Below are 461,373 nucleotides of genomic sequence, written 5' to 3' on the forward strand. Positions count from 1 at the left end.
ATTTGCCGCCACGAAGGGAATGCTTGCCCTGCACATATTTTTCGGCATATAACGGCGTGTACAAATCACCGATGAACGGTAATCTCACTTGGCCGCCATGACTGTGACCGGAAAGTTGTACATCCACTGGATATTGTGCCGTTTTATCAGCAAAATCCGGTTCATGAGCAAGTAGGATGGTGAATAATGTCGGGTCGGCACCTGCAAGTGTTTTACGCAGATCTGGCTTTCCCAGCATTACATCATCTATTCCCGCCAGAATAATTTCTTCGTCGGCATTGCGAATTAATTGGTGACTATTTTGCAGTAATTGAAAATCAGCTTTATCCATCGTGTTTTTAACAATATTGGTTCCGTAACCACCATGGTCGTGATTACCGTAAATCCAGTACTTTCCCGCATTGGCATGCAGTTTTTTCAATGATTTGATCAAATGGTTGTTCCAGTTATATGTGTTAGCCTGGTCGACCAAATCCCCTGTAAAAACGATCAAATCAGGATTTTCTTGATTTATAGTGTTTACAAGGTTATCAAATTGTTCAAGTGAATAATGAAAGCCGATATGTGTATCGGAAAATTGTACAATTTTAAACCCGTTGAATGCACTTGGAATTTTATTGAATGAAATGGTTTCCCGTGTGAGTTCAAGCATTGACGGTTCTAATTCACGAGCATAGAAATATGTTCCTCCGCTAAGTCCAACCAGAGCAAGCAGACTTCCGAGCGATTGCTTTAAAAATGTACGTCTGTTCATAATGGTCATACCTTTCCAAGACAGGTAGAAAATATAAGTTTTCCACCGCATTAAGTGCAAAAAAGCTTTTTGCGCTTTTCTATCATAACGTATTTTATTGATAGGGGAAATCGAAACCTAGTGGGTTTATTCCTATCGAAAGAATCAGTCTTTTTTGACTTCGGATAATGTATCGAATATGATTAATTATACATAAAGAAAGGGGATTCTATGAACAATAAAACGGTCATTGTAACGGGAAGTACAAGTGGAATGGGAAAATATATGGCACAAAAATTTGCCGCAGAAGGTGCCAATGTCGTTTTGACAGGGAGAAATTCAGAGCGGCTTAAGGAAACGAAAGACGAACTGGAGTCTTCTTCAACGGGCAGTTTATTTACGGTTTCCATGGATGTCCGAAATCCGGAAGATGTGGAAAGAATGGTCGAGGAAACTGTTCAACAATATGGAAGAATAGATTTCCTGGTAAATAATGCTGCAGGTAATTTCATAGCTCCGGCAGAAAAATTATCGATAAATGGCTGGAATTCGGTTATTGATATCGTACTTAATGGGACATTTTATTGCAGCAGAGAAGTTGGGAATTATTGGATTGAACATGAAATTGAAGGATCGATTATTAATATGGTAGCGACATATGCATGGAACGCTGGAGCAGGTGTTATCCACTCATCAGCAGCTAAAGCTGGCGTTCTCAATCTGACTCGTACGCTTGCTGTAGAATGGGGAACCAAATATGGTATACGGGTAAATGCCATTGCACCGGGTCCGATTGAGCGTACTGGCGGGGCAGATAAATTATTTGAATCTGAACAAGCCGCACAACGTACGATACAGTCTGTTCCCTTGAAACGACTCGGAACACCGGAGGAAATTGCCGGACTTGCTCATTTTTTATTTTCGGATGAGGCTGGATACATAAACGGGGAAGTTATCACAATGGACGGAGGTCAGTGGTTGAATAAATTTCCTTTTTAAATATAGAGCGTGTTATCTAAGGATAGCGCGCTTTTGTTTTCCTTTCACATTGGCAAATTCATGGATAGATTCATAAATTAATTGTGACAGCGTGCACCTGTTTGAATGGGGGTGTTTTTAATATTTTTCGTGTAAACGATATAACTTACCTATTATCTGTGGTAAAATATGTATGGGGATACAAGATATAACTCCTTTTTCTGAAAAATTTTATTGAATGCTACTAATCGTTTTTTGAAAAGGAGCGAATATTCATGAGTACATTAAAAGATAAACCAGTAACTGATATATTGGTGGAAGATCTGATGATTTCTTCTGAAAAGGTTGCCCATGTCCAGTTGAATAACCCATTGGAACATGCACTGCTTGTTTTGGTGAAGTCAGGTTATTCGGCAGTTCCGGTATTGGATGGATCCTATAAATTGGTCGGTACAATTGGAAAAACTTTAATATTAAACGAAATATTGGGGCTGGAACGGTTTGAAGCTGAGAAACTCGCTGATATGCGGGTGCATGAGGTAATGAATTCAGATATACCATCACTTACAAAAGAAGATTCCATTTTGACCGGATTAAAAGAGGTTATCAATTATCCATTTGTTTGTGTTTCAGACCAGGATGGATATTTCGATGGGATTTTGACAAGGCGTGCGATTTTAAAACAGATGAAACGATATATCTATACATCTGGAAACAATCCTGTGTATTGAATGAAGGCTGCCTCCGGCGAAAAATTCGTTAGCTGGGGGTATTTGTTTGCTCAAAAATGGTGCAGCGGGGTATAGAAGGGAACAGGAGTGTAATTTTTATGAAAATACATACGCAGGCAGCCAAAACAAATCGTCCGCTGGTGCTGGTGTCGGTTATGCTGGGGATGTTTTTGGCAGCGATTGAAGCGACAATTGTGGCCACTGCGATGCCAAGTATAGCGGCCGATCTTGGCGGATTTTCATTATACAGCTGGGTATTTTCAGCTTATTTATTGACGAATGCAGCAACCGTTCTTATTTTTGGAAAATTGTCCGATATATTCGGAAGAAAGCCTGTATTTATTGCCGGCATTTTTATTTTTCTGACCGGTTCAACATTGTCCGGGTTTAGTTCATCCATGGAAATGCTGATTATCTGCAGGTTTGTCCAAGGTGTCGGTGCAGGGACATTAATGCCAATTGCAACAACAATCATCGGTGATATCTACAGTAAAGAAGAACGTGCAAAAATTCAGGGATATTTGTCAAGCGTATGGGGGATTTCAGCAGTTACCGGTCCGCTTTTGGGCGGGATATTTGTAGAGGCGTTAAGCTGGAGGTATGTTTTTTGGATGAACATCCCCCTTGGCTTACTCGCTATGCTTGGAATATTGTTTTTTTTACATGAAGATCCTGACAGGAAAAACCAATCGATTGATTTCCTGGGCTCTATATGGATTATGATTGCCGTTACATCCCTCATGTTTATATTGGTAGAGGGAGGTATAGGCATGCCTTGGAACTCGATGATGATGTATGGTCTGATTGGAGCGGCGTTTGCCGGTTTTTCGCTTTTTGTCGTCCAGGAACGAAGAGCAAAGGATCCGATGATGCCATTTGAAATTTGGAAAAATCGGATTATCAGTTTTGCCAATTTAACCTCGTTGACCGCTGGGATGATTTTGATTGGTGTATCCAGCTATCTACCTGCATTTGTACAAGGTGTGATGGGTTATTCTCCAACGGTTGCGGGATTTACATTGACGACAATGTCCATCGGTTGGCCGCTGGCAGCAGTTGCCGGGGGGAGGTTGCTGCTGATTATAGGCTACCGGTCAACATCATTGCTAGGCTGCTCGTCATTAATTATTGGAGGTATCCTGTTCTTTATGTTGTCACCGGACAAAGGTCCTGTTTGGGCAGCGGCGGGATCCTTTTTCATCGGAGTCGGTATGGGACTAACCAATACATCATTCATCGTGGGAATCCAAAATGCAGTAGGCTGGAAGACTAGAGGGATTGCAACTGCTGCCAATATGTTTATGCGCACTGTGGGAAGCGCACTTGGTGCTGCACTGCTTGGCGGGTTGTTGAACGGTCAGATTCAAAGATATATCAAGCAAAATGGACTGGAAGATACTGTTTCAGTCGACACAGCAAATAACTTGCTCGATCCCAGGCAGAATGTGTCATTGTCAGATGATGTTCAAATGGTATTGCAGAATGGACTTACTTCCGGGCTGCATGCGGTGTACACTGGTCTTTTGGTACTTGCAGTCATCAGCTTTTTCCTTGTTTTGTTTTTACCTAAAAAAGAGCAGGAATAGGTGTTTGTTGCGTCCAGTTGTATCGTCTGCTAAAGTAAAATAAATACATAAAATTGGAGGAACATAATTGTGAGAATGATGGATGCTAATGAAATTATCAGCTTTATTTCAAACAGTGAAAAAAGCACACCTGTTAAGGTTTATATTAAAGGAAATGATTTAAATAATTTACAGTACGGGGACAAAATCCAGTCTTTTGTTGATCATAACAGCGGCGTGCTGTTTGGCGAGTGGAAAGATATTCAAAATGTATTGAATGAAAATAAAGATTCTATTACAGACTATGTACTGGAAAATGACCGCAGAAATTCAGCTATACCACTGCTTGATCTGAAGGGGATTAATGCGAGAATTGAGCCTGGTGCTGTCATTCGTGATCAGGTGGAAATTGGCGATGGTGCCGTTATTATGATGGGAGCAATGATTAATATCGGCTCAGTTGTTGGTGAAGGAACAATGATTGATATGAATGTAGTTCTTGGCGGTCGTGCGACTGTAGGAAAAAATTGTCATATTGGTGCGGGAACGGTGCTTGCCGGCGTCATTGAGCCGCCTTCTGCCAGTCCGGTGGTAATTGAGGACGAGGTTGTCATTGGTGCAAACGCCGTTATCCTTGAAGGTGTAACAGTCGGTAAAGGGTCTATCGTTGCAGCCGGATCAATTGTAACAAAAGATGTAGCACCTAATACACTTGTAGCTGGTACACCGGCAAAAGTGCTGAAAGAAATTGATGACAGTACCAAATCCAAAACGGAAATTAAACAAGAACTGCGAAAATTGGATAACTAAAGCAGGGATATAATGAACTTACAAACAATCAGAAGAGAGCTGCATCAGATTCCTGAACTGGGCTTTCAGGAAAAAAAAACCCATGCCTATTTATTGAAAAAATTGAAGGCAATGGATTCGGAAAGATTGGAAATCCGGACATGGGAAACAGGGATACTGGCTAAAGTCAAAGGAAATTACCCTAAGAAAACAATTGGATACCGCTGTGACATTGATGGTTTGCCAATCAAGGAGGAAACCGGATATGCCTTTCAATCTGAACATGATGGAAAAATGCATGCATGCGGGCATGATTTTCATATGACAATTGCCCTTGGTTCGGTGAAATCAATTCTTGATCAACCGGCTGACGATGATGTGGTTTTTATTTTTCAACCGGCCGAGGAAGGACCAGGCGGTGCCTTTCCAATGATGCAATCGGAAGTATTTGATGACTGGAAACCCGACGTTATTTTTGCATTGCATATTGCCCCTGAGCTGCCGGTCGGTACAGTTTCAACCCGGGCAGGCTTGTTATTTGCTAATACGAGTGAATTATTTCTGGACTTTAAGGGGAAGGGCGGTCATGCAGCATATCCGCATCTGACCAGAGACATGACAGTTGCTGCAAGCAGTTTTGTGGTAGAATTGCAGCAAATTGTCTCCCGGGCATTAGACCCGCTTGAAAGCGCGGTTGTAACGATTGGCAAAATGGAAAGTGGTTTTGTTCAGAATGCAATTGCGGAGACAGCAAGATTGGAAGGAACTATCCGGACGTTACAACCGAAAGCAATCGATGTTGTGAAAGAAAAACTGGAGCGGCTTGTCCGGGGTTTTGAAATTTCACATGAATGTACAATCGATATTGATTACGGTTCGAATTATTATCAGGTTTATAATGATCAGCATTATACAGATCTTTTCAAAAAGACAATCGGCAAGACCGATTTAAACTATCGTGAAGCTGGTCCCGCCATGACGGGGGAAGACTTTGGATACATGCTGAAGGATATTCCGGGATTCATGTTCTGGCTTGGTGTTGATTCGCCGTACGGTTTACACAGTTCAAAGCTTCAGCCGGATGAACGTGCACTTTTGGCAGGCGTAAAGGCTGTAGCAGCAACAATCAATTCTATTGCACACCAATAAATGTTAGCCATCTGCATACCTTTTCATTTTCGGGAAAAGCTATTCAGGAATCTTTTCGAATTAGAAGGAGGTATACAGGTGGCACGAATTGGTGTTGAGGATAGCTTAACAGACGTAAAAGAAGCATTAATGGAAAAGGGTCATGATGTGGTTGATTTGCACTCGGAAGATGACACCGAATATTGTGACTGCTGTGTGATAACAGGTTTGGATAAAAACGTGATGGGGATGTCCGACGCAAGCATCGCCGGGGCCGTAATTAATGCAGATGGATTGAGTACCGAATCTATTTGCCAAATGGTGACTGAAAAATTGGATTATGAACAGTGAAAAAAAGAATCCCCAATCTCGGGGATTCTTTTACTCTGTAGCTTTTTGCAGGACTACATGCTGGGTGAGCGGCATATCGACATTTTTTTCGTTAAATGCTTCTTTAATCCGCTTCCGTATGTCCCGCTCACATTCCCATTGCAGTCCATTTTCAGTCTGTCCGACAACCCGAAGGACAATTTGTGATGTATCAATTGCTTGAACGCCAATTGCATCGGGACCTTCTTTGAAGCGTTCATCATTTTCAAATTCCCCGCAAATCTTTTTCAGGATTGCCAGTGCTTCATCAAGATTATCGTAATGACTAATTCCAATATCGACAAGTGCGCGCATGTTTCCGCGTGAATGGTTGGCAACCCCTTCAATATAACGGTTTGGCACAAAATTTAATGTTCCGTCAAAGCTGCGGATTTTCGTTGTTCGCAGTCCAATTTCTTCCACAACACCGTCATATCCTGCAGTCGTTACATAATCATCAATCTCAATCTGCCGCTCCAGTATAACGAAGAAGCCGGTTACAATATCACTGACAAGTCCCTGTGCACCAAAAGCAATTGCCAGTCCAACAACACCTGCACCGGCAAGAAGTGGACCGATATCGACTCCCAGTGCTGAGAACAGCATAACGATTAAGACAAACATCATGACATAAGAAAAAACGTTGGTAAGAAGCTTCTCCAATGTTTTCATTCTTCCGGGAGAGGATTTCTGTCCTTTTGCAGCATTCTGCAATGTTTTTTCAATTACCTTTTTCCCGATTGGTACGATAATCAAATAGGCAACAACAAGTAATATCATCTTTCCAATGACCGGTAAAACGGCACTGAGAATTTCCGTCAAATCAAACCCGAATATTTCCATATGTAATTCTCCTTCCTTTAACTAAGCTTATCCTATCATATCTAAGGTACGGAACGATTTCAATTTTCCACAAAAAAGAACATAGTAAACCTCAAATGAAGTACTGTTGTTCTTCCACTTGGGACTCGTAAACTTTAACTGTCGGAATGCAGGAATGGTCAGGAAACATTGCAGCATTATCAACATATAAAATAATGTGAAATGATAAATTGACTCGTGTGTTGCGTAATACTTCAAGACATTCAGGAGGTAGAAAACGATGAGATTACGAGAAAAAATGCCTGAGCTCGATGGTGCGACAAAGTGGTTAAACAGTAAACCAATTCACAGGAGGGATCTGATAGGAAGCAAGCCTTCCCTTATTCACTTCTGGTCGGTTAGTTGCAGCACATGCAAAGAAGCAATGCCCGGACTTAATAAAATTCGTGATGAATTTGCCAATGAGCTGCATATCATTGCTGTCCATATGCCCAGGGCAGAAAAGGATATGGACATGGGGCTTGTCAGAAAATCTGCAGAGGAACATGGTATAACTCAACCGATATTTGTTGACAATGAACGAACCTTGACAGATGAGTTTAAAACCAGATATGTGCCTGCTTATTATTTATTTGATACAGAAGGAAAATTGAAACACTCTCAATCCGGCAGCAGCAGTATTCGAATGCTGCGCCGAAGGATTGATAGGGTTTTGGGTCATACTTCGTGATAAACCTGAATATAATCCATTCACCTGCTTTTAAAGGCAGGTTTTTTTATTGAATTAAATTTCCGTTATAGTCATTTTTGTTGTCCTTTTGGAAACTTTAAAAAAATTGAGCAAAAGTAATGAAATTTATTTCGGAACCCGTTATATTAGAAAGTACGTAAAAGTTTGGGGGGGATTTTCATTGAGTACGTTTCAAAAACTAAAGCAGTATTTTTGGCCAAATCGGAAACTTTTTTTCGGATCGTTATTCTTTTTAGTCTTTGTAACGGCTGCAACTGTTGTCTATCCAATTGTGCTTCAGCAGACAATCGATAATGTAGTCATGAAAAACAGATACAATTTGATTCCATACATTTCCATTGTATTTTTTCTGATTATGGTAATCAAAGGATTTTCAACATTTTTTCATCAATATTTCGGTGAATTATTCGGTATAAAATTTGTTTATATGATCCGCGGGGCCTTGTATGAAAAACTGCAGGTACTTTCCTTCAAGTACTATGATAACGCTAAAACCGGAGATTTAATGTCACGACTGGTCGAAGATGTAAGGGGTTTCAGGTTTTTCCTGTCGTTTGGTTTTTCCGAACTAGTCAGGATTACCTTACTGATTTTATTCAGTTTAGCAGTAATGTTTTATTACTCTATTCCGCTCGCACTTGTAACAATGGCGGCTATGCCATTTTTGGCGATCGTTGTTTTCCGTTTTGATCATCTTGTTCATCCGGCGTTTCGGGGTATTCGGAGATCACTCGGGCGTTTGAACACCCGTGTACAGGAAAATATAAGTGGAATGAATACAGTGAAATCATTATCGCGGGAAGACTTTGAAATTGGCAGGTTCTCCGGAAGCAATGATAACTATCGACAAAAATATTTATTCACTGCAAATATTTGGTCCAAATACATGCCGCTTATGGAGTTTATAGGAAACGTCTGTGCGGTTGCTCTACTTGCTTACGGGGGCTTCCTCGTTATTGATGGTCAACTCGGTATAGGTGAACTGGTCGCATTTTTCAGCCTGGTTTGGTATATTCTTGGGCCGTTAATGAATCTGGGATTTGTCATCAACCAGTTTTCCCAGGCAAAAGCATCTGGTGAGCGGTTGCTGGAGGTGCTGGATGAAAAGGAGGACATCGAGGAAAAAGAAGATGCCGTAGATGTTCCATTAGAGGGGCATGTAACATTTAAGGACGTCACATTGACGTATATTAAAGATGATGATGCAGCACTGAAACACATCAGCTTTGATGCACCACCAGGCAAGGTAATTGGTTTAATAGGTTCAACCGGTTCCGGGAAAACAAGCATTACACAGTTAATCACACGATTTTATGAACCGGAAAAAGGCAGGGTTATGGTTGATGGTCGTGATGTGGATTTGTATAAATTGAAAACATTGCGCCGCCATATTGGATTTGTATTACAGGAACCGTTCCTTTTTTCTACATCCATTCGTGAAAATATTGCATATGGCGATCCGACCATTTCGGATGAGCAAATTATTGATGCAGCCAAACGTGCTCAAGCACATGATTTTATAATGGATATGCCTGACGGGTACGATACAATGCTTGGTGAGCGGGGAATGGGGTTATCCGGGGGACAGAAACAGCGGATTTCCATTGCCAGAGCCATTTGCATCAATCCAAGTATTCTTGTACTTGATGATGCCACCTCGGCTGTAGATATGGAAACAGAATTCAAAATACAGAAAGCACTTAAAGAGGTAATGAAAGGGCGCACAACATTTATTATTGCCCACCGTATTTCTTCACTTAAACATGCGGATGAGATATTGGTGCTGGAAGATGGCGAAATTGTTGAGCGGGGCAAACATGATCAGTTGATGGTCAATAATGGTGCTTATCAACGTATTTATGACATTCAATATCAGGACCGTGAAGCAATTATGGAGTCCGCTAAATAGAAAGGGGAGTGATGTTCGTGGCCAAAGCAAAAGATAAAGAAAATCGCCATTTAAAACGGTTTTATTATACAGTTGATCACGCTGTTGAAAAGCCGTTTAACTGGCAGCAGATGTGGCGCCTGCTTGTATACTTAAAGCCATACTCGAAAACATATTTACCTGGTGCCATTATTGCGATGCTTGTATCAACTGCCGTCCGATTGCTGGTACCGATTCTGATCGGGAAGGTTGCTATTGACCAGGCGATAGCTAATAAGGATTCCGGGTTATTAATTACACTAATTATTATTGTTGGTGTTTTATATCTGCTCAATTATGTTGGGAATATGTTCCGCATTAAATGGGTTAATATTCTTGGTCAGAATGTTATATATGACTTGCGGCAGTCATTATTCTCGCATGTTCAGCGATTATCGCACCGCTTTTTTGATACGAGATCGGCAGGATCTATATTAGTCAGGATCATGAATGACATCAACTCACTGCAGGAGTTATTCACCAACGGGATTATCAACCTTCTGATGGATGTGGTAACACTGACGGCAATGATTGTAATATTGTTTGTATTAAGTCCGAAGCTGGCAATAGCAATCTTAGTTATTCTGCCGCTTATGTTCTATATTTCCACCAAATTACGACGCAATATCCGTCGGTCCTGGCAGAATGTGCGGATTCAGCAGTCCCGCTTGAATTCACATTTGAATGAAAGTATTCAGGGCATCCGCATTACACAGTCGTTTTCACAGGAAAAAGAAAATACAGAGTTCTTTGAAGGACTTAATTTTGATACGTATGAAAGTCTGCGTGTAGCCACAAAGAAAAGTGCGATGTTCCGTCCATTTGTGGAAATGAGCAATGCGATCGGCACAATTATACTGATTTCTTTTGGTGCATTCCTGATTTTGAATGGTGGAATTGCAATCGGTACATTTGTTACATTCGCATTTTTTCTTGGTATGTTCTGGGAGCCGATTTCCCGACTTGGACAGATGTATAATCAATTGCTGATGGCAATGGCAGCTTCCGAACGGATTTTTGAATTTTTGGATGAGCGGCCGAATATAAAGGAAAAGTCAGACAGCATCGCCCTGCCAGATATGAAAGGGCAGATTGAATTTGATCATGTTCAATTTTCATACGATGATAACAGGATTGCATTGCATGAAATTTCACTTGATATTAAAGCGGGTCAGACCATTGCACTTGTTGGCCATACTGGAAGCGGAAAATCAACCATCGCTAATTTAATCAGCCGTTTTTATGATCCTACAAAAGGCGCTGTGCGGATTGATGGGAATGATCTGCGGGATGTAAAGCTGAATCATCTCAGACAGCAAATCAGTGTTGTACTGCAGGACACATTTGTTTTTTCGGGGTCGATCATGGAAAATATCCGATTTGGCAGACCTAATGCTAAAGATGAAGAAGTTAAACGGGCAGCGAAAGTTGTTGGAGCAGATGAATTTATTCAGCGTCTTGCTAATGGTTATGATACAGAAGTCGAGGAACGAGGCAATATCCTTTCAGCTGGAGAAAGGCAATTGTTATCATTTGCCAGAGCATTGCTTGCAGATCCAAAGATTTTGATACTGGACGAAGCAACTGCCAGTATAGATACCGAAACTGAAATGAAAATTCAAGCGGCTTTGCGCAGGTTACTGGATGGCAGGACAGCAATTATTATCGCACACCGCTTATCAACCATTCGGGAGTCAGATAATATATTTGTTCTGGAGAATGGAAAAGTTCTGGAAAGCGGCAGCCATGATGCATTAATGGATCAAAAAGGTGAATATTTTGAGCTGGTTAAATCACAATTTCAAATGCTTGATGCCATGTAAATACAGGTCAAACCACTTATGGTGGTTTGGCCGTTTTTAGTGTTATTGCATACACTCGTAATTCCACACGTGGTGTATGTATGGTAGACTAAGTTATGAATAAGTAAAGCAGGCTGGAGGTAAGGGAAATGAAGCGAGATTTTGCAGTTATCGGACTGGGTCGTTTTGGCGGGAGTATTTGCCGTGAATTAAGTACAGAAGGCATGCAGGTCCTGGCGATAGATAATGATGAGGATAAAGTGAATGAATATAAAAACATTGCTTCACATGCTGTCATTGCTGATTCAACAGATGAGGCTACCCTTAAAGAGCTTGGAATCAAGAATATTGACCATGTTATCGTTGCGATTGGTGACAACATTCAGGCTAGCATTCTAACCACGGTAGTTCTAACAGACCTTGGCATTAAAAAAATAACGGTTAAAGCGCAAAATGACTATCATGAAAAAATCTTAAATAAAATCGGTGCTGACCAGGTTGTTCACCCTGAGCGTGATATGGGGAAACGAATTGCCCACAACATAATATCCAGCAACATTCTCGATTACCTTGAATTGTCGGATGATCACAGTATTGTGGAGGTGAAAGCGGGCACCAAGATGCAGGGAAAATCATTGGTTGACCTGGATATACGGGCAAACTATGGTTGTAACGTTGTGGCGATAAAACGTGATAACAGCATCAATGTATCACCGAGTGCTGATGATTTGCTGGATTCAGATGATATTTTAATTGTCATTGGTGCAGATCGGGATATATCCCGATTCGAAAAACATCTTGTTATCGATGAATAACCCGTTTCATTAAGTGAAGCGGGTTTTTTCTTTGTGGATGTGGGTTATAGTATTATATCGCACATTTCAGAGAGGTGAATTTGATGAAGGAATTACGTACTGGTGAAATTATGACAGAACAATTCATCGAATGGGGAATTGACCACATATATGGCCTCCCCGGGGATTCTATAAATGAATTTATTGATGATTTGCGCACAAAAGATGATGAGATCCGTTTTATACAGGTGCGGCACGAGGAGGTTGGAGCATTATCAGCAAGCGCATATGCTAAATTGACAGGTAAAATCGGTGCTTGTTTATCGATTACCGGACCCGGGGCCATTCATTTACTTAATGGATTGTATGATGCAAAACAGGACGGTGCACCGGTATTGGCCATTGTTGGCCAAGTGACTAGCAGTATGGTTGGTACGGACGCATTTCAGGAAGTCAATCTGGAACGAGTATTTGATGATGTAGCGGTATTCAACCGACGGGCGGAGTCTGCCAAGCAGCTTCCGGATCTTCTCAATAAAGCAATCAGGTCTGCCTATACGGAAAACGGTGTTTCTGTCCTAATCGTGCCTGATGATTTATTTGCTGTTAAACATAAAAAAGATGAATTTATAACTGCACCCACCTATATTAAACCACAATATGAGCCTGATCAGGAGTCTGTATTGGAAACAGTTGATCTAATTAATCAGGCAGAAAAACCTATCATATTGGCTGGCCGAGGTGCAAGAGAATCAAGAAAAGAATTGATTGATTTTGCCGAAAAAATTAAGGCACCAATTGTGTTAAGTCTGCTCGGAAAGGGAACCATACCGGATTATCATGAACTGAATCTGGGTCAACACGGCCAGATAGGAACAAAACCCGCTTACGAAGCAATAATGGATACAGATTTATTATTGCTGATCGGTACCTCATTTCCGTACAGGGAATATTTACCCGATAAAACGAAGGCAATACAAATAGATTTAAAGTCACAAAAAATCGGAAGTCTATACCCGATTACCGCCGGTTTATGTGGCGATGTGAAAAAAATATTGCCTTCTCTAACATTAAAAGTTAAGGAGAATGAGAACGGCTCTTATCTTGAAAAATATCAGGAAAAGATGAAAAAATGGCACATTAACATGATAAAGGAAAAGAAAGAGGCAGGAAATCCGATTCAGGCACCGCAACTAATGTACGCATTGGAACAGGAAGTGGAAAATGATGCGGTTATTTCCTGTGATGTAGGCAATGTCACAGTATGGACAACCCGCTTTTTCCCATTTACCAACCAGCAATTTATTATTTCAGGAAGGCTGGCATCCATGGGCATCGGTCTTCCGGGGGCAATAGCAGGACAAATTGCCAACCCGAATAAGCAAGTGGTAGCGATTTGCGGTGATGGCGGTTTCTCAATGGTAATGCATGATTTCGTAACTGCTGTTAAATATGATCTTCCAATTAAAGTGATTATCCTTAATAACAGTCATCTTGCCATGATAAAATATGAACAGCAGGAGATGGGTAAGTTGAACTATAAGACAGGTCTCGGTGAAATGGATTTTGCTAAATTCGCTGAATCATGCGGTGGGGAAGGCTATCACATTGAAAAATCGGAGGATCTTTCCAGCAACATACAAAAGGCACTTCAATCCGATCGACCAGCCGTAATTGATATTGCCATTGAAGATATGGCACCATTACCTGGTAAAATTCATTTCGATCAGGCGGTCAAATACAGTGAGTATCTGCTTAAAGAATTTTTCACAAATAAAAAAGTGGAGTTTCCGGATATAAAAAAATCATTGAAACGACTATAATAAACACAAAAAGGGATGACCTGACAATATACCCGGTCATCCCTTTTTTAAATTCTATATTTCCATAATAATCGGCAGAATCATCGGTCTGCGTTTTGTTTTCTCATAAAGGAATGGTGCTATGGTATCGGTAATTTCGTTTTTAATTTCCGACCATTGCGTTGTCCTGCGTTCCATCACCTTGTCTAAATGTTTGGAAACAAGCTTTTGTGCTTCATTGATCAGATCTTCGGATTCTCTCATGTAAACGAAACCTCGTGATATAATATCCGGTCCTGATGCAATTTTAAATTCCTTCATGTTAATGCTCACGACAACCATAACCAGACCTTCTTCAGACAGAATTCTGCGGTCCCGGAGTACAATATTTCCGATATCACCGATGCCGCTGCCATCTACATAGATGGATCCGGAAGGGATTTTCCCCGCTACCGTTGCATTGTCTTTACCTAAAGCAAGTACATCACCATTGTCCATGACAAACATATTATCCGGGTTTACATTGCATGCTTCAGCTAATTTCATATGTTCTTTCAGCATACGGTATTCCCCATGGATTGGCATAAAATATTCAGGCTGAATCAGGCGAAGCATCAGTTTCTGTTCTTCCTGGCTTCCATGACCAGATGTATGAATATTGCTTAATTTGCCATGGATAACATCCGCGCCGGCCCGGTATAATTTATTGATAGTCCGGCTGACACTTACCGTATTTCCAGGGATTGGAGAAGAAGAAAATACTACTGTGTCACCAGGGATAATTTGGATTTGACGATGTGTTCCATTGGCGATACGTGAAAGTGCAGCCATGGGTTCACCCTGTGATCCCGTGCAAAGTATTGTAACTTCGTTCGCCGGGAGACGGTTGATTTGGTTGGCATCGATAAACGTATCTTTTGGTGCCTGAATATAACCAAGTTCTTGGCCGATTCGAATAGAAGACTCCATACTTCGGCCAAACACAGCAATTTTTCGGTCATGTTTTACGGCGGCTTCGACTACTTGCTGCAGTCGATAGATATTGGATGCAAATGTTGCAAATATCAGTCGTCCATCAACCCTGCCGAAAATATCGTTAATGTTTCCTCCAACAACTCGTTCTGACATGGTAAAGCCGGGAACTTCACTGTTTGTACTGTCCGAGAGCAGGCAAAGTACGCCTTCTTTACCGATCTCAGCCATTTTTGAAATATTGGCAGGTTCACCCACTGGTGTGAAATCAAATTTAAAATCACCAGTATGAACAATGTTGCCTGGCGGTGTTTTTACAACAATACCATATGAATCCGGAATACTGTGTGTGGTGCGGAAAAAGGATACAGATGTCTTGCGGAATTTAATGACATCTTCCTCTTGAATCGTATGCAGCTTAGCATTTCTTAATAAACCGTGTTCATCCAATTTGTTTCTGATTAACCCAATCGCAAGTTTACCCGCATAAAGAGGCACATTTATTTCACGAAGAAGGTATGGAATGCCTCCAATATGATCTTCGTGCCCATGAGTAATAAACAATCCTTTAATTTTGTCCTGATTTTGTATGAGGTAGGTATAATCAGGGATTACATAATCAATTCCAAGCAATTCATCTTCAGGAAATTTAATGCCCGCATCGATTAAAATAATCTCATCTTGGAATTGAACACCATACGTGTTCTTTCCGATCTCACCCAATCCTCCCAATGCAAATACAGCTGTCTGGTCATTTTTAACAAACTTCATCTGTTTATGCGTTCTCCAGGGTAAAATGTTCGGATTGTTTTTCATAATTTAAATGTGCTTCATCAAGTGGTTGGATAAACTCAATATTATAGTTGCGATTGACCAGTTTGTTTCGTACATCTTTTTCTTCATCTGCCTCCATATAAAGGCTTTTTGTATTTTCGCGTACAGGTATCTCTGTCGGCGATTCCTGATAATAAACTTTAAAAATCATTTCATCTCTCCTAACTTCTTTATACGTTTTTTAATGTTTCCGCTGTATAGGTATTATAATTTGTCCACTGCTTAATAAGCTGAACACAGTGAACAGCTGCAGAACAATTCTCTTCAATTTATATTCGTCCGTAATCATAATACGCTATCTTATAAATTCCGCATCCGTTTTTATTCCGCAATGGTATTGATAACGTGATTGGTTGTATCAATGGTAGTCCTTTTCATAAGTAGTAGGTACACGTCCTCTGCCTAAAAAATCTTTCCAGCGTTTCTTCAGCTTTTCTTTTAGGCGTTTTAACATGAGATTTGCATCTCCTTTCAAAATGTAAGAAAAGCAATAAACGTTCTACCGATCCAATCCCTCTTACATACAGTATAATACTGTTTGGTAAATATTGAAATGAAAATACGTTATTTGTTAAAAAAAATATTGTGAAGGGCACTTTTTTGTTCATTAAATCCGTGTATGACTGCTATCTATTGTCCCGCCAAAAGAGGAAAATTATACAAAAAAAACAGGAACTCCTAAAAAAGTCCCTGTTTTCTTAATCAATCATTTTTGCGTTTTCTGCAGATAGAAATGGGTTATTCTTATTAATATAATCATAGAACATAACACCATTTAAATGGTCAATTTCATGCTGGAATACAATAGCTGCATAATCACGAAGACGCAATTTCAGAGGATTGCCTTCCATATCTGTCGCCGTGACAGTTATTCTGGCATTCCGATGTACGTAACCTTCCACATCCCGATCAACTGAAAGACAGCCTTCGCCAGCAGCCAAATATGCCTGTTCCACTGAATGACTGATAATTTTAGGATTAATCAGACCATAGCTGTACTGTTTTCCTTTGGGATCTTCAAAATGCACAGCAATCATTCGTTTGTTTATTCCCAGTTGTGGTGCGGCAAGCCCAACACCCGGTCTCAGGTCATATTTTTCAGCTGTTTCTTCATCTTGACTATTCTTTAAAAAATCAAGCATTTCCTGTAATAATTGTTTATCTTCATCACCTGGCGGGACTGCTATTTCGCTCGCCTTTTCACGTAAAGAAGGATGACCTTCTCTTACGATATCTTTCATCGTAATCATCAGTTTTGACACTCCTTACAGTTTCTATTGACAACATTTTAACATAATATGAAAAATTACATCATAATTTAATATCGATAATCCAGGTCAAAAATAATACGGTTCCTATTTACAGGTATGTTATACTAAAAAGCAACATTCGCGACAATGATTAAGGAGGAAAATGTTGATTTGAATTTAAAAAAGCTATTATCATTTATATTAATTTTATTTCTTTTGACTGCTCTTACCGCATGCAACAGTGCCTCTGCTTCGGATAAGATATATAATCATCTGGAAAAATCTGTGGAATTGGAAAAGACATTTGAGAAGCAGCAGAATCCAATTGTAAAATTGGAAAAGAAAGAGCAAAAAATTTACTCTGAAATTATTGATTTGAAAATGGACGAGTTCGACAAAATTAAAAAACTTTCTCAGCGGGCATTGAAAAGCATTGAGAAACGATCCAAAAAAATTGAAATGGAAAAGGACAGTATTCATGCTTCCAAAGAAGAATTTAAAAAAATAGACGATCTAATCGGAAATCTTGAGGACGGAAAGGCCAAAAAGACTGCCGAAAAAATGTTCAATGTCATGATGGATCGCTATAAAGCGTACGATGTCCTGTATGATGCGTATGAAAAATCATTAAAGCTTGAAACAAAGCTGTATAAGTTGCTGCAAAAAGAAGACTTGGAACAAAAAGCACTAACCAAAAATATCAAAAGGTTGAATAAGAGCTATGAAAAGGTACTGGATGCCAACAAAAAGTTTAACAGCCGAACCGCAGAATATAATGAATTAAAAGAGAAGTTTTATGAGCTTGCAGAAATAAACGTTGACTACGAGGAAAAAGCATCATCGGTTGAAGATAAATAGGTATTAATTACTTTATTACGGAAAATCCGAGCCGGACAGTTGACACTGTCCGGTTTTAATATGTTCCATAAAATGAAATTTGTGTACCAGCTTGTTCTTTCCAAATTTAACTTTTCAGTAATACAGTTTTTGGGAAACATTATAACAGAGCAAAGGGCAACAGGGGGAAAATTCTGAAAGCGATTACCATCGTGATATAAAAATGGATAAATATAAACAAAGTGATTGACCGAATTGGATGTTTTGAGCTAAACTTTATATGAATTATGAATTGTACCAGTAAATAGCACTTTGAAAGTGTAACAGTTTTGAAGTGATTAATAAATTTCAAAATCGGGAACAAGAGTAAAGGCGTTTGGTACAGATTATTTCATATTTTGGGAAGGCTAGTAATGAAAAATCAAAACAGGTATTTAGAAAGGAAGAGGTGACTATTTTGAAACACGTATTAGAAAGTGTTGAGAGTCAGTTCGAAATGTTCCAGGTTCTTGATGAAAATGGAAAGATAGTCAATAAAGATGCAGTACCGGATCTTTCAGATGATGATTTGAAAGAACTTATGCGCAGGATGGTTTATACAAGGGTCCTTGATCAGCGTTCTATTGCATTGAATCGTCAGGGTCGTTTAGGATTTTATGCACCAACTGCTGGTCAGGAGGCTTCACAGCTTGGAAGTCATTATGCACTGGAGCAGGAAGACTTTTTGCTTCCTGGATATCGCGATGTTCCGCAGCTTATTTGGCATGGCCTTCCATTGTATCAGGCGTTTCTGTTTTCGAGAGGACACTTTCACGGAAATCAATTTCCGGAAGGTGTGGATGGATTCAGCCCGCAAATTATCATTGGTGCACAGTATACACAAACAGCTGGTGTAGCACTTGGAATGAAAAAGCGGGGTAAAAAAGCGGTCGCTGTTACGTACACAGGTGACGGTGGTACATCCCAAGGTGACTTCTATGAAGGGATTAACTTTGCGGGTGCTTATGGAGCTCCGGCTATTTTCTTTGTACAAAATAACCAATTTGCGATTTCGGTTCCAGTTGAACAGCAGACAGCAGCAAAAACGCTTGTTCAGAAATCAGTTGCTGCCGGAATTGAAGGTGTTCAAGTGGATGGTATGGACGTCCTGGCTGTTTATGCTGCAACAAAAGATGCAAGAGAACGTGCGATTAATGGGGATGGTCCGACATTGATTGAAACCATTACGTACAGATATGGACCGCATACAATGGCTGGTGACGATCCGACTCGTTACCGCACCGATGATTTGGATAATGAATGGGAGAAAAAAGATCCACTTGTTCGCTTCCGCAAGTATTTGGAAGACAAGGATTTGTGGTCGGAAGATGAAGAAAATAAAGTAATCGATCAGGCTAAAGATGACATCAAAAAAGCTATCAAAAAAGCTGATGAGTATCCAAAACAGAAAGTAACGGATTTGATTGAAAATATGCATGAAGAACTTCCACAGAATTTAAAAGAGCAAATGGAAGAATATAAAGAGAAGGAGTCGAAGTAAATCATGGCACAAAAAACAATGATTCAAGCAATCACTGATGCAATGCACAATGAATTGAAAAATGATGAAAATGTGCTTGTATTCGGTGAAGATGTTGGCCAAAACGGTGGTGTTTTCCGTGCAACGGAAGGCTTGCAGAAGGAATTTGGCGAAGAGCGCGTGTTTGATACACCACTTGCTGAATCTGGAATTGGCGGACTGTCCATCGGTCTTGCAGCACAAGGATTCCGTCCGGTGCCTGAAATTCAGTTCTTCGGCTTTATTTACGAAACGATGGATGCAGTTAACGGCCAAATGGCACGGATGCGTTACCGCAGCGGCGGCACTCACCCAATGCCGATTACAATTCGTTCGCCATTCGGCGGCGGCGTGCATACACCTGAACTCCATGCGGATTCACTTGAGGGCTTAATCGCGCAACAGCCAGGTATTCGCGTTGTAATTCCGAGTACACCATATGATGCAAAAGGTTTGCTTATATCTTCAATCCGCAACAATGACCCTGTATTGTTCCTGGAACATATGAAATTGTATCGTTCATTCCGTGGCGAAGTTCCTGATGAGGAATACACAGTTGATTTGGACAAGGCAGATGTTAAACGCGATGGTGATGATATAACAATTGTTGCTTATGGTGCGATGGTTCATGCCGCGCTGAAAGCTGCTGATGAACTGGAAAAGGATGATATCAGTGTGGAAGTAATTGATTTGCGTACGGTATCACCAATTGATGTTGACACAATTGTTGAATCGGTGAAAAAGACGAACCGAATGGTAATGGTTCAAGAGGCACAGCGTCAGGCAGGAGTAGGCTCACACGTTATCTCGGAAATTCAGGAGCGCGCCATACTCCATCTCGAAGCACCAATTCTAAGAGTTACAGCACCTGATACTGTTTACGCATTTTCACAGGCTGAAGAAATCTGGCTGCCAGATCACAAAGACATTATCGAAAGAGTCAAAGAATCAATCAACTTTTAATTAAAAGATGGGAGGCAGAATAATGGCTTATAATTTTAAGCTACCTGATATTGGTGAAGGTATCCATGAAGGTGAAATCGTTAAATGGTTCGTTAAAAAAGGCGACGAAGTCAAGGAAGATGACGTCCTCTGCGAAGTGCAAAATGATAAAGCCGTTGTGGAAATACCATCTCCGGTAGATGGAACAGTGGAAGAAGTTCATGTTGATGAGGGAACGGTCGCAGTCGTTGGCGATACAATCATCACATTTGACGCAGAAGGCTATGAGTCTGATGACGAAGAAGATACTTCTGATGAAGAAGACAAGCAGGAAGAAAAAGAAGAGGCAGACAATAAGCAGGAATCAAAAGATAAGGGTGAAACGGACGATAAATCATCCGGAAAGCAATCATCCGAAACAGACGCTTCAGATGACAAACGGGTTATTGCTATGCCATCTGTCCGCAAGTATGCGCGGGACAATGATGTGAACATCAAAGACGTGCAGGGTTCCGGAAAAAATGGACGTATCCTGAAAGAGGATGTGGACAGTTATGTAAGTGGTGACCAGTCTGCTGAAGAGGCGAAAGCTGAAGAAACCGAATCTAAATCCCCATCAGCTGAAACAACTGTGCCTAAAGGCGACTATCCGGAAACCCGTGAGAAAATGACTGGAATCCGCAAAGCTATTGCCAATGCAATGGTTAATTCAAAAACGAAAGCACCGCATGTTACGTTAATGGACGAAGTGGACGTTACTGAACTGGTCGCACACCGTAAGAAATTCAAAGAAATTGCAGCTGAGCAAGAGATTAAATTGACGTATCTTCCTTATGTTGCAAAAGCACTTGTATCCGCATCGAAGAAATACCCGATTTTGAATGCAGCGGTAGATGATGAATCTGATGAAATTATCTACAAGCATTATTACAATATCGGAATTGCAGCTGATACAGATAAAGGCTTACTGGTGCCTGTGGTAAAAGATGCCGATCGAAAGTCGATTTTTGCGATTTCCGGGGAAATTAATGAGTTGGCAGATAAAGCGCGCAGTGGTAAACTAACTTCTGAAGAGATGAAAGGTGCATCCAATACAATAACCAATATTGGATCCGCCGGCGGGCAGTGGTTTACACCGGTATTAAATTACCCGGAAGCAGTTATTTTGGGAATTGGCCGTATTGCAGAAAAACCAATCGTCCGTGATGGTGAAATTGTGATAGCGCCAGTACTTGCGGTTTCATTAAGTTTTGACCACCGTATTGTTGACGGTGCAACTGCACAATTGGCACTTAATCAGATCAAGCGGTTACTGAACGATCCACAACTTATTATGATGGAGGCGTAAATTATGGTAGTAGGAGATTTTCCAATTGAAGTTGATACACTGGTTGTGGGAGCAGGACCTGGCGGCTATGTAGCTGCCATCCGTGCCGCTCAAACCGGTCAAAAAGTAACAATCGTTGAGAAAGGAAATCTTGGCGGTGTTTGCCTGAACGTTGGTTGTATTCCATCAAAAGCCATGATTCAAGCGGGTCACTTGACCGAACATGCTCATGGTAATGAAGAGCTGGGAATTAAAACTGAAAATGTATCAGTTGATTTTTCCAAAGTTCAGGAATGGAAAGGAAAAGTGGTTGACAAACTTACTTCCGGAGTTCAAGGTCTTTTAAAAGGAAATAAGGTAGACATTGTAAAAGGCGAAGTATATTTTGTTGATAAAAACACTGTGAAAGTTATGGACGAAAAACAATCACAGACTTATACATTCAATAACTGTATTATTGCAACAGGTTCATCACCGATTGAAATTCCGAGCTTTAAATTTTCCGATCGTGTGCTTGACTCAACTGGCGCACTTAATTTGGATGAAATTCCGGAAAAAATGGTCGTTATTGGCGGCGGTTATATCGGAACGGAGCTTGGAACCGCTTATGCAAACTTCGGTACTGAGGTAACTGTTTTGGAAGGTACAAAGGAAATTCTTGGCGGATTCGAAAAACAGATGAAGCAAGTTGTTAAAAAACGTCTTAAGAAAAAAGGTGTCAATGTCATTACAGAAGCAATGGCTAAAGGTGTTGAAGAGTCCAAAGACGGTGTAAAAGTTACGTATGAAGCAAACGGCAATGAAGAAACAGTTGAAGCTGATTATGTGCTTGTAACAGTTGGACGCCGGCCTAATACACAGGAACTTGGTCTTGAACAGGTTGGTATTGAAGTGGACGACAAAGGACTTATTAAAATTGATAAGCAATGCCGCACAAATATTGACAACATATACGCTATCGGGGATATTGTTGAAGGTCCGCCACTTGCTCATAAGGCTTCTTATGAAGGAAAAATTGCTGCGGAAGCAATCAGCGGTGAGAAATCACAAATTGATTATCTCGGCATTCCTGCTGTAGTATTCTCCGATCCGGAACTTGCAACTGTCGGATATACTGAAAAAGGAGCAAAAGATGCCGGCTATGACGTAAAGGCATCCAAGTTCCCATTTGCAGCTAATGGACGTGCACTATCATTAAATGACACTGATGGCTTCATGAAGTTAATTACAAGGAAAGAAGACGGTCTTGTAATTGGTGCTCAGGTTGCCGGTCCTAACGCGAGTGATGTTATTGCTGAAGTCGGACTTGCAATTGAAGCTGGTATGACAGCAGAAGATATCGCACTTACCATTCATGCACATCCAAGCCTTGGTGAAACAGTTATGGAAGCTGCCGATGTGGCATTGGGTATGCCAATCCATACAATGTAACTTTAATAAAAGAACTGCCTCTTAAAAAAGGGGCAGTTCTTTTGCGCTGGATACAAGTAGAGCCTAATTTACATATCTAAAAAAGGCGGACCGGAGCATCCGGTCTGCCTTTTTACTTAGCTGTTTTTTCGTTTCATTTCCATTTCTTTAGCCTCTTGTTTAAATGCTTTCATCAATGATATGACGATAAGAATCATTATTACCGCAAATGGCAATGCAGCGATAATGGATGCGGTTTGTAAAGCCTGCAGACCACCCTGCCATAACAGGACTGTGGCAGCGGCTGATTGTAGTATACCCCATACGAATTTTACTTGGTTTGGCGGGTAAAGGCTTCCGCCGGTTGTTTGCATCCCGAGAACAAATGTTGCGGAGTCTGCAGATGTAATAAAAAACGTGCTGATAAGCAAAATTGCAAGTATGGACATAACCATTCCGAGCGGAAATTGGTCCAGTACAGCGAATAATGCTGTTTCAGTTCCAATCTCATTAATATCTTTCATAATATTTATATCTTGGAAATACTCCAGGTTAATTGCGGATCCCCCAAATACCGAGAACCATATGGCACCGAATATGGTTGGGACAAGCAAAACACCTGATACGAATTCACGGATTGTTCGTCCTCTGGAAACACGGGCAATAAATGTACCAACAAATGGAGCCCATGCAATCCACCAAGCCCAGTAGAAAATAGTCCAATCTTTTACCCAAGTGTTGTCCGAATTAAAAGGAGTCATTCGGAAACTCATGGATGGAAGATTTTGTATATAGCTGCCAAACGTTGATGTGAACATTTTAATGATGAAATTTGTTGGTCCCGCAAACAGCAGGAAGAGCATCAATAAAATCGCAAGCACTATATTGGTGTTACTCAAATATTTAATCCCTTTGTTTAACCCGGTCATGGCAGAAGTCATATAGAGCACTGTAACTACTATAATAATAATCAACTGTACCATAAATGTGTTGGGCATTCCCAAAGCATATGAGAAACCACCACTGATTTGAATCGCTCCAAAACCGAGTGATGTAGCTACACCAAATACAGTTGCGAATACAACAATAACATCAACAAGTGTTCCCCATGGACCTTTTACCCGATCACCGAATAGTGGCTCCAGAATGGAACTGACAAGTCCGGGTGCCTGTCTTCTGAATTTAAAGTAGGCAAGTGCCAATGCAAGTGTTGCATATACTGCCCATGGATGTAATCCCCAGTGAAAGAAGCTGTACTGCATTGCTGTTTTGGCGGTTTCCACTGATCCTGGATCACCATATGGCGGGTTATGAAAGTGACTGACCGGTTCCGCGGCCCCCCAAAATACTAGGCCGATACCCATGCCGGCGCTGAATAGCATCGCAAACCACGTAATATAAGAATATTCCGGTTTTTCTCCCGGTTTGCCAAGCCTGATCTTTCCATATTTAGAGAAGATAAGGTAAATAGAAAATATGACAAAGACCGTTGCAGTAAGCAAGTAGAACCAACCGAAATCATTCACTATAACAGTTTGAATATTTGTTGTAACGGTGTCCAGATTTGCTGTTGGCAATACGTCCTTTGGAATGATTCCCCAAATAACGAATAATATTGTTATAACAGCTGATATCCAAAATACTCTTGTTACTTTTTGCATTATTTCATTCCTTTCTATGTAGATTATTTTCAATAAGTTGAAGGCACACATTGTTGTATTAAAACATACAAGACTAAATTATTCAACAAAAAAATATGCTGCCCTTATCTTCTCCGAATCCGAAAAATACATTCCTGCAGATTCTTTTATATATACCCATACTTCAGGATAATAAACAACATATTTCTTAGTGTATAAAGGAATTCTGCAGGGAAGGAGTTTAAAATAATAGTAGGTGCTAAATGAGGAACAAAAACATAATTCATTTAATATGTTATACTAATTGGGGTTGACTCTTTAATTGTGTCATATTATAATCCTAATACAGTGTTATATTGAATCTTACAAAAAAGGAGTTGTGCCATATGGGTACGATTGTTTGTCAGGATTGTCAGCAGGTAATCGATCATTTTGATGATGAGAAGGTTACTACTCTTTATGGAACATGTCCAACTTGTGAAGAAAACTAAATCGTAATAAATAAAACAGACCGTATGAACGCCATACGGTTTTTTGTTTTGCTTCGTTTTGTCTCAAGGGCTTCTGTTGGTTTTTCAATCAGGCTGCATGGTAGGATAAAGAGAAAAAGGGGATGCTGACATGAATTGGAATACGAAAATTACGGAACTTTTTAATATTGAATATCCAATTATTCAAGGGGGGTTGGCATATCTGGCATATGCGGATCTTGCAGCCGCAGTTTCCAATGCAGGCGGCCTTGGGCAAATAACAGCGATGAGTCTTTCCTCGCCAGATGAATTGAGGGATGAGATTAGAAAGGTAAGAACGATGACAAATAAGCCATTTGGTGTAAATTTTGCCATCGGACAGCACGGCAGAGCATATGAACACATGGTTGAAGTTGCAGTTGAAGAAAAGGTTCCCGCTATTTCGGTAACTGGCGGAAACCCAAAAGGTGTTCTTGATATGGTAAAAGGACATCCAATTAAAAAATTGGTCCTTACAGCGGCACGCAGACAGGCGGAAAAGGCGGAGAAATTAGGTGCGGATGCGGTTATGGTTGTCGGCCAGGAAGGCGGCGGACATCTTGGAAGAGGAGATATCGGTACGTTTGTGCTAACGCCACAAGTTGTTGATTCTGTATCTATTCCGGTCATTGCATCAGGCGGGATTGCAGATGGCAGGGGCATGCTCGCGGCGCTGGCACTTGGCGCTGAAGGTATTGAAATGGGTACCAGGTTTATAGCAACTAAGGAATGTGTGGATGCACATGAATCCTATCAGCAGGCAATTTTGGATGCAGACGAAAATTCAACGGTTGTCATAAAGCGGTCGCTGGGGGCACCTGCACGTGCATTAAGAAACACCTGGACAGATGAAATTTTGGATATAGAGGGAAAATATGGAGATTATGAATCATTAAAAACCTACATAAGCGGACAGGCTAATAAACGGTATATTTATGATGGTGAAGCGGAGAAAGGTTTTGGCTGGGCAGGTCAAAGCGCTGCAAGGATTCATGATATTCCGACAGTGGAAGAATTAATAAAATCGATGGTTTCGGAAGCCGAAGCTATAGCTGGACGATGGAAATAAAGTGGGGTTATCATAATGAATTATCATTATCCGTTTGATGAAACATGGAGCAAGCAGGAGATTATAGATGTTGTACATTTTTTCAATTTGATTGAAAATGCGTATGAGAAGCAGGTGAAACGGAATGTTTTGCTGGCTGCATATCGCAGGTTTAAAGTAATCGTTCCTTCTAAGAGTGAAGAAAAGACATATTTCGCCACCTTTGAAAGAGCATCGGGATATAAATGTTATCCGGTTGTGAAACAAGCCCGTAATACGGAAGGAAAATTTATAAAAATGAAATAAAAAATTTAGGCTGGGACTAAAGTGTTTTATCCAAAGAAAAATACCGAACAATTAAGTAGGAAGTGGAGCGGATAACCGCTCCGGAAATTTCCTGCTTGTTCGTCCTTTGAACACTTTTTGATATATCCCAGCTTTTTTTAAATCCTCAACCCATTGATAGTTTGTACAGCGGTGCAAGCTTTTTAAAAGTTTCTTCTGCCTCATGAATAAATGCTTTACCGGATTTTAATGCTGGATCAGCAGGCTCGAAATGTTTACCAATTAGGAATTCTGCTTTTTTCACATTTTTGAAACGGGTCAGTGCATGTTCCAAATCAATCTCGGATAAAGCGGTAGCGTCTTTTTTCATATGATCCTGGGAAATAACGAAATTGCTTGGGATTGTCCCTCTTATATCCTCCAAATATTCGAGGAATGTCGAAGCATACTTTTCCTTATCTGGAAGCTCATAAATGTAGGCCAGCCACATAAATAGATGATCATCAAATAATCCGATTTGAAAATGCGGATGTTTTTTATAACCGCGTTTGTTATGGCAAAATGCCATCCATGTATCGTTTGGCGGGTTTACGGTCCTTCTTGCATGCTGAGCGATATGGACATACATTTCAGTTCCTGTCATTTCTTCAAGACTTTCTGTCAATTTTTCGCCAATCGCTTTAAATTTTGGCTGAATCCGTTCCTGAATTGCCTTCATTCGGTTATCCAGACCATTAATATGAAATGTATCAAAGTCTTTTTTGGAAAATCCTCTAAAACCCATTTTGCTACATCCTTTCAACGTTATCCTATTACAGATTATAATAATTATTATTAGGTAAATAGCGCTGACAGTCAAGTATTACCGTTTTTAATGTTTGTAATGCTGTCAAAAAGGGTAATGTAAAATAATTAACTGATAATGATGAACCTTTTTCATTCAAACATCATATATATAATAAAAGCCATCTGGAAGGGTGTGAGTGTGTTGAAATATGTAATGGAAGCATTACGAAAGAAAGAAGCACAGGAAAAACTGCCCGTCATACGTATGGAAATTGATTATGAGCTGGTTACATTACATGATGCGATGCAGGCACATGATCATGTGGAAATTATAAAGACCAAGGAGCGGTTGAAACAATTGCACCGTCAGCTGGTGGAAGCGGAAACGAATTAAATAGGTATGTGGCCCCTTTCTACATATGTTCAATATGAACAAATATCGGGGCCATTTTATTATGGAATGATTTCGTGATTCGTATCCTTCAATCTGGTATGATAAAATAACTGATAAATATAATGGAGGATACGTTATGAACTTGGAAATGCGGAATAGAATATATAATCAGGCCAAAGACTGGGTTTTACAAGCGGGTATGGTTATCCGGAAAAAGATGGCGGAACCGCTTGAGATTGAAACAAAATCGAATCGAAATGACCTTGTGACAACAATGGATAAAGATATTGAATATTTTTTTGTAAGCCGTATAAAACAGAAGTATCCTGATGATAAGATTATCAGCGAAGAAGGGTATGGGGATACTTTAGGCAGTTTGAAAGGAACTGTCTGGATTATAGATCCGATTGATGGTACCATGAATTTTGTTCATCAGAAACGAAACTTTGCCATTTCCGTCGGTGTTTACCATGAAGGTATCGGTGAATTTGGATTTATTTATGATGTCATGGCCGATACAATTTATAGTGCCAAACGGGGGGAAGGAGCCTACAAAAATGATTACAGGCTGCCTAAGCTTAATAGTGAAAAACAAATTACCGAGTCGATTATAGGAATGAACCATTTCTGGTTGTGTGAAAATAGATTAGTGGATGAAAAAGTGATGCAGCAATTTATCCGGACAATTAGGGGAACACGGCTTTACGGATCAGCTGCACTGGAATTTGCTTATGTATCGGAAGGTATTATGGACGGATACATCTCCATGTCACTGGCGCCATGGGATTTCGCGGCAGGGGTTATCATTCTTAAAGAAGTTGGCGGAGAAATCTATACAGCGACTGGGGAAGAAATAAATATGTTGAAGAAGAATTCAATTGTGGCATGCAATCCTTCGATAAAACACGAGATAATTGATAAACATCTGAAAGCAGGAAGAAAGTGACACCGGAATTCGGGTCACTTTCTTTTTCGTTTGAGTGATAATCCATATCCCATGAAGGCAAAGCCTAATATGATGAATAGGAGTACAAACCAGATGTTGCGGTAGGCGATGGAGATTCCGACCAATACAAACATAAGAATAACCAGTGTAGCCAAAAGCAGCATCGGTATATTGATATTTTTCATTTCTGACACCTCTTTGCTAAGTACAATGAACTTCAAGCCTTTCAAGAATATCATAAAAATGACATTTTTTTAACTAGCATGCAACTGTAAGATTTAGTATGATAGTATAGGAGTTTTAATGTTAACTGGTAATGGAGGATATAAATGAATACAAATTTCAGCCCGTTGTTTAACTTTGTTGTGGAGAATTTTCATGGCCATGAATTAGCAATTTTTTACTTTGCGAATCTAATCTTTGCAGCAATTGCATATAAACTGGGGTTTGCGCGCAAACTGCCACTATTAAAGTCTTTATTGGTATACATATTGTTAGCCATTGGGTCGATTATCATAACTTTTTTCAGTGTGGTAGGGTATCCCATTACAGAAAGTCTTATAATTATGTCGCTCATTCTTGCTATTTACCGATTTCGATTGCATCGGGAAAGGAAGCAAAAATCTGGTGTATAAGAACAAAAGCGCAAGCGCCCGTGTAGCGTGGATCGGCGTTGCCGCGCAAAGCGGCGATTTTAGCCGATCTTCCTTTCATTTCGAACCGATGTTGACTTTCATCACAAGGGTATAAGTGCGACTAAGCCTCTGGTTTCACCAATCGGCAAGTCTTCTTTATCGCAGTGGAGGAGTGTGAAGTTTGCTAGTTGCTGGGCGCTGGAGCTGGACGCGGCTCTTTCGGTAATCTAATTATACACAAGCATAAAATTTTATAATTTTCTAGATAAGAACAAAAGCTCCCGGTATTTGGGAGCTTTGCTTATATACAGAACACAATCACTGAAGCTAAATGGGCGTTTTCGCTGTTTATATAAGACTGTCTTTCTTTTTTCTTTCCTCATATAACTTGAAATTTCCTGTAGCATGCCGCTGTTTTGTTTTTTTGCCTATACGCTGGTCACATTCATCACACAAATACATATGGATTCGACGATTGCGTAATCGTTTCGCTTCCAATGATTGACTGTCAATATCTTCAACTGTGTCACATAAAACACATTTTACATTCATTGTATTCACCTCAAAATATTAGGCTTCTTACTTAATACTATAACATGATGTAACCGTGTATAAAAGAACAGGTTTTATACGAGAATAGGATGGGAATACGTATAATTAACATCAAAAAATTTGAGGAAAGGTTGATTTGATGAGAAAAAGATATCTTGCTTCGGTGGCAGGAGCAATAGGTGCAGGTGTCACAGGATATCTTCTGAAAGATGAGGAAAACCGCAATAAATTGAAAGAGAAAATGAATGCCGTTAAGGACAAATTAATGGATAATACAGAGGATTCTACATTGGAGGAGGCTGGGAAACCTGATCAGTTGGAAGAAAATGTTCCGGCCCAAGAGGAAAATTCCAAAATGGTTTCTGAAGGATCTCAGTTCGGTGTACAGTATTATAATAAAGCAAAAGAAGAAGAGGATTCCAAATAATAAAAGGTGCTTTCTGTCATAGTCAGAAAGCACCTTTTATTTAGTAAATCGGTATAAACGGCATGCAGGCTATTCTTTATTATGGTTATTCGATTGGTCCTCTTCAATATCATCCAATTGTTTTTCCTTGTTGTTTGGCGTAGTTTTTTTGTTTTGATCCGGTTCATCCGGTCTGTTTTCATTAATTGGGAAATCAGGCATATATCGGCCGACAATTGCAGAAAGCTCATCAACGACACCTTGTACTGGGTAACCTTGATTAATTTTGTCGCCCATGTTTCGCAGCCGCTGAACAACATCCGCATCGGCAACGACTACTGCGGTTTTACCGTAGGGGTCATGTTTTAATGCTTCCAATACAGAATATTTAACTGACCCAACCCGTGATCGGTCAAGATCCTTATCCACATCAATACCCACTACGGCGTAGGATCCGGCAACCACTGAGGCTGCATCATTTACGTTCGGTACCTCGCTGGCGACATTGGAAAGATGTTGAGCTATCTCACCATTGCTTAAATTCTGTTTGTCCATCGGATCGGAATCATCTATTTGTACAATACGATCATTATTATTCTGATCTTCATTTGGTAATGATTGTTCTCCCTGATTTTGCTGACAGCCGGTCAATAAGATAAATCCTGCAACTGACAGTATTCCTAAACGTAACAGCATGTATGCTCCTCCTTTAATGGTTGTGACGGAATTACTTTCTAACTAGTTTGCATGGAGGACCATAAAATATACATTTGGAATTAAAAAATTGAGACCGGAACATGTCCCAGTCTCAACATTGTTAGTTGATGATGATTTTTTCAATACCGGTTATTGGATTGTCCTTATTAGACCCGTCTTTAAAAAACAGATGCACCGGACCATCGGTTTTCACCGGTTTACCATCGATAGCAAACAGAAGATAACAATTTAATAACTGATCCAGCGTGATTTCGACATCTCCGTGCTTGGTTTTCAGTGTTACATCTGTTGCATCATTGCCGCTTTCTGCGTATTCCACAAAATCTTTTATAGGCATTACATAGGAATTAACTAATATTTTTTCCCTTTCGAAACGTGAAATGCTTTGATTAATCGGCGGATTTATTTTTTGCTGATAAACTGCCCGGTCCCACCGCTCAGAAGCTTGTTTCAATTCTTCTTCCTTCGTATTATCTTTCTCTTTTTCATCGAGAAACGCTTCCTCGAATAATACTTTTCGGTCATCAAAGATCCATACAGTAGGATCAAGTGTGATTTTATATGTAACATTTCCCAGTATTGGTACGATCATGTTATGCCACCTCTCTATATTGTCATTATCTAGGATAGCAGACATACGAAAATATTTCACGAAAAAATAGTGTTGAAATTACCTGATTTTATTTGCATTTTTATCATGCAAACGATAATATAGTAAAGAACAAAGTCTTTTTGATGGAGGGGATATAAATGATTCCTGAGGTGACTGAAACCCATCGTGAAAAAGCTTATGCCCTTCTAAAGGCTGATGCTGATAAAATACTGAGGCTAATAGAAGTACAAATAGAAAACTTGACGATGCCGCAATGCCCTCTCTATGAGGAAGTTCTTGATACACAGATGTTTGGTCTTTCAAGGGAAATTGATTTTGCTGTACGTTTAAATTTAATCAGCGAAAATGAAGGTAAAGCACTTCTGGAGAATTTGGAAAGGCAGCTCAATATTTTACATGAAACAGCACAGAAATCTGTGTAATGTCATGTTATAACTTTACCAAAAAACTTTGCCGATCGGATTGTGGCAAGGTTTTTTTGTTTAAAAAGATGAAACAGAAATGTGCCATAACATTGAAAATTATGTTATACTGATTGAAATTTCTATTTCATCTGTTATTATGAAATACATATATCGGGGAGAACAGAGATGATAAAGAAATTTAAGGATTATGATTTTACGCTTATGATTACACCTGTATTTCTGACAGGGTTCGGTATTGTGATGATTTACAGCGCAAGTATGGTATATGCAGTAGTGGAAGGATATGAGAGCACACATTACCTCTTTAAGCAGATTCAATGGTTTATTATTGCTGTAGGAGGTTTTGCTTTTACCAGTATTTTTCCATATAAGTATTACCAGAAGTTGATGAAGCTGATTATGTTAGTGACTGTTATTCTGCTTGTTGGTGTTCTTCTCTTTGGAAATGTTGTAAACGGTGCAAAATCGTGGTTTGACTTTGGGCTGGTCAGTATGCAGCCATCTGAATTTGCCAAGCTTGCACTGATCATGTATCTTGCCTCCGTTTATTCAAAAAAACAGGAATACATAAGCGAATTTAACAAGGGAGTATTGCCGCCATTAGTTATGACAGCAATTATCCTGGGTCTCATTTTAATGCAACCCGATGTAGGAACAGCTGCAATTATATTTTTGATTGCCTGTTCAGTAATTTTCAGCTCGGGAATACGTTTCAAACATTTGACAATTCTTGTATTAATCGGGTTATCACTGGTTGCCTTGGCTATTCCAAGCATGGTTACTGAAGAGCGGCTATCCAGATTTACCGGAGCTTATCAGCCATTTGAAACACCTGATACAGATGGCTATCATCTGATTCAATCGTACCTGGCCATTGGAGTTGGCGGATTGACGGGAGAAGGTCTCGGTCACAGTGTTCAAAAATTAGGTTATTTACCTGAGCCGCATACTGATTTTATTATGGCGGTAATCGCCGAGGAACTGGGCTTCACCGGTGTTGCTGTTGTATTGGGGTTACTGAGTATTATTGTTTTACGCGGTTTTTTTATAGCCAGAAAGAGCAGAGAAAGTTTTGGTGCTTTGCTTGCAATTGGAATTTCATCGATGGTTGGTGTCCAGGCGTTTATTAATTTAGGCGCCATTACCGGATTACTGCCTATTACCGGCGTGCCGCTGCCGTTTGTGAGCTATGGGGGATCCTCATTGCTGGTGATGATGATTTCTATGGGCATTCTGAACAATATTGCCAAAACTGTTCATAAACAAGAACAGGAAAGTGAACCAGTAAAGAAACAACCAACAAATGCTAGCAATGTATTCAAAAATAGAGGAGGAAAAACATGGGTGAAGTAAAAGAGATAAAGAAAGTACTTGTTGCAAATCGGGGAGAGATAGCGATACGCGTGTTTCGGGCATGTACCGAACTGAATATACGTACTGTTGCCGTATACTCCAAGGAAGATAGTGGTTCTTACCATCGTTATAAGGCGGACGAGGCCTATCTTATTGGAGAAGGGAAGAAGCCGATTGATGCCTATCTTGACATTGAAGATGTGATTGAAACAGCAAAAAATGTAGGAGTGGATGCAATTCATCCAGGGTATGGCTTCATGTCCGAAAATATCGATTTCGCCAGGCGCTGTGAAGAGGAAGGTATTATTTTTATTGGACCAACAAGTAAACATTTAAATATGTTTGGTGATAAAGTAAAGGCGAGAGAACAGGCAATCGAAGCTGCTATTCCGGTAATACCAGGAAGTGACGGACCTGTATCGTCATTGAATGAAATGGAAGCATTCGGCGAGAAACACGGCTATCCAATCATTATTAAGGCTTCACTCGGCGGAGGCGGACGCGGTATGCGGATTGTCCGCAATAAAAATGGACTGTCCGAAGCATATGACCGTGCCAGGTCCGAAGCGCGCGCTGCGTTTGGAAGTGACGAGGTTTATGTTGAAAAACTGATTGAAAATCCAAAACATATTGAAGTTCAAATCATTGGAGACAGTCATGGGAATATTGTACATCTGTTTGAACGCGACTGCTCCGTTCAGCGGCGTCATCAAAAGGTTGTTGAGATTGCACCGAGTGTTTCGCTTCCTGATTCACTGCGCAAGGAAATTTGCGATGCAGCTGTTAGTCTAATGAAAAATGTTGACTATCTGAATGCGGGAACAGTCGAATTTCTGGTAACTGATGATCAATTCTATTTTATTGAAGTTAATCCCCGCGTACAGGTTGAGCATACGATTACCGAAATGATTACCGGGGTTGATATTGTTCAGACACAATTAAAAATTGCTGAAGGCATGAATATACATGAGCCATCAATCGGGATTCCTGAACAGAGCGATATAAGGACGAACGGGTATGCAATTCAGTCACGTGTTACAACAGAGGATCCATTAAATAATTTTATGCCTGATTCAGGTAAAATCATGGCTTATCGTACCGGGGGAGGTTTCGGGGTTCGACTTGATGCCGGGAATGGTTTTCAGGGATCGGTCATCTCGCCGCACTACGATTCACTACTTGTGAAAGTTTCCACCTGGGCACTAAGTTTTGAGCAAGCTGCACAAAAAATGGTCAGAAACTTAAAAGAATTCCGGATACGTGGTATCAAAACAAATATTCCGTTTCTGGAAAATGTTATTCAGCATACTAATTTCTTATCCGGTCATTTCAGCACAACATTTATTGATCAAACACCGGAACTGTTTGTATTTCCAAAACGAAAAGACCGCGGAACAAAAATGCTGACATACATTGGTAATACAACCGTAAATGGCTTTGAGGGGATTGAAAACAAGAAAAAGCCATCTATACAGAAAGCGCCAATTCCGAAAATTGACCGACTCGACGATTTTCCTTCAGGCACCAAACAAATTTTGGATGAACATGGTCCTGAATATTTGGCACAATGGTTAAAAGAACAAAAAAACGTGATGCTGACAGATACAACTTTCCGTGATGCGCATCAGTCACTGCTGGCAACAAGGGTTCGTACAAAAGATCTGCTGCAGATAGCCGAACCAACAGCCCGTTTGCTGCCACAGTTGTTTTCAGTAGAAATGTGGGGTGGCGCTACTTTTGATACGTCATTCCGTTTCCTGAAAGAAAACCCATGGCAGCGTCTTCTGAAGCTTAGGGAGAAAATGCCGAATGTGCTTTTTCAAATGCTTCTTCGCTCCAGCAATGCTGTAGGATATAAAAACTATCCGGATAATCTTATTAAGGAATTTGTTGAGAAAAGTGCTACAGCAGGAATTGACGTATTTCGCATATTTGACAGTCTGAACTGGCTGGAAGGCATGCGTCCGGCAATCAATTTTGTACGGGAAAATAATAAAATTGCAGAAGCTGCCATGTGTTATACAGGAGATATCCTGGATACCGGCAGAACGAAATACGATTTAGATTACTATAAAAATCTCGCAAAAGAACTTGAAGCTGCGGGCGCACATATCCTTGGCATTAAAGATATGGCCGGTCTCTTGAAACCTGAAGCAGCATTTCAATTGATCAATACATTGAAAGAGACTGTTGATCTGCCGGTACATCTTCATTCACATGATACGAGTGGTAATGGGGTTCATATGTATGCCCGTGCAGTTGATGCAGGGGTGGATGCGGTTGATATAGCTTGTGGACCGATGGCAGGTATGACCTCCCAGCCAAGTGCGCAATCCCTTTATCATGCATTGGAAGGTACAAACCGTCAGCCAAAAGTAAATGTAGAGTCCTACGAAAAATTAGCTCATTATTGGGAAGGTATCCGCAATTATTATCAGGATTTTGAAAGTGGCATGAAGGCACCTCATACCGAGATTTACTTTCATGAGATGCCAGGCGGACAATACAGTAATCTAAAACAGCAAGCCAAAGCTGTAGGGCTGGGAAACCGCTGGAATGAGGTTAAAGCAATGTTCAGCCAGGTCAATGAAATGTTCGGTGATATTATTAAGGTGACACCCTCATCGAAAGTGGTAGGGGATATGACCTTATTTATGGTACAAAACGATCTGACTGAAGATGACATTTATGAACGTGGAGAATCGATTGATTTTCCTGCCTCTGTTATTGAATTTGCACAAGGGTATCTTGGGCAGCCATACCAAGGATTCCCACAAGAATTACAGCGCATTATTTTGAAAGGGAAGGAACCAATCAAAGTTCGCCCGGGTGAATTACTGGATGCTGTTGATTTTACACAATTGAAAGAATCTCTGTTCAAGACGCTGGATCGTCAGGTAACAAGCTTTGATTTGATTTCCTATGCACTTTATCCAAAGGTGTTCATGGATTATCATCGATTCACGGAACAATATGGAGATCTTTCCGTACTGGATACACTCACATTCTTCTATGGCATGCGGCTTGGTGAAGAAATCGAGGTTGAAATTGAACAAGGGAAAACACTGATTGTAAAACTTGTTTCTATTTCGGAACCACATGCAGATGGAACACGGGTTGTATATTTTGAACTAAATGGACAATCCCGTGAAGTAGTTGTAAAAGATGAAAGTGTTAAACCGCAAATTAAAACACGGCCGAAAGTTGACAGCAGCAATGATAAACATATTGGGGCAACAATGCCGGGAACTGTAGTTGAAGTTATTTGCGAAAAAGGGGAAAAGGTTAAAAAAGGTGACCATTTGCTGATCACAGAAGCAATGAAAATGGAAACTACTGTTCAGGCACCGTTCACGGGTGTTATCAAGGATATTCATGTCAAAAACGGTGAAACAATTGCTGTAAATGACCTTCTGATTGAATTTGAGTAAAAAGAATATACAGGCATAAAGGAAGAGGGAAATGTACCGAATACATTTCCCTCTTCTAATGGTCTATTTTTTTGTCCGTTGTTTTCCACTTCGTTTTGAAAGCAATACAAAATAGCTAAGCATTGCAAAATAGCACGAAATGACAAATGCATGCAATAGAGCAATCCACAGATTAAGCATGGTGAATATAATCATAGCACCAAGAAACACCTGCAATACTATTAATGAAAGTGTTGCAATCCATCCTCCGTACATAATCCGGTTATTCCGGTAATTCCTGATCATTTTAATGAATAAAACGATGGTCCAAATAAACAGAATACCAGCAGCCAATCGATGTCCCATCTGTATCCATTCCTGCATATTGAATCCTGCCAATGCGAGTGGGTCACTGTTTGAACAGAATGGCCAGTCAGGGCAAATCAAACTGGAATGGGCATGGCGTACCAATGCTCCTGTATAAACAACTACTAATGTATAAATGGTTATGCAGTAAATTTCGATTCGGTGTTTCTTCTGAATAACAAGTGATTCCGCGTCGAATTTTCGATCAATCTCAAAAATTAACAGCATGAGCAGAAATATTGCTGCAAATGATATTAGCGATATTCCGAAATGTGTTGCCAGTACAAAGTCCGACTGGTTCCAGACAACCGCTGCGGCGCCTATTAATGCTTGCAGAATTAGAAAGAACGAGGATAGAAACGACAAGAATTTAACCTCGCGGACATGTCCAAGATAAATCCAGGATAATATGGACAACGCCAATACAACAACTCCCATAATTCCGGATATAAGTCTGTGACTTAGCTCGATAATAAGTTCCGGAGATATGGCTGTTGGGACAAATTCTCCATGACAGAGAGGCCAACTGGCACCGCATCCCATTCCCGAACCTGTTTTGGTAACAAGGGCACCTCCCAGCAGCACAAAAACCATACCCAATGTGGAAACAACGGAAAGCCACTTTAATATTTTAATCATAAGTCTTCCTCGCTTTTTGTAAAAATAGTAAACAGTATAATACTGATAATATAATGCACTTATGTTCGCAATCAAATGTTACTATAACATATGATGGATTGCATGCGTGAAATATAAATACGATTTCACATTATTTTCATTAATAAAAAGGAAAAAAACCCTTGCATTGTTTACCGTTGTTTGCTAGAAATAAAGTAGGGGATATTTGCTAAGCTTCATGCCACTATGCCTGTTTTCATGGGAAATATACATAATTGTTTCGAACAGTAAAGGCTGATTCAGCCTTTCATTTTATTTTATGTTGCCTTTTCACAAATTTGTCACATTTGTCAGGGTCACAAAATTGTAAAATGAAAGTATGGTCTATGTCATTAAATAGATTGTATTGTTATTCCATGATACAATTAGGTTAATTTATGGTGGATAGTTTGGGAGTACTTAGGCAGGATAAGAATATATGCCTTGGATTTTTATGTGCAATTTGGCAATTGAAGGGGGGATTCATGTAATGGATAAAGTGGAGACTAATTCTTCACAATTAATTGGCAATGCATCTGCAGCAGGAGACAGTAATGCGTCGCTTTTTTCGGAAATAAAGTCACTAATTAAAGTGGGTATTGTGAATTCTAATTTGATAACGACTTTTGCCGGATTTTGGCTGGCTTTGTACTTTACCGGTGCGACATTTGCTGCCAATTGGGACATATTTATATTTACGATGGCTGGCAGTGCACTTGTGATAGCTGGCGGCTGTATTATGAATAACTGGTTCGATGTTGATATTGATCCAATTATGTCGCGCACAAAAAGCAGACCTACCGTAACAGGGCGCATATCATTAAATAACGCTCTTATATTGGGACTGTCTGCCACCGCAGCAGGCGTCATATTTTTATCATTTGCGACTGTGACGGCGGCTGTTATTGGTTTTATCGGCTGGTTTACGTATGTAGTGCTATATACGATGTGGTCCAAACGCAAGTATACGCTAAACACGGCAATTGGAAGCATTTCAGGTGCAGTTCCGCCATTAATTGGTTGGGCAGCAGTTGATCCAGATCTTCATTTAACAGCAATTGTGCTGTTTCTCGTTATGTTTATCTGGCAAACGCCCCATTTTCTTGCCCTTGCCATGAAGAAGACCGAGGATTATAAAAATGCCGGTATCCCAATGCTCCCTGTTGTACATGGTTTTGGCTTTACAAAACGTCAAATTGTGATTTATATTGCGTGTTTGCTGCCGTTACCATTCTATCTTTCAACTTTAGGGACAACATTTCTCGTAATAGCAACGCTCCTGAACATTGGCTGGCTTGCACTGGGTATTAGTGGTTTTTTCATGAAGAACGACTTGAAATGGGCAAATATGATATTTATTTATTCATTGAATTATCTGACCATCTTTTTTCTGACGATGGTAGTTGTAACATTCGAGTTCCCCTTAAGCTGAAAATAGTTCCTTACTTATAACAATTTATGATATAAGGAAAATCACAAAGAGAAAGAGAGGTATGAATACATGAAAGGCTGGATGGGTAAATCCCGAATATTTTTTCTGTTGAGCATGTTGGCACTTTTATTGGCCGGATGCGGCAAGGAAAACCTGACCGCTTTAAAGCCAAAAGGGTATGGTGCTGAAACTTCAATGGATTTAATTCTTTTAACCACTGTAATCATGTTATTCGTTTTTGCAGTTGTTGTATTGGTTTACGTCACCGTATTAGTGCGTTTCCGCAAGAAGAAGGGTCAAAAAGATTTCATTCCTAAACAGGTGGAAGGAAATAAAACACTGGAAACAATCTGGACTGTTATTCCAATCATTCTGCTGCTTATTATTGCAGTACCGACTGTTATTGCCACGTTTGATCTTGCAGATAATACGAAAGCAAAAGATCATCTGAATGTGGAAGTAACCGGCAACCAATATTGGTGGCACTTTAATTACAAGGGACAAAAGATTCAAACCAGTCAGGATTTATATATTCCGGTTGGTGAAAAAGTTTATTTGAACATGAAATCTTCAGATGTTATTCACTCTTTCTGGGTTCCGTCAATTTCAGGTAAAATGGACGTTAACCCTGCCAATGAAAATACAATGTATATTAAAGCATTTGAAGAAGGCGTCTATTACGGTAAATGTGCCGAGCTTTGCGGACCTTCACACTCACTGATGGACTTTAAGGTTATTGCAGTCAGTAAAGATGAATTCAATCAATGGGTTAAGGATATGAAGAATGTAGATCCGAAAGCAAAACCTGAGAGTAAAGTAGCTCAGGAAGGGCAGCAGCTGTTCCAGCAAAATAACTGTATGGGATGTCATGCGATTGGATCGTCACCAGCTCAAGTTGCACCTAACCTGACAAACTTTGGAGACCGTTCACAAATCGCAGGTATTTTAGACCCAACGAAAGAAAATCTGGTGAAATGGATCATGGATCCGGAGTCTGTTAAACCAGGCAATAAAATGACCGGTAAATATCCAGATGTATCAAAAGAAGAAGCAAGCAAGATTGCCGAGTATTTAATGCAGCTTCAACCATCTGAAATTACACCGGAAGATGCTAAAGAAAAGTAATATTTGTATTAATTTAAATTTATGTGAAACATATAAAAGGAGGTAAACGTTGTGAGTACAGCAGTTACTCAGAAAAGAAGCTTCGGTGCTGTGTTATGGGACTATTTGACAACTGTCGATCATAAGAAAATAGCACACCTTTACCTTTTCGGCGGTGGATTATTCTTTATCCTAGGCGGATTGGAAGCAATGGTTATTCGTATACAGCTGATGCAGCCTGAAAACGATTTCGTCAGCGCGGGACTGTATAACGAGATGATAACTATGCATGGTACAACAATGATCTTTCTGGCAGCGATGCCGTTGATCCTTGGATTGATGAATGCCGCCGTTCCATTGCAAATAGGGGCGCGTGACGTTGCGTTTCCATTTTTGAATGCATTGGGATTTTGGCTGTTTTTCTTTGGGGGACTTATTCTAAACTGCAGTTGGTTTTTAGGTGGAGCACCAGATGCAGGTTGGACTTCGTATGCACCACTATCGACGACATCACCCGGACATGGGGTGGACTTTTATGTCATCGGTCTGCAAATAGCCGGTGCCGGGACATTGATTGGTGGTATTAACTTCCTGGTAACCGTTATTAATATGCGTGCACCCGGTATGACATATATGAGAATGCCATTATTCACTTGGTCAACATTTATTACAAGCGTACTGATTTTATTCGCATTTCCTGCATTAACAATCGGTTTGTTCCTGCTAATGTTTGACCGGATGTTCGGATCGGCATTTTTCGATGTTTCACTTGGTGGTAATGCCATAATTTGGGAGCATTTATTCTGGATTTTCGGCCACCCGGAAGTTTATATCCTAATCCTTCCATTATTTGGTGTATTTAGTGATTTATTTTCAACTTTTGCGAAGAAACGTTTGTTTGGTTATACAGCAATGGTTTTTGCTACAATGCTGATTGCATTTCTAGGCTTCATGGTTTGGGCTCACCATATGTTTACAGTTGGTCTCGGACCGGTAGCAAACTCTATTTTTGCAATCGCAACAATGGCAATTGCAGTGCCGACAGGTATCAAAATTTTCAACTGGCTTGCAACCATGTGGGGCGGCCAAATTAAAATTAATTCAGCAATGCTCTGGGCACTCGGATTTATTCCGACATTTACCATTGGTGGTATGACCGGGGTAATGGTCGCATCTGTTGTTGCCGACTATCAGTATCATGATACGTATTTCGTAGTAGCGCATTTCCACTATGTAATTGTCGGTGGTACCATCTTTGGTATTTTTGCGGGTCTGCATTACTGGTGGCCAAAAATGTTCGGTCGCATCCTTAATGAGAAATTGGGTTATTTAACCTTCTGGACATTCTTTATTGGTTTCCATTTGACATTCTTCATTCAGCACTTTCTTGGGCTGATGGGAATGCCACGCCGTTATTGGGTATATCAAATTGGATCCGGACTTGACACCGGTAACCTGATAAGTACGATTGGTGCCTTCTTTATGGCTTTTGCTGTAATTGTATTCTTTTACAACATCGTTTACACTGCTGTAAAAGGAGAAAAGGCTGTTGATGATCCGTGGGATGGACGTACACTTGAATGGGCCACCGCATCACCACCGGTCCATTATAACTTTAAGCAAGTTCCGTTAGTTCGCGGATTGGACCCGCTTTGGGTTGAAAAAACGGAAGGTAAAGGGACTATGACCCCTGCAGAACCAGTAGGCGATATTCATATGCCAAACGGTTCATTCCTGCCATTCCTGATGAGTCTTGGCTTGTTCGTTGCAGGCTTTGGATTTATTTACCATATGGATCACAGCTGGGCATACATATTGTTGTTCGGCGGTATGGCAACATTGCTTGGCTGTATGCTGACCAGATCATTGAAAGATGATCACGGCTACCATATCCCTAAAGAAGAACTTGAAAGGGAGGCTGACTAATATGAGTGATCATTCCTTAAATCCGGAAGTAATGCCGCATGAACCGGAAAAAGCCACCCTTGAAGGCAAAAATAAATTTCTCGGCTTTTGGTTCTTCCTAGGCGGTGAAACTGTTCTTTTTGCTTGTCTGTTTGGAACGTACATTGCATTACGTAATTCAGCAGCGGGCGGACCAACGGAAAGTGAACTGTTCGGTCTGGAACTTGTCTTCTTGATGACGATTCTTCTGCTGACAAGTTCATTAACAAGTGTATATGCGGTTTACCATATGAAAAACAACTCGTTTAATAAGATGCAGCTTTGGCTGGGAATTACGGCCTTACTTGGCTTTGGATTTCTTGCATGTGAACTGTATGAATTTACACATTACATCCATGAATATGGATTTACATTCCGGTCATCAGCATTTGGCTCTGCATTTTATGCACTCGTTGGATTTCATGGCGGGCACGTGACATTTGGTCTTTGCTGGTTAATTTCGCTGATGATTCGAAATGCCAAACGCGGTTTGAATCTGTATAATGCGCCTAAATTCTACACATTTAGTCTTTACTGGCACTTTATTGACGTAGTATGGGTGTTTATTTTCACAGTAGTTTACCTGATGGGAAAGGTGGGTTAATGAATGTCGGAGAACTCAAACTCTAATCAGATTAATCCATTTCAAAAAGAAAAAAATAAAGAAGAAATGAAAAAACAACTGATTACTTTTGCTTTAATGATTATCTTCACGTTGATTGCATTTGGGATTGTAATCAGTGAAGCGATGGATAAAATGTTTGTCATACCTGTATTGATTATTCTTGCGGTAATCCAGGTAGGCTTCCAATTTTATTATTTCATGCATATGAAAGATAAAGATCATGAAATTCCGTCAATCCTAATCTACGGTGGTATTTGGGCAGCAATTCTGACCCTTACAGGATTGGGTGTCATTACTTGGTGGTAAGTTGTAAAAGAAGGTCCGGGGCACTGTTCCCGGCCTTTTTTTGTTTAATGTTAAATGAACCGATTTAAGGACTTCACCCGGTTCATGAAAGTTGATTTTCGGTCGGTGGTGGTTGATATCTTAACCGGGAAGGTCGATAAATGTTGATTAAGAGTTGATATTGTACTGAAGATGGTTGATAATATGAACTGCGAAACTGATTGTGTTATTTTACATGTCTTACATCCTTTTGTTCCTAAATTGTCACATAAGAAATGCGTGTTTGACCCAAAATGCGTTATAATTATAGAATAATCCATCTATGGAGTGGTTGTTTATGTGGTTGGAAATACAAATTTTCGGATTCCGTGCTTTATGGAGCCCTTTTTATTTTTTGTTTGTTTTGGGATTAGCATTGCTATATTTTCTTGTTACTGGACCGTATCGGCATAAATTCGGAGGTGGGGAGAAGCCTACCGGTAAACAAAAGTTTTTCTTTTATGCTGCAATGGTCTTATTGTATGCTGTCAAGGGTGCTCCAGTTGATCTTTTGTCACATATCATGCTGACAGCACACATGATTCAAATGGCTATCTACTACTTAATATTTCCGATTTTTATTATTAAAGGTATTCCGAAATGGATATGGGAAAAGATTGTTTATAAACCAGTAGTGAAGCCAATCATTTCATTTTTATCCAAGCCATTGATTTCACTTTTATTGTTTAATACATTATTTTCGTTGTATCACATGCCTGGGATCTTTGATTTTGCGAAATCATCACAGGTAGCACATACAAGTATTTCATTGATAATTTTAGTTGCAGCCTTTATTGTCTGGTGGCCGATTATGTCACCGTTGAAGGAGTTCGATAAGCTGTCACCACTTGCCAAAATATTTTACATCTTTGCTAATGGTGTCCTGATCACACCTGCCTGTGTATTGATCATCTTTGCGGATGTACCGGTCTATGCAGCATATTCACAGGATGGAGCTTGGATACAGGCGATGTCATTGTGTGTACCAAACGGTGTTCTGCAAAATATAACATACAGTATTTCAGGACCGGAGATGTTCTCTCCAATGACGACATTGGAGGATCAGCAACTGGGTGGAATTATTATGAAACTGATGCAGGAAATTACGTATGGAACTATGCTTGGAAAAATATTCTTTGGATGGTTTAATCGGGAGAGTTTACGGGTTGATCCAATCCCAACAACGAATTCAAGTGATTATTAATCGTAGTTTTTATCAAGAAAAGGAGACAGTTCGGATATGCCATTTCTACCGACAATCAGTACGTTTTTTATTATTTTAAGTGCCATCCTGGTAGCTTTCGGATGGAGGTTTATATTGAAAGATAAACCGAAAGCACATAAAAAAACAATGATTGCCGCTGCAATCAGTGCATTGCTTTTCTTTATTATTTATGTTTCAAGAACAGCTTTCATAGGGAATACCAGTTTTGGCGGGCCTGAAAGTATCGAAATTTATTATACCATTTTCCTGATATTCCACATTTTTTTAGCTACAACCGGTGCTATTTTTGGTGTGGTTACGATAACTTTGGCATTCAAACGCAAAATTAAGATTCATCGAAAAATCGGCCCTGTTACCAGTATTATCTGGTTCTTCAGTGCATTAACCGGTGTCATGGTTTATTTACTGCTGTATATTATTTATGATGGTGGAACAACGACAAGTATGCTAAAAGCCATTTTAGGCGGCTGAAAATAAAAGCGCGTGCAGGAGCCAGTAAAGTGTACCCTTTGTAAAGGACATTTTACACTCTCCTGCACGCTTTTTAAATTTTAAATTTCCATCTGATGATGCCTGCTTCTTTAGCCGATTTAAACGCAATAAGGAATAATGGACCTAATATAAAACCGGCTATTCCAATCAGTTTTACTCCCAAGAACATCGCAATAAGTGTTGCGAGCGGAGAAAGTCCTATATGCTGGCCCATCACTTTTGGTTCTACCGTTCTTCTGATAGCCAAAAGTATTACAGCTAGTATTGCCAGTTGGATACCTGTCGCGGTTTCTCCGGCAAGTAACATAAATAATGACCATGGACCAAGTATAATAATGGATCCAATCAATGGGATAAAATCAATGATCCAGATTATTAATGACATAATGATTGCAGCTTCCGGAGTTATGAAGAATAAACCGATTAGCGACACTACAAAAATAATAATGCTGACCAGAAATTGTGCTTTGAAAAAACCGAGAATAACATTGGAAAGGCGGGTATTCATGAAGGTTACTTTCTCAGCAGTTTCTTTTGTAAACATGTTGTACATTTTTTCTTTTACAGCAGGCAGTTCCAGCATAAATAAAAATAAGGCTATCAGGTAAACAAGAAAGCTGATCAGGTACTGCGGAATCATTGAAAAAATCTGAGCAATGTTATCAATGGTAATCTTTTCTTTGGCTGTATTACTTAAAGAGGTAAGGTTTGATTCGATACTGCTGGAGACCTGACGGATAAATTCGGGTGGAAGATTTTTGGTATATTGCTGTACTTCCTCCTCCCAGTCAGCATAAGCGGCATTGACCTTTTGAAAATAGACAGGTACTTCCTCCACAAAATTGACGACCTGTGTGACTGCTTTTGTAACGACAAATGTGCCTGTAAGTCCGACTAAAATAATAAACAGGACAAATACAATTATAACCGACGTCTTCCTGCTTATTTTCGTTTTTCGCTGGAACAGCCGGACAAGTGGATTCAGCATCAAAGCTGTGACTAAAGCAACTAGCAATGGTATTGAAATCGGTAATATAAAGTAACAGAATAGAATAAACAGAAGTGTGAAAAAAATCAGAGTCCATTGGCGTTTTGAAATAGATCGGAACAAGGTGGATAAAAATCTCCCTTCTGCATCAATATCAATATGTACTTATTAAAAATATAGCACTAAACTGCTGTTTTGAACAGAATTTGCTGAATACTTATTTTTTATGGAGGGCTATAGGTCGATGATTCCATAAAAAATCAACTGCTGTATAAATTCCGGCAGTTGATTTCGGATCGTGTAAGGTTACATTCCATTTATTTTGTATAAATTTCAATTTCCTTTTTAACTTTTGATACTAAATCAGCAGCACGGTTCACCAAATTCTCGGGGAAGTTTTCCTCTTCGCCATATTCAACACCATGCGGGTAGTAATGTTTCCCAAGAAGCGGTGTCATCAGTTTAATCACTGCATTGCCGCGATCAACATCACCTTCAACAGCATAACCTTGGATTCGGATGTAATATGTAATATTTTTTTCCTTTGAACTTATTTTGTAATCATATGTGACACGTTCGTAATCCCATTGTCCCGCGCGAATGAACGCGTGTTTACCCATCAGCCGATCCAGAGGCTTGATATCAACAATAGAGTCTTCAATACCTGTATTTTCCAGTCTCATTTTTACACCTCACATTTTTGTACTCACATAACAATAATAGTAAAAAAAAGTGCAAGTTGCAATACATATGGCATATCGAAGGAAATGAAGCATGTTTTTCGAATGTTGTATCATAAACTTAATAGAGAAAAAAGTATGTATTCTATTATTTATCATATAGTTAAGTATGGACAATTTGCGAAGAGGGGAAACTTATATGCGATTTATACTTGGACTGGTTGGGCTGCTGGTTATTGTGGCGGGAGGATTTTATCTTCTGGATAAAACACCCGAGGAGGCAATCAACCATACAGCCAATAAGCTGGAGCATAAGAATAATTTAGTGGAAACAAAGAAAATAACGGAACATAATCCAGTTCCGCTTGATGGGGATCTCTATCAGTGGATTGGAAAAGATACGGATGATTTAATGGGGAAGTTTGGCAAACCCGTCCGTAAAGATATGAGTGCGTATGGCTATGTATGGTGGGTTTATAAAAAGGGGAATAAGCAATACGTTCAGTTTGGTGTAGAAGACAATAAAGTGATGACAATTTATGCAATCGGGGATAATCTTTCGCTTGAACCGATTCACCTTGGCCAGAAGTACAAAGGTGTTAAAAAAACATTGGATTTTTCAGACGAGGTGACGTATAGTTCCGGTTTATCTTCATATACATTTAAACTGAAAAATCGGGAATTGGAATCACGACCACTGGCAAAGTTAACGGATCAAATCTTTATGCAGTGTTATATGGATACATTTACAAATAAACTTTCCTCTGTTCGTATCGCAACAGGTGAAGTATTATTGGAGCATCGCCCGTACGCAATGGAATATCGCGGGAAATTGCCGGCGAAACCGGACTTGTCCAAGTCTGTTTGGGATAAGGTGGAAAACGGCATGGAAAAACAAATATTTGATATAACGAATGTCATGCGATCAACCCATGGGAAATCATCATTAAAATGGAATAAGGAAATCAGCAAGGTTGCATTTAAGCATAGTAAAGATATGGCGGTGAACAATTACTTTTCCCATTACAGCAAAAATGGTGCGGGGTTAAAAGAACGTCTTGCTTCCCAGGAAGTATATTACCGGGCAGCAGGAGAAAACATTGCAGCAAAGTATCCTGACGCTCCATCAGCTATGAATGGATGGCTGAACAGTAAAGGACATCGGGAGGCACTGCTGAATGATGGCTATACGCATCTTGGTGCAGGCGTATACCACTTCTATTACACCCAAAACTTTTTGCAATTACCTCGATAAGATTTGGAAAGGTATGGTTGTTGTGCATTTTCTTTCTCACGCGAATTTGCCTAGTATCATACCATATTAGAAGAGACATCCAAACCGAGGTGAGTGAGTATGCATGATGTAGATCTGGATCCGTCAGTTAAGGAATTCAAAACGTTTATGAATAACCATCCCAAACTAATTGAAGAAGTAAGAAGAAATGGGCGGGAATGGCAGGAATATTATGAAAAATGGGCATTGCTGGATGAAGATGATCCATTTTGGGATGAATATAAGGAAAGAAACAGAACAGGTGGAAAACACCCTGAGTTCTTCAGTAAGATGATGGATATGACCGAGAAAATGGACGCTGAAAAAGTTCAAAAGCAAGTAAAGCAATTAAATCAAACCATTTCAATCATCCAGGAGATGCTGGGAAAGGTACAAAATAACCGAAAACCGACACAGCCTTTCGGAAACATAAATAATCCGTTTAACTGGAACAGGGATTAGGCGGGATACAAATGCAGCGAAATACGTACAAAGCACTTTATGAAAATCCATCCTATATTAATTTTGTAAGGCAGAATCCAATTTGGTACCGATATCTGACAAGGGAGCCGGACTGTATCCGGGAAATTGAAAGGGAAGCTAAGGTTTATTATGGCAAGACTCTTCCGCAGCGGGTTGAAAAGTTTGGTAATCATTTGCAGATGATTCATCTGTTTGCGCAACTCGCGGGCAGCATAAAGGATTAGAAAGTTTCCATTTAAATCTTCCTCCTTACATGATATGATGAAATTGGAGGTGGATTAAATGATTGGTACGATGGAGTATGTGGATATTCTTGATTATTCTGAGTCGTTGGGAAAGATGATACTGAATTCAGAAACAGCGGAAGCCTACAATGACTCCCGGAACGCTTTAATAGAAGATGAGGAAGCACAGCGGCTTATTGCATCTTTTAATGATATAAAGGGTCACTATGAGGATGTGCAGCGATTTGGCAGATACCACCCTGATTATAATGAAATTATGAAGAAAGTACGCACAGCCAAACGTGAAATGGATATGAATGATAAAGTAGCAGCATTCAAAATTGCTGAACGCAACCTGCAAAAGCTTCTTGATGAAGTCAGCAGCTATGTCGCGTTAAGTGTCAGTGAAGATATAAAAGCGCCTAAAGATGGTGCAGCACTTGTACATGGAGGATGCGGCAGCGGGGGTAAATGCGGATGCAAAGCTTCATAAAAGGATATATTGATAAGTTTCGTTTGTTTTGATAAACTGACATAAATGAAATGTAAGCGAGGACATACTATGAGATCGAATCGTCAAGGTTTAATCGTCTGGTTTCAACATATGAAAAACTTGAAACATATAAAACGATACGGGCATATGATTTATGCATCCAAAAAATTAAAATATGCTGTTCTGTATGTGGACCAGGATCAACTGGAAGATGTTGAGAACAAATTATTAAAGCATTCGTTCGTGTCCAAAGTAGATCAGTCACAGAAACCTTTTGTCCGGACAGATTATGAAAATGCCAAACCGGATAAGGCAAAACAATACGATTATAAAATGGGAATATAACCTTTGCGAAAAAGTTTTCGCAAAGGTTTTTTTAGCACCTAAAGGTTGAGGACAAAGTTGCTGTCTTCAAATCATTTAGAACATAAAAAAACCTGCAGACAAAAGTTCTGCAGGTCCCTTTGTTTCCTTGTCCAGAAAACAAAAAGGCAAAGGGAGAGGAGAAACCGGAGGAAGAACTTATGGGGAAGTGTAAGTCTTCTCCGTGTATGAAACAACCAATCAATTAGCTGCTTCATATGTTATTATGGACATGGAATTGAAATATATACACATTAAATTGAATTTTTGATAGGATTAATATCGGGACATGTCATTTGAGGTGGATTTATGCGGATAATAGCAGGAACATGTAAAGGCAGACAACTTCAGCCAGTAACGGGAAAGTCAACCCGGCCTACCACAGATAAGGTAAAAGAAGCAGTGTTTCAGATGATTGGACCATTTTTTAATGGTGGAAACTGTTTGGATCTTTTCGCTGGAAGTGGTTCCTTGGGATTGGAAGCGCTGAGTCGCGGGATGGCTCACGGGGTGTTTGTGGATAAACATCCAAAAGCAATACATACAATTCATGGTAATGTAAAAACATTAAACATGGAAGAAAAAACGGAAATATTTCGTGCGGATGCTTTTCGTGCATTACAAGCTGCATCAAAAAGAAACCTGCAATTTGATTTGGTTTTTCTTGATCCGCCTTATGGGAAAGTAAATTATGAAAAATTACTTGAAAAAATTGACGGTTTGCAGCTTTTGACGAAAAATGGCATGATTTATTGTGAACATGATACATCGGAACAGCTCGCACCGGAAATCGGGAACTTTTCAATTATGAAACATGCTGATTATGGCGGTACGATAGGCGTTACCATCTATAAGAGAAAAGAAGGGAGAGATCGCTATTGACAAGGCTGGCAATTTGTCCGGGAAGTTTTGATCCTGTTACATATGGACATTTGGATATTATTGAGCGGGGGGCAAGCATTTTTGATCATGTGATTGTTGTTGTTTTTAATAATCAGTCCAAGGCACCATTATTCACTGTTGAGGAAAGGCTGGAATTACTGAAACAATCGACTGGGCATTTATTGAACGTTTCAGTTGATTCATCCAGTGAGCTGTTAATTGACTATGCAACACAAAAAAACGCGCAAGCAGTTCTGCGTGGATTACGGGCAGTGAGTGACTTTGAATACGAAATGCAAATTACTTCGATGAACAGGAAACTGAATGAAAATATTGAGACATTGTTTATGATGACAAATAATCAATATTCATTCTTAAGTTCAAGCATTGTGAAAGAAGTAGCTAAATATAAAGCAAACGTGTCAGATTTAGTGCCGAAGCCAGTGGAAGAAGCGCTGAACAGAAAATATTAAGATATCAAAGATAGGAGGCTGTCCGTGGATGGATTAGCCTCCCCTTTTTTTGTATAATCGGTTAATCAGAATTAATGCAGCTAACAGCAAGCCGGAGAATGTAATCACTGGTCCGGCAATATCGAGATATTGCATGATATTTCCCCATGTACTGTCGGCCGGACCGTTTGAAACAGGTACCCCCTTAAAGTCAAAGGAAGTTCTGTTTAAATATAACGGTTTGAACAAAACCAAGGTTAAAATACCAGCAAAAACACCATGCAGTATCCGTGCGAAGAAATAGGGGCTGAACCTTATATCGGTCTTGGCAATTATACTTGCAACCTGGGCTTGTACAGAAAATCCGTTAAAGCCAAGAATAAAGCTGACGACCATAAACTTTGCAAGCAGGTTTGCTGTTTCGGTTTGTGAGATAGCTTTGGCACCTTGTGTTATTTCAAACAATCCGGAAAACAGCGGCAATGCAAGTTCTATGGGCAATGAAAGGACTTTCAGGACATAGGCGAGCATTGAGGCGATCAGTGGTGACACACCGATAATGAATAACAGTTTGGTAATGACGGAAAATAGAATAATAAAACCGCCGACCATAACAAGTGTTTTAATTGAATTTAATACAGCATCACCGACAATTTGCCCAAATGGCCGTTGATCGTTCATTCTTGACCGGTGCATTTCCCTGAATGCCTGAATGATGGAAGGTTTTCGTTTTTCCACTTTTGTCCTGGAATGTTCACTGTCACGTCCATAAAATCGCATGCAGATTCCAACGAGTGCATTGCCAATGTAATGTGAAGCGGCAAGTAAAACCCCAAGCTTCATATCGTAAAAAAAGCCAACAGATACTGCCCCGAAAATAAACAGTGGACTCGAAGCATTTGTAAAAGAAACAAGTCGTTCCGCTTCTACTTGAGACAGCTGTTCTTCCTCACGTAACCTTGCTGATATTTTTGCTCCGGTTGGATAACCGCTGGCCATACCCATTGCCCATGCAAAACTTCCAGCACCAGGAACTTTGAAAAGCGGCCGCATAATAGGTTCAAACAAAACACCGATAAATTTGACGACGCCAAAGCCGATTAACAGTTCCGCGGTTATAAAAAATGGCAATAACGATGGAAATACAACTTCCCACCACATACTTAATCCCCGGAGGCTTGCTTCAAATGCCTGATCGGGATATTTAATTAACGAAAAGGCGATGAATACAGTGGTCCCTGACAAAAGGATAGTTTTAATTTTTTGAATCAATGGAAAGCCCCCTAAACTAACCTGTCCCTGTACTTCTTTCTCTCATAGTAGTAAACTGGTTCTAGCGTATTTTGATTATTATTAATGTGCTTGTTTCAAGTTGAACAAGTCTATACAAATATACGCGCATACATATAACTTTTATGCCATAGACTTTGTAATATTCCAGAGTAGTTGTGGTACTTGAAACTGGAAGGAGTCCTAACATGAATGTCAATAAAAAACATATTGCGGCGTTTATTATCGTTATCCTGGCTGCGTTTTTCATTTCGGCTTATCAGCTTCCGTATTATGTGTACAAGCCGGGGGGAGCGGACGCACTAAATCCGATTGTTGAGGTTGAAGGTGGGTATTCAAGCAAAGGTGATATGCATCTTGTAACGGTCCGTGGCGGGCAAGTAACGCCAATTCAATATGTTTGGGCAAAGATTATGCCACATCAGGAATTACATCCGATCAGTGAAATCATGCCTGAAGGTGTTTCGGAAGAGGAATACTTTCATGCACAGCTTCGGATGATGGATTCATCCCAGGAGAAAGCAGTTGCCGTCGCCTATAAGGCAGCTAATAAAGATATTTCCATTCAATATAAGGGTGTATATGTAGTATCAGTTGTAAAAAATATGCCTGCGGACGGCAAGCTGAAACCGGCTGATCGGATTACCGGTATTGATGGAAAAAAGATTAAGAAAGCCGAGGATTTAATAAACTATGTAAAAGCTAAAGAAGCCGGCGATACCATTACCTTGAAAATAGTTCGGAATGGCAAAAAACTTACGAAAGAAATAAAACTTCAAACATTTGAGAAACTGGACGGAAAAGTGGGAATAGGTATTCGTTTAGTCACTGATCGCGGAGTGGAAGTTAACCCGGAGGTAAACTTTTCAAGTGGGAAAATTGGCGGACCAAGTGCAGGATTAATGTTTTCCCTTGAAATATATGATCAGCTTACCAAGAAAGACTTGACAAAGGGCTATCAAATTGCCGGTACGGGTGAAGTGGATTATGAAGGAAATGTTATGCGAATCGGCGGTATCGATAAGAAAGTAATTGCAGCTGATGAAGAAGGCTGTGATGTATTCTTTGCTCCAAATGAAAATGGAGCAAAAAATTCGAATTATAAAGTTGCAAAAAAAACCGCTGAGGAAATTGGTACAGATATGAAAATCGTGCCGGTCGATACATTTGAAGACGCTTTGCATTATCTGCAAGAAATGGAACCAGGAAAATAAGCAAAGGGACCCTGCGTGACAGGGTCTCTTTACATTTGAGTGATAATTGGCGGATTTAGTTCCTGGTCATGAAATGCTTTTTGTTTACCGGTTGCTAAAACACTATAATATGCGTTGTCAGCCTTTTCTTCCAAGTACAGTAGTGAACTTGATGTACGGTTTAAGTTGGAAATAAGCGGTACTTCCATTCTCTTTTTTTGCACATTTAGAAAGGATTGACCTTTCGCAGTCATACCAAGCAGGCGAACAAATGGAACGGTCGGGTTCTTTCTGGCAAATATCAGGTCATTTTTTTTTGTGTTGGTTAGCAGATGGACAAATATACGCTGCAGTCGTGTCCATGTATAGCGTTTTGTTTTTATCTGCCCCATCCAATCAACAAAGGAGATTGCTTCATTTGCTGTTCGTTTGATGCGGTGTTCCAATCCTTCATCAACTCCGCTTATCATAGCAATTTCACCTGTCGTCATCGTTTTAACACGGTATTGCAGGATTGGGAAGTACAGCTCCCAGTCGTGCCATATTCCGGATGACTGCTTATATTCATCCAGTTGTTGTGTTGTCCCGGCAGGCATGGTTTTAGCCAAGTCGGGTGTAATGGACTTATCCGCAAGCAATTCTTTTCGAATGCTTGTGGCGCTGGCAACGGTCCCTGTGTAGTTTTGATCGTGATAGTTACTATTTGTACGCTTGATGGTTAACGGTTCAATAGGCAGGTTATTTTCCAAAATTGTTTTAACGTACCCGAAACCAAGGATATTATTCGGTCGTGACAAATCCATTTCTGATGCAGCCAGTCCAATTTCCTGGTAAGCCATTCTGCTGGCTTCCGGAAACGATAATCCCTGACCAAGTGCTTCTTTCAGAGTTTTTCGGAATGTGTTTTCGTTATCCACGAACCGCTCGAATCCCTTTTTGAAATGGGAGACATCGCCAGATTCACTGCCGAAGCAAATACTGGATACACCGATTTCATTTAACGTCTGTACAGAACCCTTCGTGAACAAATCACTGCTCTGCACAGCATATGCGTACGGAAGTTCCAAAACGATGTCAATTCCTGCAGACAGTGCGGCTTTGGTCCGGTGGAATTTATCGATGATTGCCGGTTCGCCGCGCTGCAAAAAATTCCCGCTCATAACCGCTATCATGCAATCCGCATCAGCGGCTTTTTGGGATTCCTGTATATGGTACACATGCCCATTGTGAAAAGGATTATATTCGACGATTACACCACAGGCTTTCATAAAGTCACATCCTTGCAATATATTGGTATTAATTGTATCAAAAAAAGAAAAAGTGCGCATTGTTGCAAATGGTTATGTATGAACAGAACGGGAATACTGATTTGTAAGCTGTTCGTTAGTTTGTTTTGATTTATCCAAAATACCAATGAACACTGCTTTAAAAGTATCCAACTGTAAAGAAAAAATGTTGACAAAAGATGATTTTCCTTTTAAAATAACTCTTGTTGCCATGAGGTGATAAAAATGAAATTTACTGTAGGTCAAATTAAGAAAAATGCCTACAATGAGCCTTTTGAATTTGATGAGTGGGTAGATGTTTCTGAACTGGAAAAGATGAATAATGATATACGAAAGATTGATCCTGTAAATGTTTATGGGACAGTTTTCGATGAGGGTGATGAAATTATTTTTTCTTGTTCAATTGATGGTAAAATGATTTTGCCATGCGCCCGTACATTAGTAGATGTGCCATACCCTTTCGAAATTAAGGCTACTGAGGTGTTTTCCGAATCGATCTATAATAATGATGAGGAACTGGAAGATGAAATTCATCCAATTGATGGAGAAGTACTTGACTTAACTCCACTTATCAAGGAAAATATTTTATTAGAGGTTCCATATCGGGTATTTTCCAAAGATGAAAATGCCACCAGTCAAGCTCCAACAGAAGGAGAAGGCTGGGAATTAATTTCAGAGGATGCCAATGAAAAAAAGATTGACCCCCGTTTTAAGAAACTGGAGTCATTACTTAATAATGAGGAGAAAGAAAAATAGGAATTATTTATTCTGGTTTTTGCTTTCATGTTTGAAGGAGGTGTAAGTCATGGCAGTACCAAAGCGTAGAACTTCCAAAAAGGTGAAAAATCAACGTCGTACCCATAAAAAGCTGCATGTACCTGGCATGGTAGAATGCTCAAACTGTGGTGAATTGACAAAACCGCATCATGTATGTAAATCATGCGGACACTATGACGGGAAAGAAGTCGTATCAGAAGCATAAATGAAACGAAACAGATCACTGTTATAGAGTGATCTGTTTTTTTATGTTTTTAATATCATTCGATCCATGTCAGCCATCGCTAATATATTCCTGAATAATATGCTACAATTAATGCAGTACACGAATAGAGAGGAATTCAATGAATGGAGAACATACAATACATACATCATGATGATGGATTTGGAATAATTCGATTACAGCGGCCGGAAAAACATAATGCAATTTCTGTTGAAATGGCTGATCAGTTGAAAATTGCAGTCAAAACCGCCAAAGAGGAAAACGTTAAATTTTTAGTTATTGCCGCATCCGGTGAGAAAATGTTCTGTGCAGGCGGTGATCTTGCCAATCTGCATGGTGATCTGACGTCTGATGAAGCTTTTTCTGCCTTGTATCCGATGAAAGAGGTTTTATATGATATTGCTTCATTTCCAGTGCCAACGATTGGTTTATTGAATGGGGACGCGCTTGGAGGAGGATGTGAAATTGCAACGGCCTGTGATTTTCGCATTGCCAGGGAACATACCCGTTTTGGATTTGTACAAACAACATTGGGCATTGCGCCGGGCTGGGGCGGTGGTGCATTGCTGTATGAAAAGGTTCTTCCCAGTTTTGCGTACCATTGGATATTGGAAGGCGGGATTTACGATGCCGCGTATTTATTTAATAAGGAGTGGATTCATAAGGTAGTTGCCAAACAAGAGTGGGATGAAGAAAAACTATTAGCCCCATATGCCTCAAGATCCTTTAAGCAAATGAAGATATTGAAAAGGCAATATTTGAAACGAACTTCTGTACTTGGATTGGCGGCGGCAATGAGCGATGAAGTCCGAAACAGCGCAAATTTATGGGATTCAGAAGAACATAAAGAAGCTGTCAGCAAGTTTCATAATCGAAAGTAAGCAGAAATATTCTTCTTGGATAAGATAGAAATTTTCAAACTATTTAATCGGAATTATTCTATCACTCCTACTTTTTGCATACATTGATAGCAAACAGTAAGGAGGGATGTCATGAATGCCACACGTCAGGATGCATGGACGAAAGATGAAGATATAATATTGGCTGAAACAGTTCTCCGCCATATCCGTGAAGGAAAAACTCAGCTTGAAGCATTTAAGGAAGTGGGCAAAGAATTATCGCGTACTTCTGCAGCCTGTGGATTCAGGTGGAATGCTTCAATCCGAAAACAATATCAGGATGCAATAGACCAGGCAAAAGAAGAACGCAAAAAGGGAAACCGGAAAAAGGCATGGCAATATATTGAACCTGGTAATGCGTCTGAAAGAGACCCAATTGATACAGCAATTCTTTTACTAGAAAGAATGCGAACCGATAATGGTGATGGGGATGAAAATTGTCAATCTGAACAGTCAAGTACACTGAAACAGTTGGAATCTGAGAATGAAATGTTAAAACAAAAATTAAAAAATTATCAGGAAGCATGGACTGAGATGGCAAACCTATGGAAATGGGTTGAAGAAAAAAACCGAAACTGAAGCAAAAAGACATGAATGCCAATGGAGGCAATTCATGTCTTAATTTTTTATACTTCTTTTTCTTCTACTCCTTCAGGCATCCAAATAAGCGGATTTTCCCCAAGGTCTCTTTCCATTTCATATTTGGCTTTTTGGAAGTTCATTTTTTCCCAGAAGCCATGTGAGTTAATGCGTGGGTTTGTTTTAATCGGCAATTTGAAGCTTTTGGCAAAGTCAACTAACGCCGTTCCAAATCCGCGTCCGCGGTAATCCGGTAAAATCTCAAGTTTCCAAAGTTCCAGGTAATCCTGAGGAGGCTCAAAATATTGGTCATATTTGGCGCTTATCTGATAAAGACTCATGCGGGCAACAAGATTATTGCCAACATAGATACCATAAAAAGGTGATCTGCTGTCGTTTTCAATAATATTGCTTTGTAAATCCTCCAGCATGGATAATTCCTGATTGCCATATTCTTTAAAACGTTTAAACTTTTCAAGTGTCTTATAGTTGATTAGAAGTTTTTCAACCTTAACCTGATTATTCACTTTTTATCCCCCTAATCGAAAGAATGTATGATTACCAATATATTTTCATTATAATATAAACTTGTTTAATTTGAAATCAGTTCATGCTAAAACATATGAATAATTACGTACAAAGCAATGGACATCTGCTACAATATAAGAAAAAACATATGCAGGGAGCGGAATATCAAATGAAAGTTGGTATTATCGGAGGAGGTTCAGTCGGATTGCTGATTGGCAGCAAATTGGCGGTGCATCATAAGATAACCATTTATGTGAGACGCACTGAACAAAAGGCAAGCATAAAGAAAAATGGTATCTTTGTGGATAAGTCAGATAAGCCGGTAAAAGTGAATGCACAACTGATGGATTATCCGGGAAAGGAAGACATTTTCATTGTTTGTGTTAAACAAGAGCATATCACCAGTGTATTGACATTTATCCAGCACGTACGTTCAGGAGTGCCGGTTATTTTTCTGCAGAACGGAATGGGGCATATTGATAAACTGCTGCCATTGGAGCTTCCGATTATGGTGGGAGTGGTTGAACATGGAGCAAACCGGGTCAACGACTATACTGTTTTACATACAGGGGAAGGGACAATAAAACTGGCTGGTCTGGTTGGTGATGGTGTGATGTTATCGTCCGTGGCGGACAAGTTGCATCGTTCCGGTTTTCCTTTTCAATTTTCGTTGGATTGGAAATCGCTTCTTTATGAGAAACTTATCATTAACGCTGTTATTAACCCATTAACAGCGCTGTTTGATGTGCGAAATGGCATGATCTTGGAAAATCGTTACCTAAAGCAACTTGCCTGTGATTTATGTTATGAGGCGTCATCTATTCTAAATGTGGATTTTACATCTGCATGGCAACAAGTGCAGTATGTTATCCGGAATACCAGTGAGAATGTATCGTCAATGCTGAAAGATATCCGGGAAAACAGACGGACAGAGATTGATATGATAACCGGCTATTTGGTTGAAAACAGTACTGAAAACATACCGAATACAACTTTTATATATAGAAGTATTAAAGCATTGGAAATGAAAAAGGGGAATATCGAATAATGCTGGATATCATAATTTATTTACTTGCGCTGATTATTACCGCTCCTATTGCTGTAACCTGGATTGTTTATTTGATTGGTTTCAAACTATACAGGCATAAATGGAAAGCACTTCATAAATCGGTTAACTGGACAACCCCGCTTTATATAATTGCCGTTCTTGTTCTGTTTAATCTTATATTCGAACAATCATTTTTTGGCGTCCTCCTGGTCGTATTACCCAGCCTATTTACAATTATTGCAGTTGTCCAATGGAGGCTTTATACAGAAGTGGCATTTCGAAATATTTTTAAAATATTTTGGCGCATTTGCTTTCTTTTGTTCGGGATATTGTACTGTCTTTTGATATTGATTGGAATAGTAAAACAAATTCTAAGTTGATATGATACGTATAAAAACAGATTAAATGAAATTGCAGGGACTTTTATGTACAATACTTACTGGATAGTTCAATAGTAAAGGAGTATGCAGCTATGCAGATCAATCCGGTTAATTTGGGAAAGCAAAACCCATTAATAGATGATTACCGGCAACAAAAAACAGAAATTATGCGGCATTTTGATTACAATCCTTTTTTGGATTCAACATACAGTAAGCGGCTTGCTTCATTAAGTGAAAGAAGTTTTGACAGAAAATCGTTAACGGAAGCTTTGATCACACTGAATAAAAAATGGGGAGCCCCGGAATCTGCATATGTGAATATTCAACGATTGGAACAGGATAACAGTGCAGTTGTTATTGGCGGGCAGCAGGCAGGATTGTTGACCGGGCCGTTGTATACGGTTAATAAGATTATATCAATTGTACAATTTGCGAAACAGCAGGAAAAAAGACTAGGCAGACCGATTGTTCCGGTTTTTTGGATAGCGGGAGAAGATCATGACTTTGATGAAATTAACCATATCTACATTCCGGAACAAACGGAAATGAGAAAACATACGATTCAACAGCGGGTTGAGGAGAAGCGCTCTTTATCCGATATTCAAATAGATAAAGCAGATGCGGAAAAGTGGCTTTATCAATTATTTGGAGAGTTGGGGGAAACCAATTTCACAGCGAATTTATATGAAACAGTTCAGGATTGTTTACAAAAATCACATACATATGTTGATTTTTTTGCGCGTTTGATCCATCGATTGTTCGCCAATGAAGGGCTTGTGCTTGTTGACTCTGGTGCTCCCGAATTCCGCAAGTTGGAAAGCATGCATTTTGAAACATTGATTAATCGTCAACCTGAAATCAGTAAAGGTGTTTATCAGTCTTTGCAGAAATTGAAAACACGAAATTACCCTGTCTCATTGGAGCTCGAGAAGGATGATGGTCATTTATTTATCCACCATAATCAGGAGCGTATCCTGCTGACCCGCAATGAAAATGGTGAATGGTCAGGAAAGCAAAATGAACTGGTTTTGTCAGAGCAGGAGCTTTTGGATATAGCCAGGAAAACCCCTGCATTATTAAGCAATAATGTAGTTACAAGGCCAGTCATGCAGGAACTGCTTTTTCCTACGCTTGCATTTGTGGGAGGGCCGGGTGAAATCAGTTACTGGGCTGCATTAAAACCTGCTTTTAATGCGGTGGGGATTGAAATGCCACCTGTTCTGCCAAGGCTTTCCTTTACGCTAATGGAAAAAAGGGTGGAAAAAGCATTGAATAAATACTCATTGTCCGCGGAAGATGTCATTAGAAATGGTGCAGGGGAACTGAAGACAAATTGGCTGCGCACTCAACAGGATCCTCCTGTTCAGCAATTGGCGTCTGAAATAAAAAATACAATTGCACAAGTTCATGCACCACTAAGGAGTGTGGCCGGGGAAGTACGGCATGACCTTGGGGAACTTGCGGATCGTAATTTGTTTTATTTACAGCGTGATATCGATTTTATGGAAAAGCGAATTGTAAAAGCGATTGAGGAAAAGTATACAAAAGAATTGGGCGAGTTTAACCTTGCTGAAATGGCTCTTCACCCAAACGGTGGGTTACAGGAAAGAACCTGGAATCCAATCTCATTTATAAATAAATATGGACCGGAATTTATAGGGCAACTGGCACATGAGACATGTTCATTTGAGCATAAGCATTTTATTGTTTATATGTAATCAACCACTTTCCACCACCACTTACACAAAGATGTTTAAAACCATGTTCATATATAGGTTCAATATGCAGAAAAGCGTTGGGAAACACGAAATCCCGGCGTTTTTTTTGTATTTCAAAAACGGCTGGAATGCTTCTCTTTCGGGGGGTTTGGTACTGTCATTAAATTGAAATCATTTTTTTTGGAAATGAGGTGGTGAATTGTGGGGGAATGTGGTAACATAGGAAATATGAAAGTGGGGCGAGCTACATGTTCATGGGTGAGTTTCAGCACAACATTGATACGAAGGGAAGAATTATTGTCCCCGCCAAGTTCCGCGAAGGACTGGGCGATAACTTTGTTGTAACCCGTGGACTGGATAAATGTCTGTTTGCTTATCCAATGGATGAATGGAAAGCATTGGAGGAAAAATTGAAGAAACTCCCACTTACTAAAAAAGATGCACGGGCATTTACACGATTTTTCTTTTCAGGTGCAGTTGAATGTGAAGTGGATAAACAGGGAAGGATAAACATTCCGCAACCACTTAGAAGCTATGCTGCATTAAACAAGGAATGCGTTGTAATTGGTGTATCTAACCGAATTGAATTCTGGGCAAATGAAAACTGGGAAGATTATTTCAGTGACTCGGAAGAATCATTTAGTGAAATTGCCGAGAATCTTATGGACTTTGATATTTAAACATCGCGCCCGGAATTTGCTGGTTCAGGCATTACAAACGGAGCGTAACTGAAAAGAAAAAATGGAAGGTTTTCCGAAGCAGGTGTGCAAATGTTTGATCATTACAGTGTGCTTAAAGAAGAAACGCTAAAAGGTTTGGCAGTCAAGCCGAACGGTACATATGTAGATTGTACTGTCGGCGGTGGAGGTCACAGCGAACAAATTGCAAGACAACTGAACGAAAACGGGTTGCTGATAGCCTTTGATCAGGATGTTTATGCACTTGAAGCAGCGAAAGACAGACTGCAGCCGTACTCGGGACAAATCACATTTATCCATTCCAATTTCAGGAATTTGGATCCGGAGCTGGCTATGTGCAACATCGATCATATTGACGGTATTCTCTTCGACTTGGGTGTCTCGTCCCCACAGCTTGACCGGGGAGAAAGAGGGTTTAGTTATCAGCATGATGCAAAGCTGGACATGCGAATGAATAAAGAACAGCGTCTGGATGCACACGAAATTGTCAATACATGGTCATATCATGAACTGGTGAAGATTTTCTTTTCTTATGGTGAAGAAAAATTTTCCAAACAGATAGCAAGGAAAATCGAAGCACACCGGAAAACCGAACAAATTAATACAACACATGAGTTAGCGGAATTAATTAAAGAAGCAATTCCTGCACCTGCCCGAAGAAAAGGCGGGCATCCGGCAAAACGCATTTTCCAGGCGTTGCGGATAGCAGTAAACGACGAGCTTGCAGCGTTTAATGATGCATTACATCAGGCTGCAAGGAATGTTGGCATCAATGGACGAATAGCCGTTATAACGTTTCACTCGCTTGAGGACAGGATTTGTAAGCAAGCATTTAAAAAATGGAGTACGATGAAACCTGTTCCCAGGAACTTACCGGTTGTTCCCGAAGACCATCAGGCACCATTCAAGATGATAACAAAAAAACCAATTTTACCTGGCGAGCATGAACTGGAATCCAACCGCAGATCGCGATCGGCTAAATTACGGATTGTGGAAAAGGTCGGTTCATGGAATGAAGAATTTTCGTATAAGGAAGGGTGGAAAAAATAATGAGTGCAAATCAGGCGCGCAGTTGGGAACAAACATATGCACCACAGCCGCAGCAACAGGAAAAACAAAAAGCAGTAAAAGTTAAAAAACAAAGTTGGATTACAAAAGGTGAAAAAGTCTTGTATTCGTTGTTTGGTTTTTGTATAATTATCGCATCCGTCTATATGGTTTCATTTGCATCGTCAACCGAGCAGCTTAACAAAGAAGTGCAATCTCTTGAGAATACTGTTGATCATCAACAGGTTATCAACGAAGGACTTACATACGAGAAAGCTAAACTTAGTGAACCAGAGCGTATTATTAGAATTGCACACAAGCATGGATTGACGATTCAGGCATCTGAAGTGAAACAAGCTACTGCGTATAACAACTAAACCAGGTGATGAATATATGAGAAAAAATAAAACCACCCATTTCATGTCGGGTATTCTGATTCTGTTGTTTGCCGGAATATTTTTAGTGCTGGTCGGAAGATTTTTATACATTCAGGCAACAGCCGAAATCAACAATATCTCATTGGAGGAATGGGCGGACAAGAAACGGACAACATCTTACACCCTTGATTCAGAGCGAGGTAAAATATTTGGTAAGAATGGGATGACGTTGGCATACGATCGTCCAACATTTAGAATCCATGCAATTGTGGATGAAACGTATACGGAAAACCCTAAGGAGCCAATGCATGTAAAAAATCCGGAAAAAACTGCGGAAATGCTGGCTCCTTTATTGCATGTTAAAGAAAGTTATATTTTGGAGCGACTAGAAAAAGGGATTAATAACGACCGGTTTCAGGTTGAATTCGGCCGTGCCGGAAGCGAATTGTCACTGGATACGAAGAAAAAAATAGAAAAACTTGATATTCCGGGCATTGGGTTTGAAAAGGAATCGCTTCGTTACTATCCAAATGGAATGTTTGCTTCACGTATTATCGGTCTTGCTCATCGTGAGAATGGGAAGATAATAGGTGATTACGGAATTGAAAATCAGATGAATGATGTATTGAGCGGCAAGGATGGCTATATTTCATATAAACGGGATAAACAAGGCTGGAAACTGCTTGATGCGGATGAGGTTATCAAAAAGCCGGAAGATGGAAATAACGTTTATTTAACGATTGACCAGAAAATACAGACGCTTCTTGAAGACGTTATGTCACAAATGCAAAAGAAATATGAGCCGAAACGTATGTCTGCTATTGTAATGGATCCGCATACCGGTGAAGTTCTGGCAATGAGCAACCGACCAAGCTACAACCCGAATAAGATAAACCACGAAGTCAAAAACTGGTATAACGATGCAGTCTCAACACCGATTGAGCCCGGTTCAACGATGAAAATGTTCACATGGGCTTCAGCTATTGAGGAAGGGGTTTATAATGGGAACGAATTATATAAATCCGGAACCTATCAGGTCAGTGACCGTGTAACGCCTGTACATGATCATAATGGGGGCAAAGGATGGGGGCCTATCACATATGATGAAGGTTTTGCACGCTCATCTAACGTTGCTGCTGCCAAATTGGTCTGGGAGAAAATAGGGACCGAAAAATTCCTTGATTATTTAAAAGCATTTGACTTTGATGAAAAAACGGGTATTGATTTGCCGCGTGAGCAAAAAGGGGAGATTTTATATAACTGGCCAAGTGAAAAATTGACAACTTCATTTGGACAAGGCACTACAGTTACCCCAATTCAATTGATGAAGGCTGCGACAGCCATTGCCAATGACGGTAAAATGATGAAACCATACGTAATTTCTAAAGTGGTTGATCCTGATACACATAAGGTGGTTAGCAAGAAATCACCGGAAATTGTTGGTCAGCCGATATCTGAAGAAACCGCCGACCACGTTATGAACTTAATGGAATCGGTTGTTTCGAAAAAATATGGTACCGGTCAGGAATTTAAACTGAAAGATTTCACAGTTGCGGGAAAAACTGGTACATCACAGATTTCCAAAAACGGCAAATATTTGATTGGCCATGGAAATTATATTTATTCCTTTTTGGGCGCTGCTCCTAAAGATAATCCGCAATTAATGATGTATGTATCTGTGAAAAAGCCGGAACTTGAACCGTATGAACTTGGTTCCGAGCCGGTGGCATTTATCTTTAAAAATGTGATGGAACACAGCTTACATTACTTAAATATCAATCCGGATAAAGAAAACACAGAACCGGTGCATGCAGTGGAAATTCCACAGCTTGAGGGCGAGTCCGTGGTTGATAAGAAAGAAAGTCTTACAAAACAAGGACTGGATGTAACAGTTCTTGGAAGCGGAGAAACCATTAGGGCGGCCTCCTCGGAAAAAGGTGCGAAACTGCTTCCAGGCGACAGACTAATTCTGGTAACGGATAATCCAACCATGCCGGATATTACTGGATGGTCAGCCAGGGATGTTCTGCAGCTTGCAGATCTGTTGCATTTGAAAGTGGAAACCATGGGTCATGGATATGCAGTGAAACAAAGTATAAAAGAGGGTACCACCTTGAAAGAGGATGCATATTTGGGTGTGGAATTTAAACCGCCAAATGCTGAGGACAATCAGAAAAAAGAAAATAAAAAGAAACAGGAACGTAATTAACTGAATACCATTAACAAGAGAAACAGTGTTCTATTCGGATTTTCATACTCATATAGTGGATACAAGCCTGCCTATGAAAAGGGGATGGAGTATGAAACGCGTATCTGCTGTAACGGTACGAAAACGAATAGTTACTGTTTTTCTTGCTGGTATACTGCTTTTTACAATTATTGATGTCCGGCTGGGCTATGTTCAATTTATCATTGGTGATGAACTGATGAAAAAAGCGGATGAATCCTGGAGCAGGGATATTACATTTGAGCCTGAACGCGGGAAGATTTTGGACAGGAATGGTGAAGTGCTTGCTGAAAATGTATCCGCACCATCTGTTATTGTTGTTCCGAAACAAATTAAAAATCCGCAAAAAGCAGCCGGAAAAATCGCCAACATATTAGGTATTACAGAAAAAAAGGCATATGAGTACGTTACGAAAAATGCTGTCTATGCAAGGATCCATCCGGCGGGAAGGAAAATTTCCGAGGAACAGGAAAAGGCATTCAGAACACTTAATTTGGATGGTGTTTATTTGGCGGAAGATTCGAAGCGTCATTATCCGTATGGGGATTACTTATCCCATGTACTTGGTTTTGCCGGAATTGATAACCAGGGATTAATGGGGCTTGAACTCTACTATAATGATAAACTTAACGGGGACGAAGGCAGTCTATCATTCTATTCAGATGCCAAGGGGATGAAACTGGAACAGATTGCAGATGAATATAAACCGCCCGAAGATGGATTAAATTTGAAAACTACGATCAATTTAAAGGTTCAAACCATCATGGAGCGGGAACTGGATCAGGCGGTAGCCAAATTCAATCCGGATGGCGCACTTGCGATAGCAGTAGACCCTGATACGGGCGGAGTACTTGCTATGTCATCACGGCCTAATTTCAAACCGGAAAACTATCAACATGTTGATCCGAAAATATATAATCGGAATCTGCCAATTTGGAGCACATATGAGCCGGGCTCCACCTTTAAGATTATTACATTGGCAGCGGCGCTTGAAGAAGGCACGGTAGACTTGAAGCATGACAGCTACAATGACGATGGCGATATCAGTGTCAGCGGAACAAAGCTTCACTGTTGGAAAAGCGGTGGTCATGGTCATCAATCCTACCTGGAGGTTGTTCAAAACTCTTGTAACCCGGGATTCGTTAATTTAGGGATGAAACTCGGAGAAGAAAAACTGTTTTCTTATATCAGAGATTTTGGTTTCGGTCGTAAAACTGGTATAGATCTGAAAGGAGAGGGTAACGGAATCCTCTTTGATCCGGATAAAATAGGTCCGGTTGAATTAGCAACGACTTCGTTCGGACAAGGTGTTTCTGTAACGCCGATTCAACAGGTTATGGCTGTCGCTGCTGCGGTAAATGGCGGGAAATTATATGAGCCGTTTATCGCGAAAAAATGGATTGAACCGGAAACAGGAAATACGGTTAAGACGATTAAACCGGAACTAAAGGAAACTGTTATTTCTGCTTCCACCTCCAAGAAAATCAGGTATGCACTTGAAAGTGTTGTAGCTAAAGGAACGGGGCGTCCAGCATTTGTGGAAGGATACCGGGTTGGAGGGAAAACCGGTACTGCGCAAAAAGTCGGACCCGATGGACGGTATATGAAGAATAATTACATTGTTTCTTTTATCGGATTTGCGCCTGCTGATGACCCGGAAATTGTCGTATATGTTGCCATTGATAATCCAAAAAACACAGTAGCGTTCGGTGGGGTGGTATCAGCGCCTATCGTTGGTTCCATTATTGGTGACAGCTTGCGGGCAATGGGCGTGGCGCCGAGTAAAGATGGCATGAAGAAAAAACTCAAATGGACGGATCAGCCAAAAGTTGAAGTCCCTGATCTTGTTGGTCTTCAAAAAAGCGACCTCCGAAAATATTTGACGAATCTCTCCATTAAAGCGAGTGGAGATGGCAAGTATATAATTGATCAGGAACCATCGGCTGGAACGAAGGTGGAAAAAGGCGATAAAATCCGAATATATTTATCTGACAAAAAAAATCGTGATTCGGATTGATATTTGCTATAATAAACAGGTGTTGAAGTAAATTTTTAAAAAAGAGGGTGTTCCTGCCCTCTTAAAAATTGTTTAAAACCGAAATGAATATAAAGTGGAAAATATAAAATGATAGGATGTTTTACATGAAATTATCAGAATTACTTTCTGAGCTTGCTTTTTATGAAACAAATGCGCCTATTGAAGACGTGGAAATCAGAGATATAGAAATGGACTCACGCGAGGTGCAGGCAGGTGATCTGTTTATTTGTATCGATGGTTTCACAGTTGATGGCCATGATTTCGCAGAACAGGCTGTTCAAAACGGTGCAAGTGCAATTCTTGCGGAAAAAGAGCTTGCAGTATCTATTCCCGTTGTGAAGGTTGCCAGCACTTCAAGGGCAATGGCGATGATTGCTGGTAAGTTTTACGATTACCCGACTAAACATTTTCCGCTGATTGGCGTTACAGGAACAAACGGAAAAACAACCGTTACCTATTTACTGGAATCCATATTTAATCAGTTTAACCGGAAGACCGGATTGATTGGCACGATTCAGATGAAAATCGGTGAAGCTGTATATCCGGTAAAAAATACAACACCTGATGCATTATTTTTGCAGCGGACATTTAAACAAATGCGAGATGAACAGATTGATCAGGGAATTATGGAAGTATCTTCGCACGCATTGGATCTTGGCAGGGTGCATGGGTGTGATTTTGATGTAGCGGTGTTTACGAATATTTCACAGGATCACCTTGATTATCACCATAGTATGGAGGAATATTTGCATGCAAAAAGCCTGTTGTTCGCACAACTTGGCAACGGCTATGGTAATGGGAAGAAGAAATATGCAGTAATCAATCTCGATGATCCGCATTCAGATATACTCATCCGCAGTACCGCACAACAAGTGATTACATATGGCTGTGAGAAGGACGCACAGGTGATGGCTGAAGATATTAACTTGGAAGTGACCAAAACATCGTTCAAATTAGTGACTCCTGTTGGCTCTGTTCAGGTCAACAGTAAACTGGTTGGCAAGTTTAATATCTATAATATGCTTGCAGCAAGTGCTGCAGCTATAGCAGCGAATGTACCACTTTCGGCCATTAAAGATGCACTTGAACAAGTGAAAGGGGTTAGCGGCCGGTTCCAACCGGTCGAAGGAGATCATGACTTCGCGGTAATTGTTGATTATGCACATACGCCTGATTCTCTTGAAAATGTACTGGAAACGATTAAAGGATTTGCAAAGAAAAAGGTATATGTCGTTGTCGGCTGCGGGGGAGACAGGGATAAGACGAAACGTCCATTAATGGCGGATATAGCAATGAACTATGCAGATCATGTTGTGTTTACTTCTGATAATCCGCGTACCGAAAATCCTTCAGCAATACTGGATGATATGACGGAAGGACTTAAAGGGACACATTATGAAGTGATCGAAAGCCGGAAAGATGCAATCACCACAGCAGTGAAACAGGCTGATACGGATGATATTGTTCTGATTGCCGGAAAGGGACATGAAACATACCAGGAAATCGACGGTGTACGTCACGATTTTGATGACAGGGAAGAAGCGAAACAGGCAATCGATGCAAAGGAGAATTTGTGATGTTGTTTACCACCGAGTGGCTGTCGACGATTTTTAAGGACTGTCAGGGAGCTTTCAAGGAACCATTGCCGATAAAAGAGGTAGTTACCGACAGCCGAAAAAATACAAATAAAGCGTTATTTATTCCAATTAGCGGTGAAACATTCGATGGCCATGATTTTATTAATCAAGCCTTTAATAATGGAGCTGTGGGTACACTGTGGGAAAAGGGAAAAGAGCTGCCAGGGTTTTTGCCTACTGATTTCCCCATTTATTTTGTGGATAACACACTAGTTGCACTTCAACAGCTTGCTTCAGCATATCGTGATGTGGTGGATCCGACAGTAATTGGAATTACAGGATCGAATGGAAAAACAACAACAAAAGATCTGATGGCAGCTGTGTTGAAAAAATCATTCCGGACCCATAATACGGAAGGTAATTTGAATAATCATATTGGGGTCCCGTTAACGATTTTATCCATGCCGCGTGATACGCAGGTGCTTGTTGCAGAAATGGGAATGAACCATTTTGGTGAAATCGAAGTGCTTTCCAACATTATTAAACCGGATTATGCCATTATTACAAACATCGGTGAATCACATATTGAATACCTTGGTTCACGAGAGGGTATCGCAACAGCTAAGCTTGAGATTATCAAAGGAATGAATGAAGATGGCTGCCTCATTTTGGATGGTGATGAGCTGCTTCTTAAGCAGATGCACTCCCGGAACAATGTTATAACATGCGGATTTGATGCACACAATGATGTAATAATAAAACATGTGAACCTGGGGCAAAAACGAACACACTTCACACTTTCCAACGGGGAACAATATGCAATTCCGCTTATGGGGGGGCATCATGCGTTGAATGCAACATTTGCCATCACAATAGCTGGAAAAATGGGAGTTTCAGCAACCGATATGAATGATGCATTATCAACACTTGAGCATACTTCTATGCGTTTCGAATTATTACAGGGAACAAATGGTGTTTCGGTTATAAACGATGCATATAATGCTTCACCAACATCCACAAAGGCAGCTATTACTGTAGTTAAGCAAATGGATGGATTTGATCAAAAGGTCTTGGTTCTTGGGGATATACTGGAGTTGGGAGAGCAGTCTGAATTATTTCATCAATCCATAGCAAATGTGATTGACAATTCCATTACGGCAGTTTTTACTTTAGGAGAACAGGCAGAGCGTATTACACAGGAAACCAAGCAAAATAACCCATCAATTATCTGCAGGCATTATAAATCGAAAGAGGTACTGCTGGAGGCATTAGGGGAATATCTGAGGCAAGATACACTGATATTGTTTAAAGCCTCCCGTATGATGCAATTCGAGTGGTTTGTTGAAGAGATAGTTCACTCTAAGTAAAAATATGGACGGTTGCTGCAAGAGGAGGAGAAACAATGAACATATATATATTACTTATGACAATAGCGATAGCATTTTTAATAACCGTCCTTTTATCACCGATATTCATTCCTTTCCTGCGTCGCCTAAAGTTTGGACAGAGTATCAGGGAAGAAGGACCACAGTCACATTTGAAAAAAACAGGAACACCTACTATGGGTGGTACGATGATTGTAATCAGTGTTATTGCAACAGCTTTGATTATGGTTGGCAAATTCAGTGACAGCTCCATTGGCTATGAGCTTTGGCTGCTGATATTTGTTCTTGTCGGCTATGGGTTGCTCGGATTTTTGGATGATTTTATCAAGGTAGCCATGAAACGAAATCTGGGGTTGACTTCACGGCAAAAAATGGTTGGTCAGCTTATCATAGCACTTGTATTTTACTTTATTTTGCAATATAACGATTTTGGGACGTATGTGCAAATCCCTGGTACTTCCATTCAACTGGAACTTGGTTGGGGCTATGCACTGCTGATTATTTTTATGCTTGTTGGTGCATCTAATGCTGTCAATCTTACTGATGGACTTGATGGATTACTTGCAGGAACAGCTGCGATAGCATTTGGTGCATTTGCAATACTGGCATGGTATGGAACACCTCAGGCAGAAATCACAATTTTTGCTTTGGCTGTTGTAGGTGCCTTGCTCGGCTTTTTAGTGTTCAATGCCCACCCGGCCAAAGTGTTTATGGGAGACACCGGTTCACTCGCACTTGGGGGAGCAATCGCTGCAATAGCAATCTTGACGAAACTGGAAATTATTCTTATTATCATCGGTGGCGTATTTGTAATTGAAACACTTTCTGTCATCATTCAGGTAGTCTCGTTTAAGTTAACTGGTAAAAGGGTATTCAAAATGAGCCCGCTGCACCACCATTATGAATTGATGGGATGGTCTGAGTGGCGGGTAGTAACAACTTTTTGGCTCGTAGGATTAATCTTTGCAGCCTTAGGTATTTATATAGAGGTGTGGTTAACTTGAAGAAATTAACGAACTTCCCTTACGCACATGCCCTTGTATTGGGGCTGGCAAAAAGTGGAACTGCAGCAGCAAGACTGCTGTTACAAAATGGCATAAAGGTTCGGGTGAACGACAAACAAAGCAGTGGAAATGAAGAAGCAGTCAGCGAGCTTGAGTCAATGGGAGCAGAAGTAATAACCGGTTTCCATCCGCTTTCTGTATTGGATGATATTGATATTATTGTCAAAAACCCCGGAATTCCTTATGAGAACCCATTGCTTACAGAGGCAGCCAATCGTGGTATCCCTATTATTACTGAAATTGAAATCGCTGGTAATTTGGTGGAAAGTTCAATTATCGGTATAACCGGTTCGAATGGAAAAACAACAACAACCACGCTAATTACAGAAATGCTCAGGGAAAGCAATCAGCCGGTACAGGTTGCAGGAAATATTGGCTACGTTGCTTCCGAAGTCGCCCAGACACTTAAAGAGAGTGAAAAGATGGTTCTGGAGTTATCTTCGTTTCAGTTAATGGGTGTACAGACATTTAAACCGAAAATTGCTGTTCTTTTGAACATCTTTGAAGCACATTTGGATTATCATAAGACCTTTGAGAACTACAAAAAAGCGAAATGTAATATTTTCGCCAATCAATCAAAAGATGATAACCTTGTTTTCAATGCGGATGATCCCGTCGTCAGTGAAGCAGTATTACAAGCATCGTCCTATAAAATACCATTTTCGATGGAAAAGCAACTTAATGATGGTGCATGGATTGATGACAACAATATTTATTACGGGTCGGAAAAAATCATTAGCCGCAGTGAAATCGTGCTGGTTGGCAGTCATAACCTGCAGAATATTCTTGCTGCAGTTTGTGCTGCAAAATTAAGCGGAGCGACCACTAAAGGAATACGGGAAGTACTGACGACTTTTTCTGGTGTTAAACATCGCACACAGTATGTCGAAAATGTTGCCGGCCGATTATTTTACAATGATTCAAAGGCGACCAATATTCTGGCAACACAAAAGGCGCTGGCTTCTTTTCAACAACCGGTTATTTTACTGGCAGGCGGTCTTGACCGGGGAAATGAATTTGATGATTTATTACCATATTTGAACCATGTAAAAGGTATGATTCTGTTTGGTGAAACCACTGAAAAATTGGAGAAACTGGCAAATCAGGCCAATATCGATTTTATACAGCGCGCAGAAACAATGAATGAAGCAGTCACCTATGCATTTGACCATTCCGAAGAGGGGGATGTCATTTTAATGTCCCCTGCCTGTGCAAGTTGGGATCAATACCGCTCCTTTGAAGAAAGAGGAGACATGTTTATACAAGCTGTGCATACATTATAGTAGGGGCTTGTTTAATAGAATATTGAAAAGAATGCCCCTGTTCCGATGAAATTGGAAAAAGGGGTGTTTTTTTGATAAAAAGACTGTTCACATTCGAAAGGAAACCGGACTTTGCATTAATGCTCATTATCATTGCTCTGCTTACCATAGGAAGTGTCATGATTTACAGTGCTTCTTATGTCCAGGCGGAATATAATTTTGGGGATTCCTTCTTTTATTTAAAACGTCAATTGCTTTTTAGTGTGGTGGGAATTGCTGCGATGTTTTTCATTATGTCGATTCCTTATGGTACATGGAAAAAATACAGTAAAATATTATTGCTTGTTTGTTTTATCCTGCTTCTTGCCGTATTGATTCCGGGGGTTGGGATGGAACGGAATGGTGCGCAGAGTTGGATAGGGATCGGAGCATTCAGTATTCAGCCTTCCGAATTCATGAAACTTGGTCTGATCATCTATTTATCCGTTTTTCTGTCTGTTAACCAGAAGTACATTACCTCATTTAAAAACGGATTTCTGCCGTCTATAATTCTTGTATTCACGGCATTTGGCTTGATTATGCTGCAGCCCGACCTTGGAACAGGGGTTGTTTTAATATTGACCTGTATGATGATGATCTTTGTAGCCGGAGCAAAGCTATCCCATTTTTTTGGTATTGCGTCAATCGGGGTGGCGGGGTTTTTATACCTGATTATATCTGCCCCATATCGTATTAGCAGGATAACTGCATTTTTAAATCCATGGGAAGACCCCCTTGGTGATGGATTCCAAATTATCCAGTCCTTATATGCTCTGGGACCTGGGGGATTAATGGGGGTTGGACTTGGAAACAGTTTGCAAAAATACTTTTATCTGCCTGAGCCGCAGACAGATTTTATATTTGCCATTCTCGGTGAGGAATTGGGCTTTATTGGCGGTACCGCCTTAATTGTATTATTTGTACTTTTGTTTTGGCGCGGGGTCCGGATTGGAATAGAGGCACCAGATCCATTTGGCCGGTTTTTGGCACTTGGAATCGTTTCAATGATTACCATTCAGGTTATGATAAATGTCAGTGTTGTCATTGGTCTGATCCCTGTTACCGGCATAACACTGCCATTCTTAAGTTATGGGGGATCATCCCTGACATTAACAATGTGTTCAGTGGGCATATTATTGAATATCAGCAAGTATTCCAGAATATAACGAAGTGTCTTCCAAATTTGGTTAAAACTGCTGTCAATCTGGGTAAAGTTTACTACGTATTTGATTTGAATATATGATATAATTCATGTAACACTAGTGAAGTGGCATTGTATGGTGTCACTTTAATTTTTTGACAAAGGAAGACATGGATGGCAAAGAAAAAAATAGTATCGATTGAGGATCGAATCCCAAGATTAAAGCAGGAGCGGAAAAAGAAAGCGAACCGCAGATTAATATTCTATCTATCGGTCTTTTTTATCCTCATATCCATCATTGTCTATCTTCAGTCGCCGCTAAGCCATGTGAAGACAATCGAGGTAGATGGCAACAGTTATACCTCTGACAAACAAATCAAGGAACTGAGCGGTATATCCGATGATACAAATATATGGATGATCAATGAGGAAGATGTTGTCCGGACAGTAGGGAAGAATCCAATCGTTAAATCGGTCGATGTCAGTAAGGATTTCCCCTGGACAATTAAGATTCAAGTCTCTGAGTATGATTATGTCGGGTACATAAAAAAGAACGGAAATTATTTTCCGGTTCTTGGAAACGGCAGTATTTTAGCAGACTTAAAGAAAGAAACAGCTAATGGTGATGCACCAATCATGCTTGATTTTTCAAATGAAAAGTATTTGAAAAATATGGCAAATCAATTGAATAAATTGCCGGACAGTATATTGAAACTGATTTCGGAAATTCATTGGAAACCAACTGATGACAACCAAAATAAGATACTTTTGTACATGAATGATGGATATATTGTGGATGGAACAATCCGGGAATTTGCTGAAAAAATGAAATCTTATCCGTCCATCGTTTCCCAAATTCAACCAGGGAAAAAGGGTATCGTCCATTTAGGAGTGGGTGCCTATTTTGAAGCATTCAAAAAAACTGATGGACAATTTGATGAGAAACAGCAATCCGAAGAATCAACCGAATAAAGTTACAATTATTTCCAAATAGAATGAACTCTATGAAAATACCGCTGAAAACGGTAGATTTCTCGTGTTTGGAAAGTCATATATGAATACATGTTAACGAAACGTGTAGTGTGTAAAAATAATTTCACTATCAATGACATTCAAGCGTTTTTAAGATGCAATGTTTATTGGAAAACTATTTCGGGTATTTTTTTAAATTAGGTCATAAAATCATAAAATAATTAAAGGATTTTTATGATTTTTAGAGAATTACTTTATATAAGTTCCCTTTTTACGTATATTCCTTTAAAATAGTGGATTATAGCAATACATTAGTAGAAGAATAGAATATGAGAGTACATTCGGCGGATAGGTTTGCCGAATGCTTCTGAAACTGGAGGTGCCTTTCTTTTGAACAACAGTGAAGTACTAGTGAGTCTTGACGTAGGTACATCAAAAATCAAAGTAATAATAGGAGAAGTATTAGAAGATTCCCTGAATATTATTGGAGTGGGAACCGCAAAATCCAATGGCATGAAAAAAGGCGCGGTTGTCGATATTGATCAAACAGTTCATTCAATCAGGAATGCAGTTGAACAAGCTGAACGAATGGTTGGTATGCAAATTGACAGTGTTGTTGTTGGAATTAACGGCAATCATGTTCAACTTCAGCCATGCCATGGAGTAGTTGCTGTTCAAAGCGAGAACCGTGAAATCGGTGATGAAGATATTACGCGGGTCATTGATGGGGCGCAAGTTGTCTCCATACCACCTGAACGTGAAATTATTGATGTCATCCCGAAACAATTTATTGTTGATGGTCTGGATGAAATTACGGACCCGCGGGGAATGATAGGTGTCAGGCTAGAAATGGAAGGGACAATCATAACCTGTTCCAAAACCGTACTTCACAATATTTTAAAATGTGTGGAGCGGGCAAACCTGCAAATTTCCGATATTTGTCTTCAGCCACTGGCAGCGGGAAGCATTGCATTGTCCAAGGATGAGAAAAACCTTGGTGTAACACTCATCGATATCGGTGGTGGATGTACAACTGTTTCGGTATTTGAAAATGATCACCTTGCAGCAACCAGTGTAGTACCACTGGGCGGGGACAACATTACAAAGGATTTATCCATTGGACTCAGAACATCTACTGAAGAAGCGGAAGATCTAAAACTGAATTATGGACATGCCTTCTTCGACGATGCTCAGGAGGATGAAACTTTTGAGGTCTCTATTATAGGCAGCAACACAACACAGACGTATAACCAACTTCAGATTGCTGATATGATAGAAGCCAGGTTGGAAGAAATTTACGCGCATGCTGAACGGGAAATACGCCGGATGGGATACCAGCAGTTGCCGGGAGGATATGTTTTGACTGGCGGTACTGCTAAAATGCCCGGAGTGCTCGAACTTGCGCAGGATTGTTTTCAGATGAATATTCGCATCGCAATACCAGATTACATAGGTGTCAGAGAACCACAATTTACTGCAGGAGTGGGAATCTTGCAATTTGCTTATCGTAATGCGAAAATACAAGGAAAAGAGTTATTTCCATCTGTACTGGTAAATCAGCAGGAAACAAAGCCAAAGCGGACGAAAAAGAATTCAAATCCCGAGGAACCTAAGAATAAGGAGAAAAAGGAATCTGGATTAGCTAATATATTTAAGTATTTCTTTGATTAATATGAATGAATTTCCCGGATATCATTAGCTTCTGGAACTCTAGTAATTTTGCATATTAGGAGGAACGAACTATGTTAGAGTTTGATACAAATATGGATCAACTGGCAACAATAAAAGTAATTGGTGTTGGGGGCGGCGGAAGCAACGCCGTTAACCGCATGATTGAACATGGTGTGGAAGGTGTTGAATTTATTGCGGTTAATACAGATGCCCAAGCACTAAATCTGTCCAAGGCCGAGACCAAAATACAAGTCGGCGGTAAATTGACCCGTGGACTTGGAGCCGGTGCAAACCCGGAGGTCGGCAAAAAGGCAGCAGAAGAAAATAAAGAGCAATTGGAAGAGGCATTGCAAGGTGCCGATATGATTTTCGTAACAGCCGGAATGGGTGGCGGAACCGGTACAGGTGCTGCACCGGTTATTGCTTCTATTGCAAAAGAACTTGGCGCATTGACAGTCGGTGTTGTTACACGTCCGTTTACCTTTGAAGGCAAAAGAAGATCCACACAGGCTGGATCAGGTATTGAAGCATTAAAAAACAGTGTGGATACGCTTATTGTTATACCGAATGATCGTCTGCTGGAGATTGTTGATAAAAATACTCCTATGCTGGAGGCTTTCCGTGAAGCAGATAACGTACTTCGTCAAGGTGTTCAGGGTATTTCCGACTTGATTGCAAAACCGGGTCTGATTAATGTGGATTTTGCGGACGTGAAAACTATTATGTTCGATAAAGGGTCAGCATTAATGGGAATCGGTGTTGCAACTGGTGAAAACCGTGCCACAGAAGCTGCCAAAAAGGCGATTTCCTCACCATTGCTTGAAACAGATGTTGATGGTGCACACGGTATTCTAATGAATATTACCGGCGGCACGAACTTAAGCCTTTATGAAGTACAGGAGGCAGCAGATTTAGTAACATCCGCCGCTGATAACGAGGTCAACGTCATCTTTGGTTCAGTTATTAACGAAAATCTGAAGGATGAAATTATTGTTACCGTAATTGCAACTGGTTTCGATGAAAATAAACGGAACGAAAAGGTATCCAATCAGCGTCCGGGACTTAGTCAAAAGCAACAGGCTGCAGCAACTCGTCCAAATGATGAATTTACAAGGGAACGGGAACCAAGCCAGAACCAGCAGCCCCGTCAAAACCAGGAAGACGATACATTGGATATTCCAACCTTTCTGCGCAACCGTAACCGTAATCGTTAATGAACAACTTAATAATAAAGCGGTCAGATTGATTCTGGCTGCTTTTTTTAATGCCATTGCTCTATATCCCAGAAGTTTCTTAAAGTAATGTTTCACTTATACACTTGGATTAGAAGATCCAGGCGTTTTTTGGAAAAACCTTCCTTATTACTACCCGACAAAGTACTCAATAAATAGTTAAAATTAGTCCTATTATGCATACAAGAAGTGACAGACTTTGCTGATAGAGTCGTCTATACTCCTGTTAAGGTAGTTTTTAGCAGATGGGAAAGGATGGAATCTTTCTTTCTGCACTTTGCAACGAAGACTTTCATCCGAAGCATAGGGCTTTCAAAAACTTGGAAAGCTCAAAAATCCGGAAGCGCTATCATAAGAGGCGTTCCAGTGATAAACCAAGTTTTCTAAAGGAAGGAAGTGTGAGGTGACCATTTATTTGGATGCCGTCTGGCTGTTGAATTTTTGCCTGGACATGATGCTTCTTATGCTCACACTGGCCCTTGCAAAAGACGGCACACGTAAAATCCGAATCGTCCTTGGTGCTTTTATCGCTTCATTGTTGGTTCCACTATCAATCTACTATCCGGATACGTTTATTAACACGGTTGCAGGAAAGCTGTTGTACTCCATTTTGATTATTTTATGTACGTTTAAAATCCGTTCGGTGTACCGATTGTTGAAATTGCTTCTCCTGTTTTACTTCACTACTTTTGCTATAGGGGGTGGATTGCTGGCAGTACATTTTTTACTTCAAAATCCGATTGGCGTGTCGCCAAATGGTATACTCACGTTCAACAGCGGGTATGGGGATCCGGTCAGCTGGTTATTTATTGTCATTGGATTTCCGCTTGTGTGGATCTTCACGAAAGCGAGGATGGACAGGCATGGTGAAGAAAAGATCCGTTATGATCAGCTTTGTCCGGTACGTGTTCAAATTGGCAGCAAATGTTTTTCAACAACCGGCTATATCGATAGCGGAAACCAATTGATGGATCCGGTGAGTAAAAAGCCGGTTATTATTTGTGATCAGTATTTTTTGAAACAATGGTTTACAGAAGGCGAATGGGAATCAATTTATGAAGCACATTCTGAACTTAATTTTGAAAAACTTCCGGCAAGTTGGGAAAGTCGAATTAATATCATTCCATACCAGGGAGTTGAAGGTAATCGAACATTCATGATGGGATTAAAGCCTGATAATCTGACGTTTTATTATGAAAATCAAAAAATCACAACCCAAAAAGTATTAATTGGAATTCAATTTTCGGAACTGACCAAGGATCAATCCTATCATTGTCTGCTGCATCCAAAGATTGTCAAATCAGAAATTGTAGAAACAGCTTAAATTTAAAAGGGGGCGGGTTAGATTTGAAATTGAGATTATGGAAACTTCGAATTCGACTATGGTGGTATAAATTACTTTTCAAACTTGGATTTAAATCGGATGAAATTTATTATATTGGTGGCAGTGAAGCTTTGCCGCCGCCTTTGTCAAAGGAAGAGGAAAGAGAACTTTTGGAGTTGCTTCCGAAAGGTGATAAATCCGCCAGGGCTATGCTAATCGAACGAAATTTGCGCCTTGTTGTATATATTGCGCGTAAATTTGAAAACACCGGAATTAATATTGAAGACTTGATCAGCATAGGAACAATTGGTCTAATCAAAGCGGTGAATACATTCAATCCCGAGAAAAAGATTAAACTGGCAACTTATGCGTCAAGGTGCATTGAAAATGAAATTCTGATGTACTTACGGCGTAACAACAAATTGAAATCGGAAATATCATTTGATGAACCTCTGAATATTGACTGGGATGGGAACGAACTGCTGTTATCAGATGTGCTTGGAACGGATGAAGATATTATTACGAGAGATATTGAATCCAACGTAGATAAATCACTGTTGAAAAGTGCACTGTCACAGTTAAATCCACGGGAAAAACAGATCATGGAACTCCGTTTTGGATTAGTTGGTCAAGAGGAGAAAACACAGAAAGATGTAGCGGATATGCTCGGAATTTCACAGTCATATATTTCCCGTCTGGAGAAAAAAATTATCCGTCGACTGCAAAAAGAATTTAATAAAATGGTATGACTTGCTGCAGTAAGATTTGATGAATTTTTGACGGTTTTTGTACCTCACATAACTGCATAAAAAACCTCCTATGGGGAGATACTGTCCATGAACAGCATCTCCAACCGGGAGGGTAGAACATAATGACCAGACATAAAGTAGAAATTTGCGGTGTAGACACATCAAAATTACCAGTACTTAAAAATGATGAAATGCGTACGTTGTTCAAAAAAATGCAAGAGGGTGATATTTCAGCTAGAGAAGAATTGGTTAACGGAAATTTGCGGTTGGTCTTGAGTGTAATTCAGCGATTTAATAACCGTGGTGAATATGTTGACGATTTATTCCAAGTAGGATGTATCGGATTAATGAAATCAATCGATAATTTTGATTTGGGGCATAATGTTCGTTTTTCCACTTATGCTGTTCCGATGATCATTGGCGAAATCAGGCGGTATTTGCGTGACAATAACCCGATTCGTGTGTCCAGATCATTACGGGATATAGCTTATAAAGCATTGCAAGTGAGGGAAAAATTAATAAATAAAACATCAAAAGAACCAACACCTCTTGAAATAGCGGAGGAGATGGGTGTACCACATTCTGATATCGTGTTTGCAATGGATGCTATCCAGGATCCAGTATCATTGTTTGAACCAATTTATAATGATGGCGGCGATCCGATTTATGTGATGGACCAGCTTAGTGATGATACAGACGATGATGCAATGTGGGTTGACAAATTATCACTGAAGGAGGGGATGGTTAAACTGAATGACCGGGAAAATATGATCCTGAGTAAACGTTTTTTTCAAGGTAAAACACAAATGGAAGTTGCTGATGAAATTGGTATTTCCCAGGCACAGGTTTCCCGCCTGGAAAAAGCAGCCATCCAGCAAATGAACAAGCAAATGTTCGAGTAATATGAAAAGCGGAAGTGCCCGTTTAGCGACGTATAAACTGGACTGAACCGCAGGAGATAAAGAAAACACGGTGAGCGATAGCGAGCCGATGTTGCCTTATCGTACGGAGGTGAAGGAAGTTTACTAGTCGCTGGGCACTGGAGCTAGATCACATAAAAGCGGAAGTGCCCGTTTAGCGACGTATAAACTGGACTGAACCGCAGGAGATAAAATGCAAAAGCGCCACCAATCCTTATCGGATATTGGTGGCGTTTTTGTGTGATAAAATTTTTCAGTTTTGTTTGTCATATTTTTGCATATATATTAGTACAAAGGCAGGTGAATCATATGATAAAATTATCTGAACTGCAAATTAAGGAAGTAATCGTAATCAGCGACGGGAGCAGACTGGGGCATATTTCCGATTTGGAAATAGACGCCAATACAGGGAGGGTCACCGCGTTGATTATTTATATGAAAGAAAAGAAGTCAGGTGGTTTATTCGGTAAACCTGAAGAAATGGAGATTCCATGGAATAAAATTGAGACAATCGGTTCTGACGTTATTCTTATTCGTAATCCTGGTATAACTGCTCTAATTGAGGAACAGCAATTTTTCGAATAGCACATTAAATATGGTAATATAGAACAAGTATACCATCAGGGGGAAACCAATATGAATGAACCATTCCGTGAAACTAGTGAGTTAACGCTGACCCTTCAAAAATGGCAGCAGATTAATCCAGATTTAAAAGTCGGATTTACGACAAGAAATGGCGGATGCAGTAAGACCCCTTTTCATTCCTTAAATTTAGGATTGCATGTGCCGGATAAATATGAAGATGTGATAGAGAATCGAACAAAGCTTGCAGATGTGTTGGAAATGCCTTTGGAACGATGGGTTTCCGGTGAACAGACACATGAGACGAGGGTACATGTGGTTGAAAATATCGATACTGGTAAAGGGTCAATTTCCTACGATGCTTCTTTAAAAGGGATTGATGGTTTAATTACAAAAGAGCCTGGGGTTCTTTGTACTGCATTTTACGCGGATTGCGTTCCATTGTTTTTCTTTGATCCTGTCACAGGATATATCGGAATTGCCCATGCCGGATGGAAAGGGACAGTCAATCGTATTGGCAAAGAAATGATTCGGAAGTTTACATCAGCAGGTGCAAATCCTAAGGACATTCAGGCTGTTATCGGCCCGTGCATATCCAAACATCATTATGAGGTTGACGAAAAAGTGATCCGGCATATTCCTTTAGACCAGCAGAAAAATACGGTTGAAGAAAGGGAAAATAATCGATTTTTACTTGATTTAAAGCAATTAAATGTTGAAATCCTTTTACAACAGGGGATTTTACGGCATAATATAGATGTAACAAATTATTGCACATTTACCGATGAAAACTTATTTTTTTCGCATCGGCGTGATCAGGGAAAAACCGGTCGAATGTTGGGGTACATAGGCTATAAACACAATTAAGCGGGGAAGGAGCACTGTAACCAATGGATGTAGCAGCAAATTTGGAACAAATACGCAATACTATCAGACAAGCATGTCAAAAAAGTGGTCGTAATCCCGACGAAATAACCATAATAGGTGTCACGAAATATGTTACAATAGAACGAACAAGAGAAACGATCGACGCAGGTATTAAAAATCTTGGCGAAAATCGGCTGGAGGGATTTCTGGAAAAGTATAATACTATTTCTGATGAAGCATCGTGGCACTTTATTGGAACACTGCAGTCCAGAAAAGTAAAGGAAGTTATTGATAAAGTGGATGCTGTTCATTCATTGGACCGTCATTCACTCGCTAAAGAAATTAATAAACGTGCAGTACAGCCTGTCGATTGTTTTGTGCAGGTTAATGTTAGCGGTGAAGAGACAAAACACGGCATAAAGCCTGATGATGTCCTGGAGTTTATACAAAATCTTGAACGATTTGAAAAGGTGCGTATAATTGGTTTGATGACAATGGCACCACATTTGGATGATGAAGATCGTTTGCGCACCATTTTCAGAAGTCTTGCATCATTGCGGGACAATGTTAACCATGAAAATCTTCCACACGCCCCTTGTAAATACTTGTCCATGGGAATGAGCAATGACTATCAGATTGCTGTCGAGGAAGGGGCAACACATATCCGGATAGGTTCGGAGTTGGTCGGACCTTAAAATAAGCGGGGTGAAAAAATGAGTATTAAAAATAAGATAAAAACATTTTTCACGATGGATGACGAATATGAATATGTAGAAGAACAGGATGAATACCCGGTTCAGGACCAGAATCAAAATCAATCAAGACAAAATGTAGTGAATCTGACCAGCATGCAGCATCCAACATCAAAGGTGGTGCTGTGTGAACCAAGAAACTATGATGAAGCACAGGAAATTGCTGATAATGTTGTTAACAGACGGGCGGTTGTTCTCAATCTGCAGCGTGTTGATCATTATCAGGCAAAACGTATTGTGGACTTTTTAAGCGGTACGGTATACGCGGTAAATGGCGATATTCAAAAACTTGGTGCACAAACGTTTTTATGTTCACCAGATAATGTTGATGTATCCGGAACCATTACGGATATGTATGATGAGGACGATGAATTTGAAAAAGGATGGTAGGATTTAATGAATCAACTCTATATGATTTTATATTTTGCACTGGAAATATACAGCTATGCCATAATAATCTACATTTTAATGTCCTGGTTCCCCGGTGCACGCGAATCGTCATTCGGCGAGTTTTTTGCTAAGATTTGTGAACCATATCTGGAACCGTTTCGCAGGATCATTCCGCCAATCGGGATGATTGACATTTCGCCAATTGTTGCGATTCTTGTCTTGTATTTCGCTCGTGCCTTCGGATTACCGGTACTATTTAACATGCTGAGCAGCTGGTTCTAGTGGATATTTATCAGCATTTCCGTGAAGAAGAACAACCCTTTATTGATAACGTACTTTCCTGGATTGAACAGGCTGAGCGAACATATCAAGTGAAACTGACGGATTTTCTGGATCCAAGGGAACAGCAAATTGTGGACATGCTGATTGGCACTGGCGGCAGGGATATTAATGTTTACATGAATGGCGGGAATGAATTAACCGAGCGGAAGCGGGTCATTCTTGCCCCTTTGTACGATACAATTGATAATGAAGATTTTCAGCTTACATTATTACAGGGGTCCTATCATGAAAAATTTGTAACCATGACACACCGGGATGTTATGGGGGCGTTTTTATCACAGGGAATAAAACGTCAAAAGCTTGGTGATATTATTGTCGGGAACGGGTTGATTCAGATTGTTGCAGCTGATGAAATTGCTCCCTATATCATTGCAAATCTGACATCGATTAAACAAGCAAAGATCAGATTGGAAGAAAAGCCGTTAACATCCCTGGTTGTTGAACAAAAAAACTGGAAGACTGCTGATAAAACAGTGTCATCTTTACGGCTTGATGCTGTGTTGAAGGTGATTTACAACCTTTCCAGAAAAGATGCTGCGGAAATGATTAACAAGCAGCTTGTTAAAGTCAATTTTAAAATTGTAGATGATACTAAATTTTCATTACAAGAAGGAGACCTGATTTCGTTACGTGGCAAGGGTCGGAGCAAATTGGAACAAATTAATGGCCGGACGAAAAAAGATAACTGGAACATTACAATAGGTATTTTGCAATAAATCACCTGATAAGCAGGATTTTCCTGTTATTTGTCGAATAAATTTAAGAGTAATTATGCAGTGATCTATTATTTTCATAAGGAGGTGGCCGGAGTGCCATTAACACCACTTGATATCCATAATAAAGAATTTACTAGAGGCTTTCGGGGTTATGATGAAGATGAGGTCAATGAATTTCTTGATCAGGTTATAAAAGATTATGAGATGACGATTCGGGAGAAAAAAGATTTGCAGAACAAAGTGGAACAGCTTAATGAAAAACTGGGACACTTTACAAACATTGAAACAACATTGAACAATTCCATTCTGATTGCCCAGGAAACTGCTGAGGAACTGAAGGGAAATGCAACCAAAGAGTCCAAACTCATTATAAAGGAAGCAGAGAAAAATGCGGATCGGATTATTAACGAGGCGTTGAACAAATCCCGTCGTATTTCAATGGATGTTGAAGAACTCAAGAAACAGGCAAAAGTTTTCCGTACCCGGTTGAAAATGCTTGTAGAAGCTCAACTTGAATTGGTCGGGACAGATGACTGGGATGAACTGTTTGAAGAAGATTTTGACCAAGAGCTGGAGGTAGCAGCGGAAAAAGAATCATAAGGCTTGACGATATACGAATTTTTACATATAATTCATTACAATAATATTAAAAATATGATGATCGGGGCAGTAGGAATTTATGTTGCTGTTTAAGCGAGTCGGGAAATGGTGGAAGCCTGATACAGAAATTTATTCCGAAGATCACCCGGGAGTAATCCATTCTGAATAAAGTAGGAACGGACGTATTGTTCACGTTACGGACATCGAGTGAATTTAAAATGGAACTGTTTTAAATTTATAAGGGTGGTACCGCGAGTCTTCTCGTCCCTTTCTGGGATGATGAAGGCTTTTTTTAATTGTTAAGATTATACAAGGAGGAAATGCACCATGGAATATAAAGATACATTATTGATGCCTAAAACCGAATTTCCGATGCGTGGCAATTTACCGAACAAAGAACCAAAGCGACAGGAAAAATGGGAAGCGGAACATATTTATGAAAAAGGGCAGGAGCGGACAGAAGGGCGTCCATTGTTTGTTCTGCATGACGGACCGCCGTATGCAAATGGGGATTTGCACATCGGTCACGCCATGAATAAAATTTTAAAAGATTTCATCACGCGTTATAAGTCGATGTCGGGCTATCATGCTCCGTATGTCCCCGGTTGGGATACGCATGGGCTTCCAATTGAAACAGCCCTGACAAAAAAGAAAAAAATTAAACGCAAGGAAATGAGCATCGCTGATTTCCGCCAGAAATGTGCAGAGTATGCAATGGGACAAATTGACAATCAGCGTACACAGTTTAAAAAATTAGGAGTTCGCGGTGATTGGGATGATCCATATATTACGTTGACGAAAGATTATGAAGCTGCACAAATTAAAGTGTTTGGGGAGATGGCCAAAAGAGGTTATATTTACAAAGGTTTGAAGCCGGTATATTGGTCCCCTTCTTCTGAATCAGCTTTGGCTGAAGCCGAAATCGAGTATCACGATAAACGTTCGCCGTCCATTTATGTCGCTTTTGAAGTAACGGATGGCAAAGGTGTTCTGGATGAAGGTGACAAACTTATAATCTGGACGACAACCCCTTGGACAATTCCTGCAAACCTTGGGATCAGTCTGCATCCGGATTTTGACTATGTGGTCGTTGCAGTTAACGGTGATAAGTATGTGCTTGCACAGGACCTTTTGGAAACAGTGGCAGAAGAACTGGACTGGGAAAACCCGGAAGTTATTAAAACATTTAAAGGGAAAGAAGCTGACCGCGTAGCAGCAAAACATCCTTTCTATGACCGGGATTCGCTTGTTATGCTTGGTGAGCACGTTACAACGGATGCAGGTACAGGTTGTGTTCATACAGCACCGGGACATGGGGAAGATGACTTTTACGTCGCAAAGTCGTATGGAATTGATGCGTTATCTCCGGTCGATGACAAAGGTGTTTTCACGAATGAAGCACCGGGATTTGAAGGATTGTTTTATGATAAGGCAAACAAGCCGATCACAGAGAAGCTGGAGGAAGTCGGGGCATTGCTGAAACTGAGTTTTATCACGCATTCCTATCCACATGACTGGCGCACGAAAAAGCCGACGATCTTCCGTGCTACGTCACAATGGTTTGCATCCATTAAGGATTTTCGTCAAACGATTTTGGATGAAATTAAACGAATTGACTGGTATCCTGCATGGGGAGAAACACGATTGTACAACATGGTCCGTGACCGTGAGGACTGGTGTATTTCCAGACAAAGGACATGGGGAGTGCCAATTCCTGTTTTCTATGGAGAAGACAATACTCCAATCATTACTGATGAGACAATCGGGCATGTTTCGAAGCTGTTTGCTGAACATGGTTCAAATATCTGGTTTGAACGGAATGCAAAAGACTTGCTCCCGGAAGGATTTACATCTGAACATAGCCCGAATGGTGAATTTACAAAAGAACAAGACATTATGGATGTTTGGTTTGATTCCGGATCCTCTCATGAAGCAGTATTGAAAGGGAGAGACGAACTGCAGCGTCCAGCAGATGTTTATCTGGAAGGCTCTGACCAATATCGCGGCTGGTTCAACTCATCATTGTCCACAGCTGTTGCTGTCACAGGAAAAGCACCTTATAATGCTGTCATCAGCCATGGTTTTACATTGGATGGTGAAGGCAGGAAAATGAGTAAATCGGTAGGGAACGTGATGGATCCCGCAAAAATCCAGAAACAACTTGGTGCCGATATTTTACGGTTGTGGGTATCATCAGTTGATTATCAGGCGGATGTCCGTATATCACAAGATATTTTGAAGCAAATTTCCGAAGCGTACCGCAAAATCAGGAACACAATCCGCTTTATGCTGGCTAACTTGTCTGATTTTGATCCAAAAACAGAGGCGGTTCCGGAGAAAAATATGGAAGAGGTCGATCGGTATATGCTTCATCGCTTGCAGAACTTGCTTGCTTCCGTTCGGAAAAGTTATGAGAACTATGAGTACTCACCAATCTACTCACAAATCCATAATTTCTGTACCGTGGATTTAAGCTCTTTTTATTTGGATTTTGCAAAAGATGTCTTATATATTGAAGCAGCAGACAATCACCGTCGCAGAAGTATCCAGACCGGCTACTATGAAATCTTAACGACGCTGGTAAAACTGCTGACACCGATCATTCCGCATACAACAGATGAAGTGTGGGAATATATTCCTGGAGTTGAAGAAGAAAGTGTGCAGCTCACAGATATTCCCGAGCCAAGGAAAATTACGAACTTTGAACACGCACAGGAAAAATGGGATTACTTCATGAAAATTCGTGATGATGTTCTTAAGGCACTTGAAGAAGCCCGAAACGATAAGGTGATCGGTAAGTCACTTGAAGCTGCTGTCACCATTGTACCAAAAGACAAAGAAACAAAAGAAGTACTGAACAGCATTCCAAACATCCATCAACTGCTCATCGTTTCCGGTGTGGAGATTGCAGATGAGGCACCTGAAGCTAAAGAATACCGTTATGTAAATGTTGAGGTTGTTAAACATTCCGGTGAAAAATGTGAACGTTGCTGGGTGGTTTCCGAAACCGTGGGAGAAGACAGTAACCATCCAGGTCTTTGCAGCCGTTGCGCTGAAATTGTCAACGAACATTACGCTGAATAAATGAACATGTATACCCCCTCCACGCTGGACATATAGCAGGAGGGGAATTTTTTGTTTTTTTATGGTAAAATGCAAAGGGAACTAAATGAAATCGGAGGATACTACATGGTTTGGTATTACATTGTTGCACTCATTATTATTGGAATAGATCAGCTTACCAAATGGATTGTCGTGAAAGAAATGGATCTTTACGAACAGATAACAATTATTGAAGACTTTTTCTATCTGACTTCTCACCGAAACAGCGGTGCGGCCTGGGGAATACTGCAAGGAAAGATGATTTTTTTCTATATTATAACGATTATTGTCATCATCGGTGTCGTGTACTATATGCAAAAGTACGCACGTGACAGTAAATTGCTCGCGCTGTCTTTGAGTTTGGTTTTGGCTGGGGCAATTGGAAACTTTATTGACCGGCTGTTCCGGAAAGAAGTTGTTGATTTTCTCGACTTTGTAATTGTTGGCTATGATTATCCAATCTTCAATGTTGCAGACTCGTCATTGGTAGTTGGTGTTATTTTACTGCTGATTGCCACGTTTATGGATGAAAAGAAGAAGGGAAACAAATCAAAATGACTGAATATCAGCATACTGTTATGGAATCAGAAAACAAAGCCAGAATTGACAAGCTGTTAAAAGAACTTATTCCGGATGTATCACGGTCGCAAGTACAGTCCTGGATTAAGGATGAACACGTCATGGTTAATGACCGGCGTATAAAAGGAAACTATAAATGCCAGACGGGTGACCAAATCCGCTGGACAGTACCAGATCCGGAACCACTGGAATTAGTACCGGAAAATATACCACTTTCAATTGTTTATGAAGACAGCCATCTTCTTGTTGTAAACAAACCAAGAGGAATGGTTGTTCATCCGGCAGCAGGTCATCAGACCGGGACGCTCGTTAATGCATTGCTCTATCATTGTGACGATTTGTCAGGCATAAACGGGGTTGAACGGCCGGGAATTGTCCATCGGATTGATAAGGATACAAGCGGGCTGCTAGTAGTAGCTAAAAACGATCTGGCTCATGCCGGATTGACTAAGCAGCTTGCCAAAAAAGACGTGGACCGTAAATATGAGGCGATTGTCCATGGTGTAATTGAACACGAAAATGGCATAATTGATGCTCCAATCGGCAGAGATCCGAATAATCGTCAGAAAATGGGGGTTGTGGAGAACGGCAAGCCTGCCGTAACGCATTTTCAAATATTGAAGCGTTTTAATACATTCACACATATTGAATGCCAGTTGGAAACAGGACGTACCCACCAAATACGTGTTCACATGAGATATATCGGTTTTCCATTGGCCGGGGACCCAAAATATGGGCCAAGAAAGACACTGGAAATGGATGGTCAGGCATTGCATGCAAAATCTTTAGGATTTACCCATCCATATACTGCGGAATGGATGCAATTTGAAGCGGAAGCACCGGAATATTTTCAGGACCTGCTGCTGAAGCTGGAAAAAATGTATTGACAGAAAGCCATCCGTTTGCCATAATAAAACAAATGAATAAATGACCTTTAAGAAATAGTCCCGTGAGGCTAAAAAGGATCGGAATAATGACCGTATGTGCTGTACGTGTATACAAATCCCTTTTTTCCTCATGGAGAAAAGGGATTTTTTATTGGAGGTGTGTTGTTTGGAAAAGAAAACGGTGGTGCTTGATGAAGCAGCGATGAACAGAGCGCTAACCAGAATCGCACATGAAATTGTTGAAAAAAACAAAGGCGGTGAAAACCTTGTGCTTGTCGGGATCAAGACACGTGGTGTTCCACTGGCTAAGCGACTTCAGGAAAAAATAAGCAGGATTGAAGGAATAACGGTCCCAATTGGTGAGCTGGACATCACGCTTTACCGGGATGATCTGGAAACGAAAAGTCATGATCCTGAATTAAAAGATACGAACATTGATGTTGCGCTTGACGGAAATAAGGTAATCCTCGTTGATGATGTACTCTATACAGGAAGAACAGTCCGTGCAGCTATGGATGCCGTGATGGATGTTGGACGGCCGGCACGAATACAACTGGGGGTTCTTATCGACAGGGGTCATCGTGAATTGCCGATACGGGCGGATTATGTAGGGAAGAACATACCGACTTCCGAGAAAGAAATTATCGTGGTGAATCTGCAAGAATCAGATAATCAGGATGAAGTAAGTATATATGATAATAAATATCCGAGCCTTTAACCAAATCCAGAGAGATTTGAAAGGCTGCCGGGAAACACGTGTGGGGAAATGGTACACGTTTATCTCTTTGCAGCCTTTTGCAAAGAGATTTTTTTATGAAATTATGATGTATTAACTTTTGCACTTGCTGTCAGATACCAGAAGGCGATGCCAAATATGTGGAATGCCACTAAAAAGATTGTGAGGGAGAATGAAGGACTATGCGACATTTTGTATCGACAAGAAATCTTTCAGCTAAAACGCTCTTTTCAATTTTAGACAAGGCGGAACAGATGCGCCGCGGGATTGAAAAAATACCAAATCAGCTTTTTGCAGCCAATTTGTTTTTTGAACCAAGCACACGGACAAAAATGAGCTTTGTTGTAGCGGAGCGGAAATTGGGTATCGAAACACTCGATTTTCAAATGGAATCATCAAGCGTTGTCAAAGGCGAGTCATTGTATGATACAGCAAAAACATGTGAGGCAATCGGTGCAAACATGCTGGTTGTCAGACATTGCGATGACTATTGGTATAAAGAACTCGAAAACTTGTCAATGCCTGTTATTAATGCTGGCGCGGGCAAAGGAGAGCATCCCACACAATGCTTGCTTGACTTATTGACAATTTATCAGGAATTCGGATCCTTTACCGGATTGAAAATTGTTATCGCCGGGGATATCAGCCATAGCAGAGTCGCACGCTCCAATGCGTACGCCCTAAAGACACTTGGGGCAGATGTTTACGTTGCAACCGCTCCTGGTTTTGAAGATATGACAATGGATTTGCCGCATATTTCAATGGATAAGGCGGCAGAATCATGTGATGTTCTAATGCTGTTGCGAATCCAGCATGAGCGTCACAGCAGAAAGTCTTATGATACGGTTTCATATTTGGAAAATTACGGATTGACTATCGGAAGAGAACAAAAAATGCAAGATCATGCGATTATCTTACATCCAGCCCCTGTAAACAGGGGTGTCGAAATTGATTCATGTCTTGTTGAATGCAGCCGGTCAAGGATTTTTAAACAGATGGAAAATGGTGTCTACATTCGGATGGCAATTATCCAAACTCTCTTACAGGAATGGGGAATATATAATGAAAATACTCTTGAAAAATGCTAAACAGCTGAACAATGATCATGAAGATGGCACCTGTGACGTTTTAATCCATGACGGGAATATTCAGACCATTGCTCCTGCTATTACAGAAAAAGTAGAACAAACAATAGATTGTACAGGTAATTATGTTTTTCCTGGATTCATTGATGTGCATATCCACCTGCGTGAGCCAGGCGGAGAGCAAAAGGAAACGATTAAAACAGGAACAGAGGCGGCAGCAAAAGGCGGGTTTACGACAGTATGTGCCATGCCTAATACGAATCCGGTGCCTGACAACGTTGATACCGTAGAAGAATTGCTGGCGAAAATAAAACAGGATGCTGCTGTCCGGGTCTTGCCATATGCCGCTATTACCAAGGGATTGAAAGGGAAAGAACTGACGCCGATTGCGGAACTTGCAAAGACAGGAATGTTTGCTTTTACCGATGATGGTGTTGGAATTCAGACAGCTGACTTTATGCTTCGCGCTATGAAAGAGGCTGCAAAAAACGGAAAGCCGATTGTTGCACATTGTGAAGATAATTCCATTGTATACGGAGGGGTTGTCCATCACGGAAATGTCAGCGAACGAATGGAACTGCCGGGAATTCCTTCATTAAGCGAGTCAGTGCAAATTGCCAGAGATGTGTTGCTGGCAGAGGCTGCAGGATGCCATTATCATGTCTGCCACGTCAGCACGAAGGAATCTGTTCGGGTCATTCGTGATGCGAAAAAAGCTGGCATTTACGTAACGGCTGAGGTTACACCACATCATTTACTGCTTAATGAGAATGCAATCACGAAGGATGATGCGAATTTTAAAATGAATCCTCCACTAAGGAGCGAAGCAGATCAGCTGGCACTGATGGAAGGGCTGTTGGATGGAACAATTGATTTTATCGCAACTGACCACGCGCCACATGCAGAAGATGAAAAAGCACCGGGATTTATGGAGGCGCCATTCGGCATTGTCGGTTTGGAAACTGCCTTTGCACTGCTTTATACGAATCTCGTAAAAACGGAAAAGGTAACCTTAAAACAATTGATTGATTGGTTAACCGGCAAACCTGCTGATGTATTTAATCTGCCCTACGGAAAGCTTGAGGAAGGAGCATTCGCAGACATCACCATCATTGACTTGGACAAAGAAGCGACAGTGGATAAACATAATTTTGCATCAAAAGGCAAAAACACACCATTTCATAACTGGAATGTACAGGGAATTCCTGTAATGACGATAGTAAATGGGAAAATAGCATACAAGGAGGATTCACATGCGTAAACGACAACTGGTATTGGAAGATGGAAGTCAATTTATCGGAGAAGGTTTCGGCAGTGACAGATCAATGACCGGGGAAGTGGTCTTTAACACGGGGATGACAGGATATCAGGAAGTTATTTCAGACCCATCCTATTGCGGTCAGATTGTAACGATGACCTATCCTCTTGCCGGAAATTACGGGATTAACCGCGATGATTTTGAAACGGTAACGCCATTTATTAACGGGTTTGTCGTCAAGGAAGCTTGTGATTATCCTTCCAATTTCCGCAGTGATGAAACGTTAGATGATTACTTGAAGGCAAATGACATTCCGGGTATTTCCGGAATTGATACACGAAAACTAACGAAAATCATTCGGAAACATGGTACGATGAAAGGCATTATTACAGATGCGGAGGAATCGGCAGAAGAATTGATTGCGAAATTGCGCATGCTGCCTGAACGAACGGATCAGGTATGTTATACATCAGCTGTAAAGCCATATGTTGTTCCGGGACGGGGTTTGCGAATTGTCCTTGTTGATTTCGGGATGAAGCATGGGATATTGCGGGAATTAACAAAACGGGATTGCCATGTAACTGTTGTTCCATACAATTATGGTGCGGAAAATATATTGCGGCTGAAACCGGATGGGATCATGCTTACCAATGGACCGGGGGATCCAAAAGATGTTCCGGAATCAATTGATATGATCAAACAAGTAGTTGGCAAAATTCCATTGTTCGGTATTTGTCTTGGCCATCAGCTGCTGGCGCTGGCCAGTGGTGCCAATACGGAAAAAATGAAATTTGGCCATCGCGGCGGCAATCACCCTGTAAAAGATCTCTTCACAAATAAGACACTTATTACAAGCCAGAACCACAGTTACGCCGTTACACAGGAGTCACTTATGGACACAGATCTTGAATTAACTCAAATTGCACTGAATGATAATTCTGTAGAAGGATTGAAACATCGGAAGTGCCCGGCATTTTCAGTGCAATATCATCCGGAAAGTTCACCGGGACCGGAAGATACGAACCATTTATTTGATGAATTTATGCAAATGATCCGTGAGACTAAAACATTGGAAGAGGTGGAAGTAAATGCCTAAAAATACAAATATCCATAAAATCCTTGTCATTGGTTCTGGACCAATTGTAATTGGACAGGCAGCAGAATTTGACTATTCAGGAACACAGGCATGTCAAGCATTAAGTGAAGAAGGATATACCGTTATATTGGCAAACTCAAATCCGGCCACCATCATGACGGATCAGACGGTTGCTGATAAAGTCTACATGGAGCCGCTTACGGTTGAGTTTCTTATTAAAATTATTCGGAAGGAACAACCTGATGCCATCCTGCCGACACTGGGCGGTCAAACCGGCTTGAATATGGCGGTAGCACTGGATAAGACTGGAATCCTCGAAGAATATAATGTGGAATTGCTGGGGACTTCTCTTGAAGCAATTGAAAAAGCAGAAGATAGGGAAGTATTCCGATCCCTGATGAAGGAACTTGATGAACCAGTCCCTGATAGTCAGATTGTGAATACAGTAGATGAAGCGTGCCAATTTGCAGGTGAGATCGGTTATCCGGTAATTGTCCGCCCGGCATATACGCTTGGGGGAACCGGCGGCGGAATGTGTTATGAAGAAGCAGAATTACGGGAAATAGCCAGAAACGGGCTGTCCCTTTCTCCTGTTAACCAATGTTTGATTGAAAAGAATATTGCCGGTTACAAAGAAATTGAGTACGAAGTGATGCGGGATAAAAATGATCAGGCGATTGTTGTTTGTAATATGGAAAATGTTGATCCGGTAGGGATTCATACTGGTGACTCGATTGTTGTAGCACCGTCCCAAACATTAAGTGATCGTGAGTATCAGTTGTTGCGAAACGCTTCACTCAAAATTATCCGTGAACTGGAAATTGAGGGTGGATGCAATGTGCAACTGGCAATTGATCCGAATAGTTTCAATTACTACATTATCGAAGTGAATCCGCGTGTAAGCAGATCATCGGCATTGGCATCAAAAGCCACCGGTTACCCAATCGCCAAAATGGCAGCCAAAATTGCGGTAGGATTAACACTTGATGAAATTATCAATCCGATTACCGGGACAACTTACGCATGTTTTGAACCGGCTTTGGACTATGTTGTTTCCAAAATTCCGCGCTTCCCATTTGATAAATTTGTCACGGGTGATCGTTATCTTGGCACACAAATGAAAGCCACCGGTGAAATTATGTCAATCGGTCGTAACTTTGAGGAATCCATTTTAAAGGGTATTCGGTCAATGGATATTGGTACAGAGGAATTATGGATTCCAAGTCTTGTTGATTTATCATTGGATGCGTTAAAAGTACGCTTGCAAAAAGCAGATGATGAACGGCTGTTTGTTCTGGCTGAAGTATTTAGACGGGGAATGACCATAGATGAAATTTTTCAGCTGACGAAAATCGATCGTTTTTTCCTTCAAAAGATTGAGCAGCTGGTTGAATTGGAAACGGAACTAACAGCAAATAAAGAGTCCGAAGAAGTTTTGCGTAAAGCAAAAAAACTAGGCTTCTCCGATACGCACATTGCACGTCTTTGGGAAATGTCGGTTGATGGTGTCTATGAATTCCGGATGAAAAAATTCATACAGCCCGTATATAAAATGGTCGATACGTGTGCGGCAGAATTTGAATCGGAAACGCCATATTTTTACAGTTCCTATGAAGATGAGAATGAGTCCATTCGGTCAGACCGCAAAAAAATTCTTGTTCTTGGCTCCGGTCCAATCCGGATTGGTCAGGGCATTGAGTTTGATTATGCGACCGTTCATTCCGTGTTGGCCATTAAAGAAATGGGCTATGAAGCAATCATCATGAACAATAACCCGGAAACCGTATCAACAGATTTCAGTATATCGGATAAATTATACTTTGAGCCTTTGACGTTGGAAGATGTTATGCATGTCATTAATCTGGAGCAGCCTGAAGGTGTCATCGTTCAATTTGGCGGACAGACAGCTATTAATCTTGCGGAAGGATTGGAACGTCGCGGTGTAAAAATCCTTGGTACGAACTTGGAAGCTATTGACAAGGCAGAAGATCGGGATAAATTTGAACATCTGCTGAATAAGCTTTCCATCAATCGGCCAAACGGTAAATCCGTCACGAATTTGGATCATGCTGTGGAAATTGCGGAAAAAATCGGTTATCCGGTCCTTGTCCGTCCATCCTATGTTATTGGCGGGAGCCGTATGGAAATTGTTTATGACAGAGAAGAACTGCAAGCATATCTGGCAAAAACAAATGGAGCCGACAGCGCACATCCAATCCTGATTGATAAATACATTACCGGTATTGAAATTGAAGTCGATGCCATTAGTGATGGAGAAACGGTAATTGTTCCAGGGATTATGGAACATATCGAACGTTCCGGGGTCCATTCCGGCGATTCCATTGCAGTATATCCGCCGCAGCGTCTGAGTGAAGCTGTGAAAGACAAATGTATGGAAGATACGGTAAAGATTGCCCGCGAACTTAATGTAAAGGGACTGATCAATATACAGTTCATCGTATGTGATGATGATGTGTATGTATTGGAGGTCAATCCGCGTGCCAGCCGGACTATTCCGTTCTTGAGTAAAATTACCGGAGTGACAATGGCTAATCTGGCTACCAAGTGTATTTTGGGAGAAACACTGACAAGTATGGGATATGCATCCGGTATTTTGCCCGAACTAGATTCGGTATCAGTTAAGGTTCCGGTGTTTTCATTCGAAAAACTGCGCAGTGTAGACACCATTCTCGGACCGGAAATGAAATCAACCGGTGAAGCAATCGGTCATGATAAAACATTGGAGAAAGCACTTTATAAAGGCCTGGTTGCTGCTGGCTTGTCTGTCCCGCAGGAAGGAGCGGTTTTACTTACCGTTGCAGACAAAGATAAAAGCGAAACTGTTGGAATAGCAGAGCGTTTCCACCAGCTTGGCTTTCAACTTTATGCTACCGAAGGAACAGCAGCATATATGGAAAACAATGGGATCCCGGTTACTGCTGTAGGTAAAATCGGCGCACCGGAAAAGAATGTGTTATCCGTTATTGAAAACGGTGATGTGCAGTTTGTTGTCAATACACTTACATCCGGTAAAAAGCCGCGTTCCGATGGATTCATGATTCGCCGGGAATCCGTGGAACATGGAATTGCCTGTCTGACAAATCTGGACACAGCAAATGCGATTATCAATGTTATTGATTCAACCACATTTAGTGCGCAGCCGATGACAAGTAAAAAGGTTGTTCTATCATGAAGAAGAAAGTAACCATGACTGTTGTGCACACAAGGGAAATTGCCTGGGAAACAGTGGAAATGACGCTTGAAAACAGGTATATAGCAGAAACTGCCATCCCGGGGCAGTTTCTGTATCTAAGTGTGAAAGGTCATACATTGCGCAGACCGATTTCAATTGCCAGCATTGATCGGGAGCATCATACGGCAACAATTCTATTTAAAAAAGTTGGCGACGGTACAAAGCAATTGGCAGCCTATCAAACTGGCATGGCTGTCAGTGCACTGGGTCCATCAGGGAACGGGTTTGATTATGATTCCCCAAAGATGAAAACCGCACTGCTTATAGGCGGGGGGATCGGTGTTCCGCCATTGTATAATTTGGCAGTAGAATTGAAGCAACAAGGAATTGAAGTGATTTCGGTGCTCGGTTTTCAAACGAAGAACTATGTTTTCTATGAAGAAAAATTTCAGGCACTCGGGAAGACAGTTGTTGTAACGGATGATGGCAGTTATGGGCATAAAGGGTTTGTAACAAATCACCTGCCAGATGAAAACAACTTTGATTATTACTTTACCTGTGGCCCAATGCCAATGTTGCAGGCAGTGACTAATGCACTGCAGGATAAACCCGGATCCATATCACTCGAGGAACGGATGGGGTGCGGTGTCGGAGCATGCTTAGCATGTGTTATTCCGACAGACAATAAGGGTGGATACCGGAAAATCTGCAAGGACGGTCCGGTGTTTAAAGCAAGTGAGGTGGTTTTATGACAGATTTAACGGTAAATCTGCCGGGGTTGCTCCTGAAAAATCCTGTCATGCCGGCATCAGGATGCTTTGGATTTGGCAGGGAATACAGTGAATTTTATGATTTAAGTATACTTGGTGCGGTAATCATGAAAGCCGCGACTGGTGAAATGCGATATGGAAATAAGACACCCCGGGTAGCAGAAACCCCATCAGGTATGTTAAATGCAATCGGTCTGCAAAATCCCGGTGTCGAAAAAATTATCGAAACCGAAGCGCCATTTCTGGCAGAATATAATGTGCCAGTGATTGCGAATGTTGCCGGAAGTACGCTGGAAGAGTATGTCAAAGTTGCAAACGCATTTAATGAAACAAATATAGTAAACGCACTCGAATTAAATATTTCCTGTCCCAACGTAAAAGAGGGCGGCATTCAATTCGGGACTGATCCGGGAATGGCGGCAAACGTAACCAGGAAAGTAAAAGAAGCAAGCAATCTCCCGGTATATGTCAAGCTTTCACCGAATGTATCAGACGTCGTAAGCATGGCAAGGGCAGTGGAACAAGCTGGAGCGGATGGTCTTTCTATGATTAATACGCTGACAGGGATGCAAATCCATTTAGGAAGCAAAAGACCGCTTCTGGCCAATAAAACCGGCGGACTGTCTGGCAGTGCCATTAAACCGATTGCCATCCGCATGATTTATGATGTCAGTCAGCATGTTTCAATTCCTATAATCGGCATGGGCGGTATCGAAACTGCCGAAGATGTGCTGGAATTTTTACTTGCAGGCGCAAGTGCAGTTGCAATCGGTACGGCTAATTTCCGGAATCCGCTCGTTTGTCCGGAAATTATTGATGCACTTCCTGACGTACTGACTAAATATGGGTTTCAGTCTGTAACAGATGCAATCGGAAGGGGGCATTGGAATGAAGGGTAAGACATACTTGTCATTAGATTTTCCAACATGGGAAGATTCCAAAGCATTTCTTGATCACTATGATTTCCATGGAGTACCGGTTAAAGTCGGGATGGAACTTTTTTACCGGGAAGGGCCAAAACTGATTGAAAGATTAAAAGAGAACAACCATGCTATTTTCCTTGATTTGAAGTTGTTCGACATCCCAACTACAGTTATGAAAGCAATGAAAAATATCGCCAAGCTTGAAGTCGATATGGTTAACGTTCATGCCCTTGGTGGTAGTGACATGATTAAATGGGCGAAAGAAGGCTTAACAACCGGTGCAGCACATCGTCATGAAACGAAATTGATTGCAGTAACGATCCTTACCTCTACAGATGAACAAACCATGCAGCATGAAATGAACATTAAAGGTAATCTGCAGGAAAATGTAGTAAGCTACGCCAAATTTGCGGCTGCGAATGAAGCGGATGGAGTTGTTTGTTCTGTCCATGAAGCCCAACAGATTAAAAGGGCGTGCGGATCCTCATTTTTGACTGTAACGCCAGGCATTAGGCTGGCAGAGTCGCTGACGAATGACCAGAAACGTCCGGCAACACCGGCATTTGCAAAGGAAAATGGTGCAGATATTCTTGTTTTGGGACGGACTGTAACACAAGCGGATAACCCAAAAGCGGCATTTAAGAAAGTTCAAAAGGAGTGGGGAAATGGAATTAAGTCATGAGATTGCAAAAGCACTTCTCGAAATCAAAGCGGTCCAAATCAAAACGGATAACTATTTCACCTGGACATCAGGCATTAAATCTCCTATATACTGTGATAACCGTTTAACGATGTCCTATCCAAAGGTACGGCGCAAAATTACCAAAGCATTTGCACAGATGATTGAGCAATTGGAACAAAAACCGGATGTAATCGCCGGTTGTGCAACCGCAGGAATACCACATGCAGCATGGCTGGCTGAAGAGATGAACTTGCCGATGGTGTACGTGCGATCCAAGCCAAAAGGCCACGGAAAAGGTAATCAGATTGAAGGGGCTTTTGCAAAGAATCAGAATGTTATTGTCATTGAAGACCTGATTTCTACCGGTGGATCATCCATCGATTCTGCAAAAGCACTTCTGCAAGAAGGTGTGAATGTTCTTGGTGTAATGGCAATTTTTACGTACGGATTGGAAAAGTCCAAACAAAAATTTGGTGAATCCAAACTTGATTTTCAAACGATTACAACATATGATGACATGCTTGTTGTACTGAAAGAAAACGGAGAAATTAATGAAGCTGAAACAAATGAATTGCGTGCATGGCGAAATTCACTTTCGTAGAAGATTTTGAAGAAAAAGTGATAAGCAAACACATAAAGATCCACAATAAATAGCAGAAACAAATTCGTCCGTATTTGCTTCTGCTATTTTTGGGTTTTAAATATATTCAGGTTCAGGGTATCTTCTCATTGCTTATGATAAGAATAAGCGCAGTCTCCCTTGTAAACTTTCGATGAGTTCTTCCGGCATTTCCCTGAACTTGACATCCTCACCAAGAAAAAGCAGCCAATTTGTTATTTCAGTTAATTCTTCGTTATTATTCAGGTTGACAAAAGTTTTTAGAATGGCAGCAGTTTGATAAGGATTTATATAGGAAATCGAAACATTTAAAGGATGGTATTTTTTGTACTGTGCAATCGCCATTGGGCCGAGTTCAAGGACAAGGTTATTTGCTTCTTCTTGGCTGCTTAGTTTTTCTAAAATCTTTTTCTCGCTTAACCTTTTCCTAGCGGGGTATGGTTTAATATCAGTTAAATTGTCGATAGGAAAAAATCGTCTCTTTTCATTTTTTAAGTCAAAGCACTCAACCATCCAAATTCCTTTATCATGATAAAGGTGCAATAGATAAATTGGATAAGATTTTATCACGTCCCCTTCTTTTATGGCAGGTAATAAATAGCTATCCGAAAGCAGGGCTTGGATAAGTTTTTCCAACATAGGATGGGGCAGGTCCGACAGATCAAGCAGGTCAGGGTTATTGGGGTTTGTTCCTTCAAAAAGCAAGATTTGATTTAACAGAACAAGGTCATCCTGTTGATTTTTTGAGATCATGCCCAGTAACTTTTCGGCTAAAGAATGACGACTTCTGAGATAAGGAAGTTGTTTATTTTTGGTGGCCATAAAGGCAATAAAAAGGGCTTTAATCTCACTGTCAGTAAATCGAATAGCGGGCAGGACAGAGTTGTTCATAACGAAATACCCTCCATCTCTTCCGCTTTCAGCAACAAGCGGCATCCCCATCGTTTCGATTTCTCTAATATCCCTGATGGCTGTTGAACGGGAGATATTAAATTCCTGCATAATTTCAGAAATGGTAAAATGAGCCCGGTTATTTATATATCGCATAACGGTATTTATCCGTTCAACTTTTTTCATCGGAACCTCCTAAATGGTATCACTTTTTGACATGATTTAAGGTTATTATAAACGTATCAAGTGAAAATACAATTCATTTGATAAATGAACATAAGGAGGATTATAAAATGGCAAATTACACATTGGAAGAGAAAGAAGGCTTTACGGTTTTAGGTATTGGGATTGAGCTTAAGAGCGATTACAAAGATTACGCAGGCATTATCAAGGAAAAGACAGACTTTTGGCAGGCTGTCGAACAAGATGGAAGGCTTAGTACTTTACGAGCCATAGCTAAGAATGATTACATTTTTGCTGTGAATGAAGCGGTAAATAACAAGATGATGCATTATGCTGGTGTCATGACTGAGGAATCGATACCTGAAGCGTCCAGGGTTATTCAATTTCCAAAAGCGGAATACCTGGTTATCAAAGGGGAGGAGAAGGAAGCAGATGAATTGAATAACAAACTTACCGGAATTGCCTTTGGTCAGGTTCTGCCGGAAGCAAAGGATTTTGCCTATGTTGGCGGACCGAACACAACGGTGGAGATGGGGCAGCGCAATGGAAAGGTTTTCGGTGAAATGTGGATCCCGGTTGTCAGGAAATAAAGAACTGAAACAAAGGTAAAGTCCCATTGATTAATTAATTATCAATAGCAATTTTTTCCCCTTAAACATCTACTATTGTAAACGCAGTTTTAAAGGGGATGTACAGCTTGAATAAGAAACTGAAAAAGTTTGTTGATGCCTTGCCAATACCGGAAACACTAAAACCGTTGCGCAAAAATAAGCATGAAACCTACTATGAAGTTCAGATGACAGAATTCCATCAAAAGCTGCATCGTGATTTAGGTCCAACACGACTATGGGGATACAACGGACAATTTCCCGGTCCTGTCATTGATGTTAATCAAGGAGAACCAATTTATGTGAAATGGGAAAATAAGCTGCCAGCTAAACATTTTCTGCCAATTGATAAAACCCTTCACAATCTTGACAAACTTCCGGATGTCCGTACTGTTACACATTTGCATGGAGGAGAAACACGACCTGATAGTGACGGATATCCGGAAGCTTGGTTTACAAGAAATTACCGGGATAAAGGTCCGCATTTTAAAACGGAAACCTATCATTATTTGAATCAACAACAAGGTGCCACACTCTGGTATCACGACCATGCGATGGGGATAACAAGGCTTAACATCTATGCCGGCCTGGCAGGTATGTATATTATTAGGGATGAACAGGAAGAAAGGCTTAATCTTCCTTCAGGGGATTACGAGATTCCGCTAATTATAATGGACCGATCATTTCACGACAACGGTGAATTGCTCTACCCGCAACAGCCGGATGATCCACAGGAAAACTGGCCCAATCCGTCGATCAGACCTTTTTTTATTGGAGAGGCAAACGTTGTTAATGGAAAAATATGGCCTTATGTAGAAGTTGAACCACGAAAGTACCGGTTTCGAATCCTGAATGCTGCCAACACCCGCGCCTATCAGCTTTTTTTGGATTCTGGTCAATCATTTTATCAAATTGGTTCTGACGGTGGTTTAATGCGAAGAACGGTTAAGCTGGAAAGTTTAGCGATTGAACCAGCAGAACGTTTCGATGTTATCATTGATTTTTCCGGGCATGATGGAGAAACAGTTATACTTAAAAATGACCTTGGTTCAAATGCCGATCCTGAGGACGAAACGGATGATGTTATGCAATTCAACGTAACACTTCCTTTAACGTCAAAGGACAGAAGCAGTATTCCCCGGTATTTAAGACGGATTCCTTCACTCAGCGAAAATAAAGTTAGACGTATCCGGAACCTGAAACTGGTCGGTTCAACTGATAAACTCGGACGTCCAATGTTATTGCTTGATAATAAAAAATGGCTGGACCCTGTCACAGAAACCCCCGAATTAGGCTCAACGGAAATCTGGTCATTTATTAACTGCACCAACTTTACACATCCCATCCATATTCATCTGATTCAATTCCAAGTAATTGATCGACAACCATTTGACCTTGACCAATACAATCAAGATGGGTCAATCGTCTTCACTGGATCAGCAAAACCACCAAATTCGAATGAGAAAAGCTGGAAGGACACAGTAGCAGCACCATCGGGCCAAATAACGCGCGTCATTGTCAGGTTTGGTCCTTTCACCGGTGATTATGTATGGCACTGTCATATACTTGAGCATGAAGATTATGACATGATGCGCCCGATGAAGGTAATCGAAAAGGATAAGCAGGAATAGGAAGTATGTAAACCGAACTGTGTGATAGCACAAGTTAGGTTCGGTTATCGCTAATTCAATTTAAGGAAGAGCACTAGGCGCCCATCTGGTATATGAGGTGCCTTTTCTTGTATGCTGGCCATAGTTAAATGACAAGGCTTTTAAATAAAATGTAAGAATGGTGGCACAATATAGGTATCACAAACTGTGTAACACAAAAGGAGTAGTGTATGAAAGCGTTTTTCGAATTGCTGAAAAAGGGGAGTACTTCCTCGTTATGGGCTAGCATCATTAATGTAGTGGTCGCAATATTGAAAGGGATTGTCTTTTTTATTACCGGAAATGTGGCTATGTTTGCTGAACTGATGCACAGCATTGGTGATGCCGTCAATCAACTTTTTGTATTTTTGGGGTCCGCGTTAAGTAATAAGGCACCTACCGATCGATTTCCCGGAGGCTTTGCACGGCTAGTTAATTTGGTATTGCTTTTTGCGGTCATTATCGTTGGAGTTCTCGCCTATGAAACGATTAAGAAGGGGATTCACCATATCATTGCCCCCCCTGAATCCGGTGAATGGGTTTGGCTGAATGTGGCGGTGCTGGCGGCTGCAATGATTCTTGAGGGATTTGTCTGGTTTAAAGCAATGAAAGAAATAACAGCGGAATTAACAGGCGATGATATAAAAGGGTTTAAAGTTATATCTGAAAGCTTTAAGAATATAAGTGAAGCAAAACCAGCAACCAAGCTTGTTTTTTTGGAAGATGCGGTGGCTACCACTGGCGCGTTGATTGCCATCATAGCTATTTTAATTGGTACCTACACTCCATTTCATTCGGCTGAAGGTTATGCTTCCGTAATTATTGGATTAATGCTGTTCGTTGTTGTCGGACGAATCTTCCTTGATAATGCTGCAGGTGTTTTGGGGGCATCTGATGAAGATATGGAAGCAAAGATTGGTGAATATGTGTTCGCAGAGCCTGAAATTGAGGACATCCGTGAGCTGATGGTTATGCGGGAAGGGAGCGAACTTCACGTTGAATTGAAGATAGAACTCGAATCAGATATGACAATAGCAGAAGCTGATAAGATTCGTGATAAGATTGAAAATAAGATTTTGGATGAAAAAGGGGTAACGGATGTAATTATTGAGTTTGATGAGAATGATAACAAGCAACATTGGGATGAGTCGAAAAAAGAAACAAAAAAGGTCGAGAAAGGATCAGCCGATAGCCAAGATCAAAAGTAAGTATGGTTGTTGGACCGTTCGTGATGGATATTTTAAAAATCACATTACATAAATGGACGCATTTTCAGAAAGTGAGAATTGCGTTCTTTTTTTATGTTTAGGAGAGGAATCAAACATAGTTTATAGGGGGTTTTAGCTTGTCTTTTGATTGATAGAATGTTTTTTAGAGATAAAGTGAAACGAAATGGTTGTAAGCTGTTCTCGCACCAAGTATAATTTGACAGTTAAATGATTTAGTTCATAGAAAGAAAAGGGGAATATAAATGACGTTGCAACCTTATAATAAAACTTTAATGGCCGCACTGCTGCTTGCGGGTTCTTTTATTGCGATTTTGAATCAGACACTGATGATAACAGCTATTCCTCCAATCATGGATGAAATGAATATATCAGCTAATACAGCTCAATGGCTGACCACGGTCTTTATGCTTGTCAATGGGGTTATGATCCCAATCACTGCATTTTTAATTGAACGATTTTCAACACGTCAGCTTTTTATGACAGCGATGAGTGTATTTGCCATGGGTACAATTGTAGGCGGAATTGCCCCGAACTTTACTGTGCTTTTAGCAGGAAGAATTATCCAATCAGCTGGTGCCGGGATAATGTTACCGCTCATGCAGACAGTTTTCCTGTTAATTTTCCCTGTAAACAAACGGGGAGCGGCGATGGGTTACATCGGGCTCGTAATCTCTTTTGCGCCAGCTATTGGACCAACTTTGTCCGGTTGGGTGACGTCTAATTATTCCTGGAGATTTTTATTTTTACTAATCTTACCTTTAGCGATTTTAATTATAATTATAGCTTATTTCATTTTGAGGAATGTTACTGAGCTTACGTACCCGAAACTCGATATTACATCGATTATCTTATCTTCGGTTGGTTTCGGAGGACTTCTGTTTGGCTTTTCAAGTGCCGGAAACTATGGATGGGACAGCGGAAGAACCATTGTCATTCTTGCAGTTGGTTCGCTTACCCTGGCAGTTTTTATCATGCGTCAATTACACATGAAGCATCCGATGTTGGAATTCAGGGTATTCAAATACAACACGTTTACAATTGCAACAATAATTGGCATGATATCGTTCCTTGGGTTGATTGGATCAGAAACTTTAATCCCGCTTTATATGCAGAATATGAGAGGTTTCACAGCAATGGAATCCGGACTCGTCCTTCTTCCCGGTGCGCTTATCTCCGGATTCATGTCCCCGATTACAGGACGGATTTTTGACCGATTTGGAGCTCGTTTGTTGTCGCTTATTGGTTTGATTATTATGACTGCCGCAACGTTGGCTTTTGGTTTTCTTGGCACAACGACAACGTTAACGTTCCTGATTGTCATGTATGCTGTTCGCATGTTTGGATTTTCAATGGTTATGATGCCTGTAACGACGGCAGGGTTGAATCAACTGCCACAAAAATTGATACCGCATGGAGCGGCAATGAATAATACAATGCGGCAAATTGCAGCGTCGGTAGGGACTGCAATCCTTGTAACGATTATGACGATGACGGCGCAAAACGCCCAGCAAAGCTCATCGATTTCAAACCCTGGCATTCATGGAGTCAATATTGCTTTTCTGGTGATTGTTGTATTCTCGTTCTTTGCGATTATCTTATCTATTTTTGTTAAAAGAACGTATCCACCTGCTGATGAAGCCGAGGATACAAAAAATGATAAGAAAAAAGCGCAAAATGGGTAATCTCGAAACAAGATGTAGTAAAGAACAGCAACATAAGATTTTTTGGCATCAAAATATATGTGAAAAAGCAGGAGTTTACTTCTGCTTTTTTTGTTTTCATTGTGCTTTCGTTGGTTGTGGAAGATTGATAGACCTATTTAACCATTTTATTAAAATGTGGCTTTTCCGGTTAGGGCATAAGCCTCATTTGTGTTTGTACCTAAAGGAAATTGAGAAAATTTGTAGAAATATTGCTTGAATCGTCAGCACTTAAAGAAGTTTGCAGAAAGAGAGAGGTGAAAAGAAAATGGATGGTTGATTTTCAGCGAAATATTGGGTGTGACGTTTGATCGGCATGCAACAAATCATACAAGGAGGGATTATGCATGGTCACAAATCGAAGCACGATTATATCAATTTTATTCTTTTTCTTGATAATGATAAACTTGCTGGCAGTGCCTTCAGGTGTATTCGCTAAAAAGGCGGATGCGTTCTCCATGAACAAGTCTAGCCCTGATGTGCTTCAAAAAGCCTTTAAGAAAGCATCCAAGAAGTTTGATGTGCCACAAGGTATACTCATGTCAGTTTCATATAACATGACACAATGGAATCATCACCGGGGAAAGCCGAGTACTTCCGGTGGTTACGGGGTTATGCATCTGACGCATGTCAATCAAATACCAGAGGTCAGTGCAAAGGGCGACGGTATGGAAAGGAAAAGCCGTTCTGTTGCACACGATCCCAAAATGCATACACTTGATCAAGCTGCGAAGCTGTTGGGAGTAAGCAAGAAAGCTCTAAAACGAAATCCCGTTCAAAATATTCGCGGAGGTGCAGCCCTGCTTGCAAAATATGCCCGACAAACTGTGGGCGAGACCCCAAATGATTTATCTGATTGGTATGGAGCAGTGGCTAAATACAGCGGTTCGGATTATAAAAATGTAGCAAAATCCTTTGCTGACCGTGTGTACGAGACCATTCAGGAAGGTGTGGAGCGCACCACCTTAACCGGGCAGCATGTTGTGTTAAAATCCGAAAAAGTGAAATCGAACAATCGTACGATTCAACCACTTAATCTTCGCAACCCAAGGAAAACAAACACTGATTGTCCAAACGGATTGGCGTGCAGGTTCATCCCAGCCCTTTACGAGCAATTTTCAAGCAGTCCTTATAATTACGGGAACTATGACCTTGCCAATCGTCCCGAAGACGGACTTGATATTAAATACATCATCATTCACGATATCGAAGGAACTTATATGGAGGGAATTAATACGTTTCTGTCCCAATCATATGTAAGTGCCCACTATGTACTCAGGTCAACAGACGGGCAGATTACGGAGATGGTAAGGCCTAAGGATATAGCCTGGCAAGCAGGAAACTGGTATGTCAATTATCATTCAATTGGTTTGGAACATGCGGGTGTCGCGGTTGAAGGTGCAGAATGGTATAGTGAGCCGATGTATCATGCTTCCGCGAGGCTTGTAAAATACCTTGCTGAGAGGTACGATGTCCCCCTTGACAGACAGCATATTATCGGCCATGACGAAGTTCCGGGGACAAGTGCAGAAGATCAGACCAACATGCATTGGGATCCGGGACCATATTGGAATTGGAAGCATTATTTCGAACTGCTTGGGAAGCCTGATCATCCACGTAAAAAACAGGGTAGCAGTAATGAAAATGCCATCGTTACGATTGCACCGAAATTCCATAAGAATAAACCTGTTTTGACGTATAGAGGAGAGCAATTGGAACCACAGTCGTCAAATTTTGTATATTTGCGAACTGCCCCAAGTTTTGATGCACCTTTGCTAGGCGATGCTGCTCTCCATCCGGACGGTATACCTGGTACAACATTAATTAATGATTGGGGCGACAAAGCAGTATTCGGCCGAAGCTATTACCGTGCAGACAGGGCGGGTGACTGGACTGCAATCTACTATGCAGGACAGAAAGCCTGGTTCCATAATCCACATGGGAAGAAAACCGTTCCTGATAGTGGAATGCTTATTACGCCGAAAGAAAGTCTGGAATCTATTCCGGTCTATGGAATGGCTCTTCCAGAAGACTCCGCATACGAAGGTACTGGTATTCCTCAATGGGCAAGGGGAACCATCAACAAGCTGCAATACAGGATTCCGGAAGGGCAAACTTACGTAGCCTCGGGTCCATTCAATGCCGATTATTATTATGCAAAATTATACAATCAGCCAGAGACCAATCAAGTTGTTGAAGGAGAAACTGAATACTATCAGATTTCCTTTAACCATCGTATCGCTTTTGTAAAGAAAAGCGATGTCAATGTCATCCGTCAATCCGGTGAAGATAATGATGGGAAAAAGGTCGATGACGACGAATAACGTTGTCCTATAAACAGACAAAAATACAGAACCCGACTTGGCCGTTTTTGGTGGCAAATCATCAAAAACGGCTTTTTCCAGTACGGTCCGCACAAGTTTTTTGTCATTGATAGTTTCTGAAAACTTCCTGAACTGATCTTTTCTGCCATTTAAATTCCCGGGCATAATTTTTAGCCATCCATTGGAGGAACTCTTTTTCGTTTATGGTTAATTTTCGATGGAGTTGATTTTCAAATTCATCGGCAAAATGTAAATATGCTGCTTTTGCAATATCGTTCATTTCCCTTAAACCGCCTTTTGTTATTATATTAGATGGTTACCCGTGAACGGTTGCAAACAAACGCAGTTAACGGAATATTCAATTTAAATTAAAGATATAAGGTTTATTTGAATTGGCTGGTTATACGAGGCGATGAATTTACTTAATCATTTCATTATTGTAAACTGAATTTAATACGTTCATATAATTTTTTAAAATTAAATCATGTTTACTTAACCTGGTAACAGTAAGGGGGAAATTTTGATGGCAGGCACGAAAATAGAATTGACAAAGGAACAACATCAGGAATTACTTGAAACATTGAAAGCCCGTTTTGAAAAAAACATGAATCGGCATAAAGGTCTTGAATGGGATCCAATCCAAACAAGGCTTGAAAGGAATACTGAAAAACTTTGGTCACTCCATGCAATGGAAAAAACCGGTGGTGAACCGGATATTGTGGCCTACGATGAAAAGAAGGACGAATACATTTTTACTGATTGTTCGAAGGAAAGTCCAAAAGGTCGCAGAAGTGTTTGCTATGACCGTGAAGCACTGGAATCAAGGAAAAAACATAAGCCTGAAAATAATGCCATTGATATGGCAGCTGAGATGGGCATTGAACTGCTAACGGAAGAAGCGTATCGGGCATTACAGGAACTCGGAAATTTCGATATGAAAACGTCAAGCTGGGTGCAAACTCCTGCTGATATTAGAGAACTTGGCGGAGCTCTTTTTTGCGATTATCGCTATGAGCATGTTTTTGTTTACCACAATGGTGCATCAAGCTATTATGCCGCCAGAGGGTTTCGTGGCTCGCTGAGGATTTGAACAATAACTCCGCAACAAACTGCCGTAAACATGGGGTAGAGGCAGGAAATTTCTGCAGTCTATTTTATTAAAGATTGAAAAGGGGGGTGTCCCTTGATGACAACGATGAATCCTAAGGTTGAAGCGTACTTAAATAAAGCTGAAAAGTGGAAAGAAGAATACGTGACATTGAGAAATATCGTTCTTGATAGTGACAGTGAACTGGATGAGGAATTTAAGTGGAAGCATCCATGTTACACGGTTGAAAACAAAAATGTAGTTTTAATACATGGTTTTAAGGAATATTGTGCGTTTCTGTTTCCAAAAGGAGCCCTGTTAAAGGATAAACATGGAATACTAATCCAACAAACTGAAAATGTACAGGCTGCCCGTCAAATTCGATTTACCAATGTCAACGAGATAGTCGAAATGGAAACGATTTTGAAAGCATATATTCATGAAGCTGTTGAAGTGGAAAAGGCCGGATTAAAAGTGAAATCAAAAGCGCCTGCAGAATTCCATATTCCTGAAGAATTTCAACGTAAATTAGATGAAAACCCAGACTTGAAAACTGCTTTTGAGGAATTAACGCCAGGGAGACAAAGGGCATATATTCTTTACTTTTCCAAGGCTAAACAATCCAAAACCCGCGAGCGGAGGGTTGAAAATTATATGCAGCAGATCCTCGCCGGGAAAGGACTAAATGATTAATGCCAGTGTTCCAACAGTTCTTTCTATTATTATTAAACGGGACATTTCCTCATTCTAAAAACGACAGTGGAAAGGATAGTATATTCTTCTTTTCCACTGTCATTTTATGTTCTATGTTTCACCTCATCAGGCAGATAATTTAGGAGTGTTTAACTTGCTTTATCTATATTTAACTTTAAAATTTGCTGTAATTGAATTTTTTCATCATCATTCAACGGGATCATTGGTAAGCGGACACTGCCAACATTGATTCCTTTCATATTTAGTGCTTCCTTAACCGGTGAAGGGCTTGGTTGAGCAAATAGAGCCTTCATAATCGGAAGTAAAGTCCGATGGATACCGGCAGCTTCCTGAACATTTCCGTTATTAAAGTGTTGTACCATTCGTTGCATTTCATTACCGGTGATATGTGAAGCGACAGAAATAACTCCAGCTCCGCCAATTGAAAGAACCGGTAAAGCTAATCCGTCATCACCGCTGTATAATGTAAAATCATTCGGTGTTTTGCTGATAATTTCTGCCATGGCATCCAGATCCCCGCTGGCTTCTTTTACAGAAACAATATTATTAACCTTTGAAAGACGAATAATAGTCTCTGCCGACATATTGACGGCACTTCGCCCTGGTATATTATATAGCATAACGGGTAAAGAAGTTGAATCTGCGATAGCCTTAAAGTGCTGAAACAACCCTTCTTGCGATGGTTTGTTATAGTAAGGTGCTGCAAGCATGATTCCATCCACACCAGTTTGTTCCACTTGTCTTGTTAATTTTATGGAAGCCTGTGTGTTATTAGACCCGGTTCCAGCTATGATTGGAACTCTTCCATCTGCAGCTTCTGTAACACATCTGAATAAATTAATTTTCTCATCTGTTGTTAATGTTGGACTTTCTCCGGTGGTTCCGGCAACAACTAATCCATCTGAACCATTAGTAATCAAATAATTTACTAATGATTGGGCAGCATTAAAATCAACTTCTCCATTTTGATCAAATGGGGTAACCATTGCTGTTAATACTTGGCCAAAATTCATCACTTCACATCCCTTTAATTATTTTAGCGAATAAGAAAGTGTAAAAAACTTTCTCACTGCTACGTGCAACTATGGTTTTCGCCTATTAAGTCCGGGCGCTATACCAAGCTGGCTAAGAATGGAGGTGGTCAGGGCCTTCTGGTAAACGCAAAAAAGCAACAACGAGGGCATCGCTGTTGCAGTAGAAACAATTGTATAAAAAAGTGTTTCTGTGCGTGATAGCCCACCATATAGTCTCCTACATGACAGTCCCGTATTTATTCAATACAGTCCCAGCCTCAAGAACATGAGATTCTTTTAAGCTTCGGCAAATTCCCCTTTCCACAATCATCTCCGGACCTCATCATCCTCTTATTGTGTACTGATGGTTTTTGCGCCCTCTACCTCACTTCAATGATATTGAAATAAGAATTATTTAATTAGATACAATATATCAGATATTCGTTTTCGTTACAAGATAATGGAATTAAAATTTTGGATTATAGTTCTTTATCTAGTCCAAATTCTTCTGAAGTTAATATTACTTATTTATCGGTATAAAACACTTTTTCCTGCCATCGCTGATATCCGTATATGAAAAGTGAAATGGATATAGCTATAATAAACCACTGCCAATATTCAAGATTTTTAAAGGTTGCAATTCCTAATGCCTCTACAATCCAACGAAGACCAATGAATGAAAATAATGCATTTACTACTAAATTTGTGACCAGGTATATCCAAAAGTTATGTGATGTTAGATAAAATATCCATAATGTGCCGACTGCAAAAACTCCGTAAGCGAAGGCAGTATCCGTAATATATCCTCATGGCAGGATATAATGATGAATGGTCCACCATTCGTATGTATAAGCAATTTCAAAAATAATGGTCAATATGAAACAGCACAAAACTGTCACAGGCATATATCGCTTTATATCGTTTTTATTAATAAACACTAATGAAACCCGGGGAACTATTAGCCCTGCCCACAATAATATCTGCATACCGTTAACCTCAATTCACTTAACATTTCTAGGCTATAGATTTCTCAAATATTCGTTATATATACAAAATGCATAGGGGATGAATGATTGAATGCTGAAACAAAAAAGGAATTGTCCATTTTTTGCCGAATTTATAATATATTAACTTATAGAGGATGGATAATGTGTATACAAAAGAGGATCTGATTCACGATTTTGAAGAACTTATTCCCTGGATGGAAAAACCCAAAAAACATAATGGACAACTGTTTTTTAAACCAATAGCTGTAGGGAAATGGACAGCAGCAGAAATTTTTGCCCATATTATTTACTGGGACAATTACATGATGGAAGTAACTATTCCAAAGATGACTCAGGGGGCAGAAGTGGAAAGCATAGGATTTCAAGAGCTGAATGACAAAGCCTCTGTTTATGCTTTGTCGGGAATTTCCGCCGATCAGTTAATTGATGAGCTAATTTTGGGCAGAAAAGAATTGATAGCTGTTTTAAGAAAAAAAACGGTGGAACAATTTTTTGCCGAATATAAATTGAATGGTGAGAAAATCGATATTTATTCCGGTTACCCTCACACATTGTTCAACTATATCAGTGCTTTTGTCTGGCACGATCATCATCATAAACAGCAGGTCATTGATTTTTTGGACAAAAACGTAAAACAGCATCAATGATTAAAGAGACAAATAACGCCGGGACATCTTGAACCATGTAAATCAATAAATAAGCAATGCATACTTCAGCGGGGTAAAATGAACATCCCCGCTGAAGAATCCCCGAAACACGCCGAAAAAAACCGCACGTTGTTGGATAAACATTCTTGTCGCCTGATTTATTTTTTCGCCAAAATCATCCACTCGTCAATTGCAAAAGATTTAATTTTGTTCTTCTCCGTTTCTATTTGAAAATATTCTTGAATATCATCAGATGCGTTTAAAAGAAATTCTTCCACGCCTTTTATTTCGTTCACATCATCCAATGTACGATGAACCCACTCCTGAAATGGCAAAGTTTTCTTTCTGAACTTTTCATGATTGATTTTTAAATGATATTTGTTCAGGAGACTCTTCCATTCGGTAATTGTCCGTGATCGAACGTGGCTGTAATCCCGCATTTTTTCCAGCGAATTGACAAATGTATCAAAGGTGGATGATTCGGGTGCAATATTATCAATAAACAAAAATTGACCACCCTGTTTCAATACACGGAACACTTCAGAAATGAACAAATCCGGGTTAGGAAAATGATGTGCAGCAATTCTGCATGTGACAATATCAAATGAATTGTCTTCCATTGGCAGATTCTCGGCGTCAGCAATTTCAAAATCGATGTTTGTACAGGTATGAAGATGTTTTGCGGTGTTTGCCAGCATCGCTTCTGTAATGTCAGTAGCAACCACTTGTTTCACATGAGGAGCAAGTTGCTTGGCGACATGGCCTCCGCCGGTTGCAATGTCGAGCATGGACATCGAAGCTTCAGGTTTTAACCAATCAATCATTAATGATAAATCGTCTCCCGTGGAATGAGTTGAACTTGTAACATATGCATCACTGTTTTTGGAAAATACGTGTTTTACATTATCCTTCTCACGCATCGTATCATCTCCCGATTAAAAGATACTTCTATCATATCGAAGTACATGCAATAAATATAATATTCGTTTATAATCAAAAGTAATAATAAAAAATTATCAAAAGAGGCGTTTTACCATGAAAATAGAGGATTACGAGCTGTTGCTGAAGTTGAATGAAGTAGGTACCATCAGGGGGACAGCCAAAATAATTTTAATTTCACAGCCAGCTGTTACCCAGCGGTTAAAATATATTGAGGAATATTTCGGGGAAATGATTTTTATTCGGACATCCAAACGCTTGATGCCAACTCCTGCAGGCGAGATGATATTAAATCATGCGAAAGAAGTGATTGTCCGGGAGGAAAATATTAAAAATTCGCTTTCACAATCCAGTGATGATGTGCAGGGTACGCTCTCTATTGCTTGTTCAACGCTTGTCAGTCAACGTTTTTTGCCATCTATTTTGTCCGAGTATACCAAGAAATTTCCTAAAGTGGCGATCGATCTTGTGACAGGGATCAGTGAGGATATTAAAAAGGGGCATAAAAAGTATCATGTGTCAATCATCCGTGGTGAAAAGTTAAAAGAGACCGTCAGTGAACGGCTCTTTGATGATCCGCTATATATTTTTGATACGGAACCATTTCCGAATGATAAACTTAAGGAACGCCCGCTGATTTCGTTTAAAAGTGATGACAGCATGCACGAATTGGTCGACAATTGGCTTTATTACCATCAAAATCAGCTGAAACCGGTCAAAAATATCCGGGTGGACCAGATTGAAACGTGTAAACAGTTTATGAAAGAGGGGCTGGGTATGGCGGTTTTGCCGAAAAGTGTCTCTGATTCAATGATGGACGAATATCCGCATATTTCGCTTGAGCTTGATGGTAACCCGGTAACAAGGGACACGTGGGTATGCTATCAGGATGGTGTTCGGAATTTGCCACAGGTGGACCAGTTTATTAAAGCGCTGCTTGATGAAAAATTCCTGTAATGTTTATTTTTAGTTATGAAAGGAACACTCTTTATAGAAACAGACTTAAAAGGAGTGTTTATAAATGAGCGAAGTAATTTTTACATCAAGTGCAACGGCAAAAAATGGAAGGGATGGACATGTTAAGTCCGATGATGGGTTAATTGATTTAAAATTGGTAAACCCGGCCAATAATAAAGAGGATAAAGGTTCCAATCCCGAGCAACTATTTGCGGCAGCATATGCTTCCTGCTTTGACGGTGCATTGAACTTGGTTGCATCGAAGCAAAAGAAAGAGATTGACTCTGAAACAACAGCAGAAGTAAGTTTTTGCAAGGATACGAAGGACAATGGTTTTAAGATTGCAGCCACATTGAATATTACGATTGAAGGGGTTAGTCAGGATGATGCTGAAAAACTGGCTGAAGATGCACACCAGGCGTGTCCCTATTCCAAAGCGACACGTGGAAATATTGATGTGAAATTGAACGCTAAGGCTGTATAATGAAAAGACTGCGAGATTGGGGGTACTGATTGGAAACAATTGGTGCCCTGATTTTTTCGGCATTTCCAATACAATTTGTTATTTGATAAAGCCAGCGGGGGATATGGAATGGTATATAATTGGGAAACCTGTAATACTACAACAACGGATTTTGTTAACTTTTTGTTGTTTGAAACAAAGGAAATATTACGGAAGAATTTTATCGGCTTCTACATACATGGGTCATTGGCAATGGGCGGCTTTAACCCGTCAAATAGTGATATTGATCTTCTGGTTGTAACGAAGCATCCAATTGACACTGAAATGAAGAAACAGCTTAAACGGTTGTTTTTGAAGTGTTCCGGAAACCCTTATCCGATTGAAATAAGTTTTTTGGTCAAGAACCATCTAATTAATTGGCAGCATCCATGTCCGTTTGATTTCCACTTCAGTGAGTATTGGCGAAATACTTTTGAATCTGAGGGGTTCAATCATTTAGGAAATGGATTGACTCGAAACGACCCGGATTTGGCAGCACATATTACGATTACCAATCAGCGCGGAATCTGCGTGGATGGTGAGCCTATATGCGAGGTTTTTCCTGTTGTTCCGGATCGGGACTATATTTCCTCCATAATGAATGATTATGAGGATTGTCTGGAGAATTTGCGGAAGGATCCAATATATTGTCTGTTCAATCTTATCCGGGTTTATTGGTATTTAAAAGACGGGGTAATTTCGTCAAAATTGGAAGCAGGCAGATGGGCACAGGAGTTTTTTCCGGAAGAGCTCCAGTATACACTGGGGAAATTGATGGGCAGTTATACGCAGCAAGGTACCTTTCTTTTTAATCAAAACGAACTAATATTATTGAAAGATTATATTGATGGAAACGTGAAAAAATTATTGGAATCATGAAGAAGCTGGGGGTTTGTCAAATAAAGTGTGTAAGTTAATTATTACTCAAGATATTTGGAGACCCTGTCTTTGAAATGATCATGCACAAGAAGCTGATTCATCACCATAGCCCAGTTTTGGATGTGTCCACCATCCCATTTTTTCTCTAATTCCTGGATTCGCAAAAACAATAGCTTTAACAGGGCATTCTCGTTGGGGAATGCTCCTTTTTTGGTTACTTTGCGAAAACTGGAGTGGATGCTTTCTACGGCGTTTGTCGTATACATGACTTTACGTATGGCACTGCCGTAATCATAAAGCTGTTCGACATGATTAAAGTTTCGTTTCCAAACATCAATCGCTCCCGGATAGGCAGCCCATTGTTGCTTAAAGGATTCAAAGGCACTGTGACAAGCTTTTAAACTTGGTGCACCATATACCTTTCTTAATGCTTGAGTAAATGGCTTATAATCCTTGCTTGGAACGTATTTCACGGAATTGCGAATCAGATGGACCATGCAGCGTTGAACGACAACGTTCGGAAAAATGGCTTGCGCCCCTTCCTCCAATCCACTAACACCATCCATGGAAATAAAGAAAATGTCTTCCACTCCTCTGGCTTTGATTTCATCAAAAATCTGCATCCACTTATGCTTGCTTTCTGTTTCATTCAACCATAATCCAAGTATTTCTTTTGTCCCTTCCATGGTGTAACCAAGAATCGTATAAACGGCATATTTCTTCGTTTCATACTGGTTTCGAATGGTCGTATACATGCAGTCCACAAATACGAAGGCATAACAGTTACTTAAAGGTCTGGCCTGCCATTCTTCTAAATCAGGCAATACATTGTCTGTAATATCCGAAACCATGTCATGAGAAACCGAAAATCCATAGATATCTTCAATCGTGGAGGAGATATCACGTTGGGACATTCCACGGGCATACATGGCTATCACCTTGTCCTCAATGGCAGAAACATCCTTTTTCCGTTTAGGGATAAGTTTTGGATCAAAAGATCCATCACGATCCCGTGGAACTTGAATATCCAGTTCGCCTGAACTGGTATGGATGTTTTTCTTTCCGTATCCATTCCGCCTGTTTTCCGTGTCCTTTTCAGCTTTATCATTCGATTCATACCCCAGGTGATGATTCATCTCTCCTTTTAACATGGACTCAAACATAGGTCCAAATATATCTTTCAGGGCGTCTTGCATATCTTCAACGGACTTTGGCTGGTATTCTTCAATAATCTTGTTCGCTAATTCTTCGGAGTAAGGATTTCTTTTCGGCTTTGCCATAAAAATCACTCCTCTTATCTAGTAATTCTATTCTACCAAATAAAAAAACTGTGTGAGTAAGAACCGTACGCATTCTTACTTACACAGTTAATATTACACTCCCGAAGCTGGGATATATTATACCGTGTGATTCAAAAGACGAACGATTAGGAAACAGTCGTAGTATATTTCCGGAGCGGTTGTTATCCGCCCCATTTCCCAATAGGTTGTTCGAATTTTACAATGGATAAACACTTTGTCCCAGCCTCTAGTATGTGTATAGTTTTTATTTTGTTTCGGATTCCTTCAATTTTGCTGTAACATGTTTATCCGGTGTTACAAATAACGTTTTCTGATTGTCATATGTCACAAATCCAGGTTTTGCCCCATTTGGCTTTTTGACATGACGTATCTTTGTGTAATCCACCGGAACAGATGAGGACTGTTGTGATTTACTGAAATATGCAGCAAGCTGTGCCGCTTCCACTAACGTTTCTTCGCTTGGTTCTTTGGCGCGGATGATAACGTGTGATCCGGGAATATCCTTCGTATGAAGCCAGATATCATCACGGTGCGCGAGTTTCATCGTCACATATTCATTTTGTTTGTTGTTTTTACCAACGAGTATCGGTGTACCGTCTGAAGCGGTATACTTTTCCGGCACCGGCTTAGACGGTTTCTTTTTATTTTTCCCTTGCTTCTGTTTCTTCAGGTAGCCTTCATCACGTAATTCTTCCCTGATTTCATCAATGTCAGCTTCTCGTGCACTGTCAATTTGCTGAAGGAGCTGGTCCAGATAGTCTATTTCATGATTTGCCTTTTTAATCTCCGCTTTTACCATACGCTTGGATGTCTTTAGTTTTTGATAGGTTTTAAAAAAACCTTGCGCATTTTCACTTGGTGTTTTGTTTGGATTAAGCTCAATTGTGATTTCATTTTGTTCAGGATCGTAGTAATCAATTACCTGAACATTCTCATCCCCTTGTTTCACCAGGTGCATGTTTGCAGTAAGTAATTCCCCAAGATGCTGATATTTTTCTGCTCCTGCTGCTTTTTTTAAAGTTTTTTCATGTTTCTTCAGCTTTCGTTCGTTCTTATCTTTTTCATTTTTTATAAATTGAGACAGGTCCTTCGCTTGTTGTTTCACACGATCCCGTTCGGCTTTTCCGGAATAAAATGCATCAAGCATGTCATTGACAGTATCATAATCTGTTTTGGAAACCTCTAAAAATGTAATTGGCAAAACGTGAAAGTCTTCTTTCCTGAACTGATAGATGGCTGGTGTATACTTATTTTCACGGATTGATTGCTGAATGGTCTCAAAGACATTTTTGTAGACATCCTGGGATCCAAGGTTAGCACGATGCACGAATTCTTTCGCAATCATCGGTGAAAAGCCTGTCAGTGTTCCGACAATTTGACTGTCTATTTTTCCCGCATTGAAATCAAGTTTTTTGATAAAAGAAGTCCCGTCAATATCCAATAGATTTAATTTGTTCTGACTGGGTGGAAGTTTATATTCCTGTCCCGGCAAAATTGTACGATACCGGTTCTGAGAAACAGGGACATGTTTCAGGCTGTCCAGGATGTGCCCTTTGTCAGCGTCAATTAGCATAAAATTACTATGTTTTCCCATTAGTTCCAGCACCAGTGTTTTATTAGATATATCGCCAAGTTCGTTTCTTGCTTTGATATGAAACGTGACTAACCTTTCCATGTCGTACTGTTCAATAGACTCAATGATTGCCCCCGATAAATTTTTGCGGAGGAGCATACAGAACATAGGTGGTTCTTTTGGATTTCTGTACGTATCATCTGTTAAATGCAAACGTGCATATACAGGATGAATGGAAAGCAGCAATGTGTGATTTTTCCCTTGGCTACGTATTGTGAAAACCAGTTCAGATGATGTCGGCTGGTATATTTTTGTGATTTTCCCCGGTATAATTTTTGAATTTAATTCATGGGTTACTGCCCGTGTAACAATTCCATCGAATGGCATATGATCACCTCAAAATTTCACCTTATATTTAATAGTTATATTGCGATGTTTCGTAATGTATTTGTTATTGGACTCAAAAATTTGTCCCTTACGTGGCTGGAATCAACATTGGAAGGCATATATCAACTTCCAGATGAAAATATCACCCTTGAAAGAAATATATTTGCCTTCAAATAGATATATGGTTTGTCCAAACAATATACTGCTTTATGAACCAACAGGTGGTCGGCTGTGTAAAACCTTTGCCACTACATTTCTATCAATTATAGCATTATTTGGGACGGGTCTGCATAGATATCGTTAAAGAGAAATTTGATTTCGATCGTATCAGGAGATATGGAGGAATGTGCGATGAATTGGTATCAATTGGATGCAGAAACGGTTGAACAAAAACTACATGTTACTGCCGGGTCAGGGCTAAAGGAGAGGCAGGTGGACAAGCGCCGGAAAGAATTCGGAGAAAATAAATTGCAATCTGAGAAAAAAATTTCCCGCTGGCTTATTTTTCTGAAGCAGTTCCAGGATTTTATGGTGCTTGTCTTGCTTGCGGCAACATTAATTGCAGGGGTTTTGGAAGAATTTGTGGATGCAATAGCAATTATGGTAATTGTACTGGTTAATGGCTTCCTTGGCTATTTTCAAGAACAAAAAGCTGAAAAATCGCTTGCCAAACTGAAGGAAATGTCAGCACCGGTAGCGAATGTCATGCGTGATGGCAATTGGGCAAAAGTCCCTTCCAACGAGGTTGTTGTGGGTGATGTGGTCCGCATCAATAGTGGAGATCGGATTCCTGCTGATATACGAATTATGAAGTCCAATAGTATGGAAACAGATGAAGCGGCATTAACCGGCGAATCACTTCCGGTTATGAAACATGCATCGGCAATCCGAAAAGATGGACTTGATGCGCAAGACCAGATTAATATGGGATTTATGGGAACCTTGGTGACACGTGGATCCGGAATTGGGATTGTAGTAGGGACAGGAATGAATACGGTAATGGGGCAGATTGCATCCTTAATGACAAACACGACCAAAACAATAACCCCATTGGAACGAAAATTAACTGAACTCGGGAAAATTCTTATTTTCATGGCATTGATTTTGACAGCATTAGTCGTTGTAGTGGGTGTGTACCAGGGACATCCTGTTTATAATATGTTTCTTGCAGGTGTTTCATTGGCGGTGGCTGCCATACCGGAAGGACTCCCAGCCATTGTAACAGTGGCGCTCTCACTTGGTGTCCAGCGGATGATTAGGAAAAAAGCGATTGTCCGTAAGCTGTCTGCGGTGGAGACATTAGGCTGTGCATCGGTTATATGTTCCGATAAGACGGGGACACTGACGGAGAATCAAATGACGGTCAAAGAGTTATTTTTGAATGGAAAACATCTTTATGTAACTGGTGATGGATACTCGGTTCAGGGTGACTATTTTCTAAATGATCGAAAAGTAGATAGGGAATTTCCGAATCTGAATGCCATGTTATTATATGGAATGCTCTGTAACAACGCAGCACTGCAAATGAAAAAAGGAAAATATCAGGTGGATGGGGATCCGACAGATGGTGCTTTGTTAGTGGCAGCCAGAAAATTCGGGTTAACCCATGTACTTAAAGATCAATATAAAATTGTTAAGGAGTTTCCATTTGATTCGACCCGAAAACGAATGAGCATGATTATCGAAGACGAAAACAAAATGCGTTTTCTAATCACAAAAGGGGCACCGGAAGTGCTTCTGCCAAGGTCAGATTTTTACTTGAATAATGACGGACGGCAACTGATCCGGTCAACTGATAAACAAACAATTGAAAAGGCAGTCGACGGAATGGCACAAAAAGCGTTGCGGACAATTGCCATTGGGATGAAGCCGTTATCTGGTGTGGATGAGGAAAATACTTCAGTACTGGAGAATGGGTTAACGTTTGTAGGGTTGTATGGCATGATGGATCCGCCGCGGAAGGAAGTGAAAGCAGCAATTAATGAGTGCCGGGAAGCCGGTATAAAGACAGTAATGATTACTGGTGATCATGAAAAAACAGCACGCGCGATTGCTGAGAATCTGAATATTCTTCCTGAAGGTGCTATGGTGCTGAATGGCTACCAGTTAAATCAAATGTCTGTTTCGGATCTTCGGGAAGTAATAGAAGATGTTGCGGTATTTGCAAGGGTAACACCTGAGCATAAATTGAAGATAGTTGAAGCTTTTCAGGAAAATGGACATGTTGCGGCAATGACAGGTGATGGTGTGAATGATGCGCCTGCAATTAAAGCAAGCGACATCGGCATCAGTATGGGAAGAACCGGGACTGATGTGACGAAAGAAGCTTCCTCTTTAATATTAATGGATGATAATTTTACAACGATTAAGGATGCAATTACTGAGGGAAGAAATATTTATGAAAATATCCGGAAATTTATCCGCTATCTTCTGGCATCGAATGTCGGGGAAATTCTGGTGATGCTTTTTGCGATGTTGCTTGCGCTGCCGCTTCCGCTGGTGCCGGTTCAGATTCTTTGGGTTAATCTTGTAACCGATGGACTTCCGGCAATGGCATTAGGACTGGATCAGTCAGAAGATGATGTCATGAAGCAGGGACCGAGAAACCCGAGGGAAGGAATTTTTTCGAGGGGACTTGGATTTAAAATTGTCAGCAGGGGTATTTTGATTGGAATTATCACGCTCGCAGCATTCATGTTGTCCTATGACGGAACAGAACAAACACTGGAATATGGTCAGACAATTGCTTTTTCCACGCTGGTAATGGCACAGCTTATTCATGTATTTGACTGCCGCAGTGAAAAATCAGTTTTTGCCAGAAACCCATTCCAGAATATCTATCTTGTACTGGCAGTTTTGTCATCATTGATCCTCTTGCTAGGAGTGATTTATTGGGAACCGCTGCAGCCAATTTTCCATACAACGTTCCTTGGGATTAAAGACTGGCTGTTGATACTGGTGCTCAGTTCACTGCCAACTATTTTGTTTGGGTTTACGAAAAAGTAATAAGGCATTGGAAAAACCCTTCTTCCGGAAAAAGAAGGGTTTTTCTAATGCCTAAATCTTGCTATAATAGTATAGTCAATTACTTGCTTACGGATGTGATCGGAATGGTTAGAAGTATGACCGGGTATGGAAGTGATGTTATACATAGCAGTGATACGGCAGTCACGATTGAAGTTCGGGGTGTGAACCATCGATTTCTGGATATTGCCGTTAAAATGCCCCGTTCACTTTTATTTCTGGAGGACAAAATTAAAAAAGTTGTTCAATCCTATTTTCAACGTGGTCATTTGGACGTATTCATCAATATTGATGGCGACGGTATGGTTGAAAAACAATTAAACACAGATTGGGATTTATTGGCACAGTACATGGATCATTTTAATAAGGCAAAGGAATTGTATGATTTGGAAGGGGGAATTCCTGCATCCGTTATGACAGCTATTCCTGACTTAATGACAGTTCGGGAAAAAGGGATACAGTCAGATGAGTTATCAGATGCTATCCTGACCGGGTTACACCGTGCATGTGATAACATGCGGAACATGAGTTTAAGTGAGGGAGAGTTCCTTTATCATGATCTGTATGAACGGATTCAGGAAATTGGGAAGACGGTGCACCAGCTGCAATCAATCAGGGATTCCGTAACTGTTGAATACCGGGAACGAATTGCGAAGCGGATTAAGGAATATACCGGAGGCAATTCAGCAGTAGATCAGTCTCGCATGCACCAGGAAATCGCATTGCTGGCTGAAAAAGGGGATATTGCAGAGGAGATTACAAGGCTGCTTAGCCACGTCCGCCATTTTCTTGAGATAATCAGGCAGGATGATGCTATTGGACGGAAGCTTGATTTTATTATTCAGGAAATGCTCCGGGAAGCCAACACGATAGGTTCCAAATCATCTGATTCCCAAATAGGTGAACGAATAGTAACATTGAAAAGCAATATTGAAAAAATTAAAGAACAAGTGCAAAATATAGAGTAATCATTTGTATTTTACAATCCATTATACTTATAATAGTCGTATTAAATTATAATGATCTCTATTAAGCAAAACGCAAACAAGATAGACAAAAGAGGGGGAGCCAATTTGAGTTTACGATTAATAAATATAGGTTTTGGAAATGTAGTTTCGGCCAATCGGGTTATTTCAATCGTCTCGCCGGAATCAGCACCGATTAAACGGATTATTACAGTTGCGCGGGATAATAACAAGCTCGTGGATGCAACGTATGGGCGGCGTACGAGGGCCGTCATTATTACAGATAGTGACCATGTTGTTTTGTCGGCAGTACAGCCTGAAACAGTTGGACAACGTGTGTTAAGTCATGAGGAAATTTCAGACGAATAAGTAGGAGGAACTGTTTTGATTGATGAAAAGGGAATTTTATTTATTCTCTCTGGACCATCCGGTGTCGGTAAAGGAACGGTCAGAAGAGAACTTTTTGAACAGGAAACTGACCTTCGATATTCCATATCGATGACAACGCGGGAGAAACGCCGCGGTGAACAGGATGGTGTTGATTATTTCTATAAGACCAGGGAAGAATTTGAAAGCCTGATTGAGCAGAACGAGCTTTTGGAATATGCTCAATTTGTCAATAATTATTATGGAACCCCACGCAGATATGTGGAGGATACTTTGGCTGCCGGACACGATGTTTTCCTTGAAATTGAAGTACAGGGAGCATTGCAGGTGAAAGAAAACTTTCCTGAAGGTGTTTTTATTTTTCTTTTTCCCCCAAGTCTTGAAGAATTGAAAAATCGAATTGTCAACAGGGGTACGGAGTCGCAGGAATTGGTCCTGAAGCGCCTGAGAGAAGCCCGGAATGAAATTGAAATGATGGATGCATATGATTATGTGGTTGTTAATGATCATGTGAAACATGCTGTGACGAAAGTAAAATCAATCATACAGAGCGAGCATTGTAAGCGTGACCGGATTGCCAAACAATATAAAAGGTTATTGGAGGATGAATTATCATGATGTTGGAGCCGTCAATTGATGAATTATTGGAAAAAATTAATTCCAAGTATACGCTGGTAACATTATCAGCAAGGCGTGCCCGTCAAATACGTGAGACGAATGAAACACTGGTTGAAAACACAAAATCTCATAAGTATGTTGGCAAGGCACTGGAAGAAGTGATCGCTGAGAAATTAGATGTAAAAAAAGATATGGAATAACGTTTGGACCCTCGCTGCTGTATTAATTGCGAGGGTTTTATTTAGCGGAACAAGATCATAACGACGGATAATATGATAAGGTCTATGAACAGGCTGCATTTTGCTGAACATGGCCGTAAACTGATATTTGAACGAATTTGAGGGGCTTTGCCAGGAGGTATGAAACATGCTGCAGAACAAAAATGTATTATTGGGAGTCTCCGGGGGAATCGCCGCGTATAAGGCATGCGCATTAACGAGCAAACTGACCCAGCAGGGAGCAAATGTGAAAGTTATCATGACGGAAAGTGCAACAAAATTTGTATCCCCGTTAACGTTTCAGGCATTATCCCGTAATCCTGTATACACCGACACGTTTGATGAAAAGAATCCGAAAAAAATTGCCCATATTGATATTGCTGACTGGGCGGATATTGCAATAATTGCCCCTGCCACCGCAAATATTATTGGAAAAATGGCCAATGGAATTGCTGATGAAATGTTATCAACAACGCTGCTTGCAACACAGGCGAGTGTATATATTGCACCGGCTATGAATGTTCATATGTATGCACATCAGGCCGTAATTGCTAACATGAAGAAACTGGAATCGTGGGGGTATCATTTTATCGAACCCGGTGCTGGCTATCTGGCGTGCGGATATGTCGGAAAGGGACGTCTGGAGGAACCGGAAACCATTATTGAAACGATTAAGAATCACCAGGCAGGAAGTGCTCTGTTTTCCGGTAAGAAAGTACTTGTTTCGGCAGGCCCTACACGGGAAAACATTGACCCTGTCCGCTTTTTCAGTAATCGCTCGTCCGGGAAGATGGGATTTGCAATAGCGGAAGCTGCCGCCAATATGGGCGCCGAAGTAACGTTGGTGGCCGGTCCGAGTCAAGAGGAAATTTCGAATAACAATATTAAACGAATCGATATAACGACTGCTGCCGAGATGTATGAAGCGATGCTGAAGTATTATAATGGAAGTGATATCGTTGTGAAGGCAGCTGCAGTCGCGGATTACCGCCCTAAGGAAACATATGCCGGGAAAATGAAAAAACAGGCAGGGGATTGGAATATTCAGATGGAGCGGACGAATGATATTTTACAAACACTAGGAGACAGGAAAGAAAATCAATTCCTGGTCGGGTTTGCAGCGGAAACATCCAACCCATTGGATTATGGCAAGAAAAAGTTGAAGAAAAAAAATCTTGATGCCATCGTAATCAATAATGTTGCTGCTGAGGGAGCCGGTTTCAGCGGTGACACAAACGTTGTGACATATGTAAATAAGCAGGACGAGACAAAAAATCTGGAATTAGCATCAAAACAGGATATCGCCAATAAAATCATGCAATTCATTTCAAATGATATGAAGGGTGAAACAATGTGAATATCGCAAAGGTAATTGTTGATGTTCCTGCGAGTTCCATTAATCAGACATTCGATTATCTGATTCCGGACAAATATACGGATATTCTTGTAGCCGGCATGCGGGTGATTGTTCCTTTTGGGCCAAGGAAAATTATGGGGTTCGTCGTAGATAAAGCAACCGAATCTTCCTTTGATTCGTTGAAAGAAATCATTGAGGTCCTTGATTTGACACCAGTCCTGACTGATGAACTTATTGATTTGGGAAGATGGCTTGCGGAGGAGACCCTCAGTCTATATATAACTGCTTTTCAGGTTATGCTGCCGCAGGTTTTAAAAGCCCGGTATAAAAAGGAATTGGAGCGAATGACTGATGATAAGCTTACCCCTGAATTGGAAGCATTTTTTGCGGGTCGGGATTTTATTCCATACGAAGAACTTGATAATTCGGTCATTAGCTACTATCAGATACAAAAGGCTATTCAAGATGGCGATGTTGCAGTTAATTACCTTGTGAAGTCAAGAATAACAAAAAAGCAAGTGACCATGATCAAGCCGAACCGTGAACCGTATTTGCTTGAGGAAGTTTATCGGGAACTGCCGGGCAATGCTAAAAAACAGCAGAAGCTGCTTCGTTTTTTTATTGAAAACCCGCAAGAAATAGAACAAAAAAAGCTGATGAAAAAAATGAACACAACACGTTCGGTCATTAAGTCGTTGCTTGATAAGCAATTGCTTATTGCATCCCAGAAAGAAATCTACCGCAATCCATATGATGATAGTGCCTTTGAAAAAACAGAGCCTCTTGAACTGACACAGGAACAAAAGGAAGCAATTACCCCAATCCGGCGATCTGTACAGGAAGATCAACATGATGTGTTTCTTGTTCATGGTGTCACGGGCAGCGGGAAAACGGAAATCTATTTGCAGGCGATTCAGGACGTGATCGAAAAAGGAAAGGAAGCAATTGTACTTGTACCGGAAATTTCGTTAACTCCTCAAATGGTGAATCGTTTTAAAGGAAGATTTGGTTCTAATGTCGCGGTTATGCACAGTGCGTTGTCAAGTGGGGAAAAATATGATGAATGGCGGCGTATACAACGGAAAGAAGTTCAGGTTGTCGTTGGAGCACGATCGGCAATTTTTGCTCCATTCAAAAATCTTGGTATTATCATAATCGATGAGGAGCATGAGAACAGCTACAAACAAGAGGACAACCCCCGCTACCATGCAAGGGATGTTGCAATTCACCGCGGTGAAATACATAAGTGTCCCGTTGTGCTTGGCAGCGCGACACCGACATTAGAATCGTATGCACGTGCACATAAAGGGGTTTACAAACTTGCTACATTAAAGAAACGAACCAATGAAAAGGATATGCCGAGTGTTGAAATTGTTGATATGCGGAATGAATTGCACGAAGGCAACCGTTCTATGTTTTCCGTGACATTGAAAGAAAAAATGGAGAGCCGCATTGCCAAAGGGGAACAAATTGTTCTGCTTTTAAACAGAAGAGGGTATTCAACGTTCGTAATGTGTCGAGACTGTGGGCATGTAACGGAATGTCCGCATTGTGATATTGCATTGACATATCATAAAAACAGCAATCGGTTAAAATGCCATTATTGTTCTTATGAAGAACCAATGCCAGTACGATGTCCATCCTGCAACAGTGATCTTATCCGGTTTTTCGGGACGGGTACACAGCGGATTGAAGAGTCGCTGGTACAATTAATTCCCGAGGCACGGGTGATCCGCATGGATGTGGACACTACACGAAGAAAGGGAGCACACGAAAAACTGTTAAACCAGTTTGCGAATAAGGAAGCGGATATTCTGCTTGGCACACAGATGATTGCCAAGGGACTCGATTTTGCCAATGTCACACTGGCAGGTGTACTGACAGCAGATTCCATGCTTCATTTACCGGATTTCCGTTCATCTGAAAAAACATTCCAACTGTTGACACAAGTAAGCGGAAGGGCTGGGCGCCATGATCTTCCGGGAGAAGTGATTATCCAGTCGTATACACCGGAGCATTACAGTATCCAACTGGCAAGTCATTATGATTTTGTGCAATTTTACCGGAATGAAATGAATACACGAAAGAAATTTCAATACCCGCCATATGTGTTTTTGACATTAATTACAGTTTCACATCAAAATCATGTCACCGTAGTCCAGACAGCACAGCGGATTGCACAGCTGCTACAGCAATACATGGAGGACAATACGGTGGTACTCGGGCCAACACCATCTCCAATTACCAGGATGAAAGATAGATATCGCTATCAATGCATGATAAAATACAAGAATGAACCAAACTTACGGAAAATAATAAAAAAAATCATCCGTCAATACGATGAGGATGTCCGAAAAAACGATTTGCAAATACATGTGGATATGCAGCCGTACCAATTGATGTAGAAGGAGAGTATTCCAGTGAAAAAAATAGTATTTATGGGAACACCGGACTTTTCAGTGCCAATTCTTCAGTCTCTTGCAAATGCATCTTATGAGATTGTCCTGGTTGTCACACAGCCGGACCGTCCAAAAGGCCGCAAGAAAAAAATAACACCGCCTCCCGTGAAAGTGGCGGCAGAGGAACTGGAGATTCCTGTGTATCAGCCTGAAAAACTTCGAAATGAATATATGAAAATCCTTTCGTTTGAGCCGGATTTGATCGTTACAGCTGCATATGGTCAACTTCTGCCCAAGGAATTGCTGGAAGCACCCAAGTATGGGTGTATCAATGTTCATGCATCCTTATTGCCTGAGTTGCGCGGAGGAGCGCCAATTCATTACGCAGTATTACAAGGCGAGAAAGAGACAGGAATTTCAATCATGTATATGGCCGAAAAGCTTGATGCAGGCGATATCCTTGCACAAAAACGTGTTCCTATTACATCAATAGACCATGCTGGCTCCATGCATGACAAACTGTCTGAAGCAGGTGCTGAATTGTTACTGGATACACTTCCAAAATTGGCAGCAGATGACATTGAGCCAATTAAACAAGATGAATCATTGGCTACATTTGCCTCCAATATTAAACGGGAACAGGAGAAGATTGATTGGACCAAAAGTAACCTGGAGATCTATAACCAAGTTCGTGGATTGCATCCTTGGCCAGTTGCATTTACGACGTATCAGGATGCAAACATGAAAATATGGTGGGGAGAACCCGACAATGAAGTGTATGATGGCAAATCAGGCGAAATTGTCAAGGTAATTGACCAGGAAGCTTTTGTCGTTCAGTGCGGTAACGGGAAAGGCCTGCGAATTACCGAAATCCAACCGGCGGGAAAAAAGCGTATGGCAGTAAAACAATACTTACAGGGGTCCCCGGATCGTATTAAAACGGGAACAAAAATGGGTGAGTAAGGTATGAAGAAATACAATTTACGAGAAGCAATCATTGATCTATTGCTTCGGATCGATCGGGACAGCGGGTACAGTCACCTGCTCATTGATCATGAAATAAATTCAAGGAAGATCTCTCCAAAAGATGGTGCGCTTCTGACGGAAATAGTGTATGGTACGATTCAAAGGAAAATGACCTTGGATTATTATCTGGATGCATATTTAAATAATAAGAAAAAAATTCAGCCATGGGTGTACATGCTGCTTCGTATGTCAATCTATCAAATGGTATTTTTGGATAAAGTACCAGATCATGCTGTGATTCATGAAGCGGTTGAGATTGGAAAAGAACGTGGTCATAAGGGAATTGCTTCGTTTGTGAATGGGGTGCTTCGCAATTTTCAACGAAAAGGAATTCCGGATATGTCGGATGTGAAATGCGCATCGAAACGATTGTCCATTGAAACCAGTCACCCGGAATGGCTGATTAATCGCTGGGTGGATATGTATGGTTTCGAAACGACAAAGGCGATGTGCCATGCAAACCTGACACGGAAACCACTTTCCATAAGAGTTCAACCATTAAAGATCACAAGGGAAAAGGTGATGGATGAGTTGACGAGGCTTGGTTTTGAAATACGACAATCCCCGCTGTCAGATCAAGGCATTATCATTGATAAAGGCAATATCCTGCATACTGACCTATTTAAGGAAGGTTATGTCACGATTCAGGATCAAAGTTCTATGCTTGCCGGGGACATGCTTCAAGCTGAACCGGGAATGGAAGTGTTGGACGCCTGCAGTGCACCGGGAGGTAAAGCAACTCATATTGCCGAAACGATGGAGAATCAAGGATTCATCAATGCCTATGATTTACATCAAAAAAAAGTAAGGTTGATTAAAGAAAAAGCAATGTTACTTGATTTAACCATTATCGAGGCCAATCAGGGGGATGCAAGAAAACTGCAGCAAGTACATAAGGAAGAAACCTTTGACCGGATTTTGATTGATGCACCTTGTTCCGGATTGGGAGTTATTCGGGGGAAACCTGACATTAAATACAATAAAACAGAAAAGGATATTCATCAGCTCACGCAGATACAGTCGGACATATTGGATGAGGCAGCACCGCTTTTGAAAAAGGGCGGACTACTGATATATAGTACGTGTACAGTTGATACAAGCGAAAATAATGAAGTAGTTCATGCGTTTTTAGAGCAGCATCCGGAATTTCAGATTGATCAGAGTCTTTTTGAAGATATTCCAGGTGTTCTTAGCGGAACAGAGGGGTGTACAGATGCAGGGGTGCAGCTTTTTCCACAAACCTTAAGTACAGATGGTTTTTTTCTGACGCGGTTCATTAAAACGTGAATCTGCACTTAAACATGGCCGTTTAATAAAAGGGGTGATATCAAATGAAAGGTCAATTTCTAACAGATACCGGCAGGGTAAGAAGTCATAATGAAGATTCCGGCGGCATTTTTTACAATAGTGCCGGTCAAATGCTCGCTGTGATTGCCGATGGGATGGGTGGACATCAGGCAGGAGATGTTGCAAGTCAAATGACAACAGAGCTAATGAAGGAAGCATGGGAGAAGGCCGGGGAAATGGAATCGCCGGAAAAAATGGAAAAGTGGCTTTCAGAATCAGTGACTCGCATTAATAACGCTGTTTATGAACATGCAATGAATCATGAAGAATGTTTTGGGATGGGGACTACAATTGTTGGTGTAGCCTGTATAAAAGATTTTACCACAGTTGTACACATAGGTGACAGCCGGTGTTATATTTTAAATGACGATGGTTTCAAACAAGTAACAGAAGATCATTCTTTTGTTAATGCGTTAGTTCAATCCGGTGAAATTTCCAAGGATGACGCACAGTATCACCCACGAAAAAACGTGGTACTAAAAGCATTGGGAACAGAAAGTCATATTGAACCTGATGTCCGTACCGTATGTCTGGATCCCGGCAATAAAATTCTTCTGTGTTCAGACGGACTGACAGATAAAGTTGAAGACAACGAACTCGAGAAAATCCTTCAGGAAGAGGCTGACCTGCAGGTTACCGGAGACCAGATGATTGATTTAGCAAATGAACGGGGTGGAGAGGATAATATTTCGCTTGTTTTGCTTTATCATGAAACACCCGAGAAAGAGGGTGAATCCTAGTGCTGAATGGTCACCTGTTAAATGAACGTTATAAAATAACAGAAACAATTGGCGGCGGCGGGATGGCCAACGTATATCTGGGAACAGATATTATCCTTGATCGGGAAGTGGCAATCAAAGTACTTCGAATGGAATATGCACACGACGAGGAATTTATCGCGCGGTTTGATAGAGAGGCAAAGGCAGCAACCAGCTTATCTCATCCGAATATCGTAAATATTTATGATGTTGGTGAGGAAGATGACATACTCTACATGGTTATGGAGTATGTGGATGGGATGACATTGAAGGAATACATACAGCGATATGGGCCGATTGATATTGAAAAATCATTGGATATTATGAAACAAATCACTTCGGCCATCGCACATGCACATGCGAATGGCATTGTGCATCGGGATATAAAGCCCCAGAATATTTTGATTGATACGTACGGTCAGGTGAAAGTAACAGACTTTGGAATTGCTATGGCATTAAGTGCAACTGCATTGACACAGACGAATTCTGTAATGGGGTCTGTCCATTACTTATCCCCTGAGCAAGCACGCGGCGGAATGGCGACAAAGAAATCAGATGTCTACTCTTTAGGGATTGTTCTGTTTGAATTATTGACGGGCCGATTGCCGTTTTCGGGTGAAACACCAGTATCGATTGCATTAAAGCATTTACAAAGCGATACACCTTCTGTTAAAAGGTTTAATCCGGATGTTCCGCAAAGCGTTGAAAATATTGTACTCAAGGCAACGGCTAAGGATCCATTTCACCGTTTTGATACGGTATATGATATGGAATACAGCCTGGATACGGCCCTTGAACCAGATAGAATGAATGAGGAAAAATTCACCCCTCCTGATGAAGAAGGGGAGGAAACGAAGGCAATCCCTATTATTACAGATACAGCTATCAATTCTGAAGGTAACGATGAAACAATTGTTAATAATTCAACGAAAAGTACCAAGCCTTATGAAGGTAAGGTTAAAAAAGATAAAAAGAAAAAAGAGAAGAAAAAAAAGCCAAAGCGCAAGAAAAAGAAATGGATCATTATCTTAACCATTTTATTCTTGTTATTACTTCTTGCTGCAGGATCATTTTATGTTTATGCATATTATTTGAAGCCCCAGGATGTCAGTGTACCAGATGTATCTGAAATGGAGTATGAAGAAGCTGTCAGTAAGCTTCGGAAGCTTAATTTGGAGACTGAACGCAAAGAACGCTACTCTGAAAAAATCGAAGAAGGCTATGTGATTCGTACAGACCCAAGTGCGGATAGCACAGTTAAGGAGGGATCAACAGTTTCCTTAATCGTAAGCAAGGGAAAGGAAAAAGTGACCTTTGATGACTATGTCGGAAAAGACTTAAGTCAGGTCAAGCAACTTCTTGAGGGTAAAGGTTATGAGGTTATTGCTTACGATAAATATTCCGATCAGTCTGCCGGTCAGATTGTTACACAGATACAGCCGACGCCAGGTACCGAAGTTGTTCCAAGTGAAACGACGGTGATTTTTGAAAAAAGTATCGGACCGGATATGATCTCAGTGTATAATTTAATGGGAATGACAAAAGAAGAAGCAATCGGAACATTGAGTGACCAGGGACTTCAGGCGAATATTATCGAAGAACATTCCGAAAATACACCGGAAGGAGAAGTTATCCGGCAGGACCCTAAACCATATACGGAGTTGAATGACGGTGATACGGTAGATGTTTATATCTCACTGGGGCCGAAAGATTTACCGCCAAAAAATTATACAGCTGAATTTAAAGTTCCATATGAACCGGAAGAAGAACCGAAAAATAAGAATAAACCAGTTGAACAGAATGTTAAAATTTATATTGGTGATAAAAATCATTCCATTTCGGAAGTATTTAAGGAAGAAACAATCACTAAGGATAAGAAGTATTCCATCACCCTCACAATCGCACCGGATAGTGTAGCGGAATACAAGGTGATTCGCGGTGATGATATTATTATTAATGAATCTATTCCATACGAGGAAGGTGAATAAATGGCATCGGGCAGAATAATTAAGGCGATAAGCGGATTTTATTATGTGAAATCCGGAGATGAAACAGTGGAATGTAAAAGCAGAGGTGTATTCCGCAAAAAGAAAATAACACCACTGGTCGGCGACTTTGTTGAATTTGATCGGGATGAGGCGTATATCCTGGAAGTTAATGAAAGACGAAACAGCCTTATCCGGCCGCCCGTAGCCAATATCGATCAGGCTATTATTGTAAGTTCTGCCCTTATGCCTGATTTTAATCCTTTATTGTTGGATCGTTTTCTAGTACGTATTGAATCAAAAGGAATTTCGCCTATTATATTTATAACGAAAAAAGACCTTATCACGGATGTGCAGCAGTCGGCGATTACGGACTATTTGAACACATACCGGAAAATTGGATACCAAGTGGAATTGCTCACATCGAAACAATCCGTTGATCTGACATATCTGTATCATTATTTTTCCGAAAAAGTATCAGTAATTGCCGGGCAATCAGGTGTGGGGAAGTCCTCTTTTTTGAATGCTATTAATCCTTCCCTTGCATTAAAGACGGATGATATTTCAAGGAGTCTTGGCAGAGGGAAACATACGACAAGACACGTCGAACTTGTAGAAGTTGGCGGCGGCCTGGTGGCGGACACCCCTGGATTCAGTACATTGGATGTCGATGAGATTGCTGCCGCCGACCTGGATGATTGCTTCCCGGAAATAAGGGATAGAAAACACGACTGTAAATTCCGCGGATGTCTCCATCATAAGGAACCGAAATGTGCTGTGAAACAAGCAGTCGACAGTGGAGAAATTTCATCGTTCAGATACGACCATTATATAAGTTTTCTGAATGAAATATATGAACGAAAGCCGAGGTATTAATATGACAAAAATAGCGCCTTCCATTTTATCAGCAGACTTTTCCAAGCTGGGGGAAGAAATTCGTGATGTGGAACAAGCAGGAGCAGATTACATCCATGTTGATGTAATGGATGGTCACTTTGTTCCAAATATTACAATTGGACCATTGATTGTTGAGGCAATTAAGCCGGTGACCAAGTTGCCGCTGGATGTTCATTTAATGATTGAAAATCCGGATGCTTTTATACCACAGTTTGCAGAAGCGGGTGCATCCATAATTACGGTACATCAGGAGGCATGTGTTCATTTACACCGAACATTGCAATTGATACGTAATAGCGGGGTGAAACCAGGTGTAGTCATTAATCCGGCAACACCACCGGAATTGATTAAAGAAATTTTGCCTGAGGTTGATTTAGTATTAATCATGACGGTGAACCCGGGTTTTGGCGGACAATCATTTATTCATCAGGCTGCACGTAAAATTGAAACAGTTGCAAGATGGAGAAAAGAACTGAATTTATCGTTTGAGATCGAAGTGGATGGCGGTGTTAATCCTGAAACTGCCAGTATTTGTACTGATGCAGGAGCGGATGTCCTGGTTGCCGGAAGTGCTGTCTTTAAAAAGACGGACCGTAAACAAGCTATGGATACCATACTGGCTGCAACTGAGGGTAAATAAACATGCTGACAGTGGGAATAGTCGGAAACGGTCCAATCGAGCATATTCCTCTTCTTAAATCATATGATAGTGTAGATGTTTGGATAGGAGCCGACCGCGGTGCTATAACGATCATTGAAAATGAATGTAAGCCCGCTTATGCAGTAGGTGATTTTGATTCGATTTCTGTTCGTGAAAAGGCTGCAATAAAACAGCGTGCTGAAAATTTTTTAGAATTCCCGGTTGAAAAGGACCAGACTGATTTGGAGCTAGCCTTGTGGAAAGCATTCGAACTGCATCCAAACTGCATTTATATGTTTGGTGTAACAGGCGGCCGTCTTGATCATGCCATGATAAATATGCAGCTTCTTTATCAGGTGTTGAACAGAGATATTAAGGGGATTATCGTGGATAGACAAAATCAGCTGGAATTAGCTGATCCCGGGGAACATGTCATCGTCAAGCACGATCAATACCCAAATGTTTCATTTGTGCCTTTTACGCCGGATATTAAGGGATTAACCCTTACCGGTTTTTATTATCCATTGAGGGATCAAACGATTTCATGGGGATCCACTCTTTGCATATCGAACAAGCTTCTTTCAAAAAGTGGTACTTTTTCATTCAAGGAAGGCATACTATTAGTAATAAAGAGTCGTGATGCTGAAACTGATGCGATTCCAAGGTGAGCTTTGTTTGAATGGAGGAGGCGGAGAACTCATGAAATTTTATACTATTAAACTCCCACGGTTTATCGGCGGATTTGTCCGGGTTATAATCGGTACATTTAAAAAAGATAATTAAGCTGAACCTGCTTTTGTCAAATTTTTTGGCAAAAGCTCATTTTTTGGCAGACAAGACTTAAGGCTTTAGAAGTATTTTAAGTAAGGGAATTTTCCGGATCAGTAGAAAATGTTGTTATTGGGACAACCCGTACTGGTATTGAAAAATGTTCCGAATGAATACATTGATTTTTACTGATGGAGCGGGGGACTTCCGTAATGTTAATTTTCCATTGGCAAAATTGTATAATTTCCGATAGAACGCAAAAAGCACCCTGTAAAATGGGTGCTTTCTTAACATAGACTAATGATAAAGTTGTACATCATGCAGATATATTATACGCGCTCTACTTTACCTGATTTCAGGGCACGAGCAGATACGTAAACACGTTTCGGCTTGCCGTCTACCATAATACGAACTTTCTGCACATTAGCTTTCCAATTACGCTTGTTGGAATTCATAGCGTGAGAACGTTTGTTACCACTGCGAGTTTTACGTCCAGTTACAACACATTTTCTAGCCATGGTAATCCCTCCTACTCTTCACAAGTGTCTTTCAATACTTATACAATTTATCATAAGTATCCTCTGATTGCAATGTTTATAGGAAATTAGTGCAAAGAAAAATTGCTTGACAGAATATGCGAAATCGTCCATTGTTATAATGGGCTAACACTGATGGTTTTGCAATACTTTTAAATTTTATTTGCTTGTAGTAAAATACCTTTATAATGAAAGGGTATTAAAGGAGGATAATGATGTCCATTGAACTTAATACAAATGACGGTCAGGTAACTATCACAAATGAAGTGATTGCCACTATTGCCGGCGGGGCAGCCATTGAATGCTACGGGATTGTCGGAATGGCATCGAAAAGCCAGATACGGGATGGACTTGCCGAGATCCTCAGGAAAGAAAATTTTTCAAGAGGAATTATTGTACGACAGGAAGACAATCATCTTCATATTGATATGTATATTATCGTCAGTTATGGAACAAAGATTTCCGAAGTGGCGCACAATGTCCAATCACAGGTGAAATATACATTGCATAAATCACTGGGATTATCGATTGATTCAGTAAATATTTATATTCAAGGTGTTCGGGTGGCAGCGGAATAAACGTTGCCCCATTGCAGTAATGGAGGAGGAAGTATAGTGACGTTACAGACGTTGAATGGCGAAACTTTTGCGCAAATGGTACTCTCAGGAGCACACCATTTAACGAATAACGCCCAGAAAATCGATGCATTAAATGTATTTCCTGTGCCGGACGGTGATACCGGTACAAATATGAATTTATCGATGACATCTGGGGCAGATGAAGTGAAAAAGATTGACAAAGGAAACATATCAGTAGTTGCTAACGCTTTTGCAAAAGGTCTTTTAATGGGAGCAAGGGGAAATTCCGGTGTAATTTTATCCCAATTATTCCGTGGGTTTGCCAAAGGTATGGATAATAACTCAGCGTTAAGCAACAAGGATTTGGCCGATGCTTTTGAAAGCGGCGTATCAACGGCATACAAAGCAGTTATGAAGCCGGTTGAAGGAACTATATTGACCGTTGCCAAAGATGCAGCAAATACTGCTGTAGATGTTTCCAAGAAAGAAGAAGATGTAATCGCTTTAATGGAGCGAGTTGTGAAAGAGGCAAAGGATTCATTGAAGCGGACACCTGATCTTTTACCTGTTTTAAAAGAAGTGGGTGTAGTTGATTCCGGCGGGCAAGGTCTGGTAACGATTTATGAAGGGTTCCTTGCCGCACTTAAAGGCGAAGAATTGCCGGAGCATGTCGCCGATGAAGCAGAAATGGAAGAGATGGTCAATGCTGAGCATCACAAAGTTGCTCAGGATTTTATGGATACATCCGAAATCGAATTTGGATATTGTACTGAATTTATGGTGAAATTTGAGCAGAAAAAATTAAATGAAAATCCATTTGATGAAGAGGCTTTTCGTAAGGAATTGAGTGAACATGGTGACTCACTGCTTGTTGTTGCGGATGATGAGATTGCCAAGGTTCATGTTCATGCGGAGTATCCGGGCAACGTGATGACAATCGGTCAGCGTTATGGAAGTTTAATCAATATGAAGATAGAAAATATGCGTGAACAGCATACTGCGATTGTCGGTGATGAGCAAAAAAGTACTGCAGGTGAACAAGCCGAATACGGAATTGTAACAGTTGCAATGGGTTCGGGTTTGAAAACTTTATTTGAAAGTCTTGGTGCATCTGTTGTTATTGAAGGCGGACAGACGATGAATCCGAGCACACAGGATATTGCGGATGCTATTGAACAGGCAAATGCAAAGAATGTACTTATTTTGCCAAATAACAAGAACATTGTCATGGCTGCGGAACAGGCTGCTGAGCTTGCTGAAGCGAATGCGAAAGTTGTGCCAACCAAATCAATTCCGCAGGGGATAAGTGCATTACTCGCATTTCATCCTGAAGCAGCTATAAAAGAAAATCAGGAAGCGATGGATGATGCAGGGGCACAGGTGAAAACAGGACAAGTTACATATGCTGTCCGTGATACCCAAATAGATGGCATCACCATTGAAAAGGATCATTTTATGGGAATAGCTGATGGGCAGATTAAGGCATCCAATCAGGATAAAATTGAAACTGTTAAATTGCTCCTAAAAGAAATGATTACCGAGGATGATGAAATACTTACCATTCTTCAGGGTGAAGAGGCAAGTGATGAAGAAGTGGATGCAATCGTGAACTTTGTGGAAGACGCATATCGTGATATTGAGATTGAATTGCATAAAGGAAACCAGCCGATTTATTCATTTATTTTTTCAGTGGAGTAGTAAGTTTTCGATGATAATGCAAAATATCCCAAATCTCTTATGGAGATTTGGGATATTTTTATTTTTATAATCGGCGGTCCCCGAAGCGCGGTTAATATGCTATATTCCAGCAATTTTCATGATAAAGTCAACGATAAACAGTGCTGAGACCGCCATTAATACGCCTGTTAATTCTTTTTGTCTGCCGAGTGCAATTTTGACAATCGGATATGCGATAAATCCAAATGCCATTCCATCAGCAATACTGTATGTGAATGGAATCATAACAACAATCAGGAATGCCGGCAATGCTTCTGATAAATCATCCAATGGAACGTGCCGGATATTCTGAGCCATTAGTACACCTACAATGATCAGTATCGGACTTATGGCAGTGGCCGGAATCATTGAAATCCACGGAATGATAAATATCGTGGCCAAAAATAACAATCCAGCTGTCAATGCGGATTTTCCGCTTCTTCCTCCTGATGTGATCACAGCTGTATTCTCTGCAGCGGTAACAGTTGGTGATGTGCCAAGGAATGCACAGGTCAATGCTGAAATAGCAGTTGTTTTGTATGCCGTTTTAAAATTACTATCGTTTTGCAGCATATGAAGCTGTCCATTTAGCAATCCCATATTTTCGAAAATCAAAATAATGGTAAGCGGGAAAATAGCCAGCCAAAACGAAAGTTCTCCAATAGCTGAAAACGATGGCATCCAGATCATGTCACCTAATTTCACATCTACAGCGCTGGTGGCTGTTCCTGCATCAAGTATTCCGAATACAGACGCAAGGATTGTTCCACTGATCATAGTAATCAGAAAGTTTGCGGGAATGTTTTTAATGAACAAAAATATTGCAATAAAAAGTGTCAATAAGCTGACGATAACCTCCGGAGAAGAAAAATCTCCAATTGCAATAAGGGTATGTTCACCGCTGACAACGAGACCGCTTTTTTCCAATCCGATCAGAATCAGGAAAAAGCCAAGCCCGACGGTGATCGCATGTTTCAGCGATTCCGGGATTGCCCGCCTTAACAAGGTTCCCAGTCTGCTGAAAGATGTTATTAAAAACAATATGGAAGCAATTAGAATAACGGCAAGTCCTTCTTGAAGTGTCATTCCTGCTCCTTCAACAATGGAATAAACAAATAATGCATTTATTCCCATTCCCGGTATAATAATCAGTGGCAACCGTGCTATTAGACCCATTAGAATGGTTCCAATGAAACTTGCAATAATTGTCGCAATCATCCCGCTTTCAAGCGGCATACCGGTTTCACTTAATATGGATCCGTTGACTGCAACTATATAAACGGTAGTCAGATAGCCGATTACTCCGGCAGTGATTTCAGTCCGCCAACTCTTTGCAGCAGTATGCAATTTGCTGCCCGCTTGTTTGTATGGCATGAAATCTCCTCATATTCTGTTGTCCCTCTCCCACCCGATTATACGTAAATAATCCACAATAGATTATTATAGGATTCAGTTGTTGGAAAGTCAACAACTCTATCCCTCGACATTAGAAATGGCCGCTTTGGTTCAAGCGGCCATAGGATCATATATTATACTTATTTTGGCACCAATCTGTGAAAAGCTCAAAATCTTCCTTGACCTGACCTTTATAAAAGATTGATGCGGCAATCATTTGTGCCATAAAACCGTCATATTCATCGCCGATTGCATCTATAATCTCTTCTTCACTCTGGTGGGTGAGAATCAGTTCATCGGCACGTGCGTGTGCTTTAGCCGTTACTCTGCCCATCATTTCCACCGTCTCGCTCATATTTTCCATTGAGCTTAAATCGCTTGGGTCAACTCCTTCGTCATATGGGGAGTTTTCCCGTACATAAAAGTGATGATTACCAATCGTAAAATAGCCCAAAAAGGGATCCTGCAAATATTGCATTGCCTTTTGTGCGGTTATAACCCGTTTTCCCTGATGAAACGGATGATCTGAGAAAAGTTCGTCATAAGGGAAGAAATGTGTAGCAGCGGGCATACGCGCCTCTTTTGCCTCCAGAACAAGATCCCCCTGGTCACCCTTCATATCTCCCTCAATCAAAATGTAATACCGGGTCAAACCGATAGAACCAGTTCCTGCACCAAGTTTTTTAACGACGTCCTTAATATTGTAAAATGCATTGGGCTGCTTGTTTTGAGGTTCAACTGAATTAATATATTCATTCCAATTTTCCTCTAATTCCAGTCGTTCTTCAGCTGACAAATGCACAAGGCCTTCCATTTCCCGGAATTTCCGGTCATTGCCATTAACGGTGGTTATAGCGTTCAGTATTTCGTTGGATTCCCGGTTAGGCAATTCCTTCACAACTTTTAATACAGGTCCTTTTGTGTTGGATTCGTCAAAATTCAACGTATCCGGTTGTTCGCCGTTTGTTGCAAATTCTTTCAACTGGCTATAATATTTTTCGAGGTACGTTTTGATTAATTTGTATTGTGCATCCTCATCAAATCCTAACTCTTCACTGTAAAGTGCAACGCTTACCGTCATTCGAAGGACATCGTACAAATATGAACCAAAGTATCCTTCATCAAAATCGTTTGTATCATAAACAACATGTCCTTCCCGGTTTTTGAAGGCACCGAAGTTTTCAAAATGCAAATCACCCTGCAGCCACGTCGGTTTATCAACAGGTGTATGGTAGGCTAAAGGCATGTTTGTGATATCATAATAAAACAAAAATGCACTGCCACGGTAAAATTGAAATGCGCTGTTTAACATTTTGTTATATTTTCGGATTCGTTTTTCACTGTCAAGACCGGTTATTTCCCCGTCAAATTCATCAAAAATCGTTGCAATCGTCTCTTTACGCAATTTTTTTCTTACATTAATAATTTGATCTGTCAGATTTTCAGTCATGATTATTTCCTCCTTTGAATTCGCAAGACGAAACAGTTCCATCATAATAGAAAATAAAATTGATGGTAAAGTGAAACACATTCGTTACCCATAACATGATTCCTGCTAAGGGATTTGTTATAATGGAGAATGGAACATTATTAAAACAGACAATTGGTGGTGTTGTGTTGTGAAGTATAATTCAGTATTTGATATAATCGGTCCGGTGATGATTGGACCATCAAGCTCACATACAGCAGGAGCTGCCCGGATTGGAAAAGCTGCCCGAAACTTATTTGGAAACGAGCCGAAATGGGCCCGTATACATCTCTATGAATCTTTTGCTAAAACATATAAAGGACATGGGACAGATTTTGCTCTCGTAGGCGGACTTTTAGGTTATGAGACGGATGATCCGCGAATGAGTAAAGCACTTGAAGCTGCTGAAGAAAAAAATATTTCGATTGAATTTATTGAAGACAGTGCAGGGACAAATCACCCAAATACTGCACGGCTGATTATTGGTGATGATGATGACCAGCTGGAATTGGTTGGTATTTCAATTGGCGGCGGTAAAATTGAAATTACAGAACTGAATGGATTTGAACTGCGTCTCTCCGGGAACCATCCGGCAATATTAATCATGCATAATGACCGATTTGGTGCCATTGCATCTGTAACAAAAATTCTTGCAAAATATGAAATTAATATTGGCCATATGGAAGTAAATCGCAAAGATGTCGGTAAAGAAGCGTTAATGATTATTGAAGTCGATCAGAATGTGGAAGATTCAGTACTGAAGGAACTGGAAGATGCCGAACATATTATTCGGATTTCGAAAATTGTTTCCTGAATCTATTTTACAGATAGATAAATGACAGCGTTTTAAAAAACAGTATGTGTATGCATCAAGAGAGGAGTTGTTAATATGTTTCGAACGGTTGCAGAATTAGTCGAGATAGCCGAAAAGGAAAATATATTGATTTCAGAAGTTATGATACGTCAGGAAATGGATGTAAAAGATAAATCACGTGAAGATGTTTTTGCTGATATGGAGAAAAACCTGGATATAATGGAAAAGGCGGTAGAAGATAGCCTTAAAGGGGTACAGTCTGTTACCGGTTTGACCGGTGGAGATGCTGTGCTCATCCAAAAGTATATGGAAGAAAAGAAGCCGCTGTCCGGGAATTTAATGATGGATGCGGTAAGCAAAGCGATGGGTACCAATGAAGTGAATGCTGCAATGGGAACCATTTGCGCAACACCTACGGCAGGGAGTGCCGGTTGTGTTCCGGGAACATTATTTGCTGTTAAAAATCAATTGAATCCAACAAGGGAACAAATGGTCAGGTATTTATTTACTTCCGGAGCTTTTGGGTTTGTTGTGGCGAATAATTCGTTTATTTCCGGTGCTGCGGGGGGATGTCAGGCCGAGGTTGGATCAGCGGGTGCTATGGCCTCTGCTGCTATTGTGGAAATGGCAGGCGGAACTCCACAGCAGTCAGCTGAAGCGTTTGCCATGACACTGAAGAATATGCTCGGGCTTGTCTGTGATCCGGTTGCCGGTCTTGTGGAAGTGCCGTGTGTGAAACGGAATGCAGGTGGGTCGTCACTCGCAATTGTATCCGCTGATATGGCATTGGCCGGTGTGACCAGCAGAATTCCTTGTGATGAAGTAATTGGTGCTATGTATCGGATCGGTAAACAAATGCCATCCAGTTTACGTGAGACAGGTGAAGGTGGCTTGGCCGATACACCTACAGGCCGTTTGCTGAAAGAGAAAATATTCGGGATGTCTGTATAGAAAGAGTGATGAAATATGCTAAGTGAACCGGTAACAGCAATAGCGGGGGTAGGTGAAAAATTCGCCGAAGACTTGTCCGTTTTGAAAATTTATACGGTGGGAGATTTGCTGAACTATTTCCCCTACCGTTATGATGTATTTGAAATAAAACCGCTTAGCGAATTAATTCATGAAGATAAAGTAACCATCGAGGGGAAGGTGCTCCATGAGCCTTCCCTCAATTTTTATGGAAAGAAAAAATCACGCCTGGCTTTTAATGTTGAGGTGGAAGGAATTGCCGTGAAGGCGGTTATGTTTAATCGGGCATTTGCAAAAAAACAAATTAATACGGGCGATACGATGACATTGACCGGGAAATGGGATGCACATCGTCTGCAGATTACCGTCAGCAATTACAAAAAAGGTCCGGCGGCAGAGCAGGCAGAAATCCAACCATTGTATTCACTAAAAGGCGATGTTACCAATTATAAGCTGAAAAAAGCAGTTAAGACCGGAATCAGGGATTATGCAAATACGGTAGATGAAATTTTGCCCGAGCAGTATTTGGAGTCGTATAAGCTTCCCGTTCGACGGGATGCACTTGTGACCATGCATTTTCCCAATAGCAGGATTGATTTGAAACATGCAAGACGCCGCTTCATTTATGAAGAGTTTTTACTATTCCAGCTTAAAATGCAGTTATTGCGTAAACTGAAAAGAGAGTCTACGCACGGGAATGCACAGCATTATGATGCTGCCTTGCTTCGTGACTTTATTGACAGCTTTCCTTTCACGTTAACAAATGCACAGCAAAAATCACTCAATCAGATTCTGGCTGATATGAAATCGGCCTATCGTATGAACAGACTTTTGCAAGGTGATGTTGGGTCAGGGAAAACAGCGGTGGCTGCTATTTGCCTTTATGCAGCATTAACTTCCGGAAAACAAGGTGCCTTGATGGTGCCAACAGAAATATTGGCTGAACAACATTTCGAATCATTGACAGAGCTCTTTGGAGAAAAGGCATCAATTGTTTTATTGACTGGATCTGTGAAAGGGAAAAAACGAAAGGAATTAACTGCTGCTATTGAGGAGCACGAGGCAGATATCGTAATCGGTACACATGCACTTATACAGGATGACGTGAATTTTGCTGATCTTGGTTTTGTGATTGTTGACGAGCAGCACCGATTCGGAGTTGAGCAGCGCCGCACATTACGGGATAAAGGACTAAATCCGGACGTTTTGTTTATGACCGCCACTCCTATCCCACGTACATTGGCAATTACCGCTTTTGGGGATATGGATGTATCTGCGATTGATGAAATGCCATCAGGCAGGAAAGAAATTGAAACGTACTGGGCAAAAGAGAATACACTTGAACGTGTTCTTCAATTTATTGAAAAACGGGTATCAGCGGGTGAACAGGCATATGTTATTTGTCCGCTCATTGAGGAATCGGATAAAATGGATATTCAAAATGCGGTTGATCTTTATAATCAACTCGAAGAATTTTATGGATCAAATTTAACTGTCGGACTTATGCATGGACGCCTTTCTTCCGATGAAAAAGAAGAAACGATGAAACAATTCGCCGAAAATGAAGTACAGGTATTAGTATCCACCACTGTAGTTGAAGTTGGGGTCAATGTTCCAAATGCTACTATTATGGTTATTTATGATGCGGAACGGTTTGGACTCTCCCAGCTTCACCAGTTGCGGGGAAGAGTTGGCCGTGGTGAGAAACAAAGCTATTGTATTTTGATTGCTGATCCAAAAGGGGAAACAGGCAAGGAAAGAATGCGGATTATGACGGAAACAAACAATGGTTTTGAACTGTCTGAACAGGATCTCAAGCTGCGCGGTCCGGGAGATTTTTTTGGCAAAAAACAGAGTGGTCTTCCTGATTTTAAGGTTGCTGATATGATCCATGACTACCGTGCGCTGGAAACAGCAAGACAGGATGCGCAGGAAATTATTGAACACAATCTGCTGGATGAAAATGCCGCATTTTATCCGTTACGCATCCGTTTGGAAAACGAGCAAATGCTTCGTGACAAACTTGATTAATGGATAGGTTGCATATTCTTATGTGGTATTATATATTACTATTAGTACCAAGTCATAGTTTTAATGTGAATTGCTAAATTGATATGGATGGTGCGCAACTAATGAAAATCAGTAAAGTAAAGCGGCAGCACTTATTGAAAGAAACGATTGAAAAAACACCTTTTATTACGGATGAAAATCTTGCCCAAAAATTCGGTGTAAGCATACAGACGATACGGCTTGACCGGATGGAACTTGCGATTCCGGAATTGCGTGAACGGATTAAATCCGTAGCAACCTACCAGTGGAATGAAACTGTTAAGGCACTTCCCCTGGATGAAGTAATCGGGGACATCATTGATCTTGAATTGGACAGACGTGCGATATCCATTTTAGTTATTGGGAAGGAACATGTCTTCTCCAGGAATAAGATTGCACGGGGGCATCATTTGTTTGCACAGGCAAATTCACTTGCTGTTGCAGTAATCAATGACGAACTGGCATTAACGGCAAAATCCGAACTGAAGTTTATGCGGCAGGTAAAAGAAGGGGAGCGTGTTGTCGCAAAGGCTATAGTGGAAGGAAACAGTGAAAAGGGATTGACCATTGTTCGGGTCAATAGTTTTGTAGATAATGAGAAGGTTTTTACCGGATTATTTCACATGTACAGATCACACGATCATAAAGGAGACAATCCGAATGAGAATAGCAATTGATGCTATGGGAGGCGACCATGCCCCTGATGAAATTGTTTCAGGTGCACTGGAAGCAGTTTCCCGTATTAGCGATTTGAATATTACATTGGTTGGAAATGCGACAAAAATTAAAGCATCATTAAATGGTGCAGCGAAAAATATAACGATTATCCATACAGATGAAGTGATTACTGCTGATGATGAGCCTGTCCGGGCGGTAAGAAGGAAAAAGAATGCATCACTGGTACTGACAGCGAAGGAAGTAAAAGAGGGTAAAGCCGATGCATGCATTTCAGCCGGGAACACTGGCGCATTAATGAGTGCAGGTTTGTTTGTAGTGGGAAGAATTCCTGGAATTGATCGTCCGGCATTGAGCCCAACGTTGCCGACGATGGACGGCAAAGGATTCCTGCTGCTCGATGTAGGAGCAAATGTCGATGCAAAGGCACATCACCTAGTCCAATATGCCATCATGGGCTCTGTTTACAGTGAAAAGGTCCGCTCCATTGAAAAGCCGCGGGTAGGTCTTTTAAATGTTGGAACAGAAGATGGGAAAGGAAACGATCTGACTAAAAAGGCTTTCGCACAATTATCAGCTGCTCCAGTTAATTTCATTGGCAACGTGGAAGCACGTGATATTTTGGGCGGGGTGGCTGATGTGATTGTGACGGATGGCTTTAGCGGAAATATCGCCCTAAAAACAATAGAAGGCACAGCGATGACAATGTTTTCCATGCTTAAGGAAACATTCATGTCATCGATGAAGACGAAAATTGCAGCAGGCATGGTGAAAAGTGACTTAAGCGGCCTGAAGAATAAACTCGATTACTCCGAATATGGCGGTGCAGGATTATTTGGGCTCGCGGCACCTGTCATTAAAGCACATGGGTCATCAAACAGCCGTGCAATCTATAATGCGATTAAACAGGCAGCCCATATGGTGGATCACCATGTAACGGATACAATACAATCGACTATAAAAGATTTGGACAAGGGGGAGAACGAATGAAGCGCATCGCGTTTATGTTTCCCGGTCAAGGCTCACAAGCAGTCGGCATGGGAAAAGCATTTTATGATGAGTACCCGGAAGTAAAGGAATTGTTTCATGAAGCAGATCAATTGCTGGGAAAGGACATTTCAAAACTTATGTTCGAAGGTCCTAAAGAAGAACTGACCGAGACGGAAAATGCCCAGCCTGCATTACTGTTATCAAGCATTGCCGCCCATATGCTGTTAGTCAAAGAGGAAGTGCAGCCAGTTATGGCAGCCGGTCACAGTTTGGGAGAATACACCGCATTGGTTGCTGCAGGGGCTATTTCATTTGAGGGTGCATTGCCACTCGTGGCCAAAAGAGGCAGGTTAATGGAAGAGGCTTTTCCTAAGGGTCAGGGATCCATGGCAGCAGTACTTGGCATGTCACAGGAGAATATTGAAGAAGTATTACAGAACTTGCCGGATGATGCAGCAGTAGATGTTGCAAATTTGAATTGTCCGGGACAGATTGTCATTTCCGGATCCAAAGAAGGCATTGAGAAGGCATCAGCTTTATTAAAAGACAATGGTGCAAAACGTGTTTTACCGCTTAATGTCAGTGGTCCTTTTCATTCAAGACTTATGAAACCGGCAAACGAGCAATTTTCGAAAGAATTGAATGAAATTGATTTTAACAATGCAAGTATTCCGGTCTATGCAAACGTTACAGCCAATCCGGAAACTGAAAAAGAAGAGATCAAGGACTTGCTCATTCAGCAGCTGTATTCACCGGTTCGTTTTGAGGAATCCATTCGCGGTATGGTTGAAGAAGGTGTTGATGCAATTGTGGAAGTGGGTACAGGTAAGGTTCTAAGCGGTTTGGTACGAAAAATCGACCGCAGTGTTAAAACATTTGCTGTACAGGACCCCGATTCTTTACAGGAATTTCTAACCTGGTACAGGGAGGAATCATAATGCTTGAAGGAAAGAACGCACTTGTAACTGGAGCATCCAGGGGAATTGGCCGTTCCATCGCATTGGAACTGGCAAAAAAGGGAGCGAATGTTGCCGTTAATTATGCTGGAAATGAAGAAAAAGCACAATCTGTAGTTGATGAAATTCAGCAATTGGGTGTAAAATCATTTAAAGTACAGGCTGATGTTGCCGATGAGAAACAAGTTAAATCAATGGTGAAGGAAGCCGCCAGTGAATTTGGCAGCATCGAAATCCTGGTGAATAATGCCGGCGTTACCCGGGACAATTTGTTAATGCGAATGAAAGATGAAGAATTTGATCAAGTCATCAATACGAACCTGAAAGGCGTGTTTCAGTGTACGAAAGCTGTTTCCAGACAAATGATGAAACAGAAATACGGCCGAATCGTAAATGTAGCATCCATAGTTGGAGTGAGCGGAAACCCCGGACAGGCGAATTATGTCGCTGCTAAAGCCGGTGTTATCGGTCTTACGAAATCGACCGCAAAGGAATTTGCTTCACGGAATATTCTCGTCAATGCAGTTGCTCCCGGTTTTATTTCCACCGATATGACAGATGCCTTGACAGACGAGCAAAAAGAAAGCATGCTTGCACTTATTCCGCTTGCAAAACTTGGTACCCCTGAAGATGTGGCAAAGGTCGTCCGCTTTCTTGCATCAGATGATGCGAGTTACATTACCGGCCAGACAATTCATATTGACGGCGGCATGGTCATGTAGTTTGAAAGCAAAAAGTGCCGGGGATTGAAACTGGGCAGTAATAAAAGACAATAACTGTACTAATCAGACTATTGAAAGGAGGTGAAGTATTATGGCAGATGTATTTGATCGAGTAAAAGATATCATCGTGGACCGTTTGGATGTTGACGAATCCAAAGTGACCATGGAAGCCTCTTTCAAAGATGATTTAGAAGCGGATTCTTTGGATGTTGTTGAGCTTGTAATGGAGCTTGAAGATGAGTTTGATATGGAAATCGCTGATGAAGAAGCGGAAAAAATTAATACAGTGGGTGATGCTGTTAATTACATAAACAGTACTCAATCCTAACTATTAATGTTCAGAAAGTCTCGCAAATGCGGGGCTTTCCGTGTATTTGTTTTGTTGAAATGATGATATGAAGAATGAAAAGTGGTGATTATAAACATGAACTTTTCAGCATTACAGGAAAAGCTGAGTATTACGTTTAACAACCATGACTTGCTGAAACAGGCATTTACACATTCATCTTATGTGAATGAGCATCGTGATAAGAAGTTTTCGGATAATGAACGACTGGAATTTTTGGGAGACGCCGTTCTGGAACTGGGTGTATCTCAGTACCTGTTCAAAACGAAACAAAAAATGGCTGAAGGAGATTTAACGAAACTGCGCGCATCCATTGTATGCGAACCATCGCTTGTTAATTTTGCACGTGAATTGAATTTTGGTGAACATATTTTGTTGGGTAAAGGTGAAGAGCAGACAGGAGGGCGTGAGCGTCCAGCATTATTGGCGGATGTTTTTGAAGCATTTCTAGGGGCGCTTTACTTGGATCAAGGTTATGATGAAGCCATGAATTTTTTAGAGAAATTTGTTTTTCCGAAGATCACTACAGGTGCTTTTTCGCATGCGATGGATTATAAAAGTCAGCTTCAGGAGCTTGTCCAACAGCATCGGAATCAAAGTATTGAATACGTTATTACAGGTGAAAAGGGACCTTCCCATAACAAGGAGTTTGTTGCCAAAGTCTTAATTAAGGATGATATGGCTGGAAGCGGATCAGGGCGCACCAAAAAAGAAGCTGAACAGCGGGCAGCGAAAGATGCTCTGGATAAATTTGAATAAGAACAAACTGATAAATGGCTGCCGATGAACGGCAGCCATTATCGTTTGGGAAAAGAAAACTATTTTCGAAAAGAAAGTTGATGATAGCACTTAATACCAATTTTAAGCATTTTTCCTTACTGAACGTAATTCATCGATGAACGCCTGTGTTTCGGAGGCGCTTAATTGTCCTTTTTGTTTGATCATATCGTACATTAGTTTTAATTCACCATATTTTTCCAGATCATAATCATCCGGATCCATAATCTCACGGTTAACGACCTTCAGATTATCAGCAAGTTCATCAAGAATAAATTTCAGGTTTTCTTGAGACGGATTTTCCAAATTCATGTAAACACCTCTGTCTATTTTGATTTTAGAAGCGCAATAAGTCATTTATATGCCTGATATGCCTTCTTTTGTTTCTTTCTTTATGATAAAATAAATGCGTTAAAAAACCAAATGGTATATGGTACATAAATGAAAAATCCTCTTGCAGGAAATGGAGAATAAAAATGTATTTGAAACGATTGGAAAGTGTTGGATTCAAGTCTTTCGCCGAGCGAATCAACGTAGATTTCGTTCCTGGCGTCACCGCTGTAGTCGGTCCCAATGGAAGCGGGAAAAGCAATATAACAGATGCGATACGATGGGTACTGGGCGAGCAGTCGGCAAGGTCGTTGCGTGGATCAAAAATGGAAGACATTATTTTTCAGGGCAGTGATACACGAAGGCCCCTCAATGTTGCCGAAGTAACACTTGTTCTTGAAAATAGTGATAAAGGCCTGCCGCTGGACTATGAAGAAGTCAGCGTAACAAGAAGGGTATATCGTTCAGGAGAAAGTGAATTCTATCTAAATAAGCAATCATGTCGTTTGAAGGATATTATCGACTTATTTATGGATTCCGGACTTGGTCGGGAAGCATTCTCCATTATCAGTCAGGGTAAAGTAGAGGAAATATTAAGTTCTAAAGCGGAAGAGCGCCGTACCATTTTTGAAGAAGCAGCCGGTGTTCTGAAATATAAACAACGCAAAAAGAAGGCAGAATATAAACTGGCGGAAACACAGGAAAATCTGAATCGTGTAGAAGATATTATACATGAAATTGAACAGCAAATAGGCCCGTTGAAGGAACAGGCAGAAACTGCGGAAACATATCTGGAAAAGAAAGAACAGCTGAAGCGGCATGAAATATCATTGCTTGTAACCGAAATTGAACAGCTTCATGAGACATGGCAATCTATGCTTAACGATCTGGAAAATGACAAGCTAAACGAAATCAATATGAAAACGACTATCCAGAAACATGAATCAAGGCTGGAGAATGAACGTCAGCAAGTTCAGGATATTGACGATAAAATTGAATCACTACAGGCAGATTTGCTTTCTTCTACTGAAAAACTTGAGCGGTTTGAGAGTAAGAAAAAGCTATTTCATGAACGTACAAAACATTTCGATGAGAATAAGCAGAAACTGGAAACACAAAAAGGTGAGGCGGCCAGTAAGATTGAAAGACTTCAAGCTGAGTTAAGGGAAGAGAACAAAAAGTTGTCCGATATTCAGGAAAGTCGGAATCATACAAAACAGCTTGTATCCCAACTGGAAACAAAACTCACAACGGAAACAGACAGTTTGGCCGACCAAATTGAGGAACTGAAATCAGATTATATTGAATACCTTAATGATCAGGCCGCAAAACGAAATGAAAAACAGTCAATTCAGGAACAACTGCAGCAAATCTCAGGAAAAAAGCACCGCAAGTCAGAAAAGTATGCAACGCTTCTTGATGAGCGAAACACGTTATCCACTCAACAGGATAGACTTAATAATCAATTGACTGCGCAAGAACAAAACTATAACGAACTGTCTGCTTCATTCCAGAAGTTAAAAGATAAATTAAACAATGAACGAACATCCTTTCAAGAAGCGCAGACAAAGCTTTATCAAGGATTTCAATATCTTGAAAAGCTAAAATCCAAGAAAGAAATGCTGGAAGATATGAAGGAAGATTTTCAGGGGTTCTTTTATGGGGTTAAAGAAGTTTTAAAAGCACGCGAGGATAAAAAACTGCGCGGAATTCATGGCGCGGTAATTGAGTTAATTGATGTCCCGAAAAAATATATTACCGCTATTGAGACGGTATTGGGCGGACAGGCGCAGCATGTTGTTGTAGATAATGATCAATTTGCACGGCAAGCAATCACCTGGCTGAAGAAAACGAACAGCGGACGTGCGACTTTCCTGCCGCTGGGATCCATTCAGCCGCGTTTCATTCCAAAAGATGTACGGATGCAAGTGGAACAACACGAAGGATATGTTGGGGTTGCGTCAGAATTGGTTTCGAGTGAATTTCAAACAGCAGTAAAGCATTTAATGGGGCATGTTCTTGTTGCAAAAACATTAAAGGATGCTAATGAGATTGCTGCTATTGTAAACAGGAGAAATCGGGTTGTTACATTGGAAGGGGACGTTGTCAATCCCGGGGGATCTATGTCCGGCGGGGCAAAAAAGAAAACGAATCAATCATTGTTTACCAGGGAAAAAGATTTGCAGGAAATCAGTCACAAGCTAAATGACTACCAAAAACGAACGGATACATTCGAGGACAAAGTACACAAGCAAAAACAGGCGATCGAAAAATTGGAACAGGAACTTCAGGAAAAGGAACAAACGGTTGTTGCAGAACAACAGAAACTGCATGATATTCGCACAGCATACAAGGAAACGGAAATGAAGCTTGGATCATTAAACGAAAATCTCTCATTTTATGATCAGGATAACCAACAATTTGATCGGGACAGGAAGGATCTTCAAAACCGTGATGAACAGTTGGAGGGAGCTTTAAACGAACTTGCTGAAAAACTAAAAGAGATTCAGCGTCACATAAATGATCGAACTGCGGAAAAAGAAGAATTACAGGAAAACAGAGAACAAATCCAACATGATTTACAAGCTGAACGGGTCAAATTCGCGGAACAGGAAGAACGTTGGAAAAGCCAGCGTGAAAAGAGAAACAGCATCAAGGAGCAGCTGAACGGGATGAATGAACAATTTTCAGCCTATACAGTTGAATTGGAAGACCTGCTTGATATGCAACATACCTCCGAAACAGAAGAGGAGATTGACCAGAACCTGCAAAGCGTTAAAGCCGAGAAGGAATCCATACAAGAACAAATTCAGCAACTGCGATCCGATAGATTGGAACGTACACAACGAATTCAGGATCAGGGCCGGGAATTGAAGGAAGAAAATAAAAAACATCAGGCATTTGTCCAGTCTATCCAGGAAAAAGAAGTGAAGACAAACCGGCTTGATGTCGAATTGGAGAATCGATTATCCAAACTGCAAACCGAGTACATGATTACTTTTGAAAAGGCGAAAAAAACGTATGATAAGACGGAGGATCCGGATCAAACACGGTCCATTGTTGAACAGCTTAACCGGGGGATAACGCAGCTCGGAACGGTTAATCTGGGAGCGATTGAGGAATTTGAACGCATTTCGGAACGCTATGGATTCTTATCCGAACAGCAAAACGATCTTGTCGAGGCGAAACAAACGTTATACTCGGTAATTGCCGAAATGGATGAAGAAATGAAGAGCAGATTTGGAGATACGTTCAATCAGATCAAAGAAGAATTTACCCAGGTGTTTCAACAGTTATTCGGAGGTGGACGAGCTGAATTAAAACTGACAGATCCCAAGAATCTGCTGGATACCGGGGTAGATATTATTGCACAGCCTCCTGGTAAAAAACTGCAGCATCTCGGACTTTTATCAGGCGGTGAACGGGCTCTGACGGCGATTTCATTACTGTTTGCTATTTTGCGAGTTCGTCCGGTTCCATTTTGTGTGCTGGATGAGGTGGAGGCAGCTTTGGATGAAGCAAACGTTTCACGGTTCGCTAAATATATCAAGGTATATAGTGAAAAAACACAATTTATTGTAATAACACACCGGAAGGGCACAATGGAAGAAGCTGATGTTTTGTATGGTGTCACAATGCAGGAATCCGGTGTTTCCAGACTGGTATCAGTCAGACTTGAAGATACAAAAGAGCTAGTAAACTCATAAGGAGGAGCAGCGTTTATGGGATTCATGGACAAACTCAAAAATAAATTTAAGCAAAGTGAGGAAACAGAAGAAGTTTCCAAAACATATAAGCAAGGCATGGAAAAAACCCGTAATTCCTTTTCCGGAAAAATCAATGATTTAATTGCCCGCTACCGTAAAGTAGACGAGGATTTCTTTGAAGAATTGGAGGAAATTCTGATTGCCGCAGATGTAGGCGTTTCTACTGTGATGGATTTGATTGATGAGTTGAAAATGGAAGTGAAACGACAAAACATCAAAGACTCCAAAGAGGTGAAGGAGGTAATCTCGGAAAAGCTGGTCGAAATTTATTACGGCGATGATGATGAAGAAATGGAACAATTGAATATGCAGAACGGGGAGTTATCGATTATTCTTGTTGTTGGAGTAAATGGAGTAGGTAAAACAACGTCAATTGGTAAACTTGCCCATAAATTAAAACAGGAAGGCAAAAATGTTGTGTTGGCAGCCGGAGACACATTTCGCGCCGGTGCAATTGAACAGCTTGATGTTTGGGGAGAGCGTGCCGGGGTTGACGTTATTAAACAGGGCGCGGGCAGTGACCCGGCAGCTGTGATTTTTGATGGAATCAAGGCAGCAAAATCACGAAATGCGGATGTTCTGATCTGTGACACTGCCGGGCGTCTTCAAAACAAGGTAAACCTGATGAATGAATTGGCAAAAGTTAAACGGGTAATCGAGCGAGAAGTACCTGGTGCACCACATGAAGTGTTGCTCGTTCTGGATGCCACTACCGGACAAAATGCGATGAGTCAGGCGAAGACTTTTGCGGAAGCAACTGATGTATCCGGAATTGTTCTGACAAAACTTGATGGAACCGCAAAAGGCGGGATTGTACTCGCAATCCGCAATGAGCTTCAAATACCGGTTAAGTTTGCCGGCCTGGGTGAAAAAATGGAGGACTTGAGGGAGTTTAATGCCCATGCATTCGTGTATGGATTATTTGCCGATCTTCTTGAAGATAGCGGCGAATAATGATAGTATTGCTTTTGTAAAGGGATTTCACTTAACAAGGGGTGCTTAAATTGTTGGAGAAAACAACGCGAATCAATTATTTGTTTGATTTTTACCAGGAACTGTTAACCCCTAAACAACGCAATTATATGGAAATGTACTATCTGGAAGACTATTCGCTTGGTGAGATTTCCGAATTACTGCAGGTATCACGTCAAGCAGTATACGATAATATCAGACGTACAGAGAAAATGCTTGAATCCTATGAATCAAAGCTGAAACTATATTCGAAATTCCAGGAACGACAGGAGATTTTAATCAAACTGGATAAAGAAACAGCAGCGTATGAGAGGATACAAACATTGGTAAAGCAATTACAAGAATTAGATTAGGAGGACACCTTCTATGGCATTTGAAGGATTGGCCGACCGTTTACAAAGCACGATGAAAAAAATCACAGGGAAAGGTAAGGTTTCCGAACAAGATGTTAAGGAAATGACGCGGGAAGTCCGCCTTGCCTTGCTTGAAGCTGACGTAAACTTCAAAGTCGTAAAAGATTTGATTAAGCGAATTAAGGAACGTGCTGTCGGGCAGGAAGTAATGGAGAGTCTTACACCCGGCCAGCAGGTTATTAAAGTGGTTAAAGAAGAATTAACAACATTGATGGGTGGTGAGCAGAGCAAGATTGCGGTAGCTGACCGTCCGCCAACCGTCATTATGATGGTTGGTTTGCAGGGGGCAGGTAAAACAACTACTACTGGTAAGCTTGCTAACCATCTCCGAAAGAAACATAATCGGACCCCTCTCCTGGCAGCGTGTGATATTTACCGTCCGGCTGCGATAAACCAATTGGAGACATTGGGGCAGCAGCTCAGTATGCCGGTTTTCTCAAAAGGAACAGATGCGAATCCGGTCGATATAGCGACGGAGGCAATCGAGCAGGCGAAGGCAGAGCACAACGATTATGTCATTATCGATACTGCCGGGCGCTTACATGTCGATCATGAGTTAATGGATGAATTGGCTCAAATTAAGGATGCGGTTAAACCAGATGAAATTTTCCTGGTGGTTGATGCTATGACCGGTCAGGATGCTGTGAATGTTGCCGAAAGTTTTAATGAGCAACTTGATATTTCAGGTGTCGTATTAACGAAACTTGACGGTGATACACGCGGTGGTGCAGCACTGTCCATTAAAGCTGTCACAGATAAGCCAATCAAGTTTGCTGGTACCGGTGAAAAGCTGGACGGATTGGAGGCGTTTCATCCGGAGCGAATGGCATCAAGAATACTTGGCATGGGTGATGTGCTATCACTGATCGAAAAGGCTCAGACGAATGTCGACGAGAAACAGGCAAAAGAACTCGAGGAAAAAATGCGTACGATGTCATTTACGTTCGATGATTTCCTGGAACAGATGGGGCAGGTTAAAAGCATGGGACCATTGGAAGATTTGATGGCCATGATTCCCGGCGCCAATAAAATGAAAGGTCTGAAAAATGCCCAGCTTGATGAAAAACAGCTTTCACATGTTGAGGCGATTATTCAATCGATGACCAAGAAAGAGCGCCAGGACCCAAGTGTTATGAATGCAAGCAGGAAAAAACGAATCGCCAAAGGTTCCGGTACTTCCGTTTCACAAGTAAACCGATTACTGAAACAATTCAATGAGATGAAAAAAATGATGAAACAAATGACTGGAATGCAAAAAGGCAAAAAAGGCAAAGGCGGCATGAAGTTTCCGTTTATGTAGGAAGGCGGAACCGAAACCTTAAGTTGTCTTGAGGTTTGTGCGTACCAGATTTAATTAGCAGTGGTACACTAATTTTTAGTGTTGTAATGCAAAAACACTTTACAGACCATTTGCTTTCTGTTAGAATCTAAAATTGTGTAAAACATATTTATTGGAGGTGCAAAAACATGGCAGTGAAAATCCGTTTAAAGCGTATGGGATCCAAAAGAAATCCATTTTATCGCGTAGTCGTTGCTGATTCACGTTCTCCACGTGATGGCCGACTGATCGAACAAATAGGAACTTACAATCCCGTTGTTAATCCAGTTGAAGTGAAAATAGATGAAGAAAAAGCATTGGATTGGATGACGAAAGGCGCTAAGCCAAGTGATACAGTTCGTAACCTTTTCTCAAAAGAAGGCATCATGAAAAAATTCCACGACCAGAAAAATCAATAGTAAAGTAGTGTGATATCATGAAAGCCCTAATTGAAACTATTGTGATACCATTAGTCGATCATCCTGAAGACATCGTTGTCACGGAAACAGAGGAAGAGACCAAAATAGTCTATCATCTGACGGTTAATGAGGACGATGTCGGTAAGGTTATCGGCAAGAACGGCCGTATTGCCAAGGCAATCCGTACAGTTGTATATGCAGCAAAATCGGATGCCAATAAACGAATTTATTTGGATATTATGTAAAGGGAGAGGGTATACCTTTCCCTTTTTAAACACTTGTACCTAGACTGTTTATGAGAGTGGGGAACAGTAGTGCAAATAATAAAAAAAGTTTTGATTAAACAAATTGTGACAGAGAAAAGCAAGGAAAAGTTGCATAAGAAGTTTTATGATCATAAAATGCGGCTTGAACAAGAGTGTCAACAGCTGTTATTTGAGCAGCGCAAATTACTGAATAAATCCGGTGTCTCCAAACAGGAGCTATCCCAGCGGTTTCAGCAAGAGATCAAAAACCGCAAAGAAAAGATAAAGCTGGTTGATTTTAAAATGGAACAATTGGATATGCTTGAAATCGGCAGTGAAATTACCGAAAAAGAAGTTGAAGCTCTTGTTGAAGTAAAAGAAGGTTCGCATTGGGAAGAGATCATGGAAGAAACTGCGATTGTCATTAAAGATGACGTCGTAATCCGTATCGATGAGTAGCAGGTGAAATCATGACTGAAAAAATGTTTAATGCAGGAAAAATAATTAATACACATGGTGTTAAAGGTGAAGTAAAAGTACTTCGGATAACAGATTTTGAAGAGCGTTTTATGCCTGGGAATCATTTGTATCTGGAACAAGATGGCGAACAGCTGCTTAAATTGGAGATAGCTTCACATCGAATTCACAAAGGCTATGATCTGATTTGTTTTAAAGGATACGACAACATAAATTACGTTGAGCATTTTAAAGGCTGTTACTTGAAAATTACGGAAGAGCAACTTACTGAACTGGATGCGAACGAATTTTACTACCATGAGATTATTGGATGTACGGTATTTACCAGGGCTGGTGAAAAAATAGGTGTCATCCGTGAAATTTTATCTCCTGGTGCCAATGATGTGTGGGTTGTGAAAAAAGAAAAAGGAAAAGATGTGTTGGTTCCGTATATTGAGGATGTTGTGAAACATGTGGATATCGAGGCTAAGAAAGTGGTTATTCAACCGATGGAGGGACTGTTGGACTAATGCATATTGATGTTTTAACATTGTTCCCTGAATTGGTTTCGGGCGTGTTTAACCATTCCATCTTGAAAAAAGCGTACGAAAATGAAAAATATAGCTACCGTCTAGTGAATTTTCGGGATTATACGGAAAATAAACATTCGAAAGTGGATGATTATCCATATGGAGGCGGCGCAGGGATGGTATTAACACCGCAGCCAATATTTGATGCGGTCAAAGAAGTCAAAAAAGAACGGGATACAAAACCGAGAGTTATTTTAATGTGTCCCCAAGGCGCTCCTTACAATCAAAAGAAGGCGGAAGAACTGGCCGCTGAGGAGCATCTGGTATTTATCTGCGGACACTATGAGGGGTACGATGAGCGGATTCGCGAACACTTGATCACAGATGAGATATCAATCGGTGACTATGTGTTAACCGGCGGAGAGCTTGGTGCAATGGTGGTTATTGATAGTGTTGTTCGTTTGTTGCCTGATGTATTGGGCAACAAGGAATCAGCACCGGAAGATTCATTTTCCACCGGTTTGCTGGAACATCCGCATTATACACGTCCAGCAGATTTCCGAGGAATGAAAGTTCCGGATATTCTTCTTTCCGGGAATCATGCGAAAATCGATGAATGGCGCAGGGAAGCATCACTACAGCGAACGTATGAAAGGCGCAGAGACTTAATCGATGAAACCTCATTATCGGCAAAGGATCAGAAAATCCTGGAAAAGATCAAAAAGAAGTAAAAAATATTGTTGAACTCGTATCATCAATATGGTATATTAATTGTTGTTCTTAAAGTATCTGCTTTAAGTCGTAAAAACGATGTTCCGCTTTCCCGTAGCCGGATATGAGCATTGGTTTGGAAGGAGTGACAGAGGATGCAAAAACTGATTGAAGAAGTCACAAAAGATCAGCTTCGCACGGATCATCCTGATTTCCGTCCGGGAGATACTGTAAAAGTTCATGTGAAAGTTGTTGAAGGTTCACGTGAGCGTATTCAGGTCTTCGAAGGTGTTGTTATTAAGCGGCAAAACGGCGGAATCAGTGAAACATTTACAGTAAGAAAACTATCTTACGGTGTTGGTGTTGAACGTACATTTCCGTTGCATTCACCTCGAGTTGCAAAGATTGAAGTTTCCCGTCGTGGAATTGTTCGACGCGCTAAACTGTACTATCTTCGCAATCTGCGTGGTAAAGCAGCACGTATCAAAGAACGTCGATAGAAATAAATGTATGGAAAGGAGCTTGGCTTATTTGGTGCAAGCTCCTTTTTTCGTTTAATTGAATTAATGCTATAATAGAAACAAATTCGTTACGATACTGATAAGGTTTTCGGCTGGAGGGGAATATATGGAAAAACGGAAAAGTGAGTGGTTTGAGTGGATAAAGGCATTATTAATCGCTTTTGCGTTAATTTTTGTTGTACGAACGTTCTTTTTTGCTCCAATAGTAGTTGACGGTCCATCCATGATGCCAACACTACATGATGGGGATCAAATGATCATCAATAAAATTATTTATGATATTAATGAACCGGAACGATTCGACATCGTCGTTTTCCATGCTTCCGATAAGAAAGATTTTATTAAACGGGTTATCGGTGTCCCCGGTGATCATGTAGCAGTTAAGAATGACGTACTGTTTATAAACGGTAAGAAGGTAAAAGAACCGTTTTTGTCGAGAATGAAGCAAGGAGAAAATACATATACCGATGATTTTAAGCTGGAAGATATCCCCGGGGGTTATAAAAAGATTCCTGAAGGATATGTACTGGTATTAGGTGATAACCGAGGCAATTCAACTGATAGTCGTATATTGGGACTTATATCCATGGATCAGATTGTTGGTAAAGCAAGCCTGATATACTGGCCGTTTGATCGGCTGCAAATTATGAATTATTAGGGTGAATGAATGATGACGATACAATGGTTTCCCGGACATATGGCAAAAGCGAGACGAGAAGCAGAAGAAAAATTGAAACTGGTGGATTTTGTAATGGAGTTGGTCGATGCCCGTGCACCATTCTCCTCCCAAAATCCAATGCTTCAGCAATTACTGCATCAAAAACCGAAAATGATGGTTCTGATGAAGAAAGATTTGGCTGATCCTCGTGAAACGGAAAAATGGATCCGTTATTTTAAAGCGAACGATATCCCCGCGGTTGCTATAAACGTTAATGAAAAAGAGGATATTAATGAAGTAATCCGACTTGGTAAAGAATTAAGTCAAGCGAAGATGGACCGTCTTAAGGATAAGGGCATCCGTCCAAGACCTGCCCGGGCAATGATTTTAGGGATTCCCAATGTCGGAAAGTCGTCCCTGATTAACAGGCTGGCGAATAAAAAAATCGCCAAAATCGGTGATAAACCTGGTGTGACCAAACAACAATTGTGGATTAAGGTGAAAAATGACTTTGAACTGCTGGACACGCCGGGCATATTATGGCCAAAATTCGAAGATGAGCAAGTTGGCTACCGATTAGCTGCTATTGGTACAATTAAGGATAAATTGCTTTCCATGCAGGATATAGTGGCATTTGTTATTACGTATATGCAAAAGCATTACCCGGACCAGTTACTGGAGCGTTATGCCATTCGTCCTGAAATGGAAGATATGTGGGAGATATTCGTTTCAATTGGTAAACAGCGCGGCGCATTGGAAAGTGGTGGAAACGTTAATTTTGATAAAGTTTCCGACCTGGTTATACGCGATCTCAGAACCGGCAGATTAGGAAACATAACGCTGGAAACTCCAGAACAGAAATGACATCTATCACTAGGATGGATGTCATTTCATTTGGATTTGGCGTAGAAACTGTTGCTCCTATTAACGAAGGACAGTTGACACTGGTGTATTTCCGAAACGGTGTTATAATGCCTTGCCAATTCAGATCGGGAATGCAGTTTATAGTTTTAACGGCCATTTTTTCAATTGGAATAACATCTACTACATAAGAAATAAGGTGATAAGGTGGAACAAAAGTCAATTGCAGTTATCAAACAGCTGCTTGAAAGTGACAATATCACGGATACATTTATTAATGAATTGCGTACAGATGAACGTAAAGGCATAAAAAAACTGATTGAACGCTATGAACGAAAAAAGCAGAAAGAACTGGAATTAGAAGACCGTTATAAGCGAATGTGCTGGTTTGAACAGAAAAATTATGCAAAGTCACATCGTTTTATTGCGGGAATGGATGAAGCAGGGCGTGGCCCGCTTGCAGGTCCCGTAGTGGCAGCTGCTGTCATTTTGCCGGAGGACTTTAAACTGCTTGGTCTGAATGATTCTAAACAGCTGAACGAAGCCACACGTAATTCGTTCTTTTCCATTATAAAAGAACAGGCTGTCAGTTACGGAATATCAATTGTCGACTGTAAGGAAATCGATCGGGTTAATATCTATAAAGCTACGAAACTGGCAATGTATCGTGCGATAGGCGAACTTGACCCTGTTCCTGATCATATTCTGATTGATGCAGTCAACCTTGATCAGCTTCCCTGTTCATCTGAATCGATTACGAAAGGTGATCAAAAAAGTGTTTCCATTGCCGCCGCGAGCGTCCTTGCGAAAGTTACACGCGATACATATATGAGAAAACTGCATAATGCGTATCCCGAGTATGACTTTGCATCTAATATGGGCTATGGCACGAAACATCATCTGGAAATGATTCGGGAACATGGTGTGACACCATACCACCGGAAGTCATTCGGTCCGGTCCGGCAAGCTGTGCGTTAGGCAGTGTATATCGGCTTCTATATGAGTATGTTCATTGTTATCTGCATTATCTGCAAAATTCGCTATTTCTTGTGAAATTCCACGTTTTTTTATACAATGGAAATGCAGTGAATTTTGATGGGAGGATGAAAGATGAACATTCATGAGTATCAAGGCAAAGAGATTTTGCGAAGCTATGGTGTAAATGTTCCGAATGGACATGTTGCATATACGGTTGACGAAGCGGTTGATGCTGCCAATAAACTTGATGGTCCCGTAAAAGTAGTGAAAGCACAAATCCACGCTGGTGGCCGTGGTAAAGCCGGCGGTGTAAAACTTGCCAAAAATCTTGATGAAGTGCGTACATACGCAAATGAAATTTTAGGAAAAACGTTGGTAACACACCAAACCGGACCTGAAGGAAAAGAAGTAAAACGCCTGCTTATCGAAGAAGGATGCGACATCAAGAAAGAATACTATGTTGGTCTGGTACTTGATCGTGCTACTTCCCGTGTAGTTATGATGGCTTCTGAAGAGGGCGGTACAGAAATTGAAGAAGTTGCAGCAAATACACCGGAAAAAATATTTAAAGAGGTTATTGATCCAGTAGTAGGTCTTTCCGGATTCCAAGCTCGCAGACTGGCATTTAATATTAACATTCCTGATGAATTAATCGGTAAAGCCGCGAAATTTATGACAAGCTTGTATACGGCTTTTGTTGAAAAAGATTGTTCTATCGCAGAAATTAACCCGCTGGTTACAACTGGTGATGGTCAGGTGTTAGCGCTTGACTCTAAACTGAACTTTGACGACAATGCGCTGTTCCGTCAAAAAGATGTTATGGAATTACGTGATCTTGACGAGGAAGATGAAAAAGAAATCGAAGCATCCAAATATGATCTAAGCTATGTCGCATTGGATGGAAACATTGGCTGTATGGTTAATGGTGCCGGACTTGCTATGTCTACAATGGACATTATTAAGCATTATGGCGGGGAACCCGCAAACTTCCTGGACGTTGGCGGCGGTGCAACAGCAGAGAAGGTTACAGAAGCATTTAAGATTATTTTGTCCGATGAGCATGTGAAAGGAATCTTTGTCAACATTTTCGGCGGTATCATGAAATGTGACGTTATTGCTGAAGGTGTTGTGGAAGCGACAAAACAAGTCGGCCTTGAACTTCCGCTTGTCGTTCGTTTGGAAGGTACAAATGTTGAATTAGGGAAGAAGATTCTGGATGAATCCGGTCTGAATATTACTTCTGCAGGATCAATGGCTGATGGTGCAGAAAAAATCGTCTCCATGGTTAAAGCATAAAGCGTCTTTAACCCAGACCAGCTATAATAGCTAATTTCTGTTTTTGATAGACCATAGTAGAAAGGACGGACGAAAATGAGTGTATATGTAAATAAAGATACAAAAGTTATTGTCCAGGGAATTACTGGCGGTACTGCCAAATTCCATACAAAACAAATGCTTGATTACGGTACAAAAATCGTTGGTGGTGTAACACCGAAAAAAGGCGGATCTGAAGTGGAAGGAGTACCTGTATTTAATACAGTAAAAGAAGCTGTGGATGCAACAGGCGCTACTGCTTCCGTTATTTATGTTCCTGCCCCATTTGCAGCAGATGCTATTCTTGAAGCAGTGGACGCGGAACTGGATCTGGCAATCTGTATCACGGAACACATTCCGGTTATGGATATGGTAAAAGTAAAACGTTACATGGAAGGGAAGAAAACCCGTCTGGTAGGTCCAAACTGCCCTGGTGTTATTACAGCAGATGAATGTAAAATTGGTATCATGCCAGGATACATTCATAAAAAAGGACATATCGGTGTTGTTTCCCGTTCTGGTACATTGACTTATGAAGCAGTACATCAATTATCCGAAGAAGGCTATGGCCAAACAACTGCTGTTGGTATCGGCGGCGACCCTGTAAATGGCACGAACTTCATTGATGTTCTTTCAGCATTCAATGACGATCCGGAAACAGAAGCAGTCGTTATGATTGGCGAAATTGGCGGTACTGCTGAGGAAGAAGCGGCTGAATGGGTGAAAGCCAATATGAAGAAACCTGTAATTGGCTTTATTGGCGGCGCTACAGCACCTCCAGGCAAACGCATGGGTCATGCTGGTGCAATTATTTCCGGCGGTAAAGGTACTGCTGATGAGAAAATCCGTGTTATGAATGAATGCGGAATTAAGGTTGCCGAAACACCTGCTGAGATTGGTGAAACCATGATTGGTGTTCTGAAAGAAAATAACCTGGATGAAAAATGTAAAACCCACTAAATATGAAACAGGAACCCAAAGCTGCAATGTTTTGGGTTCCATTTATAATAAAAAAATAGAATAGGAAGTGATCGATTGGAAGCAGTGCGTAAACGGTTAATTCACCTCAGCAGATGCCGCGGAATTTCCCGCCGATCAGTTAGAAGGTTTTCCCGATATGACCCCACCTTAAAAAGCATTTATAAACTTTCTGCGAACGAGATCAGCAAATTTTTTTCTATCCCGCATAAACAGGCTTCATTATTCTATTTTGACCTTCATAGTAAACCACTTACCAAACAGATTTTACATGATATTTCCTCTTGCAGGGTGATTACTTTAGTTGACGAAGACTATCCCATTGTGTTAAAAACTATTAAAGATGCGCCTCTTGTCCTGTATGCCCTGGGAGACACCGGATTATTGAATAAGTTTCCTTTATTAAGTGTGATTGGAACACGCAACCCATCACAGGATGCATTGTCCAAAATGGAGAAATTCGTTGTTCCGCTCGTCCGCAAAAATTGGGTAATTGTTAGTGGAATGGCAACTGGAATTGACAGTATGGCACATCAACAGGCTCTTAAATATAATGGACATACCATTGCGGTATTAGGCGGTGGGTTCCATCATATCTATCCTAAACATAATATCTTATTATTCAAACAAATATGTGAAAGCGGTCTTGTATTATCGGAATATCCCCCCGATTTGCCGCCTCAGCGTTATCATTTCCCTGAGAGGAACCGAATTATCAGCGGTCTCAGTTTCGGGACACTGGTTATCGAGGCAACTGAACGAAGTGGTACGCTTATTACGGTTGATCAGGCATTGGATCAGGGAAGAGAAGTATATGCTGTTCCGGGGAACCCATTACGGCTTCAATCAATAGGATGTCATAAAATGATTCAGGATGGGGCGAAACTGGTACAGGAACCAGAGGATATAATGGAGGATTGGGAACGGATGGAGTTGAATTACAAATCGCTTGGATTGGGTTAGTACTATTTTCATAGCATGTTTGACAAATGTTAGGTAAATATTTAATATTAGTGAAGATTTCCAAATTATTATTATGGTAACCTCATTCTGGGAGGAAAGTTCATGTCAGATTACCTGGTGATCGTTGAGTCGCCTGCTAAGGCAAAAACGATCGAACGCTATTTAGGAAAAAAATATAAAGTGAAGGCATCCATGGGGCATGTCAGAGACCTGCCAAAAAGCCAAACGGGTGTTGATACTGAAAATAATTTTAAACCGAAATATATTACAATACGCGGGAAAGGCGATGTTCTGAAAGATTTAAAAAAGTCAGCAAAGAAAGCAAAGAAAATTTACCTTGCTGCCGACCCCGACAGAGAAGGCGAGGCAATTGCCTGGCACCTGGCATATGCACTTGGGGTTGATGAAAATTCCGACTGTCGTGTCGTATTTAATGAAATCACCAAAGATGCAATTAAGGAATCATTTAAACATCCCCGATCAATAGATAATGACCTTGTTGATGCACAACAGGCAAGACGAATTTTGGACCGTCTGGTGGGCTATAACATCAGTCCCCTGCTTTGGAAGAAAGTAAAGAAAGGGTTAAGTGCAGGACGGGTTCAGTCAGTTGCTGTCAAATTAATTATTGACCGCGAAAAGGAAATAGAGAACTTTAAGCCGGAAGAATATTGGTCCATTGAAGCAAATTTCCTGAAAGAGAAGGAAACATTCGAGGGTTCATTTTACGGTTTAAATGGTAAAAAGCACGAATTAAAAACAGAGTCAGACGTTAATGCCATTATGAAACAAATGAAAGGTAAGTCGTTCACAGTTGATAAAGTGAATAAACGTGAACGAAAAAGGAATCCTGCCCAACCTTTCACTACCTCATCATTGCAGCAGGAAGCTGCACGGAAATTAAATTTCCGCGCCAAAAAGACCATGATGGTTGCACAGCAATTATATGAAGGTATAGATCTTGGGAAAAAGTCGGGAGGTATTACCGGTTTAATTACGTACATGCGTACTGATTCAACCCGTATTTCCGATACTGCAAAACAGGAAGCAAAAGGATACATTGAGGAAAAATACGGCAAAAACTATCTCAGCTATTACAAGAAGAGCAAGAAAAAAGAAGGTGCTCAGGATGCACACGAGGCAGTCCGGCCAACATCTGTTATGCGTGACCCAAAATCATTAAAACCCATTTTGTCGAATGATCAATATAAATTGTATAAACTCGTATGGGAACGATTTTTGGCAAGTCAAATGGCGCCTGCTGTGATGGACACAATGACCGTACACTTAACAAATAATGGCGTTGAATTTAGAGCAACAGGGTCGAAAATCAAGTTTAAAGGTTTTATGAAGGTATATGTGGAAAGTTCGGATGACAAGAAGAAGGATGAAAATAAATATCTACCGGAACTTTCAGAAGGGTCAACGGTGGAAGCACAAGACATCACGCCTAATCAGCATTTCACTCAGCCGCCGCCAAGGTATACAGAAGCAAGACTTGTCCGAACGATGGAAGAACTGGGAATTGGGCGTCCATCAACATACGCTCCAACCTTGGACACGATTCAGAGGCGTAACTATGTTAGCATTGACAATAAACGTTTTGTTCCAACAGAGCTAGGTGGAATTGTAATTGATATATTGGAAGAATTTTTCCCGGAAATCATTAATGTGGATTTCACCGTGAAACTTGAGGGTGATTTGGATTCAATTGAAGAGGGAAAAACAGAGTGGGTAAAATTGCTGGATGATTTCTATGGTAATTTCAGTAAACGGCTGGAAGTTGCCGAGAAAGAAATGGAAAAGATTGAAATTCGCGATGAACCTGCAGGAATCACTTGTGAGAATTGCGGTCACGAAATGGTTTATAAAATGGGCAGGTACGGCAAATTCCTGGCTTGCTCCAATTTTCCGGAATGTCGCAATACGAAGCCAATCCTGAAAGAAATTGGTGTTAAATGTCCAAAATGCAAAGAAGGCAATGTTGTTGAACGTAAGTCTAAAAAGCGAAGGACATTTTACGGATGTGATCGTTTTCCTGAATGTGACTTTGTATCATGGGATAAGCCAATCTCCAGGCCGTGTCCGAAATGTGAATCATTGCTTGTTGAGAAAAAGAGTAAAAAAGAAACCCGTATCCAATGTACAAATTGTGATTACAGGGAAAACGCTCAAACATAACTGTCCATTTATTGGGCAGTTTTTTCTTTGTTTTCATGGTTTTATCTGCAGGGATAAGGGAATCATGGCTATATGGAAGGAGGAATTTATGATGATGGAAAGAAAATCATATTTTGTTGCGGTTGATTTTAAAGAAGTACGTGAAATGTCAATACCTGATAACGAGATTGAATTTGAAATTGTTGCGACCCCGGATGAAGTGAAGGAATTAGAGGAATTGTTCAGGGATACAAAAAAGGATGGACGAAAAGCAGCCGAATATATAGGAAAACCTTTCGATGAGTGGGGTGCTGATGATAAGCGTACACATTATGATGAGCATTTAATCGAAATTTACCGGTTTATTCATGGGCTCGGCACTGCAGAAACAAAAGAACGTATTGAACAGTTGAAGTTATTCGGGTAAGACTGGGAGTCATGTTAACTTTTAGAAAAGTTCAATTGTTGTTCATTGACTATTTTTTAGGTAAAAGCTATAATTGTGCATTGGTAAGGAATTATACTTGACACGTGCATTGCATTTGTTATATTAACCACGCATTGCATAAAAAATTTGCCGGGTTGAAGGCAATTCAGAATTTTATTATAATTTTGTTAAGTTTATTGCTTTTCACTTTTGAATATGTTATGATTTATTCGCTGTTTGGCGGGGTGAAAAATTGAATACTTTTAAAGCATATTGTGAAGCTTTTGTTGAATACCTGCAAATCGAAAAAAATGCTTCGCCCTATACCGTTAAATATTATGTGAAAGATTTAGAAAACTTTTTTGACTTTTTAAATGCAGAAGGGGTTGCAGGACTGGAACAGGTTGATACCAAAGTTGTCCGTGTTTACTTGACAAATTTGCACGATCATAAGCTGAGCAGGCGCACTGTATCCAGAAAAATTTCCAGTCTCCGAAGCTTTTATAAGTTTCTGGAGAGGGAAGACTATGTGAAAACGAATCCCTTTTTACAAATAAAACTTCCAAAAGCCAGTAAACCGATTCCTGGGTTTTTATTTCAGGAGGAATTAAAGAAGTTGTTTGAAGTTAGTGATTTAACGGATCCTTTAGGGCAAAGAGACCAGGCAATTTTGGAAACTTTCTATGCGACAGGATTACGTGTCAGCGAATGCCAGGGTTTACGGCTGAAAGATATTGATTTTTCTGTTGGCACCATGTTTATTAAAGGTAAAGGGAATAAGGAACGTTATATTCCATTTGGACGTTTCGCCGAAATTGCCCTTGAAACTTACATACATGATGGAAGGAATCGACTTTTGCAAAAATGCCGGGACACACCCGATTATGTATTTCTGAATGCAAAAGGAAAACCGCTGACTGCCAGAGGAATGCGATTGGTTCTTAACAAGATGGTGGAACGAGCGGCTTTAACCGTGCACGTCCACCCGCATAAACTCCGTCATACATTTGCAACACATCTGCTGAATGAAGGAGCGGATTTGCGAGGGGTACAGGAGCTGCTGGGACATGAGAATCTGTCAGCAACACAAATATACACACATGTGACGAAAGATCGTTTGCGAAGTGTATATATGAATAGCCATCCCAGAGCGAGTGGCCATAATTCTGTTCAAAGAGGTGATCATCGTGGCGAATGAATTTCATGCCACAACTATTTTTGCCATTCAGCATAAAGGACAATGTGCCATGAGTGGCGATGGTCAGGTTACATTGGGAAATGCTGTAGTCATGAAACATAAAGCCCGAAAAGTACGTACTTTATTCAACGGGAAAGTTTTAGCGGGATTTGCCGGTTCCGTCGCAGATGCTTTTACGCTTTTTGAGAAATTTGAAGGGAAGCTGGAGGCATTCGATGGAAATCTGGCAAGAGCATCTGTTGAATTAGCGCAAGAATGGCGTAGTGATAAAGTACTTCGGAAGCTGGAAGCAATGCTGATTGTCATGAATAAGGAAAAGATGTTTCTGGTTTCCGGGACCGGTGAAGTAATTGAGCCTGATGACGGGATACTCGCAATTGGCTCGGGTGGAAATTATGCATTGAGTGCCGGAAGGGCTTTAGTCAGATATTCAAATGATTTAACCGCGAAAGACATTGCCCGGGCGGCACTTGAGGTTGCCGGTGAAATATGTGTCTATACGAATGATCGTATAACATTAGAGGTAATTGATTAATAAGGAGGCCTTTGTTACCAATGGCAATTGATTACACTCCAAAACAAATTGTGGGTCAATTAGATAAATATATAATTGGTCAGAACAATGCCAAGAAATCAGTGGCTGTTGCACTGCGAAATCGCTATCGGCGTATGAAACTGGATGATTCCATTAAGGAAGAGATCGTCCCGAAAAACATCCTTATGATAGGACCGACAGGAGTAGGTAAAACAGAGGTTGCCCGACGACTTGCGAAGCTGGTAGGCGCCCCTTTTGTAAAGGTGGAGGCGACAAAGTTTACCGAAGTGGGCTATGTTGGCCGGGATGTGGAATCGATGGTTCGTGATCTCGTTGAAATGTCACTGCGAATGGTCAAGGAAGAGAAAATGCATGAGGTTGAAGGTCAGGCTGAGAAGGAAGCAAATAAGCAGCTTGTCAAAATGCTTGTACCTCAGGCAAAGAAGCAGAACAACATGAAAAACCCATTTGAGATGCTTTTCCCTGGTCAGTCAGAAGAGAATGATGACGAGGCTGAACCGAAAGATGAAGAGATCAAAAACAAACGCAATCGGATTGAACATCAGCTTGCATTGGGTGAACTTGAAGATCATATTGTAACGGTGGAAATCGAGGAAACCCCGCCTTCTATGTTTGATATGCTGCAAGGTTCGGGTATGGAACAAATGGGTATGAATATGCAAGATGCTTTTGGGCAATTTATGCCGAAAAAAAAGAAGAAACGTAAACTTTCTGTATCAGAGGCAAGAAAAGTTTTGACACAGCAGGAAGCACAAAAGCTTGTTGATATGGAAGAGGCATCACAGGAAGCGATACAACGTGCTGAACAATCCGGTATTATCTTTATTGATGAAATCGATAAAGTTGCTGCAAAACAGGATAATTCAGCAAATGTATCACGAGAAGGTGTCCAGCGTGATATCTTACCAATTGTGGAAGGTTCAACAATTGTAACGAAGCAGGGACCGGTGAAAACGGATCATATGCTTTTTATCGCCGCGGGGGCTTTTCATATGGCAAAACCATCTGATTTGATTCCTGAACTGCAGGGGAGATTTCCGATCCGGGTAGAACTGGATAAATTGTCCGTGGATGATTTCAAGCGAATATTGAAGGAACCTTCCAATGCATTGCTTAAACAATATACAGCATTGCTTAAAACTGAAGGTATAAATGTCATTTTTACAGACGAAGCTATAGATAGACTGGCAGAAATTGCATATGAAGTAAATCAGGAAACAGATAACATCGGTGCCAGAAGACTCCATACCATTTTGGAGAAACTTTTGGAAGATTTATCATTCGAAGCACCTGATATAAATATGGAGAAGATTGATATTACCGGTGACTATGTGGATAAAAAATTAAGTACTATTGTAAAAAACAAGGATTTAAGTCAATTTATATTATAAATCGAATTATCGAAATGGAGGATTATTATGGAACTTTTAGATCGAGCAAGAAAAATCAACGCAATGCTGCAGAAAGCCACAGGAAAATCGGTAAACTTTAATGAGATGTCTGCATCACTGAGGGAGGTTATCAAGGGAAATATTTTCATCCTCAGCAGACGCGGTAAATTACTTGGATTTGCGATCAATCAGGAAATTGAAAATGATCGTATGAAAGCAATGCTGGAGGACCGACAGTTTCCGGAAGAATATACGCAGGGACTTTACGGAATTTATGAGACTACAGCAAACCTTGATATTGACAGTCCGTATACCGCATTCCCTGTTGAAAACCGTGAACTGTTTAAAAATGGTTTAACAACTATCGTGCCAATCATTGGCGGCGGTGAACGTCTGGGAACATTGGTGTTAAGCAGACTTACTGATAGTTTCAGTGATGATGATTTATTGTTGGCAGAATATGGTGCAACCGTTGTAGGCATGGAGATTCTTCACGAAAAAACGGAAGAAATCGAAGTGGAAGCACGAAGCAAAGCGGTTGTTCAAATGGCAATCAGCTCATTGTCTTACAGTGAACTGGAAGCAATTGACCATATCTTTGAGGAATTGAATGGAAATGAAGGGCTGCTTGTTGCTAGTAAAATAGCTGATAGAGTCGGCATTACCCGTTCGGTTATTGTAAATGCACTGCGTAAGCTGGAAAGTGCCGGTGTTATTGAATCACGTTCACTTGGAATGAAAGGAACTTACATTAAAGTTCTAAACGATAAATTTCTTGTTGAACTTGAAAAACTGAGATCAAGATAAGTTTTCAATGGTTAACCAATATACTGGATTTGCTAAAAGGCAATTCAAAGTAAAGTGGCCCTCTCTTCAAAGTGAGGGCTGCTTTTATATTATGTGATAGGGTTGTTTGCTGTATGCATGTAGTGTCTATATGAATCCGATAAGCTAAATCGCATATTAATGCTTGATTGCCATGAGTTGATATGATATATTAATTTTTGGTGTAAGACTATGTTCATCTGTCGAAAGTGAACTAGTTATAAAACACACGTCCGGTGATCCATATAAAAGGTGCCATTTATAAATGGTTTTTATTTGGAAATGACCTGGTCGGAGGAAAAAAACCATTTAGGAGGAATATTTTATGTCAGTAATTTCGATGAAACAATTGTTGGAAGCTGGTGTGCATTTTGGTCACCAGACTCGCCGTTGGAACCCGAAGATGAAAAAATATATTTTCACTGAACGGAACGGCATTTACATCATTGACCTGCAAAAAACGGTTAAAAAGGTCGATGAAGCTTACAAATACGTGAAAGATATCGCTGCAAACGGCGGTTCCATTCTTTTCGTAGGTACTAAAAAGCAGGCACAGGAATCTGTTCGCGATGAAGCAACGCGTTCCGGCATGTTCTACGTGAACCAACGCTGGTTGGGCGGTACGCTAACGAACTTCCAGACAATCCGTAAACGTATCAACCGTCTTAAAGACATTGAGCGTATGGAAGAGGATGGAACATTTGAAGTACTTCCTAAAAAAGAAGTTGTGGAATTGTTGAAAGAAAAAGACCGTCTTGTTAAGTTCCTTGGCGGTATTAAAGAAATGAACAAGCTTCCTGATGCAATGTTCGTTATTGACCCGCGTAAAGAACGTATTGCTATCGCCGAAGCACATAAACTAAACATTCCGATCATCGGAATCGTTGATACGAACTGTGATCCGGATGAAATTGACTATGTTATTCCAGCTAACGATGATGCCATTCGCGCTGTTAAACTGCTGACGTCCAAAATGGCAGATGCTATCCTGGAAGTGAAGCAAGGCGAAGAAATGGAAGAAGTTCAGGAAGTTGAAGGTGAAGAGCAGCCTGAACCGGCAGAAAAGAAAGCAGCTGTCGAAAACACCGCTGAAGACAACGAGTAATAGTGTACAGTGAAAGGTGATAAGGGGGATTAAGCCTTTTATCACCTTTTTTCGGAAAAGAATCATTGGAAATATAAGGAGGATTTACGATGGCAATTACTGCAAAACTGGTTAAAGAACTTCGTGAAAAAACTGGTGCCGGAATGATGGATTGTAAAAAGGCATTACAGGAAACAGACGGTAATATTGATGAAGCAATTGATTTTCTGCGTGAAAAAGGTATGGCGAAAGCAGCTAAAAAAGCAGACCGCATTGCTGCAGAGGGATCTGCATATATTGAAGTTGCAGGAAATACTGCAGCACTGATTGAGGTAAACTGTGAAACAGACTTTGTAACAAAAAATGATCAGTTCAAAAATCTGCTTTCTGAACTAGGTAAGCATATTGTAAGTGAAAAACCAGAGACTGTAGAAGAAGTACTGCAGCAAAAGCTTCATGGCGATGGAGACACGGTGGAAACTTATATTAATTCTGTTGTTGCCAAGATTGGTGAGAAGATTTCACTTCGACGCTTTGCACTTGTAAACAAAACAGATAGCGATGCTTTTGGCGCATATCTCCATATGGGGGGACGCATTGGTGTGCTGACACTTCTGGAAGGGACTACTGACGAAGCTGTCGCTAAAGATGTTGCAATGCATATTGCGGCCGTAAACCCACGTTACGTTTCACGCGATGATGTATCTGAAGAAGAAGTTCAACGTGAACGTGAAGTGTTGAAAACACAAGCATTGAACGAAGGTAAGCCTGAGAATATCGTTGAAAAAATGGTCGAAGGGCGCCTGGGCAAATTCTTTGAAGAAATATGCCTGCTGGATCAGAACTTTGTTAAAGATCCGGATCAAAAAGTTAAAAAATACGTTGCTGATAAAGGTGCTTCCGTAAAATCATTCAGCCGCTTTGAAGTCGGTGAAGGAATGGAAAAACGTGAAGAGAATTTTGCCGAAGAGGTTAAGAGCCAAATGAAAAAATAGTGGCTTTAAAATAGGGAACAGTATGTTGTTCCCTATTTCACTAGTTTTTATCTTTATTTAAAAACAATATAAAATCTCTATGGAGGTAATTATGACGACAGCTCAGTACCGTAGAATTGTGTTAAAGTTAAGTGGAGAAGCATTGAGCGGCGAGCAAGGCTATGGCATTGAACCTCAAGTAATTCAGTCCATCGCTTCCCAAATTAAAGAAGTAGCGGAATTGGGAGTGGAAGTGGCTATCGTTGTTGGCGGAGGTAATATATGGCGTGGCAAAGTTGGCAGTGAAATGGGGATGGATCGTGCCACAGCAGATTATATGGGCATGCTGGCAACGATCATGAACTCCCTTGCACTCCAGGACAGTCTTGAAAATATTGGCATCGAAACCCGTGTTCAAACATCCATTGAGATGCGGCGGGTTGCGGAACCGTATATCCGAAGAAAAGCAATTCGACATCTGGAAAAGAAACGCGTCGTTATTTTTGCTGCCGGAACTGGTAATCCATACTTCTCTACTGACACTACTGCCGCTTTGCGGGCTGCAGAAATTGAAGCGGAAGTTATCCTGATGGCTAAGAATAATGTGGATGGTGTATATTCAGATGATCCGAAACAAAATAAACAGGCTCAAAAGTACTCAGAAATTTCATATTTGGAAATGCTGAATGAAGGGCTTGGCGTAATGGATTCCACTGCATCTTCATTATGCATGGACAATCACATTCAGTTAATTGTCTTTTCGATTATGGAAGAAGGTAATATTAAACGTGTGGTCCAAGGTGAAACCATTGGAACAACCATAAGGGGGACTAAATAATGGCAGGCGGAATTTTGAAAGAAACTCGTGAAAAAATGAATAAGGCAGTGCAGGCGTTTAGCAGAAACCTGGCAACTGTACGGGCTGGCCGTGCCAATCCATCACTTTTGGATAGTGTTTATGTTGACTATTATGGTGCTACAACACCACTAAATCAACTTTCAACAGTATCTGCTCCGGAGGCAAGGCTGCTTGTTGTAACTCCTTTTGACAAGTCATCCATTGGTGATATTGAAAAAGGGATTCAAAAAGCTGATTTGGGAATCTCTCCTTCAAGTGATGGAAATGTTATTCGCATAAATATTCCGGCTTTAACTGAGGAGCGCCGCAAAGAACTTGTCAAAGTTGTTGGAAAGTATACGGAGGAAGCAAAAGTACAGGTTCGGAATATACGCCGTGATGCCAATGATCAATTGAAGAAAGAAGAAAAAGACAACAATATGTCTGAAGATGAACTTCGTGATGAACAGGATAACGTACAGAAAGAAACAAACAATCATATTGATAAAGTCGATGAACTGGCAAAACAAAAAGAAAATGAAATTATGGAAGTTTAAATAGGTCTACTTGATTTGATAAGAAGCTGAGGCTGGGACATATCAAAAACGTGTAATTCAAAAGATGAACTATTAGGAAGTTAGCGGAGGAATATATGCGCAGACTCCTGCGGGGCTGGTGAATCCCCGCAATGTGCAGGCATATGGAGTCACAGTAACCATCCGCGGAAAGCGAAGTGAATTTCCGGAGGGTTATATACTCCATTACCTAATAATTGTTCAGGTTTTCTTTTGATAAACACTTTGTCCCGGCCTCGTTCCTTTTTCAGCATCAAATTTATGATGAACTGTTTAAAATATAAGAAAAACCTGTTTGATATGTGTTATTATGAAACAAGTTTTTCTTGGATTTTAAGGAAATCATTATAAAAATTTGGCTAATATAGTGATATAATAGTATTTCATCATAATAGGATAGTATAACTAATTCTTTTTTCCTTTATGTTAGAGAAATACATACTTCATGCTTCGGTATTGCCATTAATTCCTGACGATAAATCAGGTTTTCTAATGATTATCATTGATGGATTGTATAAGGAATATAAGGATAAACAACCCAATTCGGAGGACCAACGATGTCATTTAAATTTCCCTTTTTTAAAAATAAACAAAACATAAAAGACGACCATTTCGCTTCGGATAATATCCCGAATCATGTTGCTATAATCATGGACGGAAACGGCCGTTGGGCGAAAAAACGAGGTCTCCCGCGGATTGCCGGACATAAGGAAGGTATGGATGTAGTTAAAAAGATTGTAAGAGCTGCCAGTAAATGCAATGTTAAAATACTTACGCTTTATGCTTTTTCCACAGAAAATTGGAAGCGTCCAAAGTCTGAGGTGGAGTACCTGATGAAGCTTCCAAAAGAATTTTTACATATTTATCTGCCTGAAATGATGGAGAATAATGTAAGAATCGAAACAATTGGAGATTTCGATGCACTTCCCGATCATACTAGAAAAGCAGTCCAGTATGCGAAAGATCAGACGAAAGGTAATGATGGATTATTATTAAATTTTGCTTTAAACTATGGTAGTAGGTTTGAAATTATGCGGGCCGTAAAACAGCTAATGGCTGATATTGATTCCTCTGAACTATCGATGGATACCGTAGATGAAAATACATTTTCGGAATACTTGTATACGAAAGGATTATCCGATCCTGATTTATTAATCCGAACAAGCGGTGAACAGCGGTTGAGTAACTTTTTGTTGTGGCAGGTTGCCTATTCGGAGTTCTGGTTCACAGATGTGTTATGGCCGGATTTCTCAGAGGAAATTTTCAAAACAGCCCTCCAGGACTATCAGCAGAGAAAGCGACGCTACGGAGGTATTTAAGGTGTTGGAAATGATATGAAACAACGCACTATAACAGCAATCTTAGCATTCATCATTTTCATTCCATTTGTCATATTTGGCGGAATGTATTTTAAGTTGTTTGTTTACTTTCTTGCAACTGTTGGACTCATTGAATTAATGAGAATGCGCGATATCAGTAAATATTCAGTACCATCATTTCTTGCCGTCATTCTGCTTTGGTTAGTCCTTTTGCCGGAAGAAACTGCAACGGATATTGTTCCGGTGGTTTGGTTTACAAAATCCGAAATCATTATGCTGTTTGTACTGATTCTGCTGTCATATACAGTACTTGTTAAGAATAAATTTACTTTTGACGATGCAGGCTTTATATTGCTTGCGACTATTTATATTGGTATGGGTTTTTATTATTTGCTGGCAACACGTAATGGCGTTGAAATTCAAGGTCTTATCAATATTTTTTATGTTCTTATTATTATCTGGGTAACAGATACTGGTGCCTATTTTGCTGGACGGGCATTCGGAAAGAAGAAGCTGTGGCCGATGATCAGCCCGAACAAAACGATTGAAGGGGCAATCGGCGGTGTTGTGGCAGCCTGCATTACCGGGGTGGTTTTTCAACTGATTGTACCACTTTCCTCTATGATCGGTGTCATCATAGTTACGATACTTGTTTCTATTTTTGGACAAATCGGCGATCTGGTGGAATCCGCATTTAAGCGTCACTATGGTGTGAAGGATTCCGGCGATTTACTTCCGGGCCATGGTGGAATTCTGGATCGGCTCGATAGTTTATTGTTTGTGCTGCCGATATTACACTTTATCAATTTCTTTTAAGTTGATGGAAAACCCTGGTATGAATCAAAATCAAATTTATTCCCGGACAAACTAAAGGAAGGTGCGTCTGAATGACTACTGTAATCGCGTTTATATTTATGTTTGGCCTGCTTGTATTCATACATGAGCTTGGCCATTTGATTTTTGCAAAACGAGCTGGAATGCTGGCCCGTGAATTTGCGATCGGTTTCGGTCCAAAAGTTTTTGCTTTCACAAAGAATGAAACGGTCTACACGATACGTCTGCTTCCGGTGGGAGGATATGTACGGGTAGCCGGGGAGGATCCGGAAATTGAGGATTTAAAACCCGGACAGCATATTGCACTTGAATTTAACGAAGCGGGAAAAGTAAATAAGATTATTGTCAATAATAAGTCAAAGCATCCGAATGCTCGTGTGATGGAGGTATCGAAGGCAGATTTAGATCATTCCTTAACCATCGATGGTTTTGAAGTTGATGAGGAAGATCAGCCATTACATTTTGACGTTGATCCAAAGGCATTTTATGTGATGGATGAAAAGGAAACGCAAATTGCCCCTTTTGATCGTCAGTTTGCTTCCAAAAGCGTTGGAAAACGTGCGATGCAACTTTTTGCCGGTCCAATGATGAATTTTGTGCTGGCAATTATTCTGTTTATTATTATTGGGATGGTACAGGGAGTGCCGACAGATGAAGCTGTGATCGATGAGGCGGTTCCTGATACACCGGCTGCTGAAGCCGGGTTCGAGCATGGCGATGAAGTAATTAAGGTCGATGAAAATCCAATCTCAACCTGGGATGAATTTACGGCTATTATTCAAAAAAGTGCCGGAGAGGAACTCAATATGACCGTAGAACGGTCAAATGGTGAAACGGATCAGATTACAGTTGTTCCGGAGAAAATGGAAATTCAAGGCAGAACATATGGACAATTAGGTGTTACCCATATGTTTGAAAAAACGTTTGCCGGTACATTTAAGTACGGGTTTGTGAAAACGTATGATACGACCAAACTTATTCTGACGAACCTGGGAATGCTTGTAACCGGACAGCTTCCGATTGAAACACTGTCAGGACCGGTTGGAATATATGATGCCACAGATAAATTTGTGGAAGCCGGTTTCTTTACCTTTCTGATGTGGACAGCAATTTTGAGTGTTAACCTTGGAATTGTTAACCTTGTACCATTGCCGGCGTTGGATGGCGGCAGATTGTTATTTGTCGGGATTGAAGCTGTACGAGGAAAACCGATTGATCCCCAAAAAGAAGGAATGGTTCATTTTATCGGATTTGCATTATTGATGTTATTAATGATTGTTGTTACATGGAATGACATTCAACGGCTATTTCTATAAGAAGGATTCTTTCAAAAATGGATTAATCGAACATTTAAAATAACAGAACCCTTGTCTGCTTCATGACAAGGGTTCTCATACTTCAGATAAGCTTTTACCTATTATTGCCAGGAGGAAATGGTAATGGATATTACAAAAAAAGAGAAAATGGAATTGTTGCTGGAGCAATTGAATATCGGGGAAAATGATGTATTGGAATATTTTGCTGATAGTCAGTTATTAAAACTCGAAGTACATAAACAAACCAAGACATGGCATTTTCATATTATGGTTCATAAACTGTTGCCAATTGAGACGTACACTTTGCTGTCAACGAAGTTAAAGGAAACATTCGGTCAATTTGCCAATTCAGTGGAACTGACACTTCATACAAATGAAAAGCAATGTGATCATGCAACTATTTGTGATTACTGGAAATTATTTCTGCAAAATACGTCCAATTTATCGCCTGCATATAAGGATCTGGTGTTTAACCAAATTCCGGAAGTGAACAATAATAATCTTATGTTAACTGCGAGAAATGAGGCGGAAGGCAAAGCGTTAAAAAGACGTTTGGAAAAAGAATTTCAGCTTTTTTGCACACAAATCGGCGCCCCTAAGTTTTCCTTGTCTGTCAATGTTAAGACGGAAATGGCTGACATTGAGAAATTCCGGGAACAAAAGGCACTCGAGGATCAGCAGTTGGTTCAAAAAACTGTAATGGAAAAAGAAAAACGTGACAAAGAAAGACAGAGTAAAGAACATGACCAGCCGTTGATGATTGGATATAAAATACAGGATGAGCCAATTCATATGGATGAAATTCAGGATGAAGAGCGACGGGTTACAGTACAGGGCTATGTCTTTTCCGCTGAAATCCGCAAACTCCGCTCGGGAAGGAGCCTTCTTATTGCAAAGGCAACAGATTATACAGATTCATTATCCATTAAGATGTTTTCCAAGGGTGATGAAGATGCGGAGAAATTTGAGCAGCTGAAGACCGGAATGTGGATTAAGGCGCGTGGAAGCATTCAGACAGATATGTATACGAATGAACTTGGCATGATGGCGAATGATATACACGAAGTCAAAGTGGAGACAAGAAAAGACATTGCTCCGGAAGATCAAAAAAGGGTTGAATTACATGCACATACGACAATGAGTCAGATGGATGCTGTCGTATCCCCTTCAGCATTAGTTGAAAAGGCAGCCTCATGGGGACATAAAGCTGTGGCCATTACCGACCATGCCGGTGTTCAAGGGTATCCGGAGGCGCATGCTGCCGGGCAGAAGCATAATATTAAAATTCTTTATGGTGTCGAGGCGAATTTGGTCGATGATGGTGTTCCAATTGCGTACAATGAATCAGATATGGAACTGGAAGACAGTACATATGTTGTATTTGACGTAGAAACCACAGGACTATCTGCTGTCTATGACACAATAATTGAACTTGCCGGTGTCAAAATTCATAAGGGGGAAGTCATTGACAAGTTTGAGGCATTTGCCAATCCACACCATCCATTATCACAGACAACGATTGATCTGACCGGAATTACTGATGATATGGTGAAGGATGCACCGGAAATTGGTGATGTGCTGAAAGATTTTTATGCGTGGATGGAAGATAGTATCCTTGTTGCGCATAATGCAAGTTTTGACATTGGATTTTTAAATCAGGGCTTTAATCGAATTGACTATGATAAAGTTAAAAACCCTGTAATTGATACTTTAGAACTTGCTCGATTCTTATTTCCGGAATTAAAGAACCACCGGCTTAATACGATGTGTAAGCATTTGGATATTGAATTGACACAGCATCACCGGGCAATCTATGATGCAGAAGCAACAGGCTATCTGCTTTGGAAATTGGTGCAAGGATTGCTGAAAAAGGAAATAACAAATCATATACACTTGAACGATCATATGGGAGAAGGTAACGCATATCAGCGTTCACGTCCATTTCACTGCACCCTGTTAGCCAAAACACAAGAGGGCTTAAAAAACATTTATAAGCTTGTCTCCCATGCTCACATTGATTACTTCTATCGGGTGCCGCGTATCCCCAGGTCTCTTTTGCAGAAATACAGGGAAGGGATACTTGTGGGCTCGGGGTGCGATAAAGGAGAAGTATTCGAGACGATGATGCAAAAATCGGCGGATGAGGCAGAAAAGGCAGCCGAATTCTATGATTTTATTGAAGTACAGCCGCCATCAAATTACGCACATCTTGTTGAAAAAGATCTGGTGCAGAATGAAGCACAGATTTTGGACATTCTCAAAAAGCTCACTAAACTTGGGGAACGCATGAACAAAATGGTTGTAGCAACAGGAAACACACATTATATTGAGGGACATGATAAATTGTACCGTCAAATTCTGATTGCTTCTCAGGCGGGTAATCCGTTGAACCGTCAGACGCTTCCTGATACACCTTTCCGGACTACCAATGAAATGCTGGATTGCTTCGGTTTCCTTGGTGAAGAAAAAGCAATTGAAATTGTTGTAACCAATACAAATAATCTTGCGGATGAAATCGATGAATTGTCACCGGTTAAAGATGGACTATATACCCCAACCATCGAGGGCGCTGACGAAGAAATGCGCAATCTTTGTTATACAAGGGCCAAAAATATTTACGGTGAACCGGTCCCTGATATTGTAACCGATAGACTGGAAAAAGAGCTGTCAAGTATTATTGGACACGGTTTTTCCGTAATTTATTTAATATCTCATAAACTTGTAAAAAAATCATTAAATGATGGATATTTGGTAGGTTCGCGTGGGTCTGTGGGTTCCTCACTTGTTGCAACAATGACGGAAATAACTGAAGTGAACCCGCTGCCGCCGCATTACGTATGTTCAGAGTGCCAGCATCATGAATTTATAACAGATGGCTCAATCGGCAGTGGTTTTGATCTGCCTGATAAGGATTGTCCAAATTGTCATATACCGCTGACAAAGGATGGACAGGATATCCCATTTGAAACATTTCTCGGCTTTAAAGGGGATAAAGTTCCTGATATTGACCTTAACTTTTCCGGTGAATACCAGCCAAGAGCGCATAATTATACAAAGGAATTGTTTGGCGAAGATAATGTTTATCGTGCAGGAACAATAGGTACAATTGCTGAGAAGACGGCATATGGCTATGTGAAAGGATATGCTTCGGATAAGCAGCTGGTATACAAGAATGCGGAAGTGGACAGACTTGTTCAGGGATGCACCGGCGTAAAACGGACAACTGGCCAGCACCCTGGTGGGATTATCGTTGTGCCTGAGGATAAAGAAATTTTCGACTTTACGCCAATTCAGTTTCCGGCAGATGACCGGAAAAGTGAGTGGAGGACTACACATTTTGATTTCCATTCCATTCACGATAATCTGCTGAAGTTAGATATTCTTGGACACGATGATCCGACCGTGATCAGGATGCTTCAGGACTTGAGCGGAATCGATCCAAAGACAATTCCGACAGATGATGAGGAAGTTATGAAAATCTTTTCAGGGACTGAATCGCTTGGTGTCACTTCCGATCAAATTAATTGCACAACAGGAACATTAGGTGTCCCTGAATTTGGTACCAAGTTTGTACGGCAAATGCTCGAGGATACGAAACCATCCACATTTGCTGAACTTGTTATTATTTCCGGTCTCTCCCATGGTACAGATGTTTGGCTTGGAAATGCCCAGGAACTAATAAATGATGGTATCTGTGAATTGCCGGATGTTATCGGCTGCCGTGATGATATTATGGTTTATTTAATGCACAAAGGTTTGGAATCCTCACTCGCCTTTAAAATCATGGAGTTTGTCCGCAAAGGAAGAGGATTGCAGGACGAATGGATTGATGAAATGAAAAAGCATGGCGTGCCGGATTGGTATATAGAGTCATGTAAAAAGATAAAATACATGTTCCCGAAAGCGCACGCCGCCGCATATGTACTGATGGCAGTACGGATTGCTTATTTTAAAGTGCATTATCCGATTTACTTTTACGCTGCATATTTTTCCGTTCGCGCGGGGGATTTTGAACTGGATACAATGTGTAAAGGTTCTGATGTGATCCGGAAGCGGATTGAAGGCATTGTACAAAAAGGGAATGATGCTTCCCCGAAAGAAAAGAACCTGTCAACGGTACTGGAGGTTGCACTCGAAATGTGTGAACGCGGTTTTACATTCCGGAAAGTGGATCTTTACCAATCAAAAGCTTCTGAATTTATTGTTGATGGCGATTCGTTAATTCCTCCGTTTAATGCAGTAGACGGATTGGGTACAAACGCAGCGATAAACATTGTCAAAGCAAGAGAGGATGGCGAATTTCTCTCGAAGGAAGATTTGCGTGAACGCAGCAGAATTTCCAAAACTGTTTTGGAATACCTGGATAATCATGGTTGTCTGGATGGCATGGCTGAGAAGAATCAATTATCACTGTTTTAGCCACTTGCATAGTCGGGGGAAACAACGATATGACTTGCATGGCTGCTGTGATTATGATATAGTTTTCATTGGTAAGTAATGATACGAACGGTTAAAGGAGTGGGGAACCCCACTCCTTCTTCATACTGCTATCCTTGTACTAACCCCCCTTGCCACCTTTTCGGCAGGGGTTTTGTATTAAATAGGGACAAAATGCAAATGAATTGGGGTATGATGGTTCATAATAAGTAATACCATACAATTGAATAGAGGAGGGTAATTTGTTGAGTTCCAGTATTGTGAACATGACAGAAGAGTTAGTTAAACCCATCTTACAGGAAGAAAATCTTGAATTAGTTGACATTGAATATGTGAAAGAAGGGAAAAATTGGTTTCTTCGCGTTTATATTGATAAAGACGACGGAGTTGACATTACAGAATGTGGTTCTGTTTCCGAAAAATTAAGTGAGAAACTTGATGAAACAGATCCGATTAAAGAAGCTTATTTTCTGGAAGTTTCATCACCGGGCGTTGAACGTCCGCTAAAAAAGAAAGCAGACTTTGAAAAAAACATCGGCAATAATGTCTATGTAAAATTATATGAACCAATCAACGGTGAAAAAGAATACGAAGGAACGCTGAAAGGTTTTGCCGATGATTTTGCTGAAATAGAGTTCATGGTTAAAACCCGCAAAAAGTCTGTGGAAATTCCGTTCGATAAAATTGCAAAAGCAAGATTAGCAGTAAAGCTATAAAGGGGGAATAAAAAGTGAACAGTCAGTTGTTTGAGGCGATTGATTATTTGGAAAAAGAAAAAGGAATTGATAAAGACATCCTTTTGGAAACGTTGGAAGCTGCTTTAATATCCGCCTATAAGAAGAATTTCAAATCTGCTACAAATGTGCGGGTTGATATTGATGAGGAATCAGGGACAATGCGGGTATTTTCCCGTAAAACAATCGTGGATGAAGTTGAGGATTCGCAAGAGGAAATCTCACTTGACGAGGCTGCAAAAATCGATCCGAATTATGAACCGGGGGATGTCATCGAGGTTGAAGTGACTCCAAAGGATTTCGGACGAATTGCTGCCCAGGCTGCCAAACAAGTAGTTACACAACGTGTTCGGGAAGCTGAACGCGGTGTCATTTTCAGTGAATATGTTGACCGGGAAGAAGATGTTATGACGGGTATTATTCAACGGAAGGATCCCAAATTTGTTTATGTAAATCTGGGAAAAATCGAAGCGAAACTAGCCGAATCCGAACAAATGCCAACAGAGGAATATTATGTCCATGACCGTCTGAAAGTGTTTGTTACAAAGGTTGAAAATACAGGAAAAGGTCCACAAATTTATATTTCAAGATCACACCCGGGTCTTCTGAAGCGTCTTTTTGAAATGGAAGTTCCGGAAATTTATAATGGTACAGTTGAGATTAAATCAGTTGCACGGGAAGCCGGTGACCGTTCAAAAATCTCCGTACATGCAGACGATCCGGAAATCGATGCGGTAGGATCATGCGTCGGACAAAAGGGACAGCGTGTTCAGGTGATTGTAGATGAATTAAAGGGAGAAAAAATTGATGTGGTCGAATGGTCTGAAGACCCTGTGGAGTATGTATCCAATGCACTTAGCCCGTCAAAAGTTGTTGACGTGCTGGTGAATGAGGAGGAAAAAGCAACCACAGTCATTGTTCCGGATTATCAGCTGTCACTTGCTATTGGCAAGCGGGGACAAAATGCAAGACTTGCGGCTAAATTAACCGGATGGAAGATTGATATCAAAAGTGAATCTGAAGCTCGTGAAGAAGGACTTCTTACGGAAACCGGCACCTATTCAGACAACGAGGAAGATTTGTTCGAATAAGGGAGGCAGTTTGTCATGAAACAGAAGAAAGTACCTGAGCGGAAATGCATTGTTACAAATGAAATGAAACCAAAGAAAGACCTGATCCGAGTGGTCCGGAATAAGGAAGGCGATGTTTTCGTTGATCCAACCGGCAAAAAAAATGGACGCGGTGCATATTTATCCCAGGATAGAAATGTTATCGAAAAGGCAAAAAAGACCGGTATATTAAATCGGCAGTTGAACGCGGAAATAGACCTTTCCATTTTCGATGAACTTATGAAAATAGTTGAAGCAAATGAAAAGTAATTATTTGGGTCTGGTTGGACTGGCATATCGAGCTGGAAAGTGCTCGCTTGGAGAAGAAACAATCGTAAAGGATATCAGACAAAACCGGGCGAAGCTGGTGCTTCTCGCAAGTGATACCGGTCCGCAGACAAGGAAAAAAATTACAGATAAATGCAAGTCGAATAATATACCATTCATAATAGCCGATGATAGAGAAACATTGTCAAACGCTATAGGAAAATCCCATAGAGTAGCTATTGCCATTTTAGATGCAGGATTTGCCGCTAAGATCAAATCGCTGCTCGGGTAATTAATTTCGGGGGTGAACGTATGACGAAAATGCGCGTATATGAATATGCCAAAAAGAATAATAAACCAAGTAAAGAAGTCATCAACTACTTAAAAGAATTGAATGTTGAAGTATCTAATCATATGTCGACTATCTCAGATGGGACAATCGCAAAACTGGATCAAAAATTCGCACCAAAACAGGCGAAAAATGATAAGTCCGGCGAAGGGAACAAAGGGAATTCCAGCAAGAATAACCAAGGTTCAAATAAAAAACAGGGCCAAAAATACGATAACCGGAAAAAACCTTCCCAAAAGCAGCATAAAGGAAAGCCAAACAAACAGCATAACCAATATAATAAAAAACAGCATCAAGGAAAAAAAGGCAAAGGAAAGCCTGTACAACAACAGCAGCAAAAGCCGGCAGCCAAGGAAACACCAAAACAAATTAAATACAGTGATACATTAACTGTCAGTGATCTGGCAGGGAAATTGAATAAAGACACTTCTGAAATCATTAAAAAATTGATGTTTTTAGGAGTTATGGCGACCAAGAATCAGGATCTTGATGATGATGCTGTAGAACTAATTTGTGCGGAATATGATGTGGAAGTCGAGAAGGAAATTATTCTCGAAGATACAGATTTCGATAAGTATCTGGAAGAGGATAAAGAAGAAGATCTTGTAGTGCGTCCTGCAGTTGTAACCATCATGGGGCATGTTGACCATGGTAAAACAACACTTCTGGATGCAATCCGTCATACAAAGGTTCAGGAAGGCGAAGCTGGCGGAATCACACAGCATATTGGTGCTTATCAGGTTGAGGATGACGGAAGAAAAATTACGTTTCTGGATACACCGGGGCATGCTGCATTTACAAGTATGCGATCCCGTGGTGCACAAATAACAGATATTGCAGTACTTGTTGTTGCAGCAGATGATGGTGTTATGCCGCAAACTGTGGAAGCAATCAACCATGCTAAAGCTGCTGAAGTTCCGATTATTATTGCGGTGAACAAAATGGATAAAGAAGGTGCCAACCCTGACCGCGTGATGCAAGAACTGACAGAATATGAACTGATTCCGGAAGCATGGGGCGGCCAGACCATTTTTGTTAATTTGTCCGCTGTCAAGCAGGAAGGAATCGATGATCTTCTGGAAATGCTCCTGCTAGTTTCAGAAGTAGAGGAATTGAAGGCTAATCCGAATAAAAACGCGTTCGGAACCGTCATTGATGCACAGCTTGATAAAGGAAAAGGATCCGTTGCTTCTTTGCTTATTCAAAGCGGTACACTGCATATTGGTGATTCAATTGTTGTGGGTAACACGTATGGCCGTGTGCGTGCAATGGTTAATGATATGGGACACCGAGTCAAGCAAGCTGGTCCATCGACACCGGTAGAAATTACTGGACTAAATGATGTTCCACAGGCAGGCGATCAATTTCTTGTTTTCGATGATGAGAAGAAATCCCGTTCCATTGGAGAGGCGCGCCATCAAAAATACATTCAGGAAAACCGTTCGGAACAGACGAAAGTCAGCCTGGATGATCTGTTTGAACAAATTAAACAGGGTGAAATGAAGGAAATAAATATAATTATTAAGGCTGATGTTCAAGGATCCGCTGAAGCGATGGCATCCTCTCTCAGAAAAATTGATGTAGAAGGCGTTAAAATTAAAATCATTCATACCGGTGTAGGTGCAATTACAGAATCAGATATTATTCTGGCATCAGCATCCAATGCAATTGTTGTCGGGTTCAACGTACGCCCGGATGCCAATGCGAAAAAAGCCGCAGAATCAGAGAAAGTGGATGTACGGCTGCACCGTGTTATTTACAAGGTTATTGAAGAAATCGAGTCCGCCATGAAAGGCTTGCTTGATCCGGAATACGAAGAGCAGGTCATTGGACAGGCAGAAGTACGTGAGACGTTCAAAGTTTCCAGAATCGGGACAATTGCCGGAAGCTATGTAACCGATGGTAAAATTACACGTGATTCAGGTGTCCGTCTGATTAGAGATGGTATTGTGCAATTTGAAGGTGAAATTGATACATTGAAGCGATTTAAGGATGACGTTAAAGAGGTTGCCCAAAATTATGAGTGCGGAATTACTATAAAGAACTTCAATGACATCAAAGAAGGCGATACAATCGAAGCCTTTGTTATGAAGGAAATTGAGCGCAAATGATTTTGTATGCTGAGGTGGAGTGCATGCTGTATGAAGGGAATTCCCTTAAGCAAAAACGATCCGTAATAAAACGGTTAATTTCCCGATTACGTAATGAGCTGAACATCGCTGTAACCGAGCTGGATTTTCAGGATTTATGGCAGCGCACAAAGCTTGGCATTGTTACGGTTTCCAATGACAGGCAACATGCGGAACAGGTAATGCAGGAAGTATTCCGCATTGTGGATTCCTTCATGGAACTTGAACGTACTATAACAAATGTGGAACGGTTATAATACGTAACACCATTATTATTGAGGTGATTAGAGATGGGTGACATACGTGCGAATCGAGTGGCAGAACAGATGAAAAAGGAAATGGGTGATTTGATCAGTAAGAAAATCAAAGATCCCCGTGTCGGGTTTGTCACTGTCACTGATGTTGAAGTAACAGGTGACCTGCAACAGGCAAAAGTGTTCATTTCCGTGCTGGGTAATGAACAGGAGAAACATGATACGCTTGTCGGGCTGGCCAAAGCAAAAGGGTTTATCCGCTCTGAAATCGGAAAGCGTATCCGGTTGCGTAAGACTCCTGAAATCACGTTTGAATTTGATGAGGCGTTGGAGTATGGAAACCGTATCGAAAAGATATTAAAGGATTTAAACAATTAGGATAGATGTGCAGAAAAAATCTGGCCTCAAACGGGTCAGATTTTTCCATGTACTGAAATAAATCTGGGAGTGGGTTGAATGGACGGCATATTGCCTTTATGGAAACCAAAAGGGATGACATCGCATGATTGTGTCATCAAAGTACGGAAATTGTTTCATTCTAAAAAAGTCGGACATACAGGGACACTTGATCCGGAAGTTGAAGGTGTGCTGCCGATTTGCATTGGGCAAGCCACGAAAATTGTTCCTTTTTTAACAGATACAACCAAGACATATATAGCGGAAGTCACACTGGGAAAAGCAACAGATACAGAAGATGCACATGGCATAATTATCGAGGAAAAGAATGTGAAAACACCTCTTTCTAAACAGAACATTGAAAACGTGTTACAATTATTTAGGGGTGAAATCAACCAGATACCACCCATGTATTCAGCAGTTAAGGTGAATGGCAGGAAACTGTATGAGTACGCCCGGGCAAATGAGTCCGTTGAACGTCCGGAGCGAACCGTTACGATTCACGAATTAGAGATGCTGGAAATGAATGATACTATATTTACGTTTAAGGCTGTCTGTTCAAAAGGTACATATATCCGTACATTATGTGTGGATATTGGCAAAAGCTTGGGATACCCGGCATACATGTCTGATTTAATCCGGATTAGCACAGGATCGATTATGGATAAGGATACCGTTACATTTACAACGATTGAAAATACTCCGGAACGAGGGAACCTGCTGCTGCCTATTTCAAGAGGTGTGGATCATTTAGATGTTTTGGAAGTTGATGAACAGACGAAAATGAAAGTGAAAAACGGACAGAAATTGGGCATCCCGGAAAGAGTGTTGCAAACGGAACCATTTTCGGTTATGTATAAAAATGAGCTTCTGGCGATTTACCGGATTCATCCGGAAAAGAAAGATTGCATTAAGCCAGTACGCGTTTTTAACTGAAAAACGTTAATGAATGAACAAAGTGTAGGTGAAGCACATTGCGAACAATAGAATTGAGTTATCCACATAGATTGGATCGACAGAATCTCCCTGATACAGTTGCCGCGATCGGTTTTTTTGACGGAATACATAAAGGCCATCAGAAAGTTATCAAAACAGCAGTGGAGAAAGCGAAAAAGGACAATATGGAAAGCGCGGTTATTACATTCCATCCGCACCCGTCAGTTGTTTTAAAAAAGGACACGCCACATGTCAGGTATATCACACCGTTAAAAGAAAAGCAGGAGATTCTCCAGCAGATGAATGTTGACCGGCTGTATATTATCACGTTTAATAAAGAACTGGCATCACTGGAGCCGCAACAGTTTATCGATCACTTTATTATTGGACTGAAAATTAAACACCTTGTTGCAGGATTTGATTTCTCCTATGGCCATAAAGGAAAAGGAAATATGAATATCATTGAAAATCATACGAGGAATGAGTTTGATTACACAACGATTGGAAAAGTGGAAATGGCCGAACAAAAAGTAAGTTCCACAAGAATCAGAGAGCTGCTCCGTGCGGGAGATGTGCAAACGGCCAATAGTCTGCTCGGACGCCCGCTGACTATTCAGGGAATTGTTATCGACGGGGAAAAGCGGGGGCGTGAAATCGGATATCCGACCGCAAATATTCAAATCAATCCCGATGCGCTTCTTCCCAAAACAGGTGTATACGCAGTTAAAGTGCAGTATAAAAATGAGACATATGAAGGAATGGCCAGTCTCGGTTATAACCCGACATTTGAAGGGGATCTTGACAAACCAAGTGCCGAAGTGAATATTTTTGATTACAACAACGATCTGTATGGTGAGGAACTGATCATGGAATGGCATAAGTTTATCCGTGATGAAGAAAAATTTGACAATGTTGACGAATTGATTCGTCAGATAGAGGATGATGAGCGCGTGATTCGTGACTATTTTTCAAATGATTAACTGGTAAAATTCCGAGTTCCACTCAATTCGACCTTGCATTTTCGCTGGAAAAGATGTAACCTTAATACTGTAGAACCATCGCTTGGCATATCGTAACTCCGACGAATGCTTGGGGAATGGGGATTAAAAAACAATCATGGAGGTGAGCCATATGGCTATCACAAAAGAACGTAAAAACGAAATCATCAGTGAGTACAAGGTTCATGATAATGACACTGGTTCTCCGGAAGTCCAAATTGCTGTACTGACGGAAGAAATCACAACATTAAACGAACATTTACGTGTTCACAAAAAAGATCATCATTCACGCCGTGGTCTTTTAAAGATGGTCGGTAAACGTCGTAACCTACTTAACTACCTTCGTAAAAAAGATGTTACACGCTACCGCGAACTAATTAAAAAACTTGGCCTACGCCGTTAGGAATTTTAAAAAAAGCAGGAGCAATCCTGCTTTTTTTATACTTCTATTACTTATAAAATTTACATTTCTCCACATTAACTATAAAATGAAAGGTAGAATGTTTTCTTGAAAGGAGTACTTTAACTAATGACAGAAGAAAATCAAGTGTTCTCCACAGAAATTGCCGGAAGAAAATTCACCGTTGAAACTGGAGAACTGGCAAAGCAAGCGAACGGGGCATGTATGATTCGATATGGTGATACATCCGTGTTATCTGTTGCTACGGCATCAAAGGAACCAAAGGATTTACCGTTTTTTCCGTTAACTGTTAATTATCAGGAACGTTTATATGCAGTTGGGAAAATTCCTGGTGGCTTTATTAAAAGAGAGGGACGTCCAAGTGAAAAAGCAACCCTGACATCCCGCCTTATTGACCGTCCGATCAGACCGCTTTTTCCGGATGGCTACCGGAATGAAGTACAGGTAATCAGTACTGTTATGAGTGTTGAGCAGGATTGTTCATCGGAAATTGCTGCAATGATTGGTTCATCCATTGCGCTTGGAATTTCAGATATCCCATTTTCCGAACCAATTGCTGGTGTTGATGTTGGCCGGGTTGATGGGGAATTTATTATAAACCCGACAATTGAACAGCAGGAGAAGAGTGATATAGATCTGACTGTTGCCGGTACGAAAGCAGCCATCAACATGGTGGAAGCTGGTGCACAGGAAGTTCCGGAAGAGGTCATGCTTGAGGCAATCATGTTCGGGCATCAGGAAATTATCCGACTGGTTGAATTTCAGGAGAAAATAATCGAAGCTGTCGGTGTGGAAAAAATCAAACCGAATATTGCTGAATCAGATGAAGCGGTTGTGGCAAAAGTTCAAGCAGAAGCAAAGGACAAGCTGCATGAAGCGATTCAGGTTGAGGAGAAGCATGCACGTGAAGATGCAATAGCTGCTGTAAAGGATGAAGTGTTGGCAGCTTATGACGAGGATGAAGATGAGGCTATTATTAAGGACGTAAAAGCAACGTTGGATAAGATGGTCAAAGAGGAAGTCCGCCGTTTAATCACGAAGGAAAAAGTTCGTCCGGATGGCCGAAAAATTGACGAAATCCGTCCATTATCCAATCGGATTGGGGTCCTTCCAAGAACACACGGTTCTGGATTATTTACACGTGGACAAACCCAGGCATTAAGTGTTTGTACACTTGGCGCATTAGGCGATGTGCAAATTCTGGATGGACTGGATCTGGAAGAGTCCAAACGATTTATGCACCATTATAACTTCCCGCAGTACAGTGTCGGGGAAACAGGGCCAATTAGAGGACCGGGCCGGCGTGAAATCGGACATGGTGCACTTGGCGAACGCGCACTGGAAAAAGTTGTTCCATCAGAAAAAGAATTTCCATATACAATCAGGCTTGTATCTGAAGTGTTGGAATCCAATGGTTCCACATCACAGGCAAGTATATGTGCAAGTACATTGGCCATGATGGATGCCGGAATTCCTATCAAAGCTCCTGTTGCCGGAATTGCTATGGGTCTTGTGAAATCCGGTGATGATTATACAATATTATCGGACATTCAGGGAATGGAAGATGCCCTTGGTGACATGGACTTTAAAGTAGCGGGAACTGCCAAAGGTGTTACTGCTTTGCAAATGGATATCAAAATTGACGGATTATCCAAGGAAATCCTTGAAGAAGCACTTTCACAAGCCAAAAAAGGCCGTCTCCATATTCTGGAATCAATGCTTGATACTATTCAAAAACCTAAGCAGGAACTGTCAGAATACGCACCTAAAATCCTTACTATGGAAATCAACCCGGACAAAATCCGTGATGTCATTGGGCCAAGCGGTAAACAAATCAATCAGATTATTGATGAAACCGGCGTAAAAATAGATATTGAACAGGATGGCAGTGTATTTATTTCATCAACGGATGCTTCTATGAATGATAAAGCCAAACAAATCATCGAAGATCTTGTCCGTGAAGTGGAAGTTGGACAGACATACCTTGGTACCGTTAAACGTATCGAGAAGTTCGGTGCATTTGTTGAGATATTTAAAGGAAAAGATGGTCTTGTTCACATTTCCGAACTGGCTGAGGAGCGAACTAACAAAGTGGAAGATGTTGTCTCCATCGGTGATAAAATCATGGTTAAGGTGAAAGAAATAGACAAGCAGGGCCGAGTTAACCTTTCCCGTAAAGCTGTTTTAAAAGATGAAAAGGAAAAACAGGAAAAATCGAGTATGTAATATAAGAAACAACACAAGAAGCTGGTACCCCAGTTTCTTTTTTATTGCAAACATAACCTGTCCATGTTCCTCATATGATTGATTAAGGGGGGATATGGGTGCATCGTTACCAATCTTTTGTACATATTTGTGTGTTTGTATTTATTGTGCTAATTGCATTTAACGACGATTATAATCCATTCATGATGAATGAGGCTGAGACATTTTCCAATACTGTCATTAAATCGGAGGATTCACTCTACCAGGAAATTAAAGCTAAGCGCGACAAATACAGCAAACCCCCGGTTAATGCGTATATTGACAGAGTATGGAAAAAGACACCGGGGCTGAACGGTATTCAGGTGAATGTTGATAAATCATATGAACAAATGAAAGAGACGGGAGAATTTGATAAAACACTTTTAGTCTATGAACAAATTCCCCCCAAAAAAACATTGGACGAACTTCCGGCTGCTCCGATATACCGCGGTAATCCGAAAAAGAATATGGTTGCGTTTTTGATCAATGTCTCCTGGGGGACTGAACATATTCCGGAAATATTGACGATTTTAAAAAAGCATAATGTGAAGGCAACCTTTTTTATCGAAGGAAAGTGGGCCCAGGAAAATTCCGACTATGTGAAAATGATTGATGAACAAGATCACGTCATCGGAAATCATGCATACAGTCATCCGGATATGGCCAATCTAAGCAAATCGCAAGCAAACGAACAAATTAAACGAACCAATGAGATATTAAAAGCAATCACCGGAAAAACGCCAAAATGGTTTGCACCGCCAAGCGGAAGTTTCAATGATCAGGTTGTCCAAACCGCTGACATGTTAAAAATGGAAACGATTTTATGGACAGTAGATACGATTGATTGGAAGAATCCAACTGTATCTGTTATGATGAATCGAGTGATGGGCGATATTCATCCGGGAGCCACCATCTTAATGCATCCAACAACTTCAATTGTGAATGGATTGGATAAACTGATTGAAAATATTAAAAAAAGAGGGTACCGGATTGGAACGGTGCCAATGTTAATGAGTGCAAAAAGGTAGGGATACAAAATCCCTGTTGATGTTAACTATAGGAGGATTTATTTTGGTAGATACGCATACGTGTAAAAATGGACTTCGTATTGTACAGGAAAAAATTCCGGCAGTACGGTCTGTAACAATCGGAATTTGGGTTTTAACCGGATCCCGAAATGAAACAGAAGAAAATAACGGAATTTCACATTTCTTGGAGCACATGTTTTTTAAAGGGACTAAGTCACGTTCCGCGCAGGATATAGCAGAAGCGTTCGATGCCATCGGCGGTCAGGTAAATGCCTTTACATCGAAAGAATATACATGTTTCTATGCAAAAGTGATTGATACACATAAAGAGTATGCGCTTGAGATACTGGCAGACATGTTCTTTAATTCCGCATTTGATGAAGAGGAAATGGAGCGCGAGAAAAACGTTGTCCTGGAAGAAATTAAAATGTATGAGGATACACCAGATGACATTGTCCATGACTTACTCGCTACCGCTGCATATGGGGATCATCCATTGGGATTTCCGATTTTGGGCACGGAGAAACAGCTTCGCTCTTTTAAACCGGATACACTCCGTGACTATGTGAATAAGCGATATACCCCGCAAAACGTTGTTGTATCTGTTGCGGGTAATGTGGAAGATTCATTTATTCGCACCGTGGAAAGCCACTTTGGCGATTTTTATCGTGAAGGAGACCATTCTGCTTTACAAAAGCCTGCATTTCTTACAAATAATATTGAACGGAATAAAGATACAGAACAGGCACATTTATGCCTCGGTTTTAATGGGTTTGCTATCGACGATGAAGATATGTACAGCCTGATTATCATGAATAATGTGCTTGGAGGAAGCATGAGTTCAAGACTTTTCCAGGAAGTTAGGGAGAAAAAAGGCCTGGCATATGCGGTGTTCTCATATCATTCCTCGTTTCTGGATAATGGTATGCTGACGATTTATGCAGGTACTGGGAATGAACAATTGCCATTATTAAGGGAGACAATTCAGTCAACAATGAATTCGTTAATCAAAGATGGATTGACTGATAAAGAATTGAAAAACAGTAAGGAACAGCTGAAAGGCAGCCTGATGCTAAGCCTGGAAAGTACGAGCAGCAGGATGAGCAGAAATGGTAAAAATGAGTTGCTGTTGAATCGGCATCGTTCAATGGATGAGATGATTGAGGAGATTGACAAAGTTAGTCATGCGAGAATTCAACAGGTTATAAAGGCAGTGTTTGACCAGGAAACGTCAAGTGCTTTAATCGCCCCAAAACAAGAAGCATAGAATTTCTTACCCAGCATATATTCGATAGTAGTCATGGAACATGGAGGGGAATATATGCGGTATAAGGATATTAGCGGCAAGGAAATTGTAAATGTCAACAAGGGTTCCAGATTAGGGATATTAGGGCAGACCGACTTGGAGATTAATGAAAGAACCGGTCAGATTGAATCATTTATCATTCCTAATTACAAATGGTTTGGATTAAAAAAAGAAGGCGCTGAAACGAAAATTAACTGGAGATCCGTAAAGAAAATTGGCGACGACATGATTATGATTGAATTTGATTAGCAGTCCGTAAATAAAAGTCCGGCATCATATAAAATGATGCCGGATTTTTTTTCTGCAGGACATTATAAAATTTTATGCCTGTGTATAATTAGGTTACCGAAAGAGCCACGTCCAGCTCCAGCGCCCAGCAACTAGCAAACTTCACACTCCTCACTACGATAAAGAAGACTTGCCGATTGGTGAAACCAGAGGCTTAGTCGCACTTATACCCTTGTGGTGAAAGTCAACATCGGTTCGAAATAAAAGGAGGGCCGACTAAAACCGGCCTTTGCGGCCAACGTCGGCATACCCCTTTTGCAGGGGCATGTTTCCTTTATCTCATTGCGGTTTAGGTAGATCGGCTAAAACCGCCGCTTTGCGCGGCAACGCCGACCCACCCTGCTTGGCAGGGCGCAGTTTGTACGTTGCTAAACGGGCGCTTACGCTTTTGTTACTGCAGATAGTCCATTCAATAAATTTTTTCCTCAATGATGCCTGAATTCCAGGGATTTTTTAAACTTACAATCACTAACACGTGTCAGCTACATAAACTATAAAGAAATCAAATACGGGTAAGTGTCTGGAGGTATGTAACTACAATGAATCAATCGATTGCTGTAATCGGCGGGGACGCACGTTACCTGGAGTTACTGCGTCAATTGCAGACTTTGACTGATACAACTATTTTTTTAGTTGGGTTTGATAACTTGGAACAAGGATTCACCGGATTGCAACAGACAGATTTTTCCGACTTGGAACCGGAAAAACTTGATGCCGTTATACTGCCGATTACCGGTACAGATCGCGAAGGATACGTGGATGCCGCTTTTTCCGATCAAAAAATTAAATTAACGAAAAAATGGTTTGAAACATTGAATACGTCAGTACTGATTTTTACAGGAATTACAAATGATTATTTGACAGCGATAACCGATGATTTGGATTTATCACTTATACCGCTATTCAGCAGGGATGATGTGGCGATTTATAATTCCATTCCAACGGCTGAAGGAACAATCATGATGGTTATCGAGCATACTGATTATACTATTCATTCATCACGAGTCATTGTCGTCGGATTTGGAAGAGTGGGAAATACGGTTGCCAATAAATTTTCTGCACTTGGTGCGAAGGTTTCAGTCTGTGCACGAAGTATTAAAGATTTGGCCAGGATTACTGAAATGGGTCTGACTGCCTTGCCCTTGGATGATCTTGATAAATATACAGATGAATGTGACTTATTAATTAATACAATTCCGGCACAGGTAGTTCAGAAAGATGCCATTCAACAACTGCCACCGCATGCGCTCATTATTGATCTTGCCTCAAAACCGGGCGGAACCGACTTTAAGTTTGCGGAACAGCGGGGAATTAAAGCGATTTTGGCACGCAGTCTTCCCGGTATTGTTGCACCAAAAACATCGGGAAAAATATTGGCAGATGTGATTAAACAATTTCTCGTGAATGAAAGGGGAGCGTAACATGAAATTAAAAGGAAAGCGGATTGGATTTGGGCTGACAGGATCCCACTGTACTTATGACAAAGTTTTTCCGCAGCTGGAGCGGCTTATGGAAGAAGGAGCGGAAGTAGTGCCGATCGTAACGTATACTGTACGGACGACGGACACAAAATTCGGGAAAGCAGAAGATCATGTTGCAAAAGTAGAATCGATTACCGGCAAAAAAGTAATTACAACGATGCCAGATGCGGAACCTCTTGGACCAAAATATCCCTTGGATTGTATGGTAATCGCACCATTGACGGGAAACTCACTCAGCAAAATGGCGAATGCATTGACAGATTCGCCGGTTTTAATGGCTGCAAAAGCAACGATGCGAAATCAGGGGCCGGTTGTACTGGGGATTTCCACTAATGATGCGCTGGGATTAAATGGCGTGAATCTTATGCGACTAATGGCAAGTAAATTTATTTATTTTATCCCGTTCGGGCAGGATGATCCGTTTAAAAAACCGAATTCTCTTGTTGCTGACATGGATGCTCTAGTTAAAACAGTGGAGAATGCTCTGGAACATAAACAGGTTCAGCCTGTTATTATCCCTCATGAATATGATAGTATAGTAACATGAGTATAATCTATTATTTAGAAATGAGGGGTTAACTTAATGGGAAACAATGGATACAATTTCGCGGTAGTCGGTGCAACCGGCGCCGTAGGGCAAAAGATTTTACAATTATTGGAGAACAAGGATTTGCCGATAAATCAATTAAAACTATTATCATCAGCAAGATCTGCCGGTAAAAAACTAATATTCAAGAATCAGGAAATAACAGTTGAAGTTGCGGAACCGGATAGTTTTAACGATATTGATATTGCATTATTTTCGGCCGGTGGTTCAATATCCAAAAAATTGGCGCCGGAAGCAGTAAAACGAGGTACAGTTGTTGTCGATAACACAAGTGCTTTCCGGATGGATGAAAATGTACCGCTGGTTGTACCGGAAGTGAATGTGGAAGATATTAAAAAGCATAACGGTATCATCGCGAATCCAAATTGTTCAACGATTCAAATGGTTGCAGCTTTGAAGCCGCTCGACGAGGCATTTGGTCTGTCACGAATTATTGTCTCAACATATCAGGCAGTTTCAGGGGCTGGAAATCAAGCAAATGAAGAGCTGAAAAACCAGTCCCGGCAATTTTTGAACAATGATGAAATGAAAGCCGAACTGCTTCCTGTCAAAGGGGATAAGAAACATTTTCCAATTGCGTTTAACGCACTTCCACAGATTGATATGTTTCAGGATAACGGATATACGTTTGAAGAGATGAAAATGGTTAATGAAACCAAAAAAATTATGCATCTGCCGAAATTACCTGTATCTGCAACCTGTGTTCGTCTTCCATTCTTCCAGTCACATGCGGAGAGTGTTTATGTTGATGTTGAAAAAGAAGGATTGTCTGCTTCGGATCTGCAAGATGTTTTACGTAAAGCAGAAGGGGTAATTCTAGAAGATGACCCGTCTAATCAAGTTTATCCGACTCCATTAAGTGCAATGAATAAAGAGGAAGTTTTTGTAGGGCGAATTCGGAAGGATATGGACCATGACAAAGGGTTCCATTTATGGGTTGTGTCCGATAATCTGATCAAGGGTGCTGCTTTGAATACAATACAAATTGCAGAACGTTTAATTGAAAATAAATGGCTTTAAAACTGAGGTGTTAGTATGCAGATACTGGTTCAAAAATTTGGCGGAACCTCTGTTCAAACAGAAGAAAACCGTAATCATGTAATAAATCATGTTAAAAATGCGCTTGTGCAGGATAATAAAGTAGTAGTTGTTGTATCTGCATTGGGAAGAAAACCTGATCCATATGCGACAGATACATTGCTGGAGCTGGTCGATTTCCCTTCCAATCAAAATTCCAAACGGGAAATTGACCTATTAATGTCATGCGGAGAGACAATTGCGTCTGTTGTCCTGTCCAGCGAGCTTCAGAAAAAGCATATACGTGCAACTGCTTTGACTGGTGCACAGGCAGGATTTATTACGAATGACGATTTTAATCAGGCCAAAATAAAAGAGGTAAAAACCGAGCGGATTCTAAAAGAATTTGAACACCATGATGTCGTCGTTGTCGCCGGTTTTCAGGGACAAACAACTGCCGGTGAAATTACAACAATCGGCCGCGGGGGCAGTGATACAACTGCTGCTGCTTTAGGTGCTGCATTAAATGCAGAACAGATTGAAATATTTACCGATGTTAATGGTATTATGACGGCTGATCCGCGAATGGTATCATCAGCAAGACCACTTGATGTTGTGACGTACACAGAGATTTGCAACTTGGCATATCAGGGAGCGAAGGTGATTCACCCGCGAGCGGTGGAAATTGCTATGCAGGCAAAAATACCAATCCGTGTCCGTTCAACATATATGAATGATGAAGGCACATTGGTAACCTCATCCCGTGTACAGGGAAAGGGAAAAGATATTACTGACCGGCTGATAACCGGCATCGCACATATGTCTTCCATTACACAAATTAGGATACAAACGAAGGAAGAGGCCCACCGCTTGCAGTCAGAAGTTTTTAAAGCGATGGCAGAAGCAGGGATATCTGTGGACTTTATTAATATTTCACCGTCAGGGGTCATATACACTGTTCCGGAAGCCCATACAGAAAAAGCATTGCATATCCTGGAAACTTTAGGATTTCAACCTGAGATCACAGAGAATTGTGCAAAAGTATCTGCAGTTGGGGCAGGAATGACAGGCGTACCCGGGGTCGCATCTCGAATAGTTCAGTCACTGACAAATGCCGGAGTGCAAATATTGCAATCGGCCGACAGTCATACTACGATATGGGTGCTTATTAATGAGAAAGATTTAAATGCAGCTGTGAATGCACTGCACGATGTTTTTCAGTTAAGCGGCGCCGCCGATGAGTATCCTATTACTTAAGAGAAGGGTGTAAAGACATGAATTTTGGAAGAGTCCTGACAGCTATGGTAACCCCGTTTAATGTAAATGGAGATATCGATTATCAAAAGACTGCTGAACTGATTGAATATCTTTTGGATCATGGAACTGAAGGCTTAGTTATTGCGGGAACTACAGGGGAATCCCCTACACTGACGAAAGAGGAAAAAATCTCCCTGCTTAACCATACAATAAAGACTGTGAATAAACGTGTTCCGGTGATTATGGGTACCGGGAGCAATAATACAGCGGCATCCATTTCCCTAACGAAGGAGGCGGAAGCATGCGGTGCAGACGCAATCATGCTTGTTGCCCCTTATTATAATAAACCAAGTCAACGAGGGTTATATGAGCATTTTTCGGCAATTGCGAATGAGTCGGCACTTCCGGTGATGCTGTATAACATCCCTGGCAGATCGGTGGTCAAGATGGATGCTGATACAATTGTTCAGCTAAGTAAAGTGAAAAATATTGTATCTGTAAAAGAAGCGAGCGGAGATCTTGATCTTATATCGGAAGTAATTGAACGTACCAGTGACGATTTCACGGTATACTCCGGAGAAGACAGCATGACACTGCCATTGCTTGCTGTTGGAGGTGATGGAGTTGTATCTGTGGCATCCCACGTCATTGGAAATGAAATGCAGCAGATGGTTGGAGCATTTCTGAATGGTGATGTAAAGCAGGCTGGCGCATTGCATCGTAAATTGCTCCCTGTAATGAACGGTTTGTTTGCAGCACCGTCCCCTTCACCGGTAAAAGCTGCGCTTCGTATGAAAGGTGTTGAAACAGGAAGTGTCCGCCTTCCATTGCTTGAACTGACCGACGTAGAAAAACAACAGCTTCAAAAAATCCTTACTGTATAAAGTGTGGCTGGGACATATCAAAAGGTGTAATTCAAAAGACGAACAATTAAGAAATTAGCGTAGTATATTTCCGGAGCGGTTATCCGCTCCATTTTCTTGTTCGGATTTTTCTTTGGATAATACACTTTTGTCCCGGCCATTTTTATTTTGCCTTAATCCGCATGAATCACTCCGTATACGATAATACTAAACTTGATGATCATAAGGCAGTTGAAAGATGATTGCAATTTCCGCTGAAGGCAGGAACAGTTGTAACGTCTATTTATTGGTGAATGCCTTAAAAAAGGAGTGTTTTCGGCATGGATAAAGAACCATCTAAAAAGGATGATCAGAATCAGGGTGAGGGAAATTCATCATCTCTGGTTCAAAAAATTCAGCAGCTTGGACAATCCAATGTACCACAAGCACCAGATTCGAATATTCATGTGTTGTCAATTATCGGTCAAGTGGAAGGGCATGTGCAGCTTCCGCCACAAAACAAAACTACAAAATATGAACATTTGCTCCCACAATTGATTGCAATCGAACAAAATCCAAAGATTGAAGGGGTTATTATTTTATTAAACACGGTCGGGGGAGATGTGGAAGCAGGTCTCGCACTATCTGAAATGATTGCATCCCTGTCTAAACCAACCGTATCCATCGTACTGGGCGGCGGTCATTCGATTGGTGTTCCAATTGCAGTTGCAACAGACTACTCGTATATTACCCCAACGGCAACAATGACCATCCATCCAATTCGTCTCACCGGAATGGTAATTGGAGTACCGCAAACATTTGAGTATTTGGATAAAATGCAGGACAGGGTCATTAACTTTGTGGTGAACCATTCGAATATTAAAGAAGAAAAATTTAAGGAGCTTATGTTTGCAAGGGGCAACCTGACACGTGACATCGGGACAAATGTCGTTGGTGACAATGCGGTGGAATATGGCCTTATCGACGGTGTTGGCGGGGTTGATCAAGCGATGCAGAAGATAAACGAATTGATTGATAAGAACAAAGGAAATGAAGAGCAGGTGATTCAATGATTTTATATACACCTTTAGCAAATACAGATATTTTTCCTGCTGCGGATGATGCGTTTACGAAAAGGCAGTGTGTAGCCTATCAGGGAAAACAATTTTATGTGGAAGAAACAGAGGACGGCGCATACCAGGTATTGCAATTGCTATCCACTGATCCACAGGATTTTATGAAGCAGGAATATAACCCGGGAACGATTTTAAAGTAATTGTCCGTCTGATGAAGTCATCATGTTTGATCTGTGCTATAATGAAACTGAATGAGAAAAATTGTCAACCCTTGCCTGTAGCGGCAGGGGTTTCCTGTTCATAATTTTGAAATAGATTGCCTAATGGATTAGAGGTGATGGTTATGGCAAAAAAAAGGAGAAAGAAGAAAAAACAACTAAAAAAACATGTGAAATATGAATTGCTTGGTATTTTATTTATTTTTCTGGCCATCTTTGGAAGCGGGGCCAGCGCAATTAGTGATGGTGCCATCCCTGGGGGGCTTGTTCACGTATTCCGGTTCTTTTTGGGTATTTGGTATTTTATTGCTTCCTTGTTCCTGCTTGTCACTGGAATTATGTTAATGGTGAAGCGGCGTTATCCGGATTTTACACATAAAAAGATGATTGGTTTTTATATTATTTTTGCAGGTGTCCTTTTACTGACACACATTCAAATCTATGAGCGCATTCTGCTATTCTCTGAAAATACGTCAATTATAAAATCAACATGGGATAATTTCTTTTCCTACGTTGAAGGCAATACTGGGGCTGCTGAAACCGGCGGAGGGATGATTGGGGCCTTTTTGTTTACCTTTTGTTATTTCTTGTTCTCGTCGGTAGGTGCCAAAATTGTTTCCGTTTTTTCCATTGTTATCGGATTTATCTTTATGACTGAGTTTTCATTTGGAGACTTTTTCTCGAAATGGACCAAACGCATCTCTTCTGTATTTAAGAATTGGAGAACACGGCGGGAAGAGTCACGTACTGTGAAACAGCAGGCTAAGGCAGATAAAGGGCAGCAGGAAGTGTATGATGTTGACAGTGATGATGCACATCAGGATGAGCCGGTTATCCAGGACTTTACGGATGTGGCGTATTCTTTTGATCCAAATGGTCAATCTTCTGCAGCGGATAACAACCAGATGAACGAGCCAGAATCAAAGGAAAAGACGGATTCGGATTCAGAGCAAACAGACGAGCCACTGCCGATGACGGAAACGGAAAACCATGAATATGAACTGCCGTCTTCCAGTTTGCTGGCAGAACCAGCACCAAATTCACAGCAAAATGAAAAATCGCATATACAGGCCACGGTTCGGAAACTGGAGCGCACTTTCAACAGTTTTGGGGTCAAAGCCCGTGTAACGAAAGTACATGTTGGTCCATCGGTTACGAAATATGAAGTCTATCCGGAGGCTGGTGTGAAAGTCAGTAAAATTGTGAATCTGCATGATGACTTGGCACTTGCACTTGCCGCTAAAGACCTTCGGATTGAAGCTCCGATACCGGGTAAATCTGCTGTCGGGATTGAGGTGCCGAATCAGGAAACAGCACTGGTTTCATTGCGGGAAGTACTGGACAGCATCAAAAATAAGCAAACAACTAAATTGCTTTTTGCTTTAGGAAGAGATATATCCGGTGATGCGGTAGTTTCGGAATTGAATAAAATGCCGCATCTGCTGATCGCAGGTGCTACAGGAAGCGGTAAAAGTGTCTGTGTAAATGGGATTATTACAACGATTTTAATGCGCGCCAAACCACACGAGGTCAAAATGATGATGATTGATCCGAAAAAAGTGGAACTGAATGTGTACAACGGTATTCCGCACTTACTGGCTCCAGTTGTTACGGATCCGAAAAAAGCTTCACGCGCATTGAAAAAAGTGGTCGCGGAGATGGAACGCAGATATGAGTTATTCTCTGATACCGGTACACGCAACATTGAAGGTTATAATGAGTATATCCGTAAGTATAACCAAGGTGTGGAAGAAGAGGAACAGCAGCCTAATCTGCCATATATCGTAGTTCTTGTAGACGAGCTTGCTGACTTAATGATGGTCGCTTCCAACGAGGTCGAGGATGCCATTACACGGCTGGCACAAATGGCACGTGCAGCAGGTATCCATCTGATTATTGCCACACAGCGCCCATCTGTAGATGTTATTACTGGTGTAATTAAGGCAAACATCCCATCCAGAATTGCGTTTAGTGTGTCATCACAGACGGATTCACGAACCATCCTTGACTCCGGTGGTGCCGAGAAACTGCTTGGACATGGTGATATGCTGTTTATGCCAGTTGGTTCATCCAAGCCAACACGTGTTCAAGGGGCATTTTTGTCTGATGAAGAAGTGGAACGGATTGTTGACCATTGTGTTGACCAACAAAAGGCATCGTATCAGGAAGAAATGATCCCTGAAGAAACAAGTGAAGTCACATCAGAGGTTGATGATGAATTATATGATGATGCAGTGCAGATGATTATCGAAATGCAAAGTGCGAGTGTATCCATGCTGCAACGCAGATTTCGAATTGGCTACACAAGAGCAGCCAGGCTTATTGACGCTATGGAAGATCGAGGTATTGTCGGTCCATATGAAGGCAGCAAACCAAGAACAGTACTTGTATCACAATCATCAGAAGAAAAATCATCATAACCTTATGAACGGACAGTTGTGTCTAAACAGACATTTCTGTCCGTTTTACTATAGGCAGGTTTTACATAGAAGTTTTAATTGCCAGTTCATGGCAGAATATTTTCCCCATAGTTAACCTATTACAGTGCTAAATGTACGTTTTTACCCATTTTTTATAAAATGGACTCGACTTTTGATCTATTTTTTTTAATTAATTTTGCCTATAACTGTTTATTTATTGTTAGAAAAGTGTTATATTTATTTCGAATAAAAGAGTCAAACGTCAGAGGTCAGATCTCTTTTGGAAAAAAACAAAATATGGAGAGGTTTTTTTATGTCGATCAAATTAGATGCACGGCATTTATATCTTCAGGTAATTGATAGAATTAAAGAAGATATTGAAAATGGTACATATAAGCCGAAACAGAAACTTCCCTCCGAATTCCAAATGTCCAAGCTATTAGGTGTCTCTCGTGCTACATTACGTGAAGCATTGCGCACACTGGAAGAGGAGAATGTGGTTACCCGGCGTCATGGTGTCGGTACATTTGTAACCCCAAAGCCGGTGTTTTCTTCCGGAATTGAACAGCTGAACAGTGTGACCTATATGATTAAACAATCAGGAAAAACCCCGGGGTCACAATTTTTATCGACAGAATTCCAGGAACCAACAGAAGAAGAACGTGTAAAGTTTGGCCCAAAACCAATTGATACGTTGGCGAAAATTGAACGGGTACGTACAGCTGACAGTGAACCTGTTGTTTTTTGCATTGATAAGGTACCGGAAGGGCTAGTCCCACTGGACCAGGTGCACCGTGAAGATTCCCTTTTCAAACTGATGGAAGCGTATTCCGGAAAACATATTTCCTATGCTGTTACATATATCGAACCAATCAGTTATCACGACAGAATTTACGAGATTTTACATTGCAGCCCGGAGCAATCGTTGCTCCTGCTGAAACAAATGCATTATACGGATGAAGATGAGCCTGTTTTGTATTCATCAAATTTCTTCCGATCGGATGTATTCAGTTTCCATGTTTTAAGAAAACGTTTGTAAGGGATTTCATTTATTCGTTATGCATTTTAGGAGGTGGTTGCCAGCATAATATTTGATGAGTTCCTGTTTCCATTTAGTTAAAAACTTAATTCAAGTAGGGGGTTCTTAGATTGAACAATCGTAAATTTATGTTGTTGTTCGCAGTAGTGATCGGTCTGGGCATGATTTTGGCTGCCTGCGGAGGCGGCGGAAATTCAGGTAAAAGCGGTAAATCCGGAAGCAAAGGATCATCCGATTTCAGTGCCGCGTTAGTTACAGACGTTGGCGGGGTTGATGACAAGTCATTTAACCAGTCCGCATGGGAAGGTTTGCAAGCTTGGGGTAAGGAACATAACCTTTCAAAAGGTAAAGGCTTTGATTATGCGCAATCAAACAGTAAATCGGATTATCTTCCAAACCTTACTCGGCTGATTAAAAAAGATTATGATCTTGTATTTGGTATCGGGTACAAGCTGCACGACGGTATCAAAAAAGTAGCGGAACAATATCCGGACAAGCATTTTGCTATTGTTGACGATGTAGTGGATGCACCAAATGTTGCCAGCATTACGTTTAAGGAACAGGAAGGATCATTCCTTGTAGGTGTAGCAGCCGCGAAGAAAACTAAAACGAATAAAGTCGGCTTTGTCGGCGGGGTAGACGGTTCATTAATTAATAAATTTGAATCAGGATTCATCGCTGGTGTTAAATCTGTCAACCCTGATATCGAAGTCCAGGTCGAATATGCGGAATCTTTTGCAGCGGCTGATAAGGGTAAATTGATTGCCACACAAATGTATAACAGTGGTGTAGATGTAATTTATCACGCTTCCGGTGCAACCGGTAATGGTGTGTTTGCACAGGCAAAAGATATTAAGAAGAATAATCCGGATAAGGAAATTTGGGTTATCGGCGTGGACCGTGATCAATATGATGAAGGCCAAATCGGCGAACATAATGTAACACTTACTTCCATGGTTAAACGAGTTGATGTTGCCGTGAAAGACCTCGCAAACCAGGCTATGAACGATAAATTCCCTGGCGGCAAAAATGTTGTTTACGGATTGGAAGACGGTGGTGTAAGTGCTGCCCGAACCAACAAAGAAGCATTAACCGATGATATCGTGAAAGCAATTGAAAAATGGAAAGAAAAGATTATCAATGGTGATGTAAAAGTACCAGCAACTCGTGAAGAAACGAAGAAATTTGTTAAATCCCTTTAAAGGATGATTAAAAAGGCTGGCACGTCCAGCCTTTTTAACCTTAATACCAAGGGAAAAAATGTTTATCAGCTTCTGCACCATTAGAGGCAAACCGTAAAAATAAAATCTTCAAATGAAAAGTTTCCGGCCCTTTTCATTTGGTGATTTTTATGTGTGAATAGAGAGGTTTTACAAGAGGAGTGAACAAAGTGGATTATGTGATAGAGATGCTGAATATTCGAAAGGGGTTTCCGGGAATCGTTGCGAATGACGATATTACCATCCAATTGAAAAAGCAGGAGATTCATGCACTGCTAGGTGAAAATGGGGCAGGTAAATCAACATTGATGAACGTATTGTTTGGTCTGTACCAGCCGGAAAAAGGGGAAATAAAGGTAAACGGCAAACAGGTGAAGATTACGGATCCGAATGTCGCGAATGAACTTGGTATCGGAATGGTGCATCAGCACTTTATGCTTGTGGATACATATACGGTAACACAAAATATTATTCTGGGCAGCGAACCTACCAATGCCGGAAAGATAGATTTTAAGAAAGCGGAGAAAGAGGTTCAGGAATTATCCGATCGTTATGGGCTGAATGTAGATGCCCGGGCAAAAATTCGTGATATTTCAGTTGGGATGCAGCAGCGGGTGGAGATATTAAAAACGCTTTATCGTGGAGCGGAGGTACTTATTTTTGATGAGCCAACTGCTGTTCTGACTCCAAATGAAATCAAAGAACTGATTGAAATTATGCATTCCCTGATCAGAGAAGGAAAATCTATTATTCTCATAACACATAAATTAAAAGAAATAATGCAGGTTTGTGACCGTTGCACCGTTATTCGGAAAGGTAAAGGCATTAAAACGGTTGATGTTGAGGAGACAAATGTTACTGAACTTGCTTCACTGATGGTCGGCAGGGAGATCAGTTTTAAGACTGAGAAGAAAAAAGCGGACCCGAAAGAAAAAGTTCTGGCCATCAACAAATTAAACGTAGAGGATTCCCGTAAGGTCCGAATTGTAAAAGATTTGAATTTAAATGTCCGTTCAGGCGAAATTGTCGGTGTAGCCGGTGTTGACGGAAATGGTCAGACCGAACTTGTTGAAGCAATTACCGGACTTCGGAAAGCACAAAACGGCAGCATTAAAATTAATGATAAAAACATTACCAATTTTAAACCGAGAAAAGTAACGGAAAGCGGTGTCGGCCATATCCCTCAGGATCGACATAAATACGGTCTTGTACTTGATTTCCCGATTGGAGAAAATATGGTCCTGCAAACGTACTACAAAAAACCGTACTCCAAAAATATAATTTTAAACTATAAAGAGATTTATAAAAAGGCGAAAGAATTAATTGAAGAATATGATGTCCGAACACCCAGTGAGATGACAAAGGCCAGAGCGTTGTCGGGAGGGAATCAGCAAAAAGCAATCATTGCAAGGGAAGTGGATCGCTCACCGGATTTACTCATTGCTGCTCAGCCGACAAGGGGCCTTGACGTTGGTGCAATTGAATTTATTCATAAAAAATTGATCGAAGAACGTGATAAAGGAAAGGCTGTATTGCTGGTTTCGTTTGAATTGGATGAAATATTGGATGTCAGTGACCGGATTGCCGTTATGTTTGACGGGCATATTGTTGCAAACGTTAAACCGGAGGAAACGACAGAACAGGAACTTGGCCTGCTGATGGCGGGGAGCAGGATAGAAGAGGCAGGTGAAACCGATGATATCGAATAGACTTTTTAATATACTTATACCGGTGATTTCTGTTCTTTTAGGACTGATTGCCGGGGCGATCATTATGCTTATTTTTGGATATAATCCTATCCAGGGTTACAGCGCTCTTTGGTATGGTGCCTTTGGTGATTTGTATTTTATGGGAGAAACCTTGAGGCAAGTTACACCTTACATTTTAACCGGACTTGCAGTTGCATTTGCTTTCCGATCCGGCTTGTTCAATATCGGTGCTGAGGGCCAGGTTATTGTAGGCTGGCTGGCATCTGTTTGGGTAGGACTTGCAGTTGAGGTACCAATGTATATCCATTTGCCTCTGGCTGTACTTGCGGCCGCAGCAGCGGGAGCATTGTGGGGATTTGTACCGGGGCTTCTTAAAGCTAAGCTTGGCGTCCACGAGGTAATCGTTACGATTATGATGAACTATATTGCATTGTATGTTTCAAACGAATTAATTCGCAGTGTATTGACGGACCACCTGGATTCCACTGAGCAAATCGCTCCGACAGCATCATTGGCATCTGAATGGCTTCAGCAGATCACGTATTTCTCACGTGTGCATTACGGTATTTTAATCGCATTACTTGGCGCATTTGTTATGTGGTTTATTATCCAGCGCACTTCTACAGGTTATGAATTGAAGTCAGTCGGTTTTAATGAACATGCTTCGAAATATGCAGGTATGAATGTTAGCAAAAATATTATTTTATCAATGGTTATTTCCGGAGCATTTGCCGGACTTGCCGGTGCAATGGAAGGTCTTGGGACGTATGGATCGATTTCGGTTATGTCCGGTTTCACCAACCTCGGTTTTGATGGTATTGCCGTTGCTTTACTTGGTGCAAATACCGCCATCGGTGTTGTTTTTGCCGCAATTCTGTTCGGAATCTTAAAAGTTGGTGCGGTAAACATGCCGACTGGTTCCGGCGTACCAACCGAATTAGTGGACATTATTATCGCATTAATTATTTTCTTTGTAGCGTCCAGCTACATTATCAGATGGGCAATACTTCGCTTTAAAAAGGAGGGGAAATAAATGGGATTTGTAGATTTGTTGCAGTCGATTATTCCACCGGCATTGTTCTTTTCAGCCCCCCTTATTTTTACAGCATTGGGCGGGGTGTTCAGTGAACGTTCAGGCGTTGTAAACATTGGCCTGGAAGGTTTAATGGTGATGGGGGCGTTCGTTGGTATCGTATTCAATCTGACCTTTGCGGATGTGTTTGGAGCTTGGACACCATGGATTTCCATTCTGGTTGCTATGGTTGTTTCCGCCATTTTCTCCATCATTCATGCAGTGGCATCTGTTTCTTTTCGGGCAGATCAGGTTGTCAGCGGTGTTGCGATTAACTTCCTGGCACTTGGACTGGGTGTCTTCCTGACGAAGCAATGGTATGGAAAAGGACAAACAGACATGGTTTCACAGCCATTTTATACAAATGATATTCCAATTTTAAAAGAAATCCCGGTTATTGGCCCTGTGTTTTTTGAGAATATCTACCTTACTTCATATATCGCAATCATTTTGGCGTTTGTTGCCTGGTATGTACTGTATAAAACGCCATTTGGGCTGCGTCTTCGTGCTGTTGGGGAACATCCGATGGCGGCTGACACAAATGGAATCAATGTATTTAAAATGCGTTATGTTGCTGTCATTTTATCAGGTGCGCTTGGCGGGCTTGGCGGTTCAGTCTTTGCACTAACGATAGCGCTGAATTTTTCCCATGCAACCATTGTCGGACAAGGTTTTATGTCTTTGGCAGCAGTTATTTTCGGGAAATGGCATCCGCTCGGTGCGATGGGTGCTGCATTGTTCTTTGGTTTCGCCCAAAGTCTCAGTGTGATCAGTTCAGGTATCCCGCTGCTCGAAGATGTGCCGCAAATATTTCTGCTTATTGCGCCGTACGTATTGACTATTCTTGCACTTGCCGGATTTATTGGACGTGCAGAAGCACCAAAAGCAAATGGTGTCCCTTATATAAAAGGAAGCAGATAAATATTAGAAAAACCTGTCTTACTGATATGATTACAGTAAGTCAGGTTTTTTTACTATATTTTTTTTTCTTTTGTATAAACTAATAATGATACATAGTACAGGAGGAAATGCTATGAATGTGACAAATGAACATGATGTAACAGAAAATGGGATCCATTATCATCTGATCCCGAACAAAAAGCATAAGACCATTTCGGTTATTGCGAAGTTTATGGCACCATTATCCCGTGACATAATTACGAAACGTGCCCTACTGCCCCACGTACTGCAGCAGGGAACAGCAAGTCTGCCGGACAGAAGTTCGATTCAGCGCAAATTGGATAGTTTATATGGAGCGGTATTATCTCTCGATGGTTCCAAAAAAGGTGACTATCATATTATCAGTGTCCGGTTGGAAATTGCCAATCAAAAATTCATTGCCGATGAGGCAGCTATTTTGGATGAGGCACTTGCGTTGCTGAAAGAGATTATGTTCCATCCGAAACAGCAGGGGAATTCGTTTGATAAAACCACCACCGAACGGCAAAAATCAATCCTGAAACAAAAGATACACGCACTGATGGACGACAAAATGAGCTACGCCAATATGCGTTTAATCGATGAAATGTGTGAAGAAGAAGCATATCAGCTCCATGTTCAGGGTTATGCGGATGACTTGGAAGAAATTACTGCTGAAAACCTGTATTCCTATTACGAGCAGATGCTTAAAAGTGATCAGCTTGATATTTTTGTTTCCGGAGACTTTGATACAAACGATATGCTCGGCAAATTAAAACATCAATTCAAGCGGGATAACCGTGTAATCGAACAAGAAAAATCAACTACTGATGCGGTTAAAAAAGCCGGGGACCCAAACACTGTAATTGAACAGCAGCAAATTCAACAGGCAAAACTGCATCTGGGATATCGCACCAATTGTACGTTCCGGGATAAAGACTATGATGCCTTGCAGGTATTTAATGGCCTTTTTGGCGGTTTTCCAAGTTCGAAATTATTCATGAATGTCAGGGAGAAAAACAGCCTTGCTTATTATGCTGCCTCGAGAATTGAAAGCCATAAAGGGCTAATGCTCGTGTTTAGCGGAATTGCACCTGATGACTATGAGAAGGCAAAAAAAATTATCGAAGAACAGATGGATGCAATGAAAAAAGGTGATTTTAATGAAGATAATATTGCAGATACAAAGGAACTAATTGTAAACCAGCTGCGTGAAACGATGGACCATCCACAGGGAATGGTCGAATTAATGTATCAGAACACGGTAGCCGGAACATCACGGACTCCGGAAGAATTGATTGAAAATATAAAAACCGTTTCGAAACAGGAGATTGTTGATGTTGCGAACAAGATTGAATTGGACACAGTATATTTGTTGACAAGCAAAGGGGGCGTTTCCGATGAATAAGGCAGTGTACGAACATATTGATGAAGTTGTATATTCCAAGCAGCTTGAAAATGGTTTGACTGTTATCCTGCTTCCGAAGCCGGAAATGTATAAAACATATGCAATCTTTTCAACTGATTATGGTTCAATTGATCAAACATTTTCCCCGATTGGAAAGACTGACAAAATTACAGTGCCAGAAGGAATTGCGCATTTCCTGGAGCATAAATTGTTTGAAAAAGAGGATCGTGATGTGTTCGCAGATTTCGGGAAACAAGGTGCTTCAGCTAATGCATATACATCATTTACCAAGACATCGTATTTGTTTGCCGCCACGAATCATATTGAAAAAAATGTATCTACACTTATTGATTTTGTGCAGGCACCTTATTTTTCGGAACAATCGGTGGAGAAGGAAAAAGGCATCATTGCACAGGAAATTGAGATGTACAATGACCAGCCGGATTGGCAGGCTTTTATGGGGACCATTAAATGTTTGTTTCATGAACATCCTGTTAAAATTGACATAGCGGGAACGGTTGAGTCCATCCAGCAAATAACAAAGGATGATCTATATACCTGTTACAACACATTTTACCATCCGCAGAATATGACACTGTGCATTGCCGGCAACTTTGAAGAACAGCAGATGATGGAACTTATTGAACAAAATCAGCGGGAGAAAGAATTTAAAGAAGTGGAACCAATAGACAGGGAATATCCGAACGAACCGGAAACAGTCGCCATCAGAGAAAATACCATTAACCTGCCTGTTTCCGTATCCAAGTGCACGATTGGTATAAAGGAATCCTCAACAGCACTTCGCGGTCAGGAATTTCTTAAAAAGGATTTACTGCAGGATATGGTTGTAGATTTCTATTTTTCCAAAGGCGGACAGATTTACCAGCAGTTGTTTGATGAGGAACTTATTGATGACAGTTTTTATTTTGAAACAAATCTGGAGAAAAACTTCGGTTATACGCTTATTGGGGGGAACACCAGCGAACCGGATGTGTTTGCCAGCCGAATCAAGGAATTGCTGAAATCCACAAATCATGCATCATTTTCGCAGGAAGACATGGAACGGATGAAGAAAAAGAAAATTGGTCAATTGTTACGTTCCATGAACTCACTTGAGTTTATCGCTAATAAATACATTCATTACCAGAATGTGGACATTAATCTGTTTGAACTGATTCCGTTTATTCAGGAATTAACCGTTGATGATTACAATGCGTTTGTCAAGCAGTGGATTCAGGAAGATCGTATGGCAGTCTGTAAAATTGTAAGTGAGTAGGGAGAGTATATGGGGAAAAATGTATTATTGATCGGCAGCAGTGGTGATATTGGTTCAGCAATTGCCAAAAATCTGGCAGCTGATGGATATCGATTGTTGCTCCATTATCATAAAAATGAAGAAGCAGTAGAGAAACTTAAAAACAATTTGCCCGATGAATCGGTACTTTCCTGTATTCAGGCAGACCTGAGGAATCAGGATGGTATTGAAAAATTGCTGCGTAAAATGGTGTACACGATAGATGCGATTATATTTGCGAGCGGCAAGGCTTCAATCGGCCTGTTTCAGGATGTAACGGAATCATTAATGGATGATATGATTGCATTACATGTTAAGGCTCCTTGGCTGATTTGCAACAGCCTCCTTCCTGACATGATTCGGAAAAAAGAAGGGAACATTATTTTTATCACATCCATCTGGGGAAATATCGGTGCCAGTAACGAGGTGATCTACTCTTCCGTCAAAGGAGCACAAAATAGTTTTGTGAAGGCACTGGCTAAGGAAGTTGCTTTATCGGGAGTTTTTGTAAACGCGGTCAGCCCCGGTTTTATCGATACAAAAATGAATCAGCAGCTGCTTCCCGAAGAAAAAGAACTGATTAGGAATGAAATTCCGGCAAACCGTGCGGGAACCCCTGAAGAGGTCGCAAATGCAGTGAGGTTTCTAATAAGTGAACAGTCCAGTTATATACAAGGGGAGATCCTGAATGTGACTGGAGGCTGGTCGTAAAAAATGCACGGACAATGCATAAAACTGCTTCTACATTCAGATACTATACCTGTAAAAAAATGAAGGAGGCAGATTTGTATGTCCGTTCTGGATAACTTTGATACGTGGAAGGAATTTCTGGCCAACCGGATTGAACATGCACAGTCTGAAGGCATGAGTCAGCAGACTGTGTCGAATATGGCTTATGAGGTCGGAGATTACCTGGCCAACAGTACTGATGCAAAAAACAACGAAGAAGCTGTATTACGGGATCTTTGGAATGCAGCATCCAAAGAAGAGCGACAGTCCATGGCAAGTGCAATGGTTAAGCTTGTGCAGAATCAAGGAAATTCAAATTAATATGTGCATATAATAAAGAAGCTGTAATGGAAGAAGCAGCTTCTTTATTTTTGTAAAATTTTATGCTTGCGTATAATTGGATTACCAAACGAGCCACGTCCAGCTCCAGCGCCCAGCAACTAGCAAACTTCGGGCGCCGGCGCTTTTATTTTTTGTTTTCTGGCGTGCATTTAACATATTTGCCATAATCTTCTTTTCACTGAACGAAAAATCATTTATTATATAGATATATTGTAAAAATTAATTGTCGACATATTATTACTTTAGTTTATAGATGAGGGGATAATAATGGAAAAGACAGAATGGTACCTTGAATATGAAATTCAATATAACCGTCCTGGTTTATTAGGGGATATTTCCTCTCTGCTTGGGATGCTGTCCATTAATATTATCAGCATCAATGGTGTGGAAAATTCCAGAAGGGGTATGCTGCTGCTTTCCAGAGAAGATGAACAGATTACCAGATTGAAATCAATATTACAGACAATGGATACATTGGTTATAAAAAAGTTACGCAAACCGAAACTTCGTGATAAACTGGCAGTAAGGCATGGACGTTATATTCACAGCGATGTTGATGATCGGAAAACATTTCGTTTTGTCCGCAGTGAGTTGGGGGTTCTGGTTGATTTTATGGCGGAGCTTTTTAAAAAGGAAGGACATAAATTAATCGGCATCCGAGGTATGCCACGGGTTGGAAAAACAGAATCTGTTGTTGCTGCAAGCGTCTGCGCGAATAAGCGCTGGCTGTTTGTATCAAGCACTTTGCTTAAGCAAACTGTTCGCAGCCAATTAATTCAGGACGAATATAGCAGTGATAATTTATATATTATTGATGGCATTGTTTCCACCCGCCGTGCAAATGAAAAACATTGGCAATTAATCAGGGAGATTATGCAATTGCCGGCTGTAAAAGTGGTTGAGCATCCGGATATGTTTGTGCAGACTACAGAGTACGAATTAAATGATTTTGATTATATTATTGAGCTTCGCAGTACGGAAGATGAAGAAATTACATATGAACCTGTCGAACGGAATCAATTTGGACAGGAAAACGGATTTTCGATGTTTGATTTTTAGTATATACAACCGGGCTTATGCCATAAAGCCTGGTCAAAAGCCGAGTTTTCAAAAAATGGATGGTGTTATCTATGGAGATAGGAGAAAGACTGAAGGAAGCAAGAGAGGCAAAAGGCCTTTCCCTTGATAGCCTGCAGGAAACAACAAAAATACAGAAACGATATCTGCAAGCTATTGAGCTAGGCAATTTCCACATTCTGCCCGGTAAATTTTATGCCAGGGCATTCATAAAAGAGTATGCGGCTGCTGTCGGGCTGGATGCAAATGAGTTATTGGAAGAATACAAAGATGAAATACCAAGGACGGAAGATGAAAGTTCAGCACAATATACACAGATCAGCAGTTCCAGAAAGGACAATAATCCACCAAAAGGGACTCCGGCAATTTTCTCGCTGATACCAACGATTATTGTCATTTTATTAATAATCGGGATTGTGTTTGCCGCATGGTACTTTATTATGCAAAATAATTCTAGTGAGAATTCGGAACCTGTTGAAAAGCAGGATTCCAATGAAATTGTCTACCCCGATGAAAACGATCCGGGAAGTGCCATTTCCGATCAGAATAAAAAAGCGGATGAAAAGAAAGAAGAAACTGATTCCAAGTCAACTGATGACCAACATAAGTCAAATACAAAGAAAGACAAGAAAAAAGATGATAATAAACCAGAGCTTAAGGTGGTTGAAAAGGGAACCGGAGCCAGTCCGAAATCCACGCTGGCATTGAATAACGCGGGAAACAAGGTTAACGTAACATTGGAACCGAGCGGGGATTCATGGGTTGAACTTAAAGACGGTAACGGGAAAACCCTTTACTCGGGCTTACTTACTTCGGATGATGATACAAAAAAATTCGATCTGTCCGATGCAGAAAAAATTTATTTAAACATTGGAAGTGCACCATCATTAACCGTCAAAGTAAATGGTGTAAAGGTTGAATATCCGGTCAATCCCGAAGAGAAAGTACACCAGTATCTTTGGATAAATATTATGAACAAAAACCAGTAGCTTGATACAGACTTTTGAATTGACCCTTCCCTTCATGATTGCGGAAGGGTTTTATACCGTAGGAGGGTGAACAATGAATATACCTAACAGACTGACGATTTCGCGTATTTGTCTAATCCCTGTTTTTATTATTTTATTAAGTGTTCCATTTGATTGGGGAGCATGGAATATCGGTGAAGCAAGCCTGCCTGTCTCACATTTTGCTGCGGCTCTTCTGTTTATAATTGCTGCCGCCACAGACTGGGTTGATGGGTATTACGCCAGAAAGTATAACCTGGTTACCAATTTGGGGAAATTTTTGGATCCCCTTGCTGATAAGCTGCTCGTATCGGCAGCATTGATATTATTGGTGGAACTCGGCTCCGCACCTGCTTGGGTTGTTATAATCATTATCAGCAGGGAGTTTGCGGTAACAGGGCTTCGTCTGGTTGCTGCCGGCGAGGGCATTGTACTTGCGGCGAGCCAAATGGGTAAACTGAAAACCTTAACTCAGATGGTAGCTATTGCTGCTCTTCTGCTTCACAATTTTCCTTTTTCTTATATCGGTTTACCGTTTGCAAGTATTATGCTGTATGTCGCAGTATTCTTTACCATTTTATCAGGGTATGAATATTTCAGTAAAAACTGGCATGTAATGAGGGATTCCAAATGAAACAAATCAGAACAGAAATTATAGGAGTTGGGACGGAGTTGCTGTTGGGGCAAATTGCCAATACGAATGCACAGTGGATTTCGGAAAAACTCGCGAAAAATGGGTTCAATGTGTTTCATCATGCTGTTGTGGGTGATAATCTCCAACGGGTGATAAACCAGTTTACACATTCCGAATCAAGGTCGGATATTATCATCGTAACAGGCGGACTTGGACCGACAGAAGATGATATGACAAGGGAAGCCTTTCAGCAGATAAGTAACCTGGAGATGGTGGAACACAAACCATCTATGGATAAAATCGAAACCTTCTTCAGAAAACGTGAATCGGTAATGACAGCGAATAACCGCAGACAGGCACGTGTATTTAAAGGTGCAGAGGCAATTGAAAATGAGGTAGGCATGGCACCGGGGATGATTGTACAGCATCAGCATGCAACATGGATTTTCCTCCCGGGCGTTCCCAGGGAAATGAAACAAATGGTGGAGCATCGAGTTATTCCGCATCTGAAACAACAAACCGGCTTGCAAACTGTGATCAAATCTGCAATGCTCCGTTTCGTTGGCATAGGTGAATCAACTCTGGAAGATCAACTGAAAGACATTATTCAAAAGCAGCATAATCCAACAATTGCTCCTTTGGCTCAAAATGAAGGGGTAGCCATCAGGGTCACCGCAAAGGCATCAGATGACAACGAAGCAAATCAGCTGATCGAAAAGACAAAGCAGGAAATTCTTTCAGTGGCCGGTGCATATTTCTATGGAAGTGATGAAGAAACGTTACCGGAAAGAGTGTTCAGTCTGCTGAAAACACAGGGTAAAATGATTGCCGCTGCTGAAAGTTTGACGGGCGGCATGTTTACAGACAGATTGATATCGCTGGAGGGGGCATCAAAAGTCTGCAGCGGCGGTATTGTCTGTTATGATGCAAAGGTAAAAGAAAATGTGCTTAAAGTGTCACCGGACACGATTAAAAAGCAAGGAACTGTCAGCGAACAATGTGCACGGGAAATGGCTGAAAATGTTTGTACCCTGATGGATGTTGAGGTTGGAATCAGCTTTACCGGAGTGGCCGGCCCGGATTATTCAGAAAACAACCCGCCCGGTACAGTTTTTATCGGAGTCGCTCAGAAAGGTAAAGAAACGTTCGTGAAAAAATTTATTTTTCAAGGAGACCGGGATATCATTCGAAATCGATCGGTTATAAAAGGTTTTGAACTTTTATGGAATTTATTGAAAATAGCATAGTTCAGTGTTTTTATTACGGAAAATTGCTTTTTTATTAGAAGTGCAGCATGAATAATCCAATTTTAGGATAGAAATACCATTAAAAAATGAGAACATTTATTCGACTTTTGCTTGGCAAATTGAAAAAAACAAGTTATGATGGATATAGTGAATAAAAGGAGGTCATCCCGTTGAGTGATAGAAAACAAGCTTTGGATATGGCATTAAGACAGATTGAGAAACAGTTCGGTAAGGGATCAATAATGAAACTGGGTGAGCAGACGGAACAGAAAATCGCAACAATCCCGAGTGGGTCCCTGGCATTGGATGTAGCACTGGGTATTGGCGGCTATCCAAGAGGACGCGTTGTTGAAATATATGGTCCGGAGTCTTCCGGTAAAACAACAGTTGCACTTCACGCGATTGCTGAAGCACAACGAAAAGGCGGACAGGCAGCATTTATTGATGCTGAGCACGCTCTTGATCCAACGTATGCGCGGGCACTTGGCGTTAATACAGACGAATTGCTGCTTTCACAGCCGGATACCGGTGAACAGGCGCTGGAAATTGCTGAAGCACTTGTCCGCAGTGGTGCAGTTGATATTGTAGTTGTCGATTCTGTAGCAGCGCTGGTTCCAAAAGCGGAAATTGAAGGTGAAATGGGAGACTCTCATGTCGGTTTACAGGCGCGCCTTATGTCTCAGGCATTGAGAAAGTTATCCGGTGCCATCAATAAATCCAAAACAACGGCCATTTTCATAAACCAGATTCGCGAGAAAGTCGGTGTTATGTTCGGTAATCCTGAAACAACCCCTGGCGGACGGGCATTGAAATTCTACTCATCTATCAGACTGGAAGTGCGCCGTGCTGAAACATTGAAGCAGGGCAACGATATGGTGGGTAATAAAACCCGTGTAAAAGTGGTGAAGAACAAGGTTGCTCCACCATTCAAGAAAGCGGAAATTGATATCATGTATGGAGAAGGAATCTCCAAAGAAGGAGAAATTCTGGATATCGGGTCTGATCTGGATATCGTACAGAAAAGCGGAGCATGGTATTCATATAATGGAGACAGACTTGGACAGGGAAGAGAAAATGCAAAAGAATTTCTGAAGGCAAATGAAAATGTTACTTCGGAAATCCACGATGCAATCAGAAAACACTACAGCCTGGATGAAGAACCGAACGATGGAGAAGAGGATGCAGGATCCGGTCATCAAAGCCAGGAAAGTATGGATGTATAGCATAGAACCGTACAGTCAAACCCTTTGCAGACAATCTACAGCAAAGGGTTTGATTTTTACTGTAAACTCTTTTTGAGTTTTGTCATATAATTGTTACAATACCTTGACATTGGGTGTACAGACAATTAAAATTAAATTGTATAATTATAGTTTTATTATACAAACCATCACTTATTTATTATTGAAAAACTGTACATGCCGACAGAGTGAATTGTACAACTTTATAGCAATGGGAGGTGAAATCATGGAAAGTCCCTTAATCATCTCCATTTTGCTTGCCGTAATCCTAATCGTCGGTATTGTTGTTGGTTATCTCATTCGTAAATCTATTGCGGAAGCTAAAATCTCCAGTGCGGAAAATTTAGCGAAACAAATAGTTGATGAAGCACATCGAAATGCGGATGCCGCCAAGAAAGAGGCACTTCTTGAGGCGAAGGATGAAAATCATAAACTTCGTCAGCAGGCAGAAGAAGATTTACGTGAACGTAGAACAGAAGTACAGAAACAAGAAAATCGTCTGATGCAAAAAGAAGAAAATCTGGACAGAAAAAGCGAAACGCTGGATAAGCGAGAGCTCACGTTAGAGAGAAAGGAACAATCACTAACTGAAAAACAACAACAAATTGAAGAAATGGAAAGCAAAGTGGATGCGATGCTTAAAGAGCAGCAAACAGAGCTTGAACGCATTTCAGGATACACTACTGACCAGGCAAGACAGATTATTTTAGAACGAATCGAGCAAGAGGTTAGCCACGAGTCAGCACTAATGATCAAGGAAGCAGAGAATCGCGCCAAGGAAGAGGCTGACAAGAAAGCGAAAAGCATTCTATCGCTCGCCCTTCAGCGTTGTGCCGCAGACCACGTTGCTGAAACAACTGTATCTGTTGTTAACCTTCCAAATGACGAGATGAAAGGTCGAATCATTGGGCGGGAAGGCCGGAATATCCGGACGCTGGAAACACTGACTGGTATTGATTTGATCATTGATGATACGCCGGAAGCTGTTATCCTGTCGGGATTTGATCCTGTACGCCGTGAGACCGCTCGTATGGCATTGGAAAAACTTGTACAGGATGGCCGAATCCACCCCGCACGAATTGAAGAAATGGTGGATAAAGCCAGACGTGAAGTTGATGAATATATACGTGAAGTCGGTGAGGAAACAACATTTGAGGTTGGAGTGCATGGATTGCATCCGGATCTGGTCAAAATTCTTGGCCGCCTGAAATATCGGACAAGCTATGGTCAAAACGTGTTGAAGCATTCCACTGAGGTAGCATACCTCTCCGGATTGCTCGCTGCTGAATTAGGCGAAGATGAGACATTGGCGAAACGAGCCGGTCTGCTTCACGATATCGGTAAAGCCATCGATCATGAAGTAGAGGGAAGCCATGTTGAGATTGGTAAAGAATTGGCAATGAAGTACAAGGAACATGAAGTGGTTATTAACGCAATTGCTTCACACCACGGTGATGAAGAGGCCACATCCATTATTTCTGTTCTGGTAGCAGCAGCAGATGCGCTATCTGCAGCAAGACCTGGAGCGAGAAGTGAGACCTTGGAAAACTACATTAAACGTCTGGAGAAACTGGAAGAAATTTCAGAGTCATTTGGCGGTGTAGAAAAATCATTTGCCATTCAGGCAGGTAGAGAGATTAGAATAATGGTTAAACCTGATGAGATTGATGATATTGATTCCGTTCGAATTGCGCGTGATATCCGTAAGAAGATTGAAGGCGAATTGGATTATCCAGGACATATCAAAGTTACTGTTATCAGGGAAACGAGAGCAGTCGAATATGCGAAGTAAGCAAATTTCCAGTCGTTAAAAGTTAGACTGGATAAAATTAAAAGCGGCCATTTGGTCGCTTTTAATTTTGCTTTCCTGTATACTTTTTATTAATAAAATATTGAAAAAACGTTAGGATGAAACAGATTATGCGGATATTATTTATCGGGGATGTTACGGGCTCACCAGGAAGAGATATGGTTCAGCATTATTTGCCAAAGCTGAAAGAAAAATATCGGCCGAACGTGATAATCCTGAACGGCGAAAATGCTGCTGCGGGTAAAGGGATTACTGAAAAAATTTATAAACAATTCCTGGAATGGGGCGTGCAAGTTGTTACAATGGGTAACCATACATGGGATAAGAAAGAGATTTTCGAGTTTATTGATGATGCAAAGAAAATGATCAGGCCGGCTAATTATCCGGAGGGCACACCCGGGCAAGGGATTGTATTTGTCAATATAAACGGAGTGGAACTTGCAGTCATCAATATGCAGGGACGAACGTTTTTGCCCGCACTGGATGATCCTTTCCGCAAAATGGATGAATTGATTGAAACAGCCAAAAAACGGACCAATTTAATTTTTGTTGATTTTCATGGGGAAGCAACCAGTGAAAAGCAGGCAATGGGCTGGTATCTGGATGGACGCGTCAGTGCAATCGTCGGCACACACACCCATACACAGACTGCAGACGACCGAATTTTGCCGCACGGTACTGCTTTTATTACGGATGTCGGCATGACAGGACCTTATGATGCCATTCTTGGTGTGAATAAGGATGCAGTTCTGAAAAAATTTCTGACAAGTCTTCCGGTACGTTTCGAAATAGATAAATCGGGAAGAACACAACTAAATGGTTTTTTGGTTGATATTGACCAAAGGACTGGAAGCGCTGTCAAAGCAGAGCGGATTTTAATCAATGACGATCATCCATTCTTCACTTAAAAAAGAATATCCGGAATTATTCATGCGTAATAGGTAATAAGCTAGCATCTCCAAGAATATAGTAGCAGTAGATCTACAATTGATATGAGGGAGGTACCAGTAATGGAAGTATTAAAGGTTTCAGCAAAATCAAATCCAAATTCAGTAGCAGGTGCACTTGCAAACGTTTTACGGGAACGTGGTTCAGCGGAGATCCAGGCAATCGGTGCAGGTGCATTAAACCAATCCATTAAAGCGGTCGCAATAGCAAGAGGATTTGTTGCACCGAGTGGAGTTGATTTAATTTGTATACCAGCTTTTACTGACATTATGATTGATGATGAAGAACGAACAGCTATCAAGCTCATCATAGAACCAAGATAATTCCGGATAGTGAAGATATAGAAGTGTTGCGCCAAGGCGCAGCACTAATTTTTATGCTTTTTTGTAATCATTAATTGTTAAATTTATATAAACCCTTTATACTGTAATAATGAATAGCTATGTAATGAAATGTTTTTTCGATAGAAAGGAGTTTCGCTATGAATGAACAACAGCGAAAAGAGCAAGCGCAAATTAAACAGGCAGATGCCGCGGACAGAAAATCCGGACAGGACAAACCCCTGACTGAAAAAACGAGCGCTGATTTTGCAAAGTATTTTGAAACAACTTATGAGCCGCCAAACATCAATAAGGCACGTAAGCGCGGACGTGATAAAGTTAATGTTCATTATGATTTTGGCATTCCGGAAGATATGGAAAATATCGGAGAAGGCAAGAAGTTTCTCATTCGTACATACGGATGCCAGATGAATGAACATGATACAGAAGTAATGGCCGGACTTTTGACCGAAATGGGGTATGAAGCAACCTCAGATACAAATGAAGCGGATATCATTCTTCTGAACACGTGTGCCATTCGGGAAAATGCCGAAAATAAAGTGTTCGGTGAAATCGGTCACCTGAAACCGCTAAAACTGGAAAAACCGGATTTGATTCTTGGTGTTTGCGGATGTATGTCACAGGAAGAATCTGTCGTCAATCGGATTATGAAAAAACATCCTCAGGTTGATCTTATTTTTGGAACACATAATATTCACCGGCTGCCCCATCTTGTGAAAGAAGCGATGTTCGGCAAAGAAAAGATTGTGGAAGTATGGTCAAAAGAGGGAGATATAATTGAAAATCTTCCAAAAGTCCGTAAAGGCAAGATAAAAGCATGGGTTAATATCATGTATGGATGTGATAAATTTTGCACGTACTGTATTGTCCCAATGACCCGCGGGAAGGAACGAAGCCGTAAACCGGAAGATATCATCCAGGAAGTACGTCATCTGGTTGCACAGGGGTATAAGGAAATTACACTGCTCGGTCAAAATGTTAATGCATATGGCAAAGATTTCGAGGACATCACATACGGGCTTGGCGATTTAATGGATGATATCCATAAAATTGATATCCCTCGTGTTCGTTTTACAACATCACATCCAAGGGACTTTGATGACCGTTTGATTGAAGTGCTGGCACAGGGCGGGAATCTGCTCGATCATATTCATTTACCGGTACAGTCCGGCAGCAGTGAAGTTCTGAAGAAAATGAATCGTAAATATACAAGGGAAGAGTACTTGGAACTGGTTCGCAAAATACGTGCAGCCATGCCGAATGCTACGCTGACTACCGATATTATTGTCGGTTTCCCGAATGAAACTGAAGAACAGTTCGAGGAGACAATGACCCTTGTTGAAGAAGTGGGATTTGAAGCCGCCTATACATTTATCTATTCGCCTCGGGATGGTACTCCTGCTGCCAGAAAGAAAGATGATGTACCGGAAGAAGTGAAGAAACAGCGGTTATACCGTTTAAACGATTTGGTAAATAAACAATCAGCCGAATCCATGAAAACCTATAAGGATAAAGTAGTGAAGGTTCTTGTTGAAGGCGAAAGCAAGAAAGATCCGGATGTTTTGGCAGGTTATACCGAACGGAATAAACTAGTCAACTTTAAAGGACCAAAAACAGCTGTTGGTCAAATCGTTGATGTCAAAATTACGGAAGCCAAAACATGGTCATTGGATGGTATTATGGTAGAAAATACAGTTGAGGTGAAATAAGATGGCAGAATATACACGTAAACAAATTCTTGATCAAGCGAAGAATTTAGCAGGAATGCTTTCAAATACAGAAGAAATTGACCGATTTAAGCAGGTTGAAGCAAAGATCAATGCTAATGAGAAAGTACAAAAATTGATTACCAAAATTAAAGCATTGCAAAAACAGGCTGTTAATTTTCAGGCTTACGGTAAGACGGAAGCGCTGAAGCGGGTTGAAGAAGAAATTGACCGCTTGCAGGCTGAAATTGATGATATTCCGGTAGTGCAGGAATTTAAAGAAACGCAAATCGTTGTTAATGACGTTCTTCAACTGGTTTCCGGAACGATTTCACGTGAGGTAACCAACAATGTAATTACATCGACAGGCGGTGACCTGTTGTCAGGCGAAACAGGATCCAAGGTGCAAAACAGCTCAGGCTGCAGTAATTAAAAAGTTTCGAAATCAGAAAGCGGAAGTGTCCATAAGGGCGCTTCCGCTTTTTTTCTTAAAAAAACTGTGACTAAAACCAGTTTTGTGCATACATTGAACATATAGGCAGTTGTCATAGATGCCGACCTGCCTGGCATCAGCAGAAAGCGGGGTGTATGTTAACTGCATGTTATTGCATACAGGCATTATCTTTCCGAAACAGTTATGCACTTTAGGTATTTGTCTTGCATAAAATGACTATGAAAAAAGAGGAGGTAAACATAATTATGTCATTTCTTGATCAAGAATATAGAGAAATCATTACAAAAGCAGTTTGTGGAAAAGGACGGAAATTTACAGAAGAAAAGCATTCCATTTCCCCTTCACATCGTCCGTCAAGCATTCTTGGTTGCTGGGTAATCAATCATATGTATAACGCAAAGAAAAAGTCGGAGGATACAGTTGAAGTAAATGGAAGCTACGACATTAATATCTGGTATTCTTACAATGACAACACGAAAACAGAAGTTGTAACAGAACGGGTAACATACTGCGATTACATTCCTTTATCTGTAAAAGATGATCATTGCCTCAGCGACGATTATGATGTGATTGCAAAAGTGATTCAACAGCCAAACTGTCTGGAATGCGAAATCGTCAATCACGGTAATAAAATCGAAGTGGAAATCGAGCGGGAATTCGTTGTACAAATAATTGGTGAAACGAAAGTATATGCGAAGGTGAGTCCAAAGGGAAAAGATTATGACCACCATGACGACTGGAGACATGATGTAACAGATGATGAACTTCGTGATGTAAAACCGGATTTTCTCGGACACAAACACAAAGACTGATTAAATTACGGGGAAAACTTCCTCGTAATTTTTTTCCCTTTTTATATGGACAATCGCTCCTTTCCTGGAAATGAAGGTTGATAAAATGTGATTGAAAGTTGATATTAAGCGAATAAGGGTTGATAAAGGTCGGGTGAAGGTTGATTTCAGGTCGTCAATGGTCGATATCTGGAAGGGACGGTTGATTCCATTCAAGGAAGGATAATTTTCTTACCAAAGATTGATAGATGTAATAACAGCTTATACCAAATTCCGCTTCCATCCATCGCATCCACCTGTCATAATATGCTATAATTGTACAATATATTCATATGTTTTGGAGGTAAGCACATGGCAAAATATACACCAATGATGGAACAATATCTTAAAATCAAAGCAGAACATAAAGATGCCTTTCTGTTTTTCCGGTTGGGCGATTTTTATGAAATGTTTTTCGACGATGCACTAGAGGCAGCACGCGAACTGGAAATTACGCTTACCAAAAGGGATGGCGGGCAAAAAGAACCGATTCCAATGTGTGGTGTGCCATACCATTCCGCATCAAGTTACATAAAAAATTTGATTGATAAAGGATATAAAGTTGCTATTTGTGAACAGGTTGAAGACCCCAAAACAGCAAAAGGTGTCGTGAAAAGAGAAGTAGTTCAGCTGATTACACCTGGTACGGTAATGGAAAGCAATATGCTTGATGAACATGATCACAACTATATTGCCAGTTTGTCTCATTTCCCTGATGGCACTTATGTAATTGTTTATAATGATCTATCGATTGGCGAAAACAGTATCGCACTGATTTCGCAAGGATGGGATGCGGTCATTCATGAATTATATAATCAGCCAATAAAGGAAATTGTCATTTCATCCAATCTTCCGGATCAGCTGCAACAACAGCTGCGTGACAAGTTGAATGTGACCTTATCCTATCAGAATGAAATTAATTTTAATGCTGAATACCGGAGTTTATGTGATAATTTAAATGATGAGCGGCTTATTAAATCATTCAGCAGGCTGCTTAATTACATTCAATATACTCAGAAACGGTCGCTTGATCATCTGCAGCCTGCTAAAGTTATTGAATTGGATTACTATCTGTCTTTGGATATGTATTCCAAACGAAACCTGGAATTGACTGAGACGATTATGAAAAAAGGGAAGCATGGAAGTTTGCTTTGGGTGCTTGATAAAACCGTAACAGCAATGGGATCCCGAATGTTGAAAAAATGGCTGGAACGGCCGTTGTTAAGCAAGCAGGAGATAGAAAAGCGCCATGATATTGTTGAAGGTTTTTATCATGGGTTTATGGAACGTGATACGCTTCGGGATACATTGAAATCTGTTTATGACCTGGAACGGCTGGCCGGCCGTGTAGCGTTTGGGAATGTGAATGCCCGTGATCTGATCCAGCTGAAACAGTCACTTGCAAAACTGCCTGAAATTAAAGGTACACTGGAACAATTTGAACAGCGTGACATCCAGGAATTAAGTGAAAAACTTGCTTTTCCTGAACATCTTGTGTCATTGCTTGATACAAGTTTAATAGACGATCCGCCTGTTTCCATTAAGGAAGGGGCGATTATTAAAGATGGATACAATGAACAATTAGATACGTACCGGGAGGCATCCCGAAATGGCAAACAGTGGATTGCCGAACTTGAACAGAAGGAAAAAAATGAAACCGGAATTAAATCGCTAAAGATTCGATATAACCGGGTCTTTGGCTATTATATCGAAGTTACAAAAGCCAATCTTCATTTGATTCCGGAGGGCCGCTACGAGCGAAAACAAACACTGACAAATGCTGAGCGGTACGTAACACCGGAACTGAAGGAAAAAGAAGAACTAATTTTGGAGGCCGAAGAAAAAAGTGTTGATTTGGAGTACAGTCTGTTCCTTGAAATACGTGAACAGGTGAAAGAACACATTCCGGAAATTCAGCTTCTGGCGGATACTGTCAGTAAAATTGATGTGCTGCAGGCATTTGCAACGGTAAGTGAAGCAAATCATTACATTCGCCCAACTTTTCATCCAGATACATTGTCCATTCAAAATGGCCGTCATCCGGTCATTGAGCAGGTAATGACAGATAGATCATACGTTCCCAACAACATTGAACTCAATCAATCTACCAATGTGCTTTTAATTACCGGTCCGAATATGTCTGGAAAAAGCACGTATATGCGGCAGCTTGCTTTAATTTCCATCATGGGACAGATTGGTTGCTTTGTACCATGTGAAAAAGCGGAATTGCTGTTGTTCGATCAAATTTTTACCCGCATTGGTGCAGCAGATGATCTCGTTTCCGGTCAAAGCACATTTATGGTAGAAATGCTTGAAGCAAACCATGCAATCGCCAATGCTACAGAAAACAGTCTCATTTTACTGGATGAAATCGGACGGGGTACGAGCACATATGATGGAATGGCACTGGCTCAGTCTATTATTGAATATATTCACAATCATATCCATGCCAAAACATTGTTTTCAACACATTATCATGAACTGACAGCACTTGAAGGAACGTTAGAACACTTGAAAAATATTCATGTGCGGGCAGAAGAATATGAGGGGAAAGTGGTTTTTCTCCATCAGATCCAGGAGGGTGCTGCTGACAGAAGCTATGGCATTCATGTCGCTAAGTTGGCGGAACTTCCGGATGAACTGATTAACCGTGCAGATGAAATTTTGCATCAGTTGGAAAAAAACGGTGATTCTGATGAGGAGGTACATCCCGGCCAATTGTCATTTTTCGTGGAGGAAAAAGAGCCGAAGTCACGTGTGTTGAATACAAAACATGACAGCAGACTCATCCATGATTTAAAAGAAATGAATCTGTTTGAGATGACGCCAATGGATGCCATGAACGAATTGTACCGTTTGCAAAAAGAAGCTAAAAAGTAAGCAGAAAGGGTTTGATCATGAAAATATTCCAAATGCCGGATTCGCTTGCAAATAAAATAGCGGCAGGGGAAGTGGTGGAACGCCCTGCTTCCGTTGTGAAGGAATTGATTGAAAACAGTATTGATGCCAACAGTACCTGGATTAAAGTGGAATTAACCGAAGCTGGGTTACAGTCCATTCATGTGACCGATAATGGAGATGGTATGACCGAAGAGGATTGTGAACGGGCATTTTTGCGGCATGCAACAAGCAAAATCAAAAATGAAACGGATTTATTTCATGTAAATACACTCGGTTTTCGTGGTGAAGCTCTGGCAAGTATTGCTGCGGTCAGCCGGTTGTCTGTGAAAACATCACAAGGCGACCAAGCAGGCACTTTTCTCAAAATGCAAGGCGGACGGGAAGTGGAAAAGTCAAAAAGTGATGCCAGACAAGGTACGGAAATTTTTGTGGAGGATTTATTTTTCAATACACCTGCACGCTTGAAATATATGAAAACGATCCATACCGAGCTTGGACATATTACGGATTTACTGAATCGCTTGGCATTGTCCCATCCCAATATCCGGTTTGAAGCTGTTCACAATGGAAAATCTCTTTTCAAAACTTCTGGTTCAGGAGATCTGCTGCAAGTAATTAGTCATGTTTATGGAATGAATGTTGCAAAGAAAATGCTGCCGATTGAACATGAGACCCTTGATTTCAAAATTAAAGGATATATCGCGAAGCCGGAAGTAACACGAGCATCACGCAATTATATTTCAACCATTATTAATGGACGGTATATTAAAAGTGTTGCTTTATCAAAGGCAATTAAAAACGGTTATCATACATTGCTTCCGATTGGACGGAATCCGATAGCGGTGATTTCAATAACAATGGATCCAATACTGGTTGATGTAAATGTGCATCCTACCAAATTGGAAGTGCGTTTTAGTAAGGATAAGGAATTGTTTGAGGCATTGGAAAATACCATCCGCAACACATTCCGCAGTACTTCGCTGATTCCCGAGATGGAACAGAAGCGGCCGAAACCGAAGCAGTCAGTACAGAACACTATCCAATTTAATGATCCACAGCCGGAGCCACCAAAGTATGACTGGAAAATAGACCAGCAAATTCGTGAACCAGCTCCTGAACCTGACACGAACGAACGCATCGAGAATTATCAGAACGATATTTTTCCTGAAGACCGCTTCGATGAACCTGTTTTGTCGGAAAAGCCTGAGCCGGAACAAAAGGAACGTATTCCGACCATGTACCCGATTGGACAGTTGCATGGCACATATATACTGGCGCAAAATGAAAACGGGTTGTATATGATTGATCAGCATGCTGCCCAGGAAAGGAACAAATATGAATTTTTTAAGAAAAAGCTGGGCAATACCATCAACGAATCACAGGAATTATTAATTCCAATCACATTTGAATTTTCCAAGCAGGAATCCATCTTTATCGATCAGTATCAGGACGAACTGGCAAAAGTCGGCCTATTCTTTGAACCGTTTGGGAACCAAACGTATATTATCCGATCCTATCCAACTTGGTTTCCGAAAGGTTTTGAAGAGGAAATTATTCGTGAAATGATTGATCAGATTATGGAAAGCGAAAAAGTAAATGTGGAAAACATCAGAGAAGATGCGGCAATCCTAATGTCCTGCAAACGATCGATTAAAGCAAATCATTATTTGAACCAGGATGATATGTTCCGCCTGCTTGAGGATTTGCGGAAATCAACGGATCCATTCACATGCCCGCATGGCCGCCCGATTATTGTACATTTTTCATCCTATGAACTGGAAAAAATGTTTAAACGCATCATGTAATTAAAAATGCGCCGATAATCTTGATAAGATTGGTTTGTGGTGAATTATTCAGTTGTTATGACCACCATCATGTATAAATGATCTTCAAATCGGCTGGCGGAATCTTGTTGAATATTTGGAGTTACATGGCTATATTTATTCATTGTCAATGGCCGAGACGTTCAGGTACTATTTTCGATTACAAACTGAAAATCACCTTTAGAAAGGCTCTACATTCATTAATACTCCATATGTCCATTTGTTTCCATTTTCGGGGTGGGGAAACTCTTAATGCTGGGTTGCTTGTAATGTATCCACACGTTACAGCAATGTCTAATGAGCGTTCCAATAGTCGAGAAGCATATGCGGTTTTATTTCTTTGATTCGAATAAACCCAACCGTCCCGTTTGTCCTTATTTTCTATGGTTTTTATGCCAAATTGAAGTAAGAACAAAGTGTATTTTTAAAATATTTACGATTAAATCCCTTTGGTATAGGTATTGTCCAAAGGGTATTTTTATGGTAAAAATAAGGTGACTGACTATTCGGCAAACGGGCCATTTTGAGGGTGCGAAACGTTCCTGACTCAATTGAAATGTGGTCACACAAATTCGGTAAAGGTCAGGCAGTTTAGTTTTTTACTGAAGGATTATGTCGAAGGGTCGAATGAAGAGGTAACGCTCTGAAAGGCTCCCCCTGCGTCGAATAGCACGCTGTTTAGTAAGGAATTGCGTGTTATAAGCTCGGCTAATAGGCGTAAGAATTTACCGTAACAGTTCGGCTGACGAAATCCTACCCGATGGGGTGGTGTAAATCATGGTGCTTGGGTTGAATAGATATGGTGAGAATGCAGTGAAATATAATAAGAAAGTATATTGCTGACGAACTTCTGAATGTACGGGCCTAGACTGGCATGATATAGAAATGTATCTACTACCAAATGTAGGGTTAGCTGTGGATGAGTAAGAATCCGCAATATGAAAATCCATCTTGTGTTATAGGCACATGCCACGCTAACAGGCTCATAGGAAGCACCTAAGTCTGTTCCATAATAGACATAATTCAACGTTGTAAGCTGATAACGCGGAGAGCTTACTCTTGATGAAACGTTGGAAAGGAAAACAGTTGTGAGATTAGCGACTGTATAACTCTTCTTCATATCAGTGAAAGTGGTGGCACAGTACCATTGAAGCGTGTAACGAACGTGGAGGGATAGCCACTAGACTAATAAAAGATTCATTCAACCATGTAAGACAGTTCTTCAACGATTAATAAGGTTCTTGTAAGACTAATAGAGGTTCAGCTCCAAAAGGAGCTACCGACTTGTTAAAACGAAAGAAACTGAGGCACAACGAGTATTATGATATGCAATACCATTTTGATTCTTTATATGCTCAAAGTGCTAATGGTCAAAATTTTTATGGACTAATAGATTTAATGCAAGCTGATGATAATATTCGATTAGCTTACCGCAATATTAAACGAAATACTGGCAGTAAAACCGCTGGTTATGATGGATTAACAATTGAAGATATAAAGCATTTTTCTGTATCAGAGGTTGTATCTACGATACAACGAATGTTTGAACACTATACCCCAAAAGCTGTTCGACGGGTATTCATTCCGAAGGCAAATGGAAAAACACGTCCATTGGGGATTCCGACTATTTGGGATAGGTTGTTCCAACAGTGTATCCTACAAGTGCTTGAACCGATTTGTGAAGCTAAGTTTTATAAACATAGTTATGGTTTTAGACCGAATCGCAATACACATCATGCGAAAGCTAGGTTTGAAACGCTCATCAATCGTGCATGCTTATATCACTGTGTTGATGTTGATATCAAGGGATTCTTTGACAATGTGGACCACGCCAAATTAATAAAACAAATGTGGTCACTGGGCATTCGCGACAAGGCGCTACTCTCCATTATCTCACGACTTTTAAAAGCTGAAATTATTGGAGAAGGTTTCCCAACGAAAGGTACACCCCAAGGGGGTATTTTATCCCCCATTCTATCTAACATTGTATTAAATGAACTAGATTGGTGGGTTAGTAATCAATGGGAAAGCTTTGAAACTCAGAAGCTATATAAAACGAAGCTCGGTAGATATAATGCATTAAAACAATCGAATTTAAAACATTGCTATATCGTAAGATATGCAGATGATTTTAAGATCCTTTGTCGAACACGTTCGCAAGCGATTAAGATGTATTATGCAGTAAAAGATTTTCTTGAAACAAGGCTACACCTTGAAATCAGTAAAGAAAAATCAAAAGTAGTCAATTTAAAGAAAAACTCATCAGAGTTTTTGGGTTTTCGTCTTAAAGCACATTTGAAAAGGACGAATACAAGGACTCTGTATGTTGCTCGCTCACATATGACAAAGAAAGCGCTGAAAAATGCACAGATAAAGTTAAAACAAGCAATAAAGGTAATTCAAAAACACCAATCACCTGAGAATGTTTGGCGCTTTAATACGGTTATAATTGGAATCCAAAATTATTACTCCGCAGCGTCACGAATTACAGATGACTTAATTACGCTGAACCATCGTCTTCATAAAACATTATACAATCGTTTAAATGAAATGGAAAAAGAAGCTACGCTTCAAGACTTCACCAAAACTTTACAGAAAAGGTATAAGGGATATGAATGTAAATTCTATAAAATAAAGGGAATGGTTCTTGCCCCTATCCATGCACAGCGCTGTAAAGTAAATCTTAATTTTTCTCAAACTATCTGTAATTACACCATAGAAGGTAGAAATAAAATTCATAAAAACCTGCGAGCTATTAATAAACAAACGCTCGCTCGTGTTATGAGGCAATTTATTCCTAACCGTTCCATTGAATATAATGATAATCGGATTAGCCGTTTTATCGCACAGTATGGGAAGTGTGCTGTCACAGGAATTGAATTAGGGGTGGATGATTGGCATTGTCATCATAAAACGCCATACCATTTCACAAGGGATGATTCGTACAGTAATTTAATGATATTGCATCAGTCCGTTCACCGCCTTATTCATATGAAAAGTCATGAGAAGATAAAAATGCTTTTAAATGCACTCAGTTTGGATGAAAAGCAACTCGGTAAGGTCAATGAATTGCGTAAGCAATGTCTGAATGAAGCTATCTGACTCTACATTTCACTCTTGCATATACATAAAAATATTGAATGAATTGGATTAGTTGGAACGCCGTATGCGATGAAAGTCGCACGTACGGTGTGAAGTGGGGGAAAAGCTGGCGATAATTTCAAAAGCTTACCTATCACTATAAGACTAGAACATAAAATTTTTTGTGCAAAACATGTTTACAAACATATAAAAACGTGGTATATAAAGAATAGAAGTTAGCACTCATATTTACCGAGTGCTAACAACACATCATAAAGGAGTGGTTAATGATGACTAGATTGATTCCTTTCAACAAAAGGGTTCGAGGTCTCAGTAGGGACGGGCCCGGGAATTTTATCAACATGGTTGGCGACTTCTTTCATGACCCGTGGTTTACGAATAGAAACCCAATGATTTAAAACAAAAATCACCACTCATTAACTGAATGAGTACAACAATTAAAATTTTATAAAAGGAGTGATTAATAATGGCTGGATTGATTCCTTTCAACCGAAAAAATCGTAATGTGGTTAGTGCAAGCCCAAGGAATCCTTTCAACATGATTGATGACTTCTTTGATGAAGCCTTTAGTGATTTCCCGTCCCTTAGAAGAAACTTGACTACAGACCCATTCAAGGTTGATGTAAGGGAAACCGACAACGAATACCTGGTTGAGGCTGAACTTCCAGGGGTAAAAAAAGAAGACATTAATGTCAATTTAAGCGACGACGGTAGGCTTTCTATTGCTGTAAATCGAAACGAGGATGTTGAGAGCAAAGACGAAGATGGTAATTATATTCACAGGGAACGTCGTTCTGAGGCTATGCAACGTTCTCTTTATTTGGAAAACGCCAAACCAGATGGCGTCAGTGCAAGGTTGGAAGATGGTTTGCTCAAAATTAATGTGACCAAAGAAGAACAGGCGAATAACGATAACACGCATAGGATAGAAATCGAATAGGTCACAAAACGCCTGTTACCCCTTGAACTCTACATTACTTAATGTAGGGGGCTCCCTTAATAAATGGGGGTGATATAACATGATTTTACAAGTGATACAAGAACAATACGAGGCTCTTATGAAGTCACATTTGCCTCCAAAACGTAAAAATCAAATGCTTGGTGTTTTGATGTCACGGCTAGAAGAATCATTTTATGTTAGTCCGTTTGAAGAACATCCAGACGAAAGGGTGATGGCCCTGTATAAAAAGATTAATCAAAGCAGAAAAAATATACAAAAACAAGGAAATGACGTGGCAGAAAATTAAATTGAAAAAGGTTGTCAAAGTAAGCCCCCGCTTGACCACGGGGGCTTACTTGTTGATTCAATGAGCAAAAATACCAAAAAGGGTTATGAATATTTTGCAGGGTAAGGTTAAAGATATTTATAAAACCTTGGAGGAATATCTTATGAATACACAGCCTAATCCTGAATTGACCTCGGCTGAAATCGCAAGTCTTTGGAGTAATTATTTAAGCGATTCAATGGCTGTACAGACTATTAGTTATACATTGAGCCAGGTTGAAGATGAAGACATACGCTCTGTATTGGAGTTTGCTTTAAGTTTATCCCAGCAACACGTCCAATTTATCGAAAACCTGTTTACCAATGAGCAAATTGCTGTACCCGATGGATTTTCAACCCAGGATGTGAATTTAAACGCACCAAGATTATACACCGATGATTTTTTCCTCTTGTATATCCAAAACTTAGGGAAATTAGGTATGACTACCTATACGATGGCTTTATCTAATGCCGCACGTTCTGATATTGTGCAATATTTTAAACAAAACTTAAGCACATCTGCAGACTTACTGGATCAAGCCACGCAAGTAAAATTAACAAAAGGGATTTTTTCAAGAGCCCCCTATATTCCCAAACCTGAAAGGGTCGAATACATTAACGACCAACATTATTTGAGTGGGGGATGGTTTAGTGACAAACGCCCGTTAAATGCCATTGAAATTACGAATTTATATTACAATATTGAAAGGAATAGGGTGGGTGCAGCGCTGATTATGGGCTTTAGTCAGGTAGCCCAATCGCCAGAAGTTCGAAAGTATTTGGTACGGGGACGGGATATATCAGAAAAACACGTGAATATTTTCAATAAAATTATGCACAATGACCATCTTTCAACACCGTCAGTATGGGATGCTCAACCAACGGATTCAACCGAATCTCCGTTTTCGGACAAACTTATGATGTTCCATATTACAACAATGAACACAGCCGGGATTGGTCAATATGGGGCGGCAATTGGATCCAGTCAAAGGACTGACTTGATTGCAACGTACACTCGTCTTACAGCTGAAATTGCGAAATACGCCGAAGATGGTGCTAATCTTATGATTAAAAATCGATGGTTGGAAAAACCGCCCCAAGCACCGGATCGAAATCAAATTGCAAGAGATAAGGGTTAGGTCTTATGAATGGATAAATTGCTGTGGAGCATCCCATTACCTGGTTTTGGCCAATTATTAAATAAAAAATACATCAAAGGGATTGTACTAATTTTCTTAGTGTTTTTGGTCAACGTACAGGGAAACTTTAACGAGGTCATCCTTCTAAGTTTTCATGGGGAAATAGAAAAAGCGATTCAATATGCAGATTATCAGTGGCACATGTTCTATCCTTGTTTATACTTTTTTGCCATGTGGGATGTCTTTAAAGATGCAGGTGGCGGAAAAAAGCCATATTCCTTTTTACCATTTGTATTTTCAGCCTATTTTGTGACTGTAGGAACGATCTATTCATCTAAACTAACTTTATTCAGCATATTGCTCGGTCCAATTTGGCTTCCAATATTAAGCGTCATTCCGGGTTTGGTTGTGGGATTCTTATTGCAGCACATCATGATAAAAAAGCTGGCTAATCGGTTTTAGCTTTTGCATCAGGGGGGATTCACAGGCTTGGGTATTACCAACTTTATTCCTTTAACGGGAGCCTTTCCGGATCAGCGCGCGTATTGTACATAAGGGGTCCTACCGACATTTTGACATCTAACCTGCGCTAAGCCACTTTCTTCCATATGAATCCTGATTATAGGCTCGTTAAGGGGTAATTTTATAATTCTACGCAAAAATTTCACCTCATTAAACCCCTTTTAGAAGCTATGATTCTCCCACTTAGGGCATTATTTTACCGTAGAATCCATCTACGCTATTTTTAGGTCATTTTTGTAAGAAAATGGATTAGCGTTGTTTTTTGTCATTATGTTGGCAAGACCGCTATTTCTTCAACTGTTAACTTTTTTTATCAAGATTGCGTATTTTTTGTATTCTGTAGACTGAATATTGCGGTATCCAAAATCCATGGAGCTGTACAATTAACCAATTTTTAAATTGCTTATTCAACAGGATGTTCCAGGATGCAGCTTGATAATTTAATTTACTTTAGCCTTTTACATCAAGTGTCGGGGGCTTATTTTTTATGTCCAAGATTGAGTATCTTATTTTAACCATCTTTGGTTTCGTTTCTTTCTTCATCTTGCTGACCCCGATAGTATTTGGAACGTTGGCTTTGTCGGTATCCATACATAATGTTTCGTACCATTTCTTCGTTTTCAAGGCCGACACCAATTGATCCTGCAAAAGTTGCTATGGAAGTGGCCAACCAGGCCAATTTTGTATAATTCCAGAAGCTAACAGATTCGTTTAAATCACCTAATGATTGAAATAAATCCGGCGGAACAAACAAAAGGACTGTCAGCAGGAATAATACAAAAAGCGTAATATAGTAACATAATACTGCTACTGTTAAAGTAGCTACTGTTGTTCGGTTATATAATTTTCTGACAGCTTTATCATTATTTATAGCTGGCTTTTCCCACAGATTATGCGAGATGATAATCCATACCACGATACTGAAGATTGCACCAACCATTAAGCCCAAAAAGCGAAAAAGTTCAAATGCTCCACTTAACTTCCATAAAGTAGGGAAAATAAGGCCATAAGCCCCTGTAGCAAAAGCCACTGCAACGACAGGCTTAAATGATGGAATAATGCCCCATGGGCGATTTGCATAGGTCATTCCCGCTAAAACACGCAGTTTAGCCTGAAAACGTGGGCGAATAACAAGATGCAGATCCATTTTTTTACCCATAGGGGTTGAATGTTCACGACGAATCAGTGAAAACAAAAATTGTCTGGATACAGCGCCTTTTTCACGATCAGACATGCCTTCTTTTGCGGTAACAGCAGTTTTTTTCATACTATTATTCGATTGATGGCTGTGTAACTCTTTTACAACTTGTATCAATACTTTCCTTATGCGTGCGGTTAAAGGAAAAGATCCAAATGCTGGAATCGATATTTGCCCGATTTGCCGATTATAATCACCATCTGCCACGACCAAATCCTTATCATCAAACAATGGGAGGTCTGTTAAACATATGGCAAAATCCCAGTTTTTTTGCTTTTTTATAGACTCAGTTTCCTCCATCAGTTCTTGCGTGTCTTCAGCTGAGCCAATAAGAGGGTCTGTTGTAACTTCAACAGACCATTTGACTTGATCTGAAACCTTTGCAGATAAGAATTCAGGTAATTTATTTTTGAAACTTTTAGCTAATTTTTCTGGCGTATCGGGACAAGGAATAAGTCCAATAGTTAATCGTGACAATTACCTCACCTCCAATAAATATAAGAATTGGTTCATTTTATTTACCCGATTTTTTGGAATAAACACATAGTGAAAATTTACAATTCATTAACTCGCTGGTCTGAAAAGTAAAAAGATATAAAAAATCAATTAATAAAAATGTAACTCCAATAATTATGTTTATAAATATATTAAAATGTGGTATATAAAAAATAGAACTTAGCACTCGGATGGGTCTAATGCTAAGTCAGAGAAAATATGAAGAAAGGAGTTGATTTATTCTGATTAAATTTATTCCTTTTAGTATGATGGAAGACTTTTCAAACGGATTTTGGTTGAGGGGAAGGGTGCCCTTGGATAGGGCTTAGCGAGCATTTTAATTGAAAGTTTATCTCTTTTTGTAATATGAAATTCACCTCTGTTAGTATTGAAATGAAGTGCTAATGTCAATATTTATTTGAAAAGGAGTGAGTCATGATGTCAAGTTTAATACCTTTCAATAGAAAAAATCGAAATGTATCAAATGTGACACCAACAAACCCTTTTAACATGATTGACGACTTTTTTGATGATGCTTTTAAAGATTTTCCATTGGCCAGAAGAAACCTTGTTACAGATCCGTTCAAGGTAGATATTCAGGAAACAGATAATGAATATTTAGTAGATGCTGAACTTCCAGGGATAAAGAAAAATGATATTGATGTCACGTTAAATGATGAAGGTCGTTTAACTATCTCGGTGAACCGGGAAGAAAATGTTGATACGAAAGATGAAGATAACAACTATATTCATCAAGAAAGACGTTACGATTCAATGCAGCGTTCACTCTTTTTGGCAAATGCCAAGACCGATGATGTAAAGGCGAAGCTAGAAGATGGATTGCTGAGAATCACTGTGGGTAAAGATGAACAAGCAGTGAAGGATAATTCACGTAAAATTGAAATTGAATAATGTTGTACAAGAAAAGCCTCACGGTCAATTTCGCGAGGCTTTTCTTTGGTTATTATTAGTTTTAGACTATTTACCGATTAACACATCAATTGAAAAAAATTTTGATTTCGATTATTTGGGAGAATGTCATATTTATGACCATATTGTTTGATTATTTCATGAATCATTTTGTAACCAATTTCGTCACTTCTATAGGAAGGATTAACTGAAACGTGTTGGATAATCACGTTTACGTCACTTTTAATTTTAAAACCAATTGCTCCAATAATATTATTTGACTGTTTCCAAAGATAAAGATGCCAATTAGGGTTATTCTCATATTGGTCAACAATTTTTTGTAATGATTTGATATCTCTTTTATTCAACGTGAATGAAAGAAGACCCATCGCAATTTTTCTGTAGCATTTTTTATAACGAATTAACATACAGTTTGAACTCTCCCTAACAGGTGACGGATTTGTTCTATCAAGAACTATTGCAACCATCCAAATCACTCCTTTAAAGAAAGTTTTTGGCACTCAAAAGAGGTGAATGCTAATTATTTTTTATATATCACATTTTAATCATTTTGTAAATTAATTTACATTTAAAAAACTATATATTTTTATTTATGATAAAATGGTAGTGACTGTGCCACAATCGGGCGCCTATCTGGAATAAATATGCGACGCCTTGCTTTGAAGGAGGCAGGAAAATTAATGATTAAAAAATTTCTTTCACTTATACTGGCAGCTGTGATTTTACAAGGGTGTAGCAGCCCTGATCAAAGTTCAACAAGTCAAGAAACGTTTTCCACTTTGGAAGATGCTGTGAATGAATTTAAAGCGTCAGTAGCAAAAAACCTTGTATTGGTAAAAACTACGGATGATAGTCATTTACTATTAGCCGAGGATACAAACGGGCTTTTTTATGTAGGCGGAATACAACAAAAAGGTGATCAATTTATACCAGGAAAACTTACTGCCAGAATAGATCTAAGCAGTGGTGCAGGCGGTGCCGGTGTAGAAATTGATATACCTGATTCAAAAAAGAAATATTATGTTAGTGTTAAGAAAAACTCTATTATTAATTCCGATAAACAATCTTATATGCCATTATCGAAGAATAAATCGTTTCAAGTGCTTTCAAAAAAAGAGGGCGAAGCAGTGGTTAAATCCTATGAAAAGATTAAGTGATACAAGGATTAAGTAATACCAGCTAATAGCTGAAAATGACTATTCAATCATACCAGCTAATAGCTGTCAATAATTAAAGGTAAAAAAAGTTCAAAAAACATGTTAGACTAAAATTAGGCATACAAAATAACCTTACCGTAAAATCGATAAGGCATCAGAATATTGTGAATATTGATCGTTATTATTGATCTACAAAGACTTCTTTGCGTTTTAACATGGCATGGATCCAATGAATTAGTTTATTGGCACAGGCAATGACAGTTACTTTATGTGGTTTACCTTCTTCGCGTTTTCTATCATAAAAAGCTCGTAGCTTTGTGTTACGATTTTTCGCTATTCCGCATTGCACTGCTGAATAGAGAGATTGACGTAATCTTGACGAGCCTCTTTTCGTGATACAATTGATGGTGGCTTTAAACTTGCCTGATTCAAAAACTTCCGGATCTATGCCTGCGTAGGCAGCCAATTTTTTCGGATGAGGAAACTGATCGATTTCCCCAATTTCGGAGATGATTGTGGCGGCAATCTTACCTCCAACCCCGGGAATTGACTGAATCAGTTTATAATCCTCAAAGGTTGCAGCCAGGGCATCTATCTCTTCTCTCATTTTGGATAGATGCTCTTGGTATTGAAAAATCATCTGAATGTACATACGCAAGCTAATAAGATGACCATGGTAGATACGTTCTTGAAATGGATTGCGTTCTGCTGCATCTTTTAATTGTTGTGCTTTATCCAAAAACCATGCATAAGAACGTTTCGCCCCAATCTGGTACATATCAGTGGCTAATTGCTCTTGTGTTGTGTTTTTGACATCGTAAGATGTTGAATATTGGAGCAACGTTTTCAATGAAATGTTGCCATATAAATTACTGAAAACATGATGATATTCTGGGAATACCTGATCCAAGATTGTTTGAAATTGAAGTTTGATTCCGACATAGCTTTCGGTTAAAGCACTATGTTGCCTTGTTAATTGGCGCAGATTCAGGGTTTTTACCGTTTTCTTTTGGAACGCTTCCAAATCTTCTTTGTAGTAAAGCTCCCCCAGATGGAAAGCATCCATTTTATCTGTCTTCACTTTGCGCAGGCTTGTCTGTTTTGCCTTGTGTGCAACCATTGGGTTGATTAAATAATAGGTGATTCCATGCTCTTCAAGATATTGCAGCACAGGCTCATGATAGTGCCCAGTCGATTCAAATATAACAGCTGGAGATTGTCCGGAAACTTGCTTCACCTCCCGGAAAAATTCATAAAACATACCTAGCCCTTGTAAATCATGTGCGAATTTAAAGCTTTTCTTATACGTTTTTTTCCTTTGTAAAAAGGCTTGGACCTGGCTTTCACCTTTCGCAACATCCAGGCCAATGACAGGGTCCATATATAATCACAACTCCTTTTGGTAGATTCACCGGTGTGCCCCTAACTAATTTTGTAGTGTCATAGCTTCGCTTGTTATGCGGGATCCAAGTCCCAACCAGCCTCAAACATGTTTCTACAAGTAGGGGGTGAACAGTATAACGGACGGGATCATTGTCCCACGGGCGCGCACGTTCTACCCCGGCTACTTCAAGCATAAAACCTATTTAAAATAGGTCAACCAGAAGTGACTGGCTTATTCACATAATACGAACGGGCGCGGTAACTGAATAGGAGTAAGTCCTTTTGGTTCTATATTTAATTGAAAATGCAAGCACTTTGATTTAAGATATTTTAAAGATAGAAATAATAGAGGATAGGGGTACGAATTTGTGAGATTGAAACTTAGAGGGTATATATGGATTTTATTAATTATGGTTCTACTTATGATTATTGCTGTCGGATGTTCATCGGAATCGGATAGTACTAAAACTGCGGAGAATGATCAGAAACAGGAAACTTCTAAGGAAGAGAAGAAAGACAATACGGATATAAAGAATGAAAAAGAGAAGAAAAATGCATCAACTATGAATACTGATTTTTTTAAGGATTTACCTGAGCCACCAACTACATTGAAGGGTATTCTCGATTATCCAACGGGCAAATTTTCTGGTGAAAAATTTGAAGCAAACGCTGAAGAAATTAAAAAGGTACTGGACAAATTTCCCGAACCGGGTGAGAAGATTAATCAAAAAATGGTAGATAAATATTGGAAAAAACTCGTTCATATGTTTGCTGAAGACTACCCGGATCCACAAAACGTTGTTGCAAAATGGGGAGCATATGCATTTGGCAGCCCCGATATTAAGGACCCGAGATATCAGTTTAAAGAAAATTATAATGTTGAGATTATCCTGGATTCTAGCGGAAGCATGGCAGCCAAACAGGGTAGTATGACGAGAATGGAATTAGCTAAGGAGGCAATTCAAGATTTTGTAAGCGAATTGCCAGAAGATGCAAATGTAGGGCTTCGAGTATATGGATTTAAAGGAAGCGGCTCTGAAGCGGACAAGAAACTTTCCTGCTCTAGCAATAAACTTGTTTATGGAATTAAACCTTATAAGAAGAATAAGTTTAAAAAAGCTTTAAACAGCTTTAGTCCTGCGGGATGGACACCCCTGGCAGATGCCATCAAATTTGCTAAAAAGGATTTATCCGGATTAAAAAGTAAAAATAATACAAACATTATTTATATTGTAAGTGATGGAATTGGTACGTGTGGTGGCAATCCTGTCAAACAAGCGAAAAGTTTGGCGGGGAGCAATATAAAACCAATTGTCAATGTAATTGGTTTCGATGTGAAAAATGAAGGTCAAAAGCAGCTTAAAGCTATTGCAGAAGCGGCAAAAGGTACTTATACAAACGTTCAGAATCAGGCAGAGTTACAGGAAGAGTTTGCTAGATCTGCTGAAATCGCAAGTAAATGGCGTATGTGGAAAGCAAACTCCATGAGTGAAGCAAGATCCGAAAATGTGAAACGTGCTCAAATGATGCGGGATATCCGGGGAAAGTGGAGTGATAAGCTTATGCGTGAATATCTTAACTATGATAAAGCTCTGGATTATTTAGATTATGAGTTAGAGAAGATAAGTGCGGATTTTGCATCAGCAGTTTATGACAAGAGAGAAAAGAGGATAGATAATCTAAGACGATTAAAACAACAAATTTGGGACAATCTGGGGAAAATAAAATCAGAAGACTTCGAACAAGCCAAGAAAAAAATTCAAAAAAAGTATAATCTAAACACGAAAAATGAATAGTATTTGCTTAATATAACGGGTGTGTTAGCTCAAGAATCCTGATTTGACTATGCCGCAATCGTGCGCATTTCTGTGGTAAGAAGTGTGTTCATTTTTTATTTTAGGGATTCCATTAAAAAAACTTTGTATTTGGTCTTGCAACTTACGCTACGTAAGGAGTTATAGTAAAGACATAGATAAGCAACAGGATTGAGAGGTCGATTATTTTGAAGCACTATTGGAAAGTGGGAGAACTGGCAAAACTAACAGGATTAACGGTAAGGACCTTGCGTTATTATGATCAAATCGGATTGTTTTCTCCTTCCGCTTATTCCGATTCCGGTCACCGGCTTTATAATAAATCGGATCTCTCAAAGCTGCAGCAAATCCTGTCCTTAAAGCACATTGGCTTATCGTTAGAAGATGTACAGTCTGTCCTAGCCGGCAGCGACAGTTACAGTGCATCAGAAGTCTTGTCTATTCAAATAACTCGTTTGAAAGAGGATATTCAAGTGCAGCAAACTCTTTTAAGTGAATTAACGAATGCATTGACTTTAATTCAAAACCAGCGATCCTTATCGGTTGAAGAATTAACAAAATTATTGGGAGTGATGAAAATGAATAGAGAAAAATACTTTACGAAAGACCAGCTAGATCAAATGAAAAAGCAATATGAAAGTATGGATAAAGATGAATTGAAAAAGGCTGAACAAAAATTTGATTTGGTCATGGAAAAACTCCGTAACCACATGGAGCAGGGTACGCCCGCAACGGATAAAGATGTTCAAAGTTTGGCGAAGCAATGGCAAGAGCTTACAGGGATGTTTGCACCACAAAATGATCCTGAGTTTATAAAGGCTGCTGAACAGTTTCATGCAGAGAACCCAGGTAACGAATTGCAGCATGGTGTAGATGCAGAAACTTATCAGTATATTAACAAAGCCATGCAATGTAATAAAGACGCATGAATCCATCATGAAGAGTGGGCTCTTTTGAGTTCACTCTTTATTGAATTTATTGAAATTTAATGTTGTTGTCTTTATTCACTAATGAGATGATTAGGGTATATTTATTTCTTCTAAAAGACGATATCAGCTAATATCTGAATCCACTGTTCCATTAAAGGGGCGCGAGAAACGAATAAGATATGTGCTCTTACCTGATTAAATGGGACAGTCAGATTATAAGGTCGATCAGAATTTATTTCTCATTAACCATTTTACTTTAAAGAATTAAACCGCAAAAAAACAGAAGAAATTCTCATTCCTTTGTTGATACAATGAGGTTACATTAGCATTCTCGAGAATAAAGGAAGTGGGAAATATGCATAAAACTATTGATCCGAACATTCTGTATTTTGGAACGCCTGTTGTTCTTATTAGCACATTAAACGAAGACGGATCAGCAAATCTTGCTCCAATGTCTTCTGCTTGGTGGCTTAATCAATCATGTATGCTTGGAATGAGTTCAAAATCACAGACTATGCTGAACTTGCAACGAGAACACGAATGCGTCCTGAACTTACCTTCATCCAATCTTGTTAGTTCTGTTGACCGATTAGCATTGCTTACAGGCAGAAATCCTGTTCCTGAAGCAAAGGAGGAGATGGGGTATCGATATGAACCGGACAAATTTGGCACGTGTGGACTTACATCGGGTTCGGCGGATTTGGTAAAGGCACCTCTTGTTAAAGAATGTCCTGTTCAGTTAGAAGCCCAATTCGTAAAAAGCCATTCTTTTGAAGAGCCTAGTTCTTTGGTAGCTACTGAGGTAAAAATATTACGAGTGCATATTGAAGAGGAACTTCTGATGGGTGGGAAGAAAAACTATATTAATCCCGAGGAATGGAGACCACTTATTATGAATTTTTGTGAGTTCTTCAGTCTAGGTTCTAAGATACATCCTTCTAGATTGGCTAAACCATTTATGGACGCAAATTATAACAACTAAGTTTTTGTTCAAAAATTTCCCTACAAGGGAGTGTTAGAATTTAATGAAAGACCAAAAGGATATGTCCAAAGCCACCATGTGGAAAGCAGCTATTTCGTGTAACGCAACATACGATGGCATGTTTTTTTACGCAGTAAAGACAACGGGCATTTTTTGTCGGCCGTCTTGTAAATCTAAAGTTCCTCATAGGAAAAATGTATCGTTCTTTTCGAATGCAGCCGAGGCCCAAAAAGCAGGATATCGTCCTTGTAAGAGATGCCGCCCAGATTTGAAGTCAAAAACATACGATCCGTTCCAATCAATTATAGAGGATACAAAGCAGATTATTGACAATCATTATAGCCAAAAAATGCTACTAGATGAGTTGGCATCAATGGTTGGCGTTAGTCGTTTTCATTTGAATCGCCTTTTTAAGGATAGAACAGGGGATACACCACGTATGTATTTGGAAAAAGTCAGAATTAAAAAAGCAAAAGAACTCCTTCTAACGACTACTCTAAATTGTATGGAGATTGGTCATCAAGTTGGCTATCAAAGTAATTCCAGCTTTTATAACGCGTTTAAGCGAAATACCGACTTTTCGCCAAATCAATTTCAAGTCAGGATGACAGTCATGTTACGTTAATCATTTTTCATGAAACGAAACATGGCCTGCCAAAATTGAACCAGGGGGAGATACGAACATGCTTCTATATGATGACTGCCATACAAGAATAGGTTGTCTTCGGTTTATTTTCAAGGAGGATGGTCAACTTGTACGAATTATGTTGACTGATGACTATTGGGACGCTTTGATGGCCAATCATAAGTTGAAAAGAAGTTATGAGCTTGGAAAATCCGTCTGTCGGCAATTCAAAGAGTATATTCATGGAAATCGCAGGCAATTTGATGTTCCTTTTACATTGGAAGGGACCCCGTTCCAAAAACAAGTGTGGGAGACCTTGCGAGAAATTCCTTATGGGGAAATTCGAACTTATTCTAAAGTTGCCATCTCCATAGGGAAACCAAAAGCTATTCGGGCAGTAGGTCATGCCAATGCCGTTAACCCTTTGCCTATCCTCATTCCTTGCCATCGCGTAATTGGTAAAAATAATAAGCTGACTGGTTATGCAGGAGGCGTTGATATGAAAAGACAGTTGCTGGAGATTGAGGATACTAAGAAGCCTGGTGGAGCTACAGTTAAAGCATTTTCCTAAGAAAGGTGAATACACTTCCACAATGCCAGATAATTGCATAAAACTATTCAAGAATAGGGTGCTTTTCCCTAATAAGGAACAGAATCAGTATCGTAAATAAGGTGCACCCCGTTAAGTAAGAGGAAGTTATTAGCGAGAAGGTTTATTAATGTTAGACTAAAATCAGAATTGTTTATTGATTTATTTTTGTTTCCAGGGGGCGATGGGGATAAAGACCATAAAAGATTTTTATAAATGGTTGTTTGATAGTCGTTCAAAAGTTGAAAATGATCTGGCAAGTAATTTAACAATTCCATTCATATTTATTTTCATATTCTATACTTTCAATTTACTTTCTTTCGATCCTTTTCTAACGGGATTTCTTCTTTCCATACCTCTTTTGATAATTATGGTGTTAGTTTCAAGGGTCATCGAAACAGTATTTAGGAAACTGTTGGGTGAAAAAAACAAGAAAATAGGAATTGGTTATACTTATATTTTTATGGTTTTAATAGGTTACTTTAGTTCAAAGTTATTTTAAGATTTCGATATAGGGTAGTTGTAATCTTCTGCAATACGATCGGGTGCAAATCCGGAATAAAAGGGAAGGAAGAATGGTAATGAACAATAAAATATCACTAATTCATTCTGAGAATTTAGCTCAAACTGATTACGCATATGCTAGTCGAGTGCCTTCGGGAATGGATTTACTATACTTAGCAGGGGCTTGTCCACTTAATAAAGACGGAGAAATACTTAATTTAAATGATTATGAACTTCAGGCAAAAACCTGTGTTGGGAATTTGGTAGAAGCATTAAAAGAGTGTGGTGCTTCACTGAATGATGTTGTATACACTAGGGTTCTTGTAGCATCACAAAATCGTTCAGATCTAGTAATTGCATGGGAAACAATAAGGAATGAATTTGGTGACCATGACGTTCCAAGCACCTTATCAGGGGTAACAGTATTAGGATATAAAAATCAACTAGTGGAAATTGAATCTGTAGCAGCAATAGAAGCACCTTTAGAATAGATGATATGGTTAACAAATTCTTCAATTATCGGGCGCTTATCAGGAACAAGAATGTCGTCCCTATTGGCTCGGCCATATTGTTGTAGAAAGGAAAGGGTAACTTATGGAGATAATTTTAATATTTGTAGCCGGAGTAATGGTTTTAATTATAGCTGTAATTGCAATTCTTAAAAGCGTAACACACAGGATAAAAACTCCAAATGATGATTTAAAAGAGGAGATTTCAAAGCTAGAAAAAAGGGTCAAAGACCTTGAGAATAAAGAAAGATAATAATTTACCTTTGTTCCAGAAAAGGGGCGCGCTTATGAAGTAACTCCACATCCTAATCCTTCTATAATACTTTTGTGAGATTAGCTGTTTCTATATAACTTCTTCATCTGTAATAGATGGGAAAAGTAAAGGGAAGGGCGTTTTTAATATGAAAGATCAAATTGACGAACTTACATTACTTCTATTGTATTTAACTTCGTTTCCAGATGATTACGGTTTAGGAGAAGCCCAGAGAAGCTGGAAAGGTTATCCTTTTGAGTCATTGAACGAATTGAACGATAATAATTACATTGTTGGAAGCAAACGGGCAAAATCTGTCCATCTAACCGAGGATGGAATTAAACAAGCTCAAGAACTGATGAAAAAATATAATATTATGGATTAGACGTGAAAAAAATAAAGGCAGTTTAACAGAATAAAGAGGGAGGGCTATTTCTTGTCAAAAGGATTGCTTCACCATATTGAGCTATATGTTTCCGATTTAAAAAGGTCAATAGATTTTTGGGGTTGGTTTCTGGAAGAATTGGGATACAGCCCTTTTCAGGAATGGGAAAGTGGAAAAAGTTTTAAAATGGGGGATACTTACATCGTATTTGTTCAAACAGAAGAACGGTTCCTGGACGTTTCATATCATAGATGTCGAGTAGGTCTAAATCATTTAGCATTTCACGCAGAATCACGCCAGCACGTTGATGATATGACTAGAAAATTAAAAGATAAAGGAATTACTATTCTTTATGCTAATCAGCATCCATTTGCTGGAGGAGATGATCATTACGCTGCTTACTTTGAAGACCCAGACAGATTAAAAGTAGAACTTGTAGCACCTTAACAGTTCAACAATAGGGCGCCATTCCGGAATAAGGATTGCGCTGTATTGTATATAAGATTAGATAGATGTTGGGCTTGAAATATCAATAATATTGAATGTCTGTGTAACAGTGAGACGGAATTATAAAGGTGGGGGAATTGATGTGAATGATCAGAAAAAAAGTCTTTATTTCTATATGACAGTTGGGTATATCGGTCTTCTCCTAATTGGATTAGCAGCTATGAGATATATATCAGTTTTACACGACACGCTGGGACAGAGTTTTGCTTTATTTGGCTTTATATTCGTAATAACCTATTTAAGGTATACGGAAAAGAAGATGGGTGTTAGCAAAAGGGAATTCATTATAAGTAAAGTTATCTTTGTTGTTGTATTTTTAATTCTTTCAATTTGGTTATATTTTTGATTAGTTGTCTTTAGCAATACCATCTATTATTGGAAAACGATTATTCCAGAATTGGGCGCATATCCGGAGTAAGGGGATTTGCGCTTTTTTGTCATGACAAGGACCAGATTGCGGAAGATCGTCCCTAAGAAAATTAAATAGTTGTGTTAAAATAAATGGAGGTTGCGAACGATTACTACACTTAAACTAGCGCAGCAGAAAAGTTGAAGTAGGTACTGCTAATTAATGTGTTTTTTAGTGAACACATTAGACAAAGAATTGGGAGGCAGCAATGAATTCTAAGGTAATTACATTGGAAAATCAATTAAATGTAAAAGTTAATATGTGGGGAGAAAATCATAAATCATCGGTAATACTGTTACATGGTTTAGGGAGCACTGGGGAAAGTTTTGATGAACTGGCAACTATACTCAGTCAGGACTATAATGTATACACTTTTGATCTACCCGGCCATGGAAATTCAACATATTTTAATTATGAAGATTTTTTCTCTATGGAGTCATTAGCAGATTGGGTAAAGGAAGTTGTTGATTACATAAATGTAGAAGACTTACATATTGTTGGTCATTCTGTTGGAGGATACATCGCTCTTGCTTTTGCAAGAAAATATATCTTAAATTCATTAGTCCTACTTGACGGGGGATATATTCGAGCAAAAAACATTCCGGAAAACACTCTCGAAGAGGAATTAAGGATGACTGCACAACATATTGAAAAATTCACTTTTTCCTCTTGGGAAGAATACGAGAAAGATCTATTCAATGATGGAATGTCCCAAAGGTTAGTTGAGTTATCAAAAGGTAGTATGAAATGTGAAAATGGGCTAATTAGATTGATTGTTAATCCTGAGGTAGCAAAGTATATCGTCAAACAGAAGTATAATGAACCAACAAATGAAACACTATTGGATGTCAATTTGCCAGTATTATTACTAAGAAGCACCATACCCCAAGAATTTAATATTGTTAGAGATAGTGAAACAAACCGTGTAAATCAATTTTTAAATGCAAGTGTGGTTGACGTAAAGGATGCAACACATGACATTTATTGGGACAATCCAGTATTTGTAAGTGAACAAATCAACAACTGGATTTTAAACCATTAATCTGAATCGTGGTTATTCCACTAAAGGGCGCTATTCCTTAATAAGTAATAGCGTCAATATCGCATATAAGGGCCATTATGTTGAACAAGGAAATGAATTGGTAGTAGGCATATCAAGGTGGTTTTACACGATAAAATATATTGCCTTGGGAACACATGTTTGCTAGAATAAAGTAAACGACAGAGGGTGAGTTTAATGAGCAATTTAGTGCTTCGGAATGTGATTGAGGATGACCTTCCTATTTTTTTTAAGCATCAGCGGGACAGTGAGGCAAACCAAATGGCCGCCTTTACAAGTAAGGACCCTAATGATTGGAATAGCTTCGCTGAACACTGGAACAAAATACTTACGAATACGAATATTATTAAGCAAACGATCATTGTTGAGAACACCGTCGTTGGCCATATTGTACACTTCGAGCAGTTCGGAGAACCAGAAGTAACCTATTGGATTGGAAAGGAATACTGGGGTAAGGGAATCGCAACCAACGCTTTACGAGAATTTCTAAAACAGGTTTCAATTCGTCCACTTTATGCTCGCGCTGCAAAAGACAATACTGGATCCATAAAGGTTTTAAAAAGATGTGGGTTCATGATTTCGGGTGAAGACAGCGGGTATGCAAACGCGCGTGGTAAGGATGTTGAAGAATTTATTCTCACCCTCAACTAAAGAAATTCAAACTATAGTGTTTATTCCTTTATAGGGCGCCATTCTTGAATAAGAATTGGCGCCTAGTTCTACACCTAAAGGCAACTTTACTGAACAGTTATTTTGTATTAATAAAACCCAACCTTTAGGTGAAATTATTAGAACAGCAATTCATAACAATCATTATAATTTTTGTAGGCACTGTTAACTTTTTGTATCAAGGTTGCGTATTTTTGTATTCTGCAGACTGAACAATGCGATACCTAAAGTCCATAAAGCTGCAAAGGCAAACAAATAAGAAATATTGATCACTTCTCCAATCCCCCCTGCAATTAAAGTACTGATAGGCATGGCAAGCATTGCCATTGACATCATTAATCCCCTAATTCTGCCACGGTATTCATCAGAAACAAGCACGAGTTGTGCCGACATTATTAATACGGATGATAAGGATGTAAAAAACGTTTGGATTATTTGAAAGAAAACGGCCATTAAAAGCATTTTGGAAAATGCAATTCCAAAAGTAGCCAAAGACGCAATCAAAAGTGAAACCCCCAATAAAGGCCCGGCTTTAAAACGCTTATCAAAAAATCCGGTACAAATGCCACCAAACATTGCTCCGATAACAGTTGACGCTTGGATTATACCATAGGCAGTTGCTCCGCCGTGCAGTTGCGTTTCAACAAACGCTGGGTAAAGTGGCCCCATAAAAGAGGTAATATTAACAAGAAAAGCAAGCCAAATTAGTGTTTTAAGAGTTGGGTGTTTATCCATATACTTCCACCCACCCTTGATATCAGATATCATGGAGGATTTATTACTTTCCGCAGCCAGAGTTATCTCTTTCTTTGGAATTCTGGCAAGTAGTATACAAATAGTAACAATAATAAAGGTCAAGGAATCCCCTAACAATGCCCAGCTGGATCCTATGGCCGCAATCGCAACTCCAGCTATCCCTTTACCAATAAGATTTGCTGATTGTACGACTGTTGAAAAAATACCGTAAGCGGAAGTTAATTGCTCCTTTCCCACAATTGCAGGCATTATAGAAGTTTCGGCAGGGCCAAGAAAAACAGTTAATCCGTTCAAAATTAAAATGGAGGCCAAGGCAATCCACAATGGCAAATGACCAACAGTAAAAAACACTACTGAAACAAGGGCAACAACAATTGCTGAAAATAAATTCGTTGTCCACATGATTGTTTTTCGATCCCAACGGTCTGCCACCGCGCCCGCCACGGGTGACATGATAACGGAAGACAATTGGGCGGCCACACCTATCAAAGCACTTTGAAAAGTTGATCCACTTTGTGCATAAATTACCCACATCACTGCGACATCGAAAATAGCATCTCCGATAACAGAAATCGACTTTCCCGACCATAGAAGCATCAACGTTTGATTTTTAAATAAATTTCGGTAGATATGTGACCTTCGTTCAGCAGTAGCTTGATTTGCCATTAAAATATTCTCCCTTTCAAAAAAGTTTAATTAAATTAAACTTAATATAACATAGTAAATACTTTATTTTCAACGGGAAGTTTAATAAAATTAAACTAACGAAAGACAATCGGAGTGATTATAATGGACTCAATTGGAACCCGTATCAGAAACTTACGAAAGAAAAGAAAATTAACATTAGAAGCTTTAGCAGGTCAGCAAATGACAAAAGGAATGCTGAGCTTAATTGAAAATGATAAATCAAAACCGTCCATGGAGAGCTTGACCCACATTGCCGCAAAACTGAATGTTGGAGTGAATGAACTACTTGAAAATATCAGTACAGTGGAAGTAAGAGAATTGTTAAACGAAATTAAAAAGGCCTTTCATGAAGAGGAATATGACACAGTTGTTAATCAATTAAAGAACGTTGCGATAGAAGACCTTCCCTTGGCATATGAATCTGGAAAGTTGTTGGAGGTTTACAACAAGGCATGTTATTTTACGGGAAAAAAAGAATGGAGAGAAATATGGCAGAGGGCCGATGATATATTTATGACCTTAAAACTATATAATCATTCTGCTAAGCTGAATCATTTTCTGGTTTGGACAGAAATGAATAAATTCCATTACGAAACTGCATTGGAATTATTAATGGAGAAGAAAGAAGCCCTTAAATATGAGCAAGCGGAGTTAGATATCATTGTTGAACTTGATTTTAAGTGGAATGAGATCATTCTATTATTTTCGATTGATAAATATGATGAGGCTTCAAAAAAGCTACAAGAGGCGATTTCACTTTCTAAAGAAAGAAATGTTTATTACCGAATTGAAGAATTATATAGATTAGCGTATTTTTATGCAATGATGAATGATAAAGAAGAAGATATGGGGTTCTATTTAGGTAAGCTTTCCTTATTGGCAGACTTTACAGAAAGTGAAAATGCAAAATCAAATGTATTAGCCTTACGAATTCATTATTACAACTCGTACTTAAAAGAGTATGACCTTGCCATAGAATTGATTGACAAGTTTTACTCCTTATATGGAGAAGACCTTAAATATTTTTATGTGATGGAAAAAGGAAAAGCACTGTTTGGTAAGCAAAAGTATGAACTAGCTTTGAATTACTTGCTAGAATTTGAAGAAGTCACTGACTGGAACCACCCTTTTGACTTATCACTTATGTATGAAGTCCATGCTTATATTGCAAGATGTTACTTGAAACTCAATGATGTTTCTAAAGCAAATGGTTATGCCAAATATGCAGTAGATAAGGTTGACCACTTCCCTGAAACCCCATCTAAAAAATTTATTGATGAAACCATGTATCTTGTTAATAAAGGTAAATAATTAGGGGTCACTGAGTAAATTTGATTAAAATATGTTTCACCCTAAGAGAGTTTTCCCAAATTTAATTTTGGAAAAGATTGAAGACTTATTTACATTGTGTTCGTCTTAAGCAAACGGGCGCGCGCGACAAGTTCCGCTATAAACCCTCTCAAGGGTGAACATGCGGGGAATTCTATTAATTTTAACGTTACAACGGAGGATGGGAATGATGGAACCATGTTTCCTGAAACCATCCCATCAATATTCCTGCGTGCGTCATGAATGACAGTTCATGGGGTACGAAGCACAGGTAGAGTCGGCAGAAGGAAGGCTAAATCCATTCCAATTGGAAAAGGTATGCTAACTGATATGCCGGATGGCTGAAAAAGTAGACACGGTGAGAATGTTCCACTAGAAGCGAACTGACAAACTTCCGAATGTAAGGGTCTAAAGTTTGAACATAGTGTAAAGCTATGTCCCAGCTAACGTTGGGGCGAGTGGTGTAGAGTAAAACTGCGCCCTCTGAAATACGCTATACCGAACAATGGCGGTATCGTGCTCGCAGGCTTAAAGGAAGCACCTACGTCTAAAATGGATAGCTACGTTGTAAGGTACTTGGGAAGTAAGGAACGTTGAAAGAAGGACTGTCATCCGAAACGTTTGTAATAAGGCGAAAGTCGAAATACATTTATCCTTGCGAAGGTAGGGGTACGACTGATGAATCTCTGTAATGGGAGTGGAGGAACAGCCCCAAGTCTAGCGAATTAGAATGATTATTTTCTTCACGTGAATGACACCGATCGGGTAGGAATGTGGGAACATCACTCTTTGGGAGGGATGCCACAGTGTCAACTTTGAGATATTGGGATTACTACAATATGACGGAAACTTTTACGGATTTACACAAGAGGGCTAGTAACAACCATTCATTTAACCATTTATATGAAATGATTACATCACGAGAGAACATTATACTAGCTTATAGGATGGTCAAATCTAATAAAGGGTCGAAAACATCTGGCACAGATGGAAAAACCATCAAAGATATCAAAAGGCTTACGGAAAATGAATTAGTGAACGTAATTCAAACAAAACTAAAAAACTATCATCCTAAGAAGGTCAGAAGAAAATGGATTGAAAAGGAAAACGGTAAATTAAGACCACTTGGCATTCCATGCATTCTTGACCGTATCATTCAACAGTGTTTTAAACAAGTTCTTGAGCCAATTGCTGAAGCCCATTTTTATAAACATAGCTATGGATTCAGACCGTTACGGTCTACTCATAATGCTATGGCAAGAGTACAATTCCTAATTAATCAATCGCAGCTTCATTATGTTGTGGACATTGATATCAAGGGGTTTTTCGATAATGTTAATCATACACTTCTCATCAAACAGTTATGGAATTTAGGCATCCATGATAGAAAAGTATTAGCTTGTATATCTAAGATGCTAAAAGCTGAAATTGATAAAGAAGGAGTGCCATCTAAAGGTATACCCCAGGGCGGTATCTTATCAACGATATTATCGAACGTTGTATTAAATGATTTAGACCAGTGGGTTGCAGATCAGTGGGAGTTTTTCCCCCTCTCGAAAAACTATAAATCTCAAGTTGGAGAAAGATATGCGAAGAAACGTTCAAACCTCAAAGAAGGTTACCTCGTCCGCTACGCGGACGATTTTAAAATTCTCTGCCGAGATGGAAAAACAGCCCAAAAGTGGTACCATGCAGTTAGATTATATATTAAAGAACGTTTAAAACTGGATATCTCACCAGAAAAGTCGCAGATTGTGAATTTGCGAAAAAGAGAATCCGAATTCTTAGGGTTTACCATTAAAGCCAATATAAAGAAGGATAAAAGGGTTGCCCATACAGGCATCAAACGTAAGAAACGGGAGAAACTTAAAGAACAAGCTAAAATGCACATCCGAAGGATGAAAGACTCCCCTACAGTCCAAAATGCTTTACGCTTTAACAGTTTTGTTTTAGGTATTCACAATTATTTTAACAGAGCTACACATGTCAATCCAGAATTCTCACGTCTTGCCTATGATCTAAAGGCCTTTCTGTACAATCGCCTTCGTACTGTTGGGAAATATGGACATCCAATCAATCCTACTTCAACCTATAAGAAGTTTTATAGTAAAGGATTTAAAACGTTCAAAATTGCCACTGTACACCTGTTTCCTATAGGAAACGTCAAAACAGTAAATGCCATGAACTTTAGTCCATCATTATCTCTTTTTACAGAAGAAGGCAGAAAGAAAATTTACGATAAATTAAAGCCAAATATTGAATTTGAAATCAGCGTACTAATGAAGGCAAATCTCCCAGATAGAACAGTTGAGTACATGGATAATCGCATTAGTCGTTTTAGTATGAAAATAGGCAAATGCGAAATCACAGGTTGGAATTTAACTGCTTATGAAGTTCACTGTCATCATTATACACCCAAACATCTTGGAGGAACGGATAGGTTTAACAATCTTCGTATTCTTCATAAAGACATACATCGGCTTATACATCGTAAAGATAACGAAATAATTGCATCCGAGACACAGAAATTCGGATTGAACTACTCAATAATAAAGAAACTAAATCAATACCGAATGGAATGCGGGCTGGAAGAGGTAGAATTATCTCACGTCTAAAAGTAACGAAGAACTTATAATCAATTATAAATCGGTAGATGGAGCGCCGGATGCTGGGAAACTGGCACGTCCTTGGTGTGGAGCAGGGGAAAAGCTGGAGATAATTTCAAAGGCTTACCTATTGCTAACTATTCCCTAACAAATAATGGCGCCAATATTGCATATAAGGGCCAAGAAGTTGAATAAGATATGTTAAAAATAAATGGATTGGTATTTTAATTGAATGCATAAAAAAACAGTACTTTAAATAGAGAAAATGATAAGCTTTTAACGATAACTGAGGAAGAAAAGTAGTTTAACTTAAGTAACTCAACTTTCGGACACATTAAATAAGCTTCGAGCCTTGATATGAAAAGGCCAAAGTGAATTAATTTATCAGGCTGCATCCTGGGGAAGCAGCGGTTGTCGCAAAAAATTCGGCAATCTATTAAAAAAGCGATCTAAAAATTGTTCAATTTGTTCATCGGTTAGAAGGTAATCCTCAGCTAATACGGATCCCAATAATTCCAAGATGGTCAGAAGTGCTTCGGCAAAGCGAATATCTCCTATTTCATCGCAACATACAAAGAACAATTGACCAATGGTTCTGGGATCTTCTTCTTCTCGAGAACTGACGGCAAGCATCATGTAGCGCAAAAAAACAATGGTTGTGTGCGCGGTCAAGAAATCATAGCTGCGACATTGGAATTCTTTGGCCAACTGTAAATGGGATTTTGAAACCTTGAAAAAACATTCAATCGCCCAACGCTTTCCATAGATCCGCACAGCGTCTTCTTCTGAATGGTCAAGGTTCGTGGTAATCAGAGCCAACCATTTTTTCGAACGATTTCGGTCACGGACAAAAATAATGCGGCCTTGGACTTCTTCGCCGTTCCCGTCATGACCAAGGCCTACTACAAGTGAGGCTAGGATTTTCGCGCGACCACGCTTTTTGCGAACCTTTTTGTAAAGCTGATTCAGCGTGTAACTTTCTCCTTCATACGTGTAGTGAATCTTTGGTGAGTTTTTGATCATGGATACAACGTGAAGCGGATAATGGGTCACTATTTGTTTAATGATGCGTGGATATGCAAACCAACTATCAAAGAGAATCGTCTTTGCGCCAAGCTTCACGGGGTTGATCTCGTCTAACAGGGTGAACATGGTCTCGGTCCCTTTTTTCAGCGCTTCTTGTCAACGACGATAACCAACTGTTCGTTTATCAATGTTGGGATTAGCCTCCTGATAACGATTATTGGCTTTTCTGGAACTCAACAATGAAAAGACAAGCGGCATAAAAGTAGCGCCATCCGACCAGCCCAGTGTAAGCATACGAAACCCTTTGACATACAGTCCCGTTGTGTGGTCTTTGACACGTGAAAGTAGTTCGACAGCTTTACTGCGATTACGATCGTATGTAGAATCATCCAAAATCAGAACGCGATCCCGGTCCTTGGAAGTTAGTGGACGGATATACTTCTCAATGAGATGCGAGCTTACGCTAACAAGTAACTTACGCCAATTATAGGTAGATCGTTCCAAAAGTTCGTATACCGCGTCCTTTTCTGGAGCATGAGGATTACGACCAGATTCAAGCGTTCGATAAAGATTTTTTCCTTGAAGGACAAGGGAAAAAATAAATTGGACAATATCGCGTGCTGCGATTCCTTTTTCCTTATGAATATTGGACTGATGCAAGAACGTACCAATTTTGGCTTGTTTAAAAAAGTGTACCACCCGAGAATTTAATTTTTCATTTTGATTCGAATTTGGTAAACTAGCCATAGAAAACATCCTTTCTTTGGTTGTGGTTTGGTTACCTTAATTTTACCAAAGAATAGGGTGTTTTTTTATACTTTTTGATAGTTAAGTTGCTTTAAACCCAGGTCTTATAATGGCGCAGTCCTATTTTTCAACTCCGAAAGTTGAGTTAAGTAAGGAAAGAGGTGAGGGGTTGTCACCTTTTTGTTGTTCATTTTGGATTTTTTTCAGGAGCATCAGCCATCCCGGATACAAAAATATTCTAGTAAGCGAAAGACATTTAAACTGTAAAAAGGAAAGAGGGGCCTGTTACCTTTTCTTTCCTTTTTGCTGAAGCACATGATCTACTCTGTATTCGCTTGCTGAATTTGCTGTAATAAATTTGTGAAGTCGAAAAGGGTCTTCGAAAATTCCTCTTCACTGAGACCACTCTTTTTAATAAGCTTACCGGGAATTTCCGCTGCCGTTTCCTTTAATTGTTTTCCTTCTTCAGTTAAGGAAATTAATACACGCCTTTCATCATCGGGATCTCGTTTTCGGTATGTTAACGCTCTTTCTGTAAGGCGCTTGAGCACTGGGGAAAGTGTTCCGGAATCGAGAAAAAGACTGTCTCCCAACTCCTTCATTGTACAGGATTCTTTTTCCCACAAAACAAGCATGACAAGATACTGTGTATAAGTTAAATTGAGTTCTTCCAAAAACGGACGATACAATTTATTGATTTCTCTTGATAATGAATAGATAGAAAAACACAGCTGGTTGTTTAATTTTATTGCTTCATCTTTCTCCATAACATTCATCCTTTCAGTCCTTCTCTATTTTAAACTATATGGAAGTTCATGAAATGTCAAACTGGTTTTTTGACGAGAGGAACTTTTTATGTTTTAATAAGCATTGCACAATTATATTGGGCACAATTAAATTAAGCAAAATTAAATTGAGGTGATTAACATGAATGCTTTATATACTGCTTCATCCACTGTCAGAGGTGGACGTAATGGGCGTGTGATTTCAGATGATAAGATAATTGATATGCCATTAGTAATGCCTAAATCACTTGGCGGTGCTGGGGGAGAAGGGACCAATCCGGAACAATTATTTTCTGCTGGGTATGCAGCCTGCTTTGACAGTGCGTTGAATTTGGCTGCCAGAAAGCAACGAACTAAAATTGGCGAAACAGAGGTGAAAGCGCAAGTATCAATAGGAAAAGATACCGATGGAGGTTTCGCTCTTACTGTTGCATTGGATGTTAAAATTCCAGGGGTTGAACAAGAAGTAGCTGAACAACTTGTTGAATCCGCCCATCAAATCTGTCCATACTCCAAAGCAACCAGGGATAATATTGCAGTCGACTTGAAGGCTAAAGGGGTGGAAAGATAATGACATTAAAAGAAAAATTGAAAAATAGTCAGATTCTATTGGCAAAGCGCCCAAAAGGGATGCCAACAAAAGAGAATTTTACATTTAAAGACAGTCCTGTACCACAACCGGAAGAAGGAGAGGTTCTTGTTAAAACAATCTATTTATCTGTTGATCCGTATATGAGGGGCAGGATGGATGATGCAAAATCGTATGTGAAACCTTTCGAATTAAATGAGATGATCTGTGGCGGAATTATTGGAGAGGTCGTTTTATCTGATTCAGATCAGTTAAGCGTCGGTGATAAAGTAGTCGGGACGCTCGGATGGCAGCGATATAACGTTATTCAGGAATCCAAGGTACGTAAAATTGATGAAACAATCGCTCCTCTGACCGCATACCTGAGTGTCCTTGGCTTAACTGGCTTGACTGCTTATTTTGGTCTGCTTGATATTGGTCAGCCAAAAGAAGGGGAAACAGTTGTTGTATCCGGTGCAGCAGGAGCGGTTGGTATGATCGTTGGACAGATTGCCAAAATTAAAGGAGCTCGAGTTGTCGGAATTGCTGGTTCCGATGAAAAGACAACCTATTTAAAGAAGGAACTTGGCTTTGACGAAACGATTAACTATAAAACCTCTCCAAATATGGAACAGGCGCTTGAGAAAGCCTGTCCAAATGGAATAGATATATATTTTGACAATGTCGGCGGACCAATTTCTGACGCAGCGATAAATCTATTAAATGAATTTGCACGCATCCCTCTTTGCGGTGCGATTTCGTCTTATAACCGGACTGACGGTGATCTAGGTCCAAGAATTCAGACAAAACTCATTAAGAGCCGTGGATTGATCAAAGGCTTTATCATTGGTGACTATGCTGACCGTTTCAGTGAAGGTATCCGAGATCTTTCAAGCTGGTTAGCCAAGGGAAAACTGAAATATGAAGAAAATATTGTGGAAGGATTTGAGAACGTACCAGAAGCTTTTCTCGGGTTGTTTAAAGGTGAAAATCTTGGCAAGCAACTCATAAAAGTCGATGGGGAATAACGAATTAGGAATAAGGAAATGCATGATGAAGGAGGACCCAAATTGAAAGCAGTTATTATTGAAAAATACGGCGGGATTGATGAGTTAAAGTATACGGAAATAGACGAACCAAATTTGAAAGACAATGATGTTTTGATTGAGATAGCAGCTACGTCCGTAAACCCCGTTGATTGGAAAATACGTGAGGGATATCTGAAAGGAATGCTGGATTATAACTTTCCGCTTACTCTCGGTTTGGATGCCGCAGGAACAATAAAAGAGTTAGGAAAAAAAGTGACGAAATTCAGGGTCGGAGACAAGGTATTTACCCGGCCGGATATAACCCGTAATGGAACTTATGCGGAATATGTAGCTGTTGATGAAAACCTTGTTGCAAAAAAACCGGAAAATCTATCTTTTGAAGAAGCTGCATCAATTCCGCTTGTTGGATTAACATCGTGGCAATGTCTTGATGACTTTGCTGACATCAAACAAGGTGACAAAGTGTTAATTCACGCTGGATCAGGGGGAGTTGGAAGTTTTGCCATTCAACTCGCAAAATCCTTGGGTGCCTGGGTGGCAACGACTTGCAGCACGAAAAATATTGAATTTGTTAAATCGCTGGGGGCAGACAAAGTTATTGATTACCGCATCGAAGATTTCACACAGGTTCTTGCCGATATGGACATTGTGTTTGATACGCTTGGTGGTGATATCCAGACGCAAAGTTATGATGTTTTAAAAGAAGAAGGTGTTCTGGTTTCTATTGCTGGTCAGCCTGATCAGGAATTAGCCCAAACGAAAAAGGTGAAGGCGGGGTATGTTTTCCTTGAACCTGATGGTGAACAGCTTGCCAAGATCGGGGAAATGACTGAACAAGGAAAGATCCGTGCAAATGTAGGGACAGTTATGAAACTTGAGGAGATTCAAGAAGCCCACCGATTAAGTGAAACACATCATGCCAAAGGAAAAATTGTCCTCCGTGTGGGGTAAGGGAAGTGGACAGATTTTACAAACGAATTTTTTCAGAGAAAGGAGTGACATCACCAACGATTCACCGTATGGCTTAAGCGGAGCCGTCCATTCTTATTCCTTAGAACATGGGGTAAACATCGCTAGAAGACTTCATATCGGTATGGTTCATGTCAATGATCACCGTTAATGACGAGTTCCACGTCCCGTTTGGCGGGGAAAAAGAATCAGGTCTTGGTCGATTTAATGGGAACTGGATTCTTGACGAATTCACAACAGTACAATGGGTATCTGTCCAACACGAAAGACGCGATTATGGTCTTATTTTGATTAAGGGCTAGCGTGGTAAAATAGAATAAAAGTTCAATATCGCATCCATACTTGATGAATTCGGTATTGATAGCGTATAAGAGACTGCTTAATGGAATTGATTCGATTGTTTAATCCTATTAGAGAAGACAAATTTAAATATTAGGATGAAAAGTAACCGCCAGTTGGAGCTGTGAAATTATTATAAGAGGAGCTGTTGATATGAAAGTATTAGTGATCGGTGCATATGGACAAATTGGGCAACATATTTTATCTGTCCTGGACAAGAGCGAACATCAAGCAAAGGCGATGATTCGCAACGAAAATCAGGCGAATGAACTAGAACATTTAGGGGCGGAGGTTGTTGTTGCTGATTTAGAGCAGGATTTTTCTTATGCTTTTGACGGTTGCGATGCGGTGATTTTTACCGCTGGTTCCGGTGGCCATACCGGTCCTGAAAAAACGGAATTGGTGGATCGCCAAGGTGCTATGAAGGCGGTGAACGAGGCAGAAAATAATCATGTAAAGCGTTTTATCATGGTCAGTTCGATGAATGCTGATACCCCTGATAATGGCCCGGAGTCCATGAAATATTATTTCAAAGCAAAAGGCGATGCGGACAAAAACCTGCAATCCAGTCATTTGAATTATACCATTCTCCGTCCCGGAAGGTTATTAAACGAACCTGCCAATGGGACCATTACCGCGGCGGAACATATCGAAGACCGTTCCAATGGCATTCCGCGTGCTGATGTAGCGCAAGTTGCTGTCACTTCACTAGATACAGAAAATACATCCCATCGGGTGTTTGAAATTCTGTCAGGCGATGTTCCGATTGAAGAGGCACTAAGGAATGTCTAAGGAATTTGCGAGTAATGAAAGTATTTATATGATTTGCGATTGGTTGTTTTTATTATAGGAAGGTACATTTATTTTTGTAAATAATCTTTTTTAAGGTGAAGTTATAAAGGGGAGGCAAAAACATTGAATGAAAAATACCAGCTATTATTTGAATCCTTTTCTTTTCCAAATGGTACCCGATTGAAGAATCGTATGGTCATGGCCCCCATGACCAACTGGTCCTCAAATTCGGACGGAACGGTTTCTGATGATGAAGTGAAATATTATAAACGTCGTTCAAAAGGCGTCAGCATGGTCGTCACAGCCTGTGCCAATGTGACAGCAGGCGGCAAAGGCTTCTCCGGCGAAATTGGCGTGCACAATGATGATATGATCCCGGGATTAAGAAGGTTGGCGACAACGATTCAAGATCAAGGCGCCAAAGCGGTCTTGCAAATTTATCATGGTGGACGGTTGTGTCCACCGGATTTAGTCCCAAATGGGGACATTGTCAGTGCTAGTGCAGTTCCGGCAGGAGAGAACGAACCGGTTCCCCGTGCATTAGAGGATGGCGAAATTAAGGAAATCATTCATGCGTATGGGGAGGGCGCCCGTCGAGCCATTCAAGCCGGATTCGACGGGGTTGAAATCCATGGAGCGAATGGATACCTGATCCATCAGTTCTTTTCTCCTCATTCAAATCATCGTGACGACCACTGGGGTGGAAGCCTGAAAAAACGAATGAACTTTCCATTGGCTGTCATCAATGAGATCCAGAAAAACGTGGGTGACCACGCAAAAGATCCATTCATCGTGGGGCACAGGACAAGTGCATCACTTATTTCAGACAATCCAATGGCAGCTCTGTGCCTTGTACCAAGGGTTCTCTCCCTTGGATTTTGTTGCGAGAGTGGAAGAATATTTCCGGCTGATATGATTGTATTCCTTTGAATTAATACAGCTCCGTCGTGCAAGGGGCTCCCTGGATAAAATATAGATTCTAATAAAGCATATGAGAGGTCCGCATCAACAAGGGTGCCGGAATGCATAGCTACCTCCAGTGAATTTTTCCTTTGAATGGTTATTAATGCAACTGAAAAATGAGTAGTGTGCTTAAGGGGCAAAATCATTGATTAAGTCCTGGCCCTGTTGGGTCATTAGTGCAATTGATATAGGCGATCCCCAGGTTGAACCGTATAAATCATTGTACCGTATATATAAACAAACCTTACTCATCCTTTTTTTGTCAAAATCAAATACAGTTTCACTACCCAATATATTGTAAAAAATGGTTTCCATTACTATAAGTTACAAAACGATAACGACTATCCTGATTACATTATGTTAAAATAAATGCAGGTTGAAAAGCTTAACATCAAAAATACGTATAAGCAGCTTGAATTATACGCATCATGCATACCTGCATAAATCTTCACTTCTCGTACATACTAACGGTATTGCGAGGTGTGTCAAATGGAAAATCAAAAACTTATAAACTTTTTAAATCAATTGCTGTCCAACTACTTTGTTATGTATGTGAAATTACACCGGTATCACTGGTTTGTCCAGGGAAGACATTTTTATCAGCTGCATGCAGTTTTTGAGGACATGTATACGGAAACAGCAGAAGACCTGGATGAAATCGCTGAGCGGGTACTAATGATTGGCGGAAAACCGCTTGCTACCATGTCAAAGTATTTAAAGGAAGCCACATTGGAAGAAGCAACTGCTGATGATAAGGAAGATGAACTGATCGCACAGCTGATTCGCGATTTCACACTGCTAATTGAAGAAATCAAGAAAATGGGACTTCCGGAAGCATCTGAACAGAAAGATGAACCAACTGCTGATTTGTTAATAACTTTACAAGGAAAATTGGAGAAATCTGTGTGGATGCTTCGCGCTTATAATGCGTATGAATAATAAATAATAGGGGAATGCTGATGAAAAAAACAGTCATAGCAGTCGTTGGGCCGACAGCTGTCGGAAAAACGCGACTTAGCCTGGAGATTGCCAAAACATTTAATGGAGAGGTGATCAGCGGCGATTCGATGCAGGTTTTTAAGGGTATGGATATTGGAACTGCTAAAATCACCAGTCATGAAATGAAAGGTATCCCGCATTACATGATTGATATCAAAAATCCGGATGAGCCTTTTTCGGTTGCCGACTTTCAAAATCATGTACAGCACCATATCGATGCTATTAGTTCACGAAGTAAGCTCCCAATTATAGCAGGGGGGAGCGGTCTATACATACAAGGTGCATTATACAATTATAATTTTTCTGAACAGCCAAGGGATGCAGAGGTTACTGACAGACTGGAAAGGCAATTGAATCGTGATGGCGCTGGCTCTCTTTATAATCGGCTTAAGATAACTGATCCGCAGCAGGCTGCCAAAATTCATCCTAATAATCATCGACGCGTTATCCGGGCACTCGAAATTTTTGAAACAACCGGGAAAACAATGACAGAATATCAGAATGAACAAGTTGCTGAATCATTGTATAACCCGATATTAATTGGCTTGGAAATGGACCGGGAATTGCTGTATAAGCGTATAAACTTGCGGGTAGATGAAATGATAAATGCCGGATTAATTGAAGAGGCAGAATATTTTTACCGGCAGGGACTAGCAGATTATCAATCCATGAAAGGCATTGGCTATAAAGAATTCATCCCTTATTTTAAAAATGAACAAACACTGGATAAGTCGGTTGAATTATTGAAGCGGAATTCGCGAAGATACGCGAAAAGACAGTATACTTGGTTTAAAAACAAGATGCATGTAAACTGGTATGAAATGACCCCGGAAACAATTGAGGAAACATTTCGAAAAATTTTGCGTGATTTAGCAGGAATGTTGGAAGAAATATAGAATTAAATATATGTAGATAGAAATAGAGGAGGAAATTATTCATGGCACAAACAGTAAATATTCAGGATCAGTATTTGAATCAGCTTAGAAAGGAACACGTTTCTGTTACTGTTTTTCTAACAAATGGGTTTCAATTAAGGGGCATTGTCAAAGCATTTGATAACTTTACCGTACTTTTGGAAACTGACGGAAAACAGCAATTATTGTTTAAACATGCAATATCCACATTTGCACCTGTTAAAAACGTATCGATTGAAAAAGAATAACATAAAAGCGGAGGCGTACATTGACGCTTCCGTTTTTTTTGTTCCTATAATAGGCGATTGTCACAACTCCATCATGTGTGGCGTATACTAACGTGACTGAGGGGTGATGATGTGGAATCGCAAAAGCTTCGAAACCGAAATGGCCAAATCAACATTGTTCTTCAAAAAAACGATGTGGCTGTTGAAGAAACATCTACTGGAAATGATCCAGATAATAATCCTTTTTCACATATTGACAGCGAGTTTTCATCATTCATTGGGATGACAAATTTGAAAAAGACGATTAAGGAAATTTATGCAACGATTGTGATGAATGAAAAGCGAAGGCAAATGAATCTATCTGGTAACAAGCAGGTTCTTCATATGCTATTTAAGGGAAACCCCGGAACAGGAAAGACAACAGTGGCAAGGAAACTGGCAAAAATGTATTTTGACATGAATTTGTTGTCAAAAGGGCATTTCATCGAAGCGGAGCGGGCGGATCTGGTCGGTGAATATATCGGGCAAACAGCACAGAAAACCCGTGCCATCATTCAAAAGGCAATGGGCGGGATTCTGTTTGTCGATGAAGCATATTCGCTTGCACGGGGCGGTGAAAAGGATTTCGGCAAGGAAGCAATTGATACACTTGTGAAACATATGGAAGACAATCATAATGATTTTGTATTAATTTTGGCGGGATACCCGTATGAAATGGACCGATTTTTAACACTTAATCCCGGATTGAAGTCACGATTTCCGTTTATTCTTGACTTTCAGGATTACGATCTGGAACAGCTTTTAAAAATCGCTAAGCAGATGGTTCATGAGCGGGAATATGAATTAACAACGGAAGCAGAATGGAAATTGAAAAAACATTTGCGTCAGAAGAAACAGGAAACCTATCGCAACTTTTCCAATGCCAGGTATGTGCGCAATATTATTGAGCATTCCATACGCTTGCACGCTGTTCGACTCCTTGGCAAGGAACACTTTACAGTTGATGATCTGATCCAATTGACTGGAGCTGATTTGTCACTGGATGAGGCTTAAATTGTGATTGAATAACTTCTTTGCTATGATTTAGATAGATGTAAGCATGTATCTAACATAGAAAGAGGTTATTGTATTTATGTCAGAGCCCATACTGATTATCGCGGTTAAAAAACCGGAACATCAAGACAATCGATTTCAATCTTCACTGGATGAACTGGTATCCCTTTGTGAAACGGCTGGGGGACAGGTGGCGGAAGTAATCACCCAAAACAGGCAGCGGATTCATCCTGCATATTATATCGGTGAAGGTAAAATGAATGAAATTAAACACATGGCTGAGGAATTACAAATAGAGCTGATCATTTCCAACGATGAACTATCTCCTGGTCAATTGCGTAACCTATCCGATCATATTGGAGTCCGGGTTATCGACCGAAGCCAGTTGATTTTGGATATATTTGCCCAGCGCGCACGGACAAAAGAAGGCAAACTCCAAGTGGAACTGGCGCAGCTTGAATATTTACTGCCCAGACTGCATGGGCAGGGTACGGAAATGTCCCGGCTAGGTGCCGGTATTGGAACACGCGGACCAGGGGAGACAAAACTCGAAACTGATCAGCGTCATATCAGGCAGCGGATTGTAGATATTAAACGACGGCTGAAGGCAGTTGTCCAGCAACGTGAGCAATACCGGAAACGTCGCAGGACAAATGAAATTTTTCAGATTGCAGTGGTAGGCTATACCAATGCTGGTAAGTCTACCTTATTTAATCAGTTAACAAACAGCGGATCTCTGGTGGAGGATCAGCTTTTTGCAACACTTGACCCATTGACCAGAAAGATTCAGCTTCCATCCGGTTTTCAAACGCTGCTTACAGATACGGTTGGATTTATTCAGGACTTGCCCACATCACTCGTTGCATCATTCAAATCAACATTGGAGGAAGTGACAGAAGCAGATTTTATTCTGCACGTTGCAGATGCGGCAAACCCCGATATGGAACAGCACCACAAAACGGTAAATCGTCTGTTGCGGGACTTGGAAGCTGATAACATTCCCATGTTGACCGTTTATAATAAAAAAGATTTACTTGAGGATGATTTTATTGGTATCAATCATCCGAATATCACGATTAGTGCTTTGGAGGATGCAGATATTACCCGCTTGCTTTTAAAGATAGAATCAATCCTGAAAGATGCATGGGAATGGTACCAGGTTCAAGTATTGCCTGACCAGGGGAAAACATTGAACAGGCTGAAGCGCAAGACAATTATAACCGGTCAATCGTTTCAAGAAATACAAAATGAATATATTGTCGAAGGCTTTATGCGGGAGAATCACCCATTAAAAAGTCTTATGAAGGAGTAAGAAACTGTAAATGATACAACAATTAATGAAACAGGCAGAAGCAGATTGCGAAGAACAACATAAACAAGTCAATCAAATAGCTGAATACAATCAAAGACGGGTTCTTAAAGCATTCCGGGAAAATCGTGTAAATGACAGCCATTTTAATTCCACCACAGGCTATGGCTACGATGATTTGGGAAGAGAAGTACTTGAAAAAGTATATGCAGATGTATTTGGCGGGGAAGATGCACTCGTCAGACCGCAACTGGTTTCAGGCACACATGCCATATCAACGGCACTTTTTGGTATGCTGCGTCCCAGCGACGAATTAATTTACATTACAGGGAAACCTTATGATACCTTGGAAACAGTCATTGGAAAAGCTGGTGATGATTCAGGTTCATTGCACGAATTTAATATTGGGTATAAGGAAGTTGCTTTGTTGGAGAATGGCGGGATTGACTATGCTGGTATTAAACAGTCCATTTCATCACAGACAAAAGTGGTGGCGATCCAACGTTCAAAAGGCTATGATGACAGACCATCTTTTACAATTGATGAAATTGCAAAAATGGTGCAATTTGTAAAGAACATCGATAAAAACCTGATTATTTTTGTGGATAATTGCTATGGTGAGTTTGTTGAGGAGCAAGAACCGCTTCACGTTGGTGCCGACGTTATAGCCGGTTCGTTAATCAAGAACCCTGGCGGCGGTATTGTTAGAGCAGGGGGATACATAGCAGGACGGGAGGACCTGATACTGCAGTGCGGGCATCGGTTGACTGCGCCAGGACTTGGTAAGGAAACCGGAGCAACCCTGGGGATGCTTCAGGAATTGTTCCAAGGGCTATTTCTTGCACCGCATATTGTAGCGGAATCGTTAAAGGGTGCAATTTTAACAGCACGTTTTCTGGAATTAACCGGATTTGAAACAACTCCACATTTTGAAGCGAAACGGACAGATTTAATCCAAGCGGTTACATTTCATGATGAAGCGAATATGGTGGCCTTTTGTCAGGCGATTCAACATAACTCACCTGTAAACGCCTTTGTGACACCATATCCAAGTGAAATGCCGGGTTATCAGGATAAAGTCATCATGGCAGCCGGTACATTTATCCAGGGAGCAAGTATTGAACTTACTGCAGATGGTCCGATCAGAGAACCATATACAGCTTTCGTACAGGGCGGACTGACGTATGCCCATGTGAAGATTGCGCTTGAGGAGGCTGTAATGCATTTAGGAGAGAAAGGTTTATTACCGAATATACAGGGTATTAAATAAAGAGCCAGATTTGGCTCTTTTCTTTTTTTATCCATGTCAGGAAACCTTACATTATATTGACAGATTAACTGACATTTGCTATGATAAGTATAAAATTACTGGAATGGGGGATATCAATGGATGATCAGGAAAGACGCTCCATGCCCTTATTTTCAATTGGCGTTGTCAAAAAGCTGACTGAATTGACTGCTCGGCAAATCAGGTATTATGAAGAACATGATTTGGTTCATCCGGAGCGAACATCCGGTAATCAGCGCTTGTTTTCTTTCCGTGATGTTGACCGCCTGCTGGAGATAAAAAATCTGCTTGAGCAAGGAATTAATCTGGCGGGAATTAAACACATAGTAACTGAAAAAGAAATTGTTAATTCGAAAGATGTAAGATTGGAAACCAAAAAATTACGTAAAATGGTCCGTAATGAATTATTGTTTGAAACTGGAAAAATGGGAAAGGCAAACATGCTGCAAGGTGAAATGTCCCGTTTTTTTCATTAAATTATAACTAGGAGGAACTTACATGAGTTCAGGTTTAACCAAGGAAGAGATTTATAAAATTATCGAGGAGGAAAACGTACGCTTTATCCGATTACAGTTCACAGACATGCTTGGGATCATTAAAAATGTAGAAATCCCGCTTGGTCAATTGGATAAAGCATTCGATAACAAAATGATGTTTGACGGTTCTTCCATCGAAGGATTTGTCCGGATTGAGGAATCAGATATGTATCTGCATCCGGATTTGGATTCATTCGTAGTGTTTCCATGGACTTCCGAAAAGGGGAAAGTAGCGCGTTTTATTTGTGATATTTATAACCCCGATGGGACACCATTTGAAGGGTGCCCGCGATATAACCTGAAACGAAATCTTAAAAAAATGGAAGAATTAGGGTTTGATGCATTTAATATTGGAACGGAACCGGAATTCTTTTTATTCAAGCTTGATGAAAAGGGAGATCCTTCACTTGAATTGAACGACCATGGTGGATACTTCGACCTTGCACCAACAGACCTGGGAGAAAATTGTCGCCGTGATATTGTCCTGGAACTGGAGGAAATGGGATTCGAAATTGAAGCATCCCATCATGAAGCAGCACCAGGTCAGCACGAAATTGATTTTAAATATTCAGATGCAGTAAAACACTGTGACGATATCCAAACATTTAAGCTTGTTGTTAAAACCATTGCCCGGAAACATAACTTGCATGCCACCTTTATGCCGAAACCATTATTTGGAGTGAATGGATCGGGAATGCATGTCAATATGTCGTTATTTAAAAACGGTGAAAACCAATTTTTTGACAAAGAGGGTGACATGCAGCTAAGCGATATTGCATATCAATTTACAGCAGGGGTTATTAAACATGCGACAAACTACACCGCTGTAACAAATCCGATTGTTAATTCGTATAAACGCCTTGTGCCCGGGTATGAAGCACCTTGTTATGTAGCATGGTCAGGTACGAACAGAAGTCCATTGGTACGTATCCCGTATTCACGTGGATTAAGCACACGTGTTGAGGTGCGAAGTGTTGATCCGGCGGCCAATCCATATATGGCAATGGCGGTATTACTTGCGAGCGGTCTTGATGGAGTGAAAAACAAACTGACTCCGCCAACACCGGTGGATCAAAACATTTATACTATGGATAAAGCTGAACGAATTGAAAATGGTATTAAAGATCTGCCGGCAACTCTGATGGATGCCCTGATGGAACTGGACAAGGACCCAGTGGTTGTTGCAGCAATGGGTGAACATTTACATGAACATTTTATGGAAGCAAAAGAAATCGAATGGGATATGTTCCGTACGACTGTGCATCCATGGGAGCGGGAACAGTATTTGGCAAGCTATTAATGTGGAAGATTGCCCACAGGATAGAACCGGGTAAATGGATTTTCCATCTAGATTTAAAGTTAAATAAAAAGTATTGCTGAATTTAATCAATGATATGAAGTTATACCCTTTGGATTTTCACATTGTCCAAAGGGTACTTTTATGGTAAAAATAAGTTAATAATAATGGAACAGGTGACTGGATAATCTTTTGACATTTTCAAAGGAGGAGTTTCTTTGAACTTTAACACTGAAAGATTAATAATTAGGCCATTTAAGAGTGATGACTTACATGATGTATTTAATATTTACAATAATGATGACACATGTAAATATCTCCTGCATGATAAGTGGACATATGAAAATTTGCATGAAGAGTTTAATAAGAAGCTAGAGAATAGTTCACTCACAAAAGAATCCATGTTAAGTTTGGCAGTTGCAAACCATATTAAGGTGATTGGCGATTTATCTGTTTGGTATACAGATATGAAAGATACTGTTGAAATTGGTGTTTGTTTCTCTAACGAAGTTGCGGGAAAGGGTTATGCAATAGAGGCTGCGAGTGGTCTGGTTAAGAATTTATTTGATAAATTTGGTGTGCACCGTATACAAGCTAATCTTGATGCAAGAAATAATGCATCCCAAAAGTTATGTAAGCGTATTGGTATGCGGAAAGAAGCGCATTTCATACAGGATTTTTGGAATAAAGAAGAATGGACAGATAGTATTATATATGGATTGTTGCTTTCAGATTTAAATTAAAGTGTATGCAGAAAGTTCATAACATAATAAAGACCGTCCATGCTGAAACATGGAACGGTCGGAATAGACTAACCCTCCCAACAAGCGGGGCTTTTGGTGAAGCAATTTATTCCTTTACTTAAATACTTTTATCGGAAGATGCATTAACGACTGCCCCGGTGCTGAATCGGTTAAATTGTTCTCCAAATCGAATGATTCCACAGGCTCAATCCGGGAAAATTTTTGTAAAAAGGTTTCCAACACAAGCTTTATTTCCAGCCGTGCAAGCGGGGCACCTAAACAGAAATGCTGTCCTTTACCGAAAGTCAAATGCTTCTTGTTGTTGGAACGATGAATATTGAGTGTGAACGGATCCTCAAATATTTCTTCATCCATATTGGCTGCACTCTGCCAAATAATGACTGAATCTCCCTTTTTCATTTTAGGACCTAATAAATTATTATCCTGCTTAACGGTTCGATCTCTCTTTGCGATATGAAAACGATAACGCAGCATTTCCTCGATAGCTTTTGGAACCAAATCTAAATCATTGCGCAGTTCTTGATACAGGGATGGATCGTCGTAAAGCATTGAATAAAACGTATTGGCCAGCGCATGACTGGTGGTTTCGACACCTGCACCTAAAAGAAACATGGATACTCTTACAATTTCATCATCCGTAAGCCTTTCGCCATCTACTTCGGCTTTAATAAGATCAGAAAGAATGTCTTCAGCTGGATTAGATCGTTTCTCGACAACTATTGGATAGAGATATTGATAATATTCTGTAGCAGCCTCTTGTTTTTTTCGTTCGATTTCTTCCTGGTTTGCTGTATTATAAGGTTGGAAGAGAATATCCACCCAATGTTTAAATTGAGATCGATCTTCTACAGGAACACCAAATAATGCTGTGATTACCATTCCCGGAAAAGGAGCCGTCAATGAATCAACAATATCAACAGTGGCATTTTCCTGTATGTTATCGATAAGTTCTGTTGCAATCTGTTGAATACGGGGCTCCCAAATTTTTAAGCTGCGAGGAGTAAAAGCTGCTGATAATAAGGAACGTCTTTTTCGATGTTCTGGTGGATCAACCATAATATTGATCTTATCAGGCTGTGTTCCTTCTTCACTATTCGCTCCTACAGAAATGGAAGTTCTAGGACCTTCAACTGAAAAGACTTCATGGTTCGTTAAAACTTCCTTAACATGCTCATACTTAAAAACATTCCAAGTCATCGTGTCTTCATCGAAGTAAACAGGCTGTGACCTGAGCATTTCTTTATACCAATGAAGTGGAAAAAACTCTTCCGAACGGGTTTGGAAGTTTTTAACTTCTTGCAATGGAATAATTTCTTTAGTCATCGAAAAATCTCCTTTACATTAAAATTTAGATGTTGATAGATAACAGCCTCATTCTATCCGCCATATATAAAACGGACATTTCATTTCCAGTTAAGCAAGTGAATCTGAATGAAGCTTACTTGCTAAAAGGCTGATCGGATAACCTCACTGAATCTGTGGGGCACTCCTCTATGGCTTCTTCTAAAGCATCAACTTTTTCCTCAGGTATTGGAATAGACCCCTGATTTTGATCTAATTTCACAAACGCGATTCCATCTTCATCAAGTTCAAAAATGTCTTGATCGATTCCCTCACAATTTCCACAGCCAATGCATGTTTCGCGATTAACGATCGCGTACTTTGTCATCGTAAAACCTCCATCTAATTCCAATTTCACTAAAAAGTTTGTAAGACATTCGGGCTATATTTGTTTAATCAAAATTACGGAGTCTGGTTTCATTTGCAGAAATGGATATTAATAAAATCCGTTTCGCAGATAATTAAATATCGTGTCTAAATATTTGTCGTAGGTTGCAGCCTCACATGATTCGGATGTCGATTCACCTGGAAGCAGTACATGGAGACTACCATCGTACAAAGGTTGTATTGCTCCATAAACAGCACCTACAAGAAGATGAATGTACTCATCAGAGTCCCGGCCATGGGATAATTCACTTAATGTTTGCTGTGCCGTTATTTTCAATCGGTGAAAAGCGCTAAGAATATAGGGAACGAGTGTCGGGTTTTGTTTCGTAAGTGATACCAGTTTACGCATTTTCCAGAAATGATTTGCTGTCAACTGCATCTTCATCAAATGGTACAGGATGTCAAGCAAAGGAGTGTTTTCAGACATACCTTCAATTAACTCTTCGGCCTCCCGGGTGGATTTAAAGGTTAGGGCAGCTGTTGCCACCGCTTCTTCCTTACAGGAGAAGTGGTTTGCAAATGTTCTCCTGGAATAAACAGCCCGCTGAACGATATCATCAATGGTAAAGCCGTCCAAACCACGATCAAGTGCGAGCTCGAATGCTGCCTCAGCCAATGCATTAGCAGTCGCCTTCTTTTTTATTTCACGCAAGCTTTTTTTGTCCATCGTATAATGCCTAAGCATACACCTTCCTTCTGATTATATTGCAAAAGCTATTCATCCAATATTATTGCAAATTAGGCATTAATGCACAATGGGCAATTTGTAGCGAATTTATGATTATACATAAAGAAGAAAACCTTTTTAATCAAAATTGTTTTTATTGGTTACTCTAATGATAAGGTGATAAAAATGAAGGCAAATGAAGATGATTACAAAAAATACAGTGATGCAATAGATTATATACAGCAAGGTAATAATGCCATGATTGATTTATTTAATGAAATGGAAAATGATTATGAGGTTATTGATTTCGACGATGAGGTTATTAATCAGATTAAAAAGGCAAAAGAAAAATTTGGGGAAGAGGAAGTCAATCATAAAATCAATACTGTTATACATGAAATGCTTTCCTGGCTTGAACTGGGAGATGCAAATACAGATAAGAAGGATAAAAAATGACCTGGGTGCTGTTTTTGTGAAATTACAGGGATTTCTATATTATAGGAACCATTCTCTTTTTGATTCGTATATAAAGTAAGGTGCATGTAGCGTGTCCAGTTGGAATATGGATTATTGTAACCCTGGAAGGTTTCTTATGCGGGGCGTCCTATTCAGCGGTATCTATGAATAGAAAAAGATAGAATGTTAGGGTGGTGGGAAATATGTTAAAGGTACGGTCTTTAGAAAACCAGGACTTTGAATTGATTCAGGAGGCAGAAAAAGTAATTGAGAAGAATTATAGGTATGGGCGGCACCATATTGGTTCAGCAGTGAGAACAGCATCAGGGAAAGTTTATGCAGCTGTACACGTTGAGGCAAATGTCGGCAGAATAACGGTATGTGGGGAAGCAATGGCAATTGGAAAATCAATTTCGGAAGGGGATCATGAATTTGATACGATTGTAGCGGTCGCTCATCCCCATCCACACGAAAATATGGAAAAATGCTGGGTAGTTGCTCCGTGTGGAATGTGTCGGGAGTTAATAAGCGATTATGGTAAAGACACAGATGTAATCATTACTTATAATGGTGAATTGGTAAAGTGTAATGTGATGGGGTTATTACCAGAAAAATATACAAGTGAACTTGAATAAATTTATTTCATTAGAGCCACCTGAATCATTCTTCCAATGGACTTGCATGTGGAAGTATTTTAAGCACTTTTTTGTAAACAATATCTGAAGCTTTTGTGTTTTTTAAACCGAAGTATCGGGTATTAAGGTAGATAGAAATATTTAAAAAGGAGCAATGTGCGATGCGTGATTATCTCAAGCACTATATTAATGGGGAATGGGTTGAATCCACAGGTTCAGAGACAATGGAGGTGATCAATCCGGCGACAGAAGAAGTTATGGGTCATATCAGCTTGGGAACACAGGAGGATTTGGACCGGGCTGTCAGGGCAGCGAGAGAAGCCTTTCCATTTTTTTCACAAACATCGAAAGAATATCGGATCGAATTGTTAGAGAATATTGCAAACGAATACGAAAAACGCAAAGATGATTTGGTGGAAGTTATCACAGAGGAGTTGGGTGCACCACTCAAACTTTCGGAAAAGGTACATTATATGATGGGTTATTCTCATTTTAAACAAGCGGCTGAAGAACTTCGAAATTTTTCGTTTACTGAAAAACGCGATAAATCGACGATTGTCAAAGAATCGATTGGTGTCAGCGGGTTGATTACTCCGTGGAATTTTCCAACTAATCAGACCTCGACCAAGATTGCAAGTGCGTTTGCTGCAGGCAGTACCGTTATCTTGAAGCCAGCGGAAATCACTCCTTATGCGGCAATGATTCTTGCAGATATTTTTGAAGCGGCAGGTCTTCCAAAAGGGGTGTTCAACCTTGTTAATGGTACTGGTGAAGGAGTTGGCAATGCTATCAGTTCCCATCCGGATATTGATTTTGTCTCTTATACAGGCTCCGGTGTCGCTGGACGTAAAGTGATGGAGAATGCGGCAAAAAATATAAAGAAAGTTGCACTTGAATTGGGTGGCAAATCCCCAATGATTGTGCTGGATGATGCCGATGTTCATAAAGCGGCTAAAATTGCTGTTGCAAATATCTCGAATAATACTGGTCAGGTTTGTACTGCAGCCACCCGCGTACTTGTTCCAAAGACAATGAAACCGCAATTCGAACAAGAAGTCAAGGCGGCTGTGGATAAATTGACTGTCGGTGATCCTAAGCAAGAAAACAGGATTGGTCCGCTTGTTTCGCAAAAACAATGGGATCGTGTCCAGGGTTACATCCAAAAAGGCGTGGATGAAGGAGCAAAAGTACTCATCGGCGGTACAGGCAAGCCTCAGGGGCTTAATCAAGGATATTTTGCAAAACCAACTGTATTTACAGATGTCAGCAATGAGATGACAATCGCCCAGGAAGAAATTTTTGGGCCGGTAACCACCATTATCCCGTACGACACCTTGGATGAAGCGATCGAAATCGCAAACGATACCGTCTATGGTCTAGCGGGTTATGTAGTTGGGGAGGATCCTGAAACATTACAAAAAGCGGCATCTGGCATCCGCGCAGGTCAGATTAGGGTGAATTCTGCCCCAACCGATTTCTCCGCACCGTTTGGTGGATTTAAACAATCCGGCATTGGACGCGAATGGGGCGACTTTGGTATTGAGGAATATCTTGAGCCTAAAGCAATCATGGGGCTCCCTTCATAATAATGGTGAAAATAGACCGGGCACCTGCCCGGTCTATTTTTAAATACGATTGGACCTCCATCACTGTACAAAGAATGGTTCCGCTGTCATTGGGACACCATAATTTGAATAAGGGAAGAGATTTTAACCCTAGTTCCTTTGCCTTGGGTTGTATTTAATTATTGGTTGTTTTATGATACTAATATTAAATAAATAAATGGAGGGTCTATTTAATACATTATGTGGAAAAAATTTAGCTTTGTAAGCGTTATTTTTATTTTAATGATGATTGCGTTGACAGCATGTGGCAACAGCGAAAGTTCAACTAACGATGATAGTGCCAATAATGGCGCTAATAGTCTTGGTGAGGAACAGGTGGAATTGGCGACAGATACATACCTTTCTAATATTGGCGCAACAAATGTGGTGAAACTAATACTGGAAGAAGCTGGTTATAGCGTTACGATCACTCAGACAGATGTAGGTATTGAGTTTTCGGGTCTTGCAGACGGATCATCTGATGCTTCAGTTGGATTATGGCTGCCAACCACCCATAAAAGTTATTGGGAAAAATATAAGGATAGCCTTGAAAAAATAAGTATGGTTACAGAAAAGGTGGAACTTGGACTAACTGTACCATCCTATATGGAAGAAATTGACTCCATAGAAGACCTGGCTAATAATAAGAACAATATTGGTGAGAAATTGGACTGGACAATCACCGGTATCAGTCCTGGTGCGGGTGAGATGAAACTGACAAAAGGAGAAGTGATGCCTGCCTATGGTCTGGATGAAAACTGGGAGCTTCAATCAAGCTCAGGCCCTACAATGGCGGCAGCACTAACGAGGGCTATTGATAAGAAAGAACCCATTGTAGTAACACTTTGGACACCACATTGGACATTCAATAAATTTGATTTAAAGATATTAAAGGATCCGAAAAATAAATATGGTGATCCGGATAATGTTTACTCGGCGTCCCGAAAAGGGTTTAAAGAGGATTCGCCACTAGCCTATAAAATTATTAAAGCATTTAGCCTGACGAAAAAACAAAATCAGGATATCATGCTCAATATTCAGTCTGGAATGTCAAACGAAGAAGCAGCGAAGAAATTTCTTGAAAACAATCCAGAGTTTAAAGAAAACGTGTTGAACAAAGCAAAGAGTAGTAACAAGTAAAGCCAAAAAAATGAATATAAGAAAGTAAGATAGAAAATGGGTGAAAAGATGCCCCGGTTGTGATATGCTCCCCTATAAGTGAGATGGAAAAATCTGTTTGCTTGTGGTGGAGCATTTTCATGTAGATAAGGAGAAAGGGTCTATAAAGATGATGAAAGGAGAAGTTCTATCTGACACAAATTATGAAGGCTAATGAAAGCCACGTTAAAGGAATTTCAAATATATGTATTCGGGGTTATTGGGCGACATATGGTGAAACTCACCGGAAAGATTGGATTGAAAGGGTTATTAGCGAATTTTATAATCACGAAAGGATATTAAGCGAAGTAACTGAATCAAATCGTGATTGGGGTGGATATTTTGTAGCTGTTGAGAACGGAGAAGTAATTGGTGCAGCGGGCGGAGGGATGATAGATGAAGAAGTCGGAGAATTATTCGTTATATACATTGACCCTGCAAGAAGAAATGAGGGAATCGGCTCCAAATTACTAGATGCTGTTACGAAACAACAAAAACTGGAATATAGGGCTAAGGAGCAGTGGGTATCTGTTCAAAAAGGAAATATGAAAGGAATTCCTTTTTATGAAGCAAAAGGGCTCATATTTAAATATGAAAAAGCACCAAAAGAGAATCCAATGTATATTAAATTAAGACATTCCAGAAAGATTTAAAAATTGGGTTACAAAAGAAAAAGGAAGTATTTTATGAAAAATAACCGGAACGTTTTAATGGTAATAGCAATATTAGTTATATTGGCTGCTTGTGAATCAACCGATAAGCAAACCACAACAATAAGCAGTGATGCAGGAATAAAAAGTGAATCCAAGAACATAGAAATTAGTGAAGCGAACGAAAGCAAAGAACAAGGTCAAGTCGTTACAGAGAAAAATGATAAAAATCCATCTGAATCCGGGGAAAATATTCAAATTGTGGGCGGAGAAGAAGCTGTCCAATACTTAAAGCAACAACTAAAAGAGGGATCAAACGATGATGTTTCGTTTGGTACCGATGGAAAACTTGAAACAGATAATATCGGCTCATATTATACAATTCAACTGGTCAATATACCTTTGCGTGTATCTGGAAAAACTGGAAATTTAGGTTACTACAAAGTTTATCAAAACGGTACATACGAACCATATCAATTGAAGTCTCATGGTAGCAACAGTGAAATTGCTGGGTATTCCCAGGAAGAATACCTCAAGAAACTTAAAGATATCGAAAAAGAGATGGAAGACTTACGAAAAAATTCGGAAGCCACAACAACATTAGATATGAAGGAAGAGGAGGTATACATATATAAAATTTGGGATGTAGAATTGAATGAAATTTACGATGCTCTAAAGGAATACCTCGATAAAGAACAGATGGATAAATTAAGGGTAGAACAACGGAACTGGATAAAACACAGGGATGAAGCTGCTAAAAAAGCATCGCAAAAATATAAAGGTGGATCAATGGAATCATTGGAATATGTGGCCGCACAAACGACCCTTACAAGAGAAAGGTGCTATGGCTTAGTTGCAAAATATATGAAGTGATTTTTTAACATTTGTACTTACAGTGGGCGCGCTTATCAAATAAGTGCGTCCTTTTGAATGAAATCATTAAGGGTGACACCTTATAAATGCCGGCGAGGCAGCCACTGGTGCAATAACGGGGTTCTGTACCACTCGTAGTGCAGCTGTGACTTTGCAATAAAGTTTGATAATTTTAATAATAGTTTGATAAAATTATTTTGACGATCTGGATTATGACAATTCGACATTTAATGGAATAAAGGAAGGGAAATACCTTTGTTTCGTTGCGCTAAAACTAGGAAAGAATAAGCTGCCAAAACAATGGATTAAGGATTGAGATATGAGCCATTGTTGTTTTATTAGGGCGCTTGGTTTGATCATTAGTTTCTTGTTAAGCAATACAAATTGGTGCTCTAATCGAATAGTTCGTCCTTCCAAACTGGGTGCAAGATCTACAAAAAGCTCGTCATTTTGGTTGGTTTCTTTTTTTTTAGCCCCCGTTTCAGAATGTTTTGGATTTATGCTAACATAAGAATAAACTTAAGGCTAAATTGTTATGCTGAAAGGAATTTTTTATGAGCAATTGGACCAGACAATTATTACATACTTCACGTGGTACGTTTCCTTGGACAACATACAGTATTGCTCACTTTGATGCATTTATTAACCAATAGGGCGAAATTAGGGGAGCTCTTACTTCTGATAAGAATTATTGTCCTTTACTTGAAATATCATATTAAATCTATAATTGCTAAAGTGAGATGAAAATAATGATACCATTCAAGATTCCAAATCCGTTTGATATGAAACGGGCGCTATTTATTCAACCGCACCCCGATGACAATGATATTGGCGCGGGTGCTACAATTGCAAAACTAGTAGATAAAGGGGTGGAAGTACACTATCTTACGGTAACTGATGGTGGTTCTGGAAGTACCGATGAACGTCTGTCAAATGAAGAGCTTATTGATATGCGGCAAAAAGAACAGAAGGAAGCCGGAGCAATTCTAGGTGTGAGGGACTTTCATTGGTTGGAGTTTTCCGATGGCCATCTATATGATCATGAAGAATTGCGGAAGAAGTTAGTGGGCGTGATTCGGAAGGTGCGTCCTGATATTATTTTTACCGTTGATCCTTGGCTATATTATGAAACACATATTGACCACATTGTTACAGGGAAAGTTGTATCTTATGCGGCTCGAGCAAGTGGTAATTTTCGATTTTATCCAGAACAACTTAAAAAAGGGATGGAACCGCATCGAGTTCAAGCAATAGGATATTATATGACCTACCATCCAAATACGTTTTTTAATGTGGATGGATTTTGGAAAGACAAACTTAAGGCAATTCAAGCACATAAAAGTCAGTTTTCTGGTGAACACCTTTCATTTGTAACTAACTACTTTACAAAAAAAGCCATGCAAATAGCGGATAAAGCCGATGAAGAATGTACATATGCAGAGTCTTTTAAAATTCTACCCTTGATGTTTCTTCACAGTAATGTAGATGCTATTGATATGTAGGCGAATTAGTGATTTATTGAAATAGTAATGGGGGTTCTATAAAGAAATTGTAAAGGGGAATAGATTATGAAGCACAAGATGAGATTATTTGAAACGCCATTTAACTCAATTAAATCAGGCCGAAAAACCGTCGAAGTACGTTTGAACGATGACAAAAGAAGAAAGTTAAATATTGGAGATGAAATTGACTTTATAAAAATTCCCGACGAAAATGATATTCTAACAGTGAAAGTTACAGGTTTAAGGAATTATAATTCATTCAAAGAAATGTACGAAGATATTTCTCCTAATGAACTAGATGCAGTTGGTGACACTGTTGAAGAAATGGTCGAACATACATATGAAATATATACTCCAGAAAAAGAAAAGAAATGGGGGACATTAGCAATTTTAATCAAGCCAAACGAGTAACACAGCTCTGCAGCGCTATTAGGAAGAAGCATCGATACAAAAAGGGCTGGTAAATAAATGATTTTATTATTTTAATTTTTTTGGTCAAGAAAAAGGCTCTGTTGGATTAAATTACAGAAGGAGTATATTACATGTTACCGATGGATAGTCCTGGACAGATTATAATTCTAAACGGCACTCCGAGATCAGGAAAATCTAGCATTGCCACTATTATTCAAGACACATTTGAAGGTGTATGGATGAATATAGGGGTTGATCAGTTCATGAAAATGACTCCTGAACGCTATCAGCCTGGGATTGGGTTACGGCCAGGGGGTGAACGACCGAACCTTGAACCGATAGTTATGCTTATGTATAGAGCTATGTATGAATCAATTGCTGCACATAGTCGGGTGGGGATAAATGTGGTAGTGGATGTTGGGCATCATGATGGATATTCTGTTCCGCGGGGCATTCTACCAAATTGTGCACGAATATTAAATGGGCTTCCAGTTTTGTTCGTGGGTATTCATTGCCCAATTGAGGAAATAATGAAACGACGGATAGATACATGGAAAGTTGGTTACACCGAAAACGGATTGATTCCAGTACCGGTCAAACGATGGCAGCATTACGTACATGTACCTGGAATCTATGACTTGGAAGTCGATACTTCAGTAATGACTGCTGAAGAATGTGCCAACTTAATTCATCAGCGACTTGAAAAAGGTCCGCCTCCGAAAGCTTTCCAATTAATTAGAGATATGAAAGTTTGATAGTGACATGTCATTTTTGGAATGTTGGCTAGTTTGCGGAATAAGCAAGGTAAGAAAAAAGCTTGTTAATAAGATGTACTTGGAATATGAATAGAGAGGTGGTTTTAAATTGCTGACAAAACCAAAAAAATTGCAGCGTGGGGATAAGGTTGCTACCGTAAGCCCTTCTTGGGGAGGGGCTGGTGATCCCGGTCTCAGATGGCGTTATGTGCAGGGCGTGAAAAGATTGGAAACTATTTTTGATCTCGAGGTTGTTCCGATGCCGAATAGTTTGAAAGGATCAGATTATCTATATGAAAATCCCCAGTTGCGTGCGGAGGATTTGATGACAGCGTTTAAGGATGAGAGCATCAAAGGAATCATTACGAATATTGGCGGAGAAGATAGTATTCGTTTACTTCCATATATTGATTTTGACGTGATTCGTGGAAATCCGAAAATTTTCATGGGATTTTCTGATGTGACAATATCCCATTTATTTTGCCATAAAGCAGGTCTGTCATCTTTTTATGGTCCAGCGATTTTAACAGATTTTGCTGAAAACGTTGAGATGCTTCCATATACAGTTGAAATGGTAAAACGAACACTCTTTTGTAATGATATCATTGGTGAAATTCAACCAGCTAAAGAATGGACAAGTGAATTTATAGAATGGGATGAAGTAAACAAGGACCGACAGCGTACGATGCAACAAAATTCAGGTTATGAAGTGCTGCAAGGGTCAGATGTTGTACAAGGTCGCTTGTTAGGCGGTTGTATTGAAGTACTGGAGTTTGTGAAGGGAACTGAGATATGGCCAAGTGAAAAATATTGGGATGACGCCATTCTTTTCTTTGAAACATCCGAGGAGAAGACAGATCCAGAAATGATAAAATACTGGTTAAGGAATTATGCTGCACAGGGCATTTTTCAAAAAGCGAAGGGGATTATTTTTGCTAAGCCACTTGATGAGGCATATTACAAAGAATATAAAGATGTGATTTATCAGGTTATGAAAGAATACGATTTGGAAAATTTGCCGATTCTTTATAACCTAAATTTCGGCCATACGGAACCAAAGTTTGTATTGCCGTATGGTGCGATGGCAGAGATTAATTGTATCACGAAGACCTTTTCAATTATAGAAAATGGAGTAGAGTAACTATGAAAACAGATCGTCAATTTTTAAAAGAGATTCAAGACATAAATGAAGATTCTTCGGGATGGGATTTTTCGTTCATTACAGGTACGGGACGTATTCAAGAAGGATTATTAACCTAGTCTTATGGGAGTATGGCAAATGGAAAGAACACTGAATTTACAAAACGGAGAAACGAAAATCATTCGCCCGGCAAAACCTTCTGATGCAAAATAAATTATTCACTATATACATTGTATTGCAAAAAATCTTTGGCTATTTATGTGGATTTTAACTAAAGAGGATTGTTTTCGGAACACTGGGATAAGACGGCACTGAAAATGAATGTGACTCTTTTTAAATTCTATTTTGGAGGAATCTATTATGGAATTGAATGATTTAGTTCGATTGACCAATAATGTTTGGATATATCCCCATTCCGAACAGAGTATACAACCGAATATCGGAATTATAACTACTAAAAAAAGTACAATTTTAATTGATTGTGGAAACAGTCCTAAGCATGCAAAGAATATTGAACAATCATTACAAAAAATCGGAGCACCGCCGGTAGAATTTATCATATATTCTCATCATCATTGGGATCACACATTTGGGAGCTCTTATTTTAATGGAACCTTTATAAGTCATGAACTTTGTTATAATCATCTAAAATCTTACTCAGGTATAAAATGGAATAAGAAGTATTTGGAAAAGGAAATTGAACGGGAACCTTTACTTGAAGGTAGTAATCGAAAAAAAATGGAGCTAATTCAGGACTGGGAAAGCTTTAAAATCATTCTTCCCAATATTACTTTTAAAAATGAAATCACGCTTCATCTTGGAGAAACGACTCTGGAATTAAGTTATATCGGCGGTCGCCATGCTAACGATTCTATTCTTGTAAAGGAATTAGAATCCAATGTGATTTTTGTCGGTGATTGCTTCTACCCTCCTTCATTGCATCTAAGGAAAGAAGGGGATACGTATGATCTTGATATCCTAAAGAAATTAGAGCAAGAAGCAGCAGATGTATATGTCCACGGACATGGTGAGCCAGCTAACCTCAAAGAACTAAAGGACATTATTAGTTCTATAGAACAGGACTAGATACAAATAACAGATTTTTGAAATGATTATTATTAAACCAAAAAGGCAGGAATGTGCAAGAATCGATTTTAAGATAATCCTTGTTCCCACAAATACATGTAAGCTTTGTAAACCCCGGTCAGAGCAATACCTACACATTATAGGGGCGAAACTGAAAGGAACTTTTTACAAATCTAATTCGTATATACTGTTAAAGGCTTAAATCTAATAATAAAGGGAGATGTTTATACTTGAAAGTAAAAAGAAGCTTAATTGTATTGATTGCCGTTATTTTGCTTCCTTTTTCAGCAGTATCTGGGCAGTCTGTCAATTGGGGAGAGAATGAGGGAATTAAAATAAGCCTGGAAAAATTCATCAAGACAAAAGGCAGGATTTTACCAGGGGAATTTGGTGAATATTTTTTGCATGAGCATTTCTCTAGGATTTATCAGCAAACGAGTGAAAAATTTCGTCAGAACGTTCCATTTGCCGAATTTGAAAGATTGGCAGACTCTTTCAATCAAGGAGTAAAAAGCTATAAATTACAAACCAGATTATCAATTGATAAACATGTGAAACGGTTTGTTTGGGTCAATGGACAGCAGAAAACAAAGGGAATTCAAGTTGTTTTTGATAAGCACGGTACAATTCAAACCCTTCAATTAGTCCACTTATTGTCTTTTCCTGAGACTGACCAAATTTATACAAACAACGAGTATTCGATGCCTATCAAAGAAAATTGGATGGTCTTCTGGGGAGGGACAAATCAATTAATTAATTATCATTATTTATCAGAAAATCAAAGGTATGCTTATGATTTGGTGATGATGAAGAATGGCCGCACTCATCATGGAAACCCTAAAAAGAATAAACACTACTATGCTTTTGGGGAAGAGGTTGTTGCTCCTTCAAGTGGCAAAGTAATACAGGTGGTTGAAGACATTAAAGATAATATTCCGGGTGAAATGAATGCTAAACAACCCTTAGGAAACCACGTGATTATAGAACACGAAAATGGGGAATATAGCTTGCTTGCCCATTTCAAAGAAAATTCAATCTCGGTTAAGGCAGGTGACCATGTAGAAAGAGGAGAATTGCTGGGACTATGCGGTAATTCGGGAAATTCCAGCGAACCTCATATTCACTTCCAAGTAATGGATTCCCCTTATTTTTTCCAAGGGAACTCGGTTCGTATAAAATTTATAAGTGAAGAGGAACCGATTCAAGGAGACATTGTCAGACCAGTGTATTGACTATATAGTAGTTTTCAAGATACTTGGAAAAAGGTTGAGATTTTCATTACAAAGGATTGGACGTTTGATTATGCAAAAAAAGATACTGATTGTGGAGGATGACAAGGAAATAAGTGAACTCGTGACAAGTCATTTAAAACAGGAAAGTTACACAGTTTTTACTGCTTTTGATGGTGAAGGAGCACTCCAACTCTTTGAAAATGCAAAAATTGACTTAGTGCTGCTTGATTTGATGCTTCCGAAGCTCAATGGCATCGAGTTTTTGAAGAAAATTAGAGAAACAAGCTTTGTCCCGGTATTGATTATCTCAGCAAAGGAAAGTGATCTTGATAAATCGTTAGGACTCGGCTTTGGTGCGGATGATTACATAAGCAAACCATTTTCCGTTATGGAATTAACAGCAAGGGTTCATGCGGCTATTCGAAGAGCAACACAGTATATTCCCCCATCACAGGATCCTTCAAATATAACTCAATTTAAAGCACTGACACTGGACTTAGATACTTTTTCTGCACAAGTAAACAAGAGAAGTATACAGCTAACCTCGAAGGAATTTCAAATTTTAAAGCTTTTTATGCAGAATCAAAGCAGAGTTTTTACGAAGGAGCAAATATATCAGTTGATATGGGATGATGATTACTTTGGCAATGAAAATGTTATAAATGTCCATATTCGAAGGCTTCGCGAAAAGATTGAAAAGGACCCTTCCAACCCACAGTATATACGAACGGTTTGGGGAATCGGCTATAAATTAGGGGAGTAAGCTATGAATTTTTTACTGACAGCAATGATAATTATTCTGTTGTTCGTTATTGCGTGGCAATACTTTTCAATGAGAAAAACAAATCGTCAACTCTATGATATTCATGATAAATTAACTCATATTATTGAGCAAGAAACAACTGAAAAAGTGTCCATGCATACGAATCAACATGCTGTTCAGCAGCTGCTCATTCAAGTGAATCGTCTTTTAAACTATAATCAAAAAGTGATTGCTGGTTCCGTCAAAACAAAGGAAAGTTTGACAAAAATGCTTTCCAATATGTCGCACGATATGAAAACGCCTCTAACTGTTATTCTGGGATATGTCGAAAAATTAAAACAGGATGACAAGATGTCGAAAGAAGAGCAACGTGAGATTGTGGTTCGCCTGCATGAAAAAACATTAAGTGTTATCAGTTTAATGAACCACTTTTTTGACCTTGCCAAACTGGAGTCAGGCGATATTGATTTTCCAATGAGTCGGTTATCAATCAACGAAATTTGCCGGGAGAATGTATTGGAGTTTTATCATTTATCGCAATCAAAAGGTCTTCAAGTAGAGGTTGATATTCCAGAACAGGATTACTTTATTCTGGGTAATAAGATTGCGCTGAATCAGATTTTGAGCAATCTTATTTCAAATGCGATTCGTTATGGGGGCGACGGTGGTATATTTGGATTAACCATTCGGGAGGAGGGCGAGAATATCGCCATTGATGTTTGGGATTATGGTAAAGGGATTGCTGAAGTAGATTTTAATCGTGTATTTGAAAGGTTATATACGCTGGATGATGCCAGAAATCCTGAGTTTCAAGGAAGTGGTCTTGGTTTAAGCATTACCAAGCGCTTAACAGGAGCGATGAAAGGTGAGATAAAATTAAGCAGCAAACCGTATGAAAAAACCGTATTTACCTGTATTTTTAATCGAATAACATATTAGAAATTTCCAGAGGGGGTGTTCATCAAGAACAGCCTCTTTTTAGTAATCGATGTAAACTTAAGAAATTTGTAAGGAATAAGAAAGAAAAAAGTTATTTTCAATCATTATAATATTGATAGTAACTGAGAGGGGATTCAATTATGGATTACATCATTCGAACCACTAACTTAACAAAAAAAGTCAGAGGAAAGGAACTTGTGTCTGATATTAACATTCATATTAAAAAAGGAGAAATTTATGGCTTTCTAGGTCAAAATGGCGCAGGAAAGACAACTATTTTGAAAATGCTTACGGGGATTACAGGGCCATCAAAAGGAGAGGTTCTGCTATTTAACAAGAAGCTTACGGAAAAAACAAGATCCGTACTGACGAGAGTTGGAAGTATTATCGAATACCCGGTCTTTTTTGAACATTTAACTGCATTTGATAACTTGGAACTGCATTGTGAGTATTTAGGATTTTATGACGAACAAGAGATAAAACAAGCGTTGCAATTGGTAAATTTAAAAGAAATTGAAGACAAAATCGTGAAGGATTTTTCGCTAGGCATGAAACAACGACTCGGAATTGCGAGAGCGATCATAACAAAACCAGAACTAATCATTTTAGATGAACCGACCAACGGCCTGGACCCGATTGGGATTAGAGACGTGCGTCATTTAATTAAGATACTCAATAAGGAATATGGGATGACTTTTGTTCTTTCAAGTCACATATTAGGAGAATTGGAACAGGTTGTTGACAGAGTTGGTGTGATTCATCATGGAAACTTATTAAACGAGATCACTATGGCAGATATTCGAAAGGAGCAATCCGATTTTATCGAGCTTGTGGTGACGGATGCGAAGCGTGCTGTTTATTTACTTGAAAAATACCTCCATATTTCGAATATGAAAATCATTCAAGATTGTAAAATTCGCATTTATGATATGACTCATACACAAAGCGACATTTCCAGAACGCTTATTCTTCATAATATTGAAATTGAAGAAATACGAAAACATTCCAGTACCTTAGAAGACTATTTTTATCAACAAATTAATGGGGGTGATGTCAATGATTAAATTAATGCGATTGGAGTGGAGTAAACTAAAACAAAAATCAGTAATAGGTGAGGTGGTTGTCTATCCACTAATTTTAATGTTTTTACCTGTGTTTTTTATAGAAGGTGTTAGTGGTGACTTTGGCAAGAGCTATGCTGCGGTTATTGAGCTAAACTCGGCAATTCAAGTGGCGTTTATCTTATTTGGAGCTTCATTGATTAACCAAGTTTTTATTGATGAATATAAAAACAAAACGATTTCTTTATCCTTTAGGTATCCAATAAGCCGGCAAAAACTATTTGGAGCAAAAATACTATTTATTGCGACGTTCGTATTTCTTCTTGCCATGGCTTCTTATTTGTTAACAGGTGTTGCAACTTATGTAATTGATCAAGTGCAACCGATTATAAATGGCAATCCAACTCGTTCAGACCTAATCATGTTTTTTAGTCAGATGATTTTTCATTCATTAATTATTACCTTGATTAGTTTTATTCCCCTTTTTTACTTAGGGATTTGGAAAAGAGCGACAATCCCAACTGTGATTTGTGCGATTGTCCTGATGCAATCAAATCTCGCATCAATATTTAACCTTAATCTTGATCTAGTCCTTGCAGTGCTGTGTGTATTGGGAATTCTCAGTATTTTACTTTCCATTATGACCGCGGAAAAAATCGGAGAGATATAATTTACTCAAATTGTATAGAGGGATTATTTTGATCATCTCATTTGTGTTACAAGGTTTTCTGGCTGTATTATTTTTAAGTCTTGGGATACAGAAAATAATGGGTCATGAGCTGCAGGTTGATATATTTAAGAACCTTAAATTTCCCCAATGGTTCCGGGTAGTAACAGGCTGGGTACAGTTAGTTGGTGTCGCAGGACTGATTATTGGCTTTTGGCTTCCATGGGTTGTGACCATAGCAGGGTTATGGTTTGCAGTCACCATGTTGGTTGCAATAATCGCTCATATCAGAGTAAAGGATCCACTTGGTAAAACCATACCAGCGTTTGTATTGTTGATCATTTCCATCACATTAGGCACACTATAATAAGACTATAGTGATCTTACAGCGGAAAGCTGGTACAGTCATTAATGCAACATGATTTAATTGACGAGTACGTACTGATGATTCATCCGCTGGTTCTTGGTAAAGGGCGCCGTTTGTTTCCTAGTAACAACTCGATTGCGCATCTAAATCTAATCGAGTCAGTAACCACGGATACAGGTGTCATCATTGCTACGTATCGGTCGATGTCTTGGCTATAATCACCATTAGCTTATTTCTGTTAAAGGGCGCCACTTTATGTTGGAAACTAAATGGTATACTAAACATAAAATACTTTTGGAAGTGAGGTATACAATGGTTGCAAAGACTAAAAAGGATTTTTATGGATTAAAAGTAATCGGTGAAATTTGCGGCGCGATTCGAGATGAATTAGTACATTGTACGAAACCTGGAATTACAACAAAAGCACTTGACGAAATTGCGAGAGAGATGTTTGAAAAGGCAGGAGCTCAATCTGCTCCAAAAGGAGAATACGATTTTCCCGGATATACGTGCATTAGCATAAATAAAGAAGTGGCACATGGTATTCCAAAGTGGAAACGAACTATTCAAGAAGGAGGCATTGTAAATATCGATGTTTCAGGTTCAAAAAATGGATATTTCGCAGATACCGGAATTTCCTTTGTAGTAGGGAAAGGGGAGAAAACTTTACAGAAAATATGTGACGTTGCTAAAGAAGCGTTCGATATTGGACTTAAGAAGGCAAAACCAGGATTGAAAAAAAACGCGATGGGCAAAGCTGTACACAATGTAGCGAAACGGCATGGCTTAACAGTCATAAAAAATCTTACTGGACATGGCGTTGGGCGTTCGATTCATGAAGAACCAAAACATATTTTTAATTACTACACCCGCTGGGATGACGAAATTTTAAAAGATGGTATGGTAATTGCGTTTGAGCCTTTTATCTCTACATCTGAAGAGGAAGTTTTTCAATCCGAAGATGGATGGACCTTTCTAACCGATGAAAGCTTTGTCGCTCAATACGAACATACGATTATTATTACGAAGGAAGGACCGATTATTACTACAGTGTAAGAGCATTAATACTGCAATACGAAGGGCGCCATTCCGGAACAAAAGACAGCGCTCAATTTGCTATTGTCAGGCCATTTAATGGAATAACATTTTGTGTAAATAACAGAGATTGAAATAATTATTATAGGTCGGAATGTATCTGCTAAAATCGTTGTGCCTAAAAACACACCGGAAGCCAAAAAAAGGGGTCGAACGTCTTGGTGCAGAGTTGGTCGTTTACGGAACGGATTTTGATGAAGCGGAGAGGTATGCGTATCAATTATCTGATGATAGTGGTTATATGTATGTGAACTCATTTGACGATCCAAGTGTAGTTGCAGGGCAAGGGACGGCAGCGCTTGAATCGTTTCTCGAAGAACCCGATTTTGATGCGGTTGTGGTACCGGCAGGCGGTGGCCTTTTATGTGGAGTCGCCATAGCTGCAAAAACCGTGAATCCTGACATGAAGGTGATTGGCGTACAAACTTATGCTTCCCCACCTTGGTATTATTCATATCAAGCAGAGAAATTGGTCCCCGTTGAATATAAAGATCTTATGCGGAGGGGCTTTCTGGAGGGATTAATCAAAGCAATTTGGATCTTGTTTTAAAAATGGTTGATGATTTTGTTCTGGTAGAAGAAAGTGTAACAAGGGATGTACACTCTGGATGGCAAAGGAGTATCACTATATAGTAGAAGGAGCGGCTGTAGTTGGAATTACTGCTTTCCGTGATAATCTCTTACCTGATCTGAAAGGAAAAAAGGTACTTACGTTCGTTACAGGAAGCAATATAGAAATGGAACAATTGGTGGAATTTGCCCAAAGACATTAAAACCATTATATGTGCAAGGGAGTTAATTCCCACTGTTTCCACGCTTATAGAAATAGCGCATATCAGGAATTAGGTTGTGCTTGTCTTGCTCATAAGGGCGCATTTGCGGATTAAAAAATGCGCCTATTATTACTTTCTAGGACCATAGTGTTGAGCAATTGAGGAGAAAGTTTTAACATTCATATGTGATAAACTTAAAAAAATTGACTCAGTGACAGAACGTCAATAAGGAGGATTTTATCATGGAGAATGCATCAAGTAAGAGGAGAACAGATTCTGCTTCAAGAGTAATTTTGGCAACACCGCAAACCATCTATCAGGCATTCTTAAATCCGGAAGCATTGGTTTCGTGGCTTCCACCGAAAGGAATGTCGGGTCATATTGACATGTTTGACCCCCGCGAAGGCGGAACTTATCGAGTGATCCTCACTTACGAAATAGATCATTTAACTCCTGGCAAGACTTCGGAAAACACGGACGTAGCCCAGGGGAATTTTTTGGAGTTGATTCCAGACAAACGAATAGTGCAATCAGTAACATTCGATTCCGAGGACCCAGCTTTTTCGGGTGAGATGACACAAAAATGGCTCTTTGAAACCTATTCAGAAGGTACAAAGGTTACTATTGTTTGTGAGAACGTACCTGAAGGAATAAAAAAGGAGGATCACGACACTGGTTTAAGGTCCACACTGGAGAATCTCGCTATTTTTACTGAATGACAAACTTATAAATAGTATCGACCTTAAGCAATACGATCTGGCGCAATTCAGGAATAATCTTTTAGACAAAACAAAACTATACTACAATTAAAACTCAATTTTTTCTTAAATATAATAATAGGAATTGGGTCTTTTCGTAATTATTAACACTGGAAACCTGCATAATAAATAAATGCCAATTCAAACAAAGTACCAAGCTCCTACTCATGGTTGCCATTAAAAGCGTTAATCACTTTCTTAGTTGCCTGAGCTATAAGCTTATCATTAGATGCAGCATCTTTTTCATCACGATGAGAAAGGATAGCAAGTACTATCGGTTCACCTTTGGGTGGCCAAATGATACCAATGTCATTTTGTATACCATAGTCCGAGCTGCCAGTCTTATCAGCTACCTCCCATTGGCTTGGGACTCCCGCGCGAATTAATGTATCTCCGGTGGTGTTTTTTTTCATCCAATTTGTTAAAAGTTGGCGTTCTTTGGTTGGAAGGACGTCACCCAATGTAAATTTCTTAAGACTGATTGCAAGAGCTTTTGGTGTGCTTGTATCGTGCGTTTCTCCTGGTTTCACATCATTTAACTTTGGCTCAAAATACACAGGATTGGTAACTTCATCTCCAATTTTTTTAAGGGCTTTTTTTAGCCCAGTTGGACCGCCTATTTGTTTAAGTATAAGATTCTCTGCAGCGTTATCAGAGTATCGAAGGGCAGCATCGCAAAGTTCATTAAGAGTCATGCCTGTATTCACATGCTTTTTTGTGATTGGATTATAGTTGACGAGGTCATCACGTGTATAGGTGATTCTTTGTTTAAGATCTGATATTGATTTTTGTTGTAACAGCACTCCCACGGTTAAAGCTTTTATAGTTGATGCGTAAGCAAATCGCTCATTGGCTTGATAAGTCACCGTTTCACCTGTGCCGGTATCAATGGCGTAAACACCAAGATCCGCATCATATTTTTTTTCAAGTTTGTCAAAATCTTTATGATTTGAGTTCATTTGTTTCGGTTGATTTGACTGATCACTATTCCACGAACAACCTGCTAGAATTATACATGAGAGTATAAGTACGGTTGCGGTTTTTTTAGATTTATATTTATGAAAAACCATTTCTCGAAGTTTCATTTTAGTTTCCCTCTTTTCCCAAAAAACTATTGATTACATTTGTAATACAATACTACATGTGTAATCAAATTGTCAAGGGATCTTTTGTATTATAAGGAAATACACTTTAAATTTTGGCAGAATTATTACTGAAAGGAAGTTTCATTAATAGTTTGAGTTAAGGGGGGAGATTATGTTGGTTCCAATAATATTTAACTATATAATTGCAGCTAACCATGAATAAAACTATTCCAGAATTGGGAGCAGTTGCGTAATAAAGACGAAAGAACATCTTGCTGAAAAATTAAAGAGGGTAGGAAGGAATTTTCTATAGGGACAAAATCACCTTAAAATTTATTTTGAGGTGATTTTGTCTCTGGTTATTTCTAAAAACGCCTTGATTGCAGGTGAAAGCCACTTGTCTTTATGCCATAGCATTTGGGTAACAACCTGGAGGTTAGGCATTTTCCAAGGGAGGGAAATCAATTCGCCACGTTCCAGCTCAGCCTTAACGGCTATTCCAGGTAAAAAGGCAATACCAATGCCGGCCATTGCGCACTGTTTGATCATCTCTGCGCTGCTAAATTCCAAATTGGTCATACTTTCATGGATTCCCTGTTGCTCTATGGTTCGATTAAAAAGTGTACGATAGGGACATCCTTTCTCTGTAAGCAAAAACGGTTCCCCTTGGAAATCTTCTGGACGAAGGTATGTCTGTTTTACAAGTGGATAGTCTGGCGCAACGAGAAAGAGAAAGGGTTCCTCAACTAAAGGTTCAATCATAAGGTTTGTTGAACCAAAAGATTCATCCAACATAAAAACAATGTCCGTTTTTCCTTCGTAAAGACTTTGTTTAAGTTGTTCATTAGCCAAAGGGCGAAAGATTACCCGTATGCCAGGGTAACGAGCGCGAAAAGACCGTAAAACGGCAGGTAAACGGTATGAGCCGGGAATTTCATTGGCACTGATGGTAAGAGTACCCGTTAATTCTTCATTTTCTTTCATAGCCAAATGTGCTTCATCCACACTGTTTAACACCTTTTCTGCATGTAATAAGAATTTTTTTCCATCGTCAGTAAGGACAATTTGTTTTCCTAATCGGTCAATGAGTTGAGTACCTAATTCTTCTTCCAAGGATTGCATTTGCATCGTAACATTCGATGGAACATAGTTGAGTGCTTCGGCGGCACGGGTGAAGTTTAGTGTGAAGGCAACCGTTCTGAAGGTCATAAGCTGGCGTATTTCCATAAGTTTTCATCCTTCCTTCAATTTTTTTGAATAACCATTTCAAAAATGTTTACTTTTATTGATAATAACATCCATTTATACTAAAGACTATAGAAATAAATCAATGAAAGGGGTCCGTTAAAATGAATTATGAAGTCTTTGAACTTGGGAGTGTTACATTCCAATCCGGCGAGACGTTGCCTAACGCATTTCTCGCATTTAAGACCTATGGAACATTAAATCAAGACAAAAGCAATGTGGTAATTTACCCTACTGCATTTGGAGATACACATGAAAACAACGAGTGGTTAATTGGTAATGGAATGGCTTTGGATCCTGAAAAATATTTTATCATCGTTCCAAATCTGCTGGGCAACGGATTATCTTCGTCCCCCAGCAACACACCTTCCCCGTTTGACCGGGTTAATTTTCCACATGTAACCATCTATGACAATGTGAAATTACAGTATCGGCTGGTGACCGAAAAATTCGGTATTAAAAAGATTGCCCTTGTCGTTGGATGGTCAATGGGAGGTATACAATCATTCCAATGGGGAGCAAGTTATCCAGACATGGTGGAACGAATTGCACCTTTTGATGGTGCTGCTAAGACTTGGCCGCATACGTATGTGGTACTTGACGGAATGAAAGCAGCGCTCACGGCTGCAGTTGGCTTCGATTCAAGTAAATTAAACCAATTAACTTCTGGAGACATGCGCGCCGTTGGCCATGTCTATGCGGGTTGGGGCGTATCGCAGGCGTTTTATAGAGAGGAACTTTATCGTGAGCTGGGGTATAATTCATTGGCAGATTTTATGACTGGTGTCTGGGAAAATAGCTTTATGAATATGGATCCGCACAATGTCCTGGCCATGTTATGGACAGGACAATTTGCAGATATTAGTGCAAATCCCACGTATAACGGGAATTTCGATAAGGCGCTCAAAAGCATTACAGCGCTTGCCTGCATCATGACAAGTAGCACCGATCTCTTTTGCACGGCGGATGATAACGAATACGAGGCTAAGCTTATACCTAATGCTATTTTTAATCCAATAGAATCGATTTGGGGTCATTTTGCCGGTCGCGGGATCAATAATGCCGATAATAAATTTATTGATGACAACCTAAAACGTCTGTTGGCGAATGGTGCAAACGGATAAATCAGAGGCGTTCCGTCATTTCTAATTAAGGCATAAGTCATAAGTATACTGCAAACGGGCACTTTTTTCTAATAAGGCTCAGTGATAAATAGTGTTGATTTTTTAGTGTATTAATCGTATAATACATGGGATGTGTATTATGTGGTTAATACACTATTGTTATAGAGTATGTGTACAAGATTAGGGGAATGAGAATGAAACCAACAATGACTACAGATCGAATAAATGTACTTGATTTAATTCGAGGATTTGCCCTGATTGGGCTACCATTTGTTAATGTGCCCGGCATCAGGTGCCTTCTGCCACAATTTTATTGAATATAGCACCCATTTGGTAGTGCTCTAATTGATGGAGTGTTTATTACAGAAGGATTGTATAAATTTGTATACCTCAATAGTTATCCTGATGATGGAGTTCAAATTAATTTTGATTTTGGCGACATTACCATGAGAATTGTAAGCGTTGAAACTGCAATTAAACCAATACAGAAACTTCTCAAGAACCAACCCAATCCTGACAGTATTGCTAAAAATGTCAAATAAGAACTTTTTTGAAAGAAAAGGATAAGATAATTTTCTGTTGTTTGGAATACTAGAGTCGAAGTGAATATCTGCCCTTATATTAGGGATTGTGGGAGTGGAGGTGAATATAATGGGGTATTTTGCGATAACCACGCTTATCTTAGTTATTATAATGGTACTTTCCCGTGTTGCTATCTTGCGAGTTAAAGGGATTGAAGCGATGAAGTTTGGTGAAATGGATAAAAAGGATTACATCGCAATACCATTTGTTCTATTGTATTTTTATATTGTATTGACATCTGTTATTGACCTTCCGGCGTTAGGGACTGTGTTATTTAAAAGTATGGTTGTAAGCTGGATAGGTATTGCTTGTTGTACTCTTGGTTTTATCATCTTTTTGTTTAGCCTAATCGCATTTGGTAAAAGTTTTCGTGTTGGCATAGATGAGAATCATCCGGATGAACTTGTTACATCAGGTGTATTTTCAATTAGTAGAAATCCAATCTATACAGCATTTTTGTTTATATTGATCGGGGTATTTTTAATTATTCCAAATTGGATATTGTTACTGTATTTCGTTGTCGGTTTTTGGTTTATTAATCGCCAAGTTCGCCGTGAAGAAGATTCTTTGGAAAAAATTTATGGTAATGAATACAAGGAGTATTGTAAAAAAGTTCGTAGATATCTTTGATAAGGGAGTAATAACTATGTTCCGCAATACCAGCTAATTGTAAAAATGACTGTTCCAGAATTGGGCCTATTCACTAATAAGGAATAGCGCTAATATGGCATACAAGTGCCATTTTGTGGAATAAGATTGACTTTTTTTCATTTGTTAAAGATGACCTTTAAGGGCAGGAGATGGAATTGATAAACCAAGAATATACAGCAGTATTTAATGATGGGGGTAATCAAAAATAGTGCCCAGCCTAGTTGTTTTTTTCTGGCAGTATACGAAACTAAATGTATAGCAGCTATATATTATCACATTATCGGTAACATCTTATTCCTTCTTTTAGCCTTTTGTAAAATCAGAAATTATCTGTATTAGAATAGTATGCACTTGATTTTTAATATAAACCCTTTACGAGTAAACATAATTTTAAGAATACTTTTGTTTCAATTATTTAATACGTGGAATACCAGTTGTAAAAGTGCTAAAAATTACAGCAATTAAAATAATGCTGAAATACATAGAAAGGAGGGTCAGCCCATGATATACTTTGGAAATCTATCTCCGGCAAGCAGTAGTTCATCATCAAGCAATACTAACAGCAATAGTAATTCTGCAAGTGGTTCCGGGTCCGGATCAGGATCTGGTTAAATCGATCGGCCTCCTAAGTAGGAGGCTAGTCTAAGGGTAAGGAGCCTAAGTATGGTGTTCTATGGAGAGCAGAAGGAAAATATTGAAATAGACAGAGCAGGTATAGAACCACTGGTAAAAGATGATCATTTCATATCTGAATATATAGTGTTAAAGCATGGTTAAAATGTGTATTAGGAATCATCTTAAACAATGCTACTATTCATATATAAGATAATCTTATAGATTGGAGGCTAAAACGAATGGAGATCATAAAAGGGGAAAGAAGTTTTGATCTAGATCAGTTTTTAGAGAAGCCATTGTTTGCTCATCTTTCAACACTTTCACTGAAAGGACCAAGGGAATCACCGGTGTGGTTTTTTTGGAAGGATGAATGTCTTTGGATTATAGGAACACCTAAAGATACATTTCCGTTAAGGGTAGAAACGAATGCCGGATTTGCGGTTGAATACTGACTCAGAAACGTTGCAATGGCGGCCAGGAATGTTGATGCGGGGCTTGAAGGAATTACCGGTTTCTTTTTAGGATATGTGCTAAAAAAATTGGGCATGATTTCGGAATTGAACCGGACTCATTACTTAATTGTAAAAATCTAAAGATACATACTGATAAGAGAGCTGTATTTTGAGGTTGTTGAGAAATAAAGGGAAATAACAAACGTTATTTCCCTGGAGTTGTTAAGATAAATTATGTTCTATCCCAAAATCGTTGTTGCGTGATTGCGGAAACAAATTCCTTTGCAAAGTTAGGATTATTTGCAGCTGAAACGACGCCGAGTAGATTATTTCCTTCCGATGCCTGAATAAAAGACTGTCCGGTTGAGGCAACACCAATTGGTTTATAGTGTTTATATGCTACCTGTGTGAAATACGTTATATCTGAATTAAATTTTGCTTGATTTGTGGAACTTCCACCAACAACATAAACAGAGTCAAGTAAATAAGGACTTGTTGTGATAAAAGTGTAATCAACTTTGAGTTTTGTACCATCTCTACCAGTGACCGTGCCAAGCTTTTCGCTTATAATGTCAACAAAAACTCCGGATTGGTTTAATATATTCAGTACATTTGCCACCTCTTCATTATCAAAATCATCATTAATCAGTACTCCTACTTTTTGTGTTGATGCGGAAAAAGGGGAATTGGCCATGCTAAGCGACGGGTAACTTGTTTCAACTTGTACATGGGTTCCACTTGGGCGGTCAACACCAATATTTTCAGCGACAATGCCAGCCATTTCCTTATCCACGTTTACTAGCGTATTAACGTTTTGCTGTCGGACAGATTCACTTTTTACTCTACCAAGTTGATAACTCAACGCTTGAATCGTGTGCTGTTTTTCAATAGGTGTTATGCTATTCCAAAAAATCCTTGGTTGTGTGAAATAATCTTTGAACGACTCGCTCCGGGCACGTATAGCCTGTCCATCTACTTTTTTTGGATAATGCTCATAACCTCCTTCCTCCGGGGGTGTTGTGTTAGGAGTATTATTTGCTAGCGAATTTTTATGGTAGTTGACTTGATCAACATCAATTCGATATCTCATAGCGCCTCGGCGATTATTATTATGAAACGGACAGGTTGGTTGATTGATTGGTAAATCTTGAAAATTTGCTCCAAGTCGATGGTATTGAGCACTTTGATAAGCAATTAACCGGCCCTGAAGGACGGGATCATTGGAAAAGTCAATTCCCGGGACGACATTTGCAGGATTAAATGCTACTTGTTCCAATTCCGCAAATTCATTATCAACATTTCTATTTAAAGTCATCTTTCCGATCAATTGTACCGGGATAATTTCTTCTGGCCAAAACTTTGAAGAATCCAGAATATCAAAATCGAAATTGAATTCATCCTCCACAGGAATCAGCTGGACACCCAATTCCCATGCGGGATAATCACCACGGTCAATTGCTTCCCGCAGGTCGCGACGATGGAAGTCCGGGTCGATTCCACCGATTTTCTGTGCCTCATCCTGAGTTAATGAATGAACACCAAGGACAGGTTTCCATACAAATCTTACAAAGGTTTCTTTCCCTTGCTCGTTCACAAATAAGTAAGTGTTAATCGAAAATGATTCTATCATACGGTAACTTCTTGGAAGGCCCCGATCCGACATGATCCACAGCACCTGATGAAGTGATTCCGGATTATTGGCTACATAATCCCAAAAATTATCGTGAGCGGCAGACGCTTGCGGCATCGCCGTATCCGGCTCTGGGAAATACGCATGTAACGCATCCGGAAATTTCATCGAATCTTGAATAATTTTAACGGGCATATTTATTGTTGTCAGATCGTAATTTCCTTCCTCGGTATAAAACTTCGTGCCCCAGCAACGCATATCTCTTGCTGTATCCTTAGAACCTTTACTCCCTTGTACGGTAGAAAAACGAACAATAACAGAAGTTTTCTTTCCAGGTTCCTGCAAAAATCCGGCTTTTGTAAACTGCTTCATCGACTCATAACATTCAAATTCCCCATGGGCTCCATAACCTCTTGCATGGACTACTCTTTCAGGGATCTCTTCCCGGACGAAACGAGTCATTTTTTCGAAGAATTCGTAGTCTTCTCGTAAGGCAGGGCCCCGATCACCTGCTTTTAATTGATGCTCATCATTTGAAATTTTTTTTCCTTGATTTGTGGTCATAGGATTCCCTGTGTTTTTAACGCGATACTGATTCAATTGCTCATTTTTGAGGCTTTCGCTGTTTTTGCCAGTCCCTTTTTTAATGTTTCTTGAATTATCCATTTAATCACCTATCCTTAATGACTGAATCTAACACCTATAATATGTGTAGACGGTTATGTATATATTCACAGCGTAATAGCTGATGGAAGGCGAAGGTACAAGGAAAACAGGAAGCGGGCGTTTTTATAAAGGAAAGAACCTAATGCTTTTTTTTAGGCAGATGAGCTCTTCCGGTCAGTTAAGGATTGGTTTATATGATGATAAAATTAATGTGCCGGAACCGTTAGAAAAGTCGCTGCTACTTGCAAGCATGAAAAAATGTCAGCCTTTTTTGGAACTATTTACTCTCGTCACCTAAATAAATACAAAAAAGCCCATTTATTGGTGTCCTGGTTGTAATATATCATCTAAATCTTTATCATTGTCGTCCTGGTCATTTTTATCTTGATCGTTTTGGTCCTGGTTGCCTCGAATATTTTCATTTTTTAATGGGTCTTCATTAATATCTGAGTCATTATCGTTGTGATCTTGTTGCTCGGAAGGCTCTTCAGTAGGATCTGATTCCTGATCATCGTTTAAATTTGGAGCCCCGCACCCAAACAGTAACCCGGAGGACAGTATTACAGTAGAAGCACCCATTGTTAATTTCTTTAATCTCATCATATTCACCTCAATATCAATATTATTTCTTTTATTATTTACAACTTCATTTCATCTATTCAGGGCGAGATTTATGGAAATTAATGGTGTTAAAAGCAACGTTGTTTCAATTGACTTGACTAGGAACCCACTAACAAAATGAACAAACAAACGGAAATTAAAACGTAGGGTTTGCATAGGATAAAAAGAACCCTGGGGAAACCTTTTATAAAAATTTAGATGACGTGTAGATGAAGGAATTTTTTAGTCAATGCAATGCCCGGGGTATATGCATATTTGAAAGGAAATCCAACAATTCCTTATGTGTCTGATGCCCGTTTTTGGATTTCCTTTCTTTTTCATGGCATAGAAAATCTTGATTTGACTTTGCAGTAATGGTGATAATTAGGAAAACTATTGGCACCCAAACTGAATATAAGGGCCATTCAATAGAATAAGGATTTATAGTTAAAGGATAAAATTTATGAAGATTCTTTCCCTCTATATGGTTACCCGTTCCACGCAGGGGTGAGATTTCATATGCCCACTCCGGTTGAAAATTCGCGTACTTGGCAAGTATAATAACAGATTATTGGATTGGAGTGGTGCATATGAGCTTTATAACATTGGCAGTAGAACTGATTACCGGATTTGTCATTCTGTTTATTTTGGTTAAAATACTTGGCAAAAAAATCATTGAACAGATTACACCGTTCACCTTTATCGCGGCGATTGTTCTGAGTGAGCTGTTGGGGAATGCCCTTTATGATAGGAAGGTCGGAGTCGAATATATTATTTTTTCCATGACATTATGGGCTATTATGCTTTTTATTGTAGAAGTTCTTGGCCAGAAGTCCTTGCTATTTCGAAAAGTTTCTGAGGGTAAGCCATCAGTTTTGATTCGAAACGGCATTGTCAATCGCGATCAGCTTAAAAAGAATCGTATGAATATTAATCAGCTTCAAAGCCTTCTGCGTCAATCCGAAACCTTCTCAATACGGGAAGTTGCATATTGTTATCTCGAGGCAAACGGCTCGATCAGTATTTTGAAAAAAACACCAAAACAGAAAGTGCAGCAGGATGATATGCAGTTGCCCCCCAAAAAAGTGTACGTTCCTGTAACGCTAATCCGTGATGGTGAAATGCTGCATGACGAATTAGCGGAAATTGGGAAGAACTTGAACTGGTTAACAAATGAGCTGAAAAACCAGGGAGTAGAAAACTTTCAAAATGTTTTTCTTGCTGAATGGCTGGAAGGGGATGGGCTTTTTGTGCAAACCTTTGAACAGGTATCAGGATGACCATTAGTGAGCTATTAGATAGTTAATACAAAAACCGCTAAGCTAGAGACTTTCAGCAAGTGGTGGCTTTTGTAGTTGAAAACGTTGAATAAGCTTCGAATATACTGTTATATCTCTTCATTATCAATTCCACTACAATATGGCGCTATCCCCAATAAGGGGACATTGAGAAGTTTGACGTCATGCGCTCCACGTTCGATTCCATCATTCAAAAACAGCAAATAGATTTTTAGTGCTCCATCATTTACATCTCCCCAACGAATCGTATAATTTTGATTAACACCACTTTTTCGAACACACGTGGCGTACGCTGTTCCTGATTATGGTCGCTATGTCGATAAGGACGAACTTCAATGACTAAATGGCTTTATGTTTTGAACCGACCAGTAGCCTAACTTTGGTGTTTTTGAAGGAGGAAATACCTTTATAAGCATAGATAAGAAGGAGTTGTATAATAGTTAATTAATTACTCGAGTTATGTGAATATTCGATTAAAAATACTGATAAAGGGTAATGGAAAGTATCTAACTCATAAAGGAGGTGCTGATAATCAACCACTTAAAAAAGCTAGATAATAATAAAGAAAACCTAGATGGTGAATTATTGTTTAATTTAAATGAAATAAGGACAAAACAAAGCGATAACTCGGATTCCAATTCTAATTCAGATTCGAACGACAACTCGGATTCCAATTCTAATTCGGATTCGAACGACAACTCGGATTCCAATTCTAATTCAGATTCGAACGATAACTCAGATTCCAATTCTAATTCGGATTCGAACGATAACTCGGATTCCAATTCTAATTCAGATTCGAACGACAACTCGGATTCCAATTCTAATTCGGATTCGAATGATAACTCAGATTCCAATTCTAATTCGGATTCGAACGATAACTCGGATTCCAATTCTAATTCAGATTCGAACAATGACCCAGATTCTTATTTATAAGTGAACGGTATGGCAACATTCATATGTGTATTCCTGCAAAATGAATACTTTGAGCAGCAGTAGAGAATGAATAGATTGGATTTAAATAGGAATTAGCTTTTTAAGGAGAAAAGCTAATTCCTTTTCTTTTCCATTTTACATTACCTTTAATATTTAATTACAAAATATTACGAATTACTGTGGTAATAACTGGAATTATTTTGTATTATGAATATGTTGAGTTTTAACAATTTTATGGGAAAGGGAGCTGTTACATGGGGAAGAAAGTATTTTTAGCATTGGGGTTAATTTTGCTGCTGTTCAGTGTATTTGCACAAACCAGTTTTGCAAAAGTTTTTAATCCTGTATCCGATCCTTTGGGGGAAGATTGGGTTTGGCGCAACGATAACAGCGGGTGGCTTTATACATATGTGAAGGAGGATGTGGACGGAAACCTAGTTTATTGCTTGTCTCCAAATTATGATACGCCTAATGGACAAAACCTTGAACCAATCGGTCCAGTGAGCGAAAATGAAGCCAATGTGCTGCGCGTTGGTTATCCGCAAAATCATTGGGGATTGAGTGAAAATAAGGCGCTTTATGCCACGCAAGTTGCTTTGTATATTGCAAGCGGGGCTTTTGACTGGTCGGATCTGCGTTTTGATGATACAGATATTAAAAAGGCAGTAGAAAAAATTCTGGACGAGGCCGGGCAACTTGAAAATTCAGATACAGCTGTACTGAATGTATCGAGTGCGCAGGTTCAAGCAACCTTGTCTGATGGAGAATATATGACATCGGTTATTCGGGTGAGCGGTGATCAGGGAACGTATAGTGTTTCCTTGAATGGAGCACCAAAGGGAACAAAAGTCGTTGACGAAAATGGTGTGGCAAAAGAAAAGTTCAAGGTTGGAGAAGGTTTTAGAGTAATTTTTAGTGCCCCAAAAAGCGGTGATTTTTCCATTACAATCAACGGCGCACTAGAAAAAACAACGACGATGGCGTATGAAGGCACGTCTCACAATGTTCAGGATGTTGTTGAATTAATTCCAATTACAAAAAATAAATCAGCAGAAGTCGCCGTGTCATGGGAAGCAGCAGGTGATCTTGTTGTCAAGAAAGTTAACAAGCAGGGGAATCCGGTTGAAGGGGTAACATTTGAGGTTAAAAACAGTCAGGGAGAATTTATTGTTGAAGGTACTTCAAATGAAGATGGGCTGGTTGTTTTTGAAAATTTAAGTCCAGGTCATTTTACGGTACATGAAACAAAGGCACCGGAGGGATATGCACTAAACCAAACGGCATATGATGTTCAAGTGAAAAATGGCAAAAAGACAATCTTAACTGTTAAAAACAAACGCATTCAAGGCATGCTGGAAATTACAAAAATAGATGCCAAAACAAAGGAGGCATTACAAGGTGCTGAATTCACCATTTATAATGAAGCGGGTGAAGAAGTATCCAAATTAGTTACGAATGAAGATGGCATCGCTTCTATCAAACTACCATATGGCAAATATACATTCAAAGAAACAAAGGCTCCTAAAGGTTACAGTTTGAATGAAAATATATTCCTTTTTGAAATTAAATCGGAAGGACAAATGATTAGGAAGAAGGTTACGGACGAAGCAATTGAAAAAGATATAGAATCACCGGTGAAACATAATGATCGAAACAATGATAAAGGGGATAAGAAGCAAATAGGCGGAAAATTGCCGGTGACATCAAGTAATAGCCTGACAAATGCTGCTGTCGGTCTTGCAATTGCGATTGCTGGTACAGTTTTATTATTTTTCCGGAAGAAACGAATTAACTGATTTTCCAAAGGAGGAATAATAGTGGGGTCAAAAATAAAACTCTTTGCAATTGCACTTATAGCCTTTGGATTAGTGTTCGGTGCTTGGAACACCTATGAATGGTGGAAAAGCTCCCAATCTGTTAAAGCAATTGATGTAAGTGCATCCACAGGCAAGAAGGATTTGTCGAAACGTGAAAAAAGGACGATTTCGAAAAAGCAACAGAACGATAGTGGAAGCGGGTCAGGTCAAAAAGGCGCGCAAACATCTAAGACTTTTTCAACACTTAAAGGCGATTTTTCGAGAGGCAAACATGTAGCGGAACTAATAATTCCCGAAATTGATTCTGCGTTTGAGGTGTACTGGGGTACTGGTACGGAGGCGCTTCGTAAAGGCGTTGGCATGTATGTCAGTGAATGGACAACAGTTCCCAATTTAAAAGGGGGACATACTGTGTTAAGCGGCCATCGGGATACAGTCTTCACGGAACTGGGAGAACTTGAAGAGGGTGACAGCTTATCATTGGAATTCAAAGGGAAAACCTATTATTATCAAATTACAAAAATATGGATAACGGACCCTGACGATAGAACTGTTATTGTAAAGAAAGACGAATCCATATTGACTCTGACAACATGCTATCCATTCAACTATGTGGGCAGTGCACCTAAGCGATATATCATCCAATCCAAACTAATTAAATAAGCTGATTGACAAGAGGGACAGGATTACTGTCCCCCTGTTATTCAAAACAATTGGGGAGGATTATTATAAAGAATGTCGAATACTTGTTTATTACAATTAATTTAAATGGAGGGATAAAAATGCAAAAGACTGCTTTGTTGGTTATTGATGCTCAAAACGAGATGTTTGACGAATATAACCCGGTATACAAAGGGAAAGAACTGCTAGGAAACCTTCAATATTTAATTGAAAAGGCCCGTTCAGCTGATGTTCCAGTTGTTTTTGTCCAACATAATGATGGTGGGCTTGTGAATGGCACTCATGACTGGGAGATTCATTCGTCCATTAGACCGAAAGAAGGAGAAACCGTTATTCAAAAGTGGACACCGGATTCATTTCATGAAACGAATCTACAGGACGAACTAAAAACAAAAGAAATCCAAAGTCTTGTTGTGACCGGAAATCAGACCGAGTGTTGTGTAGATACTACGTGTCGCCGTGCATTTAGTCTCGGCTATAAGGTTACACTTGTCAAAAATGCCCATGGGACATGGGATTCCGATTTCCTAAGTGCGAAACAAATCATTGACCATCACAATAAAGTGTTGGGTAATAACTTTGCTGATCTTAAAGAAACTAGAGAGATTCAGTTTTCTAATTAGGGCTTCATTAAACGAAGGGCGCAGTTATCAAATAAGAGCTGTGCCTGTTTTTACATAAGGGCAAGGTCGCGGAATAAAAGTGGAATGTTTAATATATAATTAAAAGGAAAATGTCAGTCCGAAATGGAGTGCAGGTTTAATAGCAGCACTTCATTTTTTTCCGTTAGTTTTTTAGTGTCAGTCATATTGTTCAATACAAATGGTGGACGTTGTGAGACATGTGAAGGGCTTGGCTTTGTTATGAGTAACATGTTATTTTTTAATGATATGGAAGTTGTCTGTCCAACGTGTAAAGGTAAACGCTTTAAAGAACACATCCTCAATATTACGTACAATGACTACAATATAAATGACTGCCTAGAGCTTTCAGTTGAGGAAGCATTAGATGTTTTTAAAAATGAATCCAAAATTCATAAAGTCCTCAAATTATTAACCGAAATCGGATTGGGTTACTTAAAACTTGGTCAATTACTTACAACATTATCTGGTGGAGAAGGTCAACGATTAAAGTTATCTACTTCCTTAATGAAGAAAAATAAACAAAAAAGTCTATTCTTATTAGACGAACCTTCAACAGGTCTGCATCCTTATGACATTCGATATTTGTTAGAATTATTCAATCGATTAATCGATAAAGGTAATTCCATTATCATGGTAGAACATAACATCCATATGATTAATGCGAGTGATTGGATCATTGATCTTGGACCAGAAGGTGGTGTCAAAGGAGGACATATTATTGCAGAAGGGACACCAAATGATATTAAAGCAAATCAATCATCAGTGACAGGACAATATTTATGAATTATAGTCTCCAGATATACGAATGGACGCAATTCCGGAATAAAGAACAGCCCCAAATTGCCTTTTAGGGCGTGGGAATCGCTGAAATTCAGCCAGGAGGAAAGAAATAATGAATATTGCACAGTTTGAATCTTATCTCAAAATAGATACTGAACAGTTTAACGAAGTAAATATAAAAACACTGAACCACTACATGGAACGTTATATGCTGACGATTCCATTTGAAAACATCGATGTACAAAATCAAAAGCCTATTTCCGTTGATATTAAGGACTTATATAAGAAGATAGTTCTTCATAAGCGTGGTGGTTTTTGTTATGAAATGAATACACTGTTTTATCATTATTTATTGAAAAAGGGGTTCCATGCACATCTTGTGTCAGCAACCATTCATACTCCTAATGGGGGCAGGAGTATGAATGGTTCTCATATGTCAATAGTTGTTTATTTGGACAGGCCCTATGTGGCTGATGTTGGTTTTGGAGACCTTCCTTTGCATGCGATGCCGTTAGGGAATGAAAACGATGCGGATGTGATTTATGATACGAATGGTTGTTATCGTGCTATTTATCTGGATCAAGATCATTTTCATGTGCAAAAATGGCTTGATGATCATTGGCGTACATTATATGAAGGTACTTTAACCTCACTAAGTATTACAGATTTTGAAGGCCCGTTAACGTATAACCAGCATAATGAAAACTCTATTTTTGTAAAAAAACTCGTAATTACAAAACCAAACGAATGGGGCCGTGTAACCATGTCTGAACATAACGTAACCGTTACGCAGCGTGAGAAAAAGAGTAAAATACAAGTAACAAAAGATAATTATCAACAATTATTAAAAGACTATTTTGACTTACATGTAAAAATAGACCGTTTGGAAAATACAACTGACAACACCGAAAATTAAAATTGACGATCAAATGGCTGATCAATTTAGTGGATTTAATTTATAAAAAAATGCCATGCAACTTGCCGGATTTTTGGGTTTGGAGATGATGTCGAATGTCACATACGAAGGAAAGAAGGGCTGTTAGGAGTCAAATGGGTTTTATAGGTGCTTCATATGCATTTTTAGTAGTTATGATAGGTACAACGCTTCCGACACCATTATATCCAATATATGGGGATACATTCGGGTTATCTCCTTTAATGATAACAATTATTTATGCTGTTTACGCAATCGGTGTTATTGGGGCACTGCTTGTATTTGGTCAACTATCTGATCGTATTGGGCGCCGAAATATATTAATCCCGGGTGTCATATTATCTGCAGTCAGTTCACTTGTGTTCTTGTTTGCGGCTGGCATAACATCTTTGTTTATCGGCCGTGTATTATCCGGTTTATCTGCCGGATTATTTACGAGTACCGCTACCGCAACCTTGGTCAATTTAGCACCAAGCCACAAACAAGGTAAAGCGTCTATGATTGCGAGTGGGGTTAATATGCTGGGATTAGGACTGGGACCACTTCTTGCCGGTATTCTGGCCCAATACCTTTCTTATCCTATACGTCTTGTATTTATTGTCGATTTTGTGATACTTATACCAGCATTTCTTGCGATTTGGTTCATGCAGGAACCGGTAAAGGTAACACAAAAAGCTAAATTGAAGGTTCAAAAGCTGCTTGTTCCCCCGGAGGTCCGCGCTACATTTATTCGCGCAGTGATTCCAGTATTTGCAGGGTTCTCTATGCTTGGTTTGTTTACAGCGGTGTCGCCCACCTTTCTGCAAGAGGTAATCCATTTGGACAATAAGGCCGTTTTGGGTATGATTGTGTTTTCAACTTTTTGTGCTTCTGCAGTTGGACAGTTGTTATTAACAAACACTTCTAATCATATTGTGCTAACGTTAGGCAGTGCTATCTTATTTATTGGAATTATTTTTGTTGGTATTTCATTATTATCTCGTTCATTAACAATATTGCTTATCGGTGCAATTATTTCAGGAGTTGGTCAAGCGTTCAGTTTTCGCGCGGGACTTGCTTCAGTGAACGCAAAGACTTCTTCCGGTAAGCGTGGTGAGGTTACCTCCAGTTTTTTTACGATAGCTTATATTGCACTTTCCATTCCTGTAGTTGGTGTGGGCTTACTTGCAAAATGGACAGGAATACAGGTAGCGGGCATTGTTTTTAGTGTTGTTATTGCTTTAGTTGCACTGATTGCTTCGATCCTCTTATTAACTCGTCGGCATTAATACTTCCTAATAAAAGTAAAGGACTATCCCGGAAAAAAGGCATGAATGTACAACAGCTCCATGTTATTAATTGATTTTATCTCCCATACCCAGGCCGCTAATCTTAAAGGCATCTTCTTTATTATCATACCTTGCAAGAAAATTAACGTGTTGATCGACTACCTTAAATACAGTAAATACAATATCCTGACCCTTGATTGTGTTATCATCATTAAGCCAAGTTCCGTGTTGCACGAATACAGTGTAGTGATCCTTTGCATACCTTTCAATAGTTGCCAATTGTAAATTAGCCCGTTCAATCCACTCGCCCAAATCCTGATGAGTTATTACTCCTGTTCCTTTGGGTCCGATTAATTCCAGATCAGGAGATGTTATGTTTGATAATTCCTCCAAATTTTTTTGATTGGAAAGATCAATCCATGTTTCTGCAGTCTCAATGGTTTCAACGGTATTATCATTCATGACTTTTCATCTCCCTTGGGTTCATAATGCCTTTAAAAAATAGATTAGCAGTATGTTGAATGTACACCTTTACCGGCATTTTTCTTCCTACCACCATTTCCTGGTATAAATGAGGCTCAAACAAGTTTATAAAAGCTGAAGACATAAACTCTATTGGAAGGTCGGGGTCGAATAAACCTGATTGTTTCCCCTCGTCTAACATCTCGTGTATACTATCAAAAATTTTGCTTAGAATTTCCTTAATTTCTGTTTCATAGGATTTGAAGATTGTAGTGATGTCAGTGCTGCTTTTTAGTAAAAACTGAAAAAAGGCTCCAGCTAATTCGCGTTGCAGGATAAATTCAAGCTTTTCTTTTGGACTGTCGGGAAGATCTTTTGCCTGATCAACGGATCCAAGAAACGACTGCATCTTGGGCTTCACCAACGTATAAACAAGATCCTCTTTCTTTGGGAAGTGCAAATATAATGTACCTTTAGCAATACCGACTCCATTAGCGATTTCCCCCATACTGACGTCATAGTAACCTTTTTCCAGCAATTTCTTATCTGCGTAATCCAAAATAAGACGTTCTCTATCCTCGCGTTGCTTTTGTTTTAAAGAAACCCTCGAACCCATAATTGAATGTACCTCCAAAAAATGAATTTTAATCCATATAATGACTTTAAAGTCATTGTATAAATGCAAGCTTGGTTTGTCAATGTTTTGGAATGACGGTTTGTCAACTAACTGGATACTGAGCATGAATGGTGCACAAAAAAGGAAATGAGGAATTACTGTCGAATAACAAATAGGTGTAGATAGTATTTGTTAGAAGAATGATTTCTTTCTTGAACAAAGGTGGAAGCTGAATGATTAAGATTTTCACGAATTACACTGAAATGAGGGATGTTAAGTGGGGATTGATTTTCACAGTAAAAAAAATCGCAATACTTATACTACGCGAGAAGCTGATATTTCATGGACTGAAATAATTAATGACTTAGTATCTGTTAAGGATATATCTAATGTCTTAGATATTGGCTGCGGCGGGGGAATTTACTCTAAGGCGCTAGCGGATATGCAGGCAGATTCTGTTACTGGTATGGATTTTTCCGAAGTAATCCTTGAAGGTGCAAGGGAAAACTGCAAAGAATATGAAATGATTTCATTTGTGCAAGGGAATGCCTTAGACACAGCGTTAGACAGTAACAGTTTTGGTTTAGTGCTTTCAAGAGCATTAATACATCATATTAAAGATTTACAGACTTGTTTCAACGAAGCGTATCGGGTATTGGAGGATGATGGAGTATATATTGTTCAGGATCGTACTCCCCAAGACTGTGCGTTGAAGGGGGATGATAACCATATCAGAGGTTATTTCTTTGAACTTTTTCCAAGATTAATGGAAAAGGAAACAAACCGCAGATATAGCAGTCAATTTGTAAACGAAGCCCTTCAAGCAGCTGGTTTCAGAAATATGGAAGAAGTCACTCTGTGGGAAGTAAGACAAGTGTTCGAAAGTAAAGATCAATTGCTGCAAGATTTAAGTAAAAGAACAGGAAAAAGTATATTACATGAATTAAATGATGCTGAATTACAGTTATTAATTGATCATATTGACAAATCGATATCCACAAATAATGGAATAATTGAAAAAGATAGATGGACAATTTGGAAGGCGGTAAAATAGGTTGTATTGGATATGTTGGGCGCAAATATCTAATAGAACAGTAATGTATGCGACATTTTTCCTAAAGGGGCGGGAATTCATGTGTGTTTATGAAAAACCTGTTCTTAACCCTTAGCCCCCTCTAATTCGAACGCCTCTGCCAGCAGCCGATATGATTTAACTTTTGTATCAAAGTCTTAAATATTTGTGATGATTAGAAACTCATCTGTCCGATAATATTCGCTTAGCATCTCCAATTTTGCTTTTACTTCTTCCGGGGTTCCAATCACACAACGCTTGCGGTTTTTTGCGATTTCTTCCAATTCATCCTGCCGAAATGCTTTTTTCTTCACTTCCTTCATAGAAGGGATCTTTGTATCAGCGCCCTTTCCAACATTCAACAACCATTTGTCCTGACTTAATGCAAGTTCCTCTGCTTCATCATGTGTGTCTGCACATACGACAAAAATGCATACATTACTTTGAGGCTTGTCCAGGGTGGGGGAGGGTTGGAACTTCTCCCGATATGTCTCCATTGCCGTCAGTCCATTGGCTGGATTAATAAAATGACCGAATGTGAATCCTGTTCCGTTCTTGGCAGCGTTGGCGGCCCCTCTATCTGAAAGTCCAAGCACCCACAGCGGTGGAACCGTCTTAGTTCTCGGTGTGGCCTTTACCATACGATAGGGGTGCTCCTTCGGCAATGTATTATGCAGAAATCCCTGTAAATCCTTTAATTGTCCGGGGAAAGCTGTCATGCTTTTTTTGATACTATCTGTCAGTGCTAACCGTGTATTCTTTGCTCCTCCTGGAGAACGGCCGACCCCTAAATCAATCCTGCCGGGAAAGAGTGCTTCCAACATCTTAAAATTCTCTGCAACTTTAAGGGGGCTGTACTGTGGAAGTAAAACCCCTCCGGAACCGATTCGGATTGTATTGGTTTGTGAGGCAATGCGTGTAATAAGTATTTCCGGTGATGTGCTCGCAAGTCCATTTGTATTATGGTGTTCTGCCACCCAATATCGCGTATAACCTAATGTTTCGGTGGATTTGGCCAATTTCAGGGTGTTGTTTAGGGTTTCTTCGGGGGTGGATCCCCTCGGGATTGGTGCCTGGTCCAATACACTGAGTTTCACTTTGAAATCTCCCTTCATCGGTTGTTTGCAGATAGGTTAATGATGACACAGTTATGGGGAATTTGCAGAGGAAATACTCAGGTTAAAAAAACAGTTAACTACTTGAAATTAGATTCATACAAATGATAAAATCTATTTTATCAGTGTGTAGAGATATTGGTTCTGCTCTTGTTAACCAAAAATATATGTCTTCATGATACGTCTGCCATCTGAAATATTATCTGTGGAGATGTTAATGATGCATGAAGAAACAAGATTACCTCGAAATGGCAAGGAATTTATATTATTCCTTGCCATCATTTCAATCCTTTCAGTCAACATTATTGCCCCTGTTATTATGGGATTTGAATTCGGGTTCCATAAAGAGATTTATTTTGAAACATTACAGGTCATCCCATTTGTATGGATTTGTGTCATTCTATTGGTAACGCTTATTGCAAATCCAATTGTTAATAAATTGGTGCCAAAGTTCGTTAAATCAACGGACGGTTTTAATGCAAGAGTATTGTTTACTATACTGTTTAGCGTAACCATTTTGTCCATTTTACTGACAATTATCGGATCCTGGATTGGTATGAAAGAAATTAGTTTGGAACCGATTCAAACGTTCTTTTATGACTGGCCACGTAATTTTTTTATTGCATTTTGGGTTGAGACGTTAATAGCACAGCCAGTTGCAAGGTTTGCCATGAAAAAATTACATGCTAGTCAGGCAAGTAATACAGTAAATGCATAACATAATAGTAAATTATAATCTTACTCGTGCCGATTGGTTTTCAAAATCAATCGGCTTATTTTTTGTAAAAGCACAGCCGGTATCATCTCAATCTAAAAATTAATTCTGACAATATTGCATATTTCAAAGATAATCATAATTGATAAATTTTAAAAATAATTGAGAATATTATTGTGTCATCTAAACAATAAATGGCCTGTTCAACCAGCTAAGGTATAACTGGCCACTACATATACTATAATAACAATAGGAAGGGACTCTGGAATGAAGTATTCTGTTTGACTAACTTCGGAATCCATGTGATAATCACATTATAATTATTATAATTAGACAATAAAAATAAATGATTTTGTGTCATTTAAAGTTGTCAACAGTATGTACTAAAAAACATAGCAGGAGGAAAATATTTATGTCTCTAATTGGAAAAGAAGTACAACCATTTAAAGCATCGGCTTATGAAAGCACTGAAGGTGAATTTGTAGAAGTAACAGATGAGAATCTAAAAGGACAATGGAGCATTGTTTGCTTTTATCCGGCAGACTTTTCATTCGTTTGTCCTACTGAGCTGGAAGATCTTCAAAACCAATATGCTACACTTAAAGATCTTGGGGTGGAAGTATATTCCGTTTCAACAGATACACATTTTGTTCATAAAGCATGGCACGATCATTCAGAGGCAATCAATAAAATTGAATATACAATGATTGGTGACCCTTCACAAACCATTACTCGTAATTTCGATGTACTGGACGAAGATTTAGGTCTTGCACAACGCGGTACGTTCATTATTGACCCGGATGGTGTCGTACAGGCAGCTGAAATTAATGCAGACGGTATCGGCCGTGATGCAAGCGTACTTGTCGGCAAAGTTAAAGCAGCACAATATGTTCGCAATAACCCTGGCGAAGTTTGCCCGGCAAAATGGGAAGAAGGTTCTGAAACACTTGAACCAAGTCTTGACCTCGTAGGAAAAATTTAAGGGGGATACATCCAGATGCTAAATCAAGATATAAAAGCAAAATTAGCCCAATATATGCAATTGATGGAGGGCGATGTGCTGCTGAAAGTAAGTGCGGGATCTGATAAACTTTCCCGTGAAATGGTGGAGCTGGTGGATGAGCTCGCCGCTATGTCATCCAATATTAAAGTGGAAAAAACTGAATTGAAGAGAACGCCAAGCTTTAGTGTAAACCGTATTGGTGAAGACACCGGCATAACATTTGCCGGTGTTCCGCTTGGACATGAATTCACTTCCTTGGTATTGGCATTGCTGCAAGTTAGTGGAAGGGCTCCAAAAGAGGAACAGAACGTAATTGATCAGATTAAAGCTTTGGAAGGTACGTATCATTTTGAAACCTATGTTAGCCTGAGCTGTCAAAAATGCCCTGAAGTTGTACAGGCAATGAACTTAATGACTGTTCTAAATCCTAACATTTCACATACGATGATTGACGGTGCTGCTTTTAAAGATGAAGCGGAAAACGTCATGGCTGTACCTTCCGTATTCCTTAATGGAGAAGCATTCGGTGACGGCCGGATGACAGTCGAAGAAATACTTGCAAAGTTGGGTAGTGCACCAGACGCTTCAGAATTTGAGAATAAAGACCCGTTTGATGTTCTTGTTATCGGAGGAGGCCCGGCAAGTGCAAGTGCTGCAATCTATGCAGCTCGTAAAGGTATTCGTACAGGAATGGTCGCTGAACGTTTGGGCGGTCAGGTTAATGACACCGCCGGAATTGAAAATTTTATCAGTGTTAAACATACCGTGGGACCTAAATTTGCTTCAAACCTTGAAGAACATGTGAAAGACTATGAAATTGATGTGATGAATTCACAGCGTGCCAAAGGATTGGAGAAGAAGAAGGATTCAGTCGAAATTGAATTGGAAAATGGTGCAGTTCTCAAAAGCAGGTCTGTTATCCTTTCCACAGGTGCACGCTGGCGCAAGATTGGTGTGCCCGGCGAGGATGAATTTAGAAACAAGGGTGTAGCATATTGCCCCCATTGTGATGGACCGCTGTTTGAAGGAAAAGACGTTGCCGTTATCGGTGGAGGAAATTCTGGTGTTGAGGCAGCAATTGACTTGGCGGGAATTGTAAAACATGTAACAGTTCTTGAATTTGGTTCAGAGCTGAAAGCAGATTCAGTCTTGCAGGATCGTCTTCACAGTCTGCCGAATGTAAGGGTACTGACGAATGCAAAAACAACAGAAATTACCGGAAAAGACAATGTAAACGGACTAAGTTATGTGGATCGTGCTACAGAGGAACAACAACACATTGATCTGGACGGTGTATTTGTTCAGATAGGTCTTCTGCCAAATACAGATTGGCTTGGTGAATCTGTTGAACGTAATAAATTTGGTGAAATTGTTGTAGACAGAGATGGAGCAACGAACGTACCAGGTGTTTATGCAGCAGGGGATTGTACCGACGATCGAAACAAGCAGATAATTATTTCCATGGGATCCGGAGCAAATGCAGCCTTAAATGCATTCGATTATCTCATCCGAAATCCACGCAGCAGTTTTGTAATGAATTAAATTACCCCAAATCCCTCATTAGCTTAAAAAAGCATGGGGGATTTTTTTGTGAATTCATTTTTGATAATTATAAAAATATGTATAATGTAATTGAGCGAACGTTCAATTGTTCTTGCTCAAGATTAACTTACAAGGGTGTTTCTCCGGAGGAATTTGGTAATGAACACACACTACCATAGTGACCATGTGGGAGGTAATTTCCATCTTCAAAAGAATTATGGTGTGACGATTGCTGCCCATAAATGGGAGGCTGATTTAATTAATTCATGTGATCACGAGGCCTGTAGCGCGGAATGGCTGGACCAGCCGGTAGAACCGTACCGGGTAGATAAGAAACTATCCAATAACGATGAAATTAATATAGGCAGCAGAACCTTAAAAGTTATACACACCGGGACACACGCTCTGGCATATTTCTTTGTATGACCCGGAAGAAAAGATATTAATTGGTGGAAATCTTTTTCACAAAAATGATGTTGGATGGTTAAATATCTTTCGGGAAGGCGTTGCATCCATTCAGCGATCTATGGAAAGTTTGGAGCATTTATCCATGCTTCAGATTAGGCAGGTATATTCAGGGCATGGACCTCAAATCGATAATCCTGAGACAGCCCTCGATACTGCACGGAAGCTCCACTGTCATAATGACAATGGAACATATTTAGCCTTTTTGACGTAATTTTAAGAATAATAGTGTCATTACGTATGCAATAAAGACCACCGCCACATCAATCAAACTCAGGTAAAGCAGATTCATCCCCTTATGAAGGCGGACCATGTCAATGGAAATCATCAGCAAACCGTATCCGTATGCAAATAAAAAACAGCCGATGACCGAATAAATCCAGAAGCTCTTCTTATGGTTCGTACAATATTGATACAGCAGCATAAACACAACCGGAAACAGAACCGCTGAAACAGATATTCCCTGTGGAAGCAAGTAGAATAGGCTGTGTGGATGGTTAAAGTAATTACCGGACGTTAAAAAACTGTCAATCATATACCAAAGGACATGCGTAAAAAAGCCAAAAAAAGCAATTTCAAACACTCTTTTCCGGTCGACAAGGAACAGCCATGCAATCAATGGAACAATTACAGTTGCGAGGTTAAGCCAGAAATAGCCTGTCCCCATATTTGAATATAATTGCCAATGTTCTTTGATCAGACCACCGAGTTCCTCTTTCATGTTGAAAATTTTCATATATAAATCGTGCTGGTTCACTGGCTGCACCTCGCTTCATATTAATCTTACTAGTAGCTTAGCCAGTCTTGAAAATTCTATTCAATCCGTGAATCTGTTATAAGCAGGCTGTAATCTTAAGATAACCCCTTCGATAATGAATGAATCACCCGGTCAATTTCTTTCCGTACTTTTTTATAGTCAACTTTTTTCCATTCTCTAAGGGAAGGAATAAAAGAAGGATTACCTGATTGTTCAATTTTGTTCAATAGCAATAATATCATGCCACGATCTCGGTGTTGCAGATGTTCTTTAAAATCATGGTTTTCAGGGTTCGTAATTTCCTTAAGTTGCTGCAGCAATTCATCTGAATAGGTATCTTTTTCGATTTCCCAACCTGTTTCAGAGAATACGAGAAGAGGTAACCTATAATCATATTCGGTTTCCAGATAATGATGTTTGATCATCCAGTCGATTTTCGCTTTTACTGTTTCAAGAGGTTCGTCTCGAAAAGCACCGTATACCGGGCAGCAATCTAAATTCAATTCCAATACTTTTTTCTCTCTTGATCCTTTTAATATTTTTGCTAGTAAATTTCGTCCGCCAGTCATGATTATGGGATCCGCCGCACGCAATATCGTCCGGATATCCGAGTGTGGCAACCGTTTAATATTTTTCGTATCCAATTGGAAGCGGACACGATTAACTTTGCGTGACATAATTTACCACCCTTTCCGTGTGTGTACGTTAATTATAGTATAACATGGTATTTTTTATGGTATGGGTGGAGGAGAGTAATGCCTGATATTATAGATGAATCAGTAAGAACGCGACAATAAAAAGAGGATGTTTTATAAAAATGTCGAATTTTAGTTAGATAGAGGTTTTTTTAACTTCGAAGCATGACTAACAACGTATCGTCAATGCATATATATTGATATTCTAAAAATTTGGATGGAGGAATGTTGATGGAATTGTATTATGAGGTTCATGGGACTGGCCATCCGGTTGTTCTTATTACTGGAGGGGCCGATACGCGGAACTGGAAATTTATCACACCTTTATTAGCAAAACACTGCCAAGTTGTTGCGTTTGATTTACATGGTGCCGGTAAATCACCGAATCCTGCTGGACCATTTAATTATGTTGAGGATTTGCTCTCACTTATTGATTTTCTTGGGTTCGATGAAGTGACACTCATCGGCCATTCAATGGGCGGTCAAATCGCTGCGGAATTTGCACTGAATTATCCGGATAGAGTATCCACTTTGATTATGATTGCTCCTGCATTGAACGGGTTTAAGTATTCACAGGAATTTAATGACTATATCAAGGAGATCAACGCGGCAGCTCCTGATATCGATCATATGATTGAGATTTCTCTCAGTGCCCCGTTGTACAATGTTGTTATGTCCAGTTCCAACAAGGATTTGATGGTTCAAATGTTACGACACCATATGACTCGTATGTTTGAATGGCCAACATATGAAATGGTCTGGTCACAACCGCCGACAAATGAAAGATTGGGAGATTTAACTGCTAAAACGTTGCTGTTAATTGGCCTGGAAGATTCGGCTGATAATCTGCGTGTTGCAGAATACTATGAAAATCATTCAAACACTAAAGTTATTAGAATTCCTGATGTAGACCATATGGTAACTTTCACACATCCTGAAGTTCTTTCCGACTATATCACAAATTTTATTCAACTGAATTGATGAGGTAAGTCCATTAAAAATGCCTTATCTCTTAACGGCTGAAAAGAGGTAAGGTATTTTTTACTTGTTACGGGGAAACCAACGCCGCTGCGATTTAATAGATTGACTTTCACTTCGCTATATCTTATTGTATATAATAATTCCAAGTTATTTTATAGGAAATGAGGGATATATATGGCGATACCAGGTACTGTGATGAAAGATGAAAGCAAACAAAACCATCCGTTACTTCCATCTCCACAGAAAACATTAATCTTGACAGGAATAATTATTATTGCTCTTTTGAGTTATGCCATCTTTAATACTGCGGGACTGCAGAATATGATAACCATGTGGGTTGGTCTCCTGTTAGGTCTAACACTTTTTCATGCCCGGTTTGGTTTTACTTCAGCTTTCAGAAGGCTGCTGTCTGTCGGCAATGGTCAAGCAATGCGTGCTCATATGATTATGATGGCGGTAGCATGTACGCTGTTTGCTCCAATTCTGTCGATGGGGCTTGGTTTTTTTGGAAACGATCCATCAGGATATGTTTCTCCGGTAGGAACAAGCGTGGTCGTAGGGGCATTTATATTCGGTATCGGGATGCAGTTGGGAGGCGGATGCGCATCAGGAACATTGTATGCAGTTGGCGGTGGCCGTTCCGCGATGTTCGTAACATTGATTGCATTTATTATTGGTTCTGTGCTGGGTGCATGGCATTGGAATTTTTGGGTGAATGAAACACCATCATTTCCTTCAATTTCCCTGGCAACAAGCACTGATTTGGGTTACGCCGGCGCCTGGGCCGTGCAATTATTGCTTTTTGTACTCATATTTGGTGCAGCGTATTATTTTGATAAAAAACGAACACCGCCAACGATAAAGCCGCTTCCAAGCGGGAAAGGCTGGACTCGTATTCCGCGTGGTTCCTGGCCATTATGGGTTGCAGCCATTTTACTGGCAGTTTTTAACGCTTTGACATTATTGGTCAGAGGGACCCCATGGGGCGTTACATCGGCTTTTGCATTATGGGGATCTAAAATAGCAATGTTCTTCGGCATAGATGTCACCAAGTGGGTATATTGGTCTGGTGAACGTGCCGCTTCGTTGGATCAATCCGTATTAATGCACTCAACTAGCGTGTTGGATTTCGGTGTCATTCTTGGTGCCTTTTTAGCTTCAACAGCAGGTGGTATTTTTACACTGAAAAAACTTGGTCTTAAACGGATTTCTGCTGCTGTAATTGGTGGCATCCTGATGGGCTACGGTTCACGAATCGCATTTGGCTGTAATATCGGTGCATATTTTGGCGGCATCGCTTCCTTCAGCCTCCATGGATGGGTTTGGATGATTATGGCGTTGGCCGGAACATTCATCGCTCTTTATTTACGGCCATTGTTTGGAATGTCTGTACCAAAACCAAAAGATACATTTTGTTAATGATAAAAAAGTGATCCCTTTTCTGATTTGGAAAAGGGATCACTTTTTTTGGTTTTTAATCCATTAATGAATATTCCGGTACAGCCCGATTACTTTTCCAAGTATCGTCACATTTGGATAGATTAGCGGGTCCATTGTGGCATTTTCCGGTTGCAGACGTATTTGATTGGTTTCCTTGAAGAACCGTTTAACTGTTGCTTCATCCTCCTCAGTCATCGCAACAACAATCTCACCGTTCTGTGCAGTGTTTTGTTGTTTTACAATAACCATGTCACCATCTAAGATACCAGCTTCAATCATACTCTCACCCTCGATAACCAGAACGAACAAATTATCGTCGGGACCGGCACTTGAGCTCGGAAGCGGCACAAACTCTTCGATATTTTCGACAGCAGTAATCGGCAGCCCGGCGGTAACTTTACCAATCACTGGCGCATAAACCGCTTCTTCTTTCGGTATGTTCATATCTTCTGACAGATCCAGGACTTCAATTGCCCTTGGTTTAGTTGGGTCTCTTCTAATAAATCCTTTGCTCTCCAGTCTGGCAAGATGACCGTGCACAGTGGAACTTGAAGCAAGTCCTACCGCTACTGCGATTTCACGAACGGATGGCGGATACCCTTTTTCTTTTACCTGTTCCTTAATATAGTCGAGAATTGCCTGCTGCCTTTTGGAAAGTTTGTTCATCTATTAAACACCTCGCGCATAATATTTATTAATGATAGTTTATCATTCAATATATAGAAAAGCAAACATTCGTTCGAAAAAAAGCTTGACAAGATCATTTGTTCGTATATAATAAATACAGAGAAGGCGAACAAAGGTTCTAATACAAAAAGGAAGGGACTGATAAATATGTTTGAAAAGATTTCCAAGACAGATATATTTTATATAGTTGCTTTTGCATTGGCGTTAGCTTTTTTATATTTTACAATGATTACAAGCGCATAATGTAGGGAGATATTCAATTGAGAGCTATCATATATTGCAGGGTTAGTACAAATAAGAAGACACAGGAAACATCACTGGCACGACAGAAAGAAGAACTGACAAAACTTGCTGACAGAAATAATTTTTCTATTATATCGATTATTGAAGAGCGGGAAAGCGGCTATGAGATGGACCGTGATGGTATTTTTTCAATGCTGGATTATTTTGCAGGCGGGGAAGCAGATGTCTTGCTGATACAGGATGAGACAAGACTGGGCAGAGGAAATACAAAAATTGCGCTGTTCCATCAATTGCAGAAATTGCATGTTTCGATTTATACGAGTTTGCACGGAGGCGAATTAGAGGTTTCAGAATCAGACTCCATGGTATTGCAAATTGTAGGGATTGTGGAAGAATACCAGCGTAAACTGCAAAATGCAAAGATCAGGCGCGGAATGAAGCGGGCTGTTCGGGATGGATTTGATCCGGCAAAAAATTTATCCAACCGGCACCAGGCATCCGGCCGTGACCGAATAGCATTTCCAATGGATGAGGTTGTTCAATTAAGACAGAAGGAAATGACATTCAATGAAATCACGAAGCGTATAAATAATTTGGGTTATCCCGTTTCCAAAGCAACTGTTCATCGCAGGTATCAGGAATTTGTAAATTCTTGAATCTGCTTCATATAAAAGGTACTATTGAAGGGCAGGAACACCGATATGGTTCTTGCCTTTTTTGTATGCAACTATCAGGAGGGGTTATCATGATCTCAAAAGAAAAGTTAAATCGTATAAATGAACTTGCCAAAAAGTCAAAGGAAGAAGAACTGACAGATGATGAAAAAGCGGAACAAAAGGAACTGAGACAGGAATATCTGAAAAATGTCCGTAAGTCATTTAAAAATCAGTTCAAATCAATGACTGTGATGGATAAAGAAGGTAATGATGTTACACCGCAAAAAGTTCGGGATCTTCAGGACCGGAATAAAAAGCATTAAAAGCTTTTTCGAAAAAAACTTGTTACAGGTATGGTTTCGTTATAAAATGAAAAAGGATATAAACTAGTTTAGTAACGGAAGGGGAATTTCATTGTCACAAAACATGGAACAACTATCGATTAACACAATTCGCACTTTGGCAATTGATGCCATCGAAAATGCTAATTCGGGCCACCCGGGCCTGCCAATGGGTGCAGCTCCAATGGCGTATTCGTTGTGGACTGATTTCATGACACACAACCCGAAAAATTCCAAATGGTTTAATCGGGATCGTTTTGTTTTATCCGCAGGTCATGGATCCATGCTGCTGTATGGCTTATTACATTTATCCGGTTATGATGTAACCATTGACGATTTAAAATCTTTCCGTCAATGGGGTTCCAGAACTCCGGGACACCCGGAAGTTCATCATACAGATGGGGTGGAAGCTACAACTGGTCCTCTTGGACAAGGTATTGCGATGTCAGTAGGGATGGCAATGGCCGAGGCACATCTCGCATCTCTTTACAATAAAGAAGACATTCATATTATTGACCATCATACGTATGCACTCATCAGCGACGGTGATTTAATGGAAGGTATTTCACACGAGTCAGCTTCTCTCGCCGGTCATCTGGGATTAGGTAAACTGATTGCCCTGTATGACTCCAACGATATTTCCCTGGATGGAGATTTGGATCGCGCATTTTCTGATGATACCGAAAGCCGTTTTAAAGCATATGGCTGGCAGGTTATTCGAGTGGAAGACGGGAATAATCTGACAGAAATCCGTAATGCGATTAAAGAGGCAAAAGAAAATACCGAACAGCCTACATTAATCGAAGTTAAAACAGTTATCGGCTATGGTTCCCCAAACAAATCAGCATCTGCGGCATCACATGGTGCGCCGCTTGGAACAGATGAGGTTAAACTGACGAAAGACTATTATAAGTGGGCACATGATGATTTCCATGTACCGGAAGAAGTCTATGCTGATTTTAACGAAAAAATTGGAAAAGATGGAGCCGATGCAGAGGATAATTGGAACGAACTTTTTACCACTTACAAAGAAAAATATCCGGATGATGCGAAGGAATTGGAACTGGCAATTAAAGGTGAACTGCCGGAAAACTGGAATGCGGATTTGCCTGTTTATGAAGCCGGAAAAGATTCTGCAGCGACTCGTGCCACTTCCGGCGAGGTGCTTAATGCAATTTCAAAAGCTGTACCATATTTCTTCGGTGGTAGTGCTGATTTAGCAGGATCCAACAAGACGACGGTTAAAAATGAAGAAGACTTTTCCCTGCAAAATTACGCTGGTAAAAACATTTGGTTCGGTGTACGGGAATTCGCAATGGCTGCTGCAACCAACGGAATGGCACTGCACGGCGGATTAAAGGCATATGCCGGAACATTCTTCGTGTTTAGTGATTACATGCGACCGGCAATCCGTCTTTCTGCAATTATGAATGCGCCAGTGACATATGTGTTTACACACGATTCGATTGCAGTGGGAGAAGATGGACCGACACACGAGCCAATTGAACAACTTGCATCACTTCGGGCGATGCCAGGACTATCTCTGATTCGTCCTGCTGACGGAAATGAAGTTCAGGCAGCCTGGAGACTCTCGCTTGAGTCAGAAGATAAGCCGACTGCTCTGGTATTGACCAGACAGGGATTGCCAACATTGGAAGGCACAAAAGAAAATGCGTACAATGGTGTGAAAAAAGGTGCTTATGTGGTAAGCAAATCAGATAAAGAAACACCTGATGCATTATTGCTTGCAACTGGCTCTGAAGTGCAGCTGGCCGTAAAAGCAAAGAATGCCTTAAAAGAAAAAAGCATCGATGTGAGTGTTATCAGCATGCCATCCTGGGATCGTTTCAACGAGCAGGATCAGGCATATAAAGATTCCGTTATTCCACCGAACGTGAAAAATCGTGTCGCAATTGAAATGGCTTCACCATTTGGCTGGGAACGTTATGTAGGTGAAAAAGGTAAAGTAATCGGCATTGATACATTTGGTGCTTCCGCTAAGGGAGACAAAGTAATTGAAGAATACGGCTTTACCGTTGATAATGTTGTGAAGCAAGTCGAATCGTATGTGGACTAAGCTATAATGTAATCAGGATGGCCTTCCTTTTGGGAGGTCATTCTTTTTAGATACGGACGGGTTTCGCTTAAATTGGTTGATTTTGGCTCAAGTTCATAATTTGTCTTCACAAAAAGGGTTGCCGATCCGACAGTCGATTCTTGAATTTCGCTCTTTTGACAAAACTAGTGTTCTTTTTCTGCGGGTTATGACAAAATTTTAAAATGAAATGCGTATAATAGAAGGTAAATGAGGAGGGATTTTGTTGAATCAATACGCCATTTACTGGATCAAAGAGGAATTTGCGCATCATTTTTTCCACAAAAGTCATATCCTTTATCGTTTTTTGAAAGCGTATCAAATGGAACAAAACCGGGAAGACTTAAGAAAACAATTTGAATTTATTACGAATCCATTTCCAAAAAAAGAACTGACTGCCCATCTGACTCACAATGTTTCAGATGGTGTTCGTGTGGCTTGGCAGGAGAATAACATTGAAATTTGGAAAGATATGCAATATATTTCTTTACATATCCATCAAAAACATATAAACTTTCGTAGTGAGATATTGCACGATGCGGAACAATTGCTGTTCCCGGCACTCCGTTCATATCAGCCGGTCTTATTTATTATGAGCAATAATACGGAACATTACGGCTGGTTATCTCCGGTAATTCAAAGAAAGAGGGACAAGACTGAACAAGTATTGTATTCTTATCTTTGATTTACTATACTGTATGAGGGACAACAAGAAGGAGGAAAGATTGTTATGGCTACGATTTGGGTTGTACTAATAGCTATCGTTGCATTAATTGCCGGTGTTGCGCTTGGATTTTTCATCGCACGGAAATATATGATGAACTATTTAAAGAAAAACCCTCCAATTAATGAACAGATGCTTCGTACATTAATGATGCAGATGGGCCAAAAACCGTCGCAGAAGAAAATTAATCAGATGATGCGAGCAATGAATAACCAACAAAACAAATAATCAGCACTTATACTATACACGTGCGCACGCCCCTTGTTTCGAAATGGCAACAGGGGGTGTTTTCATTTAGTGAAGTGTTGGTTAATTGTCAAAATCAATCCCTTTCGTTTTTACTGTTATCTGCTAAACTAGGTGAGAGAAGTTAGTGGGAGTGATGTAATATGTCGGGTGAAATAAATATATTTATCGCCTTTGGAGCCGGGTTTTTGTCTTTTGTCTCACCCTGTGTGCTGCCATTATATCCTGTTTTCCTGTCCTATATTACTGGAATGAGTGTCAGTGAAATGAAAGAGGATAATAAAATGCTTAACCGGAAAAGCATGCTGCATACACTGTTCTTTTTGCTCGGTTTTTCCTGTATTTTCATTGTGATGGGGTATACATCAAACGTGTTTTCGGATTTCCTTAATCAATATAAGGATATTATCAGGCAAATCGGTGCTATTCTTATCGTGTTCTTTGGTTTGGTTATTGTAGGATTGCTGAATTTCGAGTTCTTGATGAAGGATAAGAAGATCACCTTCAAAAACAGACCGGCGGGATTCGTGGGATCTTTTCTGATTGGACTGGCATTTTCACTTGGTTGGACACCTTGTATGGGGCCGATTTTGGTGATTGTAATATCACTTGCAGCTACAAATCCGGATCTGGGAATGGTCATGATGATCAGCTATATCCTTGGCTTTTCCATACCATTTTTCATTTTGTCGTTCTTCCTTGGAAAACTGGGATGGATTAAACGAAACAGTTCAAGGATTGTAAAGGTTGGCGGCTATTTGATGATCTTTATGGGGATAGCGCTGTTCTTTAATTGGATGGGCAAATTGACTGCATTTCTTGCTGGATGGATTGGATTTCAAGGCTTCTGACAGTAGATTTTTTGCAGGCATTATATTACACTTTAATTAACAATGTAACTGTTAGAGGGGCATTATTATGTACAAATCGAATGATTTGATTTTACGAACAACAACATCAATTATTGTGTTTATTCTGCTTGGTTTTTCGATTTACCTGCTTCTGGCTGGACATAATTCTCCCGGCGGCGGATTTATCGGCGGATTAATAACAGCATCCGCAATCATGCTTTTATATATATCATATGGTTCTGAAACCATCGAGAAAATATTGCCGATTAATTATCGTCTGCTGGTTCCGATAGGCCTCCTTCTTGCGCTTGGAACAGGTATCGGGTCTTTCTTTTTTAGTGTTCCTTTCTTATCGCATACGTACGGCTATTTTCACATCCCATTTTTTGGCGAACTTGAATTGGCTACGGCGATGCTGTTTGACACGGGTGTATACATAACAGTACTGGGTGTAACCCTTACGATCATACTGTCGATTTCAAAAGATCAGTAAATTTTATTGTAAGCTGAAAAGAGTGATCAGGCATGTTTTGGATTATTGCAAGTACAGTAGTCGCAGCTTTTATGGCAATAACGATGATTTTTGTCCGGTTGAAAGCTGCAAAAAAACCAGCTTCTGTTAAAAAAATAATATTGCCGCCATTGTTTATGAGTACGGGCGCACTAATGTTTGTGTTTCCTGAATTTCGGGTCGGCTGGTATCAGGTATTGGAAGCATTCAGTGTCGGAATTATTTTCTCGGTCTTTTTGATTAAAACATCCAAGTTTGAAATCAGGGATAATGATATTTACCTGATACCATCCAAATCGTTTGTATTTATTCTGTTCGGATTACTGGCAATCAGGATTATTATGAAGCTTATGATTGGCGGTACAATTTCATTGGGAGAGACAAGTGGAATGTTTTTTCTTCTGGCATTCGGCATGATTTTAACTTGGCGATTAGCGATGCTTTACAAATACAAGAAATTAGAGAAACAGCTTCAGTACTAAAAAGGCTGGGACATATCAAAAACTTGTTATTCAGAAGACGAACAATTGGGAAATGAGTGGAGCGGTTACTCGCTCCATTTTTTAATTCATTGTTCGTCTTTTGGAGTAAAATTCATTGTTCCGGTTTTTCTAGTAATCGAAAAAGCTTTCATACGGTGTAACATCTATATTTTTCTGATCCAATTTTTTACGTAAAAATTTGTGGTCCCGTTTCGGAGTAGCAAGAATATAACCCTCGATTAATACATCCTGTGAAATCACTTTCCGCTTTTTTTGCAGGGCAACTTCCCCGATTTTGCTGGCTATTTTTTGCCTTGCAACGTCGCGGAATAATTCCGGTACAGGGGACACTAAATCCTCCAGCAATTCCTTTTCGGGTTTACGCCACATATGCCTTGTTTTTTCCATATAATATTCTTCCCAGTCCATTTTTGATCTGCCGTCTTCTTTTGGCAATTTTTTCAAAAACTTCCGGAACATAAAAAACCCGCCAATCCCCATCAAGGTAATCAGCAAAAATCCCCACAGGACGATTAAATAGTCTACAAAAATTGACATCTTTCATCACTCGATTCGTATAAAGTAAAAAAGCATATTGACTTTAAGGCAAATTATTCCACAAGAATCATTTATTTTTATGTATAATTATAGTAAAATTAAGATTACTTGCTTATATAAAATAAACGTTTGAATAAATTGTAGATTTTAGTCATATTTTTTCTATTGCTTAATACAATTATAATAGGGCGACAGGATACATACAAGACTTTCAATTAACATAATCCGACTCGTCTTCATCAATTAAGGTGCAGGGTGCAAATGTGGTAGCAGGGAGGGAAAGCGATGGAAAGCAGAAATAACAAATACAATAACATCAATATGGAACGCTCTGAGGTTTCACATCGTACGCAAATTGAGGAGTTTTTTTCTGGTTTAGCTTCCTTGCCAACAACACTGCTGGAGTGGATTGATAAGAATAGCAATGATATTGTAACTGTTTGGGAAGCTAAGGGAAAGTTGGTATTTATCTCGAATTCTGTGAAACAATTGCTCGGATATCAACCTGCTGAGTTGCTCGGTTCGGAGTGGCATGAAAATATTGCACAAGAAGATGTTGAATATCTTAAGAAAAATTTTGATGTCGCGAAAGAAGGTATCGGAAAGTCATTTAATCTTCATATACGTGATCGGAACGGGAAGTATATCTGGACAGAGCACGTTATTTCACGCGTGAAAGATAAATCGGGAGAAAATTATTATATCTCTATTTTAAAGGATATTACGGATAAGAAAGAGGCGGAGGAAATGATGGTCCGTTCAGAAAAAATGTCTGTGGCCGGACAGCTCGCCGCCGGGATTGCCCATGAAATCCGTAACCCCCTTACATCACTAAAGGGTTTTTTGCAATTACTGCAGGCCGGGGTAAATCGTAAAGAGGAATATTATAAAATTATGATAGAAGAGATTGAGAAAATGGAAACCATTACTTCGGAATTACTGTTCATATCAAAGCCGCTAACCGATAATAAACGCGTGGAATCGATCAGCAGCATGATAGAGGATGTCATTACACTTCTGAAACCGCAAGCTTCCCTAAAAAACGTTGAACTTATAGGAAGTATCCCTATTGATTTTTCCGTGTATTGTGATCGTTCCCAGATTAAACAGGTGCTTATAAATTTGGTTAAAAATGCAATTGAAGCAATGGACGATCCGGGGGAAATACACATAAATGTTTCGGTTCGGAACCAGCATTTGGCAGTAGAGGTAATTGATCAAGGGGTGGGAGTTCCAGAAGAATTAATACATAAGCTTGGTGAGCCATTTTTCACAACGAAACAAAATGGCACAGGACTTGGTATCATGATTATTTATCAAATTTTGGAGAAACATGACGGTAAACTTGAAATATTGCGGAATGAGTCGAAAGGAAGTACATTTCGGATTCAATTACCGTATGAGGACTAGTAATCTTTTTAATTATAATTATCCATGCTAAAATAACTCAATATATATAAGTAAAAATTATCACTCTATATAACTATTTGATATAGGATGAAACCTGATAATCATTTGTTTTATATAGGGTTTTCATATAAAATGAATTGGTAGAGAGTTTGTCGAAATGTGAAATTTACGGCAAAAAGGATGAGAGAGGAGTTTCATTTTATATGGGAATTGATGCGAAAAAGCAGTTTGAATTGAATGGAAAAACGTATAATTATTATGAATTAAAAGCGTTGGAAAATGCCGGGTTCGGTAAAATTTCCCGTTTGCCATTCTCTGTTCGTGTCCTTTTGGAATCACTTGTCCGTCAGCGTGACGGTCATGTTATTAAGGATGAACATATTGAAGGATTGTCCAAATGGGGAACAGATGATGGGCAGGGTGTGGATGTTCCATTTAAGCCATCCCGTGTTATTTTACAGGACTTCACAGGTGTTCCTGCAGTTGTTGACCTTGCTTCATTGCGTAAAGCAATGGTTGATATGGGCGGCGAACCGGATAAAATCAACCCGGAAGTACCTGTTGACCTGGTAATTGACCACTCTGTACAGGTTGACCAATACGGTACCCCAAATGCATTAAAAGCAAATATGGAACTTGAATTTGACCGTAATGCTGAACGCTATGAGTTTCTGCATTGGGCTCAAAAAGCATTTGAAAACTATCGTGCTGTTCCACCGGCAACCGGTATCGTACACCAGGTAAACCTGGAGTACATTGCCAATGTCGTTCATGGATTAGAAAATGAAGATGGAAGTTATGATGCGTTCCCTGATACATTGGTTGGAACAGACTCCCATACAACCATGATTAACGGCCTGGGTGTACTTGGCTGGGGTGTTGGCGGTATTGAAGCTGAAGCAGGAATGCTTGGCCAGCCATCTTATTTCCCTGCACCGGAAGTAATCGGTGTTAAATTTACAGGAAGCTTTCCACAGGGTACTACCGCAACAGACTTGGCCTTGAAGGTTACCCAGGTTTTGCGTGAGAAAAAAGTGGTAGGAAAGTTTGTTGAATATTTTGGTCCAGGCCTAAAAGACATGCCGCTTGCTGACCGTGCAACTATTTCCAACATGGCACCGGAATATGGTGCGACATGCGGATTCTTCCCGGTTGATGATGAAGCATTGAGCTATCTTCGTCTAACCGGACGTGACGAAGAGCAGATTGCATTGGTTGAAAAGTATTGTAAAGAAAACAATCTTTGGTATTCACCAGATCAGCCGGATCCGGAATATACCGATCTTGTGGAAATTAATTTGTCTGAACTGGAACCAAACCTTTCCGGTCCAAAACGTCCACAGGACTTGATTGCTTTGTCTGACATGAAAGAAGAATTCAATAAAGCAGTAGTTGCTCCATCCGGAAACCAAGGACTTGGCATGGATAAATCGGAGTTTGATAAAGAGGCAGTTGTCGAGCATCCGAATGGCGACAAATCTGTTATGAAAACTGGTGCGATTGCAATTGCAGCAATTACATCATGTACAAACACATCCAATCCGTATGTAATGTTGGGTGCAGGTTTGCTTGCTAAGAAAGCAGTTGAAAAAGGCCTGAAAGTACCGTCTTATGTAAAAACATCACTTGCACCAGGATCTAAAGTAGTGACGCGTTACCTGGAAGATTCCGGTCTGATGGAATATCTTGATAACCTTGGCTTTAACCTGGTTGGTTATGGTTGTACGACTTGTATCGGTAACTCTGGTCCATTGCGTGAGGAAATTGAGCAAGCCATTTCCAAGAGTGACTTGACAGTGTCATCTGTATTATCAGGTAACCGTAACTTTGAAGGCCGGATTCATCCGCTGGTTAAAGCAAACTACCTTGCTTCACCACCACTTGTAGTGGCATATGCACTGGCAGGTACAGTGGACGTGGATCTGTCTACGGAAGCATTGGGTTACGATGCAGATGGTGAACCAATATATCTGAATGATATCTGGCCATCCATGGCGGAAATTAAGGAAGCAGTAGAAAGTACTGTAAATCCTGAAATTTTCCGTAAAGAATATAAGAGCGTATTTGATTCCAATGAAAAATGGAATAAAATCCAGACAACAGATGAACCGCTGTTTGAATGGGATAGTGAATCAACTTACATTCAAAACCCTCCATTTTTCGAAGGGTTATCAAAAGAAGCCGGAAAAGTTAATCCATTGAATGATTTGCGCGTTATTGGTAAATTTGGCGATTCGGTAACAACGGACCACATCTCACCAGCCGGTGCAATTGCCAAAGATATGCCAGCGGGACAATATTTGCAGGATAAAGGTGTATCACCGCGAAACTTTAACTCATATGGTTCCCGCCGCGGAAATCATGAAGTTATGATGCGTGGTACGTTTGCCAATATCCGAATCCGCAACTTGCTCGCACAAGGTAAAGAGGGCGGTTATACAACGTATTGGCCGACTGAAGAGATCATGCCGATCTATGATGCTGCGATGAAATATCAGGAAGATGGTACTGGATTGCTTGTTATTGGCGGAAAAGATTATGGAATGGGATCATCCCGTGACTGGGCTGCCAAAGGTACTATTTTACTTGGTATTAAAACTGTCATTGCTGAAAGCTTTGAACGGATTCATCGTTCAAACCTTGTTATGATGGGTGTACTTCCGTTGCAGTTTGAAGATGGTGACAGTGCCGAAAAATTGGGCATAACCGGAAAAGAATCATTTGATGTGGAAATTGACGAAAATGTTAAACCGCATGACCGGGTAAAAGTTACTGCTGTTGATGAAGACGGTAATAAAACAGAATTCCATGTAATCGCACGTTTCGACAGTGATGTTGAAATTGATTACTATCGCCATGGCGGTATTCTGCAAATGGTACTGCGTAACAAATTATAATTGGAACAATCATGATAAACCAGCACATCGAAACAGGGTGTGCTGGTTTTTTGACGTATTTATGAATAATAATCCGGAATGCTTTACATATATATAAATTAACCATACGATACATTTAGAAGAATGATGAATTAAGGAGACTATTCCATGAAACGTAATATTTTCGGTATACTCGTTTTAGTTATTTTAGCTGGTGTCATGATTGCCGGTTTTATGAATAGTAAGTCGGATGAGACAAGCAGTTCCGGTGAGAATGAAAACGATTCGCAGGGTGCAGGAATCGTGGCCCCTGACCAAACCGGAGTTGAGGCAGGGGAAACTGCACCTGATTTTGAACTTGAAACATTATCTGGTGAGACATTCCGGCTGTCGGATTTACGCGGAAAGGCAGTATTTCTGAATTTCTGGGCTTCATGGTGCGGTCCGTGCAAAAAGGAAATGCCGGACATGCAACAATTTCATGAGAAGCATAAAAATGATGTGGAAGTTATTGCGGTCAACTTGACAGGCAGCGAGATGGGGGTAGGAAAAGTTCGCAATTATATCGATAAATTCGGCTATACGTATCCGATTCCACTGGACAAAAAGTCTAAGGTGCAGGAAATGTATGACGTAACAGTTGTCCCAACAACATATTTTATTGGACCGGATGGTGAAGTTATGGAATCTAAACGCGGGCCGATGACGTACGATTTTATGTTAGATATGCTAAAGAAAATCAAGTAGATTATAATGTTGGAGAGAAATGGTAATACTATTGCTAAAAAGGAGTGGATTACTATTTCTTTGAAAAAACGTCTGACATTTGATGAGTTGGTACAGGAAAACAGAAAGCAAATTTTAAAAGATCGATCGCAGATTGATGCGATTGAAGAATTATTTGAAAGAAAACATCAGCTGCCAGATAAAAAGTCAGCAACATAAACAATGCTTGTCCAGTTAACGGACAGGCATTGTTTGTTTTGGAAGAATTACATAGATGATATATTGACTATATATATGCTAATATCAGCTTTTTAATGTACATAATAAGCAGCCAATCAGCAAACTATAATGAGGAAATACAATGGATAAAGGAGATGTGTTTTGATGCCGGACAAATATGAACCAAAACCGGATGACCGCAGTGATAATGCGGAGAAGCTGCAGAACATGATTCATGATACGCTTGAAAACATGGAAGAAGCAGAGGAAACAATGGAGTTTTCATCCGGTCAGGAAAAGGAACAAATCCGGGAGAAGAACCAACGCCGGAAAGATGCTGTTAAAGGTATGCGACAGGAAATAAAAGATGAAACAGATCTGTAAAGGATTCCCCAGACCTCCAGCGGTTTGGGGTTTTTCTCTTAAGAGCAAAGTATCTTTTTTCGTAAGTTGTTTATGGTAAAATTGGGATGGAGTTTATGTGTAAGGGGGAAGTTGAATTGAGTAAGATACGGACACCAATTGAAGTCAGATATCAGGAAACAGATCAGATGGGTGTAGTATACCATGCGAATTATCTTGTTTGGTTTGAAATTGGCAGAACTAAATTTATTGAAAGTATTGGCTTAAATTATGCTAGTATGGAAAAACAAAATGTTGTTGCACCGGTAGTGGATGCAAATATTTCATTCAAAAAGCCTGTCCATTACGGGGAAGACATTTTTGTAGAGACTTGGATTGAGGAATATGATGGGCTTCGTACAGAATACGCATACAATGTCATCAATGAAGATGATGAAATTTGTGTCAGTGGTACGACCAAGCATGTCATCGTCAAAAAGGACAGTTTCCGGCCGCTTTCCCTTCGAAGGTCTTTTCCGGATTGGCACAAAGCCTATACTAAAAATATTAACGGAGAATTGTGATGGCATTTGGAATCGATAGAAGTGAATTAATAACATGGAAACATGAAGTAAGCAGCGGCAATATTTCATTTCTGACCCATTATTGGATGGATAAACGCTTTCCGGGATGCTACTCGGTTACGAAGGTTGGATGCAGTGATCTTCAAAAACTGATGGATTGGGGAAAAGCGTACAATCTTCAGCCGCAATGGATCCATAGGGATGAAAATTATCCGCATTTTGATCTCTTTGGTGACAGGCAAAAACGTATTTTGGCCAATGAAGGAAAATGGGATCAAATTGACAAATTTAATTTATAAAAAAATCATGAGCCGCAAGTAATCGGCTCATGATTTATATTTAAATTCAGGTTCATTTAATTTGTGATTTAATTGAACATACAGGTCATTTGCCTCGAAGTACCAGGCATCCTTTTCCTCAATAAAAAAGGTAATTCCTTCTGCTTCGCATGATGCATGGATGCTGACTGGCTCATCGAAACCCACACCAAGTGAAAATCCCGGTATGGCACCGCCGAATCCGTATCGGACAAAAAAACGTACGTGTGCAGATTCCTCAATCTCCATCTCTCTCTTATACCATTTCGCTGCGTTTCCGGAAATGTGTAATTTCAAGAAATCACTCCCACATAATCTGTCTATTAGTGTTTTGAATCCTTTTCCGGAACTAAATCGATTCCACCGGGATGGAAGGGATGACACTTGCTGATCCGTTTGATGGTCAGATAGCCGCCCTTCATGACCCCAAATCGTTTAAAAGCCTCCAGTCCGTATTCCGAACATGTAGGATAAAATCTGCATGTTGGAGGTTTTAATGGACTGATCACTTTACGATAAAACGTAATGAAACCAATAAATAAATATTTCATTCGTGTAATCCCCTTGTTTAAGCTTCCTCTTGCTGTTTGTCATATGTTACGGATGCAATTGCATCATGCATATGAATGGACTCTTCATTCCGGCATTCAACCTTGAATTTTGTCACAAACGGCATTTCATACAAATCTGCAGCTACCAGTCGAACTACATCTTCGACAAAACGCGGATTCTCATAGGCTTGTTCTGTTACCATTTTTTCATCCGGACGCTTTAGTACAGGATGAATTCGGGCACTCGCGTTACTTTCTGCTGCTTCAAGGAGCATTGCTTTCCAGTCTTGTGTGCTCTCATCAAAATCCTGATCCAGTGAAATTTTTATGGAAACATGTCCGCGTTGATTATGCGCACTGTATTCACTAATTTCCTTTGAACAGGGACAGAGTGTTGTAATAAGTGCCGTCAGAGAGGCACTTATTGTAAAGCCTTTATTCACATCATAGTTTACTGTGATGGCAGCATCTGCATGATTCATACCCGGCAATTGAACATATGGTCCGCGGCGTTCAAAAAACCATGGAAAACTCACTTCAACTTCGGCATCATTCTGTTTCAGACGTTCTGCCAAATCTTTTGTAAACGACTTGAGTGTTGTAATGTCAACTGTAAACCCCTGTTTATAATAGTCCTGAAGCTGTTCTGTAAAACGACTCATATTTGTACCTTTACTCAATTTACCGATACTTGAGGAAAACTTAAATGTACCGATAGTTGTCTGATTTGTTGGCGCTAATGTGCTGGTTACAGTAATCGGATGTTTCACGTTAGCAATTCCAACCGCGTCAAGGTCAAATAGAAAGTCATTTCGGGTGTTCTGCAGATCAGCCATTTTACTTTTTTCACTTGGTTTCGTTCTTGGACCCGGCTCAACAGAACCGAATAATTTATGGCGTTGTGCTTTATTAGGTAGTTGTTTTTTGGATAAGGTCTCAGTTTTATGCATATCTATGACCCCTTTCTATTCGTCCTGTTTATAATTATACTTAAGAAAAAATCAGTATTCAATATTTTGGCTTTCAGATTACATCCACGTTATTTTAGGTTCTGTTTTGTTTTTAATACGTTTAATGTTATCTTTGTGTCTGTAAAATACAAATATGGTTAATCCTGCCGTGACAATAATCAGACCGATATCCTTAAATAGAATGGATACAATAATGGCAACTACGCCTGTGATTATGGATGACAGGGAAACATACTTGGAAATATAAAGCGTCAGTAAAAATGAAGCAATCATGATAACAAATAAAATTGGATTGATTCCCAATAATATTCCGCCTGATGTTGCGACTGCCTTGCCTCCTTTAAACCTGGCAAACAAAGGATACGTATGTCCCAATACAGCAAACAGTCCAATAATCAACCGGTAAACATCGGCATCAAAGAATAATGGCAGTACGGTTGCAATGGTGCCTTTTAAAATATCGGCTGCTATAACGATAGTACCTGCTTTAATTCCAAGCACACGGAATGAGTTCGTGGCACCGAGGTTGCCGCTTCCATGTTCGCGGATATCAATATTATACCCCACTTTTCCAACAATGACTCCGAAAGGGATGGACCCTAACAAATACGCTATAATGGCAAAAATCATATACTCCATACCGTTTCCTACCTTCATTAAGAGTTTTGCTGTTTATTCATTTTACCATGAACTCACCAATCACAGAACCTTAATCTTGAAAAGATAGTTATGATGGTCTATAAAAAGGGTATATATATGTTGTGCATCCACGCCAAGTGTCAGATAACATAAGGAGGACGCGAAGAGCATGATTGAATTCATGAATATAAAGAAAGTTTATCCTGATGGTACAGAAGCGATAAAAGATTTTTCGCTTACGATTGAAAAAGGAGAACTTGTAACATTGATTGGTCCAAGCGGCTGTGGGAAAACTACCACAATGAAAATGATAAATCGGCTAATTGAACCTACAACCGGGGCAATTCACATAAATGGAAAAAGTATCAACGACTACAATATTCATGAATTGCGCTGGAATATCGGATATGTTTTACAGGAAATAGCGTTGTTTCCACATATGACAATTGCGGAGAATATCGCAGTGGTTCCGGAAATGAAAAAGTGGAAGCATAAAAAGATTCAGGAGCGAAGTCTGGAACTTTTAGATATGGTTGGACTGGATCCATCGGTATATAAGGGGAGGATGCCCAGTGAATTGTCCGGTGGTGAACAACAGCGTGTCGGAGTCATCCGTGCACTTGCAGCGGATCCGGATATTATTTTGATGGATGAACCTTTCAGTGCGCTTGATCCAATAAGCAGGGAGCAACTGCAATCGGATATCCGCGACCTGCAAAAGAAAATTAAAAAGACTATTGTGTTTGTAACGCATGACATGGATGAAGCTATGGCATTGGGAGACAAAGTATGCCTTATGCGAGAAGGACAAATTATTCAGACAGACTCCCCGCAACAGCTGATTCTGCATCCAAAAACAGATTTCGTGCGGGACTTCATAGGTGAAAGAAAATCCCCTTGGCAGACAGCTATTGATGTCATATCAGACCAGTCAGGGGAACGTGTGATTGCTGAACAAAAAGCAACGGAAAATACAAAAGGTTTATATGTGCTGATAGATGACAACGGAAACTATGTCGGTGCACTGGAAAATGGTACAAGACGTTCACTTGAAACCCTGGAAAACGATTTGGCGCTGTTTAAAGCAACCGAAATAATACAGAAGAGCGAACAGGAAATTTTTCCGGTTTTAAAGGGTAACAAATTAGCCGGGATTCTGACGTATAAAGATGTTGTCAGTTTCCTGAGGAGTAAAACGAGGTTGGATAATGGGGTGATTCAGTAATGAAGGAATTCATTGATGTCTTTCAGAAAAGGCAGGATATACTCCTTGAAACCATTTGGGAGCATCTGCAAATATCACTTATCTCGTTGATTATCGCAATCATCATAGCTGTTCCCCTTGGACTGGTGCTCACCAGGTATAAACGGGTGGCAGAACCGATTATCGGGCTTTCGGCTATTATGCAAACTATACCGAGTTTGGCCGTATTGGCGTTTCTGATTCCGTTTTTTGGAATTGGAACGACACCTGCAATTATTGCATTAACATTATATGGTCTTTTACCTATATTGCGAAATACATATACCGGAGTAAATGAAGTAAATCCTGCCTTAAAAGAAGCAGCTACCGGCATGGGAATGAATTCATTCCGGCGTCTGACCAAAGTTGAACTGCCGATTGCATTACCTGTCATTATGGCTGGTATACGGACATCAATGGTACTCATTGTTGGTACGACTACGATAGCCGCATTGATCGGGGCGGGTGGCCTTGGGGAACTGATTCTTCTTGGGATTGACCGTGGTGCCGATATAAACCTGATTATACTTGGTGCCGTTCCCGCAGCGTTACTGGCTATCGCACTTGATTATATCTTGCGCGGATTTGAACATATATCGAGGCGTGCCGGGATTAAATCATTTATTGCCATGATGCTTGCAGCAATTCTGATTGTCGTTTCACCGTTTGCTTTTACAGGTGGAAATAAGACTGATTTGACGATTGGCGGAAAACTTGGTTCGGAACCAGCTATTCTTATTAATATGTACAAATTGCTTATTGAAGAGGAGACAGATTTGAACGTAAAATTAAAGCCGGGTCTCGGCAAAACAGCTTTTGTTTTCAGTGCATTAAAAAATGGCAGTATTGACATTTATCCCGAATTTACCGGTACGGCCATTGTGACTCATCTGGAGCAGGAAGCGGAAAGCAATAAAAAGAAAGAAGTGTATATGCAGGCTAAAAAAGGGATGAAAGAAAAATATGGAATGGTTATGCTAAAACCAATGCAGTATAACAATACGTATGCCGTTGCAACAACAAAGGAATTTGCTGAAAAACATCATCTGAAAACAATAGGCGATTTGAATAAAGTCGAAGATCAACTAACAGCTGGATTTACATTAGAGTTTAAAGACCGGTATGATGGTTATGTTGGAATGCAAGAAGTGTATAATCTCGACATCTCAACCGTCAAAACAATGGAACCGGGAATTCGCCAGGAAGCATTATCAAAAGGAGAAGTAGATGTCATCGATGCATATGCAACAGATGGATATATGATTAAACTTAATCTCGTTACATTAGATGATCCGAAAAATTTGTTCCCTCCTTACCAGGGTGCCCCGTTGTTGCGTCAGGAAACGTTGCAAAAATATCCGGAACTCCGTGATATTCTAAACCAGCTTGGCGGTAAAATTAACGATCAACAAATGCGCCAAATGAATTATCAAGTTGATTCCAAACGGAAATCACCCGAAACAGTTGCACGAAACTTCCTTGTTGAACAGGGACTGCTCGAAAAGTAAGCGGATTGAAGGCATAAGCGTAGTCATATCAGTATTTGGAGAATGGCCGTAAAGGTCATTCTTCTTCTGTAAAGCATTAAAACTTTACACGCATCAAAACAGTATGGATCGGGCGGTTTCACCATCGGAAACTATACAAAAGGAAATTATTTATAGTATACTAATATCAATGTTTTGTTAGCATATTTACATTATCAAACATTTGTTCTATTATAAAATAATCAGCAGAGATACATATCGAAAGGGGTCAATGATTGAATGGTCAATAAATCACTGCAGTATTCAGATGATTCAATTCAGGTGCTTGAGGGACTGGAAGCAGTTCGAAAACGACCGGGAATGTATATCGGCAGCACTGACCAGCGGGGACTGCATCATCTTGTGTTCGAAATCGTTGATAACGCAGTTGATGAAGCCCTTGCCGGATATGGCAACTATATAAAAGTAACCATTCATCAGGATAACAGTATTTCCGTTACGGACATCGGAAGAGGAATCCCGACCGGAATGCATAGTACAGGAAAACCAACGATAGAAGTCATTTTTACAATTTTGCATGCCGGAGGTAAATTTGGCCAAGGCGGCTATAAAACAAGCGGCGGATTACATGGAGTTGGTGCATCCGTTGTAAATGCACTTTCCGAGTGGATGGAGGTAACGACCTTCCGGGATGGAAACAAATACATTCAGCGTTTCGAAAATGGAGGAATTCCATCAGGCACGCTGGAAAACGTTGGAACATCACGAAAAAAAGGGACGATTATTCACTTTAAACCAGATCCTGAAATCTTTTCAGCAAAGGTTTATAATTTTGAAACACTTTCCGAAAGATTGCGGGAGTCTGCTTTTTTACTGAAAGGTCTAAAGATTGAACTGGTGGATGAGCGGAATGATGTAAAGGAAGAATACCAGTTTAATGATGGTTTGGAATCTTTTGTTGCATATTTAAATGAAGAAAAGGACACGCTTCATCCTGTTGTATCCTTTGAAGGCGAACAACAGGGAATCGAGGTGGATTTTGCATTTCAGTTCAACGATGGATTTGCGGAAAGCATGCTTTCCTTTGTGAACCATGTCCGTACGAAAGATGGTGGGACACACGAGTCGGGTGCCAGAACGGCTATCACCAGAACATTTAATGATTATGCAAGGAAAACATCGATTTTAAAGGAAAAGGATAAAAACCTGGAAGGAACGGATATTCGCGAAGGTCTAACGGCAATTGTTTCAGTACGTATTCCGGAAGAACTGCTGCAATTCGAGGGGCAGACAAAAGGGAAACTTGGAACAACCGAGGCACGCTCTGTAGTGGATGCGGTGGTATCTGAAAAACTGTCATATTTTCTGCAGGAGAATCCCGATGTGTCCGGGTTGCTTGTCAAAAAGGCAATGAAAGCAAAGGAAGCACGTGAAGCCGCCAGAAAAGCACGTGAAGATGCAAGGTCCGGTAAAAAGAAGAAGCGAAAAGATACACTGCTTAGCGGGAAACTAACACCAGCACAATCGCGTAATCCAAAGAAAAACGAGTTGTATTTGGTCGAGGGTGATTCTGCAGGGGGTTCTGCAAAACAGGGAAGAGACCGTCGTTTTCAGGCAGTTTTGCCACTTCGGGGTAAAGTAATCAACACGGAAAAAGCAAAACTGCAGGATATCTTCAAAAATGAGGAAATCTCAACCATCATTAATACGGTTGGTGCCGGTGTCGGCGGAGATTTTGATCTGGAAGATGTCCAATACGACAAAATTATTATCATGACAGATGCGGATACTGATGGAGCGCATATTCAGGTTTTATTGCTTACGTTTTTCTACCGGTATATGCGTACACTTGTGGAACAGGGTAAAATCTATATCGCATTGCCGCCATTGTATAAAATTTCAAAAGGCAAAGGGAAAAATGAAAAAGTCGTATACGCCTGGGATGATGATGAGATGAAAAAAACCATCAAAGAATTCAAAAATGGCTATATGATTCAACGATACAAAGGTCTTGGGGAAATGAATGCGGATCAGTTGTGGGAAACAACGATGAATCCTGAAACCAGAACATTAATAAGAGTTACCATTGAAGACCTGGCAAGGGCCGAAAGACGTGTGACAACATTAATGGGCGACAAAGTGGAACCCAGAAGAAAATGGATTGAAGGTCATGTTCAATTTGGTATGGAGGAAAATGCCAATATCCTTGAGAATGATAAAATCCATACGTAATAGCAGCCAGAATTAAGGGGGGATTAGTTTGGCACAGTCAGAAAGCTATCTGGATCTTCCACTGGAAGAAGTGATGGGAGACAGATTTGGCAGATACAGTAAATATATTATCCAGGATCGTGCCCTGCCTGACGCGCGGGACGGTTTAAAACCTGTACAGCGCAGAATCCTTTATGCAATGCATGAGGAAAAGAATACACATGAAAAAAATTTCCGAAAATCAGCCAAAACGGTTGGTACGGTTATTGGTAATTACCATCCGCATGGGGACACATCCGTCTATGATGCGATGGTGCGGCTGAGTCAGGAATGGAAAATCAGAAATGCATTGGTTGAAATGCACGGAAACAACGGTAGTATTGATGGTGATCCACCCGCAGCAATGCGTTATACGGAAGCACGTTTATCGAAAATCTCATCCGAACTGCTGCGTGACATTGGAAAAGAAACCGTCGATTTTATACCGAACTTTGATGACACGATTTCCGAACCGGTTGTTCTTCCTGCAAAATTTCCGAATCTCCTTGTAAATGGATCGACCGGAATTTCTGCAGGGTATGCAACAGATATACCGCCGCATAATCTGGCGGAGGTAATCGATGCCGTTATAAAGAGAATTGATAAACCATCTGTTACAGTGGATGAATTGATGCAGGTGATGAAAGGACCTGATTTTCCGACAGGTGGTATTATTCAGGGGATTGATGGTATTCGTCAGGCTTATGAAACCGGAAAAGGTAAGATTATTGTGCGGGGGAAAGCAACTGTTGAAGACGTTCGTGGCAACAGGCAGCAAATTGTAATTGATGAAATCCCGTATGAAGTCAATAAGGCCAGTATGGTAAAAAAAATGGATGAGCTGCGCATTGATCGTAAAGTTGAGGGGATTGCCGAAGTACGAGATGAGACAGATCGTACCGGGCTTCGGGTTGTAGTCGAATTGAAAAAAGATGCCAACAGTGAAGGTGTCCTGAATTATCTGTATAAAAATACAGATTTGCAAGTGACATACCATTTTAATATGGTGGCTATCCAAAATAAGACACCTAAAGTGCTGTCGCTTCCGCAAATTCTTGATGCTTACATCGAACACCAAAAAGAGGTCATGACACGCCAAACACAGTATGACTTAAAAAAAGCGAATGATCGTGCACATATTGTGGAAGGTTTGATAAAGGCGATTTCCATTCTGGACGAACTGATTGCGACCATTCGGGCATCAAAAGATAAAGGTGATGCCAAAAAGCGGATTATGGAAAAGTATGATTTCACCGAGGCTCAGGCCGAAGCAATTGTAATGCTGCAGTTATACAGATTGACAAACACAGATATAACATCATTGGAAAAGGAAGCCGATGAACTACGTAAAGCAATCGCAGAATATGAGGAATTGCTTGGCAATGAGAAAAAGCTTTACCAGGCGATTAAGAAGGATCTCAGACAGCTGAAGAAGACTTTTTCCGATAATCGGAAAACAAGAATTGAAGATAAAATTGAAGAGTTGACATTCAATATTGAAGTAACTGTTGCCAGCGAAGATGTTCTGGTTTCTATTACGAGAAGCGGTTATGTAAAACGGACCAGTATCCGGTCATACGGCGCCTCCAACGGCGAAGATTTTGCCATGAAGGATGAGGATCATCTGGTTAGTTTGATGGAACTGAATACAACCGATAAGCTGCTTCTGTTCACAACGAAAGGGAAATATTTGTTCGTTCCTGTCCATGAACTGCCTGATATCCGATGGAAAGATCTTGGTCAGCATATATCCAACATTGTCTCCATTGAAAAGGATGAAAGCATTGTTCAATGTATTCCGGTTCGCGAATTTCAGGAGGACAGTTATCTGATCTTCTTTACCAGGAATGGTATGGTGAAACGAAGCGAATTGAAACTTTATGATGCACAGCGCTACTCCAAAGCACTAATTGCCTTGAACTTAAAAGGTGATGATGAAGTCGTAAACGTATTGCAGACAAATGGACATTCAGATGTGTTTGTCGCTTCCAATAAAGGATTTGGGTTATGGTATCATGAATCGGAAATTTCTGTTGTTGGTCAGCGGGCAGCGGGAGTAAAAGCAATGAAGTTGAAAGAAGGAGAACATGTTGTCAGTGGTCAGGTATTTGATGATTTAACAGAGCCTTCGATTGTAGTTGTTACACAGCGCGGCGCGTGCAAGCGCATGAAATTGAGTGAATTTGAAAAAACAAGCCGGGCAAACCGTGGTCTGCTAATGCTTCGTGAATTAAAAAGCAAACCGCATCGAATAAAAGGGCTGTTTACCGTTAACAATGAAGATACGATTTGTTTTAGAACAGCCAATGGTAAAATACACAGTATTTTTCCGCTTAATTTGTCAGCAAGTGATCGATACAGCAATGGATCATTTGTTATTGACAGTGATAACCAGGGTGAGGTTACCGAGGTATGGAAAGAGGCCGTTTATGATAAGGTTTTTGAGGATACCGAGGTTTAATCGGTAATTTGAAATATCTGTTTAGGATTGAGGCTGAGACAAAAGTGTATTATCCAAAAAAATCCGAACAACGAATTAGAGAATGGAGCGTATAGCCGCTCCGGAAATATACTACGCTTTCACTTTCGAGCATAAGTGCGACATCTGCTCAAGCAAGCTTTCGCAGTGTCTTCTTTACCGCGGGCGGCTGCTAAGCCTCCTTGTGCTTGGTGCTCGTCGTGTTGCAAGTGTTTCAATGAAGCAGCACTCCTCGCAATTCGAAGCATATTCGGGGGAAGTAACGCTCGTCGCACTGCGGGGTCTCACCTATGCCTTTCCTCCCGCTGGAGTCTTCGTATATTTCCTCCGCTAAATTCCTTTTTGTTCGTCTTTTGGATTACACGTTTCTGATATGTCCCAGTCTTGAGATACCAGCCGGTGGTGATTGGCTGGTATTTTTTAATTTCCGTAAATCATCAAAAAACTTTATGTAATATATTGCATTTCGCAATAGAAAGTAGTATGATAGGTTTCACCGATATATTGCATATCAAAAATAATATTATAAACATCACAGGAGGAACCTATCATGAATGGAAAATTGTCCTTTTCGTCTTATGCAGCAGTTGGTGTCATGCTATTTGCACTATTTTTTGGGGCTGGTAACCTGATTTTCCCGGCACAACTTGGACAAAATGCCGGCACAAACCTTGTTCCGGCAGTTATAGGATTTTTAATTACGGGAGTGGGACTGCCACTGCTTGGAATTATAGCGATGAGTTTTTCGGGTAGCCGTAATTTGCAGCAGCTCTCAAGCCGTGTACACCCGGTATATGCCGTGTTTTTTACATCACTGCTTTATTTGACAATCGGTCCATTTTTTGCATCTCCTCGTACGGGTACAGTTGCATATGAAATTGGTATATCGCCTTTTGTAAATGAATCTTCGCAACAACTAGGTCTGCTTATTTTTACATTACTATTTTTTGCTGTGGTACTTTGGTTCTCATTAAAACCAGCTAAGCTTGTTGATAACGTCGGGAAGTTTTTAGCTCCTGGACTGGTAATTCTGCTTGCAGTTCTGCTTATTACAGCTATTATGAATCCGATGGGAGCAATAGAAGCACCCCAGGAAACGTACGCAAATGGGGCATTTATAACTGGATTCCTCGAAGGATATAATACAATGGACGCACTGGCATCATTGGTATTTGGTATTATTGTTATTAATGCAATCCGGGCAATGGGTGTAACATCCAATACCGACATTCTTAAAACAACCGTGAAGGCGGGCAGTATTGCTATATTGCTGCTTGGAATGATTTATGTAGGGATTGCATATTTAGGGGCAACGAGCACACAGGTTTTTGGAATTTTTAAAACCGGCGGTCCAGTTTTAAGCAATGCTGCGTCTTATTATTTTGGAACGTTTGGATCCATTCTTCTTGCAATTACTATTTTATTGGCATGCTTGACAACTGCAATCGGATTGACCATAGCCAATGCGGAATATTTCCATACACTTTTTCCAAAGGTCAGTTATAAAGTGCTTGTAGTTTTCTTTACTACGGTGACGTTTATTTTTGCAAACTTTGGACTGGCAAATATTATTACCTATTCTATACCAGTTCTGATGTTCTTGTATCCTTTGGCAATTGTGCTGATGCTTTTGACATTCCTTTCTCCATTATTTAATCATGCAAGGGTGGTGTACAGTTCAACTATCGCTGTTACGTTTTTGATCAGTTTCTTTGATGGTCTTAAGTCGCTCTGTGAATCACTTGGAATCCAGTATTTCACATGGATGCAGCCAATTATAACTTTTTACGAGCAAACATTGCCTTTTTACAGTCAGGGACTTGGATGGTTGCTTCCGGCTGTTATTGTTATAGCAATCACCGGTACAATCAGCCGTTTTCAAAAAACAGCCACAGTTCATGCATAAAAAAAATCCGGCTCCTCGGAAAAGGGTGAGCCGGATTTTTTTCTAAAATTCCTCCAGTGTACGGAGCCAGTTTTCTTTCATCGTTTCCACTGCTTTTTTCTTGTTGCCATGTCTCAACGAGGTGATAATGGTTTTATGTTCATCAATTGATTTTTCAGTCAGGACAATAGAATTATGGAAAAAATGCCTGCGGACGTGTGCCTGTAATTGTTCTATCATTCCCTGGATATAAGTGTTTTTCGTTATGTCGACAATCACTTGGTGAAATTCTTCATCAACTTTTAACGCGGCATAACTGTTATCGGAATAGATTGCTTTTGCAAAGCGTTCGTTGATGTTTTCGAGTTGTGTAAGCCGATCCTCGGTCACGGAATCAATCGCCAGTTCTGCGGATAAAGATTGCAGCGCCGCCAATGGCGGGAGAAGGTCTTTGATGGCATCCCGTTCAATTTCAGTAACTTGTGTCGCTTTACCCGGGTACATTTTAACAAATCCATTTACTTCCAGCAGCTGCAATGATTCACGAATTGGTGTTCTGCTGATTCCCAATGCATTGGCCAGTTCAGTATCATTTAATTTTTCGCCGGGAAGCAGTGTTCCATCAATTATCCAACGCTGAAGTTGGTTAAAAGCACTCTCTTTTGCTGATTGACGAACAGGTTTTGAATGATTTGCAGGTATTGGCATGGAAACCCGCCTTTCTAATATTCATTTTGTATAAATATAGTATACATGAAAATAAGCTGTATTGAAATATGCAATATATTACGAAATGTAATTTAACATCCTTCATAAACAAGTCGTTATGCATTAATGATAGGATATTCTGCCAAATGGTATACCAGAATTTCGATTATTATTCACAAATGAAAACGCTTTATATTACCGGAAAAATATGCTAGAGTAATTATAGGTTGTTGAAAGGAGGGCTCATGTCGGATCTGCGAGATAGAATCATTCAGGAATCTCTGTTTCTATTTGAAAAAAATGGATTCCATGGTGTTTCGGTGAACCAGATTGTTAAGAAAGTCGGCACGTCCAAAGGCGGATTTTATCACCATTTTACGTCAAAAGATGAATTGCTGTTTGTCATTCATGATACATTTATTACGTATGTATTAGATAAGGCTATGATTGCAAATGGTACCTATGACACACCAAAAGAGAAACTGCAAGCGATTGTAAAAGATTTTGTTAAAGTGTTCGATCTGTATAAAGCACATATTTCCGTGTTTTATCAGGAGAACATCTATTTAAAACCGGAGTATGAGTCACTAATTAAGAAAAAACGGGATCATTTTAAACAAATTATCATTCATACAATCAATGAAGGAAAGAAATCAGGGGACTTCCGGGATGATCTTCCGGTAGAAATTACAGGGATGGCAATTCTCGGTATGGTAAACTGGACATATAAGTGGTATAAACAATCAGGTCCAAAATCAATCGATGAAATTGGCGATATCTTTGTTGATTTCATATTGCGTGCTGTACTCAAGACAAATACATACCATAACAAGGGAACAGGAAAGTCTTTTTTACCCGATTAAAAGAAATCGCTTTCTTTTTTTAATGACAGCTACAGACCAACCAGTCGGTCTTAGCTGTAAAATACGAGGAGGTTTGAGATGAATTTTGAATTAACAAAAGAACAGGCAATGATCAGAAATATGGTCAGAGATTTTGCTCAGGAAGTTATTCAACCAAAAGCAATTGAAATTGACAAAGAAGCAAAATTTCCGGTTGAAACGTTTGAACAAATGGGTGAACTGGGATTGCTGGGTATTCCTTTTTCCGAGGAGTATGGAGGCTCAGGCGGTGATACTGTTTCATACGCTATAGCAGTTGAAGAAGTGGGAAGGGTTTGCGGAAGTACCGGGCTTAGCTTTGCGGCAGCTGTTTCACTTGGCGCAAGTCCCATTTACTATTTCGGAACAGAGGAGCAAAAGCGTGAATTCCTTACACCGATGGCAGAAGGAAAGGCATTGGGGGCTTTCGGTCTTACGGAGCCTAATGCAGGTTCTGATGCCGGTGGAACGAAAACAACTGCTGTTGAAGATGGCAATGATTATATCATTAATGGCGAGAAATGTTTTATTACCAATGCCAGCTTCGCAAAAACAATTATTGTTACAGCCGTAACCGGCAAAAACGAACGTGGAAAAAATATAATCTCCGCCATTATTGTCCCAACAGATACAGAGGGGATAACCATCACAAGCAATTATGACAAAATGGGTGTCCGCGGATCGGATACAGCGGAAATTGTACTGGATAATGTTCGTGTACCAAAAGCAAACTTGCTCGGAGATCCAAATAAAGGGTTCAGCCAATTTTTATATACGCTTGACGGCGGTAGAATTTCTATTGCCGCCATTGGACTTGGTATTGCACAGGGATCGCTTGACAGAGCGTTGAGCTATGCAAAAGAACGCAAGCAGTTCGGAAAGCCAATTTCGGATTTCCAGGCTATCCAATTCAAGCTTGCCGATATGTCAATGGAAGTTGAGCTGGCAAGGAATATTGTTTATAAGGCAGCATGGTTAAAAGATAACGAAAAGCCGTTCTCCAAAGAAGCGGCATATGCGAAGTTATATGCTACAGAAACAGCTTTCCGTGCCGCTAACCAGGCAATTCAGATTCACGGCGGTTACGGTTATATGCGTGAATATGAAGTAGAAAGATATTTGCGTGATGCGAAGCTGTTGGAAATCGGGGAAGGTACATCCGAGGTACAGCGGATGGTAATTGCGAGACAACTAGGCTGCTAAGGAAAGCGTATTGAACAAAATTCGTAAATGGGGGAGAGCCAATGATAAAAAAAGTATTGATTGCTAATCGCGGAGAAATAGCCGCACGGGTAATCCGCACTTGCAAAAAACTGAACATCGGGACAGTAGCTGTCTATTCGGAAGCAGATCAGAAGGCACCATTTGTCGAAATGGCTGATGAAAGCTATTTGATTGGACCTCCACGTGTAAATGAAAGTTATCTGAATGTGGATAAAATCATATCCATTGCCAAGGAGGCCAATGTGGATGCTATTCATCCCGGATATGGATTTTTAAGTGAAAACGGACAGTTTTCTGATAAATGTGCACAACATGATATCGTGTTTATCGGGCCGTCTAAAACGGTAATGGAAAAAATGGGAAGTAAAATTGAAGCACGGAAAGCAATGCAGGAAGCAGGTGTTCCAGTTGTACCCGGGACAGAAGGTGCAGTTGCTTCGGCCGATGCTGCGATTGAAATCGCTAAAGACATTGGCTATCCAATTATGCTGAAAGCTTCTGCCGGTGGCGGAGGAATCGGGATGCAGGTTGTCCGTTCTGATGAAGAACTGATGAAAGCATTTGAGAGCAACTCAAAACGTGCCAAAACTTTTTTCGGTGATGGTGCTATGTTCATGGAGAAAAAACTGGAAAATGCCCGCCATATTGAAATTCAATTGCTGGCGGACAATCATGGTAATGCCGTGCATCTTTTTGAACGGGAATGCTCCATTCAGCGCCGTAATCAAAAAGTAGTGGAGGAAGCACCTTCCCAATTTATTTCCGAAAATACCCGTCAAAAAATGGGGAAAGCCGCTGTGAAAGCAGCAAAATCCTTAGGCTATACCAACGCGGGAACGATTGAATTTCTAGTGGATGAGGACGAAAATTTTTATTTCCTGGAAATGAATACACGTATTCAGGTGGAACACCCGATTACGGAAGCAATTACTGGTCTTGACATTGTTGAAAAACAACTGGAAATTGCGGACGGTAAGGAATTAGATTTAAAACAGGATGAACTGACAATTGATGGTCATGCAATTGAGGTGCGAATTTATGCTGAAGATCCGAAAACGTTTTATCCGTCACCTGGTCATATTGATACATTTCATGTGCCGGAGGGTGAATATGTACGAAATGAAACAGCGGTTACGAGCAATTATGATGTCACCCCGTTTTATGATCCGATGATTGGAAAATTGATTGTAAAAGGCAGTACAAGGGACGAAGCAATTTCGCGAATGAAAGAAGCATTAATGACATACAAAGTAGAAGGCATCAAAACAAATATACCGATGCTGCTTGATGTGATTGATCATGAAGCATTTAAAAAAGGCAACACGACAACAAGTTTTGTAGATAACTATTATTTACCATTAATTAAAGCGAAATAGGAGGAATTTAATTATGACTGAGATAAAAGCATCAATGGCAGGAAGCGTTTGGAAAATTGCAGTAAGTGCTGGTGAACAGGTGGAAGAGGATCAGGACATTGTTATTTTGGAATCAATGAAAATGGAAATTCCGATTCCAGCCGAAGATGCTGGTACCGTTAAAGAGTTGAAAGTAGCCGAGGGTGATTTTGTTAATGAAGGCGATGTAATTGCGGTAATTGAGTAAATTTGCCTTCATATGATAGGGAGGGTTTTGATTGAACTTTCCGAAACAAGTCAAGATCAATGAAGTGGGTCCCCGGGATGGACTTCAGAATGAAGCGGTAATGGTCCCTGCGGAGGCGAAGGTTGAATGGATTAATATGCTTTCAGAAACCGGGGTGCCATATATTGAATTATCATCTTTTGTACACCCTGACTGGATTCCGCAACTGAAGGATGCTACAGAAGTTGCCAGACATATCAAACGTAATCCAGCGGTCACCTATGCAGCTCTGGTCCCTAACAGAAAGGGACTGGAGCGTGCATTAGAAGTTGATGTCGATGAAATATGCCTTTTTTTATCGTCGAGTGAAACACATAATAAAAAGAATATAAACAAATCGATTAAAGATACGTATCCAGTATTGCAAGAGGTGTCACAGGATGCCAAATCGGCTGGAAAGAAGGTTAGGGGTTATGTTTCAACTGTGTTTGGCTGCCCGTATGAAGGTGATATTCCGATTGATAACGTTATTTCAGTGTGTGAACGTTTATTTTCGATGGGGGTCGATGAACTGTCAATCGGAGACACAATAGGTGTAGCGGATCCGGCACAGGTCGAAAACGTTCTTATACGTCTATTTGACTATTTTCCAAAAGAAAAACTTGCCATGCATTTTCATAATACAAGGGGTACGGCTCTTGCCAATGTATTAATGGCGTTAAGTTATGGGATTACCAATTTTGATAGTTCAGTGGGCGGGCTTGGCGGCTGTCCATACGCAAAAGGTGCTTCAGGAAATCTTGCGACAGATGATTTACTGTATATGCTGGACAGAATGGGTGTCAGGACAGGAATAGATATAGATAAAATCATTCAATCATCCTTATATATTGAACAATATGTTTCGAATCTATCTAGTCATCAGATGAAAGTAATTAATCGTACACGGTAGAAAAGGAGAATGATAGTGGCAAATCCAGTGGAATACCAAAAAATAGAAAACATTGCTATATTAACGCTTAATAGATCGGAAGCAATGAATGCAATGTCCAAAGAATTGCTTGATGCACTAAATAAATACATTGTAGAAATCAATCGGGACAAAGCGATTCATTGTACGATTATTACCGGATCTGCTGAAAAAGCATTTTGTGCCGGTGCCGACCTGAAAGAACGAAAAGGAATGGCAGAGGAACAGGTGATTGAGGCTGTTTCGTATATTGGCGAAACGGTGCGAAATGTTGAAAACATGAAAATGCCGGTAATTGCAGCACTGAATGGCGCAGCATTTGGCGGCGGACTGGAACTTGCGCTTGGCTGTGATATTCGAATTGCCGCGGACCACGTTAAAACCGGTTTGACTGAAACATCCCTGGCTATCATTCCGGGAGCAGGCGGCACACAGCGATTGACCCGTTTGATTGGTCTTGGAAAAGCCAAACAATTAATTTTTACAGCAAAACCGGTTACTGCTGAAAAAGCACTTGAAATCGGTCTGGTCGAGCAGGTTGTATCAAGTGACAATCTGCTTGATAGCGCGGTGGAAATGGCAAAAATGATTGCCAAAAATGGACCGGTCGCATTACGGCAGGCAAAAACGGCAATCAATCAGGGGTACCAGTCAGATATAACAACCGGCCTTTCCATCGAACATTTGTGTTATAAAGAAACAATACCGACTCAAGACCGAATCGAGGGGTTACAGGCATTTAAGGAGAAACGAAAGCCTGTTTATCAAGGTAAATAGAAACAGGAGGTCACGTAATGTCATATTTGGAAGAATTACAAAACAGGATTAAAAAAATTGAAAGCGGCGGGAAAGAAAAATATCATCAGAAAAATGAAGAGAAGGGAAAATTGTTTGTCCGTAAGCGCCTGGAACTGTTATTCGATGATGGTATTGATTTGGAAGATGCATTTTTTGCCAATTGTATGGATGATTCATTACCGTCTGACGGTGTTGTAACCGGAATCGGTCAGGTTAGCGGTCAGTCTGTTTGTGTGATGGCTAATGACTCAACTGTTAAAGCGGGTTCATGGGGAAAACGGACGGTTGAAAAGATTCTCCGTATTCAGGAAACAGCTGAAAAACTCGAAATTCCGATGCTTTATCTCGTTGATTCTGCAGGTGCACGGATAACCGACCAGATTGAAATGTTCCCTGGCCGTCGTGGCGCAGGACGTATTTTCCACAATCAGATAAAATTGTCCGGCCGTGTGCCGCAGGTCTGTCTGTTATTTGGACCGTCAGCAGCAGGCGGCGCCTACATCCCGGCGTTTTGTGACATTGTCATTATGGTTGATGGGAACGCCTCCATGTATTTAGGGTCTCCACGGATGGCAGAAAAAGTGATCGGTGAAAAGGTAAGCCTTGAAGAAATGGGCGGTGCAAAAATGCATTGTTCTGTTTCGGGCTGTGGTGATGTTCTTGTTAAATCAGAAGAAGAAGCTATTGAATATACAAAAAAATACATGAGTTATTTCCCGCCAAACTTTCGTCAAAAACCGAAAGCAGTGGATACCAGGGATGTGAAGGAGTTTGAAAAATCCATCACTGATTTGATCCCGGAAAACCAGAATGCACCATTTAATATGCTCGACTTAATTAAGCGGGTGATTGACGAAGACAGCTTTTGTGAAGTTAAGAAAAAATTTGCACCGGAACTGATTACCGGTCTCGCTCGGATTAACGGAAAATCTGTCGGAATTATTGCCAACCAGCCACGGATGAAAGGCGGTGTACTGTTCCCGGATTCGGCTGATAAGGCTGCCAAATTCATACAGCTTTGTGATGCCTTCAATATCCCGTTGCTGTTCCTGATGGATATTCCAGGGTTTATGATTGGAACAAAAGTTGAACGTGCAGGTATTATTCGCCACGGTGCAAAAATGCTTGCTGCAATGAGTGAAGCGACCGTTCCGAAAATTTCTGTCGTTGTAAGAAAAGCCTATGGTGCTGGACTTTATGCTATGGCAGGACCGGCCTTTGAACCGGATTGCTGTCTCGCACTTCCAACGGCGCAGATTGCTGTTATGGGACCTGAAGCTGCGGTGAATGCCGTTTATGCGAATAAAATTGCGGAACTTCCGGAAGATGAACGCCCGGCTTTTGTCAAAGAGAAGCAAAACGAATATAAAGATAACATCGATATCTATCGATTGGCTTCTGAAATGGTTGTCGATGCGGTGGTTGATCCGGATAAACTACGGGAGGAGCTTATCAGCCGCTTCCGCATCTATGAACAAAAGAATGTAATGTTTACCGAACGAAAACACGGTGTTTACCCTGTATAATAAGCTTGTTTGAAAGGGCCTTGGTTTGATGCTGAGGCCCTTTCATATCGGCTGTTTTTCGTAAGTTTTCCCGTGAAACCCCGAAAGGTACGTGCCGAACAAAGTGGCGCACCCGCCGAAGAAACCTTGAATCGCGCTGAACAAAGTGGCTCACCCGCTGAAGCAACCCTGAATCGCGCTGAACAAAGTGGCTGACCCGCTGAAGCAACCCTGAATCGCGCTGAACAAAAGCGGATTTCCGCTGAAGCAAACCTGAAACGTGCCGAATAACGCACGCCCTTGCCAAATACTTACGGAAGTCTCTACTTGCCCCACTGTTTTTCCGCTCCAGTCATTCAGTTACGCAGCGTTTTTTCTTTTGGTATCCAGTTTATAACAGAAAATAGGTTTTCATCATAAACTATACCAAACAAAAATACTTTATTAACCATAATATTATTATGTAAATCTATTTAAAGCCTATCCATTTCAAATTATTCGGTAAAATGATATCCTAAAGTGAAAGTCAGACAGTGGGGAAGAGGGGGATACAAATTAATGGATAGCAGAGAATTTCGTAACGCCATGGGGAAATTTGCAACTGGCATTACGATTGTAACGACAGAATATGATGGCAACACATTGGGGATGACTGTTAATGCATTCATGTCAGTATCGCTGGAACCAAAACTAATCGCTATTTCAATAGATGAAAAGGCGAGCATGTATGATAAACTGCAAAAAACAAAGAAATTCGGCATCAGTATATTAAACGAAGATCAGAAGGATTTTTCAATGGTTTTTGCCAGGCAAAAAGAGAAAGACCAGGTGATTCCGATTGTGAAACAGGATGGTATACCTGTTATTGATGGTGCCATTGCTACACTTTCCTGTCATGTAAAGGAAACTGCGACAGCGGGCGATCACATGATATTTATTGCTGAGGTTACAGACTTGAATATGAACCAAGGGGAACCAATAATTTTTTACAGCGGCAAATACCGTGCACTTGATTAATTCAGACAACCGATGCTTACACACTTATTAAGAGGTGACGGAAATGAAAATAAAAGAATTCATGATAAAAGACGTAATCAGTACTACAAAAGATACAACTGTAAAAGAACTCTTACAGTTGCTTGTCAAAAATAAGGTTGGCGGGGTTCCTGTGACAGATGACAGCAATCGCTTGATTGGCGCCATCAGTGATGGGGATATCATCCGCTATCTGCAGCCGCGGGGAAGGACTGTTTACGACATGTTTTCACTGGTGCTGGTGAATGAAAAAGAGGACCTTCACCACAAAGTTACGACCAGTATTCATGATACAGCTGAACAGGTCATGAAACAGAAAAAAGACCTTCAAATGGTGCAACCAAACGATGAAATTGAAGTAGTTCTAAATATTTTTTCCAATCATCACATTAAAAAAGTGCCTGTTGTTGATGATGATTTGGTTCTTGTTGGTGTTATCAGCAGAGGTGATTTGATCCGTTATATTTCCACCTCAATTATCGCGAATGCGGATGACGATGCATAAAGGGTGATTAAATTGCAGGAATGGCACGGTGCAGCAGGAATTTGTCTGAATGAACGGAACGAATTGCTGATGGTTCTTCAAGGTACTCCCGAAGAGGAAAAAACCTGGTCCGTGCCATCAGGTGGACTTGAATCCGGTGAAACTTATTCTGAATGCTGTTTACGGGAAATTGCGGAAGAAACAGGGTACATAGCAGAAATCAATCAAATTGAGAAAGTGAAAAAACAGAAGTACCGAAAATTAAACTTTTCTTCCTGCGTTCATTATTTTTCGGTTAATATAATCGGCGGTCATTGCACGATACGGGATCCGGATCAACTTGTATATGAGGTTAGCTGGATGTCCGCAAATGAGATAGTACACTTGAACCTGACATATCCGGAAGACAGAAAATTTCTTCTGAACTATATGAAACATCATCACAAGTAAATACATATTGGGGGAATGTTTGTGACAACATATGTAGCATTACTGAGGGCAATCAACCTTGGTAAGAAAAATAAAGTCAAAATGGCAGAATTGCGAAGTCTCCTGGAGTCACTGGGTCTGCATCATGTTCAGACATATATTCAAAGCGGTAACATCATTTTGGATTCGGACATGGATGCTGCATCATTGACCCAAATGCTTGAACAGAACCTAAAAAGATAGATTTGGATTCACTATACCTGTGATGTTGCGGACAAAAGAAGAATGGCACAACCTTATAAAAGAATGTCCATACGCCACAAAAGAGCTTTCGGATGATCAAAGCATACATATTTCCTTTCTTGAAACTACACCTTCGGAACAATCTATCCGTAATCTCGGAAACTTTGAAAACACCATTGATTCATATCAGTTGAGCGGCAGGGAAGTATATCTGTTTTTTGGACAGAACACGCACAAATCCAACCTCCAGCGACATCTATCAAAATTGGGGGTATCTGCAACATTGCGCAATTGGAGAACGGTCCAAAAGTTGGAAATGATGCTGAAAGAAAGGGAAGGATAAAAAGAATGGAATTTAAAATTGAACCTAGGGAAGGATACACACCGCAAATCGGACAGCTGGTTCGTATGATGGATTATGTCCGAATGACCACTTATCACGCAGTAAAAGGATTGACAACAGAACAGCTCGATTATGTTCATGCGAAAGACGCCAATTCAATTGGGGCATTGTTAATGCATATGGCGGCTGTGGAATTCGGTTTTCAAATTGAAACATTTGATGAACGAGAGCCAACAGATGAAGAAATTAGAGAATGGGGTGCCGCTTTTGATCTTGGGGATAAAGGGCGGCGTGAAATAACCGGTAAACCGCTAGATTACTATATTAATAAACTCGAAAAGGTCAGAAACCGTACACTTCATGAGTTCAGGAATCGGGATGATGCCTGGTTGTATATCGAACGAAAATGGGCGGATTATGCATCCAACAACTATTTCATCTGGTTTCATACATTTGAAGATGAAATTAACCACCGGGGCCAAATCCGCATTCAACGGAAAATGCTTCCCAATTTTTAACCGGTGGATAATCGGGATAAAAAATCGTATAATGGATGCTGGAAATGTATTTAGGAAGGAATTATCATCATGATGCAAACAGTTTCTAAACAATCGACAATAGAAGAGCAATTGATTAGTCTTTATCAGGTTATGCAGGATAATGGAGATGCGGAGAATGCTGATAAACTTCTGGATGTCTATGAAAAATATAGTAATAGGGAAGTGATGATCAGCTTTGCCGGCCATTTTTCGGCAGGTAAATCATCAATGATTAATGAACTGCTTGGGAAGCAGATTTTACCGAAAAGTCCTATCCCTACGAGTGCAAACGTTGTTAAAATTAAATCCGGCAGTGGTAAAGCGACAGTTTATTTTCATAATAGTGAACCGCTTGAATATGCGGAACCGTATGATATTGACATGATAAAGGAATATGCCAAAGATAAGGCGAGTATACGGGAAATTGATATCAGCACATCGGAAACGATGCTTCCGGACGGATGCACGATTATGGATACGCCCGGAATTGATGCAGCAGATGATGCTGATCGTCTCATGACTGAATCTTCACTGCATCTGGTTGACAGACTTTTTTATGTGATGGATTACAATCATGTCCAGTCCGAAGTCAATTTACAATTCCTTAAAATGGCCCAGGATATTGGGATACCATTTTATATCATTATTAATCAAATTGATAAACATGATGAACGTGAAATCACATTTGCCAGATTTTCCGACAGCATTCAACAAACGTTTAATCAATGGAATATTCACCCGCAATCCATTTATTATTCATCGTTGATTGATCAAACTGCTGCCCATAACAAACTGGATGAAATTAAAGCAAAACTTACTTCCCTGATGACAACTGACAGGGAATCCGTTTTGAATGTGGAGCGTTCCCTGACACAAGTCACAGCAGCACATAAGGAATTTATAAATGCCCGTTATGAGGACGACATGCCGGAAACAGCGTATAAAGACGAATCGGCTGACCCTGCATCCAAAATTGCTGTCATCCAAGAAGAAATGGAATCAATTAAGCAAATTCCCAAAGAAATGGAGGATGCGTTTTTTAAGGAACTGAATGGAACCCTGAAAAATGCATACCTGATGCCGGCAGTTCTGCGTGATAAGGCGCAGTCCTATCTGGAAACACAGCAGCGTGATTTCAAAGCAGGTATCTTTGCATCGAAGAAGAAAACGCAGGAAGAAAGGCAAAAACGGTTGGATGATTTTCGCGATTCACTGCAGGAAACGATGGATGCGTCGATTCAGTGGAAACTTCGGGATAAATTTCTGGACCTGTTGCAGCAATTTAACGTATATGATCAGAACCTTTCCAATACCATTCAGCATATCGCAATCGATTATGGGGAAGAACAGCTTCAAGCACTGCAAAAGCCGGGGGCCAAAGTGAATGGAGATTATGTTTTAATTTATACCAATGACGTCAGCTCCGATATTAAAAATCGCTATAAAAGAGAGGCGCTCGGTATTTGGGATGAAATACAGAAACTCCTTCAAAGGCGGTGTGACGAAGAGCTGAAGACATATGAACCGGAACTCGAAAAACTGCAGGGACTAATGGATACACAGCAGAATAAAACAAATCTGGAACATGAGCTGCAGCATAAATTAAGTCAGCTGGAATCCGCTTTGCATCATCCAAATGCAGATGAAAGTGTCTATGAAACTATCTGGCAAGAACTTGCCAAGCGGCATAAACCGGTTAAACAGGCAACAGCCAGTGTGTTTTCACCACAAGCGCAGGAGAATGAAGTTGCAGCCACAGAAGGTCGAACCGAAGAAACGTCCCGTACTTCTTCCACCGGGGAGACATTGAAAAAAATCAGTAATGTTATCAACACAATCCAGGACTTACCCGGATTTCAGTCCATTGTTGATGACTTAAAGGCAAAGCAAAATCGGCTGACGAAAAGATCATTCACCATTGCTTTATTCGGTGCATTCAGTGCCGGTAAATCATCATTTGCCAATGCACTGCTTGGGGATCATGTACTTCCGGTATCGCCAAACCCGACAACTGCTGTAATCAACCGTATCAATCCGACTAACGACGAATTTAGACATGGTACCGTAGTTGTAACCTTGAAAGATAAGCAAACATTGACCAATGATCTGCAGCAGCTTATGAACAAACTTAATCCGCCATCGGGTGATTTTGAACAATTGGTGGATTGGATCAGAGATAATGATATTCAGGCCAACACTGACCTCCATAAAACACACCAGAACTATTTACAGGCGGTGTTGGATGGTTACGGTAACTATATGGAAACACGTTCGGAATATATTACAATCGATATTGAGTCATTCGCAGCTTTTGTAACCGATGAAGCAAAGGCATGTTACATTGAGTCGGTAGATCTTTACTATGATTGTGATTTAACAAGAGATGGCATTACACTGGTCGATACTCCTGGTGCCGATTCAGTCAATGCCCGCCATACTAATGTTGCATTTGATTACATTAAGCATGCGGATGCTATTTTATATGTCACCTATTATAACCATGCACTAGCACGGGCAGATAAAGACTTTCTGCTGCAGCTTGGACGGGTTAAAGATGCATTTGAACTGGATAAAATGTTCTTCATTATGAATGCAGCTGATTTAGCGGTCGATGAAGCGGAATTACAGCTGGTGTCCAACTATATTGAAGAACAGCTTACACTTTTGGGAATCCGTTTTCCAAGATTATACCCTGTTTCCAGCAAGCAGTCATTGCAGGAAAAGCAGAATGAACAGACACTAAATGGAAAAATGGTTACATTCGAACACGATTTTAATCATTTTATTCACCATGAACTGGCGGCAATTACAATTCAATCCGCCGGCCGTGATATGTTCCGCGCACTGCAGTCGGTCCGGCAGTATATTGATTCTTTACAGCTGAACGCGGATGAAAAAGAAGCCTACCGTGAAGAATTGCGGTCTAAGCGTCATGCATTAAAGCAGCTTGCTGAAAATCTGGATGGAGAAGTAAGCGGACAAAAGATAAATCAAAAAATTGAAAAGCAGCTTTATTATGTACTCGAGCGGCTGTCAATTCGGTTTCACGACTTTTTTAAAGACACATTTAATCCGGCAACTATTACGGAATCTGGCAGAAAAGCTGCTCTTCAGCTTGAAAAACAGCTGCAGGAACTGCTTGATTTTACAGGTTACGAATTATTGCAGGAACTACGGGCCGTTTCACTGCGGATTGAGTCATTCATAAAAGAACTGCAAAACGAATTGCATCATGACTTTTCAGGCAAAAGCAAACAAATTGATGCTCAATTCCTGCTGCCGGATTTTCGCGATCTTGAACTGGAAACACCAGCCTATGATCAGGCGTTTGTTGATTTAAGTGCGGATGATTTCCGGAAAGAACTGAAACTGTTTAACGGAACGAAAGCATTTTTTGCAAAGAATGAAAAGGAAACCATGAAGGAGGCTCTATACAGCCGTTTATCCCCATTTGCGGAAAACTATCTGGAACGAAATCAGCAGCAAATGCAGGATGTTTATATGAAACAATGGCAGACTGTTACAGATAACATTAAACTGGAGACTGCTAATCATATAGATTCGTATTTTGATAACTTGTTGTCAATGATGGATAATCAATCAGTTGACCTTGAATCATTACAAGTGAAACAGGATGAACTGTTTTCCGTTATTGAACAAGATTTGGAGGCGGAAGTATGACAAGAGAAGGAAAGATAATGCTGGTGGACGGCATGGCCTTATTGTTCCGGGGATTTTTCGCTACGGCTTTTCGGGGTAATTTTATGAAGACCAGCTCCGGCGTACCAACGAATGGTGTCTATCAATTTATGCGGTACTTTCTTGATGCAGTGGATACATTTGAACCAACCCATGTCATCTGCTGCTGGGATATGGGAAGTAAAACATTTCGTACGGACATGTTTGAAGGCTACAAGGCGAATCGATCCGAGCCACCGGAGGAATTGATCCCACAGTTTGAACTGGTTAAAGAGGTAACGGAGGCCTTTGATATGCCGAATATCGGTATGGAAAATTTTGAGGCGGATGACTGTATCGGAACGCTCGCCCGGACATTTTCAGCTGAGAATGAAGTCCTCATTCTGACAGGTGATCAGGATATTCTGCAACTGGTTGATGAAGGGATCAGTGTTGCAATTATGAAAAAAGGACAGGGCAATTATGATGTGTACGAGCAGTCAAATTTCTTGGAGAAAAAAGGGATAACACCAAGGCAGATTATTGATTTAAAGGGCTTGATGGGCGATACTTCGGATAACTATCCAGGGGTAAAAGGTATTGGTGAAAAAACTGCTATGAAGCTTCTTAAAGAATATGAAACAATTGATAACCTGCTGGAAAATATAGATAATCTTTCAAAAGGAATACAAACGAAAATAAGAAATAATCTGGACTTACTTCATCTGTCCAGGGAACTTGCTGAAATTAAGTGTGATGTTCCAATTTCCTGTTCAATTGACAGTGCACTATGGAAATATGATAAAAGCCGGATTGAGGGAAAGTTCACGGAACTCGAGTTTAAGAATCTTGGCAAACTGGTAAAATAACGTATGGGAACATCTTTCTGATAACGGGTATTTACGTTAGGATAACATGCAATTAAGTTGCATGTTATTTTTTTTCGATTTTTCCATATATGAGACAAAGGGTAGGGGATTGCTTTCGGGGGGGTATACACATATACATGTAACGGTATTATAAGGGGTTGCTTTTTATCCTTCGAAACGCATGTGATACGATTAATGAAATGACTGGATACGAAGGGGGAGGACGTATGCCGAAAGTTTTTGTTTATGGAACATTGCGAAACGGTGAACGAAATCATGATTTCATGGAAGGTGCCAAGTGCATTTACACTCAATGCCGAATTAAGGGGAAATTGTTTGATACGGATAAGGGTTACCCGATAATGCGGCACGATGAAGCATCGTGGGTCTACGGTGAGTTGTATGATGTCAGTGATGTTCAGATGAAATCAATCAATGAACTTGAGGAATATGCAGAGGGAAGAGCTGACAATTTGTACAACAGAGTTACAGTTGACGTATGGAACGATAAGGGTGAAGAAAACAGTGCCTTCGTATTTATTGCAAAAAGGGCAATGGATTATATAACACAGGAAATTCAATCCGGGGACTGGACTTTATATCAATACATAAAACAGGATAAGCTGTTGTACTTTGCTTATGGATCTTGCATGGATGATGAACGCTTTCGCCTAGCCGGGACAGACCATTTTTTCAAAGATGTGGTCGGGGCTGGTACCCTAAAAGATTTTGAATTCCGCTTTTCTATTCATACTGATGATGGCGGTAAAGCCGATATTGTTGAAAATAAATCTAAGCAAGTGGAAGGCAAAGTGTATCAGGTGCCGCTTGAGACGTTGGACTATTTGTATAAGCGTGAAGGAGTGTACAATAATATATACAGACCGGCAGTTGTACCAATCAGCATTGCAGGAAAACCGGTCTATGCCTTAACTTTCATTGGAATAAGGAAGGTTAAAGAAACTGCCCCAACGATTCGCTATGGAACAGAAATCTTAAGAGGTGGAAAAGGTTGCCTCAGTGACGATTATCGAAGGAAGGTAAACGAAAAGATCGACAATCTGCAGAAGGGACAATAGTGTTCGAACTGAAAAAATGGGTGTGCTAAAATGAATGTGTTATGAAAGGGTGATCAAAATGGTTTTTTCACAACAGGAACTAGCAAATTGGATAGAAAAATATCCGCCTTTAAAACAAATCACGGAAATGAACCCTGCCTATTGGAGTAACCCTCATTTACATAAACAATCAGGCATGGATTCATTGCCAATCACCAAACAGGATATGTTGGAGGCAAAAGCGTTGTGGGAGCGTTTCGCCCCTTATTTACGTAAAGTTTTTCCGGAATCGGACGGTATCATTGAATCACCATTAAAACAGATTACAAATTTCCAGAAAAATTTGATGCCTGATTTGGAAGGGAAACTCTATTTAAAGTGTGATAATGACCTTCCGATTGTCGGGTCCATTAAGGCAAGAGGCGGACTGTATGAAATCCTGCATTATGCAGAACGACTTGCAATTGATGCTGGGATGGTTTCAACGGATGATAATTATGAGATCTTTGCATCGGATCAGTTTAAAACCTTTTTCAGTCAGTACGCAATCGGTGTCGGGTCAACCGGAAATCTCGGATTAAGCATCGGAACAATCAGCGCAAAATTGGGCTTTAATGTGTCCGTCTATATGTCTGCAGATGCAAAGCAATGGAAGAAAGATCTGCTTCGAAGCCGCGGGGCAGCTGTCCATGAATTTTCCGGTGATTTCAGTGAAGCTATTTTACAAGGACGCGAGCAGACAATCCGGGACCCGAAAGCATACTTTGTAGATGATGAGGATTCAAAGCATTTATTTTTAGGGTATAGTGTAGCAGCGTTTGAATTACAGAAGCAACTCGGGGAAAGAGATATTGAAGTGAATGCAGAACATCCGTTATTTGTGTACTTGCCATGCGGTGTTGGCGGTTCACCAGGTGGTATCACATTTGGGCTGAAACACGTATTTGGGGAACATGTGCATTGTTTCTTTGTCGAACCAACGCATTCCCCGTCTGTGCTTATCGGACTTTTGACCGGTGGGATGGAAAAGTTCAGTGTGCAGGATTTTGGCATCGATAATATTACTGAAGCGGATGGGCTTGCTGTTGGGAGGCCATCAGCATTTGCAACAGCAATCAGCGACAGCTTGATAAGCGGTATCTTTACAGTTGAGGATCCTGATTTGTATCGTTATTTAACAAAGCTGGCTGATACAGAAGGGATTTATCTTGAACCATCTGCAACTGCAGGGTTAATTGGCCCTGAGCGTGTAAAGGAATATGTGCATCGACTGCCTTCCGAAAACATTACGCATATTGCCTGGGCAACCGGCGGATCCCTGGTGCCTGGAGAAGATATGAAGGAATTTTATGCAAAGGGAAAAAGATTTTTGGAGAAAGGTTGATATAAAAATGAAGGTTGTACAGAACATGACAGAACTGATTGGGGAAACACCTGTCGTACGCCTAAATAAGGTGGTACCTGATGATGCAGCGGATATATATGTGAAACTGGAATCAAATAATCCCAGCAAAAGTGTTAAAGACAGGGCTGCTTTCAATATGATTAAACAGGCGGAGGATGCAAGAGCTATAAAACCAGGTGATACCATCATCGAACCTACAAGTGGAAACACCGGCATAGGTCTGGCAATGAACGGTGCCGCTAAAGGCTATCAGGTAATATTAGTTATGCCGGATAACAGCACTGAAGAGCGAAGAAATATTTTGAAGGCATTCGGGGCAAAAGTTGTGCTCACCCCAAGCGCTGAAAAAATGCCAGGTGCCATCAAAAAGGCGGAAGAACTGAAAGCAGAGATCCCCGGCAGTTTTATCCCACAGCAATTTGAAAATCAGGCCAATGCGGATATACACCGGACGACGACTGCACTAGAAATATATGAACAAATGGATGGCACTCTCGATGGATTTGTTTGCACTGCCGGCACCGGTGGGACTGTCACCGGAACAGGCGAAACCTTAAAAGAAAAAATCCCTGGGTTGCATATTGCCATTGCAGAACCAAAGGGATCGCCGGTTTTGTCCGGTGGAAAACCCGGTCCGCATAAGCTGGTCGGAACAAGCCCGGGATTTATACCTGATATCTTAAATACAGATGTTTATGATGAGATCATTCAGATTGATGACGATGATGCGGTTGAAATGTTTAAGAAGCTGCCCCGTGAGGAAGGGATTTTTGTTGGGCTTTCTGGTGCAGCGGCAGTATTTGCGGCAATTCAAGTGGCAAAACAGCTTGGCAAAGGAAAGAAAATATTATGCATTGCCCCTGATACAGGTGAAAGATACCTCAGTATGAATTTGTTTAATTAATTCGGATACGAAGAGCAGCGCAGCTAAGATGCGTTGCTCTTGTTTTTTTGGTAATTCAACAGTTCACTTTCATTTTCATGGTATATATTCCAAAAATAAACTTTTGGCAGCCCCCAATAGTTCCAATAGTCATGCACAAGTGACGTTCCTACAAAAGCCAGCATTTGCCAATCAATATTGTCCAATACCCCAACCCCCTTATTCTTACATTATTCGGGAATTATCTTGTCCTAGAACATATGATGACGATCTAAATTAAGCATATAAATACGTAAAAGTGATTGAGTATTCTTCCGTTATACGAAGGGTGAAGGTTCCGATTGCTTTTTGTTTTTAGAGCCAGCCTCGTGTATACTTTCAGGATTCTAATCTTACTTTCAAGAAAAATAACAATATAATGAAGGCAACTGTTGTAACTTTACAAATAGTATGGTACCTTTAAATGCTAATAATGAGGAGGTGGATGATTTGTCATTGGAACCGGACAATTCAAATCCAACATCTAAAAATGACGAATATCTTCAAAAGGTTACTGTTGGAAAACGTAAAGAGCATAACGCGCCGATCACTCTTCTAGACTATGATACTAAGTGGCCAACATTATTTGATCGGGAGGCCAAACGTATTCGTTCCGTACTGGACAACAAAGCCTTACAAGTGGAGCACGTTGGATCAACTTCAGTGCCAGGACTTTGTGCCAAGCCAATTATTGATATTCTACTAGTAGTGACGGACTCTTCCGATGAGGCTTCCTATGTTTCCCGATTGGAGGAAGTCGGCTATACTTTACATATTCGGGAACCCGAGTGGTTTGAACATCGTCTATTCAAAGGCCCCGATACAGACATCAATCTGCATATATTCAGTAAAGGGGCATCTGAGGTCGATCGAATGTTACGTTTTCGTGATTGGTTACTGTCCAACAATTCTGATCGGGACAAATACGCACGCATCAAGCAGAAGTTGGCTCAACGTAAATGGCGATACGTGCAAGATTATGCAGATGCCAAAAATTCGATAGTTCAGGAAATTATGGAGCGAGCCAACGCATTCGAGTAGAAAGTGTTGCTAAACAATCATAATTCTGTTGACCAATCTAGAAGAGTTTGAATCTATTGTTCAAATCGGGCGCCTTTTTTGGAGCGCTAACAATTCCATTGATATAATATCATATAAAGAAGTCATTCTTCAGGTTATGGGGAAAATAAATACAGAAAACACACCCGTTCTCTATAAGATTCCTTCCATAAGTTCAAGATTGCTAATAAAATTTTCAGGAGTGGTAAGTTGAATAAAGGCAAAAAATCAGTGAAATTGACTAATGAATCCGCCTTAAACCCAAAAAAGAAGGTTATTGTAATCAGCTTATTTATTGTTTTAAGCGTGGTGTCGGTATTGCAAGGTTGTGGTACTGACAATGATAATGCAAATAACATCAACAAAGCAGCCAAAAAGGTGAACGATTTGTTTGAGGTGGAAGACGAAGAAAAAGTCAAAGATGGGAAGTCTAGTAAGATAAAAGATTCAACAGACAAAGAAAAAATTGGCAAGGCACTGGAAGCAATCGATAAAATTGATACGAGTGACGGGGAACAGAGTGAGAGCTATGCGATTGCATTCGGTCTTCGATCTGCTGTCCTTAATGCTCAATTACAATTAAAGGAACGGGAAGGCACACCGGAATCGTCTGATTACAGCGCACAAGACGAACAAAAAACAGAGGAATTTCATCCAGATGAAGATGATGTCGTATTGAAAAATAATGAAATAAAAAATAAAGATATACTTGAAAAGTTTATGAAAATTGCTGGAGAAAATGGCAGAAACAATGAACGTGAAATTAGAGTGGTGAAGGATGAAGGAGCAAGAGGGGTGCTGATTTATGATTTAAAATCAAGATATGATAAAAGCGCCAATCAGGGTTGGATTGGGGTTATTCCAGATTTGAGTTACTATAGTTCTTCAGAAAATGAAATTCAAGACGTTTTCAATACTCGCCAGCAATGCGGATATATGTCAAAAGACATGCAGGAAGGGTATTATACATTGAATAAATGCCGAACTCATTGGGCGTATCGGTTTCTTCCGATTGTTAATGACAATGAAAAATAATAACTCTTTAAAGGCGCGGTAATCGAATAAGAGCTGCGCTTGTCTTGAACATAAGCGTGTGTAGTTGAAAAAATAAATATAAACCTGTCTACTAATAGGACTAAGTGTTATTTGAATTGTATGATTTAATAATACTGCGAAGCTGCTTCAATATATATTTCCCCACAGCGGAGAAGCTGTTTACCAAGTGACAGATGTCACAATAGCAGAAGATAACCAAAGATTAAAATGCCGGCTTAATGCCGAACTCACCTCTGTCTGAACTAAAAAGCAATGAATGGAACCAAATGGTTGATGTAAACTTAAAAGGTGTTTTAAATGGTATCGAAGCGGTACTTCCAGAATTTAAGAAACAAAAATCCGGTCATGTGATTACAACTGTTCATTTCATTGTTTAGTCTAACTTGAATAAAACTTAGTTGATTCTAGTAGTTGAAGTCCGTTGTATGATCAATACAAGGGGCTTTTAAAAATTTTAAAGGGATTTTTAGCAATCGAGAAGAAGTCTATAGCCATTATGTGTGTAAAACTAAAGAAAACAAAAGAAGGGAGAAAAAAATATGGAAAAAAAGCAACATTATCTGCAACTACCAAATGTTGTGTCACGTGATGAATGGCTTGTGGCTCGTAAAGAATTGCTCGTTAAAGAGAAGGAATTCACCAAGATGCGTGATGCGTTGAATGCTGAGCGCCGTCGACTTCCAATGGTAGAGATCAACAAGGACTACGTTTTCGAGGGTCCAAAAGGCAAGATAGGCTTGCTCGATTTGTTTGACGGGCGTCCCCAACTTATCGTGCATCACTTCATGTTCGATCCTGATTGGGATGCAGGTTGTCCTGCTTGCTCGCTTGCTGCAGACAACATCGGACATCTCGCCCATCTGCATGCACGCAATACGTCGCTTGCCCTGGTATCCCGAGCTCCGTTTCCCAAGCTCCAGCAGTACAAGGAACGTATGGGGTGGAACATTCCTTGGTACTCGTCCTGCGATAGCAGCTTCAATTATGACTTTCACGCTACGCTGGACGAGTCCGTCGCTCCAATCGAATATAACTACTTGACCAAGGATGAGCTTGTTCAGAAGGGCGTCCCTGTTGATTCCGGACAGTCGATGGAAGTGCCTGGCGTGAGCACATTTCTCCGCGATGGTGAAAGAATCTTTCACACATATACCACTTATGCCCGTGGGACTGACCAATTGCTTGGTATCTTTAACTACCTTGACTTGACAGCACTTGGCAGGCAGGAGGACTGGGAACAGCCATCCGGACGCAGCGACGGAAATGGCAAGACATGGCTTCGCCGACACGACGAATACGATCACTCATTTGCGGTGGATTCTTGTTGCAAACCAAAAGAGAGCGATTTTAATTAACGCCAAATTCAATGGTTGGTTTTTAAAAATCCATAAAAAACTGCTCCAGATCTGTATGTGGGCTAGTTTGTTAAACTACCAATTAGAAAAAGGAGCGTATAACCGCTCCATTTTCTAATTCGGGCTTATTTAGGTAAACCATTTTTGCCCAAGCCTTTTGTTTCCTATACTTTTAAATTTGGTTCTTCTTTTAAAACACCAGTTACTTTATCATCAGTGACGTGTACTTGACAGGTCCTGCCGTCTTTATTTATAAACTTAAAGACTCCATTATTAAAGTCTGTACCAATTTCTTTATAGAATATACCTTCATATAGGTTTTTTTTCGTTCTGGTAAAACTTAGATGATATTTCTCTTCCTCCTTCTGAAGGAAAGCACGTACTCCTTTTTCATAAGAGGCGGTGTCTTCATAGCCTTTAAGTGTCCTGTCGAAGGAGACTATATGAATGTCGACAAATGTTATAACACGCTGCAGTGAACTGGCAAAAGAACCTTTTGTGATTTCTTCCCATCTGTTCTGTGGCGTTTGGCCAATTACGACTTGGGTAATATTAAGGTTGTGGACAACTTCTGCAATTGCTTTAACAGAAGTGCGCTTTTCATTATCGCGAACAATGAATTCCTCTACATCCAGTTCATCACATAATACCTTCCAGCGTTCGATATAATCGGATTTTTCCGCATCGAATTCATCGTATGGCATTGGGTCAACGGTTAATACATATAAAGGGCAATCAAGTAAGTCCGCCAGTTTGTTGCCCCGTCTGATCAGTCTTTCGCCATTGGGGCCATAGTACACACAAACCAAAATACTTTCGTCCATACGACCTTTTATTCTCTTCATGACGGCAATCACCTCTTACATTTCAGTGTACATTGTTAATATAGTACTTTTTCTGAACTCACTTTTATCCTAAAGCATAAGAAAACAATCCTTCTATTTTTAGGTAGTATGTGAGCAGAAGGTATCTACATTCCCATATATCATAATGCATCCAGCAGAAAAGTTCCAGTCCCATTTTATTTTCCTACGTCAATCACAGATATAAGCTTCTTCTGTTACTGGCAGTGCAGCATTACCCAGGTTTGGCAAATCAGTTATTAAAAAGCCAAAGGGGTTGCAATCTTCTCTCTTAAATTTCCTTAACTAATAATAGCGGAAAGGTCGTTTAAAGTGAAGAGCCATTCGATTTCATGCTATAATATTTATGTCTATTATATGTTCGTTTTATTAAATTGTATCCTTGTTTGAGTATTTGAATAATTACAGACTTAATACATATATGATGTTTGAAAATAGGAAATAACTAACTGACAGAGGCCGTAATATAGTAGTATCGCCAATGGGGAGACAGGGGGGGCTTTTCTCATTGGATGCGGCCGCAGCAGGAAACGGAGGCTAAAATTTGTTAACAATGCATGCAGCAATTATTATCCCATTTATAGTTGCCGCCCTTATTCCTTTTTTAGCAAAACGTCTGAAAACATTACATATCGGCTGGTTTGTTTTGCTTGTCCCATTTGGACTTTTTCTTCTGCTTACGAGCTATATTCCGATGATAGCTAGAGGAGAAACAATTTCACAAACAATCCATTGGATCCCCAACTATGATATTAATTTTACAACATACCTGGATGGGCTCAGTATGATTCTGGCACTCTTAATCACAGGTATTGGGACACTTGTCGTTCTCTACTCCATTTATTATTTATCCCCGGAAGAATCGTTAAAACATTTTTTTGTTTTTTTGCTTTTATTTATGGGTGCAATGCTTGGGGTTGTGCTTTCTGATAATATCCTGGTTTTATATGTTTTTTGGGAATTGACAAGCATTTCCTCATTTCTGTTAATTGCGTTTTGGTACCATCGGAAAAAATCCAGAGAAGGTGCACAAAAGTCTTTGCTTATCACGGTTAGCGGTGGTTTTGCCATGCTTGTCGGTTTTATTATGCTATACGTGATGACAGGTACTTTCAGTGTGCAGGAGATTATCCATGAGATTCCAAAGTATACGAATCATATCCTTTTTCTCCCTGCATTGGTGTTAATTCTTATCGGAGCATTTACGAAATCGGCGCAATTCCCATTTCATATCTGGCTGCCGGATGCTATGGAAGCCCCAACGCCAGTCAGTGCTTATTTGCATTCCGCTACGATGGTAAAGGCAGGGATTTATCTGGTTGCACGTTTCACACCGGTTTTCGGAGGAGAAGCATTGTGGTTCTGGCTCGTTGGAGGGATTGGTCTTTTAACCCTTTTCTGGGGTTCATTTAATGCGGTGAAACAGACCGATCTCAAGGCTCTGCTTGCTTATTCCACGGTTAGTCAGCTAGGGATGATTATGACAATGTTTGGTATTGGGTCAGCTGCACTGTATTTCGGTTATTCAACAGAATCCGTTATTTACACACAGGCAACGTTTGCGGCGCTCTTCCATTTAGTGAATCATTCAACTTTTAAGGGGGCACTTTTCATGGTTGTCGGGATAGTCGACCATGAGGTGGGAACCCGTGACATTCGTAGACTAGGCGGTTTGGTTACATTAATGCCGATTACCTTTACCATCTCCTTAATTGGAAGCTTCTCAATGGCGGGACTTCCGCCATTTAATGGTTTTATAAGTAAGGAAATGTTCTTTACTTCTGTCTTACATATTGGTGAATTGAACATTTTCTCGATGGACACATGGGGAATACTGTTCCCGGTTATTGCTTGGATCGCGAGTGTGTTTACGTTTATTTATTCGATGATTATTGTTTTCAAGACATTTTTCGGGCCATATCAGTTAGGAAAGCTGGAACGCCCGGCGCATGAACCCCCTTTGGGCATGTTGATTGCACCCTCTGTTTTGGGCTTAATGGTAGTAGGTTTGTTTTTCTTCCCGAATGTACTCGGGAATAATTTGCTTAAACCGGCGATGGCCGGGATTTTCCCAACATTCCCTGCAGATAGGCTTGATGTAGAAATTAAAGCATGGCATGGATTTAATATGGAATTATTTATGACGTTCGGCGTTGCGGCTGTTGGAACACTTATGTACGTTGCATTACGCTATTGGAAAGGGATCTACAGGCTTGCCCCGGAAAAATGGACATTTAATGAGCTGTACAGTTTTGCACTGGATCAGTTGGAAATCAGATCCAGAGTTGTTACCGATTCTTACATGACCGGTTTTCTGCGTGACTATTTTATCTATATCTTCTTGTTCTTTAGCGTACTCATCGGTGGAACACTAATTTATACTGGAGCCATTGATTTTGGAATATCCAGCAATGCACCGATTTCAGTCTATGAATGGATTCTTGCTGTCGTGATGGTTGTTGCAGGAATTTCCATTCTATTCGCCAAATCACGACTGACGGCCATTTTACTTAACGGGGTGCTTGGTTATTCCATTGCAGTATTTTTTGTGTTATTCCGGGATCCGGATCTGGCACTTACCCAGGTCGGGATTGAAACAGTGACGACGGTACTTTTCCTTGTCAGTTATTATTTCTTGCCGGAATGGCAAAAGGAGAATACACCAAAGCGCAAGAAAGGCCTTAACATTCTTATATCCGTATCGGTTGGTGTTGTTTTCATCCTTTTAGCGCTTGCTGTCCGGAGCGGAAAATTGTTTGAATCCATATCCGGTTATTATGAAAACGCCTATAAACTTGCCGGCGGAAAAAATATTGTCAATACAATATTAGGAGATTTCCGTGCTTTTGATACAATGCTTGAAGTGGTAGTCCTCCTCATTGCCGGGATTGGTGTCTATTCCTTTGTCAAATCGAAATCCAAGAAAGGGGGACACAACATTGAAGATCAATGATGTTATTTTGCATGCAGTAACAAAAATTGTCGTCTTTATCCTATTGACAATGGCTGTTTATTTATTTCTGTCCGGGCATCATAACCCCGGGGGCGGTTTTATTGGAGGAATAATATTGGCGGCTGCCTTTGTGCTTCTTTTTCTTGCATTTGATATGGAAACAGTAAAATCCGGACTTCCATTTGATTTTAAAATTGTTGCGGCAATTGGTGCTTTCATTTCAGTTTGCACCGGTTTCGGTTCCCTTGTTTTCGGCGAGCCTTTTCTAAGTATGACACATGGTTATTTTGAGCTTCCTTATTTCGGGAATACAGAACTGACTACGATAACGATTTTTGAAATTGGTGTGGCACTTACCGTTGTCGGGGTTGTTGTGACAATAATTCTTACGATTGGGGATGATGTATAAAATGGAAACATTAATAATCGTCCTTGCAGGTGTACTGGTTTCAGTGGCTACCTATTTGCTACTTTCCAAGAGTGTGATTAGGGTTATTTTGGGAACTGCAATTCTTTCACATGCTGCACACCTTTTAATTATCACGATGGGCGGATTGAAAACAGGAGGAGTGCCTCTTTTGGGTGAAAAAGACTCCTCTTATACCGATGCCCTTCCGCAGGCACTGATCTTAACATCAATTGTCATCAGCTTTGCAGTCACTGCCATCATGCTTGTTCTTGGATACAGGGCCTATCAGAAGCTTGGAACGGATAATCTTCTGGAGATGCGAGGTTTTGATGATGAATAACATTCTTGTGCTGCCAATGGCCATTCCTGTTCTGACAGGCATCGTACTTATTTTTCTCCGTTCTTATATTGGTGTTCAGCGATGGATAAGCTTCAGTGTAATGGCGACGAATGCATTCCTGAGCCTATTTATTCTAAATCTAATTCAATCAGAGGGAATACTTCGGCTTGATTTTGGCGGGTGGGAACCGCCGTTTGGTATTCTGTTTGTTGCGGATTCATTTTCTATGCTGCTTGTACTTACAACAAGTATTGTCACGGCAGTTTGTCTCATATATGCCTTTTCCTCTATCGGTAAAAAGAGGGAAAAGATGTTTTTTTATCCGTTTGTAAATTTCCTTGTAGCAGGTGTGAACGGTTCTTTTTTAACCGGGGATATATTCAATCTGTACGTTAATTTTGAGATTATGCTGCTCGCTTCTTATATACTTATTGCGCTCGGAGATAGGAAGCTGCAATTTCGGGAATCAATCAAATATGTGGCCATGAATGTCGTTTCATCATTCTTTTTCCTGATTGGAATTGCTTACCTTTATGGAATGGTTGGAACATTGAATATGGCACATATATCACAGCGGGTAGCGGAATCTGGCCAGACTCCATTATTAACGGTTATTGGCGTTGTGTTTCTGGTAGTATTCAGTTTGAAGGCCGGACTTTTTCTATATTATTGGCTACCCGGATCTTACAGTGCACCTCCAACAGCAGTTGCTGCATTGTTTGGGGCACTTATGACAAAAGTCGGGATCTATGCGATGTTCCGTATGTTCACACTTGTTTTTTACCATGAACCTCAAATCACGCATAATATGATAGGGATTTTAGCTGCACTAACTCTAATTGGCGGGAGCATTGGAGCTATCGCGTATAGGGATATCCGCCTCATTGTTTCTTATAATGTCTTGATTGCTGTTGGGTTTATTATGGCGGGACTTGCCGTTGGGTCACCCGAAGCAATTGAGGGATCCATCTATTATTTGGTGCATGATATGGTTGTGAAAGCATTGCTGTTTCTTGTGGCCGGTACCATGACAGTACTAGCTGGTACAACCAGAATTGATTATATGAGCGGGATGATCCGAAATTACCCGCTGCTTGGCTGGATATTTTTCATAGTTATGTTGTCGCTGGCGGGTATACCTCCGTTTAGCGGGTTTATCGGAAAAGTTCTGGTAGGTCAGGGTGCAGTGGAGACAGGGGCATTTATCCTTTTAGCACTTGCTTTCTTGTCCAGTATCTTTGTATTGTATTCACTGCTAAGGGTCTTCCTGAACTGTTTTTGGGGAGAGACAATTATTGGTGTGGAAGATGAAATTCCAATGAAAAAAGGCTGGATTATGCCATGTGTGCTGCTAACAATCTGTACGGTTGGTTTAGGACTGGGGGCAGAACCGCTCGCTGTCTATGTTGAAGATGCGGCAAATACACTATTAAATCCAGAAGTTTATATTGATGCAGTGATGAATAAATAATCGCAAGGTGCTATGACGAAAGGGGTGAATGCAGATGCCTGCCCAGTTTTTACTGAATTTAAGTATTGCATTTCTATGGATGATGTTTAAAGATGAAGCGGATTTAAAATTTACAACCTTTGTTACCGGCTACCTTATTGGGATTGCCATTATGTTTGTTATGCATCGGTTTTTCGGGGAAAGGTTTTATTTACAGCGATTCTTTGCGGTTGTGAAACTTGTTTTTATATTTACATCGGAGCTCCTGCAGTCCAGTATACACACCTTAAAACATATCCTGCGCCCGAAAATTAAGATTAAACCAGGTATTTTCAAATATGAAACAGAGCTTAGGGGTGAATGGGAGGTACCTGTTCTGGGTCTGCTTTTGACACTGACCCCTGGTTCTGTTGTGATGGAAGTGACACCAGAAGGAGATGCTTTTTATATTCATGCAATGGATGTGGAAGAATCAAAGGAAATGCTGTTGAAGTCTCTTTCCAAATTTGAAAAAGCCATTATGGAGGTGACCCGGTAATGACAGAAATCATGCTTATTACAGCATTGGTTTTATTTGGAGTGGCAGGTGCGCTTACACTTGTTCGTATTGTCATCGGTCCGAGTCTCCCTGATCGGATCATTGCCTTGGACATGATCGGAGTTATCCTCGTATCTGTGGTTGCTGTAATTTCTGTTTTACTGAATACAAAAGCCTTTCTTGAAGTTATCTTAATTCTGGCCATATTGGCTTTCATCAGTACTATCGCTTTCTCAAGGTACATGGAAAGGGGTGTTGTCATTGAACGTAATCGACATAAGTGAATTTATCGCGGCGCTTCTAATCTTGATTGGCAGTATCATGGCAGTCATAAGCGCCATTGGGATTATCCGTTTTCCGGATGTCTATACCCGCTCCCATGCAGCTACAAAAAGCTCGACACTGTCTATTTTGTTAACATTATTAGGTGCGTTTCTGTTTTTCTGGTGGGGACAATCCTTTTTTAGTGTTCGAATTCTCCTGGGAATTTTATTTGTATTTTTAACTGCCCCTGTCTCAGGCCATCTTATTTCAAGGGCCGCATATCGCCGAAAAGTTAAAATGGCTGACACAACCGTGGAAGATGAATTATACGATGTATTGCAAAAAAATGAGGCGAATGAGAGTGATCAGCGGTCGGAGTAGGGTGACTAAACTGATAATTGGCGCTTCACCGCTTTTGAAATATAATGAAATGTTTTAGTTCCAGATTTTTTTGACGTCTTTTTGAGTGCAAGTTCCAATTTGGTGAATCAATTTGTTATAATTGAGTAGCAATATAATAGGTTTTCTCAAGGGTGGTCGGCACACTCCCGATGAAAGGGGTATGGCCATATGACAGTATTTGAAACATTAATTGATGCTATATCCTGTAGCACGTTTCACGTTAGTTGTAGTGATCCTGTCATTTCAAGAGTATTGCAATGGCAGGTTCCCTGTAAGGGGATCAGCAAAAGAATGGGAATAATCCACCTGATCCACTAACTCAAGGGTGGATTATTTTTTATACCATTCTTCCCGCTTATCCTGGATGCGTTCTTTTTCTTCTTGTATTAATTGTGCCGGTAATTTTAATGGTATAATGTCAGCCATAAAATTTTCTCTTCTTATTACCCCATACGTTTTGATGGTTATTATCATGTAGAATCAAAAAGGTACATGGACTATTGTAGTATTTGTAAAATCAATATGTAAGATTATTTGCCTCTGGGTAGTCTACTGTACAAAACATTTCTAATACAATTTTACAATATGATAAGACAATATAAAACTCACTTTATAATTTTTTCCGGAATCGAGAATAACGATAAGCAGGCTTTTGAAAATGGAATAAAGACATATAGATAACTACCTGTGGTGTCTAGTTAAAGCATCTCAGTTTCGAGTATTCAATAATACTATCCAATAGCAGAAAGGATTATTCCGTTATACGAACGACCGCGAGAATCGAATAAGATCAGTATCATTTAGAGCCCAACAGTTCAACAAATTAAATGATTGAGACGTGCTCGTGCTGACGGGGACCATCGCGTGCAATTGAAGAAGGATTGCCAACCCATGTGCAGAGTTTACAACAGTTGGTTTACTGCCGGCTTTGGGTAGTATATAATGAAGTGTCAAAGAAGAAGAAGAGATGTGAAAGTGCCTATGACTAAAAGAAAGAACAGCGAATATAGAAAAACAGGAAAAAAACGTCATCGTCCTGGGAATAAGCACGGTAAACAGCACCAGGCGCGGGCGAATCGAGCGGACGGCAAATCCAAAGGCAAGCTTAAGGCAAACGATGGGCGCCATCGTACCCAGAAAACCGTAACCACAGAGGTGACCTGCTCTGGCCTTACCGATGGAGGTAAAGGCATTGTCCGGTGGGAAGGAAAGCAGCTTGAAGTAGCTAATCTGTTGCCTGGTGAAACAGCTGAAGTGAATATTTCTAAGAAAGGACGCTTTTTCGAAATAGAGCTAAAGCGGGTTATTAATCCTTCAGAAGACCGTGTCAATTTACCGCGCTCATCTTATTACGAGGGCGTGGGGTGCCACATTCAGCACATGAATGGGTATGCCCAAAAGCGTTTCAAACAGAAAATCATAGATGAACTAATGAAGCCTTTTGGAACACCAGAGCCAATCATAACCATGGAGTTTCCGTTTTACTACCGTAATAAAAATGTTATGACATTTGGTTTGAATAAAAAAAGGCAGATTATAAGTGGGCTATACGCTGAAAATACTCATAAGATCATACCAATGGAGAGGTCCATCATCCATGACCAAAAAGCGGATGAGATTATTCAAACCATCAAGGGGATGATGAAATCCTTTAAAATGCAGCCTTACAACGAAGACACTGGTCAGGGCTTTTTGCGACACGTATTGGTAAGGGTCGGAAAAGTCAGTGGTGAAATTATGGTGGTACTGGTAGTAGCATCACCTATGTTCAAAGGGAAGAATAATTTTGTAAAAGCACTAAGAAAGGCCCATCCAGAAATTACGACCCTCCTGATGAACGTGAATAAGAGGAATGACAGCATGGTTCTAGGCAATCAGGAAAAAGTACTGTTCGGTAAGGGGACCATAACAGATACTCTTTGCGGGCTTAAGTTCGACATCTCGGCGAAATCCTTCTATCAGATTAATCCGGTACAGACGGAAAAATTGTATGCAAAGGCCATTGAAATGGCAGAGCTGACTGGAAAGGAAACCGTGGTGGATGCCTACTGCGGGATTGGTACGATTGGTTTAATTGCCAGCCAGAGGGCCGGAAAGGTCATTGGCGTGGAGTTGAATAAAGATGCGGTTCGCGATGCTATCCATAATTCAAAGCGCAACGGCGTGAAAAATGCCCGATTCTATCAGGAAGACGCTGGGGAGTTCATGGTAAAGATGGCAGCGCGTGGTGAGAAAGCAGATGTGGTGATTATGGATCCGCCACGAAGCGGGAGTGACGAAGCGTTCTTATCCAGCGTGGTGAAGTTGCAGCCGAAGCGGGTAGTGTATGTGTCCTGTAACCCGGTGACCCAGGCACGGGATTTGAAGTACCTGGTGAAGAACGGCTATGCGGTTGAAGGTATTCAGCCGGTGGATATGTTTCCGCAGACGGTGCATGTGGAAGCAATCACAAAATTAGTATTACAAAATGTCTAACTAAAAATACTCTTGCTAGTTAAAATAGACATTTGACCGTATTATTAAGGTAGTAGAGGAATATCGCCAATGACTATGAAATTATGGTCTAGAAAGATAAGATTCTATACTGCTGCGCCCTTAATAGGTGTGATGCAAAATTAATACTTTGGATATATTTATGCTGGAATGTGTTCTTAAAGATACATTCCAGCATCTTTATACTATAAAGTAATATTGAAGGTGCACTAAAGGCACTTCAACCTCATGTCTATTATGCTAGTTCTGAATCAAATATACAAAACACCATTGGAAAAAGGGCAAACATGGATTTTAGATGCACCAATCAGTCAAAAGGTTATTTGGAATACATAATAAATTCAGGAGAACTGGAAGAACAAAATAAGATGGTATACTCTCGTGCGCATCGGATTGTTCATTCCATGTTAAGTTGTCAAAAAGAAATTAAGCAGCTTTGGAAAGAAGGAAAGTTTGTCATTAATGAGTCAGATGATTGGGGATTTTGAGATGAAGACACAAAAGTATTAGTGCTAATAATTCCAAAATGTGATTTGCTGCTATAAAGCAACTACAGCCAAGATATGAAAACAGACATGATTTTAATGTGATTTATGAAAACCGCCATAAAAAAGGGACAGTTACGATAAATTATCATAACTGTCCCTTTCCTTGGTTTAATTATACCATGATTAATTTAAAATTTTTAGTCTTTTTTTTATCTTTTTAACCTGCTAGTATTAATCAAACTGTGCAGCTGCTTTGATGAGTCATTTAACACGATAAGATAAGCTTTTTTTGTTAAATGATTTATCACAATAAATAGGAGGGGAAGAAATGAAAAAATATGTGCTGGATTTTCAAGAGATTGATAAAACGAGACAAATGGTGGTTGGGGGAAAAGGGCTGAATTTAGGGGAACTATCGAAGGTCCATGGCATACAGGTGCCGGAAGGATTTTGTGTTACGACAGAAGCTTATCAAAAAGTCCTTGAACAAAACGAAGCGTTCCACGCATTGTTGGATCAACTCACACTGCTAAATGTAGAGGATCAAAATCAAACAAGTAAAATCAGCAGGAAGATTCGACAAATCATTACGGAAGTGGAGATTCCCCCCGATGTTGCGAAAGCCGTTGCTCACAATCTCTCCCGGTTTGGCGATGAATATGCTTATGCAGTGCGCTCCAGTGCAACAGCTGAAGATTTACCACATGCCTCTTTTGCCGGTCAGCAAGACACCTATTTAAATATCATCGGAACAGAAGCCGTTTTGTGGCACATCCGCAAATGCTGGGCTTCCCTATTCACGGACCGTGCTGTGATTTACCGTGTGAAAAATGGATTTAACCACAACCAAGTGTATTTATCCGTTATCGTTCAAAGGATGGTTTTCCCACAGGCTTCAGGTATTTTATTTACCGCTGACCCCATTACTTCTAACCGAAAGCTGCTATCCATCGATGCCAGTTTTGGACTGGGTGAGGCACTTGTCTCCGGTTTAGTGTCTGCGGACAATTATAAAGTTCGGGAAGAGGAAATCACCGATAAGATGGTAGCAACTAAAAAACTGGCTATTTATGGACGAGAAGAAGGCGGAACAGAGACACAGCCGATCGATCCGGATCAGCAAATGACTCAAACACTTACTAATCAACAAATTTTACAACTGGCACGCATTGGAAGGAAAATCGAAGCGTATTTCGGCCAGCCGCAAGATATCGAATGGTGTTTGGTTGATAATACATTTTATATTGTCCAGAGCCGTCCAATCACGACTTTATACCCCGTCCCTGAAGCGAATGATCAAGAAAATCACGTCTATATATCCGTTGGCCACCAACAAATGATGACCGATCCCATCAAACCGCTCGGATTGTCTTTTTACCTTTTGATGACTCCTGCACCCATGCGTAAAGCTGGTGGAAGGCTGTTTGTTGATGTCACACATCAATTGGCTTCGCCTAACAGCAGGGAAATGTTTTTAAATGGCATGGGACAACACGATCCACTTATAAAAGATGCACTCATGACCATAATAGAGCGAGAAGATTTTATAAAATCGGTCCAAGATGATACAAAAGCAGCGAGTCCCATTAATAGCAATCCAGATCAGCTGGCACAATTCCATAACAATCCGACAATCGTTTCGGATTTGATCAAGCGCAGTCAAGCGTTGATCGAACAGTTGAAACAAAACATTCAAACGAAGTCGGGATCGGCGTTATTCGATTTTATTCGGGAAGATACCCAGCAATTAATGAAGTTCTTGGCTGATGCGCAAGGGTTGGGTGCCATTACGGCCGTTATAAATGCTTCAAGATGGATTAATGAAAATATGTACGAGTGGTTAGGTGCAAAAAATGCGGCGGATACGCTTTCCCAATCTGTGCCGAATAATGTTACGTCAGAAATGGGCCTGGAGCTGATGGAGGTCGCAGATGTGATTCGTCCCTATCCGGAGGTCATTGATTATTTGCAATACGTAAAAGATGATCATTTTTTGGATGAACTGGATAAGTTTAATGGTGGACAGGAAGCCCGGGATGCTATCTGTTCTTATCTTAACAAATACGGAATGCGATGTGTCGGAGAAATTGATATTACGAAAACTCGCTGGAGCGAAAAACCAACGACACTTATCCCGATGATTCTGAGTAACATTAAAAACTTTGAGCCCCATGCCGCCAGCTTGAAATTCAAACATGGACGACAGGAAGCTATGGACAAAGAGCAAGAGCTTTTGGAACGGTTGAAACAGCTCCCGGACGGTGAGACAAAAGCCAAAGAAACCAAACGAATGATTGAGATCATTCTGAATTTCAGCGGTTACCGGGAATATCCCAAATATGTTTGGATGAATCACTACTTCGTTTATAAGCAGGCTTTGCTTAAAGAAGCAGAACGACTTGTACAAGCGAGCGTGATCCATGAAAAAGAAGATATGTACTATCTCACTTTTGAAGAACTTCACGAAACCGTACGAACCCATAAACTAAATTACCAGATTATCAGCAAGCGAATAGATGAATACAAATTATATGAAAAACTAAGTCCCCCACGTGTGATCACATCTGATGGTGAAATCATTGCAGGTAAATACAAACGTGAAAACCTCCCAGCTGAAGCAATTTTAGGTCTACCGGTTTCTTCCGGAGTTATAGAGGGCAGGGCGCGCGTCATCTTAAACATGAAAGATGTAAATCTGGATGATGGAGATATCCTGGTTACAGCCTTCACTGATCCTAGCTGGACACCATTGTTTGTATCCATAAAGGGGCTCGTTACCGAAGTTGGCGGACTGATGACCCATGGAGCAGTTATTGCACGTGAATATGGCTTACCTGCAGTTGTCGGAGCGGAAAATGCCACCAAACTGATTAAGGATGGGCAACGAATCAGGGTGAATGGAACAGAAGGGTATATCGAAATATTATAATTACTAGATACCTTAATAAAGGCAGCATTCAAATTGCCATTGTAGATCCATTATGCTGAATAAAGTATGTTAAAATTAAATTTGGAAAAGGGCAGCTGTTTATAATGCTGCCTTTTATTGTTCCGGCGCGGATCCCAAGTGAATTGTGATTACTAACTGAGTAATCAATATTTACGACGATACAAAAATAAATAAATGAATTGAATGATGAAAATTCCTGCTATGATGATAACTATAGCGTTTTTAAATTGAGTATAGGTCAAGGGGTGAAAATTATCGACTAAGTAAACAGCCAGCCATCCAATCAAAACATACGTAAAGGCTCTTGAGCGGGCTTTATAGAAAATCATCTTTCCTCTTTCATCATGACCTTCATTTAACATAAAGCGTTTTTCATATTGATACAAAATCCATACCAATGTAACAACGATTAAGAATTTAATCATTTAAATACTCCTCTTCTGAATGATATTGGAAAACGTCATTAATATCCTTGTCAAACAAATGAGCAATTTGAAAGGCAAGCATTAAAGATGGACTGTATTTATTAGCTTCAATTGAAACAACCGTTTGTCGACTGATTCCCAGCAGTGATGCAACTTTCTTTTGGGACCAACGCTTTTCAGCTCGAAGTACATTTAATCGATTTGTTAGGTTTCCTTTACGGTTCATTCTTATCACTCCAAAATAGTGTAATATAAATTGGACTAAATGTAAAAAAAACATTACATAAAAATGCTCTGACTAAGGTCGAATCTCGAATGAAATAATGAAATTATGTAAAATTCTAGTTTGGAACTTCTTGAAGAAGGCGTGAAATTAAGGAGTTCAAGATGAAAGAAAATTAAAGGGGGGAGGGTAATGTGACACTGATTGGCAGAATTCAAGAAAGATTTAACGAAAGAAACAAGGTATTTTTAGGTTTGGATATACTTTTTACTCTTTTGACGATTGGTTTTGCTATTTGGATGTTTTTTCTTGCAGTACCCGTGTTGAAACTAGTGATACTTCCAACCTGGAGGAACTTATGCCTTCAGATTATTACGTGACCTTTTTCATGCAGGGTCAAGAAAAGCCAACCTTTTTTTATCGCAATGATGCTGTAGATGGCATGCGACAGTCAGTTTCCTGCCAAAGTAAGAAAAGAAAGCGATTTGATAATCGAGTTATTCTTTTGAAAGATACTCAAAATGCTGTTGTGTTTTATGAGCAAAATTATCGAAAGAGAGGGTGTACAATTGAAGGTTGGCAAAAAAGGGGCGGGCAATGGGAGCTTTCCCGGGAAATTCAGGAGCATGTTTAGGTAAAAGAATGAAGCTATTGATGTATGATATTTTCATTATCAGGCGTAGAATCAAATAAATAATATTTTAGGGAGAGAATAGCAAATGGGTATAGAACAAGAAGTATCGTATGAAGTATATCGCTTAATGGAGCTGCATCAAGAATTTGAAAGTGGTAAGTTTGAAGAAATGAATGAGTTATATTCGGATGAATTTCAAGGGTGGCTTTATATGCCAGGGGCAGGACAAGTGGATACCTTTAATGTTGAAGATATTAAAGAAGGTAATAAGGAAGCCGCAAATCATTTTAAGGATAAAAAAATACAATTTGTTTTTTCGGGATTGGCAATTGTCCCTCAACATGAAAATCAAGCAGCAGTTTCTTATGAGATTACATATCGGGATGATGAAAGAATGGTTAGAGCATTAAATCTTGAAGTTTGGAAAAAAGGGACAGATGGTAAGTGGAGAATTATCCGCTGGTATCAAGAGAAAGGTCTTAGTGAATGAAGTAACCTACGCGATTCAGGTATTGAAAATTAACGAGGCTAGGCTTAAAAAATGTATCATCTAAACCACAAGAACATTTGTTGTTAATTCTAAAATAATGGAGTGATTATAATGAAATCAAAAGAAATATTGCCTGAAATCCGGAAAAAAGTAGTGCTTAACGCTTCTATAGGGAAGGTATGGAAGGCGGTATCAACCTCAGAGGGGATTGCTGCATGGTGGATGCCAAATGATTTTAAACCTTTTTTGAATCAAGAATTTACACTTTATACAGGGGAATATGGTAATTCACCTTGTAAGGTCACAGAAATCAATCAACCGAATCGCCTTGGTTTTGACTGGGATAAGGACTGGCATCTGACTTTTGAGTTGTACGAATTAGAAGACGGCAAAACAGAATTTACGCTCATTCATTCTGGATGGGATGCGAAAAAAGATACAGAGTTTGGGCAACCGCATTCAATGATTCGTGAAATTATGGACGGCGGTTGGGAAAACATGGTCAAAGAAAAGTTGCCCGAATATATTGAGGTCTAATTTTGGGATCGATGAAGTACGATGTTTTTCAAGCCATTGCAAACCAAACTTGCAGAAGTCTGTTAAAATTGCTTGCATACAATGAAGTTTCCATTACCACCAACAATCGGGAAAAATCGCTATAAACAAACGCAAACATGATGAAAAGTCTTTCTCAAGGTGCTTTAGCAAGTATGTTAAAATAAAGAAGATTGTGATAAAGAACATAAAGAGTATGGAGTGGGGAAAAAAGTGCTAAAACATATAATCGATGAAGAAGTTTCTTTGAGAATGTTTACCGAGGACGATCTCGAAGAATTTTATAATTTAATATTTAATTCAAAGATTCATCTCAAAAAATGGGTTACCTGGGTTGATTCTGTTGAAAAACAAGAAGATGCTGAAGAAAGTTTAAAATTAAGAATCGAAGCGTTGTTGGAAAGCGGCGGATACCCAATGTGGTTTGCTGTTATATATAAAGGGGAAATTGCAGGCACTATTGGATTCAATGATATTGATAAAACGAATAGGGTAGGGGAGGAGCTAGGCTATTGGCTGGGTGAAAAATTCCAACGAAAAGGCATAATGTTAAGGGCATTTAAAGCGGTTATAAATTATGGATTTAAGGACCTCGGACTTAATAAAATTGAAGCATATATTGCAGCTGGTAATGGACGGAGTAAAGCTCTACCAGAGAGATTTGGATTTTTAGAAGAAGGAAGAATAAGACAGGCAGAATGGTTATATGATCATTACGAAGATGAAATAATTTATGGGCTTTTAGCTGAAGAGTATCTTTCCTAGGTGCATTGCCTTACTTCCGATTCGATTGAAAGGACGTTTTGAACAAAAAGAAGGGATATCTCGCAGGAAAGTCGAAACTATATATTAAACGTATATTAATAGCAAAGGATGGTTTTAAATATGACAATGACCCAAGCGAGAACCCTGAGTATATCCATTGAACGGAATTCAAAAGAAGTGTATGAATACGTTTTTGATCCTGAAAACCTTCCCCAATGGGCGCCAGCATTTAGTCAATCTTTAAAAGAATATAATGGTGCATGGGTTGTCGAAACATCTGATGGTCCAATGACAATCAGGTTTGTTGAAAGAAACGAACTAGGGGTGCTGGATCACTATGTTACCCCATCCACGGGACAAAAAGTTTTAAACCCAATGCGGGTTATTCCTAATGGATTTGGAAGTGAAGTAATGTTTACATTGTTTCAATTACCTGAGATGTCAGATGAAAAATTTGCTGAGGATGCTAAATTGGTTGAGAGCGATTTAAAAAGACTAAAAAGTCAGTTGGAGGCTCAATGCCTCTAAGTAGTCTGAAAAAACAATTTGTATTTGTCATCTAAGTATTATTAAGTCATGCAGAAGACCTTCATGATGGGGCGACATTCTAAAATAAGGAACTGGTGCCCGTATCTATGCAAATCCTGATTGCTTCGTGAGGACCTTATTCCATTAGGAAAGACGGTAAAAATAAAGGTGGATAACATGTGAACTTAGATACTCCAAGGGCTCCGATTATTGCGGGTGCAAGATTATTTGAAAATGTGTCATCGGAAAAAACAGACCGTCTTATGGAAATAATTAATCATTACTATCCTTTGTAATAAACTTTTTAAAAAGAGGGGGTTATCGATGCAACAAAAGTTAACAAAATCATCGACAGATAAGGCATTATATGGGGTGTGCGGAGGAATAGCAGAGTTTTTTGGCATATCTTCTTTTGCCGTAAGGTTAATATTCTTCTTCACAGGTTCTTTTTGGCTTTATATTATTCTTATTTGGGCGTTAAAAGAAAAGCTAGTATTATAAAGTCTTATGTAAGCGATGACATTGACGTCAACACCTACACTGTGTAAGAATAGCTTTATAGACACAAATTAATAAGGAAAGTGATGGATAAAATGCTTTATATATGGAATATTGAGCGGATAATTAAAGCAACACTAGAAGAACTTCATTTAAACATTAATTATGAGTCTAATACTGAATTAGCTGCACCAATGAGTTATAACGTATCATCAAAAACGATAAAATTTAATTATCTTCAGGTAAATGGCTATATTGGAAAATTATTTAAACTTAAAGAATCAGATGAAAACATAATTAAACTGATTCTTTATCATGAACTTGGTTATTATTTGGATTTTAAGAAGAACAAACGTGATTTAAAGATATTAATCTACGGGGAAGACGATGAAAAGGAAGAACTGCAATCGGAAATAGAAGCGAATGCATGGGAATTCGGAAAGACATTGGTGCCTGAGCATTTGGTTGAGTCCTATGATAAAATGTATGAATTTGAAAAGATGCGTATACAAAGTGAGGTAAATTAAAAGGAGAAAGTAAGCATTTGTGCGGGCTTACTTTCTCCTTTTTCTAACAAGCCATTTTCTTTATTTGCCACAATTTTCAGAAATGTTTTAATGGCTAGACCTAAAATTTAAGATTATTTGATATGATAAATAGATTGTGTTTGGAGGGGCAGGTTTTGAACAGCGGGATAAAAAGGGAAGAAAAACAAATGATCATTGAGATGGAAAACGTTTACTTAATCCGACATGAAAAAACAATTATTAGCAATATCAATTGGAAAGTGGAGAAAGGGGAACATACTACGATTCTTGGAATGAACGGAGCGGGGAAAACAACACTGTTAAATTTGGTATGCGGATACCTTTATCCAACAAAAGGTACCATTAAAGTATTTGATAAGCAATTCGGTACATATCCGCTTGGTGAATTAAGAAAAGATATCGGTTGGGTCAGTTCATCCCTAATTGAAAAAATGAAACATCAACCCCGGAGCACAGCATTACAGGTTGTATTAAGCGGTAAATTTGCTTCTATTGGTCTGTACGAGAAACCGTGTCATTCGGATGTGGAAAAGGCCACGAATATTTTGGAACAGTTGGGAATTGCCCACTTGAGAAATCAGTCATTTGAAATGATGTCACAAGGCGAAAAACAGCGGGTATTAATCGGCAGAGCATTGATGGCTTCACCAAAATTGCTTATTTTAGATGAACCTTGTGCCGGTTTAGATTTTCTCTCTAAGGAAAAGTTGTTAAATATAATAAATCAATTGGCCACATATCATCAAACTACAATAATTTATGTTACACATCAAATTGATGAAATACTGCCAATCTGTACCAATACATTGTTGGTTAAGGATGGATTTATCTTTTCCAAGGGTAAAACAAAGGATTTGCTTACATCCGAAACAATGTCGAATTTTTGTAATACCCCCGTTATTGTCAGTCACCAGCATAACCGTTTCCATCTGGAGGTATCCATTAGCAGATAGATTGGATTTAAAACTGTGCTGCATTAATTATTTCGATCAAAATCAGAATTCTTATATGTTTTGTGTAAAACAAAATAAGAACAAACGTTTGTAAAATATAGGGCGGGGAGGGGAGGTGTGGGAAAATTAACAAAAAGACTGTTTGCGATAGCGAAAAAGTAAAAATTTCAAACCTGTTAATGTAACAGCACAATATATATGACCGGGCTGTATATAATGTTGAAATGATACCATGTGGCGGTTGGAAACGGACGAAAATATTGACTACAAATATCTAACGCTAAATAGAAAAATTAAGTGATACGATAAAATTGCAGCATTTAATCTAAAAAAAATGATAAATTCTTTAAATTATTTATGAGTGAGACATTATTTTCATTATCAAAGGGATAAAAGGGTAAGAGATCTGTATTTTTATTTTATTTATTTTCTAGTTTACATAATACTTATTATAGGAAGTTGTATTGAATAATCACTATTTGTCTCATTATCAAAGTTTACTTATGATAGTGAGACAAAATAATAAATTTAAAATTTAGATGTAAAGATGTAAATATGATTTATGATTTTTGATTCTTGCATGAATTAATTTACCGGTTTTCTTTAAGGTCTTTACCGGTCAACGTATTTATAACTTACTATCTTTAGGTTGCCTGAACCTGATAATGACTTTACTTCAAATTTAGTTATTATTGTGTTCCATCAAGTTCCAGAATATTACAATCCCTATCATTCACACTGTAACATAAACAATGGCAATTATTGACCGCCTTCTTTCAGCACTGGCACGCTGAAGTGGCGCGGTTTCCATTGCTCAATTAATATATCAGTCATTTTTTTAGCCTCTTCCCCGTAATTGTCTTTCATCAGTATGGGAATTTCGGGTTTTAAATAGCTGGTAGACGGATAAAACATATAATACAGAGGTGATTTTAATGTTGGCACACGTAATCGTATCCGGTCGTGTACAAGGAGTTGGCTTCAGGTACTCGGCAATGAACAGAGCCATCCAACTTGGTTTAACTGGATGGGTGCAAAATAAAATTGATGGATCTGTGGAGATGGACGTGGAAGGATCCGAAGAACTGGTGGAGGAATTTTTGACAGATGTAAAGGCTGGCTTAAATCAAGTTATGAAAGTGGAAAATATGACAATTAATAAATCCGAGGCGGAAAAAGGCTATATGAAATTCACCATAAAATAAAGCCGCTGTCTGCCTGAGACAACGACTTTAATTCAAATTTAATTTTCTTCATAAAACTTACGATTTAATGCGATGTATTCATTTTCTTCTTCCGGTACTTCGTCTTCCATGTATATGGCTTCAACCGGACAAACAGCTTCACATGCTCCACAGTCAATGCAGATGTCCGGGTCAATGTAAAACATATCTTTCCCTTCTTCTATGCAATCTACAGGACAAACCTCTACACATTCGCCTGATTTTTCATCTTTACATGGTGATGTAATGACAAATGCCAAGTAAATCTCCTCCTTCATCTAACGAGCATTATCAACTACTACAATTATACTATCGAAAAATAAGGCTTGTTTCAACCCAAATATACACATGGACACTTGTCCGTACATAATATTTACTATTAAGGCAAAAGAGGAGCGAATGTAAATGGAAGTAATGGTCCGCCAAAATGATACATTTTCGTATTATAGTCAATTGTTTGATATACCACTCATTTTAATTGAGCAATCCAACCCACAAATCCCACCCGATCATTTAGCAGTGGGACAGCAAGTTAAGATACCAGGATATGTTTCGACAGATTGTAAGATTACACCTAATGACTCCCTATGGAAATTAGCGATCGCACATAGTATTCCTGTTGATTTATTGCAGTTGCTGAATCCGTCCATCAGTCCCAATAACTTGCAGATTGGCGAAACTATCTTAATTCCTGAACGTGTCAATAACATACTGATAACGGATTTGGACCGATATACATTTGAAAAAATGGAACTCGATATTGCCAAGCTGCTGGAAGTTTATCCATTTGTCAAAAGAGGGGCTGTCGGTAATTCCGTAATGGGAAAAGATCTGATTGAACTGCAGATCGGAAATGGCGGCAAGCAAGTTCATATGAATGGTTCCTTCCATGCTAATGAATGGATTACAACGTCTGCCATTATGCGGTTTGTGAACGAATATGTTCTTTCCCTGACCAATAAACGTCCAATCCGCGGCTTGAGTATGCTTCCATTATTTAATGAAACATTATTATCAGTTGTTCCAATGGTAAATCCGGATGGTGTAAATCTTGTCCTTGAAGGTGCGTCCTCAGCAGGAGATTATGAGAAAGAAGTATTGGCAATTAATCACCAAAACAATGATTTTACCAATTGGAAAGCAAATATTAGAGGGATTGATCTAAACAATCAGTTCCCTGCACTATGGCAAGTGGAGGTTGATCGCAAGCCGGATACACCACAACATAGAGACTATCCGGGGCCACATCCATTATCTGAACCGGAATCGATTGCGATGGCTGACTTGGTAAAGGAAAGGAATTTTATGCGCTTGAATGCATTTCATACTCAAGGTGAAGAGATTTATTGGGGGTATGAAGGTCTGGAACCGCCTGTTACAGAATCAATTGTCAATGAATATTCCCAAGTAAGTGGTTATGAACCTGTCCAATATATCGACAGCTATGCAGGTTACAGGGATTGGTTTATACAGGATTTCAGGCAGCCGGGCTTCACAATAGAACTTGGTACAGGCGTCAACCCGCTGCCGTTTGCGCAGTTTGAAGAAATATATCGGGAATGCCTTGGAATTATGCTGGCAAACCTCTATATATAATTTACTTGGTCCACAGGCTTTTGATGGAATGCTCATTTTCTTCCAGGTTAATAAGAAATACATCGGGATTTTGAAGGTTTTTCCATCCTTCAAATCCGAAATCCGGATTGTACATGCCCAATAGAAGGGCTATTAAATTCCCGTGGCTGACAATTAAAACATTCGATATATCCTCTTCATTATTCACTGCATCAATGACCATACTTGCTCGTTTTATTACATCATTACCGGATTCACCACCTGGGAGTTGAAAATCATGATCAGAGAATGATTTCTCCAGTACTTCCATCCAGTCATCGATTGGTTCATCACTCAGTATTCTTTCTTTCAACCGGTCATCCACATTAATCTTTAACTTGTTCTTTTCGGCGAATGGCCGAATGCTTTCGATGGCTCGAAGATAAGGACTTGAGATGATTTTATCGATTTTAATATCCTTCTCCGATAAGTATACGGACAGCAAATGTGCCTGTCGCATGCCAACATCGGTCAGTGGTGAATCTATGTGCTGACCATCTGCCAGACAATGTCGGATAATATACAAATTTTTCAAGAAAAACCAGCCCCTCTTCAGCAGTTTAGATGGAACCTATTAAAAATTTTGAAAAATGTAATATAAGTATAGCATTAATAGACAGGATATAAAATAATTTCGGGAAAAAAATGTACAAAAATAGCAGGTCGGGAACCTGCTATTTTACTTCCTTAAAATAATTTTTGAAAAATCCGCCAATGCGATTGCTGTTATCGATGACAAAATAAAATTCATCTGTTTCATTTTTTACATCATATTGCTTGCCTGGGGTGAGTTTATTGTGCACAATAAATTTTTCGGCATCAGCATGTACGCACTCCACTTTTTTTATGGTTTTTTCGTTTTCCCAATTTAAATGAATCATCCGTATCCTCCTGAGTTTGTTAGGTATTGGTTAATCCCGATGCTGTTGTATCTTGCCGCTGAAGACAACTAATTTATTCGAAAAGCTTCAGGTATTCACCATACCCCTCTTTTTCCATTTTGTCTTTTGGTATGAAACGCATTGCAGCAGAGTTCATGCAGTAACGGAGTCCACCTTTATCTTTTGGCCCATCATCAAATACATGTCCGAGATGAGAATTCGCATTGCTGCTTCGTACCTCAGTCCGGATCATACCATGTGTTGTATCTGTTTTTTCTGTTACCTGATATGGATCAATTGGTTTGGTAAAGCTTGGCCATCCACAACCTGCATCAAATTTATCCTCGGAAGAAAATAATACATCTCCTGAGACAATATCCACGTAAATCCCATCAGATTCTTCATTCCAGTATTCATTATCAAATGGCCGTTCCGTACCATTTTCCTGGGTAACAGCATACTGAATCGGGTTAAGTTTTTCTTTGAGTTTGGCCTTATCCGGATATGTTTTCCAGTTTTTCGAAATGAAGTCCTCCCTTCCGGACCCTTTTTTATACAACTTATAATGAAAAGGCTGTTTCTTGTAGTAGTCCTGATGATTTTCTTCAGCTATATAAAAAGGTTTTGCCGGAAGAATCGGGGTAACAATCGGTTTGGAAAATTTCCCGCTCTTTTCCAGCCTCTGCTTCGATGCTTCCGCAATTTCTTTTTGAACTTCATTATGATAAAAAATAGCTGTTTGATAAGATGAACCCCTGTCGTGAAATTGACCGCCGGAATCGGTTGGATCTATTTGCTGCCAGAATGTCTCAACTAAACGCTCATACGGCATTACTTCCGGATCAAATTCAATCTGAACGGCTTCCACATGTCCTGTTGTATCAGAACACACCTGTTCATAAGTAGGATTTTCTACATTGCCGCCAGTATAGCCGGATGTAATACTGGCCACACCCGGACGCTGGTCAAAAGGCTCAACCATACACCAAAAACATCCTCCTGCGAACGTTGCATATTCGATTTGCGAAACCATTGAAATGACCTCCATTTTCTGATTGTAACCTTATTTTTTCGTGTTTTCGTTAAAAAATCAAGTAGTGTGCCTGCTCTATATTATATGAACAATTTTGGGGAGGAATTTCCGCTCAATTTATGCTCCGCTTCTATAAAATCATCATTATCCGGATCCTCATCCACATAATCATCATCCAGTGAATCTGTACCTTCAATACCATCCGTTTCTTTTAATGCCTTCATGATTTGAAACATCATGGGGAGGTTACGGACCATTGGGGCGTATTGCTGTACTATTGGTGCAGCATTTTCCACTGCCTTTAACACGTGCTGCACCTTTGTGAGCGTATTAGTTATTGTGCCTACCCGCTCTGGTGTTAAAAGGTTCTGAACCTGCTGCACAGGTAAGATCCGATTCATCCTGTGAGGTGGAGCAGAATTCGGAATATCTCTAATATAAGTAGTCCTATCGGGCGTGTGTATTGGCCATACCATCTCAATCCCTCTTTTCTCTATTTATCGTCTAGGTTATTGTACGTAACAAAAAGGAATTAGTGTAGGCTACTACCATGATAAAAAACAGAAACACACATCATTTATAATAACCTTATATTGCGTAATAATTCCGTTAACTATTTCCCGGGCAACCGCAAAAATCAACAGTCTCTTCATAAATACAAGAATTTTATGGTGAAAAATGCCGTAAACTGTCTATTGCAAACTGGCGATGTCGGCCAATTAAACAAACGTTTAATGAATTTTTTATATCACACCGTTACTACTGGTTTAAGAACATATGTTTGTGTATACTATAATTGAGGTGATGTTACATGACGAATGATCGCGGCACTATTAAATGGACTTCTTTAATGCTTCCTGAACATGTTGAACTGCTAAAAGATATGTGGCAGGAAGATCAGCAAGTAACACGACCGGAACTGGATATGCAGGAGCTGGAACTGCTAAATGAGGCATTAATACTGGCGAATAAGCGGCAAGACAAGGTTGTTCTGACAATTTTTCGGGACAGGAACATTCATAAAAAATCCGGTGTGATTCGTAAATTGGATAAACTACATCGCCGTATCCGATTATATTCTGATGCCGGCAGTTATGAAACTGTTCCTTTCCACGAAATACTTGATATTGAAATAATGTAAGCACTGATCATTCCAGTGCTTACATGCCTAGTCCTCTGTGAGTTTGTATTGCTCCCATAATTCATCAAAAGTGCTCAGCGCATTGGTAAATGGACTATTCCATTCCAGATATCTGCTGATTTCATCATAATCAGCTGAATGTTTTGGAAAATCGTGGTCAAAAAATACCCAATCCGCTAATCGGCTTTTGTCATCTGCTTTCTTCTTTCCCCTGTGTGTCATCATATAATGATAAAATGAACGCATGGTATGCACCTCATTCGTTTTCCATAAATTGTTCATATTTTTTCAGTTTTCTGCGATAGACAATTTTTGAAAGGTAAATGCTGATTTCATAAAGAATAATCAGCGGGATTGCCACCACAATCTGCAGTACGAAGTCGGGCGGTGTGATGACGGCACCGATAATAACGAGAATCAGATATGCATATTTTCTGGTTTTGTGCATAAATGCCGGTGTCAATATTCCTAAACTGGTTAAAAACATCGTAATAACCGGGATTTCAAATAATACTGCAAATGGAACAATAACGCGAAACAATAATTTGAAGTACCTGTCATATGTAAATATTTCATTGAACATTCCCTCATTCAGTGACAGTAAAAACGGTACAATCAGATTAATGAATACAACGTATCCGAACGTTAATCCCCCGATAAACAAAAGAAATACGGCAGGGATATAGGGTAACGATGCCTTTTGCTCCGTTTTGGTCAAACCGGGCCTGATAAATAGCCAAATTTGCAGGCATAGTATTGGTAATGTACCAATAATGGCAACCAGACCGGCCATTGTTATATAAACGGAGACGGTATCTGTCAGACCGGTGATACTGAGCGTGAAGCCAAGGTCTTTTGCGAAAAAGTAGTAAATGTCTTTCACATAGATAAACCCAACAAAAAACAAAGCTACAAATATTACCGCGGTAACAATCAGTCTGTTCCGTAATTCAGATAAATGTCCAACTAAATTCATTTCCTTTTCATTCTCATACTGCTTTTCTTCCGACAATTTTCACACTCCCTTTGTTCGGGCATAAAAGAAGATGTAAGGTACCCCCTACACCATCTGAAGTTACTTATTTGTTTGATGTACTGCTTTTTTCATCGTCTTCATCATCTGAAACAATATCTTTTGTTGCCTTTTTAAATTCTTTCAGTGATCCACCAAACGCTTTACCGATTTCCGGTAACTTTGACGGTCCGAAAACAATCAATGCAATTACCAGAATCAATATTAATCCAGGAATGCCAATATTGCTTAACATGCAGAATCACTCCATTAAAAATTATTTATTTTCTTCGCCTCTGATAATATCACGTGCTTCTTTGATTTCATCGGTTGCATCACCGGTCAGGTCACGTGCTGATTTCTTAAATTCACGTAATGTATTCCCTGCAGCTTTGCCAATCTCCGGCAGCTTTTTTGGGCCAAAGACAACCAGTGCTATTACCAATATCAGGATAAGACCCGGAAATCCAATATTTGCCAGCATTGAAACACCTTCTTTTATGTAATATTGTAACCAAAGCCACAAATTTATATATCATTGCCAAAAATTTCAACAGCTTGTTGAAACGTCTTTAGTTTAACATGAACATCCCCAGCTTAACAACTTAAAAATGTTTTGCTTCTTCATATTCTTCGGGATGATTCATATTGAAAAAATGTTTATGCAATAAATGATCTGGTATTGACCCAAATTCATGCAAAAAATGAACGTTTCCAAATGAAAATATGTCTTTTACTTTTAAAGCGTCGTTTTCTAACTGTTGTTGTATAAAAGGCTGCATTTTCTTAGTATAAATTCCCGAAAGAGGGTGCATTCGGTCCTTATATACAGGAATAACCGCATCATAATGATTTAGTTTTCGGAGCAGAAAATGGTAAACATCTCTCTGAATGAATGGCATATCACAGGCGGCGCAAATATACACAGATGCATCAATGTGATAAAGTGCCGTCTCCAGTCCTGCCAATGGTCCCTTTCCAGGATATCGGTCTGCAATTTTTTGGTATGTCAGAAAATCATACTTCTCCGGTTGATTGGTAATAATTGCAAGCTGTGATACAACTGTATTCATTTCATCTGTAATCTGTTCAATCACCGTTTTGGTTCCAAGTGACAGCAGTGATTTATCCGTTCCCATCCTGGATGATTTGCCACCTGATAAAATGATACCGCAACAGTTCATGTCCTATTCATCCCTATCATTTTCGGTCATATTGTAAAAAATAATAATCATATGGGTTTTTTTCATTTTTTTCCCCTTTGACCTTTGATGTCAGCTCCCAGTCCGCTTCATTGAATTCCGGGAAAAATGTATCACCCTTAAAATCTTCATCAATCCATGTAATATACATCCGATCTGCATGAGGTAACACCTGACGAAAAATATTTCCACCGCCAATCACAAACAATTCCTCTCCCGGATTTTCGGAATTCCAATTATAAATCGTATCGAGGTCGTGAATCACTTCAACTTCATTTGGAAAATCAGATTGGCTACGTGTTACTACAACGTTTTTCCGATTGGGAAGCGGTTTTCCCATGGATTCAAAGGTTTTACGTCCCATTATAATCGTATTACCGGTTGATTTTTCTTTAAAAAACTTCAAATCATTTGGCAGACGCCAAGGCAAATCATTATTCAGGCCTATTGTTTTATGTTTATCCATTGCGACGAGTAGTGAAATCAATGCTTTTGCCTCCTCTTCGTATTTCAAACTGCAATTGGTGCCTTAATGGATGGATGCGGGTGATAGTTCTCCAATTCCAAATCTGTCATTTCAATATTAAAAATAGATTGTTTTTCCTTATTGATAATAAGGTCAGGTAAAGACCTTGTCTCGCGGCCAAGCTGTGTTTCCACCTGTTCCACATGGTTTGTATAAATATGCGCATCACCAAGTGTATGGATGAATTCACCTGGTTTAAGATTGCATTCATGTGCGATTAGATATGTCAGCAGTGCATAACTCGCAATATTAAATGGAACTCCCAGAAAAATGTCAGCGCTGCGCTGATATAACTGACATGAAAGTTTACCATCCGCCACGTAAAATTGAAACAATGTATGGCACGGCGGTAATGCCATATGTGGAACATCTTCCGGATTCCAGGCAGAAACTATATGTCTTCTGGAGTCAGGCTTATTCTGAATGGAATGGATAACATCCTTCAACTGATCAATGGTCTTATCATTGGATGTTTTCCAATCACGCCACTGTTTTCCGTATACATTGCCTAAATCACCGTATGTTTGTGCAAAGCCATCATCCTGGAGAATACGATCTTTAAAAATGGCCATTTGCTCCTGATACTTTTCTTTGAATACAGGATCGTTCTGACTGCGGTTTCCGAAATCGGCCATATCCGGTCCTGTATAATCAGCACTTTCAACCCATTTTTTAAATGCCCATTCATTCCAAATATTATTATTGTTTTGCAGCAGGTAACGAATGTTGGTATCCCCTTTGATAAACCAGAGCAATTCACTGGCAACAAGTCGAAATGGGACTTTTTTTGTCGTCAGAAGCGGAAAACCGTCCTGAAGGTCAAACCGCATTTGGTGTCCAAATACGGAATACGTTCCCGTGTTTGTCCTATCATCCTTCTTCGTCCCATTTTCCAATACACGCCTGCATAAATCCAAATAAGCTTGTTCATCTTTTGCCATCGTTACACCCTCCGAACCTCTCTCGTAACATATTAATTCATTAAAATTATTGTAACATAAACGCCAAAACCAGCGAGGTATATTTTAAGTTTAATCGACATAAATCTGTTAGGAGATTATATTGCTAGAACTTGAACATATGGAAACAAACATCGTCAAGGTTTGCCATTTGATGTTGTGAAGACACCCTATTTGATTTTTAAGGGAAATAAATTCCCTTTTAAAAGCATATCTATATTCTAAAAGGGTTGAAAGGGGGCCATTATGCTAAAAAGAAATAAAGGCCCCATTATTTCTGGTGCTATCTTTTTATTGGTCATAACAGCGTTAAATGTTTTAGCACTAACAACCTTATTAAATCAATATGGGGAAGAAATATTGGGGGTCCAGACAGCCCATTGGCAATTATTCTTTCGGATTCTGGGGATAGGAATACCTGGGTTTTGGATTGTGTTTAAATCTAAAATGGCAACGAATATCTCAACTGAATCCCTAATGCAGCGTGATGTACTTTTAAAAAAGTTAAAAACATTATGGGTGAAATCGATTGATAAGGAATACGATATATCCCTTGAAGAACTTAATATTCGTTTCTGGGTTGAATTAAAAAACCCATTTAAAAAAATAAGGTTAAAAAAATTTAATCGAAAGGTCTTTATATGCCAAAGAAATGAACAACTGGCTGATAACGTCGCGGATAATCTTTATTTTGAGGTATACCCAAACGAAGAAGGCGGCATTGGCATATGTTATAACCAAGGGAAAGGGGAAGTTATTGCTTCCCATAATCAACATGATGATCCCGAAATGGCATTGGATAAAAACATGAATGAATTTCAAAAACAGCAAACAAGAAACATGAAATTTTTATTGTGTATTCCGCTGTATAATAGCAAAGGACAAATTAAAAAGATTGTATCTTTTGACAGTCCTTACGCCATACCTAAACAACATATTGATTCAGTCGTCAGTGAATTAAGGGTCCTTTGCGATTTTCTGCAGAATAATATGCCAGACAATCTGGGTAAAAGGAGGGAAGTCAGTGCCTAAATATTCTCCAAGGATACCCCCTTTGACAAATGATCAGAAAGAAAAGCTCTATAATCGTATTGCCGAGAATGCAGTAAGAGATGGTATTAATAAGTATGTAACAGCCGCTCAAACAACCACTAACAAACGCCCTGCCTTGGGTAACAGCTGATATGAAGGCCTTTTTGTTATCTGTCACACTCAGGGGCAGATTTTTTTTGCAATTAATTCCCATTAAATTTGAAGTGAATTACCAATAATCATTCCAATTTTTTTACTTCTTTTAGTGCCTGATCATAATGGTTTAACAATACATCCAAGCTCTTTGAAATGGATAAAACTTGTGGATTATTCGGGTTATTTTCATACGTTTTATACATTTCAGTTCTTGTTTCTTCTATTTTCTTTTTTAGTTCAGCGAGACTATACAAACTTTATACTTCCTTTCCAATCGTATTGAATCTAATTTATTTATCTGATTATAGTGCTATCCATCCTTATGAAAACCGGTTAAGGATCATTTTATTATTTCTGTATTTCATAACTCATACGCTTTAAATCGAACCTATGTTCCTATATTATCATAAGTAATCTTTTAAATCCAGGAAATATATACAATACAAAAGGCTTTAGAGGAAATCCTCCAAAGCCTTATCTATGTTTAACCATAATTTTGTAATATGTTCCTTTATCCTTATGCAGGTTTTTAAGAAGAGCAAAGTCCTCTCTACCTCCCCCATTCCCTGAAAAATTGCTCCAGGTATACTTCCATAAATTGATGTCTTTCAATGGCAATACGTTTTGCACTTTCGGTGTTCATCAAGCTTTTTAATTTTAACAGTTTATCATAAAAATGCTGAAGCGAAGTGTCAGTCTGGTTGGATGTGTTCCAAATCAATTGTCCTTGGGAACCACCATATGCAAATGTCCGTGCGATTCCAACCGCTCCGATCGCATCTAGCCTGTCAGCATCTTGTACGATTTTCCCCTCCAGTGTATCGGGTGTTTTTCCTTTTTGGAATGACACATCATCGGCAGTATGACGTATTTGTTTATATTCTGCATCAGAAATATCGATGGATTGTAAAAAATCGGTTAAATGATTCAATACTTTATTTCGATTTGAAAATAACTTCGCATCACCGATATCATGGATCCAGGCAGCAGCTTCACAAATAAAAACATCTGCGCCCTCTTCCAGAGCAATATTTCTGGCCATTTGAGCAACCCGCTTCATATGGAAAAAATCATGTCCGGTGCAATCATCGCTAAAAATTGAATGGGCATAATCGCGGATAGCATTTAATTGATAAGACCCATCCATTAGAATAAACCTTTTATTTTCCCGTCTTCCGTTACATCCATATTTAATGCAGCCGGTTTTTTTGGAAGTCCAGGCATTGTCATCATATCACCGGTTAATACAACAATGAACCCGGCACCAATGGATGGTCGTAATTCCCTTATTGTTACAGTAAATCCGGATGGTCTGCCGACAAGTGATGGATCGTCAGAGAGTGAATACTGTGTTTTGGCCATACACACCGGTAACTTACCCCACCCCTGTTTTTCGTAAAAAGCCACCTGCTTTTTAGCTTTTGATGTTAATTCAATTCCATCAGCACCATACACTTTTTGTGCTACTTTTCGAATTTTGGTCTCAAGTGTGTCTTCTAATTCGTAAATCCGCTGAAAGTTTCTTTCCGGACTTTCAGCTGTTTTCATTATATTTTCAGCCAGTTCTATACCACCGGCTCCACCCTGTGCCCATATATCAGTAAGTGCAACATCAATACCTCTTGATTCACACCAGTCTTTAATATAATCAGTTTCAGCGTGTGTATCGGAAGGGAATTTATTAATGGCAACGACAAATGGCAGACCAAACTGATTGACCGTTTCGATATGCTTCTCTAAATTGGCCATGCCTGCCTGCAATGCCTTCACATTTTCTGTTTGTAAATTGTCTTTTGCCACACCGCCATGCATTTTTAATGCCCGGACAGTTGCTACAATGACTACAGCATCTGTTTCAAACCCACCTGCGCGCGATTTTATATCGAGGAATTTTTCGAGTCCCAAATCTGCACCAAATCCTGCCTCGGTCACAACGTAATCGCCAAGCTTTGCCGCTGTCTTGGTAGCCATAATACTGTTGCATCCGTGAGCAATATTCGCAAATGGTCCGCCGTGAATGATGGCAGCCGTATTTTCTGTTGTTTGCACAAGGTTCGGCTTGATTGCATCTTTTAGAAGTAATGTTAATGCCCCTTCGATTTTCAAGTCTTTCACCGTTATCGGTTCCTCGTCGTAGGTGTATCCTATCACGATGTTTGAGATTCGTTCCTTCAAATTTGTTAGACTGGTAGCCAAACAGAGGATTGCCATAATCTCCGAGGCAACGGTAATATTAAATCCGTCTTCTCTCGGCACACCTTTCAGGGGTCCGCCGAGTCCGACGACAATTTGCCGGAGAACCCGGTCATTCATATCCATTACCCGTTTCCATTCTATGCGGCGAGGATCGATATTCAATTTATTTCCCCGATGTATATGATTATCAATAAACGCACTAAGTGCATTGTTGGCACTTGTAATGGCATGCAGGTCTCCAGTGAAATGCAAATTAATATCTTCCATTGGGAGGACCTGTGAATAACCTCCCCCTGCTGCACCGCCCTTCATTCCCATAACAGGGCCAAGCGATGGTTCCCGCAGTGCAATAATTGCTTTTTTTCCGAGTCGATTTAATGCTTGTCCGAGGCCGACAGTAACAGTTGATTTCCCTTCACCGGCAGGCGTTGGATTAATGGAAGTCACTAAAATGATTTTACCATCAGGTTTGTCCTTTAATTTGTCCAATAAGTTATTGGATAACTTTGCTTTTGTGTGTCCGTATGGTTCCCAGTCATCCTTTGACAAATCAAGACTAGCAGCAATATCCTCAATCGGCTTTAATGTAGCGCTCTGTGCAATTTCAATATCAGTAGCCATACATGAAGCACCCCTCTCGATTAGTTAACTATAGTGTAACGTATCAAGTTGTCTTTTTATATAATTATTATGAATTTTTTAAGGACCACTTATTTTTATGCGTTAATTAGTATAAAAAATCAGAAATTCGCAAATATATATGACATTTTCTTGACTGACAGCCTAAAATACGCTATATTGGACCTAAGCAAAGAAGATGTATGGAATCATTATTGACAGGCAGCTTCTATAGAAGTAGGTGTACATGTGATTCTGCACTTCTATACGGAGATGTCTTTTTTTGGTATTCATTTATCTGCCTTTGTATTACCACGTTTTACGTGAAAGTTTTTAGGAGGATTATTCACATGGAAAATGGAGTAGTTAAATGGTTCAACGCAGAAAAAGGTTACGGCTTTATCCAAGTTGAGGAAGGAAATGATGTATTCGTACATTATTCCGCAATTCAAGAAGAAGGCTTCAAATCCCTTGAAGAAGGTCAAGAAGTTGACTTCGAAATTGTCGAAGGTGAGCGCGGACCTCAGGCTGCAAATGTAGTTAAAAAATAACGATATCATATATAAAGCGGTGATCTGATGCAGATTGCCGCTTTTTTTGGCGTTTGTCGCCCAGATCTCAATTATCCATTAATTTGTCACCTCTTTCCTGCAACCTCCATGTCACTTAAAAATCCGTATTGCCTTTCCGGTTATTAAAAAGTATAATGGATGATGTTGTTTTACGCGGTTCGCAAACTCCCGCGTTACCAAAACTAAGGAGGAATAAGGATGCCAAATGAACTGATTTGGTTTTTATTTGCAATGTTGAACTTTTCATTGCTGTTATTTTTTTATCGGATGTTTGGGAAAATGGGTTTATTTGTTTGGATCGGGCTGGCTACAGTTATTGCGAACATTCAGGTCCTCAAGACCGTTGAGCTGTTTGGATTGACTGCCACACTTGGTAACATCATTTATGGCACCGCCTATTTGGGAACGGATATTCTCAATGAAAAATACGGAAAAAAAGATGCGAAAAGAGCTGTCTGGATGGGATTTTCGACATTAATAGCCATGACCGTGATGATGCAGATTTCCCTTGTATTCAATCCTGGACCAGATGATATCGCACATGAGTCGTTGGAGACGATTTTCGGCATGATTCCGCGTGTTGCTGCCGGAAGTCTTGCCGCCTATGCAATGAGTCAGTACTTTGATGTATTAATTTACGACAAGCTGCGTAAACTGTTTCCCGCAGATAAGTTTCTTTGGGTGCGAAATAATGGAAGCACAATGCTCAGTCAGCTTCTGGATACAGCAGTCTTCTGTTCTATTGCATTTTTAGGTCAGTTCCCGATGACAGTCTGGTTTGAAATTTTCATAACAACCTATGTTATTAAATTTATTGTTGCACTAATTGATACACCTTTTATGTATATTGCAAAATATATACACCAAAGCAAATAAAAAAGATCTCGCTCCCCTTTTATATGGTGCGAGATCTTTTTCGAATTTAGGGAAATTATGTTGCTGCATTCCGCAGTGCTTTTTCTTCACGGGGAATTCGAACGCGCAGCAGCATTATGTGAAGAATCGGAAAGATAACCGCGGTTACTTGTGCTCCAATCATAAATGGAATGACAAACAGTTCGATTGCAACAATAATATAATTCGGATGCTTCACATATTTATATGGTCCTTTTCTAATCAGCGCAACGCCGGGCAATATAATTACCTTTGTATTCCAGAACCTGCCCAGTGACTGGATGCACCAGATTCTGCACATTTGCGTTAAAAGGAATACGGAGAACCAGAAATAACTGAAATTCATGTTGGATGTGCCATCGACAACAACTTCTGTCATCATGGATAGAAAAAAGAAACAATGCAGCAGGATAAACCATTTGTAATGTTTTTCTCCCTTCTCTACTCCACCTCTCCCCTTCATCCAAATTTCGTTTTGTTTTGCAATAAACAGTTCAATTATTCGCTGTAATATAACAACCAGTATAAACAGCCATATCCATACACTCATGATTTACCCCATTCCATTAACAGTAATTCTGAACTGAAACCAGGCCCCAATGCAGAAATAATACCCAGCTCCTGATCAGGTATACTTTCCCGCATCCACTTGTCCAATACATAAAGAACAGTCGCGGATGACATATTTCCATGATCACGCAATACCTGATAGGAATGCCTGAATTTCTCGCCTGTAACATCTAATACTTCTTCCATTGCTTTTAGTACCTTTAGCCCCCCTGGATGTGCTACAAAGGAATATATTGCATCCTGACTGATATTATTTTCAGTTAAAAATGCATCAATATGCATGCTCCAAAAAGATTTAACCAATGAGGGGATACTTTTTGAAAAAACAACTTCCAAACCATTATTAGTTACATCCCAGCCCATAACATCTTCGCTATTCTTCATCGTCCGGGTGTTTGTCTGTCGAAGAAATGGTTTTTTGTTTCGATGATAAGACGTATATGGTGAAGTTTCCCCTGTTAATAAAACAGAACTGATTCCATCACCGAAAAGCGCTGTGCCAATAAGATTGCTTTTCTGCCGATCATCTATTTGAAATGTTAAACTGCAAAGTTCACAGCACACCAGCAGAACGTTTTTATCCGGATGAGCCGACAACCAGTCAAATGCTCTTGCAAGCCCTATCGCACCACCTGCGCAGCCTAATCCCCATAATGGCATTCGGAACACATCATCCCGGAAAGGACGTTTATTCATTAATGTGGTATCGATGGAGGGGGTTGAAAGCCCGGTACTCGATACAAAGATTATGAGGTCAATTGCTTCATATGGTATATCTTTTGTTAAAAATGCTTCGTTGGATAGACAATCATCCATAGCCTGCAATGAATATGTAACAGCATGTTGACGGTACAAATCATTTTTTTCCTTGAAAGTATGTCTCTTCCCGAACCAATTGGCATCTGTCACAAACTGTCTATTTTCAATTTTTGCATGGTCGAATACCGGCAGAAAGCGACGTGCTTCCCTGCCGTCGATTGAGAAAATATCCCTAACAAGCTCTCTTACTTCATGTTGATTGATATTATATTTGGGGATTCCTTTTCCGACTGAAGAAATATATGCCATGTCGTCACCTTTTTACCATCAGTTTGCGACAAATAACTAAAAAAGATACATAAAAAAGCAGGGAAATTCCCTGCTTTTTAGTATTAATAAATTGTTGAATATTTGGTTTTTAAATAGTTCAATAAATGATCGGGATTTAGTTTTTCCTTTGTTACATCTTCTATAATGTCCAGTGGCTTTTTCGTTTTTCCGTACTGGTGAATATGTTTGGACAGCCAATTGCGGATATTTTCATATTTACCGTTTCGCACAAGATTGTCAACGTCCATCTCTTTATTCATAGCGTTGTAAAATTGTGCTGCGTACATATAACCAAGTGCATAGGATGGAAAATACCCGAAATCGCCTCCCGCCCAGTGAATATCCTGCAGAACGCCTTCACGGTTTGTTGGAGGTATGACACCAAGGTAGTCATCCATTTTTTCATTCCAAAGCCCAGGCAGATCACTCACATTTATTTCATCGTTTATAAGTGCATTTTCCAGTTCGTACCTTATCATGATATGGAGCGGATACGTCAGTTCATCTGCTTCGATCCGGATTAATGATGGTTTTACTTCGTTGACAGCTTTATAAAAATCATTCAAGGATACCTTTTGAAACTTATCTGGTGCATATGATTGGAATACATGGTAATGTCTATCCCAAAAAGCTTTGCTCCTTCCAATAAAGTTCTCCCAGAAAAGCGATTGAGATTCGTGAATTCCCATTGAAGTACCAGTCGCCAAAGGTGTTCCGGCTAATTTCGGATCAATGTTCTGTTCGTATATGGCATGTCCGCCTTCATGAATGGTTCCGAACACTGCCATCCGAAAATCCTCTTCATCGTATCGTGTGGTGATTCGTACATCATTCATATTCAAAGCTATTGCGAATGGATGGATCGTTTCATCCAATCTTCCGGATGAAAAATTATATCCCATTTCCTTCAGAATATTAATAGTAAAAGCTTCCTGGTCCTTAACTGGAAATTGCCCTTTCAAAACAGATGGATCCGGTTTTGAAGTACTTTCATTAATTTTTTCGAGTAAATCCGTCAGCGACTTGCGTACTTTTGGAAAAACGGTATCAAGCGTTTCCGTCGTTACGCCAGGTTCAAAATTATGCAGCAAGGCATCATACCTATTTCTTTGATAACCCCAGTATTCCGCGAATTGCTTGTTATAGCCTGCCAGTTTTTCAAGGTATGGCTGAAACAATGCAAAATCGTTTTTCTCACGCGCTTCCTGCCAGATTGCTTCTGATTTGGATTGCAGCATAACATAGGCTTTATATTCATCGGTTGGTATTTTCCGGTTTCGCTCGTACGTCTCTTCACATTCTTCAACAGCTTTTCGAATAAGTGAATCTGTTGTACTTTCCTTTAATTCATCAATGAAGTATTTCATTTTCTCGGAGGTTTCAATTTGGTGTTGCTTTTCCGATAAAAATCCTACTACTTCTGAACGCTGCTCAACACCATTTTTCGGTATTTTCGTCCGCATATCCCAAAAAGTGAGCATGGTGGCTTCCTGATATGCATTTTGTTCTTTCAATAACTTAAGAAAATCCTGCTCTGTTTGTTTAAGTGTTGTCACGCATCTCTCCCCTCTTTCCGTCCAAAATATTGGTAATAATTCGTTTGAATAAAGCCGTTAAATAATTTTCTTTTCTTCGTTGCATTCATGCCATACGCCTTTTCAAATTCTTCGTGTGCTGTCATGATGTATACACTCCATGAAGGATGTTCGCGCATAATGATGCCAATATCCCGATAGATGGTCGCAACGGCCTTCTTATCACCAATGCGCTGACCATATGGCGGATTACCAATGAGATAACCGTTTCCCTTTCGAATAAATAGATCCTTTACCTGCATTTGTTTCCAGGAGATTAGCTCACCGAGTCCTGCTTCCTTTGCATTGTCATTAGAGACCTTTATCATTTTATGATCAATATCGGATCCGGTTATATCGAGTTTTTGTTCATAATTTGCCAAATCTTCTGCTTCAGCAAATGCTTCATCCCAAACGTTTTGTTTTATAAAATCCCAATCTTCCGAATCAAATTCCCGGTTGAATCCCGGAGCAATATTCTGACCGATCAGCGCAGCCTCAATCGGGATTGTGCCGGACCCGCAAAAAGGATCGATTAACGGAAGATCAGGTTTCCAATTTGTCAGCAGTATAAGTGCTGCAGCCATTGTTTCTTTTAATGGAGCTTCCCCCTGGCCGACACGGTAACCTCTTTTATGAAGACCAGTGCCTGATGTATCAAGTGTCAGCAATGCCTCATCTTTATGTATTGCAACTTCTACCTTATACATGGCACCATTTTCAGGCATTTTATCGGCGATTCCATACTTTAATTTCAGTCGTTCAGCAATTGCTTTTTTTACGATGGCCTGACAATCCGGAACACTGTATAATGTCGATTTAACGGATTTACCTGATACCGGAAACTTTCCCTCCTCGGATATAAATTGTTCCCAAGGCAAAGCTTTTGTCGACTCAAATAATTCATCGAATGTAGCAGTCTTGAATTTCCCGACAAGTAATTTTACCCGGTCTGCCGTTCGAAGCCATAAGTTACAGCGTGGAATAGCGGATATTGGTGCCTGAAATATTACTTTTCCGTTTTCAACTTCGGCTTCGTATCCCAATTGTTTGATTTCTTTTGACACAATTGATTCCAAGCCCATTGCAGCTGTTGCAATTAATGTTACATTTTGTACCATTTCGTTAATTCCTTTCACTTTCAAAATTCGATTTGTACTGTATATCATACCGTATTTAAAAAAACCTTTCCAATAGCAAGTATGCAATCAGAAAGGTTCTGTATCCTCAAATTAAACATATGTAAAGGAGGGCATAACCTTGCCCTGTTCAATGGAAAGACCTGTGAATACCCGGTAAGCCATGTTCTGTACCGTTGTACTTCAATCGGTGGTCAGCCTTGTACATTGGTCGTAATCATCTATCTACAAGCATTGCCTGTCCCTTTTTCGGTTCAATTCCCTAATCAAGGATGCCCCTACCATTATTTGGGTTGCTCACTCGTGGGGTTTACCTCGTTCCACCCGGAAGGTTTCCCAACCGGCTTCGTCACTGTGGCACTTTCAAGTGTACTCGTCCATATCGCATTGAATTAGGACTTTTCACTGCCGTTAACCATACGGCTACCCTGACTTATGATTTCGTCAGGCACGAACACTACAGGCATCGCAGCCTGTGCGAGCATGGACTTTCCTCTGCATGAAATACATACAGCGATTACGCAGGTACTCATCATTCTCCTTATGATTATAACACAAATATTTCCCGTCAGCATTGGTAAAAACCGTCATCTGCTCACGAATCTGCATATTTTTTGCCAAAGACCGCCTTTTCCAGGTTTGACAATCGTTTTAACACGTCATAATTCACCTGGTGATTTGGAGTTGTAGATCTTGTTCTCGATTGATCTGACTGCTTACGTAAACGTTCATTTTCCTGTTTTAATTTTTCAATTTCCTGTTGATATGCTTCATAGTCCTGAATAACAGTATCAAGAAATTCATCTACCTCTTCTTGGTGGTAACCGCGTATTGCCGTTTTAAATTCTTTTTCCAAAATGTCTTTTCCGCTTAACTGTATTCGATTTGCATTCATATAGAGTCACCTCAAAATTTTCATTTTTAACCGATTTTAATTATCAATGTTAAGTGTATTTTCTATGATTCTAAATATGCATGTACCTATTCTTCTACATAGTATAACATTAACTGATAAACTTGTCTTTTTAGGCATAAAAAAGAAGCCGAAAAACGGCTTCGTTCATGTGTAACGCTTTATAGTCCTGTTAAATCATCCTGCTGAAAGGAAAATGGAAGTAATTCTTCCATCGTAATCGTTTTTACATCGTTATCCAAATTTGTTAAATGGATCGCTGTATCGGAATGGAAAAATTCGCTCATTACCTGCCTGCAGGATCCGCACGGCGGCACGGGCCTTTTTGTGTCTGCAGCAACCGCCATCTCACTAAAATCACGCTCACCGTCAGAAATCGCTTTAAATATTGCCACTCTTTCCGCACAACAACTTACAGGATATGCAGCATTTTCGATATTGCATCCGGTGTAAATTTTTCCTGACGTTGTCTTTAGCGCTGCACCTACAGGAAATTTCGAATACGGGACATAAGCTTTTTCTCGTATTTCGACAGCTGTACTGATTAAATCACGTTTATTCATACTGCACCCCTTTCACATCATTGGAAAATAATTATAAAAAATCTAATCATCCTTGTAAAGCATTCTATCTTTCATTTAACTCATTGATAAGCTGATCGAATATGAAGTTTACCGAATGGTTAAGCTCCATATACCGTTTTCGCTTCACATCGATGTAAAAACTGTGCATCAGTAAAAGGCCCATATTTTCTCTTGTAGATGTAACCTGGTGCGGATGGAGTGATACCTTCTTCTCTTTAACCAGCACAAGTGTTTCTTCCTCCCACTCATCCAGCATGATATATATTGGTTCGGTGTATGTTTTTACGTTTAAAAAGAAATCCTTGTCTTTTCGATTTTCCGGAGGGCTGTTTTTTTCGTATTTTGTTTTTAGGTTCTGTAAATATTGTTTCAGCTGCTCTGTTTTTGTTTTTACATCCATTATTGCATCCTGCCTTTTTTAACGATGTCATGGTACACATACATTTTACCATCAGAACATGAAATAATCAGCAGTTACGATAATTTTTTTCGAACTTTAAAGTTTGGTGCGGAAAATTTTATCTCCGGTTTCAGTTTTGAAAGTTTTTTGATTGATGACTTGGTCCGGTTTATTTGTTGTTGCTGGACATGGAACTGTTGCAAAATAGTGTCATCCACCCGTAACGTATACTTTTGTTCCATCAGACGAATCTGTTCCGATAACTCCGAAATTGTATCCGCAAACTTCTCCTTTTCCAAGTTTTCAACAGCCATACGATTCACCCTCACTTTTTAATTGGTTATACAAGTAATTCGTGATGAACTTGCTTTCCCCTTCCTGTTCGACAAAACTAGAAGAAATGAAACAAAACAAGTGTAAATTCAAGAACAATTAGACAAACTATTCACAGAAGGAGGTGCATGTGGCATGGAGAAAAAACAATCCGATCAACGTAAGGAACGTAAACCAAACCGAAAACCGGAAGATACCGGAAATAAAAAATTGGATGGCCCTAACCGTCCATCAACATGATTGCAACCTGAACCTGGCCACATGATATAAGCCAGGTCCGCTATAATATTTTTTTCATATAGTAGTATGCAGTAAGTATCTTCCTTCTCCTGTAGAAAGAAGTACTGACATCCTGATTAAATTCAGCAGACACTTTTTTCAGCCATTTTTTCTTGATGCCCCCTTGTTTATACCAATCTTTTCGAATTATATCCTGATGTGAAATTACCGGATATACCATACGTAACATGGGGGCTCTTTTTGTTGGAACAGCAAAATACTTCTCGTAATCACCTCGTGAACCGGTATGTTCATTGGTTGAAACAAACGTATAAATGGATGGATATACAGAAGGATGAAAAATAATAGAGGCAATCTTTTTTCCTAACGTAATTCTATTGGATACTTTTGTAAAATCATGTACATTCACACCATATAACTCATTAGAAGTTGTCGGCAGTATAATGGCATTTAACAATAAAATATCCTGAAGCAGGTACGGCAGACGCAAAAATACATGATGCTCGAAATAGGACTGATGAACAACCGGCTGCTGGATAACATTCTGTTCATTGATAATCAGTGCCAGCATGAGCCGCTCCCTGTCACCGAATTTCCAAAATGTCTGCCATTCCTTTATCATGTATTTGGAGACATGAAAATCAGGCAACAAATGGAATAGCGGTCTATTTTGTTGTATGGAGAGCTGATAAACCAGAAGCTGCGGGTAAGCATCCGAAAAGATAAGCCAGTTAGCCCGCTCGTATGTCATAAATAATTGGTTCCGCTCCTTCTTTCCCAGTATATCAAGAAATGCCGGCAGCATTAGATCTGTCATATTCCAACCGGCATTTCTTGAAACCAAACTTGCAACTAGGGCCCATTTTATTTCCGGAAATCGGGTATAAAAGTTTTGATATGCATTTGTTCGGGAAATGTTATCCGAATTATGTTCATTGGTTTTTTTTGTTATATAATGTAGACAGTGATGTTTTTCCGATTTACAATGCATGAACATACCCACTTTCATTTTTAAATAGATAATGCTTATCAACGGTGCCAATATTTGATATGATACTGTAATATGCTGGGGGGAGTAAAAATGAAATACCCGAATGGGACAGGGAAAAACATCAGGAAACAACGGCTTCATCCTCGGCAAAATCACGGGCACAGCAACCGTGGAATGACGCTGGAGGAAGATATTAATGTAACCAACACTTATTATTTGGCTGCAGGGAAAGCAATTATTCATAAAAAGCCTACTCCGGTTCAAATCGTCAAGGTGAATTACCCGAAACGGAGTGCAGCGGTAATTACGGAGGGATATTTCAAGCAGCCGTCAACAACCGATTATAATGGAATTTATCGTGGCAGGCATATTGATTTCGAGGCGAAGGAAACGAAGAATAAAACCCGTTTTCCTTTAGCGAATATACATGAACATCAGATAAAACATATGAAATTAATTGTGGAACATGGCGGAATTTGTTTTATTATCATACGATTTGCGGTCTTTGATGAAACATACTTAATGCCTGCTGAATTACTATTCCCCTATTGGGATGCTAAAAATGACGGCGGAAAAAAATCCATTCCTTATGATCAGATTATACGTGATGGATTCTTGATTCCCTTTCATTATCAAGCAAGGGTGAATTATTTAGCTGTCATAGATCAGCTTTATTTTGCGGATAAGAAAATGTAAAACATTATTGCCGCGTATGTGCAACTTGGGCTTTCACCTTGAAAAGTCCAGTGGATAAGCCTAGTTTTCTAATTGATTGGAGGAAGATGAGTTATGGCAGGAAATGGCCAGTCTCGTACAGCAAGACGTAAACAAAAAAACTCAAAAAAGAAACCGATTTGGAGACGCATTTTTCTACTGGCTCTCATTGCTATACTGGTTATTGGGATAGGAGTTGCGGCTTTATTCTCCTACTATATTGCCACAGCCCCGGAAATTGATGCATCCAAACTGAAAAGTCCCTTTCCATCAAAAATTTATGACAGAGATGGAGAATTGATTGCCGACCTTGGTAATAAAGCACGCACAAAAGTAGAATATGAGGATTTACCGGATGTTTTAATTGATGCCGTGACAGCTACAGAGGATTCCCGATTTTTTGAACATCCTGGCATTGATATTTGGCGTATCGGCGGAGCGGTTATCGGTAATATCACAAACGGCTTTGGCTCACAAGGTGCCAGTACAATCACACAGCAGCTCGTTGAAAAATCGTTCTTGAGTCATGAGAAGAAAATCAGTATCAAGGTACAGGAAATGTGGCTTGCCTTACAGCTTGAACAGGAATATTCCAAAAAGCAGATCCTTGAGATGTACCTGAATAAAATTTATTACGGCAGTGGTGCTTATGGTGTAGGGAAAGCTGCTGAAGTATATTTTGGAAAAAGTGATTTAAGCAAACTTACATTGCCGGAAGCGGCGATTTTAGCCGGACTTCCACAACGTCCGTCTGCTTACAACCCGTATGAGAATCCGAAACTAATGAAAGAACGGATGAAAACTGTCCTGTATCTGATGGTTCAGCACGATCGGATTACGAAAGAACAAGCAGAAAAAGCAGGCAACGTTGACATTAAATCCCTTCTCTCCAAAAAAGAGGAGAAAAATAATAAATACCTCGCTTTCCTTGATCGGGTTCGAAAAGAAGTGAAAAATAAAGTTGACGGTGCAGATATTTATACGGATGGATTAAAAATCTACACTACCATTGATACCGATATTCAGGAGCATGTACAATTTCTGTTATCTGAAAGTGAGAACAATCCTATCGATTATCCAGGTCCAATAACAGATTCAGAAGGCAATCAAGCCAAAATGAAAGCTGGAATGGTTGTACTGGACACGCAATCCGGAGCCATTAGAGCAATCGGCGGCGGACGTAATTACAAACATGGATTGAACTATGCAACAGACATAAGCCGGCAGCCGGGATCGACTTTCAAACCGATAATTGCATATGGTCCTGCAATTGAATCCAAACAATGGTCAACGTACCATCAGTTGAATGATGACGGCCCATTTGAAATCAAAGGAACAGATCAGGAAATCCATACTTGGGTAAACGGCGGTCACTATTATGATTGGGTCTCCATGCGGTTTGCACTAAGGGAGTCGCTTAACGTGCCCGCTGTAAAAACGCTGACAGAGGTTGGATACGACACAGCACAAAAGTTTGCGGAAAATCTTGGAATTGAATTTGCAGATGATAAGCTTACATTGACAGATGCAATTGGTGGGTCCGCAACAGGAACAAATCCGATGGAACTTGCTGGTGCCTATCGTGCCTTTGCAAATGGCGGTATTTATAATGAACCATACGCGGTTACCAAAGTAGAGTTTCCGGACACGGGTAAAACAGTAAATCTGAAACCGGAACCGGAAGCAGTTATGTCTGACTATACCGCATATATGATTACCGATATGCTGAAAACAGCAATTACAGAAGGTACCGGTAAACTGGCGGATATACCCGGCATGCCGGTTGCAGGTAAAACAGGTACCACCAATTTGGAAGGAGTAGATGGCAGTCCGGATTCATGGTTTACCGGATATACGACCAATTATACAATTTCAGCATGGACCGGATATAATAATCAGAAACTGGTGCTTCCGAACACGAAAATTCCACATGCCTTGTTCAAGAATACCATGACGGAAATTTCCAAGGATATGGAAACACCTGATTTCGAAAAACCTGATTCGGTTGTTGAAGTGGGCGTTGAGGAAGGTTCAAGACCTGCTAAACTACCGAGTGCTTACACACCATCATCCGAGATTGTAAAGGAACTGTTTGTCAAGGGCCATGAACCAACATCAACTTCCGAAAAATTTGATCAGCTTGATCCTGTAAGTAACCTGAAAGGAACATATGATAAAGACGCTAATTCCATTAAGGTATCATGGGATTATAGCTCCGATGATAATGTTTCCTTTGATATTAGAGCAAGTGTTAATGGCGGTTCCATGCAAAGTTTGTCATCGACTGATGACCAATCACTTGAAATTTCCAATGTAGAACCTGGTGCATCGTATCAAATTCAGGTTATCGCCATCAGCGATGATTCACAGGTCGATAGCAGTTCACCTGAAACAGTAACAGTTAAAGTACCTGGTGAAAACGAAAATAAAGAAGATGAAGAAAATGGCAATGAACCGATGAAGGTAACAGGTGTCAACGCATCATTTAATCCAGACAATAAAAAAGTAACCATGTCGTGGGATTATTCCGGACCACCTGCAACGTATAATGTTGTCATTCAAGGAATATCTTCACAGGAAGTTTCATCGACAAATGCATCCTACTCCTTGGAGTTTCCGCATCCCGGTAAAACATATACCGTTTCGGTTGTCCCTATTGGTAAAAAAGGAAGCAACCAAGGACAGCAGGGTACTCCTGGAACGACCCAATTTACCGTACCAGCTGATTTCGGAGCTGATGAGGGCGGTGACGATGGAACGGGCGGCCCTGGAGAAGATGATGAAAACGGCGGGCCCGGCGGTGACAATGGAGCTGGTAACGGAGAAAATGGTCCCCCGGGAAATGGCGATGAAAATGGACCGGAAGATAACGGAAATTCAGATGAATAACAAAATCCCGTATCACGATTATCGTGGTACGGGATTTTTCGTTTGGTATTTAACCTGTCAACGTATTTTTAGTAAACTAAGCTTTTTTGACTGCTTTATCAAGCTTCTTCATTCGTTTTTGTCCCTCTCTGCACAACTGCAGCAGCGGACATTCCGGACACTCCGGGTTACGTGCTTTACAATGATACCGTCCAAAGAAAATCATCCTGTGATGGGTATCAGCCCATTCTTCTTTAGGCACCTTCCGCATTAACGTCTGTTCCACCTCCAGTACGGAATCTTTCCATCGGCAAATCGCCAGACGCTTGGCCACACGTTCCACATGTGTATCGACCGCAATTGCAGGTTCTTTAAAAGCAACTGAGGCAACAACATTCGCAGTTTTCCTTCCTACCCCCGCGAGTTGCATTAACGCGTCCCTTGATCTCGGTACCTCACCGTCATATTCGTCAAGCAGCATTTGACAGAGTTTACGGATATTCTTTGCTTTATTTCGGTATAAACCGATTGACTTAATGTCCTGCTGCAGTTCTTCAAGTGGAACAGCCAAATAATCTTCAGGGGATTTGTATTTTTTGAAAAGCGGTTCTGTAACTTTATTGACAAGTACATCTGTGCATTGTGCAGATAATAAAACAGCTATTACAAGTTCAAAAGGATTGCTGTGTCTTAATTCACATTGGGCTTCCGGAAACATTTCCTTCATAATGCCAAGGCAATATTCAACTTGAGACTTGTTTAACATGCCTACTCCCCCTCTTCCAGCCAGTTATAGTAAAAGGATGTATCTCTCGTTTTCGGTTGTTCTTCTTGTTTATCTGCTTGCCGATTATGAAACTGTTTGCTTGCCTGACGCGCTTCATCAACGGAGTGGATTCCTTTCTTTTTCCACTCGCGAAGTATTCGGTCAATGTATTTGAAATTCAATTTCCCCATTAATACTGATTCCCGTAACGCCGCTTTTATCAAGGATGGTACGATTTTATCTTCATCAAGCCATACATTGATCATTTCTATTTCAAACGGAGAAAGCGGACGCCCGAATTCTTGTTCAAAGAGGATAAAGATCGTGCCATCCTCACTTTTTTCCGATGGTTTTTTTTCTTGTTCTTTAAACAATGTGTTCCATAACGGATTTAAACTGTATGCTTCACTTATCTGATGTGATTCATTTTCAGTTTGTTCAATCGCAATCAAATTACGTTGAATTAGTTTGCGCAAAATCTCAGCACACTCTTTCTCCCCGAATGATAAATAAGATGCCAAATCTTCTGGTGTGGGAAAATCATTTTGTTCATTTAAAAAACGATGAATATGAATGATTACCATAACTTCTTTCTCATTGAGGTTTAATGAACTGTATGATTCAAGCAGTTTGAGTGGTATCTGAACCTGATTCAGCAATACGTCCTGAAAAGAAATGGACTTCTTCATTTTATAACACCTCGTTAAAAGTATAACATGCGTAATAAAATCCCCTGCCATTGGAGCAAGGGATTTTCAATCTTTATGGATAAAGTCTGTTTAATAAGCGTGGGAATGGGATTGTTTCTCTAACATGTTCAACTCCGGACAGCCACGCTACTGTTCGTTCAAGGCCAAGACCAAATCCTGAGTGAGGAACACTACCGTACTGACGAAGTTCCAGATACCATTTATAAGCGTCACTGGTTAAATTGTGTTCTTCGTAACGTTGTTTCATTAGTTCCAAATCATCTATTCGCTGTGAACCGCCGATGATTTCACCATATCCTTCCGGTGCAATCAAATCAGCACATAGTACAACTTCGGAACGTTCCGGATCAGGTTTCATGTAAAATGCCTTTATTTCTGCAGGATAATTTGTAATAAATACCGGTTTATCAAAATGCTCCGCAATTGCTGTCTCGTGTGGCGCCCCAAAGTCTTCACCCCACTCAATATCGTTAAAGCCTTTCTCCTGCAGCAATTTAATCGCATCATCATAACTGATTCGCGGGAAAGGTGCCTTAATGTTCTCAAGTTTTGATGTATCCCTTTCAAGTATATTCAATTCAAGTTTACAATTTTCCAATACAGACTGAACAACGAAACTTACGTACTGTTCCTGGATTTCCAAACTTTCTTCATGATCCACAAAGACCATTTCAGGTTCAATCATCCAAAATTCAATAAGATGTCTCCTGGTTTTCGATTTTTCAGCTCGGAAAGTCGGGCCAAATGAAAAGACCTTTCCAAGTGCCATCGCTGCAGCCTCCATATAAAGCTGTCCACTTTGCGATAAATACGCTTCTTCATCGAAATATTGTGTGTGGAACAATTCAGTTGTTCCCTCAGCAGAGGATCCGGTCAAGATTGGCGGATCTACTTTTACATAACCATTATCATTAAAGAATTGATACGTTGAGCGAATAATTTCATTACGGATTTTCATGATGGCGTGCTGTTTTTTTGAACGAAGCCATAAATGCCTGTGATCCATCAGGAATTCAGTACCATGTTCTTTTGGTGTAATCGGATAATCGGTTGCTTCCTGAATTAATTCAATATTGCTTACTTGCATTTCATATCCAAACGGAGAACGTTTATCTTCAACAATTGTACCTGTAATATACATTGATGATTCCTGTGTCATATTTTTGGCCAAATGAAATGTCTCTTCTGATACATCATTTTTCACAACGACTCCTTGCATAAATCCGGAGCCATCACGAAGTTGTAAAAAAGCAATTTTACCACTGGACCGTTTATTGGATAACCATGCCCCGATTGTCACTTCCTGTCCAAGTGAATTTGGTGCTTGTGAAATTGTTGTCTTCAAAAAAATTACCTCCACTGCCTAAGATTGATGGTTTATTACAAAACGTTTTATGCGTGCCGCCGCCTCATTTAATAAATCAATTGAAATTGCATATGATAATCGTACATTATCGGGAAATCCGAATCCTGATCCTGGTACAAGGGCCACTTTTTCTTCTTCCAGAAGTGCTTTTACCCAGTCATCTGTTGAATCAAATCCATTTTTCTTCACAGCTTCTTTCACATTCGGAAATAAATAAAACGCCCCTTTTGGTTTCTGACACGATACTCCCGGAATGTCATTTAATAATTCATAAAGTGTATCCAGGCGCTCACTAAAGGTATTACGCATTTCGTCACCAGCGTCTTCTTTAGAGCAATAGGCAGCAAGTGCAGCATATTGCGCTATTGATGTCGGATTGGATGTTGACTGTGAAGCCAGGCTGGTCATAGCTTTGATGATTTTTTGCGGTCCGGCGGCATAGCCAATCCGCCAGCCAGTCATGGAATGTGATTTGGAAACACCATTCACAACAATGGTATGCTCTTTTAACTGCTCTGATATACTTGCGATTGATACATGCTGATCCACAGTATAAATAAGTTTCTCATATATTTCATCTGACACAATTAAGATATTGTGTTTCAGACAAATTTGCCCGATTTTTTCAAGTTCATCCTTGCTATACATCATACCAGTCGGATTACTTGGTGAATTAATGATGACTGCTTTTGTTCTGTTTGAGATGGAATTTTCCAATTGCTCAGGTGTTATTTTGAAATTATTTGCTTCATCAGCTTCAACGACTACAGGTTTTCCACCCGCAAGTTTAACCTGTTCCGGATAGCTTACCCAATATGGTGCAGGAACAATAACTTCGTCCCCTGCATTTAACAATACCTGAAATAAGGTATAAAGGGCATGTTTTGCACCGGTTGTAACGATTATTTCATCGGAGGAGTATGACAAATCATTATCCTGTTTAAACTTGGCCGCAATTGCTTCTTTAAGTTTCGGAATACCTCCTGAAGGGGTATATTTCGTAAACCCGTTTTGCATAGCTTCATTTGCAGCATCTATGATAAATTGCGGTGTATTAAAATCTGGTTCCCCTGCTGCTAAACCAATCACATCATGTCCTTCGTTTTTCAGTTCTTTCGCCTTTGCTGTTATCGCCAATGTTGATGATGGTGTTAATGTTTTAACTCGGTTTGCTAACTCCATGTAGTAATCCCCTTCCTAATTGAACATCTGTTTTAATCGAATCTGTTCAATCCGGCTTCCATCAAATATGGACAAATAATCGAAGACATATCGATCTGATTCATCAATAAATGTAACTTCCCAGGCTGCTTTCTCACCTATTAGTGCTGGTGTGATTTCGACAAGTTCGCATGTTCCGCACTGGGATTTCCATGCCTTCTGAATGGAAGTCTCCGGAATGATTTTCTTTCTATCGATGACTTTTATATTGCCGCCTTTATCAGAAGACGGGTAAAAAGCAATTTTCTTTTGCATTTTTTTAGTTTGACCATAAACAATGTAGTACGCTTTTTCACCATGATACTGTTCAATTTTGTCAATAGAGCTGATGTTTGTTTCGTGTTTGACCGTTTGCTGTACTTCCGGATAGGATGCTGTCTTTGTTTTCTGGATATCATAATACAAATATACACTATAGATAAAACAAGAAAGTAAAATAATACATAAGATGCCGATTGTCCATTTAAGCCAGGCTGGTAAGTAAATGTTCATCTTCATGTTTCCAGCTTTATGAATTGTATATCCATCATGTTACCTCCATTTAAAAATGCTTCTTGTTTTATCAAATTTTGCTACTCATAGAGTTCGCTGCATTGACCAAACTATAAGTAACGTTGTAAATAAATGAACCCAATAAACAGTATAACAAGCATTGCAGCTAATGTGTTTAATTTTATTTATTTCAACAAAATTTTTCCTTCCCATACCAGCTTATACTGATGCATCAATCGGTGCATCAGTATTTTTTTAATAATAACATTTTTTTAAAACCACTTATCGGCTTTATCCATCAATTTTTCAGTCGAATCATAAGAAATTGGTACATCAGGTATTGATTTTGTGAAAAATTTACCATAACGCGATTTAATTATTCGTGCATCACAAACAAACACTATTCCCCGATCACTGGCAGATCGGATCAGACGGCCAAATCCTTGTTTAAACCGTATTACTGCATTAGGCAAAGCTAATTCAAAGAACGGATTTCTGCCCTGGTCCTTGAACCGTTGTGATTTTGCTTCATAAATTGGATGATTCGGCGGCTGAAAAGGGAGTCGTACAATCATAAGACAGGATAAATCATCGCCCGGGATATCGACACCTTCCCAAAAGGAACTTGTTCCCAGCAGAATAGACTGATCAAATGTCTGGAAATTTTTCTTTAATCTTGACCGGCTTCCACTTGAAATACCTTGTGCAATAAGCATATATTCGTTCGTATCCATCGTATCTTTCAGAAGCCAATATGATTTTCGAAGCATTTCATATGACGTAAATAACACCAGCATCCTTCCCTGTGTAATTCTGGCCAGCGATAAAATTGCCTCACAGGTCGAATATATAAACGCTTCCTGGCTCCCCTGTCTGATGTCCGGAAAGTCATCGGGAATCATCAATTGAACTTGATTCTGATATGAAAACGGCGACTCAATTTTAATTGAGTTTGTATCTTCTTTCGTTAAACCAAGTCGGTTTTGAACAAACGAAAACGAATTTCTCATGGTTAATGTTGCACTTGTCAAAACAATACTCTCTTTTTCATTAAAAAACGCATCTGCAAGTATAGTTGACATATCCGTCGGTTCGCTATACAGGTAAACGGCGTTTTTTGCACCGTATGCGTCAATTTCTATCCATTTTACCTGCTCGTCTTTTCCATCCTTTAAAAGGAATAACTGCTCTGTCCGATCAATAATGGACTGTAAAGCCTCGATCGCATCAACCAAGTTATTTTTATCATTTCTGTCCATCTTTTCCGATTTGGTGATATAATAATCCAGCTGTGACAACATATGGATTAAATCACGCACATAAAAAATAAATCGGGAGACCATCTCCAGAATGACATTCCACTTTTCCGATTGTTCCTCGCCATCCTTAAACCGATATTGGATCCGGCCAATATCACTTAATGAACGGTCTCTTTGTTTTTGCTCAATTACATATTGAAAGATGAGGCGGAACAGGTCATCAACTTCATGTTTTGCTTTTTGGAAAGTATCATTCCAGGTTTCGAAAGCAAATTGTTCATTCGTAAAGCCATACTTTCCTAATGTTTTACCCAGCAAGCTATCTTCATCTGCAGTTCCTATTTGCGATAGTGTGTACTGTACGGAGACGTAATCAAGCTTCATACCATAATGTTTGGAAGCCGTTTCTTCCAGATGATGCGCCTCGTCAATGATTGCTTTATTATAAGAAGGCAGAAATTGATAATCATGGAACATATCTGTACTGAGTAATGCGTGATTGGTGATTAAAATGTCTGCCTGTTGGGCTTTTTTTCGGGCTTTTTGGTAGTACGACTTTGCAAACCATGGAGAATTCGGATCAGCATATCCTTCCGTATCACTGGAGATTCTTCGGTAAAAATAATAACCGCTTGAAGGAAGTTGTATTTCATCAATATCCCCTGTTTCTGTTTCCGTTAACCAAACAAGAATCATCGCTTTCGTCAAAACAACATCATAATTGTCAGACGTGTTATCTGCCAGTGACCGCTCAAATTTCTCAAGGCTGATATAATGTTGTTTTCCTTTTAATAATGCAACATTAAAAGGAAATGAAAGCAGACTTCGCACCAAAGGTATTTCTTCATCCATCAGCTGTGACTGGAGCTGAGTCGTATATGTACTGATTACAATTCGTTTTTTAATCCTAACAGCTTCATAAACTGCCGGCAACAAATAAGCAAGCGACTTTCCGGTTCCGGTTTCAGCCTCAATGAGTGCATGATTGTTGGATTCGAATGCATCGTATACCGTTTCAGACATCCATCTTTGACCAATTCGTTTTTCATATCGATCCATTAATTTCTGCAATCGACCGTTTTCCTCATAAATATCGTCCAGAAAATTTCCAAACGTAACAGGCAGATCCTGAACTTCTTTTTTTTGAATTTCAATTGCTCTAAAAGCAAGCCCTCTGAATGTATCAATGCCCTTTTCCGGCTCAGTTGAAATACCAAATGATTGTTGAAGGTCTTCCAGTAACTCATGTAAGTCGGATTTCAAACTTTTTGAAAGGTGCAATAAATGTGTAATCGTTTCATACGGCAATGTAGATAACTTCTGTTTTAGGGCAAGGAATAGTTCAGCTGTAACAATCGCATCTGAAAGTGCACGATGTGGATCATGATGATCCAGTTTCATGTACTCCGCGAGCTGGCCAAGCTTGAATCCCGGTGCCTTGGGGCAAAGAATCCGTGCCAATTCAACTGTATCAAGAACAGGGTTCGTTAATTTGGCTAACCCGGAAGCAGCAAACGCTTCGTTGATAAACCCGAGATCAAATGGCACATTATGTGCAATGATATAGCAATTTTGCAGCATATCAGCAATTTCATGTGCTCTGTCAAGGAAAAGTGGTGCATCCGCTACATCTTCATTTGTGATACCTGTCAGTTTAGTTATAAAAGAAGAAATCGACTTTTCCGGATAAAGCATTGTGGAAAATTCATCAGTGATTTGGTCTTTCTCTATAATGACGATTCCAACTTCAATAATTTTATCGCCTTTTGAAGGTGAATGTCCTGTTGTTTCCAAGTCAATCACCGCAAAACGCTTCTCCATTGAATCCACCCGTCTTCCGTCAATTTACTCCTATTACAAATCAAAGTTTGTAATAGAAAAAAGGCTGGGACATATTCAAAACGTGTCATTTAAAAGACGAACCAGCCTTATTTCACCATTCCGATCGTTACAATTCTGTTAATGGTGCTTCCTGTTCAACAAGCTGCATAACCTTGTTATCTTCATCCATTAGGGCGACTTTTGGTTTGAAGGTAGCAAGTTCATCATTCGATACCATTGCATATGAAACAATTATAACAATATCATCTTTTTGAACAAGTCTTGCAGCCGCCCCATTTAAACAAATTACGCCGGTCCCGCGTTCACCGGGAATGACATATGTCTCCATTCGAGCACCATTATTGTTATTTACAATTTGTACCTTTTCATGTGGCAGAATATCTGTATTCTCAAGAATATCCTGATCAATGGTAATACTGCCCACATAATTCAAATTGGCTTCGGTTACACGGGCACGATGAATTTTTGCTTTCATCATGGTGCGAAACATACCGGTTCCCCCTAGTTTATCGTAGTAGCTTTCCTTCTCTGTCAAAGATCAGATTGTCAATCAGCCTTGCCTGATTGAAATTTACAGCAGCAGCGATAATGATGCTGTTATCGTTTTCTGTGACCGGTTTTAGTTCCGGATAACTTAGAACCTCCACATAATCCACAGATCCCGACGTTTTGTCATGAATAATTTTTGTTGCTTCCTTTACCATCTTAGCAGGATTTAATTCACCGTCAACAACGATTTTTCGTCCATGTTCCAGTGCCTTCTTCAGCCATATTGCTTCCGCCCGCTCCTGCTCGTTTAAATTAACATTCCGGCTGCTTTTGGCCAATCCGTCCGCTTCCCTGACAATTGGAAGTGTAATCAGTTCAATCGGAAAGTTCAAATCCTTTATTAGTGCTTCAACCACAGCGGCCTGCTGTGCATCTTTAATGCCGAAATATGTTTTATCTGGACGGACTATATGAAATAGTTTAATTAATACAGTGGCAACTCCTTCAAAATGCCCCGGCCTGGATTTACCGCACATGACGTTTGTTCTTTCTTTCGCAATGATTTCAAGTGTCATTTTCGAAGGGTACATATCATCTGCTTGCGGGATAAACAAAAAATCCACCCCAGCCGCTTCCGCTTTCTTCCTGTCATTTTCCAAGTCACGCGGGTAACGGTCAAGATCCTCATTTTCACCAAACTGCAGCGGGTTCACGAATATACTAGTAACGGTTATATCATTATCTTTGACTGATTCCTTCATAAGTGAAATATGTCCCTCATGGAAATACCCCATCGTGGCTACAAAACCAATCATGTTTTCCTTGCCAAGTGTCAGCATCTTCTTTTGCATTTCATTTACTGAATGAATAATTTGCATACCATCTACTCTTCCTTATTGGTTTCCGGTAAAAATTTCCGGTCTTTGATCTTAAAGGTATAATCTGCTGAGGGAAAACGCATTTCTCGTACATCAGCAATATATGATTCCAATCCGCGCTTTCCTTCCGAATTAAAATCGGCATAGGCCTTAACAAACTTTGGAAGTCTGTCAACGCCATACTGTAAGATGTCATGATATACAAGTACCTGTCCGTCACAATCAACCCCAGCGCCTATACCAATCGTCGGGATAGAGATTTCAGCTGTTATAATTGCCGCCAGTTCTTCCGGTACACATTCCAAAACAAGAGCAATTGCTCCACTATCTGCCAAATTTTTAGCATCTTGAAGCAGTTTTCCGCCTGCCTCTTTGTCTTTTCCCTGTACCTTATATCCGCCGAGAACATGTACGGACTGTGGTGTAAGTCCCAGATGAGCGACAACAGGAATTCCCGCTTCCGTCAGGCGACGTGTTGCTTGAAGAATTTCTTCACTTGCCCCTTCCAGTTTCACAGCTTGTCCATCTGTTTCCTGGATGAGCAGTTGAGCATTTTGCAATGTTTGTTCCAATGAAATATGATAAGACATAAATGGCATATCAATTACGACAAATGTATCCGGGGCACCTCTTTGAACAGCCTTGCCATGATGGACCATATCATCCATCGTTACTTTGACAGTTGAATCGTATCCGAGTACAACCATCCCCAGCGAATCCCCGACCAGAATCATGTCAACACCTGCAGCTTCAGCGGTTTTGGATGATGGATAGTCATACGCAGTAACCATTGCGATTTTACGATTCTCCGTTTTCATTTTTTGCAAGTCAATTCTGCTCAGCATTATACATCCCCCGCTTCCTCAAACCATTCTATTTCCGCAGAATATATTTGTTCAATTCGATTATTGTTACCCTGAATTAGTAATGCGCCATCTTCACCGATTCCGATAAATTTTGCATACCATTCATCGCGTAATGTTTTAATTAACAGCCGCTCTCCAATCCGGTATCCATAATGTTCCCACTTTTGCTTAACTGTTTGAAAGCCATTTGTCATATATGTATCATATGCACGTTCAAACGTCATCAATATTTGCTGAATCAGATCTTTTATGTTCGAATTTTGGCCGCTTTCAATTGCTAATGATGTAGCCTTATGCTTAATGTCATCCGGAATTTCATCCGTTTCCTGATTCACATTGATTCCTATCCCAATCACAACATATTGAATTTGGTCCTGTTCTGCCTGCATTTCGGTCAGAATGCCTGCTGTTTTTTTGTCATGGATCAGCAGATCATTGGGCCACTTAATCTTCGGCTGTACATTCACGTAGGAGGCAAACACATCCGCAAGTACTGTTGCTGTAAGCAATGTCAGCTGTGGGGCAAGATTTGGCGGGATATCCGGTCTGAGAATAAGACTCATCCATATCCCTGTTCCTTTGGATGAATGCCATTGCCGATTCATCCGGCCCTTCCCTTTTGTTTGTTCATCTGCAATTACAACCGCACCGTTGGCTGCCCCATCTCTTGCAGCTTGATGGGCTATCTCCTGGGTAGTGGAAGTTGATTCCCTATGTATAATGGATTTCCCGATCCAACTGGTGTGCAGTCCCCATTGAAGTGTATTCTCACTGACTTTATCCGGGAAATGAATTATCCGGTACCCTTTTCTGGATACGCCTTCAATCGTATACCCGTCTTTCTCAAGTTCACGCATATGTTTCCAGATCGCACTTCTGGAAATGTTCAATTTCTCAGAAAGGAGTTGGCCGGAAACATATTTATCGTTGCTCGATGACAGAAGTTCAATTAATTTGTTGCGGTTGGATTCCATTTTATCCATTCCTTTAAATCGTTTTTATTATTATTTACTTGACCAGTTATAACAGAATACTCTACAGCGTTTATAATTTCTTTGATCCACGCCCCGCTTTTTCGGTTCGGGAACAACTGTTTTATCTCGTTTCCATTGATCATTAAATCGCCTTTGGAATGAATTGGCAACTCGCGATATATGTCCATTAAATAATCAAGTTTCAGTTGTTCCTGAAAAAGTATATTCGCCAATACTGTAAAGGCCGAAAAATGATTGAAAGACAACTTGTAAACGAGCCAGTTATTTAGCCCGTTTTGTTTCAATTCCTCGAGTCCCCTGCTTAAATTGGCTGCCTCATACTTTTCTTTATTGGAACATTTCCAGTTTCTGATCCAGTCCTGAATGGTAATTTCAGGATTCAGATAGTGGAATAATGCGACAAGTGCCCCAAACGAAGGTACAGGTGCCATTTGGTCAGGAAGATTGTTAAGAAGTCTTTGCTTATCTTCAAAAACGGGTAAATACTCTTGAAGTCTTATTTCCTTTAAATAGAACAGGCCATGCTGCACGTCAAATCCCGCAAAAAGTTTTTCGATTTCCTGTTTTATTCGTTCGACTGCTATATTTTTGATTTCCTGTTTAACCTGCTTCATAGCAGTCATTGTGTCTTGATGGATGGAAAACCCAAGCTGACTGGAAAACCTTAGTGCCCTGACGATACGAAGCGGGTCTTCCTGAAAGCGATCATATCCATTACCGACTGTTCGAATAATCTTATCCGCTATATCTCTTCTTCCATGGAATAAATCAATTATGGCCCCATCTTTATCCATTGCAAGTGCATTAATTGTAAAATCCCGACGTTGTAAATCCTTATCAATAGATGTCAGGAAGGTAACGGAATCAGGATGCCGATGATCGGAATAAGTCCCTTCTGAACGAAAAGTTGTCACCTCAAACGACTGCTGCCGATGGCGTACGATGACAGTCCCATGCTGCAGGCCAACAGGAATGACATTTGAAAATATCTTCTGCACATTTTCCGGAGAAGCTGATGTGGCAATATCGATATCGCCAATATCTCTTTCAAGGATCAGGTCCCTGACACATCCTCCCACGAAATAAGCTTCGAAATTATGTGCTTCAAGACATTCTAATACTTCTTTTGCATGATTAAAAATAGCTGATTGCATATCGCTCACCGTTTCAAAATTTCCTCATAGAGGGCATTATACTGATTTACAATATCCAAGGAAGAAAAGCAGTTTCTTGCATGCTCAAGTGACCTTTTGGAAAACTGCTCCTGCATCCCATCGTCACTTAACAGCCTGATTGCATATTTGGCTGCCTGATTTGTATCGCCTACATCGACAAGATAGCCTGTATTTCCATGATCAATTACTTCCGGAATCCCACCTATTTTAGTTCCGATACAAGGGACTTCACATGACATTGCTTCGAGTAAAACAAGTCCGAAACTTTCCTTTTCGGATAAAAGCAGTTTCAAATCTGAGATAGAAAGCAGTTCACTCACATTCTTTTGCTTGCCCAGAAATAGTACCTTATCTTGGAGACCGAGTTGGTTTACCAACTGAACCATGTCCGAATATTCAGGACCATCTCCTACCAGCAGCAGCTTTGCGTTCAAATGCTCCTGTATTTTGTCAAATGTATGGATAACATCCTGTACCCGTTTTACTTTACGGAAGTTTGAAATATGGATAATTACTTTTTCATCTTCGCGGATCCCGTAGTGTTCTTTAATGCGTGGATGCTCCTGTTTTACATAATTATCCTCATTAACAAAATTATAAATAACATTTATCTTATTTTCCACACCTAGCATCTCTTTTGTTTGATTAACGAGGCTGTGTGAAACAGCTGTGACCGCATCCGACTTTTCAATCCCGTGCCTGATCATTTTCTTAAGTGAATGGTCATATCCCAATACCGTAATGTCTGTACCATGCAAAGTCGTGACAATTTTTACATCATGGTTGGCAATATCCTTGGCGAGTATGGCACATATTGCATGCGGCATTGCATAGTGAACGTGAAGAATATCCAATTTCTCCTGATCGATTACTTCTGCCATCTTATTAGCCATTGCAAGATCAAATGGCGGGTATTGAAAGACTGGATAATGATTTAATTCTACCTCATGATAAAAAATCGCCGGATTGATATGATTTAGCCGAAACGGCAGGCTGGATGTAATAAAGTGGATTTCATGTCCCTGTTCCGCCAGCAGCATTCCCAGTTCAGTGGCAATGACACCTGAACCGCCCACTGTTGGATAACAGGTGATTCCGATTTTTTTCATTGATTATTACCTTCTTTTTGTTGCTTTGAAATAACTTCTCTCCAAGAAAAGTCCCCGCGTCCCAGAGCACGAATAACAATTTCAGCTGCCGCTATATTCGTTGCCAGTGGTATCAGGTGTACGTCACATAAGCGCATTAATGCACTTACATCCGGTTCATGCGGCTGTGCAGTCAATGGATCTCTTAAAAAGATGACAATATCCATTTCACTGTTGGCGATTTTAGCGCCTATTTGCTGGTCGCCGCCAATTGGGCCGGATTGAAAGCGGAAGACATCCAACCCTGTCGCATCGGCAATTCTTTTTCCAGTTGTACCTGTAGCAAATAGATTGTGATCTTTTAAAATATGTTCATATGCAATACTGAAATTTATAATATCCTGTTTCTTTTTATCGTGGGCAATCAAGGCGATATTCATTTGTCCTTCCCCCTAGTCAAGAATATTATCCAGTCCATATACCAGTTCATTCAAATTCATTACTTTGTTAACTGCCAGTTTTACCCCTGCCATAAATGATTGGCGATTATAAGAGTCATGTTTGATTGTAAGGGTTTGTCCCGATCCGCCGAACAGAATCTCCTGATGGGCGACAAGGCCGGGAAGACGAACACTGTGAATATGAATACCGTCCGTATTTGCACCACGCGCACCTTCCAATGTTTCATGTTCATCGGGGTGACCCTGCTGCTTTGATTGCCGCGTGTCTTTAATCATCTCTGCAGTTTTAACCGCTGTGCCAGACGGGGCATCCAGTTTGTTGTCATGGTGTTTTTCAATAATTTCCACATCGGGTAAATATTTTGCAGCTTCTTTCGCAAAACGCATCATCAATACTGCCCCCACAGCAAAATTCGGGGCGATAATACAGCCTGTACCATGCGATTCAGACAAATCCCTCAATGCTTCGATTTGATCGGAAGTAAATCCGGAGGTCCCGACAACCGGACGAATGTCATACAGTAATGCAAGCTTTGTATTAACAAATCCCGCCTCTGGAACCGTCAGATCAATCAGAACATCTGCCTCTATGTTCTGAAAGCATGCCTCCGGATCCTCGTAAAATGGCACTTCCAAATCAGGTAATCCATCGATCTCATTCATCATTTTTCCATCATTCTTCCGGTCAATGCAGGCTGCCAAGTTAAAGTCTTCTTCATTATTCACCATTTGAACTGCCTCAGACCCCATACGTCCTCTGGGTCCTGCGATTATGATCCTGATGCTCATCGTAGTATTCCTCCAGTTAATTGTAATTGATTAATTTTTCTTAGTCCATCTGTCTTTATCTCTGATTTCTATTTTGCTTATTGACTGTTCAAATGCTTCGGATAAATCGATGTTCAGCGAGTTAGCAAAACAGGTCAAAACGAAAATGATATCGCCAAGCTCCTCTTCCACCGTTTTTTCTTTTTCAGTAGTTTTTTTCGGTTTTTCTCCAAAGTAATGGTTGATTTCCCGTGCTAATTCCCCTGTTTCCTCAGTCAGTCTCGCCATTAGACTGAGTGGAGAAAAGTATCCCTCCTTGAATTGGGATATGTAGGAATCAACCCTTCTTTGAATTTCCTCCGTACTATATGGCTGTTGATTTGTTCCCATGTATCTATACATCTCCTAAGCTAATGAATCTTCTTTAATGTTAGCTAATCGAACATACTTTGACAAATGTTTCGTTTATATCGGAAAAATCGATTTGTTCAAGTTACCGTTATTGTCTATAATAATAAGAGTGTTTATGGATTGGAGGTACGGTTAATGGTTTTTGGATTAAAAATAAAAAATATCTTGTTCATACTTTTGGGTTCTGCCATTTTTTCGTTTGGCGTCGTTCACTTTAATATGCAAAACAACCTTGGTGAAGGTGGATTTACCGGAATCACATTGCTGTTTTATTTTCTTTGGAAATGGGATCCTGCGATTTCGAACCTGATCTTAAATATCCCGGTCTTTTTTATCGGATGGAAATTTTTAGGAAGAAATACATTTCTTTATACAATCATTGGAACTGGTGCAGTATCCATCTTTCTGTATGTTTTTCAGATAAACCCACTTAAGATTGACTTACATTCAGATATGACGCTTGCAGCATTGTTTGCCGGGGTGTTCATTGGCGTAGGACTGGGAATCATTTTCCGATATGGCGGAACTACTGGTGGTGTTGATATTATAGCAAGGCTTGTCCATAAATATATCGGTTGGAGTATGGGAAAAACAATGTTCCTGTTTGACTTTGTCGTCATTACCACATCGGTATTTACGATATTGGATTTAGTAAATGGAATGTACACACTTGTAGCTGTATATGTCGGTGCCCGTGTGATTGATTTTATTCAGGAAGGTGCCTATTCCGCACGAGGGGCAACAATTATCTCTAATAATAATGATGCTATTGCTGAAAAGATCATCAAAGATATGGACCGTGGTGTGACAGTCTTATCGGGGCGTGGCAGTTTTACGGGTGAAAAACGCGATGTCTTATATTGCATCGTTGGAAGGAATGAAATTGTGCGTTTGAAAAACATTATTAATGATATTGACCCACATGCATTTGTCGCAGTAAGTTCGGTGCATGATGTTGTTGGTGAAGGATTTACACTTGATGAAAATAAAAATCCGATAAATGATTAAGATAGTGTACACACTTGTTTTTTGGAGGTAAATTTCTCGGATAACTAAAAAAGTGTCATGTTTTAAAAATAAACATGACACTTTTTCAGTTTTCGTTCGATTGTAGTTTTAGAAGGGATTATAAAAACATAGCCCTGTATTTTATTCATTGCTGGCAGCATAGATAAAAATAAATCTTACCAGTTCTGCAACAGCAACAAGTGCAGCAGCTACATATGTCAATGCAGCAGCATTTAATACTTTCTTGGTTTCCCGTTCCTCATTATTACGGATGATCCCTGTTGAGACAAGCTGCGCCATCGCTCTGTTGGAGGCATCGAATTCAACTGGCAGTGTAACCAGCTGGAACAGTACGGCAGCTGACATAAATATTATGCCAAACAGGAGCATTCCGGCCATGTTAAGAAGAATTCCGGCTATGATCAGGAAAAAGGATATATTTGATCCTGTTGAAGCAAGCGGTGCCAGTGATGATCTGAAACGCAGAAATGCATAATCATGAGCATCCTGTATCGCATGTCCGACTTCGTGTGCTGCAATAGCTGAAGAAGCCATTGACTGACCATGATAGTTGCCTGTTGATAATCGAACAACTTTTTTACGCGGATCATAATGGTCAGACAAAACACCTCTTGTTTCCTCAACATCCACATTATATATACCATTGTCGTTTAATATCTTGCGTGCCACTTCGGCACCGGTCATGTGGGACGAAGTTGCTTTTTTCGAATATTTTTTATACGTGCTTTTTACTTTAGATTGTGCCCATAATGGTATTATCATTAGCAGCGCAATGTATATTATATAACCACCAAGACCACCCAGCATCATACATTCCTCCATATAATGTTTTGATAAGGTCAATTTTAGTCAAATTTTAACGAAAAGTCAACTATTTGGATCCTTATTTAAGTGTTTTTTCTTCTCTGCTTTATATTTTCTCCAGCTTACATACGTTAATGTTATGGCGATACAACCACCAACAATAATGGTCATCCAAAACAATGGTTCCATTGCTGAATGATTTGCCTTGGCAAAAATGAGTATTGCTGTATTTTCTTCCGCACTGACTGAAACGGGTGCAAACAATAGCCAAATCCCTATGAGAATGCATAGTTGGTTGAATTTTCGCTGATGTTTCATAAGGATCACCTCACATAGCATCTTCTAATCTAATGTATGTGAACCACCAACAATATATAACAAGCAGTTATTTAACGAATTTATTTTTACGATGCACAGTCAGCCAGTATGCGATAGCAATGGAAAGAATGCTTAACCAGAATGTGAAATATCCAATCTCATTCATATAGGAGGTTAAGGAAGAATATACAGGCATCATTTCAAAAACATAGTCAATAATGTCATTATGCAATGTCCATATTGCTGCCACCATTATATGCCGAAATTTAATTTTATAAAAAGGGGCATATAGCAGTCCCTGAATCGCCATCGCACCATGTGAAACCATAAGCATATATCCTTGCCAATTTAATGTACCATCAACAATTAATGTAAACAAATTCATGATAACGGCCCATATGCCATATTTAAACAGTGTAATGATGGCCAGCGATTCAATATAGGGCACATTTCTCCCAAACAGGAAAAACAGGAGAAAAATGGTAAAAAACAAACTCGCGGTTGGACTATCCGGAACAAATATAAGAAATATATCCGGCGTTTCCGCAAGTTGAAAACGATACCAATAATAACCGTAAATTGTACCCAGCAGGTTAATAATAAATAACGTTAAAATAATTCGTTTATCCGACAATATGTATTTGATCATTTGTTTGATCCTTTCTGTTACGTTTCTAAAACGGAAGAGCACCTTCACCAGATGGCAAAAGTGCTCCTTACGTTTACTTATTCTTTTGCTTGCTTATTAACTGATACAATAAATTGGACTAACTTTTCAAGTTCTTTATCGGAACCTTTAAACATACCCGGAGGCATTTGTCCGGTACCTTTTTGGGCAATTTTAGCAATTTCTTCAGGTGAATGGTCAATACCAATCAGTGATGGTGCTGCTGATCCTCCCTGCAGATCTTCACCGTGACAACTCATACAGTTGCTTTTGAAAATTGCATAGCCTGGGTCTTCTTTATCAATTTCAACCTGCTGAGATGGCGGAATCGGCTGATTTGCTTCAGCGCGTTTTTCCCAATCCACATGGGCTGCAGATTTATATGTCAGCCAAATACATGCCAGAAGGCCTAAAAGCATCATTCCAACTGCTACCGGACGCTTATGTGGACGTCTTCCTGGTCCATTATCCAAAAACGGAGCCAATAATAGTCCTCCGAAAGCCAGGCCAGGAATAATAATGATACCAAACAATATATATGGTCCACTTGCAAAGTCAAATTTTAAAAGTTCATATAAAAATAGGAAGTACCAGTCTGGCAAAGGTATATAGCTTGCGTTAGTCGGATCAGCCATACCTTCCAGTGGAGACGGATGTGCCAATGTCAAACACAGGAAACCGACTAAAAATACAGAGCCCGCCAACCATTCTTTTAAAAGAAAGTTGGGCCAGAATGCTTCGGTTCTTCCGGGATATTCAGAATAATCTTTTGGAATATTAGGCTTTCGTTCGGCTGATATTCGTGAGTCGCCGACGAATTTCATTCCTTTACCCTTATGCACAGTTCTACCTCCTTTTATTTTATAATGGTCCGGAAATACCCTGTCTGCGAATCAGTACAAAGTGAACAGCCATTAAACCGAACAATGCGGCAGGTAAAAAGAAAACATGAATTGCAAAAAATCTGGTCAGTGTTTGTGCACCGACTATTTCCGAATCACCTGCAAGTAATGTTTTAAGTTCATCGCCAATAAACGGAACCTGTTCTGCAATATTCAACCCTACTTCTGTAGCAAAGTAAGCTTTATTATCCCAAGGCAGCAGATAACCAGTAAACCCAAGTCCGAGCATTGTGAAGAATAAAAGCACTCCGACCATCCAGTTAAGTTCACGCGGTTTCTTGTAGGCGCCCTGGAAAAACACCCGCAATGTATGTAGTAGTAACATTACAATAACAACACTGGCCCCCCAGTGATGCATTCCTCGTACAATTTGGCCATGTGCCACTTCTGTTTGCAGATAGTAAACAGACTTCCAAGCATTCTCAATATCCGGAACGTAATACATTGTTAAAAACATTCCAGATAAAATCTGAATGACTACCACGAAAAATGTCAATCCTCCAAAACAATAAACAAAAGCTGAAAAATGATGGGCAGGATTAACATGTTCAGGAACTTCATGATCCGCAATATCGCGCCATATTGGCGTAATATCGATACGATCATCAATCCAATCATACATCTTCTGTAACATAATTACGCCTCCCCTTGAGGATGTGCTTTACCTATAAACAGCATCCCGTTTTCAACTTTGTGCTCATAAACATCCAATGGTTCTGTTGGCGGTGTATTAGGTATGTTCACACCATTTTTTTCATAACGTCCACCATGACATGGGCAATAAAACTGATTTGGAAACTGATCACTGCCTTCCCATGAAACAACACAGCCAAGGTGTTTACATATTGGGGAAAGTGCTACAATGTCGCCGTTATCATTTTTATAAACCCAGGCGGATTTACTGACTTTTGATTCATACCAGCCATCGACCTGTTTAACCTTCCAGTCGACACGTTGTGGTTTATTCGTAATGTCATCCACAGCAATGCCCGCATTCGACAATTCACCTGCACTTGACTTCTTGAAAACCGGATCAATAGCCATTCGAATCGGTGAAATCATCAGGCCAGCTGCCATAAACCCACCTACACCGGTTAACGTGTAATTCAAAAACTGGCGACGGGATACTCGCTGCTTATCTTCGCTCATGATTTTCCCCCCTCTTTATACATTTTTCACGGACAAAATATAATTTAATCAGATTACTAGGACATTACCATGATAGCGCAAACTGTTTGTCCGGTCAATATATAATCGACATTATCATAAAAGATTCGAAATTAAACATCCTTTACAATAAGCTATTCTGCCCAATAGGTTCGGATTAATTCACTAACTTGTTCAACCTGGCTGCGAATTAGACGCTGCATTTCTTTTGAATCTATTTCACCGTCTGTTATGCCTGGTATCCACAATAATGTCCCCGGCACAGCTTGTTCAACTTTTTTCCAGGAAGAATCAAAGGTTGTAAAAAACACATGGTTAACTGGCTGGCTGTTCATATCTTCTGTCCATGTATTTATCCGGTCGATTTCCGATTGCTTATCGGCAGTTTTCAGGTAGTTGTAAGTTGGTGTCAATATAACCCTGCCTGTCAGCTCCTGTTCAAGTTCAGTTGAAAATGCTTCCAAAACTTCACGTTGAAACGCATCTTTTGTCACGTCCGAATCCTGTGATAATTGAAACGGCAATAATGGAATAATCATCGTATCTATATATTCCTTTGCACTTAAATACTGTTCCAACTCATCTTTTTTCCATCTCATACCTTACCCTGCCTCTCTGATAACTAGTACATCGCCTCAGTCCTTCACAAGCAAGCGACGTTAACGTTAATGTTATCCTATCAACACAAAAAAAATCAACCAATGATTTTTTAAATCAGGTTGATTTATTTCGCTCCTCTTCCAAATGATGCAATTGGTTTACAAGCCGGTTAAATGTACCGCGGTCATTTTGGTCCAGCGCATTATCAATTTCATGAAGGAGTCTATTTTTCCTGGTATCAAAAAGCAGTGTGTCCAGTATATTCGCAGCTAATTCTTTATCTTTTTGGGTAATAAAATACTCGTCCGGTATAAACGGGTTCTCCACCAACACGGCAGCATAATATATATTTTGGTTTGCTTTATCAAAATTTAACTGAATATATAATGGGTCATGCTGATTCAGGCGTATATCATGAAATGATTTCTCGGCATCTGTTGTAACGAGTTGATTTTTATAAAAGCGAAAAGGAACTTCATCCGAACAGTGGCTTGTCATGATGATTCCCCGCGGACAAAATTTTGCTTCCCGGACAAAATGTACATTTGACAGAACCTCATTATGATTAACCAAGTAGTTCAATATCCAGACACTTTCCCGCTTTTTCAACTGATAATGATTTAAAAACCATTGAATAAAGCTTTTTTTATCTTGTAAGGAAACAGGAGTCTGCAATGATCACTTACCTCCTTTAGCATCTATTTTGCGTTAATCAGTTCCTTCCATCTGTTTAATTCTGCTGATGTACTCTTCAATCTCAATATCTTCGGGCTGCTGAGCTAAATATTTTTCAAAAACCGAGACTGCTTTTTGCTGCCTCCCTTCTTCCATCAGAAAGTATCCGTATTCCTTCAGAAAGTCGCTGTCTTCGTTTAAACTATTATATGCTTCATCGTAGTGAGTTAATGCATTGTCAAATAATTCATTTTCGTTATACGCTTTTGCCAGCTCCCATTCATAAATTGGATCATTTGCACCTATCTTTTTAATTTCGTTAAGGAGGTCAATAATTCCTGCTTGATTATCATTCGTTTTAAATAATTCAATCAGAAAAAGGATTGCCTCTTTATAATCAGGATCAAGTGCAATTGCTTCTCGTATCCATTTTTCACTTTCATCATTGGCATTCAGCTGGTGAGCAAGAGAACCGGCCAGGAAGAACAATTCCTTATTAAATTCATCGACCTTCAGCCCTTTTTTAGCGGTTTGATACGCTTCATCCGTCATGTCCTCTGATTCATAAGTTTTGGCAAGCTGATAATATGCAGTGTGATAGTACATATCAATCTCAATTAGATATTCCCACGCTTTAATGGCAATATCCGATCTTCCTGCATGCAGCGCGGTAAAACCGTATTTGAATAATGTATCCGAATCCTCACTGTCAATATCCTGATAGATTTCTAACGCCTTTTCATACTCACCTGAAGCGGCATACGCTTCTGCCAGTCTGTCATTAATCGAAACATTGGCTATTTCCTTCGTGATTGGCAGAACCTTTTCATAGTACATAATGGCATTCGTATAAGAACCTGTTGAAAACATCAATTCTGCCAATGCGAAATCGATAATCGGTTCGTTCGGTTCATGCTGTTTGGCAGTCAGAAGTTTCTGTTCCGCAACTTCAAAAAGCCCTTGGGCCTGATACAAATCAGCCAGTTGAATCAGTGTTGACGTATATTCCGGATCATCCGGCCCAATTTCATTAAGCAGTGCCATTGCTTCTTCGTCCCTGTCCAATTCCACGTATACATCAGCAAGCATTACTTTCAGTTCCCCTTCTTTTGGAAATTGTTGTAATAATTCCTGCAGTATGAAGCTTGCTTCTTTCAGAAAACCCCATTGTATATATAATTCAGCTATGGTATATCTTTCTTCGACATCCGCCTGTGGCAAATAATTCTCCAGCAGTGAGATTGCCTTCTCCGACTGTTTACTCTCCATCAGACGTACCGCTTCCATAATTTTCTCGTCCATCCGTTACTTCCTTTCTTTCTTCGGACATTATCATTCAGTGATTTCAATCATACAAAAATTTACCGCTTACTTCAAACAGAAAAGAATCTGCCAAGAGCAGATTCTTAAGGTGTCGATTTAAGTGTATCCAGATGTTTGAAAAAATCAGGGTATGAAATTGAGACAGAAGAAATATCGTCTATGATGACTTCCTCATCGGCAATAAGTGAAGCAATGGTAAGCATCATTGCGATACGGTGATCATCAAATGATGAAACATGCCCTCCCGTTAACTGGGATGTTCCATGTATAATCATTCCATCCTTCGTTGTTTCCAGATTGGCACCAAGTTTTCTCAGTCCTTCTGCGACTGCTTCAATCCGGTCTGTTTCTTTCAATCTGAGTTCCCCGGCATCACGAATCACGGTCTTACCTTCTGCCTGAGTCGCGACAAGTGCAATAATTGGCAGCTCATCAATCAGTTTTGGGATTATGTCACCCTCAATAACGGTACCTTTTAGCTTTTTATAGGTTATTGTCAGATCACCAATGGGTTCGCCGCTCACCGTTTTTTCGTTGGAAATCGTTATATCTGCACCCATATTAAGTAATGCATCAATAATTCCGGTTCGTGTATTGTTAAGTCCGACGTTTTTAATCGTAATGTTACTGCCAGGCACAATTGCAGCTCCTGCCAATGGAAATGCAGCTGAAGAAATATCGCCGGGTACAAAGACATCTGTTGCATATAACGGTTTATTAGAAATATAAACTGTATTGCCCTCGACTTTCACTCCTGCACCAAAAGCGGCCATCATATTTTCTGTATGATTTCGGGTTACTGTTTGTTCCGTGACTTTGGTAACACCCTTAGCAAACAATCCAGCCAATAAAACTGCGGACTTTACCTGTGCACTTTTTACCGGCAAAGTATATGAGATAGATTTTAAGTTCCCGCCGCGTACAGCCATCGGCAAAAACCCTCCATCAGAGCGTCCATCTGTTAAAGCCCCCATCTGCTGAATCGGTTTAATAACCCTGTCCATCGGTCTGACAGTCAAAGATGGATCGCCATAGGCTGTTGTAAAAAACGGCAATCCAGCTAATACACCGAGCATTAGACGTGCGGTGGTCCCCGAGTTCCCGAAATAAATAGGTTCAACCGGTTCTGTCAATTTATCCTTTCCTGCACTGCATATCGTCACGTTTGTTGCATCCTGTTCAATCGAAACTCCCATTGCCCGGAATGCATCAATTGACCGCAGACAGTCTTCTCCGTTTAGGAAATTAGAAATTTTAGTTGTCCCATTTGCGAGCGAGCCAAAAATAATAGCACGGTGTGAAATTGACTTATCACCAGGCACTTCCAATTCACCTTGTAAAACGTTTTTATAAGGTGTTAACTTTAATGTGGCCACATCCATTCACTCCCTTCTATTCATCTATTTATTCTGCAACCATTAGTTCATATCCATTTTTCTCCAAAATCATACGGCTTCCCTGCAAATCTTCTTTGGATGGAACACTGAGCCGTAATACACCGGTTATTCCTTCACGAATTTCCAGGATTTGAATGTTTTTAATGCTGATATCCGCTGTTGCCAATATATGGGCAACAGAGGCAATTGCCCCGGGCTGATCCCGGATATCAACGTATAAATCATAAAATGACGGAATGGCGCCTTTTTTGGCAGAGCCCAAACCATCACGATAATCTTTCGCCTGTTGAAGATACGCAGTTATCCCATTTCGGTTATTGTGATCAATAAGATCTTTTATTTCGTTCATTTCGGCAATCCAATCTTCCAGCAAGTGGGACATTTTTTTTCGGTTATGATAAAAAATATCCTGCCACAATTCCGGATTACTTGAGGCAATCCGGGTAATATCACGAAACCCGCCAGCAGCGAGTTTTGGAATATATGCATGTGTGTTCTGCCATTTCCGTGCCTGATGTACAAGAGATGAAGCAATCAGATGCGGAAAATGTGAAATAATACCGGTCATTTCATCATGATCATTTGCAGGCAAAACGATAAAATTACTCTTCGTGACCCGTAAAATATCTGTCAGTGTATCTACCGCATCATTTCTGCAATTTTTCGAAGGACTTAAAACGTAAATCGCATTTTCAAATAAATGCTCTTTTGCCGCAATGATTCCATGCTTATGTGATCCTGCCATCGGATGGCCCCCGATGAATTGAATGTTTTTATTCGTAATGGACGCTGCCTTTTCCATAACGGTTGATTTAACAGAAGAAACGTCTGTTACGATTACCTCATGGTCAAACTCGGTTTCATCCAATTTGCCAATAATCCTGACCGTTTCTGAAATGGGTGTACCCAGAATGATAATCTCTGCTTCTTTCAAAGCTGCATTCAAATCCTCACAAGAAGCATCAATAATGCCGTTCTTCAAAGCAAAGTTAACTGTTTCCGTATCCGAATCAAATCCAATAATATAATTGTTGTTATCGTGTTTCAGACTTTTGGCGAGTGACCCCCCAATAAGTCCAAGGCCAATGATGAATATAGTTCGCTTCAAGATTGAATCTCCTCTTTTATGGTGTTGTTCAACTGTAATATTATAGCTTGCAATTGTTTCATATCAGTCTCATTTCCTATGGTAACCCGGATTGTCTTCTCTCCCGCGGGTCGTACAATAAAGCCGTTTTGTTGCAAATACTCAAATACTTTTTCGCTGCTGATTGGTGTGGAAATAAACAGGAAGTTCGTTTCTGAATCATAATAATGCCAATCAATGGAATCCAGAAATCGTTGAAATTCTTCTTTAATTTTATTGTTTTTTGATATCGACTCGGCGATGAATGCATCATCCTCCAATGCAATAAGCGCTGCTTTTTGTGCTATGGAGGAGGTATTGAATGGGCCTCTTACAACATCCAGCTTCGCTGTCAGTTCGGAATTGCCAATTGCATATCCTATACGTAGTCCTGCCAGCCCATATGCTTTGGAAAAAGTTCTTAACACAAGCAGATTTTTATATTCGGATAAACAATGTAAAGCATGTATGTCTTTTTCCTTATCGAGATATTCATAATAGGCTTCATCCAGTACAACCAGCACGTTTTCAGGGCATTGATCCAAAAAGGAATAAAATTCATTGGATGGAATTGCACACCCTGTTGGATTATTTGGTGAGCAAAGCCAAACCACATTTGTCTTATCATCAATTGCCTCAAGCATTGCCTGCAAGTCGTGGTAGCCATTTACTACCGGTATTTCTTTAATTTCAGCCCCTTCAATCAAGGCATTATGTTTATACTGCGGAAAGCTGGGTACAGGCATTACTGTATTGACTCCCGGGTATAGAAATGCACGACAAATAGACGTAATGATTTCATCCGATCCGTTTCCAAAAATAAGCTGATTCTCTTCAACGTTCAATTTTTCCGCCAAAGCTTTGCGTAATTCGGCGGTATAACCGTCCGGATAAATTTCAAGCGATGGTGAAAATGCATTCAGATTATCAAGTCTGTTTGAGTAACCAAATGGATTTTCATTCGACGCCAGCTTTACAATACGTTCCAGACCAAATTGCTCTTTGACCTCACGTATTTGTTTCCCTTGCTTATATGGTGTTAATTCGCCCAAAATTTTTTTATAATCCATTTATTACCCACCTATCCTTTTTATAATCTGGTTGATAGCTTCTTCTTAAATAATTCAAGATGATTCTTTAAATCTGCATCACTGACTTCTACCGTTACAGGATGCGCAATAGACTTCAGCAGCACCATTTGTATAGTTGTACCTTCTGTTTTTTTATCAAGTTTCATTGTATTTATAATATGTTGAAGGTCCATTTCGGGTAATTGTAATGGATAGCTGTTTGTCTCGAGCCAGGAATACAACTTATCAAAAGGCAACTGCACTGAAAACACGGCTTCGCTGACCTGAAGTGCAAAAAGCATCCCGATTGCAACAGCTTCTCCGTGTGCTATACCGCTGTATCCCTGCAGTGCTTCCAATGCATGGCCGAACGTATGGCCGAAATTCAGATGCTTTCGGATTCCTGCCTCCTTTTCATCTGATTCCACCACTTCTGCTTTTATGGCAATTCCTTTATTGATATGGCTGGCAATTTCCGCATTGGTCAATCTGGATAGTCCGGTCTGCATAAGTTCATCGAAAAAATGACGATCAGCAATCAAGGCTTCTTTCACAATTTCTGCATATCCTGACCTGAACTCCTGTGCGCTCAGCGAGTGAATAGTGTCAACATCATAAACAACAGCTGCCGGGGAAAAAAAATTACCAATCAGATTTTTTCCTTTCTGATGGTTAATGGCAACCTTTCCCCCAACACTGCTGTCATGCGCCAGAATTGTTGTCGGCATTTGAACAAAATCAATCCCCCGCATATAAGTTGCTGCAACAAAACCGGCAAGATCACCAACTACCCCGCCGCCCAATGCAATAATAAGTGACTTCCTATCCAATCCATAATCAATTGCATCGGAATGCAGCCGGTAAAAGGTATCAATCGATTTCGAGCTTTCTCCGTGATTAATAATGGATGTATATACACGATCATATTGTATAATGCTGTTTCGAACATCCTCCAAGTAGTGCCGTGCCACCAAATCATCCGTAATAATCATTACGGATGAGTATGATTTTGGCAATAGTGATTCGATTTTATATCTGAGCTGCTCGCCGACATATACATCATAAGTTCCGCTATCAGATTTTACCCTGGTAACTTTCACTAAAAACACCTTATTTCTTCACGATATGCATCGATAGCTTCTTTCAATTTCGGAAACTGATCAAAAGGAAACTGTTCCAACAGAGCTTTGGCAATTTCAAAAGCAACCACATGTTCCATCACTACGGAGGCAGCAGGAACAGCACAAGAATCTGAACGTTCAATACTTGCGTTAAATGGTTCTTTCGAATCTATGTCCACGCTTTGCAGCGGTTTATACAAGGTTGGTATGGGCTTCATTACCCCTTTAACAACAATTGGCATACCTGTAGTCATACCACCTTCAAAGCCTCCCAGACGGTTCGTTTTACGAAAATAACCATCCTGTTCATTCCAGGCTATTTCATCGTGGACATCGCTTCCGTTTCTGCGTGCAGCTTCGAAACCTAGTCCAAATTCGACTCCTTTGAATGCATTGATACTGATAACACTGCCTGCAATGCGGGAATCCAGTTTGCGATCATAATGGACATAGGATCCAACCCCTGCTGGCATGCCTTCCACATATACTTCGACAACACCGCCAATTGAATCTCCATCTTTTTTTGCCTTGTCAATTGCGTCCATCATAGGCTGTTCCGCATTTTTATCCAATGTTCGGACAGGGGATTCTTCTGAAATAGTTTGTCGTTGATTCATACTTAAGGAAGGATTATCTTCAGCAATAATTCCGGCAATTTCTTTTACATATCCGGATATCTCAATCCCCAAGTGTCTCAAAAGTGTTTTTGCTACAGCCCCTGCCGCTACCCGTGCAGCGGTTTCTCTTGCCGATGATCGTTCCAGTACATTGCGCATGTCACGATGACCATATTTTAATGCTCCATTCAAATCTGCATGCCCGGGTCTTGGCCGTGAAACAGTTCGTCTGATATTTGTATTTTCTTCCAGCGGTTCTTCTCCCATGATATCTGTCCAATGTTTAAAATCATCATTGTGTATGACAAGCGAAACAGGAGAGCCGAGTGTATATCCATGACGTACACCACTCATTATTTCCGCCAGATCCTTTTCTATCTGCATACGTTTTCCTCTTCCATGTCCTTTTTGTCTCCGAAGCAATGATTCATTGATATTATCAATGGTGAGAGGCATCCGAGCAGGAAGACCTTCGATTATTGTTGTAAGTTGTTTTCCATGTGATTCACCTGCAGTTAAGTAGCGCAAAATGATCCCCCTTTTCAGGATTTTCATATTACTATATCATATTTGTTTTCATTTTTGTGAAAAAATCATCATTATTTTGCATAAAAATACGAGGCCGGGCTAAAGTGTCTTATCAAAAGAAAGATTCCAAAGCGGTACACACCGTCCTGTCTATCTCCCATGTTGGTCGTTTTTGAATTACACTTTTTTAATAAGTCCCAGTCATAAAGAAAAAGCCTCCGTGTTAACGGAGGCTCAGACTATTTAATAGATCCATTCACTGTCTTGTTTTGAATAGGACAATACTTCTGCATCCTTAAAGAAGAGTCCAATTTCTCGTTCAGCACTTTCCGGTGAATCAGATCCGTGGATAACATTTTTGCCAACAGTCACACCGTAATCACCACGAATCGTGCCTGGTGCAGCTTCAAGTGGATTGGTTTTACCCATCATTTCTCTTGCTGTAGCAATAACATTCTCACCTTCCCAAACCATCGCAAAAACCGGACCGGAAGTAATAAAGCTTACCAATTCACCGAAGAATGGGCGTTCTTTATGTTCACCATAATGATTTTCAGCCAATTCGTTGGTGATTTGCATTAATTTCGCACCAGCTAATTTAAAACCTTTACGTTCAAAACGATTTACAATTTCGCCAACCAGATTACGCTGGACGCCATCCGGTTTTACCATTAGAAATGTTTTCTCCATATTCAGCACCTCGTTCATATGTATTTATATTTGTCCAACCGTTAAGAGTTTATCAAATTTTAGTTTAAATAACAATGTTTCTAGGAACGTCTTTTACCAATATATTTTGCAATGTTCAATAGCGTTGTTTTTGCTTTATGATTTGGAACGGAATCAAGTGCATTTAAAGCCTTATTCAAATAATGATCACTTACACTGTAAGACTGTTGGATTGCATTTGTTTTCTTTAATTCACTTATTAATCGTTTCATTTCCATTTCTGTTACGTTTTCAGGCGATTGAAAGGTACTCATAAGCATCTGCCTGAAAGACTGATCCTTCATCGCAAACAATACAGGCAATGTTATATTGCCCTGCAGCAGGTCATTTCCAGCTGGTTTTCCCAATTCCTCCGCGGAAGAAGTAAAGTCCAGAATATCATCTATGATCTGATAAGACATACCGATATAATAGCCATACTGATATAATTTATCCTGTTCTTTTTCCGGCAAACCGGAAACGATTGCTCCCAGCTTACAGCTTGTCGCAATAAGCAGCGCAGTCTTTCGTTTAATTCTTCGCAAATAATCGCGCAGATTTTGGTTCCAATTAAATTTATCCTTTATCTGCTCAATCTCGCCGACAACTACCTGTACAATTGTTTTGGACAATTCCTGATGTGCACTGACAGTAGGAATGGTAGTTATATTCTCCAGGGCACGAGCAAGCATATAGTCCCCGGTATACATCGCAACCCGATTTCCATATAGCTGTTTAATTGTTGCCTTTCCCCTGCGCAGTGATGCATCGTCAATAACATCATCGTGAACCAATGAAGCCATATGAATCAGCTCCAATGAAACGGCAACGGTTTTAATGCGATTGAGATTATAATCACCAAACTGCCCGCATAACAAGACAAAAACAGGGCGAATACGTTTCCCCCCTGCTTGAAGCAATTGCAGTGATGCTTCTCGTAATACAGTCTGTTCGGCTTGAATTGCATTATTTAATGCATGTTCAATAATATCCAGTTCTTTTTTTAAATATCCATATGTTTTACTTAATTTCATGCAATTCACCTTTTACCTTGAGTTCCTGTAATAATGGTTATGACTATTTTTTAGTTCCCATATGCATTGCAGCAACGCCGCCTGTATAACTTTTGATCCATACTTGACTGAATCCCGCCTCCAGAAACATTTCCTTCAGTTTCTTTTTATCCGGGAAACTTTTGGCAGATTCATGAAGCCATGCATATTCCTTATAGCTTTTAGCAAACAATCGGCCAATCAATGGCATAATAAAACGAAAATATAAATAATATCCTTGACGAAATCCAATCAAAGTCGGTTGTGATGTTTCAAGACATACAACGTGTCCACCCGGTTTTACAACCCGGTACATTTCTTTTAGAACAGTCATATAATCAGGAACATTACGAAGGCCAAAGCCGATTGTAACATAATCAAAAGAATTATCCTCATATGGAAGGCTCATTGCGTTCCCCTGAACAAATGAGAGTTGTTCATACTGAAAACGCTCATTTTTCTTCCTGGCCACTGAAAGCATGTTAGAACTGAAATCAATACCAATGACCTTGCCATTTTTTCCGGTTGCTTCTGCAAGTGAAAAAGACCAATCTCCAGTTCCACAACAGACATCTAGTGCGGTCGTTCCCTCCGCAACTTTCATTCGTTTCATAACATCATTGCGCCATGCCTTATGACGTTTGAATGAAATAATTGAATTCATCGAATCATAATTGTCATAAATCTTCTCAAAGACGCGATGAACACGTTCCTCTTTGGATTGCTGCATTCTTTTACCCTTCTTCCACAATGATTCTGGAGTCTGATGCCTTCCCATTTAACCTTTCCACAAGGCTTGATTTAACTGGTTTCAAATGTAGGGGAAAGTGAACCAATAATGACTTAAGCCGGTTCACACTATTGGAAATTTGCTGATTGATTATTTCCTTTTCCTGTAAGAGTTCGTAATTCGGAAGGTCAGAATAAATTTCCGATGATGGTAATGTGCCATTCAATTCCAGTTCATTTTTTATTCCCAGCAATTTCTTTGTCAACAGCCAATCTGCAGCAGTGCTGCTTATACTATTTTCTTCTGCAAGGTCTGCAACATGCTTAATCAATAATGAATCAAGTTTCGATATAATAAATAATAATTCCTCTAGAGATGTTGATTCCCTGTAATATAATTGCATTTTATATTCATTGATTTCCTTAATCGCTGAAGCAAGTGTATGAACCAATTTTATATCCTCTATTCCGGAAAGGATCAAATAATATAAACCACTATAGTAATCACCAGCAAGCACTGACAACTGTTTTGCTTTGCTTTCCCGTGCCGTTTGTTCCGGTTCATTGGATTGCGGTACTAAATCATGCGTATCCAGGGCCATTTGAACAAGCATTGTAGTAACGATGTAATTTTCTTTTTGAAATTCGGTTAATGTCGTATTTTCCAATACGTTAAATAAAATGAACAGCTTATCATCATTAATTTCCGGAATTTGCACGTATTCATCCAAGTAGGTGTGCTTCATCTTCTTACGTATTAATGATTTAAAGTTGTTCAGATCCAAATCGGAAGTCTGCAAAACAACCACCCGTGCCCTTTCATACATTCAGATTAATAAAGACATTATAGCATATTTTATAGGTGTTCCATAATTATAATTTATTATCAGAATACATGGAAAACAGTTACCGGCAAATTAACATTCACTGTTCACTTCTCCATAACTATTCTAATCTAATTCAGGCTAAATTTTACAAAGAAAAAAGGGCACGTAAACACGTGCCCTTTTTCGCCCTATGTACCTTATTACTTAACGCTCTCTTTTAGGGCTTTTCCTGGTTTGAATGCAGGAACCTTGCTTGCAGGAATTTTGATTTCTTCCCCTGTTTGAGGGTTACGACCTTTACGAGCAGAACGCTCACGTACTTCAAAATTCCCGAATCCGATCAATTGTACTTTTTCACCTTTTTTAAGTGAATCCATGACAGATTCGAAGACTGCATCTACAGCTTTTGTAGCATCCTTTTTAGAAAGCTCGCTCTTTTCTGCGACTGCATTTACTAAGTCTGTTTTGTTCATGATATTCACCTCCTCCCAAAAGTTCAATCGACACTGGAACAAAATCACCTAATTTCATTTGTTCCCAATTTGCCATTTTTTATACGCAATGCCACCAATTCATTGATGACAAGGCTTATATTAACTGAGATTAAAGCAAAATTCAACAATAAGTGCCTAATTTTACGGGATTTATTTTATTTTTAGCTAATTTTTCCCATGAGTTTATCCAAAATTTACAAATGATGGAAAATCCTTGTCATCACTAGAGGCACCAACTATTGAATGCATCATTTTAACCTCTTTATAAACTATACGACAGAAGATGTCAAATTCCTGCTGTTCATCAAAAAAAAATTTAATTTAAACAAAAAAAAAGCAACCTTTTCAGCTGCTAGAGGATAATTGCTATTAAACCACCGGATCCTTCATTGATAATTCGTTCCAGTGTATCTTTCAGCTTATACCGTGCATTTTCCGGCATAAGGGCTATTTTTGCCTGAATTCCCTCCCGAACAATGGAACTTAAAGACCTTCCAAAAATGTCTGATTCCCAAATAGATAATGGATCTTCTTCAAAATCCTGCATGAGGTATCTCACTAGTTCCTCACTCTGCTTTTCTGTGCCGATAATTGGAGCAAACTCTGATTCCACCTCAACCTTTATCATATGAATTGATGGTGCGACCGCTTTGAGTCTTACTCCAAACCTGGATCCCTGACGAATAATCTCCGGTTCGTCCAGTTCCATATCTTCAAGTGACGGTGCAGCGATTCCATAACCCGTTTGTTTTACCATCTGCAATGCCCCGGAGACCTGGTCATATTCCCGTTTTGCATGTGCGAAATCCTGCATCAATTCAAGCAGATGATCTTTGCCGCGAATTTCCTGACCGACAATTTCTTTAAGGATGTCATCATACAGATAGTCCGGAGCATGCAAGTCAATCTCTGCTACCCCATCGCCCATCTCCATTCCAGCGAGATTTGCTTTCGCAATATAGTCATAATCCTCAAAGTCATCAACGATACTGTCCACGTCACGCAGCCTTTTGATATTTTGAACGGTTGACTGAATCGCATCCTGATAATTTCTTCTTAACCAGTGGTTTTCTTTCAGCACCATTACCCAGCTCGGTAAGTTAACATTTACTTCCAGGACAGGGAACTCATACAATGCTTCCCGTAGAACACTATAGACATCATGTTCCGACATCGACTCAATGCTCATCGCCAGTACTGGGATATCATATTTCTCGGTTAATTCCTGACGGTACAATTCTGTTTCCTGGCTGGTGGGACGGGTCGAGTTAACCACCATAATAAATGGTTTTCCAACCTCTTTCAATTCTTCTACAACCTTTGATTCCGCTTCCTGATAGTCGGAACGCTCTATTTCTCCGATTGTCCCGTCAGTTGTAACAACGACTCCGATCGTTGAATGCTCCTGTATTACTTTTCTCGTTCCGATTTCCGCTGCATCATGAAAGGGGATTGGATCTTCATACCATGGTGTATTGATCATGCGCGGACCATTTTCATCTTCAAATCCTTTCGCCCCTTCAACTGCATAACCGACACAATCAACAAGTCTCACGTTTACATCCAAACCCTCATCCACGTGGACGGAAACTGCCTGGTTCGGAATAAACTTTGGTTCAGTTGTCATGATTGTTTTGCCTGCTGCGCTTTGAGGTAATTCATCATGCGCGCGTCCTCTTTCCCCTTCATCCTCAATATTTGGCAATACAACGGATTCCATAAACCGTTTAATAAAGGTAGACTTACCGGTTCGGACTGCACCGACAATGCCAAGGTAAATATCTCCATTCGTCCGTTTCGAAATATCTTTAAAAATATCAACTTTCTCCAAACGATCCCCTCCCGATCTCCATTTCCGGTAATCCTGAATAACCTGCGAATAATTGACATTACAAGTCTATGATGTTGTCCTACCAAATTATGACTTAATTTTGCTTATAAAGAATAAAAAAGATAATAACGGATTATAGAAAGCAAAAATCCCTTGCAACACAATATATGTTGCGAGGGACTTATTATGCTATATTAATCAATTTGTGTTCGAAAAACAGGTTCTCCATTTTGGATAGTATATGGTAAAGAATAAGAAGGGACAAAGGGTGAATGCTCTGCAAGCAATGTTCGGATATCTTCGCCTTTTTTCATTTTGTGGTCATATTCTTTAAGAGCTTCATTTAAATCGATACGATAATCCACATAAAGTTTTCCTTTTGCATCCATCACAATTGGAAGATTCTTATGCGAAAATGGACTGACAACGTAAGGTTCTGATTCCAATCCTAATTTTTTATAATCTATTTTAAATACCCCGTCTGCTATTCGTTGACCGAATGGAGGATACAGATGTTCATTACGGTACATATTTATTTTCATATTCAATTCCCGAATAGCGTCTGTAACACGCAAATCAATTAATTTTACAGTAGGGTCTGTTTCGGCATGAATGATTGTATACTGATAAATGCCGCCGTTTTCAAAAGCCGTACCGGGGATCTCCGAAATAATGTTATGTTCTTTCAATATTTTGAAGTTAATCAGATATTTGCGGAATTTCGGGGTATCCTTGTCCTTTGTTTTTATTGGCAGTAATCCGCCTGTTTGTTCCTGATAGGAATCAACTGCTGATTGCATCATTTTTAATTGGGCTTCATTCGGAATCTTATTTTTGGATAATTCACCTTCCGGATAAAGACAGCCGGTCAATAATATCATGATTGTAAATGCAATACTTACCTGAACAGCTGTATGTTTCATGGAAAATCCTCCTAACTTGTCGGTCCGCTAAAGACAATATATAAAATAATTATTCCTCCAAGCATTAAACAAAGATAGGCTAGTACTGATACGATACCTGCAAGCCAGCCTTTCAGTTTATTCCTGCTTAATACAATGAGTCCGATCGAAAGCAGAAGGAGTGCCATACCGACAAATGATATCCACATATTCATCATGCTTTGTGACATTTATTTCACTCCTGGTTCAAATTCAACATAATTGCACAACGTATTATAACATACTGTTACAGCTTCCCATATTTAAAACAAATTTAAATCATAAAAATGTCACAAATTGTCCACTGGCAATAATTTTATCTTTTCCCGGACAAATAAAATCCGGGACAGAAGGGGCTCACTCCATCCCGGTTTGACTAAATAAATTCCACAGCAACTCTATAATGAATGCTTGTGCGATTTATTTTATGCGATCATACTCCTTGTTGTATCCTCACTTGCCCAAATATAACTACTTTTTAAACAGTTGATTCAAAGTCTGCATATCTGTAGGCATGTTGTTGTTCGTTATGGATTCCACAATTTTATCTTCTTTAGCCTTTGAAATAGGCTTTCCGGCAATCTTTGAAAGCCTCTGAATCAACATTCTCACTGTTTTTTCATCCGAAAAATCGGCATGCTTGACAGATTCAGCCACTTTATATATTTGGTCCGGATTTACATTTGCCTGCTGCTGAATTTTGTCAAATGGATCATTTCGGGATTCACTCACACGCTCGCCTCCCTGCATTATTACTTCAGCATAGTATATGCAAGGTATGCGTTTACGTGTTATTTGGAATAATTTCCGCCTATCAAATCTGCAAGATCATCCATTTCTTCCCGCTTATTTCGATTCATCAGTTGTTCAACGATGTCACGTGGGTTTTTATTATTAAATAATATCTCATAAATACCATCTGTAATCGGCATTTCAATTTTCTGTTCCTGTGCAAACTGATGGGCTGCCTTTGCGGTACGTACTCCTTCAACCACCATCCCCATCTGTTCCAATACTTCATCGAGTTTTTTGCCTTTTCCGAGCAGGTTACCCGCTCGCCAGTTACGGCTGTGTACACTTGTACATGTAACAATCAGATCACCTACACCCGGTAATCCCAAAAATGATAATGGATTGGCACCAAGGGATGCACCCAGACGGGTAATTTCTGCTAGCCCCCTTGTAATTAATGCTGCTTTGGCATTATCACCATACCCCAATCCATCCGATATTCCTGCACCAAGTGCAATGATGTTCTTCAATGCACCTCCAAGTTCAATCCCAACAACGTCCGGACTTGTATAAACCCGAAATGATTCATTGATAAATAAATCTTGAGCAAGTTCGGCATTACCGCTGTCCAATGATGAGACAGTAACTGTTGTCGGTAATCTTTTGCCTACCTCTTCCGCGTGACTTGGACCAGACAGTACAACAATATCTTCATAACTATATGCATCCATTTCCTCACTGATTATTTGCGACACACGTTTCAGGGATTCAGGTTCAATACCCTTTGTGGCGTGAATAATTGTAGTATTATTTTCCACAATAGGATTCAATTGTCCGCATACTTCCCGGATTGCTTTTGTTGGAACCACAAGAACGATTGCTGTTACGCCATTAATGGCTTCCTTTAAACTATCAAATGCCTTTATTTGGGAAGGGATCTCCACGTTTAAATAACTTTCGTTTCGGTGTGTTCGATTAATTAGATCTGCCTGTTCTTTACGGTGTGTCCATAATCGTACATCATGACCATTGTCAGACAGAACAATACTGAGTGCTGTTCCCCAGCTTCCAGCACCTAATACAGCTACTTTACTCAATGATATAGCCTCCTTATTGACGTCTTCTTGCGAATATTTTTATTGGTGTACCTGTAAATCCAAATGCATCCCGTATTTTATTTTCAAGAAATCGTTTATACGTAAAGTGCATTAAATCAGGATCATTAACGAAAACAACAAAACTTGGCGGTTTAACAGCCACTTGAGTCGCATAAAGCACCTTCAGTCGTCTTCCTTTAACAGTTGGCGTTGGATTCATCGCCAGTGCATCCATAATTACATCATTTAAAACATTTGTCTGTATGCGTTTTGCATGATTTTCACTTGCAGTCCTTATGGAAGGAATCAGTGTATGCAATCTTTTTTTGGTTTTGGCCGAAAGAAAAACAATTGGCGCATAATCAAGAAACTGAAAATGTGCTCTGACCTTTTTTTCGAATTCCCGCATTGCTTTATCACTGGATTCAACTGTATCCCATTTGTTGACGACAATAATAATTGCCCGTCCAGCATCATGTGCATAGCCTGCGATTTTTTTGTCCTGTTCTCTGATTCCAGTTTCAGCATCAATTAGGACAAGAACAACATCAGACCTTTCGATTGCCTTCAGTGCACGCATTACACTATATTTTTCAGTCGTTTCGTACACTCTGCCTCTTTTGCGCATGCCAGCAGTATCAATGATGACATAATCCTGTCCGTCCTTTTGCAGATGTGTGTCAACAGCATCTCTTGTAGTACCTTCCATTTCGCTGACAATGACCCTTTCTTCATTCAGCATAGCATTAACAAGAGAAGATTTACCTACATTTGGCCTGCCAATCAGGCTGAAGTAAATCGTATCTTCACGATCTTCCTCACTATCAATTTCAGGAAAATGCTTCACGACTTCATCAAGCAAATCGCCTAATCCCAATCCATGTGAACCGGAAATTGGATATGGTTCCCCGAAACCGAGTGAATAATATTCATATATTTCCTGCCGCATTTCCGGATTGTCCATTTTGTTTACACCAACAACTACCGGCTTATTCGATTTATATAACAATTTGGCAACTTCTTCATCTGCTGCAGTTATACCTTCTCTGCCATTCAATAAGAAAATAATGACATCAGCTTCATCGATTGCAACCTCAGCTTGCTGCCGCATTTGTACGAGCAATGGTTCATCTCCGACGTCAATTCCGCCGGTATCAATCAAATTAAAGGTGGTTGTAAGCCACTCCCCCTCTGCATATATCCGATCCCTTGTCACACCTGGAATGTCTTCAACGATTGAAATTCTTTCTCCGACAAGGCGGTTGAAAATAGTTGATTTGCCAACGTTAGGTCTGCCCACTATCGCAACTGCAGATTTCCTCATGAAAGGAACATCCTTTCTATCTTTTCATTCACATTTTATTTGCTTCTATGTATACAGCATTTACTTATTCTAGCAAAAGAAAACCATATAGACAATTATTAACGGAAAATAGCCTGCGGGAATGCACAAAAAAATTGCTCCTTCCTGATGGAAAGAGCATTCAATATATTTATGATTTATATTTATCCAATTTATCACCGATGAAATCACCGACTTGAAAGCCAAGCTGATCGTCATCTTTTTCATATTTTTTGAACTCCTGTGCTTCCTGCTCCGCTTCCAGTTCCTTAATGGAAAGGGAAATTCGCTGGTCAGCTTCACTTACATCCAAAACTTTTACTTTAACCGTTTGTCCTGTATCCAAAACTTCTTGTGGTGTACCGATATGTCTGTTGGCAATTTGCGAAATATGAACAAGACCTTCTACCCCGGGCAGAACTTCGATGAATGCACCAAAACTCACAAGACGTTTTACCTTTCCTTCAAGCACATCTCCCTTTGATACCTTTTCCTCTATATCTGTCCAAGGTCCCGGAAGTGTTTTTTTACGGGACAGGGAAATTCGTTCATTGTCGCGATCAACTGATAAAATTTCCACCTTTATTGTATCTCCTTCAGATACAACATCCGAAGTTTTTTCCACATGCTCATGTGCAAGTTGGGAAATATGCACAAGTCCGTCAATGCCCCCAAGGTCCACAAACGCACCAAAACTTGTGATGCGTTGTACAGTACCTTCAAGTACTTGTCCTGCATCCAGTTCTTGCAGCAATTGTTGTTTTTTCGTGTCTGCCTCATCCTGAATAACGTCTCGATGTGACAAAATAACCCGATTCTGTTCCCTGTTAAGATCAATAATTTTTACTCGCATAACCTCATTTTTATAATCTGAAAAATCTTCAACAAAATACGTTTCAACCAATGAGGCTGGAATAAAACCGCGCAGACCCACATCAACAACCAGTCCGCCTTTTACAATATCCTTAATTTCTGTTTCAAATACTTCATCATTCTCAAACTTTTTGGCAAGTGATTCCCAAGCTTTGTCTGCATCTACAGCCTTTTTGGATAAAATGACCTCATCGTCTTCAATCTTTTTGATCTGCAATGAGAGTTCATCATTCTCCTTCACCACATCACCGGCTTTTTCAATATGGAGGTTGGACAATTCACTTATTGGTACGATACCTTCCGTTTTATATCCAATATCAACAAGAACCTGTTTTTCCTCCACTTTAACAACGGTTCCCGTGATAAGTTCACCCACGTTCAGTTCCGGTATTTCATTATTATATTCACTCATTCAAAAGCCCTCCTTAAAGTACAAACCAACAAAGAATCGAATTATCTCTTTTTTATAACTTCTAATATTTATAATTATTTGTCAAGCAATGCATGTCAGGAATTGTGATTATCGATTAATTTTTTTATTTCACCCATTATAGCTTCTGTTGTATCTTTTGCTGAAGACTTGTTTTCCCGATAGGTTTCTATATCCATCGGTTTTCCATAGATGACCGTTAGTCGTTTTCCTGGTTTATAGGGTCCGATTATCGCACAAGGTACAATCTTTGCTTTTGAACGTAACGCGAAAAAACCTGCACCTGCCAGACCTTTTCCCACTGTTCCGGTTTTACTTCGTGTTCCTTCCGGAAAAAGTCCCAATGTTTCGTTCTCCTTCAATATTCCCAGGCCTTTGCGAAGCGCATTTCGGTCACCCATCCCTCGTTTTACTGGAAATGCATGGATTTTAATAAGCAGTTTCCCCAGAATTTTTTTTTCAAACAATTCACCTTTTGCCATAAAATAAATATCCCGAGGGGAGGTGATTCCCACAACAGGAGGATCCAGATTGGAAATATGATTGGAACAAATGATTACCGGGCCATGTTTGGGTACATTTTCTTTACCGATAACCTTGAATCGGTATATCGGGAACAGAAGGATTGCCACCACTGTTTTAGCAAATTTATATAGGCTCATTTCAATCTCCTCTTGTTCCCATTACGTTATAAACTTCTTCCAAAATTTTATCTGCCACTTCGACGATGGTATAAGACGTTGTATCAATTTCAATGGCATCCTCCGCTTTTAAGAGTGGTGAGGCTTTCCGCTGTGAATCTAATAAATCGCGTTGTTCGATTTCCTTTTTCAGTGTTTCCAAATCAGATGAAAACCCTTTTTGCAAATTTTCCTTATGTCTTCTTCTTGCGCGTTCTTCCACACTCGCTATCAGGAAAATTTTCACTTCGGCGTTGGGCAGTACGTGGGTTCCAATATCCCTTCCATCCATAACTACTCCGCGTTTTTCGGCCATCCGCTGCTGACGGTTGACCATTTCTCTTCGTATTTCAGGATGTTTGGCAACATAAGAAACATGATTTGTAACCTGTTCTGTCCGAATTTCATCTGTTACATCTTTTCCATCCAACATAACATGCTGATTCTGTTCCCCTTGAACCAGTTCAATTTCAGTCTGTTTTAACAGATCACCAAGAAGACGCTCATCATCAACGTCTACCCCGCTATTAAGTGACTTTAATGTTAATGCCCGATACATCGCGCCTGTATCAACATAGATATAGTTAAGTTTTTGGGCTGCGATTTTCGCAACAGTACTTTTCCCTGCAGCCGCAGGTCCATCAATTGCTATCGCTATTTCAGCTGTATTCATTTATGCCTTTCATTCCTCTCATTATTCCTGCAAATTATAAAATAGCACCTTCCAAATTTCCCATGACTCTACAGTAAATAATAACATATTATTGAAATAGAGGTCTATTTGTTTTGATATAACCAGAAAAAAGGAAGGGGTCGCCTCCCTTCCTTCATCAAACAAATATTTTATTTATCTTCTTTCATAGTGATTAGGAAACTGCAGAAAAGTCAACTTCCTTTCCATCCAACTTTTCAACCTTTTCTTCTGTCCCATCCTTCGCATTGATAAAAATACGGTAGGTTTCATTACCCAGTACTCCAAGAAATTCATATGTCAGTACTTCTTTTCCCATATCATTGTCAATTATCGCAAGGTGTTTTTCATTTATTTTTACATCAGGATTTACATGGCTTTTTGCTTCTTTTGCAGAAATTTTAGGTTCCGGTATATTCCGCTTTTTATGATTCATAAAATAATTTTTGGCAGTAAAACCAAGGAGATCACCGTTATCCAGGGCGACTTTAACCTCAACTGCATCGGAATATACACGTACACCATCCTGATTATATAAAAAGGAGTAAACACCAATGTTATCATACTGATTGCTCTGGAAAATTTGCATCTTTTCAAAATCATTTTGCTGCAAGTATGATTTTGCTTTTTCCATGCCTTCATTCAAACTGATTTTTTGTTTCCCGATTTTACGGTTAACAAGCAGCGAAATAGGATGTCCTCCTTGTTGCGACATGTCCATATAAGCATTTTTGTCGTCATTGCGATACGAAATACTGTAGATTGGTAAGTCTGAACCCTTTCCGCTTTTGGTAATTTTGATATGATCTGTATTGTTTACCTGGAAGATTTTTTTGCTTCGCTGCAACGCTTCCTCTTTACTAATCGTGTTTTCCCCTTTTAAAAACTGATAATTATGTTCTTTGGAGGAAGTTCCGGAAAGTGGTGAGTCTACATTGCTTTCACTGTACCCCTCCACCTTCTTTTCAACCGTTTTAAATCCATCAACAATCGTGTTGTCGGATTGTTCATCCCCTGTAGCAAGGGCCATTTGCACATCCATCCAGCGCAAATTCTCTTCCAATACAACATTTTGTACCTTACGCAATTCATTTTTGATATCTTTGGATTGTTTGTAGAGATTCTCAAGCCTTGATACTTCCTTATCGGTTAATGGCTTCTTACCCAAATCCCTGACCGCAGTTTTATACGTAAAATCACCAATCTCGGACAGAAATTCCTCGGTTTTGTTAAATGGCATCAATACGAGCGGGAGCTGTCCAACATCAGAGTTAGCCTGTGATGCCAGCCGCCATATTTCCACTAACTGTGGGGACAAGCTTTTTCTGGAGTTCATTGCCAGTGCCGTTCCGATTTTATCATTCAACAAATCAACATGATAAGTAAGTTCGTGAAATGCACGCTGGTAATCATTTTCCGCCTGAACGAGGATGTCATTCTTTTCCTGATGCTCCTGATATCCCCAGACAGCGGTTGCTGCTATTCCTATTGTTAGAACTCCGATTAAAATCCAACGTATCATATTTTATCTCACACCTTTCTATTTACAGAATATATGCTTGCCAATTTTTTTGATTTGAGGGCGTGACCATATCCAATCCGATGTTGCAGTTTCCGGATTGAAATAATATAGTGCTCCCCCGGAAGGATCCCATCCGTTTATTGCATCCATTACTGCCTGCTTGGACGTTTCATTCGGTGTCAGCCAAATTTGCCCATCTGCTACTGCAGTGAACGCCCTAGGCTCAAAAATCACACCCGATATAGTATTAGGGAATGTAGAACTTTCAACACGATTTAAAATTACCGCGGCAACAGCTACCTGACCGACATACGGCTCACCCCTTGATTCTCCGTGAACGGCATTTGCCATCAGTTTAATATCATTCTGTGAATATCCTTGAGGCACGTTTACCGCAGTAGGTTTAGGTTTTGCCTGTTTTGTCGGCTGTGTGGCAGTATTATTATTGCCTTGTTGTGATGGTGCTGACTGTTTTGATCGGTCAACACCGCCATAGTAGGTGAATTCATTACCGCTTCTAATTTGACTTTTGACATATTGCTTATCGTATTTACTCTCCTCGACCAGTTTATTTTTGGTTACCGGGCCGGCCAATCCATCCACTTTCAGTCCAAATTCATATTGAAAGTTTCTTAATGCCCAGTAGGTCCCCCATCCAAAGACGCCATCAATTTCTCCATTGTAGAATCCTAAATATTGAAGTCTTGCCTGAAGTTCAATGACATCATCACCTGTTGCACCATGCTGGATTACTTGCGGGCTAAATGCCTCTGCCTGATTCATAGGCGCTGCAGTTTGTAATCCAACGGCAATGAAACATATAATAATAATGGACAGAGATAATCGTTTTGTTCGATAGGTCATGTTATTTCCTCCTGCTGCTAGAAGATATGATGTACCTATTTTTCAACTAAAAGCACTTTTTATTCATTTTCTTTGTAAATAGAAAAATCCCGTGTATGCAATTGCATACACGGGATTGATTAAATCTTTTTCAACTTATCCGGCTGATTGGCAGCTTTCATTCTGTTTATACAAACAACCCATAGTATAATCATAAACGGGACCAATAGTCCGAGCCAATCACTTGATACCGTTTTAAGGATAAAATTATATGTCCCATGAAGAAGAAACGGCAGTATAAACGCGAGGGTTACGTTCCACTTTTTATGAAAGTCCGTCATTTTGGCTTTTCCAAAATAATAACCCATAATCACGCCAAATAATGCATGCGATGAAACGGGAAATAGTGCTCTTGAAAAAGCGTACTCTATTCCGTTTGTGACCAAATATAATACATTTTCAATAGTAGCAAAGCCAAGACTTATGGAAACAGCATAAATAATGCCGTCATAGTGTGCATCAAATTCGGTATGATGATAGATCACATAAATAAATATAAACCATTTAAAAAATTCTTCAAAAAAGCCAATTAGCAGGAACGATTGGACAAAATTATTATCGCTGAAATTCTCGACTTGAAACGCATATTGAATAAACATAATTGGAAAGACAAGAATCGCGCCGGAGATGAACGTTTTAACGATTAAAGAAATAGGCTCTGAAAAACGATCCTTTAGATAAAAGAACGACATCAGCGCGAATACAGGTGCAATACTGGCTGATATTATTGCAAGCAATGCATTTTCCCCCTTCCCATTATGCTGAGTTAATCGTACCATTAAGTATCGGGAATGAAAATAGATAAAGGAGGCTGTTCCGATGAAAAATATTTTAATTATCCATACTGGCGGAACTATTTCCATGCTGGAAGATAAACAAACGGGAGAAGTTTCGACAACTGCCAAACACCCGCTTACCGATTTGTCCTATTACTTTACTTCATATGCAAATGTTGAGGAGATCATTGAATTTTCACTGCCATCACCGCACATTACTCCAAAGCATATGCTGCAATTGGCCGAAAAAATCAATGAAATAAGCAGTGAATATGATGGAATAGTCGTGACACATGGGACAGACACATTGGAGGAAACTGCATATTTTTTGGAACTGACTGTTAATACAACAATTCCGGTTATTATAACCGGAGCGATGCGTTCAAGCAATGAAATCGGATCTGATGCTCTCTATAATTTAATCAGTTCACTCCGGGTAGCAATTGATGATGAAGCATCCGGAAAAGGAGTTCTTGTGGTAATGAATGATGAAATCCATAGTGCTGTCAACGTCACGAAGACATCAACCAGTAATGTGGCAACCTTTCAGAGCCCGCAATATGGACCATTGGGAATCATTACGAAAGAATCTGTTATTTTCCACCATACGATTCTTTCAAGATACTCACACCCGGTTACACAAATTACAAAAAATGTTTTTTTATTAAAGGCCTATGCTGGGATGGATCAACAGATTCTGGAAGCATTATATGCCGGAAAACCGGACGGGCTTGTTGTTGAGGGTCTTGGACAGGGTAACCTTCCTAAAAATACGGTGACATCCATTCAAAAATTTATTGCTGATAACATTCCAGTCGTTCTCGTTTCCCGCTGTTATCAGGGAATTGTACAGCCTACTTATGCCTATGAGGGCGGTGGAAAACAACTGAAAGAAGATGGTGTCATTCTAACAAATGGTCTGACTGGACCAAAGGCACGTATAAAATTATTAATTGCCCTTGAAAAAACCAATGACCATAATTTAATACGCGATATGTTTGAAAAGGAAAAATAAAAGGCCGGTGCCAAAGATTTTTTAACACAATGCAGCACAGTAAGGTTCCGTCCGGATATAGCGGGGACAGCTTTGTTCAGCGCGATTCGGATTTTCTTCGGCGGAGAAGCGATTTTGTTCAGCGGGTTTTGGAATTTCTTCAGCGGGTTTGCGGTTTTGTTCAGCACATTTCAAGCTTTATTCAGCGCGTTAACCTTCCCACTGTCCAATAAGCGGGAGCACATCCTATCTCGAATGGATGTGCTCCTTAACCGTTCGGGCAGTAAACAACAGGTTCTCCCATTATCCTTCCCGGTATATAACTGATACGCGCTGAATTCCTGCACTGTCGTCTTTCGGATTACGCATTTTCGATGCTTTCCAGCTTTTTATTCACGATATCATCCGCAATTTGTTTGCCATGATGCCGTCCATTTTCAATGAAAATTTGATTGTTGTTATATCCTGCTGCGACAACACCTGCAACATAAACATTGGGTATATTCGTTTCATACGTCATTTCGTTAAAAGCTGGCTTGCCACTTTGTTCATTAATGGAAATACCAATCCGCTTCATAAAATCATTATTTGGCTTATATCCTGTCATCGCAAATACAAAATCATTGCTGACTGATTTCGTTTCGCCATTAACCATATATTTAACCCTATCATTTGTAATTTCAAGTGTTTGCGCATTGAATTCCATTCGAACGATATCTTTTCTGACTAGTGAATCAAATTCTGGCAAAATCCAGGGCTTTATACTTTTGGAATACGTATTTCCCCGATAAAGTACTGTGATGTTAGCACCTGCCTTATTCAATTCGAGGGTTGCATCCACGGCAGAGTTTTTTCCTCCGATGACGACAACATCTTTTTTGAAAAATGGATGTGCTTCCTTGAAATAATGCATTACTTTCGGAAGATCCTCTCCTGGAATATTCATTTGGTTAGGCTGATCATAGTAACCTGTTGCTATAACCACATGCTTACATTTATATTCACATTTCGTGTTGTCCGATTTTTCGGTTCGAATTAAAAAGGATTCTGCTTCTTTGACTACTTCCGTTACCTTCTCGAAGGTTCTTAGACGCAGATTTGTCCGGTCTGCCACAGATCGGTAATATGCTAAAGCCTGGTTCCTTACCGGCTTTTGCCGTTCGGTTATGAATGGGATATTTCCAATTTCAAGTTTCTCGCTTGAACTGAAAAACGTCTGATGTGTGGGAAAGTTATAAATCGTATTTACAACGTTTTCTTTTTCAATAATAAGTGGATTAATACCTTGCTTCTGCAATTCAATGGCACATGACATCCCACATGGTCCACCGCCAATAATAATCGTGTTTTCCATTTTCATATCTTACGCACTTCCTTTATTCCGTTCATGATCATTTATAAAGACATGCTCATAATTTTTTGCTGCTTTTTTATAAACACCTAAACACAAAAAAACTCCTATCCAACTATACATGATAAGAGTTCTTTCGTCATTTATTCTGTTTTGAAATGTTCGCTTAGACCCAGCCACGAAATCTTGCGGCTTCAGCCATTTTCCGCACACCAATCATATACGCAGCAAGTCGCATATCAACTCGTCTGGTTTGTGCAGTATTATAAATATTATTAAAAGCCTTAATCATGATGGATTGCAACTTCTCTTCAATCTCATCTTCTTCCCAATAATATCCCTGGTTATTCTGCACCCATTCAAAATAAGAAACAGTCACACCACCAGCTGAAGATAACACATCAGGAACAAGTAAAATCCCACGTTCGGTTAATATTTTTGTTGCTTCAAGTGTAGTCGGACCATTGGCAGCTTCAACTACAATATCGGCCTTAATGCGATGTGCATTTTTTTCGGTAATCTGATTCTCAACTGCCGCCGGTACAAGAATATCACAGTCAAGTTCCAGTAATTCTTCATTGGTAATTGTATCATTGAACAATTTTGTAACCGTTCCAAAACTGTCTCTTCTATCAAGAAGGTAATCGATGTCAAGACCATCCGGATCATGCAGTGCACCATAGGCATCGGAAATTCCGACTACTTTGGCACCAGCATCATGTAAAAACTTGGACAGAAAGCTTCCGGCGTTTCCAAATCCCTGGACAACTACCCTTGCCCCTTTTACATCAATTCCTCTCTTCTTCGCAGCTTCATTTATAACAATTGTAACACCTTTTGCCGTTGCAGATTCTCTTCCATGGGATCCGCCAAGTACGATTGGCTTACCCGTAATAAATCCAGGACTGTTAAATTCATCAATACGACTGTATTCATCAAGCATCCAAGCCATAATTTGTGAGTTTGTAAAGACATCCGGTGCGGGTATATCTTTTGTCGGACCTACAATTTGACTAATGGCACGTACATATCCGCGGCTAAGTCCCTCAAGTTCACGGAATGACATTTCGCGCGGGTCACATACAATCCCGCCTTTTCCCCCACCGTACGGTAAATCTACAATACCTGCCTTTAAGCTCATCCAAATGGATAATGCTTTCACTTCAGTTTCGGTTACATCAGGGTGAAATCTGACTCCACCTTTTGTTGGTCCAACTGCATCATTGTGCTGTGCACGGTATCCGGTGAAGATTTTGATTGATCCATCATCCATTCTGACAGGAATTCTTACTGTCATCATGCGGATAGGGTCTTTTAATAATTCAAATACTTCATCAGGGTAACCCAGTTTTTCCAGTGCGGTTTTAACAACAGTTCGTGTTGAACCTAACACATCCATTTTATTATTTTCTTCTTTGGTAGAATCTGCTGCTTTATCGGCTACCATGAAATTTACCTCCTAGATTGTCAATTAATAATTATTTTGATTATAGCTTCACTCAGAGATTAGTATACACTTTCATAATAAATATGCAATAATATAAATCTATTTTCTTAGAGAATTTTCGATTCCACTGTAAGCGATTGCACTTTTTTGGGACTAAACAACCAATTTCAGCATAAAAATGCGTTTATAACTTGGTTAACTGCTTTTTCTGACATAATTACCTTTCCATACTCCTTCAACCGATAAGAAGTAATAATACTCGGCGTTGAAAACTCTGACATAACAGCGATAATATCCTCCTTGTCAATACCTACTTCTTTTTCATGCAGAAGCATGTAATACCTGCTGTCAAAATAATAAACCTGACCGCCATCCACGTTAAAACCTGCCAAATAGGAGGAAACCTGGATGATATCTTCAAATTCCTCAAAAGAAAAAATTAATTCCTTGCTTTCATCCAAGGTAACTTTCATTTCAATAAAATCCTCATCCCAGCTTATATTTTCATTCTTTTTGGTTACGACAACATGCATACCCTGCGCTTGCATTAAATGAACCTGGACGAGCAGAATTCCCTCCAGTTCAAAATCCAGTTCGGTACTTGCTTCGTACATCATGTCACTGAACAGGCTGCGAACATTCGAAACATCATGCCACAGATCTTCTTTTGTAAAGCCTCGTTCTACCAAATCATCGAATGTAAGAAAAATTGTGAACTGACTGCTGGATACTTGTTCTATTCGCATAAAGCATCCCCCTTTACATGCCAAATGGTTTCTTTTCAATCCTGTTTCTAATAGTATATGTCATTTTGACAATTGTTGAACTACACAGGCAAATTATACATGCCCAATCTATAGCAAAACATGTTATACATTAACTTTACTTTCAAGGATATTAGTATTATGCCGCCAAGTAAACCCATTCCATTCAAATTGGAGAAGATTTTCTGATCAGGGTGATGGATAATGTGTAAGACGCCGAACAATGCATTTTAAAGAATGTTTTTATACCGTTGGATAACTTTGAAAAAAATGGGGAATCAGACAACCCCGAAGTTCATACACTTGAAAAGAGTCTGTTAAGTAACTTGAAAGGAGGATAATATGTAT

General features: G+C 39.9%; 465 protein-coding genes, 1 other RNA gene, 5 pseudogenes, 1 riboswitch and 1 other annotated feature (2 of these 473 only partly in view). Of the genes and pseudogenes, 340 read left to right on the forward strand and 131 right to left on the reverse strand.

What is annotated here, in order from left to right; translation table 11 throughout:
* Positions 1 to 754 carry the 5' portion of a metallophosphoesterase gene (locus B1K71_RS08325; protein WP_077325879.1) on the reverse strand. 95 nt of this gene lie to the left of the window's left edge, so 754 of the gene's 849 nt are visible here — the first part of the coding sequence; the start codon lies at positions 752 to 754; its stop codon lies off the left edge, out of view.
* Between the two features lie 210 nt (positions 755 to 964).
* Here B1K71_RS08325 and fadH point away from each other — a divergent pair, with 210 nt between their 5' ends.
* The 6 genes from fadH to B1K71_RS08355 all read left to right on the forward strand — a co-directional run bounded on the left by fadH (position 965) and on the right by B1K71_RS08355 (position 6,275).
* A complete protein-coding gene (gene fadH, locus B1K71_RS08330; RefSeq protein WP_077325881.1) occupies positions 965 to 1,732 on the forward strand; it encodes a 2,4-dienoyl-CoA reductase in 768 nt (255 codons plus the stop codon).
* Between the two features lie 254 nt (positions 1,733 to 1,986).
* Positions 1,987 to 2,442 (forward strand): cyclic-di-AMP-binding protein CbpB, encoded by a 456-nt coding sequence (gene cbpB / locus B1K71_RS08335; protein ID WP_077325883.1) that lies wholly within the window; start codon positions 1,987 to 1,989, stop codon positions 2,440 to 2,442.
* 98 nt (positions 2,443 to 2,540) lie between these two features.
* Positions 2,541 to 4,028: an MDR family MFS transporter gene (locus tag B1K71_RS08340; RefSeq protein WP_077325885.1), complete on the forward strand. Its 1,488-nt coding sequence runs from the start codon at positions 2,541 to 2,543 to the stop codon at positions 4,026 to 4,028.
* Between the two features lie 69 nt (positions 4,029 to 4,097).
* Positions 4,098 to 4,817, forward strand: coding sequence for a 2,3,4,5-tetrahydropyridine-2,6-dicarboxylate N-acetyltransferase (dapD, locus tag B1K71_RS08345; protein ID WP_175631875.1), 720 nt, complete (start codon positions 4,098 to 4,100; stop codon positions 4,815 to 4,817).
* 12 nt (positions 4,818 to 4,829) lie between these two features.
* Entirely contained in the window at positions 4,830 to 5,945 is a 1,116-nt protein-coding gene (locus B1K71_RS08350) for an N-acetyldiaminopimelate deacetylase (protein ID WP_077325887.1), read from the forward strand.
* Between the two features lie 78 nt (positions 5,946 to 6,023).
* Entirely contained in the window at positions 6,024 to 6,275 is a 252-nt protein-coding gene (locus tag B1K71_RS08355; RefSeq protein ID WP_077325889.1) for a YkuS family protein, read from the forward strand.
* A 30-nt stretch (positions 6,276 to 6,305) separates the two neighbouring features.
* Here the strand turns inward: B1K71_RS08355 and B1K71_RS08360 are convergent, their stop codons facing one another.
* On the reverse strand, positions 6,306 to 7,136 hold the full coding sequence (locus B1K71_RS08360; protein ID WP_077325891.1) for a mechanosensitive ion channel family protein: 831 nt from the start codon (positions 7,134 to 7,136) through the stop codon (positions 6,306 to 6,308).
* A 259-nt stretch (positions 7,137 to 7,395) separates the two neighbouring features.
* Here B1K71_RS08360 and B1K71_RS08365 point away from each other — a divergent pair, with 259 nt between their 5' ends.
* The 5 genes from B1K71_RS08365 (at position 7,396) to B1K71_RS08385 (ending at position 14,212) form a co-directional block, all read left to right on the forward strand.
* Positions 7,396 to 7,845, forward strand: coding sequence for a TlpA family protein disulfide reductase (locus B1K71_RS08365; protein WP_077325893.1), 450 nt, complete (start codon positions 7,396 to 7,398; stop codon positions 7,843 to 7,845).
* A 181-nt stretch (positions 7,846 to 8,026) separates the two neighbouring features.
* Positions 8,027 to 9,775 (forward strand): ABC transporter ATP-binding protein, encoded by a 1,749-nt coding sequence (locus B1K71_RS08370; protein WP_077325895.1) that lies wholly within the window; start codon positions 8,027 to 8,029, stop codon positions 9,773 to 9,775.
* A gap of 11 nt (positions 9,776 to 9,786) precedes the next feature.
* Entirely contained in the window at positions 9,787 to 11,616 is a 1,830-nt protein-coding gene (locus B1K71_RS08375) for an ABC transporter ATP-binding protein (protein WP_077325897.1), read from the forward strand.
* 128 nt (positions 11,617 to 11,744) lie between these two features.
* Positions 11,745 to 12,410: a potassium channel family protein gene (locus B1K71_RS08380; protein ID WP_077325899.1), complete on the forward strand. Its 666-nt coding sequence runs from the start codon at positions 11,745 to 11,747 to the stop codon at positions 12,408 to 12,410.
* Positions 12,411 to 12,493: 83 nt separating this feature from the next.
* Complete coding sequence (locus B1K71_RS08385; protein ID WP_077325901.1) at positions 12,494 to 14,212, forward strand: pyruvate oxidase; 1,719 nt, start codon at positions 12,494 to 12,496, stop codon at positions 14,210 to 14,212.
* Positions 14,213 to 14,266: 54 nt separating this feature from the next.
* On the opposite strand, the gene rnjA is transcribed toward B1K71_RS08385, so the two are convergent.
* The 3 genes from rnjA to def all read right to left on the reverse strand — a co-directional run bounded on the left by rnjA (position 14,267) and on the right by def (position 17,247).
* A complete protein-coding gene (rnjA, locus tag B1K71_RS08390; protein ID WP_077325903.1) occupies positions 14,267 to 15,934 on the reverse strand; it encodes a ribonuclease J1 in 1,668 nt (555 codons plus the stop codon).
* Between the two features lie 4 nt (positions 15,935 to 15,938).
* A complete protein-coding gene (locus B1K71_RS08395) occupies positions 15,939 to 16,148 on the reverse strand; it encodes a DNA-dependent RNA polymerase subunit epsilon (RefSeq protein ID WP_077325905.1) in 210 nt (69 codons plus the stop codon).
* Positions 16,149 to 16,695: 547 nt separating this feature from the next.
* Positions 16,696 to 17,247 (reverse strand): peptide deformylase, encoded by a 552-nt coding sequence (def, locus tag B1K71_RS08400; RefSeq protein ID WP_077325907.1) that lies wholly within the window; start codon positions 17,245 to 17,247, stop codon positions 16,696 to 16,698.
* A gap of 171 nt (positions 17,248 to 17,418) precedes the next feature.
* Here def and B1K71_RS08405 point away from each other — a divergent pair, with 171 nt between their 5' ends.
* From B1K71_RS08405 to lpdA, 5 genes are all read left to right on the forward strand, one after another.
* Entirely contained in the window at positions 17,419 to 18,105 is a 687-nt protein-coding gene (locus B1K71_RS08405; protein ID WP_139343320.1) for a YkyA family protein, read from the forward strand.
* A 436-nt stretch (positions 18,106 to 18,541) separates the two neighbouring features.
* Positions 18,542 to 19,624 carry a pyruvate dehydrogenase (acetyl-transferring) E1 component subunit alpha gene (pdhA, locus tag B1K71_RS08410; protein WP_077330131.1) on the forward strand — a complete coding sequence of 361 codons (1,083 nt, stop codon included), beginning with the start codon at positions 18,542 to 18,544 and terminating at the stop codon, positions 19,622 to 19,624.
* Between the two features lie 3 nt (positions 19,625 to 19,627).
* Positions 19,628 to 20,605, forward strand: coding sequence for an alpha-ketoacid dehydrogenase subunit beta (locus B1K71_RS08415; RefSeq protein WP_077325911.1), 978 nt, complete (start codon positions 19,628 to 19,630; stop codon positions 20,603 to 20,605).
* A 22-nt stretch (positions 20,606 to 20,627) separates the two neighbouring features.
* Positions 20,628 to 21,932: a dihydrolipoamide acetyltransferase family protein gene (locus tag B1K71_RS08420; RefSeq protein ID WP_077325913.1), complete on the forward strand. Its 1,305-nt coding sequence runs from the start codon at positions 20,628 to 20,630 to the stop codon at positions 21,930 to 21,932.
* A gap of 3 nt (positions 21,933 to 21,935) precedes the next feature.
* Positions 21,936 to 23,342 carry a dihydrolipoyl dehydrogenase gene (gene lpdA, locus B1K71_RS08425; protein ID WP_077325915.1) on the forward strand — a complete coding sequence of 469 codons (1,407 nt, stop codon included), beginning with the start codon at positions 21,936 to 21,938 and terminating at the stop codon, positions 23,340 to 23,342.
* Positions 23,343 to 23,458: 116 nt separating this feature from the next.
* Here the strand turns inward: lpdA and B1K71_RS08430 are convergent, their stop codons facing one another.
* On the reverse strand, positions 23,459 to 24,982 hold the full coding sequence (locus B1K71_RS08430; RefSeq protein WP_077325917.1) for a glycine betaine uptake BCCT transporter: 1,524 nt from the start codon (positions 24,980 to 24,982) through the stop codon (positions 23,459 to 23,461).
* A gap of 365 nt (positions 24,983 to 25,347) precedes the next feature.
* On the opposite strand from B1K71_RS08430, the gene B1K71_RS08435 reads away from it, so the two are divergent.
* The 3 genes from B1K71_RS08435 to B1K71_RS08445 all read left to right on the forward strand — a co-directional run bounded on the left by B1K71_RS08435 (position 25,348) and on the right by B1K71_RS08445 (position 26,824).
* Positions 25,348 to 25,452, forward strand: a complete 105-nt coding sequence (locus B1K71_RS08435) for a GapA-binding peptide SR1P (protein ID WP_077325919.1) — start codon at positions 25,348 to 25,350, stop codon at positions 25,450 to 25,452.
* Between the two features lie 130 nt (positions 25,453 to 25,582).
* Positions 25,583 to 26,539, forward strand: a complete 957-nt coding sequence (locus B1K71_RS08440) for an NAD(P)H-dependent flavin oxidoreductase (protein WP_077325921.1) — start codon at positions 25,583 to 25,585, stop codon at positions 26,537 to 26,539.
* Between the two features lie 15 nt (positions 26,540 to 26,554).
* Positions 26,555 to 26,824 carry a UPF0223 family protein gene (locus B1K71_RS08445; RefSeq protein WP_077325923.1) on the forward strand — a complete coding sequence of 90 codons (270 nt, stop codon included), beginning with the start codon at positions 26,555 to 26,557 and terminating at the stop codon, positions 26,822 to 26,824.
* Between the two features lie 145 nt (positions 26,825 to 26,969).
* Here the strand turns inward: B1K71_RS08445 and B1K71_RS08450 are convergent, their stop codons facing one another.
* Positions 26,970 to 27,587 carry a YktB family protein gene (locus B1K71_RS08450; protein ID WP_077325925.1) on the reverse strand — a complete coding sequence of 206 codons (618 nt, stop codon included), beginning with the start codon at positions 27,585 to 27,587 and terminating at the stop codon, positions 26,970 to 26,972.
* 204 nt (positions 27,588 to 27,791) lie between these two features.
* Here B1K71_RS08450 and B1K71_RS08455 point away from each other — a divergent pair, with 204 nt between their 5' ends.
* The gene (locus B1K71_RS08455; protein ID WP_077330133.1) at positions 27,792 to 27,983 is read left to right on the forward strand and encodes a hypothetical protein; all 192 of its coding nucleotides are present in this window, start codon (positions 27,792 to 27,794) and stop codon (positions 27,981 to 27,983) included.
* A 136-nt stretch (positions 27,984 to 28,119) separates the two neighbouring features.
* The gene (locus B1K71_RS08460) at positions 28,120 to 28,929 is read left to right on the forward strand and encodes an inositol monophosphatase family protein (protein WP_077325927.1); all 810 of its coding nucleotides are present in this window, start codon (positions 28,120 to 28,122) and stop codon (positions 28,927 to 28,929) included.
* 14 nt (positions 28,930 to 28,943) lie between these two features.
* Here the strand turns inward: B1K71_RS08460 and B1K71_RS19890 are convergent, their stop codons facing one another.
* Entirely contained in the window at positions 28,944 to 29,114 is a 171-nt protein-coding gene (locus tag B1K71_RS19890; RefSeq protein WP_175631876.1) for a DUF5325 family protein, read from the reverse strand.
* Between the two features lie 144 nt (positions 29,115 to 29,258).
* Here B1K71_RS19890 and B1K71_RS08465 point away from each other — a divergent pair, with 144 nt between their 5' ends.
* Entirely contained in the window at positions 29,259 to 29,564 is a 306-nt protein-coding gene (locus B1K71_RS08465) for a YlaH-like family protein (RefSeq protein ID WP_077325929.1), read from the forward strand.
* A 348-nt stretch (positions 29,565 to 29,912) separates the two neighbouring features.
* On the opposite strand, the gene B1K71_RS08470 is transcribed toward B1K71_RS08465, so the two are convergent.
* A complete protein-coding gene (locus tag B1K71_RS08470) occupies positions 29,913 to 30,116 on the reverse strand; it encodes a YlaI family protein (RefSeq protein WP_077325931.1) in 204 nt (67 codons plus the stop codon).
* Between the two features lie 139 nt (positions 30,117 to 30,255).
* Here B1K71_RS08470 and B1K71_RS08475 point away from each other — a divergent pair, with 139 nt between their 5' ends.
* Positions 30,256 to 30,543: a YtxH domain-containing protein gene (locus B1K71_RS08475; protein ID WP_077325933.1), complete on the forward strand. Its 288-nt coding sequence runs from the start codon at positions 30,256 to 30,258 to the stop codon at positions 30,541 to 30,543.
* A gap of 69 nt (positions 30,544 to 30,612) precedes the next feature.
* Here B1K71_RS08475 and B1K71_RS08480 read toward each other — a convergent pair whose 3' ends face one another.
* On the reverse strand, positions 30,613 to 31,218 hold the full coding sequence (locus B1K71_RS08480; protein ID WP_077325935.1) for a YhcN/YlaJ family sporulation lipoprotein: 606 nt from the start codon (positions 31,216 to 31,218) through the stop codon (positions 30,613 to 30,615).
* A 121-nt stretch (positions 31,219 to 31,339) separates the two neighbouring features.
* Positions 31,340 to 31,831: a hypothetical protein gene (locus B1K71_RS08485; RefSeq protein ID WP_077325937.1), complete on the reverse strand. Its 492-nt coding sequence runs from the start codon at positions 31,829 to 31,831 to the stop codon at positions 31,340 to 31,342.
* Between the two features lie 158 nt (positions 31,832 to 31,989).
* Between B1K71_RS08485 and B1K71_RS08490 the strand changes: the two genes are divergently transcribed.
* The 3 genes from B1K71_RS08490 to pyc all read left to right on the forward strand — a co-directional run bounded on the left by B1K71_RS08490 (position 31,990) and on the right by pyc (position 37,061).
* On the forward strand, positions 31,990 to 32,274 hold the full coding sequence (locus B1K71_RS08490; protein ID WP_390350833.1) for a YlaN family protein: 285 nt from the start codon (positions 31,990 to 31,992) through the stop codon (positions 32,272 to 32,274).
* 168 nt (positions 32,275 to 32,442) lie between these two features.
* Positions 32,443 to 33,630, forward strand: a complete 1,188-nt coding sequence (gene ftsW / locus B1K71_RS08495; RefSeq protein WP_077325939.1) for a putative lipid II flippase FtsW — start codon at positions 32,443 to 32,445, stop codon at positions 33,628 to 33,630.
* Entirely contained in the window at positions 33,618 to 37,061 is a 3,444-nt protein-coding gene (gene pyc, locus B1K71_RS08500) for a pyruvate carboxylase (protein WP_077325941.1), read from the forward strand. Before ftsW ends, pyc begins: the two co-directional genes overlap by 13 nt.
* 63 nt (positions 37,062 to 37,124) lie before the next feature.
* On the opposite strand, the gene B1K71_RS08505 is transcribed toward pyc, so the two are convergent.
* Positions 37,125 to 38,045, reverse strand: coding sequence for a COX15/CtaA family protein (locus B1K71_RS08505; RefSeq protein WP_077325943.1), 921 nt, complete (start codon positions 38,043 to 38,045; stop codon positions 37,125 to 37,127).
* Between the two features lie 508 nt (positions 38,046 to 38,553).
* Between B1K71_RS08505 and cyoE the strand changes: the two genes are divergently transcribed.
* The 7 genes from cyoE to B1K71_RS08540 all read left to right on the forward strand — a co-directional run bounded on the left by cyoE (position 38,554) and on the right by B1K71_RS08540 (position 45,188).
* The gene (cyoE, locus tag B1K71_RS08510) at positions 38,554 to 39,495 is read left to right on the forward strand and encodes a heme o synthase (protein WP_077330137.1); all 942 of its coding nucleotides are present in this window, start codon (positions 38,554 to 38,556) and stop codon (positions 39,493 to 39,495) included.
* 69 nt (positions 39,496 to 39,564) lie between these two features.
* Positions 39,565 to 40,620 carry a cytochrome c oxidase subunit II gene (coxB, locus tag B1K71_RS08515; protein ID WP_077325945.1) on the forward strand — a complete coding sequence of 352 codons (1,056 nt, stop codon included), beginning with the start codon at positions 39,565 to 39,567 and terminating at the stop codon, positions 40,618 to 40,620.
* 51 nt (positions 40,621 to 40,671) lie between these two features.
* Entirely contained in the window at positions 40,672 to 42,525 is a 1,854-nt protein-coding gene (gene ctaD, locus B1K71_RS08520; RefSeq protein ID WP_077325947.1) for a cytochrome c oxidase subunit I, read from the forward strand.
* Between the two features lies 1 nt (position 42,526).
* Positions 42,527 to 43,147 carry a cytochrome (ubi)quinol oxidase subunit III gene (locus B1K71_RS08525; protein ID WP_077325949.1) on the forward strand — a complete coding sequence of 207 codons (621 nt, stop codon included), beginning with the start codon at positions 42,527 to 42,529 and terminating at the stop codon, positions 43,145 to 43,147.
* A gap of 3 nt (positions 43,148 to 43,150) precedes the next feature.
* Positions 43,151 to 43,474, forward strand: a complete 324-nt coding sequence (gene ctaF / locus B1K71_RS08530; RefSeq protein WP_077325951.1) for a cytochrome c oxidase subunit IVB — start codon at positions 43,151 to 43,153, stop codon at positions 43,472 to 43,474.
* A 316-nt stretch (positions 43,475 to 43,790) separates the two neighbouring features.
* Complete coding sequence (ctaG, locus tag B1K71_RS08535) at positions 43,791 to 44,696, forward strand: cytochrome c oxidase assembly factor CtaG (RefSeq protein WP_077325952.1); 906 nt, start codon at positions 43,791 to 43,793, stop codon at positions 44,694 to 44,696.
* 36 nt (positions 44,697 to 44,732) lie between these two features.
* Complete coding sequence (locus tag B1K71_RS08540) at positions 44,733 to 45,188, forward strand: DUF420 domain-containing protein (RefSeq protein ID WP_077325954.1); 456 nt, start codon at positions 44,733 to 44,735, stop codon at positions 45,186 to 45,188.
* Between the two features lie 73 nt (positions 45,189 to 45,261).
* Here B1K71_RS08540 and ytvI read toward each other — a convergent pair whose 3' ends face one another.
* Both ytvI and B1K71_RS08550 read right to left on the reverse strand, forming a co-directional pair.
* Positions 45,262 to 46,320, reverse strand: a complete 1,059-nt coding sequence (ytvI, locus tag B1K71_RS08545; RefSeq protein WP_077325956.1) for a sporulation integral membrane protein YtvI — start codon at positions 46,318 to 46,320, stop codon at positions 45,262 to 45,264.
* 194 nt (positions 46,321 to 46,514) lie between these two features.
* Entirely contained in the window at positions 46,515 to 46,880 is a 366-nt protein-coding gene (locus tag B1K71_RS08550) for a YugN family protein (protein WP_077325958.1), read from the reverse strand.
* Positions 46,881 to 47,076: 196 nt separating this feature from the next.
* Here B1K71_RS08550 and B1K71_RS08555 point away from each other — a divergent pair, with 196 nt between their 5' ends.
* The 7 genes from B1K71_RS08555 (at position 47,077) to coaD (ending at position 51,068) form a co-directional block, all read left to right on the forward strand.
* Positions 47,077 to 48,132, forward strand: coding sequence for a CAP domain-containing protein (locus B1K71_RS08555; protein ID WP_077325960.1), 1,056 nt, complete (start codon positions 47,077 to 47,079; stop codon positions 48,130 to 48,132).
* A 99-nt stretch (positions 48,133 to 48,231) separates the two neighbouring features.
* Positions 48,232 to 48,612 carry a YlbD family protein gene (locus B1K71_RS08560; protein ID WP_077325962.1) on the forward strand — a complete coding sequence of 127 codons (381 nt, stop codon included), beginning with the start codon at positions 48,232 to 48,234 and terminating at the stop codon, positions 48,610 to 48,612.
* 11 nt (positions 48,613 to 48,623) lie between these two features.
* On the forward strand, positions 48,624 to 48,857 hold the full coding sequence (locus B1K71_RS08565; RefSeq protein WP_077325965.1) for a YlbE-like family protein: 234 nt from the start codon (positions 48,624 to 48,626) through the stop codon (positions 48,855 to 48,857).
* Between the two features lie 58 nt (positions 48,858 to 48,915).
* Positions 48,916 to 49,350: a YlbF family regulator gene (locus B1K71_RS08570; RefSeq protein WP_077325966.1), complete on the forward strand. Its 435-nt coding sequence runs from the start codon at positions 48,916 to 48,918 to the stop codon at positions 49,348 to 49,350.
* 69 nt (positions 49,351 to 49,419) lie between these two features.
* Entirely contained in the window at positions 49,420 to 49,695 is a 276-nt protein-coding gene (locus B1K71_RS08575; RefSeq protein WP_077325968.1) for a YlbG family protein, read from the forward strand.
* Positions 49,696 to 50,022: 327 nt separating this feature from the next.
* Positions 50,023 to 50,595: a 16S rRNA (guanine(966)-N(2))-methyltransferase RsmD gene (rsmD, locus tag B1K71_RS08580; RefSeq protein WP_077325970.1), complete on the forward strand. Its 573-nt coding sequence runs from the start codon at positions 50,023 to 50,025 to the stop codon at positions 50,593 to 50,595.
* Positions 50,592 to 51,068: a pantetheine-phosphate adenylyltransferase gene (coaD, locus tag B1K71_RS08585; protein WP_077325972.1), complete on the forward strand. Its 477-nt coding sequence runs from the start codon at positions 50,592 to 50,594 to the stop codon at positions 51,066 to 51,068. The genes rsmD and coaD overlap by 4 nt, the downstream gene beginning before the upstream one ends.
* A 33-nt stretch (positions 51,069 to 51,101) precedes the next feature.
* Here coaD and ylbJ read toward each other — a convergent pair whose 3' ends face one another.
* Positions 51,102 to 52,319: a sporulation integral membrane protein YlbJ gene (gene ylbJ / locus B1K71_RS08590; RefSeq protein WP_077325974.1), complete on the reverse strand. Its 1,218-nt coding sequence runs from the start codon at positions 52,317 to 52,319 to the stop codon at positions 51,102 to 51,104.
* Between the two features lie 206 nt (positions 52,320 to 52,525).
* On the opposite strand from ylbJ, the gene B1K71_RS08595 reads away from it, so the two are divergent.
* On the forward strand, positions 52,526 to 53,551 hold the full coding sequence (locus B1K71_RS08595) for a SepM family pheromone-processing serine protease (RefSeq protein WP_077325976.1): 1,026 nt from the start codon (positions 52,526 to 52,528) through the stop codon (positions 53,549 to 53,551).
* Positions 53,552 to 53,580: 29 nt separating this feature from the next.
* Here B1K71_RS08595 and B1K71_RS08600 read toward each other — a convergent pair whose 3' ends face one another.
* Complete coding sequence (locus B1K71_RS08600) at positions 53,581 to 54,798, reverse strand: nucleotidyltransferase (RefSeq protein ID WP_077325978.1); 1,218 nt, start codon at positions 54,796 to 54,798, stop codon at positions 53,581 to 53,583.
* Between the two features lie 243 nt (positions 54,799 to 55,041).
* On the opposite strand from B1K71_RS08600, the gene B1K71_RS08605 reads away from it, so the two are divergent.
* The 4 genes from B1K71_RS08605 to B1K71_RS08620 all read left to right on the forward strand — a co-directional run bounded on the left by B1K71_RS08605 (position 55,042) and on the right by B1K71_RS08620 (position 57,294).
* Positions 55,042 to 55,572, forward strand: a complete 531-nt coding sequence (locus B1K71_RS08605) for a YceD family protein (protein WP_077325980.1) — start codon at positions 55,042 to 55,044, stop codon at positions 55,570 to 55,572.
* 49 nt (positions 55,573 to 55,621) lie between these two features.
* On the forward strand, positions 55,622 to 55,798 hold the full coding sequence (rpmF, locus tag B1K71_RS08610) for a 50S ribosomal protein L32 (RefSeq protein WP_077325982.1): 177 nt from the start codon (positions 55,622 to 55,624) through the stop codon (positions 55,796 to 55,798).
* A 143-nt stretch (positions 55,799 to 55,941) separates the two neighbouring features.
* Positions 55,942 to 56,697, forward strand: coding sequence for an enoyl-CoA hydratase/isomerase family protein (locus tag B1K71_RS08615; protein ID WP_077325984.1), 756 nt, complete (start codon positions 55,942 to 55,944; stop codon positions 56,695 to 56,697).
* Positions 56,698 to 56,808: 111 nt separating this feature from the next.
* On the forward strand, positions 56,809 to 57,294 hold the full coding sequence (locus B1K71_RS08620; protein WP_077325986.1) for an RsfA family transcriptional regulator: 486 nt from the start codon (positions 56,809 to 56,811) through the stop codon (positions 57,292 to 57,294).
* 47 nt (positions 57,295 to 57,341) lie between these two features.
* Here the strand turns inward: B1K71_RS08620 and B1K71_RS08625 are convergent, their stop codons facing one another.
* Positions 57,342 to 57,821 carry an N-acetyltransferase gene (locus B1K71_RS08625; protein WP_077325988.1) on the reverse strand — a complete coding sequence of 160 codons (480 nt, stop codon included), beginning with the start codon at positions 57,819 to 57,821 and terminating at the stop codon, positions 57,342 to 57,344.
* 170 nt (positions 57,822 to 57,991) lie between these two features.
* Here B1K71_RS08625 and B1K71_RS08630 point away from each other — a divergent pair, with 170 nt between their 5' ends.
* The 38 genes from B1K71_RS08630 (at position 57,992) to pyrE (ending at position 99,852) form a co-directional block, all read left to right on the forward strand.
* Positions 57,992 to 58,870, forward strand: coding sequence for a 2-dehydropantoate 2-reductase (locus B1K71_RS08630; protein ID WP_175631877.1), 879 nt, complete (start codon positions 57,992 to 57,994; stop codon positions 58,868 to 58,870).
* A complete protein-coding gene (locus B1K71_RS08635) occupies positions 58,870 to 59,250 on the forward strand; it encodes a DUF3397 domain-containing protein (RefSeq protein WP_077325992.1) in 381 nt (126 codons plus the stop codon). Before B1K71_RS08630 ends, B1K71_RS08635 begins: the two co-directional genes overlap by 1 nt.
* 92 nt (positions 59,251 to 59,342) lie before the next feature.
* Positions 59,343 to 60,968 carry a bacillithiol biosynthesis cysteine-adding enzyme BshC gene (gene bshC, locus B1K71_RS08640; RefSeq protein WP_077325994.1) on the forward strand — a complete coding sequence of 542 codons (1,626 nt, stop codon included), beginning with the start codon at positions 59,343 to 59,345 and terminating at the stop codon, positions 60,966 to 60,968.
* 248 nt (positions 60,969 to 61,216) lie between these two features.
* The gene (gene mraZ / locus B1K71_RS08645) at positions 61,217 to 61,648 is read left to right on the forward strand and encodes a division/cell wall cluster transcriptional repressor MraZ (RefSeq protein ID WP_077325996.1); all 432 of its coding nucleotides are present in this window, start codon (positions 61,217 to 61,219) and stop codon (positions 61,646 to 61,648) included.
* 90 nt (positions 61,649 to 61,738) lie between these two features.
* Positions 61,739 to 62,716, forward strand: a complete 978-nt coding sequence (rsmH, locus tag B1K71_RS08650) for a 16S rRNA (cytosine(1402)-N(4))-methyltransferase RsmH (protein ID WP_077325998.1) — start codon at positions 61,739 to 61,741, stop codon at positions 62,714 to 62,716.
* A complete protein-coding gene (gene ftsL, locus B1K71_RS08655; RefSeq protein ID WP_077326000.1) occupies positions 62,716 to 63,090 on the forward strand; it encodes a cell division protein FtsL in 375 nt (124 codons plus the stop codon). Before rsmH ends, ftsL begins: the two co-directional genes overlap by 1 nt.
* A gap of 16 nt (positions 63,091 to 63,106) precedes the next feature.
* On the forward strand, positions 63,107 to 65,299 hold the full coding sequence (locus B1K71_RS08660) for a penicillin-binding protein (protein WP_077326003.1): 2,193 nt from the start codon (positions 63,107 to 63,109) through the stop codon (positions 65,297 to 65,299).
* A gap of 91 nt (positions 65,300 to 65,390) precedes the next feature.
* Positions 65,391 to 67,334 (forward strand): stage V sporulation protein D, encoded by a 1,944-nt coding sequence (locus B1K71_RS08665; RefSeq protein WP_077326005.1) that lies wholly within the window; start codon positions 65,391 to 65,393, stop codon positions 67,332 to 67,334.
* Between the two features lie 125 nt (positions 67,335 to 67,459).
* On the forward strand, positions 67,460 to 68,932 hold the full coding sequence (locus B1K71_RS08670) for a UDP-N-acetylmuramoyl-L-alanyl-D-glutamate--2,6-diaminopimelate ligase (RefSeq protein WP_077326007.1): 1,473 nt from the start codon (positions 67,460 to 67,462) through the stop codon (positions 68,930 to 68,932).
* Positions 68,932 to 70,299, forward strand: coding sequence for a UDP-N-acetylmuramoyl-tripeptide--D-alanyl-D-alanine ligase (locus B1K71_RS08675; protein ID WP_077326009.1), 1,368 nt, complete (start codon positions 68,932 to 68,934; stop codon positions 70,297 to 70,299). The genes B1K71_RS08670 and B1K71_RS08675 overlap by 1 nt, the downstream gene beginning before the upstream one ends.
* A 35-nt stretch (positions 70,300 to 70,334) precedes the next feature.
* Positions 70,335 to 71,321 carry a phospho-N-acetylmuramoyl-pentapeptide-transferase gene (gene mraY, locus B1K71_RS08680; RefSeq protein WP_077326011.1) on the forward strand — a complete coding sequence of 329 codons (987 nt, stop codon included), beginning with the start codon at positions 70,335 to 70,337 and terminating at the stop codon, positions 71,319 to 71,321.
* Positions 71,318 to 72,664, forward strand: a complete 1,347-nt coding sequence (murD, locus tag B1K71_RS08685; RefSeq protein ID WP_077326013.1) for a UDP-N-acetylmuramoyl-L-alanine--D-glutamate ligase — start codon at positions 71,318 to 71,320, stop codon at positions 72,662 to 72,664. The genes mraY and murD overlap by 4 nt, the downstream gene beginning before the upstream one ends.
* A gap of 119 nt (positions 72,665 to 72,783) precedes the next feature.
* Positions 72,784 to 73,848, forward strand: a complete 1,065-nt coding sequence (gene spoVE / locus B1K71_RS08690) for a stage V sporulation protein E (protein WP_077330139.1) — start codon at positions 72,784 to 72,786, stop codon at positions 73,846 to 73,848.
* 149 nt (positions 73,849 to 73,997) lie between these two features.
* The gene (locus B1K71_RS08695) at positions 73,998 to 74,795 is read left to right on the forward strand and encodes a cell division protein FtsQ/DivIB (protein WP_077326015.1); all 798 of its coding nucleotides are present in this window, start codon (positions 73,998 to 74,000) and stop codon (positions 74,793 to 74,795) included.
* Between the two features lie 390 nt (positions 74,796 to 75,185).
* The gene (gene ftsA / locus B1K71_RS08700) at positions 75,186 to 76,466 is read left to right on the forward strand and encodes a cell division protein FtsA (protein ID WP_077326017.1); all 1,281 of its coding nucleotides are present in this window, start codon (positions 75,186 to 75,188) and stop codon (positions 76,464 to 76,466) included.
* A gap of 71 nt (positions 76,467 to 76,537) precedes the next feature.
* A complete protein-coding gene (gene ftsZ, locus B1K71_RS08705; RefSeq protein ID WP_077326019.1) occupies positions 76,538 to 77,680 on the forward strand; it encodes a cell division protein FtsZ in 1,143 nt (380 codons plus the stop codon).
* 421 nt (positions 77,681 to 78,101) lie between these two features.
* Entirely contained in the window at positions 78,102 to 79,022 is a 921-nt protein-coding gene (spoIIGA, locus tag B1K71_RS08710; protein ID WP_077326021.1) for a sigma-E processing peptidase SpoIIGA, read from the forward strand.
* Positions 79,023 to 79,051: 29 nt separating this feature from the next.
* On the forward strand, positions 79,052 to 79,771 hold the full coding sequence (sigE, locus tag B1K71_RS08715; RefSeq protein ID WP_077330141.1) for an RNA polymerase sporulation sigma factor SigE: 720 nt from the start codon (positions 79,052 to 79,054) through the stop codon (positions 79,769 to 79,771).
* 122 nt (positions 79,772 to 79,893) lie between these two features.
* Entirely contained in the window at positions 79,894 to 80,673 is a 780-nt protein-coding gene (gene sigG, locus B1K71_RS08720) for an RNA polymerase sporulation sigma factor SigG (RefSeq protein ID WP_077326023.1), read from the forward strand.
* Positions 80,674 to 81,000: 327 nt separating this feature from the next.
* Positions 81,001 to 81,276, forward strand: coding sequence for a YlmC/YmxH family sporulation protein (locus B1K71_RS08725; RefSeq protein ID WP_077330143.1), 276 nt, complete (start codon positions 81,001 to 81,003; stop codon positions 81,274 to 81,276).
* Positions 81,277 to 81,327: 51 nt separating this feature from the next.
* The gene (gene pgeF, locus B1K71_RS08730; protein ID WP_077326025.1) at positions 81,328 to 82,140 is read left to right on the forward strand and encodes a peptidoglycan editing factor PgeF; all 813 of its coding nucleotides are present in this window, start codon (positions 81,328 to 81,330) and stop codon (positions 82,138 to 82,140) included.
* Positions 82,141 to 82,163: 23 nt separating this feature from the next.
* Entirely contained in the window at positions 82,164 to 82,835 is a 672-nt protein-coding gene (locus B1K71_RS08735; RefSeq protein ID WP_077326027.1) for a YggS family pyridoxal phosphate-dependent enzyme, read from the forward strand.
* 18 nt (positions 82,836 to 82,853) lie between these two features.
* A complete protein-coding gene (locus B1K71_RS08740) occupies positions 82,854 to 83,282 on the forward strand; it encodes a cell division protein SepF (RefSeq protein WP_077326029.1) in 429 nt (142 codons plus the stop codon).
* A gap of 6 nt (positions 83,283 to 83,288) precedes the next feature.
* Complete coding sequence (locus B1K71_RS08745) at positions 83,289 to 83,564, forward strand: YggT family protein (RefSeq protein ID WP_077326031.1); 276 nt, start codon at positions 83,289 to 83,291, stop codon at positions 83,562 to 83,564.
* Positions 83,564 to 84,340, forward strand: coding sequence for a YlmH family RNA-binding protein (locus B1K71_RS08750; RefSeq protein WP_077326033.1), 777 nt, complete (start codon positions 83,564 to 83,566; stop codon positions 84,338 to 84,340). The genes B1K71_RS08745 and B1K71_RS08750 overlap by 1 nt, the downstream gene beginning before the upstream one ends.
* A 93-nt stretch (positions 84,341 to 84,433) precedes the next feature.
* Entirely contained in the window at positions 84,434 to 84,940 is a 507-nt protein-coding gene (locus tag B1K71_RS08755) for a DivIVA domain-containing protein (RefSeq protein ID WP_077326035.1), read from the forward strand.
* A 48-nt stretch (positions 84,941 to 84,988) separates the two neighbouring features.
* Positions 84,989 to 85,212 (forward strand) — a binding site (T-box leader).
* Between the two features lie 55 nt (positions 85,213 to 85,267).
* Positions 85,268 to 88,024 carry an isoleucine--tRNA ligase gene (ileS, locus tag B1K71_RS08760; RefSeq protein ID WP_077326037.1) on the forward strand — a complete coding sequence of 919 codons (2,757 nt, stop codon included), beginning with the start codon at positions 85,268 to 85,270 and terminating at the stop codon, positions 88,022 to 88,024.
* A 105-nt stretch (positions 88,025 to 88,129) separates the two neighbouring features.
* Positions 88,130 to 88,600: a signal peptidase II gene (gene lspA / locus B1K71_RS08765; RefSeq protein ID WP_077330145.1), complete on the forward strand. Its 471-nt coding sequence runs from the start codon at positions 88,130 to 88,132 to the stop codon at positions 88,598 to 88,600.
* Positions 88,597 to 89,508: an RluA family pseudouridine synthase gene (locus tag B1K71_RS08770; protein WP_077326038.1), complete on the forward strand. Its 912-nt coding sequence runs from the start codon at positions 88,597 to 88,599 to the stop codon at positions 89,506 to 89,508. Before lspA ends, B1K71_RS08770 begins: the two co-directional genes overlap by 4 nt.
* A gap of 166 nt (positions 89,509 to 89,674) precedes the next feature.
* Entirely contained in the window at positions 89,675 to 90,226 is a 552-nt protein-coding gene (gene pyrR / locus B1K71_RS08775) for a bifunctional pyr operon transcriptional regulator/uracil phosphoribosyltransferase PyrR (protein ID WP_077326040.1), read from the forward strand.
* A 200-nt stretch (positions 90,227 to 90,426) separates the two neighbouring features.
* Entirely contained in the window at positions 90,427 to 91,332 is a 906-nt protein-coding gene (locus tag B1K71_RS08780) for an aspartate carbamoyltransferase catalytic subunit (RefSeq protein ID WP_077326042.1), read from the forward strand.
* Positions 91,307 to 92,590 carry a dihydroorotase gene (locus B1K71_RS08785; RefSeq protein WP_077326044.1) on the forward strand — a complete coding sequence of 428 codons (1,284 nt, stop codon included), beginning with the start codon at positions 91,307 to 91,309 and terminating at the stop codon, positions 92,588 to 92,590. The genes B1K71_RS08780 and B1K71_RS08785 overlap by 26 nt, the downstream gene beginning before the upstream one ends.
* Positions 92,583 to 93,683: a carbamoyl phosphate synthase small subunit gene (locus B1K71_RS08790; RefSeq protein WP_077326046.1), complete on the forward strand. Its 1,101-nt coding sequence runs from the start codon at positions 92,583 to 92,585 to the stop codon at positions 93,681 to 93,683. The genes B1K71_RS08785 and B1K71_RS08790 overlap by 8 nt, the downstream gene beginning before the upstream one ends.
* On the forward strand, positions 93,676 to 96,876 hold the full coding sequence (carB, locus tag B1K71_RS08795) for a carbamoyl-phosphate synthase large subunit (protein WP_077326048.1): 3,201 nt from the start codon (positions 93,676 to 93,678) through the stop codon (positions 96,874 to 96,876). Before B1K71_RS08790 ends, carB begins: the two co-directional genes overlap by 8 nt.
* Positions 96,873 to 97,628 (forward strand): dihydroorotate dehydrogenase electron transfer subunit, encoded by a 756-nt coding sequence (locus B1K71_RS08800; RefSeq protein ID WP_077326050.1) that lies wholly within the window; start codon positions 96,873 to 96,875, stop codon positions 97,626 to 97,628. Before carB ends, B1K71_RS08800 begins: the two co-directional genes overlap by 4 nt.
* A complete protein-coding gene (locus B1K71_RS08805) occupies positions 97,625 to 98,545 on the forward strand; it encodes a dihydroorotate dehydrogenase (RefSeq protein WP_077326052.1) in 921 nt (306 codons plus the stop codon). Before B1K71_RS08800 ends, B1K71_RS08805 begins: the two co-directional genes overlap by 4 nt.
* Positions 98,535 to 99,251, forward strand: coding sequence for an orotidine-5'-phosphate decarboxylase (pyrF, locus tag B1K71_RS08810; RefSeq protein WP_077326054.1), 717 nt, complete (start codon positions 98,535 to 98,537; stop codon positions 99,249 to 99,251). Before B1K71_RS08805 ends, pyrF begins: the two co-directional genes overlap by 11 nt.
* Positions 99,235 to 99,852, forward strand: a complete 618-nt coding sequence (pyrE, locus tag B1K71_RS08815) for an orotate phosphoribosyltransferase (RefSeq protein WP_077326056.1) — start codon at positions 99,235 to 99,237, stop codon at positions 99,850 to 99,852. Before pyrF ends, pyrE begins: the two co-directional genes overlap by 17 nt.
* A 132-nt stretch (positions 99,853 to 99,984) precedes the next feature.
* On the opposite strand, the gene B1K71_RS08820 is transcribed toward pyrE, so the two are convergent.
* Entirely contained in the window at positions 99,985 to 100,947 is a 963-nt protein-coding gene (locus B1K71_RS08820; RefSeq protein WP_077326057.1) for a helix-turn-helix transcriptional regulator, read from the reverse strand.
* A 107-nt stretch (positions 100,948 to 101,054) separates the two neighbouring features.
* Between B1K71_RS08820 and B1K71_RS08825 the strand changes: the two genes are divergently transcribed.
* The 5 genes from B1K71_RS08825 to B1K71_RS08845 all read left to right on the forward strand — a co-directional run bounded on the left by B1K71_RS08825 (position 101,055) and on the right by B1K71_RS08845 (position 108,454).
* Positions 101,055 to 101,534 (forward strand): GyrI-like domain-containing protein, encoded by a 480-nt coding sequence (locus tag B1K71_RS08825; RefSeq protein WP_077326058.1) that lies wholly within the window; start codon positions 101,055 to 101,057, stop codon positions 101,532 to 101,534.
* A 107-nt stretch (positions 101,535 to 101,641) separates the two neighbouring features.
* Complete coding sequence (locus tag B1K71_RS08830; RefSeq protein WP_077326059.1) at positions 101,642 to 103,183, forward strand: multicopper oxidase family protein; 1,542 nt, start codon at positions 101,642 to 101,644, stop codon at positions 103,181 to 103,183.
* Between the two features lie 209 nt (positions 103,184 to 103,392).
* Positions 103,393 to 104,409, forward strand: a complete 1,017-nt coding sequence (locus B1K71_RS08835; RefSeq protein WP_077326060.1) for a cation diffusion facilitator family transporter — start codon at positions 103,393 to 103,395, stop codon at positions 104,407 to 104,409.
* A 263-nt stretch (positions 104,410 to 104,672) separates the two neighbouring features.
* Positions 104,673 to 106,112, forward strand: a complete 1,440-nt coding sequence (locus B1K71_RS08840; protein WP_077326062.1) for an MDR family MFS transporter — start codon at positions 104,673 to 104,675, stop codon at positions 106,110 to 106,112.
* A gap of 365 nt (positions 106,113 to 106,477) precedes the next feature.
* Entirely contained in the window at positions 106,478 to 108,454 is a 1,977-nt protein-coding gene (locus B1K71_RS08845; protein ID WP_245799213.1) for an N-acetylmuramoyl-L-alanine amidase, read from the forward strand.
* 103 nt (positions 108,455 to 108,557) lie between these two features.
* Here the strand turns inward: B1K71_RS08845 and B1K71_RS19895 are convergent, their stop codons facing one another.
* Positions 108,558 to 108,734, reverse strand: a complete 177-nt coding sequence (locus tag B1K71_RS19895; protein WP_175631879.1) for a hypothetical protein — start codon at positions 108,732 to 108,734, stop codon at positions 108,558 to 108,560.
* Between the two features lie 243 nt (positions 108,735 to 108,977).
* Between B1K71_RS19895 and B1K71_RS08850 the strand changes: the two genes are divergently transcribed.
* Together B1K71_RS08850 and B1K71_RS08855 are read left to right on the forward strand one after the other, a co-directional pair.
* On the forward strand, positions 108,978 to 109,544 hold the full coding sequence (locus tag B1K71_RS08850) for a DUF4256 domain-containing protein (protein WP_077326064.1): 567 nt from the start codon (positions 108,978 to 108,980) through the stop codon (positions 109,542 to 109,544).
* A 96-nt stretch (positions 109,545 to 109,640) separates the two neighbouring features.
* The gene (locus B1K71_RS08855; RefSeq protein ID WP_077326066.1) at positions 109,641 to 110,234 is read left to right on the forward strand and encodes a YdeI/OmpD-associated family protein; all 594 of its coding nucleotides are present in this window, start codon (positions 109,641 to 109,643) and stop codon (positions 110,232 to 110,234) included.
* A gap of 149 nt (positions 110,235 to 110,383) precedes the next feature.
* Here B1K71_RS08855 and dapA (B1K71_RS08860) read toward each other — a convergent pair whose 3' ends face one another.
* Positions 110,384 to 111,268, reverse strand: coding sequence for a 4-hydroxy-tetrahydrodipicolinate synthase (dapA, locus tag B1K71_RS08860; protein WP_077326068.1), 885 nt, complete (start codon positions 111,266 to 111,268; stop codon positions 110,384 to 110,386).
* A gap of 211 nt (positions 111,269 to 111,479) precedes the next feature.
* A riboswitch (Lysine riboswitch) is annotated at positions 111,480 to 111,659 on the reverse strand.
* 759 nt (positions 111,660 to 112,418) lie between these two features.
* Between dapA (B1K71_RS08860) and B1K71_RS08865 the strand changes: the two genes are divergently transcribed.
* Entirely contained in the window at positions 112,419 to 112,922 is a 504-nt protein-coding gene (locus B1K71_RS08865) for a DinB family protein (RefSeq protein ID WP_245799214.1), read from the forward strand.
* A 158-nt stretch (positions 112,923 to 113,080) separates the two neighbouring features.
* Here B1K71_RS08865 and B1K71_RS08870 read toward each other — a convergent pair whose 3' ends face one another.
* Entirely contained in the window at positions 113,081 to 113,842 is a 762-nt protein-coding gene (locus B1K71_RS08870; RefSeq protein ID WP_077326071.1) for a class I SAM-dependent methyltransferase, read from the reverse strand.
* A gap of 115 nt (positions 113,843 to 113,957) precedes the next feature.
* Here B1K71_RS08870 and B1K71_RS08875 point away from each other — a divergent pair, with 115 nt between their 5' ends.
* From B1K71_RS08875 to B1K71_RS08885, 3 genes are all read left to right on the forward strand, one after another.
* Positions 113,958 to 114,818 carry a LysR family transcriptional regulator gene (locus tag B1K71_RS08875; RefSeq protein WP_077326073.1) on the forward strand — a complete coding sequence of 287 codons (861 nt, stop codon included), beginning with the start codon at positions 113,958 to 113,960 and terminating at the stop codon, positions 114,816 to 114,818.
* A gap of 64 nt (positions 114,819 to 114,882) precedes the next feature.
* Positions 114,883 to 115,302, forward strand: coding sequence for an organic hydroperoxide resistance protein (locus tag B1K71_RS08880; RefSeq protein ID WP_077326075.1), 420 nt, complete (start codon positions 114,883 to 114,885; stop codon positions 115,300 to 115,302).
* A gap of 108 nt (positions 115,303 to 115,410) precedes the next feature.
* A complete protein-coding gene (locus B1K71_RS08885) occupies positions 115,411 to 116,199 on the forward strand; it encodes an aminoglycoside adenylyltransferase domain-containing protein (RefSeq protein ID WP_077326077.1) in 789 nt (262 codons plus the stop codon).
* Between the two features lie 41 nt (positions 116,200 to 116,240).
* Here the strand turns inward: B1K71_RS08885 and B1K71_RS08890 are convergent, their stop codons facing one another.
* Positions 116,241 to 117,479: an IS256 family transposase gene (locus B1K71_RS08890; protein WP_077324861.1), complete on the reverse strand. Its 1,239-nt coding sequence runs from the start codon at positions 117,477 to 117,479 to the stop codon at positions 116,241 to 116,243.
* A gap of 265 nt (positions 117,480 to 117,744) precedes the next feature.
* Positions 117,745 to 119,460 (reverse strand): Rqc2 family fibronectin-binding protein, encoded by a 1,716-nt coding sequence (locus B1K71_RS08895; RefSeq protein WP_077326078.1) that lies wholly within the window; start codon positions 119,458 to 119,460, stop codon positions 117,745 to 117,747.
* Between the two features lie 351 nt (positions 119,461 to 119,811).
* Here B1K71_RS08895 and B1K71_RS08900 point away from each other — a divergent pair, with 351 nt between their 5' ends.
* The 15 genes from B1K71_RS08900 to spoVM all read left to right on the forward strand — a co-directional run bounded on the left by B1K71_RS08900 (position 119,812) and on the right by spoVM (position 135,864).
* Entirely contained in the window at positions 119,812 to 122,466 is a 2,655-nt protein-coding gene (locus B1K71_RS08900; RefSeq protein WP_077326080.1) for a calcium-translocating P-type ATPase, SERCA-type, read from the forward strand.
* A 47-nt stretch (positions 122,467 to 122,513) separates the two neighbouring features.
* Complete coding sequence (locus tag B1K71_RS08905; protein WP_077326082.1) at positions 122,514 to 123,452, forward strand: YicC/YloC family endoribonuclease; 939 nt, start codon at positions 122,514 to 122,516, stop codon at positions 123,450 to 123,452.
* 105 nt (positions 123,453 to 123,557) lie between these two features.
* Complete coding sequence (remA, locus tag B1K71_RS08910; protein ID WP_077326084.1) at positions 123,558 to 123,818, forward strand: extracellular matrix/biofilm regulator RemA; 261 nt, start codon at positions 123,558 to 123,560, stop codon at positions 123,816 to 123,818.
* Positions 123,819 to 123,833: 15 nt separating this feature from the next.
* Entirely contained in the window at positions 123,834 to 124,454 is a 621-nt protein-coding gene (gene gmk, locus B1K71_RS08915; RefSeq protein WP_077326086.1) for a guanylate kinase, read from the forward strand.
* Positions 124,451 to 124,654 carry a DNA-directed RNA polymerase subunit omega gene (gene rpoZ, locus B1K71_RS08920; RefSeq protein WP_077326088.1) on the forward strand — a complete coding sequence of 68 codons (204 nt, stop codon included), beginning with the start codon at positions 124,451 to 124,453 and terminating at the stop codon, positions 124,652 to 124,654. Before gmk ends, rpoZ begins: the two co-directional genes overlap by 4 nt.
* Positions 124,655 to 124,820: 166 nt before the next feature.
* A complete protein-coding gene (coaBC, locus tag B1K71_RS08925) occupies positions 124,821 to 126,029 on the forward strand; it encodes a bifunctional phosphopantothenoylcysteine decarboxylase/phosphopantothenate--cysteine ligase CoaBC (RefSeq protein ID WP_077326090.1) in 1,209 nt (402 codons plus the stop codon).
* The gene (priA, locus tag B1K71_RS08930; protein WP_077326092.1) at positions 126,026 to 128,434 is read left to right on the forward strand and encodes a primosomal protein N'; all 2,409 of its coding nucleotides are present in this window, start codon (positions 126,026 to 126,028) and stop codon (positions 128,432 to 128,434) included. Before coaBC ends, priA begins: the two co-directional genes overlap by 4 nt.
* A 15-nt stretch (positions 128,435 to 128,449) precedes the next feature.
* Positions 128,450 to 129,391, forward strand: a complete 942-nt coding sequence (fmt, locus tag B1K71_RS08935) for a methionyl-tRNA formyltransferase (protein WP_175631880.1) — start codon at positions 128,450 to 128,452, stop codon at positions 129,389 to 129,391.
* Positions 129,392 to 129,394: 3 nt separating this feature from the next.
* The gene (rsmB, locus tag B1K71_RS08940; RefSeq protein ID WP_077326094.1) at positions 129,395 to 130,741 is read left to right on the forward strand and encodes a 16S rRNA (cytosine(967)-C(5))-methyltransferase RsmB; all 1,347 of its coding nucleotides are present in this window, start codon (positions 129,395 to 129,397) and stop codon (positions 130,739 to 130,741) included.
* Positions 130,742 to 130,785: 44 nt separating this feature from the next.
* Positions 130,786 to 131,541: a Stp1/IreP family PP2C-type Ser/Thr phosphatase gene (locus tag B1K71_RS08945; RefSeq protein WP_077326096.1), complete on the forward strand. Its 756-nt coding sequence runs from the start codon at positions 130,786 to 130,788 to the stop codon at positions 131,539 to 131,541.
* Positions 131,541 to 133,547, forward strand: coding sequence for a Stk1 family PASTA domain-containing Ser/Thr kinase (gene pknB, locus B1K71_RS08950; protein ID WP_077326098.1), 2,007 nt, complete (start codon positions 131,541 to 131,543; stop codon positions 133,545 to 133,547). The genes B1K71_RS08945 and pknB overlap by 1 nt, the downstream gene beginning before the upstream one ends.
* On the forward strand, positions 133,548 to 134,420 hold the full coding sequence (rsgA, locus tag B1K71_RS08955; RefSeq protein WP_077326100.1) for a ribosome small subunit-dependent GTPase A: 873 nt from the start codon (positions 133,548 to 133,550) through the stop codon (positions 134,418 to 134,420).
* Position 134,421: 1 nt separating this feature from the next.
* A complete protein-coding gene (gene rpe, locus B1K71_RS08960) occupies positions 134,422 to 135,081 on the forward strand; it encodes a ribulose-phosphate 3-epimerase (protein ID WP_077326102.1) in 660 nt (219 codons plus the stop codon).
* 2 nt (positions 135,082 to 135,083) lie between these two features.
* Complete coding sequence (locus B1K71_RS08965; RefSeq protein WP_077326104.1) at positions 135,084 to 135,749, forward strand: thiamine diphosphokinase; 666 nt, start codon at positions 135,084 to 135,086, stop codon at positions 135,747 to 135,749.
* Between the two features lie 31 nt (positions 135,750 to 135,780).
* A complete protein-coding gene (gene spoVM / locus B1K71_RS08970) occupies positions 135,781 to 135,864 on the forward strand; it encodes a stage V sporulation protein SpoVM (protein ID WP_077326106.1) in 84 nt (27 codons plus the stop codon).
* Positions 135,865 to 136,178: 314 nt separating this feature from the next.
* Here spoVM and rpmB read toward each other — a convergent pair whose 3' ends face one another.
* Positions 136,179 to 136,367 carry a 50S ribosomal protein L28 gene (gene rpmB / locus B1K71_RS08975; RefSeq protein WP_077326108.1) on the reverse strand — a complete coding sequence of 63 codons (189 nt, stop codon included), beginning with the start codon at positions 136,365 to 136,367 and terminating at the stop codon, positions 136,179 to 136,181.
* 233 nt (positions 136,368 to 136,600) lie between these two features.
* Here rpmB and B1K71_RS08980 point away from each other — a divergent pair, with 233 nt between their 5' ends.
* Positions 136,601 to 136,963, forward strand: coding sequence for an Asp23/Gls24 family envelope stress response protein (locus tag B1K71_RS08980; RefSeq protein ID WP_077326110.1), 363 nt, complete (start codon positions 136,601 to 136,603; stop codon positions 136,961 to 136,963).
* A 36-nt stretch (positions 136,964 to 136,999) separates the two neighbouring features.
* Positions 137,000 to 138,661, forward strand: a complete 1,662-nt coding sequence (locus B1K71_RS08985) for a DAK2 domain-containing protein (protein ID WP_077326112.1) — start codon at positions 137,000 to 137,002, stop codon at positions 138,659 to 138,661.
* Between the two features lie 99 nt (positions 138,662 to 138,760).
* Here the strand turns inward: B1K71_RS08985 and B1K71_RS08990 are convergent, their stop codons facing one another.
* Both B1K71_RS08990 and B1K71_RS08995 read right to left on the reverse strand, forming a co-directional pair.
* Complete coding sequence (locus B1K71_RS08990; protein ID WP_077326114.1) at positions 138,761 to 140,053, reverse strand: NCS2 family permease; 1,293 nt, start codon at positions 140,051 to 140,053, stop codon at positions 138,761 to 138,763.
* 148 nt (positions 140,054 to 140,201) lie between these two features.
* A complete protein-coding gene (locus tag B1K71_RS08995) occupies positions 140,202 to 141,524 on the reverse strand; it encodes a DUF2252 domain-containing protein (RefSeq protein WP_077326116.1) in 1,323 nt (440 codons plus the stop codon).
* Positions 141,525 to 141,693: 169 nt separating this feature from the next.
* Here B1K71_RS08995 and sdaAB point away from each other — a divergent pair, with 169 nt between their 5' ends.
* The 9 genes from sdaAB to rnc all read left to right on the forward strand — a co-directional run bounded on the left by sdaAB (position 141,694) and on the right by rnc (position 149,822).
* Entirely contained in the window at positions 141,694 to 142,356 is a 663-nt protein-coding gene (gene sdaAB / locus B1K71_RS09000) for an L-serine ammonia-lyase, iron-sulfur-dependent subunit beta (protein ID WP_077326118.1), read from the forward strand.
* A gap of 75 nt (positions 142,357 to 142,431) precedes the next feature.
* Positions 142,432 to 143,307, forward strand: coding sequence for an L-serine ammonia-lyase, iron-sulfur-dependent, subunit alpha (sdaAA, locus tag B1K71_RS09005; protein WP_077326119.1), 876 nt, complete (start codon positions 142,432 to 142,434; stop codon positions 143,305 to 143,307).
* A gap of 15 nt (positions 143,308 to 143,322) precedes the next feature.
* Entirely contained in the window at positions 143,323 to 145,356 is a 2,034-nt protein-coding gene (recG, locus tag B1K71_RS09010; RefSeq protein WP_077326121.1) for an ATP-dependent DNA helicase RecG, read from the forward strand.
* 101 nt (positions 145,357 to 145,457) lie between these two features.
* Positions 145,458 to 146,051: a transcription factor FapR gene (gene fapR, locus B1K71_RS09015; protein ID WP_077326123.1), complete on the forward strand. Its 594-nt coding sequence runs from the start codon at positions 145,458 to 145,460 to the stop codon at positions 146,049 to 146,051.
* Complete coding sequence (plsX, locus tag B1K71_RS09020; RefSeq protein WP_077326125.1) at positions 146,035 to 147,039, forward strand: phosphate acyltransferase PlsX; 1,005 nt, start codon at positions 146,035 to 146,037, stop codon at positions 147,037 to 147,039. The genes fapR and plsX overlap by 17 nt, the downstream gene beginning before the upstream one ends.
* Positions 147,036 to 147,977 (forward strand): ACP S-malonyltransferase, encoded by a 942-nt coding sequence (fabD, locus tag B1K71_RS09025; protein ID WP_077326127.1) that lies wholly within the window; start codon positions 147,036 to 147,038, stop codon positions 147,975 to 147,977. Before plsX ends, fabD begins: the two co-directional genes overlap by 4 nt.
* Positions 147,977 to 148,717, forward strand: a complete 741-nt coding sequence (gene fabG, locus B1K71_RS09030) for a 3-oxoacyl-[acyl-carrier-protein] reductase (protein ID WP_083954086.1) — start codon at positions 147,977 to 147,979, stop codon at positions 148,715 to 148,717. Before fabD ends, fabG begins: the two co-directional genes overlap by 1 nt.
* 91 nt (positions 148,718 to 148,808) lie before the next feature.
* A complete protein-coding gene (gene acpP, locus B1K71_RS09035; RefSeq protein WP_077326131.1) occupies positions 148,809 to 149,045 on the forward strand; it encodes an acyl carrier protein in 237 nt (78 codons plus the stop codon).
* A gap of 96 nt (positions 149,046 to 149,141) precedes the next feature.
* A complete protein-coding gene (gene rnc, locus B1K71_RS09040) occupies positions 149,142 to 149,822 on the forward strand; it encodes a ribonuclease III (protein WP_077326133.1) in 681 nt (226 codons plus the stop codon).
* Between the two features lie 102 nt (positions 149,823 to 149,924).
* On the opposite strand, the gene B1K71_RS09045 is transcribed toward rnc, so the two are convergent.
* Positions 149,925 to 150,152, reverse strand: coding sequence for a DUF1128 domain-containing protein (locus B1K71_RS09045; protein WP_077326135.1), 228 nt, complete (start codon positions 150,150 to 150,152; stop codon positions 149,925 to 149,927).
* Between the two features lie 164 nt (positions 150,153 to 150,316).
* On the opposite strand from B1K71_RS09045, the gene smc reads away from it, so the two are divergent.
* The 79 genes from smc to B1K71_RS09445 all read left to right on the forward strand — a co-directional run bounded on the left by smc (position 150,317) and on the right by B1K71_RS09445 (position 236,302).
* Positions 150,317 to 153,877 carry a chromosome segregation protein SMC gene (smc, locus tag B1K71_RS09050; RefSeq protein ID WP_077326137.1) on the forward strand — a complete coding sequence of 1,187 codons (3,561 nt, stop codon included), beginning with the start codon at positions 150,317 to 150,319 and terminating at the stop codon, positions 153,875 to 153,877.
* Between the two features lie 15 nt (positions 153,878 to 153,892).
* Positions 153,893 to 154,891, forward strand: coding sequence for a signal recognition particle-docking protein FtsY (ftsY, locus tag B1K71_RS09055; RefSeq protein WP_077326139.1), 999 nt, complete (start codon positions 153,893 to 153,895; stop codon positions 154,889 to 154,891).
* Positions 154,892 to 154,941: 50 nt separating this feature from the next.
* On the forward strand, positions 154,942 to 155,262 hold the full coding sequence (locus B1K71_RS09060) for a putative DNA-binding protein (RefSeq protein ID WP_077326141.1): 321 nt from the start codon (positions 154,942 to 154,944) through the stop codon (positions 155,260 to 155,262).
* Between the two features lie 13 nt (positions 155,263 to 155,275).
* On the forward strand, positions 155,276 to 156,622 hold the full coding sequence (ffh, locus tag B1K71_RS09065) for a signal recognition particle protein (RefSeq protein ID WP_077326143.1): 1,347 nt from the start codon (positions 155,276 to 155,278) through the stop codon (positions 156,620 to 156,622).
* A gap of 167 nt (positions 156,623 to 156,789) precedes the next feature.
* Positions 156,790 to 157,059: a 30S ribosomal protein S16 gene (gene rpsP, locus B1K71_RS09070; protein ID WP_077326145.1), complete on the forward strand. Its 270-nt coding sequence runs from the start codon at positions 156,790 to 156,792 to the stop codon at positions 157,057 to 157,059.
* A 17-nt stretch (positions 157,060 to 157,076) separates the two neighbouring features.
* Positions 157,077 to 157,304, forward strand: a complete 228-nt coding sequence (locus B1K71_RS09075; RefSeq protein ID WP_077326147.1) for a KH domain-containing protein — start codon at positions 157,077 to 157,079, stop codon at positions 157,302 to 157,304.
* A gap of 69 nt (positions 157,305 to 157,373) precedes the next feature.
* Positions 157,374 to 157,763, forward strand: coding sequence for a YlqD family protein (locus B1K71_RS09080; RefSeq protein WP_077326149.1), 390 nt, complete (start codon positions 157,374 to 157,376; stop codon positions 157,761 to 157,763).
* An 11-nt stretch (positions 157,764 to 157,774) separates the two neighbouring features.
* A complete protein-coding gene (rimM, locus tag B1K71_RS09085) occupies positions 157,775 to 158,290 on the forward strand; it encodes a ribosome maturation factor RimM (protein ID WP_077326151.1) in 516 nt (171 codons plus the stop codon).
* The gene (trmD, locus tag B1K71_RS09090; protein WP_077326153.1) at positions 158,290 to 159,021 is read left to right on the forward strand and encodes a tRNA (guanosine(37)-N1)-methyltransferase TrmD; all 732 of its coding nucleotides are present in this window, start codon (positions 158,290 to 158,292) and stop codon (positions 159,019 to 159,021) included. The genes rimM and trmD overlap by 1 nt, the downstream gene beginning before the upstream one ends.
* 135 nt (positions 159,022 to 159,156) lie before the next feature.
* A complete protein-coding gene (gene rplS / locus B1K71_RS09095; protein ID WP_077326155.1) occupies positions 159,157 to 159,501 on the forward strand; it encodes a 50S ribosomal protein L19 in 345 nt (114 codons plus the stop codon).
* 127 nt (positions 159,502 to 159,628) lie between these two features.
* Positions 159,629 to 160,180 (forward strand): signal peptidase I, encoded by a 552-nt coding sequence (lepB, locus tag B1K71_RS09100; protein ID WP_077326157.1) that lies wholly within the window; start codon positions 159,629 to 159,631, stop codon positions 160,178 to 160,180.
* 12 nt (positions 160,181 to 160,192) lie between these two features.
* Entirely contained in the window at positions 160,193 to 161,044 is an 852-nt protein-coding gene (gene ylqF / locus B1K71_RS09105) for a ribosome biogenesis GTPase YlqF (protein WP_077326159.1), read from the forward strand.
* Positions 161,045 to 161,248: 204 nt separating this feature from the next.
* Positions 161,249 to 162,019 (forward strand): ribonuclease HII, encoded by a 771-nt coding sequence (locus B1K71_RS09110; RefSeq protein ID WP_077326161.1) that lies wholly within the window; start codon positions 161,249 to 161,251, stop codon positions 162,017 to 162,019.
* Between the two features lie 132 nt (positions 162,020 to 162,151).
* Complete coding sequence (gene sucC, locus B1K71_RS09115) at positions 162,152 to 163,315, forward strand: ADP-forming succinate--CoA ligase subunit beta (protein WP_077326163.1); 1,164 nt, start codon at positions 162,152 to 162,154, stop codon at positions 163,313 to 163,315.
* 75 nt (positions 163,316 to 163,390) lie between these two features.
* Entirely contained in the window at positions 163,391 to 164,293 is a 903-nt protein-coding gene (sucD, locus tag B1K71_RS09120) for a succinate--CoA ligase subunit alpha (protein ID WP_077326165.1), read from the forward strand.
* Positions 164,294 to 164,602: 309 nt separating this feature from the next.
* A complete protein-coding gene (dprA, locus tag B1K71_RS09125) occupies positions 164,603 to 165,274 on the forward strand; it encodes a DNA-processing protein DprA (RefSeq protein ID WP_342742121.1) in 672 nt (223 codons plus the stop codon).
* A 102-nt stretch (positions 165,275 to 165,376) separates the two neighbouring features.
* The gene (gene topA / locus B1K71_RS09130) at positions 165,377 to 167,455 is read left to right on the forward strand and encodes a type I DNA topoisomerase (protein WP_077326169.1); all 2,079 of its coding nucleotides are present in this window, start codon (positions 165,377 to 165,379) and stop codon (positions 167,453 to 167,455) included.
* Positions 167,456 to 167,546: 91 nt separating this feature from the next.
* Positions 167,547 to 167,861 (forward strand): hypothetical protein, encoded by a 315-nt coding sequence (locus tag B1K71_RS09135; RefSeq protein WP_077326171.1) that lies wholly within the window; start codon positions 167,547 to 167,549, stop codon positions 167,859 to 167,861.
* 253 nt (positions 167,862 to 168,114) lie between these two features.
* Positions 168,115 to 169,059, forward strand: a complete 945-nt coding sequence (gene xerC / locus B1K71_RS09140; RefSeq protein WP_077326173.1) for a tyrosine recombinase XerC — start codon at positions 168,115 to 168,117, stop codon at positions 169,057 to 169,059.
* Complete coding sequence (gene hslV, locus B1K71_RS09145; protein ID WP_077326175.1) at positions 169,049 to 169,594, forward strand: ATP-dependent protease subunit HslV; 546 nt, start codon at positions 169,049 to 169,051, stop codon at positions 169,592 to 169,594. The genes xerC and hslV overlap by 11 nt, the downstream gene beginning before the upstream one ends.
* A 20-nt stretch (positions 169,595 to 169,614) precedes the next feature.
* A complete protein-coding gene (hslU, locus tag B1K71_RS09150) occupies positions 169,615 to 171,006 on the forward strand; it encodes an HslU--HslV peptidase ATPase subunit (RefSeq protein WP_077326177.1) in 1,392 nt (463 codons plus the stop codon).
* Positions 171,007 to 171,033: 27 nt separating this feature from the next.
* Positions 171,034 to 171,813, forward strand: coding sequence for a GTP-sensing pleiotropic transcriptional regulator CodY (gene codY, locus B1K71_RS09155; protein ID WP_077326179.1), 780 nt, complete (start codon positions 171,034 to 171,036; stop codon positions 171,811 to 171,813).
* A gap of 343 nt (positions 171,814 to 172,156) precedes the next feature.
* The gene (gene rpsB, locus B1K71_RS09160) at positions 172,157 to 172,936 is read left to right on the forward strand and encodes a 30S ribosomal protein S2 (protein WP_077326181.1); all 780 of its coding nucleotides are present in this window, start codon (positions 172,157 to 172,159) and stop codon (positions 172,934 to 172,936) included.
* Positions 172,937 to 173,025: 89 nt separating this feature from the next.
* A complete protein-coding gene (gene tsf, locus B1K71_RS09165) occupies positions 173,026 to 173,910 on the forward strand; it encodes a translation elongation factor Ts (RefSeq protein ID WP_077326183.1) in 885 nt (294 codons plus the stop codon).
* A gap of 91 nt (positions 173,911 to 174,001) precedes the next feature.
* Complete coding sequence (pyrH, locus tag B1K71_RS09170) at positions 174,002 to 174,727, forward strand: UMP kinase (protein ID WP_077326185.1); 726 nt, start codon at positions 174,002 to 174,004, stop codon at positions 174,725 to 174,727.
* A complete protein-coding gene (gene frr / locus B1K71_RS09175; RefSeq protein WP_077326187.1) occupies positions 174,727 to 175,284 on the forward strand; it encodes a ribosome recycling factor in 558 nt (185 codons plus the stop codon). Before pyrH ends, frr begins: the two co-directional genes overlap by 1 nt.
* A gap of 575 nt (positions 175,285 to 175,859) precedes the next feature.
* Positions 175,860 to 176,621, forward strand: a complete 762-nt coding sequence (locus B1K71_RS09180; protein WP_077326189.1) for an isoprenyl transferase — start codon at positions 175,860 to 175,862, stop codon at positions 176,619 to 176,621.
* A gap of 15 nt (positions 176,622 to 176,636) precedes the next feature.
* Positions 176,637 to 177,437, forward strand: coding sequence for a phosphatidate cytidylyltransferase (locus B1K71_RS09185; protein ID WP_077326191.1), 801 nt, complete (start codon positions 176,637 to 176,639; stop codon positions 177,435 to 177,437).
* Positions 177,438 to 177,508: 71 nt separating this feature from the next.
* Positions 177,509 to 178,771, forward strand: a complete 1,263-nt coding sequence (gene rseP, locus B1K71_RS09190) for an RIP metalloprotease RseP (RefSeq protein WP_077326193.1) — start codon at positions 177,509 to 177,511, stop codon at positions 178,769 to 178,771.
* A 123-nt stretch (positions 178,772 to 178,894) separates the two neighbouring features.
* A complete protein-coding gene (locus B1K71_RS09195; protein WP_077326195.1) occupies positions 178,895 to 183,190 on the forward strand; it encodes a PolC-type DNA polymerase III in 4,296 nt (1,431 codons plus the stop codon).
* Positions 183,191 to 183,453: 263 nt separating this feature from the next.
* Complete coding sequence (rimP, locus tag B1K71_RS09200; protein WP_077326197.1) at positions 183,454 to 183,924, forward strand: ribosome maturation factor RimP; 471 nt, start codon at positions 183,454 to 183,456, stop codon at positions 183,922 to 183,924.
* 14 nt (positions 183,925 to 183,938) lie between these two features.
* On the forward strand, positions 183,939 to 185,033 hold the full coding sequence (nusA, locus tag B1K71_RS09205; protein ID WP_077326199.1) for a transcription termination factor NusA: 1,095 nt from the start codon (positions 183,939 to 183,941) through the stop codon (positions 185,031 to 185,033).
* 15 nt (positions 185,034 to 185,048) lie between these two features.
* The gene (rnpM, locus tag B1K71_RS09210) at positions 185,049 to 185,321 is read left to right on the forward strand and encodes an RNase P modulator RnpM (protein WP_077326201.1); all 273 of its coding nucleotides are present in this window, start codon (positions 185,049 to 185,051) and stop codon (positions 185,319 to 185,321) included.
* Positions 185,311 to 185,610 (forward strand): L7Ae/L30e/S12e/Gadd45 family ribosomal protein, encoded by a 300-nt coding sequence (locus tag B1K71_RS09215; RefSeq protein WP_077326203.1) that lies wholly within the window; start codon positions 185,311 to 185,313, stop codon positions 185,608 to 185,610. The genes rnpM and B1K71_RS09215 overlap by 11 nt, the downstream gene beginning before the upstream one ends.
* Before the next feature lie 20 nt (positions 185,611 to 185,630).
* Complete coding sequence (gene infB / locus B1K71_RS09220) at positions 185,631 to 187,778, forward strand: translation initiation factor IF-2 (RefSeq protein WP_077326205.1); 2,148 nt, start codon at positions 185,631 to 185,633, stop codon at positions 187,776 to 187,778.
* A complete protein-coding gene (locus B1K71_RS09225; protein WP_077326207.1) occupies positions 187,775 to 188,053 on the forward strand; it encodes a DUF503 domain-containing protein in 279 nt (92 codons plus the stop codon). The genes infB and B1K71_RS09225 overlap by 4 nt, the downstream gene beginning before the upstream one ends.
* A gap of 33 nt (positions 188,054 to 188,086) precedes the next feature.
* Complete coding sequence (gene rbfA, locus B1K71_RS09230; RefSeq protein WP_077326209.1) at positions 188,087 to 188,428, forward strand: 30S ribosome-binding factor RbfA; 342 nt, start codon at positions 188,087 to 188,089, stop codon at positions 188,426 to 188,428.
* Between the two features lie 78 nt (positions 188,429 to 188,506).
* Positions 188,507 to 189,382, forward strand: a complete 876-nt coding sequence (gene truB / locus B1K71_RS09235; protein WP_077326211.1) for a tRNA pseudouridine(55) synthase TruB — start codon at positions 188,507 to 188,509, stop codon at positions 189,380 to 189,382.
* A 38-nt stretch (positions 189,383 to 189,420) separates the two neighbouring features.
* Positions 189,421 to 190,362, forward strand: a complete 942-nt coding sequence (gene ribF, locus B1K71_RS09240; RefSeq protein WP_077326213.1) for a riboflavin biosynthesis protein RibF — start codon at positions 189,421 to 189,423, stop codon at positions 190,360 to 190,362.
* 151 nt (positions 190,363 to 190,513) lie between these two features.
* The gene (gene rpsO, locus B1K71_RS09245; protein WP_077326215.1) at positions 190,514 to 190,783 is read left to right on the forward strand and encodes a 30S ribosomal protein S15; all 270 of its coding nucleotides are present in this window, start codon (positions 190,514 to 190,516) and stop codon (positions 190,781 to 190,783) included.
* Between the two features lie 126 nt (positions 190,784 to 190,909).
* Positions 190,910 to 193,027, forward strand: a complete 2,118-nt coding sequence (pnp, locus tag B1K71_RS09250) for a polyribonucleotide nucleotidyltransferase (RefSeq protein ID WP_077326216.1) — start codon at positions 190,910 to 190,912, stop codon at positions 193,025 to 193,027.
* Between the two features lie 98 nt (positions 193,028 to 193,125).
* Entirely contained in the window at positions 193,126 to 194,073 is a 948-nt protein-coding gene (locus B1K71_RS09255) for a polysaccharide deacetylase family protein (RefSeq protein ID WP_077326218.1), read from the forward strand.
* Positions 194,074 to 194,116: 43 nt separating this feature from the next.
* Complete coding sequence (locus tag B1K71_RS09260; protein WP_077326220.1) at positions 194,117 to 195,340, forward strand: M16 family metallopeptidase; 1,224 nt, start codon at positions 194,117 to 194,119, stop codon at positions 195,338 to 195,340.
* A 54-nt stretch (positions 195,341 to 195,394) separates the two neighbouring features.
* A complete protein-coding gene (locus tag B1K71_RS09265) occupies positions 195,395 to 195,628 on the forward strand; it encodes a YlmC/YmxH family sporulation protein (RefSeq protein ID WP_077326222.1) in 234 nt (77 codons plus the stop codon).
* A 578-nt stretch (positions 195,629 to 196,206) separates the two neighbouring features.
* The gene (gene dpaA / locus B1K71_RS09270) at positions 196,207 to 197,088 is read left to right on the forward strand and encodes a dipicolinic acid synthetase subunit A (RefSeq protein ID WP_077326224.1); all 882 of its coding nucleotides are present in this window, start codon (positions 196,207 to 196,209) and stop codon (positions 197,086 to 197,088) included.
* 1 nt (position 197,089) lies between these two features.
* Positions 197,090 to 197,695 (forward strand): dipicolinate synthase subunit B, encoded by a 606-nt coding sequence (gene dpaB / locus B1K71_RS09275; protein ID WP_077326226.1) that lies wholly within the window; start codon positions 197,090 to 197,092, stop codon positions 197,693 to 197,695.
* Positions 197,696 to 197,731: 36 nt separating this feature from the next.
* Complete coding sequence (asd, locus tag B1K71_RS09280; RefSeq protein ID WP_077326228.1) at positions 197,732 to 198,775, forward strand: aspartate-semialdehyde dehydrogenase; 1,044 nt, start codon at positions 197,732 to 197,734, stop codon at positions 198,773 to 198,775.
* A 15-nt stretch (positions 198,776 to 198,790) separates the two neighbouring features.
* A complete protein-coding gene (gene dapG / locus B1K71_RS09285) occupies positions 198,791 to 200,029 on the forward strand; it encodes an aspartate kinase (protein WP_077326230.1) in 1,239 nt (412 codons plus the stop codon).
* A gap of 17 nt (positions 200,030 to 200,046) precedes the next feature.
* The gene (gene dapA / locus B1K71_RS09290; protein WP_077326232.1) at positions 200,047 to 200,913 is read left to right on the forward strand and encodes a 4-hydroxy-tetrahydrodipicolinate synthase; all 867 of its coding nucleotides are present in this window, start codon (positions 200,047 to 200,049) and stop codon (positions 200,911 to 200,913) included.
* A gap of 299 nt (positions 200,914 to 201,212) precedes the next feature.
* Positions 201,213 to 201,944 carry a ClpP family protease gene (locus tag B1K71_RS09295; protein ID WP_077326234.1) on the forward strand — a complete coding sequence of 244 codons (732 nt, stop codon included), beginning with the start codon at positions 201,213 to 201,215 and terminating at the stop codon, positions 201,942 to 201,944.
* Entirely contained in the window at positions 201,941 to 202,147 is a 207-nt protein-coding gene (locus B1K71_RS09300) for a YlzJ-like family protein (RefSeq protein ID WP_175631881.1), read from the forward strand. The genes B1K71_RS09295 and B1K71_RS09300 overlap by 4 nt, the downstream gene beginning before the upstream one ends.
* Positions 202,148 to 202,290: 143 nt before the next feature.
* On the forward strand, positions 202,291 to 204,585 hold the full coding sequence (locus B1K71_RS09305) for an FtsK/SpoIIIE family DNA translocase (protein ID WP_077326236.1): 2,295 nt from the start codon (positions 202,291 to 202,293) through the stop codon (positions 204,583 to 204,585).
* Between the two features lie 313 nt (positions 204,586 to 204,898).
* Positions 204,899 to 205,624, forward strand: a complete 726-nt coding sequence (locus B1K71_RS09310) for a GntR family transcriptional regulator (RefSeq protein WP_077326238.1) — start codon at positions 204,899 to 204,901, stop codon at positions 205,622 to 205,624.
* 110 nt (positions 205,625 to 205,734) lie between these two features.
* Positions 205,735 to 206,826 (forward strand): BMP family lipoprotein, encoded by a 1,092-nt coding sequence (locus tag B1K71_RS09315; RefSeq protein WP_077326240.1) that lies wholly within the window; start codon positions 205,735 to 205,737, stop codon positions 206,824 to 206,826.
* A 188-nt stretch (positions 206,827 to 207,014) separates the two neighbouring features.
* Positions 207,015 to 208,553: an ABC transporter ATP-binding protein gene (locus B1K71_RS09320; protein ID WP_077326242.1), complete on the forward strand. Its 1,539-nt coding sequence runs from the start codon at positions 207,015 to 207,017 to the stop codon at positions 208,551 to 208,553.
* Positions 208,540 to 209,586, forward strand: a complete 1,047-nt coding sequence (locus B1K71_RS09325) for an ABC transporter permease (protein WP_077326244.1) — start codon at positions 208,540 to 208,542, stop codon at positions 209,584 to 209,586. Before B1K71_RS09320 ends, B1K71_RS09325 begins: the two co-directional genes overlap by 14 nt.
* Positions 209,587 to 210,546 carry an ABC transporter permease gene (locus tag B1K71_RS09330; RefSeq protein WP_077326246.1) on the forward strand — a complete coding sequence of 320 codons (960 nt, stop codon included), beginning with the start codon at positions 209,587 to 209,589 and terminating at the stop codon, positions 210,544 to 210,546.
* Positions 210,547 to 210,658: 112 nt separating this feature from the next.
* The gene (yfmF, locus tag B1K71_RS09335) at positions 210,659 to 211,951 is read left to right on the forward strand and encodes an EF-P 5-aminopentanol modification-associated protein YfmF (RefSeq protein ID WP_077326248.1); all 1,293 of its coding nucleotides are present in this window, start codon (positions 210,659 to 210,661) and stop codon (positions 211,949 to 211,951) included.
* Positions 211,944 to 213,227: an EF-P 5-aminopentanol modification-associated protein YfmH gene (gene yfmH, locus B1K71_RS09340; protein ID WP_077326250.1), complete on the forward strand. Its 1,284-nt coding sequence runs from the start codon at positions 211,944 to 211,946 to the stop codon at positions 213,225 to 213,227. The genes yfmF and yfmH overlap by 8 nt, the downstream gene beginning before the upstream one ends.
* A 9-nt stretch (positions 213,228 to 213,236) precedes the next feature.
* Positions 213,237 to 213,956 (forward strand): elongation factor P 5-aminopentanone reductase, encoded by a 720-nt coding sequence (ymfI, locus tag B1K71_RS09345; protein ID WP_077326252.1) that lies wholly within the window; start codon positions 213,237 to 213,239, stop codon positions 213,954 to 213,956.
* Positions 213,957 to 214,034: 78 nt separating this feature from the next.
* On the forward strand, positions 214,035 to 214,295 hold the full coding sequence (locus tag B1K71_RS09350; protein WP_077326254.1) for a DUF3243 domain-containing protein: 261 nt from the start codon (positions 214,035 to 214,037) through the stop codon (positions 214,293 to 214,295).
* A 288-nt stretch (positions 214,296 to 214,583) separates the two neighbouring features.
* Positions 214,584 to 215,375, forward strand: coding sequence for a YmfK family protein (locus tag B1K71_RS09355; RefSeq protein ID WP_077326256.1), 792 nt, complete (start codon positions 214,584 to 214,586; stop codon positions 215,373 to 215,375).
* Between the two features lie 71 nt (positions 215,376 to 215,446).
* The gene (locus B1K71_RS09360) at positions 215,447 to 216,382 is read left to right on the forward strand and encodes a helix-turn-helix domain-containing protein (protein WP_077326258.1); all 936 of its coding nucleotides are present in this window, start codon (positions 215,447 to 215,449) and stop codon (positions 216,380 to 216,382) included.
* A 73-nt stretch (positions 216,383 to 216,455) separates the two neighbouring features.
* Positions 216,456 to 217,034, forward strand: a complete 579-nt coding sequence (gene pgsA / locus B1K71_RS09365; RefSeq protein WP_077326260.1) for a CDP-diacylglycerol--glycerol-3-phosphate 3-phosphatidyltransferase — start codon at positions 216,456 to 216,458, stop codon at positions 217,032 to 217,034.
* Entirely contained in the window at positions 217,031 to 218,281 is a 1,251-nt protein-coding gene (locus B1K71_RS09370; RefSeq protein WP_077326262.1) for a competence/damage-inducible protein A, read from the forward strand. Before pgsA ends, B1K71_RS09370 begins: the two co-directional genes overlap by 4 nt.
* Before the next feature lie 170 nt (positions 218,282 to 218,451).
* On the forward strand, positions 218,452 to 219,504 hold the full coding sequence (recA, locus tag B1K71_RS09375) for a recombinase RecA (protein ID WP_077326264.1): 1,053 nt from the start codon (positions 218,452 to 218,454) through the stop codon (positions 219,502 to 219,504).
* A gap of 244 nt (positions 219,505 to 219,748) precedes the next feature.
* The gene (gene rny / locus B1K71_RS09380) at positions 219,749 to 221,314 is read left to right on the forward strand and encodes a ribonuclease Y (RefSeq protein ID WP_077326266.1); all 1,566 of its coding nucleotides are present in this window, start codon (positions 219,749 to 219,751) and stop codon (positions 221,312 to 221,314) included.
* 128 nt (positions 221,315 to 221,442) lie between these two features.
* Entirely contained in the window at positions 221,443 to 222,240 is a 798-nt protein-coding gene (locus B1K71_RS09385) for a TIGR00282 family metallophosphoesterase (protein WP_077326269.1), read from the forward strand.
* A 102-nt stretch (positions 222,241 to 222,342) separates the two neighbouring features.
* Positions 222,343 to 222,603 (forward strand): stage V sporulation protein S, encoded by a 261-nt coding sequence (locus B1K71_RS09390; RefSeq protein WP_077326271.1) that lies wholly within the window; start codon positions 222,343 to 222,345, stop codon positions 222,601 to 222,603.
* Between the two features lie 158 nt (positions 222,604 to 222,761).
* Entirely contained in the window at positions 222,762 to 224,330 is a 1,569-nt protein-coding gene (miaB, locus tag B1K71_RS09395) for a tRNA (N6-isopentenyl adenosine(37)-C2)-methylthiotransferase MiaB (RefSeq protein ID WP_077326273.1), read from the forward strand.
* A gap of 1 nt (position 224,331) precedes the next feature.
* Positions 224,332 to 224,760: a RicAFT regulatory complex protein RicA family protein gene (locus tag B1K71_RS09400; RefSeq protein ID WP_077326275.1), complete on the forward strand. Its 429-nt coding sequence runs from the start codon at positions 224,332 to 224,334 to the stop codon at positions 224,758 to 224,760.
* Positions 224,761 to 225,026: 266 nt separating this feature from the next.
* Complete coding sequence (gene cotE / locus B1K71_RS09405) at positions 225,027 to 225,593, forward strand: outer spore coat protein CotE (RefSeq protein WP_077326277.1); 567 nt, start codon at positions 225,027 to 225,029, stop codon at positions 225,591 to 225,593.
* 330 nt (positions 225,594 to 225,923) lie between these two features.
* Positions 225,924 to 228,491, forward strand: a complete 2,568-nt coding sequence (mutS, locus tag B1K71_RS09410) for a DNA mismatch repair protein MutS (RefSeq protein ID WP_077326279.1) — start codon at positions 225,924 to 225,926, stop codon at positions 228,489 to 228,491.
* A gap of 17 nt (positions 228,492 to 228,508) precedes the next feature.
* Positions 228,509 to 230,317 (forward strand): DNA mismatch repair endonuclease MutL, encoded by a 1,809-nt coding sequence (gene mutL / locus B1K71_RS09415; protein WP_077326281.1) that lies wholly within the window; start codon positions 228,509 to 228,511, stop codon positions 230,315 to 230,317.
* A gap of 1,344 nt (positions 230,318 to 231,661) precedes the next feature.
* A complete protein-coding gene (gene ltrA / locus B1K71_RS09425; RefSeq protein WP_077330153.1) occupies positions 231,662 to 233,437 on the forward strand; it encodes a group II intron reverse transcriptase/maturase in 1,776 nt (591 codons plus the stop codon).
* A 466-nt stretch (positions 233,438 to 233,903) separates the two neighbouring features.
* The gene (locus B1K71_RS09430; RefSeq protein ID WP_077326285.1) at positions 233,904 to 234,377 is read left to right on the forward strand and encodes an Hsp20/alpha crystallin family protein; all 474 of its coding nucleotides are present in this window, start codon (positions 233,904 to 233,906) and stop codon (positions 234,375 to 234,377) included.
* A gap of 79 nt (positions 234,378 to 234,456) precedes the next feature.
* The gene (locus tag B1K71_RS09435) at positions 234,457 to 234,684 is read left to right on the forward strand and encodes a hypothetical protein (protein WP_010529229.1); all 228 of its coding nucleotides are present in this window, start codon (positions 234,457 to 234,459) and stop codon (positions 234,682 to 234,684) included.
* 85 nt (positions 234,685 to 234,769) lie between these two features.
* Positions 234,770 to 235,840, forward strand: coding sequence for a DUF3231 family protein (locus tag B1K71_RS09440; RefSeq protein WP_245544961.1), 1,071 nt, complete (start codon positions 234,770 to 234,772; stop codon positions 235,838 to 235,840).
* Positions 235,841 to 235,849: 9 nt separating this feature from the next.
* Positions 235,850 to 236,302: a hypothetical protein gene (locus tag B1K71_RS09445; RefSeq protein WP_077326287.1), complete on the forward strand. Its 453-nt coding sequence runs from the start codon at positions 235,850 to 235,852 to the stop codon at positions 236,300 to 236,302.
* Positions 236,303 to 236,873: 571 nt separating this feature from the next.
* Here the strand turns inward: B1K71_RS09445 and B1K71_RS09450 are convergent.
* Complete coding sequence (locus B1K71_RS09450) at positions 236,874 to 238,037, reverse strand: hypothetical protein (RefSeq protein ID WP_077326289.1); 1,164 nt, start codon at positions 238,035 to 238,037, stop codon at positions 236,874 to 236,876.
* A gap of 456 nt (positions 238,038 to 238,493) precedes the next feature.
* Here B1K71_RS09450 and B1K71_RS09455 point away from each other — a divergent pair, with 456 nt between their 5' ends.
* Positions 238,494 to 238,967, forward strand: a complete 474-nt coding sequence (locus B1K71_RS09455; protein WP_010529233.1) for an Hsp20/alpha crystallin family protein — start codon at positions 238,494 to 238,496, stop codon at positions 238,965 to 238,967.
* Between the two features lie 77 nt (positions 238,968 to 239,044).
* Here the strand turns inward: B1K71_RS09455 and B1K71_RS09460 are convergent, their stop codons facing one another.
* The gene (locus B1K71_RS09460) at positions 239,045 to 239,452 is read right to left on the reverse strand and encodes a GNAT family N-acetyltransferase (protein ID WP_245799216.1); all 408 of its coding nucleotides are present in this window, start codon (positions 239,450 to 239,452) and stop codon (positions 239,045 to 239,047) included.
* A gap of 213 nt (positions 239,453 to 239,665) precedes the next feature.
* Between B1K71_RS09460 and B1K71_RS09465 the strand changes: the two genes are divergently transcribed.
* Positions 239,666 to 240,142 carry a hypothetical protein gene (locus B1K71_RS09465; protein WP_077326291.1) on the forward strand — a complete coding sequence of 159 codons (477 nt, stop codon included), beginning with the start codon at positions 239,666 to 239,668 and terminating at the stop codon, positions 240,140 to 240,142.
* Positions 240,143 to 240,323: 181 nt separating this feature from the next.
* Here the strand turns inward: B1K71_RS09465 and B1K71_RS09470 are convergent, their stop codons facing one another.
* A complete protein-coding gene (locus tag B1K71_RS09470) occupies positions 240,324 to 241,523 on the reverse strand; it encodes an IS110 family transposase (protein ID WP_077325033.1) in 1,200 nt (399 codons plus the stop codon).
* A gap of 370 nt (positions 241,524 to 241,893) precedes the next feature.
* Between B1K71_RS09470 and B1K71_RS09475 the strand changes: the two genes are divergently transcribed.
* The 11 genes from B1K71_RS09475 (at position 241,894) to B1K71_RS09530 (ending at position 250,742) form a co-directional block, all read left to right on the forward strand.
* Positions 241,894 to 243,321, forward strand: coding sequence for a VWA domain-containing protein (locus B1K71_RS09475; RefSeq protein WP_077326293.1), 1,428 nt, complete (start codon positions 241,894 to 241,896; stop codon positions 243,319 to 243,321).
* 224 nt (positions 243,322 to 243,545) lie between these two features.
* On the forward strand, positions 243,546 to 244,268 hold the full coding sequence (locus B1K71_RS09480; protein WP_245799217.1) for a MerR family transcriptional regulator: 723 nt from the start codon (positions 243,546 to 243,548) through the stop codon (positions 244,266 to 244,268).
* A 355-nt stretch (positions 244,269 to 244,623) separates the two neighbouring features.
* Positions 244,624 to 245,250 (forward strand): flavin reductase family protein, encoded by a 627-nt coding sequence (locus B1K71_RS09485; RefSeq protein WP_077326297.1) that lies wholly within the window; start codon positions 244,624 to 244,626, stop codon positions 245,248 to 245,250.
* Between the two features lie 43 nt (positions 245,251 to 245,293).
* On the forward strand, positions 245,294 to 245,875 hold the full coding sequence (locus B1K71_RS09490; RefSeq protein ID WP_077326299.1) for a bifunctional transcriptional activator/DNA repair enzyme AdaA: 582 nt from the start codon (positions 245,294 to 245,296) through the stop codon (positions 245,873 to 245,875).
* A 58-nt stretch (positions 245,876 to 245,933) separates the two neighbouring features.
* Positions 245,934 to 246,446 (forward strand): methylated-DNA--[protein]-cysteine S-methyltransferase, encoded by a 513-nt coding sequence (locus B1K71_RS09495; RefSeq protein WP_245799218.1) that lies wholly within the window; start codon positions 245,934 to 245,936, stop codon positions 246,444 to 246,446.
* 599 nt (positions 246,447 to 247,045) lie between these two features.
* Entirely contained in the window at positions 247,046 to 247,459 is a 414-nt protein-coding gene (locus B1K71_RS09505) for a RidA family protein (protein WP_077326303.1), read from the forward strand.
* 103 nt (positions 247,460 to 247,562) lie between these two features.
* Positions 247,563 to 247,730 carry a hypothetical protein gene (locus B1K71_RS19900; protein ID WP_175631882.1) on the forward strand — a complete coding sequence of 56 codons (168 nt, stop codon included), beginning with the start codon at positions 247,563 to 247,565 and terminating at the stop codon, positions 247,728 to 247,730.
* A gap of 148 nt (positions 247,731 to 247,878) precedes the next feature.
* Entirely contained in the window at positions 247,879 to 248,115 is a 237-nt protein-coding gene (locus B1K71_RS09510) for a DUF6429 family protein (RefSeq protein ID WP_077326305.1), read from the forward strand.
* A gap of 51 nt (positions 248,116 to 248,166) precedes the next feature.
* Positions 248,167 to 248,562, forward strand: a complete 396-nt coding sequence (locus tag B1K71_RS09515; protein WP_077326307.1) for a VOC family protein — start codon at positions 248,167 to 248,169, stop codon at positions 248,560 to 248,562.
* 677 nt (positions 248,563 to 249,239) lie between these two features.
* Positions 249,240 to 250,073: an alpha/beta hydrolase gene (locus tag B1K71_RS09525; protein ID WP_077326311.1), complete on the forward strand. Its 834-nt coding sequence runs from the start codon at positions 249,240 to 249,242 to the stop codon at positions 250,071 to 250,073.
* A 195-nt stretch (positions 250,074 to 250,268) separates the two neighbouring features.
* Positions 250,269 to 250,742: a GNAT family N-acetyltransferase gene (locus B1K71_RS09530; RefSeq protein WP_077326313.1), complete on the forward strand. Its 474-nt coding sequence runs from the start codon at positions 250,269 to 250,271 to the stop codon at positions 250,740 to 250,742.
* Positions 250,743 to 250,925: 183 nt separating this feature from the next.
* Here the strand turns inward: B1K71_RS09530 and B1K71_RS09535 are convergent, their stop codons facing one another.
* On the reverse strand, positions 250,926 to 252,182 hold the full coding sequence (locus B1K71_RS09535; RefSeq protein ID WP_077326315.1) for an MFS transporter: 1,257 nt from the start codon (positions 252,180 to 252,182) through the stop codon (positions 250,926 to 250,928).
* 123 nt (positions 252,183 to 252,305) lie between these two features.
* On the opposite strand from B1K71_RS09535, the gene B1K71_RS09540 reads away from it, so the two are divergent.
* Both B1K71_RS09540 and ltrA (B1K71_RS09545) read left to right on the forward strand, forming a co-directional pair.
* Positions 252,306 to 253,514 carry a helix-turn-helix domain-containing protein gene (locus tag B1K71_RS09540; protein WP_077326317.1) on the forward strand — a complete coding sequence of 403 codons (1,209 nt, stop codon included), beginning with the start codon at positions 252,306 to 252,308 and terminating at the stop codon, positions 253,512 to 253,514.
* 824 nt (positions 253,515 to 254,338) lie between these two features.
* Positions 254,339 to 256,147: a group II intron reverse transcriptase/maturase gene (gene ltrA / locus B1K71_RS09545; protein ID WP_175631833.1), complete on the forward strand. Its 1,809-nt coding sequence runs from the start codon at positions 254,339 to 254,341 to the stop codon at positions 256,145 to 256,147.
* Positions 256,148 to 256,522: 375 nt separating this feature from the next.
* Here ltrA (B1K71_RS09545) and B1K71_RS20400 read toward each other — a convergent pair.
* Positions 256,523 to 257,911: pseudogene (locus B1K71_RS20400) on the reverse strand (IS4 family transposase).
* A gap of 320 nt (positions 257,912 to 258,231) precedes the next feature.
* A complete protein-coding gene (locus tag B1K71_RS09555) occupies positions 258,232 to 258,678 on the reverse strand; it encodes a MarR family winged helix-turn-helix transcriptional regulator (RefSeq protein WP_077330159.1) in 447 nt (148 codons plus the stop codon).
* A 160-nt stretch (positions 258,679 to 258,838) separates the two neighbouring features.
* Here B1K71_RS09555 and B1K71_RS09560 point away from each other — a divergent pair, with 160 nt between their 5' ends.
* The 6 genes and pseudogenes from B1K71_RS09560 to B1K71_RS20140 form a co-directional block, all read left to right on the forward strand.
* On the forward strand, positions 258,839 to 259,267 hold the full coding sequence (locus B1K71_RS09560; protein ID WP_077326319.1) for an organic hydroperoxide resistance protein: 429 nt from the start codon (positions 258,839 to 258,841) through the stop codon (positions 259,265 to 259,267).
* Entirely contained in the window at positions 259,267 to 260,292 is a 1,026-nt protein-coding gene (locus B1K71_RS09565) for an NADP-dependent oxidoreductase (protein WP_077326321.1), read from the forward strand. The genes B1K71_RS09560 and B1K71_RS09565 overlap by 1 nt, the downstream gene beginning before the upstream one ends.
* A 42-nt stretch (positions 260,293 to 260,334) precedes the next feature.
* Positions 260,335 to 261,264, forward strand: a complete 930-nt coding sequence (locus tag B1K71_RS09570) for an NADP-dependent oxidoreductase (RefSeq protein WP_077326323.1) — start codon at positions 260,335 to 260,337, stop codon at positions 261,262 to 261,264.
* Positions 261,230 to 261,584: pseudogene (locus B1K71_RS19650) on the forward strand (aldehyde dehydrogenase family protein). Before B1K71_RS09570 ends, B1K71_RS19650 begins: the two are co-directional and overlap by 35 nt.
* Before the next feature lie 190 nt (positions 261,585 to 261,774).
* Complete coding sequence (locus B1K71_RS09575; protein ID WP_077326325.1) at positions 261,775 to 262,413, forward strand: SDR family oxidoreductase; 639 nt, start codon at positions 261,775 to 261,777, stop codon at positions 262,411 to 262,413.
* Positions 262,414 to 262,536: 123 nt separating this feature from the next.
* Positions 262,537 to 263,223 (forward strand): annotated as a pseudogene (locus B1K71_RS20140) (NADH-dependent flavin oxidoreductase); the annotation flags it as partial.
* Positions 263,224 to 263,273: 50 nt separating this feature from the next.
* Here B1K71_RS20140 and B1K71_RS20145 read toward each other — a convergent pair.
* Positions 263,274 to 263,522, reverse strand: a pseudogene (locus B1K71_RS20145) (diadenylate cyclase); the annotation flags it as partial.
* Positions 263,523 to 263,865: 343 nt separating this feature from the next.
* Between B1K71_RS20145 and B1K71_RS09590 the strand changes: the two are divergent.
* The 9 genes from B1K71_RS09590 (at position 263,866) to B1K71_RS09630 (ending at position 271,742) form a co-directional block, all read left to right on the forward strand.
* Positions 263,866 to 264,315 (forward strand): Dps family protein, encoded by a 450-nt coding sequence (locus B1K71_RS09590; RefSeq protein WP_077326328.1) that lies wholly within the window; start codon positions 263,866 to 263,868, stop codon positions 264,313 to 264,315.
* A 20-nt stretch (positions 264,316 to 264,335) separates the two neighbouring features.
* Complete coding sequence (gene miaA / locus B1K71_RS09595; RefSeq protein WP_077326330.1) at positions 264,336 to 265,271, forward strand: tRNA (adenosine(37)-N6)-dimethylallyltransferase MiaA; 936 nt, start codon at positions 264,336 to 264,338, stop codon at positions 265,269 to 265,271.
* A gap of 41 nt (positions 265,272 to 265,312) precedes the next feature.
* Positions 265,313 to 265,537: an RNA chaperone Hfq gene (gene hfq, locus B1K71_RS09600; protein ID WP_077326332.1), complete on the forward strand. Its 225-nt coding sequence runs from the start codon at positions 265,313 to 265,315 to the stop codon at positions 265,535 to 265,537.
* A gap of 111 nt (positions 265,538 to 265,648) precedes the next feature.
* Positions 265,649 to 266,569, forward strand: a complete 921-nt coding sequence (spoVK, locus tag B1K71_RS09605; RefSeq protein WP_077326334.1) for a stage V sporulation protein K — start codon at positions 265,649 to 265,651, stop codon at positions 266,567 to 266,569.
* A 79-nt stretch (positions 266,570 to 266,648) separates the two neighbouring features.
* Complete coding sequence (gene hflX / locus B1K71_RS09610) at positions 266,649 to 267,881, forward strand: GTPase HflX (protein WP_077326336.1); 1,233 nt, start codon at positions 266,649 to 266,651, stop codon at positions 267,879 to 267,881.
* A 10-nt stretch (positions 267,882 to 267,891) separates the two neighbouring features.
* Entirely contained in the window at positions 267,892 to 269,148 is a 1,257-nt protein-coding gene (locus B1K71_RS09615; RefSeq protein ID WP_077326338.1) for a methionine gamma-lyase family protein, read from the forward strand.
* A 116-nt stretch (positions 269,149 to 269,264) separates the two neighbouring features.
* Positions 269,265 to 269,642, forward strand: coding sequence for a MerR family transcriptional regulator (locus tag B1K71_RS09620; RefSeq protein ID WP_077326340.1), 378 nt, complete (start codon positions 269,265 to 269,267; stop codon positions 269,640 to 269,642).
* A 22-nt stretch (positions 269,643 to 269,664) separates the two neighbouring features.
* Positions 269,665 to 271,002: a type I glutamate--ammonia ligase gene (gene glnA / locus B1K71_RS09625; protein WP_077326342.1), complete on the forward strand. Its 1,338-nt coding sequence runs from the start codon at positions 269,665 to 269,667 to the stop codon at positions 271,000 to 271,002.
* A gap of 215 nt (positions 271,003 to 271,217) precedes the next feature.
* Positions 271,218 to 271,742 (forward strand): GNAT family N-acetyltransferase, encoded by a 525-nt coding sequence (locus B1K71_RS09630; protein ID WP_077326344.1) that lies wholly within the window; start codon positions 271,218 to 271,220, stop codon positions 271,740 to 271,742.
* Between the two features lie 114 nt (positions 271,743 to 271,856).
* Here B1K71_RS09630 and B1K71_RS09635 read toward each other — a convergent pair whose 3' ends face one another.
* From B1K71_RS09635 to B1K71_RS09645, 3 genes are all read right to left on the reverse strand, one after another.
* Positions 271,857 to 273,086: a cytochrome P450 gene (locus tag B1K71_RS09635; RefSeq protein ID WP_077326345.1), complete on the reverse strand. Its 1,230-nt coding sequence runs from the start codon at positions 273,084 to 273,086 to the stop codon at positions 271,857 to 271,859.
* A 115-nt stretch (positions 273,087 to 273,201) separates the two neighbouring features.
* Positions 273,202 to 273,432, reverse strand: a complete 231-nt coding sequence (locus tag B1K71_RS09640; protein ID WP_077326346.1) for a ferredoxin — start codon at positions 273,430 to 273,432, stop codon at positions 273,202 to 273,204.
* A gap of 108 nt (positions 273,433 to 273,540) precedes the next feature.
* A complete protein-coding gene (locus B1K71_RS09645) occupies positions 273,541 to 274,176 on the reverse strand; it encodes a TetR/AcrR family transcriptional regulator (protein ID WP_245799222.1) in 636 nt (211 codons plus the stop codon).
* Between the two features lie 168 nt (positions 274,177 to 274,344).
* On the opposite strand from B1K71_RS09645, the gene B1K71_RS09650 reads away from it, so the two are divergent.
* The 22 genes from B1K71_RS09650 to B1K71_RS09750 all read left to right on the forward strand — a co-directional run bounded on the left by B1K71_RS09650 (position 274,345) and on the right by B1K71_RS09750 (position 292,045).
* On the forward strand, positions 274,345 to 274,614 hold the full coding sequence (locus tag B1K71_RS09650) for a hypothetical protein (protein ID WP_077326348.1): 270 nt from the start codon (positions 274,345 to 274,347) through the stop codon (positions 274,612 to 274,614).
* Between the two features lie 203 nt (positions 274,615 to 274,817).
* The gene (locus B1K71_RS09655; protein ID WP_077326350.1) at positions 274,818 to 275,249 is read left to right on the forward strand and encodes a cytidine deaminase; all 432 of its coding nucleotides are present in this window, start codon (positions 274,818 to 274,820) and stop codon (positions 275,247 to 275,249) included.
* Positions 275,250 to 275,410: 161 nt separating this feature from the next.
* Positions 275,411 to 276,835, forward strand: coding sequence for an aldehyde dehydrogenase family protein (locus tag B1K71_RS09660; protein WP_077326352.1), 1,425 nt, complete (start codon positions 275,411 to 275,413; stop codon positions 276,833 to 276,835).
* A 219-nt stretch (positions 276,836 to 277,054) separates the two neighbouring features.
* A complete protein-coding gene (locus B1K71_RS09665; protein ID WP_077326354.1) occupies positions 277,055 to 277,993 on the forward strand; it encodes a glycine betaine ABC transporter substrate-binding protein in 939 nt (312 codons plus the stop codon).
* A gap of 182 nt (positions 277,994 to 278,175) precedes the next feature.
* Positions 278,176 to 278,664: a GNAT family N-acetyltransferase gene (locus tag B1K71_RS09670; RefSeq protein ID WP_342742122.1), complete on the forward strand. Its 489-nt coding sequence runs from the start codon at positions 278,176 to 278,178 to the stop codon at positions 278,662 to 278,664.
* A gap of 33 nt (positions 278,665 to 278,697) precedes the next feature.
* The gene (locus tag B1K71_RS20150; RefSeq protein WP_245799224.1) at positions 278,698 to 279,534 is read left to right on the forward strand and encodes a lysozyme inhibitor LprI family protein; all 837 of its coding nucleotides are present in this window, start codon (positions 278,698 to 278,700) and stop codon (positions 279,532 to 279,534) included.
* A 749-nt stretch (positions 279,535 to 280,283) separates the two neighbouring features.
* On the forward strand, positions 280,284 to 281,036 hold the full coding sequence (locus B1K71_RS09680; RefSeq protein ID WP_175631883.1) for a PIG-L deacetylase family protein: 753 nt from the start codon (positions 280,284 to 280,286) through the stop codon (positions 281,034 to 281,036).
* A gap of 66 nt (positions 281,037 to 281,102) precedes the next feature.
* Positions 281,103 to 281,447, forward strand: a complete 345-nt coding sequence (locus tag B1K71_RS09685; protein WP_077326360.1) for an ASCH domain-containing protein — start codon at positions 281,103 to 281,105, stop codon at positions 281,445 to 281,447.
* A gap of 131 nt (positions 281,448 to 281,578) precedes the next feature.
* Positions 281,579 to 282,202, forward strand: coding sequence for a chloramphenicol phosphotransferase CPT family protein (locus B1K71_RS09690; RefSeq protein WP_077326362.1), 624 nt, complete (start codon positions 281,579 to 281,581; stop codon positions 282,200 to 282,202).
* A 109-nt stretch (positions 282,203 to 282,311) separates the two neighbouring features.
* Positions 282,312 to 283,343 (forward strand): S66 family peptidase, encoded by a 1,032-nt coding sequence (locus B1K71_RS09695; RefSeq protein WP_077326364.1) that lies wholly within the window; start codon positions 282,312 to 282,314, stop codon positions 283,341 to 283,343.
* Between the two features lie 360 nt (positions 283,344 to 283,703).
* Positions 283,704 to 284,429: an MBL fold metallo-hydrolase gene (locus B1K71_RS09700; protein WP_077326366.1), complete on the forward strand. Its 726-nt coding sequence runs from the start codon at positions 283,704 to 283,706 to the stop codon at positions 284,427 to 284,429.
* Between the two features lie 230 nt (positions 284,430 to 284,659).
* On the forward strand, positions 284,660 to 285,661 hold the full coding sequence (locus B1K71_RS09705) for a M23 family metallopeptidase (RefSeq protein ID WP_245799226.1): 1,002 nt from the start codon (positions 284,660 to 284,662) through the stop codon (positions 285,659 to 285,661).
* A 70-nt stretch (positions 285,662 to 285,731) separates the two neighbouring features.
* Positions 285,732 to 286,424 carry a response regulator transcription factor gene (locus B1K71_RS09710; protein ID WP_077326367.1) on the forward strand — a complete coding sequence of 231 codons (693 nt, stop codon included), beginning with the start codon at positions 285,732 to 285,734 and terminating at the stop codon, positions 286,422 to 286,424.
* A 3-nt stretch (positions 286,425 to 286,427) separates the two neighbouring features.
* Positions 286,428 to 287,363 (forward strand): sensor histidine kinase, encoded by a 936-nt coding sequence (locus B1K71_RS09715; RefSeq protein WP_077326369.1) that lies wholly within the window; start codon positions 286,428 to 286,430, stop codon positions 287,361 to 287,363.
* Between the two features lie 140 nt (positions 287,364 to 287,503).
* The gene (locus B1K71_RS09720) at positions 287,504 to 288,427 is read left to right on the forward strand and encodes an ATP-binding cassette domain-containing protein (protein ID WP_077326371.1); all 924 of its coding nucleotides are present in this window, start codon (positions 287,504 to 287,506) and stop codon (positions 288,425 to 288,427) included.
* Positions 288,420 to 289,094 carry an ABC transporter permease gene (locus B1K71_RS09725; RefSeq protein ID WP_077326373.1) on the forward strand — a complete coding sequence of 225 codons (675 nt, stop codon included), beginning with the start codon at positions 288,420 to 288,422 and terminating at the stop codon, positions 289,092 to 289,094. The genes B1K71_RS09720 and B1K71_RS09725 overlap by 8 nt, the downstream gene beginning before the upstream one ends.
* A gap of 28 nt (positions 289,095 to 289,122) precedes the next feature.
* Entirely contained in the window at positions 289,123 to 289,458 is a 336-nt protein-coding gene (locus B1K71_RS09730; protein WP_245799227.1) for a DoxX family protein, read from the forward strand.
* A gap of 77 nt (positions 289,459 to 289,535) precedes the next feature.
* Positions 289,536 to 289,676 carry a dihydrofolate reductase family protein gene (locus tag B1K71_RS20405; protein ID WP_428848869.1) on the forward strand — a complete coding sequence of 47 codons (141 nt, stop codon included), beginning with the start codon at positions 289,536 to 289,538 and terminating at the stop codon, positions 289,674 to 289,676.
* 94 nt (positions 289,677 to 289,770) lie between these two features.
* The gene (map, locus tag B1K71_RS09740; protein ID WP_077326379.1) at positions 289,771 to 290,514 is read left to right on the forward strand and encodes a type I methionyl aminopeptidase; all 744 of its coding nucleotides are present in this window, start codon (positions 289,771 to 289,773) and stop codon (positions 290,512 to 290,514) included.
* A 133-nt stretch (positions 290,515 to 290,647) separates the two neighbouring features.
* Complete coding sequence (locus tag B1K71_RS09745; RefSeq protein WP_077326381.1) at positions 290,648 to 291,103, forward strand: pyridoxal-phosphate dependent enzyme; 456 nt, start codon at positions 290,648 to 290,650, stop codon at positions 291,101 to 291,103.
* 58 nt (positions 291,104 to 291,161) lie between these two features.
* A complete protein-coding gene (locus B1K71_RS19905) occupies positions 291,162 to 291,326 on the forward strand; it encodes a hypothetical protein (protein WP_175631884.1) in 165 nt (54 codons plus the stop codon).
* Between the two features lie 242 nt (positions 291,327 to 291,568).
* A complete protein-coding gene (locus B1K71_RS09750) occupies positions 291,569 to 292,045 on the forward strand; it encodes an SRPBCC domain-containing protein (protein ID WP_077326383.1) in 477 nt (158 codons plus the stop codon).
* A 200-nt stretch (positions 292,046 to 292,245) separates the two neighbouring features.
* Here B1K71_RS09750 and bla read toward each other — a convergent pair whose 3' ends face one another.
* Positions 292,246 to 293,169 carry a class A beta-lactamase gene (bla, locus tag B1K71_RS09755; RefSeq protein ID WP_077326385.1) on the reverse strand — a complete coding sequence of 308 codons (924 nt, stop codon included), beginning with the start codon at positions 293,167 to 293,169 and terminating at the stop codon, positions 292,246 to 292,248.
* 333 nt (positions 293,170 to 293,502) lie between these two features.
* Complete coding sequence (locus B1K71_RS09760) at positions 293,503 to 294,396, reverse strand: LysR family transcriptional regulator (protein WP_077326387.1); 894 nt, start codon at positions 294,394 to 294,396, stop codon at positions 293,503 to 293,505.
* A 122-nt stretch (positions 294,397 to 294,518) separates the two neighbouring features.
* On the opposite strand from B1K71_RS09760, the gene B1K71_RS09765 reads away from it, so the two are divergent.
* The 3 genes from B1K71_RS09765 (at position 294,519) to B1K71_RS09775 (ending at position 297,838) form a co-directional block, all read left to right on the forward strand.
* A complete protein-coding gene (locus B1K71_RS09765; protein WP_077326389.1) occupies positions 294,519 to 295,538 on the forward strand; it encodes an alpha/beta fold hydrolase in 1,020 nt (339 codons plus the stop codon).
* A 651-nt stretch (positions 295,539 to 296,189) separates the two neighbouring features.
* On the forward strand, positions 296,190 to 296,750 hold the full coding sequence (locus B1K71_RS09770; RefSeq protein WP_077326391.1) for a methyltransferase family protein: 561 nt from the start codon (positions 296,190 to 296,192) through the stop codon (positions 296,748 to 296,750).
* An 875-nt stretch (positions 296,751 to 297,625) separates the two neighbouring features.
* Positions 297,626 to 297,838 carry a hypothetical protein gene (locus B1K71_RS09775; protein ID WP_175631885.1) on the forward strand — a complete coding sequence of 71 codons (213 nt, stop codon included), beginning with the start codon at positions 297,626 to 297,628 and terminating at the stop codon, positions 297,836 to 297,838.
* A 232-nt stretch (positions 297,839 to 298,070) separates the two neighbouring features.
* On the opposite strand, the gene B1K71_RS09780 is transcribed toward B1K71_RS09775, so the two are convergent.
* Both B1K71_RS09780 and B1K71_RS09785 read right to left on the reverse strand, forming a co-directional pair.
* On the reverse strand, positions 298,071 to 300,134 hold the full coding sequence (locus B1K71_RS09780; RefSeq protein ID WP_077326393.1) for a catalase: 2,064 nt from the start codon (positions 300,132 to 300,134) through the stop codon (positions 298,071 to 298,073).
* 318 nt (positions 300,135 to 300,452) lie between these two features.
* The gene (locus tag B1K71_RS09785) at positions 300,453 to 300,734 is read right to left on the reverse strand and encodes a hypothetical protein (protein ID WP_077326395.1); all 282 of its coding nucleotides are present in this window, start codon (positions 300,732 to 300,734) and stop codon (positions 300,453 to 300,455) included.
* 590 nt (positions 300,735 to 301,324) lie between these two features.
* Here B1K71_RS09785 and B1K71_RS09790 point away from each other — a divergent pair.
* The 7 genes from B1K71_RS09790 to B1K71_RS09825 all read left to right on the forward strand — a co-directional run bounded on the left by B1K71_RS09790 (position 301,325) and on the right by B1K71_RS09825 (position 309,089).
* Positions 301,325 to 302,014: a DUF421 domain-containing protein gene (locus B1K71_RS09790; RefSeq protein WP_077326397.1), complete on the forward strand. Its 690-nt coding sequence runs from the start codon at positions 301,325 to 301,327 to the stop codon at positions 302,012 to 302,014.
* Between the two features lie 1,205 nt (positions 302,015 to 303,219).
* Positions 303,220 to 304,761, forward strand: coding sequence for a SpaA isopeptide-forming pilin-related protein (locus B1K71_RS09800; protein ID WP_077326399.1), 1,542 nt, complete (start codon positions 303,220 to 303,222; stop codon positions 304,759 to 304,761).
* A gap of 18 nt (positions 304,762 to 304,779) precedes the next feature.
* Positions 304,780 to 305,445: a class D sortase gene (locus B1K71_RS09805; RefSeq protein ID WP_428848870.1), complete on the forward strand. Its 666-nt coding sequence runs from the start codon at positions 304,780 to 304,782 to the stop codon at positions 305,443 to 305,445.
* A gap of 119 nt (positions 305,446 to 305,564) precedes the next feature.
* On the forward strand, positions 305,565 to 306,086 hold the full coding sequence (locus B1K71_RS09810) for a cysteine hydrolase family protein (RefSeq protein WP_077326401.1): 522 nt from the start codon (positions 305,565 to 305,567) through the stop codon (positions 306,084 to 306,086).
* 240 nt (positions 306,087 to 306,326) lie between these two features.
* Positions 306,327 to 306,890, forward strand: a complete 564-nt coding sequence (locus B1K71_RS09815) for an AAA family ATPase (protein ID WP_245799230.1) — start codon at positions 306,327 to 306,329, stop codon at positions 306,888 to 306,890.
* Between the two features lie 109 nt (positions 306,891 to 306,999).
* On the forward strand, positions 307,000 to 307,803 hold the full coding sequence (locus B1K71_RS09820; RefSeq protein WP_077326403.1) for an arylamine N-acetyltransferase family protein: 804 nt from the start codon (positions 307,000 to 307,002) through the stop codon (positions 307,801 to 307,803).
* Between the two features lie 95 nt (positions 307,804 to 307,898).
* A complete protein-coding gene (locus B1K71_RS09825) occupies positions 307,899 to 309,089 on the forward strand; it encodes an MFS transporter (protein WP_077326405.1) in 1,191 nt (396 codons plus the stop codon).
* Between the two features lie 66 nt (positions 309,090 to 309,155).
* Here B1K71_RS09825 and B1K71_RS09830 read toward each other — a convergent pair whose 3' ends face one another.
* Together B1K71_RS09830 and B1K71_RS09835 are read right to left on the reverse strand one after the other, a co-directional pair.
* Positions 309,156 to 309,551, reverse strand: coding sequence for a hypothetical protein (locus B1K71_RS09830; protein WP_077326407.1), 396 nt, complete (start codon positions 309,549 to 309,551; stop codon positions 309,156 to 309,158).
* Positions 309,544 to 310,167, reverse strand: a complete 624-nt coding sequence (locus B1K71_RS09835) for a TetR/AcrR family transcriptional regulator (RefSeq protein ID WP_175631886.1) — start codon at positions 310,165 to 310,167, stop codon at positions 309,544 to 309,546. The genes B1K71_RS09830 and B1K71_RS09835 overlap by 8 nt, the downstream gene beginning before the upstream one ends.
* Positions 310,168 to 310,444: 277 nt before the next feature.
* On the opposite strand from B1K71_RS09835, the gene B1K71_RS09840 reads away from it, so the two are divergent.
* Positions 310,445 to 311,221 (forward strand): class I SAM-dependent methyltransferase, encoded by a 777-nt coding sequence (locus B1K71_RS09840; RefSeq protein WP_077326411.1) that lies wholly within the window; start codon positions 310,445 to 310,447, stop codon positions 311,219 to 311,221.
* A gap of 176 nt (positions 311,222 to 311,397) precedes the next feature.
* Here B1K71_RS09840 and B1K71_RS09845 read toward each other — a convergent pair whose 3' ends face one another.
* Positions 311,398 to 312,336, reverse strand: a complete 939-nt coding sequence (locus B1K71_RS09845; protein WP_077326413.1) for an LLM class flavin-dependent oxidoreductase — start codon at positions 312,334 to 312,336, stop codon at positions 311,398 to 311,400.
* A gap of 238 nt (positions 312,337 to 312,574) precedes the next feature.
* Here B1K71_RS09845 and B1K71_RS09850 point away from each other — a divergent pair, with 238 nt between their 5' ends.
* The 4 genes from B1K71_RS09850 to B1K71_RS20155 all read left to right on the forward strand — a co-directional run bounded on the left by B1K71_RS09850 (position 312,575) and on the right by B1K71_RS20155 (position 316,040).
* Entirely contained in the window at positions 312,575 to 313,072 is a 498-nt protein-coding gene (locus B1K71_RS09850; RefSeq protein WP_077326415.1) for a hypothetical protein, read from the forward strand.
* Positions 313,073 to 313,481: 409 nt separating this feature from the next.
* On the forward strand, positions 313,482 to 314,051 hold the full coding sequence (gene ahpC / locus B1K71_RS09855) for an alkyl hydroperoxide reductase subunit C (RefSeq protein WP_083954087.1): 570 nt from the start codon (positions 313,482 to 313,484) through the stop codon (positions 314,049 to 314,051).
* 15 nt (positions 314,052 to 314,066) lie between these two features.
* Positions 314,067 to 315,614, forward strand: coding sequence for an alkyl hydroperoxide reductase subunit F (ahpF, locus tag B1K71_RS09860; protein ID WP_077326419.1), 1,548 nt, complete (start codon positions 314,067 to 314,069; stop codon positions 315,612 to 315,614).
* 159 nt (positions 315,615 to 315,773) lie between these two features.
* Positions 315,774 to 316,040, forward strand: coding sequence for an MBL fold metallo-hydrolase (locus B1K71_RS20155; RefSeq protein ID WP_245799232.1), 267 nt, complete (start codon positions 315,774 to 315,776; stop codon positions 316,038 to 316,040).
* Between the two features lie 235 nt (positions 316,041 to 316,275).
* Here the strand turns inward: B1K71_RS20155 and B1K71_RS09870 are convergent, their stop codons facing one another.
* Positions 316,276 to 316,836: a hypothetical protein gene (locus B1K71_RS09870; RefSeq protein ID WP_077326421.1), complete on the reverse strand. Its 561-nt coding sequence runs from the start codon at positions 316,834 to 316,836 to the stop codon at positions 316,276 to 316,278.
* A 95-nt stretch (positions 316,837 to 316,931) separates the two neighbouring features.
* On the reverse strand, positions 316,932 to 317,513 hold the full coding sequence (locus B1K71_RS09875; protein ID WP_077326423.1) for an RQC-minor-1 family DNA-binding protein: 582 nt from the start codon (positions 317,511 to 317,513) through the stop codon (positions 316,932 to 316,934).
* Between the two features lie 249 nt (positions 317,514 to 317,762).
* On the opposite strand from B1K71_RS09875, the gene B1K71_RS09880 reads away from it, so the two are divergent.
* Both B1K71_RS09880 and B1K71_RS09885 read left to right on the forward strand, forming a co-directional pair.
* Complete coding sequence (locus tag B1K71_RS09880; protein ID WP_077326425.1) at positions 317,763 to 318,512, forward strand: alpha/beta fold hydrolase; 750 nt, start codon at positions 317,763 to 317,765, stop codon at positions 318,510 to 318,512.
* Between the two features lie 174 nt (positions 318,513 to 318,686).
* A complete protein-coding gene (locus B1K71_RS09885; protein ID WP_077326428.1) occupies positions 318,687 to 319,931 on the forward strand; it encodes a YeeE/YedE family protein in 1,245 nt (414 codons plus the stop codon).
* 63 nt (positions 319,932 to 319,994) lie between these two features.
* Here B1K71_RS09885 and lexA read toward each other — a convergent pair whose 3' ends face one another.
* A complete protein-coding gene (gene lexA, locus B1K71_RS09890; RefSeq protein WP_077326430.1) occupies positions 319,995 to 320,618 on the reverse strand; it encodes a transcriptional repressor LexA in 624 nt (207 codons plus the stop codon).
* Positions 320,619 to 320,899: 281 nt separating this feature from the next.
* Between lexA and B1K71_RS09895 the strand changes: the two genes are divergently transcribed.
* The 8 genes from B1K71_RS09895 to B1K71_RS09930 all read left to right on the forward strand — a co-directional run bounded on the left by B1K71_RS09895 (position 320,900) and on the right by B1K71_RS09930 (position 326,788).
* A complete protein-coding gene (locus B1K71_RS09895; protein WP_077326432.1) occupies positions 320,900 to 321,538 on the forward strand; it encodes a YneB family resolvase-like protein in 639 nt (212 codons plus the stop codon).
* 89 nt (positions 321,539 to 321,627) lie between these two features.
* On the forward strand, positions 321,628 to 321,861 hold the full coding sequence (locus B1K71_RS09900; RefSeq protein WP_077326435.1) for a DUF896 domain-containing protein: 234 nt from the start codon (positions 321,628 to 321,630) through the stop codon (positions 321,859 to 321,861).
* A gap of 91 nt (positions 321,862 to 321,952) precedes the next feature.
* Positions 321,953 to 323,956 carry a transketolase gene (gene tkt / locus B1K71_RS09905; RefSeq protein ID WP_077326437.1) on the forward strand — a complete coding sequence of 668 codons (2,004 nt, stop codon included), beginning with the start codon at positions 321,953 to 321,955 and terminating at the stop codon, positions 323,954 to 323,956.
* 244 nt (positions 323,957 to 324,200) lie between these two features.
* Entirely contained in the window at positions 324,201 to 324,659 is a 459-nt protein-coding gene (sirA, locus tag B1K71_RS09910; protein WP_175631887.1) for a sporulation inhibitor of replication protein SirA, read from the forward strand.
* 45 nt (positions 324,660 to 324,704) lie between these two features.
* Positions 324,705 to 324,926, forward strand: a complete 222-nt coding sequence (locus B1K71_RS09915) for a YneF family protein (protein ID WP_077326442.1) — start codon at positions 324,705 to 324,707, stop codon at positions 324,924 to 324,926.
* Between the two features lie 161 nt (positions 324,927 to 325,087).
* Entirely contained in the window at positions 325,088 to 325,795 is a 708-nt protein-coding gene (locus B1K71_RS09920) for a cytochrome c biogenesis CcdA family protein (RefSeq protein WP_077326444.1), read from the forward strand.
* Positions 325,796 to 325,862: 67 nt separating this feature from the next.
* A complete protein-coding gene (locus tag B1K71_RS09925) occupies positions 325,863 to 326,288 on the forward strand; it encodes a Na(+)/H(+) antiporter subunit B (protein WP_077326446.1) in 426 nt (141 codons plus the stop codon).
* 32 nt (positions 326,289 to 326,320) lie between these two features.
* On the forward strand, positions 326,321 to 326,788 hold the full coding sequence (locus B1K71_RS09930; protein WP_077326448.1) for a CcdC family protein: 468 nt from the start codon (positions 326,321 to 326,323) through the stop codon (positions 326,786 to 326,788).
* A gap of 129 nt (positions 326,789 to 326,917) precedes the next feature.
* Here B1K71_RS09930 and B1K71_RS09935 read toward each other — a convergent pair whose 3' ends face one another.
* Positions 326,918 to 327,346, reverse strand: coding sequence for a DUF2621 family protein (locus B1K71_RS09935; RefSeq protein ID WP_077326450.1), 429 nt, complete (start codon positions 327,344 to 327,346; stop codon positions 326,918 to 326,920).
* A gap of 285 nt (positions 327,347 to 327,631) precedes the next feature.
* Here B1K71_RS09935 and B1K71_RS09940 point away from each other — a divergent pair, with 285 nt between their 5' ends.
* From B1K71_RS09940 to B1K71_RS09970, 7 genes are all read left to right on the forward strand, one after another.
* Complete coding sequence (locus tag B1K71_RS09940) at positions 327,632 to 328,756, forward strand: ATP-binding protein (RefSeq protein WP_077326452.1); 1,125 nt, start codon at positions 327,632 to 327,634, stop codon at positions 328,754 to 328,756.
* Positions 328,757 to 328,959: 203 nt separating this feature from the next.
* Complete coding sequence (gene acnA / locus B1K71_RS09945; protein WP_077326454.1) at positions 328,960 to 331,653, forward strand: aconitate hydratase AcnA; 2,694 nt, start codon at positions 328,960 to 328,962, stop codon at positions 331,651 to 331,653.
* Positions 331,654 to 331,800: 147 nt separating this feature from the next.
* Complete coding sequence (locus tag B1K71_RS09950; protein WP_077326456.1) at positions 331,801 to 332,379, forward strand: redoxin domain-containing protein; 579 nt, start codon at positions 331,801 to 331,803, stop codon at positions 332,377 to 332,379.
* 60 nt (positions 332,380 to 332,439) lie between these two features.
* Positions 332,440 to 332,577 carry an FbpB family small basic protein gene (locus B1K71_RS09955; protein ID WP_342742124.1) on the forward strand — a complete coding sequence of 46 codons (138 nt, stop codon included), beginning with the start codon at positions 332,440 to 332,442 and terminating at the stop codon, positions 332,575 to 332,577.
* A gap of 165 nt (positions 332,578 to 332,742) precedes the next feature.
* Entirely contained in the window at positions 332,743 to 332,961 is a 219-nt protein-coding gene (gene tlp / locus B1K71_RS09960; RefSeq protein WP_077326459.1) for a small acid-soluble spore protein Tlp, read from the forward strand.
* A gap of 116 nt (positions 332,962 to 333,077) precedes the next feature.
* On the forward strand, positions 333,078 to 333,503 hold the full coding sequence (locus tag B1K71_RS09965) for an acyl-CoA thioesterase (protein ID WP_139343322.1): 426 nt from the start codon (positions 333,078 to 333,080) through the stop codon (positions 333,501 to 333,503).
* Entirely contained in the window at positions 333,503 to 333,802 is a 300-nt protein-coding gene (locus B1K71_RS09970) for a hypothetical protein (RefSeq protein WP_077326463.1), read from the forward strand. Before B1K71_RS09965 ends, B1K71_RS09970 begins: the two co-directional genes overlap by 1 nt.
* Before the next feature lie 27 nt (positions 333,803 to 333,829).
* Here the strand turns inward: B1K71_RS09970 and B1K71_RS09975 are convergent, their stop codons facing one another.
* The 4 genes from B1K71_RS09975 to plsY form a co-directional block, all read right to left on the reverse strand.
* Positions 333,830 to 334,117, reverse strand: a complete 288-nt coding sequence (locus B1K71_RS09975; RefSeq protein ID WP_077326465.1) for a HesB/YadR/YfhF family protein — start codon at positions 334,115 to 334,117, stop codon at positions 333,830 to 333,832.
* A gap of 26 nt (positions 334,118 to 334,143) precedes the next feature.
* Positions 334,144 to 334,371 (reverse strand): membrane protein insertion efficiency factor YidD, encoded by a 228-nt coding sequence (gene yidD, locus B1K71_RS09980; protein ID WP_077326467.1) that lies wholly within the window; start codon positions 334,369 to 334,371, stop codon positions 334,144 to 334,146.
* 17 nt (positions 334,372 to 334,388) lie between these two features.
* A complete protein-coding gene (folE2, locus tag B1K71_RS09985) occupies positions 334,389 to 335,321 on the reverse strand; it encodes a GTP cyclohydrolase FolE2 (RefSeq protein ID WP_077326469.1) in 933 nt (310 codons plus the stop codon).
* Between the two features lie 78 nt (positions 335,322 to 335,399).
* Positions 335,400 to 335,981 (reverse strand): glycerol-3-phosphate 1-O-acyltransferase PlsY, encoded by a 582-nt coding sequence (gene plsY / locus B1K71_RS09990; protein ID WP_077326471.1) that lies wholly within the window; start codon positions 335,979 to 335,981, stop codon positions 335,400 to 335,402.
* A gap of 169 nt (positions 335,982 to 336,150) precedes the next feature.
* On the opposite strand from plsY, the gene B1K71_RS09995 reads away from it, so the two are divergent.
* The 5 genes from B1K71_RS09995 (at position 336,151) to brnQ (ending at position 345,346) form a co-directional block, all read left to right on the forward strand.
* Complete coding sequence (locus B1K71_RS09995; RefSeq protein WP_077326474.1) at positions 336,151 to 337,206, forward strand: ABC transporter ATP-binding protein; 1,056 nt, start codon at positions 336,151 to 336,153, stop codon at positions 337,204 to 337,206.
* Positions 337,206 to 338,732 (forward strand): ABC transporter permease/substrate-binding protein, encoded by a 1,527-nt coding sequence (locus tag B1K71_RS10000; protein WP_077326476.1) that lies wholly within the window; start codon positions 337,206 to 337,208, stop codon positions 338,730 to 338,732. The genes B1K71_RS09995 and B1K71_RS10000 overlap by 1 nt, the downstream gene beginning before the upstream one ends.
* A 258-nt stretch (positions 338,733 to 338,990) precedes the next feature.
* Complete coding sequence (parE, locus tag B1K71_RS10005; protein WP_077326478.1) at positions 338,991 to 340,943, forward strand: DNA topoisomerase IV subunit B; 1,953 nt, start codon at positions 338,991 to 338,993, stop codon at positions 340,941 to 340,943.
* A gap of 28 nt (positions 340,944 to 340,971) precedes the next feature.
* Entirely contained in the window at positions 340,972 to 343,422 is a 2,451-nt protein-coding gene (parC, locus tag B1K71_RS10010) for a DNA topoisomerase IV subunit A (RefSeq protein ID WP_077326480.1), read from the forward strand.
* Between the two features lie 568 nt (positions 343,423 to 343,990).
* Positions 343,991 to 345,346 (forward strand): branched-chain amino acid transport system II carrier protein, encoded by a 1,356-nt coding sequence (gene brnQ, locus B1K71_RS10015; RefSeq protein ID WP_077326482.1) that lies wholly within the window; start codon positions 343,991 to 343,993, stop codon positions 345,344 to 345,346.
* Between the two features lie 42 nt (positions 345,347 to 345,388).
* Here the strand turns inward: brnQ and B1K71_RS10020 are convergent, their stop codons facing one another.
* Entirely contained in the window at positions 345,389 to 346,033 is a 645-nt protein-coding gene (locus B1K71_RS10020; protein ID WP_077326484.1) for a GntR family transcriptional regulator, read from the reverse strand.
* A 245-nt stretch (positions 346,034 to 346,278) separates the two neighbouring features.
* Here B1K71_RS10020 and B1K71_RS10025 point away from each other — a divergent pair, with 245 nt between their 5' ends.
* The 18 genes from B1K71_RS10025 to cysK all read left to right on the forward strand — a co-directional run bounded on the left by B1K71_RS10025 (position 346,279) and on the right by cysK (position 363,979).
* The gene (locus B1K71_RS10025) at positions 346,279 to 346,896 is read left to right on the forward strand and encodes a TetR/AcrR family transcriptional regulator (protein WP_077326486.1); all 618 of its coding nucleotides are present in this window, start codon (positions 346,279 to 346,281) and stop codon (positions 346,894 to 346,896) included.
* 78 nt (positions 346,897 to 346,974) lie between these two features.
* Entirely contained in the window at positions 346,975 to 348,117 is a 1,143-nt protein-coding gene (locus B1K71_RS10030; protein WP_077326489.1) for an acyl-CoA dehydrogenase family protein, read from the forward strand.
* A gap of 41 nt (positions 348,118 to 348,158) precedes the next feature.
* Positions 348,159 to 349,514, forward strand: coding sequence for an acetyl-CoA carboxylase biotin carboxylase subunit (locus B1K71_RS10035; protein ID WP_077326492.1), 1,356 nt, complete (start codon positions 348,159 to 348,161; stop codon positions 349,512 to 349,514).
* Between the two features lie 13 nt (positions 349,515 to 349,527).
* Positions 349,528 to 349,740, forward strand: coding sequence for an acetyl-CoA carboxylase biotin carboxyl carrier protein subunit (locus tag B1K71_RS10040; protein ID WP_077326494.1), 213 nt, complete (start codon positions 349,528 to 349,530; stop codon positions 349,738 to 349,740).
* 31 nt (positions 349,741 to 349,771) lie between these two features.
* On the forward strand, positions 349,772 to 350,671 hold the full coding sequence (locus B1K71_RS10045) for a hydroxymethylglutaryl-CoA lyase (protein WP_077326496.1): 900 nt from the start codon (positions 349,772 to 349,774) through the stop codon (positions 350,669 to 350,671).
* A 9-nt stretch (positions 350,672 to 350,680) separates the two neighbouring features.
* Entirely contained in the window at positions 350,681 to 351,466 is a 786-nt protein-coding gene (locus B1K71_RS10050) for an enoyl-CoA hydratase (protein ID WP_077326498.1), read from the forward strand.
* Between the two features lie 17 nt (positions 351,467 to 351,483).
* Positions 351,484 to 353,013, forward strand: coding sequence for an acyl-CoA carboxylase subunit beta (locus tag B1K71_RS10055; protein ID WP_077326500.1), 1,530 nt, complete (start codon positions 351,484 to 351,486; stop codon positions 353,011 to 353,013).
* A 537-nt stretch (positions 353,014 to 353,550) separates the two neighbouring features.
* Complete coding sequence (locus B1K71_RS10060; RefSeq protein WP_077326502.1) at positions 353,551 to 354,009, forward strand: flavin reductase family protein; 459 nt, start codon at positions 353,551 to 353,553, stop codon at positions 354,007 to 354,009.
* A gap of 43 nt (positions 354,010 to 354,052) precedes the next feature.
* Entirely contained in the window at positions 354,053 to 354,532 is a 480-nt protein-coding gene (locus B1K71_RS10065; protein WP_077326504.1) for a CBS domain-containing protein, read from the forward strand.
* A 3-nt stretch (positions 354,533 to 354,535) separates the two neighbouring features.
* On the forward strand, positions 354,536 to 354,961 hold the full coding sequence (locus B1K71_RS10070) for an NUDIX hydrolase (protein ID WP_342742125.1): 426 nt from the start codon (positions 354,536 to 354,538) through the stop codon (positions 354,959 to 354,961).
* Positions 354,962 to 354,982: 21 nt separating this feature from the next.
* On the forward strand, positions 354,983 to 355,183 hold the full coding sequence (locus tag B1K71_RS20270; RefSeq protein ID WP_175631888.1) for a DUF1697 domain-containing protein: 201 nt from the start codon (positions 354,983 to 354,985) through the stop codon (positions 355,181 to 355,183).
* 22 nt (positions 355,184 to 355,205) lie between these two features.
* Positions 355,206 to 355,526, forward strand: a complete 321-nt coding sequence (locus tag B1K71_RS10080; RefSeq protein WP_342742158.1) for a DUF1697 domain-containing protein — start codon at positions 355,206 to 355,208, stop codon at positions 355,524 to 355,526.
* 5 nt (positions 355,527 to 355,531) lie between these two features.
* Positions 355,532 to 356,044 (forward strand): DinB family protein, encoded by a 513-nt coding sequence (locus B1K71_RS10085; protein ID WP_077326512.1) that lies wholly within the window; start codon positions 355,532 to 355,534, stop codon positions 356,042 to 356,044.
* Between the two features lie 69 nt (positions 356,045 to 356,113).
* Entirely contained in the window at positions 356,114 to 359,746 is a 3,633-nt protein-coding gene (locus B1K71_RS10090) for a dynamin family protein (protein WP_077326514.1), read from the forward strand.
* Positions 359,743 to 360,612, forward strand: coding sequence for a 5'-3' exonuclease (locus B1K71_RS10095; protein ID WP_077326517.1), 870 nt, complete (start codon positions 359,743 to 359,745; stop codon positions 360,610 to 360,612). Before B1K71_RS10090 ends, B1K71_RS10095 begins: the two co-directional genes overlap by 4 nt.
* 227 nt (positions 360,613 to 360,839) lie before the next feature.
* Positions 360,840 to 361,691, forward strand: a complete 852-nt coding sequence (locus B1K71_RS10100; RefSeq protein WP_175631889.1) for a gamma-glutamylcyclotransferase — start codon at positions 360,840 to 360,842, stop codon at positions 361,689 to 361,691.
* Between the two features lie 58 nt (positions 361,692 to 361,749).
* Entirely contained in the window at positions 361,750 to 363,054 is a 1,305-nt protein-coding gene (locus B1K71_RS10105; RefSeq protein WP_077326521.1) for a D-serine ammonia-lyase, read from the forward strand.
* Positions 363,055 to 363,061: 7 nt separating this feature from the next.
* Positions 363,062 to 363,979, forward strand: a complete 918-nt coding sequence (cysK, locus tag B1K71_RS10110; protein ID WP_077330171.1) for a cysteine synthase A — start codon at positions 363,062 to 363,064, stop codon at positions 363,977 to 363,979.
* A gap of 23 nt (positions 363,980 to 364,002) precedes the next feature.
* On the opposite strand, the gene B1K71_RS19910 is transcribed toward cysK, so the two are convergent.
* Entirely contained in the window at positions 364,003 to 364,164 is a 162-nt protein-coding gene (locus tag B1K71_RS19910; protein ID WP_175631890.1) for a hypothetical protein, read from the reverse strand.
* A 283-nt stretch (positions 364,165 to 364,447) separates the two neighbouring features.
* Between B1K71_RS19910 and B1K71_RS10115 the strand changes: the two genes are divergently transcribed.
* The 4 genes and pseudogenes from B1K71_RS10115 to B1K71_RS10130 all read left to right on the forward strand — a co-directional run bounded on the left by B1K71_RS10115 (position 364,448) and on the right by B1K71_RS10130 (position 367,467).
* Positions 364,448 to 365,038, forward strand: coding sequence for a GrpB family protein (locus B1K71_RS10115; RefSeq protein WP_077326523.1), 591 nt, complete (start codon positions 364,448 to 364,450; stop codon positions 365,036 to 365,038).
* Positions 365,039 to 365,266: 228 nt separating this feature from the next.
* On the forward strand, positions 365,267 to 366,091 hold the full coding sequence (locus tag B1K71_RS10120; RefSeq protein WP_077326525.1) for a hypothetical protein: 825 nt from the start codon (positions 365,267 to 365,269) through the stop codon (positions 366,089 to 366,091).
* Positions 366,092 to 366,233: 142 nt separating this feature from the next.
* Positions 366,234 to 366,471, forward strand: a pseudogene (locus tag B1K71_RS10125) (SDR family oxidoreductase); the annotation flags it as partial.
* Positions 366,472 to 366,651: 180 nt separating this feature from the next.
* A complete protein-coding gene (locus B1K71_RS10130) occupies positions 366,652 to 367,467 on the forward strand; it encodes a DUF899 domain-containing protein (protein WP_077326527.1) in 816 nt (271 codons plus the stop codon).
* A 164-nt stretch (positions 367,468 to 367,631) separates the two neighbouring features.
* Here B1K71_RS10130 and B1K71_RS10135 read toward each other — a convergent pair whose 3' ends face one another.
* Positions 367,632 to 368,312 carry a histidine kinase gene (locus B1K71_RS10135; protein WP_077326529.1) on the reverse strand — a complete coding sequence of 227 codons (681 nt, stop codon included), beginning with the start codon at positions 368,310 to 368,312 and terminating at the stop codon, positions 367,632 to 367,634.
* A 562-nt stretch (positions 368,313 to 368,874) separates the two neighbouring features.
* On the opposite strand from B1K71_RS10135, the gene B1K71_RS10140 reads away from it, so the two are divergent.
* The 10 genes from B1K71_RS10140 (at position 368,875) to ppsA (ending at position 380,596) form a co-directional block, all read left to right on the forward strand.
* Positions 368,875 to 371,283 (forward strand): Na+/H+ antiporter subunit A, encoded by a 2,409-nt coding sequence (locus tag B1K71_RS10140; protein WP_175631892.1) that lies wholly within the window; start codon positions 368,875 to 368,877, stop codon positions 371,281 to 371,283.
* The gene (locus B1K71_RS10145; RefSeq protein ID WP_077326531.1) at positions 371,270 to 371,692 is read left to right on the forward strand and encodes a Na(+)/H(+) antiporter subunit B; all 423 of its coding nucleotides are present in this window, start codon (positions 371,270 to 371,272) and stop codon (positions 371,690 to 371,692) included. The genes B1K71_RS10140 and B1K71_RS10145 overlap by 14 nt, the downstream gene beginning before the upstream one ends.
* A gap of 1 nt (position 371,693) precedes the next feature.
* On the forward strand, positions 371,694 to 372,032 hold the full coding sequence (locus B1K71_RS10150) for a Na(+)/H(+) antiporter subunit C (protein WP_077326533.1): 339 nt from the start codon (positions 371,694 to 371,696) through the stop codon (positions 372,030 to 372,032).
* Positions 372,025 to 373,503: a Na+/H+ antiporter subunit D gene (locus tag B1K71_RS10155; RefSeq protein WP_077326536.1), complete on the forward strand. Its 1,479-nt coding sequence runs from the start codon at positions 372,025 to 372,027 to the stop codon at positions 373,501 to 373,503. Before B1K71_RS10150 ends, B1K71_RS10155 begins: the two co-directional genes overlap by 8 nt.
* 34 nt (positions 373,504 to 373,537) lie before the next feature.
* Entirely contained in the window at positions 373,538 to 374,020 is a 483-nt protein-coding gene (locus B1K71_RS10160; protein WP_077326538.1) for a Na+/H+ antiporter subunit E, read from the forward strand.
* A complete protein-coding gene (locus B1K71_RS10165; RefSeq protein WP_077326540.1) occupies positions 374,020 to 374,304 on the forward strand; it encodes a Na(+)/H(+) antiporter subunit F1 in 285 nt (94 codons plus the stop codon). Before B1K71_RS10160 ends, B1K71_RS10165 begins: the two co-directional genes overlap by 1 nt.
* Positions 374,282 to 374,665 (forward strand): Na+/H+ antiporter subunit G, encoded by a 384-nt coding sequence (locus B1K71_RS10170; RefSeq protein WP_077326542.1) that lies wholly within the window; start codon positions 374,282 to 374,284, stop codon positions 374,663 to 374,665. The genes B1K71_RS10165 and B1K71_RS10170 overlap by 23 nt, the downstream gene beginning before the upstream one ends.
* Positions 374,666 to 375,667: 1,002 nt before the next feature.
* On the forward strand, positions 375,668 to 377,161 hold the full coding sequence (gene rlmD, locus B1K71_RS10175) for a 23S rRNA (uracil(1939)-C(5))-methyltransferase RlmD (protein ID WP_077330175.1): 1,494 nt from the start codon (positions 375,668 to 375,670) through the stop codon (positions 377,159 to 377,161).
* A 305-nt stretch (positions 377,162 to 377,466) separates the two neighbouring features.
* On the forward strand, positions 377,467 to 377,667 hold the full coding sequence (locus tag B1K71_RS10180; RefSeq protein WP_077326544.1) for a hypothetical protein: 201 nt from the start codon (positions 377,467 to 377,469) through the stop codon (positions 377,665 to 377,667).
* 328 nt (positions 377,668 to 377,995) lie between these two features.
* A complete protein-coding gene (ppsA, locus tag B1K71_RS10185; protein ID WP_077326547.1) occupies positions 377,996 to 380,596 on the forward strand; it encodes a phosphoenolpyruvate synthase in 2,601 nt (866 codons plus the stop codon).
* A gap of 164 nt (positions 380,597 to 380,760) precedes the next feature.
* Here the strand turns inward: ppsA and B1K71_RS10190 are convergent, their stop codons facing one another.
* Positions 380,761 to 381,042, reverse strand: coding sequence for a hypothetical protein (locus tag B1K71_RS10190; protein ID WP_077326549.1), 282 nt, complete (start codon positions 381,040 to 381,042; stop codon positions 380,761 to 380,763).
* Complete coding sequence (locus B1K71_RS10195) at positions 381,035 to 381,268, reverse strand: helix-turn-helix transcriptional regulator (RefSeq protein WP_077326551.1); 234 nt, start codon at positions 381,266 to 381,268, stop codon at positions 381,035 to 381,037. Before B1K71_RS10195 ends, B1K71_RS10190 begins: the two co-directional genes overlap by 8 nt.
* 292 nt (positions 381,269 to 381,560) lie before the next feature.
* Between B1K71_RS10195 and B1K71_RS10205 the strand changes: the two genes are divergently transcribed.
* The 9 genes from B1K71_RS10205 (at position 381,561) to B1K71_RS10250 (ending at position 387,441) form a co-directional block, all read left to right on the forward strand.
* Positions 381,561 to 381,899, forward strand: a complete 339-nt coding sequence (locus tag B1K71_RS10205) for a hypothetical protein (RefSeq protein ID WP_175631893.1) — start codon at positions 381,561 to 381,563, stop codon at positions 381,897 to 381,899.
* A gap of 85 nt (positions 381,900 to 381,984) precedes the next feature.
* On the forward strand, positions 381,985 to 382,389 hold the full coding sequence (locus tag B1K71_RS10210) for a DUF4440 domain-containing protein (protein WP_077326557.1): 405 nt from the start codon (positions 381,985 to 381,987) through the stop codon (positions 382,387 to 382,389).
* Positions 382,390 to 382,500: 111 nt separating this feature from the next.
* Positions 382,501 to 382,926, forward strand: coding sequence for an SRPBCC family protein (locus B1K71_RS10215; protein WP_077326559.1), 426 nt, complete (start codon positions 382,501 to 382,503; stop codon positions 382,924 to 382,926).
* Positions 382,927 to 383,145: 219 nt separating this feature from the next.
* Positions 383,146 to 383,709: a GNAT family N-acetyltransferase gene (locus tag B1K71_RS10220; RefSeq protein ID WP_245799234.1), complete on the forward strand. Its 564-nt coding sequence runs from the start codon at positions 383,146 to 383,148 to the stop codon at positions 383,707 to 383,709.
* A gap of 120 nt (positions 383,710 to 383,829) precedes the next feature.
* Positions 383,830 to 384,237, forward strand: coding sequence for a hypothetical protein (locus B1K71_RS10225; protein WP_217697237.1), 408 nt, complete (start codon positions 383,830 to 383,832; stop codon positions 384,235 to 384,237).
* A 324-nt stretch (positions 384,238 to 384,561) separates the two neighbouring features.
* Complete coding sequence (locus B1K71_RS10230) at positions 384,562 to 384,738, forward strand: PspC domain-containing protein (protein WP_077326563.1); 177 nt, start codon at positions 384,562 to 384,564, stop codon at positions 384,736 to 384,738.
* Positions 384,739 to 384,821: 83 nt separating this feature from the next.
* The gene (locus tag B1K71_RS10235; RefSeq protein ID WP_342742126.1) at positions 384,822 to 385,262 is read left to right on the forward strand and encodes a hypothetical protein; all 441 of its coding nucleotides are present in this window, start codon (positions 384,822 to 384,824) and stop codon (positions 385,260 to 385,262) included.
* Between the two features lie 188 nt (positions 385,263 to 385,450).
* Positions 385,451 to 386,236, forward strand: a complete 786-nt coding sequence (locus B1K71_RS10240; RefSeq protein WP_077330180.1) for an ABC transporter ATP-binding protein — start codon at positions 385,451 to 385,453, stop codon at positions 386,234 to 386,236.
* Between the two features lie 935 nt (positions 386,237 to 387,171).
* Complete coding sequence (locus B1K71_RS10250; RefSeq protein WP_077326567.1) at positions 387,172 to 387,441, forward strand: acylphosphatase; 270 nt, start codon at positions 387,172 to 387,174, stop codon at positions 387,439 to 387,441.
* Positions 387,442 to 387,479: 38 nt separating this feature from the next.
* Here the strand turns inward: B1K71_RS10250 and B1K71_RS10255 are convergent, their stop codons facing one another.
* Complete coding sequence (locus B1K71_RS10255) at positions 387,480 to 387,719, reverse strand: DUF362 domain-containing protein (protein WP_077326569.1); 240 nt, start codon at positions 387,717 to 387,719, stop codon at positions 387,480 to 387,482.
* A 145-nt stretch (positions 387,720 to 387,864) separates the two neighbouring features.
* Here B1K71_RS10255 and B1K71_RS10260 point away from each other — a divergent pair, with 145 nt between their 5' ends.
* Positions 387,865 to 389,055 (forward strand): M14 family metallopeptidase, encoded by a 1,191-nt coding sequence (locus tag B1K71_RS10260; RefSeq protein ID WP_077326571.1) that lies wholly within the window; start codon positions 387,865 to 387,867, stop codon positions 389,053 to 389,055.
* A 1-nt stretch (position 389,056) separates the two neighbouring features.
* Here B1K71_RS10260 and B1K71_RS10265 read toward each other — a convergent pair whose 3' ends face one another.
* The 4 genes from B1K71_RS10265 to vrrA all read right to left on the reverse strand — a co-directional run bounded on the left by B1K71_RS10265 (position 389,057) and on the right by vrrA (position 391,463).
* Positions 389,057 to 389,608 carry a histidine phosphatase family protein gene (locus tag B1K71_RS10265; RefSeq protein WP_077326573.1) on the reverse strand — a complete coding sequence of 184 codons (552 nt, stop codon included), beginning with the start codon at positions 389,606 to 389,608 and terminating at the stop codon, positions 389,057 to 389,059.
* A 139-nt stretch (positions 389,609 to 389,747) separates the two neighbouring features.
* A complete protein-coding gene (locus B1K71_RS10270; protein WP_077326575.1) occupies positions 389,748 to 389,954 on the reverse strand; it encodes a DUF6501 family protein in 207 nt (68 codons plus the stop codon).
* Between the two features lie 73 nt (positions 389,955 to 390,027).
* Positions 390,028 to 390,987, reverse strand: a complete 960-nt coding sequence (msrA, locus tag B1K71_RS10275; RefSeq protein ID WP_077326577.1) for a peptide-methionine (S)-S-oxide reductase MsrA — start codon at positions 390,985 to 390,987, stop codon at positions 390,028 to 390,030.
* A gap of 80 nt (positions 390,988 to 391,067) precedes the next feature.
* The gene (gene vrrA / locus B1K71_RS10280; protein WP_077326579.1) at positions 391,068 to 391,463 is read right to left on the reverse strand and encodes a VrrA/YqfQ family protein; all 396 of its coding nucleotides are present in this window, start codon (positions 391,461 to 391,463) and stop codon (positions 391,068 to 391,070) included.
* Between the two features lie 335 nt (positions 391,464 to 391,798).
* On the opposite strand from vrrA, the gene B1K71_RS10285 reads away from it, so the two are divergent.
* Entirely contained in the window at positions 391,799 to 392,128 is a 330-nt protein-coding gene (locus B1K71_RS10285; protein WP_077326582.1) for a YolD-like family protein, read from the forward strand.
* 27 nt (positions 392,129 to 392,155) lie between these two features.
* On the opposite strand, the gene B1K71_RS10290 is transcribed toward B1K71_RS10285, so the two are convergent.
* From B1K71_RS10290 to B1K71_RS10320, 7 genes are all read right to left on the reverse strand, one after another.
* Positions 392,156 to 392,374: a YozE family protein gene (locus B1K71_RS10290; protein ID WP_077326584.1), complete on the reverse strand. Its 219-nt coding sequence runs from the start codon at positions 392,372 to 392,374 to the stop codon at positions 392,156 to 392,158.
* Between the two features lie 10 nt (positions 392,375 to 392,384).
* Positions 392,385 to 393,140, reverse strand: coding sequence for a twin-arginine translocase subunit TatC (gene tatC / locus B1K71_RS10295; RefSeq protein ID WP_245799235.1), 756 nt, complete (start codon positions 393,138 to 393,140; stop codon positions 392,385 to 392,387).
* 67 nt (positions 393,141 to 393,207) lie between these two features.
* Positions 393,208 to 393,396 carry a twin-arginine translocase TatA/TatE family subunit gene (tatA, locus tag B1K71_RS10300; protein ID WP_077326586.1) on the reverse strand — a complete coding sequence of 63 codons (189 nt, stop codon included), beginning with the start codon at positions 393,394 to 393,396 and terminating at the stop codon, positions 393,208 to 393,210.
* Positions 393,397 to 393,417: 21 nt separating this feature from the next.
* Positions 393,418 to 393,624 carry a twin-arginine translocase TatA/TatE family subunit gene (locus B1K71_RS10305; protein ID WP_077326588.1) on the reverse strand — a complete coding sequence of 69 codons (207 nt, stop codon included), beginning with the start codon at positions 393,622 to 393,624 and terminating at the stop codon, positions 393,418 to 393,420.
* A gap of 121 nt (positions 393,625 to 393,745) precedes the next feature.
* Complete coding sequence (gene mobA / locus B1K71_RS10310; RefSeq protein ID WP_077326590.1) at positions 393,746 to 394,324, reverse strand: molybdenum cofactor guanylyltransferase; 579 nt, start codon at positions 394,322 to 394,324, stop codon at positions 393,746 to 393,748.
* A 16-nt stretch (positions 394,325 to 394,340) separates the two neighbouring features.
* The gene (locus B1K71_RS10315; protein WP_077326592.1) at positions 394,341 to 394,829 is read right to left on the reverse strand and encodes a dihydrofolate reductase; all 489 of its coding nucleotides are present in this window, start codon (positions 394,827 to 394,829) and stop codon (positions 394,341 to 394,343) included.
* A 23-nt stretch (positions 394,830 to 394,852) separates the two neighbouring features.
* Positions 394,853 to 395,809: a thymidylate synthase gene (locus B1K71_RS10320; protein WP_077326594.1), complete on the reverse strand. Its 957-nt coding sequence runs from the start codon at positions 395,807 to 395,809 to the stop codon at positions 394,853 to 394,855.
* 264 nt (positions 395,810 to 396,073) lie between these two features.
* On the opposite strand from B1K71_RS10320, the gene B1K71_RS10325 reads away from it, so the two are divergent.
* The gene (locus tag B1K71_RS10325) at positions 396,074 to 396,859 is read left to right on the forward strand and encodes a hypothetical protein (RefSeq protein WP_077326596.1); all 786 of its coding nucleotides are present in this window, start codon (positions 396,074 to 396,076) and stop codon (positions 396,857 to 396,859) included.
* Between the two features lie 239 nt (positions 396,860 to 397,098).
* Here B1K71_RS10325 and B1K71_RS10330 read toward each other — a convergent pair whose 3' ends face one another.
* The 3 genes from B1K71_RS10330 to B1K71_RS10340 all read right to left on the reverse strand — a co-directional run bounded on the left by B1K71_RS10330 (position 397,099) and on the right by B1K71_RS10340 (position 399,832).
* Positions 397,099 to 397,269, reverse strand: a complete 171-nt coding sequence (locus tag B1K71_RS10330) for an aspartyl-phosphate phosphatase Spo0E family protein (protein WP_139343324.1) — start codon at positions 397,267 to 397,269, stop codon at positions 397,099 to 397,101.
* Between the two features lie 296 nt (positions 397,270 to 397,565).
* Complete coding sequence (locus B1K71_RS10335) at positions 397,566 to 398,162, reverse strand: HD domain-containing protein (RefSeq protein WP_077326598.1); 597 nt, start codon at positions 398,160 to 398,162, stop codon at positions 397,566 to 397,568.
* Positions 398,162 to 399,832: a formate--tetrahydrofolate ligase gene (locus B1K71_RS10340; protein ID WP_077326600.1), complete on the reverse strand. Its 1,671-nt coding sequence runs from the start codon at positions 399,830 to 399,832 to the stop codon at positions 398,162 to 398,164. Before B1K71_RS10340 ends, B1K71_RS10335 begins: the two co-directional genes overlap by 1 nt.
* 347 nt (positions 399,833 to 400,179) lie before the next feature.
* On the opposite strand from B1K71_RS10340, the gene B1K71_RS10345 reads away from it, so the two are divergent.
* Positions 400,180 to 400,380 carry a cold-shock protein gene (locus tag B1K71_RS10345; protein WP_077326602.1) on the forward strand — a complete coding sequence of 67 codons (201 nt, stop codon included), beginning with the start codon at positions 400,180 to 400,182 and terminating at the stop codon, positions 400,378 to 400,380.
* A gap of 219 nt (positions 400,381 to 400,599) precedes the next feature.
* Complete coding sequence (locus B1K71_RS10350; protein WP_077326604.1) at positions 400,600 to 401,277, forward strand: queuosine precursor transporter; 678 nt, start codon at positions 400,600 to 400,602, stop codon at positions 401,275 to 401,277.
* Positions 401,278 to 401,332: 55 nt separating this feature from the next.
* On the opposite strand, the gene B1K71_RS10355 is transcribed toward B1K71_RS10350, so the two are convergent.
* From B1K71_RS10355 to B1K71_RS10395, 9 genes are all read right to left on the reverse strand, one after another.
* Positions 401,333 to 401,845 carry an isoprenylcysteine carboxyl methyltransferase family protein gene (locus B1K71_RS10355; RefSeq protein ID WP_077326606.1) on the reverse strand — a complete coding sequence of 171 codons (513 nt, stop codon included), beginning with the start codon at positions 401,843 to 401,845 and terminating at the stop codon, positions 401,333 to 401,335.
* Complete coding sequence (locus tag B1K71_RS10360) at positions 401,842 to 402,933, reverse strand: type III polyketide synthase (RefSeq protein ID WP_077326608.1); 1,092 nt, start codon at positions 402,931 to 402,933, stop codon at positions 401,842 to 401,844. The genes B1K71_RS10355 and B1K71_RS10360 overlap by 4 nt, the downstream gene beginning before the upstream one ends.
* Before the next feature lie 83 nt (positions 402,934 to 403,016).
* A complete protein-coding gene (locus tag B1K71_RS10365) occupies positions 403,017 to 404,510 on the reverse strand; it encodes a carboxypeptidase M32 (protein WP_077326610.1) in 1,494 nt (497 codons plus the stop codon).
* Positions 404,507 to 405,649, reverse strand: a complete 1,143-nt coding sequence (locus B1K71_RS10370) for a THUMP domain-containing class I SAM-dependent RNA methyltransferase (RefSeq protein WP_077326612.1) — start codon at positions 405,647 to 405,649, stop codon at positions 404,507 to 404,509. The genes B1K71_RS10365 and B1K71_RS10370 overlap by 4 nt, the downstream gene beginning before the upstream one ends.
* A gap of 170 nt (positions 405,650 to 405,819) precedes the next feature.
* Positions 405,820 to 406,196: RNase P RNA component class B (gene rnpB, locus B1K71_RS10375), an RNA gene on the reverse strand.
* 66 nt (positions 406,197 to 406,262) lie between these two features.
* Positions 406,263 to 406,562 (reverse strand): cell division regulator GpsB, encoded by a 300-nt coding sequence (gene gpsB / locus B1K71_RS10380; RefSeq protein WP_077326614.1) that lies wholly within the window; start codon positions 406,560 to 406,562, stop codon positions 406,263 to 406,265.
* A gap of 179 nt (positions 406,563 to 406,741) precedes the next feature.
* The gene (locus tag B1K71_RS10385; RefSeq protein WP_077326616.1) at positions 406,742 to 407,143 is read right to left on the reverse strand and encodes a cytidine deaminase; all 402 of its coding nucleotides are present in this window, start codon (positions 407,141 to 407,143) and stop codon (positions 406,742 to 406,744) included.
* 64 nt (positions 407,144 to 407,207) lie between these two features.
* On the reverse strand, positions 407,208 to 407,564 hold the full coding sequence (locus tag B1K71_RS10390; protein WP_077326618.1) for a DUF1798 family protein: 357 nt from the start codon (positions 407,562 to 407,564) through the stop codon (positions 407,208 to 407,210).
* Between the two features lie 74 nt (positions 407,565 to 407,638).
* Complete coding sequence (locus B1K71_RS10395) at positions 407,639 to 407,878, reverse strand: hypothetical protein (protein ID WP_077326620.1); 240 nt, start codon at positions 407,876 to 407,878, stop codon at positions 407,639 to 407,641.
* A 154-nt stretch (positions 407,879 to 408,032) separates the two neighbouring features.
* Between B1K71_RS10395 and B1K71_RS20410 the strand changes: the two genes are divergently transcribed.
* A complete protein-coding gene (locus B1K71_RS20410; protein ID WP_428848861.1) occupies positions 408,033 to 408,137 on the forward strand; it encodes an acid-soluble spore protein SspM in 105 nt (34 codons plus the stop codon).
* Positions 408,138 to 408,177: 40 nt separating this feature from the next.
* Here the strand turns inward: B1K71_RS20410 and B1K71_RS10400 are convergent, their stop codons facing one another.
* Positions 408,178 to 409,146: a DUF2515 family protein gene (locus B1K71_RS10400; RefSeq protein WP_342742159.1), complete on the reverse strand. Its 969-nt coding sequence runs from the start codon at positions 409,144 to 409,146 to the stop codon at positions 408,178 to 408,180.
* 72 nt (positions 409,147 to 409,218) lie between these two features.
* Here B1K71_RS10400 and recU point away from each other — a divergent pair, with 72 nt between their 5' ends.
* Both recU and B1K71_RS10410 read left to right on the forward strand, forming a co-directional pair.
* Positions 409,219 to 409,824, forward strand: a complete 606-nt coding sequence (gene recU / locus B1K71_RS10405; RefSeq protein WP_077326624.1) for a Holliday junction resolvase RecU — start codon at positions 409,219 to 409,221, stop codon at positions 409,822 to 409,824.
* A gap of 93 nt (positions 409,825 to 409,917) precedes the next feature.
* Positions 409,918 to 412,731: a PBP1A family penicillin-binding protein gene (locus B1K71_RS10410; RefSeq protein ID WP_077326626.1), complete on the forward strand. Its 2,814-nt coding sequence runs from the start codon at positions 409,918 to 409,920 to the stop codon at positions 412,729 to 412,731.
* A gap of 76 nt (positions 412,732 to 412,807) precedes the next feature.
* Here B1K71_RS10410 and nth read toward each other — a convergent pair whose 3' ends face one another.
* From nth to B1K71_RS10485, 15 genes are all read right to left on the reverse strand, one after another.
* A complete protein-coding gene (nth, locus tag B1K71_RS10415; RefSeq protein ID WP_077326628.1) occupies positions 412,808 to 413,476 on the reverse strand; it encodes an endonuclease III in 669 nt (222 codons plus the stop codon).
* A 2-nt stretch (positions 413,477 to 413,478) separates the two neighbouring features.
* Positions 413,479 to 414,165, reverse strand: a complete 687-nt coding sequence (locus B1K71_RS10420; protein ID WP_077326630.1) for a DnaD domain-containing protein — start codon at positions 414,163 to 414,165, stop codon at positions 413,479 to 413,481.
* A 73-nt stretch (positions 414,166 to 414,238) separates the two neighbouring features.
* The gene (gene asnS, locus B1K71_RS10425; RefSeq protein WP_077326632.1) at positions 414,239 to 415,531 is read right to left on the reverse strand and encodes an asparagine--tRNA ligase; all 1,293 of its coding nucleotides are present in this window, start codon (positions 415,529 to 415,531) and stop codon (positions 414,239 to 414,241) included.
* Between the two features lie 18 nt (positions 415,532 to 415,549).
* The gene (locus B1K71_RS10430) at positions 415,550 to 416,734 is read right to left on the reverse strand and encodes a pyridoxal phosphate-dependent aminotransferase (RefSeq protein ID WP_077326634.1); all 1,185 of its coding nucleotides are present in this window, start codon (positions 416,732 to 416,734) and stop codon (positions 415,550 to 415,552) included.
* A gap of 15 nt (positions 416,735 to 416,749) precedes the next feature.
* Positions 416,750 to 417,265 carry a cell wall elongation regulator TseB-like domain-containing protein gene (locus B1K71_RS10435; RefSeq protein WP_077326636.1) on the reverse strand — a complete coding sequence of 172 codons (516 nt, stop codon included), beginning with the start codon at positions 417,263 to 417,265 and terminating at the stop codon, positions 416,750 to 416,752.
* 272 nt (positions 417,266 to 417,537) lie between these two features.
* Positions 417,538 to 420,345: an ATP-dependent DNA helicase DinG gene (dinG, locus tag B1K71_RS10440; RefSeq protein WP_077326638.1), complete on the reverse strand. Its 2,808-nt coding sequence runs from the start codon at positions 420,343 to 420,345 to the stop codon at positions 417,538 to 417,540.
* A 127-nt stretch (positions 420,346 to 420,472) separates the two neighbouring features.
* Entirely contained in the window at positions 420,473 to 420,856 is a 384-nt protein-coding gene (gene panD, locus B1K71_RS10445; protein WP_077326640.1) for an aspartate 1-decarboxylase, read from the reverse strand.
* A 16-nt stretch (positions 420,857 to 420,872) separates the two neighbouring features.
* Positions 420,873 to 421,733 (reverse strand): pantoate--beta-alanine ligase, encoded by an 861-nt coding sequence (panC, locus tag B1K71_RS10450; protein WP_077326642.1) that lies wholly within the window; start codon positions 421,731 to 421,733, stop codon positions 420,873 to 420,875.
* A 5-nt stretch (positions 421,734 to 421,738) separates the two neighbouring features.
* Positions 421,739 to 422,578 (reverse strand): 3-methyl-2-oxobutanoate hydroxymethyltransferase, encoded by an 840-nt coding sequence (panB, locus tag B1K71_RS10455; RefSeq protein WP_077326644.1) that lies wholly within the window; start codon positions 422,576 to 422,578, stop codon positions 421,739 to 421,741.
* Positions 422,578 to 423,573, reverse strand: a complete 996-nt coding sequence (locus B1K71_RS10460; protein WP_077326646.1) for a biotin--[acetyl-CoA-carboxylase] ligase — start codon at positions 423,571 to 423,573, stop codon at positions 422,578 to 422,580. Before B1K71_RS10460 ends, panB begins: the two co-directional genes overlap by 1 nt.
* Positions 423,549 to 424,748, reverse strand: a complete 1,200-nt coding sequence (locus B1K71_RS10465; protein WP_077330186.1) for a CCA tRNA nucleotidyltransferase — start codon at positions 424,746 to 424,748, stop codon at positions 423,549 to 423,551. The genes B1K71_RS10460 and B1K71_RS10465 overlap by 25 nt, the downstream gene beginning before the upstream one ends.
* A 5-nt stretch (positions 424,749 to 424,753) precedes the next feature.
* Positions 424,754 to 425,878, reverse strand: coding sequence for an N-acetyl-alpha-D-glucosaminyl L-malate synthase BshA (gene bshA / locus B1K71_RS10470; protein WP_077326649.1), 1,125 nt, complete (start codon positions 425,876 to 425,878; stop codon positions 424,754 to 424,756).
* Positions 425,875 to 426,297, reverse strand: coding sequence for a methylglyoxal synthase (gene mgsA / locus B1K71_RS10475; RefSeq protein ID WP_077326651.1), 423 nt, complete (start codon positions 426,295 to 426,297; stop codon positions 425,875 to 425,877). The genes bshA and mgsA overlap by 4 nt, the downstream gene beginning before the upstream one ends.
* Positions 426,298 to 426,309: 12 nt before the next feature.
* Complete coding sequence (gene dapB, locus B1K71_RS10480) at positions 426,310 to 427,107, reverse strand: 4-hydroxy-tetrahydrodipicolinate reductase (RefSeq protein WP_077326654.1); 798 nt, start codon at positions 427,105 to 427,107, stop codon at positions 426,310 to 426,312.
* Positions 427,108 to 427,137: 30 nt separating this feature from the next.
* A complete protein-coding gene (locus tag B1K71_RS10485) occupies positions 427,138 to 427,476 on the reverse strand; it encodes a nucleotide pyrophosphohydrolase (RefSeq protein ID WP_077326656.1) in 339 nt (112 codons plus the stop codon).
* Between the two features lie 156 nt (positions 427,477 to 427,632).
* Between B1K71_RS10485 and B1K71_RS10490 the strand changes: the two genes are divergently transcribed.
* Positions 427,633 to 428,505, forward strand: coding sequence for a YitT family protein (locus B1K71_RS10490; protein WP_077326658.1), 873 nt, complete (start codon positions 427,633 to 427,635; stop codon positions 428,503 to 428,505).
* A gap of 141 nt (positions 428,506 to 428,646) precedes the next feature.
* Here the strand turns inward: B1K71_RS10490 and B1K71_RS10495 are convergent, their stop codons facing one another.
* The 31 genes from B1K71_RS10495 to prsW form a co-directional block, all read right to left on the reverse strand.
* Positions 428,647 to 429,333 (reverse strand): zinc metallopeptidase, encoded by a 687-nt coding sequence (locus B1K71_RS10495; protein WP_077326660.1) that lies wholly within the window; start codon positions 429,331 to 429,333, stop codon positions 428,647 to 428,649.
* A gap of 60 nt (positions 429,334 to 429,393) precedes the next feature.
* On the reverse strand, positions 429,394 to 429,648 hold the full coding sequence (locus B1K71_RS10500; protein ID WP_175631894.1) for a sporulation protein YpjB: 255 nt from the start codon (positions 429,646 to 429,648) through the stop codon (positions 429,394 to 429,396).
* A gap of 67 nt (positions 429,649 to 429,715) precedes the next feature.
* On the reverse strand, positions 429,716 to 430,297 hold the full coding sequence (locus tag B1K71_RS10505) for a DUF1405 domain-containing protein (RefSeq protein WP_077326664.1): 582 nt from the start codon (positions 430,295 to 430,297) through the stop codon (positions 429,716 to 429,718).
* Positions 430,298 to 430,374: 77 nt separating this feature from the next.
* Positions 430,375 to 431,157 (reverse strand): menaquinol-cytochrome c reductase cytochrome b/c subunit, encoded by a 783-nt coding sequence (locus tag B1K71_RS10510; RefSeq protein WP_077326666.1) that lies wholly within the window; start codon positions 431,155 to 431,157, stop codon positions 430,375 to 430,377.
* A gap of 19 nt (positions 431,158 to 431,176) precedes the next feature.
* A complete protein-coding gene (qcrB, locus tag B1K71_RS10515) occupies positions 431,177 to 431,851 on the reverse strand; it encodes a menaquinol-cytochrome c reductase cytochrome b subunit (RefSeq protein WP_077326669.1) in 675 nt (224 codons plus the stop codon).
* A gap of 2 nt (positions 431,852 to 431,853) precedes the next feature.
* Complete coding sequence (locus tag B1K71_RS10520) at positions 431,854 to 432,366, reverse strand: QcrA and Rieske domain-containing protein (protein WP_077326671.1); 513 nt, start codon at positions 432,364 to 432,366, stop codon at positions 431,854 to 431,856.
* A 152-nt stretch (positions 432,367 to 432,518) separates the two neighbouring features.
* A complete protein-coding gene (locus tag B1K71_RS10525) occupies positions 432,519 to 432,983 on the reverse strand; it encodes a DUF2487 family protein (protein WP_077326673.1) in 465 nt (154 codons plus the stop codon).
* A 115-nt stretch (positions 432,984 to 433,098) separates the two neighbouring features.
* Positions 433,099 to 433,659 (reverse strand): ReoY family proteolytic degradation factor, encoded by a 561-nt coding sequence (locus B1K71_RS10530; RefSeq protein ID WP_077326674.1) that lies wholly within the window; start codon positions 433,657 to 433,659, stop codon positions 433,099 to 433,101.
* 33 nt (positions 433,660 to 433,692) lie between these two features.
* The gene (locus tag B1K71_RS10535; RefSeq protein ID WP_077326676.1) at positions 433,693 to 434,961 is read right to left on the reverse strand and encodes a tetratricopeptide repeat protein; all 1,269 of its coding nucleotides are present in this window, start codon (positions 434,959 to 434,961) and stop codon (positions 433,693 to 433,695) included.
* A 104-nt stretch (positions 434,962 to 435,065) separates the two neighbouring features.
* Entirely contained in the window at positions 435,066 to 436,358 is a 1,293-nt protein-coding gene (gene aroA / locus B1K71_RS10540; protein WP_245799236.1) for a 3-phosphoshikimate 1-carboxyvinyltransferase, read from the reverse strand.
* 28 nt (positions 436,359 to 436,386) lie between these two features.
* On the reverse strand, positions 436,387 to 437,487 hold the full coding sequence (locus tag B1K71_RS10545) for a prephenate dehydrogenase (protein WP_175631895.1): 1,101 nt from the start codon (positions 437,485 to 437,487) through the stop codon (positions 436,387 to 436,389).
* A complete protein-coding gene (hisC, locus tag B1K71_RS10550) occupies positions 437,484 to 438,575 on the reverse strand; it encodes a histidinol-phosphate transaminase (protein WP_077326681.1) in 1,092 nt (363 codons plus the stop codon). The genes B1K71_RS10545 and hisC overlap by 4 nt, the downstream gene beginning before the upstream one ends.
* Before the next feature lie 20 nt (positions 438,576 to 438,595).
* Entirely contained in the window at positions 438,596 to 439,675 is a 1,080-nt protein-coding gene (gene aroB / locus B1K71_RS10555; protein WP_077326683.1) for a 3-dehydroquinate synthase, read from the reverse strand.
* Entirely contained in the window at positions 439,675 to 440,841 is a 1,167-nt protein-coding gene (gene aroC / locus B1K71_RS10560) for a chorismate synthase (RefSeq protein WP_077326685.1), read from the reverse strand. The genes aroB and aroC overlap by 1 nt, the downstream gene beginning before the upstream one ends.
* A 243-nt stretch (positions 440,842 to 441,084) precedes the next feature.
* Positions 441,085 to 441,531 carry a nucleoside-diphosphate kinase gene (gene ndk, locus B1K71_RS10565; RefSeq protein WP_077326687.1) on the reverse strand — a complete coding sequence of 149 codons (447 nt, stop codon included), beginning with the start codon at positions 441,529 to 441,531 and terminating at the stop codon, positions 441,085 to 441,087.
* 80 nt (positions 441,532 to 441,611) lie between these two features.
* On the reverse strand, positions 441,612 to 442,583 hold the full coding sequence (gene hepT, locus B1K71_RS10570) for a heptaprenyl diphosphate synthase component II (protein WP_077326689.1): 972 nt from the start codon (positions 442,581 to 442,583) through the stop codon (positions 441,612 to 441,614).
* A gap of 43 nt (positions 442,584 to 442,626) precedes the next feature.
* Positions 442,627 to 443,331 carry a demethylmenaquinone methyltransferase gene (locus B1K71_RS10575; protein ID WP_077326691.1) on the reverse strand — a complete coding sequence of 235 codons (705 nt, stop codon included), beginning with the start codon at positions 443,329 to 443,331 and terminating at the stop codon, positions 442,627 to 442,629.
* A gap of 4 nt (positions 443,332 to 443,335) precedes the next feature.
* A complete protein-coding gene (locus B1K71_RS10580) occupies positions 443,336 to 444,130 on the reverse strand; it encodes a heptaprenyl diphosphate synthase component 1 (protein WP_175631896.1) in 795 nt (264 codons plus the stop codon).
* A 227-nt stretch (positions 444,131 to 444,357) separates the two neighbouring features.
* Positions 444,358 to 444,630: an HU family DNA-binding protein gene (locus tag B1K71_RS10585; RefSeq protein ID WP_077326695.1), complete on the reverse strand. Its 273-nt coding sequence runs from the start codon at positions 444,628 to 444,630 to the stop codon at positions 444,358 to 444,360.
* Positions 444,631 to 445,003: 373 nt separating this feature from the next.
* Positions 445,004 to 446,482 (reverse strand): stage IV sporulation protein A, encoded by a 1,479-nt coding sequence (gene spoIVA / locus B1K71_RS10590; protein WP_077326697.1) that lies wholly within the window; start codon positions 446,480 to 446,482, stop codon positions 445,004 to 445,006.
* A 194-nt stretch (positions 446,483 to 446,676) separates the two neighbouring features.
* Positions 446,677 to 447,405, reverse strand: a complete 729-nt coding sequence (locus B1K71_RS10595; protein ID WP_077326699.1) for a hypothetical protein — start codon at positions 447,403 to 447,405, stop codon at positions 446,677 to 446,679.
* Positions 447,406 to 447,416: 11 nt separating this feature from the next.
* Positions 447,417 to 447,614 carry a DUF2768 domain-containing protein gene (locus B1K71_RS10600; RefSeq protein WP_077326701.1) on the reverse strand — a complete coding sequence of 66 codons (198 nt, stop codon included), beginning with the start codon at positions 447,612 to 447,614 and terminating at the stop codon, positions 447,417 to 447,419.
* A gap of 280 nt (positions 447,615 to 447,894) precedes the next feature.
* Positions 447,895 to 448,155, reverse strand: a complete 261-nt coding sequence (locus tag B1K71_RS10605; protein ID WP_245799238.1) for a stage VI sporulation protein F — start codon at positions 448,153 to 448,155, stop codon at positions 447,895 to 447,897.
* Between the two features lie 59 nt (positions 448,156 to 448,214).
* Positions 448,215 to 449,252, reverse strand: coding sequence for an NAD(P)H-dependent glycerol-3-phosphate dehydrogenase (locus tag B1K71_RS10610; RefSeq protein WP_077326705.1), 1,038 nt, complete (start codon positions 449,250 to 449,252; stop codon positions 448,215 to 448,217).
* Positions 449,253 to 449,265: 13 nt separating this feature from the next.
* Positions 449,266 to 450,576, reverse strand: coding sequence for a ribosome biogenesis GTPase Der (der, locus tag B1K71_RS10615; protein ID WP_077326707.1), 1,311 nt, complete (start codon positions 450,574 to 450,576; stop codon positions 449,266 to 449,268).
* Positions 450,577 to 450,745: 169 nt separating this feature from the next.
* Positions 450,746 to 451,879, reverse strand: a complete 1,134-nt coding sequence (gene rpsA / locus B1K71_RS10620; protein ID WP_077326709.1) for a 30S ribosomal protein S1 — start codon at positions 451,877 to 451,879, stop codon at positions 450,746 to 450,748.
* 95 nt (positions 451,880 to 451,974) lie between these two features.
* On the reverse strand, positions 451,975 to 452,559 hold the full coding sequence (locus B1K71_RS10625) for a lysophospholipid acyltransferase family protein (RefSeq protein ID WP_077326711.1): 585 nt from the start codon (positions 452,557 to 452,559) through the stop codon (positions 451,975 to 451,977).
* Between the two features lies 1 nt (position 452,560).
* Positions 452,561 to 453,250: a (d)CMP kinase gene (gene cmk / locus B1K71_RS10630; RefSeq protein WP_077326713.1), complete on the reverse strand. Its 690-nt coding sequence runs from the start codon at positions 453,248 to 453,250 to the stop codon at positions 452,561 to 452,563.
* A gap of 193 nt (positions 453,251 to 453,443) precedes the next feature.
* Entirely contained in the window at positions 453,444 to 454,790 is a 1,347-nt protein-coding gene (ypeB, locus tag B1K71_RS10635; protein WP_077326715.1) for a germination protein YpeB, read from the reverse strand.
* 18 nt (positions 454,791 to 454,808) lie between these two features.
* Positions 454,809 to 455,573 (reverse strand): spore cortex-lytic enzyme, encoded by a 765-nt coding sequence (gene sleB, locus B1K71_RS10640; protein WP_428848871.1) that lies wholly within the window; start codon positions 455,571 to 455,573, stop codon positions 454,809 to 454,811.
* Positions 455,574 to 455,773: 200 nt separating this feature from the next.
* Positions 455,774 to 456,430 (reverse strand): glutamic-type intramembrane protease PrsW, encoded by a 657-nt coding sequence (gene prsW, locus B1K71_RS10645; RefSeq protein WP_077326719.1) that lies wholly within the window; start codon positions 456,428 to 456,430, stop codon positions 455,774 to 455,776.
* Between the two features lie 82 nt (positions 456,431 to 456,512).
* Here prsW and B1K71_RS10650 point away from each other — a divergent pair, with 82 nt between their 5' ends.
* Complete coding sequence (locus tag B1K71_RS10650; RefSeq protein ID WP_077326721.1) at positions 456,513 to 457,484, forward strand: asparaginase; 972 nt, start codon at positions 456,513 to 456,515, stop codon at positions 457,482 to 457,484.
* 340 nt (positions 457,485 to 457,824) lie between these two features.
* Here the strand turns inward: B1K71_RS10650 and B1K71_RS10660 are convergent, their stop codons facing one another.
* The 3 genes from B1K71_RS10660 to B1K71_RS10670 form a co-directional block, all read right to left on the reverse strand.
* Positions 457,825 to 458,823: a YpdA family putative bacillithiol disulfide reductase gene (locus B1K71_RS10660; RefSeq protein ID WP_077326725.1), complete on the reverse strand. Its 999-nt coding sequence runs from the start codon at positions 458,821 to 458,823 to the stop codon at positions 457,825 to 457,827.
* A gap of 157 nt (positions 458,824 to 458,980) precedes the next feature.
* A complete protein-coding gene (locus B1K71_RS10665) occupies positions 458,981 to 460,213 on the reverse strand; it encodes a Glu/Leu/Phe/Val family dehydrogenase (RefSeq protein WP_428848872.1) in 1,233 nt (410 codons plus the stop codon).
* Between the two features lie 215 nt (positions 460,214 to 460,428).
* A complete protein-coding gene (locus B1K71_RS10670) occupies positions 460,429 to 461,007 on the reverse strand; it encodes a genetic competence negative regulator (RefSeq protein ID WP_077326729.1) in 579 nt (192 codons plus the stop codon).
* A 360-nt stretch (positions 461,008 to 461,367) separates the two neighbouring features.
* Between B1K71_RS10670 and B1K71_RS10675 the strand changes: the two genes are divergently transcribed.
* A protein-coding gene (locus B1K71_RS10675) for a spore coat associated protein CotJA (protein ID WP_077326731.1) crosses the window boundary here: on the forward strand, positions 461,368 to 461,373 show its 5' portion. The gene runs 219 nt beyond the window's last position; 6 of the gene's 225 nt are visible here — the first part of the coding sequence; it begins with the start codon at positions 461,368 to 461,370; its stop codon lies beyond the right edge, outside the window.

This window comes from Virgibacillus siamensis, assembly GCF_900162695.1.
GTDB classification, from domain to species: domain Bacteria; phylum Bacillota; class Bacilli; order Bacillales; family Amphibacillaceae; genus Lentibacillus; species Lentibacillus siamensis_A.

Excerpts from the sequence above, each read along its gene's own strand:
- fadH (WP_077325881.1), top strand. The coding sequence starts at position 965 with ATGAACAATAAAACGGTCATTGTAACGGGAAGTACAAGTGGAATGGGA.
- cbpB (WP_077325883.1), top strand. The coding sequence starts at position 1,987 with ATGAGTACATTAAAAGATAAACCAGTAACTGATATATTGGTGGAAGAT.
- B1K71_RS08340 (WP_077325885.1), top strand. The coding sequence starts at position 2,541 with ATGAAAATACATACGCAGGCAGCCAAAACAAATCGTCCGCTGGTGCTG.
- B1K71_RS08350 (WP_077325887.1), top strand. The coding sequence starts at position 4,830 with ATGAACTTACAAACAATCAGAAGAGAGCTGCATCAGATTCCTGAACTG.
- B1K71_RS08360 (WP_077325891.1), bottom strand. The coding sequence starts at position 7,136 with ATGGAAATATTCGGGTTTGATTTGACGGAAATTCTCAGTGCCGTTTTA.
- B1K71_RS08365 (WP_077325893.1), top strand. The coding sequence starts at position 7,396 with ATGAGATTACGAGAAAAAATGCCTGAGCTCGATGGTGCGACAAAGTGG.
- B1K71_RS08375 (WP_077325897.1), top strand. The coding sequence starts at position 9,787 with ATGTTCGTGGCCAAAGCAAAAGATAAAGAAAATCGCCATTTAAAACGG.
- B1K71_RS08380 (WP_077325899.1), top strand. The coding sequence starts at position 11,745 with ATGAAGCGAGATTTTGCAGTTATCGGACTGGGTCGTTTTGGCGGGAGT.
- B1K71_RS08385 (WP_077325901.1), top strand. The coding sequence starts at position 12,494 with ATGAAGGAATTACGTACTGGTGAAATTATGACAGAACAATTCATCGAA.
- rnjA (WP_077325903.1), bottom strand. The coding sequence starts at position 15,934 with ATGAAGTTTGTTAAAAATGACCAGACAGCTGTATTTGCATTGGGAGGA.
- B1K71_RS08395 (WP_077325905.1), bottom strand. The coding sequence starts at position 16,148 with ATGATTTTTAAAGTTTATTATCAGGAATCGCCGACAGAGATACCTGTA.
- def (WP_077325907.1), bottom strand. The coding sequence starts at position 17,247 with ATGATTACGATGAAAGATATCGTAAGAGAAGGTCATCCTTCTTTACGT.
- B1K71_RS08415 (WP_077325911.1), top strand. The coding sequence starts at position 19,628 with ATGGCACAAAAAACAATGATTCAAGCAATCACTGATGCAATGCACAAT.
- B1K71_RS08420 (WP_077325913.1), top strand. The coding sequence starts at position 20,628 with ATGGCTTATAATTTTAAGCTACCTGATATTGGTGAAGGTATCCATGAA.
- lpdA (WP_077325915.1), top strand. The coding sequence starts at position 21,936 with ATGGTAGTAGGAGATTTTCCAATTGAAGTTGATACACTGGTTGTGGGA.
- B1K71_RS08430 (WP_077325917.1), bottom strand. The coding sequence starts at position 24,982 with ATGCAAAAAGTAACAAGAGTATTTTGGATATCAGCTGTTATAACAATA.
- B1K71_RS08435 (WP_077325919.1), top strand. The coding sequence starts at position 25,348 with ATGGGTACGATTGTTTGTCAGGATTGTCAGCAGGTAATCGATCATTTT.
- B1K71_RS08440 (WP_077325921.1), top strand. The coding sequence starts at position 25,583 with ATGAATTGGAATACGAAAATTACGGAACTTTTTAATATTGAATATCCA.
- B1K71_RS08445 (WP_077325923.1), top strand. The coding sequence starts at position 26,555 with ATGAATTATCATTATCCGTTTGATGAAACATGGAGCAAGCAGGAGATT.
- B1K71_RS08450 (WP_077325925.1), bottom strand. The coding sequence starts at position 27,587 with ATGGGTTTTAGAGGATTTTCCAAAAAAGACTTTGATACATTTCATATT.
- B1K71_RS08460 (WP_077325927.1), top strand. The coding sequence starts at position 28,120 with ATGAACTTGGAAATGCGGAATAGAATATATAATCAGGCCAAAGACTGG.
- B1K71_RS19890 (WP_175631876.1), bottom strand. The coding sequence starts at position 29,114 with ATGAAAAATATCAATATACCGATGCTGCTTTTGGCTACACTGGTTATT.
- B1K71_RS08465 (WP_077325929.1), top strand. The coding sequence starts at position 29,259 with ATGAATACAAATTTCAGCCCGTTGTTTAACTTTGTTGTGGAGAATTTT.
- B1K71_RS08470 (WP_077325931.1), bottom strand. The coding sequence starts at position 30,116 with ATGAATGTAAAATGTGTTTTATGTGACACAGTTGAAGATATTGACAGT.
- B1K71_RS08475 (WP_077325933.1), top strand. The coding sequence starts at position 30,256 with ATGAGAAAAAGATATCTTGCTTCGGTGGCAGGAGCAATAGGTGCAGGT.
- B1K71_RS08480 (WP_077325935.1), bottom strand. The coding sequence starts at position 31,218 with ATGCTGTTACGTTTAGGAATACTGTCAGTTGCAGGATTTATCTTATTG.
- B1K71_RS08485 (WP_077325937.1), bottom strand. The coding sequence starts at position 31,831 with ATGATCGTACCAATACTGGGAAATGTTACATATAAAATCACACTTGAT.
- B1K71_RS08490 (WP_390350833.1), top strand. The coding sequence starts at position 31,990 with ATGATTCCTGAGGTGACTGAAACCCATCGTGAAAAAGCTTATGCCCTT.
- ftsW (WP_077325939.1), top strand. The coding sequence starts at position 32,443 with ATGATAAAGAAATTTAAGGATTATGATTTTACGCTTATGATTACACCT.
- pyc (WP_077325941.1), top strand. The coding sequence starts at position 33,618 with ATGGGTGAAGTAAAAGAGATAAAGAAAGTACTTGTTGCAAATCGGGGA.
- B1K71_RS08505 (WP_077325943.1), bottom strand. The coding sequence starts at position 38,045 with ATGATTAAAATATTAAAGTGGCTTTCCGTTGTTTCCACATTGGGTATG.
- cyoE (WP_077330137.1), top strand. The coding sequence starts at position 38,554 with ATGGATAAAGTGGAGACTAATTCTTCACAATTAATTGGCAATGCATCT.
- coxB (WP_077325945.1), top strand. The coding sequence starts at position 39,565 with ATGAAAGGCTGGATGGGTAAATCCCGAATATTTTTTCTGTTGAGCATG.
- B1K71_RS08525 (WP_077325949.1), top strand. The coding sequence starts at position 42,527 with ATGAGTGATCATTCCTTAAATCCGGAAGTAATGCCGCATGAACCGGAA.
- ctaF (WP_077325951.1), top strand. The coding sequence starts at position 43,151 with ATGTCGGAGAACTCAAACTCTAATCAGATTAATCCATTTCAAAAAGAA.
- ctaG (WP_077325952.1), top strand. The coding sequence starts at position 43,791 with ATGTGGTTGGAAATACAAATTTTCGGATTCCGTGCTTTATGGAGCCCT.
- B1K71_RS08540 (WP_077325954.1), top strand. The coding sequence starts at position 44,733 with ATGCCATTTCTACCGACAATCAGTACGTTTTTTATTATTTTAAGTGCC.
- B1K71_RS08550 (WP_077325958.1), bottom strand. The coding sequence starts at position 46,880 with ATGAGACTGGAAAATACAGGTATTGAAGACTCTATTGTTGATATCAAG.
- B1K71_RS08555 (WP_077325960.1), top strand. The coding sequence starts at position 47,077 with ATGCGATTTATACTTGGACTGGTTGGGCTGCTGGTTATTGTGGCGGGA.
- B1K71_RS08560 (WP_077325962.1), top strand. The coding sequence starts at position 48,232 with ATGCATGATGTAGATCTGGATCCGTCAGTTAAGGAATTCAAAACGTTT.
- B1K71_RS08565 (WP_077325965.1), top strand. The coding sequence starts at position 48,624 with ATGCAGCGAAATACGTACAAAGCACTTTATGAAAATCCATCCTATATT.
- B1K71_RS08570 (WP_077325966.1), top strand. The coding sequence starts at position 48,916 with ATGATTGGTACGATGGAGTATGTGGATATTCTTGATTATTCTGAGTCG.
- B1K71_RS08575 (WP_077325968.1), top strand. The coding sequence starts at position 49,420 with ATGAGATCGAATCGTCAAGGTTTAATCGTCTGGTTTCAACATATGAAA.
- rsmD (WP_077325970.1), top strand. The coding sequence starts at position 50,023 with ATGCGGATAATAGCAGGAACATGTAAAGGCAGACAACTTCAGCCAGTA.
- B1K71_RS08595 (WP_077325976.1), top strand. The coding sequence starts at position 52,526 with ATGAATGTCAATAAAAAACATATTGCGGCGTTTATTATCGTTATCCTG.
- B1K71_RS08600 (WP_077325978.1), bottom strand. The coding sequence starts at position 54,798 with ATGAAAGCCTGTGGTGTAATCGTCGAATATAATCCTTTTCACAATGGG.
- B1K71_RS08605 (WP_077325980.1), top strand. The coding sequence starts at position 55,042 with ATGAAATTTACTGTAGGTCAAATTAAGAAAAATGCCTACAATGAGCCT.
- rpmF (WP_077325982.1), top strand. The coding sequence starts at position 55,622 with ATGGCAGTACCAAAGCGTAGAACTTCCAAAAAGGTGAAAAATCAACGT.
- B1K71_RS08615 (WP_077325984.1), top strand. The coding sequence starts at position 55,942 with ATGGAGAACATACAATACATACATCATGATGATGGATTTGGAATAATT.
- B1K71_RS08620 (WP_077325986.1), top strand. The coding sequence starts at position 56,809 with ATGAATGCCACACGTCAGGATGCATGGACGAAAGATGAAGATATAATA.
- B1K71_RS08630 (WP_175631877.1), top strand. The coding sequence starts at position 57,992 with ATGAAAGTTGGTATTATCGGAGGAGGTTCAGTCGGATTGCTGATTGGC.
- B1K71_RS08635 (WP_077325992.1), top strand. The coding sequence starts at position 58,870 with ATGCTGGATATCATAATTTATTTACTTGCGCTGATTATTACCGCTCCT.
- bshC (WP_077325994.1), top strand. The coding sequence starts at position 59,343 with ATGCAGATCAATCCGGTTAATTTGGGAAAGCAAAACCCATTAATAGAT.
- mraZ (WP_077325996.1), top strand. The coding sequence starts at position 61,217 with ATGTTCATGGGTGAGTTTCAGCACAACATTGATACGAAGGGAAGAATT.
- rsmH (WP_077325998.1), top strand. The coding sequence starts at position 61,739 with ATGTTTGATCATTACAGTGTGCTTAAAGAAGAAACGCTAAAAGGTTTG.
- ftsL (WP_077326000.1), top strand. The coding sequence starts at position 62,716 with ATGAGTGCAAATCAGGCGCGCAGTTGGGAACAAACATATGCACCACAG.
- B1K71_RS08660 (WP_077326003.1), top strand. The coding sequence starts at position 63,107 with ATGAGAAAAAATAAAACCACCCATTTCATGTCGGGTATTCTGATTCTG.
- B1K71_RS08665 (WP_077326005.1), top strand. The coding sequence starts at position 65,391 with ATGAAACGCGTATCTGCTGTAACGGTACGAAAACGAATAGTTACTGTT.
- B1K71_RS08670 (WP_077326007.1), top strand. The coding sequence starts at position 67,460 with ATGAAATTATCAGAATTACTTTCTGAGCTTGCTTTTTATGAAACAAAT.
- B1K71_RS08675 (WP_077326009.1), top strand. The coding sequence starts at position 68,932 with ATGTTGTTTACCACCGAGTGGCTGTCGACGATTTTTAAGGACTGTCAG.
- mraY (WP_077326011.1), top strand. The coding sequence starts at position 70,335 with ATGAACATATATATATTACTTATGACAATAGCGATAGCATTTTTAATA.
- spoVE (WP_077330139.1), top strand. The coding sequence starts at position 72,784 with ATGCTCATTATCATTGCTCTGCTTACCATAGGAAGTGTCATGATTTAC.
- B1K71_RS08695 (WP_077326015.1), top strand. The coding sequence starts at position 73,998 with ATGGCAAAGAAAAAAATAGTATCGATTGAGGATCGAATCCCAAGATTA.
- ftsZ (WP_077326019.1), top strand. The coding sequence starts at position 76,538 with ATGTTAGAGTTTGATACAAATATGGATCAACTGGCAACAATAAAAGTA.
- sigG (WP_077326023.1), top strand. The coding sequence starts at position 79,894 with ATGACCAGACATAAAGTAGAAATTTGCGGTGTAGACACATCAAAATTA.
- B1K71_RS08725 (WP_077330143.1), top strand. The coding sequence starts at position 81,001 with ATGATAAAATTATCTGAACTGCAAATTAAGGAAGTAATCGTAATCAGC.
- pgeF (WP_077326025.1), top strand. The coding sequence starts at position 81,328 with ATGAATGAACCATTCCGTGAAACTAGTGAGTTAACGCTGACCCTTCAA.
- B1K71_RS08735 (WP_077326027.1), top strand. The coding sequence starts at position 82,164 with ATGGATGTAGCAGCAAATTTGGAACAAATACGCAATACTATCAGACAA.
- B1K71_RS08740 (WP_077326029.1), top strand. The coding sequence starts at position 82,854 with ATGAGTATTAAAAATAAGATAAAAACATTTTTCACGATGGATGACGAA.
- B1K71_RS08745 (WP_077326031.1), top strand. The coding sequence starts at position 83,289 with ATGAATCAACTCTATATGATTTTATATTTTGCACTGGAAATATACAGC.
- ileS (WP_077326037.1), top strand. The coding sequence starts at position 85,268 with ATGGAATATAAAGATACATTATTGATGCCTAAAACCGAATTTCCGATG.
- lspA (WP_077330145.1), top strand. The coding sequence starts at position 88,130 with ATGGTTTGGTATTACATTGTTGCACTCATTATTATTGGAATAGATCAG.
- B1K71_RS08770 (WP_077326038.1), top strand. The coding sequence starts at position 88,597 with ATGACTGAATATCAGCATACTGTTATGGAATCAGAAAACAAAGCCAGA.
- B1K71_RS08780 (WP_077326042.1), top strand. The coding sequence starts at position 90,427 with ATGCGACATTTTGTATCGACAAGAAATCTTTCAGCTAAAACGCTCTTT.
- B1K71_RS08785 (WP_077326044.1), top strand. The coding sequence starts at position 91,307 with ATGAAAATACTCTTGAAAAATGCTAAACAGCTGAACAATGATCATGAA.
- B1K71_RS08790 (WP_077326046.1), top strand. The coding sequence starts at position 92,583 with ATGCGTAAACGACAACTGGTATTGGAAGATGGAAGTCAATTTATCGGA.
- carB (WP_077326048.1), top strand. The coding sequence starts at position 93,676 with ATGCCTAAAAATACAAATATCCATAAAATCCTTGTCATTGGTTCTGGA.
- B1K71_RS08800 (WP_077326050.1), top strand. The coding sequence starts at position 96,873 with ATGAAGAAGAAAGTAACCATGACTGTTGTGCACACAAGGGAAATTGCC.
- B1K71_RS08805 (WP_077326052.1), top strand. The coding sequence starts at position 97,625 with ATGACAGATTTAACGGTAAATCTGCCGGGGTTGCTCCTGAAAAATCCT.
- pyrF (WP_077326054.1), top strand. The coding sequence starts at position 98,535 with ATGAAGGGTAAGACATACTTGTCATTAGATTTTCCAACATGGGAAGAT.
- pyrE (WP_077326056.1), top strand. The coding sequence starts at position 99,235 with ATGGAATTAAGTCATGAGATTGCAAAAGCACTTCTCGAAATCAAAGCG.
- B1K71_RS08820 (WP_077326057.1), bottom strand. The coding sequence starts at position 100,947 with ATGAAAAAAGTTGAACGGATAAATACCGTTATGCGATATATAAATAAC.
- B1K71_RS08825 (WP_077326058.1), top strand. The coding sequence starts at position 101,055 with ATGGCAAATTACACATTGGAAGAGAAAGAAGGCTTTACGGTTTTAGGT.
- B1K71_RS08835 (WP_077326060.1), top strand. The coding sequence starts at position 103,393 with ATGAAAGCGTTTTTCGAATTGCTGAAAAAGGGGAGTACTTCCTCGTTA.
- B1K71_RS08840 (WP_077326062.1), top strand. The coding sequence starts at position 104,673 with ATGACGTTGCAACCTTATAATAAAACTTTAATGGCCGCACTGCTGCTT.
- B1K71_RS08845 (WP_245799213.1), top strand. The coding sequence starts at position 106,478 with ATGGTCACAAATCGAAGCACGATTATATCAATTTTATTCTTTTTCTTG.
- B1K71_RS19895 (WP_175631879.1), bottom strand. The coding sequence starts at position 108,734 with ATGAACGATATTGCAAAAGCAGCATATTTACATTTTGCCGATGAATTT.
- B1K71_RS08850 (WP_077326064.1), top strand. The coding sequence starts at position 108,978 with ATGGCAGGCACGAAAATAGAATTGACAAAGGAACAACATCAGGAATTA.
- B1K71_RS08855 (WP_077326066.1), top strand. The coding sequence starts at position 109,641 with ATGACAACGATGAATCCTAAGGTTGAAGCGTACTTAAATAAAGCTGAA.
- dapA (WP_077326068.1), bottom strand. The coding sequence starts at position 111,268 with ATGAATTTTGGCCAAGTATTAACAGCAATGGTTACCCCATTTGATCAA.
- B1K71_RS08870 (WP_077326071.1), bottom strand. The coding sequence starts at position 113,842 with ATGCGTGAGAAGGATAATGTAAAACACGTATTTTCCAAAAACAGTGAT.
- B1K71_RS08875 (WP_077326073.1), top strand. The coding sequence starts at position 113,958 with ATGAAAATAGAGGATTACGAGCTGTTGCTGAAGTTGAATGAAGTAGGT.
- B1K71_RS08880 (WP_077326075.1), top strand. The coding sequence starts at position 114,883 with ATGAGCGAAGTAATTTTTACATCAAGTGCAACGGCAAAAAATGGAAGG.
- B1K71_RS08885 (WP_077326077.1), top strand. The coding sequence starts at position 115,411 with ATGGTATATAATTGGGAAACCTGTAATACTACAACAACGGATTTTGTT.
- B1K71_RS08890 (WP_077324861.1), bottom strand. The coding sequence starts at position 117,479 with ATGGCAAAGCCGAAAAGAAATCCTTACTCCGAAGAATTAGCGAACAAG.
- B1K71_RS08895 (WP_077326078.1), bottom strand. The coding sequence starts at position 119,460 with ATGCCATTCGATGGAATTGTTACACGGGCAGTAACCCATGAATTAAAT.
- B1K71_RS08900 (WP_077326080.1), top strand. The coding sequence starts at position 119,812 with ATGAATTGGTATCAATTGGATGCAGAAACGGTTGAACAAAAACTACAT.
- B1K71_RS08905 (WP_077326082.1), top strand. The coding sequence starts at position 122,514 with ATGCCTAAATCTTGCTATAATAGTATAGTCAATTACTTGCTTACGGAT.
- rpoZ (WP_077326088.1), top strand. The coding sequence starts at position 124,451 with ATGATGTTGGAGCCGTCAATTGATGAATTATTGGAAAAAATTAATTCC.
- coaBC (WP_077326090.1), top strand. The coding sequence starts at position 124,821 with ATGCTGCAGAACAAAAATGTATTATTGGGAGTCTCCGGGGGAATCGCC.
- rsmB (WP_077326094.1), top strand. The coding sequence starts at position 129,395 with ATGAAGAAATACAATTTACGAGAAGCAATCATTGATCTATTGCTTCGG.
- B1K71_RS08945 (WP_077326096.1), top strand. The coding sequence starts at position 130,786 with ATGAAAGGTCAATTTCTAACAGATACCGGCAGGGTAAGAAGTCATAAT.
- rsgA (WP_077326100.1), top strand. The coding sequence starts at position 133,548 with ATGGCATCGGGCAGAATAATTAAGGCGATAAGCGGATTTTATTATGTG.
- rpe (WP_077326102.1), top strand. The coding sequence starts at position 134,422 with ATGACAAAAATAGCGCCTTCCATTTTATCAGCAGACTTTTCCAAGCTG.
- B1K71_RS08965 (WP_077326104.1), top strand. The coding sequence starts at position 135,084 with ATGCTGACAGTGGGAATAGTCGGAAACGGTCCAATCGAGCATATTCCT.
- spoVM (WP_077326106.1), top strand. The coding sequence starts at position 135,781 with ATGAAATTTTATACTATTAAACTCCCACGGTTTATCGGCGGATTTGTC.
- rpmB (WP_077326108.1), bottom strand. The coding sequence starts at position 136,367 with ATGGCTAGAAAATGTGTTGTAACTGGACGTAAAACTCGCAGTGGTAAC.
- B1K71_RS08980 (WP_077326110.1), top strand. The coding sequence starts at position 136,601 with ATGTCCATTGAACTTAATACAAATGACGGTCAGGTAACTATCACAAAT.
- B1K71_RS08990 (WP_077326114.1), bottom strand. The coding sequence starts at position 140,053 with ATGCCATACAAACAAGCGGGCAGCAAATTGCATACTGCTGCAAAGAGT.
- B1K71_RS08995 (WP_077326116.1), bottom strand. The coding sequence starts at position 141,524 with ATGACTGAAAATCTGACAGATCAAATTATTAATGTAAGAAAAAAATTG.
- sdaAA (WP_077326119.1), top strand. The coding sequence starts at position 142,432 with ATGTTTCGAACGGTTGCAGAATTAGTCGAGATAGCCGAAAAGGAAAAT.
- recG (WP_077326121.1), top strand. The coding sequence starts at position 143,323 with ATGCTAAGTGAACCGGTAACAGCAATAGCGGGGGTAGGTGAAAAATTC.
- fapR (WP_077326123.1), top strand. The coding sequence starts at position 145,458 with ATGAAAATCAGTAAAGTAAAGCGGCAGCACTTATTGAAAGAAACGATT.
- plsX (WP_077326125.1), top strand. The coding sequence starts at position 146,035 with ATGAGAATAGCAATTGATGCTATGGGAGGCGACCATGCCCCTGATGAA.
- fabD (WP_077326127.1), top strand. The coding sequence starts at position 147,036 with ATGAAGCGCATCGCGTTTATGTTTCCCGGTCAAGGCTCACAAGCAGTC.
- fabG (WP_083954086.1), top strand. The coding sequence starts at position 147,977 with ATGCTTGAAGGAAAGAACGCACTTGTAACTGGAGCATCCAGGGGAATT.
- acpP (WP_077326131.1), top strand. The coding sequence starts at position 148,809 with ATGGCAGATGTATTTGATCGAGTAAAAGATATCATCGTGGACCGTTTG.
- rnc (WP_077326133.1), top strand. The coding sequence starts at position 149,142 with ATGAACTTTTCAGCATTACAGGAAAAGCTGAGTATTACGTTTAACAAC.
- B1K71_RS09045 (WP_077326135.1), bottom strand. The coding sequence starts at position 150,152 with ATGAATTTGGAAAATCCGTCTCAAGAAAACCTGAAATTTATTCTTGAT.
- smc (WP_077326137.1), top strand. The coding sequence starts at position 150,317 with ATGTATTTGAAACGATTGGAAAGTGTTGGATTCAAGTCTTTCGCCGAG.
- ftsY (WP_077326139.1), top strand. The coding sequence starts at position 153,893 with ATGGGATTCATGGACAAACTCAAAAATAAATTTAAGCAAAGTGAGGAA.
- ffh (WP_077326143.1), top strand. The coding sequence starts at position 155,276 with ATGGCATTTGAAGGATTGGCCGACCGTTTACAAAGCACGATGAAAAAA.
- rpsP (WP_077326145.1), top strand. The coding sequence starts at position 156,790 with ATGGCAGTGAAAATCCGTTTAAAGCGTATGGGATCCAAAAGAAATCCA.
- B1K71_RS09075 (WP_077326147.1), top strand. The coding sequence starts at position 157,077 with ATGAAAGCCCTAATTGAAACTATTGTGATACCATTAGTCGATCATCCT.
- rimM (WP_077326151.1), top strand. The coding sequence starts at position 157,775 with ATGACTGAAAAAATGTTTAATGCAGGAAAAATAATTAATACACATGGT.
- trmD (WP_077326153.1), top strand. The coding sequence starts at position 158,290 with ATGCATATTGATGTTTTAACATTGTTCCCTGAATTGGTTTCGGGCGTG.
- rplS (WP_077326155.1), top strand. The coding sequence starts at position 159,157 with ATGCAAAAACTGATTGAAGAAGTCACAAAAGATCAGCTTCGCACGGAT.
- lepB (WP_077326157.1), top strand. The coding sequence starts at position 159,629 with ATGGAAAAACGGAAAAGTGAGTGGTTTGAGTGGATAAAGGCATTATTA.
- ylqF (WP_077326159.1), top strand. The coding sequence starts at position 160,193 with ATGACGATACAATGGTTTCCCGGACATATGGCAAAAGCGAGACGAGAA.
- sucC (WP_077326163.1), top strand. The coding sequence starts at position 162,152 with ATGAACATTCATGAGTATCAAGGCAAAGAGATTTTGCGAAGCTATGGT.
- sucD (WP_077326165.1), top strand. The coding sequence starts at position 163,391 with ATGAGTGTATATGTAAATAAAGATACAAAAGTTATTGTCCAGGGAATT.
- topA (WP_077326169.1), top strand. The coding sequence starts at position 165,377 with ATGTCAGATTACCTGGTGATCGTTGAGTCGCCTGCTAAGGCAAAAACG.
- B1K71_RS09135 (WP_077326171.1), top strand. The coding sequence starts at position 167,547 with ATGATGGAAAGAAAATCATATTTTGTTGCGGTTGATTTTAAAGAAGTA.
- hslU (WP_077326177.1), top strand. The coding sequence starts at position 169,615 with ATGGCAATTGATTACACTCCAAAACAAATTGTGGGTCAATTAGATAAA.
- codY (WP_077326179.1), top strand. The coding sequence starts at position 171,034 with ATGGAACTTTTAGATCGAGCAAGAAAAATCAACGCAATGCTGCAGAAA.
- rpsB (WP_077326181.1), top strand. The coding sequence starts at position 172,157 with ATGTCAGTAATTTCGATGAAACAATTGTTGGAAGCTGGTGTGCATTTT.
- tsf (WP_077326183.1), top strand. The coding sequence starts at position 173,026 with ATGGCAATTACTGCAAAACTGGTTAAAGAACTTCGTGAAAAAACTGGT.
- pyrH (WP_077326185.1), top strand. The coding sequence starts at position 174,002 with ATGACGACAGCTCAGTACCGTAGAATTGTGTTAAAGTTAAGTGGAGAA.
- frr (WP_077326187.1), top strand. The coding sequence starts at position 174,727 with ATGGCAGGCGGAATTTTGAAAGAAACTCGTGAAAAAATGAATAAGGCA.
- B1K71_RS09180 (WP_077326189.1), top strand. The coding sequence starts at position 175,860 with ATGTCATTTAAATTTCCCTTTTTTAAAAATAAACAAAACATAAAAGAC.
- B1K71_RS09185 (WP_077326191.1), top strand. The coding sequence starts at position 176,637 with ATGAAACAACGCACTATAACAGCAATCTTAGCATTCATCATTTTCATT.
- rseP (WP_077326193.1), top strand. The coding sequence starts at position 177,509 with ATGACTACTGTAATCGCGTTTATATTTATGTTTGGCCTGCTTGTATTC.
- B1K71_RS09195 (WP_077326195.1), top strand. The coding sequence starts at position 178,895 with ATGGATATTACAAAAAAAGAGAAAATGGAATTGTTGCTGGAGCAATTG.
- rnpM (WP_077326201.1), top strand. The coding sequence starts at position 185,049 with ATGAAACAGAAGAAAGTACCTGAGCGGAAATGCATTGTTACAAATGAA.
- B1K71_RS09215 (WP_077326203.1), top strand. The coding sequence starts at position 185,311 with ATGAAAAGTAATTATTTGGGTCTGGTTGGACTGGCATATCGAGCTGGA.
- infB (WP_077326205.1), top strand. The coding sequence starts at position 185,631 with ATGACGAAAATGCGCGTATATGAATATGCCAAAAAGAATAATAAACCA.
- B1K71_RS09225 (WP_077326207.1), top strand. The coding sequence starts at position 187,775 with ATGATTTTGTATGCTGAGGTGGAGTGCATGCTGTATGAAGGGAATTCC.
- rbfA (WP_077326209.1), top strand. The coding sequence starts at position 188,087 with ATGGGTGACATACGTGCGAATCGAGTGGCAGAACAGATGAAAAAGGAA.
- truB (WP_077326211.1), top strand. The coding sequence starts at position 188,507 with ATGGACGGCATATTGCCTTTATGGAAACCAAAAGGGATGACATCGCAT.
- rpsO (WP_077326215.1), top strand. The coding sequence starts at position 190,514 with ATGGCTATCACAAAAGAACGTAAAAACGAAATCATCAGTGAGTACAAG.
- pnp (WP_077326216.1), top strand. The coding sequence starts at position 190,910 with ATGACAGAAGAAAATCAAGTGTTCTCCACAGAAATTGCCGGAAGAAAA.
- B1K71_RS09265 (WP_077326222.1), top strand. The coding sequence starts at position 195,395 with ATGCGGTATAAGGATATTAGCGGCAAGGAAATTGTAAATGTCAACAAG.
- dpaA (WP_077326224.1), top strand. The coding sequence starts at position 196,207 with ATGAATCAATCGATTGCTGTAATCGGCGGGGACGCACGTTACCTGGAG.
- dpaB (WP_077326226.1), top strand. The coding sequence starts at position 197,090 with ATGAAATTAAAAGGAAAGCGGATTGGATTTGGGCTGACAGGATCCCAC.
- asd (WP_077326228.1), top strand. The coding sequence starts at position 197,732 with ATGGGAAACAATGGATACAATTTCGCGGTAGTCGGTGCAACCGGCGCC.
- dapG (WP_077326230.1), top strand. The coding sequence starts at position 198,791 with ATGCAGATACTGGTTCAAAAATTTGGCGGAACCTCTGTTCAAACAGAA.
- dapA (WP_077326232.1), top strand. The coding sequence starts at position 200,047 with ATGAATTTTGGAAGAGTCCTGACAGCTATGGTAACCCCGTTTAATGTA.
- B1K71_RS09295 (WP_077326234.1), top strand. The coding sequence starts at position 201,213 with ATGGATAAAGAACCATCTAAAAAGGATGATCAGAATCAGGGTGAGGGA.
- B1K71_RS09300 (WP_175631881.1), top strand. The coding sequence starts at position 201,941 with ATGATTTTATATACACCTTTAGCAAATACAGATATTTTTCCTGCTGCG.
- B1K71_RS09305 (WP_077326236.1), top strand. The coding sequence starts at position 202,291 with ATGGCAAAAAAAAGGAGAAAGAAGAAAAAACAACTAAAAAAACATGTG.
- B1K71_RS09310 (WP_077326238.1), top strand. The coding sequence starts at position 204,899 with ATGTCGATCAAATTAGATGCACGGCATTTATATCTTCAGGTAATTGAT.
- B1K71_RS09325 (WP_077326244.1), top strand. The coding sequence starts at position 208,540 with ATGATATCGAATAGACTTTTTAATATACTTATACCGGTGATTTCTGTT.
- B1K71_RS09330 (WP_077326246.1), top strand. The coding sequence starts at position 209,587 with ATGGGATTTGTAGATTTGTTGCAGTCGATTATTCCACCGGCATTGTTC.
- yfmF (WP_077326248.1), top strand. The coding sequence starts at position 210,659 with ATGAATGTGACAAATGAACATGATGTAACAGAAAATGGGATCCATTAT.
- yfmH (WP_077326250.1), top strand. The coding sequence starts at position 211,944 with ATGAATAAGGCAGTGTACGAACATATTGATGAAGTTGTATATTCCAAG.
- ymfI (WP_077326252.1), top strand. The coding sequence starts at position 213,237 with ATGGGGAAAAATGTATTATTGATCGGCAGCAGTGGTGATATTGGTTCA.
- B1K71_RS09350 (WP_077326254.1), top strand. The coding sequence starts at position 214,035 with ATGTCCGTTCTGGATAACTTTGATACGTGGAAGGAATTTCTGGCCAAC.
- B1K71_RS09355 (WP_077326256.1), top strand. The coding sequence starts at position 214,584 with ATGGAAAAGACAGAATGGTACCTTGAATATGAAATTCAATATAACCGT.
- B1K71_RS09360 (WP_077326258.1), top strand. The coding sequence starts at position 215,447 with ATGGAGATAGGAGAAAGACTGAAGGAAGCAAGAGAGGCAAAAGGCCTT.
- pgsA (WP_077326260.1), top strand. The coding sequence starts at position 216,456 with ATGAATATACCTAACAGACTGACGATTTCGCGTATTTGTCTAATCCCT.
- B1K71_RS09370 (WP_077326262.1), top strand. The coding sequence starts at position 217,031 with ATGAAACAAATCAGAACAGAAATTATAGGAGTTGGGACGGAGTTGCTG.
- rny (WP_077326266.1), top strand. The coding sequence starts at position 219,749 with ATGGAAAGTCCCTTAATCATCTCCATTTTGCTTGCCGTAATCCTAATC.
- B1K71_RS09385 (WP_077326269.1), top strand. The coding sequence starts at position 221,443 with ATGCGGATATTATTTATCGGGGATGTTACGGGCTCACCAGGAAGAGAT.
- B1K71_RS09390 (WP_077326271.1), top strand. The coding sequence starts at position 222,343 with ATGGAAGTATTAAAGGTTTCAGCAAAATCAAATCCAAATTCAGTAGCA.
- miaB (WP_077326273.1), top strand. The coding sequence starts at position 222,762 with ATGAATGAACAACAGCGAAAAGAGCAAGCGCAAATTAAACAGGCAGAT.
- B1K71_RS09400 (WP_077326275.1), top strand. The coding sequence starts at position 224,332 with ATGGCAGAATATACACGTAAACAAATTCTTGATCAAGCGAAGAATTTA.
- cotE (WP_077326277.1), top strand. The coding sequence starts at position 225,027 with ATGTCATTTCTTGATCAAGAATATAGAGAAATCATTACAAAAGCAGTT.
- mutS (WP_077326279.1), top strand. The coding sequence starts at position 225,924 with ATGGCAAAATATACACCAATGATGGAACAATATCTTAAAATCAAAGCA.
- mutL (WP_077326281.1), top strand. The coding sequence starts at position 228,509 with ATGAAAATATTCCAAATGCCGGATTCGCTTGCAAATAAAATAGCGGCA.
- ltrA (WP_077330153.1), top strand. The coding sequence starts at position 231,662 with ATGCAATACCATTTTGATTCTTTATATGCTCAAAGTGCTAATGGTCAA.
- B1K71_RS09430 (WP_077326285.1), top strand. The coding sequence starts at position 233,904 with ATGGCTGGATTGATTCCTTTCAACCGAAAAAATCGTAATGTGGTTAGT.
- B1K71_RS09435 (WP_010529229.1), top strand. The coding sequence starts at position 234,457 with ATGATTTTACAAGTGATACAAGAACAATACGAGGCTCTTATGAAGTCA.
- B1K71_RS09440 (WP_245544961.1), top strand. The coding sequence starts at position 234,770 with ATGAATATTTTGCAGGGTAAGGTTAAAGATATTTATAAAACCTTGGAG.
- B1K71_RS09445 (WP_077326287.1), top strand. The coding sequence starts at position 235,850 with ATGGATAAATTGCTGTGGAGCATCCCATTACCTGGTTTTGGCCAATTA.
- B1K71_RS09455 (WP_010529233.1), top strand. The coding sequence starts at position 238,494 with ATGTCAAGTTTAATACCTTTCAATAGAAAAAATCGAAATGTATCAAAT.
- B1K71_RS09460 (WP_245799216.1), bottom strand. The coding sequence starts at position 239,452 with ATGGTTGCAATAGTTCTTGATAGAACAAATCCGTCACCTGTTAGGGAG.
- B1K71_RS09465 (WP_077326291.1), top strand. The coding sequence starts at position 239,666 with ATGATTAAAAAATTTCTTTCACTTATACTGGCAGCTGTGATTTTACAA.
- B1K71_RS09470 (WP_077325033.1), bottom strand. The coding sequence starts at position 241,523 with ATGGACCCTGTCATTGGCCTGGATGTTGCGAAAGGTGAAAGCCAGGTC.
- B1K71_RS09485 (WP_077326297.1), top strand. The coding sequence starts at position 244,624 with ATGCATAAAACTATTGATCCGAACATTCTGTATTTTGGAACGCCTGTT.
- B1K71_RS09490 (WP_077326299.1), top strand. The coding sequence starts at position 245,294 with ATGAAAGACCAAAAGGATATGTCCAAAGCCACCATGTGGAAAGCAGCT.
- B1K71_RS09495 (WP_245799218.1), top strand. The coding sequence starts at position 245,934 with ATGCTTCTATATGATGACTGCCATACAAGAATAGGTTGTCTTCGGTTT.
- B1K71_RS09505 (WP_077326303.1), top strand. The coding sequence starts at position 247,046 with ATGAACAATAAAATATCACTAATTCATTCTGAGAATTTAGCTCAAACT.
- B1K71_RS19900 (WP_175631882.1), top strand. The coding sequence starts at position 247,563 with ATGGAGATAATTTTAATATTTGTAGCCGGAGTAATGGTTTTAATTATA.
- B1K71_RS09510 (WP_077326305.1), top strand. The coding sequence starts at position 247,879 with ATGAAAGATCAAATTGACGAACTTACATTACTTCTATTGTATTTAACT.
- B1K71_RS09525 (WP_077326311.1), top strand. The coding sequence starts at position 249,240 with ATGAATTCTAAGGTAATTACATTGGAAAATCAATTAAATGTAAAAGTT.
- B1K71_RS09530 (WP_077326313.1), top strand. The coding sequence starts at position 250,269 with ATGAGCAATTTAGTGCTTCGGAATGTGATTGAGGATGACCTTCCTATT.
- B1K71_RS09535 (WP_077326315.1), bottom strand. The coding sequence starts at position 252,182 with ATGGCAAATCAAGCTACTGCTGAACGAAGGTCACATATCTACCGAAAT.
- B1K71_RS09540 (WP_077326317.1), top strand. The coding sequence starts at position 252,306 with ATGGACTCAATTGGAACCCGTATCAGAAACTTACGAAAGAAAAGAAAA.
- B1K71_RS09555 (WP_077330159.1), bottom strand. The coding sequence starts at position 258,678 with ATGGAGAAAGATGAAGCAATAAAATTAAACAACCAGCTGTGTTTTTCT.
- B1K71_RS09560 (WP_077326319.1), top strand. The coding sequence starts at position 258,839 with ATGAATGCTTTATATACTGCTTCATCCACTGTCAGAGGTGGACGTAAT.
- B1K71_RS09565 (WP_077326321.1), top strand. The coding sequence starts at position 259,267 with ATGACATTAAAAGAAAAATTGAAAAATAGTCAGATTCTATTGGCAAAG.
- B1K71_RS09575 (WP_077326325.1), top strand. The coding sequence starts at position 261,775 with ATGAAAGTATTAGTGATCGGTGCATATGGACAAATTGGGCAACATATT.
- B1K71_RS09590 (WP_077326328.1), top strand. The coding sequence starts at position 263,866 with ATGGAAAATCAAAAACTTATAAACTTTTTAAATCAATTGCTGTCCAAC.
- miaA (WP_077326330.1), top strand. The coding sequence starts at position 264,336 with ATGAAAAAAACAGTCATAGCAGTCGTTGGGCCGACAGCTGTCGGAAAA.
- hfq (WP_077326332.1), top strand. The coding sequence starts at position 265,313 with ATGGCACAAACAGTAAATATTCAGGATCAGTATTTGAATCAGCTTAGA.
- hflX (WP_077326336.1), top strand. The coding sequence starts at position 266,649 with ATGTCAGAGCCCATACTGATTATCGCGGTTAAAAAACCGGAACATCAA.
- B1K71_RS09615 (WP_077326338.1), top strand. The coding sequence starts at position 267,892 with ATGATACAACAATTAATGAAACAGGCAGAAGCAGATTGCGAAGAACAA.
- B1K71_RS09620 (WP_077326340.1), top strand. The coding sequence starts at position 269,265 with ATGGATGATCAGGAAAGACGCTCCATGCCCTTATTTTCAATTGGCGTT.
- glnA (WP_077326342.1), top strand. The coding sequence starts at position 269,665 with ATGAGTTCAGGTTTAACCAAGGAAGAGATTTATAAAATTATCGAGGAG.
- B1K71_RS09635 (WP_077326345.1), bottom strand. The coding sequence starts at position 273,086 with ATGACTAAAGAAATTATTCCATTGCAAGAAGTTAAAAACTTCCAAACC.
- B1K71_RS09640 (WP_077326346.1), bottom strand. The coding sequence starts at position 273,432 with ATGACAAAGTACGCGATCGTTAATCGCGAAACATGCATTGGCTGTGGA.
- B1K71_RS09645 (WP_245799222.1), bottom strand. The coding sequence starts at position 274,176 with ATGCTTAGGCATTATACGATGGACAAAAAAAGCTTGCGTGAAATAAAA.
- B1K71_RS09650 (WP_077326348.1), top strand. The coding sequence starts at position 274,345 with ATGAAGGCAAATGAAGATGATTACAAAAAATACAGTGATGCAATAGAT.
- B1K71_RS09655 (WP_077326350.1), top strand. The coding sequence starts at position 274,818 with ATGTTAAAGGTACGGTCTTTAGAAAACCAGGACTTTGAATTGATTCAG.
- B1K71_RS09660 (WP_077326352.1), top strand. The coding sequence starts at position 275,411 with ATGCGTGATTATCTCAAGCACTATATTAATGGGGAATGGGTTGAATCC.
- B1K71_RS09665 (WP_077326354.1), top strand. The coding sequence starts at position 277,055 with ATGTGGAAAAAATTTAGCTTTGTAAGCGTTATTTTTATTTTAATGATG.
- B1K71_RS09670 (WP_342742122.1), top strand. The coding sequence starts at position 278,176 with ATGAAGGCTAATGAAAGCCACGTTAAAGGAATTTCAAATATATGTATT.
- B1K71_RS20150 (WP_245799224.1), top strand. The coding sequence starts at position 278,698 with ATGAAAAATAACCGGAACGTTTTAATGGTAATAGCAATATTAGTTATA.
- B1K71_RS09680 (WP_175631883.1), top strand. The coding sequence starts at position 280,284 with ATGATACCATTCAAGATTCCAAATCCGTTTGATATGAAACGGGCGCTA.
- B1K71_RS09685 (WP_077326360.1), top strand. The coding sequence starts at position 281,103 with ATGAAGCACAAGATGAGATTATTTGAAACGCCATTTAACTCAATTAAA.
- B1K71_RS09690 (WP_077326362.1), top strand. The coding sequence starts at position 281,579 with ATGTTACCGATGGATAGTCCTGGACAGATTATAATTCTAAACGGCACT.
- B1K71_RS09700 (WP_077326366.1), top strand. The coding sequence starts at position 283,704 with ATGGAATTGAATGATTTAGTTCGATTGACCAATAATGTTTGGATATAT.
- B1K71_RS09710 (WP_077326367.1), top strand. The coding sequence starts at position 285,732 with ATGCAAAAAAAGATACTGATTGTGGAGGATGACAAGGAAATAAGTGAA.
- B1K71_RS09715 (WP_077326369.1), top strand. The coding sequence starts at position 286,428 with ATGAATTTTTTACTGACAGCAATGATAATTATTCTGTTGTTCGTTATT.
- B1K71_RS09720 (WP_077326371.1), top strand. The coding sequence starts at position 287,504 with ATGGATTACATCATTCGAACCACTAACTTAACAAAAAAAGTCAGAGGA.
- B1K71_RS09725 (WP_077326373.1), top strand. The coding sequence starts at position 288,420 with ATGATTAAATTAATGCGATTGGAGTGGAGTAAACTAAAACAAAAATCA.
- B1K71_RS20405 (WP_428848869.1), top strand. The coding sequence starts at position 289,536 with ATGATTCATCCGCTGGTTCTTGGTAAAGGGCGCCGTTTGTTTCCTAGT.
- map (WP_077326379.1), top strand. The coding sequence starts at position 289,771 with ATGGTTGCAAAGACTAAAAAGGATTTTTATGGATTAAAAGTAATCGGT.
- B1K71_RS09745 (WP_077326381.1), top strand. The coding sequence starts at position 290,648 with ATGTATCTGCTAAAATCGTTGTGCCTAAAAACACACCGGAAGCCAAAA.
- B1K71_RS19905 (WP_175631884.1), top strand. The coding sequence starts at position 291,162 with ATGGCAAAGGAGTATCACTATATAGTAGAAGGAGCGGCTGTAGTTGGA.
- B1K71_RS09750 (WP_077326383.1), top strand. The coding sequence starts at position 291,569 with ATGGAGAATGCATCAAGTAAGAGGAGAACAGATTCTGCTTCAAGAGTA.
- bla (WP_077326385.1), bottom strand. The coding sequence starts at position 293,169 with ATGAAACTTCGAGAAATGGTTTTTCATAAATATAAATCTAAAAAAACC.
- B1K71_RS09760 (WP_077326387.1), bottom strand. The coding sequence starts at position 294,396 with ATGGAAATACGCCAGCTTATGACCTTCAGAACGGTTGCCTTCACACTA.
- B1K71_RS09765 (WP_077326389.1), top strand. The coding sequence starts at position 294,519 with ATGAATTATGAAGTCTTTGAACTTGGGAGTGTTACATTCCAATCCGGC.
- B1K71_RS09770 (WP_077326391.1), top strand. The coding sequence starts at position 296,190 with ATGGGGTATTTTGCGATAACCACGCTTATCTTAGTTATTATAATGGTA.
- B1K71_RS09775 (WP_175631885.1), top strand. The coding sequence starts at position 297,626 with ATGGAGATCATAAAAGGGGAAAGAAGTTTTGATCTAGATCAGTTTTTA.
- B1K71_RS09780 (WP_077326393.1), bottom strand. The coding sequence starts at position 300,134 with ATGGATAATTCAAGAAACATTAAAAAAGGGACTGGCAAAAACAGCGAA.
- B1K71_RS09785 (WP_077326395.1), bottom strand. The coding sequence starts at position 300,734 with ATGAGATTAAAGAAATTAACAATGGGTGCTTCTACTGTAATACTGTCC.
- B1K71_RS09790 (WP_077326397.1), top strand. The coding sequence starts at position 301,325 with ATGAGCTTTATAACATTGGCAGTAGAACTGATTACCGGATTTGTCATT.
- B1K71_RS09800 (WP_077326399.1), top strand. The coding sequence starts at position 303,220 with ATGGGGAAGAAAGTATTTTTAGCATTGGGGTTAATTTTGCTGCTGTTC.
- B1K71_RS09810 (WP_077326401.1), top strand. The coding sequence starts at position 305,565 with ATGCAAAAGACTGCTTTGTTGGTTATTGATGCTCAAAACGAGATGTTT.
- B1K71_RS09815 (WP_245799230.1), top strand. The coding sequence starts at position 306,327 with ATGAGTAACATGTTATTTTTTAATGATATGGAAGTTGTCTGTCCAACG.
- B1K71_RS09820 (WP_077326403.1), top strand. The coding sequence starts at position 307,000 with ATGAATATTGCACAGTTTGAATCTTATCTCAAAATAGATACTGAACAG.
- B1K71_RS09825 (WP_077326405.1), top strand. The coding sequence starts at position 307,899 with ATGTCACATACGAAGGAAAGAAGGGCTGTTAGGAGTCAAATGGGTTTT.
- B1K71_RS09830 (WP_077326407.1), bottom strand. The coding sequence starts at position 309,551 with ATGAATGATAATACCGTTGAAACCATTGAGACTGCAGAAACATGGATT.
- B1K71_RS09835 (WP_175631886.1), bottom strand. The coding sequence starts at position 310,167 with ATGGGTTCGAGGGTTTCTTTAAAACAAAAGCAACGCGAGGATAGAGAA.
- B1K71_RS09850 (WP_077326415.1), top strand. The coding sequence starts at position 312,575 with ATGCATGAAGAAACAAGATTACCTCGAAATGGCAAGGAATTTATATTA.
- ahpC (WP_083954087.1), top strand. The coding sequence starts at position 313,482 with ATGTCTCTAATTGGAAAAGAAGTACAACCATTTAAAGCATCGGCTTAT.
- ahpF (WP_077326419.1), top strand. The coding sequence starts at position 314,067 with ATGCTAAATCAAGATATAAAAGCAAAATTAGCCCAATATATGCAATTG.
- B1K71_RS20155 (WP_245799232.1), top strand. The coding sequence starts at position 315,774 with ATGAACACACACTACCATAGTGACCATGTGGGAGGTAATTTCCATCTT.
- B1K71_RS09875 (WP_077326423.1), bottom strand. The coding sequence starts at position 317,513 with ATGTCACGCAAAGTTAATCGTGTCCGCTTCCAATTGGATACGAAAAAT.
- B1K71_RS09880 (WP_077326425.1), top strand. The coding sequence starts at position 317,763 with ATGGAATTGTATTATGAGGTTCATGGGACTGGCCATCCGGTTGTTCTT.
- B1K71_RS09885 (WP_077326428.1), top strand. The coding sequence starts at position 318,687 with ATGGCGATACCAGGTACTGTGATGAAAGATGAAAGCAAACAAAACCAT.
- lexA (WP_077326430.1), bottom strand. The coding sequence starts at position 320,618 with ATGAACAAACTTTCCAAAAGGCAGCAGGCAATTCTCGACTATATTAAG.
- B1K71_RS09900 (WP_077326435.1), top strand. The coding sequence starts at position 321,628 with ATGATCTCAAAAGAAAAGTTAAATCGTATAAATGAACTTGCCAAAAAG.
- B1K71_RS09915 (WP_077326442.1), top strand. The coding sequence starts at position 324,705 with ATGGCTACGATTTGGGTTGTACTAATAGCTATCGTTGCATTAATTGCC.
- B1K71_RS09920 (WP_077326444.1), top strand. The coding sequence starts at position 325,088 with ATGTCGGGTGAAATAAATATATTTATCGCCTTTGGAGCCGGGTTTTTG.
- B1K71_RS09925 (WP_077326446.1), top strand. The coding sequence starts at position 325,863 with ATGTACAAATCGAATGATTTGATTTTACGAACAACAACATCAATTATT.
- B1K71_RS09930 (WP_077326448.1), top strand. The coding sequence starts at position 326,321 with ATGTTTTGGATTATTGCAAGTACAGTAGTCGCAGCTTTTATGGCAATA.
- B1K71_RS09935 (WP_077326450.1), bottom strand. The coding sequence starts at position 327,346 with ATGTCAATTTTTGTAGACTATTTAATCGTCCTGTGGGGATTTTTGCTG.
- B1K71_RS09940 (WP_077326452.1), top strand. The coding sequence starts at position 327,632 with ATGGAAAGCAGAAATAACAAATACAATAACATCAATATGGAACGCTCT.
- acnA (WP_077326454.1), top strand. The coding sequence starts at position 328,960 with ATGGGAATTGATGCGAAAAAGCAGTTTGAATTGAATGGAAAAACGTAT.
- B1K71_RS09950 (WP_077326456.1), top strand. The coding sequence starts at position 331,801 with ATGAAACGTAATATTTTCGGTATACTCGTTTTAGTTATTTTAGCTGGT.
- tlp (WP_077326459.1), top strand. The coding sequence starts at position 332,743 with ATGCCGGACAAATATGAACCAAAACCGGATGACCGCAGTGATAATGCG.
- B1K71_RS09970 (WP_077326463.1), top strand. The coding sequence starts at position 333,503 with ATGGCATTTGGAATCGATAGAAGTGAATTAATAACATGGAAACATGAA.
- yidD (WP_077326467.1), bottom strand. The coding sequence starts at position 334,371 with ATGAAATATTTATTTATTGGTTTCATTACGTTTTATCGTAAAGTGATC.
- folE2 (WP_077326469.1), bottom strand. The coding sequence starts at position 335,321 with ATGCATAAAACTGAGACCTTATCCAAAAAACAACTACCTAATAAAGCA.
- plsY (WP_077326471.1), bottom strand. The coding sequence starts at position 335,981 with ATGGAGTATATGATTTTTGCCATTATAGCGTATTTGTTAGGGTCCATC.
- B1K71_RS09995 (WP_077326474.1), top strand. The coding sequence starts at position 336,151 with ATGATTGAATTCATGAATATAAAGAAAGTTTATCCTGATGGTACAGAA.
- B1K71_RS10000 (WP_077326476.1), top strand. The coding sequence starts at position 337,206 with ATGAAGGAATTCATTGATGTCTTTCAGAAAAGGCAGGATATACTCCTT.
- parE (WP_077326478.1), top strand. The coding sequence starts at position 338,991 with ATGGTCAATAAATCACTGCAGTATTCAGATGATTCAATTCAGGTGCTT.
- brnQ (WP_077326482.1), top strand. The coding sequence starts at position 343,991 with ATGAATGGAAAATTGTCCTTTTCGTCTTATGCAGCAGTTGGTGTCATG.
- B1K71_RS10020 (WP_077326484.1), bottom strand. The coding sequence starts at position 346,033 with ATGCCAATACCTGCAAATCATTCAAAACCTGTTCGTCAATCAGCAAAA.
- B1K71_RS10025 (WP_077326486.1), top strand. The coding sequence starts at position 346,279 with ATGTCGGATCTGCGAGATAGAATCATTCAGGAATCTCTGTTTCTATTT.
- B1K71_RS10030 (WP_077326489.1), top strand. The coding sequence starts at position 346,975 with ATGAATTTTGAATTAACAAAAGAACAGGCAATGATCAGAAATATGGTC.
- B1K71_RS10035 (WP_077326492.1), top strand. The coding sequence starts at position 348,159 with ATGATAAAAAAAGTATTGATTGCTAATCGCGGAGAAATAGCCGCACGG.
- B1K71_RS10040 (WP_077326494.1), top strand. The coding sequence starts at position 349,528 with ATGACTGAGATAAAAGCATCAATGGCAGGAAGCGTTTGGAAAATTGCA.
- B1K71_RS10050 (WP_077326498.1), top strand. The coding sequence starts at position 350,681 with ATGATAGTGGCAAATCCAGTGGAATACCAAAAAATAGAAAACATTGCT.
- B1K71_RS10055 (WP_077326500.1), top strand. The coding sequence starts at position 351,484 with ATGTCATATTTGGAAGAATTACAAAACAGGATTAAAAAAATTGAAAGC.
- B1K71_RS10060 (WP_077326502.1), top strand. The coding sequence starts at position 353,551 with ATGGATAGCAGAGAATTTCGTAACGCCATGGGGAAATTTGCAACTGGC.
- B1K71_RS10065 (WP_077326504.1), top strand. The coding sequence starts at position 354,053 with ATGAAAATAAAAGAATTCATGATAAAAGACGTAATCAGTACTACAAAA.
- B1K71_RS10080 (WP_342742158.1), top strand. The coding sequence starts at position 355,206 with ATGTTGCGGACAAAAGAAGAATGGCACAACCTTATAAAAGAATGTCCA.
- B1K71_RS10085 (WP_077326512.1), top strand. The coding sequence starts at position 355,532 with ATGGAATTTAAAATTGAACCTAGGGAAGGATACACACCGCAAATCGGA.
- B1K71_RS10090 (WP_077326514.1), top strand. The coding sequence starts at position 356,114 with ATGATGCAAACAGTTTCTAAACAATCGACAATAGAAGAGCAATTGATT.
- B1K71_RS10095 (WP_077326517.1), top strand. The coding sequence starts at position 359,743 with ATGACAAGAGAAGGAAAGATAATGCTGGTGGACGGCATGGCCTTATTG.
- B1K71_RS10100 (WP_175631889.1), top strand. The coding sequence starts at position 360,840 with ATGCCGAAAGTTTTTGTTTATGGAACATTGCGAAACGGTGAACGAAAT.
- B1K71_RS10105 (WP_077326521.1), top strand. The coding sequence starts at position 361,750 with ATGGTTTTTTCACAACAGGAACTAGCAAATTGGATAGAAAAATATCCG.
- cysK (WP_077330171.1), top strand. The coding sequence starts at position 363,062 with ATGAAGGTTGTACAGAACATGACAGAACTGATTGGGGAAACACCTGTC.
- B1K71_RS10130 (WP_077326527.1), top strand. The coding sequence starts at position 366,652 with ATGGAAAAAAAGCAACATTATCTGCAACTACCAAATGTTGTGTCACGT.
- B1K71_RS10135 (WP_077326529.1), bottom strand. The coding sequence starts at position 368,312 with ATGAAGAGAATAAAAGGTCGTATGGACGAAAGTATTTTGGTTTGTGTG.
- B1K71_RS10150 (WP_077326533.1), top strand. The coding sequence starts at position 371,694 with ATGGAAACATTAATAATCGTCCTTGCAGGTGTACTGGTTTCAGTGGCT.
- B1K71_RS10155 (WP_077326536.1), top strand. The coding sequence starts at position 372,025 with ATGAATAACATTCTTGTGCTGCCAATGGCCATTCCTGTTCTGACAGGC.
- B1K71_RS10160 (WP_077326538.1), top strand. The coding sequence starts at position 373,538 with ATGCCTGCCCAGTTTTTACTGAATTTAAGTATTGCATTTCTATGGATG.
- B1K71_RS10165 (WP_077326540.1), top strand. The coding sequence starts at position 374,020 with ATGACAGAAATCATGCTTATTACAGCATTGGTTTTATTTGGAGTGGCA.
- rlmD (WP_077330175.1), top strand. The coding sequence starts at position 375,668 with ATGACTAAAAGAAAGAACAGCGAATATAGAAAAACAGGAAAAAAACGT.
- B1K71_RS10180 (WP_077326544.1), top strand. The coding sequence starts at position 377,467 with ATGGATTTTAGATGCACCAATCAGTCAAAAGGTTATTTGGAATACATA.
- ppsA (WP_077326547.1), top strand. The coding sequence starts at position 377,996 with ATGAAAAAATATGTGCTGGATTTTCAAGAGATTGATAAAACGAGACAA.
- B1K71_RS10190 (WP_077326549.1), bottom strand. The coding sequence starts at position 381,042 with ATGATTAAATTCTTAATCGTTGTTACATTGGTATGGATTTTGTATCAA.
- B1K71_RS10195 (WP_077326551.1), bottom strand. The coding sequence starts at position 381,268 with ATGAACCGTAAAGGAAACCTAACAAATCGATTAAATGTACTTCGAGCT.
- B1K71_RS10210 (WP_077326557.1), top strand. The coding sequence starts at position 381,985 with ATGGGTATAGAACAAGAAGTATCGTATGAAGTATATCGCTTAATGGAG.
- B1K71_RS10215 (WP_077326559.1), top strand. The coding sequence starts at position 382,501 with ATGAAATCAAAAGAAATATTGCCTGAAATCCGGAAAAAAGTAGTGCTT.
- B1K71_RS10225 (WP_217697237.1), top strand. The coding sequence starts at position 383,830 with ATGACAATGACCCAAGCGAGAACCCTGAGTATATCCATTGAACGGAAT.
- B1K71_RS10230 (WP_077326563.1), top strand. The coding sequence starts at position 384,562 with ATGCAACAAAAGTTAACAAAATCATCGACAGATAAGGCATTATATGGG.
- B1K71_RS10235 (WP_342742126.1), top strand. The coding sequence starts at position 384,822 with ATGGATAAAATGCTTTATATATGGAATATTGAGCGGATAATTAAAGCA.
- B1K71_RS10240 (WP_077330180.1), top strand. The coding sequence starts at position 385,451 with ATGATCATTGAGATGGAAAACGTTTACTTAATCCGACATGAAAAAACA.
- B1K71_RS10250 (WP_077326567.1), top strand. The coding sequence starts at position 387,172 with ATGTTGGCACACGTAATCGTATCCGGTCGTGTACAAGGAGTTGGCTTC.
- B1K71_RS10260 (WP_077326571.1), top strand. The coding sequence starts at position 387,865 with ATGGAAGTAATGGTCCGCCAAAATGATACATTTTCGTATTATAGTCAA.
- B1K71_RS10270 (WP_077326575.1), bottom strand. The coding sequence starts at position 389,954 with ATGATTCATTTAAATTGGGAAAACGAAAAAACCATAAAAAAAGTGGAG.
- msrA (WP_077326577.1), bottom strand. The coding sequence starts at position 390,987 with ATGGTTTCGCAAATCGAATATGCAACGTTCGCAGGAGGATGTTTTTGG.
- vrrA (WP_077326579.1), bottom strand. The coding sequence starts at position 391,463 with ATGGTATGGCCAATACACACGCCCGATAGGACTACTTATATTAGAGAT.
- B1K71_RS10285 (WP_077326582.1), top strand. The coding sequence starts at position 391,799 with ATGACGAATGATCGCGGCACTATTAAATGGACTTCTTTAATGCTTCCT.
- B1K71_RS10290 (WP_077326584.1), bottom strand. The coding sequence starts at position 392,374 with ATGCGTTCATTTTATCATTATATGATGACACACAGGGGAAAGAAGAAA.
- tatA (WP_077326586.1), bottom strand. The coding sequence starts at position 393,396 with ATGTTAAGCAATATTGGCATTCCTGGATTAATATTGATTCTGGTAATT.
- B1K71_RS10305 (WP_077326588.1), bottom strand. The coding sequence starts at position 393,624 with ATGCTGGCAAATATTGGATTTCCGGGTCTTATCCTGATATTGGTAATA.
- mobA (WP_077326590.1), bottom strand. The coding sequence starts at position 394,324 with ATGAACTGTTGCGGTATCATTTTATCAGGTGGCAAATCATCCAGGATG.
- B1K71_RS10320 (WP_077326594.1), bottom strand. The coding sequence starts at position 395,809 with ATGGCAAAAGATGAACAAGCTTATTTGGATTTATGCAGGCGTGTATTG.
- B1K71_RS10325 (WP_077326596.1), top strand. The coding sequence starts at position 396,074 with ATGCTAAAAAGAAATAAAGGCCCCATTATTTCTGGTGCTATCTTTTTA.
- B1K71_RS10335 (WP_077326598.1), bottom strand. The coding sequence starts at position 398,162 with ATGGATGGGTCTTATCAATTAAATGCTATCCGCGATTATGCCCATTCA.
- B1K71_RS10340 (WP_077326600.1), bottom strand. The coding sequence starts at position 399,832 with ATGGCTACTGATATTGAAATTGCACAGAGCGCTACATTAAAGCCGATT.
- B1K71_RS10345 (WP_077326602.1), top strand. The coding sequence starts at position 400,180 with ATGGAAAATGGAGTAGTTAAATGGTTCAACGCAGAAAAAGGTTACGGC.
- B1K71_RS10350 (WP_077326604.1), top strand. The coding sequence starts at position 400,600 with ATGCCAAATGAACTGATTTGGTTTTTATTTGCAATGTTGAACTTTTCA.
- B1K71_RS10355 (WP_077326606.1), bottom strand. The coding sequence starts at position 401,845 with ATGAGTGTATGGATATGGCTGTTTATACTGGTTGTTATATTACAGCGA.
- B1K71_RS10360 (WP_077326608.1), bottom strand. The coding sequence starts at position 402,933 with ATGGCATATATTTCTTCAGTCGGAAAAGGAATCCCCAAATATAATATC.
- B1K71_RS10370 (WP_077326612.1), bottom strand. The coding sequence starts at position 405,649 with ATGGTACAAAATGTAACATTAATTGCAACAGCTGCAATGGGCTTGGAA.
- gpsB (WP_077326614.1), bottom strand. The coding sequence starts at position 406,562 with ATGAATGCAAATCGAATACAGTTAAGCGGAAAAGACATTTTGGAAAAA.
- B1K71_RS10385 (WP_077326616.1), bottom strand. The coding sequence starts at position 407,143 with ATGAATAAACGTGATTTAATCAGTACAGCTGTCGAAATACGAGAAAAA.
- B1K71_RS10390 (WP_077326618.1), bottom strand. The coding sequence starts at position 407,564 with ATGGATGTAAAAACAAAAACAGAGCAGCTGAAACAATATTTACAGAAC.
- B1K71_RS10395 (WP_077326620.1), bottom strand. The coding sequence starts at position 407,878 with ATGGCTGTTGAAAACTTGGAAAAGGAGAAGTTTGCGGATACAATTTCG.
- B1K71_RS20410 (WP_428848861.1), top strand. The coding sequence starts at position 408,033 with ATGGAGAAAAAACAATCCGATCAACGTAAGGAACGTAAACCAAACCGA.
- B1K71_RS10400 (WP_342742159.1), bottom strand. The coding sequence starts at position 409,146 with ATGAAAGTGGGTATGTTCATGCATTGTAAATCGGAAAAACATCACTGT.
- recU (WP_077326624.1), top strand. The coding sequence starts at position 409,219 with ATGAAATACCCGAATGGGACAGGGAAAAACATCAGGAAACAACGGCTT.
- B1K71_RS10410 (WP_077326626.1), top strand. The coding sequence starts at position 409,918 with ATGGCAGGAAATGGCCAGTCTCGTACAGCAAGACGTAAACAAAAAAAC.
- nth (WP_077326628.1), bottom strand. The coding sequence starts at position 413,476 with ATGTTAAACAAGTCTCAAGTTGAATATTGCCTTGGCATTATGAAGGAA.
- B1K71_RS10420 (WP_077326630.1), bottom strand. The coding sequence starts at position 414,165 with ATGAAGAAGTCCATTTCTTTTCAGGACGTATTGCTGAATCAGGTTCAG.
- B1K71_RS10430 (WP_077326634.1), bottom strand. The coding sequence starts at position 416,734 with ATGGAGTTAGCAAACCGAGTTAAAACATTAACACCATCATCAACATTG.
- B1K71_RS10435 (WP_077326636.1), bottom strand. The coding sequence starts at position 417,265 with ATGAACATTTACTTACCAGCCTGGCTTAAATGGACAATCGGCATCTTA.
- dinG (WP_077326638.1), bottom strand. The coding sequence starts at position 420,345 with ATGGAGAAGCGTTTTGCGGTGATTGACTTGGAAACAACAGGACATTCA.
- panD (WP_077326640.1), bottom strand. The coding sequence starts at position 420,856 with ATGTTTCGCACCATGATGAAAGCAAAAATTCATCGTGCCCGTGTAACC.
- panC (WP_077326642.1), bottom strand. The coding sequence starts at position 421,733 with ATGCAAATTATTCATTCAGTAAATGAAATGCAAAAGAAGATGCTGACA.
- panB (WP_077326644.1), bottom strand. The coding sequence starts at position 422,578 with ATGCTGAGCAGAATTGACTTGCAAAAAATGAAAACGGAGAATCGTAAA.
- B1K71_RS10460 (WP_077326646.1), bottom strand. The coding sequence starts at position 423,573 with ATGGAATCCAACCGCAACAAATTAATTGAACTTCTGTCATCGAGCAAC.
- B1K71_RS10465 (WP_077330186.1), bottom strand. The coding sequence starts at position 424,748 with ATGCAATCAGCTATTTTTAATCATGCAAAAGAAGTATTAGAATGTCTT.
- bshA (WP_077326649.1), bottom strand. The coding sequence starts at position 425,878 with ATGAAAAAAATCGGAATCACCTGTTATCCAACAGTGGGCGGTTCAGGT.
- mgsA (WP_077326651.1), bottom strand. The coding sequence starts at position 426,297 with ATGAATATCGCCTTGATTGCCCACGATAAAAAGAAACAGGATATTATA.
- dapB (WP_077326654.1), bottom strand. The coding sequence starts at position 427,107 with ATGAGCATCAGGATCATAATCGCAGGACCCAGAGGACGTATGGGGTCT.
- B1K71_RS10485 (WP_077326656.1), bottom strand. The coding sequence starts at position 427,476 with ATGGGAACAAATCAACAGCCATATAGTACGGAGGAAATTCAAAGAAGG.
- B1K71_RS10490 (WP_077326658.1), top strand. The coding sequence starts at position 427,633 with ATGGTTTTTGGATTAAAAATAAAAAATATCTTGTTCATACTTTTGGGT.
- B1K71_RS10495 (WP_077326660.1), bottom strand. The coding sequence starts at position 429,333 with ATGCTGGGTGGTCTTGGTGGTTATATAATATACATTGCGCTGCTAATG.
- B1K71_RS10500 (WP_175631894.1), bottom strand. The coding sequence starts at position 429,648 with ATGAAACATCAGCGAAAATTCAACCAACTATGCATTCTCATAGGGATT.
- B1K71_RS10505 (WP_077326664.1), bottom strand. The coding sequence starts at position 430,297 with ATGATCAAATACATATTGTCGGATAAACGAATTATTTTAACGTTATTT.
- qcrB (WP_077326669.1), bottom strand. The coding sequence starts at position 431,851 with ATGTTACAGAAGATGTATGATTGGATTGATGATCGTATCGATATTACG.
- B1K71_RS10520 (WP_077326671.1), bottom strand. The coding sequence starts at position 432,366 with ATGAGCGAAGATAAGCAGCGAGTATCCCGTCGCCAGTTTTTGAATTAC.
- B1K71_RS10525 (WP_077326673.1), bottom strand. The coding sequence starts at position 432,983 with ATGAGATGGAAAAAAGATGAGTTGGAACAGTATTTAAGTGCAAAGGAA.
- B1K71_RS10535 (WP_077326676.1), bottom strand. The coding sequence starts at position 434,961 with ATGGACGAGAAAATTATGGAAGCGGTACGTCTGATGGAGAGTAAACAG.
- hisC (WP_077326681.1), bottom strand. The coding sequence starts at position 438,575 with ATGGATTATAAAAAAATTTTGGGCGAATTAACACCATATAAGCAAGGG.
- ndk (WP_077326687.1), bottom strand. The coding sequence starts at position 441,531 with ATGGAGAAAACATTTCTAATGGTAAAACCGGATGGCGTCCAGCGTAAT.
- hepT (WP_077326689.1), bottom strand. The coding sequence starts at position 442,583 with ATGAAATTAAGTAAAACATATGGATATTTAAAAAAAGAACTGGATATT.
- B1K71_RS10575 (WP_077326691.1), bottom strand. The coding sequence starts at position 443,331 with ATGCAGCAATCCAAAGAGGAACGTGTTCATCGCGTCTTTGAGAAGATT.
- B1K71_RS10585 (WP_077326695.1), bottom strand. The coding sequence starts at position 444,630 with ATGAACAAAACAGACTTAGTAAATGCAGTCGCAGAAAAGAGCGAGCTT.
- B1K71_RS10595 (WP_077326699.1), bottom strand. The coding sequence starts at position 447,405 with ATGAAACATACAGCTGTTCAGGTAAGTATTGCATTTACAATCATGATA.
- B1K71_RS10600 (WP_077326701.1), bottom strand. The coding sequence starts at position 447,614 with ATGTCACAAAGCATGATGAATATGTGGATATCATTTGTCGGTATGGCA.
- der (WP_077326707.1), bottom strand. The coding sequence starts at position 450,576 with ATGAGGAAATCTGCAGTTGCGATAGTGGGCAGACCTAACGTTGGCAAA.
- rpsA (WP_077326709.1), bottom strand. The coding sequence starts at position 451,879 with ATGAGTGAATATAATAATGAAATACCGGAACTGAACGTGGGTGAACTT.
- B1K71_RS10625 (WP_077326711.1), bottom strand. The coding sequence starts at position 452,559 with ATGAGCCTATATAAATTTGCTAAAACAGTGGTGGCAATCCTTCTGTTC.
- cmk (WP_077326713.1), bottom strand. The coding sequence starts at position 453,250 with ATGAATACAGCTGAAATAGCGATAGCAATTGATGGACCTGCGGCTGCA.
- ypeB (WP_077326715.1), bottom strand. The coding sequence starts at position 454,790 with ATGATACGTTGGATTTTAATCGGAGTTCTAACAATAGGAATAGCAGCA.
- sleB (WP_428848871.1), bottom strand. The coding sequence starts at position 455,573 with ATGAATCAGGCAGAGGCATTTAGCCCGCAAGTAATCCAGCATGGTGCA.
- B1K71_RS10650 (WP_077326721.1), top strand. The coding sequence starts at position 456,513 with ATGAAAAATATTTTAATTATCCATACTGGCGGAACTATTTCCATGCTG.
- B1K71_RS10660 (WP_077326725.1), bottom strand. The coding sequence starts at position 458,823 with ATGAAAATGGAAAACACGATTATTATTGGCGGTGGACCATGTGGGATG.
- B1K71_RS10665 (WP_428848872.1), bottom strand. The coding sequence starts at position 460,213 with ATGGATGTGTTAGGTTCAACACGAACTGTTGTTAAAACCGCACTGGAA.
- B1K71_RS10670 (WP_077326729.1), bottom strand. The coding sequence starts at position 461,007 with ATGCGAATAGAACAAGTATCCAGCAGTCAGTTCACAATTTTTCTTACA.